This is a genomic window from Curtobacterium sp. MCBD17_026, from assembly GCF_003234895.2.
In the GTDB taxonomy this organism is placed as follows: Bacteria; Actinomycetota; Actinomycetes; order Actinomycetales; family Microbacteriaceae; genus Curtobacterium; species Curtobacterium flaccumfaciens.
In genome coordinates this window covers 2,166,958-2,625,584 of record NZ_CP126281.1, presented here as the reverse complement: position 1 = coordinate 2,625,584, position 458,627 = coordinate 2,166,958, and the positions used below count along the sequence as shown (strand labels likewise).

Genomic DNA, 458,627 nt, shown 5'->3' with positions numbered 1-458,627 from the left:
ATCCTCGGTCGCGGGTCCTTCACCGAGTCGTTCCCGCTCTTCGGCTACGACATGACCGACTACGAGGTGCTGTTCGAGGAGAAGATCGAACTGTTCGCCCGGTTGCTGCGCGAGACACCCGTCACCTGGTCGGGCACGACCCGTGCGCCGCTCGTCGACGCAGACGTGTTCCCGAAGACCGAGCACGGGCTCCGGACCTGGGTCGGCGTCGGCGGGTCACCGCAGTCCGTGGTGCGCACCGCCCAGTACGGCTTCCCCCTGATGCTCGCCGTCATCGGCGGGCAGCCGGAGCGCTTCCTGCCGTTCCTGGACCTGTACCGCCGTGCCACGGAGGAGTTCGGGACGACCGCCCACCCCGTCGGCGTGCACTCACCCGGGTTCGTGGCCGACACCGACGAGGAAGCGCTCGAGGCGTGGTACCCGCACTACAAGGTCGTCCGCGACCGGATCGGGGCGCTGCGCGGGTGGCCGCCGGTGACGCGGGCCGAGTTCGACCACGAGGTACGGTCCGGCTCGATGTACATCGGGTCCGCCGAGACCGTGGCCCGGAAGATCGCCCGGACCGTGCACGCGATGGGCGTCGGTCGGTTCGACATGATCTACACCTCGGGGGCCCAGTCGATGCGCGCCCGCCTGCGCTCCGTCGAGCTCTACGGCGGTACCGTCGTGCCGCGCGTGCGGGAGCTGCTGGCCGAGATGCCGGCGACGCAGACGACGGAAGCGGCCTAGCTGCGGTCAGGGGAGGGCTCGGCGGACAGGGTGTCGCCGAGTCGGGTCAGCAGGCCCCGGAGCACGTCCTGCTCGCTCGCTGTCAGGCCTGCTGTCGTCTGCGCTTCCAGGGAGTCCCAGACGGCCGCGACGGGCTCCTCGAGCGCGCGGCCGGCGGCGGTGAGTGACACGAGGACGACCCGACGGTCCGTCGTCGAGCGCTCGCGGTTCACGAGTCCGAGCTTGTCGAGCCGCGCGAGCGCCTTCGCCGTGGTCGGTGGCTCCACGGACAACCGACGCGTCAGGTCCGCCTGTGACAGCGGGGCTTCCCTCCACAGCTCCATCAGCACGAACTCCTGGCCGGCGGCGAGACCGACGGCCTGCAGCAACGAGCCGGCGAGCTTCCGGTGTGCCTTGGCCACCGCGGGGATCAGCGAGCTGATCGGGGTCGCAGGGCGCTCGGGGCTGCCTGGGGAGTCCATCCGAGTCCTTCCGGAATAATCATTAGTCGGCTTAGCTTCTACCCGACGATCGAACACGAAGGAGTCAACCATGACGACAGGATCCACCCCCACCATCGCCGTCTTCGCCGCCACCGGGAGCCAGGGCGGTGCCGTCACCGACGCGCTGCTGGCACGCGGCGCCACCGTGCGCGCACTCATCCGCGACACCGGTTCCGAGAAGGCCGCCGCGCTCGCCGAACGCGGGGTCGAGCTCGCCCGTGTCGACGTCGCTGATGCCGCCTCGCTCGCCGCTGCGCTCGAGGGCGTCGACGCCTTCTGGTTCATGACCACGCCACCCGGGGGCATGCAGGACGCCGACACCGCAGGGGAGACCGCCCAGGGCATCGCACTGACCGACGCCGCTGCGGCGGCACGCGTGCCCCGCGTCGTCTTCAGCTCGGTCGGCGGTGCTGAGCGCGACTCCCACGTGCCGCACTTCGACTCGAAGTACCGCGTCGAGGAGCACCTGGTCGCCCTGGGGCTGGTCACCACGATCGTGCGTCCGGTGTTCTTCATGGACAACTTCCGCTGGTTCGCGCCGACGACCGAGGACGGCACCCTGGTCCTCCGCCTGCCGTTCCCCGACGATGTCGTGCTCCAGATGATCGCGGCGCGCGACGTCGGCGCCGTGGCCGCCACGGCACTGCTCGATCCGGACGCCGTCCCTGCCACGATCGAGATCGCCGGCGACGCCCGCACCGGCAGCGAGATCGCCGCGGCCTTCGCCGAGCACACCGGCATGCCCGCCCGGTACGAGGCGCTGCCCCTGGCCGTGATGGACGGGCAGGACGACATGCAGGCCATGTTCCGGTGGTTCGCCGAGACGCCCGCCTACCAGGCCGACCTCGACCAGGTCCGCCGCATCGCGCCGGACACCTGGACGCTCGACCGGTGGCTGCAGGCCGTCCACTTCACGCCCGCCCGCTGACGCCGCCGACGAAGCACCAGGGAGACACCATGCAGGCAGTGCAGTTCACCGCGTACGGGTCACCGGACGTCCTCGAGGTCGTGGACGTCGACGTGCCTCGCCCCGGGCCCGCCGAGGTCGTCATCGACGTCGCCGGTGCCGGCATCAACCAGCTGGACACCAAGATCCGCTCCGGGGCGATGGCGGCGGGTGCAGCGCTCGCCGCACCGTCCGGCACGGGGTTCGACGCGGCCGGGACCGTCGTCGAGGTCGGCACCGACGTGACCGACGTCGTGCCGGGCGACACCGTCTTCGGCACCGGACGGGACACGCTCGCCCAGCAGGCCGTGCTGACCCGGTGGGCGCTGGTCCCCGCCGGAGTGGACGCCGCCGACGCCGGCGGATGGGGCGTCGCGGTCGAGACGGCGAACCGGCTCCTCACCGAGATCGGCCTCGAGCACGGCACGCTCCTGCTCAGCGGCGCGTCAGGTGGCGTCGGTTCGGCGCTCGTGCAGCTGGCCCGGGCTCGCGGGCTGCAGGTGGTCGGGACGGCGAGCGAGCGGAACCACGCGTACCTCGAGGGCCTCGGAGCGGTCCCGGTCACGTACGGTCCCGGACTGGTCGAGCGGGTGCGCGCGGTGGCGCCGAGCGGGATCGACGGCGCGCTGGACCTCTCCGGCGCCGGGGTCATCCGTGACCTCGTCGCGCTCGTCGGCGATCCCCGGCAGGTGATCTCGATCTCCGACTTCACCGCCCCCGGGCTCGGCGCGCGCGTCTCGACGGGCGCGAACCGCACCACCGATCCGCGCGACGGCTTCGTCGAGGCCGCAGCCCTGCCGGGCTTCTCCCTGCACGTCGAGCGCCGGTACCGGCTCGACGAGGCGCGGGCCGCGCACACGGCCGCGGAACGCGGGCACACCGTCGGCAAGCTCGTCGTCATCCCGTAGGCGAAGGCGGTCCGGGACGCGTCGGGTGTCGGACGGGAGGCCCGTGGCGGGTCCGCCACGGGCCTCCCGTCCGCCTGTTGCTCAGTCGAGCAGGGACGCGACGTGCGCGACCGCCAGGCGGTAGCCGTCGGCGCCCGCGCCGGCGATGACCGCCGTCGCGGCGGTGGCGACGTGGTCGACGTGGCGGAACGGCTCGCGCTTCCACGTGTTCGACAGGTGCACCTCGACGACGGGGACCCACAGGGCCTCCACCGCGTCGTGCAGCGCGACCGAGGTGTGCGCGTAGGCGGCGGGGTTGATGACGACCGCGGCGAAGTCGTCGAGCGCCTCGTGCAGCCACTCGACGAGCTCGCCCTCGCGGTTCGTCTGGCGGAAGTCGGCCTCGAGCCCGTGCACGGCTGCCTCGGTGTGCACGATCGCCTCGATCTCGGCGAGCGTCACGGTGCCGTACTGCTCCGGGTCGCGGCGCCCGAGGATGTCGAGGTTCGGGCCGTTGAGGACGAGGATGCGCGACGCGTCGGTCATGGGCCGAGCGTAGCGAACCGGGGGAGCGTTGCGCGGCTCGGACGATGCATGTGCTCGCTATGTGAACGGTCACAAACCGGTGTAACGTCTCCGTCCGGGTCGGCAGAGTTGTCGACTGCAACACACTGACGTGGAGATGTGAATGGTTCTCGCTGCAGCGAACGAAGGGATCCGGCTCGACTTGGGCTGGGTCGACTACCTGATGATCATCGTGTACTTCGCGGTCGTCATCGGGATCGGGTTCACCGCCCGCAAGCAGGTCCGGACGAGCATGGACTTCTTCCTGTCCGGCCGCTCGATGCCGGCGTGGATCACGGGCCTGGCGTTCGTGTCCGCGAACCTCGGTGCCACCGAGATCCTCGGCATGGCGGCCAACGGTGCCCAGATCGGCATGGCCACCCTGCACTACTACCTCGTCGGCGCCGTGCCCGCGATGGTGTTCCTCGGCCTCGTGATGATGCCGTTCTACTACGGCTCGAAGGTCCGCTCCGTGCCGGAGTTCATGCTGCGCCGCTTCGGCAAGGCGCCGCACCTGGTGAACGCGATCGCGTTCGCGGTGTCGAACGTGCTCATCGCGGGCATCAACCTCTACGCGATGGCCATCGTCATCGAGGCCATGCTCGGCTGGCCGGAGTGGCTGGCGATCATCGTCTCCGCCGGCTTCGTGCTCGTCTACATCACCCTCGGCGGGCTCTCGAGCGCGATCTACAACGAGGTCATGCAGTTCTTCGTGATCATCGCGGGGCTCATCCCGCTGACGATCGTCGGTCTGCACCGCGTCGGCGGCTGGGACGGCCTGTCGAAGGCCATCACCGAGACCCAGGGTGTGCAGCACCTGCAGGCCTGGGCCGGCACCGGCTTCGGTGACGTCACCAACCCGATCGGCGCCAACTGGCTCGCCATCGTGCTCGGCCTGGGCTTCGTGCTCGGGTTCGGCTACTGGACCACGAACTTCACCGAGGTGCAGCGCGCGTTCTCGGCGAAGAACATGTCGGCGGCCCGGCGCACCCCGCTCATCGCCGCGATCCCGAAGCTCTTCATCCCGGCCATCGTCGTGATCCCCGGCCTCATCGCCGCGGCCGTCGTGGGCAACCAGTTCGCAGACGGAACGCTGACCTACAACGACGCGATCCCGAAGCTCATCCAGATGTACCTGCCGACCGGCGTGCTCGGCATCGCGGTGACCGGTCTGCTGGCGTCCTTCATGGCCGGCATGGCGGCGAACGTCTCGTCGTTCAACACCGTCTTCACCTACGACATCTGGCAGCGCTACATCCGCCCGAACATGCCAGACCTGCACTACCTGAAGACCGGTCGCTGGGTCACCGTGGTCGGCGTCGTGGTCGGCATCGCAACCGCGTTCATCGCGGCCCAGGCGTCGAACATCATGACGTACATGCAGACGCTGTTCTCGTTCTTCAACGCACCGCTGTTCGCCGTGTTCATCCTCGGCCTGCTCTGGAAGCGCATGACGACGCAGGGTGCGCTGTGGGGCTACGTGCTCGGCATCGTGACCCCGACGATCACCTGGATCGCCTACCTGGTCAACCCCGACCTGTTCGCCACCGCCACCGCTGAGACCCTGTACGGCGCGATCATCTCGTTCGTCACCGTGCTCGTCGTCGGCTTCGTCGTCTCGATGCTGACCAAGCCGAAGGACGAGAAGGAGCTCGGCGGGCTCGTCTACGGAGTCGGCAAGATCGACCTGCACGGCGACTCGGTCGCGACGGACACCGCCTGGTACCGCTCGCCCGCCCTGCTCGGCACCGTCGCGCTCGTGCTCTGCGTCGTCCTGTACCTCCCGTTCCTCTGATCCGCGAAGGAGACCACTTCTCATGAGTGACACCACCACCCCCGGCGCGATGACCGAGGAGCAGAAGGCTGCCCTGGTCCGCTCCACCCGCCGACTCGACCTGCGCCGCATCCTCGGCGGCCTGTTCGTGCTCTACGGCGTGATCACGACCATCGTCGGGATCGTGCACTGGAACACCGACCCCGAGAAGACCGGCGGGATCCACATCAACCTGTGGGTCGGGATCTCGCTGCTCGTCGGCGGTGGCCTGTTCTTCCTCTGGGACCGCCTGAACCCGGTGCCCGCCGAGGACATCATCGGCCAGGCCGAAGCCGAGGCGGACCAGCGTGCCGCGGGCGAAGGGCGCGAACTGGCCTGAGGCGCCCGGGTCGGGCGTCCCGGCCTGACGTGGAACGACGAAGTCGCTGTCGGACGACAGCGACTTCGTCGTTTCCGGCCTGGGCGGCGGACGCCTTGACCGGAGCCTTGCATGGCGGGTAGCATTGATATGTCGATCGGGTGCTGCTCGTTCGAAAGTGAGCCCCGGAGTATCCTGCAGCCAGCGCGGGACCGGGGTTTTGCGCTGCCCGGGCGGTCATTCGGCCCGCACGACCTCCACTCGCACGTGCTCGCTCTCGGCGCCGTGCACGTGCATCCCGCAGGCGATGTCGGCGAGTGACAACAGCGGCTCCAAGCCGCCTCGGACGTGTTCGTACTGCAACTCGGCGCCGAGGCCCCGAGCGCGGAGAGAGTCCATCATCGAAGCATCACCTGCGTCCCGCGCCGGCCCGCGCGACTCGAAGACCACGCGACTGACTCCGCGCTGATCGAGCTCCCAAGCGAGGCGCTCCAGGCATCGCCTGCGACGGCGTTCCGTCCGGGCCGGACGACCGGTGTAATGGATGACGACGATGGCGACGGCATGCCGCAGGAGGTCGAGCCATGAGAGGCGCTGTTCTCCGAGCGCCTCGTACCAGTGCAGCTTCCGCATCCGCCGAGGGGTCGCCCGTCGAATCGCCTCGCGGGCTTCGTCCTCGCCATTGGTCCGCATGATCACCGCGGCGAGGACGTACGCGGCGTGGTCCCGTCCACCACCGGGTTCCGACTCATCGACGTACGCCTGCATCGGACCAGCATATTGTGTACCGGTTGGTTCCCCCACGAAACGGTTGCGTGCTGATCCAGGTGGGTCCAGGTTGAGCGTGACGAAAGGAACCGCCATGGACACGATGGTCTTCATCAACCTGCCCGTTGCCGACCTCGAACGCTCGAAGGCGTTCTACGAGGCGCTCGGCTACTCGATCAACCCGGCCTTCAGCGACGACACCGCGGCGTGCGTGGTGGTGAGTGACGCCATCTACGTGATGATCCTGACCACCGCGAAGTTCGCGGAGTTCACCGACAAGCGGATCGCCGACGCCGACACGATCGAGGTCATCAACTCGCTCAGTGCCCCGTCGAAGGAAGAAGTGCACCGCGTCGTCGACGCCGCGGTGGCCGCCGGCGGCACCGAGGACCGCCCGGAGATGGACCTCGGCTTCATGTACCAGCGGAGCTTCACCGACCCGGACGGACACCGCTGGGAGTACGTGTGGATGGACGAGCAGGCGACGCAGGACGGCCCGCCCGCCGAGTGAGCCAGGCGCTGTCGGCGGCGCCCGCCAGGATGGTCGCATGAGCACCGAGCCCGTCCACGCCCCGCCCGTGCCCGACCTCGTCACCGGCGACGACGGCCTCGCTCGGCCGGTCTGGGCGTCGTCGGACGAGCTCCTGCGCGAGTACTACGACACCGAGTGGGGCATGCCCGTCCGCGACGAACGCGGGGTGTTCGAGCGACTCTCGCTCGAGGCGTTCCAGTCGGGTCTGTCGTGGCGCACGATCCTCGCGAAACGACCGGCGTTCCGTGCAGCCTTCGCCGACTTCGACGCCGACACCGTCGCGGCCTTCGGCGAGGACGACGTCGCACGGCTGATGACCGACGCCGGGATCGTCCGGAACCGCGCGAAGATCCTCGCGACGATCACCAACGCGAACGCCACGATCGCGCTGCGGCAGGACGGCGGGCTCGCCGACTTCGTGTGGTCGTTCCGGCCGACGTCCACGCCCGAGCCACAGTCGTACGCCGAGGTCCCGACGAAGTCGGACGAATCCCTCGCCCTGTCGAAGGCGCTGCGGAAGCGCGGCTTCGCCTTCGTCGGACCGACGACGATGTACGCCCTGATGGAAGCGCTCGGCATCGTCGACACCCACCTGATGGGCAGCCACCGGCGCGGCACCTCCGGGGTCTGGAGCTGACGGAAGGAAGCGGCGGGGGCGGGGTGCGCGGGCCGGGACTATGGTCGCGGCATGGCCGATGAGATCCGGATCGCGTTCCTGCTGTTCCCGCACCTGACCCAGCTCGACCTGACCGGTCCGGCGCAGGTCCTCAGCCGCGTGCCCGGCTCACGCCTGGAGTACGTGGCGGCGACGCTCGACCCGGTGCCGAGCGACTGCGGCTTGTCACTCGTCCCGACCGTGACGATCACCGACGCGAGCGCTGCGGACGTCCTGGTGGTGCCCGGCGGCGACGGTGCCTTCGACGCGATGCTGGACCCCACGGTCGTGGCCTTCGTCCGGCGCCAGGCCCGGGACGCGACGTGGATCACCTCGGTGTGCACCGGCGCCTTCGTGCTCGGCGCCGCCGGGCTGCTCGCCGGCAGACGCGCGACGACCCACTGGGCCTCGAAGCCGATGCTCGAGGCCTTCGGCGCGCAGCCGGTGGACGTCCGGGTCGCCCGGGACGGCGCCGTCGTCACCGCCGCCGGGGTGAGTGCGGGCATCGACATGGCGCTGTGGCTCGCGGCTGAGCTCGCCGGACGGCCCGCGGCCGAGGCGATCCAGTTGCAGATCGAGTACGACCCGCAACCGCCGTTCGACCACGGATCCGCCGAGCACGCCGACGCCGCCGTCGTCACCCGGGCCCGCGCAGCAGCCGAGGAAGCGCGCGGCGCGAGGGTGACCCGCGCAGCCGCAGCGGTCCTGCACTGACGCGGACCTGCGCACGGTCACGAATCCCCGCTGGGCTCCGCCGAGTGGTCACGACACGTCGTTCCGGGCGCGGCCAGTCGACACTTCGTGACCGCTCGGGGCCATGCACGCGGGGTGTTGTGACCGGGCGGTGACCCGAGCCGCCGTCCTGCGCTAGACCAGGGCTTTGCGCATCTGCGCCGACGTCACCTGGTACCCGAGCGCCGCGTAGAGCTCCTGCGCCCCCGTGTTGTAGCCGAACACGTTCAGCCCGATGCTCGTCGCACCGTTCTCGGCGGCGGCACGGTGCCCGAGTTCGAGCGCCCGACGGGCGTGCCCGCGGCGCCGGTGCGCCTCGTCGATCTCGACGTTGAACACCCACCAATCGGTGCTGCCCGGCGTGAGTGGTCCGATCCACAGGTACCCGATGACGGTGTGGTCCTGATCGGTGACGTCCCACACCAGGTGTCCGTCAGCGGGGGAGCCGCCCGGGAACCAGCGGTCGAGTGACTGCTGCTTGTTCGCCTCGGCCTGCTCGCGGGTCTCGCCCGCCTGCATCCGTGACTCGACGTACTCGGCCATCGTGCTCTCGAGCCAGGCCGGCAGACGTGTGGCCGGCATCACGACCAGCCGCGTGTCCGTCATCGGTTGCCCTTGGAACCCCGGCTCGGCTTGCCGCGCATCTTGCCGCGACCGGGCGTGGGCCCCTTGCCGGTGTTCGACTTCTTGCCGCTGCCGGACTTGCCGCTGCCGGGCGACTTGGCCTTGGCCTTGCCGCCGGCGCCGGCGCCGGCGGAGCCGCCCCTGGAGCCCGACGCCCCCGACGCACCCGACCCACTCGACCCACTCGACCCACCCTTGGCAGCCGACCCGGCCTTGGCACCGCCACGAGCCGGACGCGAGCCGTTGTCGTCGTCGCGATCCGTGCCTCCCGGCTGGCGCGAACTGTTGGCGGTCCGCCCGCGCACCACGCCGATGAACTCCTCGGTGGTCTCGGTGGCGTCCTCGTCCCGCCAGACCAGCGCGATGCGCGTGCCCTCGGCGTTCATGAGCGGACGGCCCACCAGGTCCTTGCGGCTGGCGGCGCGGAACAGTGACTGGGGGAGCACGACGACGCCGACGTTCGCCTCGACCAGGTCGAGCGATCCGTCGATGTCGGCAGGCACCGGGCCGGCGTCGATCACGTGGACCTCGGCGTCGGCGAGGTCGACCTCGGCGAGTTCGGCGAGGGGGGAGTCCTTGGGCATCGCGACGACGGCCGTCTCGGTCCAGAGCGGGATGGCGTTGTGCTGCTCGGACACGGGCATGCGTGCGAAGACCATGTCGGCCTCGCCGGCCAGCGTGTCGTCGACGTCGTCAGCACCGATCGGCCGCAGCCGGAGCTCGATGGAGGGGAAGCGTTCCCGCCAGACACGGGCCCACTTTGCGGGGGAGACCCCCGGCACGAAGGCGATGGTGAGAGCCGCGGTCATGCAGACGAGCATAGGGGCCGTACCCTTGTCTTCATGGCGCAGGAACAGACCATGAAGCCCGAGACGGCTGCGAAGAAGCTCGGCATCTTGCTGACGGCCGCTCCGGAGTCCTTCCAGAGCGCTCCCCTCACGCGGACCGCCTTCGACGAGCTCCGGACCGAACCCCCGACCTGGCTCGAGGACCTCCGCCGCGACGGCCCGCACCCGCGACCCGTCGTGGCGCAGAAGCTCGGCATCTCCATCTCCGGCCTGAGCCGTGTGGGGATCGACGACGCGCTGACGACGGCGGACATCAAGACGCTGCTCGAGCAGAAGCCCGAGTGGCTCGTCCGCGAACGTGCGACGCAGGCCGCCGTGCACGCCGAGAACGCCCGCGTGAAGCAGGAGCGCGCCGCCAAGGCCGCTGCCCGCGCCGAGGACTGACCCACCCGCTCTCCTCCGCCGCACCGAGGACACCCCACGTGCACGAGACCGTCGCCGACGCCATGCTCGTCGTGCCGCAGTTCGCGTCCGTGTGCTGCATCGTCGGTGACCGCTACCGCCCGCGTCCGGGCGTGATCGTGCCGGCGGGCGTGATGCTCGTCGCGATGCTCATGCCCGTCGTCGACGCCGGAGCGGTGTGGACCCTGTTCGCCTCGACCCTCCTGCTCCTGCTCGCGCCGTTGCCCGTGATGCGTCGCCGCCGCCCCGACGGTCGCCGCGCGGAGCCGATGGACGTTCACCGCGCGCTCTCCGCCGTCGTGATGGCGGGGATGCTGCTGACGGGGCACGCGACGGGGGTCGCCGGCGACCACGCCGGGCACGGCATCGCACTGTCCGCGGTGCTCGGCGCCGGCGTGATCGGCTACTGCGCGTTCAGCGGCTGGCTGCTCCGGTACGAGTGGGGTCGTGAGGACCGGCGGGCCGTCCGCAGCGGCGAGGTCTTCGCGATGACCGTCGCCGTGGTCGGCATGACCCTGGCCATGTAGCGGAGCCGCCTGCCCGGTCAGTCGCGCGCAGCCGGTCCGTCGGGTCCGTCAGTCGCGCGCGGCGCTGTCCGTCGAGGCGTCCGCCGCGTGCGTCACCCGCTGCTTCGCCGCCTGGATCGTGTCCTTCGGCACCGGCGGCACACCCCGCCGGATCCCGCGCAGGCCGACGACGAACAGGATCGCGGTCACGATCGCGAACACGACGAACGTGATCCCGGTCGCCGCCCACAGCGGCAGCGCCAGGGCGAGCAGCGCCACCGCGAAGCCCGCCAGCGCGACCAGGGTCGTCACGGCGAACGCGACGGCCACCCCGGTGAGCACCAGCCCGGTCTTCGCACCGCTCGCGCGCTCGCCGATCTCGCGCCGAGCCGAGGCGACCTCGTCACGCACGGCGCGCAGCACCGGCTCGAGGGCCTTCTGCACGAGACCGGCGGTCACCGTGTCGCGGAACGACGGCCGTCCGGGAGCGGTGGTGTCGTCGTGGTCGGTGCTGCTCATGGGGGTCTCCTGTCCGGGCGCGGCGGTGCGCGTCCCCTGACGGGACGCGACTGGTCCGATGATCGTCACGCTGGCTCGCGTGCGCCCGGTGCGTTCCCAGGTTGTGCAACGGACGGGAGGCCCGCCCCGCGTCGACGACGCCGGACGGGCCTCCCGGGTGGTCGGGCCCACGGCCCTACTCGCTGACCTCCTCGAGGTCGTCGATCCCACGTGCGGCGGCCGCTGCGCGGCGGGCGCGCATCGACGGCGCGGCGAGTGCGGCGAGCACGGCCACGACCGCCACACCGGTGCACGCCCAGAACCCGATCGTGAAGGCGTCGTCCGTCGGCAGCCCCTGCGGCGTGCTGTGCGAGGTGATCAGCGCTGCGATGACGGCGGTGCCGACGCTCGAGCCGATGGTGCGGACGACCGTGTTGGCGCTGATGGCCTCACCGGTCTGGTTCGCGGGGACGCTCTCGATGATCGCGTTCGAGCAGGCGGCGAGGGCCATGCCGATCCCGATGCCGGTCAGGACGCCGGAGGCCACCACCTGCCACAGCTCGGCGTGTGCGATCGCCGGCAGCAGGAACGCGGCGACGATGGCGAACCCGCCGATGAGCATCGGCGGCTTCGGGCCGACCTTGCGCACCAGGATGCCCGCGATGGGCCCGGCGACGACCATCATCACGACGGTCGGCAGCAGGAACAGACCGGCCTGGGTGACGTCCTTGCCGAAGCCGTAGCCGAGCGCCGTCGGGAGCTGCAGGAGCGTCGGCACGAGGACGAAGGTGCCGAACATCGCGAACCCGAAGACGAGTGCGACGACGTGGGCGGTCCAGACCCCGCGGACCGCGAAGAGCCGGACGTCGATGAGCGGCTCGGCGACCCGGAGCTCGACGAGGACGAACACGACCAGTGCGACGGCGCCGAGGACCAGCAGGCCGATGGTCTTGCCGTCGCCCCAGCCCCAGGTCTCGCCCTCGCTGACGGCGAGCAGGATCGCGACGAGCGACACCGCGAGGACGAACGTGCCGACCATGTCCAGGCGGCCGGGCTTGCGCACGGGCGACTCCGGCATGCCGAAGACCGCGCCGAGCAGTGCGATGACGACGAGCACGGCGGGGAGCCAGAACAGCCAGTGCCAGGACAGGTGCTCGACGATGGGGCCGGCGGCGACGATGCCGACACCGGCACCGATGCCGAAGATCGCGGACAGCAGGCCGATCGTGACGCTGACCTTCTCCTTCGGCAGCTCGTCACGCACGATGCCGATCGACAGCGGCATCACGGCTCCGGCGGCACCCTGCAGCGCCCGCCCGACGATCAGGACGCCGAGGTTCGGCGCGAGGGCGGCGAGCACGGCGCCGACGAGCAGGATCGACAGCACGACGATCAGGACCTTGCGCTTGCCGATCATGTCGCCCAGGCGACCGAGGATCGGCGTGAGCACCGAGGCGGAGAGCAGGTAGGCGGTGAGCACCCAGCTCGTCGCGCTGGTGGAGGCGCCGAGGTCCTGCCCGATGGTCGACAGTGCCGGGGCGACCAGCGACTGCAGGACCGCGAAGGACAGGCCGCCGAGTGACAGGTAGACGATGATCGCCGTGCTGTTCGGCCGGCGTCCGTCGGTGGTGGGGTGCGAGCCGGTCCGTGGGCTCTGCAGGGTGTCGGTCATCGTGCTCCGTGTCGTCGTGGTCGTCGATGTAAACAATTGCTGACATGACGAGCGTACGCGTTCGGGAGAGCATGTCAACGCTTGCTTACATCCCTGTGAGGACCGATAGGCTGCGCTCCATGAGCAAGGACGCCGCGGCCACCCGACTGCTGCTCGTGCAGGCCGCCCGGCGTCGGTTCGCCTTCGACGGGTACCGCGGGACGACGGTGCGCGACATCGCCGGGGACGCCGGGGTGAACGTTGCCCTGATCAACCGGTACTTCGGCTCGAAGGAGGGGCTCTTCCGCGCCTGCCTCGACCGCGTCGTCCGCGCACTGGGCGCCGAGGAGACGAGCGAGCGGGGCCTCGAACGGGCGCTGACCGGCATCATCACGCACATCGTGCGCGCCCCGAACGACGACGACTCCCTGCAGCTCATGCTCCTGCTCCGGTCCTCCGGCGACGACGGCGCCGATGCCATCCGCCGTGAGACGCTGCGCCGGTACGCCGAACGGCTCGCGGGCGCGGTCGGCGGCGCGGGGTCCGAGGAGCTGCTCGTCCGCGCCGAGATCGCGCTGGCGGTGGTGCTCGGGATGTCGATGCTCCGTCAGTCCACCGCGGTGGAACCGCTGGCATCCGCTGAGGACGTCGTCGTGTCGGCCGCGCTCGAGGACGCCCTCCGCGCCCTGCTCGCACCGCCGCGGTAGCGTCGAGCCGTGTCCGACCGTCCCGCACGTCGCCCCGACCCCGTTCCGCGCCTCGACGAGGTCGACGAGCGCATCCTCTGGACCCTGTCGGCCGACGCCCGAATCCCGAACAACCGGCTCGCGGCCGCCGTCGGCATCGCGCCGTCGACCTGCCTGGCACGGGTCCGTGCGCTCGAGGACGCCGGGGTGATCCGCGGCTACCGGGCCGAGGTGGACGTCGCCCGGCTCGGGTTCTCGATCGAGGCGATGGTGTCCGTCCGGGTGCACGCCGCGGCCCGCCACGAACTACGGGACTTCGCCAAGCGCCTGCTCCGGGTGCCCGTCGTGCAGGACGTGTCGTTCCTGGCGGGGGACAAGGACTTCCTCGTGCACATCGCGTGCGAGTCGACCGAGCAGCTCCGGGACTTCGTCGCCGACGAACTCAGCGGCGACCCCTCGGTGGCGACGACGCAGACGAACATCGTGTTCGAACGCCTCGTCGCCGACCGGGCGACCCAGGGCCGCTCGTTCGACGAGCTGCGGCGCTGGCGGGCCTGACGCGCGGAACCCCGGGTCAGCGCTTCCGGGTCATCGGGATGTGCGGGATGCGGTCCTCCAGGTACTCGTCCCCCGAGCGCACGAAGCCGAAGCGGCCGTACCACTGCTCAAGGTGCGACTGCGCGCCGAGGGCGATGCTCGGCGAGCGGGACTCGGCGATCGCGGCCTCCATGAGCTGCGCGGCGAGTCCCTGGCCGCGGGCGTGCTTCGCGGTGGCGACCCGGCCGATGCGTTCGGTGCCGTCGGGCTCGCGGAGCAGGCGGAGCGTCGCGTCCACCGAACCGTTGCCGGCCCAGAACTGCACGGTGCCCGGCTCGAGGTCACGGCCGTCGATGTCGCCGTACGCGGCCTCCTGCTCGACGACGAAGACGTCCTGGCGGAGCCGCAGGATCTCGTGCAGCGTGACGATGTCCAGGTTGCGGGTCGGAGCGTTGAAGATCGAGACCACGGACGGCCCTTCCTGAGAATTTCTTCCGAAACAGGGTGTGTTCCGGACCGGATCGGCGTACATTGCCGGTCAACCACTCTACGCGCGCAGCCGAGATCAGGAGGTGAGCGCATGGACCACCCGTTGCGCGCACCCTGGCGCGCCGCACTCCGCCTCGTCCTGCTGGGCGTCGGGACCCTCGCCGCCCTCGTGCTGCTGTCCCTGTTGCTCGGCGCACGACCGGCCTCCGCCGCGACGACCTCGGCCACACCGACCGAGCAGCGCGGCCTCGTCGGCAGCGTCGTCGACGGCATCGGTGGCACCGCGCAGGGCGTCGCCGGCGAGGTCGGCAAGGTCGTCGGCGGCGTGACCGATCCCGTCCGCAAGGCCGTCGCACCCGCACCTGCTGCACCGGCACCTGCTGCGCCCGCTCCGATCCCCGTGCCCGCACCTGCTCCGGTCCCCGCAGCGCCCGCAACTGCCCCGGCCCCCGCAGCCCCCGCGCCGTCGAGCCCCCGCTCCGGTCGCGTCCACCCCTGCTGTCGAGCCCTCCACGACCGCCCCCGCGGCCGGCCCGGCCACGCGCCCGGTGCGACAGGTCGTCGACCAGGTGACCAGCGCCTCCCGGCCGGTCACCGACACCGTCGCGAACGTCCTGCGCCCCGTCACCGGCACCGTGGAACGCGTCACCGACGCGCGCCCCGTGACCGCGGTCGTCGACACCGTCGACGACGTGGTCGGCAGCGTCCCGGTGGTCGGCACGGTCCTCGGCGACGACACCCTCGGCACCGTCACCGGCCCGGTCACGGGCCTGGTCGACGACACGCTCGGCTCGGTCGGCACGACCGTGGGCACCGTCCCCGACGTGATCGAGGGCGTCGTCCCCTCCGTCGGCGGCACCCTGCCAGGAGGCACGAGCCCCGTCGTCGACGTCCCCGCGCTCCCGGTGGGCGGCGGCTCGAACCCGTCCGCCGGGCCAGTCCCGTCGGTACCGGTCGCGAACGCACCCGTCCGGCCCGGAACCGTCCCCACGCAGGGGGCCTCGGCGCCCGCACGCGCCGTCGCCGCCGATGCCGTCGGCCACCGCTCAGCCGGGCTCCGCCCGTCGGCGACGATCGCCGCGGCCGCGACGACGGCCACGGTCGGCCCGTTCGTCGCAGCCGTCGAGGCGCAGAACGCGACCCTCGGCGGGCACGCGCTGCTCGTCCCCGCGGACGGCGAGGGCCACGGGCTCCCGTTCGACGGAGCTGACGCCGGCGTGCTCGGTGGCAGCGCCTCCTCGGCCTCCGGCGGCGCAGCAGCCGTCGGCATCGTCGGCTCGACCGACGACATCGTCTCCCTCGCCGCGGGGTCTCGCGGCACGCTCTCCGACGACGCGGTCCCCGCATCCGTCGTCGGCGAGCACGACGTCGCCCCTGACTGAGATCGGTGCGCCTGTCCGCCACGGCAGGCACGCACACATCCCGGCTGCGTCCGCGGTCGGTGACGATCTCGATCAGGGAGTACGACCATGAACAAGTACGTCTCCAGAGGGCTCTGGTTCGCCCTCTTCGTCGGCGGGCTCACGCTCGGCGGCACGGCTGCGGCGAACGCAGCCACGACATCCGGTGCCGAAGGCACCGTCTCGGGCACCCAGGTGGCCCCTTCCGTGGACGCCCCGGTGTCCCTCGGCGGCAACGCCGTCGCCGTGCTCGGTGACGCAGTGTCGAAGGCGACCGGGTCCACGCCCGCCGCTCCGGCTCCGGCCACGACCGCTCCTGCCCCCAGCACCTCGGGTGAGGACGGCACGCTCTCGGGCACCCAGGTCGTGCCGGACGTCGCGGCACCGGTGACGGTCGGCGGCAACGCGGTGGCCGTCGCCGGTGACGCGGTCTCGGCCGCCGTACCCGCGGCAGCTCCGACGCCTGCAGCTCCGGCTCCGGCGCCTGCTGCTCCGGCTCCGGCTCCGGCGCCTGCCGCTCCTGCGGTTCCCGCTCCGAGCACCTCGGGCGAGGACGGCACCGGTTCCGGCACCCAGGTCGCCCCGACCGTGACCGTCCCCGTGACGGTGTCCGGCAACGGCATCGGCGTCCTCGGTGACGGCACCTCGACGTCGACCGCCCCGGCGGCGACGACCCCGGCGCCGGCTGCCGAAGCCCCCTCGGCGCCCACCACCTCGGGCACCGACGGACTGCTCTCCGGCACCCAGGTGACCGGTCTGGTCGACGTCCCGGTCACGATCGGTGGCAACGGGATCGGCGTCCTCGGTGACGGGACCGCGACGGGCACGGCGCCCGCCGCGGGCACGGGTACCGGTACTGCTCCGGCGGCCGGTGGTTCGACCTCGGGTTCGGACGGCACGGCCTCGGGCACGCAGGTGTCCCCGGTGGTCTCGATCCCGGTCACGATCGGTGGCAACGGCATCGGCGTCCTCGGTGACGGGAGCGCGACGGGCACGGCGCCCGCCGCGGGCACGGGTACCGGTACTGCTCCGGCGGCCGGTGGTTCGACCTCGGGTTCGGACGGCACAGCCTCGGGCACGCAGGTGTCCCCGGTCGTGGACGTCCCGGTGACGATCGGTGGCAACGGCATCGGCGTCCTCGGTGACGGGACGAGCACCGGCGGCACGACGGCTCCGGCCACCGGCACCACGACCCCGACGACCGGCGGTTCGACCTCCGGCGACGGCGGCCTGCTCTCCGGCACCCAGGTCACCCCGGTGATCAACCTGCCGATCACCATCGGCGGCAACGGGATCGGCATCGTCGGTGACGGCACCAGCACCACCCCGGGCACGGGCAGCGGTACCGACCCCGGTACGGACCCGGGCACCGACCCGGGCACGGACCCCGGTACCGACCCCGGCACGGACCCCGGTACCGACCCGGGCACGGACCCCGGCACGGAGCCCGGTACCGTCCCCACCGACGGGACGGGCACCGACACCGGCACCACGCCCGGCACGGCGACCACCCCGGTGGACGTGGTCGGCGTCGTCGAGCCGACCCGGGCCTCCACGGCGGGTGTGGTGACCACCACGACCGCTGCCACCAACGGGGTCCGGACGAGCACCGGGACCGTCGCGGTAGCCGCCGCGGCCGGTGACGGCCAGCCGGAGCTCGCGTACACGGGAGCCGGCTCGCCGGTCCTGCCCGTCGGGTTCGCGCTCCTGCTGCTCCTCGCCGGAACGGGCACGCTCGTGCTCCGTCGCCGGCACTGACCGACAGGTCGACGAGGGACGCCGCACCCGCGGCGCCCCTCGTCGTCACGCCGCCCGGGGAAGCATGCGTGTGCATGTCGCGACGGAACGCGGGTCGATCGACGCGTGCTTCGTCGGAAGATGCCCACGCATCGGATGTGCGTGCATGGTTCGACAGGACACCAGTCGATCGACGAGTGCTCTGTCGGAACATGCCGGTGCACCTGATGCGCGCAAAGCGCCGACGGTGCGACGCCCCGTGACGGACGGGGGAGCAGAACGACGCAGCCGTCAGCGGCCTGGGGTATCGTTCCGACTACGCAAGCGCTCCGGGGTCGGTGTAATTCCGAGCCGGTGGTGACAGTCCACGAACTGATGACGGGTGCGAACCCGACAGAGGTTGACCCGGTGGGATTCCGGGACCGACGGTGAAAGTCCGGATGGGAGGCGCGCTGGGCGGACAGGACGACCCCACGACCCGTGGTGTGCGACCCGTCCGTCGATGCCGACGATCGTCGAACGCCCCCGGAGTCCCGTTGAGAGGACACCAGTGTTCACCGGCATCATCGAGGAACTCGGCACCGTCACCGCCGTCGAGCAGCAGGGCGACTCCGTCGCGCTCACCGTCCACGGCCCCGTCGTCGTGCAGGACGCCCGGCACGGCGACTCGATCGCGACGAGCGGTGTCTGCCTGACCGTCGTCGAGCAGGCCCCCGAGACCTTCACCGCCTTCGTCATGAAGCAGACCCTCGACATGAGCGCCCACGGCGCGCTCCGGGTGGGGGACCGCCTGAACCTCGAACGTGCCGCCTCGGTGGGTGACCGCCTCGGCGGGCACATCGTGCAGGGCCACATCGACGGCACCGCCACCGTGCTCGAGACGGCCGACGGTGACGGCTGGCGACGCGTGCGGTTCTCGCTCGCGCCGGCGCTGAGCCCGCTCGTGGTCGACAAGGGCTCGATCGCGCTCGACGGCGTGTCGCTCACGGTCAGCGCGGTCTCGCCAGAGGACACCGCGCCCGACGCGGCCTGGTTCGAGGTGAGCCTGATCCCCGAGACGCTCGAGGCGACGACGCTGGGACTCCGCGTGCCGGGTGACCGGGTCAACGTCGAGACCGACGTCCTGGCACGGCACGTCCGCCGCATGCTGCGGCTCGACGCCGCGGCGCAGTCGCTCGAGACCGTCGGATCGGAGGCCCGGTGATGGTCGCCGAGGTCGGTGCCGTCCCGCAGGCACTCGGGTTGTCGAGCATCGAGACCGCGGTCGCGTCGGTCGCGGCCGGCCGCCCCGTGATCGTCGTCGACGACGAGGACCGTGAGAACGAGGGCGACGTCATCCTGTCCGCCGAGCTCGCCTCGCCGGAGTGGATCGCCTGGACCGTCGCGCACTCGTCGGGGTTCATCTGCGCGCCGGTCAGCACCGAGATCGCCGACGCCCTCGACCTGCCGCCGATGGTGGCGCACAACGAGGACGTCCGCGGCACGGCCTACACGGTCACCGTCGACGCGGCCGTCGGCGTGACCACGGGCATCAGCGCCCACGACCGCGCCCGCACGCTGCGGGTCCTCGCCGACCCGACCTCGGTGCGTGACGACCTGCACCGACCCGGACACGTGGTGCCCCTGCGTGCACGACCGGGCGGGGTCCGCGAGCGCGCCGGGCACACCGAAGCAGCGATCGAGCTCGTCACGGCGGCCGGACTCCGGCCCGCTGCGGCGATCTGCGAGATCGTCGACGAGGACGGCAGCATGATGCGGCTGCCGGCGCTCGTCGCACTCGGGGCACGCGAGGGCGTGCCCGTCATCACCATCGCCGCGCTCGCCGAGTGGCTGGACGCGGCAGACCGGGCGGCGGCAGCGACCGCAGCGCCCACGGAAGGAACGACACGATGAGCGGAGCAGGCGCGGCGGACCGCGACCAGGTCGACGGCACCGGGATCCGGGTGGCCATCATCGCCGGACAGTGGCACGACACCATCGCCGCGGGCCTGCTGGCCGGGGCGCAGCGCGAGGTCGAGCGGCTCGGGGCGACGGCCGACGTGATCCCCGTCCCCGGCAGCTTCGAGCTCCCCGTGGTCGCGAAGACCGCGCTCGAGGCCGGTTTCGACGCGGTGGTCGCGCTCGGCGTCATCATCCGCGGCGGCACCCCGCACTTCGAGTACGTGTCGGGCGCGGCGACGAGTGGCCTGACGCAGGTCGCGATCGACACCGGCAAGCCCGTCGGGTTCGGTGTGCTCACGCTGGACGACGAGCAGCAGGGGCTCGACCGCGCCGGGCTGCCCGACTCCAAGGAGGACAAGGGTGCCGAGGCCGCGCACGCGGCGATCAGCACCGCGGTGACGCTGCGGTCCCTGCGCGTCCTGGTCTGAGCCGCCGGACGCCCCACGCAGAACGGCCCCGTACCGGTGAGGTGCGGGGCCGTTCTGTCTGCACGGACCGGCGAGCGGCTGTGCTCGCTGGCCAGTAGCTGTGCTTGCTGCCTAACGCTTGCCGAACACGTGGATCGGCAGGAAGAAGGAGAGGCTCATCAGGAGCACGCCGGCCATGAAGACGAAGGCCTGGCCCGACTCGACCTGGAAGGCGAACCCGAACAGGTACATCGACACCAGCAGCAGCAGGATCGAGAAAACAGCGGCGATGACGCGGCCCACGGGATACCTCCGGGTGTCGACGAGTGGATCGTTCCCCAGTCTATCCCCAGCCGGGGGTGTGCCGGTTCACGCTCCCGGTCGCGTCGCGATCAGACGGTCGACGACGGTGAGCAGGGTCTCCATGTCGACGCTGCCCCGCTTCGGTCGCACCTCGCTCGCGGCACCGAGTGAGGCCTGGTGGTACAGCCCGTCGCCGAGGAGCTTGACGGCCTGCGCGGTCGGCTCGTCGCCGAGGGCGTCGACGAGGGTCGCGAGCCAGGCGTTCTCGGTGTCGTCGAGGGTGCGTCCGGCCTCTTCGTAGCCGGCCTGCTGCAGGCGGCTCGCGGCGAGCAGGGCGAGGTCCAGCTCGCTGCCGACGAACAGGCAGTTGCGGACGAAGTAGCGCGCGGCGCCGTCCTCGGCCTCCTGCATGCGCTCGACGTCGATCGCGGACAGGTCCGACAGCCGTTCGCAGAGCCCCTCGACCAGGGCGGCCTTGGAGCCGAAGTGGTAGAGCAGGCCGCCCTTCGAGACACCGGCGCGCGCGGCGACGGCGTCGAGCGTGGCGGGACGCTCGCCTTCCTCGCACACGATGGCGACGAAGCTGTCGAGGACACGGTCGCGGGCACTGGCCATGCCGAGAGTCTAGGAGCAGTTCCGGGGGGCGGGGACGCCAGCTCCTCGGTGGTCGCCGTGAACGCTCACGAACCGCCGCAGGACCATTGCTCATCCCTCTCGCACCGGCTAGCGTCGAGCCGACCGTGAAGGTTCACGAGACGACAAGGATCCGCATGTCAGCGCAGACGGCGAACACCGCCACCACCCCGAGCTCGACCACCACCGACCGCCCCGGGTGGGCCGTCCTCGGCCCCGGCGGCATCGCCCGACGCTTCCTCTCGCAGCTGCCCGCCAGCGGGGGCGTCCTGGTCGCGGCCGGCAGTTCGTCCGCCGAGCGGGCGCAGGTCTTCGCCGACGAGGCCGCCGGGTTCGGGTTCGCCGACGTGACCGCCGGTACCTACGACGAGGTCCTCGCCGACCCGCGGGTGGACGCCGTCTACGTGTCGACCGTGCACACCGGGCACGCCCGACTCGTGCTCGCCGCACTCGAGGCCGGCAAGGCCGTCCTCTGCGAGAAGCCCCTCGCCGTGAACCACGGCACCGCGATGGCGCTCACCGACGCCGCACGCCGGTCCGGCCTGCCGCTCGTCGAGGCGTTCATGTACCGCTTCCACCCGCAGACCGCGGCGCTGCTCGACCTGGTCCGCGACGGCGTGATCGGCGACGTGACCCACGTCGACGCCTCGTTCGCCTTCCGGACGGGCGAGCGCACCGGTCGCCTGTTCGACGTCGACACCGCCGGCGGCGGGATCCTCGACGTCGGCGGGTACCCGGTGACGATGGCTGCGGCGATCGTGCAGGCTGCCACCGGGGTCGCCGTCGCCGAACCGGTGGACCTCACCGCCACGGGCACGCTCGGGCCGACCGGGGTCGACGAGTGGACGGTCGCGCAGCTCGCCTACAAGGGCGGGATCACGGCGACGGTCCGGACCGGCGTCTTCGTGCAGGACGACAACGCCGTGTCGGTGTACGGCTCGCGCGGTCGCATCGCGCTCACCGACCCGTGGACCCTCGGCGACGACCCCACCATCGAGATCCACACCGTCGACGAACCCCCTCGCTCGCTGTCGTTCGCGGGTGAGCACCCCTACGCCCGAGAAGCCGACGCCACCACCGACGCCCTGCGTGCCGGCGGGGTCGAAGCGGCGCAGATGACCATCGACGAGACCCTCGCCACCGCCCGCACGCTCGACAGGTGGCGCGCGGCGATCGGCCTGCGCTACCCCTTCGAGGCCGAGACCGCCGACATCCCGACGGTGTCCGGCCGACCGCTCACCGTGCAGGACGGCAACCCGATGCGCTTCGGCGAGGTGCCGGGCGTCGGCAAGCGGATGTCCCGCCTGGTGATGGGTGTCGACAACCAGCCCGACCTGGCCCACGCCAGCGCGATCTTCGACCTGTTCGTCGAGCAGGGCGGCAACGTGTTCGACACTGGGTACATCTACGGCGGCGGTGTGCTCGAGGGCCGGCTCGGCAGGTGGATCCAGAACCGGGGGATCCGCGAGGACGTGGTCGTCATCACGAAGGGCGCCCACACCCCGTACTGTGACCCGGAGTCGATCACCCGACAGCTGCTCGAGAGCCTCGAGCGCCAGGGCACCGACTACGCGGACATCTACATGATGCACCGCGACAACCCCGACATCCCGGTGGGGGAGTTCGTCGACGTGCTCGACGAGCACCGCCGAGCCGGGCGCATCCGCGTGTACGGCGGCTCGAACTGGACCCCCGCACGGTTCGACGAGGCGAACGCCTACGCACGGGCCAACGGCAAGCACGGGTTCGAGGTGCTCAGCAACCACTTCGGTCTCGCCGAGGCGTACGACGTGCCGTGGGACGGCTGCGAACACGCGACCGATGCGGCATCGAAGGCCTGGCTCGAGGAACGCCAGGTCCCGCTGCTGCCGTGGTCGTCGCAGGCCCGCGGGTTCTTCACCGGCCGCGCGACGCCCGAGGACACCAGCGACGCCGAACTCGTCCGCTGCTACTACTCGGACGACAACTTCGAGCGGCTCCGGCGTGCGCGCGAACTCGGCGAGCAGTTCGGCGTCCCCGCGACGGCGATCGCGCTGGCGTACGTGCTCAACCAGCCGTTCCCGACGTTCCCGCTCTTCGGACCCCGTACGATCGCGGAGGCCCGGTCGTCCATGACCGGCCTCTCCGTCGACCTCTCCCCGGAACAGGTGGCATGGCTGGACCTCCGCGCCTGACCCCGGGCGGCCGCGCGACGATCATCGACGTCGCCGCGGCCGCCGGGGTGTCCCGGCAGACCGTCACCCGCGCGATGAACGGCATGTCCGGCATCAGCGCGGCGACCAAGGACCGCGTGCTCCAGGCCGCGGCTGCGCTCGACTACCGTCCGTCACGGTTCGGCCGCGGGCTCGTCACGGGTGGCGACCACCAGCTCGGGCTCGTCGTCAACGACCTGCGGAACCCCTACGCACCGGCACTCGCATCCGCGGTGCTCGGCCTGGCCGCCGCCCGCGGGTGGAACGTCATGCTCGCTGACGTCGGGCTCGCGAGTGACTCGGACCGGATGGTCGAGTCCCTCGGCGCCCAGACCGACGTCGTGATCGGCTACCTCGGGTCCCGAGCGCCGGAGTGGATCGAACGGCTCGGCTCGGTCCCGGTCGTCGAGCTCGACCCCTCGGGGCCGGTGACCCGCGCCGCGGTCCGGATCGACCCGACCGCCGCGATCGAGGACCTCGCCGACCACCTCGTCGACGTCGGGGTGAAGCACCCCGTCGTGCTCGACGCCGCCGCCGACGGTGTGCCGAGCCAGCGCGGGGCGCACATGGTCGCGGCACTCCGGCGTCGCGGGTACCTGCCAGACCTCGTCATCGCGTCCGCGCCCACCGCCGAGGCCGGCGCCGGACAGACCGAGCGGATCCTCGCCGAGCACCGCCGGGTGGACGCGGTCCTGGCGTTCAACGACGTGCTGGCCCTCGGCGTGCTGTCGGCCTGCCGTCGTGCCGGCGTCGACGTCCCCGGTGACGTCCGCGTGGTCGGCGTCGACGGCCTGCCGCTCGGGACGCTCGTCGCGCCGACGCTCACCACGCTGGCCGTCGACCTCGACGAGGTCGCCGGCCAGGCCCTCGACCTGGCGCTCGGCATGCTGGCGGGCGAGCTGCCGCGCTCGGGCGCAGCCGTCGAGCGCACGGTGCGACACCGGTTGCTGCTCCGCGAATCGGCGTAGGCCCGACGACGCGACCAGCGGATCGACGCAAGGCCCGTGGCGGGATCGACACGGGCCTCCCGGCCATCAGTTGCATTTGCAACCAAAACCGTCCGGACGGTACACTCACGGAGTCCTGACGGGGCGCGTGTCCATCCCGCGTCCCGTCTCGTCTGCCCCACGTACCATCCGCCGTCGACCTGGTCCGGCTCGAAGTCCCAGGAGTCCGCCGTGTCCGCACTGCTCACCAGTCCCGTCGCCACCCGCGTCACCGGGAGCCGCGCCCGACGGTTCCTGGCGCTCGCCGTGCTCATGCTGCCGGTCCTGCTCATCTCGGTCGACAACACCATCCTGAGCTTCGCGCTGCCGTCGATCAGCCGCGCGCTGAACCCGGACGCCACCACGCAGCTCTGGATCGTGGACGCGTACCCGCTGGTGCTCGCCGGCCTGCTCGTCGTGATGGGCAGCATCGGTGACCGCATCGGCCGACGGCGGATCCTGGTGATCGGCGCGACCGGCTTCGCCCTGTTCTCGGTGGCCGCGGCCTTCGCGACCGACGCCTGGATGCTCGTCGCGGCCCGGATCGCGATGGGCGTGTTCGGCGCGATGCTCATGCCCGCCACGCTCTCGGTCATCCGCAACGTGTTCGTGGACGCGGGGGAGCGGCGGATGGCGCTCGCTGTCTGGTCGACGATGTTCGCGGCCGGCAACGCGCTCGGCCCGCTCGTCGGCGGCGCGCTGCTCGCGCACTTCCACTGGGGCAGCGTGTTCCTCGTCGCGGTGCCGATCCTCGTGCTCATGCTCGTCGGTGTGCCGTTCTGCGTGCCGGAGTCCCGCGACCCGATGCCCGGGCCGGTCGACCTGCCGAGCATGTTCCTGTCCCTCGGCGCCCTCGCACCGATCGCCTGGGCCATCAAGTCGGTCGTGCACCCCGAGGAGCGCGGCCTCGCGATCGCCATGCTCGCGGTCGGTGTCGTGTGCGGCATCGCGTTCGTCCGTCGGCAGCTGCGGTCCCGCACGCCGATGCTCGACCTGCGGCTGTTCCGCAGCACGGCCTTCACGGGCAGCGTGCTGATGAACCTGGCGGCGATGTTCTCGCTCACCGGATTCCTGTTCTTCATCGCCCAGCACCTGCAGCTCGTGGCCGGACTCGACCCGTTCGCGTCCGGCGTCGTGCTCATCCCGGGGTCGGTCCTGACCATCGTCGCCGGGCTCGCGGTCGTGCCGATCGTGGCGCGTGTCGCCCCGCGCTGGGTCGTGTCGGTCGCGCTGCTGTTCTCGGCGGCGGCGTACGCCCTCGTCGCGGTCCTCGGACACCACGCCTCCATCGCCGCGCTTGCGTTCGCGTTCGTGCTGCTCGGCATCGGGATCGGGGCGTCCGAGACCGTGACGAACGACCTCATCATCTCGACGGCTCCGGCGGACAAGGCGGGTGCGGCGTCGGCGATGTCGGAGACGGCGTACGAGATCGGCGCCGTGCTCGGTACCGCGGTGCTCGGGACGATCCTGGCGACGACCTACCGGGCGCACGTCGTGGTGCCCGACGGGTTGTCCTCGGCGGCGCACGTCGCGGCGCAGGAGACCCTCGGCGGCGCGGTCGCCGCGGCGGGGCAGCTCGGCGGCAGCGCCGGGCAGGTGCTGCTCGAGTCGGCGCGGGCGGCCTTCGACTCCGGCGTGACGATCACGGCGGGCGTCGCCGCGGTGCTCATGGTCGTCGCGGCCGCGGGTGCGCTCGTCATGCTCAAGCGCCGCTGAGCGGTTGAGCGGGCGCACTGCGGGCGCGAGCTGCGCTTCGTGAGCAGGAATGGTCGGGTCGCCGTGCGCGACCCGACCATTCCTGCTCACGAAGTGCCGCCACGGCGCGCCCGCCGCGCCCGAACCTGTGAATCGTTGACCTCAACCAGGGTTCAGGTCATACGTTGGGTGGCAGCCGCCGAGTGACGGCAGCCCCTCCCGAAGGAACGACCACGATCACCATGCCCGACGAAGCACCGGCAACCATCGCCGACGCGTACAAGTCCGCCTTCCGCGGGCACCCTGCCGGCGTCGCCGTCATCACGGCCGAAGGCCCGGACGGACCGACCGGCCTCACCGCCTCGAGCGTCGCGAGCGTGGCCGTCGACCCGCCCGTGCTGGTCTTCTCGCTCTCGACGAACTCCGGCTCGGCCGGGGTCGTGCTCGGTGCGCCGCTGTTCGTCGTGCACCTGGTCGACTCCCTCGGGGTCGCACTCGCCAAGCGCTTCGCCTCGACCGGCAGCCCGGCCGCCGATGACCCGATCTGGGGCACCCTGCCGTCCGGCGACCGCTACCTGCCGAGTGCGGCGAGTGCACTCCGCTGCCGACCGCTGTCGACGACGCCCATCGGCAGCTCGACCGTCGTCGTGGCCGAGGTGCTCGACATCATCGTCGGCGCCGACCGCGGCGAGCCGCTGGTCTACCACAACCGGGAATTCCACTCCCTCACCGATCGTTCCCGGCTCTCGTGAGCCGCGGAGCCGCGTCCACAACCCACTGATCGAAAGGACCTCACATGGCTGAGTACACCCTGCCGGAACTGCCGTACGACTACGCCGCGCTCGAGCCGCACATCAGCGGCAAGATCATGCAGCTGCACCACGACAAGCACCACCAGGCCTACGTGACCGGTGCCAACACCGCGCTGCAGCAGCTCGGTGAGGCCCGCGAGTCCGGCAACTTCGGTGCGATCAACAAGCTCGAGAAGGACCTTGCGTTCCACCTCGGTGGCCACGTGAACCACTCGATCTTCTGGACCAACCTCGGCCCGGACACGAAGGTCCCCGAGGGCGAGCTCGCCGCGGCGATCGACGAGTTCTTCGGTTCGTTCGAGAAGTTCCAGGCACAGTTCGCCGCCGTCGCGAACGGCATCCAGGGCTCCGGCTGGTCCGTGCTGGCCTGGGACACCGTGGGCCAGAAGCTCACCACGTTCCAGCTCTTCGACCAGCAGGGCAACATCCCGTTCGGTCTCGTCCCGATCTTCATGCTCGACATGTGGGAGCACGCCTTCTACCTCGACTACCTGAACGTCAAGGCGGACTACGTCAAGGCCGTCTGGAACATCGTCGACTGGGAGAACGTCGCCGCTCGTTTCGAGAACGCGAAGTCGCAGCGGTTCGTCACGCTCTGATCAGCGTCGGCGGGTCACCACGGTGACCACCTGACGAACGGGAGGCACGGTGCCAGCTGGCACCGTGCCTCCCGTTCGTGGTCCGGGTGCCGTTCCGGACCGCACGCCGTCATCGGGTTCGCGACCGGTTGTCGATCGCGTTCGCGCTCAGCGCGCGGTCGGGGTCGGTCGTGCTCGAAGCGAGGTCGTGGGCGATGCGACGCAGTGCGGCGTCGGCCTCGGTGTGCGCGCGGTCGACGAGCGCGCTCCACTGGGCTCCGCGGGCGGCCATCACCGTGTTCTGGGCCGCGCGTTCGGCGAGGACGGGGTCGGCACCGTGCGCCCGGCACCACGCCCGGATGGCCGCCAGGTGGCAGCGGTGCGCGCGGCGCTGGCGGTCGCGCCCGTCGAGGGACTCGACCGACCCGAGTTCGAAGGTGAGTCGCGCGGCCAACGCGCGGTGCGGATCGTCGAGCCCGCCGAAGGCCGCGACCAGGTGATCGGCGAGGGCGTCCGCGTCGGCGCCGGGGTCGAGCGTCGCCACCGGCCGTGAGGCCGCCAAATGTTCGACGACGGAGTCGATCAGGGCTTCGCGCGAGCCGAAGTGGTAGACGACCGGGTAGGCGCTCGTCCCGAGCACGCGGCCGAGGCCCCGGACCGTGACGTCCTCGATCTTGGTCTCGACGAAGTGGTCGACGACCTTCTCGAGGATCGCGGGTTTGCGGGTGGGGTCGGGCTTCCTGGGCATGGCATCTCCGTCGTTGGGGCGTGGTCGCGCGACCGCCCACATACTAGCAGCCGGTATATCAGTTGCACCATGGGTCGTCGTGTGTGATCTCTCCGCGAACCCTCCGTTTTCACCGATAGAAACGGAGAAAAACTCGGCTACCGGTACACTGTTGCGGATGTCCATGCCGTACGAGGGCGCTCCGCCGCCGTCCCGGCCCGAGGGGACCCGCGCCGGACGGGTGGTCACGGGCCGCCGTCGTGGCGCCGGAAAACGCTTCCTGGTCGTCGGCGACGTCCTGGACGGTGTCCTCGTGCACACCACCGCACACCGGATCGGGGTGCACGACCCCGCCGCGGAGATCCGCCACCGGCCGACCGGCGCCGGTGGCAACACGGCCACCTGGCTCGGCTGGCTCGGGGCCGAGGTCGACGTCGTCGCCCGGGTGGGGGTCGACGACGTGTACCGCCACGAGCGCGCGCTCGAGGACGCCGGGGTCCGTGCCCACCTGCGGTACGACGCGATGACGTCCACCGGGGTCGTCGTCTCGGTCCGCAACGACCACGGTCGCACCGCGATGTCCGACCCCGCCGCGAGCGGGAAGATCAGCGCCGCCGACGTCCCGCCGTCGGTGGTCGCCCGCGCCGACATCGTGCACCTGACCGGGGCCGCCATGCTCGGCGGCGGGGCCGATCGGCTCGCCGACCTGGTGGCGTGCGCCCGGACGGGGCCGGCGCGCGTGGCGGTGGACCCCTCGTCGGTGGCGGTGATCGAGACGATCGGCGCCAACCGGTTCCTCCAGGCCCTGCGGGGCGTCGACGTGCTCTTCCCCGACCAGCACGAGGCGCTCGCCCTCGCCGGGGGCGACGACCTCGACACCGCGGTGCGGCGGCTGACGGAGCACGTCCCACTGGTCGTCGTCACGGCCGGCGCCGACGGCGCGCTCATCGGACGCCGGGGCCGTAGCGTCCACCGGGTCCCCGCGACACCGGCGACCGTCGTCGACACCATCGGGGCCGGGGACGCGTTCGTCGCCGGGTTCGTCCGTGCGTGGGCGACGGATCCGGTCCGCGTCGGTGCGGCAGCCCGCGAGGGCACCCGGGTCGCCGCGCGGGCACTCGGCTTCGTGGGCGGTCGACCGCCGGTCTGAGCCGACGGGTTCTCGGTCGGCACTCCCGGGTCGGCGCTCCGTCGGGTCAGCGCTCGGTCAGCGCTCCGACGGTTCGGCGACGACGTTCAGGGTCTGCACTCGCCCCGCGGCGGCGGGCGCGAGCCGGATCTCGACGCGCAGTCGTCCGCAGGTGCCGGGGAGCCACCAGCGCAGGTGCGACGGCGCCGCCGAGTACTCGGACACCGGTGCTGCACCGAGGTCGGCGCCGACGTCCGCGACGGCCTGTGCCACCGCCCGCCGTCGTCGGTCGTAGGGCACGTCCATGGCGACGTTCGGCGTGCAGATCGCGTCGGCCAGGTCGTCGCGCCAGTCGGCCAGGAGGCGCGTCACGGCGGCCTGTGCGACTCGCGTCGCGCGGGTGGTCGCCGCCACCGCGCTGCTCGCTCCGGCCACGTCGGTGCCGGCTTCCGATGGGCTGGGTGTCCGAGCCGTCAGCGCCGCGTCGAGCACGAGGTCGTGCGCCTGCTGCGCGGCCGCGGACACCGTGGCCTGCGTCGCGTTCTCGAACGCGACGACCCCGAGGCCGTCGCGCACGGACCACCGCATGTGCGCGGAGAAGCCCGGGTAACCGCCGGAGTGCGAGACGAGCTCGCCGAAGCGGTCGTCCTGCTCGACGAACAGCCCGAAGCCGTACGCAGTCGCGCGGGCCGAACCCGGGACGACGGACGACGGGACGACCCGCATCGCCTGTTGCATGAGCCGGCGGTCGGCGGGGGAGACCGGGCCGGGTTCCGGCGCTGCGGAGAACGCCGAACCGAGGTGCGTCGCCCAGCGCGCCAGGTCGCGGACGGTCGAGAAGAGCCCGCCGATCGACGAGAACGCGCCGGGGCCCGTCATCGGCAGGGGTTCCCAACCACCCTGGTGGCCTCGGGCACCGGTGACGACGAACCCGGTGGACTCGTCGGCGCTGAACACCGTGTCGGTGAGCCCGAGGGGACGGAGGACGGTTTCGCCGGCGGCCGCGGTGAAGGGCTGCCCCGTCACGACGGCGACGACCCGGCCGAGCAAGGCGTAGCCGAGGTTCGAGTAGGCGAAGCGGGTGCCGGGCAGCGAGTCGAACAGCAGGCCGCCGCGCAGGACCTCGTCCAGTTCGGCGTCCGAGATCGACTCCTGCCGGTCGGCCCAGGGATCGTCGGTGGGGAAGCCCGCCGACATCGTCAGCAGCATCCGCACCGTGGGGACGGGGGAGTCCGGGGTCGGCAGGGTGACGGCGCCGAACGCCGGCACGAAGTCGGTGATGGGCGCGTCGAGGTCGAGCGCACCCCGTGCGACGAGGGTCAGCAGGGTCGCGGCGGTGACGCTCTTGGTGCAGGAGGCGATGCGGTAGACGGTGTCGGCGTCCGGCCGCCGGCCGTCCCCGCGGTCGCCGTGCCCATCGGACGCGACGAGCCCGGAGCGGTCGAACACGCCCCACACGCTGCTCGGTGCGATGCCCTCTTGGACACGAGCACGGAACACCTCGTCGACCCGGTCGACGACGGCGGCGACCGCGGGATGCGCCCCGGTCACGATCGCCGCATCCGTTCGTAGGCGTCGAGCGCCCGCTGCCGCGACGCCTTCAGGTCGACCATCGGCTCGGGCCGGAGCTCGTCCGCGGGGACCCAGCGGTGGACGTACTCGCGGTGCGGGTCGAAGCGCTCGAGTTGCCGGTCGGGGTTGAAGACCCGGAAGTAGGGGGCGGCGTCGAAGCCGGAGCCCGCGACCCACTGCCAGTTCGCCGCGTTGTTGGCGGGGTCGGCGTCGACCAGGGTGTCCCAGAACCACTGCTCCCCGACACGCCAGTCGACGAGCAGGTTCTTCACGAGGAAGCTCCCGGCGGCCAGCCGCACCCGGTTGTGCATGGCGCCGCTGTGCCAGAGCTCGCGCATGCCCGCGTCCACCAGGTCGAAGCCGGTCAGACCCTGCCGCCAGCGGTCGAGCTCGGCCGCTTCCGGGTCGCGCCACGGGAACGCGTCGAAGTTCCGACGGACGTTGACGGTGGCGATGTCGTCGCAGTGGAAGTACTCGTTCCAGTTGAACTCCCGCCAGGCCAGCTGGCGGAGGAACGCGGCGGCGTTCTGGCGTTGCGCGGGCTCGAGCCGCTCGTGCAGGCGGTGCCACACCTGGTACGGGCTGATCTCGCCCCACCGCAGGAACGGGGAGAGGCTGCTGGTGGCTTCCATCGCGGGCTCGTCGCGCTGGTCGTAGTCCTCGAGCGCGTGCTCGACGAAGTGCTCGAGCTGCTGCCGGGCGCCCTGCTCACCCGGGGTCCAGGCGTCACGGAGCCCGCCGGCCCAGTCGGGCTTCGTCGGCAGCAGTGCCCAGTCGGCCAGAGCATCACCGGTGACGTCGGCCGCAGCCGGCAGGTCGTCGGGGTCGGGCAGGGGGTGGCGCGGTTCGGGCAGTGCCTGGACGGCGTTCCAGAACGGGGTGAAGACCTTGTACGGCTCGCCCTGCCCGGTGAGCACGGTCCACGGTTCCCAGAGCAGGTTCGCCGCGAAGCTGTGTGCCTCGACACCACGGTCGTGCAGGGCCGCCTTGATGCCGGCGTCGATGTCCCGCTCGACGGCGCCGTACCGGCGGTTCCAGTACACGGCGTCCGCCCCGGTGTCGGCGACGAGCTGGTCGATGACCGTCGCCGCGGCACCGCGCCGGAGGACCAGCCGGGAACCCCGCTCGCGCAGGTCGGCGTCGAGGGCGCTCAGGGAGTGGTGCAGCCACCAGCGGCTCGCGGCACCGATCGGACGGAGCCCGGGGGACTGCTCGTCGAGGACGACCACCACCGTGACGGCACCACCGTGGTCGATCGCCGCACGGAGCGCGGGGTTGTCCGACAGCCGCAGGTCGTCACGGAGCCAGACGATCGCGCCGGTCACACCGTCGCCGTATCCGGAGCAGCCACCGGGCGAGCCGTCGACCGCCGGCCCGGTGCGGTGCCGACCGCCAGCCGGAGCTTCGTGCAGAGTTCGGTGAGGGTGCGGAGTTCGGGGTCGGACAGTCCCGCACCGACCTGCTGCGCGATGCTCGCCGCGTGCTGCACGGCGACCTGGCGGTAGACGTCGAAGCCGTGCGGGGTCAGCGCCACGATCACGCCGCGGGCGTCGGTGGGGTCCGGCTGCTTCTCGACGATGCCGCGGGCGAGGAGCCGGTCGACCAGGCGGCTGACGCTCGGCTGGGTGAGGAGCAGGTGCCCGGTGAGGTCGCGCATCCGGCAGCGGCGGCCGGGCTGGGTCGACAGGTTGAAGCAGACGTCGTACTCGTTGAAGGAGATCTCGTCGCCGGGGAAGTCCGCGTTGAGACTCCGCATCACGGCGACCTGGGCGCGGAAGAGCGCTTCCCAGGCGGCGACGGCGGTCGCCTTCTCACTGCGGCGTGTCTCGCTCACGTTCGCGTTCCCTCCGGTCGTACGGTCTGACCACACTACCGACGGGGTCCGACAGGAGCCGGGCGACATGCGCGAGGGCCGGCCGCCTGTCGGCGACCGGCCCTCTCCCTTGCACCAAGAGTTTCCTGCAATCACATTCCGCAGGCGGTGCCACAGCAAACACCGTCTGCACCACCGACTGTATAACGAAGCGGTAACGGCGCGCCAGCCTCTCCGTGGCCGGTTCGCTGCGAGTTCACCAAGAGCAGTCGATCAGGCTCAGAAGAGGTCGGGCGACGGGGTCGACGCGTACCGCACGGCGACGTCCGCGTGCCGGTCGAAGCGGTAGCCGACGCCCCGCACGGTGCGGACGATCTCCTCGAACGCGCCGAGCTTCGAGCGGAGCCGACGCACGTGCACGTCGATGGTGCGCTCGTTCGGGGTCTCGTCCTCGCCGTCCGACCAGAGGCCTTCGATGATCGCGGAGCGGTCGACGGTCTGGCCCTCGCGGAGGACCAGGAACTGCAGGAGCTCGAACTCCTTGTAGGTCAGGGGTGCCGCTTCGCCGTCGAGGGTCACGCGCTTCCGCGAGATGTCGATGACGACACCGGTCTCCTCGGGCTCGGGCTTCTCGGCCTGCTTGCGGGCGGCCACCGCGGAGCGGTCCTGCAGGGCGAGGCGGACGACGTCGACGTCACGGCCACCGGAGTGCTCGGCGGCGACGGCGACGGCCGCGTACGTCTCGGACGACGGGACGAGCTGCGCGGTGAGGGCCTTCAGCTGCTCGACCACCGCGGCCAGGGTCGTGCCTGCGGCGGCGGCCTTCGCTTCGTCGATGCCGACGTACAGGGCGAAGCCGCGGGCCTCGGTGCCCTCGGGGAGCGCGCGGTTCCGCTGCGGCGCGACCACGGGGCTCGTCGGCACGGCGGCCGGTCCGGTGGCTGCCGGGGAGGCCGGGCGCGGGCGGATCGGCGTCACGGTGCCGAGGTCGGTCGGGGCCGGTGCGGTGCGGAGCGAGGTGCGGGGCTGGGCGATGGTGAGCGACATGGTGGTTCTCCGGGCGGTGTGGCCGGTGCGCGGGTGGCGCGGCGGCCGGTGTCGAATGCGTCATCCCGGGTACGGCGGTACGCCGATGTGCCCTGCGGTCCTGCTGCGGACCGGGGCCGACCCGGGGGAACGGGAGACAGACCTCGTGACGTGGTGCGCGTCGCCGACGGTGTCCGTCGCCCGGGGGATCACTCGCTCGCGACGGGGGTGGTGTCGCGGGGGATCCGGCTGGAACGGGTGCCGATCAGGCACACATTCGACAACGCATGACCGGCATGGTCGGCATCATCGCGCCGACGGTCCCCACTGCCCCTGCGGAGGAGCACGCCTCGGAGAGGACGCGGGTGGACACGGTTGCAGTCATGTGACGAGTATCTGCGGTATACCAACGCGGTGTCAACCGTCCGCGCGGACGGTGCGGTGGGCGCGACCGCACGGGCGTCGAGCGCCACGCCCGTTCTTTCCCATTGCGCACGCGATGGGAAGTGGAATCGGGCGTACCGGGTGGAAAGAACCGACCTGGTACGCCCGAATCGACCTGGTACGCCCGGAACGACCGGGTACGACCGGAACGGGCAGGTACGCCCGAATCGACCTGGTACGCCCGGAACGGACGGTGCGGTGGGCACGACCGCACGGACGACAGGAGGCGCGGTGCCGACCGGCACCGCGCCTCCTGTCCGTGGGTGGTCGCTACTCGGCCAGGCCGTAGAGCCGGTCGCCGGCGTCGCCGAGGCCCGGGACGATGTACCCGTTCTCGTCGAGCTTCTCGTCGAGCGCACCGAGGACGATCGAGACGTTGCGGTCGCCGACGGCCTGCTCGACCATGGCGAGCCCCTCGGGGGCGCCGAGGATGCACACGCACGTGACCTCCTGCGCACCGCGGGCGAACAGGAAGTCGATCGCGGCGGCGAGGGTGCCACCGGTGGCGAGCATCGGGTCGAGCACGAAGCACTGCCGACCGGACAGGTCGTCGGGCAGGCGCTCGGCGTAGGTCTGCGGCTCGAGCGTCTGCTCGTTGCGGGCCATGCCGAGGAAGCCGACCTCTGCCGTCGGGACGAGCTTGACCATGCCCTCGAGCATGCCGAGCCCGGCGCGGAGGATCGGGACGACGAGCGGCCGCGGCTTGGCGATCGCGACGCCCATGGTGTGCGCCACCGGCGTGTCGATCGGCGTCGCCGTGACCCGGACACCCCGCGTGGCCTCGTACGCGAGGAGCGTGACGAGTTCCTCGGTCAGGGCGCGGAACGTGGGGGAGGGCGTCGTACGGTCGCGGAGCACCGAGAGCTTGTGGGTGATGAGCGGGTGGTCGGCGACGTGGACTCGCATAGGGTCGAGCCTAGCGTGCCGCCGACCGTCAGGAGGTCCCGTGGAGGAGCCCGCAGCCCGCCCGTTCGTCCCGGCGATGGAGCGTGCGCTCGACGAGGCCCGACGGTGCCTGGAGACCGACGACGTCCCGGTCGGCGCGGTGGTGCTCGACCGCGACGGCGTCGTGGTCGCCACCGGCCGGAACGAGCGCGAGGCGCGGCAGGACCCGACGGCCCACGCCGAGGTCCTGGCGCTGCGTGCTGCTGCGGCGGTGACGGGGGACTGGCACCTCGAGGAGCACACGCTCGTCGTGACGCTCGAGCCCTGCCCGATGTGCGCCGGCGCCGTCATGGCCGCACGGGTGCCCCGTGTCGTGTTCGGCGCGTGGGACCCGAAGGCGGGCGCCAGCGGCAGCGTCTACGACATCGCCAGGGACCGCCGGCTGCCGCACCGCTCCGAGGTCATCGGGGGCGTGCTCGAGCAGGCGTGTGCCGAGCTGCTCGACGACTTCTTCAGTCCGCGGCGAGGATGACGATCGCCTCGGTCGGCGGCTGCGGCCCGGTGCGCAGGACGTCGGGTTCGACGTAGATCACCCGGGCGATCGGCACGGCGCTCCGGACACGCTGCTCGACGGTGTCGATGCCGGCGGCGACGTCACCGAGCCGGCGGTCCCCGTCGACGGCGACCTTCACGCCGACCATCAGCTCGTCCGGTCCGAGGTACAGGGTCTTCAGGTGGATGATCGCGTCGACCTCGGGGCCGTCGAGCACCGCCTGCTTGATGCGCTCGACGTCGGCGGCGGTCGCGCCCTCGCCGACGAGCAGGCTCTTCGTCTCGATGCCGAGCACCACCGCGACCGCGATGAGCAGCGCCGCGATGAGCATCGTGCCGATCGCGTCGAACACCCCGTTGCCGGTGATCGCCGTCAGGCCGACGCCGAACAGGGCGAAGACCAGGCCGAGCAGGGCCGCGGTGTCCTCGAGCATCACGACGGGCAGCTCGGGGGCCTTCGCACGGCGCACGAACTGCACCCAGCTCTGCGAACCCTTCTGCGGTCGGGCCTCGTGCAGGGCGGTGCGGAGCGAGAAGCCCTCGAGACCGATGGCGATGACGAGCACGACGAGGGGGAGCCACCAGTTCTCGAGCGGGCGCGGGTGGGCGAGCTTCTCGATGCCCTCGTAGAGCGAGAAGACACCGCCGACCGAGAACAGGATGATGGAGACGACGAACGCGTACACGTAGCGTTCACGCCCGTAGCCGAAGGGGTGCTCCTGGTCCGCCGCTCGCCGGGCCTTGCGGCCACCGAGCAGCAGCAGGAGCTGGTTCGCGGAGTCGGCCAGGGAGTGCACGCCCTCGGCCAGCATCGACGCCGATCCGCTGATCGCCGCCGCGATGAACTTCACGATCGCGATGCCGATGTTGGCACCGAGTGCGGCGAAGATCGCCTTCGTGCCTCCGGAAGCGCTCACAGCTGTCCCCTTCTCGTGGTCTGCGACACGATCCTAGGCGGGTCGCGTCGGTAGGGTCGGGAGCATGACGATCGACCTGCCCCGCACCGCCCTGCTCGGCGTCGGCTCCATGTCCGGCGCGGTCCTCGACGGCCTGCTCGCCGCGGGACTCGACCCGGCCACCGTGACCCTCACCACGAAGTCGGAGGCGTCCGCTGCTGCCCACCGGGAGCGCGGCCTCGACGCCACCGCGAGCGACACCGACCCCGACGCCAACCGGGCGGCCGTCCGTGGCGCGGCCCTCGTCGTGGTCGGCGTGAAGCCGTACATGATCGCGGACCTGCTCGACGAGGTCGCCGACGACCTGGAGCCCGGTGCCGTCCTGGTCAGCGTCGCCGTCGGCACCACCACCGCGAGCATGGAGGCTCGGGTGCCCGCCGGCGTCCGGGTCGTCCGTGCCCTGCCGAACACCCCGATCGGCGTCGGCCACGGCGTCACCGGCATCAGCGCGGGCACCTCGGCCGACGCCGAGGCCGTCGCACTGGCTTCGTCGGTGTTCGCCGCCTCGGGCGAGGTCATCGAGGTGCCGGAGGCGCAGCTCGACGCACTGTCCGCCGTGTCCGGCTCCGGTCCCGCCTACGTCTTCCTGCTGGTCGAGCAGTGGCAGCGTGCCGCCGAGGAGCTCGGGTTCACCCACGAGCAGGCGGCGACGATGGTGCAGGGCACCGTCCGCGGCGCGGTCGAGCTGCTCGAGCGGTCGGGCCGTGAGCCCGCCGACCTGCGCCGTGCGGTGACGAGCCCGAAGGGCACGACGGAGCGGGCAGTCGCGGTGCTGCAGGACGCCGACCTGGCGGACACGCTGCTGCGTGCGTCGCGTGCCGCGATCGCGCGTGCCGAGGAGATCGCCGCGTCGTAGACGCACACCGCGTCGTGGACGCAGCCACAGTGCGGACGGGAGGCCCGGGGCGACACCGCCACGGGCCTCCCGTCCGTCCTGCGGTCGCTACTCGTACGCGGCGAAGCGCTCCAGGTCGGTCTCGGAACCCGAGACGATGATGACGTCGTCCTCGCCGATGACGCTGTCCGGCGTCGCCGGCACGAACGGGTTGCCGGGCGGCTTGATGCCGAGCACGGTCAGGCCGAAGCGCGTGCGGATCACGGTGGTGGCGAGGTCCTTGCCGCGGACCGCGCGCGGCGGGAACATCTTGACCACGGCGAAGTCGTCGTCGAACTCGATGAAGTCGAGCATCCGGCCGGACACCAGGTGCGCCGTGCGCTCGCCGGCCTCACGCTCGGGGTAGACGACGTGGTTGGCGCCGATGCGGGACAGGATCGTGCCGTGTGAGCGGCTGATCGCCTTCGCCCAGATCTGCGGGACGCCGAGGTCGACCAGGTTCGCCGTGATGAGCACGCTCGATTCCAGGTCGCTGCCCGTGCCGACGACGGCGATGGCGAAGTCCTGCGCGCCGATCTGCCGGAGCGCGTCGATGTCGGTCGCGTCCGCCTGCACCGCGTGGGTGACCCGGTCGGACCACTTCTGCACCAGTCCGGCGTCGGTGTCGACGACGAGCACCTCGCGGTCCTGGCGTTCGAGCTGCCCGGCGGTGGCGGCCCCGAAGCGACCGAGCCCGATGACGAGGACGGGAGCGTCGTGACTGATGGCACCGTGCTGGTGCGACGAACGGGTGCGGTCAGCCAACGATCGGCCTCTCCTCGGGACGGCGGAACAGTTGCCGGCTCTGGCTGGCGGCCAGGGCAGCGGCGATGGTCACTGTACCGACCCGGCCGAGGAACATGGTGGCGGCGAGCACGTACTTGCCCGATTCCGGCAGGTTCGCGGACACGCCGGAGGACAGACCGCTGGTCGAGAACGCCGAGATCACCTCGAACAGCACACGGTCGAGCGAGTCGTCGGTGATCTGCAGGAGCACCACGGTCGCGACGGCCACGATCGTCGCTCCCCAGAGCACGATGGCCACCGCGACCCGCAGGACGTCGCTCGGGATCCGGCGACCGAAGGCCTCCATGCTCTGGCGGCCGCGCGCCTCGGCGACCGCGGCCAGGAACAGCACCGCGAGGGTCGTCACCTTGATGCCGCCGGCAGTCGAGGCGGATCCGCCTCCGATGAACATGAGCATGTCGGTCACGAGCAGGCTCGAGCCGTTGAGCTGGTCGAAGTCGACGAGCGAGAAGCCTCCCGAGCGGGTCATCGTCGACAGGAAGAGCGCCTGGAACGCGGTGCGCCCGGCGCCCTCCTCGCCGAAGGTCGTCGGGTTCGACGCCTCGAGCGCGATGTAGACGGCCGCGCCGCCGAGGAGCAGAACCGCGCTCGTCGCCAGGGTGAGCTTGACGTGGATCGGCCAGCGCCGCGGGGTGCGCAGCTGCTTCGTCAGGGCACGGATCACCGGGAACCCGATGGACCCGGCCACGACGCCGACCATCAGGAGTGACAGGAACCAGTAGTCGTGGGCGAACGGGTCGAGGCCGTCGGCGTTCGGGGCGAACCCGGTGTTCGTGAAGGCCATCGCCGCGTAGTAGAAGGAGTCGCCGACCGCGGTCCAGAACGGGATGCCGGCGATGAGCACCGACGGCAGGAGCAGCAGGCCGAGGACGATCTCGATCGACAGCGTGCTCACCGCCACGGTCGCGAGCAGGGTGCCGACCTCGCCGAGCCGGACGGCCTGTCCCTCGGGCACGGCGCCGTGGTGGGTGCGGAGCGGGTTCGAGTCGCCCGCCGCCATGAGCTTCGCGCGCAGGCCGAGCTTCCGGGTGACGAACAGGCCGAGGATCGACGCGAAGGTCAGCACACCGACCGCGCCGATCTGCGTGCCGATGACCACCAGGACCTTGCCGAACACCGACCAGTGCGTCGCCATGTCGACCGTGGACAAGCCGGTGACGCAGACCACCGAGGCCGCGGTGAAGAGGGCGTCCGCGAAGTGGGTGCTGCTGCGGTCCACCGTGGCCCACGGCGTCATGAAGAGCACCGTGAACAGGAAGATCAGCGCGATGAACACGACGATCGCCAGTCGGGACGGCGACGAGCGCAGCACCGTCGCGATCCGGCTCGCTCGCCGTCGGCCGACACTCACGTGGTGCGGGATCGGCTCGGTTCGGTCGAGCATGCGTATGCCTCCGAGGACATGGGCCGGGACGGTTCGTCATGGTACATCCGTGGTGCCCCGGCTAGCCTTGCCCCATGGCCGACATCTTCTCCGTCGTGGCGGACCCGACCCGGCGCGAGCTGCTCGGCACGCTGTTGTCCGCCTACGGTTCGGACGCCACCGGCGGGGAGCTCAGCGTCGGCCAGCTCGTCGAACGCCTCGGGGTCAGCCAACCCACGGTGTCGAAGCACCTGCGTGTCCTGCGCGACATCGGTCTCGTCACCAGTCGCGAAGAAGGGCAGCACCGCTACTACCGGCTCGACCCGGAGCCGCTCGTGCGCCTGGAGGACTGGGTCCTGCCGTTCACGGGCGCGGTCGACGCCGACGGCACCCCGGCCACCACGGCGTGGACGCCGGACGGCCAACCGGTGTCGATCCGCCGGAACGGCGCGGCCGGCAAGGCGACCGTCGAGGTGGGCACCGAACTCGGCCGTGTGATGGCCGAGGCGTCGTACCGGGCCACCGCGGCGATCTCCGGAGCGCAGCAGGGCTGGGAGCGCGTCGTCGACCGCAGCCGCAAGCGCTTCACCCGGCGGGGCGACGAGGACTGAGCCCGCGGCACGGTCGGTGCGCACCGGGCGTGGACTGATCCTGGACACCGGGTCGCACGCGCCTCTACAGTTGCCACTGACCACACAGGTCACACCACTCCCGTGCGCAGCGCGCGTGCGAGCCCCGAAGGCGGACCATGACCGGCAGTTTCGACGACGTGCGCTTCCTCACCGTCGCTGAGGTCGCCGAGATGATGCGCGTCTCGAAGATGACCGTGTACCGGATGGTGCACGCCGGGGAGCTCCCCGCCATCCGCTTCGGCCGCTCCTTCCGCGTCCCCGAGTCGGCCGTCGCCGACGTGTTGCGCGGTGGCGTGGCGGACGTCGGCTGAGCACGCGTTCGACATCACAGCGGGCAGCCGGTAGACTCGGGCAGGTTGATTTTCCGCGGTCTCTTCGGCCCGGTGTCCGTACATCAGCATCAGTCCGAGCGAGGTCCACATGGGTTCTGTCATCAAGAAGCGTCGTAAGCGCATGGCGAAGAAGAAGCACCGCAAGCTCCTTCGCAAGACGCGTCACCAGCGCCGCAACAAGAAGTAGACCCTCACAGGTCTGCGCAGGTCGGAGGACCTGCACGAGAAGCCCCGGTTCGCCGGGGCTTTCGCGTTCCCGGACTACGCTGGAACCATGCCCGCAGTGACGTTCCTGACGAAGCCCGGATGCCACCTCTGCGATGACGCCCGACCCGTGGTCGAACGCGTCGTCGCCGACCACCCGGGGGTCACCCTGCAGGAACGCTCGATCCTCGACGACGATGCCCTCCGCCAGGAGTACGCGGAGGACATCCCGGTCGTGCTGATCGACGGGCGCGTCCACAGCAACTGGCACGTCGACGCCGACCGGCTCGCACGTGCGCTCGAGAAGGCCGAGGCCCGCGCATGATCTCCCACGTCGTCTCCTGGTCCCTGCGGACCGACCTCGACCGCACCGCGTCGATCGCCCGCATCCGCGAACTCCTGACCGGTCTGGTCGGCACCGTCGAGTCGATCCGCTCGCTCGAGGTCGTCGAGAACGTCGCCTACCCGGACAAGAACCACGACGTCGCCGTGGTCGCCAGCTTCGACGACCTCGCCGGGCTCGATGCGTACCAGGTGCACCCGGAGCACCAGGCCGCGGCAGCGGCGATCCGCGAACTGGTCACGGCACGGGCCGCCATCGACTGGCAGAGCTGAGCCGGGCCTCCAGTCCGAGCGCGCTCGTCGCTTCGCGTCTTGCGCTTCGTGAGCAGCAATGGTCGCCTCCCGCACCGGGAGGCGACCATTCCTGCTCACCATGTGCGCGCTGCGTCGCCGCGCGCCGGGACTACGGGGTCAGGCGCGTCGGGCCACGGAACAGGTACGTGACCTCGCGGATCGACGGCTCACCGAGCATGAGCATCAGCACGCGGGCGAGGCCCATGCCGAAGCCGCCGTGCGGCGGGACGCCGTAGCGGAAGAAGTCGAGGTACCAGCCGAGCTCCTCCGGGTCGAGGCCCTTCTCGACGGCCTGCGCCTCGAGCACGTCGACGCGGTGCTCGCGCTGGGCGCCCGTGGAGATCTCGGCACCGTTGAAGATGAGGTCGTAGCTGTTGGTGACCGACGGGTCGCCGGGCTTGCGCATGTGGTAGTACGGCCGGATCGAGGCGTCGTACTCGGTGACGAACACGAACTCGGAGCCGTGGTGCTCCTTCGCCCAGGCGGCGACGCGGCGCTCGCCCTCGGGGTCCAGGTCACCGTCGGCGCGGACGACGTCGTAGCCGCTGTCGGCGACGATCTTGCGCGCGTCGGCCAGGGTCACGCGGGGGAACGGCGTCGCGGGGACCTGCAGCTCGAAGCCGAAGACCTCTTCGATGTCCTTGCCGTACTTCTCCTTGACGGCGGTGATGCCGGCGACCAGGACCTCTTCGTGCATCGCCATGACGTCCTCGTGGGACTCGATCCACGAGAACTCGGCGTCGACGCTGGTGAACTCGGTGGCGTGGCGACTCGTGAACGAGGGGTCGGCGCGGAAGGCGTCGGCGATCTCGAACACGGCGCCGAAGCCGGCCGGCTGCGCCATCTGCTTGAAGTTCTGCGGGGACTGCGCCAGGTAGGCGGTCGTCTCGAAGTACTCGAGCTGGAACAGCTCGGCGCGCGACTCGGACGCCGACGCCATCAGCTTCGGCGTGTGGATCTCGATGTAGTCGCGGTCGACCCAGTACGTGCGGAACGCGTGCTCCAGGGTCGTCTGGATGCGGAAGATCAGGTTCTGCTTGCGGTTGCGCAGGTCGAGGAAGCGCCAGTCGAGACGCTTGTCGAGCGACGAGTCGTCGGCGATCGGGGTCTCCGGGATCGCGGCGCTCACCACCTGCAGCGCACCGATCTTGACCTCGAGCCCGCCGAGCTTCACGCGCTCGTCGTGCTTCAGCGTGCCGGTGACGTGCACGAAGGTGCCGTGCGCCAGGCCGGAGATCTCGTTGGTGGTCGCGAGGGCGGACTGTGCGGCGTCGTCGCCGTCCTCGGCCTCGCGCGTCGCCGGGTTCACGAGCTGGACGGCGCCGGTCTCGTCGCGCAGCACGACGAACTGCACCTTCTTCTGGTCTCGGACGGTCTCGACCCATCCGGCCACGGAGACGGGACCGTCGGGGAGGGCTGCCAGGTCGGCGATGCGGGTGCGTTCGATCACGGTGGTCGAGTCTAACCGCCTGCGTCCGGAGGCGTGGGCGGCAGGGTTCCTCCCTCCACAGGGCCGCCTGCGTCCGGCGTTCTCCACCGAATGCCGGGAGGCCCGTGGCGGCGAGCGTGGACTCCGTAGCGTTCTCGACGTGGCCGGGTCGCGGGACGAGAGGGGGACCGGGTGGGGACGGGGACAGGGGAACTCGCGACCTGGCCGCCTGCGGCGGTCGCGACGGCGGTCGCGTCGTTGTTGGCGCTCGGCGGCACCACGACGGCGACGATCTGGTCGTTCATGCGGTGGCGGCGAGAGCAGCGCGCGATCGAGCGAGCGTACGTGTGGCAACAGGTCGTCTGGGCAGCCGACATGGTCTCGTCTGACGACGTCGGCAAGGCCGAGATCGGTCGGATGGTGGCCGGCGCGATGTACGACATTCAGATTCATGGACGGGTCGATGATCCGGGTGTGAGTGTCCTGGTACGAACACTCGGACAAGAGGAGCGCGATGCAACGGATGTTCATGCACATGACGGGTGAAGAACGTCAACGTGCTCAGGCCCGGCTCAACCAGGTGATCCTCGACGCGTACCCGAAACGGAAGGCGCGGAAGATGATCGCCATGTTCGAGCGGGTGGAAGCCCGTCTGGAGTACACCCCGGAAGCAGCCGCCGAGGCCGAACGGCGATGGCTTGCGCGGTACGAGCGTTCAGGGGAGCGAAGCGCGGAGTGACCCGAGCGTGCCGATGAACTCCTCGGCCATGCCGGCCCGCTCGACGAGCTTGGCGTGACGGGCTCGGGCGTCCTCGAGGTACGCGTCGAGGCGGGCCGCCAGCGCCGGTTCGTCCTCGGGGTCCTTCGTCGCGAGGGCGTCGACCACGCGGAGCAGCTCGGCCATCTCGTCGAGCGTGAACCCGAGCGGCTTCATCCGGCGGATCACGAGCAACCGTTCGAGGTCCTGCGCCGTGTAGACCCGGAACCCGCCGGTGGTGCGGCCGCTCGGTACGAGCAGCCCGACCTCGTCGTAGTGCCGGATGGTGCGCAGGGACATGCCGGCGCGGTCGGCGAGTTCGCCGATGTGCATCGTGTCGGGGACGTCGCTGGTGTTCACGGCGTACGACTCTACCCTCACGTGAGGGTAGAGTTCCGATCGATGTCCGTGATCACACACGCGCCGGCGGCCCCGAGCGTCCTCGCCGCCCTCCGCTCGCCCCGCATGCTCACCCGAGAGGTCCTGGCCGGCATCGTCACCGCGCTGGCCCTCATCCCCGAGGCGATCTCGTTCTCCGTCGTCGCCGGGGTCGATCCCGCGGTCGGTCTGTTCTCGAGCGTCGTCATCGCGATCGTGATCTCGATCGTCGGTGGTCGCCCGGCGATGATCTCGGCCGCAGCCGGCTCGGTGGCCCTCGTCATCGCCCCGCTCGTCCGGGAGCACGGGATCGAGTACCTGGTGCCCGCGATCGTGCTGGGTGGCGTGTTCCAGCTCGTGCTCGGGTTCCTCGGGGTGGCACGGCTGATGCGCTTCATCCCGCGCAGCGTCAACGTCGCGTTCGTGAACGCCCTGGCCATCCTCATCTTCACCGCCCAGCTGCCGAACCTGCTCGGCGACGACGTCCCGTTCGTCGTCTGGCCGCTGACCGTTCTCGGCATCGCGATCATCGTCGGCTTCCCGTTCCTGACGAAGGCGATCCCCGCACCGCTCATCGCGGTCGTCGTCGTCACCGGCCTCACGATGGTGTTCAGCATCGCCGTGCCGACGGTCGGCGACGAGGGCGCCCTGCCGACGGCGCTCCCGGGCTTCGGCGGCATCACGACGCCGTTCACCTTCGAGACGCTGCAGATCATCGCCCCGTACGCGTTCGGCGTCGCGATCGTCGGCCTGATCGAGACCCTGCTCACCGCGCAGCTCGTCGACTCCATCACGGAGACGGGCTCGAGCAAGTGGCGCGAGTCGTGGGGTCAGGGCGTCGCGAACATCGCGTCCGCCTTCTTCGGTGGGACCGGCGGCTGCGCGATGATCGGCCAGACGGTGATCAACGTGAAGACCGCGGGTGCCCGGACCCGCGTCTCGACCTTCGCGGCCGGGGTCTCGGTGCTGGTCCTGACGATCGTGCTCCACGACCTCGTGGCCCAGATCCCGATGGCGGCACTGACGGCGGTCATGCTCATGGTCTGCGTCGCGACCTTCGACTGGCACAGCATCCGACCGCGCACCCTCCGACGCATGCCGCTCGGCGAGACCGCGGTCATGCTCGTCACCGTCGTCGTGGTCGTCGTGACCGAGAACCTCGCCACCGGGGTGCTCGTCGGCGTCGTCGTGGCGGCCCTGGTCTTCGCCCGACGGGTGGCGCACGTGGTGACCGTGGTCCGCGAGCCGGTCGACGACCGCACCGTGCGGTACCGGGTCCGCGGGGCGCTGTTCTTCGCCTCGTCGAACGACCTCGTCACACGGTTCTCCTACGCCGAGGACCCCGAGCACGTGATCATCGACCTGGCCGACGCGCACGTGTTCGACGCGTCCACGGTCGCAGCGCTCGACGGGGTCGAACAACGGTTCGCGAAGCACGGGTCGACCGTCGAGGTGGTGAACCTCGACACGGGGTCGATCGCGCTGCACGGACGGCTCTCCGGCGAGCTCGGCGGCTGAGCGCTTCCGCATCCGGTGAATCCCCTGAGGGGGCGGTGGGAACCACGGGGCGACCTACACTGGAACCCATGCCCGCGACCCGTCTCCACCTCGTCCGGCACGGAGAGGTGCACAACCCGGGCCGCGTCCTCTACGGCCGGCTCCCGGGCTTCGGGCTGAGCGAACTCGGCACCCGGATGGCCCAGGCCTCCGCCACGGCATGGAAGGACGCCGGCGTCGACGTGCGTCGGATCGTCGCGTCCCCGCTGCAGCGCACGCAGGAGTCCGCCGCACCCTGGTCGGCCGCCTACGGGCTCGACGTGACGCTCGACGAGCGCCTGATCGAACCGACGAACCGCTACGAGGGGCAGCCCCCCGGGTTCACGAAGCGCTCACTCGGCCGCCCGGCGGAGTGGCCGTGGATCGCGAACCCGCTGCGTCCCAGCTGGGGCGAGGCGTACGAGTCGATCGCCAACCGCATGCTCGCGGCCATGACCACGGCGTGGGAGAGCGTGGACGAGGGCGACGTCGTCCTGGTCAGCCACCAGCTGCCGATCTGGATGGTCCACCGGAAGCTCGCGGGGGAGCCCCTGTGGCACGACCCGCGCAAGCGCCGCTGCGACCTGTCGAGCATCACCACCGTCGAACGTGTGCCCGCCACGTCGACCGGTCGGTTCACCGAGGTCGGGTACGCGGACCCCGCGCAGGAACTGCGCGCGACCGCCGTCGACGAAGGAGCAGTGTGAACAGCACGAGCAGTGCGCGCGTCATCAGCAAGCGGTTCGCGGTCCTCGCAGCCACGGCCGTGGCCGCCGTCCTCGTCCTGTCCGGCTGCTCGTCGGACAGCGGCGGCATCGCGAAGCAGTACGGCAACGGCACGACCCAGAACTACATCTCCGGTGACGGCGCCGTGACCGAGGTCTCCGCGAAGGACCGCACCGACCCGGTCACCTTCCGGGCCGAGGACTCGAACGGTGACACCGTCTCGTCGAAGGACCTCCGTGGCAAGGTCGTCGTCCTGAACTTCTGGTACGCCAGCTGCCCGCCGTGCCGTGCCGAGGCGAAGTACCTCAACCAGGTCCACGACGACTACGCCGACGCCGACGACGTCGCCTTCATCGGTGTCAACGTGCGTGACGAAGCAGCGACCGCGGCCGCCTTCGAGCGCACCTTCGACGTGCAGTACCCGACCGTCCTCGATCAGCGCACGGGCACGATGCAGCTGGCGATGTCCGGGCAGATCGCACCGAACGCGGTGCCCGCCACGATCGTCCTCGACACCAAGGGGCGCGTCGCTGCCCGGGTGCTCGGCGCGATCGACGGCACGAGCATCCTGAAGACCCTGGTCAGCGACGAGCTCGACGCCGGCAAGGCCTCCTGACCCGTGACCTCCAACCCCTTCGCCGACGCGATCCTGAGCGGCCAGATGGCCGTGGCGCTGCCCGTGGCGGCGCTCGCCGGGCTCGTGTCGTTCCTGTCCCCGTGCGTGCTGCCGCTCGTTCCGGGGTACCTCGGGTACGTCGGCGGTGTCGCCGAGGGCGGGCAGCGTCGGGGCCGTGTGGTGCTCGGCGTGCTGCTGTTCATCGCCGGGTTCACCGCGGTGTTCGTGGCGTACACCACCGTGTTCGGGGCGCTCGGCTTCTGGCTCGTCCGCTGGCGCGACCTCATCACGCAGGTCCTCGGGGTCGTCGTGATCGCGATGGGCCTGGTGTTCGTCGGTCGGTTCACGTTCCTGCAGCGCACCATCAAGCCCGGCTGGACCCCGGCCACCGGGCTCCTCGGCGCCCCCCTGCTCGGCATCGTGTTCGGCCTCGGCTGGACCCCGTGCCTCGGCCCGACCCTGGCGGCCATCAACCTGCTCAGTGTCCAGTCGGGCAGCGCCTGGCAGGGCATGTGGCTCGGGGTGGCGTACTGCCTCGGGCTCGGCATCCCGTTCGTCCTCGTCGCCCTCGGCGCGGGCTGGGCCACGGGGGCCGTCGCGGCGGTGAAGCGTCACATGCGCACCGTCAACATCATCGGAGGAGCGATCCTGATCGTCATCGGTCTGCTCATGGTCACCGGTATCTGGTCGGCCGTCATGTCGAGCGTCGGGGCGGTGATCCAGAGCTTTGTCCCCGCGGTCTGACCTCAACGAGCACATCCCGACGGGCGCAGGCGACGGGGCCGACAGCGCCTCCGACCCGCAGCGACCGTCCGACCACGTCGACGGCTCCGGCCCCACCGACGGCGGCGTCAACCAGCCGAGGCTGGGTTTCGTCGGGTACCTCCGGTTCTTCTGGCGGCAGCTGACGAGCATGCGCACGGCGCTGTTCCTGCTCATGCTGCTCGCCCTCGCGGCGATCCCGGGCTCGCTCGTCCCGCAGCGCACCGCCGACCCGAACGGCGTCGTGCAGTACAAGGCGGACCACCCGCAGCTCTACCCGGTCCTCGACAAGCTCCAGGTCTTCGACACCTACACCTCGGTGTGGTTCTCCGCGATCTACCTGCTGCTCTTCATCTCGCTCATCGGCTGCATCGTGCCCCGCACGAAGCACCACTGGCAGGCACTGCGGACACGTCCGCCGAGGACCCCGGCGCGCCTGGCGCGACTGGCGGGCTTCCGCACCGTGGCGGTGCAGCCGGACGCGATGATCGACGGGACGACCGGGATCGACGCGACCACGGGCCTCCCGTCCGCCGAGCACGCGGTGACGCGCGCGATGGCGATCCTGAAGCGGTCCGGGTACCGCGTCGAGCGGTTCGGCGACTCGGTGAGCGCGGAGCGCGGCTACCTGCGCGAGACCGGCAACCTCGTGTTCCACGCCGCCCTCGTCGGCGTGCTCCTGGCGGTCGGTGTCGGCGGCGGGTTCGGCTTCACCGGACAGCGCCTGCTGGTCGAGGGTCAGACGTTCTCGAACGTGCTCGGCTCGTACGACTCGTTCAACCCCGGCCGATGGTTCCAGCAGACCGACCTGAAGGGCTACAACCTCCGGCTCGACAAGTTCGTGACGAAGTACGAGGAGCGCAACCTCGACGCCCTCGGCCAGGCGCTCGACTACTCGGCCACCGTCACGAGCACCGAGAAGGGCGGCGAGCCGAAGACGAGCCGCCTCGGTGTGAACGAACCGCTGCACGTCGGGGGTACGAACGTCTACCTGCTCGGCAACGGCTACGCGATGCAGGTCACGGTGCGCGACGGCGACGGCGACGTGGCGTTCAAGGACGTCGTGCCGTTCCTGCCGGAGGACGCGAACTACACCTCCACCGGCGTCATCAAGGTGCCGGACGCGAAGCCGGACCAGCTCGGCATGGTCGGGTTCTTCTACCCCACCGCGTCGAAGCTCGCGAGCGGCGCGTACTCGAGTGCCTACCCGGACACCCAGAACCCGCTGCTGACGCTGCAGGTCTACACGGGCGACCTCGGGCTCGACAGCGGTGTGCCGCAGAGCGTGTACACGCTCAGCACCAAGGGTCTCGACCAGATCGCCGGACGGCAGTCGGACACCGCCAGCATCGCGCTCGAGCCCGGTCAGACGAAGAAGCTGCCGGAGGGCGCCGGGTCGATCACCTTCGACGGCGTCAAGCGGTACGTCTCCCTCGACGTCCACCACGACCCCTCGCAGCTCTGGGTGGGCGGGTTCGCCCTGCTCTCCACCCTCGGTCTGCTCACCTCGCTGTTCGTCCCGCGCCGCCGCGTCTGGGTGAAGGTCGTCCCGCGTCGCGACGCGCAGGACGGCGAGTACGACCTCGAGTACGCCGGACTCGCACGCGGCGAGGACCCGAACCTCGAACGGGCCGTCGCGGACATCGCACAGCGCCACACGTCGGACCTCGGAGTTAGGATGCCCCAGTGAACGACATGACCACGAACCTCGCGACCTACTCGGTCGTGCTCACGTACTCCGCGATGGCGGTGTACGTGGTCGCGTTCATCTCGTTCGCCCTCGACATGGCCAAACGCTCCGGCGAGGTCACGGCCGCCACGAAGGACGCGGGCGCCGACGACAGCTCGGCCGACACGGCCAGCGCCGCGTCGGCACGCGGAGCGAAGACGGTCGCGACCGTCCGCGGCGGCACCGTCGTGCTCGAGCAGGTCGCCGCACCGCCGTCGGGTGGCTCGGCCGGCCGCGGCACGAAGTTCGAGCGCGTCGGCATGGCGATGACGATCCTCGCGCTCGTCCTGCACGTGGCCTCGGTCGTCCTGCGCGGCATCGCGGCCGACCGTGTGCCGTGGGGCAACATGTTCGAGTTCTCGCTGACCGGCACGGCGCTGATCACCCTGATCTTCCTGCTCGTGCAGTTCTGGCAGAACCTGAAGTTCCTCGGTGTCTTCATCACCGGCCTGACGATCATCCTGCTCGGCATCGCGACGGTGAACTACTGGGTCCCCGTCGTCCCGCTGCAGCCGGCCCTGCAGTCGTACTGGCTCGTCATCCACGTCTTCGTGGCGATCGCCGGCACCGGGTTCTTCGCGCTCGGCGCGGGGCTCGCGGTGGCACAGCTCGTGCAGACGTACCGCCAGGGCCGCACGGCCTCCGGCAAGCTCCGCTTCATGGCGACGCTGCCCGACGCCGACCGGCTCGAGGTCCTGACCTACCGCGTCCTGCTCGTCGGTTTCGTCCTCTGGACCTTCACCCTCATCGCCGGTGCGATCTGGGCCGAACGCGCCTGGGGTCGGTACTGGGGCTGGGACACGAAAGAGGTCTGGACCTTCATCATCTGGGTCGTCTACGCGGGCTACATCCACGCCCGTGCGACCCGCGGATGGCGCGGGGCGCGGTCGTCCTGGCTGGCCCTCATCGGCTTCGCCGCGGTGATGTTCAACTTCTCGGTCGTGAACGTCTTCTTCAAGGGCCTGCACAGCTACTCGGGTCTGTGAGCACCACGGGTCGCTGACGCGGCCCTGGTCGCGCCCACGACCGGACGGGAGGCACGGTGCCAGCTGGCACCGTGCCTCCCGTCCGTCGTGCGGCCGCGTGCAAGGCCAGGAAGACGCCGTCGTGTCGGTGGGACGCCGCGTCGTCGGCGAGACGCCGCAGGTTTCGGCGGTGTCTCGATGACTCGGCGGTGTCTCGATGACGTGGCGGCGTCTCGATGACGTGGCGGCGCCGAAAGGAGACGCCGGCGTCTTGCGGAGACGACGGCGTCTCGTGAGGACGCGGCGCCTGCGCTACCCGGCGGCGGCGAGCAGGGCGTGCACGCGCGCCACCCGCTCACGCCACCACGCCGTGCGCTCCGGCGACGCGGCGTGCCGGTCCACCAGCTCCCGCGCGACGTCGACCCGGCGCACCGGCACCCGACCGCCGACCGGCAGCAGCGGAGCGGCCGTGACGTCCCCGGCGAACATCGCAGCAGTCCCGAGCCCTGCGGCGTACCCGGGGGTCATCGCCGCGGCGGCCAGGAACGCGCCCATCCCGAGCCCGACCGAGGTGTCGAGCGCGCTGGAGACGACACACGGCAACCCGGCGTCGGCGATGACGCCACGGGCCGCGGTGATCCCGCCGAGCGGCTGGGCCTTCACGACCAGGACGTCGGCGGCACCGGCCCGTGCGACGGCGAGGGGGTCGCTCGCCTTCCGGACGCTCTCGTCCGCGGCGACCCGGACCCCGAGGCCGCTGACGCGCGACCGGAGCTCGGCGAGTTCGGGCACCGTCGCACAGGGCTGCTCGGCGTACTGCAGGTCGAACGGTGCGAGCCGCTCCAGTGCCGCGGCGGCCTGCTCGACGCTCCACAGCCCGTTCGCGTCGACCCGGACCGCGGCCTCGGGCCCCATCACCCGGCGGACTGCGGCGACACGGGCGACGTCGTCGTCGACGGTCGTGCCGGGCTCCGCGACCTTGACCTTGGCGGTGGTGCAGCCGGGGTACCGAGCGAGCAGGTCGGCGACGTCGTCGGCGGCGATCGCCGGGACGGTGGCGTTGACCGGCACGGAGTCGGCGGCCGGTTCGTGGTCCGTCCACCCGAAGTCGACGGTGGCCCGCAGCCAGGCGGCGGCCTCGGCGTCGTCGTACTCGACGAACGGCGAGAACTCGGTCCAGCCTGCGGGGCCGCGCAGCACGACCGCCTCGCGCGTGGTGATGCCGCGGAACCGCACCCGCATCGGCAGGGCCACCACGTGGGCGTCGGCGAGGAGTTCGGCGAGGTCGGGGAGCACGTCCGCCATCCTCCCACCGCACCCAGGGGGCCTGCCGGTTCCTCGGAGGGGACCGCCAGGGCGGGGCACTAGCATGCATCGGTCGGCCTCGGTCGGCGAGGGGAACGACCCGGAACGATGGAGGCTCGGTGGCGGTGGATCCGCGGCAGCGCGCAGCACAGCAGCGCGCATCGCAGCGCCCGTCCGACCCGTCGAGCGCCGCAGCCCGACCGGTGGCCGGAGCTCGTCCGGCGGCCGGAGCCCGACCGGCAGCGGCAACCGCAGGCCGTCCGGCAGCGGGCGCTCGACCCGCGGCGGCCCCCGGGCGCGACTCCGACGACTTCGCCCGCCTCATGCAGCGCAACACCGTCGACGTGCGGCAGACGGGTGCCACGAAGCGCCGCAACCCCGTCGTCGGCAAGATCGCACTCGGCCTCGCCGTCGTCTCCGCCGCGGTCGACGCCAGTGCCTTCGCCGTCTTCATGGGCGGTGACACGAACTTCGCCTTCGGGATCTGCTTCGTCGTCGTGTTCCTGACGCTCATCGCCGCCGTGCTCGGGTTCGTCGCCGCCGTCGGCTCGTTCGGACGCTGGTACGGCGCCGTCGGGGTCGTCCTGGCGTTCTTCGCGAACCCCGTGATCCTCATCGTGATCATGGTGTTCGTCGCGCCGGAGATCCTGACCGACATGGGCGCCTGACCCGCCAGACGCCCGGCGGTACGTTGGGAGCATGGCTGCTCCCGTCTCCGACCTGTTCGACCCCGACGTCTGGACCACCGCTCCGATCGGGGAGCAGTTCACCGACATCACGTACCACAAGCACGTCTCCAAGGGCATCGTCCGGGTCGCCTTCGACCGTCCCGAGGTCCGCAACGCCTTCCGCCCGCGCACGGTCGACGAGCTCTACCGCGCTCTCGACGACGCCCGGCAGGACCCCCGTGTCGGCGTCGTGCTGCTCACCGGCAACGGCCCGAGCCCGAAGGACGGCGGGTGGGCGTTCTGCTCCGGCGGCGACCAGCGCATCCGCGGGCGGAGCGGCTACCAGTACGTCGGCGACGAGGGCGCACCGCCAGAGGGCGTCGACCCCGCGGCCGCGCAGGCGTCGATGGGGCGGCTGCACATCCTCGAGGTCCAGCGCCTGATCCGGATGATGCCCAAGGTCGTCATCGCGGTCGTCCCCGGCTGGGCTGCGGGCGGTGGGCACTCCCTCCACGCGATCTGCGACCTCACCATCGCGAGCGCCGAGCACGGGAAGTTCAAGCAGACCGATGCCGACGTCGGCTCGTTCGACGGCGGCTACGGCAGCGCCTACTACGCCAAGCAGATCGGGCAGAAGTTCGCCCGCGAGGTCTTCTTCCTCGCCCAGGAGTACTCCGCCCAGCGCGCGTACGAGATGGGTGCGGTGAACGCCGTGGTCCCGCACCCCGACCTGGAGCGTGAGGCGATCCGCTGGGGCGAGATCGTGCTCGGCAAGTCCCCGACGGCGATCCGGATGCTCAAGTACGCGTTCAACGCCGTGGACGACGGCATGGTCGGCCAGCAGGTGTTCGCGGGCGAGGCGACGCGGCTGGCCTACGGCACCGACGAGGCGGTCGAGGGTCGCGACTCGTTCCTCGAGAAGCGCGCTCCCGAGTGGACCGCGTTCCCCTGGCACTACTGATGCCCCGTCCGCTGGTCGCGACCGGCACGTCGGACCCGACGGCCGTGCTGCGCGCTCTGGAGGCAGCACTCGCCGGCGGCCCCGCACTGCTCCCCGTCGCCGAGGGGGCTCCGGCACTGCCGACGCCACCGCCGGCGGAGGTCCGTCAGGCGGTCGCCCTGGTGGTCGAGACGAGCGGGTCCACCGGCACCGGCAAGCGCGTGGCGCTCTCGTCCGAGGCGCTCCTCGCCGGTGCCGCCGCGGCGGACGCGGCACTCGGTGGGCCCGGGCGCTGGGTGCTCGCACTGCCGACGCACTACATCGCCGGCATCAACGTCCTGACCCGCTCGATCACCGCGGGCTCCGAACCCGTCGTCGTGCCACCCGGGCACTTCGCGGCCGCCGCGTTCTCCGAGGCGGCCGAACGGCTCGTCGCCGGTCCGGCTGCGCCGCGTCGCTACACCTCGCTGGTGCCGGTGCAGCTCGCCCGTGTCCTCGACGACCCGGACGCCACGCGTGCGCTCGCCCGGTTCGACGCGGTCCTGGTCGGCGGGCAGGCCACCCCGGCGCCGCTCCGGCAGCGGGCGCTCGACGCCGGGGTCCGGATCGTGACGACGTACGGTGCGAGCGAGACGAGCGGTGGATGCGTGTACGACGGCGTCCCGTTCGGCACGGTGCGCACCGCGCTGGTCGACGGCGAGCTGCACCTGGCCGGGCCGATGCTCGCCGAGGGGTACCTCGACGACGACGCCCGCACGGCGTCGGCCTTCGTCGAACGGGACGGGCTGCGCTGGTACCGGACCGGGGACACCGCGACCCTGTCCGACGGGGTGGTCCGCGTGCTCGGACGCCTCGACGACGTGGTGATCTCCGGCGGCGAGAAGGTCCAGCTCGGTGCGGTCGAACGGCTCGTCCGCGGACTCCCCGGGCAGGAGAGCGCCGTCGTCGTGCGGCGCTCGGCGGGGGAGTGGGGCGAGGTCCCGGTCGTCGTCACCGAGCAGCCGCTCGACCTCGACACCGTGCGTACCCACGTCGGAGCCACCCTGGGGCGTGCCGCCCGCCCGGCCGACGTGGTCCTGGTGGACCGGATCCCGATGCTGCCGTCGGGCAAACCCGACCGTCGGGCCGTGCAGGCGCTCGTCGACCCGGTCCGCTCGTAGGACCGCGAGCGGCCGGGCGTTCGCATCGGCAATAAGATCGGTGCTCGTGGCACGAACGAAGAACTCGACGCAGAAGCAGGGCCGGTCCGGCAACCCGGCGAAGGCCGCTGCCCCCGCCCGCACCAAGCGGAAGGCGACCGCGCGCGACTGGATCGGCGGCGCACGCCTGCGCACCCTGACCCTCGGTGTCGTCCCGGTCGTGCTCGGCACCGCCGTCGCGTTCGTCGACAGCGGGGAGTCCGGCGACTTCGGCGACTACCTGGCGAAGGACGGCCACCTCGCGGTCGCGCTGCTCGCCCTGGCCGTGGCGCTGTTCCTGCAGATCGGCGTGAACTACAGCAACGACTACTCCGACGGCGTCCGCGGCACCGACGAGTACCGCGTCGGCCCGGCACGACTCACCGGAGCCGGCCTGGCCAAGCCCCGGACCGTGCTCACCGTCGCCCTGACGTTCTTCGGCCTGGCCGCGGTCGCCGGCCTGGTCATCGTGCTGCTCACCCAGCTGTGGTGGCTGCTGCTCGTGGGCGCTGCCGCCATCGTCGCCGCCTGGTTCTACACGGGCGGCAAGAAGCCGTACGGGTACAACGCCCTCGGCGAGGTCTTCGTCTTCGTCTTCTTCGGATTGGTCGCCGTGCTCGGCACCCAGTTCGTGCAGATCCGCGAGGTCACGGTCAGCGGCTGGGCAGCCGCGGTGGCCGCCGGGTTCTTCGCCTGCGCGGTCCTGATGGTCAACAACATCCGCGACATCGACGAGGACCAGCTGGCGGGCAAGCGCACGCTCGCCGTGGTCGTCGGTCGTCCGGTGGCCCGCGTCCTCTACGGCCTGTTCCTGATGCTGCCGTACGTCGTGCTGCTCTGGTTCGTGCTGCTGTACTTCCGCACGGGCTTCACGTACTTCTCGCTGCTGCTGGCCCTGCCGGCACTGGCGATCGGGGTGTCGTCACGGAAGCCCCGCGAGCTCATCACGGCCCTGCAGCTGTCGTCGTTCGCCTCGCTCGCCTTCGGCGTGGTGCTCGGGATCACCCTGGCCGTCCAGCCGTAGTCACACGGGCCGGCCCGCCCCCGGCCCGGCCCCGTCTGATCAGTCGGCGTCGGTGTCCCGGCGCGTTCCGTGCCGGTCGGCGTCAGACACCGGACGGACGACCGGGGTGGCCGAGGCGTCGGAGTCGGCGGCGTCGACGAAGTCGTCCTCGAAGTCCGAGTCGGCGTCGCGCTCCGGGGCGCCGCGGCGATTCGCCAGGCTCAGGGCCACCTGCGTGCGCAGTCCGGACAGGGCGATGTACGAGATGAGCAGGCCCACCAGGGCGGCCACGATCGTCGCCCAGTACCACGGCATCGGCGTCAGGAGCAGGAGGAGCACGAGCGCCACCACGAAGATGCCGAGCCGAGCCAGGGTGTACAGGAGCCACGCTTTCACACGGTGAGTCTACGGAGCGCCGACCGGCAGGGGCATCACAGGGTCGCGACCTAGACTTCACCGCATGGTCCGCTTGTGGTTGATCGTCGCCGTGGCCGCCGTCGCCTTCACGGTGTACGCGGCCATCGACTGCGGCACGATGCCCCGTCAACGCGTCCGTTCCCTGCGTCGCGGCGTGTGGCTCCTGCTCGTCATCATCCTGCCCGTCGTCGGCGGCGTCCTCTGGTTCCTGCTCGGTCGCACCCCGGCGGCCGACCCCGGTGCCTCGGCCCGGTACCGTGGACCCGAAGACGACCCGGACTTCCTCGGCACCACGCCGGAGCCGGGCGCCACACTCACGGACAAGGACCAGGACGACGCGACCCTCCGAGACCTCGAAGACCAGTTCCACGAGCGCGACGACGACGGCCGCACCGATCGCTGACGGCCCCGTCGGTTCGGGCAGCCCGGCGACGGACACCGCGCTCGCCCTCCTGCAGGAACTCGTGCGTGCCGGCGTCACCGACGTCGTGGTGAGCCCCGGTTCGCGTTCCCAGGCGCTCGCACTCGCGGCGGTCGCCCTGGAACGCGCCGGTGGGCTGACCGTGCACGTGCGGTTGGACGAACGGACCGCAGGGTTCTTCGCACTCGGGCTCGCGGTCGAGACGCACCGACCCGCAGCGGTGGTGACGACGTCGGGCACCGCGGTGGCGAACCTGCACCCCGCCGTGCTCGAGGCGCACCACTCCGGCGTGCCGATGATCGTGCTGAGCGCCGACCGCCCCGACGAACTGCGCGGCATCGGCAGCAACCAGACCACCGTCCAGCCGGGGATCTTCGGCCAGGCCGTCGCCTTCGTCCGCGACGTCGAGGCCCCGTCGGCGCACGGCGTCGACGCCTCGGTCCGCGACACCCTGCGCACCCTCGCCCGACAGGCCGTCGCCGCCGCAGCCGGACACACCGGGCAGCCCGGGCCGGCGCAGCTCAACGTCGCGTTCCGTGAGCCGCTGTCCGCCGGGCTCGCCCCGGAGCACGTCACTCCCGTCCCGGACGACGAGGTCAACCTGGCGTTCGCCACCCGCCGGGCGCACACCGGTCTGCCGGTCGCGGAACTCACCCCGGACGACGAACCGGGCACCGTCGTCATCGCCGGGCACGACGCCGGCGAGGACGCCGAGCGGATCGCCTGGGAACTCGGGGCGCCGCTCCTCGCCGAGGTCTCGAGCGGCGCGCGCTTCGGCCGCAACCTGGTCGTGGCCTACCGCGAACTGCTGCGCGACCCGGACCACGGCGGCGCGGTCCGCCGGGCCGTCGTGCTCGGCCACCCGACCCTCAGCAGGGAGATCCCCGCGCTCCTGCAGCGCGACGGGGTCGAGACGATCGTGCTCCGCGGACCGGCGGCCGACCCCTTCGACCCGGCCCGCGCCTCCCGACCGGACGCCGCGACCACCTTCGTGTCCGACGTCCGCGTGACGGGCCGCACCCGGCCGGAGCACCGCGCGTGGGTCGGCCGCTGGGTCGGCTCCAGCCGGCGGATCCTGGGGGACGGCGACGCCGGCCCGGACCTCGACGCCAAGCGCTCCGCCGACCGCGCCGAGCGGAACAAGTTCCTGCGTGACGAGGTCGCGCTCCGTCGCCGACCCGTCGACCGGGCCATGCTCGCCGACGCCGTCTGGGGGGTGACCTGGCCGCACGACCGGCTCGTCCTCGGGGCGTCGCAGCTCATCCGTGAAGCCGACGCCCGGGTGCTCGGCAAGAAGATCCGGGTGCACGCGAACCGCGGGCTCGCCGGCATCGACGGCACCGTCTCGACCGCACTCGGCATCGCCGCGGCGCTCGAGCAGTCCTCCGCCTCGGTGGGCACCACACGCGTGCTCCTCGGCGACCTGACGCTGCTGCACGATCTCGGAGCGTTCGTCACCGGCACCGAGGAACGCACCCACCGGGTGCAGGTCGTCGTCGGCAACGACCACGGCGGCGCGATCTTCCGCGGGCTCGAGGTGGCGAAGACCACGCCGGAGGCCGACATGCGGCGGATGATGTCGACCCCGCAGCACGTCGACGTCGAGCGGGTCGTCACGGGTCTCGGGTGGGAGTACCGCCGGGCGGCGACGTGGGGTGACCTCGAGCGGGTGCTCACCGACCCCGCCGAGCGGGTCGTGATCGAGGTCCCGCTGGCAGACTGACCGGCGAGCGGCGACCGGCGAACGAGCGGCTGCGCGACCGCGCGACTGCGCGACTGCGCGGCTGCGCGACTGCGCGGCTGCGAGGACCGCCGTCGCGGCGGCTGCCTCAGGCCAGCGCGTCGGTGATCGGCCGGAACTTCAGGGCCGTCTCGGCGACCTCGCGCGCCGGCTCCGAACCGGCGACGATCCCGGCCCCCGCCCAGGCCCGGACGGTGCCGTCGTCGTCGATCCGGGCGCTGCGGAGCGCGAGCATCCACTCGCCGTCACCCGTCGCGCTCATCCAGCCGACCGGCCCGGCGTAGCGGCCGCGGTCGACGCCCTCGAGCTCGGCGACCAACCGCACGGCCACGTCCGTCGGGGTGCCGGCGACCGCGGCCGTCGGGTGCAGGGCGTCGGCGACGTCCAGGGACGTGGTGTCGGGCGGCAGCGTGGCCTGCACGTCGGTCGCCAGGTGCCACAGGTTCGGTAGCTGCAGCCGGAACGGTTCGGCGTCGGCGCGCAGGTCCGTCGCGAGCGGGGCGAGGGCCGCGAGCAGGCTGTCGATCGCGAAGGTGTGCTCCTCGACGTCCTTGCCACTGCTGGCCAGGGCCTCGGCGGCGGCCCGGTCGGACACCTCGTCGGCACCCCGGGCGGCGCTGCCGGCGAGCACCCGTGCGGTCAACCGCGTGCCGTCGGTGCGGGCGAGGGTCTCGGGGGTGGCGCCGATCAGGCCGTCCACCGCGAAGGTCACGCACTGCGGGTAGGCGGCCGCGAGGTCGAGCAGGACCGCCCGTCGATCGGCTCCCGGCGGCAGCGTGCCGACGAGGTCCCGGGCGAGCACGACCTTGCGGGCGCTCCCGTCCACGATGCGGCGGACGGCCTCGGACACGTTGGCGGCGTAGGTGTCCTCGTCGATGTGCCCGGGACGCAGCGCCACGGAGACGTGCGGCCCGACGTGGGGGACCGGGACCGAGGTCCGGGTGAAGGCCAGGGGCTCCGCGCCGAGCGTCGTGTCGATCGCGGTCAGCCAGGCCTTGCCGCGCCGCCGACCGAGGACCACCCGGGGCACGATGAGCACGCTCTCGTCGGCGGAGTCGTCGGCGAAGGCGAACGACCCGAACGCGACGAGCCCCGAACCGCGCAGCTGCACCGGGTCGTCGACGACGGCGGTCTCGACGACGCTGCGCCAGAGGGCCGCGGCGTCACGCATCCGGTCCGGGCCGGTGAATGTGAACCGGAGCGCCTCACCGATGCCGACGATGCCGTCGCCGTTGCGGACGAAGGCGAGGGGACGGTCGCGGAGCGTGTGGCGGAGGACGGCGCCCGGGTCGTCGAGGATCCGGGTCGAGACCGTCAGCGGGGGCGCCGCCGTGGTGGTTCGGGTCACGGCTCCGATGCTACGCGCCGATCCCGCACCGCCCGGGTGGCTGCGAGTCCGGTGAACCCTCGGTCGGGACCTCTAGGATTGACGCTGTGAGCAGAGCGGACCTGAACAAGCGCCCGGACGAGGTGGCGGCGATGTTCGACGACGTCGCGGCCAAGTACGACCTCACGAACGACATCCTGTCGGCGGGCAACGCCCCGCTGTGGCGTGTCGCCACGGTCCGCGCGGTCGACCCGCAGCCCGGCGAGAAGGTCCTCGACATCGCCGCGGGCACCGGGACCAGCGCAGCGGCCTTCGCCAAGAAGGGTGCCGAGGTCACCGCGATCGACCTGTCCGCCGGCATGATCGCCGTCGGCCGTGAACGCCACCCCGAGATCACCTTCGTCGAGGGCGACGCCGAGCAGCTGCCCTTCGACGACGACACGTTCGACGCCGTCACGATCTCGTTCGGGCTGCGCAACGTGAACGACCCGAAGCAGGCGCTCGCCGAGATGCTGCGCGTCCTGAAGCCCGGTGGCCGCGTCGTCATCTGTGAGTTCTCGACGCCGCCCCGCGCCCTGCTGCGCTTCGGCTACGGCACCTACCTGAAGCGCGTGCTCCCGGGCATCGCGCGGCTCTCGAGCAGCAACCCGGCCGCCTACCGCTACCTCGCCGAGTCGATCGACGCGTGGCCCGACCAGCAGGTGCTCACCCAGTGGCTCCGCGGTGTCGGCTTCTCGGTGGTCGCCTACCGCAACCTGACGGCCGGTATCGTCGCACTGCACCGTGGCCGCAAGCCCGTCGCCGACACGGTGCGCGAGTCCGCGGCACGGCGTGCGAAGGCCCGCCGTGACCACCAGAACACCGGCGAGCAGCCGCGCGTCGACCCGGCCGCCGACTGACCGGTCACCACCCCCGAAGACGGAGCAGCACTTGAATCCGAGCGTCCCGGTCGCACGTCGCGCGCCGAGCCTGCGCGCATCGCTGGGCATCGGCGAGCGGTTGTTCGCCACGCCCGCCGACCGACGCTTCATCTCCGCGGTCGACGACGGGCTCGAACTCGTCGAGCAGGGGCTCGAGGACGCCATGCGTTCCACCGACACCCTCGCCGACACCACCAGCCGGTACCTGCTGTCCGCCGGTGGCAAGCGCATCCGCCCGACCCTGACCCTCCTCATCGCCCAGCTCGGTGACGGCGTGACCGACGCCGTGGTCAAGGCCGCGGTGAGCATCGAGACCACGCACCTGGCGTCGCTGTACCACGACGACGTCATGGACGAGGCACCCGTCCGCCGCGGGGTCCCCGCCGCGCAGATCACCTACGGCAACAACGTGGCGATCCTGACCGGTGACCTGCTCTTCGCCCGCGCCAGCCTGATCACGGCCGACCTCGGCACCGAGGGCATCCGGATGCAGGCCGAGACCTTCCAGCGCCTCTGCATGGGGCAGCTGCACGAGACGACGGGGCCGCAGCCGGACGACGACCCGCTCGAGCACTACATCCAGGTGCTCAGCGACAAGACCGGTTCGCTCATCGCCACCGCGGCCCGCGCCGGCGTCATGTTCTCCGGTGCCGACCGCGCCTACCTCGACGCCGTCGGTACCTTCGGCGAGAAGGTCGGCGTGGCCTTCCAGCTCGTCGACGACGTCATCGACCTCGCCCCCGCGACGGACAAGACGGGCAAGATCGCCGGCAACGACCTGCGCGCAGGCGTGGACACCCTGCCGGTCCTGCAGCTGCGCCGGATGGCCGCGACCGATCCGTCCGCGCAGCACCTGGTCGAGCGCATCGAGCGCGACGTCAACGGTGCGCCCGACGACGTGGTCGACTCCGCGCCGTACCAGTCGGCCGTCGCCGCGCTCCGCGAACACGAGGCGACCGCGGCGACCCGCGCCGTCGCCGTCGCCTGGGCCCGCGAAGCCGTCGCCGCCCTCGCCCCGCTCCCCGACGGCACCGTGAAACGGGCACTCACCCGCTTCGCGGACTCCGTCGTCGACCGAAGCCGCTGAACACCCCTCCCGACGCGCACGCCCACGGCGGCCCGGTCGGGAGGCCCCCGGGAACCCCCACCCGAACGAACTGGAGACGATCAGTGCCCACCCTCCGACTCGCCATCGTCGGCGCCGGCCCGGCCGGTATCTACGCCGCGGACATCCTGCTGCGCGAGGCGCACGGCTACGACGTGTCGATCGACCTGTTCGAGCAGCTCCCCGCGCCCTACGGTCTGGTCCGGTACGGCGTCGCCCCCGACCACCCGCGCATCAAGGGCATCATCAACGCCCTGCGTGACGTCCTCGACCGCGGTGTCGTCCGGCTGTTCGGCAACGTCCGCTACGGCGAGGACATCACCCTCGAGGACCTCAAGAAGCACTACAACGCGGTCGTGTTCTCGACCGGTGCGATCAAGGACGCCGACCTCGACATCCCCGGCGTCGACCTCGACGGCTCGTACGGCGCAGCCGAGTTCGTGAGCTGGTTCGACGGCCACCCCGACGTCCCGCGCACCTGGCCGCTGCACGCCGAGAGCGTCGCGGTCATCGGCGTCGGCAACGTCGCCCTCGACGTCTCGCGCATCCTGGCGAAGCACGCCGACGACCTGCTGCCGACCGAGATCCCCGCGAACGTGTACGAGGGCCTCAAGGCATCGCCGGTCACGGACGTGCACGTCTTCGGCCGCCGCGGCCCGGCGCAGGTGAAGTTCACGCCGCTCGAGCTCCGCGAGCTCGGCGAGGTCCGCGACGTCGACATGGTGGTCTACGACGAGGACTTCGACCACGACGAGGCGTCGAAGACCGCGATCGCGACGAACAAGCAGGTCATGGTGATCAACCGTGTCCTCGAGCAGTGGCGCACGCGCGAGGTCGGCCAGGCCAGCCGCCGGCTCCACCTGCACTTCTACGCGAAGCCGATCGAGTTCGTCGGCGACGAGCAGGGCAAGCTGACCGCCATCCGCTACGAGCGCACCCGTCCGAACGGCGAGGGCGGCGTCGAGGGCACCGGCGAGATCCGCGAGATCCCGATCCAGGCCGCCTACCGCGCGGTCGGGTACTTCGGTTCCCCGCTGCCCGGGGTGCCGTTCGACGAGCGGCACGGTGTCATCCCGAACCACGAGGGCCAGGTCCTCGACGACGACAACCAGCAGATCCCCGGGGTGTACGCCACCGGCTGGATCAAGCGCGGTCCGGTCGGGCTCATCGGACACACGAAGTCCGACGCGATGGAGACCGTGCAGCACATCGTCAACGACCAGGCGAGCTGGTGGACCCCGGAGGACCCGTCCGACGAGGCGATCCCGGCGCTGCTCCGCGAGCGCGGTGTCGAGTACACCGACCTCGAGGGCTGGCACCACCTCGACACCCACGAGCAGGCGCTCGGGGCGGCCGACGGGCGCGAGCGCATCAAGGTGGTGCCGCGCGACGAGATGATCGACGTCTCGCTCGGACGCGTCGACACCCCGACGAGCTGACGACCATGACCGACACGCGCCCCGTCCCGCCCGCAGCGGTGCGGGGCGCGTCCGCGTCGGGGACACGGCTGCAGGGCGTCGACGTGGCCCGTGCCCTCGCGCTGCTCGGCATGATGGCCGCACACATCGGTGGCATCGCGGAGCAGCTCGACTGGACCGATCCCGCCACGTGGACCGCCGTCGCCCACGGCCGCCCATCCACGCTGTTCGCGGTCCTCGCCGGGGTCTCGATCGGCCTGACGAGCGGCCGCACCGACCCGCCCGGCCCGCCCGCCATCGGCCGCATCCGTGCCCGGCTCGCCATCCGCGCCGTGGTGGTCGTCGTCATCGGGTTCGCCCTCATGGCGCTCGACACCCCCGTGTACGTGATCCTGCCGACCTACGGGGTGCTGTTCCTGCTGGTGGTCCCGGTGCTCCGCCTCCGACCGGCGGCGCTGCTCGGCATCGCTGCGCTCTGCGCGGTGCTGTCGCCGCTCGCCGCGCTGACGATCGCGCCGGTCTACGCGGACGCCGGCATGATCGGCGTCCAGCTCGGCCTGGTCTACCCCGTGGTCACCTTCCTGGCGTACGTCCTGGTGGGGCTCGCGGTCGCCCGGGCCGGCCTGGGCCCACGCCGCCGGTTCCCGGACGACGCGCCAGCGGCGTACGGGCCGTGCCGGTGGGGAGAGGACCGTGGCGAGCAGGTCGTGCTCCTGGTGTCCGGCGCACTGGTCGCCGCCACCGCGTACGTCGCCGGGTCGGTCCTCGCCCCGGCGCCGGACGACGCGGCTCTGGCGTTCCCCGGGGTCCCCTACGCGGGCGAGGGCTCGACCCCCGGTCAGGCCCTCGCGCAGCTGTTCCTGTCCCCGCGCGACCACTCGTCGTCGGTCGTCGACGTGGTGGGGACTGCCGGGGTGGCGGTCGCCGTGATCGCCCTCTGCCTGCTCGTGTTCGACGGCCGCGGGCGTGTCGCCGAGCGGATCGCGTTCCCACTGGCCGCGGTCGGCTCGATGCCGCTGACGGTGTACTCCGGGCACCTCGTGGTCATCGCGATGCTGCCGACCTACCCGGAGTCGGCCGAGGCCTGGGCCTGGTTCGCCCTCGGCTCGGTGGTCTTCGCGATGCTGTGGCGGCGGTTCCTGGGTCGCGGCCCGCTCGAGCGGGTGGTCGGGGCCCTGGCGTCCCTCGTCCCGATGCGCTGAGCGCACCTGCCGGGGGCGAGTCGTGCCTCCCGGTCGTCCGCTACTGCAGCGCCGCCGTCAGCCGCGCGACGTTGTCGAGCACCTGCGATCGCCGAGGGCGGTCCAGCCACGCGTCGAGCGTGAGCTCGAAGCTGTGTTCCTTGTAGGCGTCCTGCACCTCGCGCAGGGCATCGACGAAGCGGTGCCCCCGGACCATCACGGACACCTCGAGGTTCAGGCTGAACGACCGCATGTCCATGTTGCTCGAGCCGATCACCGACACCTCGTCGTCGATCGTGAAGTGCTTGGCGTGCAGGATCGTCGGCGCGCGGTACAGCCAGATCCGGACGCCGGCCCGAAGGAGTTCCTCGTAGTACGAGCGCTGCGCGTGCCAGGTCATCGCGTGGTCGCCCATCTCGCCGACGAACAGCTCCACGTCGACCCCGCGCTGCGCCGTCGTGGTGATGGCGTAGAGCATCGAGTCGTCCGGCACGAAGTACGGCGACGTGATCGAGACCTTCTGCTGCGCCGAGTAGAGCAGCGCGTTGAACAGGCGCAGGTTGTTCTCGCCGTCGAAGCCCGGGCCGGACGGCACCACCTGGCAGTCGAGCGCATCGCCGCGGTCGGCCCGCTGGACGGGATCGCTCTCGCGCAGCAGCAGTTCGTCGGTCTCGCTGTACCAATCGGTGACGAACAGGGCGTTGAGCCCGGCGACGACCGGCCCCTCGAACCTGGCGAACAGGTCCTTGTAGACCATGCCCTTCTCGACGTGGGACTTGATGTCGTACGACGCGTCGATCAGGTTCTGCGAGCCGGTGAACGCGACCGAGCCGTCGATCACCATGATCTTCCGGTGGTTGCGGAGATCGGGGCGCTGGAACTTCCCCTGCAGCGGCAGGAGCGGCAGCATCAGATGCCACTCGATGCCCGCCTGGTCCATGAACGCCAGGGTGTCCTTGTAGCCCGGGTAGCCGCGGCTCGCCCAGTGGTCGAGCAGGAACCGCACGGTGACGCCACGGCCCTGCGCCCGCGCGAGCGCCTCGAAGAACGGGCGCGTGGTGTCGTCGAGCGTCGCGATGTAGAACTCGACGTGCACGAACCGTCGGGACTGGTCGATCGCGCGGGTCATCTCGGCGATGGACTCCTCGGAGTCGGGGTAGAGCTCCGCGGAGTTGCCACCGACCAACGGCATCGCGCCGAGTTCGCGGTTCAGCCGCGTGACGCTCTCGAGCCACGCGGGCCACGGGTGGTCACGGCGGACCCGCTCGATGCCCTCGGTCTGCTCGAGGATGTACGCGTTGATCTCGGTCTGCTTCTCGCGACGGGCGCGGGGGAGCTTCGTCGACCCGATGACCAGGAAGACGATGAAGCCGATGTAGGGGATGAGGAAGATCGCGAGCAGCCACGCCGTCGCGGTCTGCGGCTTCCGGTTGATCGGGACGTAGATGATCGAGAAGACGCGGATCGCCAGGTCCAGCAGGACGAGCAGGACGGTGATGACGACGCTGAGCCAGTGCTCCACGGGGTGTCGGATGTCGTTCGCAGGGGCCGCGGGTCAGCGGAAGTTGATGAACTGCAACGGGACGTCGAACTCTTCACCCTTGAGGAGCTGGATCGTGTTCTGCAGGTCGTCACGGCTCTTCGACGAGACGCGGAGCTCGTCGCCCTGGATCTGGCTCTTCACCGACTTCGGGGCGTTGGCCCGCAGGAACGCGCCGATCTTCTTCGCCACGTCCTGCTCGATGCCGTTCTTGAACTTCACCTCGATGCGGTACTCCTTGCCCGAGGGGTACGGGTCGCCGGCGTCGAGGCTCTTCAGGCTGATGTTCCGCTTGATCGCCTTGCTCTGCAGTACGTCGAGCACCGCCTTGGCGCGCTCTTCCGAGTTCGCCTTGATCAGGACGTCCTCACCGCTGAACGCGACCGAGGCGTCGGCGCCCTTGAAGTCGTACCGCTGCTCGATCTCCTTGGCGGCCTGGTTGAGGGCGTTCTCCGCCTCCATCTTGTCGACCTTGCTGACCACGTCGAAGGAACTGTCTGCCATGCCGACAGCCTAACGGCGGACGGGAGGCCCGGTTCGGCCCCCGTGCGCGGGCCCTGGTGGGTGCGTGCTCGCGTCCAGGGCCGATGGTCACGACCACCGTCAGCCATCCGCTATGCTTTTGTGCGCGCCTTCGGTTGGTGATCACACCGGCTGGGTGCGCATGGCAAGTTACCCAAGCGGCCAAAGGGATCTGACTGTAAATCAGCCGGCGTAGCCTTCGGGGGTTCGAATCCCTCACTTGCCACCATCTGATCGGCCCCGTCCCCTGCGGACGGGGCCGATGGTGTTTCCGGGAGGATGGGTGCATGGCATCCGACCCCACACCGTCCCAGTTCGCCGACCTCGCCGAGTCGATCGCCCGTGACGCAGCGGCGCTGGCTGCACGCCGCCGCGCCGAGGGGGTCGAGGTCGCGGACCGGAAGTCGAGCATCGTCGACGTGGTCACGGCCGCCGACCGTGAGGTCGAGGCACTCATCCGCGCCCGCATCGCCGAGGCCCGCCCCGACGACGCCTTCCACGGCGAGGAGTCCGGGTCGGCCTCGGGTGCCTCGGGCATCACCTGGGTGGTGGATCCGATCGACGGCACGGTCAACTACCTGTACGGCAGCGCCGAGTACGGCGTGAGCATCGGCGTCGTGCGGGGCGCACCCGACCCGATGACCTGGGAACCGATCGCGGGCGTCGTCGTGGCGCCGGCGACGGGCACCGTCTTCCGCGCGGCCGTCGGCCAGGGTGCGACCCGCGACGGGGAACCGTTGTCCGTCGCCGCGCCCCGTTCGCTCGCCGAGACGCTCGTCGCCACCGGGTTCGGGTACACGGCCGATCGTCGCCGTGAGCAGGTCGCGGTGCTCGCCGGGCTCATTGGCGAGGTGCGGGACATCCGCCGTGGGGGAGCGGCGTCGCTCGACTGCTGCGCCGTCGGGGCGGGAGTGGTGGACGCGTACTACGAGCGCGGGATCAACCCGTGGGACATGGCCGGTGGTGCCCTCGTCGCGCAGGAGGCCGGCGCGACGATCCGCATCTGGGAGGCCGGAGGGACCCGCTCCTTCCTGTTCGCGAGCCCGGCGGTCGTCGACGAGCTCGAGGCCCTGGTGCGCGGGCTCGAGGCGGGTGTGCTCGGAGCCGTGGGGGCCTGACGACGCGCCGGTCCCCAGGTCTGGGGGTGCCGGGTGGACATGACCACGACTGGCGACGTGCGACGACGTTTGCTAGCGTGCTCTGGTCCCGTTATCTGCTCGTTACCATCGAGCGAGCCCTTCCCCGATCAGGATCGCCACCGCACGCATGCCCCGTACCCCTCTGTCCCCCGCTCCCACCGACGGTTCCGTCGACGCCGCCACCCCGGTCGTCCACCTGACCCGACGCGCTCGGATCGAGGCGGAGCGAGCAGCGGCGAAGGGCGCGGTCGTGGTGCAAGAGGGACAGGGCTCGACGCGTCCGAGCTTCGACGACGTGATCGGCGCGGCCACCCCGGGGACCCCGGCCGCCCCCGTGTCGCCGATCGACCTCGCACCGGCATCGCCCGTACGCCCGGCCTCCCGCATCGCGACGCCGCCCGCACCCACCTCGCCCGTCGTGCACGCCCAGCGGGTCGCTCCCGTTGCCTCCGCCGCCTCGGCGTCGCAGCCGCGTCGTGTCGTGGGGCAGGTCCCCGCATCGCGCCGCCGCGGCCGTCCGACCACGAAGACCCCGGTTGACCGCGCGACCCGTCACATCCGGTCCACCGCCACCACGACCCCTGCAGCAGCGCGGTCCCCGAAGCAGGGCGCGTCGTTCCGCCGTGCTGCATCCCGTGTGACCGCGGTCGGCGCACTGCTGTTCGCAGCAGGCCTGGTCGTCTCGACCTCACTGCCGGCCCAGGCGCTCTGGGTCCCGGCCTCCGGCTCGACGGCGGCCCGTGCCACCGTCGACGGCGCCACCCAGTCGATGCAGGTCGGTGCCTCGGCCGACGGTTCGACCGCCCGCGACCAGTACACCGTGTCCGACGCCACGCAGTACGCGAACGTCGACTCCTCGACCTTCACGAACGACCCGACCGGCACGATCCAGTGGCCGTTCCTGACCGGTGTCCCGATCACCTCGGGGTTCGGTGGACGCCAGGTCGCCGGGTGCTCGTTCTGCTCGACGAACCACATGGGCATCGACTTCGCCCCGGGCGAGGGCACCCCGATCGGCGTCATCGCCGCTGGCACCGTGATCAAGGTGCAGGCGAACGACGGCGGTTTCGGCAACGACGTCTGGGTCGAGCACGACGTGGACGGCAAGCAGTTCGTCAGCGTCTACGGCCACATGGAGGACAACTCCTTCAAGGTCGTCACCGGCCAGCACGTCGAGGTCGGGGACATCCTCGGTCTCGTCGGCAGCACGGGCAACTCCACGGGTCCGCACCTGCACCTCGAGGTGCACGTCGACGGGGTCCCGGTGGACCCGCTGGCGTGGCTCCAGACCAACGCGAACTAGCGGCCGACGGCGCGGCACGCCCGGGCGTCTCGCCCGGTTCCGGAGCAGCGTCGGAGGTCTGCTATCCTCGTGTGGTGCCGCTCGCGGCACATCGCCCCGATAGCTCAGTGGTAGAGCACCTCCATGGTAAGGAGGGGGTCGTCAGTTCAATCCTGACTCGGGGCTCCGACCCGGTGCGCGTGCCGCTCCGGATCTCTGGCGGGGTAGCTCAGTTGGTTAGAGCACACGACTCATAATCGTGGGGTCGCGGGTTCAAGTCCCGCCCTCGCTACACGCAAGGCCCTCTCGTCCAGGATCCCCTGGGTCAGGGGGCCTTCTCTGTCGCCGGCTCCACCTCGGTTGCCGGTTCCACCTCGGTTGCTGGTTCCGCCCACCGCGCGCTCAGTCTGCCGCCGGCACATCGGCCGCGACGTTCTGCTGCGCGGCGAACTGGGTGCGGTGCAGCTCCTCGTACCGGCCACCCGCGGCCAGCAGCTCGTCGTGTGTGCCCCGCTCCACGATCGAGCCGTCCTCGACCACCAGGATCATGTCCGCGCTGCGGATCGTGGAGAGCCGGTGCGCGATCACCATCGCCGTCCGCCCCTCGAGTGCCTCGCCGAGCGCTGCCTGCACCGCTGCCTCGGACGTCGAGTCGAGTGCCGCCGTCGCCTCGTCGAGGATGACGACGCGTGGCTGGGCGAGCAGGAGCCGGGCGATCGTCATCCGCTGGCGCTCGCCCCCGGACAGCCGGTAGCCGCGTTCGCCCACCATGGTGTCCAGCTGGTCGGGGAGGGACCGGATGAGCGGCTCGAGCCGCGCACGGCGGACCGCGTCCCACACCTCGTCGTCGGACGCCTCGGGCCGGGCGAACCGCAGGTTGGAGCGGATGGTCTCGTGGAACAGGTGGCCGTCCTGCGTCACCATGCCGAGGGTGTGCCGCATCGAGGCGAAGGTGACGTCCCGGACGTCGGTCCCGGCCAGGCGCACCGCGCCGCTGTCGACGTCGTACAGGCGTGCGAGCAGCTGCGCGACCGTGGACTTGCCGGCCCCGGACGAGCCGACCAGGGCGACGGTCTGCCCCGGCTCGATCCGGAACGACAGGCCGTGCAGCACCTCCTCGCCGCCGCGGGTGTCCAGCGTGGCGACCTCCTCGAGCGAGGCGAGGGACACCTTGTCGGCGGACGGGTAGGCGAAGCGGACGTCGTCGAACTCGACGGAGACGGGGCCGTCGGCGATGGTGACCGCGTCCGGCTGCTCCCGGATGAGCGGTTCGAGGTCGAGCACCTCGAAGACGCGCTCGAAGCTGACCACGGCGCTCATGATCTCCACCCGCGCGTTCGCCAGGCTCGTCAGCGGGGCGTACAGCCGGGTGAGGAGGAGCGCCAGGGTGACGACCTCGCCGGTGTCCAGCCGGCCGGCGAGCGCGAGGAAACCGCCGAGCCCGTAGACCAGCGCGAGGGCGAGCGCGGAGACGAGCATCAGCGCGGTGAAGAAGACGAACTGCAGCATCGCGGTCCGGACGCCGATGTCGCGGACCCGGGCAGCGCGCACACGGAACTCCTCGGCTTCCTCGTCGGGCCGGCCGAACAGCTTGACGAGGGTGGCGCCGGGTGCCGAGAACCGCTCGGTCATCTGGGTGCTCATCGCGGAGTTGTGGTCGGCGGCCTCGCGGCGCAGGGCGGCGAGGCGGCTGCCCATCCGGCGCGCGGGGACCAGGAAGACCGGGAGCATGACGACGGCGAGGACCGTCACGAGCCACGAGGTGCTGAGCATGACGATCAGGGTGAGGATCAGCGCCACGAGGTTCGTGACCACGCCGGACAGCGTGCCGCTGAAGGCCTGCTGGGCGCCGATCACGTCGTTGTTGAGGCGGCTCACCAGCGCACCGGTCCGGGTGCGGGTGAAGAACGCGATGGGCATCTTCTGCACGTGGTCGAAGACGGCGGTGCGGAGGTCCAGGATCACGCCCTCGCCGATCCGCGCCGAGTACCACCGCGTCGTCAGCGACACGGCGGCGTCGGCCACGGCCACCAGGGCGATGACCACGGCCAGCCGGACGATCGTCGCGACCTCACCGCGGGCGACGATGACGTCGACCACCTGACCGGCGAGGACCGGCGTCGCGACCGCGAGGAAGGCGCCGACGACGGAGAGACCGATGAAGACCAGCAGCTTCGCCCGGTACGGCACCGCGAACGTCAGGATCCGCCGGACGGACGCGCGGGAGAACCCGTGCTTGCCGCCCTGCGCGGACGCGATCTTGTACAGCGAGCTCCAGGCTGCGCTCTCCATGCTCATGGCGGTTCCTTTCCGGGGCCCCTGGCCCAACCTAGATGGCTGGCCGGGTGCTCGGTGACCGCTCCCGGGACGGTGCGCCGCACGGCCACCCGCCGGAGGCCGTCGGGCCCGCCTACTGCGTGCGGTGGGAGCCGGTGTCCGTGCGCGTCGCGAGCACCCCGGCCGCACGGAACGCGTCCTCGACCGCGGCGGTGACCTGCTGCCAGGCGGCCCGTCGACGGTTCGCCCCGATGCTGCCGCCGGACACGGCCGTGCCGTGCCCGGCCCGGCGCAGGGTGATCGTGGTGGTGGCACCGTCCACGACGGTCGACAGCTCGTACCGGCGGTACTCCCGGGCCGGCTGCACGAGCGCACCGAGCAGGATGGTGAGGGTCCGGCTGCCCGCCGTCGCGGTCATCGTGCCACCCGTCGACTCGACGTGGTGGCCCGTGCGGCGCAGCGCAGCGGCCGCGACCTCCATCGCGGTGCACCGGTCTCCCGTGTGCACGGCGAACTCCGTCGTGGTGTCCATCGGCCCTCCCCGTCCCGAACGAACCCGTGCCGCACGGCACGCCCCGATTCCCCCGAACCGGTCTCAGACAGTCTAGCTGATGCGTTCTCATGGATCGCAGGCCCCCGGACGGGCCTCGGTAGACTGCCGTGGTGTCAGTGAACCCCGAGCTCGTCGGCAGGACGTTCCCGCCGGCCCAGCCCTACCTGGTCGGCCGCGAGAAGGTGCGCGAGTTCTCGCGTGCGGTCTTCGCGACCAACCCCGTCCACCACGATCCGGGCGCCGCACGTGCCGCCGGGTACGCCGACGTGGTCGCGCCCCCGACGTTCGCCGTCGTCGTGCAGGAGGCCACGCTCGCGCAGCTCCTGAACGAGCCCGACGCCGGCATCGACTTCTCCCGCGTCGTCCACGGCGAGCAGTCCTTCACCTACGACCGGCCGATCGTCGCCGGTGACGAGCTCACCGCGACCCTGACGGTCACCAGCGTGAAGACCCTCGGCGGCAACGCGATGGTCACCGCCCAGAGCACAATGAACGACGCCGAGGGGGAGCACGTCGTCACGGCGACCTCCACCCTCGTGGTCCGAGGAGACGACGCATGACCGCCGCACCCGCCACCGCGCTCGAGGTCGGCACCGTCGTCGCCGAGCGTGACGTGCACATCACGCGCGACTCGCTCGTCCGGTACGCCGGCGCCTCGGGCGACTTCAACCCGATCCACTACCGCGACGACGTCGCCGCCTCGGTCGGCCTGCCCGGTGTCCTCGCCCACGGCATGCTCACGATGGGCATCGCCGTGCAGCCGGTCGCCGAGTGGCTCGGCGACAGCGGCTGGGTCACGGGCTACGGCGTCCGCTTCACGCGCCCCGTCGTCGTCGACCCGGAGCAGGGTGCCACCGTCGGCATCGTCGCGAAGGTCGGCACCGTCGACGAGGACGGCCGGCCGAAGCGCATCGACCTCACCGTGACCGCCGCCGGGCAGACCGTGCTCGGCAAGGCGCAGGTCACGGTGGTGTTCCGCTGACCGTGTCCGAGCCGGTGCTGGCCGACCTGACGACGCTCCGCGTCGGCGGGGCCGCCACCCGGCTGCTCACGGCCACGACGACCGACGAGCTCGTCGCCCACGCGCTCGACGCCTTCGACGACGACGAGTGGCTCGTCCTCGGGGGCGGCAGCAACCTGCTGGTCGCCGACCAGGGCTTCGACGGCACCGTCGTGCTGGTCCGGACGACGGGCGTCGACGCCGACCGCGACGCCGAGGGCGTCACCGTGCGCGTCGCCGCGGGGGAACCGTGGGACCCGTTCGTCGCCACGACCGTCGCGAACGGCTGGACCGGCCTGGAGGCCCTCAGCGGCATCCCGGGCACGGTCGGTGCGTCCCCGGTGCAGAACATCGGCGCCTACGGGGTCGAACTCGCCGACGTGCTCACCCGCGTCGAGTTCCTCGATGCGGTCACGGGGGAGCGCACGTGGGTCCCGGCAGCCGAGCTGGCGCTCGGCTACCGCACGTCGACCCTCAAGCACGGTCGGCGCGGTGTCGTGCTGACGGTCGAGTTCCGGCTGGGGCTCGCGGGGGAGCACGGTGTGCCCGTGCGGTACGCGCAGCTCGCCGGTTCGCTCGGGGTCGAGCTCGGTGCGCTCGTGCCGCCCACGACCGTCCGCGACGAGGTGCTGCGGCTGCGCGGCTCGAAGGGCATGGTGCTCGACGGGGACGACCACGACACCTGGAGCGCCGGGTCGTTCTTCACCAACCCGATCGTCTCGCCGGCGTTCGCCGAGACCCTGCCGGCGGATGCGCCCCGTTGGCCCGCGGGCGACGACGTCAAGCTCAGTGCCGCTTGGCTCATCGAGCACGCCGGCGTCCACCGTGGCTACGCGATCCCGGGCTCCCGTGCGGCGATCTCGTCGAAGCACACCCTCGCGCTGACGAACCGCGGCGGGGCGACGGCCGCGCAGGTGGCCGAGCTCGCACGGTTCGTGCAGGTGACCGTCCTGAACCGGTTCGGTGTCTCGCTCGTCCCGGAACCCGTCGTGGTGGGGGACCTGCTCGGCTGATCGTCCGCGCGACGGGACGGACGCGCACCGCGCACCACGGGCCTCCCGGAACGTGCGAACGGGCCACCTCGGCGAGGTGGCCCGTTCTGCGGATCCGAAGGGGCTACGCGAAGAACTCCGCCAGCCGGGCAACGCCCTCGGCGATGTCGTCGTCGCCCAGCGCGTACGACAGGCGCAGGTAGCCGGAGGGGCCGAAGGCCTCACCCGGCACGACCGCGACCTCGGCGTGCTCGAGGATCAGGTCGGCCAGCTCGAGCGTGGTCGTCGGTGTGGTGCCGGCCCACTCGCGACCGAGCAGTGCGGTGACGTCCGGGTAGACGTAGAAGGCGCCCTGCGGGGTCGGCGTGCGGAAGCCCGGGATCGCGTTGAGGCCGTCCACGATGGCCTTCCGTCGGCGGTCGAAGGCCTCACGCATGGCGGCGACGGGCTCCTGCGGACCGGTGAGGGCGGCGATCGCGGCGCGCTGCGACACGTTGGAGACGTTCGACGACAGGTGCGACTGCAGGTTCGACGCGGCCTTGACGGCGTCGGTCGGGCCGATGAACCACCCGACGCGCCAGCCGGTCATCGCGTAGGTCTTCGCGACGCCGTTCACCAGGATCGTGGTGTCGGCGAGGGCGGGGACCTCGGCCAGGATGCCGGCGAAGCGGACCCCGTCGTACACCAGGTCCTGGTAGATCTCGTCGCTGATCACCCAGATGCCGTGCTCGAGCGCCCACTCGCCGATGGCCCGGGTCTGCTCGGCGGAGTACACGGCACCCGTGGGGTTCGACGGCGAGCAGAACAGCAGCGCCTTGGTCGCCGGGGTGCGGGCGGCCTCGAGCTGGTCGACCGTCACCAGGTAGTCCTGGTCGCTGCCGGCGAAGACCTCGACGGGCTCGCCGCCGGCCAGCCGTATGGCCTCGGGGTAGGTGGTCCAGTACGGCGCGGGCAGCAGGACCTCGTCGCCGGCGTCGACGATGGTCTGGAACGCCTGGTAGACCGCCTGCTTGCCACCGTTCGTGACGATGACCTGCGACGGCTCGACGGTGACGCCGGACACCCTGGCGGTCTTGTCGGCGATGGCCTGCTTGAGTTCGGGCAGGCCGGTCGCGGGCGTGTAGCGGTGGTTCTTCGGGTCCTGCGCGGCAGCGACGGCCGCGTCGACCACGTGCTGCGGGGTCGCGAAGTCGGGCTCGCCGGCGGCGAACGAGATCACCGGACGCCCGGCGGCCTTGAGGGCCTTGGCCTTCGCGTCGACCTTGAGCGTCGCGGACTCGGCGATGGCCGCGATGCGGGACGCGATGCGCGGGCGATCGGCCGGCGCGGTGGCGAGGGTGTCGACGGACACGTGGGCGGTGGACTCGGGGCCTGGGGCTGCGGTGCTCACGGGGCCCAGCCTACCGGCGCGGCACGCCGTGGAAGGGGCCAAGTGGACACCGTGTGACGGACTCCCGTAGACTCGTCCACCGGAACGCGGATCGGTGACGAACCGTGTTGCGAAGGGCGGTGGCTCAATTGGTAGAGCAGCGGTCTCCAAAACCGCAGGTTGCAGGTTCGAGTCCTGTCCGCCCTGCAACTCTGGAAGGGTAGAAGTTGGCGAGCAAAGACATGGAGACGACGGCGGACGACGTCGTCGCCAAGGCGAAGCAGGACCGGGCCGAGCGCCGCGGGCCCATCGCTGCCATCGTGCTCTTCATCCGCCAGGTGATCGGCGAACTGCGCAAGGTCGTGACGCCGACCCGCAAGGAACTCTTCAGCTACACGGGCGTCGTGCTCGTGTTCGTCGTCGTCATGATGATCCTGGTGTCGATCCTCGACTTCGTGTTCGGTCTCGGCGTCGGGTACGTCTTCGGCAACGGGCCCACGGCCTGACCCCGACGTCGACTGCCGTGTGCGGTCGTTTTCGAGGAGTACGGTCGCCCGAGACGGCGTCGATCGTGACGGCGTCGCTCGTGACCATGAACGAACGCCACCCCGACCCGAACCACCGAACGGAAAGAATCGACTGTGTCTGACAACTCCCGCGATGACATCGACCTCGCGACGGCTGCCGAGCAGTCCTCCGAGGTCGAGGAGAACCAGGAAGGCGACGTCGAGACCGGCGAAGGACGCTCCGTCGAGTCCGCTGAAGAGCGTGCGATCTCGATCGAGGGCGACGACGACGAGTCCCTCGGCCTCAGCTCCGAGCCCGACGACGGCACCGTCGACGCCGGCCTCGACGAAGCACTGACGGCCCTGCAGGAAGCCCGCGACCCCGAGGCCGACGCCGTCGTGGACGACGCCCTCGAGATCGACTCCGCCGACGAGGCCGAGGCCGCCGTCGAGGCCGTCGAGGACGAGGAAGAAGTCGAGCTCGAGTCCGAGACCGCCGCCGAGGCGAACGAGACCCTCGCCGCCGACGAGGCACTCGACGCCGAGGACGAGGACGACGAGCCCGCCGAGGTCGACCCGTACGAGGCCTTCAAGGCCGAGCTGCGGATGAAGCCGGGCAAGTGGTACGTCATCCACTCCTACGCGGGCTTCGAGCGCCGCGTGAAGTCGAACATCGAGAACCGCATGGTCTCGATGTCGATGGAGGACTACATCTACCAGGTCGAGGTCCCGATGGAGGACGTCGTCGAGATCAAGAACGGGCAGCGCAAGCTGGTCACCCGCGTCCGGATCCCCTCGTACGTGCTCGTCCGCATGGACCTCAACGAGGACTCGTGGTCCGTCGTCCGGCACACCCCGGGCGTCACCGGCTTCGTCGGCAACGCGCACAACCCGACCCCGCTCCGTTTCGACGAGGCGTTCGGCATGCTCAAGTCCCTCGTGCAGGTCGCCGAGGCCGCCCCGACCAAGGGTGGCGCGAAGGGCAGCGGCTTGCAGGCACAGCCCGCAGCCGAGGTCGACTTCGAGATCGGCGAGACGATCACCATCAAGGAAGGCTCGTTCGCGGGCCTGCCGGGTTCGATCTCCGAGATCAAGCCGGAGAGCGGCAAGCTCACCGTCCTCGTCTCGCTGTTCGAGCGCGAGACCCCGGTCGAGCTCAGCTTCGACCAGGTCACGAAGCTCTAGCGACCACCAAGCTGTAGCGATCACCGAGATCGACTACACTGAACGGGTTTGGGCCCGCGCGCCTCGTGCGAGCGGGCCTTCACCGCTGTCCGGAACGGCCGGACCAGCGGGAGAGTGCACGGATCCCCGTGTGTTCGATTCCAGGAGGAAGACAAGTCATGGCACCGAAGAAGAAGGTCACGGGCCTGATCAAGCTGCAGATCAACGCGGGAGCCGCCAACCCGGCCCCCCCGATCGGTCCGGCGCTCGGTCAGCACGGCGTCAACATCATGGAGTTCTGCAAGGCGTACAACGCGGCGACCGAGTCGCAGCGTGGCAACGTCGTGCCGGTCGAGATCACCGTCTACGAGGACCGTTCGTTCACGTTCGTCCTCAAGACCCCGCCGGCCGCCGAACTCATCAAGAAGGCTGCTGGTGTGCAGAAGGGGTCCTCGACCCCGCACACGGTCAAGGTCGCGAAGATCTCGATGGACCAGGTCCGTCAGATCGCCGAGACCAAGCAGGCCGACCTGAACGCCAACGACATCGAGCAGGCCGCGAAGATCATCGCCGGCACCGCACGCTCGATGGGCATCACGGTCGAGGCCTAAGCACCGATCGGGCTTCGGCCCACCACCAGACACCTTTCCGTGGGAGAGCCTCGCCGGCTCGCCAACCACGTATCTCGCAAGGAGACCACCATGGCGAAGAAGTCCAAGGCCTACCAGGCCGCGGCCGCGAAGATCGAGGCCGACAAGTTCTACACCCCGACCGAGGCCGTCGCCCTGGCCAAGGAGACCGGTTCCTCGAAGACCGACTCCACCGTCGAGGTCGCGCTGAAGCTCGGCGTCGACCCCCGCAAGGCCGACCAGATGGTCCGCGGCACGGTCATCCTGCCGCACGGCACGGGCAAGACCGCCCGCGTCATCGTCTTCGCGACGGGTGCGGCTGCTGAAGCCGCCATCGCCGCCGGCGCCGACGAGGTCGGTGGCGACGAGCTCATCGCGAAGGTCGCCGAGGGTTACACCTCCTTCGACTCCGCCGTCTCGACCCCGGAGCTCATGGGCAAGGTCGGTCGTCTCGGTAAGGTGCTCGGCCCGCGTGGCCTCATGCCGAACCCGAAGACCGGCACCGTGACCCCGAACGTGGCGCAGGCCGTCAACGACATCAAGGGCGGCAAGATCGAGTTCCGCGTCGACAAGCACGCCAACGTGCACTTCGTCGTCGGCAAGGCCTCGTTCACGCCGGAGCAGCTCGACGAGAACATCTCGACCGCGCTCGAGGAGATCAACCGCCTCAAGCCGTCGTCCTCGAAGGGCCGTTACGTCATGAAGGGCGCCGTCTCGACGACCTTCGGCCCCGGCATCCCGCTGGACGTCAACAGCATCTGACGACCTTCGGCACTGCGTTCTCCCAGTGCCATCCCGCTGGACGTCAACAGCATCTGAGTCCCCTGACTCGTGGAAGGGCCCGCACCGGCAACGGTGCGGGCCCTTCCTGCACGTCGGGGTCGTGTCCCGTTACCGTGGAACCGTGCGCACCCTCGTGAACTCGCTCCGACTGATCGCCGTCATCGCCATCGTCGTCGCGGTCGTGGCGCAGTGGCTCGAGAGCTCGCAGACCCCGACCTACTCGTTCTGGAACTTCTTCGGCTACTTCACGATCCAGTCGAACCTGATCGTCGCCGTGGCCCTCGCGGTGACGCTCGTGGCCGCGGCCCGTCGCAAGCGGGCGGACCTCGCCGTCTCGGTGCTCCGTGGTGCCGCGACGGTGTACATCGCGACGACCGGCATCGTCTACAACACACTGCTCACGGGCGCGAACGTGTCGGCCTCGGTGTCGTGGTCGAACGACATCGTGCACAAGATCATCCCGGTGTACGCGGTGCTCGACTGGCTGCTGTTCTCGGATCGCGCACGGCTGCTGCTCCGCCACGTGTGGTGGTTCCTGCTCTACCCGGCGGTCTGGACCACCGTGGTGCTCGTCCGCGGTGCGACCGACGGGTGGGTGCCGTACCCGTTCCTCGACCCGGCGCAGGGCTACGGCGTCGTCGCGATCTACGTCGTCGGCATCGCGGTCTCGATCACGCTGCTCGGCATCCTCGTCGTGGGGATGAGCCGGCTGCGACTGGTGAAGGTCTAACTGGTGGCGGTCCAGCGGACTGTCTAGGAGCGGAAGCCGCGGAGCTTGTCGAGCACCAGATCGGCGAGCTGGACGAGCCCGCGGATCTGGTCGTCGTCGCGGTCGACCCAGCGGCACTCGGGCTCGTCGGCGACCGGCACGAACCCGTCGTGGCGTTCCCAGACGAACAGGGTGCGGTCGGCACCGAGCACGTACTGCTGCCACCAGATCTGCCGGAGGTAGTGCCGGGGGATGCTCCGCCAGGCCTTGCCGGTGGTCTTGATCTCGGCGAGCACCACGCGGGACGACTCGTCGACCCCGACGCCGTCCGGGGTGGCGAGGTGGGCGCGGTTCGCGGCGGCGTGGAACAGGTGCGCCGAGGGCTGGATGCCGTGGGTGGCGGCCACCCAGGCGGCGATGACCGGTTCGCGGTCCTTGCCGTGCTCGGTGAACGCGTTGCCGGAGAACCGGGAGCCGTAGCGTTTCTCGGTGACGACGGCCTCGACGGCGCGCAGCGAGGCGAGCCGGGCGACGTCGGTGGCGGTGATGCCCATGGCGCGGGCGCGGAGCCAGGCGACGCGGTCCGAGGAGTGCGCGACGATGCGCTCGGTGTGGCCGCGCAGGGCGGTGAACGCATCACGCGCAGCCGGGACCGGCGCGGACGACCCGGGAAGGGCCTCCAGACCGGGGTCCAGGTCGCCCCACAGGGTGGGCTGCACGATCGTCACCCGACGATTGTCCCCCCGACCACCGGCAAGACCGAAACCGACGCGCTCACACGGCCGGCGGTGTGCGTCAGGAGACCAGTTCGCGACCCTCGGCGAAGGCGACCAGCTCGTCGACCCCGACGGGGGAGAGGGCGTAGCCGATGGCGAGGGCCGCAGCTCCCTGCAGCGCGGCGAGGGATCCGGCGCGGGACTGCACGATGACGAGGTGCTCACTGGCCAGGGGCATCGAACGGGAGTAGACGACCTCGCGGACGCCGGCGAGCAGGTGCTCACCGGCCTGCGTGATCGATCCGCCGAGTGCGATGACGGACGGGTTGATGAGCGAGATGCAGGTCGCCAGGACCTCGCCGATGTCCCGACCGGCCTGTCGGACGGCGTAGATCGCGTCGAGGTCCGACCGGTTCACCAGGTCGATCACGTCCGCACCGGTGTGCACGTCGTGCCCCTTCGCGCGGAGTGCGCGGGCGATGGCCGGACCGGAGGCCACGGCCTCGAGGCAGCCGGTGTTGCCGCAGTGGCAGGGGACGTCCCCGGCGCGGGAGACCCGCACGTGTCCGATGTCACCCGCGGTGCCCTGGGCGCCGCGCTGCAGCCGGCCCTCGGAGACGATGCCGGATCCGATGCCGGTGGCGACCTTCACGAACAGCAGGTGGTCGACGTCCGGCCAGCCGTGCTCCCGCTCACCGAGGGCCGCGATGTTGACGTCGTTGTCGAGGAGCACGTGGGCGGCGATGTGCTGACGGAGCCACGAGGGCACGTCGAAGCCGTCCCAGCCGGGCATGATCGGCGGGTTGGCCGGGCGGCCGGTGGAGAACTCGACCGGCCCGGGGACGCCGATCCCGATCGCGATGACGTCCTGCCGGCTGCGCCCGACCTCGGCGAGCAGGTCGTCGATCGTCTCGACGAGCCAGGACAGCGTCGGCACCGGACCGGCGGCGATGTCGATCCGGGCCTCGCGGGTCGCGAGCGGTGCCGCGACCAGGTCGGTGACGGCGACGCGACCGTGCGAGGCGCCGAGGTCGGCGGCGATCACGAGCCGGGCACGGGGCTTCAGGGCCACCTGGGCGGGCGGACGGCCGCCGGTGGAGACGGCGGTGTCGACGGCGCCGACCAGCCCGATGTCGATCAGGGAGTCGAGGCGCACGCCGATGGTGGAGCGTGCGAGTCCTGTCAGTGCGGCGAGCTCGGCCCTGGTGCGCGGCACGCCGTCGCGGAGGATCTGGAAGAGCTCGCTCGTCCCGACCGGAGGCGACGCTGCCGTCCGGTTCAAGTCGACCATGTGGGGAGTGAAGCACACATCGTTCGCGCCACGCAATGAAGTCCGTCGACATTCCTCGGACTTCTGCTTGACCGCCGACAAAAGTGCTCGTAGTGTGACGATCGGTCAGTGACGACCGCACCATCTCGACGAGGAGAACCCCTGGTGACCCAACCGCTCTCGGTCCAGCTCTACACGGTCCGCGATGCCCTCAGTGCCGATCTGCCCGGTACCCTGCAGCGCATCGCCGACATCGGCTACACGAACGTCGAGGCCTTCGGCTTCGTCGACAACGCCGACGAACTCGCCGCCGCCCTCCGCGACGCCGGCCTCGCCGCCCCGAGCGGCCACGCCCGTCTGCTGGACGCCGGCGAGCAGGACCTCGAGCGCATCTTCCACGCCTCCACCACCCTCGGCCTCGGGACCCTCATCGACCCGCACATCGACGAGTCCCGCTGGACCACCCGCGAGGACGTCGAGGCGATCGCCCGCGAACTCAGCGCCCTCGCCCCCCGCGCCGCCGACCACGGGCTGGTGCTCGGCTACCACAACCACGCGTTCGAGTTCTCGAACCGCATCGACGGCGTCAGCGCCTACGAGGTCTTCGCCGACGCCCTGTCCGACGACGTCGTGCTCGAGCTCGACACCTACTGGGTGCAGGTCGGCGGGGACGACCCGGTCGCGGTCATCGGCAAGTACGGCGACAAGGTCCAGTTCCTGCACGTCAAGGACGGCGACGGCTCGCACGACGACAAGCAGCAGGTCGCCGTCGGCAACGGCATCATGCCGATCCGCGACATCATCGCCGCCGCGCCCGACGCACTGCACGTCGTCGAGCTCGACGACCACGAGGGTGACGTCTTCCAGGCCGTCGCCGACTCCTACACGTTCCTCGAGGGGGCCCGCGCATGACCGACACCACGACCGCTGCTGCAACGGCAACCGACAGCGCCACGCGCACCGGCCCCGTCGGCGTCGGCGTCATCGGCGCCGGGGTCATCTCGGACCAGTACCTGTCGAACCTCACCGTCTTCCCCGACGTGACGGTCCGCTTCATCGCCGACATCGACCTGCCACGCGCCGCCGCCCAGGCCGAGAAGTGGGGCGTCCCCGGATCGGGCACCGTCGAGGAGCTCCTGGCCGACGACGACATCGAGATCGTCGTGAACCTGACGATCCCGGCCGCTCACGTCGAGGTCGCGCTGCAGGCCCTGGCCGCGGGCAAGCACGTCTGGGGCGAGAAGCCCTACGCCCTCGACCGTGCCAGCGCCGCGGAGCTCCGCGACGCCGCGGCCACCGCCGGCAAGACCGTCAGCGTCGCCCCGGACACGTTCCTCGGCGCCGGCCTGCAGACCGCGCTCCGCACCATCCGCGACGGCCGCATCGGCACGCCCCTGAACGGCCTGACGCTCTTCCAGAGCCCCGGCCCCGAGTCGTGGCACCCGAGCCCGGAGTTCCTCTTCGCGTACGGCGCCGGTCCGCTGTTCGACATCGGCCCGTACTACATCACCACCCTCGTCCAGACGTTCGGACCGGTGAAGAAGGTCACGGCGACGTCATCGAAGTCCCGCGCCACCCGCACCATCGGCTCCGGGCCGAAGGCCGGCACCGAGTTCCCGGTGGACGTCCCGACGAACCACTCCGCGCTGATCGAGTTCGAGAACGGCGGGAGCGCGCAGAGTGTCTTCTCGTTCGAGTCCGACCGTGGCCGCACCGGCTTCGTCGAGATCGCGGGCGAGACCGGCACCGTCGTGTTCCCCGATCCGAACAACTTCGACGGCGACACCGAGCTGTACGCCCTCGGTTCCGAAGAGCCCGAGACGATCCCCGCGGTCGGCTCCACCTACTCGCGCGGCACCGGCGTGGTCGACCTGGCCCGCTCGCTGCGGGCCGGCGACGAGAACCGCGTCCCCGGTGCGCTCGCCTTCCACGTCCTCGACGTGATGGTCTCCATCGCCGAGGCGGCAGAACGTGGCGAGGCGGTGCTCGTCGAGAGCACCGTGTCGCCCTCCCCGACCCTCCCCGAGGGTTGGGACCCCGCGGAACGCACCCTGGCCTGACCGCCAGGGGGCTGCCCGCAACACACAGCAGCACCCGACCAGCACCATCCGCAGCACCAGCTCCACCTCTGCACCATCCCCTGCACCATCTCAACGACGAGAAAGTAGAGAGTCATGCGCACTGCCATCCGCGCACTGGCCATCACCGCGGCCGCCGCACTCACCGTGTCCGGCCTCGCAGCCTGCTCCTCCGGATCGTCCGGCGACTCCGGCGACTCCAAGACGCTCACCTACTGGGCGTCCAACCAGGGCACGTCCCTGCAGAACGACAAGGAGGTGCTGACCCCCGTCCTCAAGAAGTTCACCAAGGAGACCGGGATCAAGGTCGACCTCCAGGTCATCGGCTGGAACGACCTGCAGAACAAGATCCAGACCGCCGTCACCTCGGGCCAGGGCCCGGACGTCGTCAACATCGGCAACACCTGGGCGACCTCGCTCCAGGCCACCGGCGCCTTCCAGGAGTTCGGTGACGCCGAGATGAAGGCGATCGGCGGCGAGGACAAGTTCGGCAAGGTCGCCCTGTCCACCGGTGGCGCGCCCGACAAGACGGTCACGAGCGTCCCGCTCTACGGCCTCGCCTACGGCCTGTACTACAACAAGCAGATGCTGTCGGACGCCGGCATCACCCCGCCCACCACGTGGGAGGAGATGGTCTCGGCCGCCGAGAAGCTGACCAAGGGTGACACCTACGGCTTCAGCCTCGCGGGCGGTTCGTACACCGAGAACTCGCACTTCGCGTTCATCAACTCGGCGCAGAACGGTGGCGAGTGGTTCGACGAGGACGGCAAGCCGACCTTCACCTCGAAGGCCAACGTCGACGGCATCAAGCGCTACCTCGACCTCATGCAGGACTCGAAGGTCGCGAACCCGTCGAACGCGCAGTACGACAACGCGACGCAGTCCACCACGGACTTCGCGAAGAAGAAGGCCGCGTTCATCCTCAACCAGAACAACGCGAACGCGACCATCGAGTCCCTCGGCATGAAGTCGTCCGAGTACGGCGTCGTGGCACTGCCCGCCCCCAGCGGTGGCGAGCAGATCGCGTCGTTCCCGGCCGGCATCAACCTGTCCGTCTTCAAGAACACGAAGAACAAGGACGGCGCGCTCAAGTTCGTCAAGTACATGACGAGCATGGACACGCAGACGACGCTGGACAAGCCGTACTCGGCCCTGCCGGTGCTCGCCGAGGCTGCTGACTCCGTCACGGACGAGCAGACGAAGACGTTCCTCGACATCTACAACAACAAGGCGAAGCCGCTCCCGCTGGTGCCCGCCGAGGACCAGTTCGAGTCCACGGTCGGCAAGGCGATGAACGACATGTTCGCCAAGATCGCGACCGGTTCCAAGGTCTCCGAGGCCGACATCAAGTCGGCGCTGCAGACCGCCCAGGACCAGGTGTCCCAGGCCGCCGGTTGATCCACCCAGGAGGCCCGGGTCGCGTCCGCCGGACGCGCCCGGGCCTCCGCCCCTGACGTTCCAGGGCCGACCACCCGTCGGCCGTGAGGCGCACGCCCCAGGGCCGACCACCCGTCGGCCGTGAGGCGCACGCCCCACGCACCCCGCGCCTCCCGGCCGCTGCCACGGCCCGCGCGGACCGCACCTGCACGCCCCTCCTGCCGAAAGGCCCCACCAGATGTCCACGACGGTCCTGCCCGACTCGGAGCGCATCGACCTGACGCACACGAAGGGCCCGACGATGTCGGGCCGTCCGCCAGGTCGCAAGCGCAAGACCCACTGGCTGCCCTACGCGCTCGTCGCGCCGGCCATCCTGTTCGAGCTGCTCATCCACATCGTCCCGATGCTCACCGGCATCTGGATCTCGTTCATCCAGCTCACCAAGTACTTCATCGCGAACTGGGGTGCCGCGCCCTTCGCCGGGTTCCGGAACTACCAGGTCGTCGTCGACTTCGACCAGGCGATCGGCCGCGGGGTCCTCAACTCGTTCCTCATCACGTGCGCCTTCACGGTCCTCGTGGTCGGGCTCTCCTGGACCTTCGGCATGGCCGCAGCCGTCGCGCTGCAGAAGCCGTTCGCCGGACGCGGGCTCTTCCGCACCCTGTTCCTCGTGCCCTACGCGCTGCCGATGTACGCCGGCGTCATCACCTGGAAGTTCATGTTCCAGCGTGACTCGGGGGCCCTGAACCACCTGCTCGTCGACCAACTCGGGCTGTTCGGCGGGGACGCTCCGTTCTGGCTCATCGGCAACAACGCCTTCGTCGCCGTCGTCGTCGTGGCGATCTGGAAGACCTGGCCGTTCGCGTTCCTGATGCTCATGGCCGGTCTGCAGTCCGTCCCGAACGACGTGTACGAGGCCGCCTCGGTCGACGGCGCCAAGCCGTTCCGCCAGTGGCGCTCGATCACGCTGCCGATGGTCCGCCCGGTCAACGTGACGCTCGTGCTCGTGATGTTCCTGTGGACGTTCAACGACTTCAACACGCCGTTCGTGCTGTTCGGCTCGACCGCCCAGCCGCCCGCCGCTGACCTGCTGAGCTTCCACATCTACAACGCGTCGTTCATCACCTGGAACTTCGGTTCCGGTGCCGCGATGAGCGTCCTGCTCCTGCTCTTCCTGCTCGTCGTCACCGGCATCTACCTCGCCGTGACCAACCGGAGGTCCGTCCGTGCGTGAGACAACTGGCGCCAAGTCCTTCAAGATCATCACCCTGGTCGTCCTGACGCTGTTCACGGTCGTGCCGCTCTACGTGATGATCACCACGGCCATCAAGCCCCTCGGCGACGTGCAGGACAACTTCACGTGGATCCCGTCGAGGATCACCTTCCAGCCGTTCATCGACATGTGGTCGACGGTGCCGCTCGGCCGGTACTTCATCAACTCGCTCGTCGTCTGCACGGTGGCGACGGTGTTCTCGCTGATCATCGCGACGTTCGCCGCCTACGGTGTCTCGCGCTGGAACTTCAAGGGCAAGAGCACCTTCACCACCGCGGTGCTCTCCACGCAGATGTTCCCCGGCGTGCTGTTCCTGCTGCCGCTGTTCCTGATCTTCACGAACCTCGGCAACACCCTGGGCATCCAGCTCGTCGGGTCGTGGCTCGGCCTGATCATCACCTACCTGACGTTCACGCTGCCGTTCTCGATCTGGATGCTGGCCGGGTACTTCGAGACCATCCCGCGCGAGCTCGACGAGGCCGCGATGGTCGACGGTTCGGGTCCGATGGGTGCCCTGTTCCGGGTCATCCTGCCGTCGGCCCGCCCGGGTCTGGTGGCGGTCGGGATCTACTCGTTCATGACGGCCTGGGGTGAGGTCCTCTTCGCCTCGGTCATGACGAACGGCCTCGGTTCGACCCTGGCGGTCGGTCTGCAGCAGTACTCGACGCAGACGAACGTGTACTGGAACCAGGTCATGGCGGCGTCGCTCGTCGTGTCGATCCCGGTCGTGGCAGCGTTCCTCGTGGTCCAGCGCCAGTTCGTCGCCGGCCTGACCGCGGGTGCCGTGAAGTAGAAGGTCGCCCCCTTCCGCAAGGCCCCCTTCCGCAAGACACCGGTGTTCGCGCTCGACGCCCCCGCATGACGCGGTGCGCAGCGTGAACACCGGTGTCTTGCCGTTCCCCACCCGACGAACCGACGACCGACAGGATGGAAGCATGAGCGACGAGACCCGAGGGCGGCAGCTGCTGCCCGGACAGACCAGCCGCGTGCACGTGTACGACGTCGAGTCCCGCACCTCGCGGCTCGTGTTCGAGTCGGCCACGGTGCTCGTGGAGGCGCCGAACGTGCTGGACGCCGAGACCCTGGTGCTCAACGGCGACGGCGACCTGTGGCTGCTGCGGCTGCCGTCGGCCGACAGTGGCACCGTCCTCGACGAGACCGCGCTCGTGCCGGTGCCGATGGACGGCGTCGACGAGATCAACAACGACCACGTGCTCGACCCGTCCGGCAGCTCCGTCGTGGTGAGCGCCCGTGACGGCGAGCTCTACCGCGTCCCGCTGCCCGAGGGCGGCGCCGCGACCCGGATCACCGACGTCGCGTCCGTCCTGCCCACCAAGCGGAAGTTCTACCTGCACGGCATCGCCCCCGACGGCAGCGCCCTCGCCGCGATCGTGGGGGAGCTGTCCGAGGACGGCGTCTGGACGACCGACGTCGCGATGGTCGACCCGGAGACCGGCGAGCCGACGTTCGTCACGCGGGACGAGCACCCCGACGACGGCTGCACCATCAGTCCGGCCGGCGGGATCCTGCTCTGGAACACGGAGCGGTTCACCCCCGGCACCGCGCAGCTGGCCGTGCGCTGGCCCGGGCACGACGGCCCGGTCCGCCTGACGAACGACGACCGGGTGAACTGGTTCCCGCACCTGTCGCCGGACGGTGCACACCTGCTCTACCTGTCGTACGAACCCGGCGTGCAGGGCCACCCGGCCGACCACCGGGTCGAGCTCCGGCTGCTGCCGGGTTCGCTCGTCCGCGGCGCACGGATCGCGGTCCAGCCCGAGACCCTGGTGGCACTCGACGGCGGGCAGGGGACGGTCAACGTGCCGCCGTGGGCCTCCGACTCGTCGTGGTTCGCGTACTGCGACTACCCGGTGGCCCGGTAGCGGCCGGCGCCGGCGCCGGCGCCAGCGCCGGGGCCTGCGGCGTCCTCACGCGCTGAGCGACAGTCCACGCGCCGCCGGACGCGTGGACTGTCGCTCAGCGCGAAACGCGGGAGGACGCCCCGCCCGCCGCCCGCCTCAGCTAGACCTCGCGGACCTGCCCCTGCTTGATGTGCAGGCGCCGCTCGGCACGCTTCGCGACCCACGAGTCGTGCGTGACGATGACGACGGTCAGTCCGCGCTCCCGCCACTGCTTCTCGATGAGCGCCATGATCTCGTCGCGGGTCGACTCGTCGAGCGCACCCGTCGGCTCGTCGGCGAGCAGCACGCTCGGGTTCTTCACCAGCGCCCGGGCGATCGCCACGCGCTGCTGCTGTCCGCCGGACAGCTCGGCCGGCAGGTGCTCCATCCGCTCGCCCAGTCCGACCTCGCGGAGGGCAGCGACCGCACGCTCGCGGACCTCACTCCGGGGCCGGTTCGCGAGCGACCCCGCGAACGCCGTCTCGACGTTCTCGAGAGCGGTCAGCGTCGGGATCAGGTTGAAGCTCTGGAACACGAAGCCGATCTCGGTCGCCCGCAGGTCGGTCAGCGCGCCGTCGCCGAGCTTCGCCACGTCGCGGTCGCCACCGAGGTGGATCGAGCCGGCACTCGGCCGGTCGAGTGCTCCGAGCATCTGCAGCAGCGTCGACTTCCCGCCGCCGGTCGGCCCCTGGACGGCCACGAGTTGCCCCTGCGGGATCGCCAGGTGGACGTTCGTCAGGGCGGTGACGGTCCGGTTCTTCTGCTCGTAGGTCTTGCTCACGTTCGTCAGCCGGTACATCGGACTGGAGGCGCGGCTCGCCTCCGCCTCGCCGGTCGCGGTGTCGGTGCTGGTCACGGTTGCTCCTGTCGTCGGTTCGGTCGTGTCGGTGCGGCCGGGCATCAGGCGACGCTCCGGAGCGCCTCGGCCGGACGGAGCCGGCTCGCGCGCCAGCCGCCGAGCGCGCCGGCGATGAGGCCGCCGAGGATCGCCAGGCCGATGGCCAGCAGGATGATCTCGACGGTCACCGGGGCGTGCAGGACCACGTCGGTCGTCGACGCGGTGCTCGCGCCACCGCCGAAGCCTCCGGCCGGTGCGCCACCCGTCGTGCCGCTGCCCGCGGCCGCGGTCGCTGCGCCTCCGGGCATGCCACCACCGCCACCGGCGCCCCCGCCGGTCGTGCTCGAGGCGCTCGCCGAGATCGTCGGACTGATGACGTTCACGACGAGGATGCCGATCAGGCCGGCCGCGGCGCCGAGCACGCCGCCGATCAGGCCCTGCACCAGGGACTCACCGGCCACCTGTCGGGTGATGCGGCCGTTCGACCAGCCGATCGCCTTGAGGGTCCCGAACTCGCGGGTGCGGCGGGTCACGCCGGAGATCGTGAAGAGGATCGCGATGAGGAACGCCGCGGCGAGCACGACGATCGACAGCCACTTGCCGAGGTTCGAGACCAGGCTCGACGCGGTGCTGAGCGACCCGGACACGCTCGAGGCCAGGTCGGCCTCGGTGGAGACGGTGGCGCTCGTCAGCTTCGCCTGCAGTGCGGACTTGATCGTGCTGACCGCGGAGGAGGACTCCGCGGAGACGTAGATCGACGTGACCTTGCCATCGAGGTCGGCCAGCGCCTGCGCGGTGTCGAGCGGGATGTAGGTGTTCGAGCCCGTGGTCGAGGCCGAGCCGGTGGAGCTGACGATGCCGATGACGGTGAAGTCGGTGCCGCCGATGTCGACGGTGTCGCCGACCGCCTCGGACTCGCTCTTCGCGTACGACGCATCGAGCACGACGACGTCCTTGCCCGCGTCCTTCGCGGCGAAGGTGCGCCCCTTCGTGAGTTCGGTGCTCGTGAGCGGACCGACCGCCGCGCCGGACACCGGGATGCCGGTCACCGTGAACGAGTCGACGCTGAACGACCCACCGCCGAACCCGCCGCCACCGCCGGTGTCCCCGCTCGGCGGGCCCTGCTGGGTCGTGCTGTCGCCGCCGGAGTCGCTGCTGCTGTCCGTGCTGCTGTCGTCGGTCGACTGCTGCTGGACCTGGCCGGAGAACGTGCTGTTCTCGAGGGTCAGCACACCCGTCGCGGCCTTGACGCCGTCGGTGCTCGTGATCGTGGACACGTTCGCGGCGTCCAGGGTGCTCGTGCCGCGCGCGACCGCGAGCCGCGACTGCGACAGGTCGGTCGAACCGCCGTCGTCGTCGCTGTCGCCCTGGCTGCCGAAGTCGAAGCTCGGACGCCCGCCGTTCGTCGACGCCGTCGCGGTCTTGGTGACGGTGATGTCGGTGCCGACGCCGTAGACGGACTGCAGGACGCTCGACTGCGCTGCCTGCACGCCACCCGAGATCGACGACACGATCACCACGAGGGCGATGGCCAGGGCCATCCCGATCGCGATGATGACCGTCTGCTTCTTGCGGTTCGTGAGTTCGCGCCTGAGGTAGGTCAGGAACATGGTTCTCCTCGGTGGTGGCCGGCTGGGTCACCGGCCGCGCAGAGCACGCGGCGGGGCCGACGGAGGAGAACCTAGGCACGCTGTCGATGACCGACCCATCGCTCACCTATGAAGCGACCAAGGCCGCATCAGCCGACGTCGCCGTACCGCTGGCGCAGGTGCTCCGCGTACCCGCCGGGGGTCCGGCCGGCGAAACGCCCGCTCGTCACCACCGGCAGGTCGACGGTGGCGTCCACCCGGAGGCCCAGCGCCCGCGCCCGGGCCACCAGCCGTGCGTCCTCGTGCTCGGGTACGGGGTCGAACCCGCCGAGGCTGACGTACGCCGCGGCGAGCACGCCGAGGTTCGCGCCGTGCACGTGGCCGAGGGCAGCACCGGGCGGGTGCGCCCGCGTCCACCGGTCGAGCACCGCGGGCGCCAGGTCGTCCGGGTCGGGGACGACGGCGCCGACGAGCACCTGCGCACCGGACGCCAAGGCGTCGGACTGCTGGACGAGCCACCGTTCGTGCACCCGGGAATCGGCGTCGGTGTGGGCGAGCCACCGGGTCGCCGGGTCGCCGTCGTGCGTCCGGAGCGCGTGCGTCGCCCCGATGGTCCGTGCCCGACCGACCCCGACACGGTCCGTGGTCAGGACGTCGACCGGGTACCGCTCGACCACCGAAGCGGTGCCGTCCGTGCAGCCGTCGAGCACCACCGTGACGGCGGCGTCGACTCCGGGTCGCTCCGCGGCGAGCCGGTCGACGGCCACCAGGAGCGCGTCGAGGCACGCGGCGATCCGGTCCGCCTCGTCGTGCGCGGGGACGACGACGTCGACGCGTGCACGCGGTTCCGGTCGGCTCACCGGATGATCCCCTCGGTCCGGGCCACCGAGGTGACCGCCGGGCCGGGCAGGACGCTCAGGACGAAGTCCTCCTCCACGTGTCGGAGCAGGGCGGGACGCGGCCACCGTTCGGTCAGCCGCGCGTCCACCGCGTCACCGCTCGACACGGCCTCGTCGTCGGGGTGCCGCCAGTGGCAGGCCACGAGCACGCCGTCGTCGTCGAGCGATCCGAGCACACGGTCGATCGTCGCGTCGAGGTCTGCGGGCGACAGGTAGTACCCGACCTCGGACATCACCACCAGGTCCCAGCGACCGTCCGGCCACTCCGACGGCAGGGCCGCCTGCACGAACCGCGCTGCCGGGGCGCGGCGGGCGGCTCGCTCCAGCGGCGCCGCCGAGATGTCGGTGCCGAGCACGGCGTCCGCGCGTTCGGCGAGGGCGGCGGTCAGGACGCCGGTCGCACAGCCGAGCTCGAGCGCCGACCGGTAGCGCGGGCGGGGGAGCGCCGCCAGCGTCACGGCCCGCTTGCGCTGCTCGTACCAGGACCCGTCGAAGTCCCACCCCTCGGGCTTCCGGTCGTAGTGGGCGTCGAACGACTCGCGAGACCGCGACGGGGCCGGACCCGGCGCGAAGAACCACTCCGTCGTCCGGAGGTGGTGGGCGGCGTGCCGGTCGTCGACGATCGCCTCGTCTCCCGGCGCGGGCGAGAGGGGCCGGGTCTGCGACGGGTAGGCGACGAGGGCGGCACGCTTCCGGGCGACGAGGTCGTCGGGCAGCGACAGTGCCCGAACGTCGTCCCACGGGGCGACCGAGTGGTCCGGGTCGTCCCAGTGCCAGGCCCAGATCGGGTACGCGAGCAGGTCGACGTCGGGGGCGCTCGCCGCGGCGGCCTCGGCGACCTCGCCGGCGATGCGGTGGTCGCGGTGCCCGTCCCCTCGCCACGGCGCGACGAGCAGCACGGGGCGGGCGGCGCCTGCGAGCACGGTGTCGAGGGCGTCGACGACACGGTCTCGGTGTTCGCGGGTCGCGCCGTCCGGGATCCCCACCGAGGCCGACGTCACGTCGGGGCGCAGGGCGCTCAGGGCCGCCACGAACTCGTCGTCACGGGCGGCGGCGAGTGCTTCCGGGGTCGTCGTGGGGGAGTCCGGGTGGGAGCGCTCGCCGCGGGTGAGGAGCAGTACGTGCACGGGGACGCCGGCCTCTGCAGCGGCCGCGATCAGCCCACCGGCGCCGAGTGTCTCGTCGTCGGGGTGGGGTGCGACGACCACCACCGATCCGGTACCGGCGAGGTCGATCGCCGGTGCGTCCAGGCCGTCGAGGAACCCCGTCCACGCCGCCGGGTCGGTGCCCGGCTCGCGGTGGTCGAAGCTCACCACGCCACGCCGCCGCGCTCGAGCACCATCCGGCCGATGCGGGCGAGGTCGCGGGCGCCGTGGTCCTGCAGGACGTAGAGCTCGAGGTCGGCGACCCGCGCGGCGACGGCGGGGTCGGCGGTCAGCGGAGCCGGGCCGATCGTGGCGACCACCCGCTCGCGCACGGCGTCGACCGAACGGCGCACCCGCGACCGGACGGTCTGGGCGAGCAGCCGCCAGTCGGTGTCGTCGGAACCCGGGTCGGACCCGTCGATCCGGGCGGCGGCGTCGGCGAGGGCGTCCTCGGCGTCGGCGAGGTCGGCCACGGTGGCTCCGAGGGCGGCCTGCAGCAGCTCGGACTCCGGGTGCGCCGACGCGGTGTCACGCAGCACCCGGGCGAGCCCGACCGCACCGCCCCACCAGCAGGCCGCGACGCCGATGCCACCCCAGGCGAAGCCCGGACGGCGCAGGTACCAACCGGGAGTGCCGACGGGTCGTGCCAGGACGCCGTCGAAGTCGACCGGTCCGCTCGGCACGTCCGGCATGCCGCGTGCGACCCAGGCGTCGTCGTGCACGGTGACCCCGGGCTGTCGCAGGTCCACGGCGACGAGGACCCGCTCGTCGCCCAGGTGTGCGGTGACCAGGGCGTGCGAGAGCGTCGAGGCGAGCGAGCACCACGGCTTCGTGCCGTGCAGCAGGACCGTGCCGTCGTGCTGCGGCGCTGCGTCGAGCCGGAGGCCCGGCCCCTCGGCGGCGAAGACGCCCCAGGTCGAGCCGTCCGGGGCGTCGACCCCGGCCTGTGCCAGGATCCCGAGCGCGTCCAGGTGCGGTTCGACGGTGCGGGCGGTGGCGACGTCCGCCGCGGCGACCGCGGCGAGCGTGCCGAAGAACCCGCCGGCCGCACCGGCGGACAGGGGTGGGGTGGTGACGGCGACCGCCCGCGCGACCGCGAGGCGCTCCGTCGGTGACGAGCCGGGCCTCCCGGTCGTCCGTTCGATCCGCTCGGTGTCCAGGTGCCGGGCCGACGGGGGCCAGGCTGCAGATCGCAACATGCTCCCAACGTACGGAGCGGTAGATGGGGACGTGTCCTCGATCCACAGAACGCACTGGGCCGTGCCACAGACGACTCATAGGAACTTCTCGATACTCGAAGACGTGACCATCTCCCAGCCCGCAGCAGCCCCGCGCCTCACGCGTGCCGACGGAACCCCGTTGCGCATCCTGGTCGTCGACGACGAAGCCAGCCTCACCGACCTGTTGTCCATGGCGCTCCGCTACGAGGGCTGGGACGTCAAGAGCGCGAACGGCGGGCAGGACGCCCTGACGACCGCGCGGGAGTTCAAGCCCGACGCGATGGTGCTCGACGTGATGATGCCGGACCTCGACGGCCTGCAGGTGCTCAGCCGGCTGCGGCAGAACAACGACGACACCCCGGTGCTGTTCCTCACCGCGAAGGACTCCGTCGAGGACCGCGTGACCGGGCTCACCGCTGGCGGCGACGACTACGTCACCAAGCCGTTCTCCCTCGAGGAGGTCGTGGCGCGCCTGCGCGGGCTCATCCGCCGCTCGCAGATCTCGATCTCCGAGGCCGGCGACTCCCGCATCGTCGTCGGCGACCTGGTGCTCGACGAGGAGTCGTACGAGGTCTCCCGCGCCGGCCGGCCGATCGAACTGACCGCCACCGAGTTCGAGCTGCTCCGGTTCCTGATGCGCAACCCCCGTCGGGTGCTCTCGAAGGCGCAGATCCTGGACCGCGTGTGGTCCTACGACTTCGGTGGCAAGTCGTCGGTCGTCGAGATCTACATCTCCTACCTGCGCAAGAAGATCGACGCCGGTGAGACCCCGATGATCCACACGGTGCGCGGCGTCGGGTACGTCATCAAGCCGACCTCGTGACCCTGCGGCGTCGGCTCGTCCTGAGCATCGTCGCCCTCGTCGTCGCCGTCAGCGCGGTGATCGGGGCGGCCAGCATCATCGCGCTCGCCTCGATCCAGACCAGCGCGATCGACAAGCAGATCACCGGCGCCACCCACCGGGCGCAGCGGTACCTGCAGCAGAACCAGTCGGGGCAGCCGAGCATCGACCTGTCCCGACCGTCCGGCCAGGCCGCCGGTACCCTGACCGCGTACTTCGTCGACGGGCAGGTCGTCATCGCGAACGTGCTCGACGACTACGGCCGCCCGAGCGGGGTCCCGCAGACGAGCGCCGAGGCACTGGGGTCCGTCCGGGTGGACGCCGACCCGGAGACGATCGACCTCGGGTCGGACGTCGGGCGGTACCGCCTCGCCGCCGTCAACGTCGGCCCGGCCGTCCTGGTCGTGGGGCTCCCGATGGCCCCCGTCTACGACAGCGTCTGGAAGCTCTTCGGGGTCGTCCTCTCCGTCGTGGCGACCGCACTGGTCGCCGGTTCGGTCGTCGCCGCGTTCGTGGTCCGGCAGTCGCTCCGACCGCTCGAGCGCGTCGCGGAGACCGCGTCCACCGTCGCCCGCATGCCGCTCGACCGCAGCGACGCCCTCGACGGCGTCCGCGTGCCCGACACCGACCCCCGGACCGAGGTCGGCCGGGTCGGCAGCGCGTTCAACCGCATGCTGGGGCACATCGGCAGTGCGATGCAGGCGCGGGAACGCTCGGAGCAGAAGGTGCGGCAGTTCGTCGCCGACGCCTCGCACGAGCTCCGGACCCCGCTCGCCTCGGTGCGCGGGTACGCCGAGCTCACCCGGCGCATGGGCGGCGACCTGCCGAAGGACGTGGTCTACGCGATGAGCCGCATCGAGTCCGAGTCCATCCGGATGACCTCGATGGTGGAGGACCTGCTGCTCCTGGCCCGGCTCGACGAAGGCCGCGAGATCCAGTTCGCCGAGGTCGACCTGACCGGGCTGGTGCTCGACGCCGTGAACGACGCACACGCCGCCTCACCGGAACACCCCATCGAGGTCGACGTCCCGCCGGAGCCGGTGACCATCACGGGCGACGCCGCACGCCTGCACCAGGTCATCGTGAACCTCGTCACCAACGCCCGGACCCACACGCCCGAGGGCACCCGCATCACGGTGGGCCTCGCCCCGGTCGACGGCGGCGTGGACCTCACCGTGCGCGACACCGGCCAGGGGATCGACCCGGAGTTCCTGCCGAAGCTGTTCGAGCGCTTCGCCCGGGCAGACAGCTCGCGGTCCCGCACGGTCGGGTCGACCGGCCTGGGGCTCGCCATCGTGGACGCGGTCGTGCAGGCGCACGGCGGCCGGGTCGAGGTCACGAGCGAGCCGGGGGACACCGTGTTCACGGTGCACCTGCCCCGCGACCCGGCTGCGGCTGCCGCCGCGGCAGGGGCTGTCGCGTCGTCGTCGGCTGACCCGGCCGGGTCCGCGGACTGGTCGGCGACACCCGCTGCGGTGGACGGCACCCACTGACGGTCGGGAGGCGCGGGGCGGGGCCGCCCCGCGCCTCCAGTGGGGGTGTTTGGTGACGCCCACGGCGTCTGGTACAGTTCTCGAAGCCAAAGACCGCCGGATGTCGTGCTGCTCGCAACGTGTTTGTGAACATCGTGACCGAAGGTCCTCACTCGTGAGGCATCCCGCGCAGGTGTTCCGAACCACTCCTCCCGTTCTCGGGGGAGCAGCTCCGAGCCTCTGCGCCGGAGCTTTTTTCGTTCGTGGACCTGGGGCTGCCGGCAAGACCCCCAAGGAGAACCATGGCGAACAAGGAAGCTGCGGTCGCCGAGCTCACGGAGTCCTTCCGTAGCTCGAACGCCGTTCTGCTCACCGAGTACCGCGGTCTCACGGTCGCGCAGCTCAAGGAGCTCCGCAACTCGATCCGTGAGCACGCCACGTACGCCGTGGTGAAGAACACGCTGACCAAGATCGCGGCGAACAACGCCGGCATCTCGTCGTTCGACGACGAGCTCGCCGGTCCGTCCGCTCTCGCCTTCGTCCACGGTGACACCGTCGCCGTCGCGAAGTCGCTGCGTGCATTCGCCAAGGCGAACCCCGAGCTCGTGGTGAAGGGCGGTTACTTCGACGGTAACCCGCTCACCGCGACCGAGGTGGACAAGCTCGCCGACCTCGAGTCCCGTGAAGTGCTGCTCGGCAAGCTCGCCGGCGCACTCAAGGCCTCGCTGTTCGGTGCTGCGTACCTGTTCCAGGCACCCCTCTCGCAGGCCGTCCGCACCGTGGACGCCCTTCGCGAGAAGCAGGAGTCCGCGGCCTGATCAGGCTCGCGTTCATCAACCACACGTACTAGCTAGTAGTAGGAGAAAATCATGGCGAAGCTTTCGCAGGACGAGCTCATCGAGGCCTTCAAGGAGCTCACGCTCATCGAGCTCTCGGACTTCGTGAAGAAGTTCGAAGAGGTCTTCGAGGTCACCGCGGCCGCCCCGGTCGCCGCTGCCGCCCCCGCCGGCGCAGCTGCTCCGGCCGAGGCCGCTGAGGAGAAGACCGAGTTCGACGTCATCCTCAAGTCCGCTGGTGACAAGAAGATCCAGGTCATCAAGGAGGTCCGTGGCCTGACGTCGCTCGGCCTCGGTGAGGCCAAGGCGCTCGTCGAGACCGCCGACGCCAAGATCCTCGAGGGTGCGAACAAGGAGACCGCCGACAAGGCGAAGGCGACCCTCGAGGCCGCTGGCGCCACGATCGAGCTCGCGTAGTCTCGACCGTTCCGGTCACGAAGGCCGCTGCCCCTCGGGGCGGCGGCCTTCGTCGTGTGCGGGGCGCTGCACGGGGCGGCGACCGACGACGTCCCGGCGACGTTTCGCGCTGAACGACACTTCACGCATGCTCCGGTCCGTGAAGTGTCGGTCAGCGCGTGGGCTCGTACAGCTCAGATGAGGACGCCGTGCGAGCGGAAGAGCGCAAGGAGGCGGTCGGGCTCGACGAGGTGCCACCAGGTCACGCGGATGACGGCCCTGACTGCGGGGAGCGCGCGGAGCCGGTCCTCACGACGTTTCTCGGCCCAGAGGACGTCCGCGGGATCGCGCCCCTGCAGCATCGACGGATCGACGTACTTCTGCCGGCCGTCGAACTCGACGACGACGCCGAGCGACGGGAACCAGAAGTCGACGCGGTCGACCGTGCCGTCGCGGTGCCGGAACTCGACCTGCGGCTCGCACGACGGGAGCCCGACTTGCACGAACCGGATCGCGGCGAACGATTCGCCGACGGACTCGTGCCGTGCATCGAGAGCCGAGAGGACCGTCTCGGCGTGCACCGAGCCGCGTGCAGGACGGACGGGGACCACGCCGCGGAGGTCGTCCAGCGTGAGCACCCCCTGACGGATGCCCGCATCGACGGCCACGGCGGCGACGTGGGGCGACCCTGTCGTGATGAGCGCCGTCGCGGTGTCCAGGGGCGCCGTGACCGGTACGCCGTCGAACGCTGTGGCAGCGGTCCGCGGGATCGGACCAGTCGGGTGTCGGATGAGACCGGCTCGGTGCTGGATGACCGAGACAGCTGGGTCGACCGCGTGGACCCGATCCGGTGCGTCCCCGACCAGTGGCCAGCCGTGGATCAGCGCGGCGGTGACGTGGGAGAACACCGAGCCGGGACGCAGCCGTGGCGCGATGGCCCGTGCACGGGCGAGGTGCTGGCCGACGGAGCTCAGCGCGTCCCACTCCTCGGTCACGATGTACACGCCCGCGAGCAGGCGGACCAACGACCCCGAGGCGTGCCGGCGTTGCAGGAGTCTCGCGTTGGTCGGGTCCTGTGCGGTGGCACGGAGCAGGTGCGGGCGGTGGGTGCTCTCGTTCATGCCGTGATGCTCGTCGTCGGCGGCCGCCGACGGTGTCCCGACAGGGCATCTGTGGACGAGGTGGTCTCCATGTGGCCGCTGTGGACGAGGAACCGCGTCGCGAGTTCACGCGCTCAGCGACAGCTCACGGGGGACGGCGCGCGTGAGGTGTCGGTGAGCGCGTGAGATCGTCGCGGGGCGGGCGCGGCGCGGTGCCGCGGCCGCGCGTCAGCGCAGCGTGCTGTGGCGGCGGCCGTAGGCCAGGTAGAGCAGGGCGCCGGCGGCCATCCAGATGCCGAAGGCGATCCAGGTGGTGGCGCCGAGAAACACCGCGAGCAGCACGCAGCTCAGGGTGCCGAGGATCGGCACGACGGGGAACAGCGGCACCCGGTACGAGCGCTCCAGGTCGGGCTGCGAGCGGCGAAGCACGATGACGGACACGTTCACCAGGGCGAAGGCGACGAGGGTGCCGATGCTCGTCGCGTCGGCGAGCTCACCGAGGGGCACGAGCGCGGCGACGATCGTCACGGCGATCCCGATGATGAGCGTGTTCGCGATCGGGGTGCCGGTGCGACGTGAGACCCGCCCGAAGACCTTCGGTACCAGGCCGTCGCGGGACATCGTGAGCAGGATGCGGGTCTGGCCGTACAGGACGGTGAGGACGACGCTCGCGATCGCGACGACGGCGCCGATCGAGAACACCAGGGCGACGAGCGGCTGCCCCGTGACGTCGACGACGATGCGGACGAGTGACGCTTCGGACGACGAGAACGCCGTCCACGAGCGGGCCCCGACGGCGGCGATCGCGACGAGGATGTACAGCGCCGTGATGAGCGCGATCGAGCCGATGATCGCCCGGGGCAGGTCACGGCGGGGGTTCTTGGCTTCTTCACCGGCGGTCGAGGCGGCGTCGAAGCCGATGTACGAGAAGAACAGCCGTGACGCGGCGGCGGTGACCCCGGCGGCGCCCATCGGGGCCAGCGGCTCGAAGTTCTGCGCCCGGAACGCCGTGAACGCCACGACGACGAAGAAGACCAGCAGGGCGATCTTGACGATGACCATGACCGTGTTCACCCAGGCGCTCTCGCGGGCACCGGGCAGCAGCACGACGGTGGCGAGCAGGACCAGGACCGCCGCGGGCAGGTTGACCACGCCGCCGTCGACCGGGGGAGCGGAGAGTGCGGTGGGCAGGTGCAGGCCGAACACGCGGAGGGTCTCGTCGACGTACTCGCTCGCACCCACCGCGACCGCGGCCACCGAGACGGCGTACTCGAGCACGAGGCACCAGCCGCAGATCCAGGCGATGCCCTCGCCCATCGTGGCGTACGTGTACGAGTAGCTGGACCCCGACGTCGGGACGGCGCCCGCCATCTCGGCGTAGGACAGCGCGGACAGCAGCGCGGCGATCCCCGCGACGACGAACGAGATCCAGACGGCGGGACCGGCGAGCGGGACCGCGGTGCCGAGGACGACCAGGATGCCGGTTCCGAGCGTGGCCCCGACGCTGATCATCGTCAGCTGCCAGACGCCGAGCGACCGACGGAGCGGTTCACCGTTCACACCACGGGAGGCTTCGGCCTGCAGCTGCTCGATCGGCTTGCGGCGGGCGAGCTGCGCCCCCAGGGACGTGGGACGTGACGGCGCGGACGACATGGGACCTCGGTGGTGCGGGGACGGGGACGGCACATGCTCGCACGCCCCCTGAACGGGGTCAAATACTGCGGTGCTGTGGAGTGGCGGTCGATGTCCGAGCGCGGGGCTACGGTGGCTCCATGAGCATGGGACACGGCGGGCGAGGCGGCGGTCCGCGCGGGGGTGGGCGCATCTCGAGCGGCGACTTCCGCGCGCAGAAGGCCGCCAACGCCGAGGCGCCGAAGATCCCGCACCTGGTCCGGCGCATCGCCGCGCTGTTCGAGCCGCACCGCCGGGCGATCATGCTCACGGTCGTCCTCGTGCTGGTCGGTGCGGCCATCTCGGTCGTGCCGCCACTGCTCACCCAGCAGGCGTTCGACCGGGGGCTGTTCCCGCCGTCGGGTCGCCCCGACGTCCCGGTGCTGGTCGAGCTCGTGTCCGCGATGGTCCTGCTCTGGATCGCGAGCGCCGGGGTCGGCGTCTGGCAGACGTACCTGACCGCGACGGTCGGCAACAAGGTCATGGGGGCGATGCGGATGCGCCTGTTCGCGCACCTGCAGCGGATGGAGCTCGCGTTCTTCACCCGCACCAAGACCGGCGTCATCCAGTCACGCCTGCAGAACGACGTCGGCGGCGTGGCGAGCGTGCTGAACAACACGATCTCGTCGGTGCTCGGCAACACCGTGACCGTGATCGCCGCCGTGGTCGCGATGCTCCTGCTGAGCTGGCAGATGACGCTGGTCGCCGTGGTCCTGCTGCCGCTGCTCGTGATCGCGCAGCGCCGCGTCGGCCAGGTCCGGGCCCGCATCGCCGCGCAGACGCAGGAGTCGCTGTCCGACATGACGGCCATCACGCAGGAGGCGCTGAGCGTCTCGGGCATCCTGCTCGCGAAGAGCTTCAACCAGCAGGCCAGCGAGACCCGCCGCTACGGGGACGAGAACCGCAACCAGATCACCCTGCAGGTGCGCCAGCAGATGTCCGGGCAGTGGTTCTTCGCGATCGTGCAGATCTTCCTGTCGATCATCCCGGCGATCATCTACGTCGTCGCCGCGTACCTGATCATCGGTGACGTCCCGATCACGGCCGGGACGATCGTCGCGTTCACGACGGTGCAGTCCCGGCTGCTGTTCCCGACGGTCGGGCTGCTGCGCGTGGTCCTCGACCTGCAGACCTCCGGTGCGCTCTTCGCCCGCATCTTCGAGTACTTCGACCTCGAGCCGGCCATCACGGACTCGCCGACCGCCCGGCCCGTGGACGAGTCGAAGGTCGGCCACGTCGCCTTCGACAACGTCGTCTTCACCTACCCCGACGGCGAAGCCGACAAGCCGACCCTGCGCGGGGTGTCGTTCGAGCTCCGCCCCGGGCAGTTCGCGGCCTTCGTCGGTCCCTCCGGCGCGGGCAAGACGACGGTGTCCTACCTGGTGCCCCGGCTGTACGAGGCGACCGAGGGATCGGTGCGGTTCGCCGGGCAGGACGTCCGCGACCTGGTGCACGAGGACCTGATGCGGCACGTCGGCATCGTCAGCCAGGAGACGTACCTGTTCCACGCCACGATCGGCGAGAACCTGCGGTACGCCAAGCCCGACGCCACCGACGACGAGCTCGAGCGTGCGGCCCGTGCGGCGAACATCCACGACACGATCGCGTCGTTCCCGGACGGCTACGACACCGTCGTGGGGGAGCGCGGCTACCGCTTGTCCGGTGGTGAGAAGCAGCGCATCGCCATCGCCCGGGTCATGCTGAAGGACCCGCCGGTGCTCGTCCTCGACGAGGCGACCAGCGCGCTCGACTCCATCTCGGAGCACGTCGTGCAGACGGCGCTCGACACGGCGGCGGCCGGCCGGACCACCATCTCCATCGCGCACCGGCTGTCGACGATCCGCGACGCCGACGTCATCTTCGTCCTCGACCACGGCCAGATCGTCGAGCAGGGCACGCACGACGAACTCCTCGCCCTCGACGGCACGTACGCGCAGCTGCACCGGCAGCAGAACACGTCGGCGGACGTCGTCCGCCCCTGACGGTCGTGGTCGCGACCGGGCGCCGGACGGGAGGCCCGTGGCGGCGCCCGCACGGGCCTCCCGTCCGGCGCGCGGCGCGACCAGGGCGCGCCGTCCGCCGCGGGATCCCGGTGCGTTGTCCGCACACGACACATCCCAGCGGGACGCGGTGACCGCGTCCTAGACTCGACGGCGTGCGTTACGCGAACTCCGTCGTCGACCTCGTCGGCGACACCCCGCTCGTCAAGCTCAACCGGGTGACCGAGGGGGTGCGGGCGACCATCCTGGTGAAGGTCGAGTACCTGAACCCCGGTGGGTCGTCCAAGGACCGCATCGCCACCCGGATCATCGACGCGGCCGAGGCCTCCGGCGACCTGCGCCCCGGCGGCACCATCGTCGAACCGACCTCCGGCAACACCGGCGTCGGTCTGGCCCTGGTCGCACAGCAGCGCGGCTACCGGTGCGTCTTCGTGCTGCCCGACAAGGTCGGCGAGGACAAGCGCAACGTGCTGACGGCGTACGGCGCCGAGATCGTGGTGACCCCGACCGCGGTCGCACCGGAGCACCCCGAGTCCTACTACTCGGTGTCGGACCGGCTCGTGCAGGAGATCCCCGGCGCCTACAAGCCGAACCAGTACGCGAACCCGAACGGGCCCCGCAGCCACTACGAGACCACCGGTCCGGAGATCTGGCGCGACACCGAGGGGAAGATCACCCACTTCGTCGCGGGCGTCGGCACCGGCGGCACGATCTCGGGCACCGGACGGTACCTGAAGGAGGCGTCCGACGGCGGCGTCCGCATCGTCGGGGCCGACCCCGAGGGCTCCGTGTACTCCGGCGGCACCGGTCGCCCGTACCTGGTCGAGGGCGTCGGCGAAGACTTCTGGCCGAGTGCGTACGACGCCGGCGTGCCGGACGAGATCATCGCCGTGTCCGACGCCGACTCCTTCGCGATGACCCGGCGCCTGGCGCGCGAAGAAGGACTGCTCGTCGGCGGTTCGAGCGGCATGGCCGTCGTCGCGGCGCTCCGCGCGGCCGGGGACCTGACCGAGGACGACGTCGTCGTCGTGCTGCTGCCGGACGGCGGCCGCGGCTACCTCGGCAAGATCTTCAACGACCGGTGGATGCGCTCCTACGGCTTCGCCGAGACCGATGACGAGCGCACCGTCGGCTCGCTCATCGCCGGCAAGGACGGCCGCCTGCCCGACCTGGTGCACGCGCACCCGGCGGACACGGTGCGCGACGTCGTCGACATCATGACCAAGTACGGCGTCTCGCAGATGCCCGTGCTCAGCGCGGAACCGCCCGTCGTCATCGGCGAGGTCGTCGGCGCCGTCGAGGAGAAGGCGCTGCTCGAGCAGGTCTTCACCGGCGCCGCGAAGATGTCGGACGCGCTCACCGGTTTCGTCGGCGACCCGCTGCCGCTCATCGGCGTCGGCGAGTCGGTCTCCGCGGCGCGTCGTGCGCTCGAGTCGGCCGACGCGCTCCTCGTCGTCGAGGACGGCAAGCCCGTCACCGTGCTGACCCGGCACGACCTCCTCACCTACCTCTCCGAGTAAGGAACCACCGAGCATGACCGAGTTCAGCACCCGGGCCGTCCACGCCGGCCAGGAGCCCGACGAGATCACCGGCGCCGTCATCCCGCCGATCCACCTGACGTCGACGTACGTGCAGGACGGCGTCGGCGGCATGCGCAACGGCTACGAGTACTCGCGCGCCGGCAACCCGACGCGCGACTCGCTGCAGGTGCTCCTCGCCGACCTCGACGGTGGCGTCGCGGCGTCGTCGTTCGCGTCCGGGCTCGCCGCCGAGGACGCCCTGCTCCGCGCCGCGCTGGTCCCGGGTGGCCGTGTCGTGATGGGCAACGACGTGTACGGCGGCACCCACCGCCTGGTGAGTCGGCTGCACGTGCCGTGGGGCGTCGAGCTCGTCGTCGTCGACATGAGCGACCTCGACCAGGTCCGCGCGGCGCTGCAGGGCGCGCCGGCCACCACGGTGCTGTGGGTCGAGACGCCGACGAACCCGCTCATGAAGATCGCCGACATCGCCGCGCTCGCGACCCTCGGGCACGAGTCGGGCGCCCTGGTGGTCGTCGACAACACGTTCGCGTCGCCGTACCTGCAGCAGCCGCTGTCGCTCGGTGCCGACGTCGTCGTGTACTCGACCACGAAGTACCTCGGCGGACACTCCGACGTCGTCGGCGGAGCCGTCGTGCTGGCGGACGAGGAACTCGCGGCGAAGGTGCAGTTCCTGCAGTTCGGCGCGGGGGCGATCTCGTCGCCGTTCGACGCCTACCTGACCACCCGTGGCATCAAGACGCTCGCGGTGCGGATGGAGCGGCACTCGCGGAACGCGCAGGCCGTCGCGGAGGCGCTCGTCGTCGCGCCCGGCGTCGAGCGGGTCTACTACCCGGGCCTGCCCGACCACCCGGGGCACGACGTCGCCGCCCGCCAGATGCGCGGCTTCGGCGGGATGCTCTCGGTCGCGCTGTCCGGCGGCGCGGAGGCGGCGAAGCGGTTCGCGGAGTCGACGGAGCTGTTCGCCCTGGCCGAGTCGCTCGGTGGCGTGGAGTCGCTCATCGGGTACCCGAGCGAGATGACCCACGCGTCGGTGAAGGGCACCGAGCTGGCCGTGCCGGAGAACGTCGTCCGGCTGTCGGTGGGGATCGAGGACGCCGGCGACCTGGTGGCGGACCTGGAGCAGGCGCTGGCGCGCTGACGCGTGACCTGCTGACGCTGCCACAGCGTCACCCCTCGCCCCTACGATGTCCCAGGTGAGCACAACGGCGTCGCGGACCAGTCTGCTGAGCGGGCCGTACGCCCTCGCGACGATCGGCATGGTCGCGATCGTCGGCGTCGCGGCGTTCCAGAACCTGGCGATGACGACGATCATGCCGGTGATCAGCCGTGACCTCGACGGCGAGACCCTGTACGCGCTCGCCTTCGCCGCCCCGCTCGCCGCCGGGGTGCCGGGGATGGTGCTCGCGGGCAACTGGACCGATCGCGCCGGTGGCCGGATCGTGGCGTGGGTGTCGGCGGCGTTCTTCGCGGTGGGGACCGCCGTGGTCATGCTCGCGCCGACCATGGAGGTGTTCCTGGCCGGTCGGCTCATCGAGGGGTTCGGTGCCGGGGCCATCGACGTGGTGCTGTACGTGCTGGTCGCCCGGATCTTCCCCGCCGAGCTGCACGGGCCGGTGTTCGCCGGGTTCGCCGCCGCCTGGGTCGTGCCGGCGTTGATCGGCCCCGCCCTGGCCGGCATCGTCACCGACACCTGGGACTGGCACTGGGTGTTCGCCGGGGCGCTGGCGATCGCGCTGGTCGCCTTCGCCCTGCTCGTGCCGACCCTCGGCCGGGTGCACGCCCCGGTCGCGTCGCTCCGCCCGCCGTGGCAGCGGGTCAGGATCGGCTGGTCGGTGGCCGCTGCCGTGTCGATCCTGCTGCTCAACGTCGCGCCCGACCTGACCCCGTGGGGCATGGTCGCGGCGGTGCTCGTCGGGCTGGTCGGCACCTGGTTCGCCCTGCGGCCGCTGCTGCCGACCGGGACGTTCCGGGCCGCGGCCGGGCTGCCGTCGGTCGTGCTGCTGCGCGGGCTCGTCGCGGCGTCGTTCTTCGGCAGCGAGGCGTACGTGCCGTTCCTGCTGCAGGCCGAACACGGGTTGTCGCCGTCGGCTGCGGGGCTGGCCCTGACGGTGGCGGCACTCAGCTGGGCAGCGTCGAGTTGGGCGCACGGTCGTCTGGGGGAGCAGCGGCTCACCGCCCGTCGCACCTTCGGGGTCGGGCTCACGCTGGTGCTCGTCAGCCTGGTGACCGCGCTCGCGGTCGCGACGTTCGACCTGTCGTGGTGGGTGCTGGTCGCCGGCTGGTTCGTCGGTGGCGCGGGCATGGGCGCGATCTACCCGCGCGCCTCGATGCTGACCCTGCGGTTCTCCCGCGAGGGCGACGACGGCTTCGCGAGTTCGGCCCTGACGATCGCGGACGCCGCGGGCAGCGTGATCGGTCTCGCGGTGACCGGCCTGCTCTTCACCGCGACCGGTGGCGCCGACGGCACGGTGTCGTTCCCCCTGGTCTTCGCGGCGATGATCGGTTTCGCTGCTCTGGCGATCGCGGCCGTCCGACGGCTCGGCCCCGTGCCCGCGCCGGCGACGACGGTCGCGGCAGGCTCGGGCGGATCCGTCCCGTCGCCGAATCCGTCGTCGCACGGGCCGGCTGCCGGGTAGCGTGGCAGACCGGACCGAAGAGGAGACCACCGTGCTGCGCATCGTCGCCGTGACCGTCGCCCTGGCGGCGGCCCTGACCCTGGCAGGGTGCCAAGGCACGACGTCGGCTGCCCCCACGCCGGTGCAGAGCACCGACCTGACGAGCTCCGACGGCGGTTTCGACAAGCAGGCCGTGATCGGCGTCGTCCTGCTCCACGACGACGCGGCCCTCGCCGCCCGACTCCGTACCGACCTGACCGACGCCGGGTTCCGACCCGACGTCCGGGTCGCTCCGGCATCGGGCGCGGCGGCGTCACAGCAGACCGCGGTGGCTCAGCTCGTGCGCAAGGGGGCCAAGGCCCTGCTCGTGCACGCCGCTCGACCGTCCGCGCTGACCGGTGTGATCCAGACGGCCCACGACGCCGGGGTCGTCGTGGTCTCCCTCGGCGATCCGCTGCCCGCGACCGGCACCGGTGGCGACGGGGTGTCCGCCGACTACCGCGTGCCGTCGGTGGGCGACGACGCGGACGTCGCGGCGACGGCGGTCGAGGTCGTGCAGTCCCTGCAGCGCGGCGAGAAGCCGGAGGCCGACCCGGCGGACGGCGACACGACCGACGCCGAGTAGGCACGCGCAGCACGAGCACGGCCGGAAGCCAGCACCCACGGGAGCACGGGCGCGCAGGCGATCACACGATCGGGTGCAACGGTCCGCTCAGCTCCACCACGCCGGGAACGACAGCGTGATCGTCTCCACCAGCGCCTTCCGCGACCGACGTGGCCCGGCGAGCCAAGCCTCGATCGCCCCGACGAAGCCCTGCGCCACGAACCCCGCGGCGACGTCGTCGAGCAGGTCGGGCCGGCGTGCGGGGTCGAGCTCGCGGATGTGCAGGGCGCTCGACACCGTGAAGTGCTCGACGAGCAGCCGGTGCAGTGACGCGTCGTTCGGGTCCGGCAGCGCCTTGCCGTAGATGTCGCGGTGTGTCGTCACGTGCTCGACCACGGCGTTGATGCCGCGCCGGGTGATGGCTGCGAGCTCGTCGGCTCCGGCGCCCCGGTCGGCCGCGGCTCGGCGCTCGTCGGCGTCGTCCTGCCGGATGCGGTCGAGTTCCGGCGTCAGGACGTCGGCGAGCAGCGACCCGGGGGAGACGGCGTGCGAGTAGAACGTGGCCCGGTTGATGCCGGCGGCACGCGTGACGTCGGCGACGGTGATCTCCGAGACCGGTCGGTCCGCGGCGAGTCGCAGGATCGCCTCGCGCAGCGCTGCAGTGGTGTGCAGGATCCGGGCATCCACCATGACGCCCACCCCCTTCTGATCCGCTTCACCCGGAAGGCCCCCGAGCAGTCCGACGGTACCGCATGGTCCCCGCGCGGCCGAGTGGCAGCACGAGCCGCTTCACGCGGGCGGCCGGCACGGGCGGCGCCGAGCACGCACCGGCGACCGTAGGATGGTTCCGCGGACGAATCGATTCGATCGACCCGCGATCACCCCCGCCCCCTCATCGTCGAAGGACTCCTGTCTCGTGACCGCGCCCGCCACCACCGGTTCGCTCCGGGTCGTCCTGCACCCGGGAGACTCGCTCTCCCGCGGGCAGCGACTCGTCTACGTCTTCGTCCTGGGCGCCCTCACGGCGCTCGGTCCGTTCACGATCGACCTGTACCTGCCGGCGTTCCCGGCGATCAAGGACCAGTTCAGCGTCACCGACGGCGCGGTCCAGCTGACGCTCACCGCCACGACGCTCGGCTTCGCCATCGGGCAGCTCCTGGTCGGCCCGTGGAGCGACAAGGTGGGCCGCCGACTACCGCTGATCATCGCGACGACGGTGCACATCGCCGCGTCGATCGGTGCCGCCACCGCGCCGGACATCGAGCTGCTCGCGGTGTTCCGCGTGCTGCAGGGCATGGGCGCCGCAGCCGGTGGTGTCGTCGCGATGGCGACGGTGCGCGACCTGTTCGGCGGCAAGCCGCTCGTGCGGATGCTGTCCCGCCTGGCGATGGTGAACGGCCTGGCGCCGATCCTCGCGCCGCTCATCGGTTCGCAGATGCTGCAGTTCACCAGCTGGCGCGGCATCTTCGTCTTCCTCGCCTGCTACGGCCTGGCGGTGGTGATCGCGTCGATCCTGCTCATCGTCGAGACCCTGCCGCCGGCCCGCCGGCACGAGGCCGGGCACTCCACCATCGGCCAGCGCTACAAGGCGCTGTTCTCCGACCGGATCTTCGTCGGTGTCGCGCTCATCGGCGCCATGGTGTTCAGCGGTCTGTTCTCGTACCTCAGCGCGTCGCCGTTCCTGTTCCAGCAGGTCTACGGGCTCGACGCGCAGCAGTACGGGCTGCTCTTCGCCGTCAACTCGGTCGGGGTCGTCCTCGGCGTGCAGATCTCGTCGCGGCTCGCCCAGCGGGTCGGTCCGCAGTGGATCCTGGCGTGCTCGACCGCGACCCTGCTGCTGGCGTCCCTCGCGATCATCGTCCTCGACCAGCTCGGTGCCGGTCTGGTCGGCGTGCTGGTGCCGCTGTGGTTCTTCATCGCCGCGTGCGGGTTCTCGTTCCCGCTGGTCCAGGTCATCGGTCTCGCTGCCCACGGGAAGGAAGCGGGGACCGCGGCCTCGGTGCTCGGTGCCCTGAACTTCGGCGTCGCCGGGCTCATCTCGCCGGTGGTCGGCTGGCTCGGCATCACGACGGCCACCCCGATGGCGATGGTGATGGCGTCGACCGCCGCCGTCGCGATCCTGATGCTCTGGTTCGTGGTCCGCCCCCGGACGGTCCCCGCGCTGTCGCACTGACGACCCGGACCGCCGGGCCGCCGGCGAGGCGGCGCGGCGAGCCGAGGAGCTCGCCGCCGCGCCGGCGGCGGAGGAGCAGCGGGACGCACCGCCGACGCGGAACCCGCGGTCGTCGGGTCCCCGCCACCCACCGGCCTGGAGGCGCGGCTCGCGCCCGACGCGGAGCCCGCCCCTCCGGCAGCACCGGCTCCCACCGCCCCTGCCGGGGCGGTCGAGGCGACCGCCCCGGACCCGGTGGCGACGGCGGAAGGTCTCGCCGGTCGGTCAGCGGGCGTTGAGGCCGGCGAACTCGACGGCGAGCAGCCCGCCCACGACCAGCACGACGAGGCCGCCGACGAGCAGGAACGCCGACCGCTGCTCGTACCAGGCGCGGCTCGTCGGGTAGCGCTTCGCGAAGGTGCGGGCGGAAACCGGCCGGGCCTCCTCGACGACCTGGACGCCGAGCGCGTCGACCACCCGGTCGAGTCCGTCGTCACCCCACACGTCGGCACGGAGCCGGAAGAGGTGGGTGCCGGTCCGGTCGAAGGCGACGAGCTCCCGCACGGTCCGGTCGACCGACGAGCCGAACGTCGTGGCGAGCACCAGGCTGTGCACGCGGTCGCGGGGGATCCGACGGTGCGCCGTGAGGACGCCACGGATCGTCAGGCCGGCGTCATCGATCCCGATGAACGCGGTGTGCAGTCGGACGAACACGATGCCGACGGCCGCTGCCATCGCGACGACGGCCCCGGCGAACACGGCCCACGTTCGGAACGGGAACGAGACCCAGACCAGGGCGACGGCGAGCGGCACGGCCGAGAAGGCGATGCTCAGCGCGGTGGAACGGACGAGGGACCGGCGCGGACGGAGGACCGTGTCGAAGACGGCGGGTCGCACGGGTACTGCCGCGGGCACGGTGGTGTCCCCCATGGCGCGTCTCCTCGTCCCCTCGGGTGTTCCGGGCACGCTGATCAGCACGCCCTCCGAGCGACGCCCCTGCCGCTCGATGCACCGCGGTCGGCTCGTCCCGGAGCCGTTCGCTCGGCCAGCATAGGCGACCGACGGGTACCGGGGACAGCCCGTTCCACCCCTGGTCGGCGTTTCCCGGTCAACGGAGGGGGAACAGGGCACGCGCTCGTCCGCAGGGTGGGGGACCGATCGCAACCGGAACGACGAAGGACCCGCGCCGATCGGTGCGGGTCCTTCGTGGGTGGTTCTGCCTTGCTCGCTGCGGAGAATGGGGGATTCGAACCCCCGAGGGCTTGCACCCAACACGCTTTCCAAGCGTGCGCCATAGGCCACTAGGCGAATTCTCCTGACACCGTCTCGCGACGGCGACACCCAATGGTACAGGTTCTCCGCGGTGCTCACGACCGCGTGTCGTCGGCGCCGGTGCTCCCAGATGTCGTGACATGTGCGGCGACTACCCTGGGCGTCGTGTCGACCCGCATCTACATCACGTCAGCAGAAGGGCACACGGGCAAGAGCACCGTCGCGCTCGGTGTCCTCGAGACCCTTGCCCGGTCCGTCGGTCGCGTCGGCGTGTTCCGGCCCGTCGCCCGCTCGGTCGTCGAACCCGACTACGTGCTCGAGCTGCTGCTGCAGCACACGGCCGTCGGCATCTCGTACGACGACGCGGTCGGGGTCACCTACGACGACGTGCACGCCGACCCCGAGGCGGCGCTCGGCACCATCGTCACCCGGTTCGCCCAGGTCGAGCGGCAGTGCGACGCCGTCGTGGTGCTCGGGTCCGACTACACCGACGTGGGCAGCCCCACCGAGCTGTCCTTCAACGCGAAGGTCGCCGCGAACCTCGGCGCCCCGGTGCTCCTCGTGCTGGGTGGCCGCGACGCCGCCGAACGCGCGGCCCGCACTCCCGAGGGCATGGCGCAGGTGGCGGACGTCACGACGAGCGAGTTGCGGGCGGCACACGCGCAGCTGTTCGGCGTCGTGGTGAACCGCGCCGACCCGGACGCCCTGGCCGCCATCGTGACGAGCGTCGAGCAGGCCGTGCACGACGACCACCCCGACGTCCCGGTGTGGGCGATCCCCGAGGACCGCGTCCTCGTCGCCCCGACGGTCCGCGCCCTGCTGCAGGCCACCGGCGCCACCCTGGTCCGCGGTGACGACGCCCTGCTCGACCGCGAGGCCCTCGGCACCGTCGTCGCGGGCATGAGCATGGAGAACGTCCTGCCCCGGCTCATCGAGGGCGGCATAGTCGTCGTCCCCGGTGACCGGAGCGACGTCCTGATCGCCACGCTGCTCGCCAACCAGTCCGAGACGTTCCCGAGCCTGGCCGGCGTCATCCTGAACGGCGGGTTCGAGATCGCCCCGCAGGTGTCCCGGCTGCTCGAGGGCCTGTCGAGCTCGCTGCCGATCGCGCAGAACGACCTCGGCACGTACGACACCGCCCTCCGGATCACCCAGACCCGTGGCCGCCTGGCCGCCGACTCGCCCCGGAAGGCCGACCTGGCGCTCGCCCTGTTCGAGCAGCACGTCGACGCCGAGGCCCTGCGCGACCGCCTGCAGCTCGCCCCGTCCGGGGTCGTCACCCCGCTCATGTTCGAGCACGGCCTGCTCGACCGGGCGCGCAGCTACGGCAAGCGCATCGTCCTGCCCGAGGGCGAGGACGACCGCATCCTCCGCGCCGCCTCCACCCTGCTGCAGCGCCAGGTCTGCGAGCTCACGATCCTCGGCGACCCCGCCGCCATCCGCACGCGGGCGACCGAGCTCGGCCTCGACCTCGAGGCCGCGCAGCTCGTCTCGCCGTTCGACCCCGAGCTGCGGGAACGCTTCGCCGAGGAGTACACCCGGCTCCGCGCCCACAAGGGGATGTCGATCGAGCTCGCCCGCGACACCGTCACCGACGTCTCGTACTTCGGCACGATGATGGTGCAGCTCGGGCTCGCCGACGGCATGGTCTCCGGCGCGAAGCACACCACGGCGCACACCATCCGGCCGTCGTTCGAGATCATCAAGACCCGTCCGGACACCTCGATCGTGTCGAGCGTGTTCCTGATGGCGCTCGCCGACCGCGTGCTCGTCTACGGCGACTGCGCGGTGATCCCGGACCCGACGAGCGAGCAGCTCGCGGACATCGCGATCTCGTCCGCCGAGACCGCGACCCAGTTCGGCATCGACCCCCGCGTCGCGATGCTCAGCTACTCCACCGGCGACAGCGGCTCCGGCGCCGACGTCGACAAGGTGCGCGCCGGCACCGCGTTCGTGCGGGAACGCCGGCCCGACCTGCTCGTCGAGGGCCCGATCCAGTACGACGCCGCAGCCGACCCCACGGTCGCGTCGACCAAGATGCCGGACTCCCCGGTCGCCGGCCGCGCGACGGTGTTCATCTTCCCCGATCTCAACACCGGCAACAACACGTACAAGGCCGTGCAACGCTCGGCCGGCGCCGTGGCGATCGGCCCGGTCCTGCAGGGTCTGCGCAAGCCGATCAACGACCTGTCGCGGGGAGCCCTGGTGGGCGACATCGTGAACACCGTCGCGATCACCGCGATCCAGGCCGGCACCGCGACCGACGCGGCCTGACCGCCCGACCCGCACCGCGCCTCCAGACCCGACAGAAAGTGACCACCCCGTGACCGCAGCCCTCGTCGTCAACTCCGGCTCGAGCTCGTTCAAGTACCAGCTCATCGAACTCGAGGACGAGCGCACGCTCGCCTCCGGGCTCGTCGAGCGCATCGGTGAGTCCGCCGGGGCCTGGAAGCACACCAACGCGCTGACGGGGGAGTCGTCGTCGAACGACGCCGCGTCGGTGCCCGACCACGCGGCCGGGTTCCAGGCGATGATCGACGCGTTCGCGAAGGTCGGGCCGTCGTTCGACGAACACCCGCCCGCCGTCGTCGGCCACCGTGTCGTGCACGGCGGCACCACCTTCGACCGTGCGACGGTCGTCACGGACCAGGTCGAGCAGCAGATCGAGGACCTCAACAGCCTCGCGCCGCTGCACAACCCCGCGAACCTCGAGGGGATCCGGGCCGCGAAGCAGGTCTTCTCGGACGTCCCGCACGTCGCCGTGTTCGACACCGCGTTCCACCAGACGATGCCGCCGCACGCGTACACGTACGCGATCCCCGCCGACCTGGCCGCCGAGTACGGGATCCGCCGCTACGGCATGCACGGCACCAGCCACAAGTACGTCTCCGAGCAGGCCGCGGAGTTCCTCGACCGGCCGCTCGCCGAGCTCAAGACGATCGTGCTGCACCTGGGCAACGGCGCCTCGGTCGCGGCCATCGACGGCGGCAGGTCCATCGAGACCTCGATGGGGCTGACCCCGCTCGAGGGGCTCGTCATGGGCACCCGCTCCGGCGACCTCGACCCCGCGGTGCTCATCCACCTGCACCGCGAGGCCGGGATGACCTTCGACGAGCTCGACACCATGCTCAACAAGCGGTCCGGTCTGCTCGGCCTGACCGGCAGCGGCGACATGCGGGACGTGCAGGACGCCGCCACCAAGGGCGACGAGCAGGCGGAGGCGGCGCTCGCCGTGTACCGCCACCGCATCCGTCGCTACGTGGGCGCCTACACGGCACAGCTCGGCGGGCTCGACGCGGTCGTGTTCACCGCGGGGGTCGGCGAGAACAACGCGCTGCTGCGGCGGCGCGTGCTCGCAGGGCTCGAGCACCTGGGCATCGAGATCGATCCGGACCGCAACGAGCTGGCGTCGCGGGATGCCCGCCGCATCTCCACGGACGGTTCACGGGTCGCGGTGCTCGTCATCCCGACGAACGAGGAGCTCGAGATCGCCCGGCAGTCGGCTGCGGTCGCGCTCTGACGCGCGGGGCACGTGCCGCCTCGCATCGTCGCGCTGGCACGGTGCGGCCGGGAGGCTCGGTGCGGGCTGGCACCGCGCCTCCTGGCCGTCCGTGGGCCGCGTCCAGTGCACCGTGCGGGCCGCGCGGACCGGTCAGGTGAGGGCGTCCAGCGCCGCGGGGATCGGGGTGTCGCCGCTGGTGACCTCGAACTGCACGCCGACCGCGGCGTCGTCGAGCAGGGCGTGCAGGACGACGGTCGCGACGTCCGCGCGGGGGATCGAGCCGCGCGGCACCGTCCGGCCGACGTGGACGGTGCCCTGCGGCGGCGTGTCGAGCAGGCCGCCGGGACGCACGATCGTCCAGCGGAGGCGTCGGGCCCGCAGGTTCGCGTCCGCCTCGGCCTTCGCCCGCAGGTAGACCTGGAACACCGCGGCGTCGTCCTGCGCGGGCACGACGGCGAGCTCGGGGTCGTAGGTGTCGGCTGCCATCGCGGAGATCATCACGTAGCGCTCGATGCCGGCACGCTCGGCGGCGTCGGCGAGCAGGATCGCACCGTCACGGTCGACGGTGAGCTTCCGTTCGGCGCCGCTGTTCGGCCCGGCACCGGCGGCGAACACCACGGCATCGACACCGCGCAGGCGGAGCGCCAGGTCGTCGTCGCCGAGCTGCTCCAGGTCGGCGACGATCGCACGCGCCCCCTGTTGCTCGACGTCGGCCACGTGCGCGGGGTTGCGGACGATCGCGACGGCGTCGTGGCCGGCGTCGGTGATCTGGCGGGCGAGGAGCAGGGCGATCTGGCCGTGTCCTCCGGCGATGGCGATCTTCATGTGTTCGAGTCTGCCCGTCGCGTCCGGTAGACTTCTCGGCGGCTCCTCACGTGACGCCATCCAGGCCAACTCCCCCAGGGCGGAAACGCAGCAAGGGTAACCGGGCTCTGGCGGGTGCGTGAGGAGTCTTCTTCGTTTCCGCCGGGTCTGTTCCGGGCCGACGCCACCCCCGTTCGGGAGGGCCGGCGCACTTTTTCGGCGGCACGTGCGGACACGAACCTGATCATGTGTAAAGATCTGCCTCAGGAATCCCCAACCAGGGTTCCGACCCTCCACCGCCTCACCAGCGGAGGAGCCTCCACCGCCTCACCAGCGGTGGATTCCGAGGATCAGGTGGCGGGCGCGCCCGCCAGGAAAAGAGACACGCATGCGCAGGCACGCGTCGCTGCCCGGTACCCCCGTACCCTCCGCAGCGGACGAACGGACACGACGGATCACCCGCGCCGACGGCCGAGCTCGAGGACGAGCGACGGACGGTCGGCGGCTCCTCCTGCGCGGCGGCGTCGTCGCCACGGTGACGGCGCTCATCGCCGCCACCGTGGCGATCCAACCCGCTGCGGCCGCCCAGACCGACGTCGCCGAGGCCGAGGGGCTGCTGCTCAGCGGCTCCGGCATCGTCAACGCCGACGCGGTCGCCCAGCTCGGCGGCGCGTACTCCGCGCGTGGGGCGAGCTCCGGCGGCGGCACCACGAATCAGCCGCTCAACCTGACGGCGCTCAACGCCGTGGGGGTCGACCTCGGCAACGACATCGACCTGCTCGGCCCGAACGGCATCCTGACCCTCGGTGTCGACGGCCAGTACGCCACGACCTCGGCCACGGGCGCGACCGCCTCGTCGGGGCTCCTGACGAACGACGGCGGCATCGGGGTCGGCACCGGGTCCGGCACCGGCGCTGCGACGGTGGACCTCAACCCGCTGTTCTCACGCGTCGGCGCCGACACCAGGGTGCTGTCGAACGCACAGCTGCGGGTCGGGGCGCTGGCGTCCCGGATCCAGGCGACGCGCGGCACCACGGTCGGGACGACGACGGACTACCGGATCGCCGGCGCGGACCTGAACCTGACGAGCCCCGCGGTCGCCGGACTCAGCACGGCGCTCCGGAACGACCTGCGCACCTTCTCGGGCACGGTGAACTCCGCGGTCGGGGCGGACGGGGCGCTGTCCGGCACGACCACGGCGCTGACGAGCGAGCTGCAGCGGCTCCTCCGCACGACGAGCCTCGGACTCGTGAACCTCAACGGCACGACCGTCACCGCGACCGTCGACCTGAACCTCGACGACACCCTGACCCGGGTGCTGCAGCAGCCGCTCACGGACGGTGCGGTGACGATCACCCCGTCGACCGGCGCGATCACCGTCGACCTCGACCGGCTCACCACGCTGAACGGTCAGCCGGCGAACACGTCGGTGCTGACCGAGGCTGCCGTGAGCTCGATCAACCGGAGCATCACGACGATCCTCGGCACGCAGCTGCCGACCGCACTGCAGACCGCGGTCGTCAACACGATCAACTCGACCGCCGTGCGGGTGAACGTCACCGCGAACGTCAACCTCGCGGGCATCCCGCTCACCGCACTGGCCCTACGGGCGGACACCACGCTCGGCGCCCTCGCCGGCACGTCGCCCGCCACAGCCACGGTGACGGCGACGGGCGGGCCCCTCGGCCTGAACGTGCTCGGCACCCTGCTCGCCCCGGCGGTCAACACCGTCGTCATCCCGGCACTGCAGACCATCGTGCGTCCCCTGGTGACGGGCACGGCCCTGACGAACCTCGGCACGACGCTCACGGCGACGACCTCGGCCGTCTCCACCCTGCTGAGCCCCGTCGTGCTGCTGCTCCGTCAGGTCGTCGACCTCACCGTGAACGCGCAGGACACCACGGGCTTCCGCGACCCCCGCGGGTTCGACACCGGATCGCGGAGCGTGCACGCCCTGCGGCTCTCCGTGCTCCCCGGGGTGAACGTCGCCACCGTGGACCTCGCCACCTCGACCGTGCGTGCCACGGCCTTCGCGGCCCCGACCATCACGGCGCCCACGGCCGGACAGCAGTTCACCGTGCCATCGGCGACCTCGACCCGCAGCGTCGTCGTGAGCGGGGCCGGCGAGCCCGGCGCCTCCGTGGCCGTCAGCCTCGGCGGGGACCGGACCGGCACCGCGACCGTCGCTGCCGACGGGACCTGGACGACGACCATCCCCGACGTCCCCACCGGTTCGTACACCGCGACCGCGACCCAGACGGTCGGCGGCACCGCGGCCGGCACCGCGACGCAGGACTTCTCCGTCGTCGCCCAGCGAGCCCTGACGATCACCACGCCCACGGCCGGTCAGACCTTCACCACGACGGGGGAGACCGCCCCCGTCACCCTGACGGGCACCGCGACGGCGAACGCGCGCATCAGCGTCGACCTGGGCGGCGGCGTGACCGCGACGGGCACGGCCGACGACGCCGGCGCCTGGAGCATCACCGTCCCCGAGGTCCCGGTCGGCGAGCAGACGGCGAGCGCCACGCAGACGGTCGGCGACACGACCTCGGCACCCGTGACCCGGTCCTTCCGGGTCGTGGCCGCGGCCGGCCTGACCGTCGACACCCCCACGGCGGACCAGGACTTCCCGCTCGCCGGCGACACCCGGTCCGTCCCGTTCTCCGGCAGCGCACAGGCCGGTGCCCGCGTGGACGTCGACCTCGGTGACGGCCTGACCGCCACCACCCGCGCGAACGCCGACGGCACCTGGTCGACGAGCGTCACGGACGTCCCGGCCGGGGAGTACTCGGCCGAGGTCACCCAGACCGTCGGCGGCACCACGAGCGCCCCGGTCACCCGGGACTTCACCGTGACGGCGGCCCCCGCGCTCACCATCGACGAGCCCGCCGACGGCAGCACCATCACCGTCGCCGACGAGAGCTCGACCACCCCGGTGACGGTGTCCGGCTCGGCCGCCCCGAACGCCCGGGTCACCGTCGGCATCGGTGGTTCCTTCGCCGCCGCGGTCACCGCCGACGAGGACGGCGCCTGGACGACGACCTTCGCCGACGTCCCGGTCGGGGAGCGCACCGTCACGGCGCGTCAGAGCGTCGACGGCACCACGTCCGGCCCGGTCGAGACCACCTTCACCGTCGAGGCGGGCGACCCGCTCGCGATCACCTCGCCCGAGGACGGCGACGTGGTCACCGTCCTCGACGTCGACACCACCACCGACCTCGACCTGGCCGGCACGGCCGAGGCCGGCGCCGAGGTGCGGGTCTCGCTCGGCGACGGGCTGACCGCCACCACGACGGCCGACGACGACGGCACGTGGACGCTGACCGTCACCGACGTCCCGGTCGGTCGGTACACGATCTCAGCGACGCAGACCGTCGGCGGGACCACCTCGCCGGCCGTCCGCCAGGTCGTCACGGTGCAGGCGGGCGCCCCGCTCGCCGTCACCGCTCCGGCGCAGGACGCCACCGTCACGGTCGCCACCGACGACTCCGTCGTCGACGTCACCGTGCGGGGCACCGCGCAGCCCGGCGCCCGCCTCGAGGTCGTCCTGGACGACGGCGACGCGGTGTCCACGACGGCGGACCCGCAGGGTGCCTGGTCGGTGGTCCTCACCGACGTCGGCACCGGCGACCACACCGCGACGGTCACCCAGACCGTCGACGGTGCGACCTCGGCACCGGTCGACCGTGACTTCGCGGTCGGGGCCGGCGACGAGCTCGTCATCGTGGCACCGGGTGACGCCCAGCAGGTCCCCGCCGGCACCGGCGGGCAGGCCAACGTGGTCGTCCGCGGCACCGCGGAGCCCGGCGCGACCGTCGCCGTCACGATCGACGAGGGCGACTCCGTCGAGGTCGTCACGGACACGGCCGGCAACTGGGAGCTCCCGACCACGCAGCTCGGCATCGGCGAGCACACCGTCGAGGCCGTGCAGACCGTGAACGGCACCGACGGCCCGGTGGTCACGCGTGACTTCACCGTGATCCCCGGCAACGCCATCGTCATCGACACCCCGGCGAGCGGCGCACGCTTCGTCGTGGTCGACGCCGACGCCACCGCGACCGTCCGGATCACCGGCACGGCCGAGCCCGGTGCCGCGGTGACCGTCTCGGTCGGACCCGGCACCCGGTTCACCACCACGGCTGACGACGACGGGCGGTGGGCGGTCGACGCGACCGGTCTCGCCCCGACCGGCGTCTACACGGCGTCGGCCAGCCAGGAGGTGGAGGACGTCGTGACGAGCGCCGTCCCGATCACCTTCGAGGTCGTCACGGCCAACGCGCTGACGATCACCGGTCCGGACACGGACCCGATCACGGTCGCCGGCCCCGGTGTCGAGCGCGACGTCACGGTCACCGGCACCGGCCAGCCCGGCGCCACGGTCACGGCGACCCTCGCCGGGTCCGACGACCGGGAGACGACGATCGGTGCCGACGGCACGTGGTCGGTCACGTTCCCCGACCTCGGCGTCGACGTGCACCAGGTCACGGTCACCCAGACCCTGGCCGGCACCGTCTCCGACCCGCGCACCTCCGACCCGGTCGAGCGCGCCGTCACGATCGAGGCCGCCGAAGCGGTCACGATCACCGCACCGGGGACCGACGTGGTCCTCCTCGTGCCGGACGCCGACGCCACGCGCGACGTCGTGGTCACGGGTTCGGCGGAGCCGGGCGCGCCGGTGACGGTGCGACTCGGCGACGACGAGGCGACCACCACCGCGGACGCGGACGGCGACTGGACGGTCACGTTCGGTGGGGTCGGTGTCGGCACCCCGACGCTCACCGCCAGCCAGACGGTCGGCGGGACCACCGCCTCCAGTCCGGACCAGACCGTCACGGTGCGGGCCGGAACCGCGCTCGCCATCGTGACCCCGGAGGACGGCGACGTCCTGACGGTCGCCGACACGTCCGGCACCGCCGACGTCGAGGTGACCGGTCGGGCGCAGCCCGACGCCGAGGTGACGGTCCGGCTCTCGACCGGCGAGGCCGAGACGGTGACCGCGGACGAGGACGGCCGGTGGGAGACCACCTTCCAGGACGTCCCGGTCGGCGACCACCGCGTCACCGCGACGCAGGTCGTCGGCGGGCAGACCTCGACGCCGGTGACGGCCGCGGTGTCGGTCCGTGCCGGAGCCCCGCTCGTCGTGTCCACGCCGCGGGGTGCCACCACCGTCACGGTGGCGGACGACGACGCCACCACCGGGGTCGACTTCGCCGGCACCGGTGAGCCGGGCGCGACGGTCACGGTCGACCTCGGCGACGGCGGGAGCGCCACGGCGACCGTGGACGAGGACGGCCGCTGGGCGACCACGGTCGAGGACGTGCCGACCGGCTCGTTCACGGCCTCGGTCACGCAGGCCGTGAACGGCACCACGAGCGCGGCGGTCGAACGACCGGTGTCCGTGGTCGCCGCTGCGGCCCTGGTCATCCGTGAGCCCGGCGACGACCCCATCACGGTGGCCGACGGCGACGCGACGACGACCGTGACGGTCGCCGGTGACGCCCAGCCCGGCGCCACGGTGACGGTCACCGTCGACGACCGCGACCCCGTCGAGGTCACCGCCGGTGACGACGGCTCGTGGAGCGTCGACGTGCCGGACCTCGGTGTCGGCGAGCACGCCGTCGAGGTGACGCAGACCGTGGACGGCTCGACCTCGACCACCCCGGTCGAGACGACGTTCGAGATCGAGGCTGGCGCACCCGTCGTCATCACGGAGCCGACGGCCGACCAGGAGTACACGGTCGCCGACGGCGACGGCACGACGACGGTCGACGTCGCCGGCACCGCCGAGCCGGGCGCGACCATCGTGGTCGACCTGGGCGACGGTCGCACCGAGTCGACCACCGCGGACGACGAGGGCGCGTGGAGCGTCTCGGTCCCCGGGGTGCCGGCCGGCACCACGACCGTCAGTGTCACGCAGCGCATCGGCGACACCGAGTCCGCGCCGGTGACGGTGGACGTCCGCGTCCTCGTCGCCGACCCGATCACGATCGCCACCCCGGCGGACGGGACCACGATCCGGGTCGCCCAGCGCGACTCGGTCGCGACCCTCACCGCCGCGGGGGCCGCCGAGCCCGGTGCCGAGGTCCGCGTCACGATCGACGGCGGCGACGCCCGGACCGTGACCGCGACCGACGCCGGCACCTGGAGCGTCGAACTGCCGGACACCGCCGTCGGTGAGCACACGATCCGTGCGACCCAGACGGTGGACGGCTCGACGTCCGCAGCGGTGGGCAGCACCTTCACCGTGGCACCCGGTGCCGCGCTGACGGTCACCGCCCCGGCGGACGACACCACGTTCACCGTGCCGAGCACCGACCCCACCGCGACCGTCCCGGTCGGCGGCGTGGGCCAGCCCGGTGCGACGGTCCGCGTCGTCCTCGACGACGCCGACCCGGTCGTGGTCCGTGTCGGCACCGACGGACGGTGGGAGACCGCCCTCGTCGACGTGCCGGCGGGCGAGCACACGCTCGTCGTCACCCAGGTCGTGAACGGCACGACGTCCGATGCGATCGAGCGCGACGTGACCGTCGTGGTCGCCGCTGCGGACGCGATCGTCGTGACCAGCCCGGCCGACGGCGCCGACGTCCGCGTGCTCGGCGGTTCGACCGACGTCCGCGTGACCGGTACCTCCGCACCGAACGCCGCCGTCTCGGTCCGCATCGACGACGGCACCGCGGTCACCACGACCGCGGACGACGACGGTGCGTGGTCCGTGACGGTGCCGGACGTCGCCGAGGGATCGCACACGGTCGCCGCCAGCCAGACGGTCGACGGTGCCACCACCGACGCTCCCCAGGTCGGCTTCACCGTGACGGCCGCGACGCCGGTCGTCATCTCGAGCCCGACCGACGGCCAGGCGTTCCCGACCACGGGGTCGACGACCTCGGTCCCGGTGAGCGGCACCGCCGAGCCCGGTGCGACCGTCACGGTCGACGTCGACGGCCGGACCGCCACGACGACCGCCGGCGACGACGGCTCGTGGACGGTCACGATCGGTGGGGTCCCCGTCGGGGACCACACGGTGTCGGTGACGGAGACGGTCGGCGGTCGGACCTCCGACCCGGTGACGGTCGACGTCACGGTCGTGGCCGCGCAGGAGACGGGCATCGTCATCACGAGCCCCGACCCCGGGCAGCTGATCCCGGCGGACGGCTTCGGCGACACCGGCTCGTTCACGGTGACCGGTCAGGCCACCCCGGGCGCCGCGGTGACGGTGACCCTGTCCACCGGGCAGGTCCGCACCACCACCGCCGACGACGAGGGCGCGTGGAGCGTCGTGTTCGATCGCGTGCCCGAGGGTGAGTGGACGATCGGTGCCACCCAGTCGGTGAACGGCACGACCTCGACGGCGCCCCGGGTGCCGGTCGTGGTCGACACCCTGGAGCCGCTCGCGGTCACCTCGCCGACGCCGGGCTCGCAGTACATGGCGGACGAGGACGGTGACCACGACCTGATGGTGACGGGCACCGCCGAGCCCGGCGCGACGGTCACCGTGCAGCCGATGGGCCGCGACGCGGTCGCCACGACGGCCGACGAGGACGGCACGTGGTGGGTCATGGTGGGGCTGCCCGTCGGCGGCCACGTGCTGCGAGTCACCCAGTCGGTCGGCGGGTTCACCTCGCAGGCGCAGATGCTCCGCGTCATGGTGATGGACGACGCGGTGGACCCGGAGGAGCCGGGCACGCCCGGGAACCCGGGGACGCCCGGAACGCCCGGCACCCCCGGAACGCCGGGTGCGCCCGGTCTGCCCGGCACGCCGGGGACCGGCGGTGGTTCCGGAACCGGCACCGGGACCGGCATCGGCACCGACGGTGGCTCCGCGAACGGCTCGGGCACCGGGACCGGTGGCTCCGGCAACGGCAACGGTGACCTCGCCTGGACCGGCGCGGACGTCGTCCCGATCGCCGGCACCGCGGCGGGCCTGGTGGCCCTCGGGTTCCTGCTGCTGGGGCTCTCCCGCCTCGCCGGCGGGTTCCGTCGCCGCACCCGCGGCTGAGTCCGCACCAGCGTCACACACCGCGCCTCCCGCCCGTCGACCAGACGGACGGGAGGCGCGGTGCCGTCCGGGCGCTCGGCCCACCGCCGGCGGGTCATCCGGCCCGGTGGGACGACCTGTGGACGGGCACGCGGGTTGTCGGTCGTGACGGCTACCCTTGTCGCGTGGTCACCGCCCTGTATCGCCGTTACCGGCCCGAGAACTTCGCCGAGCTGATCGGGCAGTCGCAGGTCACCGACCCGCTCCGCACGGCGCTCCGCATGAACCGCGTCAACCACGCCTACCTGTTCAGCGGCCCGCGTGGTTGCGGGAAGACGACCTCGGCCCGCATCCTCGCGCGCTGCCTGAACTGCGCCGAGGGCCCGACCGACACCCCCTGCGGTGTCTGCCCGAGCTGCGTGGAACTCGCCCGCGACGGCAGCGGCTCGCTCGACGTCATCGAGATCGACGCCGCGAGCCACAACGGTGTCGACGACGCGCGTGACCTGCGCGACCGGGCCGTGTTCGCCCCGGCTCGCGACCGCTACAAGATCTTCATCCTCGACGAAGCGCACATGGTGACGCCGCAGGGGTTCAACGCGCTGCTCAAGCTGGTCGAGGAACCGCCGGAGCACGTCAAGTTCATCTTCGCGACGACCGAGCCCGAGAAGGTCATCGGCACCATCCGGTCGCGTACCCACCACTACCCGTTCCGGCTCGTCCCGCCCGCGGTCATGCTCGAGTACATCGAGCAGCTCTGCACGCAGGAGTCCGTGTCGGTGGCCCCCGGCGTCCTGCCCCTGGTGGTGCGTGCCGGCGGCGGATCCGTCCGTGACACCCTGTCGCTGCTCGACCAGCTGATGGCCGGCAGCGAAGACGGTGCGATCGCCTACGAGCGTGCCGTGGCCCTGCTCGGTTACACCGACGCCGCCCTGCTCGACGACGTCGTCGACGCCCTGGCCGTCGCCGACCCGGCGTCCGCGTTCGCCGCGATCGACCGTGTCGTGCAGACCGGACAGGACCCCCGCCGCTTCGTCGAGGACCTGCTCGAGCGCCTGCGCGACCTGATCGTCGTCGCGGCGACCAACGAGAGCGCCGCTGCCGTCCTGCGCGGGGTCTCACCGGAAGAGCTCGACACCATGAGCCGCCAGGCCGGGGTCTTCGGCGCGACGGGGCTCTCCCGTTCCGCCGACATCGCGAACCGGGCGCTCACCGAGATGACCGGCGCGACCTCGCCCCGGTTGCACCTCGAACTCATGACGGCCCGGATGCTCGTGCCCGAGGCCGACGACACCCAGCGCGGGGCCCTCGCCCGGGTGGAGCGGCTGGAACGTCGTGTCGGTGTGGGCGACGCCGGTGGACACCAGGCCGGCGCCGGCGAGCAGTCCGCTCCCGCAGTCGCCGCTGCACCCCGTCGTGAGCAGCCGACGGCCGCGGCTCCCGCAGCTCCTGCTCCCTCCCTCGCCCCGACGCCCGCTCCGGCAGCGGCTCGCACGACGACCGAGCGTCCCGTCGAGCAGCCCGTCGCGCCGCAGGCCGGCTCCGGAGCCGTGGCTCGTGACGCCGCAGCGTCGTGGGCAGCGGTCGCTCCGAGCACTCCTGGAGCGCCCGCGCAGACCTCGACCGAGCCCGCGAAGCCCGAGCCCGCGAAGCCCGAGCCCTCGCCCGCGAAGCCCGCGGCCGAGCCGGTCAGTCCGTCGTCCACCGGTCAGGGCACGACGATCGGTGACGAGCCCGCCGTCCGGACCGTCGGTGCCGTCGGCTTCCAGCAGATGCGCGACTCCTGGCCGCAGATCGTCGAGCACGTGCAGCACGCCAAGCGTTCGGCGTGGTCGGTGGTCGTCACGGCGCAGGTCACCGCGCTCCGCGACGACGTGCTGACGCTGACGTTCCCGAGCCAGCAGGACGTCGCCTCGTTCAAGGAGATGTCCGACCCCTCGGCCAGCGTCAGCGAACTGCTCCGTGCCGCCATCGTGGACGTCCTCGGGCTCCGCGTGAAGTTCGTCGCCCGCGGGCCCGGACAGCAGCAGCGTCCCCAGCAGCAGCAGCAGCAGCAGCAGCAGCAGTCGGCTCCGGCACAGCAGGCCGCGCCTGCGAAGCGTCCGGCGCCCGCTGCGCAGGTGCCCGCCGCCGCCCCGACCGCGGCACCGGCACCGGCACCGGCATCGGAACCTGCAGCACCGGAGGCGCCGGCGTCCGCTGCCGTCCCGACGCCGACGGCCGCCCCTGCCACGGAGCCGAAGGTCGCGTCGGCAACACCCCGGTCGACGGCAGACCCGGCGCCGAAGGCAGCGCCGGAGCCGAAGGCAGCGTCGACCGCGTCCGCACCGCAGCGCGACCAGGCACCGGCCGAGCCGACCCCCGCTCCCTCCGGTGCACCGGTGACGGACTGGGCGGTCGCGACGATCCCGGCCAGCGACCCCACCGTCGACGCCGTCCCGGAGTCCGTCGAGCCCAGCTGGGCAGCACCCTTCGGCACCGTGCCGGCGTCCGCGCCGGTCGCCCCCGCCGAGACGAGCACGCCCCAGCCGACCGAGCCGGCACCGTCGGCCGCACCCGCGCGACCGGCCGGTGCCACGGCCGGGCAGCCCGACCAGCCGACCGCCCCGGGTCCGCAGGCGGCGTCCGGAGCCGGAGTCGTGCCTCCCGGCGGTCCTGTCGTGCCGGGCGTACCGGTCGACGACTACCCGCTCGACGACGAACCGTACGACGACGGAGCACCGTTCCCCGACCCTGGGATCGGACGCGGCTCCGCGCCCGCAACCGCAGCGCCCGCAGTCGCGGCGCCGGCGGCCCCGGCGCAGCAGGCCGCACCGCAGCGCGCGGCCCAGCCCGCCGCCGCTCCCGCGCGCACCGCACCGCCCGCGCGCCGTGCCCCGGTCGCCGGCCGGTACGGCGAGGCCGTCGTGCGTGAGATCCTCAACGCCCAGTTCATCGAGGAGACCGCTCTCCACCAGGACGGTGCCTGATGTACGACGGGATCGTCCAGGACCTCATCGACGAGTTCGGCCGACTGCCCGGCATCGGCCCGAAGTCGGCGCAGCGCATCGCCTTCCACATCCTGCAGACCGAGTCGTTCGACCCGAGCCGGCTGTCCGAGCTGCTCGCCGACGTCAAGGAGCGGGTCCGCTTCTGCGAGATCTGCGGCAACGTCACCGAGAACGTCCAGTGCAGCATCTGCCGTGACCCCCGCCGCTCGCCGGCCACGATCTGCGTGGTGGAAGAAGCGAAGGACGTCGCGGCGATCGAGCGCACCCGGGAGTTCCGTGGGCTGTACCACGTGCTCGGCGGGGCGATCAGCCCGATCGACGGCATCGGACCGGACGACCTCCGCATCCAGCAGCTCATGACGCGCCTGGCCGACGGCACCGTGGCCGAGGTCATCATCGCGACCGACCCCAACCTCGAGGGCGAGGCGACGGCGACCTACCTCAGCCGGCTGCTCGTCCCGATGGGCATCCGCACCACACGGCTCGCGTCGGGGTTGCCGGTCGGCGGCGACCTGGAGTACGCCGACGAGGTCACGCTCGGTCGTGCCTTCGAGGGTCGCCGCGTCGTCGGGGGCTGACCCCCACGCAGGATCCTTGCGTGCGGGCCCGCTCGCACGCAACATCCCCGAAACACCGACTACCATTGTGAGACCGCGTGACCTCGCGGTGTCGCCGTCCCCGGGAGTACCAGCCAGTGGCCTTGATCGTGCAGAAGTTCGGTGGTTCATCCGTCGCGGACGCCGAGAGCATCAAGCGCGTGGCGAAGCGGATCGTCGAGACGAAGAAGGCCGGCAACGACGTGGTCGTGGCGGTGTCGGCGATGGGCGACACCACCGACGAACTCGTCGACCTGGCGCACTCGGTCACGCCGATCCCCGCCGGCCGTGAGCTCGACATGCTGCTGACCGCGGGGGAGCGCATCTCGATGGCGCTGCTCGCGATGGCGATCAAGAGCCTCGGGGTCGAAGCGTCCTCCTACACCGGCAGCCAGGCCGGCATGCTCACCGACGCCCAGCACGGCAAGGCCCGCATCGTCGACGTCACCCCGAAGCGCGTGCGTGAGGCGCTCGACTCCGGCCACGTCGCGATCGTCGCCGGGTTCCAGGGCTTCAACCGCACCACGGGCGAGATCACCACGCTCGGCCGCGGTGGTTCGGACACCACGGCCGTCGCCCTCGCCGCAGCACTCGACGCCGACGTCTGCGAGATCTACACCGACGTCGACGGCATCTTCACCGCCGACCCCCGCGTCGTGCCGAAGGCCCGCAAGGTCGACCGCGTCACCAGCGAAGAGATGCTCGAGCTCGCAGCCTCGGGTGCCAAGGTCCTGTACATCCGCGCCGTCGAGTACGCCCGGCGGCACGGCGTCACCCTGCACGTCCGGTCCTCGTTCAACAACAACGAGGGCACCATCGTCTACAACCCTGCCGAGGGGGAAACCGTGGAAGAACCGATCATCACCGGGATCGCCGGAGACCTCTCCGAGGGCAAGATCACCGTCGTGGGGGTCCCGGACCAGCCGGGCAAGGCCGCCGAGATCTTCACGAACGTCGCGCGCGCCGGGGCGAACATCGACATGATCGTCCAGAACGTGTCGGCGGCGTCGACCGGGCGGACGGACATCTCGTTCACCCTGCCGAAGGACCAGGGCCAGACCGTGCTCACGGCGCTCGAGGTCGCGAAGGCCGACATCGGCTACGAGAGCATCCAGTACGACGACCAGATCGGCAAGCTCGCCCTGGTCGGAGCCGGGATGCGCACGAACGCCGGTGTCTCGGCGCAGCTCTTCCGCGCCCTGCACGACGCGTCGATCAACATCGAGATGATCTCCACGTCCGAGATCCGCATCTCGGTCGTGACCCGCGCCGACACCCTGAACGAGGCGATGCGCGTCGTGCACAGCGCGTTCGGCCTCGATGCCGATGCCGAGGCAGTCGTCTACGCCGGCACCGGCCGCTGACGCCCGCCGACCCGTTGATCCGCTGAACCACCAGGAGCACCGCATGAGCACCCTCACCGTCGCCGTCGTCGGCGCCACCGGCCAGGTCGGCGCCGTGATGCGTCGCCTGCTCGAAGAGCGCGCGTTCCCGGCCGACCGGGTCCGCTTCTTCGCGAGCGCCCGTTCCGCCGGCACGACGCTGCCGTTCCGGGGCGAGCAGATCGTGGTCGAGGACTCCGAGCTCGCCGACCCGTCCGGCATCGACATCGCGCTGTTCTCCGCCGGGGCCACCGCCTCGCGGGCCCTCGCGCCGAAGTTCGCCGCTGCCGGAGCGCTCGTCGTCGACAACTCGAGCGCCTGGCGCATGGACCCCGACGTCCCGCTCGTCGTGAGCGAGGTGAACCCGCACGCCATCGACCAGGCGCCGAAGGGGATCATCGCGAACCCGAACTGCACGACCATGGCGATCATGCCGGTGCTCAAGGTGCTCGACACCGAGTCCGGGCTCCGCCGCCTGGTCGCGACGACCTACCAGGCGGTCTCGGGTTCCGGGCTCGCCGGGGTCGAGGAGCTCCTGGGCCAGGCGAAGGCCGCGCTCGAGCAGGACACCGCTGCGCTGACGCACGACGGATCCGCCGTGACGTTCCCCGAGCCGGTCAAGTACGTCCGCCCGATCGCCTTCGACGTCGTGCCGCTCGCTGGCAGCCTCGTCGAGGACGGCCTGGGCGAGACCGACGAGGAGAAGAAGCTCCGGAACGAGAGCCGGAAGATCCTCGAGCTCCCCGACCTGCTCGTCGCCGGCACGTGCGTGCGCGTCCCCGTGTTCACCGGCCACTCCATCTCGGTGCACGCCGAGTTCGAGCGTCCGCTGTCGCCCGAGCGTGCGACCGAGATCCTGTCGAGCGCACCCGGAGTCGAGCTCTCCGACGTCCCGACGCCGCTGCAGGCCGCCGGCCAGGACCCGGCGTTCGTCGGCCGCATCCGCGCCGACCAGTCCGCGCCCGAGGGACGCGGTCTCGTCCTGTTCGTCAGCAACGACAACCTGCGGAAGGGTGCCGCGCTCAACGCGGTGCAGATCGCCGAGACGATCGTCGCGCGCCGCTCCGTCGACGCGTAGCGCGCCGAGCGCGACCAGCAGACGGACAGGAGGCCCGTGGCGACACCGCCACGGGCCTCCTGTCCGTCTGTCGGATGCCGCCGGTAGGATCGACGGGTGGCAGAGCAGCAGGTGGATCCCATCGACGTCGTCCTGATCGGCGGAGGCATCATGAGTGCCACGCTCGGGGCCATCATCCACAAGCTCGAGCCCAGCTGGAAGATCCGCGTGTACGAGCGGCTCGGCACGGTTGCGCAGGAGTCCTCGAACCCCTGGAACAACGCGGGTACCGGGCATTCTGCACTGTGCGAGCTGAACTACACGCCGGAACTGCCGGACGGCCGTGTCGACATCGCGAAGGCCGTCACGGTCAACGAGCAGTTCCAGGTCTCGCGGCAGTTCTGGGCGCACCTGGTCGAGACCGGCGTGCTGCCGGAGCCGTCGAACTTCATCAACCCCACGCCGCACATCTCCTTCGTGTGGGGCGAGGCCAACGTCGCCTACATGCGTGCCCGGTACGAGGCCATGCGTGACCACCCGCTCTTCGCGGGCATCGAGTTCTCGGACGACCCGGCGCAGATCCGGAAGTGGGCGCCGGCGCTGATCCCCGGCCGCAGGAAGGACCAGCCGATCGCGGCGACGTACTCGGCGGCCGGCTCGGACGTCGACTTCGGGTCGCTCACCCGCCAGCTCTTCGACCAGCTCGAGATCGACGGTGTCGAGTTCGAGCCCTCGCACCAGGTCACCAACCTGACCCGCTCGAAGGTGTCCGAGGGCTGGGTGCTCAACGTCCGCAACGAGATCGGTCGGTCGACGCAGCGCATCGCCGCGAAGTTCGTCTTCGTCGGTGCCGGCGGCGGAGCCCTGCACCTGCTGCAGAAGTCCGGCATCCCGGAGATCCGCGGCTACGGCGGCTTCCCGGTGTCGGGCGAGTTCCTGCGCACCGACGACCCCGAGGTGGTGCAGAAGCACTCCGCCAAGGTCTACGGCAAGGCCAGTGTCGGTGCCCCGCCGATGTCGGTGCCGCACCTCGACACCCGCATCGTCGACGGTGGTTCGTCGCTGATGTTCGGGCCGTACGCCGGGTTCAGCCCGAAGTTCCTGAAGCAGGGCTCGGTCCTCGACCTGTTCCGCTCGATCCGGCCGCACAACCTCCGCCCGATGCTGAGCGTCGCGTTCTCGAACTTCGACCTGGTCCGCTACCTGGTCGGCCAGCTCCTCGCGTCGAAGCACACGAAATTCGAGGCGCTCCGCGACTTCATGCCGAGCGCCGAGCCCGAGCACTGGCACCGGATCACCGCCGGGCAGCGCGTCCAGGTGATCAAGCCCGACAAGGACAAGGGCGGTGTGCTGCAGTTCGGCACCGAGGTCATCACCGCAGCCGACGGTTCGATCGCGGGGCTGCTCGGAGCGTCGCCGGGCGCCTCGACGGCCGTGCCGATCATGCTCACGATGCTGCGCCGGTGCTTCCCGGACCGGTGGGACGCCTGGCAGGACGACGTCCGCGCGATGGTGCCGACCTACGGTCAGGACCTCGGCGACGACCCGGAGCTGGCGGACGCCACGCTCGAGCGCACCGCGAAGGTGCTCGGCCTGCACCACTGAGGCCTACACCGGACCGTTCCGGCTTGCGGTCCGTTCGAACGTGTGTTCGAATGACGGCATGCGGTGGAGTGGACAGGCGATCGATGCCGAGCAGAGCGACGCGCTGCCCGGGATGGAATCGAACAGCGGGTTCGTCCGGAGCGTCACGACGCCCGAGTTCGCCGGGGTGACCTTCCACGAGGTCCTGGCGAAGAGCGCCCTGAACCGGGTGCCGAGCGCGGACGGCTCGGGGACGTACGGCTGGACGATCAACCCGTACCGCGGGTGCAGCCACGCCTGCGTGTACTGCTTCGCCCGCCCGACCCACACGTACCTGGAGTTCGACGGCGGCGCCGACTTCGACCAGCAGATCGTGGTCAAGACGAACGTCGCCGACGTGCTGCGTCGTGAGCTCGGCAAGCCGTCCTGGGACCGCCACCCGGTGGCGCTCGGCACGAACACCGACCCGTACCAGCGGGCCGAGGGGCGGTACCGGCTGATGCCCGGCGTGATCGAGGCGTTGGCGGAGTCGCGCACCCCGTTCAGCATCCTGACGAAGGGCACCCTGCTGCGCCGTGACCTGCCACTGCTGGCCGAGGCGGCGAAGGTGGTGCCGGTCGACCTCGCGATGTCGATCGCCGTGTACGACGACTCGCTGCAGCAGTCGGTGGAGTCCGGCACACCGACGACGTCGGCCCGGTTGGCGACCGTGCGGGCCATCCGCGACGCCGGGCTCGACTGCGCGGTGTTCCTGATGCCGGTGCTGCCCTACATCACCGACACCCGGGCGCACCTCGACGACGCCGTCGGTCGGGCGACCGCGGCCGGCGCGACGAGCATCATGTACTCGGCGCTGCACCTGCGGCCCGGCGTCAAGCCGTGGTGGTTCGAGTGGCTCGGCCGTGAGCGACCCGACCTGGTGCAGCGGTACCGCGCGATGTACCTCGACAACACCTACGCGCCGAAGGACTACCGACGGTGGCTGTCGGAGCGCATCCGCCCGATCCTGGCGGCGCACGGTGTCGGACTGGGGCGCGTGGACCCGGCGACGGGGTCGATGGGCTTCTCCGAACCGCGAACCCTGCAGCCGGGCGTGCCGCAGGGGCCGCGGCACGGAGTCCCACAGGCGCTACCGCAGGAGCAGTCGGCGCCGACGGTGTCACCGCTGAAGCGCGCCGACCCCGGGTTCGACCAGCGGCTGCTCCGGCCGGCAGCGGCGCAGACGCTGTTCTGAAGGGTGTCCCTCCGGGTCGTGTCTTGTCCACGTTCGGGGGACAGCAAGACCCCGGTCCGGGCCGCTATCATCGTGCGGGTCGCCGCACGGCCCCGGATTCGGGGTACACGGCCGCTGCTCCGGTGGTTGGATCGTGGGCGGCGCCCTCGCCACCCGGAAGGATCCACCTCGTGCTCGGCATCCCCACGCACCTCGCACCGCGAGTGAACGCGTGGTCGACCGTGCGCGCATTCCACGCCGCCGCCATCGGGTCCCTGTTGGCCGCGGCCATCACGCTCGTGCTCTACGGCCTGTCCGAGCCCGGGGTGCAGGTCGTCGGCACCGCGCTGGCGGTCGTCCCGATGCTCGCCATGATCGGCGTGCACGTACAGTTCGGCACCCCGGTCTCGGCGATCGCGTTCCTGGCCGTCGGCGGTGTCTGCGCTTGGTGGTTCGCCGTCGGGGTCCAGCAGCAGGTGCCGACCGGGTGGGTGACCTCGTACCTGATGTCCCTCGTCGTGATCCCGCTCATCCTGGTCGGGGGAGCCGGGGCTGTGCCGAGCCGCGTCGTGCTGTGGTCCTTCGTGGGCTTCCTGACCGGACGACTCGCGACCTGGATCGCCATCGTGCAGGCCGACCAGTCGCCCCGTCCGCTCATCCTGGCCTGGGTCACCCTGGGATTCGTGGTCGCGCTCGTGCTCTTCACGACCCGCAGCACGGGGCGGAGCGAACGGGTGCAGCCCGAACTCCTGCGCTCGGCGCGCGAAGAACACGTGTCCGCCTACCGCGCCGGGGTCGAGGCCGAGGCGTCCGCGATCCTGCACGACACCGTGCTCAACCACCTGGGTGCGATCGCCCTCGCGCCGGACGGCCCGATGGACCCGCACCTCGCCGAGACGGTCGACGCTGACGTCGCGGTGCTCACCGGCAAGGGGTGGCTCGCGCCGGCCGCCCGCCCGCGTCCCGGTGCGGCGGCCGAGGCGTTCGGTGTGATGGTCGACGAGCACCGGACGCTCGGGCTGGACGTGACCGTCTCCGGTGACACCTCGGCGCTCGAGCGCCTGGACCAGCGTGCGCTGTCGGCGGTCGTCCGGGCGGTCGGCCAGTGCCTGGCCAACGTGCGGAAGCACGCGGGTACCGACGCCGCCGAGGTGAGTGTGTTCGACGACAGCGCGTCCTGCACCGTCATGGTCGTCGACGACGGTCGTGGGTTCGACGAGGACGCCACCGGAGCCGACCGGATGGGCCTCCGCGGTTCGGTGCGTGAGCGGATCGGCCGGGTCGGCGGTGACGTCCAGATCTGGTCGTCGCCCGGTTCCGGCACGAGCGTCATGATGACCGTGCCGTACGGACCGGTCACCGGCGCGGTCACCGTGCCGGTGGTCGGCGACGACCGGGGGACCGAGCGATGACGGCGGCCCGGCAGCGCGTCGGGTCCGGATCGGGGTCCCGCCGCACCGCGCAGCAGTACGACCCGCTCGGCGCGATGGGATCGCGGCCCCTGGCCCTCGTGCTCGGGGCCGGCAGCGTCGTCTGGGCACTGCTCGTGTCGATCTTCGACCGCGACGTCGTGGGCAGCCCCACGCTCAGCGCCCTCACGGTGCTGCTCGTCGCCGCCTCGGCGGTGGTGGTGCTCGCTGCCTCGAGCCCGTTCCGTGCGCCGTTCCCGCGCTCGGCCTTCGTCGCACACGTCGGGTTGCTCGGCCTGGCGTCGGTCACGAGCGTCGCGGCGCAGTGGGGGCCGGACCGCAGTGCCCTGAACGACTTCATGTCCCTGATCACCGCGACCGGCATCGTCATGGTCGCGCCGTACCGCCCGTGGACCGACCTGACGATCGGCGGGGTCGTCCTGGCCGCCGTGAACGCCGTGACCTGGGGCGCGGGGGCAGCCGAGTTCCCGCACGAGGTGCCGGTCGCCGTCGCGGCGTTCCTGGCCGCGGCCCCGACGCTCGTGCTGACCGCCGCGTCCGCGGTGTTCGCCTGGACCTTCGCGGGGCTCGCCGAACGGGTGCAGATCCGTGCCGGGTCGTACTCGGTCGCACGCGCCGAGCGGGACGGCATCGCGGCGAGCGTGCAGCAGGACCGCTCGACGATCCTGTCCCGCGACGTCGCCCCGTTCTTCGCCGAGCTCCGCACACGCGACGTCATCACCGACGCCGACCGTGCCCGTGCCCGCGCGATCGCCGACGGCATCCGGGCCTCCATGGTCGCCGACGCCGACCGCACCTGGTTCGAGCACGCCGTCCGGGTCGATGGCGGGCAGGCGCCGGTGGTCGACGACCCCGACGGCCTCATCGCGACGCTCGACACCGACCAGCGGGCGGTCGTCCGCACCTTCGTCCGTGCGGCCCTCCGCGCGTCGACCGTCGACCCGGCCGGGTTCCGCGCGACGGTGCGACGAGCCGACACCGTGGCGGGCCCGGCAGCCCCGGCCGCCGGGCCCGCGCGGTCGCCCGCACCCGCTCGTGTGTCCGTCGACATGGAGCTCGCCGTCGCGGACTCCGACATCGGCATCCACCGCACCTTCGACCCCTACTTCGCAGTCCTCCGCGTGACGTTCCCCGACCTCGACGTCGCGGTCCGCCCTTCCTCCCTCGCACTAAGGTTCTCCTATGACCAGCACTGACCCGAACAGGCTCTCGGAGGGGTCGCCGTCCCTCCCGAACCCGGGAGCACGACGTGTGCGGCTGGCCATCCTCGACGACCACGAGGTGCTGCTGGACAGCCTGTCGAGCTGGATCGCGGTGAACGCGTTCGACTTCGACCTGGCCCTGACCGCGCACACCTGGCTCGAGATGGTCCACAGCGACAGCTTCCCGACCGACCTGGTGTTCCTCGACTTCCAGCTCAAGGAACCCGTCTCGATCGAGGCCCGCGTCCGCACCTGCCGTGCCGCCGGCGCGAAGGTGATCGTGCTCTCGAGCGTCGACAGCCGTGAGTCCCGCGACCGTGCCCTGGCCGCCGGCGCCGCGGCGTTCCTGTCGAAGTCGCTCCCGATGCGCGAGGTCATGGACGTCGCCCGCGAGATCATGGGCGTCGCCCGCGAGACCCCGCAGCCCCGGGAATGGCGTCCGCTGCCGACGGGCGCCGCAGCGCACCAACGGCCGAAGCTCAGCGCCGGTGAAGAAGAGGCGCTGCGGCTCTACGTGTCCGGCTACTCGACGAACGAGGTCGCCGCGCAGATGAACGTGCAGTACGAAACCGCCAAGACCTACCTGCGTCGCGTGCGCGAGAAGTACAGCAAGGTGGGCCGCCCCGCCTCGAAGAAGTCCGACCTCATCCGTCGGGCCGCCGAGGACGGGTTCCTCGCGTAGTGGCGAAGCTCTACTTCCGCTACGGCGCGATGAACAGCGGCAAGAGCACGGGCTTGCTGCAGGCCGCCTACAACTACGAGGAGCGCGGGCACCGGGTGCTGCTCGCCAAGCCCGCTGTGGACACGAAGGGCGACCGTGAGATCGTCTCCCGCCTGGGCGTCACCCGGACCGTCGACATCGTCTTCTCCCCGGACGCCGACGTGCGCCAGGCCGTCACCGCCGCCGGCGCCGTCGACCCCGAGTCGGACCGCCTGGACGGCATGGTGCGGCCCGTCAGCTGCGTGCTCGTCGACGAGGCGCAGTTCCTCAGCCCGCGTCAGGTCGACGACCTGCTGCGCATCGCGGTGCTCGACGAGATCCCGGTCATCACGTACGGCATCCGCACGGACTTCCGCACCGAGGCGTTCCCCGGCAGCGCCCGCCTGCTCGAGGTCGCGCACTCCCTCGAAGAACTGAAGACGATCTGCCGCTGCGGCCGCAAGGCCGTCTTCAACGCCCGTACGGTCGACGGTCGGTTCGTCTTCGACGGCTCGCAGGTCGCGATCGACGGCGTCGACGTCGCCTACGAGTCGCTCTGCGCCAACTGCTACCTGACGGAGTCCGGCGGCCGCCTCGACGGCGCCTGACCCCTCTGCCGGGCGGACACGTCACTCGCTCGGTTCGTCGAGCGGTCACGACAACCCGCTCGGGTTCGCCGTGCGGTCACGTCGCGTCGGCGGCGCGCCTGTCGGCCGACCGGACGTGACCGGTCCGCGCGGTGCGCGCGGCACGTCGTGACCGCCCGACGTCCGAGACGGAACCGACAGACGGCCTGGAGGCGCGGCGCGGCCCCGCCACGTGCCTCCCGGCCGTCGCGCCGCACGTCCGGGGCGGGCCGCATGCGTCAGTCGAGTGGTCGCGGACCGTCGCTGCCGCGACTTCCGGGCGACGCCCGGTGACCGGGCGGCGGCGGGACGACGGGACGTCCTGACCGGTCGATGTCCCGGTCCCGGGTGGAATGCGGATGTGCCGGAGCGCGTTGGTGACCACATGACCGACGACACCCTGCACCTGTCCGTCCTCGACCTGGCCACCCGCGAGTACGGCCAGTCCAACACCGAGGCCCTGCAGGGGTCCATCGACATGGCTGTGCACGCCGAGCAGCTCGGGTACGAGCGGTTCTGGGTCGCCGAGCACCACGGGATGCCGGGCATCACGTCCTCGGCCCCGGCGGTGCTGCTGAGCGCCGTGGGCGCTGCCACCTCGACCATCCGCATCGGTTCGGGTGGCGTCATGCTGCCGAACCACGCGCCCCTCGTCGTCGCCGAGCAGTTCGGCACGCTCCGTGCCCTGTACGGCGACCGGGTCGACCTCGGGCTCGGGCGCGCTCCCGGCACCGACGGCGCGACGGCGATGGCACTCCGCCGCACGGACCGACTCGACGTCGACGACTTCCCGGACCGCCTGGCCGACCTGATCGGGTTCTTCACCGGCATGGGCGCGGAGAACCCGCTGGCCGGCATCCGCGCCGTGCCGGGCTACGGCGACGTGCCGGAGTTCTGGCTGCTCGGGTCCTCCGGGTACAGCGCGCAGGTCGCCGGCGCGCTCGGCATCTCGTTCGCCTTCGCCCACCACTTCGCGTCGGACAACACCGAGGCCGCACTCGCCCTGTACCGCGACTCGTTCCGTCCGTCGCGCTTCCGGCAGACGCCGAACGCGCTGATCGGCGTGCAGGTCGTCACCGACGAGGACCCCGCCGTCATCGACGAGCAGAGCGCCCCAGGCATGATCTCGTTCATCCGGATGCGCTCGGGCCGGAAGCCCGAGCCGGTGTCGATGGACGAGGCGCGTGCGTACGAGTTCAACGACCTCGAGCGTCGGTTCATCGCGGCCCGCACCGAGCGTCAGGCCTACGGCAACGCCGAGCAGGTCGCGGAGAAGATCAACGCGCTCGTGGCGTCGACGGGAGCGAACGGCGTGATCGTGTCGCCCGGTGCTGCGCAGGCGCGGTACCGGCACCAGGCGCTCGACGTCGTGGCCGGGCTGCACGCGGCCGGCAAGCTCGTGCCCGCGGGTGCGGCTGCTGGTGCCGGGGCGTCGTCCGTCGGCTAGCTCGTCGAGTTCGTTCACTCCGTCGAGTTCGTTCGCTTCGTGAGCAGGAATGGTCGGGTGTCCGCTGGGCACCCGACCATTGCTGCTCACGAGGTTCCGCGGCGCCTCAGGTGAGCAAGCCCAGGCGCGTGGCGGCGGCGACCGCGCCGACGCGGGAGCCGACGTCGAGCTTGCGGAACACGTTGTAGACGTGCCGCTTGACCGTGCCGATCGCGAGCTGCAGGTCGGCGGCGATCTCGGCGTTGGTGCGAGCGGCGGCGATGAGTCGCAGGACCTCGAGCTCGCGGTCGCTCAGCGGTGAGCCGGCACGGGCCTCGGTCACCAGGTCGACGGGGAACGTGACCGGCGCCGCATCGGCATGTGCCGCCCGCGCGATCCGGTCGACGAGTTCGCGGCTCGGGGTGTCCTTCGTGACGAAGTCGACCGCGCCGGCGTCGAGCAGGGTGCGGCGGAGGACCGCGTCCCGGTGCATCGTGAGCACCACCACCCGGATGTCCGGGCGGGTGCGGCTGATCGTGGCGATCGTCGTCCGTGCCGGCGGGCCGTCGAGCTCGACGTCGAGCAGCAGGACGTCGATCGCGGCGGCCTCGGAGGAGCCGAGCACCTCGGCCGGTCGCTCGCCGTGTGCGACGACGCGGATCGTGGGGACCGCGGCCAGGATGGTGGCGAGCCCTTCACGGAACAGCCGGTGGTCGTCGACGATGGCGACGTGGGTGACGGTCACAGGGTGCCCCTCGGGATGGTCAGGCGGACGGTGGTGCCGTGCTGTCGGCGGCCGCGGGTGCTCTCGACGTCGAGCCGAGCGCCGATCACCGCGGCGCGCTCGCGCATCGTCTGCTGTCCGAGGCGACCGTCGGCGTCGCTCTGCACGTCGAAGCCCGGGCCGTCGTCGGTCACCGTCGCGACCACGGCGGCGGGGGACCACGCGAAGCGCACCGAGGTCGACGAACCCGGGGCGTGCTTGCTGCGGTTCGTGAGCGCCTCGAGCAGGATCGTCAGCGCTTCCTCGGCCTGCCAGTTCGGCAGAGGACCGGAATTGCCCGTCGACTCGACGGACAGGCGGTCGTCGTCGGGGAACAGGTCGTGGATGTGCCGGCGGAGCGCGTCGTCGAGCAGCGCGTCCCCGACCCGGGCGTGCAGGCTCACTGCGAGGTCCTGCACGTCGCCGAGCGCACTCCGGAGCAACCGTGCCGCGTCGTCGAGCTGTGCGGCGCGCTCGTCCGAGGGCGGGTCCGTCAGCAGGACGAGGTCGAGGCGCTGCAAGCCGGCGAGGATGCCGTGTGCCACGCGGTCGTGCAGGTCTCGCGCGATCTGCGTGCGGGAGTCCAGGTGCGCCGAGGTGACACGCTGGCGCAGTGCCTCCGTGTACGCGACCGCCCCGGCCGGGAACCGGCTCCAGATGCCGGCGTGCAGGGCCCTGGTGGCCCGCAGGACCTCGGCGGTGGACTCCGCGCCGACCTCGTCGACGAAGACCGGCAGGTAGGCGTCGAACAGCATCTCCGCCGCGAGCATGGCGCCCGCCGGGTGCTGGGCATGCTCGGCGTGCAGACTGCCGGTCGCCAGGTGCTCGGGGTCGAGGAACGCGTGGCTCACGACGCTGCCGTCGGTTCCTGCCGCGTAGCGCTCGTGGGCCTCGGCGATCATCGACGTGACGTTCTCCGTCAGGCTCTCAGCGAGCACCGGGTCGTCCGCGATGCCGGGGAACTCCGCAGCGATCGTGGTGAGCACGGCGGCGAGGGGATGGTCGTTCTGCATGGCGCTTGCGAGCGTAGCGGGAGGTGGTGCTCGCAGCGGGGGAGGAACGGACCGCGTGGGTCGTGCGACCCATCCGACGGTCGAGCTGCACCCGGGAAAGCAGAAGGCCCTGGTTCCGGAGAACCAGGGCCTTCTTCGTACTGTCTCAACACAGTGTCGGGGTGACAGGATTTGAACCTGCGACCTCCTCGTCCCGAACGAGGCGCGCTACCAAGCTGCGCCACACCCCGCGGTGTCATCACTCCGTACCGGAGCAACCCGACAATACTATCCGATGATCGGGGATGCTCACGACCATCCGGCGAACTCCCGGGCGCGTCGGCTCAGGAAGCTCGTGCGGTGAGAGTGACCACGACGGCCTCGGGCCGGCAGGCGAACCGGACGGGCGCGTAGATCGAGGTGCCGAGGCCCGCGGAGACCTCGAGCCACGACCAGTGGTTGCGGTGCTCCCACTTGTGCAGGCCGCTGGCGTACCGACGGGGGAGGTCGCTGTTCGTGACGAGCGCACCGACCCCGGGGACCGCCACCTGACCGCCGTGGGTGTGCCCGGCGAAGATGACGTCGGCGCCCTGGGTCACGAAGGCATCGAGCACGCGACGGTAGGGGGCGTGCGTGACGCCGATGGCGACCGGTGCGGGGCCGTCCTCGTCCTCGGACCACGGCACGTCACCGCGCATCTCGTCGACGTTGGTGGGGAGCAGGTCGAGGCGGTCCCAGTCGCGGTGCGCGTCCGAGGTGCCGAACAGCTCGAACCGGGAACCCCGGAGTTCGATCGCGTGCGCCTGGTCGTTCAGGTCGAGCCAGCCGAGCGACTCGAAGAACGCCGTCTGCCGATCGATGTCGAGACCGACGGGCTCCGCCGCCTTGTGCATCCGGCTCGGCCCGGAGAAGTACTTGAGCGGGTTGCGCGGGGAGGGCCCGAAGAAGTCGTTCGACCCGTAGGCGAAGACCCCGGGCACCCCGCGGAACGGCTCGAGCGCGTACTCCACGGCGGCGTTCGCGGTCGCGTGGCCGAGGTTGTCCCCGGTGTTCACGATGAAGTCCGGCTCGACCAGGCTCAGGTCGCGCAGCCACTGCTGCTTGTCGGCCTGCCACGGGGCCATGTGGATGTCGGACAGGTGCAGGACGGTCACGTCACGGGAACCCGGCGGGAGCACCGGGACGGTCTCCCACCGGATCCCGAAGCGACGGCGTTCGACGAGCGAACCCCAGGCTGCCGAAGCAGCTCCGACGGCCGCACCGGCTGCGAGGACCCCGAGTGCGGCGCGCCCGCGGGTCACTTGCAGTCCTTGGGCGCCTTGCCGTTCTTGTCGCCGTACAGGGTCAGCGTGACCGTCGAGTCCTTGCTGGCGTCGGTGTGCACGCCGGGCTCGACCGAGGCGACACGGCACTCCTTGTCGCCGCCGCCCTTCGCGTACTGCTCGGCGATGGCGACGTTCGTCAGCCCGACCTGGTTCAGCTGGGCGCGAGCGTCGGAGAGGGGCTTGCCCGTCACCGACGGCACGGTGATCTGCGACCCGTCGGAGGTGTAGACGGTGACGCTCGACCCGGACGACAGCAGCGAACCGGCCGACGGCGAGGTCGACGTCACGGTTCCGGCCTTGCCGGCGCCCGGCTGCGCACCGCCGTCGACGTAGGTGAAGCCGGCACCCGAGATCGCGGCGCGGGCCTCGTCGGCCGTCTTGCCGCGGAGGTCCGGCAGCGCCTTGCTGTTGCCGCGGAGGGCGGAGGTGTTCGGGTCGGTGAAGGCGCCGGCGGGGTAGGCGGCGTTGACCGGGGTCATCGCCTGCTGCCACACGCTCGCTCGGACACCGGCGTACGTGCCGTTGACGCCGTTGCTGTAGTGCCGCAGGTTGTTGAGCTTGCCGTCGGTGTTGCCCTGCCAGTACGCCGTCGCGACCCGCGAGCTCGACCCGACGAGCCAGATCTGGTTCGCGGTGTCGGTGGTACCCGTCTTGGCGAACAGCTGGGTACCGTCCGGGGTCTGCGCGCCGCGGGCGGTACCGCTGGCGATCGTGCCCTTCATGGCGTAGACAGCGGCGTGGGCGACCTCGGGGTCGAGCACCTGCTTGCAGTCCTTGGTCTGTCCGCCGAGCTGCTTGCCGCTGGGGGAGGTGACCTGCTCGATGGCGATCGGCTTGCAGTAGATGCCGTTGTTCGCGACGGCGGCGTAGGCGGCGGCCATCGTCATCGGTGCGATCTCGTTGACGCCGAGGACGGACGACGGGGTGTACTGCAGTTCGCCGCCGTCGGCGCGGTGCACGCCGAGGGACTCCGCCGTGTCGCGGATGTCGCAGAGGTCGAGCTTCTGGGCCATGTTCAGGAACGCCAGGTTGATGGAGCCGGCGGTCGCGGCGGCCACCGTGTAGTTGCCGCTCTCACCGGGGCTGTCGTTCTTCGGGTTGTAGTTGCCCGCGGTGATCGGTGACCCGCAGGCGGTCCAGCCGGACGACATGTTCCGCGGTGCGCCGCTGACGACCTCGTTGAGACCGTGACCAGCCTTGAGCCAGGCGAGGAGCGTGAACAGCTTGTAGGTCGAGCCGGTCTGGAAGCCGCCGGAGTTGCCGTACTTGTAGTCGACGCTGTAGTTGATCGAGGTCGACGTCGGCGCGGACTTCAGCGACTGGTCGTAGTCCTTGTTCTGCGCCATCGTCAGGATGCGACCGGTGCCCGCCTCGATCGAGTTGAGCGTGGCCCCGAGCGCCAGGCCGGTCTCGGCCTTGTTGTCGTAGGTGTTGACGAGTTGCTTCTGCTCGGCGTTCAGGTCGATGTTCAGCGTCGTCTGGATCTTGTAGCCGCCGTTGCGCCACGCGGCGTCACGGGCCTTCTGCGACGATCCGAGCTGCGACATCTCCTTGACGACCTTGACGGCGTAGTCGCAGAAGAACTGCGATCCGTCGCCGACCGACGCCCGGCACCCCTGCGAGGGCTGGGTCAGGCGGACGTAGTCCTTCGGGTTCGAGGCGACGGCCTGGTCGTACTCGGCCTTCGTCAGGTTCTTCTGGGCGTACATCGACTTCAGGATGACGTCGCGCCGGGCGACGTTCGCCTCGTACTTCTTCGGGTTCGACAGGTTGCGTGCCTCGGGGTACTGCACGATGGCGAGCAGCGACGCCGCCTCGGCCGGGGTCAGGTCGGTCGCGCTCTTGTTGTAGTAGTGCTGCGCCGCGGCCTGCACGCCGTACGTCTGGTCGCCGAAGTAGGCGATGTTCAGGTAGGCGGTGAGGATCTCCTTCTTGGAGTACTTCTTCGCCAGTCCGATCGCGAGCTTCATCTCCTCGAGCTTGCGGGGGATGGTCTGCTCGACTGCCTCGTTGTAGGCCTTGACCTGCTCCTTCTTCGTGGGGAGCTCGAGGGCCTGCTGCATCTTGATGTTGCGGACGAGCTGCATCGTCAGCGTGGAGCCACCGCCGGACTCGCCGAGACCGCCCGCGAGGCTGCCGACGCCGGCGCGGACCAGGGACGTCATGTCGACGCCGCCGTGGTCGTAGAAGCGCTTGTCCTCGCCGTCGATCGCGGCGTTCTTGAGCTGTTCGCTGATCTGGTCGAACTTCAGCTCTTCGCGGTTCTGGTCGTAGACCGTCGCGAAGTGCACGGACTTGCCGCCCGAGTACGCGTACACCTCGTTGCGCTGCGGGAGGTCACCGATCTCGATGTACTCCGGCAGGGACTCGAACACGCCGATCGTGGACGTCGTCGTGACACCGGCGACCGCGATGGCCGGGGTGACACCGATCGTGACGAGCAGGCCGGCGAGGGCACTGAACCCGACGAATCCGATGAAGGCGCCGACTGCTGAGACGGGCTTGGTCCGCGATGCAGACGTCTTCTGGGCAGACATAGGATGCAGCCTAAACGACACCCCCGACTGAAAGGCTGGCAAGGAACCGCATGACTCGCTGGGAGTACTTCACCACGCCGCTGATGATCCACAACACCACCGCGATCCTCAACAACTACGGGGACGAGGGCTGGGAGCTGGTCCAGATCGTCACCGGGCCCGAGGGCGGACTCGTCGCCTACCTGAAGCGCCCCAAGGCCGACTCATGAGCGTCTCCGACCGGCTCGCCGGACTCGGCCTGACGATCCCCGCGGTCGCCGCTCCCGTCGCCGCCTACGTGCCCGCCGTCGTGACGGGGCAGTACGTCTACACGGCTGGTCAGCTGCCGTTCGTCGACGGTGCCCTGCCCGTGACCGGCAAGGTCGGCACCGACGTCGACGCCGAGACCGCCGCGGCCCAGGCTCGTGTGGCCGCGCTGAACGCCCTGGCCGCCGTGCAGTCGGTCGCCGGTTCGCTCGACCGCGTGGCGCGTGTCGTCAAGGTCACGGTCTTCGTCGCCTCGGACCCGTCGTTCACCGGTCAGCCCGGGGTCGCGAACGGGGCGTCGACCCTGGTCGGCGACGTCTTCGGGGACGCCGGCGTCCACGCGCGGAGCGCGGTGGGCGTCGCGGTGCTCCCGCTGGACGCACCGGTCGAGGTCGAGCTGGTGGTGGAGCTCACCGCCTGACGGACCGTCAGCCGAACGCAGTACGCGAGCAGGGCCTCCAGTTTGAATCTGACTGGAGGCCCTGCTTCCGTTCCCGGGACTACATGAGTTCCGCGATGGTCGCCATGATCGTCGGGTCGGCGAGCGTCGTCGTGTCGCCGATGCGGCGGCCCTCGGCCGCGTCGCGGAGCAGCCGCCGCATGATCTTGCCGGAGCGTGTCTTCGGCAGCTCCGGCACGATGACGACCTGGCGCGGCTTCGCGATCGCGCCGATCCGCTTGCCGACCCAGTTGCGGAGTTCCGCGGAGGCAGCGTCGCGGTCGACGTCGGCGGCGGCCTCGGCCGTCAGGATGACGAACGCGACGACCGCCTGCCCGGTGGTCTCGTCGGCGGCACCGACCACGGCGGCCTCGGCGACGCCCTCGTGGCCGACCAGGGCGGACTCGATCTCGGCCGTCGACAGGCGGTGGCCCGAGACGTTCATGACGTCGTCGACGCGGCCCTGGACCCAGATGTCGCCCTGCCCGTCGAGCCGCGCACCGTCGCCGGCGAAGTAGCGGCCGGGGAACCGCGACCAGTACGTCTCGACGAACCGGTCCGGGTCGTTCCAGATGCCGCGGGCCATCGACGGCCACGGCTCGGTGATCGTCAGGTAGCCGCTCTCGCCGGGGTCGGCGCGGCGGCCGTCGTCGTCGACGATCTCGGCGACGATGCCCGGCAGGGGCGTCTGCGCGGCGCCGGGCTTGAGCTTCGTGACGCCGGGCAGCGCGGAGATCATGATCGCGCCGGTCTCGGTCTGCCACCACGTGTCGACGATCGGCGTGCGGTCGTGGCCGATGACCTGCCGGTACCACTGCCACGCCTCGGGGTTGATCGGTTCGCCGACGCTGCCGAGCAGGCGGAGGGTCTCGAGACTGCGGGCCTCCGGGATCTCGCGGCCGGCCTTCATCGCCGCGCGGACCGCGGTGGGTGCGGTGTAGAGGACGGTGACACCGTAGGCGTCGACGAGGTCCCACCAGCGGCCGGGCTTCGGCTCGTCGGGGGTGCCCTCGTAGAGCACCTGGGTGACGCCGTTGGCGAGCGGGCCGTAGACGACGTAGGAGTGGCCGGTGATCCAGCCGATGTCGGCGGTGCACCAGTAGACGTCCTTCTCCGGGTGCATGTCGAAGACGTTCTTGTGCGTGTAGGCCGCCTGCGTGAGGTAGCCACCGGAGGTGTGCACGATGCCCTTCGGCTTCCCGGTCGTGCCCGAGGTGTACAGGATGAACAGCGGGGTCTCGGCCGGGAACGCCCGGGCCTCGTGGGTCGGTGCCGCCTTCGCCAGCTCGTCGTGCCACCAGACGTCACGGTCGTTCCACGCGATGTCGTTGCCGCCGCGCTTGACGACCAGGACGTGCTCGACCGTGTCGGTGCCCTCGCCGGTCAGCGCCTCGTCGACGGCGGGCTTGAGCGGTGAGACGGCGCCGCGACGCCACCCGCCGTCCGCTGTCACGACGAGCTTCGCGCCGGCGTCCTCGATGCGGGCGCGGAGGCTCTCCGCGCTGAACCCCCCGAAGACGACCGAGTGCACGGCACCGATGCGGGCGACGGCGAGCATCGTCACGACGGCCTCGGGGATGAGCGGCAGGTACACGACCACCCGGTCGCCCTGGCCCACGCCGAGGTCGGTGAGCATGTTCGCGGCGCGCTGCACCTCGGCGGTCAGCTCGGCGTAGGTGATCCGACGCGTGTCGCCTGGTGCACCCTCGAAGTGGATCGCGACCCGGTCGCCGTTGCCCGCGCGGACGTGCCGGTCGAGACAGTTCTCGGCGACGTTGAGCGTTCCGTCGGCGAACCACTTCGCGAACGGGGCGCCCGACCAGTCCAGGGTCTGCGTGAACGGGGTGCGCCAGTCGAGCAGGGAGCGGGACTGCTCGGCCCAGAAGGCCTCGCGGTCGGCTGCTGCCGCGTGGTGGAGGTCCTCGCCGGCGACCGCGTCGGCCACGAACTCGGGCGGCGGCGCGAAGGTCGCTCCGTCATCGCCTCGGGGGTCGGTCTGGGTCGGAGTGGACATCGATGTCCTTTCGCGTCGTTGCGGCCTCTGGTGGCATCCGTCGTGGATGCGTGCGTGCATCCGGGGCGGTTGCGTGCGTGCATCCGTCGCCGGTGTGTGCGTGCATCCGTCGCCGGTGTGTGCGTGCATCCGTCGCCGGTGCGTGCGTGCATCCGGAGACTACCCCTCGGCCGGGTCGGGGCGCGGCACGCCCGGATGTCGTGTCCGGGTTTGCCCTGGAGAGCCGATCGTGGGGTACAGTGGTTCTCGCTGGACTCGTTTCCGGCGGCATCGAATCGGATTCCCCCCAATCCCTCGATGTCAAGGCGGCACCTGTTCCCCCCAACCGGTGCCGCCTCTTCTCTTTTCCGGGGTCCGCCTCGAGCGACGGTGCTTCGTCGGGCTTCGTCGTGTGCCCCGATCCGCGCAGGGACGCCGGTCGCGTGGACAGACCGGTCCATGCTCGTGCATGCATTCTGCATGTACCTGCGGAGCAGTTGCTCCGCCCAGTCCTGCTGTGGGGTGCAGGGGTGATCGGTGGCTCGAGCGGATTCGGTGTCGCATCATCGACCGGGGTACGGCTTTCCGTATCGGGGTACAAATCGGTCCGTTGGTCGGACACTCCGACGTTGTCCACAGATGTGGGGACCGTCCGATCGGCGCGGGTGCCGACTGCCTACCGTCGGCGGCATGCCCCTGCACCGTGCTCCTCCCTCGCCCTCGTCCCGCCCGTCGTCACGGTCGTCCGCGCCGTCGCGACCACTTGCACCGTCCGCGCCGTTCCTGCCCGGGGCCGCGCCGCCGGCTCGCCGCCGGGCCGCCGTGGTCGTCGAGTTCGAGGAACTCGCTGCCCTGGTGGCTGATGCCACCGTGACGGACGTCCTGGTGCTCGGCGGTGTGGGGACGTGGGTCGACCGCGGGACCGGCCTCGAAGCCGTCCAGCCGCGACTGACGGAAGCGCGAGCCCGCGAACTCGCGACCCGGCTCGTCGCGCTCGGCGGCCGACACGTCGACGAGACCACCCCGTGCGCGGACGTCCGGCACGGCGACGGCGTCCGGGTCCACGTCGTCCTTGCCCCGGTGTCCGTCGGGGGCACCGCCGTGTCGATCCGACTGCCGCAGGTCCAGCGACCCTCCCTCGCCGCCCTCGAGCGCGGCGGGACCTTCGCGTTCGTCCCGCGGTCGGTCGTCGAGGACGCCGTCGCCGCGCGCCGGAACGTCCTGGTCACCGGTGCGACCGGCAGCGGCAAGACCACCCTGCTCGCGGCGATGCTCGGGAACGTCCCCGTCGACGAGCGCATCGTGACGGTGGAGGACGTCGCCGAGCTCCGGATCGCCCACCCGCACGTCGTCGCGCTCGAGGTGCGGCAGGCGAACGCCGAGGGGGTCGGCGCGCTCGGCCTCGACCGGCTCGTGCGCGAGGCGCTGCGGATGCGACCCGACCGGATCGTCGTGGGGGAGTGTCGCGGCGCCGAGGTCCGCGAACTCCTCTCCGCCCTGAACACCGGGCACGACGGGGGAGCCGGCACCGTGCATGCCAACGGCATCGCCGACGTGGCCGCACGCCTCGAAGCGCTCGGCGCACTCGCCGGCCTCGGTGCCGAGGCGCTCGCCCGGCAGGCCGTCAGCGCCTTCGACCTGGTCCTGCACGTGGAGCGACGGGCAGGACAGCGGCGGCTCGGTGGCGTGGGCACGCTGCGCGTCGGCCCGGACAGGAGGCTCGAGGTGCGCCCGGTGGACGGGCTGCGGTGAGCCGACCCACACCCGACGGTCCGGTGCGGATCGCCGGGGTGCTCGACCGGGTGGCGACGCTGGTCGCGGCGGGGGTCCCGCCGCCGCGGGCCTGGCGGCTCGTCGGCGGACTGCCCGGGGCCGGGGGACCCGCGCAGCAGGACATCGCCGTCGTCCTCCGCGTGGCGGACCGGACGGGAGCGCCCGTCGCGGAGACCCTCCGCGGGCTCGCCGGGGCGCTCCGCCGTGCTGCCGCCTCGGACCGCGCGATCCGGGTCGCCCTGGCCGGTCCGCGGACGAGCGCCCGGGTGGTGCTCGCACTGCCGCTCTTCGGGCTGGGCCTCGGCGCGGCCTGGGGCGCCGGCGCCGTCGAGGTCCTGGTCGGTTCACCGGCCGGTTGGGCGTGCTCGTGCACCGCGGCGGCCCTCGTCCTGGCCGGTCGGGGGTGGACCGCCCGGCTGGTCCGTTCCGCGACCCCCGACGGCCGCGTGCCCGGGGTGCTCCTCGACGCCTGGGCCGTGGCGGTCGCCGGAGGCGGGTCGTGGACCACCGCCGGGCGGGCCGTCGCCGAGGCGTCCGCGGGAGCCGCCGCGCCCGTCGGCGACCTGGACCGGCTGCGGGAGGTCCTCGACCTCGCCCGGCGCGCCGGGGTCCCCGCCGCGGGGTTGCTCCGCCGCGCTGCCGAGGACGTGCGCGACGAGGCCGCTGCCGACGGGCTCGTGGCTGCGGAACGCCTGGCCGTCCGGCTGGTGCTGCCACTCGGGGTCTGCGTCCTGCCGGCGTTCGTGCTCGTGGGGGTGGTGCCCGTGGTGGTGGGGGTCCTCTCCTCCACGGTGGGCGGTACCGCGTGACCTCTCCACAGATGCCACCGGGACCCCTCGTCGCCACCGCAGCCCGGACAGGCTGGACCCACCGAACAGAAAGGACGGACACCATGAGCACCACGTCATCCCCCGGCAACTGCACCCGTCGGGCCATCCGCCACCGTCGCCCGCGTCCCCTCGTCGCCCGGTGGCGGTCACGACTGCGGGACGACCGGGGATCGGCGACCGCCGAGTACGCGGTCGTCATCCTCGCCGCCGTGGCCTTCGCCGGTGTGCTCGTCGCCGTCATGCGCTCCGGCGAGGTCCAGACCATCCTCACCGACCTCGTCCGTGGTGCGCTCTCGCTGTGAGCGCGGCTCCGTGACCGTCGAGTTCGCGGTGGCGCTCCCCGTGGTGGCGCTCGTGCTGACCGCCCTCGTCGCGGCGGTGCTCGTCGTCGATGCGCAGGGCCGCCTGCAACTCGCCGCAGCCACGGCCGCCCGGGCGATCGGGCGCGACGACGAGAGCCAGGGCCGGTCCGCGGCTGACCGGATCGTCCCGGGGGTCTCGGTCGTCGTCCGGTCGGACGGCGACCTGGTCTGCGTCGACGCCACGCGCGGCGGGACCGGTCCCTTCGCGGCGCTCCCACTGACCGCGACGGGGTGCGCCGTGGCCCGAGGGGGCTGACGTGACGAGTCTCGACGGCCAACGCGGCTCGGCGACCGTGCTGCTCGTGGCGGTCCTCGGCGTGGGTGTCCTCGTCGGGTCGTCGGCGCTCGCCGCAGCCGGTCACCGCACGCAGGCCATCCGGGCCCAGGGTGCCGCCGACGCCGCCGCGGTGGGCACCGCGGCGTCCGCGACCGGTCTGGTGCCGGGGGAGCCCTGCGCCGTCGCCACCCGGATCGCCACCGCGAACGGGGCCACCCTCGACGCCTGCGAACTCGTCGCCACCACGGCCCGGGTCCGCGTGGTCGTGGGCACCGGTCCGTTCGTCGTCGGCGCACTCGCGGTGGCCGGTCCGGCAGGCGACCCGTCCGAACACTATGTGTATGGTGTGCCTGTCGGCCCGCGGTCACCGATGTCCCGGTCGACCCGGACACGCTCGTGGACAGGGCCGATCAGCACCATCGATCAAGGAGACACGTGCCAGGCACGAAGAAGCTCGTGATCGTCGAGAGCCCTGCGAAGGCGAAGACGATCGCGCAATACCTCGGTGACGGATACGAAGTCCAGGCCTCGGTCGGACACATCCGCGACCTCGTCGAGCCGAAGAACCTGCCGGCCGAGCTCAAGAAGGGCTCCCTCGGCAAGTTCTCGGTGGACGTCGACAACGGCTTCGAGCCGTACTACGTCGTGTCCGACGCCAAGAAGAAGACCGTCTCCGAGCTGAAGCGCGCCCTCAAGGACGCCGACGAGCTCTACCTCGCAACAGATGAAGATCGCGAGGGCGAAGCGATCGCGTGGCACCTGCTGCAGGTCCTGAAGCCGAAGGTGCCCGTCAAGCGGATGGTGTTCCACGAGATCACGAAGGAGGCGATCCAGCGCGCGCAGGAAGCCACCCGTGAGCTCGACACCGCCCTCGTCGACGCGCAGGAGACCCGCCGCATCCTCGATCGTCTCTACGGGTACGAGGTCTCCCCGGTCCTGTGGCGCAAGGTCGCGCCCGGTCTGTCCGCCGGCCGTGTGCAGTCCGCCGCCACCCGTCTCGTCGTCGACCGTGAGCGCGAGCGCCTGGCCTTCGTCTCCGCCAACTACTGGGACCTCTCCGCCCGGTTCGAGAAGGCCGGCGAGTCCTCTTTCTCCGCGCGACTCGCCCGGATCCACGGCACCCGCGTCGCCTCCGGTCGTGACTTCGACGACCGCGGCACCCTCAGCGGAGACGTCGTCCGGCTCGACCAGGCCGCTGCCGCGTCGCTGACGACGGTCCTCGAGCGCGCCGGTGACGCCACCGTCCGCAGCGTCGACTCGAAGCCGTACACGCGACGTCCGGCCGCCCCGTTCACCACGTCGACGCTCCAGCAGGAAGCCGCACGCAAGCTCCGTCTGTCCCCGCGACAGACCGCTCGTGCCGCGCAGACCCTGTACGAGAACGGCTACATCACCTACATCCGTACCGACTCGGTCTCGCTCTCGAAGCAGGCCATCGACGCCGCTCGCAAGCAGGCAGCGGACCTGTACGGTTCGGCCACCGTTCCGGACAAGCCCCGTCTCTACGCGAGCAAGAGCAAGAACGCGCAAGAGGCGCACGAGGCGATCCGTCCCGCCGGGGACTCCTTCCGCACCCCGCAAGACCTGCAGGGCACCCTGACCGGTGTGGAGTGGCGCCTCTACGACCTCATCTGGAAGCGCACCATCGCTTCCCAGATGGCGGACGCCAAGGGTTCGACCGCATCGATCGTGCTCGGCATCTCCTCCGCCGAGTCGGTCGAGGGCATCGCCTCGACCGCGAACGGCACGGACGCGGAGTTCACCGCCTCCGGCACCGTCATCACGTTCCGCGGCTTCCTCAGCGCCTACGAAGAAGGCCGTGACGAGGACCGCCACGAGTCCTCCGAGCGTGCCGGTCAGGACGTCGCCCTGCCGAACGTGGCCCAGGGCGAGCACCTCGCGGTCAGCGACGTCGAGGCGAAGGGGCACGACACCACCCCGCCGCCGCGCTTCACCGAGGCGAGCCTCATCAAGACGCTGGAAGAGCTGGGGATCGGGCGTCCGTCGACCTACCCCACCATCAGCCCGACGATCATCGACCGCGGCTACGTCTCGCTCCGCGGTACGCAGCTGGTGCCGAACTGGATCGCGTTCAGCGTGGTGCGGCTGCTCGAGGAGTACTTCGGCGAGCTCGTGGAGTACGACTTCACCGCCGAGATGGAAGAAGACCTCGACCGCATCGCCCGCGGCGACGCCGACCGGGTGGACTGGCTCAAGGGCTTCTACTTCGGTGGCGGCGACGACGACCAGCGCGGCCTGCGGACCGTCATCGACAACCTCGGTGAGATCGACGCCCGCGAGATCAACTCGGTCGAGCTCGCTCCGGGCCTCACACTCCGGATCGGTCGGTACGGCCCCTACATCGAGGTGCCGAGCGACGACCCCGAGAAGCCGCGGCGCGTCAACGTCCCCGAGGACCTCGCTCCCGACGAACTGACCGTCGAGAAGGCGAAGGAACTCGTCGACGCCCCGGTGATCGGCGATCGCGTCGTCGGGATCAACCCGGAGACGGGCAAGGAAGTCCTGGCGAAGGACGGCCGCTTCGGCCCCTACGTCACGGAGCGCACCCCCGAGCCCGAACCCACCGTGGACCCGAAGACCGGCGAGGTCGTCGAGGCGCCCGCAGTGGCGGAGGCCCCGGCGGCCGAGGCAGCTGCTGCGACCGCGACGAGCGAGACGGCGACGGCGAAGAAGGCCCCCGCAAAGAAGGCGCCTGCGAAGAAGACGACGAAGAAGGCCGCGGCGCCGAAGGAACGCACCGCCTCGCTCTTCAAGTCGATGGATCCGCAGACCGTCGACCTCGAGACGGCGCTGAAGCTCCTCGACCTTCCCCGCGTCGTGGGCCAGGACCCGGAGACGGGCAACGACATCACGGCGCAGAACGGCCGGTACGGGCCGTACCTGAAGAAGGGGACCGACACCCGGACCCTGCCCGGCGAGGACGCGATCTTCGACATCGACCTGCCCGGCGCACTCGAGCTGTTCGCGCAGCCGAAGTACGGCGGGAACCGCACCGCGAGCGCCGCGCTCAAGGAGTTCGACGCCGACCCGGTGTCCGGCAAGCCGATCAAGATGAAGGACGGCCGATTCGGCCCGTACGTCACCGACGGCGAGACGAACGCGACCATCCCCAAGGGCGAGGACGTCGAGGCCGTCGACCACGCCCGCGCGGTCCAGCTCATCGCCGACAAGCGTGCCAAGGGGCCGGTCAAGAAGAAGACCCCGGCTCGTCGGACGGCGGCCAAGAAGAAGTGACCGGTCGCTTCATCACGCTCGAGGGCGGCGACGGCGCGGGAAAGACGACCCAGGCGGAGCTGCTCTCGGCGTGGCTCGGTGCGCACGGTCGAACCGTGGTGCGCACCCGCGAACCCGGCGGCACCGACCTCGGCGTCCAGATCCGGCAGATGGTCCTGCACGAGCGGGGCCACGTCGCACCCCGGGCCGAGGCGCTGCTGTACGCGGCCGACCGTGCCCAGCACGTCGAGACGATCGTCCGTCCGGCGATCGCGCGTGGCGAGGTCGTCCTGCAGGACCGCTACATCGACTCGTCCGTCGCCTACCAGGGCGTCGCGCGGGGGCTCGGCGCCGAGCAGGTCCGCTCCGTCTCGGAGTGGGCAGCGGACGGCCTGGCACCGGACCTCACGATCCTGCTCGACCTCGACGTCACCGTCGGACGCGCCCGGGTGGCCGCGGCGCGGGGGGACACCTTCGACCGCCTCGAGTCCGAGGCCGCGGCGTTCCACGAGTCCGTCCGTCAGGCCTTCCTCGCGATGGCGGAGGCCGAGCCGGCACGTTTCCTGGTGGTCGACGCCTCGGACCCGACCGACGCCGTACAGGACGCGATCCGTCGAGCGGTCGCCCCGCTCGTCGGGATCGACCCGGCATGACGGTGGTCACTGACAGGATGGTCCCGTGAGCGTGTGGGACGGCCTGACCGGGCAGGACGAAGCGGTCGCGTCGCTGCGCAACGCAGCCGAGTCGACCGGCGGCACCGGCGGCATGACGCATTCGTGGCTCATCACCGGCCCGCCCGGGTCGGGACGGTCGAACGTGGCGACCGCCTTCGCCGCGGCGCTCGTGAGCGACGGCCCCGACGACGACCACACACTGCGGCAGATCACCGCGAAGACCCACCCAGACGTCTCGGTGCTCACGACCCAGCGCGTGATCATCACGATCGACGAGATCCGGCAGCTCGTCACCTCGTCGTACTACTCGCCGTCGGTCGGGCGCTACCGCGTCGTCATCATCGAGGATGCCGACCGCATGACCGAGCGCACCTCGAACCTGCTGCTCAAGGCGCTCGAGGAACCCCCGGAGCGTACGGTCTGGATCCTCTGCGCCCCGAGTGAAGCCGACCTGTTGCCGACGATCCGGTCGCGCGTCCGCTCGGTCCGTCTGCGGGTGCCCGGCATCGAGTCCGTCGCCGACCTGCTCGTCGCCCGGACCGGTGTCGACCGCGCCCTCGCCATGGATGCTGCCCGTCAGGCGCAGAGCCACATCGGCATGGCACAGCGCCTGGCCACGAGCGAGCCGGCACGTGACCGTCGTCGCCGGACCCTGACGACCGTGCTCGGTGTGCGGAGCGTGGGTGACGCCGTCATGGCGGCCGCCGAGCTCCTCGCCGTCGCCGACGAGGACGCCAAGTCCATCACCGAGCAGCGGGACTCCGAAGAGCGCGACGCAGCCCTGCGCTCGCTCGGGGTCGAACCCGGCGGGACGATCCCGCCGGCGCTCCGGTCGCAGCTCCGCGCCCTCGAGGACGACCAGAAACGCCGTGCGACCCGCAGCCTGCGCGACGGCCTCGACCGGATCCTGGTGGACGTCTCCTCGCTGTACCGCGACCTGCTCCTGCTGGGGCTCGGAGCCCCGGCGGAACCGGTCAACCTGGCGATGCAGGACCAGCTCGAGCACGCGCTGCCAACGATCCCACCCGCTGCCGCGCTCGAGGTCCTCGACGCCGTGGCCCTGGCCCGCCAGCGCATCGCGGCCAACGTGGCGGCACTCCTGGCGCTCGAAGCACTGCTCGTCACCATCGCCCGCGCCCGCCGCTGAGTCACGGCGTGCGACAATCACGGCATGCCCGACGCTGAACCCGGCCTGCGCGAACGGAAGCGCCGCGCCACCCGGCGCGCCATCCAGCAGGCTGCGCTCCGGATCGCCATCGAGGACGGCCTCGGCGCGGTCACGGTGGACGAGATCTCCCGGCGGGCCGACATCTCGCCCCGGACGTTCTTCAACTACTTCCCGAGCAAGGAGCAGGCGATCCTCGGAGACGACCCGCAGCTGCCCGACGACGCGGCGTTGCAGGCGTTCGTCGACGGTGGTCCGAGCGGCGACCTGCTCGCCGACATCGGCGCGCTGCTCGTGCACTCGACACGCGAACTGATCGAGGAGCGCGGGCTCATCGAGGAGCGGCAGCAGGTCCTCCGCGCGAACCCGGAGCTGTTCAGCCGTCGGATGGCGTCCATGAAGGAGTTCCAGGCGGAGCTGCAGGCGGCCATCGCGCGGCGGCTCGACGACGCCGACCCGCAGCTCGCCGCGGACCCCGAGGCGCTCCGTCGTCGCGCGGGGCTCGCGGCCATCGTCGCCCTCGCCGCTCTGCGCCACGCCTGGTGGGAGTGGTCGGGTTCCGAAGCCGGAACGCACCTGGTCGACGAGCTCGAACGGTCCTTCTCCGAGCTCGGCGTGCTGGTTTCGCGTTCACTCGTCTGAACCTGTATAGTCATTGCTCGTGCCACTCCGGACATGGAGTGTGCGCCGCCTTAGCTCAGTCGGTAGAGCGATTCACTCGTAATGAATAGGTCGTCGGTTCGATTCCGACAGGCGGCTCCAAAGAAAAGCCCCGTTCAGCACGGCCCAGAGGGTCTCCTGAGCGGGGCTTCTTCGTTCAGCAAGTGCACACAGCGGTGCACACATAAGCAAGCGTGGGGAGAGCCCGAACTTGCAGATGCAGGAGCGCGTTGGCTGCGGCGACCGTGATATCTGGGATACGATCTCGGCATGCCTGTACCGAAGTCGCCGACCAGCCAGGGCCCCCGTCGGCTCCTCCGCGATGTCGTCTACGAACAGATGCTCACCGCCATCGAGAACGGGACGCTCGAGGCCGGCGAACGTCTCAACGATGAGGAACTGACGAGCTGGCTTGGTGTCTCTCGCACCCCCGTGCGTGAAGCGATCGCCCGGCTCGAGTCCGAAGGTCTCGTCGAGATGGCGGCGAATCGATACACACGGATCGCGGCGCTTTCAGGCCCGGCCCATGACGAAGCCGCGGTGCTCATGGCCGCGCTCCACACGTGGGTTGTCGGACACGCCGATCAGTCCACGCCAGAAGCCCGCAAGTCTGCCGCCTCGGCGGCAGGCAAGCTCGCAGCCGCACTCGAAGCGCAGGAGGTGGATGCCTACCGGAGCCTCCAGGACGTCGTTGCCACGCTGATTGCGGGACTGGACAACAGACTGTTCACGAACACGGAAACGGCAGTCCGTGGCCGCGTCAAGTTCCACGCTGCAGCTACCGACGCGAACCTCGACTGGGCAACTGCGATCGACACCGCACGGGCAGTGGCGGAGCTCTGAAGGCCGTCCGACTTGATTGATGCCTCGCCAGCCGAGTAAGCGGCGTAGCGCGATACTGGGCGGGTGACGAAAGTAGTAGGCACTCTCCGGTCAACCGAAACGCAGGAGTCCGAAGGCAGCGGCGACAACATCAGCGAGGCACGGCAGGCCGCGATCGCCGGGCTGAACCTCGAGGGGTTCGAGCTGCAGCAGGCGAACACGGTCACGAGCAAGGCGACGGGGGAGACCACCATCAAGGCCCGGGCCCGGTCAACCACGACGAAGCCGCATGAGGCGACCGGTGCGAACTACGACGCAGCGCTGCAGGCATACCTAACCTCGATCCCAGAAGGCTGGCAGTCGCAGAATCTGCGGGAAGTGCGCCAGTAGTGCGACAGATGCTGTCGGCGTACCCCATCGCCTGATGTCGGCGGGTGGCGGCAGCATCACTGCATGGCCGAGCACAAGTGGGCACCACCCGAGCATCAGGACGTTCCCGTCTACGCTGCCGAGTCGTTGCCGCTCGACGAGATTGGTGAGCCCGCTGCGCTCGATGCCCCGGCACCCGTGTGGATCGACCGCTTGGTCTTTGACCAGATCGGCGAACTCGGAAGGGTCAAGGCATTCGCCGTCGCCCAGTCCGACGTCGCCGTGTATGCGGAGATCGCTTGGCAGGGACGGCTTCAGCGTGCGTGGGTGCCCCGCTCGACCGTGAGCCGACGCACGCTGACACCACGACGAGACTGATGGCGCGCCGACGACGGGATCGATGGGCACTCGGTCCAGCGTTCTCGTTGCCTGAGGCCGCAAGGGGCGGGCCCGACTGCGACGTGGTGCCGCCCGACCCCGTCCTCGCTTGGCTGCAGTTCCCTGACCGGATCCTCGAGGTCGAGGCCCGTGTCATTGCTTACACGGAGCGCGCGGTGCTCGTCGAGTGGGGCTTCGGGCAAGGGGCGGACTGCGCTTGGGTGTGGCGGGATGCAGTGCGTACCTTGGAGTGAAGGCGGTATCTCCCGGAGGCTACTCAGCGGACGAGCGGCCGCTTTCGGAGCCTGTCCGCCTCAAGCCCTGCTCCGACTGTCGCCCCCAAAGCAAGTAGAGCAGACGTGTCAAGGGGAGTATCAGCGCGGCCCAGAGGGCGGCACGTAGGGCGTAGTCGTCGACATAGCCCCGAATCGCGGCGACGACGTCGTTGAGGAAGAAGAGCGAGACGGCTAGCGCCACGAGCACGCTCGCCGATCTGCGAGCTATGCGAGTCTTGCGAGAGGGGTCATTCCGCCGGTGAAGGGCGGCGACGCTCAGGTGTAGTCGGTCTCGCAACGCCCTTTCCGCGCTGCTCTCTCCCGTGCCAAGAGCCGCTATCGCTTCTGCGGTTGTCTTGATCTCGGATACAAGGCGGGTCGCGTTACGACGCTCCGAGTACGTGAACCCCCACCCGACTAAGGCGATCGTGGCTGGGATGACGATCGTGCTGAGCAGGTCGGGAATATTGTCCACTGCACGAGGCTAGCGTCCGCTCCCATGTCAGATCCTTCCCTCAACGAGAAAGACCCCCTCGAGCTCCCGAAGGAGCCCGAGGGGGCTAGTCGTTCGTGCATCAAGGAGCGCTCGGAAGAGCCGTCCGTTGGCTCGACGCAGAGGAGATCCGTTGACGCCAGGCGCTCATGAACGGTCGTTCGAAGATCCAGTAGAAGCCCCATGCCACCGCGACGGTGAGGGGTGCGACGACGAGCAACATCAACACCACCTGTGTTCCGTCGCTTCGGGTGAGAGGGGCAATGAGGTACTTCCACCCGACCTGTAGCAGGGGCGCGTGAACCAAGTAGAGGCTGTAGGAAAAGCCTCCGACGAATACCAGCCAGCGGACCGAGAGTGCGCGGTTCAGCCAGCCTGCTCGTCCGAGAGTGAGCGAAGTGAGCACAGCCGCAACGCCGAACCCGGCAAGCAAGTCCACGGGCTTCATGTGCGCGACGAGCCAGGCGTAGTCGTGCCGCGCCAGAAGCACGCCCAACGCACCGAGGGTCACACCACCGACGGTTCCCCAGGGCAGCCGACGGAGCCACACCGGCGACGGTCCACTCCCCATCACACGCGCCGCCATGCCAAGCACGAAGGCGAGGTAGAAGGCCGGCCACAGGTCGTTCACGGGATCGAAGAAGCGCGCTGCGATGATCCCGGCCGCACCGATGAGGATGCCAGCGGTCAGGCCTACCCAGACGTTTGAGAGCCGCCAGATCAGCAGGATGAGCGGGAAGATCAAGTAGATGTGCCACTCGACGGCGATCGACCAGAACGTGTAACTGATGTCCTGGGTCCCCGTGAGGTCTTGCACCAGGAACAGGTCGGCGAGGACGCCTTGCCAGTCCGTCGGAACCACGAGGTCCCACTGCGTTCCCGTTTCGTCGCGGATGAGCAGCACGGTCAGCGCCAGTGTCAGGGCCAGTGCTGCCCAGTAGGGAGGGAGGATCCGTCGTCCTCGTCGGAACATGAAGCCGAAGAACCCTCCCCGAAGCTCACCGTCGCGGGGCAGGACTGCGATCGTCAGGGAGTAGCCGGCGAGCACGATGAAGACGGTGACCCCGAGATGTCCGTACAGCAGCCACCCCGTCAACACTGCCACCGCCCCGTCCGGCCGAGCATCACCGGCAGGCGGGTAGATCGTTGCCCACGAGTGGTGGAAGAGCACGTACAGGGCAGCGAGCGCTCGAAGACCATCGACGAAATCAACGCGCGGACGTGACAGCTTGTCGTCTATCGGCACGGGGTCAGTATGGCCGAACAGAGCACCTAGCGGCGAGTGGGGCAGTTCTAGCTTCGGGCGTATCCGCGTACCGCAGTGCGCTTGCCGCCAGCCCGAACGAGAGAACGGCCCCTCACGCTCGGCGAGGAGCGTGAGGGGCCGTCTCTGTCAGACGAGAGCGAGACCCGCGTCGATGATCTGCGCGATGCGGTCCATGCCCGCCTCGTTGGGGTGGCGGAGGTCACCCATGTAGCCGAGCTGGTTCCAGTTCGCCCAAGATCCGGCATCGCCGTTCAGGTCGATGAACGCCGGGGACGTGCCGTACCTGGTGCGCAGCGCGTACTGCTTCTGCAGAGCAGCTTCGGCAGGGATCTGGCACGGCACCGACGACAGGTTGATGAAGTCCGCACCCACTGCTGCCGAAGCGGCCGCGAGAGCGCCGAGGTTCGCCGTGACCGTCGCCGCATCGATGCCCCCGATCGCGTCGTTAGCTCCGAGGAGGCATACCACGACGGAGGGCTGGTACGTCTGGATCATCGCGGTGCTGTAAATACCGATGCCACTGGCCCACGTGATCGTGTTCGTCGAGGGCGCGCCCGCGTTGGCGACGCGGATGCGCTTGCTCGTCGACAGCCACGGCTCGATGAACAGGACCGCCCCGTTGCCGACAGCGCTGACCTTCAGCGTGTGCGAGGTCGATGCCGCACTGCTCGAGATGGTGAGCTTCCCGATTGAGGTGGAGCCGGTGGTGTCGAACGTCTGGGCGGTCTCGTTGTCGATCTGCAGCGTGATGCTGGTGGAACCACTGCCGCGGACGTAGTACACGTCGAAGCTGTCCGCGGTGATGAACGGATCGAAGTAGGTGGTCAGCGGACCGGACCACCCGTTGTACTGCCACCCCTGGGCACCGAAGCCGTAGTTGATGAGGTTCGGGAAGCCAGCTGTAGGCACCCAACGAGGGTTGTCGCCAGCGCCGAGCCCGGGGGTGGTCCCGCCGTCTTGTGCGGCGAGGCCACGCGCGGCGAGCTTCTGCGCGAGCTTGTGCGACCACGACTGCTGCAGACCACCCTTCGGGTACCCGAACGCTGTTGAGTCCCCGATGACCAGCACCTTCGCATCCGCGGTACCGGCAGTGACCGCGGATCGACCTGCCGACCACTTAGACAGATGAGCCGAGTCGAACCGGTTGTACAGGTCCGTCGGACTCACCGGGTCGGCCGGGACCGCGAGTACCTCGATCGTGGCCGGGCCCCAGATGCTGCTGCTGTCCGCGAGGATGGACACGGATCCACCGCCTGGATCGCCGTTGCGGAACCCCTGCACCAGGTCGTACTTCTGGCCCGCGACGAGCCCGCTGAGGGGCATCGTGTAGACGTACTGGTTCTGCTCACCGGCTGCGGCGGCACCGGTCACTCGACGCATGCGGCGAGTTGTCTTCGCCATGTTCTGACCGGACTGCTGACGAAGGTTGAGCTCGAGCGACGACGTCCCTGAAGGCAGCGCGTATCCCGCGGAGATGCGGACCACGACCTTTCCGGACAGTGGCGCGACGAACGAGAACGTCAGCCCGGAGACCGCGGCGAAGGTGTTCGTGTCGCTGCCGTTCGACGGGATGCTGTCCACGATCTTGCTCGTCAGCAGAGTCGTCGAGGACGCGCCGATGCTTGCCCCGTTCACCACGCTGAACGCGGAGTTCGGGTCCGCGGCAGCGTCGACCAGCGCCGTTCCGACGCCTCCCGCGGTAGTGGCCCCAACGATGTCGGCCACTGCATCACCCTCGGGCGTTGCCGGGTCGCGGAGGTTCGCGGCCTGTGCTGCGCGCACCTCGTCGGGGAACTGCTTCGTCGTGCCGTCGACCGAGGGGATCGGGTTCGCCGAAGCGTCGAGGTACAGGCCCGACTCGTCGTCGAACGGCAGCCCTGCGCCGGCTGCAGCAACCGCAGCACCCTCGACCGTGTCCGGGTCCGCGAGATTCGCAGCCAGCGCGGAACGCACCGAGTCGGGCAGCTGCCCGTCACCAGCGGCGGTCAGGTGCTCCGGGAGGTCCGCCCACGGGGTGAAGCCGTCACCGATCTTCGTGACGCGGTTCGTTTCGTCGTAGCCCCACTCGCCAGATCCAAGCGGCAGTGCAGCAGATGCCCAAGCATCTGCATCTCGGCGCTTCACCAGAAGCGTTGCGTACTCCGTAGCCATGAGGCCACCTTTCGAATGTCAGTTGGAACGATCAGGAGCTGGGCGTCTGGTCGGTGCGGAAGTCGGTGCGGAACTGTGCAACACCGTGCTCGTCGAACGTGCCATCGAGGTCGTCTTCGGCGAGGAGCTCGCGGATGTGCGCGTCGACAGCGGGCGGCTCGACCGCGCTGCCCCACTGAGCACGGACGGCGCGGATGTACTCGCGGAACGCCTGCCGGACGCTCCGGAGCGTCGTGGCGAGCTGCGCGTAGCCGCGCTCGAGGCGCTCGACCCGCTTCACCCACGGTTCGATCGCCTTCGCAACGGCCGCGTCGATGCGAGCCTGGGTGTACTTGTCGAGTTCGATGGCTTGGTCGAACTGCGACGTCTGCGACTGCGCGCGTGTCTTCGCTTCCTCAACTCGGGTCGACCGGCGGGACGTCCAGATGGCGATGCCGCCGGCGATCAGCGCGACGACGACCGGGGCGATGTACGGCAGGAACGGCTCGAGCGGCGAAGACGCGGCCGTAGCCGCGGCGGCGATCACTTCCACTGGTGCACCTCCCGGTCGCGAGCGATATCGCTGACCCGCCACGACGGCACGACAGCCATTGCGAGAATCGCCCAGCCGACGCCGGAGCGGCCGATGTCGCCACCGACCGCTCCGGCGAGGAACACGGAGCCCGAGTAGAGCAGCAGCAGCCCGAGGAGGAAGCACTTCCCCCAGAACTCGATCCGCCACAGCAGCGCGGGGAACGCGATGCCGCAGAGGCAGACGAGCGCCGTCGCCGAGAGCATGAGTCCGAACGACTGCGCGTACCCCTCGCCGAACGAGTCACGGAGCGCCGGGATGCCACCCAGGTAGCCGAAGATGCCGAACGCGATCGCGAACAGGTCGAACGCGGGCAGGCCGACGCGGAGGAGCCAGCGCACCCGGTCGTCGGTTTCGTCGACACCATCGGGTCCCCAGATGGATACGGCATAGAGCCGCTTGGTCAGACGGATGGGGTGCATCCGGGCCTCCTCGGATCAGTCGCCCTGCTCGTCGCGGTAGTCGGTGCCGCTCGGCTCGAACCGCGCCGGCTGCAGCTCCTGCGACTTCGCGGCCGCAGTCTCCTTCGCGATGCCGCGCGGGACCGAGCCGAGGCCGATGACGGTCAGCCACCGGTTCACCGTCGGGATCGCGATAATCGCGGTGAGCGCCGCGTTGATCGCGACGGCCTGCACGGCGACAGCGGTGAGCCCGGTCGCGGCCGGCCACTGTCCCTGCACGATCTGCACGATCTGCGGGACGATCGGGAGGACCGTCAGGATCGTCGTGAACGCGGTCCGGAGGACCCGCTGCAGGCGGTACCAGATGTCGTCGACGTCGAACCGCGTCGGCTTGGTGATCTCGTGGTCGCCCATCAGACTGCCTTCCCCTGTGTTGCCTCGGCCAGCGATGCGTAGACCGCGCGGCGTTCGTCGAAGTCGCGGGCGTCGAGCACGACGGCCTTGACGCCTTCCCGGTTGAGGACGGTGCGGATGGTGCGGGCGTCGATGCCGGCGCGGTCGACGAGCCAGGTCTTCTTGCCGTCGCGGACGATGTCGACGAAGAGCCCGGGGCCGGCGACGAAGTACGTGTCCTGCGGTTTGCCGGTCTTGTCATCCTTCCGCTGGAAGTAGGTGAGGGTGTCGGCTGCTGACATGAGGATCCTCCTGAGGGGTTCGGTGGGTGCCTGCTGCTGGGGCTTGGGGGTGAGGTCCGCTGCGGTGGCGGCGGCCCGGGTGGCGGCGTCCACGTACGGGGCGAGGCGCTCGGTGCGGGTCGCCATCTCGTGGTGCCACGGCTCACCGAAGTTGACGCCGGTCCACGTGCCGCCGCGGGCTTCGACGAGGTCGTGGAGCTTCGCGAACTCGATGTCCGTGAGCGCCCGGTTCGACCCGTCCGGCATCGTGATGCCGAAGTCGAGTGCGTTGCCGTGTCGGACCTCGTCGTGGCGCGAGGTGAACGGCGGCGCGACGACGATCCCGAGGACAGCCCGAACCTCCCACAGGTAGGACTGCCGGTCGCGGGAGCGCATGCCCTCGTTGACCGACAGCGCACCGACCGCGCCGCGGGACTTCTGCCAGGCGTTGAAGTCGACCATGACGGACAGCACCTGCAGCGCGATCCGGGCGGACATCACAAACTGCTCGACGCCGCGGAGGTCGCCGTACGACGACTTCCGGACGCTGTACTTGGCGACCATCTGGCCTCCCTCATGAAGAAAGCCGCCCCAGTGGGACGGCTGCTGACAGAAACTGCGGCGCGGTCAGGCGATCCGGACGATGTTCAGGGTGAACACCGGCGAGACCTGCTTGCCGGTCGTCTGGTACCCGTAGATGCGGTAGCCAGTGCGAGCGGTGATTCGAGTGGGGAAGGTCACCGACTCTCGGTCCTCTCCCGCCGCGAACGTGCCGCGGGCGAAGGGCTCGGCACCACCGTCGGTGGGGCCGATCTCGACGAACGACCGCCCGGTGGCCTTCTGCGGAAGCACCATCGTCGCCGTGATCTGATACATACCCGGGTCAAGGGTGAACACACCGGAGTCGGCCATGCTCATCCACGAGTCGTTGTCGGTCGAGGAGGCAGTGAAGCCGAGGATCGCGGAACGGTTCGCGTTCGCCATCTGGGTGGCGCGCTGCCCACGCCAGTACCCCTGCAGGGCACCTCCCACCCACTGCGGCGAGGTGAGGGACCCCGCGGCGCGGAACGTGCGCCGCTGGTCGATCGCGAGGACTTCCGTCCCGTACAGGAACACCGTCGGGTCCATCTGCTGCAGGTCGTCTGCGGCCCCCACGACCAGGCGCGGCTGCACCCTCGGCCGCGGCGAGTACAGCTGGGACGCGGCGAGCGTCTGTCCCTGCTGCCGGATGAAGATGTGCAGCGGCAGGAACGACTGCCCGGGTTCGAGCGGGACCGTGCTGCCCTTGAGGAGCACGAGCTTCACCGGCAGGGTCTCGTTCTCCGGGTCGTGGAGCAGTCCGATGTGGTACTTCGTCGAGGACGTGACCGCGGGAACCGGCATGGTGACGTCGGCGTCGATCTGGTGACCGAAGCCGCTCACCACTGCGCGGGCCACGCCTGAGCGGGTCGAGCGCCTGATGGTGACGGTGTCGTTGGTGTTCACCACGATTGCGTACGGGCCACCCCAGTCGTCGAGGATGCCGTTCGCAGTCGAGCCGACGGTCTGCCCCCACGCGCCGTCTGTCAGGTCCTGGTCGACGATCGGGAATGAAGTCTCAGCCATGTTCGTGTCTCTCCTAGATCGCTTGCAGACGGTCGATCGCGCGCAGCGCCTTGGCGACCTTGGTGTTCGTTTTCGTGGTCCACTTCGATGCGTCCCGTGAGCCGACGACGGCGGAGATCGTCTCGGACGGGGACCCCTGCTGGTTCCCCACCGTGGTGGTGACCTCACGGACGACGTCGGTGAAGTCGAGGCCGTCGATGTTCACTCCGACTCGGTCGCCGACCTGCCAGTCGCGCCGGTAGCGGACGTCCGGCTGATCGGTGACAGTGAACGACACCGAGACCGGGTTCGCGCCGTCGGCGAGTGCGTCGTCGCCGGCCTGCGCGAGCTCCGTGGAGCTGGTGGTCTGCCGCTGGTCGACGATCTGTTCGGTGCGTCGCCCCCAGGTCGCCTCCGCGGCGATGTCGGAGCGTTCTACGAGGATCCGTGCCGCGCCTTCGCCGCCGCCGGCGACGACAGCGCGGGTGACGGTGGGGCGTTCGAGCGTGTAGGACCAGTCCCTGCCGACCACTGCCCCGGTGAACGAACCGGCGGTGCCGAACCGGACGTTCGGGGATCGGTCGGCCACCGGGCGGACGGTGGTCTGCAGGAACGGGCCGAGGTCGTCCTCGCCTTGGATGATGTCGTGGTGGAGGCCACCGGACTCGGCTACGTCGGCCGCGATGGTTCCGAGCTTGTCGAAGCGGCCCTTCACCGTCGTGGTTTTCCCGCGACCGGCGGAGACCGGCACTCGGAGTCCGGCCACACGCCGCGCGGGCAGCGCGCCCGGGCCAGCGTTCGCGTTGATGTAGCCGAGCAGGACTGTCTCTGCGGGCCCCGATCGGTTGTCGTAGGCGTTCGCCTGCGCCGACCACGGCTGCGTCGGGTTCGGGGCGATCAGCCGGTCGTCGAGGCAGGCAGTATCGGACCAGCCAGACACCGTCGACTCCGTCGCCCCTCGAGCGATCGACACGATGTCGCCGGACATGATCTTCACCCCATCGCGGAACAGGATGACGCCGTTCCCGGCAGTCAGCAGCCCAGCGAGTCCCCGGTTCAGGCCGGTGACCGACCACGCGCCAGCCTTCGCACCCGTTACGTTGTGCCGCTCGATCACGATCAGCTTCGACCAGAACCGCACCGGGTCGAACCGTCGGCTCAGGTCCGCCGCGCGCGGCACCACCATCCACTGAGCAGTCACCACGCCGCCTTCCACTGCACGTACCAGGACATGTCCACTCGGGCGTCTTCACCAGCGCTTGCGAGCTGGATGCTCACCCGGTTCATCCCGGGCAGCAGAGGGGAGAACGTCGCGCCCATGCTGATGCGGTCCCACGCAATCACGTCACCGATGCGGGCAGAACGCCCCCGCGGATCCGTCACCAGCCGGAGCGTCTGGCCAGTTGGGACACCACCAGGAACGCTGATCGTCGTGCCGGCCCAGCTGATCTCCACCGACGGGATCGGCCCGCGGAACTGGAACTCCGGCCACACGGGCACGTCCCCCATCACAGGGATCGGCATGTTCGCACCGACCGTCGTCGACGCAGTCAACCGTCGCGGCCACGGCGCAGACCCATCCCCACTACCGAGGAACACCGCACCCGACGGGACGGAGTAGGACTTCGCCGTTACCTCGCGCGCCTGCCAGAAGGGAGCGACGGCAACAAGGTTGAGACCGAACCGTTCCCAGTCGGACCCACCGTCGCCTCCCCCAAGCGCCCCCTCCCAGCCGGACTTGTAGGTGACATCGAGGAGACGATCCCCTTCGGCCGAGGTGACGCCAAGGCGGAACGTTCCGCTCCTGCCGAGGAGGTCGCCGTCCCATGCCGATACGAGGGACCGCAGCTCCGAGAGGCTGGCGAAGAAGTCGGCTTGCGACTCTTCGGAGAAGAACGCCAGCGGCAGGAAGATCGGCCGCTCGAGGATGTTGACCTCCTGCAGCCACGACCCGGGCATGCCGGGCGTAGTCCCTGTGACCACATCGACGGGGGGAAGCTGCAGCCCCGTCGCCCCCGGGAGGAGGACGCGGCCGTTCGCGTCGAGAGGGATGACGACTGAGCCGTCAACCGACTCGAGCCAGAACGAGCGAATCTCACGGGGAGGAGCCGGCACCGCCGACGGCGTGAAGTCCGCCGGCGGTGCCGTATTGCCATCGACGACGTTGACCCCGTCACCGTTGCCGTCCAGGACGTCCTCGATGATCTGATCTGGGTAGCCGCCATCGATCGTGTCCTGAGCCATGCGGGGCACCTTTCTGTCAGCCGGTGAGCACTTCGATCTGATGCATCGCGTTCAGGAACTTCTGCTCGGTGAAGGGTTCGCCGTGGTTCTCGAAGGTGATGTCGTACTGCTTCGGAGACCCCGACGACTGGCGACCCTCCAAGGCATCGCTGATCCTTGGAGTGAGCGGCACCACAGCTTCGTCGTAGCGCCCCTCTCCGACGTTCACGAGCGTGCCGCCGCGCCTCCTGCCGACCACCGCGCCAGCTGCGAGCTGTGGGACCCGTTGCGACAGGCCCTTGAACTCGAAGTGCCACGGCTCCCGCTGCGAGAAGCCGAGGCCCGTGTTCGCCCAGCCGTACTTCGCGCCGTTCGCGCGGAGCCAGTCCTGTCCGCCGGCGACGTCTGCTGCGAGGCCGAAGCCGTGCACGGACGTGCCGGGGGTGGCAGCGAGGTTGCCGCCGTTCTTGAACAGCGACCACCGGTACTGCTGCGCCTTGAGGTCGCGGTACCCCTCCGTGAGTCGGAGGACGCCGCCTGACGCCCGGTACGCGTTGTTCCAGGCGGACGCGGCGGCCTTCTGCATCAGTCCGCCGGTCGCGCCGACACCGGAGCCCGGCGCGAAGCCGAGCGCCTTGCCGAGTGCCGACGACGCGAGGTTGCCGTTCTTCCCGTTCCCACCGAAGGGGGTGAGACCGCCGAGGTCACCGATGCCCTTGAGCTTGTCGATCGCGCCGGAGAGAATCTTCTGGCCGACGCCCTTGGCGACGTCGAGCATCCCGCCGGCACCGGGGATCTGGCCGATGAGGCCCTTCGCGAGCTTGCCGAGGGTGCCCATCGGGTCGGAGACGACCGATTGGGCGGTCTCGGCGGCGTTCTTCGTCCAGTCCCACGCCTTGCCGGCCTTACCCTTGAGCCAGTCCCACCCGGACGCGATGCTCTTCCCCGCGTCAGTGACGAGGCCGCCCTTGGCGTAGCCGTTCCGGGCGATGTCGTAGAGCCGTCCGACGCCGATGCGCCGGGTCTGCTCCTTGGTGAAGACGAACTCGTCCTTGTGGACGATGCCGGCGGGGTCGAACTTCCCACCGGGGCCGGTGTAGCCACCCGTCGCGAACCCCTTCGGGAGGGCGACGTTCGGGAGCTTCTTCGTCTTGAAGAAGTCGGCGGCCTTGTTGAAGTTGTCGATGATCCCCTTCTGAATCACCGTCTCGACCACGAACTTGATCGGAGCCTTCACGACGGACTTGACGAGGTCCCACGCTTTGCCGATCCCGTCCTTCATCGTGGAGAACGCCTTCGGGATGGTGTTCTTCGCGATGTCGACGATCTTGTCGAAGACGGGCTTGATCCAGGAGTTCCACACCCCGCGGATGACGGTGCCGATCCCGGAGAAGACCGGGCCGATGATCGTGTCGCGGAGCCAGGTGAACACTGGGCCGAGGGTGTTGCGGAGGAACCCGACCACGGCCGAGAAGATCGGCATGACGATCCCGTTCCACCAGGCGGAGAACAGGGCACCGATCCAGGTGAAGACCGGCGAGATCACGCCCGACCACAGCCAGGAGAAGGCTGCGCCGAGGGTGTTCCGGACGAAGCCGACGACGAAGCCGAAGATCGACGACACCGTGGTCCACCAGACCGATATCGCTGCACCGATCCAGGTGAAGACCGGCCGGATGACGCCGGTCCACAGCCAGTTGAAGGCCACGCCGAGGGTGTTGACGATCAGGCCGACGATGCCGGAGATGGCCGAGGCGAAGATGCCGCCGGCCCAGACGACGATCGCGCCGATCAGCTGGAAGACCGGCGAGATCCAGCTGTTCCAGAGGTAGCCGATCGCGTTGCCGATCGCGGCGAGCGGCGGCTGAATGTAGTTCGTCCACAGGGCGGCGAAGAACCCGCCGACGGTCTGCACGGCGAGAGCGATGCCGGCGAACGCGGGCTGCAGAATGGTCTGCCACAGCCAGGTCGCCCCGGCGGCGATACCGTCCCAGGCGGGCTTGATCGCGTTCTCCCAGAGCCACACGAACACGTCGCCGACCGCTGCGACCGCGACCTTGATCGCGGCGAAGACGGTCTGCACGATCGCCTGGCCGAGCTTCGTCTGGGTGAAGAACCACACCAGGCCGGCGACGAGCAGGCCGACGGCGGTGATGATCAGGCCGACGGGGCCGAGGGCGAAGCGGACCGCGCCGCCCATGATCCGCATCGCGACCGCGCCGACGGTCGTCGCGATGGTCGAGATGCGCTGGGCGAGGGTGAGCTTGCCGAGGGCGGAAGCGTTCTGATTCGTCGCCACGGTGCTGGCTGCGGTGGCTCCGGTAGAGACACCCATCGCGCGGGCGGTCGCGTACTCGAGGCGGGCGGCCTCGAGGCGGAGGATGTTCCGCTTGATCTGCACCGGCAGGGCCAGGAGCTCGGCGGTGCGGAGCACAACAGACGCCCCGGCCGTCGCCCGGGAGGCGAGCTGCCAGGCGATGAAGCCGGCAACGATCAGCGGTATGTACTTCACGATCGTGTCGACGTGATCGGCGAGGAACCCGAGGACGCCAGCGAGGACGGTGATGCCGCCAGCGGCGAGCTTGCCGACGGAGTCGCCGAGCTCCGGCAGCTGGTTCCGGAAGGACACGAACGCGGGGGTGAGCTTGGAGAGCGAGTCCCCGATGCCGCCGAACGCCGTGCTCGTGTCGCCCTTGCGGATGTCGTTGAAGATGCCGTGGACGTAGGAGCCGACCTGGCGGAGCTTCAGGACGAAGAGGCCGGCCTTCGCGATCACGAGCTCGAAGTCGATCTTGTCGATCCACCCGGCGACCTTGCCCATCCCGGCGGCGAGCTTGGTCGAGAAGGTCTCGGCGTAGGGCTCGAGTGCCACCTGGGCGCGGTCGATGGCGGCCCCGATGGCCGAGAACAGCCGGGGTGCGGTTGCCACCGCGCCCTTCTCGAACATCGCGCCGAGACGGCCCAGAGCGGCACCCATGTTGGCGTACGCGCCAGCGACAGAGTCCCCGGACTGCAGGGCAGCGCCACCGATGTTCTTCTCGATGACCTTGCGGAAGGTGGCCGAGTCGACCTGGCCCTTCTGGACCATGTCGGAAAGCTTCTCGGCGGAGACGCCGTACTCCTCCTGCAGCCACTGGAAGATCGGGATGCCGCGGTCGGCGAGCTGGTTGAGGTTGTCGGTGTAGACCTTGCCGCTGGTGGTGGTCTTGTTGATGATCGATCCCATCTCATCCAGCGACGTACCCGCGATGGTGGCGGCGTCGGCGGTGAGCGAGAGGTACTTCGTGAGGTCGCGGCCGGGCTTGATACCGGCCGCGACGGCGCTCGAGGCGACACCTGCGGCGTCACCGAGGCCGAACGCGGTCCCACGGACGGACTTGAGGGCCGAGTCCATGACCGTCGAGATGTTCTGGGTCGACATCTTGAGGCCCTTGAGCTTCGCCGTCGCTGCGTCGATGTCGAGGAGCCGGTCGAGGCCCTTCTTCGCGGCGACGGTGGCGATGGTTGCGCCGATGGCCGTGATCCCGCCGCCGATGATGGCGGTCGACCTCGTGGCCATCTTGCCGACGGACTTCAGGAAGCCACCGGACATCTTGCTGCCGACCGAGGTGCCGAGCGCTTGCGGGTTGATCTCCCGCTCGATGGAGCGCCCGGCACCCTTGGCCTGCGGGACGATGGAAACGTATGCGATCGCGGATTCGGTCGACATCGGTCAGCCCCTGTTCTTTCGCAGCACCTCCCGCGCTTCTGCTGGGGAGAGATCGGTCTTGCCGAGTCGGGTGGTGTTCTTGTCCTGCCAGGGGCGCGGGTACGGCTTCGGCCGGCGGCCGTTGCTGTTGGCCGCGTAGAAGGCGTCGATGAAGTCCGCGGTCTGGATCCACTCGCGCGAAACGGGGAAGTCCCAGCCGTGGGTCGCGGCGAACAGGACCGAGGACGGTTCCCGGGTCGCGACACGCAGAAGGCGGTCGACCAGCACGTGGTCGACCGCCTTCCGGTCCGGGGTGTCGTCGCCGCCGATGTCGTCGATGTCGATGCGGAGCTGGTGCAGCTCCCAGACGAGCTCGTCGGGGTAGGACTCCGCTAGTTCCCGGAGTCCTTGGATTCCCCCAGGCCGACGTGCTCCGACCACGCCTCGAAGACGTCGGGGAGGTCTTCCATGTCGAGGACGCCCTTGAAGTCGGCGGGCACGACGATGTCGTAGAACTTGTCGACGAGCGCGACGCCGACCTCGCGCTGGTACTGCTCCTGCACGTCCTTCGCGGGGTTCTTCGGCTTCTTGTTCTGCGCCTGGATGGTCATGATCTCGGACGGGATGCGTCCGGGGAGGATGTACGTGCCGTCGCCGTACTCGATGCCGAGGGGCGGCCGGTTCTTGGCCTTGATCCGCACTGCCTTGACGGCGGTCGTTTCGGTTTCGCTCATGGGGGTTCTCCTGGCTCGGTTGAGAGTGCTCGGGGATGGTGAGGAGGGAGGCGTGCCGGGGCCCGAGCGCCCCGGCACGCCGGTGGGTCACTCCTTGGGCGTGGACGCCTTCTGGGTGGTCTTCGGGGCGGCGCTGACGTCGGTCGCGGGCGGCGCGGTGTCCGGCTCGGTGACCTTGACGTCGCCGGTGACGCGGACCCAGAAGTTCTTGTTCTGGGTCTCGCGCTGCTCCGGCGTGACCGTCTTGATCTCGCCGGTCACGATGTGGCGGACGTGGATCGGCTTCGCCGCGGTCATGCGCCGGCCCCCGCGGTGGTGTCGAGGCTCGAGTACCACTTGACGGCGGAGTAGGACTCGTCGCCGTCGGTGATCGCGTAGCCGGTGACGGTGATCTCGTAGCCGATGGCCTCGCCGTTGACGTAGACCTGGTCGCCGACCTCGGTGACCTCGCCCTGCGGCACGTCGACGCGGATCAGGTCGTCCTCGTCGATGATGTCGAGCACGAGCGCCTGCCGGCCGCCGGTCTTCGACGGGTCGATCTTGACCGAGCCGTCGGGTGCGACCTTGATGCCGTAGTAGAGCTCGATGGTCTCCTTCTTCGTCTCGAGGAGGATGAAGGAGAACCGGATCGAGGACTCGGTGACGGGCTCGCGGACGAGGGCACCGTTCTGCCAGGCGCGGATCTGGTTCGTCGACCGCTCGCGGGTCTCGGTGACGCCGCCGTCGCCGACGTAGCCGAGATCCTTGTGGTCGACGGAGAGCGCGCTGGTGGCGCTGGTGGGCCGTGCAGCGGTCGTCGGGGCGATGTACACCGCGCCCGTGACCGCTACGCGGACGTTCTCAGACTTGAGGGACACGTGGACCCTTCCTTCCGTTGTGGTGTGGTGGGCGTGTGCCCCTGGGGTCCCTGCTCGGTGGGAGGAACGAGAGAAGCCCCGCCGACGGCAGGGCTTCGAGATGGTGGGTCAGAGGCTGCGACCGCGATGTCGCAGCTCGAGCTGCGCGGTCTGCTTGAAGTAGCCGTCCGCCGCGGGGTCCGCGTTCGGGCCGCCGTTGACCTCGGCGAACGTGATCGGGGAACCGTCGACCATGCCGCCGGCACCGCGCGAGGTCGCCAGCGCGAGGACGAGGTTGATCAGGTCGGTCGTGGTGCCCTGGTCGTCGGTGATGACGTCGACCGTGACGTAGGAAGTTCGGACGGTATTGCTGGTGCCGCCGCCGGGACTGGTCGTCAGGACGACCGCGCGGCGACTGTCGGGAGACTTCTGGTCGGAGACCTCCACGCCGGCCGCGTGCGGCTCGCTGCGCGCCGTGAGCAGGGCGTCGACGCGTCGGATGAGGTGAGCGAGGAAGTCGTCGTAGACGATGCCGTGCACGGGCCCTCCTAGCGGGACTGGGCGTTGCTGAGGACTTGGCGCATCGCGGAGACGAGCCGGGCGCGTTCCCACACCTCCGCCTCGACGCGGAGGCGGACGCGGGAGTTGGAAGAGCCGACGCCGGTGCGGATCGCGGTGACGGTCGCGCCGCCGGGAATCTGCGCGGCGATGTCGTCGGCGTAGGGGCGCAGCTGGTCCTCGATGCCCTTGGATGCCAGGACGGCTCCGAAGCCGCGGCGGTTGAGGACGACGCGTGACTTAGGCACTGACGTAGTCCTTCCGCTCGAGCTGCACGACGGAGCCGGGCTTCCAGTCGCTCACGCCGGTCGACCAGTCGGCCTCGTCGCCGAGGGCCTTGTACCGGGTGCCACGGACGGTGAGCTCGTCGTCGGCGCTGATGCCGGCGACGGCGGGGAGGTAGAGGGTGATCCGGGTGCTCGAGGTGTTCTCGGCGGTGCCGGTGACCTCGTCGCCGAGGTTCGGCGCGACGAGGACGTCGTCGAGCAAGGTGTCGGCGTCGGCGAGGATCGGCTTGTTGTACCGGTCGCGCTTGCCGGTGTCGGTGCGGTGGTGCCAGGTGACGGTCTCGCCGGCCATCAGTACCCCTGCACGATCAGGCCGTACGACTTCACCCGGTACGACTGCGCGGTGCGGACGTCGTCGGGAGCGAGCCGCGGTGCCGCGCCCTGCGCCCAGGCCGCGTAGGTCTCCTGGGAGCTGAACGGGCCGCGGGTCTCCCCGCGCTGCGCGACGCCGGCGCGGGCGCGCGGGTCCGCCTCGAACAGCTGCGCGACGATCCCGGCGACGGTGAGCTTGACCAGGTCGGGGACCTCGTCGGCCCCGTGCTCGTAGTCGACCACGACCGTCGTGCCGGTGGGCACCGGCACCTCGAGGCGCTGGCCGATGAGGGTGAACCGGTCGGCGGGCTCGCCGTCGACCGTGTGGACCGCGCGCACGGGGCGCTGCGGGAGGGTGAGCGAGCCGGCAGTCACCCGGAGCCGGTTGGTGGACCGGCCCGGGGTGAACTGCTGGCGGGCTTCCTTGCGGAACAGCTCCGACACCTTCATCAGGTGAACGGTGACCTGTTTCGTCTCGGATGAGGTGAGGTCACGGCCGAGCGCCGCGACGACGTCTTCCTTCGTTGCCAGCGCTTCGGCCATGACCTCACTCCTCTCAGGACGCCGCGGGGGCGGTGGTGCTGTACGTGACCTTGATCGCGCGGACGAACTGCAGCTTCGGCGCGTTGTCCGCGTCGAGGTCGAGGGTGCCGTCGTCCTTGAGCTTCGGGTCGAGGACCGGCGTCGAGCCCGCGAACGCGTGCACGATCGAGCGGTCCTTGAGGCGCTTGCTGTCGTAGTCCCACAGCTGCGTCACGGCGATGCCGTTGCCGGCCGCGACACCGCCACCCTTCGCGACGCCGTTCGGAACCACCGGGGCCACGACGACCCAGGCGATCGCCGACTCGTGCGTGAAGAACGACGCGGTCGGAGCGAGCTCGTCGAGCTCGACGATCGTGAAGCCGCCGAGGCGACCGACGACGCCGTCACGCAGCGCCTCGGGGATGCCCGCGGTGTCCACGTCCAGGAGCTTCTCGTGCCCGGCGATCGCCTCGGAGATGTCCGCGCCGACCAGCCAGTAGCGGCCGGTCGTCGGCACGAACGCCTTCTGGAACAGGTTCCGAGCTCGGAGAGCGACCTTGCGGGGGTCGGACTCGCGGGGGTCGGCGCTGTTCGGGTTGAACTTGACCGAGTTGACGAACGTCGCGCCGGTGAGAGCGGCGACGACGATCGAGGCCACGTCGCGGGCGACGGCGTCGACCTGCGGTGCCTGCACGTCTCGGACGTAGTCGACCTCGTCGAGCGTCTCCTCCTCCGGCGACAGCTCGACGGCGCTGTACACGTGCTGGTCCAGCGTCACCTGGATCTTCGTGTTGACGAGCTTGTCGATGATGATCTCGTCGTCGCCGCGCCAGGGCTTCCGACGAGCAGCGAGCACGACGGGGCGCTTCACGCCGATCGTGTCACCCTCGGCACCGCGGAAGTCCGCGACGCCGTACTTCGTCGTGAACAGGCCCGGGGCCTTGATGGTCTTCCGGAGCAGAGCCAGCGCGGTCTGCGCGAACTTCGTGCCCTTGATGAAGATGTTGTTGTCCGCCACGATTCCTCCTTCTGTTGTGTGGTGGCCGCTTGGGTTCGTGGCGAACGCCAGCGGGGGTTACCTGGTGGTGGCTGCCGTGACGACGTCGTCCGCCGACATCTCGCCGTCGCCGATCTGCTGTCCGGCCTGTCCCTGCCCGTCGGCCGAGGGGCCGGCGGCGGGTGCGGGGACCAGGGCGAGCAGCTCGTCGGCGTGGGCCTCGAGCTCTTCACGTGTCGCGCCTCGGAGGGCGGACGCGCTGATCTTGCGATCGGCGAACCCCTTCGCGGCGGCGACCTCGTCGCGCAGCGTGACGGCGGCGTCCTTGGCATCGCGTTCCGCGATCGCCTTCTCGGCCGCGTCGGCGCGTGCCTGCGCCTTCTCGAGCTCGGTGCGGTTGGCCTCTTCGTGCTCGTCGAACTTCTTCGCCTTGTCGGCGTTGTCCTTCGCGCGCTGCTCGTTCTGCCGGGAGAGCGTCTTCCACTTCTCGGCTTCGGCCTCGGCGGCTGCGAGCTTCTCTTCGAGCGTTGCGCCCTCGGTCTGCTTCGTCTTGTCGTCGTCGTCGTTCGGCATCGGTATCTCCCGTTTCGGGTTGGTGGTTGACCGTTTCGGTCACTCCCCACGGCGTGGGGAAGTCAGGTGAGCGCTGCGATGTCCGCGGCGCTGGTGAACTTGTCGGACCGCCACGCGAGGGTCGGTCCGAGCTCGCCGTGCTCGTTCACCACGACGAGGTCCGTGTAGTCGCTCAGCGGCTTGCCGGCGGACGACGTCTTCTCGATGCCGAGGTCACGTGCGCCGCGGTCGGACGGGCCGCCGAGCTTCTGGTCGATGAGCGCGTGGGTGCGCTCGAGCAGGTCCGGGTCGAGGATCGTGCCGGGCCCGTCGGACTCCTTGACCGGCTGCACCCCGCAGTCGCAGCCGGGGTGGATCGGCATGAGCTCGTGCTTGCTGTACTTCTGCGTCGAGGCGATGGCGCACAGCGCGCAGTTCTCGAGGCCGGTGAGGACCCGGCGGTAGCCGTAGAACCCGGAGGCCTCGAGCGCGCGCTGCGCCTGCCGGTTCTTCGCCTGCTGCAGCTCGGTCGCGATGATGGTGAGCATTCGGTCGAGCCCGTACGCGATCGCCGCATCGAACGGGGATCCGTTCGACAGCGCCGTGTAGAGCGTGACCGCGCCGCGGCGGTACACGTCTGCTGAGGGCGTGCCCCGGTAGCCGAGGATCGCGTCCCGGTCGACGCTCGCGCCGGCGGTGGTGCCGGCGACGAGGGCAGCCTGCCCGATGTAGGCGTTGGTCAGCGTCGCCGTGGCGAGCTGGCCGGCCTGCACCTGCGGCAGGATCTGCGAGATCAGCCGGTCGATGTCCGCGTCCCGGTAGTCCGGCGACGCATCCCACCGGGCCGCCGTCAGGGCGAGCGTCCGGTCGCGGATTTGCTTCGTCGTCGTCTGGTGGGCCGCGGTCAGCTGGTCAAGCGTTGCCAGTGCCACCGGCTGCTCCGATCAGGGTTGCGGCGAGCAGCTGGTCGGTGGCCGCGTCAGCTTCGTCCTGCGCGATCTCGTCCGGCGACATGCCCATGATGTTCTGCTTGATCCACCGGGCCGACATGCCGGCCGCCTTCGCCTGCGTGGCGGCCTGCGTCTTCTCGGTGAACGAGACGTGCTCGGGCGGCATCCACAGCAGCTCGATGGTCTCGCCGTCGTCGACGCCGAGGACCCGGAGCGCTTCGAGGAGAGCGCCTTCCCCAGGGGAGGAGGCACGCGCGATGCGGTCCTTCGCCTTCTGGATCTCGCCCTCCTTCGCGTTCGCTGCGCCCTCGGCGGACTGGTTCTCACCCGACGGGATGAACACGGAGATCGGCGTGCGGATGACGCCGGCGAAGTCGCGGGCGTCGGTCTTCTCGCCCTCGAGGAGCGGGCGGATGTCGGTCGCGTCCGACTCCCACACATCGATGCCTTCGGGGAGGTCCAGCAGCGCGCCGGGCGCGGCCTCGAGGATCTTGGCCCAGTCGATGTCGTTGCCGTCTTCGTCCTGGCTGGGGAGGCCGCCCTTGAGCGCACGGACCTTGAACGCCTGCATCGCGGTGGTGACCAGGCGCTGCAGCTTGCCGAGGTTGATGCGGTCGATGACGTCGGTGTGCGGCTCGAACTCCGCGACGCCGTCCTTGTTCTCGAGGACGTACACCGGGACCCCGCCGGCGAAGGTCTCCGGCTCGCCGTCGACCTCCCATTCGCCGTCGACCTGCGGGTGGGGTGTGCCGTTGTCGTTGGTCGACTTGCGGAAGAACCGCTGCCGGATGCCGGGGGTCCAGACCAGGGCGAAGTCCTTGCCGGAGTCCGGGTCGCGCCATGCCTTCAGTGCCGCGCGGGCCCGCCAGGGCTGCGTCGGGTCGGGGGCGGTGATGACCTGCTCGGGCTTCTCCGACGTGATGATCGGCTGGCCGTCGCGGACGCCAGTGACGAGGTAGCCGACGCTCGTGGTCAGCATGTTCGAGATCGCGTCGCCGAACACCACGTCGAGGCGGTTGTCGCGCCACACCCGGCGCGCGGCGACGGCGGCGGGGCTCGTCGTCGACGCGCCGACGCGGACGCCGTTCGGGACCATGCGACCGCCGAGGGATTCGCACGCGAGGCCGCCGTAGTTCGTTCGGGCCTTCTTCTGGAACGCCTTCCATGTCTCCTTGGTGTTCTTGCTCATCTCCGGCAGCGGCGCGTTCCCGTTCGCGTAGGAACGGTTCTTCGCGATGCGCGCCTGACGGGCGTCGAGACGCTTCGCCAGGATCGGGAGCCATTCGGCGGGTGTGGTAGCCACAGGGTCCCTCTCAGTAGATGCGGCGGGCGGCGGTCTTCTTCTTCGTGAGCTTCGCGCCGAGAGCGTCGATGCCGGCCGCGTAGGCGAACATCGCGCCCCAGGCGGCGTCGATCTTCGAGCCGTCCGGGTCGTGCTCCGGCTTCATCAGCACGTAGCCGGACCGGCGACGGTCGCGGCGGGCGTTGATGAAGTGCGAGGTGAGCTCGGGCGAGCCGTCGTAGGTGATGTCGCGGCCGCTGATGGCGGACTCGAGCTGGTCGAATGTGTCCGTCGTGCGCGCGAGATCCTTCTGCCGCCACCGGATCGGCTCGTCGCGGGACATCCGGACCTTGAGCCGCTTCGCGTACTCGGCCTCCCACGTCTTCACGTGACCGGCCCAGCCCGCGGACGGGTCCGCGTAGAACCCGACGACGTTGTAGTCCTTGAACGCCTGCCGGACGGCGTCCTCGATCTGCAGCACCGGTGGTCGCCAGTTCTCGCCGGCGGGCCCGTCGGGCTGCTCCCACACCCCGATCTTGAACAGGTGTTTCTGGGTGACGGAGTAGCCGATCAGGACCGTCGAGTCGGCGGTGCCCTTGCCGGGCTTGCGCCCTTCCGAGCCGTCGAAGCCGAGCGTCACCGGCTCCGTCTTCGAGATCACCTTGTTGAGTGCCTGGATCGCCTTGAGGTCGGGCTGCGAGACGAACGAGTTGGTCGCGTGGGTGATCTGGTTGAGGAAGTCGGCGCGGAGCACCTGTGGGTCGTTGGACGTGTCGAGGAAGGCCAGCATCTGCCGCTGAATTGGTGCCCAGCCGGGCTCGCACGGCGGATTGTGGATGACGCAGCCGTCAGGGTGATCCGAGCTGTCGCCGTACGCGTACCGCAGGCCGTACTCGAGCGACGCCCGGTCTGACGGGTCCGTGTCCGCCGGCGCTTCGCGGTGGTCGTAGAGGATCTGGCGGGCGGCAGCGAGGTCGGGGTACTTCCCGGACTCGATCAGGTCCCAGTCGCGTGCCGATGCCTCGGCGACCGAGTTCTCACCCGGGGTGAACGCGTTCGGGGACTCGATCGTGACGCCGGAGGCCTTCGTCGAGTTGTTGCGGATGTTCTGAGCGAGGCGGAGACCGCCGTTGCCCTTCACCCACTCCTCGGTCTGGTCCATGATCGCGGCGACTTGGCCGGGGAGGCCCTTAATGGACCGGCCAGACGAGGTTCGCGGCTCGATCTTGCCGCCGGGGATCCCGATGAACGTGTCCATCGGGTCGACGTCGAACTCGTTGACGAGCGAGTCGAGCCGGGCCATCTCGAGCATCGGTGCCCACGTGTTCTGCACCTGGTCGTCGGACGTCGCGGTGACCGGGACGTTGATGATGCTCTTGAAGTCCGACCACGGCCGCGCGACGGGCTGGCCGAACGCATCCCACCCGTCCGGGACGACCTCGAAGAGTGCTTCGCTGAGGCCAACCGCACCGAGCTTCGGGGACTTGCCCCAACCTCGAGGGCGCTGGATGATCGCGCGCGTCTTGATGCGCCGGCAAGTGAGCGGGTCGATCTCGTAGAACGCGACCAGGAACTCAAGCTGCTCGCGCGTGACGACGTAGTCCAGGAACTCGGCCATCTGGTCGGCGACGTGGTAGCCGAGCGTCGGGAACGTCTCGCCGTCGAGCGGTCGCCACGGCATCAGTTCGCCGTCGCTTCCGGGGGAAGTGCGTTGCCGCTGAAACGCTCACGCGAGCTGGGGCGACGGGCGGTGGTCTTCGTCTCCGCCTCCTCGGCCTGCGCGAACGTGATCCGGAGCCGGGCGCGGTCCTCGGGTGTCGCACCGAACTTCGCGGTGCGCAGCCGGAGCTCGGCGGCGAGCTTGATGTCGCCGTTCCAGTACCGGGCGTGGAGCAGCGCGGTGTCGCGGAGCTCGGACCAGTCCGTCGCGGTGAAGTCCAGCGACAGCGGCGAGGTCGCCCACATGTCCCACCACTGCCGGGTGATCGCCGGCCACGTGAACTCGCGGAGCTCGCCGTCCTCCTCGACGGAGATGGTGGGCAGCTCGGGCTGCGAGACGACGGCGCGCGGCAGGATCCGGACGACGGTGGGGTCGGAGTTGCGCCGTGCGCGCTTCTTCGGGTCCTTCGGTGCAGGGCCGTGTCCAGGCATGGTGAGCTCCCGTTTCGGGTGAGGCCGCCTGCTCCGTTTCGGTCAGGGGTCGAGTGGAATGCCCTGCCGGTGAAATGTCAGGGTGTGGTGAAACTAGGCGAAAACCCCAGACCCGTACACGGGGAGAGCCACAGCACCTCTACGACCCAGGCGGACCCGGGGGGAGGGGGTGGACGGGGGCCTCCGTGCGCCCGCGTGCTGCGACGGTCGACAGTCCGGCGTCTACCTGAGTCCTGGGTGCTTCTCGCGTGGCTTACGGGCCGACGGGACGCGAAGATGCCGTCGTGCTTCGAGTGCTTCGCGTGCGGTCTTCTTCTCGTGGTGCCATGAGCAGAGCCATTGCAGGTTCGAGAGTGCGTGGTTGTCGCCGTGCACGATGTGGTCGCAGTCAGTGCCGACCTCGACGCAGCGTGTGCCGTCGCGCATGGTGGCTTGGCATCGGCCGCCTGCTCGATCGCGGACGGTGGTGCGTCGCTCTTCCCAATCGCGCGGGAGTCGCTGCTTGCGTGTGCTGCCTGACCACTGCTCACCCACGTTGTGCTCCTGTCGTCAGCGCTCGTCGTCGAGCTGCCATGCGTACAGCGGCGCACCTTCGCAGTCGTAGCCGATGGGCTCGAGCGGGATGCGGGCGTTTTCATGCCGGTGCGGTGCGGTGCGGTCAGGCGTGACGGCCGGGCCGGGCACCGGAGCCGGTACCGGGGTGTTCAGTTGTATGGGGATACCGGGTCTCCGGTCGCTTGCCCCGCCGAGGGTGTGTCCCGGGTGTCCGGTCTCGCTTCCGCTTCACCTTGACCGCCCTGGCTCGGAGCTAGCCGCGCGTCCGGTCTACTTCCGGGGTGCTTCGATCTTCGTCAGGTGCACGGCACCGAGCGTCGTCGCAACGATCGAAGGCACGACGACCAGAGCTAGGGTTCCGTGTAGAACGAGGCTGAAGGCGAAGACGCCGGACACGATTCCGACGATAAGCAGGGCGAAACCGGCAAGGTCAAGCCGTCGATGCGGCCGATGCCGTTGTGTCGTTGTCACCTGTCCTCCTGTGCTTCAGAACCTTGAGAACCGTCCAAGTGCTTCGCGTGCGACCGTCCGTGGTCTTTCGATCCTCCCGGATGCGGAGATCGAAGATGTCGTCCTTGCGGATCGCAAGGCCGTCGGCGACCTGAACGAGGAACGCTTCGTCTTCCATGACTGCGCCGCGCTTCACATCGACGGTGCTGACCCTCCACTTGGCGGGGTCGTCAAAGTCGATTGCCGACATTCGAGCCTCGACGTCGAAGACGTCATCGGTCTCTTCCACTTCCGTTTCAGGCCTGACCGCATCGTAGTCCGCCCGCCTCAACTCCAACACCGGCTGTTCAGGGGTCGGTGCGGGCGAGTTCGGGCCAGGGATGACCTCGAGGGCGGCCACATTGCTATCGCCGATCGGGGCCATGAGCGCACGCAGGTGCTTCTTCCTCCGTCGCTTCCGCACCTTCAACTCGTCCCAGACCTTGACTGGCACCTCGTCAATTGTGTCGTCCTGCCAGGTGATCTTGACGAGATCCGTTCCCTCGATCCGCGTCGCGTCCTTCACGTCTGCGCGAGCCGACTTCGTCGCGTAGAAGATGACCCCGGCGAGGGTCGGCAGCCCGAGAGCACCAGTCACACCGCCAACTGCCTCGACAACGGCGGCGGTCTCGGTGACGACGTGCTGGACGTCGATGATGAACGATCCCTCGCGCGGAGCCCGGACGAGAATCTCGGAGTTTGCTGGTCCGTCAACGTCGAACGCTCCTGCAGCGTCGAAGTCGGCTGCCAGACCCGCGAGGCCCTGAAGCACCTCCGCGACGTGTTCCGCGCGCAACTGGTGGAGGTCGGCTCCGTTCTCACCCCGTCCGACGAAGCGGAGAGTCAAAGTATCGACAACGACCACCGGAGGGTTCTCTTCAACCATGGTGAGAACCTATCGCCTACCCGCGTCGACGCCGGCGACAGGCGCGAGCTCCCGAGTCGGGCCGTCGACTGATGTGTGAAGGGTGCACGTTGAGCTTGTCGTTGATCGACCCCCGGCAGGCTTCATGCGTCGGCTTCGACCGGCAGGTAGGTGACGGTGCCGTCGGACAGCATCAGGTCGACGCCGATGACTGCGCCGGCTGCGCGCTTTACGTCGAAGCGATCGATCTCGGCGGTGGTCTTGTGCCCGTGCTTCACCAGCAAGGTACGGATCTCGGAGAGCTTCACAGCGGTCCTCCTCGTGACGTGGGCGGCCGGCCACGTCCGGGGTCCGCATGTCAGCGCGGGTTTGTCGCGGATGTGACCCCGCGGGTGGACTACCACCATCTTCGTCGGAGCCAACCCGAAGTGGCTCCGACAGCCCGAGAAGCAGGCGCTGTTCCCAATCACTCCACGGTCTGACCGTTCGTTCGCTACCTTGTGCTCATGGAGCGGGGGAAGTCATGACAACCGCCGACGTGTGGACGATAGCGATCGCCGGAGCGGCATTCGCGCTCTCGGTTGTGAACCTGGTGTGGCAGGTCGTGAGAACCCGCTACGAGCGGCCGGTGCTTCACGTTATGGCCGGAGCCACTTGTACTGGCGCAGGCGACGGCTCATCGAGTCTCGCTTGGGAGCCATGGGTGTCGGTGACGAACGTCGGCGAGAAGCCCGTGACGCTCACTTCGCTGCTCTTCAAGATTGAGGCGAAGAGCAGCGAATTCAAGGGCGGCTTGACGTCGGTGTGGGAAGCGCAGCCAACAGCGGCGAAGGACTCGCCAGCGGTTCCCAGGCGGCTTGAGGGCTACGATCACGCGATCTGGTGGTTCGGACCGACGACGATCAGCGAGTTGCCGGACGAGGTCACAGGTTGGGCTGAGGTGTCGTTCGTGACGAGGCGCAAGCGGCGCGACGACCACGGCGACTGGACTCACGTAGAGGTCCACAAGACGGTCGCCGAGCAGTTTGAAGGGCACCTGTAGACCGCAGACGCGTGGGTTCAAGGCGACGACCTAGTGGCTCCGACAGTCCATCCCCTGCGCAGTGTTGGATGTCGCTTGTTGTTAGGGTGATGTCCTCCAACGAAGGACATAGGCATGGATTGGGCAGTTGTCGCCACTTTCGCTGGCATTGGCGTGACCGCGGTGTTGGGCGCTTTCGCAACGGTCAGAGAGCAGTCGCCGGTGCGCCAGCTCGAGAGGGTCACCGCCATGCTCAAAGACACTCCGGCGTCGACAAGCGCCCGGGACGACCTCGAGCAGCTTCGTGACTCCTTGGCAAGGCGAGTCCTCAACGGCTACCGAGCTCCGCGCGAAGGCTGGATGCTCACGCTCTCGTGGCTTGCTTTCCTGTACGGCGGCTTCTTCGTCGTAGCTGGACCGGTGATCTTGGCTTACAACGGGCTGAGCCTCGTGCCAGGACTCTCCGACGCGCCTTGGCAGTGGATGATCATGGGCGCGGCCCTGGGCGGCGGCGGGTGGTTCCTCTACGTGCAGGGCCGGGGCCTCTTCGCTGTGCGGCACAAGATCCGCACCAACTGGCTCAAGAATGCGAAGCACACCGAAAGCAAGGCACCGACCTTCTAGCGGGTGCCGTGGCGTTGAACATCGATCTTGTCCAGAGTCGGACCCGCAAGCCCCTCGCAGAACGCTACGCGGTCGAGGAGCAAAGAATTCCCGCCATCTCGGGCGGGCATACGGTGTTACGAACATGTTAACCCAGAGATGAACACCCCCGCTGCTCATTCTTCGACGGAGTGTCGCAGAACGACGCTACTGTCGAGTAGTGATCTTGCTCACCACAGATTGGCATGCTGCATGGACGACCTACGAGTGGTGGAGAGACATCGGCGCTTCCGTCATCTCGGCAGGGGTCGCGGTCGTGATCGGTGCTTCGACGGTGACTGTCGCCGTTACATCGGCCCGATTCGCGAGGGCCGCGAAACGCCAAGAGGATGAGCGAAACCGTCGGCTCGACGAAGGCCTCTACGAAGCCCGGCTGCTGGATGTTGTGGGCGACGCGATGGTCCAGGTACTTGAGTACATCAACCTGTTCGCCGGCCGTTGGTCGTGGGGTGACGTTCATCACCGAAGGGCCCAAGGTGCTGTCACAGCTCGGATCACGCTCGCAGATGCAGTAGCACGTGGACGAGACCGTGATGTCACCACGGCAATTCTTGGCGCGTTCATCGACGTTTCGGACACGCCGAACAAGACCGTCCAGGTCGAAGGGGCTGGCGAGCTTGTTGGCCTCCTCGCCGCTTTGGCGAGCCGGAAGTACGATCCGGCCGACGTGCTGGAGCAAACGCGGACCGTCCTAGACCGTGCTCGGCGAGACGCCGCAATCTGATTTCTCGCGGACGGATTCCATGGGGCCGTGCCCGGTTGGGGTACACACTGAGTGCGTACCCCAACCCCGAACGGCAAGGCTTCAAGAAGCTCGACTTTGATCTCGGGGGTTTTGGTCCCTCATTCGCTTGTCTCGCCAGATTTCCCGCAGCTGGTCCGCGTGCACGAACACCGAGCCATCAGCCGTGTGGGTCTTCAACCCGTCCTGCTGGATGTACCGGTTGAGGGTCTGCGGGGTGATCCGCATCTCGCGCACCGCCTGCTTCTTCGTCCACCAGGACGTAGTTTCCGGGGCCTCCTCGATCCGCATGTCGCGGAGGATCTCGCGCACGTCACGGTCCTTCAACAACGCAGCAGTGCTGCCTTCGAAGCCGCAGTACGCGCACACGAGGGTGAAGTCGGTTAGCTGGTCAGACTGCCACTCGACGCCCATCGACGGGCTGTCGCAGACCGGGCACGCCCGAGGGAGAACGGGATGGATTCCTCGTCCCACGCGGGGGAACTTCTTCCGCAGATCCCAGACGATTTCGGCAACGTCGTCGAAATAGCTGCCGGCGTACTCGTGCCGCTCGATCTTTTCCTGATGGGTAAGCAGCCACACGGCCAGGTTCTTGACCAGCAGACCCGCACCTTGTGGCGTAACCCCGGCACGGAAGCCCTGCACCTCCCGCGCGTTCGACCATGCGTACGAAGCAGTCACCGGGGGACTGAGGTGCAGGGTTTCAGCCCAGTAGCCGACCCAGTTCAGCAACTGCGCGTAGGCACTGTCAGCCTCGTCCACAGCGTCCACCCGGAGAGGGGCCGGCGCTTCTCTGGACGCGGAGCGGGGCAGTCCATCGCTCCGCTGCACGCCGGCGGGAACGACGAGAGTGCGCACGTATGCGATGAGGCCCGGGACTTCGTTGAGGCGCTGTCGTGCGCGTGCAGCTGACAGGGACAGCAGCACGATCGGGTCCACGTCAGTAACGGCGGTGGTGTCAGTCATGGCTTCTCCTTCGGGGTATTGCGGCGAGCGCCGCGGGTAGTGGCGAGTGCTCCCGATCTGGGGGCACTGGCCGTGGGTTGGGGATGGGTAGGGTCTCGCTGTGAGCGACTGGGTATACGACTGGCTGGCTGACATGACGCTGCCCGCCTTGGCCGGCATCGGTGGGATCGTCGTCGGTACGGGCGCGATGGTCGCCGCCCACGCCGCGAACAAGGTCGCGGAGCAATCCCGTGCGATCGCGGAGCAGTCCCTCGCCCTCGCGGAGCAAGTTCGAGGTGACGAGCAGAGGCGTGAGGCAGACGCGGGCCGCGAGCGCTACCGTGACCAGCTCTTCCGTACGGTCGAACCGGCTGTGACGGCGTTGCTTGGCCATCGCGCGGAGGTTGCTGCGGGTCGCGGATTGGCGGATAGGAGCACCGTGGCAGAGGTCTTGACCCGGCTGCAGCTGATCCTGGCCGTTGTGAATGACGAGGATGAAGCGCTGATCATTGCGTGTCTCAACGCCTACGAACGTGCGGTCGCGCGCCAAGACTTGAGCGTGATCAAGTTCGTTCTCGGAGGCTTGGCGCTCAAGCTCCCGCTGCTGCTCGCTGACGATCGTGACCTCGCGGCCCTAGTGCAGGAGACAGACGGACTCGTAGAGGACGCGATCCGCGAGACGGCACCGGAGCCGCTCTGAGTTCACGCGTCGCGGTGGCTTTTGCCGCGTTTCCTCGGCGCTGGACTGGACGGTAACGCTCTGGTTCATGCGGGCATCCACGGCATCTCGCCGGCGATGCCGCGGCGGAGGCGGTGGGGCCAGTCGCGGGGGTCGCGGTCGCCTCGCCATCGGACGACGGTGACCATCGAGTCGTCGTCTTCGAGGGTGCGGAGCCCCAGTCCGAACTCGGGCCAGCCGAGGAGCGCTGCTGAGCCGCGGGGGCGCAGGTCGCGTTCGCCGCCGAGGGACTTGCCGTGTCCGGCGTGCGCTTCCATGAGCATCGCGACGCCGTGTTCCCGGAAGCCGTCGAGCGCGACGATGAGTGGGGCTGCGTCGTCGTCGTTGTTGATGGCCTGGGGGACGAGCTTGTACAGCGGGCCGATGAGGAGCATGTCGGGCTGGTGGCGGTCGATGAGCCGGTGGACCTGGTCGACGTCGGCCTGGCGTGTGAGGTCGAGCCGGATGCCTGCCGAGACGAGCACTTGTCGGCCAGGGTCGACGCGGCCGTGCGTGCGGGCCATGTTCGCGACGTAGCGGGTGTTTCGGGACCACTGCAGGACGGTGTTCTCGGCGTCGATCGCGAGGACGCGGACCGGTTCGATCTGGCGGCCGTCGAACGGGTGCAGTCCGGCGGCGGCGGCGATCGCGACCTGGCGGGTGAAGTAGCTCTTCCCGGACCCCTCGGAGCCGGTGAGGACGAGCCGGTCGCGACGCTCGAGCAGGCCGGGGATGAGCCAGTTCTGGGAGTCGGGCACGGCGAGGACTTCGTCGAGGTACAGCGGCTGCAGGACGGCCGCGCCGACTGCGGACCTGCGCCGGCGCACCTCGTCCTTCACCTCGAGGCGTTCCATCTCGTACGCGACCTGCCGCTCGAACTCGTCGTTCACCGGCTCCGGTTCGACCTCGGGCTCCGGCAGACGGGCCAGGCGGAACTCCTGCCAGGTGTGGCCTGCAGCAATGTGGTCAGCGGCGTCCTTCCCGACGATCGGTTCGAGGACGACGACTTCCGACTTCCCGTCGAGGAGTTCCCGGACCTGCAGCGCGTGCTTCATGCCGGGCTCGTCCATGTCGCGGACGAGGAGCACCTTCTTGCCGTGCAGCGGGGCGAGGTCGAACATCGCCGCCTTGCCGGCACCCATCGCCGTGCAGACGGCGACGAGGCCCAGCGATTCGAGTGCGTGGACGTCCTTCTCGCCCTCGACCATCCACACCGGGTCGGCCTGACCGACTCGCTCGATGCGGTACAGGTCCCGGCCCTTCGTGTTGCCGGACTGCCGGAACCGCTTGTCGGGGGACCGGTGTACGACCCGGCCGTCGCGGTACTTGTACTCGACGCCCTTCTGCTCGTCAAACAGGTCCTGCATGGACAGGTTCAGCTCGGCGAGGACGTCCGGGGTCGGGTCGGAGTGCGAGTGGATGAGGGTCTGACCCTCGACCGAGCGGATCGACACCGACCGGTCCTTCGCCGAGTGCCCGGGGGCCTGCGCCTCGGCCGCCTCGTTGCCGCGCATCTGCACGATGAGGCCCCGGTCGTGGAACGCGCCGACGACTCGGTCGAATGATGCCCTACCCATCGGTCTCCTTCCCGACCTCGCCGTACTCGTCCGCGGTGAACGAGCCGGTCACGTACATCAGCCGCTCGCGCAGCCGGTTGGCTTCCTGGCGGTGCTCGGCGGCGCGGGCGCGGGCTTCGTCCCGCTGCCGGCGGAGCTCAGCCCGCGTCGTCATGGCTCGCCTCGAGCACCCCGCCTGGTGCGGAGTACTCGGAGTCGTTCTCGATCGCGTCGACCGCCCACCGCTGCCCTGCTGGCGGCAGCGGGTGCGGTCCACGCGCTTCCCGGGTCCGAGCGAGGCGGACCCGCTTCTGCCGCTGCAGGTGGCCCGGCTCGAGATAGACACCGGGGCTGTCGCGGCGGAACTCGTTCATCAGGTCCGCAGCCTCGTCGTACGACATGTCCGGCAGCGTGTCCGACCAGACGATCGCGGCGAGCTGCGTGACTTTGCGGTTATCAACCGCCGACGCCCGGCCCAAGAGCCGGAACGCTTCCTGCTGATCCATCGGGACCTCCGTAGAGTCGCTGGTATTCGAGGGCGGCGATCTCAGCGTTGCTGAGCTGCCGCGGTGGGGCTGACGGGTGCGGCTCGGGCAGCGAGTTCTCCCACCCGTCACCGCTGAGCCACGTCTTGAGGTACGGCACGAACCGCTGCGGGGTGCCCGCCGCGACGTGCGCGTCGCCGTGCGTGATGATCGCGGCGGTCAGGTCGAGGCTGGGGTGCTTCTTCCGCACCGCCTGCCACTGCTGCAGCGCCCGCGCCTTGTCGTTCTTCCGGGGCCAATGCGCCCACGCTTCCTCGAACGCTTCGGGGTAGATGCGCTTCTCTGGTGATTCCTCTGGGGGTTCATTACTGGAGGATTCATAAGCGCGGTCATCCTGAACGGTTGAGCGCGACCCAGATGATCGGTTGGGCGCATCAGGTTGACCTGTGGTCAATTTGACCGGTTGTGCGCCGACGACCAGGCGGTATCGGTCGCTGGTCCTCGTTCCGTCCTGCCGAGCACGTCGTGCCCGGATAATCAGCCCGTCCCGCTCGAGCTCCGATAGCGCACGGCGAACCGTGATCACGGCGACGCTCGTCATCTCGGCCAGACGCTCCTGACCCGGGTAGCAGGAGTTGAACTCGTCTGCCATGTCGGCGAGGGCGAGGAGGACGAGCTTCCGCGTGCCGGGCAGCTTCAGCTCCCACGCCCACGACGTTGCCCTGTGCGCCATCGTCAGACCACCTCCGCCCGGATGGCCCGTGCGAGCATCGTCGCGACGGCGGGCAACTGCCGGTTCACGTCGGCGTGCTGCAGTCGTCCCTGCTGCCCGTACACGGCCAGCCGAAGGACGTTCTGCAGCTGCAGGAGGATGCCGAACGACATCCCCAGGACGTTGTCCGGGTTCGGGAGCTTCGGCGAGCGCTGACGGTCGGTGCGCTCGACGATGTGGTCGAGGAGCAGGAGCGCCGGCACGAGCTCGTCGAGCGAGTCCGTGGGGATTTGCTGCGGTGCGACGGGACGGATGTCGAGGGCGAACGTGCCGTCCGTGACAGTGCCGTACCCGGCGTCGACGAGTTCCTGCGCGATCGACGCGGCGGCCCCGTCCGGCCATCCTCGGTCGGGTTCGATGATCGTGACGACCTCGCACGACGCGGAGAGGAAGTCGGCCAGCGCCTCGCGGGCGGCGGCCGACAGGGTAGAGCTGACTGCGAGATGGTGGGTCATGCGGGTACCTCGTGATTCGGGTTGATCATGAGTCGGTGTAGGAGATGTCGATGCGGCCGTCCCGACAGGCGGAGGCCTTGCTGCTGAGTGCTGCTGCCAGCTCGTCGGCGCGGTCGGGCATCAGGGTGAGGGTGAAGCCGTCCCACTCGGGCGTCGCGCGGAGCTGATCCAGCGCGACGGTGACGGCCGGTGGGTCGTCCTCGAACTGCTCCGAGGCCACGGGGGAGTCGGCCATCAGCTGGTGAGGGCCGCGGGCTTGCCGTTGAGGACGGCGGCGTACGCGCTGGCCTGCTTGTACGCGTCGGTGACGGCCAGGAAGCTCGCCGCCGACAGGGCGAAAGCTGCGTCGATGTCCACGTACACGACCCACTCGGTGTCCTGGTCGTCGTGCCGGCGGACGTCGATCGTCCAGTCCTCGCCGCGGAGGGTGAGGTCCGCGTGGTGCGCCTTCGGGTCGCCGGGCGCGCCGTCGAGCGGGTCGACGTGTCGCGTGTTGTCGCAGCCGAGCACGGGGCACGGCCGGGGCGGATCCTGCATGAGCCGGACGATCGCCTCGGTCACCTTCCGGACGTAGCTGAGAGCGGGCGACATGACGCCGTCCTCGACCTTCGCGAGGTACACGGTCGACGTGCCCGCCATCGCGGCGACGAGGGGCTGGGGGACCCGGGCTCGCTCGCGGAGAGCCCTGAGATGAGTGCCGGTGCCGGCGGGTGCGTTCTTCATGCGTGCACCGCCCCGGCGACGCGGCGGAACTGGGTGGTGATCTCGAGCGTTGTCTGGTCGACACGAGCGCCGATGTACTCGTACACGCCGAGGTAGACGAACTCGAACCCGAGCGGGTTGCCCGGCTCGTCGGGGTCGTCGTGACCCCATCGGTATCCGGGCTCCTTGTCCTGCAGGTGCAGCATGTGGTCGACGCGGTCGGCGTAGACACTGATCGGCATGACGTTGTCGCGGCGCGTCGTCAGACGGAAGCGGTCGCCGGTCCGGAACTCACGGTTCGTGATGCCCGGGTTCGCGTGGCCTCCGATGATCTCGACGATCTCGGTGCCGTACTTCTCGAGCACGGACGCCGCGGTGTCGGCGGTGTGTGACAGAGTGGAAGTGGACAAGTTCGTTCTCCTTCGGGAGGGAAGGCCCTGGCGTTGCAGCGCTGGGGCCTTCGTCGTTGCTGGGGTCAGGTATTGGGGGACTCGGGGTCGGCGTCGACCCGCCAGTCCGTGACTTCGACGTCGTCCGGCGTCGTGGCGGCGAGGTCGCGCTGGACCTCGCTCGCTCGTCGCGACCGGCGGTAGTTGCGCCAGCCGCGCGGTGCGAGGTCGTCGGTCACAGAGCGGACGGCAGGAACAGGGCTGCAAGGACTGCAGTGAAGAACGCGATCGCGCTCAGCCATTCCTTGAGAGCGTGCATGGGGACTCCTTCCACGGCGAGCGCCGTCGGTTCGGGGAGAGGGAACGGACACCGGCGTGGGGGAACGCCGGCGTCCTGGTGCCCGCCATCGGGTGCCGATCCCGATGTGCCCCCGCCGCCGCTTGCGCGTCGACTCCTGGGGACGGGCTGTCGCAGCAGTTCGACACCCGGCGCAATGCGCTCGTGGTGGTGCCCCGTCGCTGCGACGGAAGTGAATGTCTTGCTGTGTTGCCACGCTGTTGAGTTCTCAAGGTGCGAGTGCGGCGAGGGCGTGCCCCGCGTGGGCCGTTTCCAGGCGCGCCGACCAGCGCCGTCCGTACGGCGCGTTCGATCGGAAGAAGTGGGGGAGCGGCTAGGTGCGCTCGGGGAGGTTGGCCGCGTGGCGGTCGAGATCCTCCTTGCGGAACTTGATCCGCTTGGTGTCCCCGACGGGGATCAGCTCGCCCTTGGCGCGAAGGTCGTCGATGTCGCGGAGCGAGCAGCTGAGGTAGTAGGCCGCGAGTTCCCGGGTGAAGAGCGCGGGAGCGAATTCGATCCGAGGGTTCACGCGACCGCCCGTGTGGCTACTTCGAAGGGCGGAGCCAGGAGATCTGCGATCGACACATCGAAGTGCTTCGCGATGTAGCCGGCTTCCTCGAGCGTGAAGGGCGAATGCCCCAGAAGCCGTCGCTTCAAGGTAGATTCAGCGATGAGAGTTGCGGCTGCCAGTGCAGTGATCGTCTCGCCCCGGCTCGCCAGGAGAGAACGCACCGATCGGGAGACCTTGAGGCTCGGAGCGTCGTAGTTCATGTGGACTACGCTAACTCACCGGAACTAGAAAAGTCCCAGAACTGGACACGGCGTGTCAAAACTGACACGATGAGTGTCGTGCCGAACTACGAAGTCAGTGATCTGACGCGACATGTCGCCTCTCGGCTTCGCGGTCTCATGGCTCAACACCGCGTCACCCAGGCGGAGCTCGCGGACTCGGTGGGCGTCTCGCAGTCGCAGCTCTCGAAGATGGTGCGTGGAGTGCGCCCCATCGATCTGGACCAACTCGACGGGATGTGTATCGCGTTGGGAGTCGACACTGGCGACCTCATCAAGGAAGCCGAGGCGGCGCTACAGAACTACGACTTCGTCCCCAACGCCCGCCTGATCTTTGTGGATGATGGTCTCCGGCTCAGCGAACCCATCGACACCACCGGTTGGGGTGACGGACCGATCGTCCTTCCTCACTCTGGTCGGCGGGAACGCAAGCGATCCGAGGACTAGATTCACCGCCGCTCCGGACCCTCCGGGCTCCGGCCGCCTAGGAACGGTCGGATGTCTTCAGCACTTGGGGCTGGGAAGGCAGGTGTCGACAGCGCTTTGAAAACGTCGAGCCTGGCTGCGACTCGTTCACCTATTGCAATCCAGACCTGCAGGGCTTCGTCAGATCCGTCGTCGCGTCGTTGGAGCTCATCGACGAACGCGCGCACCTCCTGATGCCGACGCCACACTGATGCCTGTTCTAGTAGCAGCGCATCCTCCTGCGCCGCGCGGAAGAGCATGCGAGCCTGAGCCATCGCTGCCTCCCAATCTCGCTTCTTTCGCTCAGCGATCGCCTCGGCGCGCTGCCGAGCGGCCTGAGCCTCGAGTCGCGATACCTCGACGAAGCGGAAGACCTCGCCTAAACGATCCTCGATGCTCAGCGACTTAGTGTCTGACCACTTGCGGCCATCGAAGCTGAATCCAGGCCGAGCGGCCCGCACCTCGAGCTTCCCGGTCGGCACGAACCAGTAGTTGCGGTTCCGCTGCCACAAGGGGAGGCGCTGCACTTGGTCGTACCGTTTCCGATCGAACTCGCCGTTCTGGTAGTAATCGAACTTGTCGCCACCGCGACCCGGCAGCTCACGCACCTGCAGCCGCTGGACCATCTCATCAAGCTCTAGCTCGATGTGCCCACTCCACTCCCTGGCCGAGCCTCCGTTGCGGCGAGTGCGCTCGTCGACGGCGCGCGGATCTCTCGTCGCGATGCCGACTTTCGCTGCGTGCCGAACGATCGACTCGATGATGCGCGCCGCGCGGGGGAGTGACTCCTTCGTCACGAACTGATCGCCCTTGGATTCGAGGAAGGCCTTCGCGAGCGGGCCAAGGTGGGACTTGGAGGCAACCGCCTGGACCTCGGGGGCCTCAACCAAGTCCCAGAACCAGTCCCGGTACTCGAGTCGTAGCTGATTCTGGTCGAACCAACCCGGGTAGGACAGCTGCAGTTCCTTGCCGTGAGGGCGGTACTCGCTCTTGTTGAAGCGCCAGACGAGCTTCGGGTAGTCAATGTCGTCATCGCGGTCGTTCAAACCCAAGCGTCCGCCGCCCGCTTCGAGACGGTCGCGCAGTGCCTTCAAGTCGTCCGCTGCATCTCCGGGTGCGTCCGCCGTCGTAGATGGCTTGAGCTCGGCGATGTGAGACGCGCCGTCGTCCGTCAGTGTCGCCTTCCAACTCGGCCCATGCCCTGTGATGCGAACCAGCCCGCGACTCGCAAGCGCTTTCGCGGTGATGCGGTGGCCGTAGTTGTCGTCAAGGTACTCACCGTCGGGGCAGCCGCGCTCGACCCAGCGCAGGACGCGCAGCTGCTTGTCGTTGAGTTGGTGCGCTGGACGACCCATCTGCCGAGCCTGTCACGTCGGGAGCATTCGGCGCGAGCTATAGATGTCATCACGCGCCTAGGCGAGCGCACCTACGGCCGGTCGCCGCGTGACCGGATCACCAACGACTCGGCGCGCGCCCTCTCTTAGGTCTTGGACGGTCGGCAAGAACGAAAGACCCCCCAGCCGCGTACGGCTGGGGGGTCTTGTGGTCAAGTTGCGGACTCCACCGCAGCGCTTTCCGGGAGAGTTTCCTCCTCGACCGCTAGCACTGGAACCGGCGCTTTCGTGTCGAGGTCAAACTGGAAATCCATCATGCTGGCCTGAGCTTGCAGCGCTCGCCGGCAGGTGTCCCACAGCGGTTCGAACACGTAACGTGCTCCCCACTCGATCGCCTGCTCACGAGTCCAGCTCGACACGCTCGCGTCGTCTCTTCCCACGAGGAACGCGTAGGCCTGGGCCTGACCTCGACCCTCAACCTCATGCCGTCCGAGATACGCTTGGAAGACGAGGTCGTTGTCGCTACGAGCAACGCGGATGGTCCACCTCAGTCTCTCACCGTCCTCGAGCTGATGCGGCCCAGCATGTACCTCAAGTCGGTGAAGCTGCAGATCGGTACGAGGCTCTTGGAGGTTCATCGGTGTCGCGCCAGGAGGTGGCTCGGCTCCCGAATCTCATTCCACTCCGTGGTCTGCCACGCGTCGAAGGCCTCTAGGGCGTGGAGCTCGCGCTTGTAGCGCGTGCGAAGCGCGGACACCTTATAAGTCACCTTGGCATCGACAGCGTTAGCAAGGTGCCGCAACTGAGAAAGGTGCAAGTCGACCTCACCGCTGACCCAAGCTTCGGCGTCCGGGACGCTCAGTTCCAGCTCTGAAGCAAGTTCTTCGTGCGTCATCCTGCTCATGACAAACGCGCGACGCAGGTCCTCCACGAGGACCTCCTGGGCGTCATAGTTGTCGCTGGCGAGGTTGAGCTGCTCCTCGGTAAAAAGAGGACCGTCATGCATCTCGTTCATCGCTTGCTCTCTTCCATTGCTCGGTAGAAGACCCAGGTCTTGCTCCGGGCCTCTGCCTCGTCGATGGCATCATCTTGCTCCTCGTCGACATCCTTGCCACGAGGCTTCGTCGCCACTGCCAGCGGCAGCAACGCATCTGGCACGCTATTCGGTTCCGCGTAATACAACCTGAACAACCGTGGTGGTGGGGTTCCTGTTCCCAAGGCCGGGCGGAGCTCGAGGAGGTAGTCGACTCGCTTGATGCGCCGAGCGGGGAACGTATTGTCGTCTCCAACCTTGAGCTGGCCGCGCTCAGCCTTCCTGCGCAGGGACCGGAGCACGCCAATCGCGTCCAGGTGCTGCGGGCGGCTCAAGCTCTTGTCAAGCTGCCCTCGCTGCATGGCGTCGAACTCCGCTTTGAACTTCTCCACCTCGTCATCCAGCCAGAGGTTGGCGGCCGGAGCGGACCCGGGCTTGAGAGCCGAGTAGCTCCGGTGGCCTGTCGGTCGCACCGGATCGAAGTGGATCATGTTCCCCCTGCTGTCGTGTGAACATTACTCACTGGGCCTGGCTTGGGCAACGTCGGCGTAGCCCAGGCTACAGAAAGCTGCGATTCGGGGCTGCCGTGAGCATGCTGGGCTACCCAGCTCCAACCACCGTGCATCCGCGTGCTATCGGAGAAGGACTCGTCCAATCGGCCTGGTTCGTCAACTGATTCGACGCCAGTGCCCGACTTCGGCCTGCGGACGTGCTTCGCATCGGGTGAGACGAACACCCCTCAAGCGCGAAGGGCGAAGTGCGAACCAAGCTTGTCCATGGCTTCACGCGCGGCAGCGGACGACACGTGCTGGTAACGACGGGTGACGGCCTCGGACTGGTGACCAACGATCTCGCCGATGATCTTCGCGTCGACGCCCAGCTCCATGAGCACGGTCGCGGTCGTGTGTCGTGCCCAGTGCGTCGTTGGGACGGGGGAGCCTGGTGCCCGCTGGTCCTCGGCGATGATTCCGGCCTCGAACAGGAGGTCGCGCCACGTCTGCTCGTCCTCGCCCCAGAGGTACGGCTCACCGTTGGCCTTGCGCCAGATAAGCCCGTACGGGTTCGGCCGGTCGGCGGTCTTGATCAAGTAGCGGCGGAGCGCTTCGGCGAGGGCCGGCATGAGCGGCACGTACCGTGGCTTGCCGGACTTCGGGCGAATGAGGCAGAGGCGGCCGTTGAGTTGCTGATACTCGAAGCCGTCTGGGATCCGGAGGCGGCGGTTCGAGCATGAGCCGGCGCGAGTCTTGCCGCACCGCCAGATGCCATCTTCGGTGCGGCCGCAGCCGTGTTCGAACGGTACTTCGGACAGCGCCCACTCGACGCCGATGGTCGGTTGCTCGGAGTCGAGGTCGAGGGAGTCGAGGCGAGCCCCGATGCGCTCGCCTTGGCGCAGACCGCTCAGTAGTGCGACCCACCAGCGGGTGCCGTCGTCGTGCTCGGCAGCGACCTTGAGGACGGACAGCGCTGCATCCGTGCTGAGTGCGCCGCGGTTCGACTCGCCCTGCACTGGCGCGCTGACGTCCTCGCAGACGTTGCGCGCGGCGATGCCCTCAACCCGAGCCGACTCGAGCATGAGCGACAGCACCTGGTACGCCTTCCTCGCTGTCGCGGAGGTGCGGCCGGCGTCGGCGACGGCCTTCGTCATGATGCGCACGTCGGACGGCTTGAGGAACGAGACCTTCTTCGCGCCGATCGTCGGAACGATCCAGTTCCGGCTCACCGACTCGTATGACAGCAGCGTGTTCGGCTTGAGGGTCGGTTTCCCGACCGTTTCCAGCCAGTGCGTCGCCCACTGCTCGAGCGTCGTCTTCGTGTCGAGTGCGGTGCCGTGCTGCTGGATCTGCTTCTTGATCGCATCGAGCTTGCGGCGTGCGCCCTCCTTGGTCTTCGACGTCACAACGCGTTGGCGACGGCGGCCGTCGGGGTGGAACCCGTCGTCAATGACGCCCCGGTAGAGCTTGCCGCCGCGGATCGCGTAGAGCCCTCCGTCGCCAGAATCTCGCTTCCTCGGCACTGTTCCTCCCGGTACACACATCGGTACACACAAATAACCGCAACCATGTGGTTGCAGTTGCTCTTCTCGATACTAGCTCGATCCCCACAAATCCGGGGATCGGCCGCCAGTTTCAGCGATCGCCGAGTAGTTCCAGTCTACGGCTCCCATTCACTCGTAATGAATAGGTCGTCGGTTCGATTCCGACAGGCGGCTCCGTGAACACCCCGGTCAGGTCCACTCGAAGTGGCTCTGACCGGGGTTTTCGTATTCCGGACGAATCCGTGTCCCTCGCCCGAGGGGCAGACGTCCGGCGTGATCGCGGGCTAGCCTTGTCCGCGATACGGGGGACACGATGACCGACCACCAGCCCAGCGCTCCACCGGCGATGACGCCGTGCTGAAGCGTGTCTTGGTCATCGTCGTGGTCGCCGCCACTGCCGGAGCCCTCGCGGTGACCGCGGCAGCAGTGCCCGAGTCCGGCGCGACGTCGGCGTCGACCTCGTCGCCGAGCACCGGTTCGTCCGCGACCCCGACGGCGTCCGCGACCGGCCCCGCGTACCTGGCGGACCGCGAGCCGACCTTCTCCGAGGACTTCGACACCCCCGCCGCAGCCGGCGGCCCCTTCGCCGAGACGTACCGGAACTCGTGGCAGCCGTACCCCGACGGCACCGGCGGCAAGTACTACTCGAACGGGCTCGTCAGCGCCCACGACGGCTACCTGGACGTCGCGATGGACGGTGAGCACGGTGCTGCCGGAACGTTCGGCACGCCCACCGGCGCGTGGTCACACGTCGGCGGCACCTTCAGCATCCGTGCGCGGGCGACCGGCGGAGACGGCAACGGGATCGCGGTCATGCTCTGGCCGACGTCGAACGTCTGGGCCGACGGCGAGGTGAGCTACCCGGAGGGACAGTTCGACGGGTCGCCCCGCGTCTTCCACCACTCGATGCTGCCGGGGCTGGAGCGCCGCTTCGAGCACTACAACACCCGGGTGTCCTGGAACGACTGGCACACGTACACGACCGAGTGGGTGCCGGGGAAGAGCGTCCGGTACTACCTCGACGGCAAGCTCGTGTTCACGGTGCCGCGCAACGTGCCCACCACTCCGCATCGGTACATGTTCCAGATCGGCAACTGGGGCGACCCGGGGCACGTCCAGATCGACTGGGTCCGCACCTACGACAGGTGAGAGACCAATCCCCCCGGACGGGGGCTCCGAATCAGTCCGGTCGTACGACCCGACACCCGTGTGCTCGCGTCGATGACCCGAACCTCGACGCGGGTGCGCGGACGGGGACGATCCCCGTTCTGGGGCTGCCCGACGGCGTCGGCGCGGTCCACGATGAGAGGGAACCCGTTCCGTCGTCACCGAGAGGTCGTCATGCTGCTGTCCCTGGTCTACATGAGCGCAGCGAAAGAGGTGTTCGACCAGGAGCGGCTCGACGCACTGCTCGAGCACGCACGGCTCCGCAACGCGGCGTCCGGCCTGTCCGGTCTGCTCGTCTACAAGGACGGCCGGTTCATGCAGCTGCTCGAGGGTCCGGAAGGAGCCGTGCTCCAGACGTACCAGCGCATCATCGACGACCCGCGGCACACCGAGGTCGGCCTGCTGGTCGAGGAGCGCATCCACACCCCGCGCTTCGGGGAGTGGAAGATGGCGTTCCACCGCGAGCCGGACGCCGAGCTGCCCGACGGGTTCGACTCGTTCCTCGCCGAGGGCGACGCGAGCGCCGACACGAGCCGTGCCCGTGAGCTCCTGCGCTGGTTCCGGAACCACCCGATGGCCGCCCCGGACGCTGCGCTCGGCAAGCACCGCCGCTGACAGCACCGCCGCAGCCCACGTCGCGCTGGTAGACAGGATCCATGACGGTTCGCTGGGGAGTCATCGGCACAGGCGGCATCGCACGGTCCTTCGTGGGTGACTGCACCGCGGCTGGCATCGTGTTCACCGCCGTGGGCAGCCGCACCCGCGGACACGCCGAGGCCTTCGCCGCGGAGTTCGGCATCGAGCGGTCCCACGGTTCCTACGAGGACCTGGTGGCGGACGAGGGCATCGACGCGGTCTACGTCGCGACCCCGCACGTCCGGCACGCCGAGGACGCCCTGCTCGCGATCCGGGCGGGTAAGCACGTCCTGGTCGAGAAGGCCTTCACGATGACCGCGGAGGAGGCCCGTACGGTCGTCGACGCCGCTCGACGATCGGGTGTCGCGGTGATGGAGGCGATGTGGACCCGCTTCCTGCCGCAGATGGCGATGATCCGCGAGATCGTCGCCGAGGGCAGGATCGGTCGCCCGATGGTCGTCGAGGCGACGCACCACCAGGCCCTCCCGACGGACCCTGGTCACCGGCTGCGCGACCCGGCACTCGGTGGGGGAGCGATGCTCGACCTCGGGATCTACCCGGTGTCCTTCGCGGTGGACGTGCTCGGCGTGCCGACCGCGCTCGTCGCAGCGGGCACGCTGAGCGAGCAGGGCGTCGACGAGCAGATGGGCCTGGTCATGACGCACACGGGCGGCGCGCAGTCGATGATCCACTTCGGGATGGACCTGCGGAGTCCGAACACGGCGTCGATCATCGGCGAGACCGGCCGCATCGACCTCGACTCCACCTGGTACACGCCGACCACCTGGCGGATCCGCGACCGCGACGGTGCCGTGGTCGAGGAGTTCGACGGTCGCGAGGAACTCGCCGGCTACGAGCACGAGGCCCGTGCCTTCGAGGCGATGATCACGTCGGGCCGCCACGACGACGGCCCGATGGACCCGGACGAGACCGTCGCGATCATGGCGGTGCTGGACGAGGCGCGTCGCCAGGTCGGGGTCCGGTACCCCGCCGACGGTCCCGTCGCGGCTCCCTGATCCGGCGCCCGTCCTCGACGGATCCCGCCCCCGGCCTGGAGGCTCCTGCCGCAGTTCCGTAGGATCGGACGCGATGTCCGAGCAGCAGCCCACCCCGCGTTCCGTCCCGGAGCGGTTCCGCGCCGCCGTCACCGCGGTGCGCGCATCCGCCGCACGACGCCCGGTCCCCTGGATCGCAGGTGGTCTCGCGGCGCTGCTCGTGGTCGGCTCCGGTGGGGCCGTCGCCGTCGCAGCAGCCACGACCCCGGACTCCCGGACGGCCGCCGCGCCGAGCTCGACCCGGACCGCGTCCTCGGCTCCGGACCGGACGACCACCACGAAGCGCCCGACGGCGAAGCCGTCCCCGACGCCGACCGCCGACGCCCGCGTCGTGCCGGACGACCTCGCCGGCCCGTCCGCCCTCCGGACCTGCTCGATCGCGACGGCTGCGTCGGCGAGCGGCCTCGGCGACTTCGAGGGGTACGTGATGGACGCCGAGACGGGCAAGGTCCTGTTCTCGAAGCACGGCGAACGGGCCGCCCAGACGGGCAGCGTCATGAAGACCCTGACCTCGGCGACCGCGCTCTCCGTGCTCGGGGGCGACCACCGCATCTCGACGACCGTCACACGGGAGTCCGCGAACACCGTCGCCCTGGTCGGGCACGGCGACGCGACGCTGTCCGCCGGCGGCGGGACCGTGTACCCGGGCGCCCCGACCCTCGCCCAGCTCGCGCAGCAGGTGAAGGCGAAGGTGGGTGGCACCCCGGTCACCACGATCGTCACCGATGACTCCTACTGGAGCGATGCCGACGCCTGGGACCCCACGTGGCCGGTCTCCGAGCGCACCATCGGGTACCAGCCGGAGGTCACCGCGCTGATGGTCGACGGCGACCGAGCGAACCCCGCAGCGGCGACGTCACCGCGGTCGGAGGACCCGGTCGGACGCGCGGGCGTCGCCTTCCGCACGGCGCTGGCGAACGCGGGCGTCGCGGGCGCCGGTTCCGCGCAGATCGTCAAGCGGGCGACGACGGGCACCGAGACGATCGCCACGGTGTCCTCGCAGCCGGTGTCGACGCTCATCGGGCAGATGATCCCGAACTCGGACAACACCCTGGCCGAGATGCTCGCCCGGGTGTCCTCGAAGGAGTCCGGGTCGAACGGCTCGGCGGCGTCCCTGTCGTCCGTGTACCAGTCGGCGCTGCGCTCGTACGGCCTCGACCCGGCCGGCATCGTGATCAAGGACGGCTCGGGCGAGAGCGCCTCGAACGCCGTGTCGCCGGAGTTCGTCGCCCACCTGATGGTGCAGGTCGCCTCCGGCGCGAAGGGCCTCGGGACGCTCGCGAACGCCCTGCCGGTGTCCGGGCAGTCCGGCACGCTCGCGAGCCGGTTCACCGGCGCGAACGCGGTCGCCCGTGGCAAGGTGCACGCGAAGACGGGCTGGATCGACAGCGCGAACACCCTCGGCGGCTACATCGACGCCGCCGACGGGTCTCGGTTGACCTTCGCCTTCTACGCCATCGGTTCGCCGCGTGCGGCGGCACTGCCGGCACTCGACGCGGTGACCGCCGCGACCTACTCGTGCGGGAGCAAGCTCACCGGCTCCTGAGCCGACGGGTGTTGGATGGACCCATGGCAAGAGCACTCCTCGTCGTGGACGTCCAGAACGACTTCACCGAGGGCGGTGCGCTCGCGGTCACCGGGGGAGCGGCGCTCGCGAAGCGCATCACCGCGTTCCTCGGTCGGCACGGGGACGAGTACGACCTCATCGTGGCGTCCCGCGACTGGCACCACGGGGACGACGACAACGGCGGACACTTCGCCGGACCCGAAGGACCCGACTTCGTCGACACGTGGCCGGTGCACTGCGTCGCCGGGACGCCCGGCGCCGACTACCACCCTGATCTCGACACCGCACTGATCGACGTCGACGTCCTCAAGGGCCAGGGTACGCCGGACTACTCGGCGTTCCAGGCCGTGACCGAAGCGGGCGTCCCGCTGGCCGACCTGCTCGCCGAGCGCCGCGTGCACACGATCGACGTCGTCGGCATCGCGACCGACCACTGCGTCCGAGACTCGGCACTCGACGCCCGTGCCGCTGGACTCGACGTCGCCGTGTACGAGGACCTGGTGGCCGGCGTCGACGCCGAGCGCAGCGCCCGGGCGCTCGACGAGATCCGGGCGGCCGGCGGACACGTCGACCGCAGCGACATGGACGAGGGCCTCGCGAACCCAGGAGGAGCACGACTGTGACCGACACCACCACGAACGAGACCACCACCGTCGCCGACGAGCACGTCCGCGTCGAGGGCGTCCCCACCGGACTCTTCATCGGGGGCACCTGGCGTGCCTCGTCGAGCGGGTCCACGTTCGCCGTGCACGACCCGTCGACCGGTGCCGTCCTGGCCGAGGTCGCCGACGCCACACCCGAGGACGGCATCGCCGCCCTCGACGCCGCGGCCGCCGCACAGGAGTCCTGGGCAGCCACGGCCCCGCGCACACGGTCGGACATCCTGCGCCGGGCGTTCGACCTGGTGCACGAGCACGCCGACGACCTCGCGGCCCTGATGTCGCTCGAGATGGGCAAACCCCTGGCCGAGGCCCGCGGCGAAGTCGTCTACGGCGGCGAGTTCCTGCGCTGGTTCTCGGAAGAAGCGGTCCGCATCACCGGTGACTACCGCACGAACCCCGAGGGCACCGGGCGCGCGATCGTGCTGAAGCGTCCGGTCGGCCCCGTCTACGCGATCACGCCGTGGAACTTCCCGCTCGCGATGGCGACCCGGAAGATCGGCCCGGCCCTGGCTGCCGGCTGCACGGTGGTCGCGAAGCCGGCCGACCTCACCCCGCTGACGACCCTGTTCCTGGTCGAGCTGTTCCGCCGTGCCGGGCTGCCGGACGGTGTGCTCAACGTGATCCCGTCGAGTGACGCCAAGGGGCTGTCCGAGCCGATCATCGCCGACCCGCGCCTGCGCAAGCTGACGTTCACCGGTTCGACCCCGGTCGGTTCGGCGCTCCTCAAGCAGGCGGCGGACAACGTGCTCAAGACGAGCATGGAGCTCGGCGGCAACGCCCCGTTGCTCGTGTTCGACGACGCCGACCTCGACGAGGCGGTGGACGCGGCGATGCTCGCGAAGTTCCGCAACACGGGCGAGGCGTGCACCGCGGCGAACCGGTTCTTCGTGCAGGACGGCATCGCCGACGCGTTCGTCGCGGCCCTCACCGCGAAGGTGGACGCCCTGCGCGTCGGCCGGGGAACCGAGGACGGCACGACGCTCGGACCGCTCATCGACGACCGCGCCGTGGACAAGGCCGCCCCGCTCGTCGACGACGCCCTCGGTCGCGGTGCCCGGCTCGTCACCGGTGGCCACCGGATCGACCGCCCGGGCACGTTCTACGAGGCGACGGTGATCGACGACGTGCAGCCCGGCTCGGAGATCATGACGACGGAGATCTTCGGACCGGTCGCCTCGGTCACGCGCTTCAGTACCGAGGACGAGGGGATCCGGCTCGCGAACGACACCGAGTACGGACTCATCGCCTACGCCTTCACGACCGACTTCCGGCGCGGCCAGCGCCTGGCCGAGCGTCTGGAGACGGGCATGCTCGGGCTGAACACGGGAGTCGTGTCCAATGCGGCGTTCCCGTTCGGCGGCGTGAAGTCCTCGGGCCTGGGCCGCGAGGGATCGCACGAGGGCATCGAGGAGTACCTCGAGACCGTCTACGTCCTGACGCCGGACCCGTTCGCCGCCTGAGCCCGAGTCGGCGGTACGGCCGCGGTGCACGCGGCCGTACCCGTACTCACACGAGCAGCTGGTGCTTCGCCAGGTCGCGGTAGAGCGGCGTCGACTCCACGAGCTCGGAGTGCGTGCCGCTGCCGACGACGCGGCCGTGCTCGAGCACGACGATCACGTCGGAGTCGACCACCGTGGACAACCGGTGGGCGATGACGAGCAGGGTGCGGTCCTCGGCGACGGCGTCGATCGCGAGCCGCATCTTCTGCTCGTTGACCCCGTCGAGTGACGACGTCGACTCGTCGAGCAGCAGGATCGGGGGAGCGGCGAGCAGCGCGCGGGCGATGGCCAGGCGCTGCCGTTCCCCACCTGAGAGCATGACGCCGTCCTCACCGACCTGCGCGTCGAGACCGCGGGGATCGCGGTGCAGGACCTCGCCGAGGTTGACCGCTTCGAGCACCCGGACGCAGTCGTCCTCGGTGGCGTTCGGCGACCCGAGCAGCAGGTTGGCGCGGATCGTGCCGGCGAGCACGGGCGCGTCCTGCTCGACGTAGCCGATCTGGGCACGGAGCTCGTCGCGGTCCATGCCGCGCACGTCGATGCCACCCAGGCGGATGACGCCGTCGGAGGGGTCGTAGAACCGCTCTATCAGCGCCAGGGTCGTCGACTTGCCGGCGCCGGACGGGCCCACGAGTGCGACGCGCGAGCCGCGGGGCACCCGGAACGACACGTCGTGGAGCACCACGTCGTCGGCCGGGCGCTCGTCGTCGACGTGATCCGGGCCTCCTGGGCGGTCCGCGGGGTCGGACGCGACCGCGCCGTCGGCACCCGATGCGTCCGCCTGGGCGCGGTACCGGAACGACACGTGCTCGAACGCGATGGCGTCGTCGGTGGCGACGGCTGCGGCCGGCCGGGCCGACTCGTCGTCCTGGGACTCGGTCGGCAGGTGCAGGATCTCCTCGATCCGGCCGAGCGCGCCGAGCGCCTGGGCGACGGCGACGGCCGCGCCCATGGCCTGGCCGAGCGGCATGATCATCATGAAGAGCAGCAGGATGAACGTGATGAGCGTCGCGATGGTGATGGTGCCGGCTGCGACCTGTGCCCCGCCGACGCCCAGGACGGCGATGAACGCGACCTGCATGACGATGCTGGCGACGGGGACGACGAAGGCGGACATCTTCGCGATGTCGAGGCCCCGCTTGTAGGCCTCGGTCGCGTGGCCGTCGACCTCGCGCACCTCGCGCTCGGTGGCGCCGGCCGCTCGGATGGTCCGGACCGCGCCGATCCCGCGTTCGACGGCGGCAGTGAGGTCGCCGACCTTCTCCTGCGCACGCTTCGAGGCGACCCGGATGCGACGGCTTAGTCCGCCGACGACGACGATGGCGATCAGGACGATGACGATCACGATGCCGAGCAGCAGTGGATCGATGATCGCCATCGCGACGATGGCGCCGATGAACGTGAGCGCGCCGCCGATCGACTCGATCAGTCCCTGGGTCAGGACGGCCCGGAGGAGCGTGGTGTCGCTGCCGACGCGGGACACCAGGTCACCGGTTCGGCGGGTGTCGAACTCCGAGATCGGCAGGTTGAGGATGCGGGCGATGAGCTTGCGGCGGGTGGAGAGCACGACGCCCTCGCCCGCGCGCTGCAGCAGGAAGTGCTGCACGCCGTTCAGCACTCCCGCGACGATGACGAGCCCGACCAGCAGCCACACGAGCGTGCTGAGGGTGTTGCCCTGCTGCACCGCGGTGATGACCTGGTTGACCAGGAGTGGCTGCGCGAGCGATGCCCCCGCACCGAGGACGCTCAGCACGATGATCACGACCATCGCTGGATTGTTCTCGAACAGGTAGGACAGCAGGCGGCCGAACGTGGCGCGGGGGCCGTCGGAGGTCTTCGGGCGTGCGAAGGGGAAGCTCATCGTGTTCCTAGTTTCTGCCGTACTTCTTGTGCACTGCCTGTCGGCTGACACCGAGCAGCGTCGCGATCTCCTGCCACGAGGCGCCGGCGGTGCGGGCACGTCGCGCGGCGAGCTCTTCGGTCCGGTCGAGCTCACGGCGCAGTTCCCGCACGTTGGCGAGGGCGGAGAACGGGTCGTCCCCCGATGCTCCGGCCGCGAGGCTCGTGATGGTCGGTCGGTCCATGCCTGTCAACCTACATTGACGCACCGGCCTTCGTCAACCTGCGTTGACGGCGTCTCGCCGCGCTGCATCGGGTGCGCAGACGCCGGCGTCTTCGTTCGACGCCGCCACGCGCGCGAGACGCCGCCGAATTCGGCGGCGTCTCGGCGGGCAGGCGGCGTCCCGCTGACACGACGGCGTGTTGCGGGGGGGGGGGGGGGGGGGGGGGGGGCGCGCACATGACGGACGGGAGGCCCGGTGCCAGCTGGCACCGGGCCTCCCGTCCCGCGGGTGGTCGCCGATCAGGCGTCGGCGATGTCCTTCGACTTCGTCTCGCGCACGAAGAGCAGCGCGACCAGCGTCACGACCGCGGCGATCGTCAGGTACAGGCCGACCAGGAAGATGTTGCCGTCCGGCTTCCAGAGCGCCAACGCGATGGTCGGGGCGAGCGACGCACCGAGGATCGACGCGACGTTGTACGCGATGGCCGAGCCGGTGTACCGGACGTTCGTCGGGAACAGCTCGGGCAGCAGTGCACCCATCGGACCGAAGGTCAGCCCCATCAGCGAGAGCCCGACGATGAGGAACGTCACCACGGTGATCGGCCCACTCGACGCCGCGAACCAGAACTGGAACGTCAGGCCGAACAGCGCGATGCCGATCGTGGTCGGGATGAGGGTCTTCCGGCGACCGAACCTGTCGGCGAGCAGCCCCGCGATCGGGGTGAAGATGCCGAAGAAGACGACGCCGATCATGAGCAGCGTCAGGAACTCGCCACGGGTGTACCCGAGGCCGACCTTCGGGACGAGTGCGCTCGCCTCGGCGCCGGTCGTGCCGTACGACAGGGTGAACGTCGTCATGAAGTAGAAGAGCACGTACGTGGCGACCATGCCGAAGGTGCCGACGATGACGGCCCGCCACGAGGTGCGGAACACCCGGCCGAGCGGGACCTTCGCGACCGTGCCGGACTCCTGCACACCGCGGAACACCGGCGACTCGACGAGCTTGAAGCGCACGTAGAGGCCGATGATGACGAGCACGGCGGACAGCAGGAACGGGATGCGCCAGCCCCACGCCTGGAAGTCGGCGTTCGGGGTGCCGTCGGCGCCGGCGGGCATCGCCGCGTTGATGGCGATGAACAGGCCGTTGGCGAGCAGGAAGCCGATCGGGGCACCGAGCTGCGGCATCGAGCCGAACACGCCGCGCTTGCCCTTCGGCGCGTTCTCGGTCGCGAGCAGGGCCGCGCCTGACCACTCGCCGCCGAGCCCGACGCCCTGGGCGAAGCGCATCACGGCGAGCAGGATCGGGGCCCAGACCCCGATGGTGTCGAACGTCGGCAGGCAGCCGATCAGGAACGTGGCGGTGCCCATCACGAGCAGCGACGCGACGAGGGTGGTCTTGCGGCCGATCCGGTCGCCGAAGTGCCCGAAGATGATCGACCCGACCGGTCGGGCGAAGAACGCCAGGGCGAACGTGACGAAGGACGACAGCTGCGAGGCCGTCGGGTCCTCGTTCGGGAAGAACAGCGTCGGGAAGACGAGCACCGCGGCGGTCGCGTAGACGTAGAAGTCGTAGAACTCGATCGACGTGCCGACGAGGCTCGCGATGACGACGCGGGAGCGCGGGTTGCCGGCGGGCGCCGGAGCGGAGGTGGGGGTTGCGGGTGCCGGGGCGGCGGTCATGACAGGGCGGGGTCTTCCGTGCTGCGTGCTCCCGACGGGGAGCACGAGGATCCGAAACGGCGGACACCGATCGGTTCGCGCGGGGTGGCGCGGGCACCGATCGGGTGCGTTCGGCTGAGGGGGGACCGCTTGTGACGGAAGCCCGATCATACGACAGATGTCGTCTGCCTGCGAATCAGCCCAGAGTCAGCTGGCCGCAGCGTCCGTCGCCTGCGCGCGCTCAGGCGCCCGCGCCGGCCCCCGCTTCGAGGTGCTCGGGCAGCTGGTGGCCCATCCGGTCGCGCTTGGTGTCGAGGTACCCGGCGTTCTGCGCCGAGACGCCGACGACCAGCGGCACGAGGGAGTCGACGGTGATGCCGTGCTCCTCGAGCTGGCGGCGCTTCTCCGGGTTGTTCGACAGCAGCCGGACGCGGGTGATGCCGAGGTCGGCGAGGATGCCCGCCGCGCCGCCGTAGGCGCGGGAGTCGGCGGGCAGGCCGAGCGCGAGGTTGGCGTCGAGGGTGTCGAGACCGTCCTCTTGCAGGCGGTAGGCCTTGAGCTTGTTGATGAGGCCGATGCCGCGGCCCTCTTGCCCGCGCAGGTAGACGACCACGCCGCCCTCGGCTGCGATCGTGTCGAGCGCGGCGTCGAGCTGGGGGCCGCACTCGCACTTCAGCGACCCGAAGGCCTCACCGGTCAGGCACTCGGAGTGCACCCGGACGAGTGCCCCGTCGGTGGGCATCGAGCCGTCCGGCAGGGTGCCGATGATCGCGACGTGCTCGGCGCTCGTCACGAGGTCGCGGTAGGCGCGCATCTGGAAGGTGCCGTGGGTGGTCGGCACGTTCGTGGACACCTCGAACTTGACCGGGCTCCCCGGCGTGGGGGAGGTCAGCGCATCGGTCATGGGGTGCTCCGGTCGTTCGTGGGCCCGTCGTTCCCGAGCCCGGGTGTCGCGTCGTGCTGCTGCTGCTGCTGGTGCTGCGGACGGTGCGGTCGGGCTCGGACCAGCAGGTCGGGGCCGAGGCTGGTGGTCGATAGTACGTCCAACCGCCGACGATCTGAGATGCTTCCCACCCCCAGGTCGTCGAGGGCGACACGGGGTCCGCCGAGCAGCACCGGGGCGAGGTACACCAGGTACTCGTCGACGAGTCCGGCGGCGATGAGCGCCGAGGCGACCGTGGGACCACCCTCGACGAACACCGAGTGCACGCCGTGCCCGCGCAGGGCACCGAGTGAGGCGGCCAGGTCGTGTCCGGGCAGGGTGACGAGCCCGCGCGGGTGCCGACGGACCGCGGCGTCGGCCGGCACCGGGCGGTCACCGAGCACCACGGCGAGCGGCTGGTCGGCGAGCAGTTCGCCGGCGTCCCCGCGGGCGGTCAGGCTCGGGTCGTCGGCCAGGACGGTGCCGGTGCCGACGAGGATCGCGTCATGGGCGGCACGCTGTTCGTGGACGTGCTGCCGTGCGGCGGCGCCGGTGATCCACTTGCTCGTGCCGTCGGCAGCGGCGGCGCGCCCGTCCAGGCTGGACGCCCACTTCACGGTGACCCACGGTCGGCCGAGTCGGACCGAGAGCAGCCACCGTTCGAGGAACGCCTCGGCCTGGTCGGCCAGGACGCCGGAGACGACCTGGACCCCGGCGGCGCGGAGTCGGTCGGCGCCGCCGTGCACGTCGGCTCCGGGGTCGTCGATCGCGTACACGACCCGGGTGATCCCGGCGTCGAGCAGTGCCACGGCGCACGGCCCGGTCCGACCGACGTGGTTGCAGGGTTCGAGGGTCACGACCGCGGTCGCGCCGCGCAGCAGTGCCGGGTCGACCTTGGCCATCGCGTCGACCTCGGCGTGCGGGGTGCCGGCGCCCTTGTGCCACCCCTCGGCGAGGACCTCGCCGGTGGGGGAGAGGATCACGGCGCCGACGCGGGCGTGGTCGCCGACGACGGGCCCGAGGGCCGCGAGTTCGAGCCCGCGGCGCATCGCCCGGACCTCGGTGGGTCGTGCCGTGTCGCTCACGGGCCGAGCCTACCGGCGGTGGTTGGGTGACACGTCACCACGGTTGTGAGCGCGTTCAGGCGCTGGGCCAGGGGAGCTCGGAGGCGGGAGTGCCGTCGGCGCGTCGCAGTGCGGTCCAGGCCGTGGTCGGGCCGCCGTCCCGGTCGGGCACCCGGGCTGCGCCGAGGCCGGTGTACGAGAACCCGGCCGCACGGGCGACCGCCGCCGAGGCCGTGTTGCCCTCGTAGCACTCCCAGTAGACGTCCGGCGCACCCTGCTCGAACGCCCGGTCGACGACGAGCCGGACGGCGTCGTGCATGAGGCCGGCACCGCGCGCGGACGGTGCGAGCCAGAACCCGAGGTCACGACCGGCGGTGCGGTAGCTGATGATGCCCGCGAGCCACGTCGAACCGGCCGGTCGGATCGCCCACGTGTACTCGCGGTCCGAGGCCCACCCCGGTCCGACCAGGGCGTCGACGAAGGTCCGGGCGTCCTGCTCGCGGTACGGCGTCGGGACCGTGGTCCACCGGACGATCTCCGGGTCCTGGCAGGCCTCGGTGATCGCCGCGGTGTCGGCACGGGTGGGCAGGTCGAGCCGGACCCGCGCCGACTCGAGCGTGACGGGCTGCACGGTCAGCCGCGCGACCGCGGGACGAACCCGATGCGGTCGTAGACGCGGGCCAGGGTCTCCTGCGCGATCGACTCGGCGCGGTCGGCGCCGACGGCGAGCAGCCGGTCGAGCTCCGCCGGGTCGTCGAGCAGTTCGAGCGTCCGGGCGCGGACCGGTTCGAGCTCGGCCACGACGGCGTCGGCGACCTCGCCCTTCAGGTCGCCGTAGCCCTTGCCGGCGAACGATTCCTCGAGCGCGGCGATCGAGGTGCCGGTGAACGCCGACAGGATCGACAGCAGGTTCGTCACACCGGGCTTGGCCTGGCGGTCGGCCCGGATCTCGCGCTCGGCGTCGGTGACGGCCGACTTGATCTTCTTCGCGGTGCGCTTCGGGTCGTCGAGCAGTCGGATGAGGCCGTTGTCCGACGCTGCGGACTTGCTCATCTTGCTGGTCGGGTCCTGCAGGTCGTAGATGCGCGCGGTCTCGGTCAGGATCCGTGCCTCGGGCGTGACGAACGTGTCACCGAACCGCGAGTTGAAGCGTCCGGCCAGGTCGCGCGTCAGCTCGACGTGCTGTCGCTGGTCGTCGCCCACCGGCACGACCTTGGTGTCGTACAGCAGGATGTCCGCGGCCATCAGGATCGGGTACGTGAAGAGCCCGACCGACGCGGCCTCGGCGCCCTGGCGTGACGACTTGTCCTTGAACTGGGTCATCCGGCTCGCCTCGCCGAAGCCCGTCAGCGTGTTCAGCACCCACGCGAGCTCGGCGTGCGCGGGCACGTGCGACTGCACGAACAGCGTCGCCCTGGACGGGTCGATGCCCGACGCGATGTACTGCGCAGCGGTGGCCCGGGTGTTCGCGCGGAGCTCGGCGGGGTCCTGGGGCGAGGTGATCGCGTGCATGTCGACGACGCAGTAGATCGCGTCGTGGTCGTCGAGCAGGGTCCTCCACTGCATGAGCGCCCCGACGTAGTTGCCGAGGTGCAGCGATCCGGCGGACGGCTGGATGCCCGAGAAGATGCGGGTCTTGGTCATGGTGGTGCTCCGGTGCGTCAGGTGAAGCGAGAGAGGAGGGGTCAGAGTTCGTAGTCGACGACCACGGGGGCGTGGTCGGACCATCGCTGGTCGTACGCCGCGGCGCGGTCCACCGTGTACTCCGTGACCTTGGCGGCCAGGTCGGGCGTCGCCATCTGGTAGTCGATGCGCCAGCCGGTGTCGTTGTCGAACGCCTGACCGCGCCACGACCACCACGTGTACGGGCCGTCGACGTCGCCGGCCTGGGCGCGGCCCACGTCGACCCAACCGAGCCCGGGGCCCGTGGAGCCGTCGGCACCCTCGACCGGTTCGCCGTCGGCGCCGAAGAACCGCGAGAAGTAGGCGCGCTCGCGCGGCAGGAAGCCGGCTCGCTTGACGTTGCCCTTCCAGTTCCTGATGTCGCGCTCGTCGTGCCCGACGTTGAGGTCACCGACGACGACCGCGAGCGGGTTGTGCTCGCGGAGCTTCGGCAGCCGTTCGGTCATCGCGTCGAGGAACTTCCACTTCTCGTCCTGCTTGGGGGTGTCGACCTCGCCCGAGTGCACGTACGTGGAGACCACCGTGACGGTCGTCCCGCCGATCTCGTAGTCGGCCTCGAGCCAGCGGCCAGCGGAGTCGAAGTCGTCCGGGCCGAGCGCGACGCGGTGGATCTGGGCCGAGTGGCGTGAGGCGATCGCGACGCCGGCCCGGCCCTTCGCGGTCGCCGGGTCGTGCACGATGTCCCACTCGTCGCCGAGCAGCGCCGGCAGGTCGTCGCTCGACGCGCGCACCTCCTGCAGGGCCAGGACGTCGACGTCACGGGTGGCGAGCCAGTCGCCCATGCCCTTGCGGAAGGCGGCGCGGACGCCGTTCACGTTGACGGATGCGAGGCGCAGGCGTGTCATGCAGAACACCTTATCGGCGGGCGCCGACAGCCCTGGACGCCCCCACGGACGCAGGGGAGGCACGGTGCCAGCTGGCACCGTGCCTCCCGTCCGCTCTGTCGTCGCGTGCAGGACGCGACCTGCGCGATCAGGCCGCGTCGTGGTCCGTCTTCAGGAACTCGACCAGGCTGTCCGCCGTGGTCTCGGCGTCGTCGCCCGACACGGTGAGGGTGACCTCGTCGCCGTTCTCGATGCCGAGCCCGAGCAGGGCGAGGATGCTGCCGGCGTTCCCGGACTTGTCGCCCTTGGCGATCGTGACCTGGTGCCCCGACGCCGTCACGGTCTGGACGAAGAGGGATGCGGGGCGAGCGTGCAGGCCGGATGCGCTGGCGACGGTCACGGTGCGGGTGGCTTCGGACATCGATGTACTCCTGTCGATGGGTGGTTGGCTCATGCTAGCGAGCGCTGGGTGGGCGGGAACGGGGCGCGGTCAGGGTCGGCCGGGCCAGAAGACCTCGGTGCCGGCGGCCTCGACCTCGCGGACCAGGTCGAGGTTGACGGCGGGGTCGGTGATGATCGTGTCGATCGCGGCGAGCGGGGCGACGCGACCGAACTCCTCGCGGCCGAACTTGGTGTGGTCGGCGAGCAGGATGCTCCGTCGTGCGGACTTGATCATCGCGCTCTTCACGGCGGCCTCGGCCATGTTGTGGGTCGTCAGGCCGCGCTCCGGTGTGATGCCGTTGATGCTGATGAAGGCGACGTCGACGCTGACCATGCCGATGAGCTGGTGCGTCCAGGTGCCGACGCCGGCCAGGGAGTCGCTGCGGATGTTGCCGCCGAGCAGGTGCAGGTCGATGCCCGGGCGGTTCGCGACGGCGGTGGCGACGGGGAGCGAGTGCGTGACCACGGTCAGCCCGCGGTCGGTCGGCAGCAGCTCGGCCAGGCAGATGGTCGAGGTGCCGGCGTCGATCATGATCGAGCCGTTCTCGGGCAGTTCCGCCAGGGCGGCCTCGGCGATGACCATCTTCTCGGTCTGGTTGATGCCGCCGCGGTCGCCGACACCGGGGTGCAGGGTGATCCGCTCGACGGGGATCGCGCCGCCGTGCGCGCGACGGACGAGGCCGCGGCGCTCGAGGCTCGTCAGGTCGCGGCGGATGGTCTCGGGCGTGACGGCGAGCAACTCGGCCAGGTCCTTGACGTCCACCCGGCCCTGCGCGCGCGCCTGCTCGACGATGCGCTGGTGGCGTTCTGGTGCGTACATCGGACCTCGTCGTCTCGGGTCGGAACGGAACGGACACGCTCGGGCACGGCATCCGCGATGTCGTCCCCTGCGTTCGATCCGCCAGACGCAAACGGGCATCTGTTTCTGCATTTTTATCCCCGGATGTGTTTGTTTGTCAACGCGATGCGGGGTAGTGTGCTGCTCAGCCGCACGGGCGTGGTCTGTTCCCGTGTCGTGTGCACCGAACGATCCACCCCACCGCAAGCGCGTGTGAGATGAAGGAGTCTCGAATGTCCGAACTGCTCGGCACCGGCGTCGGCCGTGGCGTTGCCCACGGCCCCGTGCTCCGGATGGCCGACCCGCTCGGCGAACCGTCGAAGGACGCCCTGGTGGGTTCGGCCGACGACGCGAAGCAGGCCGTGCACGACGCACTGGCCGCCGTGGCGGACGACCTCAACAAGCGCGGACAGCTCGCCGGTGGCGACGCCCAGGCCGTGCTCGAGGCCCAGGCGCTCATGGCGCAGGACCCGACGCTCCTCGACGACGTGCACACCCGCATCGACGGCGGCACCAACGCCGAGCGCGCCGTGTACGAGGCGTTCGCCCAGTTCCGCGACCTGCTCGTCGGGATGGGCGGCTACATGGGGGAGCGCGCGGCCGACCTCGACGACGTCGCTCAGCGCATCATCGCCAAGCTCCGCGGCGTGCACGCCCCCGGTGTCCCCGAGTCGGACACCCCCTTCGTCCTCGTCGCCCGTGACCTCGCCCCGGCGGACACCGCGCTGCTCGACCTCGAGAAGGTCCTGGCGCTCGTCACCCGTGACGGCGGCCCGACCTCGCACACCGCGATCCTCGCCCGTGCCAAGGGCATCACCGCCATCGTCGGTGTGACCGGTGCCGACAACCTGGCCGACGGCCAGTCCGTCGTCGTGGACGCCATCGCCGGCACGGTCGTGACCGACCCCGACGCCGCACTGGTCGCGGACGTCGAGCGCCGCATCGCCGAGCGTCTCGCCGCCGCAGCGGCGCCGCTCACCGCCGGTGCCCTCGCCGACGGCCACGTCGTGCCCCTGCTCGCGAACCTCGGCAGCCCCGCCGACGCCGCCGGCGCCGTTGCTCTCGGTGCGGAGGGCGTGGGGCTCTTCCGCACCGAGTTCCTCTTCCTCGACTCGCCGAAGGCCCCCACGGTCGACGAGCAGACCGAGTCGTACCGCCAGCTCCTCGCGGCGTTCCCCGGCAAGAAGGTGGTCGTGCGCGCGCTCGACGCCGGCGCCGACAAGCCCCTGCCGTTCCTCACCGACAAGGACGAGGAGAACCCGGCCCTCGGACGCCGCGGCCTGCGTGCCCTGCGGAACCACCCCGAGGTCCTGCGCGACCAGCTCACCGCGCTCGCGCAGGCCGACGCCGCGACCGAGGCCGACCTGTGGGTCATGGCCCCGATGGTCGCCGACGCCGAGGAGACCGAGTACTTCGTCACCCTGGCCCGCGAACTCGGCATCCGCACCGCCGGTGTCATGGCCGAGGTGCCGTCGCTCGCGTTGATGGCCGAGCAGGTGTTCCAGAACGCCGACTTCGTGTCGATCGGCACGAACGACCTGACCCAGTACACGATGGCTGCCGACCGCATGCTCGGCACCGTCGCGTCCTACCAGGACCCGTGGCACCCCGCCGTCCTGCGCCTCGTCGCGCAGCTCGGCGCCGCGGGGGCGACCGCCGGCAAGGCCGTCGGGATCTGCGGTGAGGCAGCAGCCGACCCGCTGCTCGCCGTCGTCCTGGTCGGTCTCGGCGCCACCACCCTCTCCATGACCCCCGCGGCCCTGGCCGACGTGCGCGCCGAACTGGGTCGCTACACGCTCGAACAGGCCCGCGAGATGGCGACGGCGGCACTCGCCGCGAGCACGGCGGCGGCCGCGAAGTCCGCTGCCGCGGCCGCGACGCACGCCGCCTGAGCCACCACCCCCAGCACCACCCCTCCCATCACCACGCAGCAGCTCCACCACACAGAAAGTCACCGCACATGACAACGTCGTCCGTTGCAGCGCCCGACGCACCCGCGAAGTCGCGGGGCGGCGCACGCGTCGCCGTTCAGAAGTTCGGCACGTTCCTCTCCGGCATGGTCATGCCCAACATCGCGATCTTCATCGCATGGGGCATCATCACGGCCTTCTTCATCGAGACCGGGTGGACGCCCGTCGGCGTCCTCGGCGGGTTCGGTGAGACGGCCGGTGTCGCCAACCCCGGCCTCGTCGGCCCGATCCTGACCTACCTGATCCCGCTCGCGATCGCCATCCAGGGCGGCCGGATGATCTACGACACCCGCGGTGCCGTCGTCGGGTCGATCATGACCATGGGTGTCATCATCGGGGCCTCCGGCACCACGATGATCCTCGGCGCGATGATCTGTGGCCCGCTCGGTGCCTACCTGATCAAGCAGATCGACCGGATCTGGGACGGCAAGATCAAGCCCGGCTTCGAGATGCTCGTGAACAACTACGCGGCCGGCATCCTGGGCTTCGTCCTCGCGATGATCGGGTTCTTCTGGCTCGCGCCGCTGTTCAAGCTCATCGCCGAGGGCCTCGGCTCCGCGGTGGACTTCCTCGTGCAGCACTCGCTCCTGCCGCTCGCCAGCGTCATCATCGAGCCGGCGAAGGTCTTCTTCCTGAACAACGCCATCAACCACGGTGTGCTCGACCAGCTCGGCGCGGCGCAGGTGGCCGAGTCCGGCAAGTCGATCCTGTTCCTGCTCGAGGCGAACCCCGGCCCCGGCCTCGGTCTGCTGCTGGCCTTCACCTTCTTCGGTGTCGGCATCGCCCGCTCGACCGCTCCCGGCGCGATCATCATCCAGTTCTTCGGTGGCATCCACGAGATCTACTTCCCGTACGTGCTGCAGAAGCCGATCCTGTTCATCGCCGTCATCCTCGGTGGTGCCACGGGTGTCGCCACGAACGTCGCGTTCCAGTCCGGCCTCGTCGCCCCGGCGTCGCCCGGCTCGATCTTCGCGGTGCTCGGCGCCACGGAGCGCAACAGCTTCCTCGGCGTGATCCTGTCGGTCATCCTCTCCGCCGCGGTGTCGTTCGCGGTCTCGTCCTTCTTCCTCCTCGCCAGCCGCAAGCGCGACCTGGCGAACGGCGGCGGTGACATGAGCGCCGCCATGGCGAAGCTCCAGGCCAACAAGGGCCGCGACGTCAACTCGGCGACCGCCGGCCTGCTCGGCAACAACTCCCCGGCCAACGAGGAAGAGGCCGAGGCCTCCCTCGGCGGCGTCGGCTCGGCGAGCACGGCGACGGCGACGAAGGTCCAGAACCTGGTCTTCGCCTGCGACGCCGGCATGGGCTCGAGCGCCATGGGCGCCAGCGTCCTGCGCAACAAGATCAAGAAGGCGGGCATCGAAGGGGTCACGGTCTCCAACAAGGCGATCGCGAACCTGTCCGGTGACGAGGACCTGATCATCACGCAGGAGGAGCTGACGGACCGCGCGAAGCAGAAGAACCCGAACGCGCAGCACGTGTCGGTCGGCAACTTCATGAACGCTCCGCAGTACGACCAGGTCGTCGAGCAGCTGAAGAACCAGTAACGCCACAACCAGTAACGAAGTGCAGTATCGGAGGGGACGGGGCTGACCCGTCCCCTCCATCTCGTCCTCAACACAAGGAGAACCCCCGATGCCCGTCCTGCAGGAGAGCCAGATCCGCATCCACACCGAGGACACCGCGCCGACCAAGTCGGAAGCGATGAAGGAGGCGGCCGAGATCCTCGAGGCTGCGGGCGCGGTCACGGCCGACTACTACCCGGCGATGCTCGAGCGCGAGAAGAGCGTGTCCACCTACATGGGCAACTTCCTCGCCATCCCGCACGGCACCAACGATGCGAAGGACGCCATCAAGTCGTCCGCCCTGTCGTTCATCCGCTACGCCAGCCCGATCGACTGGGACGGCAACCCCGTGCGCTTCGTCGTCGGCATCGCCGGCGTGAACAACGAGCACCTCGACATCCTGTCGAAGATCGCGATCGTGTTCTCCGACGAGGACGAGGTCCAGAAGCTCACCGACGCCGCCGACACCGCTGCGATCCTGTCGATCCTCGGCGAGGTCAACGAGTGAGCACCAGCACCGCCGTCCACTTCGGCGCCGGCAACATCGGCCGCGGCTTCGTCGGGCTCCTGCTCCACGAGGCCGGGTACGAGGTCGTCTTCGCCGACGTCGCCGCCCCGCTCATCGACGCCCTGGCCGCAGCCGACTCGTACACCGTGCACGAGGTCGGGGCCGGCGCCCAGGACCACGAGGTCACGAACTTCCGCGCACTGAACAGCGCGCAGGACGAGGACGGCGTGGTCGCCGAGATCGCGACCGCAGCGGTCGTCACGTGCGCCGTCGGCCCGAACGTCCTGAAGTTCATCGCCCCGGTCATCGCCCGCGCGCTCGTCGCCCGTGACGCGGACGCCGCACCGATCGCCGTCATGGCGTGCGAGAACGCCCTGAACGCCACGGACCGGCTGCGCGAGTTCATCGTCGCCGCCCTGCCCGAGGACGGCCGCGACGCCGCCCTGGCCAAGGCCGTCTTCGCGAACACCGCCGTCGACCGCATCGTGCCCGCGCAACCCGAGGGCGGCGGACTCGACGTGACCGTGGAGACCTACTACGAGTGGGCCATCGACCGCACGCCGTTCGGTGGCAACGAGCCGGAGATCCCCGGCGCGCACTACGTCGACGGCCTCGCGGCGTCGATCGAGCGCAAGCTCTTCACGGTGAACACCGGCCACGCCACCGTCGCCTACCACGGCTTCGTCGCCGGGGCCGACAAGATCTCGGACGCCATCGCGATCCCCGCCGTGCGCTCCGAGCTCGAGTCCGTGCTCGCCGAGACGAGCGACCTGCTCATCCGCCGGCACGAGCTCGACCCCGAGGTGCACCGCGCGTACGTGCAGGCGATCATCGGCCGGTTCGAGAACCCGCACCTGCCCGACACGGTGACCCGCGTCGGCCGCCAGCCGCTCCGCAAGCTGTCGCGCGACGAGCGGTTCGTCTCGCCAGCCGCCGCGCTGGCCGAGGACGGCACGGAGCCGACGGCGCTGCTGGACGCGATGGGTGCGGCGCTCCGCTTCGACGTCGCGGACGACGAGCAGAGCGTCGAACTGCAGGCTCTGCTGGCGTCGGACGCGTCCGACGCGGACGTGGCCACGCAGATCACCGGTCTCGCTGCGGAGCACCCGCTGCACGCCGCGTTCGCCGAGCGGATCCGGTCCGCGCGCGCCTGACGACGTCAGCACCGACGAACGGGAGGCCCGTCACCAGCTGGTGACGGGCCTCCCGTTCGTCCACCGGTCGCGGCTACCAGCCCAGGGCCGTGAGCAGACCGGACACCGTCGTGATCGTGGTGTCGCTGATCGCTCCCAGCTGGACCCGACCGGGACGGCCGAGAGCGCGGTCGGCGCGCAGCACGAGGACCGCCGAGACCCCTGTGTCGCTCAGCCGACGGGTGTCCACCGGATCGTGCGCCGCGCCGCGGTCCACGAGCACCACGACCGATCGCCCGACGAGGGTCGGGTCCGGAGCATCGGCGATGGACGCGAGCGCTGCCCGGACGTCCGCCGCGCCGTCGGCGGTGGCCCGCCCGACCACGACGAGGGAGTTCTCCGGCGTCGCCGCGAGCACGGCGGCAGGGCCGACGTGCGCCCCCATGTCGTGCACCGTCACGCGTGAGGTGGCCGGTTGCAGGGTGGGGAGTCGTGCGGCGAGCTCGCCACCGGAGTGGTCCGTCGCCTGGACCACCACGCCGAGACGTCCACCGACCGCATCGGCGAGGAGCGCCGCGACCGTCGTCGTCCCGGTGCCGCCGGCGACCCCAACGACGAGCACGGTCCGGGCGCGCTGCGCGGCTGCCCGCCGCGAGCCGGGCATGGGCGGCAGCGGAGCCGAGGTCGGGGGTGTGGTGCTCACGCGCCGTCCTCCACGAGGAGCTGGGCGTCGATCGACGCTGCGAAGGCCCGGACGATCGCCACACCGACCTCACCCGTCGGCCCCCACGGGACCCAGGCCTCGGTCCACCAGACGGGCGCGGCGAGCGTCGCCCACGGGGCGAGTCGTGCGATCTCGGCGGCGTTCTCGACACGCTCGGGCATCTGGACGCTCAGGACGGCCCGCCCGCGGTCGTCGACGATCTCGGTGACCACGCGGTCGAGCGTTCGCACCCGCAGATCCGGCGCGATCTGCGCTCCGGCCTCGACCAGCGCGAGCGACGACGGAGCCGCAGCGGACAGGATGGTCACCTCACGGGGCATCGACGGCTCCCTTCGGGTCGAGCACGGTCGTCTGACCGGCGGGGTCGGCCTGCGCCGGGGCGACGGTCGTCGCCGTGGGGAAGTGGGCGACCTGCACGATGCGCGGGGGCGTCCCGCGTCGGACGAGACGCCCGCGGCCGGGCGGGAACTGCTCCGCGTAGACCTTCGGGAACACCTGCCCCTCCGACCGTTCGCCGCTCAGCACGAGCCCGGTCGCACCCGAGTCGCGGATCGACTGGATCACGGTGTCGTACATCGCGCGTGCGGCACCGGCCACCGGCCGCGTGAGCACGACGTGGAGCCCGAGGTCACGCGCCGACGGCAGGTACGGCATGAGGGGCGCGAGCGGGTCGGTGCCGGCCGAGGCGACGATGTCGTAGTCGTCGACGAGCACCACGATGCGGGGCCGTGGTCCGGTGGACGTGCCGGCTGCGCGCTGCTCGAGCTCCGCGGCGATGGCCGCGGCGAGCCCCCGGGCGTCCCGGCCGTTCGCCGCGTGCCCACCGAGGAAGTCGTCCGGCGTCCCGGCCGCAGCGCTGCCGCGGACGTCCATGAAGGCGAGGACGAGTTCGTCCGGCGTCGAACGGTCCATGAACCCGGCCGCCAGCCCCCGGAGGAGCGCGGTCTTGCCGCTGGCCGTGTCACCGAACACCAGCAGGTGCTGGTCGACGGCGGGGTCGAAGGCCACGAAGTCCATCGTGTCCTGGCGGAGCGCGAACGGGACCGTCGTCGGGGTGTCGAGCGGGTCCGGGAGCTCGGCGGGGTCGAACGACTCCGGCAGCAGGCGGATCGGCGCGGCAGCCGGACCGCCCCAGCTGTCGGCGACCCGCTGGGCGAGGGCGCCGAGCTCGTCGCCGACCACACCGTCCTCCACGTCGTCGAGCACCGGCAGGGCCACCTGGCCGAACAACTCTCCGTCGGTGAGGACTCGACCGGGCTCGCCGGACTTCAGGGTCGCCGCGGCGGCGCGGGCGATCGTGGAGTCTGCCGGGTCGTTGAGGCGCAGTTCGAACCGCTGCCCGATCAGTGGCTGGCTCGCGAGCCGGAGTTCGTTCCACCGGGTGAGCCCGAGGACGACGTGGATGCCGAAGCTGCCGCCGCGCTGGAGCAGGTCGGCGAAGGCGTCCTCGAGCTCCTCGAACTCGGTGCGCATCACGCCGAACCCGTCGACGAGGAGCACCACGTCCGCCGATCCCAGTTCGGGGACACGGCCGGCGGCGTGCCGGGTGCGGAGCATCGCGAGTGAGTCGATGCCGTGGTCGCGGAACACCCGTTCGCGCAGACGGATCATCGCCTGCAGCTCCTCGACCAACCGGAGCAGGCGGTTCCGGTCGGCACGCGTGGCGACACCGCCGACGTGCGGGAAGCCCTCGATGCGACCGAGGCCGCCGCCGGCGAGGTCCATCCCGTAGACGCTGACCTGCCGGGGCGTGGTGGTCAGCGCGATCGATGCGGCCAGCGTGCGGAGGAACGTGGTCCGGCCGGAGCCGGGTGCTCCGATGACAGCGACGTGTCCGCCGCCCCGCGTGAGGTCGAGCATCCACGGTCGCTGTCGCTGCCGCGCGGGGTCGTCGAGCAGGCCGATCGGCACCGTGACCCCGGTCGGGTCGGAGACGGTGTTCGGATCGAGGACGGCGCCGAGTGCCAGACGCGTCGGCAGCGGCGGCAACCACACCGGCGTGGTGTCTCGGTCGCCGCGGTCGAGGCGTTCGACGGCCTCGTCGACGACGCTCCGCCCGACGTCGGGTGCCTCGAGCGTGACCTCACCGGGTTCGTCGTCCTCGGCGGCCAGCGTGTTGTAGACGGGCAGCTCGAACGGCTCGGGAGCGGCGTCCGCGGACGACGTGGTGACGGCCGACACGGGAGCGGCGTCCTCGACCGGGCCGGACACGTAGCCGGATCGGAACCGGGTGTACACGCTCGTGTCGACCTTGAGGTAGCCGTAGCCGGGCACCGCGGGCAGGTGGAACGCGTCGCCCGTGTCGAGCACGACCTGGCTCTCGGCTTCGGAGAACGTGCGCAGGCCGAGCCGGTAGGACAGGTACGTGTCGAGGCCGCGGAGCTTGCCGGCTTCGATGCGCTGGCTCGACAGCAGCAGGTGCACGCCGATCGATCGCCCGATGCGCCCGATCATGAGGAGCAGGTCGACGAACTCGGGTTCCGCGGTGAGCAGCTCGCCGAACTCGTCGATGACGAGCACGAGGTGCGGCATCGGCGGCAGGTCCGGTCGCTGGGTCCGGAGCTCCCGGTAGTGCGTGATGGAGGGCGCCGATCCGGCGTCGCGCAGCATCTCCTGACGCCGTCGGACCTCGCCGGCGATCGACGCGCGAGCACGCCGGGTGAGCTGCGGGTCGTCGGCGAGGTTGTCGATGAGACCCGCGACGTGCGGGAGGCGGGCGAACGGGGCGAACGCGGCACCGCCCTTGTAGTCGACGAGGATCATCGCGAGGTCCTCCGGCGGGTGCGACACCGCGAGGCCGAGCACGAGGGTGCGGAGCATCTCGCTCTTGCCGGACCCGGTCGCACCGATGCAGATGCCGTGCGGGCCCATGCCGAGCTGCGCCGACTCCTTGAGGTCGAGCAGCAGCGGGGCGCCGAAGTCGTCGACACCGATCGGCACGCGCAGGAAGTCCCGCGGGGCTCGGGGCCGCCAGGTGCGGTCCGGGTCGATCGTGGCGACGTCGTCGACCCCGAGCAGGTCCGAGACGCCGATGGCGGCCGACGACTCGGCACGCTGCTCGGTGTCGGCGGACAGGCGGAGGGGCGCGAGGGCTCGTGCGACGGCGGTGACGAGGGGCGGGGCGACGGGGTCGCAGACGGCGAGCTGGACCGGTGCGGGCTCACCCTCCTCGACGTCGCGGGCGTCGACGATCTCGAGGAGCGTCGTGCGTGCACCGGATCCGGCACCCGTGCCACGGCCGGCACCCGGGGCGTCGGACCTCGCAGTCACCCGCACCCGGACGTCCGACGGTTCGTGCAGCCGGTCGGCGACGAGGTGCACGACCGTGATCCGGAGGTCCTCCGGCCGGGTCTCGCCCTCGGGGAGCGCGAGCGGAACGGCGACGACGCCGTGCTCGTCCGCGAACACGACCAGGCGCGGCAGGTCGCTGCGCTTGGCCGAGTCACCGGACCGCCGGTACATCGCGGCGGTCCGGGCGCGTTCGCCCAACTCGCCGGCGAGCGTGCGGGCGAGCGCCGGGACGTCCTCGGCGACCCGGCGCGCACGCAACGGCCCGTCGAAGGTGCGGTCCATCCGTGCGTGCGGGAGCAGGTCGAACCAGTCCCAGTCGTCGGCGTGCGCCGCCGGGAACGCCGCGGCGAGGTGCAGGTCGTCCGGGGCGTGCAGCGCTGCGAGCTGCACGACGAGTGCCCGCGCGACCTCGAGCACGGCGTCGCGGTCACCGACGACCGAGACGTCCCCGGCGCCGTCGAGTCGGACCGCGATGGGCATGGCGTGCACGGTGCCGTAGTGTTCGGCGACCTGCTCGAGCTCGGCGAGCATGAGCGGGTCGAGCGGTTGCACCGGGTTCTGGTCCGGCGGCACGGCGAGGTCGAGCCACCCCACGTCACCTGATCCGACGCGGACCCGCAGGAAGTCGCCGTGGGTGCGCCGCCGTTCCCAGAGGCGTGCCGGGTCGCCGACGAGACGGGGGAGGGTGTCGGGCGAGGGGTCGACGTGCTCGGCACGTTCGCGGACGGCGGTCGTGCGCGTCCGCAGGTCGCCGCGCAGTTCCTCGAGGTAGTCGAGGTACCGCTCGCGCTGCGTCCGCCGGTTCCGCACGGCGTTGCCCCGCTGGGTGAACGCCATGCCGAGGCCGCCGACGAGGGCGACCACGAAGACCAGGGCGGCGACGACCATGAGCACCGGGTTGTTGCCGCGGAGCACGACCATCATCACGACCGACGAGATCGCACCGACGACCGGCAGCAGCGACTGCAGCGGGAGGCCGCCACTCGGCCCCTCCGGGAGCTGCGGTGGCGGGGCGAGTTGCTCGGCCTCGGGACGGACGAGCGGGGTGGAGACCCGGGCGGGCCGGTGCACGACGCGGTTCACCGGGCGGCCTCCGGGGTCGTGCGGCTGGTGCGACGGTCGACCGCGGCGTCGACCAGGGCTGCCGTCAGGTGGATGAGCGCGATCCGGGAGGCCGTAGGGCGTTCGCCGCCCCCGGTGACGCTCGGGTCGCCCGGGATCGGGTGGACGGCGTGCCCGGGCCACCGGACGGCGGTGCGCGCGGCCCGGAGGCCAGCGCCCGTGGCGTCGACCGGGACGACCAGGACGCGCGTGTCCGGCGCGTGCCGCCGGACGGCGTCGGCGTGCGCGACGCCCTCCTCGATGGCGGGGCGGTCCGGGCCGGTGACGAGGGCGACGACGTGGGCATCGGCAGCCACGGCGCCGAGGTCGACGAACGGGCTCCGGGACCCCCAGTCCCCGACGACGACGTCGAAGAACCGCGCGATCGGTTCGACGGCGTCGGTCCACTCGGCGGGTGCGGCCTGTCGGCTCGGGAGGCGCGGGTCGCCGATCCGGAGCACGTGCAGTCCCGACGGGGTCACCGCCAGACCGTCGGTCGCGTCCCAGGACGTCCGGGCGGCGGCACGGCGCTCGGACCGCGGCGTCAAGTCCGTCCGGTCGGCGCCGGCGTGGGTGGCGAACGAGCGCAGCCCGGCGGCACCGTCCACGCCGAGCACCCGACCGGAGCGACGACGGGCGAGCACGGTCGCCACGGCTGCCGCGGTCACGGAGCAGCCGGTGCCGCCGCGGAGCGAGGCGAACGCGATGCGCCGACTGGTGGGAACGGCCTGCCGGATGGCACGGTGCGCATCGTCGAGCTCGCGCGCACCGCCGGCCACGCTGCCGAAGAACGCCCGCCCGAGCGCGGGGACGACGTCGTCGAGGAGCCGCATGGTCAGAACGTCTCCAGGAGCGCGGCGAAGAGGCCGAAGGTGCCGAGCAGCAGCGGCAGTGCCACGACGACCGAGATCGTCTCGAGGACGTTGCCGAGCGACCGCAGGCGGGCTCGCTGGTGTGCGGCCGGCCGGACCCCGGCGAGCAGGGCTCCGAGCACCCCGAGGCCGGCGAGCGAGCCGAGCACCTGCAACGGCGCGGTGGTGGCGTGACCGAGGAGCCCGAGCACCGCGGCGACCACGACGGCGCTCCAGAGCAGCACGCCCTGCAGCGTCAGCGGGAAGGCGCGCGTGCGGAGTGCGGCGACGACGACCACCGCGGCGCCGAGCCCGACGGCCCAGGGGTCGCGGTCGGAGACGAGTGCGGCGCCGGCGAGGGCGATGGGGGCGGCCACCGCGGCGGTCGTCCAGTCCAGTGCCCGGTACGCGTCCTCGAGCGCCGTGACGACGCGGGCGCGGGCGACGGGCTCGCCGCCGCTCACCCGGTCGTCGAGGCCGGTCAGTCCGGCGGAGGACATCGCGACCGAGGGCAGGAGCCCGCAGACGGCGATGGCTGCGATCCCGACCACGCCCCAGCCGGCGGCCTGCGGGGCCGGAGTGAGCCAGGTGACCATGCCGAGCAGCGGGAGCACGACGCCGACGACGGCCGCGACGCCGATCGTCCGCGTGCGCTGCCCGACGCCGAGTCCGAGGCCGAGCGCGATCCACGCCCAGACGAGCACCAGGGCAGCGACCATCGCGGGTTGGTCGCCGTCCCGTCCCACGACCGGTCCGACGGCCAACCCGATCGGCAGCGCGAGCCCGGTGGCCGCGGCGGTGAGGGCGATGCCGGTCCAGCGGGCCCCTGCACGACCAGCGACGAGCGCCGCGATCGCCAGGACCACACCGCTGCCGACGAGCACGGACGGCAACAGTGCGGGGGAGACGGTCCCGCCGTCGAACGCGGCTCGGACCGAGGCGACGGTGAACGCGGCGACCACGAGGGTGCCCGCGACCGAGGCGGTGGCCCCGAGGGCTGCGGCGGCGACGGACTGGCGTGCGGCGGTGCCCCAGCCGTCGCGACGACGGCCGAGCGAGTCCGCGACGGCGTCGGTGACGTCGGAGACCTCGGGCGGGGGCGGTGCATCGGCGCGACGGACCAGGTGCAGGACCTCGCCGTCGGCGATCTCCTGCGTCGCGGCGTCCGCGGCCAGGGACACCTCTTCACCGGTGACGCGCACGAGGGCGACGGGTTGCGCGCTGTCCGCGATCGGTTCGTCGAGGATGTCGACCAGGCGCGGCAGCAGTCCGGCGAACGGCTCGTCGGAGGCGACGACGACGTCGGCACGGCGGCCGACACCGACGACGGTCACGCGGGTGAAGTCGCTCAACTGGTCTCCTGCTGGGGTTGCGTGGTCGGCACCGGTCGCGGTGTCTGCTGCGCTTGTTGCTGGGCGGCCTGCTGCGCCAGCGCGTTCGTGACGAAGGAGTACCCGAGGCACCCGACCCCCACGACCGCGGCGAGCACCACGCTGCCGATGAACCGCTTGACGTTGTCGTTCACCAACCGGCGGTCGGCGAGGCGCCCGAGCACGAACGCCTGCCGGAGTCGTCGGCGGTGCGTCGAGACGCTCTCCAGCAGGATCGAGTCACTGTTCCGCGGCACGCTGCACCTGCTCCCTCGTCCGGTCGTCCATCCCGACGGCGTCGGCGACGCGGTCGGGCCCGATGTGGTCGATGACGTCGGCCAGCTCGTCGACCGGGTTGCGGTCCTGCTGCCGCCCGAAGGGCAGCACGAGCGCCGGGATCCGAGGGCGCCCGGCGATGACGGCGCCGAAGCGGTCGCGCATCGCCTCGACGTCGAGGTCGAGCTGCCGGACCGCCGGCGCACCGAGGAGCATCGCGACCGGCAGCGGGGGCGGAGACAGGCGCGGCGCCTGCGCGAGGTCCGCGCGGCCCGGGCGCCGGAGCACCAGGGCGAAGAGCGGCAGCTGCGTCGTGGCGAGCCGCCCGAGCACCTGCGGGACGGCGGCGACCCGCATCTCGGAGACGGTGTCCCCGGGTGCACCGACCGCGAGCAGCCCGGTGGTGAGCTCCTCGACGCCGTGCTCGGTGCGCTGCGCGACGATCGTCACCGCGAGGGGCGCGTCGGGCGAACCGACGGCGAGGAACCGCGTGGGGTCGGGCATCCGCGAGCGAGCGGCCTCGGTGAGCGTGCGCCGGTCCCACGCGCGACCCGCGGGCTCGTGCGTCGCCCAGCCGGTCGGTGCCGCCCCGGCGAGCTCCGTCGCGAGCAGCTCGGTGGTGCCCCCGAGGATGGTCTCGTCCGCGGCCCGGTGCCGGACGGACACCGAGACGACGAGCTGCTCCGCCGTCGGCGTCCAGGGGCGCAGGTACCCGACGGCGACGTCCTGCACCGAGGTCGGCGGGCCGGTCCGGAGCGCGTCCGTGAAGTCGTCGAGTCGTCCGCCGTCGAGTCCGTTCCGCAGGCCGTCGTCACCGCGGACGACCCACGCCCCGCCGCAGTCGAGCAACGCCTGGCGGAAGGCCTCGGTCACGACGGACAGGCCGTCGGTCACCAGGATCGGGCGGGCGCCCTCGCCTGCCGCGGTGGCGAGCAGGTCGGCCTGGGCACGTCCGAGCCGCACGATCCCCGCGCGGGTCTCGTAGCGGATGCTGCCGTCGCCCGCCGAGTCGATGAGCGGGTGCTTCGCGACCGGGCGGTCGTCCCCGGCGGTGTCGCGTCGGAGCGGGTTCACGTCGCGGCTCCGACGCGGTCGACCACGAACGCGTGGTCCCCGATCCGGACCGTCGAGCCGGCGGGCACGGGCAGGTCCACTCCGGGGACGAGGTCCTCGAACGAGGCGTCCGGACGGACCACCGAGGTGCCGTTGGTCGAACCGAGGTCGCGGAGCACGACGACTCCGCCGGCCTGCACGAGGGCGACGTGCGTCTTCGAGAGCGTGCGCGACAGGTCCGGCACCGCGACCGTCGCGATGCCGGGCTCCGCCTCGGGGTTCCGGCCGATCACGCAGGTTCCGCCGAACCAGTGCACGGCGCCGGAGTCGAACCGCAGGACGACCGCGTCGGGCGGTACCGAGTCATCGGCCACCGGTGCGGTCGGCGCGGGCACCGCCGCGAACCCGGCCGCGGGGGTGGGACCGAACCCCGCACGACGGGTGGCGTCGAGACCAGCCTGCACCGCGCCTCCGGGCAGCGGCGTCGACCCCGGACGGACACCCGCCGACGCGGCGGCACCGAAGGCCGTGCCGAGCGCGGGCACCGCTGGGTCGAGCGGCTCTCGTCCACGGTGCAGCGACGCGGTCAGCGTGCCCGTCGCCGCGGCCCACGGGCCGGCTCCGGGCGCACGCCCGTGCCGACGGCCACCGAGTCGGGCGAGCTGTCGGACGGGCCCGGCGGGCAGCGCGTCGTCGACGTCGACGACGCGCGTACCGAGGAGCAGCCCGCCCGGCCCGCGGCCCGTCCTGGAGGCACGCATCACCACGATCGCGGTCGTCACGACGAGCCCGGCGACCGCGCCGGCGACGGCGGTGCCCACGGGGGCGGAGGAGGGGACCGCGGTGTGGGCGAGGAAGAGGAGGGCGGCGCCGGCGGCACCACCGAGCAGGCAGACGACGACGTCCACCAGCCGGGCGAGGAGGACAGCACCGGCCGAGCCTGTGGCGACGCCCTGCAGGGCGTCGTACTCGGCGGAGCCGACCGTGCGCCCGAGGAGGGCGCCGCAGTCGGTGCAGAAGCGCTGGCCCTGGCTCGTCGCGAGCCCGCAGCGACCACAGGTCAGCACGGGCACCACGGACTCGACCACGATCGACGACATGCCCCACCTCCCCTCGGCAGGAACGATCATGTCAGAACCCGGGGGTGACGCGCGCGGCGGACGTGGTCTACGCTGCGGGTATTCGCTGTCACCCGTTCGGGGTGGGGGAACGACGGAGAGGATGCGCGATGAAGTTCGCGATGGGGGCTCAGGTCCTGACCAACCTGACCAAGCAGACGTCCGGTGCTTCCGGTGACCTGGGGACGCTCGTCCGCAAGCTGGCCGACTCGGCCGAGCCGCTGCAGGGTCGGTTCAACGGTGCCGGTCGAGCGGCCTTCGACCGTTTCAAGGCCGAGACCGACACCATCGCCAACGAGCTGAACGGTGCGCTCGCGAGCGTGCTGCAGGGCATCTCGGGCATGGACCGTTCGTTCCAGGAAGGCGACCAGGACATGGCGCAGTCCACGAGCTCGCTCGAGGGCAGCTCGAACTTCGACGCGGCCCGCTTCAGCGGCCGCGCCTGACGGATCTTCGGGGAGAGGGAGAGAACACCATGAGCGGTGGCAACCAGGCAGATCGTCGCGACTACGACGTCGCGGCCTCGCAGAACGCACAGGACAACTTCAACGCCGTGGCGGCGCAGCTCGAGTCGCTCATCGCGCAGCGTGACTCGGACGTGAAGGCAGCCATGGCCGACTACCAGGCCGACGGCGTCTCGGACGAGTACCACGCCAAGGAACAGCGGTGGAACACCGTCGCCGGCGAGGTCAAGCAGATCATCGCCACGCTGCGTGCATCGCTGCAGTCGAACGACGAGTCGGCGCAGTCGGCCATCAGCAAGGCGAAGTCGGCCGTCGGCAACATCGGCTGACGTGGTCGACGGATGGCGGGTCGACCCCGCCGGGGTCGAAGCTGTGCTGACGGACGTGTCGACCAAGACCACGACGATGAACAACGCTCTGGGCGGATCCGCGGACGGATCGATCCAGGGCGTCGGAGCAGTCGTGCAGGACGCAGCGACGGCAGCACAGTCCCAGGTGATCGGTGAGGCGCTCGCCGGGTTCTTCGAACACCGGCAGGCCACACTGACGGGGATCCAGAACCGGATCCAGGCGTCGCTGTACGGCGCTGCCGGCGCGACACGTGCCATCGTCCACGGCGACGACGAGATGGGTGCTGCCACGGCACAGGCGAACGCCGTCACGGCGTCCACCAACGGCGACTTCCGCGCGTTCGACGGGATGTTCGACCGGTGACCGGCGTCGTCAAGACGGGAGCCATCCCGTACACGGACGTCCAGCTCGAGGCGATCACGAGCGGCGCCGCTTCGCTGCGAACCGTCGCGTCCGCCGTCCGCGACGGCACGGCCGACATCGTCACCGCCTGGAGCGGCATCTCCGGTTCCTACGAGGGCCCGAGCGACCAGGAACTCTTCGCGGTCATGACGCCCATCGGGCCCCAGGGCACGACGTTCGGCGACGACCTGGACACCGCTGCGAAGGCGCTCGACACGTTCGTCACCGAGGTCACGCCGATCGTCGCCGCGCTCAAGGCGTACGTCACGCGGGCCGAGCAGCTGCACCGCGACGTCGATGCGTTCACCCCGAAGACCGCGACGACCGAGTACGGCAACAACGCCACTGTCGAGTCCTGGGACCAGGACGAGACCCTGACCGACGAGAACAACGCGATCATCAACGGCGTCGCCGCCCAGGTGGTGGCCTACCAGGCTGCCGAGCGCACCTGCGCGAACACCATCCGCGGGCTGTCCGGCCTGCAACCGCTGCACGCCATGAGCGGCAGTGGCTCGGACGACGCTCTGGCATACGGGTACGACGAACTGCCCGCCGGCACGAAGCTGCCGTGGGGGACCGCGTCGGAGCGCAAGGAATCGTGCTCCGAGAAGACCGTCGATTTCCTGCCGAACATGCTCAAGGCCGTCGTCGTCGACGGCATCTGGGGCACCGTGAAGGGGCTCGGCACCCTCGTCGGTCTGGACGGCACGGGTTTCCACCTGGAGACCGCGGCGACGTCGTGGAGCGGAGTCCTCGCCCTCACCGGCGTCAACACGCAGACCATGCAGAAGGACCCCGACCTCCAGCGTGAGGCGTGGACCCAGGTGATCAAGGCCACCGTCGGTTGGGACGAATGGGGCAGGGACCCCGGTCGTGCCGCCGGGCAGGCGCTGTGGGGGATCGGCTCGATCGCAGTCCCGATCGTCGGGCAGGCGGGCAAGCTCGGCGCCGTCGGCAAGGTCGGCGAAGTCGCGGGGGCCGTCGGCAAGGCCGGCAAGTACCTCGACCTCGTCGACGCCGGCGCGTGGGTCTCGAAGGGCCTGACCAAGGTGCTGCCGAGGCTCGATGAGCTCAAGACGATCATGACCAAGGGTGTCGGTGACGACGCCGTCGGGTCGACCGGGCGCCTCGCCGACTTCAAGACCGGGCTCGGTGACTACCTGCACGGACGGCACGGCGACACCGACGTCGAGGTGCCGCCTGCTCGGACCGAGGCGGACACGGACGTGCGGGCGGGGAGCGACGCGAATGCGCGGGCCGACGGCGGCGACGCGACGGTGCACGCGCCGGAGCGGGAGCCGGCGCTCGTGGGGGCCGGTGGGCGCGGGGAGCACGGTGAGACGACGACAGGCGACGGCGGTTCAACGTCGGGGTCGCACGGCGGGGCAGGGCACGGGGGCGATTCGGCCGGGCACGGTGGGTCGGGCCACGGCACGGATGCCGATCACGGCGCCGGTGGTGGTCGGCCGGACGGCGACGGGCACGACGGGTCCGGGACTCCGCCCCCGCACCACTACGACCGTTCGACGGACCCGGTGTTCTCCGACGATCCCAGTGGTCCCGGCTGGGAGCGTGACGAGTCGGCCCGGGGCGATGCCGAGCGGCCCGGCTACGGCCAGCCGCACCTCCACTTCGACGAGCTCGGTGAGAACTACCGAGCTCCTGACGACCCGACGTACAAGGGCGCGGGGATGAGCGACGAAGTGCGCGCTCTCGTCGACGACTGGGGCAATCCGAACGGCCTGTACGGCAAGGACGCCGACGGCAACTACCTCACGCGGGACGGCTGGGAAGACCGGTACATCGACTGGAACGAGGACTGGCAGTCGTACCTGCCCGAGTACCCCGGCAACGCCGGCGCCGTCGCCGGGCACCGCATCGACTGGGTGGATCCGCACAGGTTCGTCGAGCAGTACGGCCCGCAACTCGACCGGCTCGGGAAGGAGTCCGGCAATTTCTTCTCCTTCCCGGGGACCTCATTCGAACAGCGCGCCCTTCCACCGTCCAACCTCAGCGATGCCTATCGGAAGTACGACTTCGACGCCGCTGCTTTCGAGGGGCAGGGGCTGAAGATCGAGGTGAGCGAGATCGCTCCGGCCTTCGGCCATCCTGGCGGGGGACTGCAGGTGCGTTTCTTCCGGCCCGGAGATCCTCCCCAGTTCGTTTCCGTAACTGACCTCAAGAGGTTCGGGGTCCTGTCATGATCAAGGACCCTCCGGGGGTGTTTCGTCACCTGGAACTCCTCGAGAGTGCCCTCCGGCGGGCCGGGAACGACCGCGTCGTCGTCGAGCCGCACAGGGTCCAGTACGGCGATTTCGAGACGATGCGGCGGTTCGCGGTGTCGGACACCTCGGTGGTCGAGTGGCGCGGAGACCGAGGGACGGGCGCGCTGACAGGCACAGAGTTCGAGTCGGCGGCTGATGCGGAACGGTGGATCGTCGCGGACGCCAGCGGATACCTGCGCGAGGCCCGTGGTTTGCCGATCGCACATTGGCTCCTCGACCGCGAAGAGGAGCTCCCTGAAGGGTTTGCGTTGCACCCTGACGGCGACGGTATCGTCCTCCGGTGGGTCGCTTCGGGAACGGAACACCGAGCCCGGTTCGGCGGCGCGCTCCCGAAGGGATCGGCGCTGCAATTCTCCACCGTGGCGCGCGTGCCCATCGCGCTGATCGAATCGTGCGCGCTTGCGGCTGATTCCCGCGCAGCGTTCGCCGCAGCTGCGTCTTCGGCCGCACGGTAGGCAGTCCTTGGCTCCCTGCCGGACTGCTGACCTGCAGCGCATTGTGCGGTACTCGACTCCGTGTTCCACATCGACACCGTCGCGCTCAGGGGTAACGGGTACTCGATCGAGGTCAGTCGGATCGACCCCGCATTTGCCAAGCCCAGCGGCGGTCTTCAGGTGCAGATCATCGCTCCCGACGGTGCGGCGGTCGACGCTGCGCAGTTCCTCGAAGGAGACCCGCGAGCCGGGCTGGCCCCATGATCACAATAAAGGCGTTCGTCAGGTGACTGATCCAGCTCGGGGCCACTCTGCTGTCACCGGTCTCAGCGCACGGGTGCCCGAACCGATTGTCGCTACCCAGTCTGCGCTTCGATCGGCACGGAGATACGACGAATACGGTAAGGACGCCGACGGCAATTACCTCACGCGGGACAGCTGGGAAGACCGTTACATCGACTGGAACGAGGAACGGCAGTCGTACCTGCCCGAGGACCCCGGCAACGCTGACGCCGTCGCCGGGCACCTCATCAACTGGTTAAATCCGCACGGGTTCGTCAAGCGATACGGCTCAAAACTCGACCGGCTGGGCAAGGAGTCCGGCAACTTCTTCTCGTTCGCGGGGACCTCGTTCGAACAGCGCGCCCTTCCACCGTCCAACCTCAGCGAGGCCTACCGGACGTACGACTTTGACGCCGCTGCTTTCGAGGGGCAGGGGCTGAAGATCGAGGTGAGCGAGATCGCTCCAGCATTCGGGCATCAGGAAGGGGGCCAAGTCAGGTTCATCGACCCCGGTCCTCCCGTGAGTTTCCGCTCGTCTGCGGACCTCCGCGAGCTCGGCATCCCGTCGTGAGGGACGAACGCATCGCTATCCCGCACCTCGAACTCCTCGAAGACCTCCTGCGCCGCGCTGGACACGATCTGGTCGTGACGGAGCCGGGGCTCGTCGAGTTCGGTGATCGGGAGACGCTGGAGCGCTACGTCGTTCGAGGCGGAGCAGTTCACGCGTGGAAAGGCGACAGGGGATCCGGTGACTGGACCGGGGTGGCGTTCGAAGCAGGCGAGGACGCTGCGCGGCGGATTGCCGCTTCAGCGTCTGGTGCCCTTCGCTATCGGGCCGGCCTTGAGCTGGGGCACTGGCTCCTCGACCGTCCCGAGGAACTCCCCGATGGGATGTCGCTGAGTGTGGAGAACGAGAGGAACCTTCTGGAATGGACGGTCCGCGGATCTCCTCACCGAGCGTGGTTCGGAGGCGGGCGGTTCATCGCCCCGGCGGTGCAGTTCGCAACGGTCGCGCGGGTACCCGTAGCTGACATCGAACGGGGTGCGCTCGAGGTCGACTCTCGGCGAGCATTCTCGGGGGCGGCCCTCCCCGAGTGAGAAGTGGCTTCGGAGGCAACCCGAACGCTTGCGGCTGATGGCCGCGCAGGGTTCGCCGATCCCACTGTCGGAGCAGTCGCTGCCGGTGATCTTCCGGAGCTCTGCCGGGCTGCCCGAATCACGGAAGTGTGGTCTGCGCATGCACGAGCACGGCATTCGGTTAGCCGGGTGGCGGTCTGCAGGTGCAGGCCGTGACCTCAGGTGGAAATCCGGTCGATGCGATGACGATGCTGCGGGGCAGACCTAAGGAAGGAATTCTGCGGTCGATGACCAGAAGGGCTTCCGTCATCGAGTCCGGTAGACCGGAAACCGATCCCCGAGTCGCGCTCGATCGCTTCGGCTTGGCTAAGGAGTCTGCGCTTTGACAGGCACGGAGATCCGTCGAAGAGAACCTTCGACGAGGAGGTCGCGGATGGTCACAGACTCGTCGGCGATCGTGTAGCGGATGGCACCGCCGGGCTGTCCGAACCAGGCAGGCACGATCGATGCTCGCACGAGCACGGTCGCCTCGGTCACGAACTGGTGCACTCCGGAAGGCTCCCGAAGCGCCGTCGGCGGCAGGGAGCGAGACTCGAACGAAGCGTTGAGCTGGGTCAAGAGCCAGCCGTCGAACGCGCCGATGCGGTCCACGAGGATCCCAGGCGGGAGTTGGATCAAGCTCGCACCACCACTCGCCGTGATCTGCTCGCGGAGCTGCGGATAGTACGGAGCGAGTCTGTCCTCGATCGCGGAGACCTCCGACGGGGCCATCGTCAGCACCGGCGGGATCGGCCGGTCGAGGAACCCCAGAAGTGCTCGCCCGATCGCGTCCTCGTCAGGGGCCTTGACGACGACCCGAGGCTGCCCGTAGTCGATGCACTGCACTTCGAAGGCCTGCCCGACCTGCACCACCCGGAGTGCACCCTCGGGAGGGGGCCCGGCTGGCGGATCGCCAGGGAGGATTACCAGCTCCAGGCCGAAGCCCCGGCCATCGAGGTCAGCGCGAAGCTGTTCGAACGTCATGCCACGAGCGTAACAACGGATATTGGGTACGGGCGGCGGTGGAGGAACGATTGGGAGCGGATCCCGCCTCTGAAGAACAACCCGGCGATCACAAAGAGCGTGAAGGTGGATCCGGCATTCAGCCCCGCCCGGGCGACCTGGCCTGAACGGAAGGACCGCACTTGGTCGTGGATGTCGCTCTCAGCCAAGCAGTAGTGCAACTGATCGGGAAGGGGCGCAGTGCGACACCCGGTGAGTCCTGGATCGAAGCGGAGTCGCTTCCCGACACGGTTCACCGTGATCTCGAGGAGGTCATGCGCGACTATGAGACGCTGTCACAGATCGACTGGGCCTCCGTCGACAACGACTTGATCTGCGGGATGGATCTGGTCAAGGGGAACTTCTCGCGACTTCACTCAGACCTGGATCCCTCGGCGCTCGACGCGCTCGACGCGCTCGAGTGAAAGTTCTCCTGGGATTGGCGCTGAACCGATGAGATGCCGCTGCCGCTCGGGATCCTCCAGGCGCTCGGCGTGCTCCGCGAACTCCTTCGGCACTGAGAACAGGACGAACTCATGGATGACATCGACGCCACGCGCGAACTCGCCCTTGCCGAAGCCGCAGGTGTTCCCTTCTGCTGGATGCGGCGGCCCTCCAACGACGTGGACACCTCTTGCATCTACAAGACTGCAGACGGATGGCGGGTCTCAACGACGAACGAACGAAGCACGGAGGAGTCCGTCAACGACTATTCGGACCGCTCCGCAGCCGTCGACGATTTTGTGAACCGTGTGCAAGGATTCGTCCGGCACAAGGAGCTCCGCAAGAAGTTCCTCGGGCACTAACTCAGTTCGGGTCTCTGTGGTGATTGGGCGCGTTCCGGAACCTTCCACGACCTGGGCTCCTCGAGGGCGCGAGATTGTGGAGCGATTCGCGGTGTCGGACTTTTCGGTGATCGAGGAGCGGTGGACCGTGGTGCCGGACCGCTGACGGGCACGCGGTACGGAAGACGGCGCTACCGTCGACTTCGACGGCATGACTGAACGCGGACACCCCCTACAGCAGGTGTTCTTCGATGCGAAGGCATTGGACCGAGGAATTGCGTTCGCGGACCCGTCTGGTCCGTACTGGAGCAAGCGGATTCCCAAGATGATCGAGCAGGCCGAGGACCAGATCGCCGCCTTGCCTGAAGGGGCTCGATTAGAATGGCATGTGTGGGATCCGTACGCAGCGGACGCCGTTCGACGGCTTCTTCGAGGCGTGGGGAACGACGGCGATGATCTGACGGTCATCTTGACGCCGATGAGAACGGAGTATTTGTCGGATGCCTTTTCCTTCTTGGCTCCGGACTGCGCAGGTGAACGCTCGTGCCGTGTGGGACGCACGAGAAGAGCTGCCCGGACACTTGGCTGGACGAATCGCAGACCAGCTCGCCGCGTACGACGAATTCCTTGGCCCTGGCGACGGGTGGACGCTCACCGACGATGACCGCAGTATCCTACCGGATCCTGCAACTCTCGCCTTGGTGCTCTCCGCACACGTCTACCGTGACGCCGAGGGGGTCGCATTCCCGGCACGCGGGTACATCCTGAACGTGTACCGCGAGGGCAGCGCTGGTCATCTTGCGCTGAGATTCCGGGTCGGATCCGCGAGGGCAGTGAAGCGCATGCCTTCCAACACGGTGCAGATCACTATCGCGGGTCCACTGCGCGACGGAGAGCGTCTCTCGATCGACTCCGACCTCGTCGAGGGCGTACTGCGGGGCCTCGTGTCAGCTTGGGATCCGGATTCGGCAGCGGTCTATGACGATGACGCTGCCGTGGCAGCCGAAGGACGAGGCAAGTTCGCGCCGGTAATCGGGCAGCGCACGTGGGTTTCTGATCGTCTTGGAATCGTGCAGACGTCGACCTCTCGTGTTCGTGTCCAGCCGGGCAACGGCGGCCGTTATCTCATTGCTGACGAAACGCTGGATTCCGCTTCCGCTGTGGATGAAGTGTGGGCCTCCCTGCAGGCGAACGACGTCACCGAGATTCACCGAGCTGTCTCCGTGAGATGACTGAGGACGATGAGCTATCCGAAGTGGGTCCGTGCGGATCGAGTGTTCTTTCGTGCCGAATCGGACGGTCGGCAGAAGTGCTTCGGAGGCAAGCCCGAGCACTTGTGGGATGGCCGTGCAGCGTTCGCCGATGCCACCGTCTGATCAGTCGCTGCCGGGCATCCTCCGGAGCTGACCGCAGACGAGCAGGTCCCGGATCGTCACGGTGTCCTCGGCGATGGAGAACCGGATCGCTCCGCCGGGCTGCCAAACCACGGAAGTGTGATCTGCGCATGCACGAGCACGATGCCGTCGGTGACGTGAGGGTGCACGCTCGACGGGAGCGACAAGGCGTTGGGCGGGAGTGGCCTCGACTCGAACGACGCGCCGAACGGGTTGAGGAGCCAACCATCCGGCCCACCGACGCGGTCGACCGGGATCGCGGGCGGGAGCTCAAGGTGAGTCGTATCGACGCGGCATTCGGTCAGCCGGGCGGCGGTCCGCACGTACAGGTCGTGACCTCACGCGGAACTCCGGTCGATGCGATGACGATGCTGCGGAGCAGACCTGACGAAGGAATGCTGCCGTCGATGACGAGAAGGGCTTTCACGCTTGATTGATCGGACTGGCCTTCGGCGACTTGACGCCGATCTGCTCGGAGCGTTCGTGGGCAATGAACCGCCGGACCTCTCTTCGATACCCGGCATCAAGCGCGATGAGCGGATCGTTTTCGAGTACGGCACACCGGAGACCGCTTTCCGGATTGCTTCCGACGGCTCTGGGTACAAGTTCGAGATTCGTGACAAGGGGAGCAGCTGGCCTCTCGCGTGGTTCAGCTGTTTGGCCGACGCCGAGCGCTACGTCTTGGTGCGAGAAGGTGAAGCCCGAAATGATGCGCCGTGGTTCGACGGGAAGGCGATGACGCCTGCAGGAGTCGACCTGATTGAGGACAATTCAGACAGAGAGCTTCGGTGGCACATCGACGGTGAGGAACACATCGTGCGAACGCTCTCCGACATCGAGTGGTCACTGGTCTACCGGCTTGCTTGGGTCCGGGAGCGTTCGCTCGCCGAGGTGATCGAGATCGTGAGTGGGTCTTCTCCGGGTACACAAGTGGGAAGCATCTAGTCCCGAATCACTCGATTCGTCCTTCCGCGGCCCCGGGTGTGCGCCGAGCCTGGCTGTCCGAAGACGGCGATGCCGGCGAGCGTGACTCGCACCACTGCGCCTGGCCCGGCACGGAGATTCGACCTCGGTTGGCGTCCGACGCTTGTCCGAAGGCGGTGGTCATTCCATGAGTCAGTCGCGTGCGGAGCTGAACGGTACGGATGGCGAGTGTCCACGACCAGCGATCGCGGCACGGATGAATCGACTCGCGAGAGCGGCGACCGCGAGGCGGCCGTCGAAGATCTCGTCCGCCGTGTCGAAGGCTCCGCCTGGTACCAGGAGCTACGGAAGCGACCACGCCCTGACCGGCGCGAGCACTCGTGACCATCCGGCGTCGTGCCGGAAGGGCAGCACGAGGCCGGTCAGTCGATCGTGGCTCGTCCCGCCAGCAGGCCATCGGCGTACCGTCGCACGCATGACGAAGCACTGGGTGGCACCACGGTTCGGCGGCAGCGAAGTCCTCGAGTACGTCGACACCGAGGTGCCGGCGCCCGCCTCCGGCGAGGTCACCATCGCCGTCCGCGCCGCCGGCATGAACCCGGCGGACACCAAGCACACCCGCCAGGGCGATCCCGCGGACCTGCCCATCGCCGTCGGGTACGAGGTCGCCGGCGTCCTGTCCGCCGTCGGCCCCGACACGCAGATCGCGTCCGGCGGGGGAGCGGTCGGCGACGAGGTCCTGGCGTTCCGCATCAGCGGCGGCTGGGCGGAGTCGGTCACGGTGCCCGCGGCCGACGTCTTCGCGAAGCCCGCGTCGCTCGGCTTCCCGGAGGCCGCCAACCTGCTCCTCGCCGGCTCGACCGCCGCCGACATGCTCCGCGTCACCCGTGCCGAGGGGCGCGACACCGTCCTGGTGCACGGCGCCTCGGGCGCGGTCGGCGTCAGCCTGCTCCAGCAGCTGCGGCTGCGCGGCACCCGCGTCATCGGCACCGCGTCGGAACGTGGTGCGGACGTCGTGCGACGCTTCGGTGGCGAGTGGGTCCAGTACGGCGATGGCCTGGAGGCCCGTGTCCGTGACCTCGCACCCTCCGGGATCGACGTGGCACTGGACTGCGTCGGCACCGACGAGGCCGTCGACGTCTCGCTCGCGTTGGTCGCGGACCGGTCACGGATCGTGACGATCGCCGCGCAGGCGCGGGCTGCAGGGGACGGCATCGCCGCGGTGGGCGGCGCGCAGCCGGCCAGCAAGGCGTTCCGTGACTCGGTGCGGCAGCGCCTCATCGACCTCGCCGGTGCGGGGCAGCTCGAGGTCCCGGTGGGACGGACGTTCCCGCTGTCCGAGGCGAAGGCGGCGGCGGAACTGCTGGAGTCAGGGCACCCCGGGGGCAAGCTCGCGCTCCTGCCCTGACCGCACGGTCGGGTCAGGTGCACGGTCGGGACAGGAGTCGTTCGCACGGATGACGCTCGCCGGCTCGGGGGAATGCCACACTCTGTGTGGACCGAAAGCCCCCCGGAAGGAAACCACCGATGAGTGACCAGTACCCGCCCCGGGACCCGTACAACCAGTCGGCGCAGCCCGGTCCGGGACGGCCGAGTGGTGGCAGGTCCGCTCCGCCGCTCTGGGCGCCCTGGTACGGCATCCCCTTCCCCCAGGCGTTCCTGCGCTTCTGGAAGAAGTTCGTGCGGTTCGACGGCCGGGCCAGCCAGTCGGAGTACTGGTTCTGGGCACTCTGGTACCTCATCGGTTCGGCGGCCGCGGGCATCATCGGCAACGGGTTCAACGTGCTGCCGTTCATCGACGACGGTTCGGACGGTCTCGGCAGCCTCTGGGGCCTGGCCTGCGCGCTCGGCTTCATCGCATTGACCGTGCGGCGCCTGCACGACGTGAACCTCAGCGGCCTGCTCGCGCTGTTGTTCGTGATCCCGCCGATCGGCATCCTGTTCTCCTTGATCGTCGGCCTGATGTCGTCGAACCCGCAGGGGCAGCAGTACGACCGCCCGCTGCAGGGCTGACGCGTCGTACCGGTTCTGACGGCCCCTCAGGAGTTCTGGTTGACTCGACCGTGAACATCAGCCAACACTCGAGGGGGACCACGTGAGCGACCAGTACCCGCAGGATCCGAACGGCCAGCCGAACGCCCAGTTCGGCGGCACACCGCAGTACGCCGGAGCACCGCAGTACGGCCAGCAGCCGCCGACCGGACCGAACGGCGAACCGCCGCTCTGGGCACCGTGGTACGGGATCTCCTTCGGCAAGGCCGTCGGCCGCTTCTTCAAGAAGTACGCGACGTTCAGCGGTCGTGCCAGCCGGAGCGAGTTCTGGTGGTGGTACCTGGCGAACGGGATCGTCACCATCGTCCTCAGCATCCTGTACGGCATCGGCTTCGCGACCTCCGAGCGCTCGACCGTGTCGATGTCGTCCTCGACGTCCACCAGCGTCCAGTCGACCGTCACCGAGCCGTCGGCGTTGTTCGTCATCTCGGGCATCCTGTTCCTGCTCTGGGGCCTCGCGATCATCGTCCCGACGCTCGCCCTCGGCTGGCGCCGCCTGCACGACGCGAACCTGACGGGCGCGCTGTGGATCATCGCGATCTTCGTCGGCATCGTCGGCATCGTCTTCGGCCTGCTGCCCTCGAACCCGCGGGGTGCGCGCTTCGACCGTCCGCAGGGCGCCCGATGACCGAGAGCACGCAGCAGTGGGCGCCCCCGCAGCAGCCCGGTCAGCAGACCGACGCCGCGGGGACGCCGCCGCGATGGGCCCCGTGGTACGGGATCTCGTTCCCGAAGGCAGTTGCGCGCTTCTTCGCGAAGTACGCCACGTTCAGCGGTCGTGCGAGCCGGAGTGAGTTCTGGTGGTGGTTCCTGGCGAACACGATCGTCACCGGGGCACTCGTGGCCATCGGCACCGTCATCCGCCTCACCACGCTCAACAGCCGGACCGTCGACTACTACGGCAACGAGATCACCGTGGTCGACCCGGTCCCGCCGGTCTTCTGGGTCGTGCTCGTCCTGCTGGCACTCTGGGGCCTCGCGACCCTGGTGCCGTCGCTCGCCCTCGGCTGGCGACGCCTGCACGATGCGAACCTCTCCGGGGCGCTCTGGATCATCGCGCTGTTCATCGGCGTCGCCGGCATCGTCTTCGGGCTACTGCCGTCGAACCCGCAGGGCGCACGGTACGACCGGCCCGGGACGAACCGATGAGCAACGGCGGGACGCCCCAGTGGGGCCAGCCGGACGGCGACCAGTCGCAGGGGCAGCCCGGCTACGGGCAGCAGCCCGGCTACGGCGAGCAGCCTCAGTACGGGCAGCAGCCCCAGTACGGGCAGCAGCCTGGGTACGGGCAGCAGCCTGGGTACGGGCAGCAGCCGTACCAGCAGCCGTACGCGCAGCCGTACGCCGACCCGTACCCGCAGTTCGCGCAGCCGATCCCGCTCGGTCCCGACGGGGTCCCGCCGCTCTGGGCACCGTGGTACGGCATCGGGTTCCTCGACGCGTTCACCCGGTTCTTCAAGAAGTACGCCCGGTTCGACGGCCGCGCCAGCCGGGGTGAGTTCTGGTACGCGGTGCTCGCCAACGCCATCGTGACCATCGTGCTGTTCGGCGGGTTCTACGCCGTCCTCTTCGCGACGGTCGGGGCGAGTGGCGCCGTCGACGAGTACGGCAACCCCACGGGGAGCAGCGCGCCGTCTCCGTTCGCCTTCGTGCTGCTCGGGCTCTACTTCCTCTGGTGGCTCGCCACGATCGTGCCGGGCATCGCCCTGGGCTGGCGTCGCGTGCACGATGCGAACCTGGCAGGCCCGTTCTGGCTCATCGCGCTCTTCGTCAGCGCCGCCGCGATCGTGTTCGGCTGCCTGCCGTCGAGCCCGGCCGGCGCGCAGTACGACCGCCCCGACCTGCGGTAGTTCCACGGACCAGAACAGCCCGCCCCACGCGTCGAGCGTGGGGCGGGCTGTTCGTGTGTCGGAGGGCTCAGACCACCCGGAGACGGACGAGCGCACCGTCGACGACCAGGTCACGCACGGTGGCCGACGGGTCGGCGATCTGGAAGCGCAGGGCCCCGCCCGGCTGCTCGAACCACGGCTGGACGAAGCGGACGTTCACCAGGAACGGCCGGTCGACGACGTACCGGTGGGTCTCCGGCGACGAGGTCACGTGCGGGGGCAGCGACCGGCTGGGCAGCGGGGTGTCGAGCGGGTGCAGCAGGTAGCCATCCGGGCCACCGATGCGGTCGACGGGGACGCCGGCCGGGATCTGGATGGTCAGCCCCTGCTCGCCGGCCTGCGCGACCTGCTGCGCGAGCTGCGGGTAGGTCGACGCCGCACGGTCACGGAGTCCCTCGAGTTCGTGCCGGGGGATGTCGCGCGGTTCCGGGAACGGTCGGTTCAGGAACCGGCGCAGCATCTCCACCGCGTCGTCCTCGCCCGTGGCCTGCGCGAGACGTCGAGCCGTGCCGTAGTCGACGACCTCGAGCGCGTAGCCGGACGCGTCGGTCTGGACGATGCGGAGCGCCCCCTCGACCGGCGGTTCGTGCAGGGTCTCGCCGGGGAGCTGCACGTACCGGGTCGTGTAGCCGAGCTGGTCGAGGATGGGGCGGGTGTCCGCGAACGTCATGGTCGGGAGCCTATCGGTCGGCGTGGTGCTGGGCCTTGGACGGAGCCGGGACTACGCCCGGCCGCGCATGATCGCCTGCTTGACCTCGGAGATCGCCTTCGTCACCTGGATGCCACGGGGGCACGCGTCGGTGCAGTTGAAGGTCGTGCGGCAGCGCCAGACGCCTTCCTTGTCGTTGAGGATGTCGAGACGGACGTTCGCGGCGTCGTCGCGGGAGTCGAAGATGAACCGGTGTGCGTTCACGATCGCTGCGGGGCCGAAGTACTGCCCGTCGGTCCAGAACACCGGGCAGGACGACGTGCACGCGGCGCACAGGATGCACTTCGTGGTGTCGTCGAAGCGGGCGCGGTCGGCGACGGACTGCACGCGCTCCTTGCCGGGCGTCGGGGCCGACGAGGACTGCAGGAACGGCTGCACCTCGCGGTAGCTCTGGAAGAAGGGCTCCATGTCGACGACGAGGTCCTTCTCGAGCGGCAGGCCCTTGATCGCCTCGACGTAGATCGGCTTCGAGACGTCGAGGTCCTTGATCAGGGTCTTGCACGCCAGGCGGTTGCGACCGTTGATGCGCATGGCGTCGGACCCGCAGACGCCGTGTGCGCACGAGCGGCGGAAGGTCAGGGACCCGTCCTGCTCCCACTTGATCTTGTGCAGGGCGTCGAGGATGCGGTCGGTCGGCAGCATCATGACGTCGAAGTCCTGCCAGCGCGGCTCGTCGTCGACGTCGGGATCGAAGCGACGGACGATGACCGTGACGGAGAAGGATCCGGGAGGAGCGTCCTGCACGGTGCCGGTGCGGGGTGCGTCGGAGACCAGGGTGTCGGTCATCTCAGTACTTCCTCTCCATCGGCTGGTACCGCGTGATGACGACGGGCTTCCAGTCGAGCGTGATGTGGTCGTCGGCGAGTGACGAGTGCGGGTCGCCCGTCAGGTAGGCCATGGTGTGCTGCATGTAGTTCTCGTCGTCGCGCTTCGGGTAGTCGTCGCGCATGTGGCCTCCGCGGCTCTCCTTGCGGTTGCGCGCGGAGTAGACGACGACCTCGGCCAGGTCGAGCAGGAACCCGAGCTCGACGGCCTCGAGCAGGTCGGTGTTGAACCGCTTGCCCTTGTCCTGCACGGAGACCTGCATGAAGCGGTTGCGGAGCGTGTGCAGGGTCTCGGTGACGCGGGCGAGTGACTCGTCCGTGCGGAACACCTGCGCGTTCTTGTCCATCTCCTCCTGCAGTTCCTTGCGGAGGGCGGAGACGCGCTCGGTGCCGGTCGAGGCGCGGAGCTGGTCGAGCATGCCGCGGACGCCGGCCGCCGGGTCTTCCGGCAGGGGGAGGAACTCGGCGGTCTGGACCCACTCGGCGGCGTTGTTGCCCGAGCGCTTGCCGAAGACGTTGATGTCGAGCAGCGAGTTGGTCCCGAGGCGGTTGGAGCCGTGCACGGAGACGCAGGCGCACTCGCCGGCGGCGTACAGGCCGGGGACGACGGTGGTGTTGTCGTACAGGACCTCGGCCTTGACGTTCGTCGGGATCCCGCCCATCGCGTAGTGCGCGGTCGGCATCACGGGCACCGGTTCGACGACGGGGTCGACGCCGAGGTAGGTGCGTGCGAACTCGGTGATGTCCGGCAGCTTCGTCTCGAGGACCTCGGCGCCCAGGTGCGTGCAGTCGAGCAGCACGTAGTCCTTGTTCGGTCCGGCACCCCGACCCTCGGCGACTTCCTGCACCATGCAGCGAGCGACGATGTCACGGGGTGCGAGGTCCTTGATGGTGGGGGCGTACCGCTCCATGAAGCGCTCGCCCGAGGCGTTCCGGAGGATGGCGCCCTCGCCGCGGGCGCCCTCGGTCAGCAGGATGCCGAGCCCGGCGAGCCCGGTCGGGTGGAACTGGAAGAACTCCATGTCCTCGAGCGGCAGGCCCTTGCGCCAGATGATGCCGACGCCGTCGCCGGTCAGGGTGTGCGCGTTCGAGGTGGTCTTGTACATCTTCCCGAAGCCGCCGGTCGCGAAGATCATCGCCTTGGCGTGGAAGACGTGCAGCTCACCGGTCGCGAGCTCGAACGCGACGACGCCGGCCGGCTGCTGGCGGGTGACACCGTCGTCACCGACGACGTCGACCATGATGAGGTCGAGCGCGTAGAACTCGTTGTAGAACTCGACGCCGAGCTTCACGCAGTTCTGGAACAGCGTCTGCAGGATCATGTGCCCGGTGCGGTCTGCTGCGTAGCAGGCCCGGCGGACCGGGGACTTGCCGTGGTCGCGGGTGTGGCCACCGAAACGGCGCTGGTCGATCTTGCCCTCGGGCGTGCGGTTGAACGGCAGGCCCATGTTCTCGAGGTCGATGACGGCGTCGATGGCCTCTTTCGCGAGGATCTCGGCGGCGTCCTGGTCGACCAGGTAGTCGCCGCCCTTGATCGTGTCGAAGGTGTGCCACTCCCACGAGTCCTCTTCGACGTTCGCGAGGGCCGCGGCCATCCCGCCCTGCGCGGCGCCGGTGTGCGACCGGGTGGGGTAGAGCTTCGAGATGACGGCCGTCTTCGCCTTCGGGCCGGCTTCGATCGCGGCTCGCATACCCGCGCCTCCGGCGCCGATGATGACGATGTCGAACTGGTGGTGGTGGACGGTGGTCTCGGTCACAGGGGTCTTTCCGTAGACGGTGGGAACGCGGGCAGCAGCGGTGGTGGTGCTACTGCGCCGGGCAGAAGGACGGCAGGTCAGCGGCAGCGGCGCCGGCGGGGCACGGGTCGAAGGTCCAGCAGACGAGGAGCCCGAGGACGATCAGCACGACGCAGGCGGCCAGGATCGCGACGAGGAGGGTCTTGCGGATGCCGGGCTTCGACACGTAGTCGTTGAGGATCGTGCGCATGCCGTTCGAGCCGTGGATGAGCGCGAGGACCAGCATGAGCGAGTCCCAGACCTGCCAGAAGGGGTTGGCCCACTTGCCGGCGACGAAGGCGAAGTCGATCTGCTTGACGCCTTCGCCCGCCACCATGTTGACGAAGAGGTGGCCGAAGATCAGCACGACGAGCAGCACGCCCGAGGCGCGCATGTAGATCCAGCCCCACTTCTCCCAGTTGGTGGTGCTGCGGGCGGCTGCGGCCGAGCGGGGAGGTTCGACGATCTGCGTGGTCATCTTCGTGCCCCTCAGTTGAAGTCCGCGACGAGGTTCATGAGCTGGCGGGGCAGGAAGCCCGCGATCGCCACCGCCCACAGGACCATGACGATCCAGAACATGGCCCGCTGGTACTTCGGGCCCTTCGACCAGAAGTCGATCAGGATGATCCGTAGCCCGTTGAAGGCGTGGAACACGATGGCCATCACCAGGGCGATCTCGCCGAGGTTCATGAGCGGGGTCTTGTACGTGCCGATGACCGCGTTGTAAGCCTCGGGTGAGAGCCGCACGAGCGCCGTGTCGAGGATGTGCACGAGCAGGAAGAAGTAGATCGCCACGCCGGTGATGCGGTGGAGGACCCACGACCACATCCCGATCGAACCGCGGTAGAGCGTGCCCTGTGGCGTCCGAGAAGCCCGTGGAGCATCGATACGCTCCCCATCGATACGTGCGTCGGGCACCGCGGTCGCCGTACCCCCGCCGGTGTGCTCAGCCATGAGCTCGTCCTTCCATAGGACGGGCTCGCCCGATCGGCGAGCCCTTGCCGTTCGTGTTCGTGTGGAACACGACCCATCCTATGCGCGGGCGCTGACCTTCTCGTCCCGACCGGCCCGGAGGCCCCGTCCGACGGGCGGCGCGCCGATGGTGCGGGCCGTGTCGTGGTGGTCGAGGAGCTGGTCGCCGACGGCTTCCCAGGTGGTTCCCTCGACGCGGAGTCGACCGACGGAACCCATCCGCTCCGCCAGCGCGCGGTCGTGGTGCAGCCGCAGGACCGCGTGCCGCAGGGCCTGCGGGGCATCGGCGTCGTAGAGCTCGCCGTCGAGCCCCGGGGCCACCAGGTCGAGCGGGCCGCCGGACGCCGGCGCGATCACGGGCAGGCCGGAGGCGTGGGCCTCCTGCAGGGTCTGCCCGAAGGTCTCGGCCGGACCGGTGTGCACGAACAGGTCGAGCGCCGCGTACGCGTCGGCGAGGGCGTCGCCGCGCAGGGGGCCGGTGAAGGTGACGTCGAGGTGCCGGAGCCGACGTTCGAGCATCGCGCGTGAGGGACCCCCTCCGGCCACGACGACCCGGATGCCGGGGACACCGCCGAGCTCGGCGAGCCGCTCGACCTCCTTCTCCGGGGCGAGGCGTCCGACGTAGCCGACGATGGTCTCGCCGTTCGGGGCCAGGCGGCGACGGAGTGCCCGCACGTGCCCGGTCGACCGGCGCGCGGGGTGGAACAGCTCGGTGTCGACGCCGCGACCCCAGCGGGCGACGCGGGGCACGCCCTCCTCGGCGAGCATCGCGGCCGTCGCGCTCGACGGGGCGAGCGTCAGCGAGGCGCCGGCGTGGATGCGTCCGAGGATCTTCCGCACCAACGGGACGGTCGCGGTCAGGCCGTTGCGGCGGGCGAACCCGGCCACGTCGGTCTGGAAGACGGCGACGGAGGGGATGCCGAGCCTCCCGGCTGCCGTGATCGCGCGCCCACCCAACAGGAACGGACTGGCGGCGTGGAGCACGTCGGCGCCGGAGGCGGCGAGGATCGTGTCGAGCACCGGGTGGGGGAGTGCCACCGGGAACTGGCGGTAGGCGACGGCGGGGATGCGGTGGACGTCGAAGGAGCGGTAGCGCTCGACGGCGCTGCGCGACCGGAACTGCGCGAGGCCGGGGGTGTCCGGGGCGATCACGACCGCGCGGTGACCCCGTCGTTCCAGGTGGTCGAGGACCGCCAGGACACTGGTGGTCACGCCGTTGAGGGTGGGCAGGAAGCTCTCGGTCACGACGGCGACGGTCCGGGGGGACGTGCCGCGCTCCACGCTGCGTGCGCTCATGGTGCTGCCCATGCTCCGGGCGTGACGTGACCCGGTGGGGCCGACGACGTGAACGGGACGCGCGCGCCGGGTGAACAACGCGGCGGCCGACGCTGCGGGAGCCCGCATGCGGGAATCGTGCGGAGACCACCCAGGATCCGCCCGGTGGGACCGGTACGGTGAGCGCGTGGCTGACGCTCTCGAAGACTTCTACGCGATCATCCCCGCAGGGGGCATCGGATCGCGCCTGTGGCCGTTGTCGCGCGCGGACGCACCCAAGTTCCTGCACGACCTGACGGGTTCCGGCACCTCGCTGCTGCGGCAGACCTGGGACCGCCTGGCGCCGCTCGCCGGCGACCAGCGGATCATGGTCGTCACCGGCCGTGCGCACCGGGTCGCGGTGGAGTCGCAGCTGCCCGGCGTCGAGGACCACAACGTGGTGCTCGAGAGCGAGCCGAAGGACTCCACGGCCGCCATCGGCCTGGCCGCGGCGATCCTGGTGCGCCGCGAGCCCGACGTCGTCATCGGCTCGTTCGCCGCCGACCACGTCATCGGGGACGCCCGCGGCTTCCGTCGTTCGGTGCGTGAGGCCGTCGCCGTCGCCCGCGCCGGCTACGTCACGACCATCGGCATCACCCCGACGGAACCCGCGATCGGCTTCGGGTACATCAATGCGGACACCGTCGCGCTCGACATCGAGGGTGCCCCGACCGCACACGCGGTGAAGTCGTTCGTCGAGAAGCCCGACCTGGACACCGCCCGCTCGTACGTCGAGCAGGGCAACTACCTCTGGAACGCCGGCATGTTCATCGCGCGCGCCGACGTGCTGCTCGCCGAGATCGGTCGGACGAAGCCCGAACTGCTGGCGGGCATCAACGAACTCGCCGACGCCTGGGACACCTCGGCCCGCGGCGCCGTCGTCGACGCCGTCTGGCCGATGCTCGAGAAGATCGCGATCGACTACACGGTCGCCGAACCGGCCGCCGCGGCCGGACGCATGGCGGTCGTCCCCGGTGACTTCGACTGGGACGACGTGGGGGACTTCGCCTCCCTCGCCAAGCTGCAGTCCGGTGGTCGACCGAACAACCTCGCCGTGCTCGGGGACGGTGCCCGCATCCTGGCGGACTCGTCGAGCGGCATCGTGATCTCGCACAGCCAGCGGCTCATCTCGCTCATCGGCGTCGAGGACATCGTCGTCGTGGACACCCCGGACGCCCTGCTCGTCACCACCAGTGCGAACGCGCAGCGGGTGAAGAGTGTGGTGGATGCGCTGAAGATCAGCGGCCGGGGCGACGTCCTGTAGCGCTCCACCGACAAACCCCTCGAACTGGGGGTCTGTGTGCGACGTCGCGTTACGGGCGCGTTTCGGCGGGGTCGCGATCCCGTAACCGATCCGCAGGACCCCCGCAACGGGTCCTGTACCGGCCCGACGGTCGTGTACTGTCGCCACGATCGCCCGGAACGCACGTGGTCCGGGCACGCTCCCCGGAGGAACCAACCCGTGACATCTCGTACCCGACAGGTCGTCCTCAGCGGCCTCGCGCTCGCCGGCACCGTCGCCGTCCTGGCCGGCTGCGCCTCGGCGCCGTCCACCACCGACTCGGCGAAGAAGACCGACTTCCGCCCCTGCATGGTCTCCGACGCCGGTGGGTTCGACGACAAGTCGTTCAACCAGCTCGGCTACGAGGGCATGAAGGACGCCGCCAAGGACCTCGGTGCCACCTACAAGGAGGCCGAGTCGAAGGACGCCACCGTCTACGACTCGAACATCGAGCAGCTCATCGGCCAGAACTGCAACCTCGTCGTGACCGTCGGCTTCAACCTGGCCGACGCCACGAAGAAGCAGGCCGCTGCGAACCCCGACACCGACTTCGCCATCATCGACGACAACTCGATCGACGCGAAGAACGTCAAGCCGATCACGTTCGACACCTCGCAGGCGGCGTTCCTCGCCGGCTACGCGGCGGCGTCCTACTCGAAGACCGGCGTCGTCGGCACCTTCGGCGGCATGCAGATCCCGACCGTCACCATCTTCATGGACGGCTTCGCGGACGGCGTGAAGTACTACAACGAGCAGAAGGACAAGGACGTCAAGGTCGTCGGCTGGAACGTCGACACCGGCAAGGGCTCCTTCACCGGTGGCTTCGAGGCCGGCACGCAGGCCAAGTCGGTCGCGCAGACGCTCCTCGACCAGGACGCCGACGTGATCCTGCCCGTCGGTGGCCCGATCTACCAGTCCGCTGCCGAGGCCATCAAGGACGCCGACAACGGTTCCGTCCTGATCGGTGCGGACAGCGACCTCTACGAGGCCGACCCCCGCTACAAGGACATCGCCTTCACCTCGGTCGAGAAGGGCATGCGCCCGGCCGTGAAGGACGTCGTCGAGCAGGCGGCTGACGACAAGTTCTCGAAGGACCCGTACGTGGGCACCCTCGAGAACGACGGCGTCGGCATCGCGCCGTTCCACGACTTCGAGTCCAAGGTCGACAAGGGCCTGCAGGGCGAGCTCGACGACGTGAAGGCCGGCATCATCGACGGCTCGATCAAGGTCAAGACCCAGTCCTGACCCGGTGAACGCGGGCGGGGGAGCATCCCTCGCCCGCGTTCTCGTGCGCCCGGGTGGCGCACACCACATCGTGCATCCGCGGGGTGCACGCGACACCGTGCGCCCGCGTGGCGCGCGCGAGACAGAAATAGACTCCCGAACATGAAGCTCGAACTCCGCGGCATCACCAAGCGGTTCGGTGCCCTGGTCGCCAACGACCACATCTCGCTCACCGTCGAGCCGGGTGAGGTCCACTGCCTCCTGGGTGAGAACGGCGCCGGCAAGTCCACCCTGATGAACGTCCTGTACGGCCTGTACGACGCCGACGAGGGCGAGATCCTGCTCGACGACGTGGTGCAGGACTTCGACGGCCCCGGTGACGCCATGCGCGCCGGCATCGGCATGGTGCACCAGCACTTCATGCTCGTGCCCGTGTTCACCGTCGCCGAGAACGTCATGCTGGGGCAGGAGCAGACCACCTTCGGCGGGCGGCTCGACCTGGCCGGTGCCCGCAAGCGCGTGCAGGAGATCTCCGACCGCTTCGGGTTCGACGTCGACCCCGACGCCAAGGTCGAGGACCTGCCCGTCGGCGTGCAGCAGCGCGTCGAGATCATCAAGGCGCTGTCCCGCGACGCCTCCGTGCTGGTGTTCGACGAGCCGACGGCCGTCCTCACCCCGCAGGAGACCGACGAGCTGATGGGCATCATGCGCCAGCTCCGCGAAGCCGGCACCGCGATCGTCTTCATCACCCACAAGCTCCGCGAGGTGCGCGAGGTCGCCGACCGCATCACGGTCATCCGTCTCGGCAAGGTCGTCGGCGAGGCTTCGCCGACCGCCACGAACAACGAGCTGGCCGCCCTGATGGTCGGCCGTGCCGTCTCGCTCGTGGTCGACAAGGAACCCTCGACCGGCGGCGACGACGCCCTGCTCGTCGAGCACCTCACCGTCACCGACCCGTCCGGCATCGTGCTCGTCGACGACGTCTCCTTCACGGTGCGTCGCGGCGAGGTCCTGGCGATCGCCGGGGTGCAGGGCAACGGGCAGACCGAGCTCACCGAGGCGATCATGGGCCTCGAGCCCGCCCACGCCGGCCGGATCACCCTGGACGGCAAGGAACTCACCGGCCGGAGCGTCAAGCAGGTGCTCGACGCGGGCGTCGGCTTCGTCCCCGAGGACCGCAAGGAGGACGGCCTGGTCGGCGAGTTCACCATCGCCGAGAACCTGATGCTCGACCGGGCCGACCACGCCGAGTTCGTCCGCGCCGGCACGATCCGGTCGGCGGAACGCGACGCCTTCGCCGACGAGAAGATCGCCGAGTTCGACATCCGCACGCCCGGTCGCACCACCGCGGCCGGTCGGCTGTCCGGCGGGAACCAGCAGAAGATCGTCCTGGCGCGCGAACTGAGCCGTGAACTCCGGCTGTTCGTCGCCGCGCAGCCCACCCGCGGCATCGACGTCGGCTCGATCGAGTTCGTCCACAAGCGCATCGTCGCCACCCGCGACACCGGTGTGCCGGTCATCGTCGTCTCCACCGAGCTCGACGAGGTCGTCGCCCTGGCCGACCGCATCGCCGTGATGTACCGCGGCGGCATCGTCGGCATCGTCCCCGCGACCACCCCCCGCGACGTCCTCGGCCTCATGATGGCCGGGGAGATCCCCGAAGGAACGGAGCTGGCAGCGTGACCACCCCACCGCCAGACAACACGCAGCAGCCGGTGCCGGCTGCGCACGGCACAGCGGACGCGCCGCTCACCGACGACCGTCTGCAGGAGGTCGAGTCGACCCCGCACCTGATGACGGACTCGGCAGAGGACACCGAACGCCGCAACGGAGCCGGTGGTGACCGCTGGCAGGCCGCCCTGCAGGGGATCCTGAACGGGTCCGTGCTCGTCACGGTGCTCGCCGTCGTCCTCGCGCTGGTCGCCTGCGGCATCCTCATCGCGGTGACGGACGAGAACGTCCGTGCCACCGCCGGGTACTTCTTCGCCCGCCCGACGGACATGCTCCAGGCGGTCGGCACCGCGGTCGGCGGCGCGTACGCCTCGCTGTTCCAGGGCTCGGTGTTCAACTTCGGCGCGGAGTCCTTCCAGCAGGCGATCGGGCCGCTCACGCGCTCCGTCGACTACTCGGTGCCGCTCATCGCCGCCGGGCTCGGGATCGCGCTGTCGTTCCGCGCCGGGCTGTTCAACATCGGCGGCCAGGGCCAGATCCTGATGGGCGCCGCTGCCGCCGGGTGGGTCGGGTTCTCGTTCGACGGGCCCGCAGTGATCCACATCCCGCTCACGATCATCGCCGGCATCGTCGGCGGCGCGGTCTGGGGTGGAATCGTCGGGGTGCTCAAGGCCCGGACGGGTGCGAACGAGGTGGTCGTCACGATCATGCTCAACTACGTCGCGCTCTACCTGGTGAGCTACCTGCTCCGCACCCCGGGCCTGCTGCAGGCCCCCGGCAGCAGCAACCCGATCTCGCCCGCCACGAAGGAGAGCGCGCTCCTGCCGCAGCTCTTCGGCGTGCGGTACGGCGTGGACCTCGGGTTCGTCGTCGCGATCATCGCGGTCGTCGTCGTCTGGTGGCTCGTCAACAAGTCATCGCTCGGCTTCCGGTTCCGCACGATCGGTGAGAACCCCCGTGCCGCCCGCGTGGCCGGCATGAGCGTCCCGTCGCTGACCATCTGGGTGATGCTGATCTCCGGTGCCCTGGTCGGCATCGCCGGCGCCTACCAGGTGCAGGGCGCCGTCACGTCGGGCTTCACCTCGGGCATCGACGCCGGCATCGGCTTCGACGCCATCACCGTGGCCCTGCTCGGCCGCTCCAAGCCGTGGGGCGTCTTCTGGGCGGCCATCCTGTTCGGCGTGCTGAAGAACGGTGGCTACGCCATGCAGGCCGCCAACGGCATCCCGATCGACATCGTCGGGGTCATCCAGGCCCTCATCGTCCTCTTCATCGCGGCGCCGCCGCTCGTCCGCGCGATCTTCCGGATCCCGCAGCCGGGTGCACGCAAGCGCACGAAGACGAGCAAGACCAGCAAGAAGGCGGTCGCCGCATGAGCACCATCAGCCCCACCGCGGCCCCCGCGTCGCCGCTCGCGGACCGTCCGGTCGAGTCCACCAGGAGCTGGAAGCTCCCGATCGGGTACGGCGTGTTCACGCTCATCGCGATCGTGCTGTTCGGCCTGCTGCCGCGTTCCGGCACCACCACGTTCCGCCTCGCGAACGCCGGTGACTTCTTCGCGCTGCCGAACGTCCCGCTGCCCGCGCTCGGGACGGGCATCGTCGTCATCGTCCTGCTCGCGATCCTGACCGTGTACGCGTTCATCGAGACGCGGGCGCTCCGCCGGGTCCCGCTGTGGGTCACGTCGGTGTTCGCGGTCGTCTTCGTCATCGGGTTCCTGACCTGGGCCGCTGCCGGTTCGTCCCTGCCGATCCCCGGCCTGCTGCTCGGCGCGCTGAGCCTGAGCGTCCCGCTCGTGTTCGGTGCCCTCGGCGGCGTCATCTCCGAGCGGGTCGGCGTGGTGAACATCGCGATCGAGGGGCAGTTCCTCGCCGGTGCGTTCAGCTCCGCGATGGTCGCGTCGATCACCGGGTCGCCCTGGGTCGGCCTCGTCGCCGCGCTCGTCGCCGGCATGCTCGTGTCGTTCGTCCTCGCGGCGTTCAGCATCAAGTACCTGGTCGACCAGGTCATCGTCGGTGTCGTGATCAACGCGTTCATCTCCGGCCTGACCGGCTTCCTGTACTCGCAGGTGCTCTCCCCGAACGAGGAGACCCTGAACATCGGCATCCGGTTCCCGAAGGTCGAGATCCCGCTGCTGCACCAGATCCCGGTCATCGGTCCGGTGTTCTTCGAGCAGACGGTCGTCGTCTACCTGGCCTACATCGCCGTGGCCGTCGTCACCTTCGGTCTGTTCAAGACCCGCTGGGGCCTGCGGCTCCGCGCGGTCGGCGAGCACCCGCAGGCCGCCGACACGGTGGGCATCAACGTCACGAGCACCCGGTTCTGGAACGTCTCCCTCGCCGGTGCGATCGCCGGTCTCGGTGGGGCGTACTTCACCCTCGACGCGGTCGGGCCGTTCACCAAGGACATGACCGCGGGCGCCGGCTACATCGCCCTGGCCGCCGTCATCTTCGGCCGGTGGGACCCGATCAAGGCGACGCTCGCGGCGCTGCTGTTCGGCTTCGCGTCGAACCTGCAGAACACGCTCGGAGCGATCGACTCACCCGTGCCCAGCGAGTTCCTGCTGATGCTGCCGTACGTGGTGACGATCTTCGCCGTGGCCGGCCTGGTCGGGCAGTCGCGCGGCCCCGCCGCGTCCGGCAAGCCCTACATCAAGAGCTGACGGCCTGGAGGCACGACACATGACCGACACGCAGCAACCAGGTGACCAGGCGGTCACCGCCACCGACCCGACGGACGCCGCCACGGGCCTCCCGGCCGACGACGTGGACTGGGGCGCCCTGCGGGACGCCGCCACGGCCGCGATGCGGCGCGCCTACGCGCCGTACTCGTCGTTCCCGGTGGGCGCCGCGGCGCTCACCGACGACGGCCGGATCGTCTCCGGCTGCAACATCGAGAACGCGAGCTACGGAGTGACGCTCTGCGCGGAGTGCTCCCTCGTGTCGCAGCTGCACATGACCGGCGGCGGCAAGCTCGTCGCGTTCACGTGCGTCGACGGCGACGGGGCGACCCTGATGCCGTGCGGCCGCTGCCGTCAGCTGCTGTTCGAGCACTCGACCGAGGGCATGCTCCTCGAGACGCTCTCCGGTGTCCGCACCATCGACGAGGTCCTGCCGGACGCCTTCGGGCCCCGGACCCTCGCCACCTACCAGCAGGAGCACTGACATGGCCGTCGAGCCGTTCGACACCGTCGACCTCATCCGCACGAAGCGCTCCGGCGGGGCCCTGAGCACCGCCGAGGTCGACTGGCTCGTCGACGCGTACACCCGCGGGTACGTCGAGGACCCGCAGATGGCCGCGATGGCGATGGCGATCTTCCTGAACGGGATGGACCGGCGCGAGATCAAGGACCTCACGCTCGCGATGATCGCGTCGGGGGAGCGGATGTCGTTCTCGTCGCTCGGCAAGACGACGGTCGACAAGCACTCCACCGGCGGGGTCGGCGACAAGATCACCCTGCCGCTGGCACCCCTGGTGGCGTCGTTCGGCGTCGCGGTGCCGCAGCTGTCCGGCCGCGGGCTCGGCCACACCGGCGGCACGCTCGACAAGCTCGAGTCGATCCCCGGGTGGCAGGCGTCCATCACGAACGACCGCATGATGCAGGTGCTGCAGGACGTCGGCGCGGTCATCTGCGCCGCCGGGTCCGGCCTGGCGCCCGCGGACAAGAAGCTCTACGCGCTCCGCGACATCACCGGCACGGTCGAGTGCATCCCGCTCATCGCGTCGAGCATCATGTCGAAGAAGATCGCCGAGGGCACCGGTGCGCTCGTGCTCGACGTCAAGTTCGGGTCCGGCGCGTTCATGCCGACGTACGAGGCGTCCCGTGAGCTCGCACAGACCATGGTCGACCTCGGCAATGACGCCGGGGTCGCGACCTCGGCCCTGCTGACCGACATGGAGGTCCCGCTCGGGCTGACGATCGGCAACGCCCTCGAGGTGCGGGAGTCGGTCGAGGTGCTCGCCGGCGGCGGCCCCGCCGACGTCGTCGAGCTGACCGTGGCGCTCGCGACCGAGATGCTCACGTTGGCCGGACTGCCCGACGCCGACCCCGCCGCGGCGCTCGCGGACGGCCGCGCCATGGACACCTGGCGTCGGATGATCGAGGCGCAGGGCGGGGACCCGTCCGCCGCGTTGCCCGTGGCCCGCGAACAGCACGTCGTCACCGCTCCGACGTCGGGGGTCCTCACGCAGCAGGACGCGCTGCCGTTCGGCGTCTCGGCCTGGCGGCTCGGGGCGGGTCGTGCCCGCGCGCAGGACCCGGTGCAGGCCGGTGCGGGCATCGAGCTCCACGTCAAGCCGGGGGACACCGTGACCGAGGGCCAGCCGCTGTGGACGCTGCACTCCGACGACGCGTCGCGGATCCCGCGCGCGCTGGAGTCACTCGAGGGTGCGTGGACCATCGGGCCGGCAGGCTCTGCCGCCGCGGCACGTGGGCCGATCGTGCGCGAGCGCATCGGGTCCTGAGCCCGGCCACCCGACCGACCGGAGGCTCCCCGCACACCTGTGGGGAGCCTCCAGTGTCTCCCGCTGTGGGTTGTGCACAGGTGCCTGCGCGGCGGCGGTGACCACCGATAGCCTGGGGGCATGAGCGCCGACGCCCCGACCTACCGCCTGCCCGACGCCGGGGCGGTCATCAACGACCTGCCGAAGGTCTCGCTGCACGACCACCTCGACGGCGGTCTGCGTCCCGCGACCATCATCGAGCTCGCAGCCTCGGCGGGTGTGTCGCTCCCCACCACCGACCCGGCCGAGCTCGGGCAGTGGTTCGCCGACCAGTCGAACTCCGGCTCCCTGGTCGAGTACCTGAAGACGTTCGACGTCACCACGTCGGTGATGCAGACCGCACCGCAGCTCACCCGGATCGCCCGCGAGTTCGTCGAGGACCTGGCCGCCGACGGCGTCGTCTACGGCGAGGTCCGCTGGGCGCCGGAGCAGCACCTGCAGGGTGGGCTGACCCTCGACCAGACGGTGGAGGCCGTGCAGGCCGGCATCGAGGAAGCCGTCGACGCCGCCGGTGGGCGCATCCGCGTCGGCCAGCTCGTCACCGCGATGCGGCACGCCGACCGGTCGCTCGAGATCGCCGAGCTCGCCGTCCGCCACCGTGACGCCGGGGTCGTCGGCTTCGACATCGCCGGTGCCGAAGCCGGGTTCCCCGCCTCGAACCACCGCGCCGCCTTCGACTACCTGGCGTCCGAACTGTTCCCCGTCACCGTGCACGCGGGGGAGGCCGACGGGCTCGCCTCCATCAGGTCCGCCCTCGTCGACGGTCGGGCGCTCCGCCTCGGGCACGGCGTCCGCATCTTCGAGGACGTCGCCCTGTCCGACGCCGGGGACGGCTCGACGCTGGCCTCGCTGGGCGAGGTCGCCTCGTGGGTCCGTGACCGCGAGATCCCGCTCGAGGTCTCACCGTCGTCCAACCTGCAGACCGGGGCGATCGCCGCGTGGGGCGACGACCTCGCCGACCACCCGTTCGACGTGCTCTACCAGCTCGGCTTCCGCGTCACGGTGAACACCGACAACCGCCTGATGAGCGGGACCTCGCTGTCGAAGGAACTCGCGTTGCTCGCGGGCACGTTCGGGTACGACCTCGACGACCTGGCCGCGTTCCAGATCAACGCCGCGCTCGGGTCGTTCCTGCCGCTCGAGGACCGCGAGGAGATCATCGCCACCATCACGGCCGGGTACCAGGAGGCCTGACGCATGGGACTGCCACCGCTGCCGGACACCGCCGTCCTCCTCGGTGTGGACGCGCCCGCGTGGCGTGACGCGATGCGCCTGGTCGGCGGTGCGCTCGTCGCCTCGGGCGCCACGACCGACGAGTACACCGACGCCATGATCGGCATGGTCGAGGAGCACGGGCCGTACATCGTCATCTCGCCGGGGCTCGCGTTCGCGCACGCCCGGCCGGGTGGTGCCGTCGTGCGGGACGGACTCGCGATCGTGACGCTCGCGTCGCCGGTGGCGTTCGGACACCCGCACAACGACCCCGTCCGTGTGGTGCTCGGGCTCGCGGTGGCCGAGGTCGGCACCCACCTGGAGTCGATCGGCGAGATCGCGAACCTGTTCAACGACGCCACCGTGACCGGGCGGATCGCGGCGGCGACCACGGCGGACGAGGTCCGCTCGATCATGGGGGTCTCCGCGTGAAGATCGTGACCATCTGCGGCGCCGGCATCGGGTCGAGCGGCATCCTGAAGGTGAACGCCGAGAAGGCGCTCGACGCCCTCGGGCTCTCGGCGTCCGTCGTCGCGGCGGACGTCGCCTCCGTGCGGGACGTCTCGGACGACGCCAACGTGATCCTGACGAGTCAGGAGTTCGTCGAGGCGATCGGCGACACCTACGCCGAGGTCATCGTCATCGCGAACCACTTCGACCAGGGCGAGATCACGGCGGCGGTGGACCGGGCGCTCGGCGAGCACTGAGCGCTCAGTCCGCCCTTTAGAGTTGGGGCATGAGCACCGAGAACCCGCTGAACGACCCCGCTGCCGACCCGTTCGAGGTCGCGCGGGACGCCGCAGCCGCCATCGCCGAACAGTCCGGCATCGAGCGGCACGACATCGCCCTGACCCTCGGCTCGGGCTGGGGCAAGGCCGCCGACATCATCGGTGAGACCGTGTCCGAGATACCGGCCGAGCAGGTCCCCGGGTTCAGCGCCTCGGCCGTCCCCGGACACTCCGGCACGATCCGGTCGATCCGCCTCGCCGACGGCCGCCACGCGCTCGTCATCGGTGCCCGCACCCACTACTACGAGGGCCACGGGGTCCGTCGGGTCGTGCACAGCGTCCGCACGGCCGCGGCGACCGGTGCCTCGATCATGGTGCTGACCAACGGTGCCGGCGGCATCAAGGAGCACTGGACCCCGGGCACCCCGGTGCTCATCAGCGACCACATCAACCTGACCGCGGACAGCCCGCTCGAGGGCGCGACGTTCATCGACCTCACCGACCTGTACTCGGCGCGGCTGCGCTCGGTCGCGAAGTCCGTCGACCCGTCCCTCGACGAGGGCGTCTACACGCAGTTCCGCGGCCCGCACTACGAGACCCCGGCCGAGGTCCAGATGGCGAAGACCATCGGCGGGCACATCGTGGGCATGTCCACGGCGCTCGAGGCCATCGCCGCCCGTCAGGCCGGCATGGAGGTCCTCGGGTTCTCGCTCATCACGAACCTCGCCGCGGGCATCCAGAAGACCCCGTTGTCGCACACCGAGGTGCTCGAGGCCGGCAAGCAGGCCGAGCCGGTGATCGCCGACCTGCTCGCACGCGTGGTCGCCGCACTCGGGCAGCCGGCATCGTGAAGCTCGACCTCGACCAGGTGCTCGGCACCGCGCGGGCGTGGCTGGCGCAGGACCCCGACCCGGAGACCCGCGACGAGCTGGCCGCGGCGATCGACGCGGCGGTCGACGGTGACGGGTCCGCTGTCCGTGCGCTCGCCGAGCGGTTCGACGGTCGGCTGCAGTTCGGCACCGCCGGACTCCGCGCGGAGCTCGGCTGGGGCCCGCTGCGCATGAACCGGGTCGTCGTGACCCAGGCTGCTGCGGGGCTCGCACGGTTCCTCATCGACACCGGTCGCTCGCGCAGCGTCGTGATCGGGTACGACGGGCGGGTGAACTCGGACGTCTTCGCACGCGATTCGGCCGAGGTCATGCGCGGCCTCGGGCTCGAGGTCACCCTGCTGCCCTCGGCCCTGCCGACACCGGTGCTGGCGTTCGCCGTCCGGCACCTCGACGTCGGTGCCGGCGTCATGGTCACCGCGAGCCACAACCCGCCGCGGGACAACGGGTACAAGGTCTACCTCGGTCAGGACGACGACGGCTCGCAGATCGTGCCGCCCGTCGACGGCGAGATCGCGGACGCCATCGACGCCGTCGCCGCCGGGTCGGTGACGGAGCTGCCGCGTGACACGGACTACACCGTGGCGTCGGCGGGCCTGCTCGACGCCTACGTGGCCGCCACGGCCGCGATCGTGCCCACTCCGGCACTCGGTCTCGATGAGCAGCCGAAGGTCGTCTACACGGCGATGCACGGCGTCGGGTGGGAGACCGCTCGCGCGGTGTTCGCCGCCGCCGGGTTCGCCGAGCCGGCCGTCGTGCCGGAGCAGATCGAGCCGGACGGTGCGTTCCCGACGGTGTCGTTCCCGAACCCCGAGGAGCCGGGTGCGATGGACCTGGCGATCGCCCGCGGTCTCGCCGTGGGCGCCGACCTGGTGATCGCGAACGACCCCGACGCCGACCGGCTCGCACTCGCGATCCCGGACGGATCCGGTTCCTTCCGTCGGCTGTCGGGCAACGAGGTCGGCTGGCTGCTCGGGTGGCGGGCCGCCGCACGGGCGTCGGAGTCCGGCGCGACCGGCACCCTCGCCGCCTCGATCGTCTCGTCGCCGGCGTTGGCCCGGGTGGCTGCACGCCACGGGCTGGGGTACCGCGACACCCTGACCGGCTTCAAGTGGGTGTCGCGGGTGCCCGAGCTGCTGTTCGGGTACGAAGAGGCCCTGGGTTACCTGGTCGACCCGTCGGTCGTGCGCGACAAGGACGGCATCTCGGCTGCGCTGGAGCTGCTGTCCCTCGCCGACGAGCTCGCCGCGTCGGGCTCGACCATCGCCGACCACCTCGAGGCCTTCGCCGCCGAGTTCGGGGCGTTCGCCTCGGGGCAGGTCGCGACCCGCGTCGACGACCTGGCGCGCATCGGCGAGATCATGGCGTCGCTCCGGTCCACGCCGCCGACGACGCTCGGTGGGCTCGACGTGCACACGGTGACGGACTACTCCGACGGGGTGGCGGGCTTCCCGCCCTCGGACATCCTGCGCTACGACCTGTCCGGCGACGCCCGGGTGATCGTCCGCCCGAGCGGGACCGAGCCCAAGGTGAAGGTCTACATCGACACCGTCGCGGACACCCCCGCCGAGGCCCAGCGCCTGGTCGACGCCCTCGCCGACTCGGTGCGCCCCCTGGTGTCGTAGGGCGTCGGTCCGCAAAACACCGGTGTTCGCGCTCTGAACACCCGCACAACGCGGTGCAGAGCGCGAACACCGGTGTTCTGCTGTTCCTCCACAGGGGGGTGGGGGAGCGAGGGCCGCCAACAAGGAGGGGACCGCCGTCGTGTGGGCCGTGCGGGAGCCGCGACGGTGGGGCCATGGCTCACATCACGGTGTTCGGCGCGGCTCCGGGCGATCCCGATCCGAGAGCGCACCGACGGCTCGCGGATGCCGCTCGCCGCGGGACCTTCATCCGCCTGACGGCCGGCCGGTACGTCGACCGAGACGCGTTCGAAGCAGCGAGTGCAGCGGAGCGCCATCGTGCACGGGTCGAAGCGGTCGCGCCGAACATCCACCCCGCCCTCGTGATCTCCCACGAGTCGGCTGTGGCGATGCTCGGACTCCCGTGGCTCGGGGAGTTCCCGGAGCACGTCGTCGCCACCGATCCGCGTCGAGCCACCGGTCAACGTCGCGCCCATCTCCAGAAGGTCGGAGGGGCGGGTCGCCCCATCGCTTGTGCGAGCGTCGGCGGACTGCCCGTCACGACTCTCGTGGTCACCGGGGTCGACGTCGCGCTCCGAGCGTCGTTCCGCACTGCGGTGGTCGTGTTGGACGCGGTGCTGGCCCGAGGAGTGGCGCAGGAAGCGCTGCTCGCCGAACTGCGCAGTCGGGAGCCTCGTCCGCGGGCGTCCACCCGCGCGCGACGCGCGATCGAGTTCGCAGACGCGGCTGCTGACTCACCGGGTGAGTCAGTGGCGCGGCTGTGTTGGGCGGAAGCGGGGTTCCCGGCGCCGGTGCTGCAGCAGGAGTTCCGCGATGCGGCCGGCCTGATCGGCCGGGTGGACTTCTGGTTCGAGGACGCCGGCGTCGTCGTGGAGTTCGACGGGCTGGTCAAGTACCGTGACCGAACGATGCGCGCTGGTCGATCCCCTGAGCGCGTCGTCATCGACGAGAAGCTCCGAGAGGACCGGCTCCGTGCGCACCGCCACGTCCGCAGGGTCGTCCGCGTGACGTGGCCGGACGTGGAGCCGGGCGGCAACGGCCCCGTGGCACTCGAGGCAGCCGGAGTGCATCGTGTTCGATGAAGCAAAACACCGGTGTTCACGAGTCGAACCGCGGTGTGCGCGTGTTCAACCGGCGAACACCGGTGTTTTGCGAGAAGGAGCGCCCGCGCTACGCGAGCTCGAGCAGCACGTGACCGGAGGAGACCGTCTGGCCGACCGGGGCGTTCAAGCCGGTGACGACGCCGTCCTTGTGGGCCTGCACGGGCTGCTCCATCTTCATGGCCTCGAGCACGACGAGCAGGTCGCCCTTCACCACGGCGTCACCCTCGGCGACCGCGAGCTTCACCACGGTGGCCTGCATCGGCGACGCCACCGACGACCCGGACTTCGCCAGGCCCCCGCGGACGGCCGACGACCGGCGCTTCGGGGGAGCGGAGGGGCCGGTGGGACGACGACCGGCGACACCGCCGACAGCACCGCCACCGACGATCGACGGCATGGTGACCTCGATGCGCTTGCCCTGCACCTCGACCACGACCGAGTCGCGCGCAGCCGGCGCCGGCAGCTCCTCGGGGGAGCCGCTCCACGCCGGGATCTCGTTGACGAAGTCGGTCTCGATCCACTGCGTGTAGACGCTGAACGGCTCGTCGTCGGCCGTCGCGAACGCCGGGTCCGACACCACGGCACGGTGGAAGGGGAGCACGGTCGGCAGGCCGGTGACCTCGAACTCGGCGAGTGCACGACGCGAACGCTCCAGCGCCTCGGCACGGGTGGCGCCGGTGATGATCAGCTTCGCGAGCATCGAGTCGAACGAGCCGGACACCACGTCACCGGAGACGACGCCCGAGTCGACACGCACGCCGGGGCCGGACGGCGCGTTGAACGCGTGCACCGGGCCGGGCGCGGGGAAGAAGTTGCGACCCGGGTCCTCGCCGTTGATGCGGAACTCGAACGAGTGTCCCCGCGGTGCGGGGTCCGAGTAGTCGAGCACACCGCCCTCGGCGATGCGGAACTGCTCGCGCACCAGGTCGATGCCGGTGACCTCTTCGGAGACGCAGTGCTCGACCTGCAGGCGGGTGTTCACCTCGAGGAACGACACGGTGCCGTCGGCGCCGATGAGGAACTCGCAGGTGCCGGCACCGACGTAGCCGACCTCGCGCAGGATCGCCTTCGACGACTCGTACAGTGCGGTCTGCTGCTCGGGCGTCAGGTAGGGCGCCGGAGCTTCCTCGACGAGCTTCTGGTGGCGTCGCTGCAGCGAGCAGTCGCGGGTGGAGACCACGACGACGTTGCCGTGCTCGTCGGCCAGGCACTGGGTCTCGACGTGGCGCGGCTTGTCCAGGTACTTCTCGACGAAGCACTCACCGCGACCGAACGCGGCAATCGCCTCACGCGTGGCGGACTCGAAGAGCTCCTCGACCGAGGCACGGTCGCGGACGACCTTCAGACCACGACCGCCACCGCCGAACGCCGCCTTGATCGCGACGGGCAAACCGACCTGGTCGACGAATTCGAAGACCTCGGAGACGTCCTGCACGGGCTCGATGGTGCCGGGGGCGAGCGGTGCGCCCACCTTCTCGGCGACGTGGCGCGCGGAGACCTTGTCGCCGAGGCGCTCGATCGACGCAGGCGACGGGCCGATCCAGACGAGCCCGGCATCGATGACGGCGCGGGCGAAGTCGGCGTTCTCGGCGAGGAACCCGTAGCCCGGGTGCACGGCGTCCGCGCCGGAGCGGCGGGCGACCGAGATGATCTTGTCGATGACGAGGTACGTGTCGGCGCTCGTGGTGCCGTTCAGCGCGTAGGCCTCGTCGGCGAGGCGGGCGTGCAGGGCGTCACGGTCCTGGTCGGCGTAGACCGCGACCGATGCCTTGCCCGCGTCGCGGGCCGCGCGGATGATGCGGACGGCGATCTCGCCGCGGTTCGCGATGAGGACCTTGCTGATACGGGGCATGACACATCAGCGTATTCGTGCGGCGGGAGTGCGTTTTGACTGGCACCCACAAAGAACCACCCGGAACAGGTGCGGATGTCTACAGTGCCCACAGGTCGTGCCAGGCGATGCCGAAGCCCCGGAGGAGCATCGATCGCAGCACCGGCAGCGACATCCCGATCACGGCGGACGGTGCTCCGTCGATCCGCGTGATGTACGCCGCGGCCCGACCGTCGATGGTGAAGGCGCCGGCCACCTCGAGCGGCTCGCCCGTCGCGACGTACGCGTCGATCTCGTCGACGGACACGTCGTCGGCGAAGGTCAGCACCGCGCTGTCGACCGCGACCACGCGGTCGCCAGCGGCGGCCAGCGCCGACCCGCCGGGCGCGACGTCACCCAGCAGCGGGACGCCGGCGGTGGACGTGACCAGGGACCGGACGGGAGGCACGGTGCGGGCCGGTGCCGTGCCTCCAGGCCGTCCCGTGCCCGGGTCCGGATCCCGGCGCCGGTCGTCGCGTCGTCGATCGATCACGCAGTGTCCGCTCCACAGCGTCCCGCCGCCGGCGGCGAGCATCTGCCGCCAGCGCTCCCGGGCGACCGCGGGGTCGTGCGGCTTGCCGTACAGCTGCCCGTCGACCTCGAAGGCCGAGTCCCCGCCGAACACCACCCCGTCGACCGGCGACCCGGCGACCGCGGAGTCGGCGACTGCGGACGCCTTCGCGACGGCGAGGAGCGAGACGAGCTCCGGCCCGGTCAGGGCACGGCCGAGCGATGCCGCGGCGGCGGCGCCGACGGCGTCCTCGTCGACCCCGGGGGACACGAGCACGGGATCGACCCCGGACTGGGCGAGGAGTGCTCGGCGGGCGGGGGATGTACTCGCGAGGTACAGACGCATGGGACCATCTCACCATGGGTGAATCCGTCGGCACGCTGCTCGAACTCGACGTCACCGGGATCGCCCACGGCGGCATCTCGGTGGCACGGCACGAAGGACGGGTGGTCTTCGTCTCGGACGCGATCCCCGGGGAGCGCGTCGTCGCCCGGGTGACCGAGGACCGCAAGAAGTCGTTCTGGCGCGCCGACACCGTCAGCGTCGTCACGCCGAGCAAGCACCGCGTCGACCACGTCTGGCCCGAGGCCGCGCTCGAGCGTGACCCCGAGACGCGCCCGGGTGGTGCCGAGTTCGGTCACATCGCCCTGGCGCACCAGCGCACGCTCAAGCACGACGTCCTCGTCGACTCGTTCGCGCGGTTCGCACGGATGGACCTCGCCGAGGTGCTCGGCCACGACGTCGTCGTCGAGGCCGCGCCCGGCGACGACGCGGCGAACGGCCTCGGCTGGCGCACCCGCGTCCGGCTGCACGTCGACGAGCAGGGCACCGCCGGCCCGTTCGCGGCACGCTCCCACTCCGTCATCCCGGTGACCGGCCTGCCGCTCGCGACCGCCGTCGTGCAGCAGAGCGCCCCGCTCGGCCGTGGTGCGCTGCCGGGCTCGTCGGTCATCGACGTCCTCGCACCGAGTGGCTCCGAGGGAGCGCGGCTCGTCATCGACGACCAGAAGCCCACCGTGGTGACCGAGGTCGTGGGGGGGCGCACGTTCCAGGTCGACGACAACGGGTTCTGGCAGGTGCACCGCGCCGCGGCGACCGTGCTCACCGAGGCCGTGCAGGACCTGGTCGACCGCGACCGCCTCGACCCCGAGGGCACCCACCTGGACCTGTACGGCGGTGTCGGCCTGCTCGCCGCCGCGCTCGGCGACCTGGTCGGCCCGAAGGCGCGCATCACGAGTGTCGAGAGCGCCGCCCGTGCCACCGAGCACGCGCAGGAGAACCTGTCCGAGTGGCTCGGCGCCCGCGCCGAGACCGGCCGCGTGGATCGCTGGCTGGCGAACACGGTGGCGAACGCCTCGCGCGCCGAGAAGGACCGCTTCCGTGCCGGGACGATCGTGCTCGACCCGCCCCGCGCCGGTGCCGGTCGGGACGTCGTCGTGCAGATCGCCGCGCTCCAGCCGGAGCAGGTCGTCTACGTGGCGTGCGACCCGGTGGCGCTGGCCCGCGACGTCGCGACGTTCGCCGACCTCGGCTACCGGCTCGAAGCACTGCGGGCCTTCGACCTGTTCCCGCACACCCACCACCTGGAAGCCGTCGCACGCCTGGTCCCCGCGCGCTGAGGTCCGGTGGTCGCGCGACCAAGGGTCCCCGCGTGTCGGGGTGTCCACCAATCGGCGGACCGGCCAGCGTGGCGCAGCCCAGAAGCCCCGCACCTGAGTCCGGGCTGGGTATCCTGGGTCGTTGATGGCACTCCGGTTTCAGGGGCCGGCGTCGCGCATCGGAACGAGAGGCCACTGTGGCAGCAGGAACGACACCCACCAGCACCGAGACGTCAGGGGCGGCCACCAGGCCGGTCCGGGTCGCGATCGTCGACGACCACGAGTCCGTCCGACTCGGGATCCAGGCGGCGTGCCAGAACGAGGGGTTCGAGGTGGTGCTCACCGCCGCCAGCGTCCCCGAGTACGTCCAGAACCTCGACGGGCGAGAGGTCGACGTCGTCGTCCTCGACCTGTCCCTCGGTGACGGCTCGACCGTGACCGAGAACGTCAAGGGCGTGCAGGGGACGGGATCGGCGGTGCTCGTGCACTCCATCGCGGACCGTGTCGCCAACGTGCGTGAGGCGCTCGCAGCAGGGGCTGCCGGCGTCATCCCGAAGTCCTCGGCCACCAAGACCGTGATGGCCGCGGTCGCCACCGTCGCACGCGGTGACGTGCTCAACAACCTCGAGTGGGCGAGCGCCATCGACGCCGACCGCGACTTCGCGAAGGCGCAGCTCGGCCGCCGCGAGCGCGAGATCCTGCACCTCTACGCCTCGGGCCTCCCGCTCAAGCTCGCCGCCCAGCAGCTCGGCATCGGCTACTCGACGGCCCGTGAGTACCTCGACCGGATCCGTGTGAAGTACGTCGAGGTCGGTCGCCCGGCCCCGACGAAGGTCGACCTGCTGCGTCGAGCCGTCGAGGACGGGATCCTCCCCGGGCTCGACTCGGGCATCGACCCCGACGGCGACGGTCGCTGACACGGATGGCGACCGCGGCTGAGTCGACGCGGACGGTCGTCGAACCGGCGCCGTTCGGCGCCGATCCGGCGCGCAGCGTCCGCGCCTCGATCACGCAGGCGTCGGTCGAGCGTGCGTTCGCGATCCTCCTCGCGATGGCGGCGATCGGCCTCGGCATCGTCGACGCGCCCGCGGTCCTGGAGCAGCTGCCGTACCTCGACCCGTTCTGGGGTCCGACGCTGATGCTCGCCCTCGCGGCGTCGTTCGTGTTCATCGGGGTCTCGGCCTTCGTGCAGCGGGTGGCGCAGCCGGCGCAGATCGTCTGCGCGCTGCTGTTCCTCGTCGTGCTCGTGACGTGGACGGCGACCGTGCAGGAGCCCATCCCCTCGTCGCAGCAGCCGTGGCCGTGGTGGTTCTGCACGGTCGGCTGCACCGCGGCGGCGATGGGCTTCGCCACGTGGCGCGCGACGGTCTACACCGCGCTCGTGCCGGCGGTGTACGTCGTCATCCGGCTCAGCCCGCTCGGCGGCGACGTCGGGGTCCTCGCCGTCCTGCTCGACGGCGTCTACACGGCGCTCCTCAGCGGCGCGGTGCTCGTCATCGCGGTGGTGCTGCGGCGTGCGGCCACGGCGGTCGACACGGCGCAGTCCACGGCCGTGCGGCGGTACTCGCTCGCCATCCGTGAACACGCGACCGAGGTCGAGCGGGTCCAGGTGGACGCCATCGTGCACGACAGCGTGCTCACGACGCTGCTCTCCGCCGCCCGCGCCGACACGCTCGAGGCCAAGACCCTCGCCGCGCGGATGGCCCGGAACGCGATCGACCACCTCGAGGCAGCGGCCACCGACGGTCCCGGCGACGTCGCGCCGGTCGCCCTCGGGGAACTCCGGGCACGCATCCGCGAGGGGGTGGGTGCGTTGCCCGCCCCGGTCCGCCTCGTCCCGACGCCGACCGGGTCGGTCCGCCTGCCCGCGTCGGTCGCCGATGCGCTGGCCTCGGCGTCGCTGCAGGCCGCGGTGAACAGCGTGCAGCACGCCGGCGACGGCGACGTCACGCGCTGGGTCCGCATCGAGCAGCAGGGCCAGGGGGTGCTCGTCGAGGTCGGTGACGACGGCCGCGGGTTCGACGTCGCGGCCATCCCCGCCGAACGGCTCGGTGTCCGTCGCTCCATCGTGGAGCGGGTCGCGACCGTCGACGGACGCGCCGAGGTGCACACCGCACCGGGCGAGGGCACCCGCATCGTGCTGACGTGGTCGCCGGCTGACAGGACGACCGCATGAAGGTCTCCCTGCCGGCGAGCATCGCCCTCGGCCTGGCGTCGCTGTTCTCCGTCTACCACCTGGTCCTCGCCGCGGCCACGCTCCCGCGCGTCGACCAGGTCGCCCCGATCATCGCCTGCATGGTCCTGTACGCCGCGGCCACCGGCCTCGCGCTGTTCGTCCCCGGCAGGGTCCTGCCGGTCTGGACCGCCTGCTTCTCGCTCGCCACCGCGATCGTGATGCCGGTGATCGCCGCCCCCGTCCTCGTCGAGGGACGCGGTCCGGGCTCCGCCACGTGGTGGATCGCGGCCATCGGCACGCTCATGGTGGTGCTCGTCGTGCGGGGCCGCGGACCCTTCGCATGGGCTGGCGTGCTGTTCCTGACCGTGTACACCGTCGCCTGGGCCGGTCTCGGCTCGCTCGGTGGGCTCGGCGTGGTCGGCAGCGTCGCCTGGGTCGCGATCGCCACGGTCTTCGCCGCCGCGATGAGCCGCGCCACCCGGAACACCCGTGAGCTCGTCCTCGCCGAGCAGGAGACCGCCGACTGGCAGGCCGCGCAGGACGCCCACGTGTTCGAGCGGCAGTTCCGGCTGAGCCAGACCACCCGGATGGCCCTGCCGATGCTGCAGCGCATCATCGACTCCTGCGGCGACCTCGACGACGCCGACCGTGCCGAGTGCCTGCACCTCGAGCAGGCCATCCGCGACGAGATCCGGGGCCGGTCCCTGTTGTCCGACGACGTCCGCGACGAGGTGATGCGCCTGCGTCGCCGCGGCGCGACCGTCCAGCTGCACGACGACGGCGGGCTCGACGACCTGGACGCCCCGGACATCCGCCGCATCCACGCCCGCGTCGCCGAGGCGCTCCGGCAGGCCCGTGACGCCGACAACGTCATCGTCCGGACGGCCGGCGAGGGATCCGACTCCGCGGTGACCGTCGTCGGACTCCGCCTCGACGGCGCGGCCAGTGAGTCCGCGGCGCTCGGAGCGGGGCTGGACGACGACGACGGTGACGAGGACGACTCCGTCGCACTCTGGCTGGAGATCCCGCGGCACGAGCCGGCGTAGCGCGCGGCACGCGCGGCGCGCGGCGGCACGCGGCGGCACGCGCGCGCGTGCCGCGACGATGCACCACGTGATCGACAGGTGGATCGTCGCGAACGTGGTGCGGACCGCGCTGCGGACGAACGTGGTGCGCCGAGCGTGCGGGCGGCGGGGGACGCGATCGGGGGACAGCCGGGAGGCCCGTGGCGGCCTCGCCACGGGCCTCCCGGCCGTCACGTGGTCGCGCCGGGCCGGCGCGGGCACGGACACGACCATGTCGTATCGTCCGACGGTGACGGTGTCGTTCCGCATCGGCCCCGGCAGCCGCTCCGACACCCGCCCACAGCCGCAACACGCCCCGGAAACGGGGAACGGGCCGGTCGGATACCGACCGGCCCGTTCACGACCCGAGGCTGAGCGACAACCCGAATGTCGCCCTGCCTCGCAGCGGGCGGTGGCTTCGTACCCTAGTCGGCCACCGTCCTGCGATGTCTTTCGTTGAAGGACACCGAACACCAACTACTATGCCCACGCACGAGCTGCATGTCAGTCGTCATTATGGGGGACAATTCCGGCAGTTCCGGTCCGTATCCGCTGATCGTGTCCCCCGAGTGAGGGGATACCGACCGGGAAGTGCGCCCTGCAACCGTTCCGGTCGCGTGCGCGCCAGGGGTACATCAGCGGAGCGATCGGCCCCAGGCGCCCGGTCCGTGGTCGAGCGGGCGGCGCAGTCCGCGGGCGGCGGCGTCCCACCCGGTGCGGGGCTCGACGACCACGGCTGCGCGTCCGGCGGCAGCGGCCTCGTCGGCCTGGCGCTGCAGGACGGCCACGACGGCGGCGAGCTCCTCGGGGGTGGGGTCGCCGGAGACCACCCGGACGTCCGCCACCGAGGCGGGCTCGTCCGAGGGCACGGCTGCTGCGTGGCGCCCCATCAGAGGGGGATGTTCCCGTGCTTCTTCGGCGGCAGCGTGGCGCGCTTGCCCCGCAGCGACCGGAGGGCCTTGATGACCGAGACCCGGGTGGCGTGCGGCTGGATGATGCCGTCGAGCTCACCGCGCTCTGCTGCCAGGTAGGGCGACGCGACGTTGTACGTGTACTCGTTCGCGAGCTTCGTGCGGACCGCGGCGACGTCCTCGCCGGACTCCTCGGCGCGCTTGATCTCGGCGCGGTACAGGATGTTGACGGCGCCCTGACCGCCCATGACGGCGATCTCGGCGGTCGGCCACGCCAGGTTGATGTCGGCACCGAGCTGCTTGGAGCCCATCACGATGTACGCGCCGCCGTAGGCCTTGCGGGTGATGACGGTGACGAGCGGGACGGTGGCCTCGGCGTAGGCGTACAGCAGCTTCGCGCCGCGGCGGATGACGCCGGTCCACTCCTGGTCGGTGCCGGGCAGGTAACCGGGCACGTCCACCAGGGTCAGGATCGGGATGCCGAACGCGTCGCAGAACCGCACGAAGCGGGCGGCTTTCTCGCCGGCGTCGATGTTCAGCGTGCCGGCCATCGCCTGCGGCTGGTTCGCGATGATGCCGACCGTGCGGCCCTCGACCCGGCCGAAGCCGATCAGGATGTTCGGGGCGAAGAGCGGCTGCACCTCGAGGAACTCACCGTCGTCGACGATGTGCTCGATGATCGTGGTGACGTCGTACGGCTGGTTCGTCGAGTCCGGGATCACGAGGTCGAGCTCGTGGTCGGCGTCGGTGGTCTCGAGCTCCGGGGCGACGTCGTAGGCCGGCGGGTCGGACAGGTTGTTGTCCGGCAGGAACCCGATGAGCGAGCGCGCGTAGTCGAGCGCGTCGGTCTCGTCCTCGGCCAGGTAGTGGGCCACGCCGGAGACCGCGTTGTGCGTCTGGGCGCCGCCGAGCTCCTCGAAGCCGACGTCCTCGCCCGTGACGGTCTTGATGACGTCCGGACCGGTGACGAACATGTGGCTGGTCTTGTCGACCATGATGACGAAGTCGGTGAGGGCGGGGGAGTACACCGCGCCGCCGGCCGCCGGGCCCATCACGATGGAGAGCTGCGGGATGACGCCGGAGGCCTGGGTGTTCAGGCGGAAGATCTCGCCGTACTTGCCGAGCGCGACCACGCCTTCCTGGATGCGGGCGCCGCCGGAGTCGAGGATGCCGATGATCGGCACGCCCGTCTTCAGCGCGTGCTGCATGACCTTGATGATCTTCTCGCCGGCGACCTCGCCGAGCGACCCGCCGAAGACCGTGAAGTCCTGCGCGTAGACCGCGACGTTGCGGCCGTGGATCGTGCCGACGCCGGTGACGACCGCGTCACCGTAGGGGCGCTTGGCGTCCATGCCGAACGAGGTGGTGCGGTGGCGCACGAACTCGTCGAGCTCCACGAAGGAGTTCTCGTCGAGCAGCTGCTCGATGCGTTCGCGTGCGGTGCCCTTGCCCTTCGCGTGCTGCTTGGCGATGGCGGATTCGCCCGCGGCGGTCACGGCCTCGTGGTACCGGTCGCGGAGGTCGGCCAGCCGGCCGGCCGTCGTCGACAGATCGGGGGTGTCTCCTGAAGTCACCCGCTCACCCTACCGGCGGGTGGGACGCTGCCGGTTGGAGGACCCCCACGGTTCCTGCCCGTACATTTGCGTGCATGTCCACATCCCCGTCGCCGTCGTTCCCCGCCACCAGCGAGGCTGTCCGGTCGGCGGGTGCGACGATGACCACCCCCGCGGAGACCGGGTCCACGAACGCGGACCTGCTCGCCGGCGCCCCGGAGCAGCAGCACGGCAGCGTCCTCGCGACCCTGCACCAGACCGCGGGGCGGGGTCGGCTCGACCGCACCTGGACCGCTCCGGCCGGTGAGACGCTCGCCGCCAGCGTGCTCGTCCGTGCGGACCTGGACGACCACGACCGCGGCTGGCTGCCGCTGGTCGCCGGCGCGGCGATGCGCGACGCGATCGCGTCGGTGCTCCCCGCCGGCGCGGACGTCGTCGTGAAGTGGCCGAACGACGTGCAGGTCGCCGGGGACAAGGTGTGCGGGATCCTCTGCCAGGTCGCCGCCGACGGCAGCGTCGTGGTCGGGGCCGGCGTGAACCTGACGATCCCGGCGGATCGGCTGCCCACCCCGACGTCCACCTCGCTCCTGCTCGCCGGCGCGGTCGCCGACGCACCCGCCCTGGCCGACGCGGTCCTGTCCACCTTCCTGCGGTCCGTCCTGGAGGCGGTGGCCGGCCTGGTCACGGGTGGTCCCGCCGCCGAGACGGTCCGGTCCCACGTCCGCGCGGCGTGCGGCACGATCGGTCGCCGCATCCGCCTCGAGCTGCCGGACGGGACGGTCGAGGAGGCCGACGCGACCGGCATCGACGACGCCGGTCGCATCACGATCCGGGACCAGGCGGGCGTCACCAGGGGCGTCGCGGTGGGAGACGTCACCCACCTGCGGTATGCATGACGGCATGACCGCCGAGCCCCCGCCCGAACGTGTCGTCGCGCGCCTGCGACCGCACGCTCGTCGGCTGGTGCGCCCGGCGGTGTTCGTCGTGCTCGTCACCGCGGCCGGGGGGTTCGGCTTCGGCGTGTTCCAGGCGCAGTTGGCGTGGCTGAACGCCGTCGTCGCGCTCGTCGTCGTGGTGCTCGTCGTGTTCGGCGGTGCCGTCCCGCTGTTCCGCTGGATGTCGGAGCGGTACGTCGTCACCACCCGTCGCCTGGTCGTGGTCAACGGACTCGGCACCCGGACCCGACGGGAGCTCCTGCACTCCCGCGGCTACGACGTCACCGTGCGGCGCCGCGGGCTGCAGGGGCTGTTCCGCTCCGGCGACGTGCTCGTGTTCCCCGGGGACGACCCGGCGGTGGTCCTCGCCGACGTGCCGCACGCCGACCTCGTCGTCGCCGTCCTGCACGACCTGGTGGAGGCGTACGAGGCCAGGCGACGGCACCGTGAGCCGGACTGGGACGAGATCGTCGGCGGTCCGGAACGTCCGCCGTGGGGTGACGTGCGGGCCTGACCCCGGCCGCCGCGAGCGTCGCCGTGGGCGTCGCAGCGGGCGCCGTGATGAGAGTTCGGCGAGAAACCGGTACCGTCTTCGACGTGCGTATCTCTGTGATCGGCTGCGGCTACCTCGGTGCCGTGCACGCCGCCTCCATGGCCAAACTCGGACACGAGGTCGTCGCCGTGGACGTCGACCCCACCAAGATCCAGCGGCTCGCCGCGGGCGAGGCCCCCTTCTTCGAGCCGGGCCTGCCCGAGATCCTGACCGAGGCCCTCGAGTCCGGTCGGATCCGCTTCACCACCGACATGGCCGAGGTCGCCGGCGCCCGCGTGCACTTCCTCGCCGTCGGCACCCCGCAGGGTCCGACCGGTGCCGCAGACCTGACCTACGTGGACGCCGCCGTCGCCGCGCTCACCCCGCACCTGTCCGCCGGCGAGTTCGTCGTCGGCAAGTCGACCGTGCCCGTCGGCACCGCCGCACGCCTGGCCGCCGAGGTCAGCGAGGCCGTCCCCGGTGCCACCCTCGTCTGGAACCCCGAGTTCCTGCGTGAGGGCTTCGCCGTGCAGGACACCATCGCGCCGGACCGCTTCGTCTACGGCGTGCCCGACGGCGAGGCCGGCGAACAGGCCGTCGCCGCTCTCGACGAGGTCTACGCCGAGGCACTGTCCACCGGCACGCCCCGACTCGTCGTCAACCTGCCCACCGCCGAGCTCGTGAAGATCAGCGCCAACGCCTTCCTCGCCACGAAGATCTCGTTCATCAACTCGATGGCCGAGATCGCCGAGGTCGCCGGTGCCGACGTCACGGCGCTCGCCGACGCGATCGGCCACGACGCCCGCATCGGCCGGAAGTTCCTGAACGCCGGCCTCGGCTTCGGTGGCGGCTGCCTGCCCAAGGACATCCGTGCGTTCCAGGCGCGGGCGAACGAGCTGGGCGTCGGGGAGTCCCTGGCGTTCCTGGCCGACGTCGACGCCACGAACCTGCGCCGTCGCGCCCACGTCGTCGAGCTGGCGCAGGAGCTGCTCGGCGGGGTCGTCAGCGGCAAGCGCGTCGCGGTGCTCGGCCTGGCCTTCAAGCCGAACTCCGACGACGTCCGCGACTCGCCGGCCCTCGACATCGCGGCCCGCCTGCACGAACTCGGCGCCGTCGTGTCGGCGTACGACCCCGAGGCCGTCGTCACCGCGCGCCGCGTGCGACCCGAGCTCGAGTACGTCGAGAGCGCTGCCGAGGCGCTGGGGGGCGCGGAGCTGGTGCTCGTGCTCACCGAGTGGACCGAGTTCCGCGAGCTCGACGCGACCGCCGCTGCCGCGCTCGTGGCGTCGCCCGTCGTCATCGACGGCCGCAACTGCCTCGATCGCGACGCCTGGACCGCGGCGGGCTTCACGTACCGCGGCATGGGGCGCTGAGCATCATCCCGGGGGTCGGCAGCACGGGCATCGCGGACACAGACACGGGGACGACCGTGCCGCCACGTGCTGTCGCGCACGCGGCCGGGCCACGGACGCGGGAGCGGGAGCGGCACCGTCGTCGGTTCGGCGCGTTCCACGAGGGGCGGCACCCGTCGCGTTCCTCGATCCTGGCCAACGCTGCGCTGCTGCTCGTCGCCGCGGTCCTGGTCGGCGTCGTGGCGTACCGCACGCGGCTCGAGGTGACCAACATCGACGGCATCTCGTACATGTCGATCGCTGAGCAGTACGCCGGCGGGCACTGGGCCGAGGCGGTCAACGGCTACTGGTCCCCGATGGTCTCCTGGCTGATGGCACCGTTCCTGGTCATGGGGTCCGGACCCAGCACGGCGTTCGCGATCGTGAACCTGGCGGCGAGCACCGCCGTGATGGGCATCGGCGCGTGGCTGCTGCTGCGGACGACCGGCAACGGCTGGACCGCCGCGTGGTCGATCGTGGCGACCGCCCCGCTGATGCTGGCGAACGTCGCCCTGCAGACGCCGGACACCCTCGTGCTGCTGTGGGGCCTGCTCTTCGTGTGGTCGTTGCTCGCGGCGGACCGCGCCTGGCACGGCTCGCTCCGGCGCATCGTCGTGGCCGCGGCGGTCGTCGGACTGGTGTGCGCCATCGGGTACTGCACGAAGGCGTTCCTGGTCCCCGTGTTCCTCGTGGTGGTGCCGTCGTGGGCGCTCGTCCGGTGGTTCCAGGACCGGCGGGACGCACGAGAACCGCGGTCGCTGCTGCTGCCGGTGGTCGCGCTCCTGACGGCGGTGTTGTTCTCCGCGCCCTGGGTGGGGGCACTTTCGGCGAAGTTCGGTGGCATCGAGCTCGGATCGTCACTGACGGTCAACGTCTCGAAGAAGTTCTCCGACACGTCCGGCAAGGACTACCAGGAGGTCCGCATCCCGTCGCCGCCGAACGGGCTGGCGGTGTCGCCGAACGAGGACCGCACCCCGTCGCTGTACGAGGCCGGCGTGTACACCGCCGAGCGCGAGCTGCCGGTCCGGCTGCCTGCCGGCACACCGGTCGCGGCCGAGCCCGCCGAGAGCAGCACGACGACGCTCGTCGGCAAGGTCCGGTACTACGTCGAGCAGCGCCTCGAAGCGCTGCCCTTCTACTTCACCCGCATCGGCTCGTTCGCGCCCTTCACCCTGGCCATCGGGGTGGTGTTCGTCGGTGCGGCCGTCGCCGGGGTGGTGCACTACCGGCGGTTCGTCTTCGCGAGCATCGTCGGGCTGTTCTCCGGCGTGTACCTGCTCGGGTACGCGGGCATCGCGACGGTGGACACAGCCGGCGGCAACGCGCGGTACTACCTGCCGCTCTTCACGGGTTCGGTGCTCGTCGCCGGCGCCCTGCTGCCCACGTTCTGGCGCGCGGTGCGGCGCGGTCGACGCATCCGGAAGGTCGTCGCCGTCCTCGGCTGCGTGCTGGTCGTGGTCGCTTCGTACAGTCAGAACGTGAACGGCGTCCGCGCCCCGTTCTCGACGTACGACGTCCGCCCGTCGGGCATCCCGGCCGGACAGGTCCTCGGCGAGGTCATCGACCCCGACGAGCCGCTGGTCGACGCGCTCCTGGCGTCCGACGTCATCCCCGCCGGCAGCAGGATCCTCGGCACGAACACCCGCAACACGGTGCTCGTGGCGTTCCGGCTCGGTGCGCAGATGTACGGCGAGGACGGGCAGGCGTACGACTACCAGGATCCGGCCTTCGTCGGCCTGCTCCGCGAAGCGGGCGTGCAGTACTTCCTGAACTACACGAACCCGCGCGACCCGCAGGTCCGCGACTACTCCGCCATCGGAGCGGTGGTCGGCTCGTTCCCGGTGTACCAGGTCTGCTCGGACGCCAAGGGCGCCGCGCAGCAGTCCTGCTCCGTGGACGTCATCCGGGTCGCCGAGCGCTGACCCCGACGGGCCACGGCCGCCACACCCCGGCCACGCCGACCGTGATCCCGGCTGCGACGAGGACCGCGACCAGGAGCACCACGGCGAACGGCACCGGACCGGTGGCCGCGTACCGCCCGACGCTCGTCGCCGACAGGGGGCCGTCGGCGGCGTTCCAGAACCAGGCGCTGACGACGGCGAGCCCCCAGAGCCCCACCGCCGGCAGCGCGACGGCGAGCGACCGGGTGAGCACGGTCCGTCCGGCGCCCGGCCCCGTGAGCCGCCGCCACGCGAGGGCACTGAGCGCGACGAGGCACACGAGTGCGGGGAACAGGTAGCGGCCCTGGGTGCCGGCCACCTCGGTGGTGTCCAGGTACGCCCGGGCGCTGCTCGCCGTCTGCAGCAGCAGCAGGAGTCCGGGGAACACCGCGAGACACACCGCCGGCACCAGGGTGGGTCCGCGCCGGAACGCCCAGCCGACGAGCACGACGAGGGCGACGGCGGTCAGGACGGCGGTCAGGGTGTCACCGATGCTCACCTGCGCCCGCTGCCCGGGGGACCCCCAGAACGTCCGCGCGAGCGTTCCCCAGCTGACGTCGAGGAAGTGGCCGGGTGACGGTTGCTCACCCGCCGGGAACGGACGGTCCGGCCGGATCGCGGCGTAGCCGTCGGGTTGCAGCGTGTGGAACACGAGGAGATTGCGCACCCACCACCACGCGCCGATCGCCCCCGCCACGACGAGTGCGGCGGCCGTCCGGAGGGAGCGTGCACCACGGGTCAGCGTGCCCGCGCCCGCGACGAGCACCACGAGCGCCACGAAGGGGATCGCTGGCAGCCCCGTGCCCTTCGTCGCGACGAGGAGTCCGAGCGCCACGGCGAGGGCGAGCAGGGTCCGGCGGCGGAGGTCGGCCGTGAGCAGCCGGGTCGCGAGCCACACCACCGTGCCGCCGAGCAGGAGCACCGGGGCGTCGTTCGTCACCGACGCGCCGACGGACGCCAGCTGCGGCACGGCGAACAGGGCGAGCGCGCCGAACAGTGCCGCGCGCGGCGAGCGCGTCACACGGCGGACCGCTGCCCACGTCAGCAGCGCGAGCGGGGTCACGAGGGCGGCGTCGAAGAGCCGGAGGGCGACGAGCGCGTGGTCCCAGCGCAACGAGCCGTGGTGCAGGACCCGGAGCACGGCGGCGTCCGCCAGGTACGCCGTCGGTGGGTGCTGGGTCATCTGGTTCACCGTCGGGGAGTCGCCGGGGTGCTCCTGCAGCAACGCGCTGACGGTCGACCAGGACGATGCATCGGCGGAGGCCTGCTCCTGCTGCGCGGCCGCGACGGCGTTCGACACGTGCAGGGTGCCCGGGTCGGGCCAGCCGGAGCCGGTCGCGACGTGCAGGGCGGCGTCGAAGTGGGCCGGTTCGTCCGGTGCTTGGAACACCGGCACGACGAGCGCCCAGAGGACGAGCCAGAGTCCGAACGCGGCGGTCAGCGCCGCGGTCCGCAGGGCCTCCGCCCGGGTGACGATGGGGTGCGGTGCCTGTTGCATCGCTTCGAGACTAGTGGCCCGACGCCTCGGACCGGGCCGTCGTGGCGACGGTCGCGTCCTCGACGGTGTCGGCTCCGGTGCGCTCGTCCGGTCCGGTGCGTCCGGCACGCTCCGGGTGGTAGACCCACACCTTGTAGAGCCAGAAGCGGAACACGGTGCCCAGCAGCAGCCCGATGACGTTGCCGGAGATGTTGTCGGCCAGCGCCGACGTGAAGCCGAGGACGTAGTGGGAGACGGCGAGGCAGCCGAGCGAGATGACCATGCCGCCGAGGGACACGACGACGAACTCGACCCCCTCGCGGGTGGCCACGGCCCGTCGCTGCTCGCGGAACGTCCAGTACCGGTTGCCCATCCAGTTCACGAAGATGGCGACCGTCGTCGAGACCACCTTCGCCCAGAACGGTCCCGAGTGCACGTCGTCCGGGTTCAGCAGGGTCGACCGCAGCACGTTGAACACCGTGGTGTCCACGACGAAGCCGACGGCACCGACGACGCCGAAGCGTGCCAGTTGGGCGATGAGACGCCGCACGAGCCCTCCAGGATCCGTAGAGTTGTGACCGGTCGGGCAGAGCGCGACCCGAACAGCGATTGTAGACAACGCGTTCACACCGCACGGTGGGAGCGCCGGAAGGATCACACAGCATGGCGTTGCGCGTCGGGGTCATCGGTGGGGGACAGCTGGCACGGATGATGGTGCCGGCCGCGGTCGAACTGGGGATCGACATCCGGGTGCTCGCCGAGGGGCCGGGCATGTCCGCAGGCATCGCCGCCACCGCCGAGGGCGACTACCACGACGCCGCCACGGTGCTCGAGTTCGCCCGACAGGTCGACGTCGTGACCTTCGACCACGAGCACGTGCCGCAGGACGTCCTGCGCAGCCTGGTCGCCGCGGGCGTGGCGGTCCACCCCGGTCCGGACGCGCTGGCCGTCGCCCAGGACAAGATCACCATGCGCCGCCGGCTGAGCGAACTCGGGCTGCCGGTGCCCGACTGGGCCGCCGTGCACGGTCCCGACGAACTCCGTGCCTTCCTCGCCGAGCACGGTGGCCGAGCCGTCGTCAAGACCCCGCGGGGCGGCTACGACGGCAAGGGCGTCCGGGTCGTCTCCGACGCCTCCGACGTCGACGACTGGTTCATCGCCGTGGCCGAGGCCGGCGGCGACCAGGCCCTCCTGGTCGAGGAGCTCGTCCCGTTCACCCGCGAGCTCGCGCAGTCCGTGGCGCGCCGACCCTCCGGACAGGTCGTCGCCTGGCCGCTCGTCGAGACCGTGCAGCGCGATGGGGTCTGCGCCGAGGTCATCGCACCGGCCCCTGACAGCGCCGGCCGGATCGCCGACCTGACCGAGTCGATCGCCGTCCGCATCGCCGAAGAACTCGGGGTGACCGGCGTGCTGGCCGTCGAGCTGTTCCAGACCGACGACGAACGCATCCTGATCAACGAGCTCGCGATGCGTCCGCACAACACCGGGCACTGGACCATCGACGGCGCCACCACGAGCCAGTTCGAGCAGCACCTGCGAGCGGTCCTCGACCTGCCGCTCGGAGCCACCGGCTCGTTCGCTCCGGCGTCCGTCATGGTGAACGTGCTCGGCGGACCCGCGGACGGCGACCTCGCCGCCCGGTACCCCGCAGCGCTCGAGGCCTTCCCCGAGGCGAAGTACCACTTCTACGGCAAGGCGCCCCGGCCCGGCCGGAAGATCGGGCACGTCACGGTGCTCGGCGACGACGTCGACGAGGTCGTCTACCGCGCCCGTGCGGCCGCGGCGCACTTCGACGACTGAGGTCGCGTCCTCGACGTGACCGGATGACGGACGGGAGGCCCGTGGCGACGCCGCCACGGGCCTCCCGTCCGTCACGGGTGCGGGACACACTTGTCGGTCGCTCTGCGGACACCCCCTCGGGTGCCACCCGCTCGGGAGGCTGGCGGGGGTCGGGAGCGCGTGTTCCCCTGGAAGGGTCCGCGCCCACCGTCCAGGGAGTCTCCATGCGCCGCCGCCCGCGCCGTGCCGCCGTCTGCGGCGCCGCCGTCGCCCTCGTCGCAGCCGTCGCCGGACTGCTGCCGACCGCGACCGCGTCCGCAGCGACCTCGGCCGCCACCATCCGCTCGGCCACGTCCGCGTCGCTCTACGGCGCCGGGCCGTACCGGTCGCCCACGAGCGAGGCGGCGAAGGCGCAGGCCGCCCTCGCCGCCACCGACCCGGCCGGAGCCGCTGCGGCGGGGACCATCGCCGGCTACCCCGTCGCCACCTGGCTCGGTGACTGGAGCCAGGGCACGCAGCTGACGAAGACCATCAGCACCGCCCTCACCGGGGCTGAGCAGTCCGGCACCACCCCGGTGTTCGTGCTCTACGCGATCCCGGACCGCGACTGCGGCGGGTACTCCGCCGGCGGCTTCGACGAGCGCTCCTACGACGCCTGGGTCGACCAGGTCACCGCGGCGCTCGCCGGGCACCGCGCAGCCGTCATCGTCGAACCGGACTCGCTCGCGATGCTCAGCAACGCCAAGTGCAGCACCGCGCTCGACGAGCAGCGCTACCGGATCCTCTCCCGCACGGTCGCCGGGCTGACCGCCGCCGGGGTCCCCGCCTACCTGGACGCCGGCAACTCGAACTGGGTGCAGCCTGCGCTGATGGCGTCGCGGCTGAACAGCGCGGGCGTGCAGCAGGCCCGGGGGTTCTTCACGAACGTCGCGAACTACTACCCGACCGCCCAGGAGCAGGCGTACGCGCAGAAGGTGTCGGCCGCGACCGGGGGCTCGCACTACGTGATCGACACCTCGCGCAACGGGCAGGGCTGGCGCGGCACCTGGTGCAACGGGCCGGGCGCCGGGCTCGGCACGTCGCCCCGGGTGGTGTCCGACGGCACGGCGCTCGACGCCCTGCTGTGGGTGAAGACCCCCGGCGCGAGTGACGGCACCTGCAACGGTGCCCCGGCCGCCGGCAAGTGGTTCTCGGCCTACGCGCAGGCGCTGGTCGCGAACGCCCGGCTCGGGGTGCGGACCGCCGACCTGGCCCCGCGCGGTGCGCTCGAGGCCGTCGTCGGTGCCGGAGGCGGTGTCCGCGTGCGCGGCTGGGCCTTCGACGAGGACGACCCGACGCAACCGGTCCGGGTCCGGGCGACGGTGGACGGTGTCTCCGCCGGCGTGCTGAGCGCGGACCGCACCCGCCCGGACGTCGACGCGGCGTACGGCGTCGGGGAGACCCACGGGTTCGACACCGCGGTGCCGGCCGCCGAGGGCTTCCGCCGGGTCTGCGTCACCGCGGTGAACATCGGCGCGGGGTCCGACGCCGACCTCGGGTGCGCGAGGGTGCGTGCCCACCGGCACGACCCGTACGTCGGCCTCGAGTCGGTGAGCGTCGCGGTCGGTGGCGTCGCCGTGACGGGCTGGGCGTTCGACGGGGACGCTCCGGACACGGCCAGCACGGTCGCGTTCACGGTCGACGGTCGGGTCGTCGCGTCTCGGTCCGCTGGTCGGGCCCGGGCCGACGTCGACCGGACCTGGGGCGCCGGTCCCGCGCACGGGTTCGCCGAGATCGTGGCGGCGGGGGCGGGGAAGCACACCGTGTGCGCGATCGCCCGGAACATCGACATCGGCGCGGACCGGACGGCGAGCCCGTGCCGGAGCATCACGGTGCCCGTCGCAGCCCCGGTCGGCCGACGCGACGCGGCGTCGTCGGGATCCGCCGGCCGGGTCAGCGTCCGGGGGTGGGCGTTCGACCGTGACGCCGTGCAGCGTCCGGTCACGGTGCGGGTCAGCGTCGGCGGCCGGGTCGTCGGCAGTCTCGTCGCCGACCGGCAGCGCAGTGACGTCGACCGTGTCCACGGCGGCGGCGAGCACCACGGGTTCACCGGGTCGGTGCCGGTCGCGTCCGGGAAGCGGTCGGTGTGCCTCACCGCGGTCGGGATCGGGAAGGGCGGCGACACGTCGCTGGGGTGCGCGACGGTGCAGGTGCGCTGACCGCGACCGCGACCGCGACCGGAGCGGTTGCCTGGGCGACCGCGACCGTCCGGCGGGTGCGGGAGAATGGCACCCATGCCGCGTGATCTCCTCCGCCGGGCCGCCCGTCGACTCCGCCGCGCCGTCGTCGGTGCCCCGCGTCCCGATGCCGAGCACGAGCGTCAGCCCGAGCAGCAGCAGGCGCCGGCCGCTCCGGCCGCGCCGCTGCCGGTCCTCGGGTACGTCGTCGCGGGCGGGGACGGTGCACACCCCGCGTCCGCCCACGTGCGCGTCGTGCGCCGTGTGGAGCACCTGTCGTCCGCCGGTGCCGCCGAGGTCCGACAGGTCGATCCCGTGGCCTTCGTCGCGGGCACGGACACCACTGCGTACACCGCGGTCCTCGTGCAGCGCGACGTCCTGCCGCGCACCGTCGTGCAGCCCTTCCTCGAGACCGCGGCGCGGCGGGGGATCCGGGTGGTGGCCGAGGTCGACGACGACTTCTTCACGGCGTCCGGCCGGGCACGGCTTGCCCGTGCCGAGTACGACCCGGACCGCCTGGCCTCCATCGACGCCCTGGTGCGCGGCGCCGACACCGTGATCGTGAGCACGCCGGAGCTCGCCGAGGTGGTGCGTCCCGTCGCCCGGCACGTCGTGGTCGTGCCGAACGCCCTCGACCCGCGGTTGTGGACGTCCGGCGCGACCGAGGACGACGACGAACGGCCGACCGGCGAGCACCGTGTGCTGTACATGGGAACGCTCACCCACGCCGCCGACCTCGAACTGCTCAGGGACGTCTTCGCCGACCTGACCACCGCCGACGGCACCCCGATCCGGCTCGAGGTCATCGGCGTCACCGAGGACGGTGACGCCGACTGGTTCCGCCGGATCGAGGTGCCCGACGGGCACTACCCGGCGTTCTCCCGTTGGCTCGTCGCCCACCGCGCACGCTGGCGCGCGGGGGTCGCGCCGCTGCGCGACGAGGAGTTCAACCGCGCGAAGAGCGACCTGAAGTTCCTGGAGTACACGGCACTCGGGCTGCCGGCCGTGGTCTCCGACCGGCCGTCGTACGCCGTGGCCGGGCGGTACGGAGCGGTCGGGGTCCCCGACGACGTCGACGCCTGGCGGGCAGCCGTCCGCGGCGCGGTCGAGCGTGGGGCGCCCGACGAACGGGCCGAGCGGTGGGTCCGCGACGCGCGGACGATCGGCCGTGACGGTGACACCTGGCGGCGGGTGCTGCTCGGCTAGGCTCGGCGTGTGACCGACTCCGCAGCCCCAGCACAGCCGCTCGTCTCGATCATCATGGGATCGGACTCCGACTGGCCGACCATGCGGGCTGCGGCCGACATCCTCGCCGAGCTCGGCATCCCGTTCGAGGCGGACGTGGTGTCCGCGCACCGCACCCCCGACAAGATGACCCGCTTCGCCAGGGGTGCCGCCCAGCGGGGCATCCGTGTCGTGATCGCCGGTGCCGGTGGGGCTGCCCACCTGCCCGGCATGGTGGCCTCGATGACGACGCTGCCCGTGATCGGCGTGCCCGTCCAGCTCGCACGGCTCGACGGACTCGACTCGCTCCTGTCGATCGTCCAGATGCCCGCCGGCATCCCGGTCGCGACGATGGCGATCAACGGCGCGGCGAACGCCGGACTGCTCGCCGCACGGATCATCGGGTCCTCCGAGCCCGGTGTCGCGGCGCGGCTCACCGAGTACGCCGAAGGACTCGAGCGCCTGGTCGAGGAGAAGGCCGCGCGCCTCCGCGACTCCCTCTGACGTCCGCTGCGCTCCCCGCACCATCCGGCACCCCTCGTACTGGGGACGCCCTGGCGAAGTCAACCCCCCGCGCAGGATGGACAACGCAACTACCGTGGACCGCGGACGGCCGAGGGTCGGCCGTCCGGCGCCCACGGGAACGGGTGCGAATCGTCATGTCAGGGAGTGACAGCTCATGCAGAAACGCGCGATCACGAGAGCCGCACTCTCAGTCGTGCTCCTGGGAGTCGTGCTGGTCGCCGGGCCGTTCGGTCAGGGGAGCGCCGCCTCAGCAGCGAACACGTCCGCGCCGGTCGGGAACATCGGCAAGTTCAAGCAGACCTTCCGCGAGGACTTCCGCACGACCGCGGCGGCCAAGGGGAAGTTCGCCGCGTCCTACGCGAAGTCGTGGCAGCCCTACCCCGACGGGACCGGCGGGATGTACTACTCGGGGACGCAGATCAGTGCGATCAACGGGAACATGGACGTCCGTCTCGACGGCAAGCGCGGGGCCGCCGGCACGTTCGGCTCGCCCACGGGAGCGTGGGGACACAAGGGCGGGAAGTTCACGGTGCGCGCCATGGCCGCCGGTGGCAACGGGAACGGCGCCGCCTTCATGCTGTGGCCGACGTCGGACAAGTGGTCGGACGGGGAGATCGACTACCCGGAGTCCAACTTCGAGTCCGCACCGATGCTGCACCAGCACTCGATGACGCCCGGACGTGAAGCGACGGCGACCAGCCTGAGCACCGGGACGTCGTGGCGTTCGTGGCACACCTACTCGATCGAGTGGATCCCCGGGAAGTCCGTGTCCTACTCGCTCGACGGGAAGGTCATCAAGACGATCACCAAGGACGTCCCGACCACCGCGCACCGCTACATGTTCCAGGTGGGCAACTGGGGCGGGCTCGGCCACCTGTACATCGACTGGGTCACGACCTACTCGTACACGGGCTGACCGCCGGACGGGCAGCTGCACGCCGTCAGAGGTCGGCGTGCAGCTGCCAGGTCTCGGCGGCGGAATCGCTCCAGTCGTACATGCGTGCGCGATCGGGGCCGGCGACGGCCAGCTGCCCGGCGAGCAGGGGGTCGTTGACCACCTGGTAGACGGCCTGCGCGAGCCGCTCCGGGTAGGACTCCTTCGGACCACGGGCGACCGTGACGCCGGCGTCCGACGCGACCTCGGACACGGCGGGGTCGTCCGAGTGCACGACCGGGGTGCCGAAGCTCATCGCCTCGATGACGGGCAGGCCGAACCCCTCGGCCAGGCTCGGGAACACGAACACGGTGGCCCGGTCGTAGACCACGGCGAGGTCGGCGTCGTCGATCCGCCCGAGGACCTTCACCCGGTCACGCGAGAGACCGGCTCGTTCCGCCGTTCCGTACACGTCGACGTCGCCCCAACCGTCCGGGCCGGAGATGACGAGGGGGATGTCGGCGGGCGCGTCGGGGTGCGCCATCGCCTCGATCAGGGATCCGAGCGCCTTCCGTGGCTCGAGCGTGCCGACGGCCAGCACGTACCGCTCCGGCAGCCCGAGCCGCTCGGCGCGGAGATCGGCGTCGACGGGCAGCCGGAGCCGCCCGCTCGGCGCTCCGCCGATGACCCGGAGCCGGTCGTCGAACCGGTGGATCTCGTTGAGCGCACTCGCGACCGCGTGGGTCGGCACCACCACGGCGTCGGCGTGCTTCCACGCGCGCTTGACCATCGCCTTGTGGAAGTGGACGCCGCGCGGCGTCAGGGTCTCGGGGTTGGTCCACGGGACCGTGTCGTGCACGGTGACGACGGTCTGCCGGCCCGGGTCCTGGAAACGGTCGTGCCGGACCAACGGGGCGAGCACGCTCGGAGCGTGCACCATGCCCTTCGCCAGGCCGCCGACGATCCCGCCCTGCCAGGCGAGGGAGAGCTCGCGGCGGGGGAGCGGCAGCCGGTCGAGGTCGGCGAGCCCGGGCAGCAGGGTCCGGATGTGGGCGAGTTCGTCGCGGCCCACCGCCGAGACGACCCCGGACACCTCGCAGCCGACGGGGGCGTGCTCGATGAGGTGGCGGGTGAGCTCTTCGGCGTACCGACCGATGCCTCCGGGGACCGGGGCGACGACCTGGTCCACGATGACGTGGAGCGTTGTCATGTGGTGCGCCTCCTCGTGGTGCTGCCGTGCGCGCGGCGCGGCCGAACGCCGACCCTATCAGTCGGCACGGGGCGCTCCCGGGGCGCCACCGCCCAGCGCGGCGGCGGCCGTCTTCCGGCGGTGGCGCGCTGCGAGCAGTGCGCCGACCCCGGCCAGCACGACGTCTCCGATGGTCATGAAGACCCGGCTGATGACGGCGAGGGCGAGCGGCGCCGATCCACCGGCCACGCTGCCGAGGAGCAGGACGAGGATGCCCTCGCGCGGCCCGATGCCCGCCGGGGCGATGACGACCACGAACCCCACGAGCCAGGCGACGGCGTACGCGCCGACGGCCACCGGGAAGAGCGCGGGCGAGTCGGCCCCGAAGACCCGAAGCACGAGGGTGGCCTGGACGCCGTACGCCAGCCACATGACGAGCGACCAGACGAGCGACATGACGGTGCCCGTCCACGTGAGGGTGGTGTCCTGGGCCGGGCGACGCAGGACCCGGAACGCGACGGCGATGAGGCGACCGAGCACCGGCGGGGTCAGGCAGACCAGCCCCACCACGATGACCGGGATGAGCCACCAGAACGTCGCGAACCCGGTGGAGGAGGCCAGCAGGACCGCGACGATCCCGACGACGGCCGCGGTGACCATGCTCACGAGCATCGACGCCAGCGCCGCGACGGCGCTGCCGGTGCGCTGCAGGCCGTGTGCGCGCCCGAGTTCGGCCTGAGCGGCGATCGACCACACGCCGCCGGGGATGTACTTGCCGAGCTGGCCGACGAAGAAGATCGAGGACGCCGCGGCGAGGCGCACCCGGAACCCGCTCGCCGACATCATGGCCCGCCAGGAGAGCATGTTCGCCACGAGGGCGACGATCGTCGCGGCGACGCCGAGGACGATCGTGAGGGCGTCGAGCCGCACGAAGTCGCGAGCGATGTCGTCCCACTGCCGCGCGATGCTCCAGACCAGGAACGCGAGGGCCACGACGGCCGCCACCCACTTGACGACGGTGAGCACACGGGCCCGCCGTCCGGTCGTCGGGACGGCGCCGATCGCGGCGTCGGCGGAGGTGTCGAGCGGGTCCGGGGACCCCGCGGCCGACCCCGTAGGCTGTTGTGCGTCCATCGACCGACAACTCTAAGGGAGCGCGCTGGATGCGACCCGATCCGGAACTCCGCCCGACCCTGCTCGTCGCTGCGTCGACCTTCCCCGCCGAGGCCGGCGACGGCACGCCCGGCTTCGTGCTCGACCTGGCGACGGCGCTGTCGGACGAGTACCGCGTGGTGGTGGTCGCCCCGATGACGAAGGGCGCCCGCGCGCACCAGCGGATCGGGGACGTCGAGGTCCGTCGGTTCGGCTACTTCCCGTCGCGCTGGCGCGACCTGGCGGACGGCGCGATCGTCGACAACCTGCGGGCGAAGAAGTCCCGCTGGCTGCAGGTCCCGTTCTTCTTCGTGTGCATGGCCGCCGCGCTCCGGCGCGAGCGTCGCCGCTCGCAGCCCGACGTCGCGCTGCTGCACTGGATCATCCCGCAGGGAGCCGTCGGCCGTGTCGTGCTCGGCGACCTGCCCCGCGTCGTGACCACGCTGGGCGGCGACCTGTACGCGCTGCGCCACCCGGTCCTCCAGGCCGTCAAGCGGTCCGTCATCCGCAGCGCCGCGTCGGTCACCTGCATGAGCACCGACATGGCGCGCGAACTCCGGAAGCTCGGCGCCCGTGACGACCAGGTGCACGTCGTCCCGATGGGTGTCGACCTCGACCCGATCACGCGCGCCGTCGAGCGCGAGGCCCGGGTGCCCGGCCGGGTGCTCTTCGTCGGCCGCCTCGTCGAGAAGAAGGGCGCGACCGTCCTCATCGACGCCCTCGACCGCATGGCCGAGCAGCCGACCGAGGTGGCCGTGGTCGGGGACGGTCCGCTGCGCGCCCAGCTGGAGGCCCGTGCCGGTTCGGCCGTGACGTTCCTCGGGGCGCAGGGGAAGGAAGCGCTCGCGTCCGAGTACGCGAAGGCGGCGATCGCGCTCTACCCGTCGGTGCCGGCCGCCAACGGTGACCGCGACGGCCTGCCGGTGGCGCTCCTCGAAGCCATGTCGGCCGGCTGCGCCATCGTCGCCTCGGCGGTCCCCGGCATCGTCGATGTCGTCGAGGACGGCGTGAACGGACTGCTCGTCGAACCCGGCGACGCCGGTGCGCTCGCGGCGGCGATCGACCGCCTGCTCGCCGATCCCGTGCTGGCCGAACGGCTCGGCCGCGCAGCGGCCGACACTGCCGCGGCACACACCGTCGGCGCCGTCGGCGACCGGTACCGCACCCTGCTCACCGCCGCGCGCGCCCGGTAGTCAGGAGCGTCCCCTCGACCAGGTGACGCGACCACGGGCGGTCTGGAGGCGCGTGGCGGCGCCGTCACGCGCCTCCGGGCCCGCAGGGTCGTTCCGTCCCGTTCCCGCGACCTGACGTCCGTCAGGCTGCGCGGCGGTCGTCGTCCGGGAGCCGTGCGTCGTCGGCGCGGGCGGGCGGGCCGCCGACGCGTCCGCGTCGCGCCGTGATGGTCCGCGCGACCCGTTTGGCCAGCCGGTGCGCCGGCAGCTCGACGAGCCGGGCGAAGAGCCCGGCGACCACGACGGCGACCGGGATCGCCACGAGCATCGTGAGCCACGGCACCGAGGTGGGCAGCAGGTAGGCGACCGACACCGTGATCGGCTCGTGCACCAGGTACAGGCTGAACGAGAGCCGTCCGAGCGCCCGGGGGACCGGTCCGAGCATCACGCGTTCCGCCGGCAGCCACTTCCCGCACAGCAGGACGATGAGCCCGGCCGAGGCGACGACCACCATCGGGACGTGGATGCCGACCAGCGAGCGGGGGAGCCACCACTCGAACGTGATGCCGAGCACCGCCAGCACGGCGAGGGCCCAGCCCGGGCCACGCCGGATCTCGGGGATCCGCTCCCACCCGGCTGCCAGGGCGGACCCGAGCAGGAACATCGGCAGGTACATCAGCCAGTCCTCGCGGTACTGCCGACCGAGTGCCGAGAGCAGGAGCGCGGCGATCGCGGTGAGCCACCACACCCGGTTCGTGGCCTTCGCGATGAGCACGAAGAGCGGCAGCAGGAGGGAGAACGCGACCTCCCACGTCAACGACCAGAGCGGACTGTTGAGTCGGGTCGGCGCGACCAGGGTGAGGTCGCCCAGCAGGCCGCCGGCGGTGAGCGGTTCGACGTGCCGGAGCAGCCAGCCCGAGGCCCCGGCTTCGGGGGTCCGGGGGACGAGCAGGAACAGTGCCAGTGCCAGACCGACCGAGGCGATCACGGGGATGTAGAGCCGGAGCAGGCGGCTCGGGTAGTAGGCGATCCAGTCCTGTGCGCGACGGAGTGCGGGGAGCGTCAGCACGAAACCGCTCAGGACGAAGAAGACGAAGACCGCTTCGCCGCCGGCCCAGAACAGGTGCAGGGGCGTGTCGACCAGCCAGGCGCGGTTCGCCGGGATCGGCTGGCCGTTGTTGCCGTCGGAGAGCGTCGGCACCACGAGGAGTCCGTGGTGGATTAGGACGACGGCGGCGGCGACGCCACGGAGTCCGTCCAACGACCCGATGCGGCCCGCGGGGCGATCACGCATGCGGCGATCCTACTGCTCGGCGGGTTCGGCCCCGACCGGTGCGCGACGGGCACGGATGGCTTCGACGGTCGTCGCGACCCCCTGCGGGAACGGGACGAAGGTGCGGTCGCCGACCTGCGGCAGCACCTCGGACCGCATGCGGAGGTCGAGTCCCTGGAACGTGGCCGAGGGGTCGGCGCCCTCGCGGATGTCCAGGCGGCTGCCGATCGCCTGCTCGACCGCGTCGATGACGTCGGCGATCGTCGCCGGCTGTCCGGAGGCCAGGATCTTCGTGACCGCGGCCGCAGGGGGGGCCTGCTCGACGAGGTCGATGGTCCGGAGCACCATGTCGACGGCGTCGTCGATGTACAGGTAGTCGCGGGTGGTCGACATCGGCACGTAGATCGACGACGGCCGGCCCTCGAGGTGGGCGAGGGTGAGCTGCGAGACGAGCCCCTGCGGCTTGCCGAGGTTCGCGCCCGGTCCGTAGAGGTTCGAGATCCGTCCCACCACGAGGCGCGTGCCGGTCTCCGCGGCCCAGGACCGGAACTGGGCCTCGGCAGCGAGCTTCGCATGGCCGTAGGGAGCCAGCGGGAGCGGTTCCGTGCCCTCGTCGAAGGGCGGTTCGGCGCTGCCGGCGTAGACCGCTCCGGCCGACGACGCGAAGAAGAGCGTGCCGTCTCCGGACGGGTCGTCCCGGGTCGCGTCGAGGACCCGGGCGATCAGGCGCTGCTCCTCGTCGAAGACGTCGGCTCCGGTGGCGACGACCCCCGTGCCCGCGCACCACAGCACGCGCCAGCGGCCGGGCTGCGACCGCACCGAGCGGAAGGCGTCGACGAGTGCCTCGACGGCGGCGTCCTGGTCGTCCCACGGCACGCGGGCGGCGATGGTCGCTGCGCCCGAACCGACGAGTGACCGGTGCACGGCGCCGCCGAGGAACCCGCCGGCGCCGACCACCAGGGTGGACGGCTGGATCATGCGCGGAAGATCCCGGCCTCGGTCGCCGCGTGCAACGCCTCGCGCCAGTCGCGCATCGGGGCGAGGCCCGCGCGCGACCAGGCGTCGTGGCCGAGCACGCTGTACGCCGGGCGGGGCGCCGGACGGACGAAGGCGCCGCTGTCGGTCGGCAGGACGCGCTCCGGGTCGAGACCGTTCTCGGAGAAGATCGCCCGGGTGAAGTCGTACCACGAGCCCTGACCGCTGTTCGTGCCGTGGTAGATGCCGGCGGGTGCGTCGGCGTCGACGAGCTCGACGATGCGTGCGGCCAGGTCACCGGTCCAGGTGGGCTGTCCGACCTGGTCGGTGACCACGCTCACGGTGTCGTGGGACGCCGCGAGCCGGAGCATGGTCGCGGCGAAGTTGGGTCCGTGTGCGCCGTAGATCCACGCCGTCCGGACGACGTACGAGGAGTCCGGCGCGATCGCGCGGACGCGGGCTTCGCCGACGGCCTTGGACCGGCCGTAGGCGTTCAGGGGGTCCGTGGGGGCGTCCTCCGCGTAGGGAGCGGTGCCGTTGCCGTCGAACACGTAGTCCGTCGAGATCGTCACGAGCTTGGCCCCGTGCCGCACCGCGGCCTCGGCGAGCAACGCCGGCCCGTCCGCGTTCACCGCGGTCGCGGTGTCCTCGTGGGTCTCCGCGTCGTCCACCTTCGTGTAGGCGGCCGAGTTGATCACGACGTCGTGCCCGGCGACCGCGGCGTCGACGGCCTCGGGGTCGGTGATGTCCAGCTCGGCACGGGAACGGGCGGTGACGTCGCGGCCGGCCAGGGCGTGCTGCAGGTCGTGGCCGAGCATGCCGGCGGCGCCGGTGATGAGGTACCGGGTCATGGTGTCGCTTCCGTGTCGGGGGTGGCGGTCGAGCAGGGGTCGGCCCAGGAGCACGCCGGTGTGCTCCTGGGCCGACGGCGGCTCAGGAGAGGGCGGCGCGTTCCTTAAGCGGCTCCCACCAGCTGCGGTTGTCGCGGTACCACTGGACGACGTCGGCGAGGCCCTGCTCGAACGGCACCTGCGGCTCGTAGCCGAGCTCACTGCTGATCTTCGAGATGTCGACCGAGTAGCGCAGGTCGTGGCCGAGGCGGTCGGCGACGCGGTCGACGTACGACCAGTCCTTGCCGGTCGCGTCCAGGAGCAGCTGTGTGAGCTCCTTGTTGGTCAGCTCGGTGCCGCCGCCGATGTTGTAGATCTCGCCGGCGCGACCGCGGGTCAGGACCATCGCGATGCCGCGGGTGTGGTCGTCGACGTGCAGCCAGTCACGGATGTTGTTGCCCTCGCCGTAGAGCGGGACGTGCAGGTCGTCGATGAGGTTCGTGACGAAGAGCGGGATGACCTTCTCGGGGAAGTGGTACGGCCCGTAGTTGTTCGAGCAGCGGGTGATCGAGAGGTTCAGCCCGTGCGTGCGGTGGTAGCTGCGGGCGAGCAGGTCGCTGCCGGCCTTCGACGCCGAGTACGGCGAGTTCGGCTCGAGCGGGCGCTCTTCGTCCCACGACCCCTCGCTGATGGAGCCGTAGACCTCGTCGGTGGACACGTGGACGAAGCGCTCGGTGCCGTGGCGGAGCGCCGCGTCGAGCAGACGCTGGGTGCCGACGACGTTCGTCTCGACGAAGATGCCGGAGTCGCGGACCGACCGGTCGACGTGGGACTCGGCGGCGAAGTGCACGATCGCGTCGATGCCGGGGATCACCTCGTCGAGCTTCGCGGCGTCGCGGATGTCGCCCTGCACGAACGTGTACCGGGGGGAGTCCGAGACCGGGGCGAGGTTCTCGAGGTTGCCCGAGTAGGTCAGTGCGTCGTAGACGACGACCTCGGCGCCTTCGAGTCCGGGGTACGCGTCCTGCAGGGTGCGTCGGACGAAGTTCGAGCCGATGAAGCCGGCTCCGCCGGTGACGAGGATCTTCACGAGGTCTGGTTCCTTTTCGGAGTCGGTGTGGTTCTGGGATCGGTGTTCTCCGGTCGACGGTGGCCGTCCGGTGGTGCGTCGGTCGTCGGCGTGTCGTTCAGGACCGCCGGTCGACCGTGGATCGGTTGACGATACCAGCCGGTCACAGCCGTGCCGCGTCGTCGCCCGGCCTGCGGCGGCGCCGGACGAGCAGGGTGACGACGGTGCAGGTGAGGACGGCGAGGACGACGCTGCCGCCGGTCAGCAGGTACCCGGTCCGGGCGCCCGGCACCGTGTACCGCAGCTCCACCGTGTGCTCGCCGGCGGGGACCCACACGGCGGCGCCGGCGTCGTCGGCCGCGACGAGGTCGGTCGGTTCGCCGTCGACGGTCGCCGTCCAGCCGGCGCGCTGGAGCGAGTCGGCGACGACCACCCAGCCGCTCCCGGTGGCGTCGACCTCGGCGACCGTGCTGTTCACGTCGCTGCCCCGCAGGGTGATCTCGGCGCTCGAGTCCGGGTCGGCCGTGTGTTCGGACGGAGCGCTCAGGACGACGGTCGAGTCCGGCAGCGACTGGTCGGCGAGTGCCCGGACGCGCGCCGGTCCGGTGCGCTCCACCACCTGGTCGGACGCCCAGCGCACGCGGTCCAGGGCGGCACCGCGCTCGTAGATCGTCGCATCGCCGGTGTGCACCACCCGGACGCCGTCACCGGAGACCGGACGGATGATGCTCATCACGGCGTCGCCGGCGTCGTCGGTGCCGATCGGCACGAGCTTGTCCTGCCCGGTCACGGTGATGCGGACGTGCCACGAGGTCGATCTCGGGATGGTGGAGCCCTGGAGCGCCACGTTCCGCGGGCCGCCGAGGCCCGGCACGCGGGTCGACGTCGACGTGATCGTCTTGCCGGAGTCGTCCGCGACGATCGCCACGTCGAGGGTCATGCCCCCGGGCGTCAGGGTGGGGGCCGGTGGACCGGTGAAGGTGATGCCGTTCACCGGGCCGGTGTTGCTGGCCGAGTCCACCGAGGGGTTGTCCGCGGTCAGGTCCGACCACTTCGTCTGCGCCGCACCCGCCTCGGCGGTGCCGGCGAGCGGCGCCGACGGATCGGCGACGAGGTACTTCGTGCTGAGCCGGTCGAGGATCCCCGACCGGGCGAGCGACGGCATGAGGTTCGGTTCGAACGTCAGGTACGTGGCCGTCGGGTACGTGTCCGGGTCGACCGCCCGCATGAGGTCCTTCCACTCGCCCGTCTGGAACGCGTGTCCGGTGGTCTCGCGGATCCGGTAGTAGGAGGACGACCCCGGGAGCATGGCGCTGCCGGTGGCGGCGTAGCGGTCCTGCGCGGAGACGTGTTCCTGCAGGTAGTCGATGGCGGGGGTGGTCGGGTAGAACGTCGAGGTGGGCGCGATCGGCCACCAGGGCTTCGTGGCCGTCACGGCGGGGACGACGACGAGCGCGACGACCCCGACCGCCGCGACGGTCGCCAGCACCCGCGACCGGAACACCCAGACGAGCACGACGAGCACGACGGTGACCGCGCCGAGGATGCCGACCGTGAGGATCTCGAGCTTGGTGCGGTGCACGTACTCTTCGGCGATCGGCGGGATCGCGAGCAGGGTCTGCATCCCCACCCCGACGGCGGTGAACAACACGACGGCGACCGCGGCGATCCGACCGGTGCGCCGGAGGGGCCCGGCGGCGCGGAAGCGTGCCAGCTCGTCACGGAGGTTCTCCGGCTGCACGAGGCGGCCGAAGCCCACCCCGGCCATGGCGGCGGCGAGGAACATCACGACGACGCGGGCGCGACCGATCGGGTTCGTGTCGAACACCGGCAGCTCGCGGACGGCGGACAGGACGGGGCCGCCGAGGTAGACGATGACCACCGCGAGCGCCAGCATCGAGGCGACGATCGCGACGACGCCGCGGGTGCGACGTCGGACCAGGTCGTGCCGTGCGCGGACGGCCGGTGTGGCGTCGTCGGGCAGGGACGCGACGGTGTGCGTCGCCGGGCGGATGAGGACCGCCGCGGCGACGAGCACCACGGCCGCGATCCCCAGGTAGGAGTACTCCTCCACCGGGTTGCGGATGCCCCAGGCCGGGCCGGTGCTCTGCACGAACGAGATGTCCGGTACCCACGCGCTGACGAGCGGCGGGGTGCCGAGACCGTTCGGGCCGCTCTGCCCACGGCCGCTGAAGTCGACCAGGCTCGTGGCGTTGATGGCGAAGGGGACGAGCTGCCACGCGGAGAGCAGCAGGCCGAACAGGATGCCGCCCACCGCGATCGCCCCGCTCACGAGCACGGGGACCCACCGTCGGTGCGCGACGATCGTGCGGACGAGGAAGTACAGCCCACCGATGAAGAGGGCGTAGCCGACGATGGCCGGGAACCCGCCGAGCAGCATCGACGCGAGCGGCACGCCCACGGCGATGACGTCACGCGCGCGGAGCTCCACCGCGGCGCGGTCGATCGCCCAGAAGAGCAGGGGGATGCAGGCCGCGACCCGTGTCTGCGGCCAGTTCGACCACGCGACCATGAACCCGGACGACGAGTAGACGAGGGCGGCGATCGCCCAGCCCGCGCGGGGGACACCCCAGCGGCGCAGCAGCAGGGACATGCCGACCGTGACGACGACGATCTCGAGGAGCTTCACCCAGCCCGGGGCGGCGGCCAGGGGGAGGATCCACCAGGGCAGGGCGAGCGGGGACCACGCGCCCGAGTCGGGCACGCCGCCGAGTTCCGCGCCACCGGCGACGTAGGGGTTCCACGCGCCGAAGACGCCCTCGTGGGCGAGGCGGGTCAGGAGCGAGTTCTGCGGCGCGACGGTGTCGATCGTGTCGCTGTTCAGGATGTTGGTCGACGCCGTCGTCGACTGGAACGTCTCACCCCACGGGGTGTACCGCCCGAGCAGGCCGGTGTTCAGGAAGGTGCCGTGTCCGATCAGTGCCGGTCCGATGGTCCAGACCACGAACGCTGCGAGCGCAGCCCAGGCCGCGATCTCCACCCAGCTGCCGGGTCGACGGACCCAGAGCGCGAAGCGTGTCCGCCGGTCGAGCAAGGACGTTCCGCGCTCAGTCCCCATACCGCTGCAGCTTCTGCAGGTCGAGCTGTTCCTCGGCCAGGGTCCGGTTCAGGCGGGTCAGGTCCGCCACGACGCCGATCACGATGCTCAGCACCGCCGTGATCAACAGGACGACGCCGAGGATGATCGACTGCAGGTGGTTGCCGCCGGTGTGCATCGCGAGCAGCACCAGGTACCGGACGAGCGGCCAGGCCCCGAGCGCCCCGAGGATCGCCGCCACCCAGAGGAACAGCGCCATCGGCCGGTACATCAGGTAGACGCGGGCGATCGCCGAACCCGACTGGAACATGTGCTGCCAGATGTTCTTGAACAGCCGCGACTCGCGGGTCTTCGGGTTCGTGGTGATCGGCACCGAGGCGATGGCCAGACGCTTGTAGCCGGCCTGCACGATGGTCTCCATGCAGTAGCTGAAGCGCGTGACGATGTTCAGGCGGATGAGCGAGTACTTCGAGTACGCGCGGAACCCGCTCGCGGCGTCGGGCAGGTCGAGCCCGGCGGCGCGGCTGGCGACCCACGAGCCGAAGCGCTGCATGAGCTTCTTGAAGCCGGAGAAGTGCTCGATGGTGCGCGTCTGCCGGTCGCCGATGACGATCTCGGCCTCTTTCCGGAGGATCGGCTGCACCAGTTCGGCGATCTGCGCCTGCGGGTACTGGTTGTCACCGTCGGTGTTGACGACGATGTCCGCGCCGTGGAGCAGCGCGTAATCGACGCCGTCCCGGAAGGAGCGGGCGAGCCCCATGTTCGTGGTGTGGTGCACGAAGTGCTTGACACCGTGCTCCTTGGCGACCTCGACGGTGCGGTCGGTGCTGCCGTCGTTGATCACCAGGATCTCGATCTCATCGATGCCGTCGATCTCCCGCGGGATGGAGTCGATGACGCTGGCGAGGGTGTTCTCCTCGTTGAGGCAGGGGATCTGGATGAAGAGCTTCACGGGTTCGCAGTGTCTCGTTTCATGGGGTCCGGCAGGTGCGCGAGGCCATGACAGCCTATGCGAACCCGCGGACCGCCGCAGGAACGGCCTGCCGACGGGTCCAGGGGCGGGCGGCTTGGTAGGGTGCAGCCGTGCAGATCCGCGAACTGAAGATCCCCGGCGCGTGGGAGTTCACGCCCGTCCAGCACGGCGACGCACGAGGAGCATTCCTCGAGGCGTACCGCGCCGACGTCCTCGAAGAGACGGTCGGTCACCCGCTGGACCTCCGACAGGTGAACATGTCGATCTCCGCGGCCGGTGTGGCCCGAGGCATCCACTACGCCCTCGTCGCGCCGAGCCAGGCCAAGTACGTGACCGCGGTGCGCGGCGCCTTCATCGACTACATCGTCGACATCCGGGTCGGCTCGCCGACGTTCGGGCAGTGGGACTCCGTGCGCATCGACGACGTCGACCGTCGGGCCGTCTACCTGTCCGAGGGCCTCGGGCACGCCATCGTCGCGCTCGAGGACCAGTCCACGGTGAACTACCTCGTCAGCGCCCACTACGCCCCGGAGCGCGAGAAGGGGATCACCATCCTCGACCCGACGGTCGGCCTCGAGCTGCCCGACGGACTCGGCGAGCCGGTCCTGTCCGAGAAGGACACCAGCGCGCCGACGCTCGAGGAAGCCGCCGCCGCGGGTCTGCTGCCCACCTACGAGGAGTGCGTGGCGTACACCGAGTCGCTCCGCACGACCAAGTAACGAACGAAGGAAGCACACCGCGATGAAGGGCATCATCCTGGCCGGGGGTTCCGGCACCCGTCTCTGGCCGATCACCAAGGGCATCAGCAAGCAGCTCATGCCGATCTACGACAAGCCGATGGTCTACTACCCGCTGTCGACCCTCATGATGGCCGGCATCCGCGAGGTCCTCGTCATCACGACGCCGGAGTACAACGACCAGTTCCGTGCCCTGCTCGGCGACGGCTCGTCCCTCGGCATGGACATCCAGTACGCGGTCCAGCCGAGCCCGGACGGCCTCGCGCAGGCGTTCGTCATCGGCGAGGAGTTCATCGGCGACGACAGCGTCGCGCTGGTCCTCGGCGACAACATCTTCCACGGCACGGGCCTCGGCACGAACCTGCGGAAGAACACCGAGGTCGACGGCGCCACCATCTTCGCCTACCACGTGGCCGACCCGAAGGCGTACGGCGTCGTGGAGTTCGACGACGACTTCACCGCCGTCTCCATCGAGGAGAAGCCGGCCGAGCCGAAGTCGAACTACGCCGTCCCCGGCCTGTACTTCTACGACAACAAGGTCATCGAGATCGCGAAGACGATCGAGCCGAGCGCCCGCGGGGAGCTCGAGATCTCGACCGTCAACGAGCGCTACCTCGAGGCGGGCGAGCTCGGCGTCCAGGTCCTCGACCGCGGGACGGCCTGGCTCGACACCGGCACGTTCGAGTCGATGATGCAGGCGTCCGAGTACGTCAAGGTCATCGAGGACCGTCAGGGCTTCAAGATCGGCTGCATCGAGGAGATCGCCTGGCGCAACGGCTGGATCGACGACGCGCAGCTCGCCGACCTGGCCGCACCGCTCGTCAAGGGCGGCTACGGCGTCTACCTGCAGCGACTGCTCGCCGTCTGACGTCGCCCCCGGCCGGTCCTCGCATGGCACTCTTCCGTCGCCGCCGACCGGATGCGGCGGTCTCCGGTTCGGAGGCCCGTCGCTCGTCGGTGACGCCGGACCACCCCGAACGGGTGGTCGGCTGGGACGGTGCCCTGCCGGCACTCGACCGGTCGGTGACGGTGCTGCTGGTGAGCCGGTCCGACCGGTACGACGCGCTGCCGTCGATGGTCACCGCGGCCCGGATGGCGTTCGGCCCCTCGGCGGACACCCGCGCGGTCGGCTACGTCGCCGATGCGTCGCCGGTCGGCAAGCAGGCGCGGGGGATCCCCTGGGTCCGCTCGGACCCGGTCGACGGCATCGGCTCGGCGATCAACGCCGGGGTCGCCGACGGGGTCGGGCGGGTGCTCCTGGTGGTCGACTCGACGGTCTCGGTGACCGACCAGGACCTGCAGGTCCTGGCGGAGGCCGGCGGCGGCGGCGTGGCCCAGGCCCGCATCCGGATGCCCGACGGTTCGCAGCGGGACGGCGTGCGGCTGGTGCGCCCGGGAGCGCTTCCCTGGTCCGACGACGGGTCGACGGGCCCGGTCCGCAGCCAAGCGGACGACCGCGAGGGCTTCCCGCCCGCTGTGGTGCCGGTCTTCGCAGCGGACCAGCCGGCCGTCTCGATGCCGGGCGCTTCCCTGGTGCCGGCACCGTGCCTCCCGGACGAGCGGATGACCCTGACCAGCTGGACCCGCGCGGTCGCGGACCGCGACGGCGGACCCGTGCGCGCGGTGTGGTCGCTGAACCGCTCGGCGGAGGCCGGACGGACGGTCGACGCGTCGACGGTGGATGCGTTCTCGGTCTGGCGCGACCGGGCGCCGGACGGCGACGGAGCGGTCGCAGCCGGACCCCCGCTGCCCCCGTGGGGTGCGCGACCCGTCACACCGGCGCCCCGATCGCGATCCGACGACGACCGGTTGTCCTGGTCCGTCAAGATCGCCGCCCCGGCCGGCCCCGAGGGCGACGGGTGGGGCGACGTGCACTTCGCCACCGAGCTCGCGAGCGCTCTCGAGGGCCTCGGCCAGCAGGTCCGCGTCGACCGGCGTGACGCGCACGTCCGGGACGACGACGCCGCAGACGACGTCACGCTCGTCATCCGCGGGTTGGACCGTGTGCCGCCGAACCCCGCGTCGGTGAACCTGCTCTGGGTGATCAGCCACCCCGACGACGTCTCGGACACCGAGCTCCGGTCGTTCGACGCGGCGTTCGCGGCGGGTCCGGTGTGGGCTGCGGAAGCCGCCGCACGTGCCGGCGTGCCGGTCCGGACACTGCTGCAGGCGACCGACCCGGCGGTGTTCCACCCGGCCGCCCGGTCGGAGTCCGGCGCGGACGCGGGGCACGTCGTCTTCGTCGGGTCGACCCGTGGCGCGGCCCGGCCGGTGGTCGCCGACGCGGTCGCACTCGGCACCGACCTGCGTGTGCACGGCCCGGGGTGGGACGGCGTCGTGCCCTCTGCGATGCTCGGGGCCGTCGCACTCTCACGGGCCGAGGTCGCGACGGCGTACGCGTCCGCCCGCGTGGTCCTCAACGACCACTGGCCGGACATGGCGGCGGGCGGTTTCGTGTCGAACCGGGTGTTCGACGTGCTGGCGTCGGGTGGGGTCGTCGTCACGGACGAGGTCGCCGGCCTCGGGGACGTGCTCGACGTCCCGACGCTCGCCGTCTCCCGTTCGCGGGACGACGTGGCCGCCCTGCTCGACCCGGCGCACGCGTGGCCGGCGGCCGCCGAACGTGCTGCGGTCGCCGATCGGATCGCGGCGGAGCACTCCTTCCACGCCCGGGCCACGGTGCTGCTCGCAGCCGCACGCGCCGCACGCAGGCGTCTGCGCCCCGGCTCCTGACGCCCGCCGCCGGCTCGCGCTACTTGCGCGTGACCCAGCGGGCTCGGAACGACAGACCGGCGTGCAGCACCACACGGAGGGGCAACAGCCACCACGCCCGGTACTTCCGCGACAGGAACCGGTACGCGCTGCGGTGGTGCTCGATCTCCATCCGGCGACGGTTCGACGACGTCGAGTGCGCCCCGGTGTGGGTGACCACGGCGGTCGGCACGTACACGTTCGCGCGACCGGAGCGACCCACGCGCTGGCCCAGATCGACGTCCTCGAAGTACATGAAGTACGACTCGTCGAACCCGTCGAGCTGCCGGAACAGGTCGGTGCGGATGAGGAAGCACGCGCCGGAGAGCCACCCGGCCTCACGCTCGACGACCTGCGTCGTGGACCAGTACCGCTGGCTCCAGGGGTTGGCGGGCCAGAACCGCGAGAACGCCGCGTGGCCGAGTCCGGTCCGCAGCGACGGCAGTTGGCGCGCGGACGGGTACGTCTCGCCCTGCTCGTCGAGGATCCGTGGCCCGAACGACCCGCCCGTCGGCAGCCGGTCGGCGGCGCGCACGAGTTCGTCGATCGATCCCGGTGCGAGGACGACGTCGGGGTTCGTGACGAGCAGGAACTCGGGGCGGACGTCGGGCAGGACGTCGTCGAGGGCGCTCAGCGCGGCGTCGATGCCCCCGCCGTAGCCGCGGTTGCCCCCGGAGGACACCACGACGGCACCGTAGGACTCGCCGATCGCCCGCAGTGCGTCGAGGTCGGCCGACCCGTTGTCCGCGATCACGACGGCGACCGGCTCGGACGACGCAGCGGCGACGCTCGCCAGGAACGGCCGGATGGTCTCACCGGTGTTGTAGGTGACCGTCAGCACCGCGACCCGGATCACCGTGCACCCCCGGCGACGGCGGAGTACGCGTCGACGTGCACGGCCGCGGTGGCCTGCCAGGTGAACACGTCGGCACGCGCCAGCGCCGCCGCCCGGTGCGACGCCACGAGGGCGGGATCGTCGAGCAGCGCGGCCATCGCCTCGGCCAGTGCGGGAGCGGACGGCTCGGTGTACACGGCTGCGTCCCCGCCGACCTCGGGCAGCGACAACCGCCGGGTGGTCAGGACGCAGGCGCCTGAGGCCATCGCCTCGACGACCGGCAGGCCGAAGCCCTCGCCGAGCGACGGGTAGACGACGAACTCCGCGCCGCCGAGGTAGCCGGACAGGTCCTCGAGGGGCAGGTAGCCGGCCTCGATGACGCGGTCGTCCGGCTGCAGGGCGTCGAGCCGTGCGATCGCGGACTCGTCCCACCCGCGTGCCCCGGAGAGCACGAGCCACGGGGTGTCCGAACCGGCGGCCGCTCGCGACGCCCGCACGGTGGCGTAGGCGTCCAACAACGCCGTGACGTTCTTGCGGGGCTCGATGGTGCCGAGGAACGCGATCCAGGGTGCACCCTCGGGCAGCGTCGCCGCGATCCGCGCGTCCTCGACCTCGGCGGTCGACGGCTCGTGGAACACGGCACGGTCGACGCCGAGCGGTGCGACCCGGACGTCGGCGCGGATCCCGCCGACGACCCGCGCGGCCTCGGTCGCGGTGGCCGCACTCGGCACGATGACGACCGGGCGGGTGCGCAGCGAGCGACGGCTCCACCAGGTGAAGAACGTGCGCTTCAGCCGGGAGTGCCACTCCGGGTTCGAGAAGAACGTGGCGTCGTGCAGCGTGACGACGGATCCGCCGCGCCACCCGAACGGGAACGTGTAGTGCGGGGAGTGCAGCACCTGCGCGCCGATCCTGCGGCCGAGTGCCGGCAGGCCGGTCTGCTCCCACAGGAACCGCAGCGGCACGGAGTCGGTCCACGCCGGCGCGGTGTGCACGGTGGCGTGCGGCGCCACGGCGCGGAAGTGCTCGGCGTGCACGGGTCGGACGACCAGGTGGACGTCGAGCGCCGGGTCGGTCAGGTGTGACACGACGCCGTCGACGTACCGGCCCACACCGCCGAGTTCGCGCGGTACCGCGGTCCCGTCGACGAGGACGGTGAGCTGCGGCACGCGTGGGTCCTTCCGAACGGGGGCGCCACGGTCGGGTCCGTCGGCGGGGGAGTGACCAGGATATCCCTCCGCGCTCATGCGCCCGGGTCCACGCTGCGACGAGGGACGGATGCGCGCCGCGACTCGCGGAGCCGGCGCGCGAGGTGCGACGGGAGCGCCCCGACGACGTCCGCGAACGCTGCCAGGACGAGCCGGGCCTCCCGACGGGTGGACGCGGTGAGCAGTCCGCGCAGACCGCGGAAGAGGGTCCGGGCGCTCGCCCGCAGGACGGTCGGCCAGGGTGCGTGCCAGAGCGCGACGACCATCCGGTTCCGGGCGTTGCGGAAGAGGAACAGGTCGCTCTGCACCCCGGACGACGCCGAGTGGTCGTGTTCCACGACCGCGCCGGCGGCGTGCTCGACGCGCCATCCACGTCGGCGGAGCCGCCAGGCGAGCTCGGTGTCCTCGTAGTACATGAACAGGGACTCGTCGAGCAGGCCGACGTCGTCCAGCGCGCTCCGCCGCAGGGCCGACGCGCCGCCGGAGAAGCCGAAGACGTCGACGTCGGCGACGCGGTCGACGGGCGCGAACCAGTCCCGGTCCATGCCGTTGCCGTCGCGGTCGACGCGGACGCCGGTGGAGTTCAGGCGGACCTCGCCGTCCGCCGACGGCGTCCAGGGACGGCCGTCGTGGTCGCGCAGCACGCGCGCGTCGGGGGCGGGTTCCGCACCGGCCGGGAGGCCCGTCCAGCGTCCGGCGAGCACGATGCGGCCCGTCACCGCCGCGACCTCCGGCCCCGCTTGCTCCAGGTGGTCGCGGAGCGCCGCGACGAAGCCGGGCGCGGGGACCGCGTCGTTGTTCAGGAGCACGACGACGTCGGCGTCGGTGTGCCGGATCCCGGTGTTCGCGCCGGCGGCGAAACCGCCGTTGTCGTCCCGCGCGATCACGACGGCGTCCGGCAGGTCGCGGCGGAGCACGGCGACGGAGTCGTCGGATGATCCGTTGTCGACGACGATCACGTCGTCGGCGGTGCCCTCGGCGAGCACGGCGCGGACGGCTGCGGTGGTCAGGTCGGCGCGGTTCCAGTTGACGACGACGACCGCGGTGCTGGTCACGCCGTCGGGGATCGTCAGGCCAGCTCCTCGATGGAGGGCTTCGCGTACACGCTGCCGACGGCGTCGCCGAACGACGGCACCTCGAACGAGTCGCACTCGGGCAGGTCGTGCAGGTGCCGACCCGCGGAGTCCATCATCGACACGTTGATGAAGTACTTGCCGGTGCCGAAGTTCGTGTCCGCGATCCGGAGGCGGAGCTTCTTGCGGCCGTGCAGCGGGTCGAGGTGGATGCCCATGATGCCGGTGGTGGTGCCGTACACCACCTGTCCGGCCGTGTTGTTGATCTGGACTGCGGCCTCCCAGTCCTCGACGCCGTCCAGGTGCTCGAACTCCATGTCGACCAGCAGGTCGTCGCCCGGCGTGACGCCGTCGCGCTGGCCCTTGCCGTCGGCGTGCACCGAGGCCGCGATGACCGTGCCGCGGCCGACCGCCACGTCGGCGCTGAGCTCACCGGCCCGGCGCTCCTCGAGGACGTCGCGGAACAGGCTGACCGCACCGATCGGGTCCCCGTCGTGCAGGACCTTGCCCTTGTTCAGGAGCACGACCCGGTCGCACATCTCCTGCACCTGGCTGAGGGAGTGCGTGACGATGATGATCGTCTTGCCCTGCTCCTGGAACGAGCGGATGCGGTCGAGGCACTTGCGCTGGAACGCCTCGTCACCGACGGCCAGTACCTCGTCGACCAGCAGGACGTCGGGGTCGGTGTGCACGGCGACCGCGAAGGCGAGCCGCACGTACATGCCGGATGAGTAGAACTTCACCTGGGTGTCGATGAAGTCGCCGATCCCCGAGAACGCGAGGATGTCGTCGAAGCGTTCCTCGGTCTCCTTCCGGGTCAGGCCGAGCAGGCTCGCGTTGAGGAACACGTTCTCGCGGCCGGACAGGTCCGGGTGGAACCCGGCGCCCAGCTCGAGCAGCGCTGCCAGACGACCGCGGCGCGCGACCGTGCCGGACGTCGGCTGGATGATCCCGCCGATGGCCTTCAGCAGGGTCGACTTGCCGGAACCGTTCTGCCCGATGAGCCCGACGGTGGTGCCGGCCTGGATCGAGACGGTGACGTCGTCGAGCGCCCAGAAGTCCTGCCGGTGCTTCCGGCCGGCACGGCCCAGGGTGACGATCCGCTCGCGGATGGTGTTGTCCTTGCGGACGACGAACCGCTTGCGGACGTGGTCGATGACGATGACGTCCGGGCGGTCGGTGTCGGCGCCGGAGGTCGCCGGGGCGACGGGGGTGCTGATGGCCATGGTCTAGAGCTCCTGCGCGAAGTTGCCCTGCAGCCGGGAGAACACCCGCTGCGCCCCGAGCAGGCAGAAGAGCCCGATCACGAGGGCGATGCCGAGGCGCATCATGAGGTGCGGGGGGTAGTCGACCGGCGTCGGGTGCAGCCAGATCGCGTTCTGGAGTCCGAGCACCGACAGGGTGAGCGGGTTGTTCGTGTAGACCGCCAACAGCCACTGCACCTTCAGCTCGGCGACGACCATCGAGTACGAGTAGACGATCGGCGACGCCCAGAGCAGCACCATGAGGCCGACGTCGATCACGAACTGCACGTCGCGCAGGTACACGTTGAGCGCGGACAGCACGAGCCCGATGGCCGCGCCGTAGACCAGGATCACCAGGAGCGACGGGATGAGGTAGATCAACCCCTCGTGCCAGGGGAAGACCCCGAGCACGACGGTCGCGGCGATGAGGATCGCGAACTGGATCAGGAAGTTGACCAGGGCGGCCCCCACGCTGGCGAGGGGGAAGACCTCGCGCGGCACGTAGACCTTCTTGATCAGTCCACTGTTGCCGACGATCGAACCGGTGGAGCCGGCGACGATCTCGCTGAAGAGCGTGTAGGCGGTCAGGCCGGTGAACACGTAGATCGCGAAGTTGTCGATCGCCCGTGACGAGCCGAGGATCTTGCCCATCACGAAGTAGTAGATCATCAGCTGGGTCAGCGGACGCACCAGCGTCCACACGAACCCGAGGGCCGAGTCCTTGTACCGCGCCTTCAGGTCGCGGCGGATGAGCATCCCGAGCATCTCGCGCTGACGGAAGACGTCGCGCAGTTCTCTCCAGGTGCCTTTGAAGGCGCTCGTCGGAGCGCCGATCACGACGAGGGGCTCCTTGGCGAGCGCCGTCATGCGGGCTTGGTCGACCATACGTCTCTTCGTTCGTGGGGGCAGGACCGGAACAGCATACTCATTGCACAGCGGGGGAACGCCGCGCGTCCCGTGCGCGGAACCCCTCGCGACTCCGCCCCCGTGCGGGGGCCAAAGTGCGCGAGAACAACTCTCAACCTTCACTTTGGGGTTACCGTTGACGCAACCCGGACCCTTGTCAACAACCACAGGACGGCCCGTCAGCATGCAGCTTGCTCCACGGTCGATCGCTGCGCTCGCGGTGGTCGGTGCTCTCAGTCTCTTCGCGGCGGGGTGTTCCTCCGGCGACGGCCCCCGACCCACGCCCAGCGCGTCGCGGACGCCCAGCGCGACCCCGACGACGTCGCCGAGTGCGACCCCCTCGACGCCCGTGTCGACCCAGCCGACCGCGGAGCCGTCCGACGACGACGTCCCGACGGCGTTCCCGGGCAGCGGCGAGACCCCGCAGCCCGACGTCGACCCCGGTGACTTCCCGGCGACGGCGGTCGTCACGTTCTCCGGTTGGGATGCCGGCAGCAAGACGCTCCAGGCGGGCGGCCTGGTCTCCGGCACGACCGACGCCTCGGGGACCTGCACCTTCCAGGCGAAGAAGGGCGGCGTCACCCGCAGCGCGACGAGCACGGCCCAGGCCAGCGCCTCGTCCGTGAACTGCGCGCAGGCGTCGTTCCCCGCGAGCCAGGTGTCGACCGGCACGTGGTCCATCACCCTGCAGTACTCGGTCGGGTCGAAGTCGACCACGTCCGAGCCGATGACGGCGGAGGTGCCGTGATGCGTTCCATCCTCGACCGTGGCGGTCGCCGTCGACCCCTGCGTGCGGTGCTCGGCATGACCGCTGCCCTGGCGATCGCGGTGAGCGGCCTGACCATCGGCACGATCGTGTCCGAGCAGACGACGACCGAACCGGCCTCGGCCGCGGTCGCCGCCAACTTCGACCCGGGCAACATCATCAGCGACGCCAACTTCTACGACGGCGGCGCGATGAGCGGATCGGCCGTCCAGTCGTTCCTCAACAGCGTCGCCCCGAACTGCAAGCGCGCCTCCGGCGGCCCGGCCTGCCTGAAGGACTTCACGCAGAACATGAGCGCCATCGGGGTCGTCCCGAACCGGTGCTCGGCGATCCCCGGCGGCAACAAGTCCGCCGCCACGGTCATCGCCCAGGTGGGTGCCGCGTGCGGGATCAGCCAGAAGGTGCTGCTGGTCCTGCTGCAGAAGGAGCAGGGCATCGTCGCGACGAACTCGCCGACGAGCTACATGTACCTGCACGCCACCGGCTTCGCCTGCCCGGACACCGCACCGTGCGACCCGGCGTACTACGGCTTCGGCCAGCAGGTCTACGCCGCGGCACTGCAGTTCAAGCGCTACCAGGCGTCGCCGACGTCGTGGGCGTACCAGGCGGGCCGGAACAACTCGATCCTCTACAACCCGAACGCGGCGTGCGGGCGCAAGACGGTCTACATCAAGAACCAGGCGACGGCTGGCCTGTACATCTACACCCCGTACACGCCGAACACGGCGGCGATGTCGAACCTCTACGGCACCGGCGACTCCTGCTCGGCCTACGGCAACCGCAACTTCTGGCGGATGTACACCGACTGGTTCGGATCGCCCACCGGTGGGTCCTCGCCGATCGGGCACGTCGACTCGCAGTCCGGCGGCGTGGGCGGCACCATCACCGTGCGCGGCTGGACGGCCGACCCGGACACCACCGCCGCGATCAGGGCGCAGTTCTACGTCGACGGCGTCGGCAAGGCCTCGGTGATGGCGAACGCGAACCGCACCGACCTGGCCTCGCGCCTCGGCTCGGGCAACACCGCACACGGCTTCCAGACGACGCTCACGGGCATCACGCCGGGCAAGCACACCGTGTGCGTCTTCGGCATCAACGTCGGCGCGGGCGCGAACACGCTGCTCAACTGCGGTGACGTCACCGTCCCGGCCGCGGCCCCGGTGGGCAGCCTCGAGACCGTCACCGGCGGCACCGGCACGATCGCGGTGAGCGGGTGGGCGCTCGACCGGGACTCGTCCGCCGCGACCGCCTACAAGGTGCAGGTCGACGGTGTCGGCGCGATCTCGGCGACCGCCGACGTCCAGCGGACCGACATCGCCGCGAAGTACCCGGGTGCCAGCAGCACGGTCGGTTTCTCCAGGACGATCCAGAACGTCGCGGCGGGATCGCGGACGGTGTCGCTCTGGACACAGGACAAGCCGGGTGCGACCTGGGTGCGCGTGGCGCAGAAGGCCGTCACCGTCACGGCGTCGACCGGGACCTCCGGCGCCGTGAAGGGCTCGTTCGAGTCGGCCACCGGCGGCATCGGTTCGGTCGCGCTGAAGGGCTGGGCGATCGACCCGGACACGTACGCGTCGGTGCGGTACAAGGTCCACGTCGACGGTGTCGGAGCGGCGGCCGGCAGTGCGAGCGCTGCGCGCAGCGACGTCGCGAAGTCCTACCCCAAGTGGGGATCGTCGCACGGCCTGGCGACCACGCTCACCGGCCTCACGCCCGGCAAGCACACGGTCACCCTCTGGTGGCAGGACCTGCCGAGCGGCACCTACGTCAGCGCCGGGACGAAGACCGTCACGGTCGCGGCCCCGCCGTCGACCGGCACCACCGGCAAGACCGGTGCCGTCACCGGCTCGTTCGAGCAGGCCACCGCCGGTCCGAACACCGTGGCCCTGAAGGGCTGGGCGATCGACCCGGACCGCTACGACCCGGTCAGGTACAAGATCCACCTCGACGGCGTCGGTGCCGCCGCGGGCAGCGCGAACGCGGTCCGCGCGGACATCGCCGCCGCCAAGCCCGGGTGGGGTGACGACGTCGGGCTCGCGGTCACCCTCACGGGCGTCAAGGCGGGCACCCACACGGTGACGGTCTGGTACCAGGACCTGCCCGGTGGGAACTACGTCAGCTTCGGCACGAAGTCGGTGACCGTGAAGGACGCCGTCCCCGCACCCACCGGCAAGACCGGAGCCGTGTACGGCGCCTACGACGCCGCGACCGGCGGCCGGGGGACCGTCGCCGTCAGGGGCTGGGCGATCGACCCGGACACGTTCGCCCCGGTGAAGTACAAGATCCACCTCGACGGTGTCGGCGCGGCCTCCGGCAGTGCGAACGCGGTCCGGACCGACGTGGAGCGGGCACACCCGGGATGGGGTTCCGACGTCGGTCTGGCGACGACGCTCAGCGGCGTCAAGCCGGGCAAGCACACCGTGCGCATCTGGTACCAGGAGCTGCCGGGCGGGGCCTACAAGGACTTCGGCACCAAGACGGTGACGGTCTCGTAGCGGGTCCGGGACGACGGAACGGGAGGCGCGGTGCCAGCTGGCACCGCGCCTCCCGTTCCGTCGTCGTCCCGTCCGGGGCGCACGCAGCCGCGGGAGCGGTGTCAGCCGCGGCGCCGGAGGGCTCGTGCCACGCCGCCGAGCCGGTCGAGGGCACGGAACTCGGCGGAGTGGGTGAGGGCGTCGTACCGGGTCGCGATCGCGTCACGCTCGGCCTCGGCGCGCCGTCGCGCCGCCTCGGCGTCCTGTCGGGCCCGGTCCAGGACCGCGACCGCCTCCTCGGACACGATGAGCCGGCGGTTGATGTCGTCGACCCCGGCGCGGTGCACGTCGCGCTCCTGCTCGGTCGCGCGCAGCACCTCGCGCTGCAGCGTCGCCCACCGCAGCAGCGGGTGCCGCGTGCCCGAGCGGGTCGCTGCACGCTCGAGCGCGGCGTCGAGCGACGGGGCGACCTGTTCGGCTCGTCGGGCGTACGAATGGCGTTCCACGACCACGTTCCGGAGCCGTTCGGCGCGGTCGTCGCGCTCGTGGGCCGGCATGGCGATCGCGCGCTCGAGCGAGGCGGCGTCGGTGAAGACCGGGACGTCGGCCAGGCCGAGCTCGTCGAGACCGAGCGCGCAGTTCGTCACCGGCAGCGCGCCGCACGCGAGCGACTCGTACAGGCGTGAGTTGAGGGTGCCGAACTCGGCGGCCGGCGCGATGACGTCGTCGACGACGAACGCGGCAGCCCGGTAGACCTCGGGCAGGGCGAAGTACGACACCGCCGGACGGAGCTCCACGCCCGGGGCGGCGTCGACGTGCTCCACGTTGGCGGCGAACCAGACGACGGGCTCGGCCGGTGCCACCTGCTGCAGCACGTCCTGCACGCCGCGCCTGGCACCCCAGAAGTTGACGGTGGTGACGGTGCGTCCGGTCCGCGGGCCGGGCGTCCCGTCCACGTCGGGCCGGAACAGGTCGAGGTCGACGCCGATCGGGACCACCTCGACGGGGACGTCGACCACCTCGGACAGGGCGTCGCGGGCGATCGAGGACGACGCCCACACGGCGTCGAACTCGGCGAGGGAGGGCGACGATGCCCACTGCGCCGTCCAGTTGCGCACCCACGCCACCGTGGCGGTCCGGGACGGTACGAGCCCGGGGACGAACGACTCGATCATGCTGACGAGCACGGTGGTGTCGTCCGGGACGTCCTCCGCCCAGCGGCGGATCGGCCACAGGTCCACGCCCCAGCCGTGCGCACGCAGCGCACGGGCGAGCCCGAGCGCGACGAACAGGTCGCCCTTGCCCTCGGTGGTGTCGTCCGTCGACACCGCGAAGCGGATCGTCCCCCTGCTGCCCGTCGCGTGGTCGCCACGAGCGATCGCGTCGTACTCGGCGGCGAGCGGGGACGGAGCGGGGGCCGTGGGGATCGAGTGGTGCGTCACGGTGCCCATTGTGCCCGACCCGGGCGCGACCTCCGCCGAGCGCCGTGCTGCGCCTTGTAGGGTGTTGTCGGCCGTCGGGCATCCTCGACGGCCGGATCACCGACCCGTGCCGCGCCCGCGGCTGCAGCTGGAGGAACTCGCCGTGACAGAGCGCAAGCCAGGAGTCGTGTCCGTCGTTCTCGTGAACTACAAGGGCACGGACGACACACTGACGAGCATCGCCGAGCTCCGGAAGCAGGACTGGCCGCAGGACCGGCTCGAAGTCATCGTCGTCGACAACGGCTCCGGCCCCGAGCACGTCGGACGGCTCAAGGCCTCCGACCTCGACTTCACGTTCGTCGACTCCGGTGCCAACCTCGGGTTCACGGGCGGCTGCAACCTCGGCGTCGAGCACTCCTCCGGCGAGATCGTGGCGTTCCTGAACAACGACGCCCGTCCGGACACCGGCTGGGTGCGCGAGGCGATGGCGACCTTCGCCGCCGGCGCGGACATCGGTGCCGTGGCGTCGAAGGTCCTCGACTGGGAAGGCGTCAACGTCGACTTCACCGAGGCCGCGATGACCTGGTACGGGATGGGCTACAAGCCCTTCGCCGGGTCGCCGGACACCGGCCGCTGGGAATCCGAGACCGACGTGCTGTTCGGCACGGGTGCGGCGATGTTCATCCGCGCAGAGCTGTTCGAGCAGCTCGGCGGGTTCGACGACCGCTACTTCATGTTCTACGAGGACGTCGACCTGGGATGGCGGCTCAACCTGCTCGGGTGGCGCTTCCGCTACCAGCCGAAGTCGGTCGCGTTCCACAAGCACCACGCGTCGATGAACAAGTTCGGCGACTTCCGCGAGACGTACCTGCTCGAGCGCAACGCGCTCTTCACCCTGTACAAGAACCTCGGTGACGAGCAGCTCGCGGCGGCGCTGCCGGGATCGCTCGCGCTGGCCGTCCGCCGTGCCGTCGGCCGCGGTGAACTCGACTCCACCGAGCTCGACCTCCGCAACCCGGGCGACGACAGCGTCCCGACCATCCCGGTGCCGAAGACGAGCATGGCGGGCATCTACGGCGTCGACCAGTTCGTCGAGCAGCTGCCCTCGATGACCGAGTCGCGCCGCGCGATCCAGGCGAGCCGTGTCCGCAGTGACCGCGAGCTCCTCCGCCTGTTCGGCAACCGCGACGAGCCCGCGTACCCGATCGAGAACTACCTGGCCGGCTACGACAAGATCGTGCACTCGCTCGGCGTGCTCGAGGTCGGGACCCGTCGTCGCGTCCTCATCATCACCGGCGACTCGATCGGCGAGAAGATGGCCGGACCGGCGATCCGCGCCACCCAGATGGCGAAGCAGCTCGCGAACGAGCACGACGTGCGCGTGATCAGCCTCACGCGCTCGTCGCAGATCGACCCGTCGTACGAGGTCGTCACCGTGCCGCACCGCCACCCGCGGCAGATGGTCGAGCACGAGGCGTGGGCGGACGTCATCATCGTCCAGGGCCACGCGCTCCGGCTGTTCCCGGTGCTCGAGTCGACGCGCAAGATCCTCGTCGTCGACGTCTACGACCCGCTGCACCTCGAGCAGCTCGAGCAGGGGCGCAGCGACGACGTCGACCAGTGGAACCGTCAGATCCTCGACGCCTCGGACACGCTGAACCACCAGCTCGAGCTCGGCGACTACTTCATCTGCGCCTCGGAACGGCAGCGGATGTTCTGGCTCGGCCAGCTCGCCGGGTCCGGGCGGGTGAACGCCCGGACGTACTCGCGCGACCCCGACCTGCGCTCGCTCATCGGCGTCGTGCCGTTCGGCCTCTCTTCGACGCCGCCGGTGCACGACCAGCAGCGGGTCAAGGGCGTGGTGCCGGGCATCGGGAAGACCGACAAGCTCGTCGTGTGGGGTGGCGGGATCTACGACTGGTTCGACCCGATCACGCTCGTGCGCTCGATCGGCCGGCTCGCCGAGCGGAAGCCGAACGTCAAGCTCTTCTTCATGGGCGTGCAGCACCCGAACCCGGACGTCCCCGAGATGGACATCGTCGCCAAGGTGCGTGCCGAGGCCGACGCCCTCGGACTCACGGGCACGAACGTCTTCTTCAACGACGCCTGGATCCCGTACGAGGAGCGCGGTGCCTACCTGCTCGAGGCCGACGCCGGTGTCTCGACACACTACGAGCACCTCGAGACGACGTTCTCGTTCCGCACCCGGATCCTCGACTACCTGTGGGCCCGTCTGCCGATCGTGACGACCGCCGGTGACTCCTTCGGTGACCTGGTCGCTGCCGAGAAGCTCGGGATCGCCGTGCACGAGCAGGACGTCGACGGCCTCGCCGACGCGCTGGAGACCGCGCTCTTCGACAAGAAGGCCCGCGCCGAGTTCATCGGCAACGTCGACCGCATCCGCGAGCAGTTCACGTGGGAGAACGTCCTCGCGCCGCTCGTCGAGTTCTGCCGGAACCCCGTCCGCGCGGCCGACAAGTCGGTGCGCGACACCGTCTCGGCCGTCGAACCGCACCAGATGCGCGTGCGCGTGCCCGAGCGCAAGCCGCTGTCGGGCGTCCGCTACGACGTCGGCCGTGCTGTGCACTACTTCCGCACCGAGGGTCCGCGCAGCGTCGCGGGCAAGATCAAGCGGCGCCTGACGAACCGCTGACGCCGGTACCGGCACCGGCACCGGCCTCGGCCCTCGTCGACGTCCCGACGTACGACGAGGCCGAGAACGTCCGTGCCGCCGCGGCGGCCGTGCTCCGGGCGGTGCCGACGGCGCACGTCCTCGTGGTCGACGACGGCAGCCCCGACGGCACGGCCGGGGTGGTCCGCGACACCGCGTCGACGGACCCGCGGTGGCACCTGTTCGAGCGCAGCGGCAATTGCGGCCTGGGCACGCGTCGCTGACGCACCGGTGCGACGGACGGGAGGCGCGGTGCCAGCTGGCACCGCGCCTCCCGTCCGTCGCCGGCCGCGTCTCAGACGCAGCTGACGTTGAAGTCCTGGCTCCCGACGACGTACTGGGCCATCCGCACCTGGCTGCCCGCGGTGAGGCCGCCGGCCGAGCACGCCTTCTGGGCGGCCGCGACGCCGTCTGTACCGACGGCGATCCAGCTCGGCAACCCACGGAGCGTCGAGGTCGTCGGGACGGTCCCCACGATCTGCCCGAACTGGTAGGCGGTCGAGTAGATGCCGATGGTCGAGACGCCGGCGGACCGGAGCGCGGCGACCATGCCCTCGACGTCGGCACGGTTCTGCGTCTGGTGGTCCTTCGCGTCTGCGGCACCGAGCCACGACAGCCCGGTCTCGACGTCGATCCACCAGCGGTACGACGCGGGGTTCGGGACACCACGGGTGTTCGCAGCCTCGTACGCACGGGTGTAGCCGTACATGTACGAGCAGGCGCTGTTGTAGGCGCCCTTCGTGCAGGTGCCGTAGGGGTTCGTGACGGGACGGCCCGCCGGGTCGGTGTTCGACGAGGGCCACACCGAGGCGTCCCTGCCGGGGTTCGCGGCGAGTGCGTAGAGCTGCGCCTTCGGCTGTGCGGTCCCGCCGGTGGACCCCGCGGCCCACGCGAGCTGCTGCGAGAGGGAGGGGTTCGTCTGGTTCGGCAGCGAACCGTTCACACCGACGATCCCGAACGCCTGGCCGACGGGGTAGTCCGACGGCGAACCGCCCTGCGGCCACGAGACGTCGGCGCCGAAGCCGGTCCCGCTCGAGCCGTCCAGGAAGTACCCGGCGACGTCGAGGTGGAGCTGTGCCGAGCCGCGCGAGACCTTGGCCTGCACCCGGCGGTCGACGCTCGACCCGGTGACCTTGGCCATCACGAGGTTCGCGACGGGCCGTCCGGCGCCGAACAGCTGCGTCGCCACCTGGGGGTCCTGTCCGGCCGGCGTGACGCGCAGGTACCCGGCCGTCGTGGGCTTCGTGACCTCGGCGTTGGCGACGACGGCGGTCGCGGTGCCCGGGACCCCGGCCACGCCGGAGAGCCGGAGGGTGCCCGCGGTCGTCGACACGGCTCCGGCGAAGGCGCGCGTGGTGTCGATCGGCACGAACACCGAACCGGTCGACGCGTTCGAGTAGTACCCGGCGACGTCCATGAAGACGGTCCCCGAGCCCTTCGAGAGCTTCACCTGCGCCGCACCACCGACGAGCTTCACGATCGCGAGGTTCGACAGCGACTGCCCGGCCGAGTACAGCTGCGTGACGACCTGTGGGTCCTGCCCGGCGGGCGTCACCCGGACGTACCCCGCCGTCGTCGGCCCGCTGACCTCGACGTTGACGGCGACGGCCGTGGCGTCGGCGGGGATCCCGCCGCGGTCGGCGAGCGGCACGGGGACCGCGGTGGTGCCGACCGGGCCGCTGAACACGCGGGCGGCGTCCAGCGGTGTGTACGTCGCGCCGGCGCCGTCGGCGTAGTAGCCGGCGACGTCGAAGTACCCGTTCGCGGTGCCCGCGGAGAGCTTCGCCTGGATCGAACCGTTCACCAGGCGGACGGTCACGAGGTTCGCGATCGTCTGACCGGCCGCGAAGTCCTGGGTGGCGACGGTGGCGTCCTTGCCGGCCGGCGTCACCCGCACGTAGCCGGCGGCGGTCGGCTTCGCGACCTCGACGTTGACGACGACGGCGGTCGCGTTCGTCGGCACCCCGGCCGAACCGGCGATCTTCACGGCCTTCGGCGTGGTGCTGAGCCCGCCGGACCACACGCGCGTCGTGTCGATCGGCGTGTAGCGGCCGGTCGCCGGAGCTGCGGCGTCGGCCGCGGTCGCAGGTGCGACGACGGCGATGCCGGTGGCGACGAGCGCGGTGGTCAGGACGAGAGCGAGGCGGCGGTGCAGACGCATGTGGTGCTTCCTTGACGACGAGGACCGTCCCCCTGACGGTCCCGGGCAGTCTAGGGGCACCCGGTGACGGGAGCGCGTTCGACGGTGCAGTGGTGTGTCCATCGGCACACGCCCCGCCGATCAGGTGCGGGGCAGGTGCCGACGCCACGACCGACGTCGTGCCGCGATGACGAGGACGGCCACGAAGACCATCAGGCCCGCGCCGTGCAGCAGGTAGCTCTCCGCCGTGCTGGTGACCGCGAGGAGTACCAGGACGGCGGCCGGCCACACGTAGGCGACGCCGGGGAACGTCGTCGCCGTCACCCAGGCGCGTGCGAACGCGAGCACGGCCGTCAGCCCGAGGATGATCGTGCCGGCGAGACCGATCTGCAGCCACGCGTCGATGAACGCGTTCAACCCGGACGTGAACCGGTGCCCGGCGGGGTCGATGAAGGTGACGTACGGGACGACCGCCTCCCGGGGCCAGGTCCCCACCCAGCCCCAGCCCTGGATCGGGTACTGGCCGATGAAGACCCGGATCTGCGACCACAGGTCGAGCCGCGTCGCGGTGCCGCCCGCTGCGCCGATCTCGGCGAGGACCCGGTGCCGGGCGAGCACGGCGACGGCGATCATGAGCAGCACCGTCCCGCCCAGGACGCCGTTGACCACGGGCCGTGTCGTCGGGCGGGCGTGCCGCAGCGACCACAGTGCGAGGGCGGTGACCGCGAGGGCGATCATCGCCAGACCGGTGATGGGTGACTGCACCAGCATCAGCGCGATCACGGCGAGGGCGACGGACCCGATCGCCCGCCAGGTGGTCACCGAGCGGGTGAGGAACTCGACGACGAAGGTGACGAGCGCCATCGCCGCGATGAACCCCATGAAGTTGCGGGTGCCGCCGATGCCCTGGATCGGGCCGCCGTAGGCGATGGTGCCCTGGATCCCGAACGCGGGGATCGGCAGGTCGAGGACGAGCCCGGACAGGACCTCGAGGCCGAGCGCGGCGACGAGCAGGATGCGGAAGGCGTCGCCGGACGCCCGGATGAGCTGCACCAGGTCGCGGCCGAGCGCCAGGTACAGGCCGAGGCCGATGAAGCAGACGGTGCTGACGAGCCCCCGCAGGGCGACCCACGAGTACTCGCTCCAGAGCACGCTCAGGGCGCAGTAGCCGACGAGGGCCAGGAGCGACAGCGGGAGGACCCCGTGCCACTCGATGCGGTAGCGCTGGCCGAGCAGGCTGAGCCCGGCGAGGACGACGAGGGCGACGAGCACGGCCCAGACCCCGGCACGGCCGACGAGCGCCTCGACCGTCGGCTGGCCGAAGGCGAACAGGACGATGACCGTCGCGAGCGCCTGGCTGAACCGTCCACCGGCGGAGAACCCGACCCACGCGGAGAGGTAGCGGCGCGCGAGCACACGCTTCGTCAACCGTCCGTCCGTCACCCGACCATCTTGGCGCACGCACCTCGGAGCTGGGCATCGCGGAGCGTCGATATCGCTGATCCGCGATGAACCGGCTAGCGTCGTCCGACGATGCAGCGCCCCGCGAGCACGACCTCCCGCCCGTTCCACGCCCTCGGCGTGGTCGGCGCCGCACTCCTGGTCGGCGTCGCCGTGGCCGCGCTCACGTGGTGGCGCCTCGGTCCGGCGACCCGGGGGACCGTGTGGGCGGAGGACGGCGGCGTGTTCCTCCGGGAACGCCTCGCCCTCGGCCCGGTCGACTCCCTCCTGCACCCGTACGCCGGGTACCTGCACCTCGTGCCGCGGGTGCTCGTCGACGTCGCCTGGTCGCTGCCCGTCGAGGAGTACGCCCGGGCGCTGTCGGTCGGCGCCTGCCTGGTCGTCGGAGCTGTGGCGGCGACCGTGTTCGTGCTGTCCCGCGGTGTCGTGCCGCAGTGGCCGCTCCGAATGCTGCTCGCCGCGGTGCCCGCCCTGCTGCCGCTCGCCCCGTTCGAGATCGCCGGGAACGCCGCGAACCTCCACTGGTTCCTGCTGTTCGCGGTGCCGTGGCTGCTCGCGTACCGGGCACGGACCTGGTGGGGCTCCGCCGTCGTCGCCGTCCTGACCGGCCTCGTCGTCCTCTCCGAGCTGCAGGCGGTGCTGTTCCTCCCGCTCCTCGGGCTCGCGTGGTGGCCGCCGCGTGATCCGTCCGGAGCCCGGGCGTGGCCCCGCGCCGTCCCGGTCACGGTGGTCGCCCTGACAAGCGGCGTCGCACAGCTCGTGACGGCGTCCACCGACCACCGGCCGCGCACCGCGGGCACGCCGGCGATCGCCGACGTGATCGCCGGCTGGGTGCTGCAGCCGGTCGCCGGCATCTGGAACCCCGACGTCGGAGCCGCCGTCCGCTCCGTGGTGACGCACGGCTGGGGCGTCGTGGTCGTCCCCGTCCTGCTCGTGACCGCCGTGCTCGTCGTCGCCGTCGTGGTCGCGCACTGGAGAGCCCGGTGGATGATCATCGCGCTCGCCGTGGCATCCGGCGGTCTGTGGTGGGCGGCGCTGCTCGCCAACGGCGGCGAGGCGCAGCCCTGGGCGGCGCCGACCGTGACCCTCGCGGCCGTCCCGCCGCTGCGCTACGCCGCGGCGTCCGGTCTGCTGCTGCTCGCCGGCGCAGTCGTCGCGGCGAGCGTCCTGCTGGGGGACCAGCCGAGGCGGAAGGCCCCGGGCTCGGCACCGACCCGGTTCGTCCGCCTCCTGACCGGCTGGTGCGTCGTCGCGGTGGTGGTCGTCGCCACGCTGGGCAACGTCGGGCCGGGCCCGACCCGCCGGAGCGATGGTCCGGTCTGGGCGACACAGATCCCGGCGGCGGTCGCGGCGTGCGACGGGGACCCGACGGGCTCGGTCGCCGTCCGGAAAGCGCCGTGGTCGTCGCGAGTACCGTGCGGGCGACTGCTCGGGCGCTGACGGCCCCGGTGCACTCGATCAGCGTCCGACGGGGCGGTCAGCGCCCGCTCGGCAGCCGGAACTCGCGTCGTGCGGCCGGGGTGCGTGGGCCGTCGCCCGTGGAGTGGGGTTCCTCGCCGACCAGGACGATGCGCGTCTTGATCGCGATGAGGGCGAACAGCACCCAGTTGCCCTGGTAGAGCAACCGGGACTCGGCGACGGACTGCACGAGCAGTGCGACGACGACGAGCAGCGGAAGCAGGGACACCGGGTCGAACGGCCGTGGGACCTGCGTCGCCTCGTACCCGATGCGGGTCGCCGACGACCACGAGCGGTTCAGGGTGGTCAGGACGTACACGGCGAACAGGACCAGCCCGATCAACCCCGTCTGCATCCACACGTCCAGGTACGCGTCGTGGGCCTGCAGGTACGTCACACCCTTCCGGTGCGCCAGGTCGGCCAGCGTCGGGATGCTCGGCCACCAGTACCCGATCCAGCCCCACCCGAGCACCGGGTGCTGATCGACCAGACCGAGGACGCGGTCCCAGATCAGCCCGCGGCCCGTCGCGTCGGCACCCTTGCCGAGCATCTCCGAGACGGCTCCGCTCGCCGCCGACGAGACCACGGCGACCACCGCGGCGCCGAGCAGGACGACCAGGTACCGCGGGGTCCGCCGCTCGGTCGGGACGCTCCGGATCCACAGCGCGACGACGAAGACGACCACGACGACGAGCGCCGCGACGAGCACGGTGGACGACCGCGTGAGCGCGAGCACCAGGGCGGCCAAGACCAGCCAGCCGACGGCACGGTTCCGCCGGATGCGCCCCTCGGCGAACTGCACGGCGACGGCGATGGCGACGAGCAGGGCCACCATGGCGAGCAGGTTCGCGTTGCCGGGCAGACCCTGGATCCGTCCGCCGGTCAGGAGCTCGGCCCGCGAGAAGTAGAACGCGTCCGGGATGTCCCGGTCGCCGTAGTCGGTCCAGACCGGCACGATCGGATGGCGCACGACCACGGCGACGAACGCCTCGAACAGCAGCGAGACCAGCAGTACCCAGCGCAGGGCGAGGCTCAGCGCGTCCAGGATCCGGCGCCAGGTGAGGGTGGACGCGACGGCGAAGGCCACCGCGACGCAGATCACCTGCGCGGTGATGCTGGCGAGCGTCGCGAGGCGCCAGTGCGACCACGCCACCGACACCAGGCACCAGCCCAGGAAGAACCAGAGCGCCCAGGGCGTCCGGACGATCGGCGGACGCGCCCGGACCAGGATCGAGACACCCCACGCGGCGACCAGCGCCCAGAGGACCGCCCCGCCCACCCACGTGAGCGTGTTGGGGACGGCGTCCCCGGCGAAGAGCACGAACAGCAGGGTTGCCCCGAAGGAGAACGCCTCGCGCTCGGGGACGGTCCCGCGGGACAGCGGCCAGGTGTTCGTCACGACGTCAGGGTACGTGCTCATCGACGGCCGTCGCCGCCGAACGTGTCGAGTGCGTCGGCGATCTCGTCGCCGAGGTACGGGGCCAGCGTCACCGCGAAGGTGTTCGTCAGGTGGGTCCTGTCGCGGTGCACGAGCACTCCGCCGATGACCGCGGGGCAGATCGTGTCGGTGCAGTAGTAGCGCGACAGGTCGATCAGGCGCGCCTTGTCCGGCATCCGGGCGACCGCCTGCTCGGAGCCGTCGAACAGGGTGAAGCCGACCGATCGGCTGGAGTCGCACTCGTCGGTGGTCGGTCCGGACATCTGCCCCACGCAGGCCACGACGTCCGGTCGCGCGCCCGGGTTGTCGCGCAGCGCCACGATCGGGATCCCGACGTCGGCCGCGGCCTGCCACGCCTGCACCAGACCCCCGACGACGGCGTCCTCGTCGGACTCGCCGGACGCCGGCACGACCGGCCCGTTGCCGGTCGAGTGCGTCACGATCACACCGTCGAGGTCCGGGTGGGAGCGGAGGTACGCCATCGCGTTCTGCTTCCAGGCGTTGCAGTCGTCGACCTGCTTCTGCGAGCTGGCACCCTGCACCGCCGTGGTGAGGTAGCAGCTCTGGTGCCCGGCGACGTCGATGCGCCAGTTGCGCGCCTCGGCGATCTTCTCGTAGGTGTCCACGAAGACGTTGTTGTGCGAGTCGCCGATCGCGATGAGGTGCTTCGTGTAGCCGGACTTCGGGCCGAGCGCGCAGACGTTGAACGCGCTCGAGTCGTTCGACCAGCACGCCGGCCGGTTCGAGTCGTCCTCCAGGGCGTTCGCGGGAGCGGGGACGCGGACCTCCGCGAGCGCCGGGTTGACGCAGGGATCGGACGACGAGATCAGTGCGGCCGCGCCGAAGCACCGGACGTCACCGGTGCTCAGGCGCTCCTGGAACTCGGCCGCCTGGACCTGCTGCACGTGCAGGGCGGTGAGCGACGCGGCGCCGAGCGCCACGACGAGGGCGGTGCTGACGACGCCGTAGAGCGCGACCCGACGCGGGCGGAGCGACCGCACCCGTGCGGAGAACCGCAGGGGTTCCTCGATGCCGAGCGTCGTCACGGCGGCGATCACGACCGAGCCGACCAGGATCGCGACCCGGTCCTTCGTCGTGAGGTCGTGGCGGAGCACGATCGGCAGCAGGACGACCGCGGGCCAGTGCCAGAGGTAGACCGCGTACGAGATCCGGCCGAGGAACGCGACCGGGGCGGACCGGCCGACGCGCTGCAGGCCGGAGTGCCCGCCGAACAGCACGACGAGCGTGGCCGACACGACGGGCAGGGCCGCGGCGATGCCCGGGAACGGCGTCGACGCGGTGATGGCGAACAACGACACCACCAGCCCCGCGGCGCCGAGCCACGCGCCGACGATGCGCACCGACCGCGCGGGCGTCGTCCGTGGTGCCGTCAGGGGGAGGGTCGCGGCGAGGCCACCGAGCGCGAACTCCCACGCCCTGGTCGCCGTCGAGAAGTACGCGACGCCCGGGGCCGTCTGCGTCTGGATGACGCTCCACGCCAGCGACAGCACGACCACGGCCCCCAGGAGCACCCGCGTGACGGTGACCGGGTCGGCACCCGATCGGCGCATGCGGCGAGCAGCCCACAGTGCGGCGAGCAGGAGGAGCGGGAGGGCGATGTAGAACTGCTCCTCGACCGACAGCGACCAGAAGTGCTGGAACGGCGACGGTCGGTTGCCCTGCGCCAGGTAGTCGACCGAGTCGGCTGCCAGCTGCCAGTTCTGCACGTACACCGTCGACGCGATGAGCTCGCGTCCGTACTGCCCCCAGAGCGCGCTCGGCACCCACAGCAGGACGGCGGAGCCGGTCGCGACGATGGTGATGAACGCCCCGGGCAGCAGCCGTTTCGCCCGGCGCGCCCAGAACCCGGCGAGCCCGATCCGGCCGGTGGCGGTGAGCTCGCGGAGCAGGTGTCCGGTGATGAGGAAACCCGAGATGACGAAGAACACGTCGACGCCGACGAACCCGCCGGGCAGACGTGCCGGCCAGAGGTGGTACAGCACGACCGCCAGGACCGCGAACGCACGGAGCCCCTGGATGTCCCACCGAGTCGGGTCGGTCGATCGGGGCGACGAGGTGCGGAGGGATCCTCGGGTCGGCGGCTCCACCGTGCTTGCAGACATCGCGGAGATTCTAGTGTCGCGCGCCGCGCCGGTAGGCTCTGGCCCATGTTCCTCGGCATCACGAACACCCCCCGCGACTACGCCTGGGGCTCGGTCACCGCGATCCCGGAGCTCCTCGGCCGCACCGTCACGGGTGCCCCGCAGGCGGAGCTCTGGCTCGGCGCCCACGCCGGCAGCCCCAGTGTCGTCGTCAACCCGGCCATGGTCGGTGGAGCTGACACGCTCCGCGACTGGATCGCCGACGAGCCGGAGACCGCACTCGGTCCGGACCGCACCGGCCTGCCCTTCCTGCTCAAGGTGCTCGCGGCGGCGGCACCGCTCTCGCTGCAGGCGCACCCGACCCCGGAGCAGGCGGAGGAGGGGTTCGCCCGCGAGGAGCGCGAGGGGATCCCGCTCGACGACCCGGCCCGCAACTACAAGGACCCGTTCCCGAAGCCCGAGCTCGTCGTCGCGCTGAGCGAGCGCTTCGAGGCGCTGAGCGGCTTCCGCCCCGTCGAGGAGACCCTGGCCGAGGTGCGCGTGCTCGACGCCGGCACCGGACGGCTCGGTCCGCTCGAGGTGCACCTGCTGCACGGGCTCGAGGACACCGTCCGCTGGCTCGAGACCGCCGACGAGTCCGCGCTCGCCGTGGTGCAGGCCGCGAGCGACCTGGCCGTCTCGCTCGACGACGACCTGCTCACCCCGAACACCGCGACCGTCCGCGACCTGGCGACCAGCTGGCCCGGCGACCCCGGCATCGTCGTGTCCCTGCTCATGCACCGGGTGACGCTCGCCGCGGGGCAGGCCATGTACCTGCCCGCCGGCAACGTCCACGCCTACCTCGACGGGCTCGGCATCGAGCTGATGGCGCCGTCGGACAACGTGCTGCGCGGCGGGCTCACGCCGAAGCACGTCGACGTGCCGGAACTCCTGCGGGTGCTCGACTTCACCGCGTACCCGGCGCCGGTCCTCGAGCCCGAGCGCATCGCCCCGGGTGTCGACCGGTTTGCGCCGGACGGCGTCGGGTTCGCGCTGCTGCGGGTGGACGGCGACGGCCGCCCGGCGGGACTGAGCACCGGCGGCGTCGCCCCGCTGGTCGGCCCGTCGATCGCCGTGTGCACCGAGGGTGTCGTCACGCTGGTCGGCGCGCAGTCCGCCACCCTGCTCCGCAAGGGCGAGTCGTGCTTCATCACGCCGGACGAGGGCGACGTGACGGTCGAGGCGGACTCGTCGGACGGCATCACGTCGACCTTGTTCATCGCCACCGGCGCCTAGGGGACGGACCGGCACCGCCACCGGGGCGTCACCGACGTCCGCTAGCGTGGCGAGCATGAGTTGGCTGGTCACCGGCGGTGCCGGGTACATCGGGTCCCACGTCGTCCGAGCACTGCGCTCGGCCGGCATCGACACGGTCGCGTTCGACGACCTCTCGAGCGGTTTCCGCGCGTTCGTCCCGGACGACGTGCCGTTCGTCGAGGGCACGATCCTCGACGGCGAGCTCGTCGCACGCACCCTGCGCGAGCACGAGGTCACCGGCGTGGTCCACGTCGCGGGGTTCAAGTACGCCGGTGTCTCGGTCGAGCGTCCGCTGCACACCTACGAGCAGAACGTCACCGGCATGGCGACCCTGCTGCGCGCGATGGCGGAGACCGGCGTCACCAAGGCGGTCTTCTCGTCGAGCGCTGCGGTCTACGGCACGCCGGACGTCGAGACCGTGGTCGAGTCCACCCCGAAGAACCCGGAGTCGCCCTACGGCGAGTCGAAGCTCATCGGCGAGTGGCTGCTGCGCGACATGGAGGTCGCCGCGGGCTTCACGACCACGTCGCTCCGGTACTTCAACGTCGTCGGTTCGGGGGAGCCCGACCTGTACGACGCCAGTCCGCACAACCTGTTCCCGCTGGTCTTCGACGCGCTGCTCGCTGGCCGCACCCCGCGCATCAACGGCGACGACTACGCCACCCCCGACGGCACCTGCGTGCGCGACTACGTGCACGTCGCCGACCTGGCGCACTCGCACGCGGTGGCCGCGCGGAAGCTCGAGGCGGGGGAGCCGCTCGAGCGCGCCTACAACCTCGGCAGCGGCGACGGCGTGAGCGTCCGCCAGATCATGGACGCCATGGCGGCGGGCACCGGAATCGCCTTCGACCCCGAGATCGCACCGCGGCGCCCCGGCGACCCGGCACGCATCGTCGCGACCGGTGAGGCCGCCGCCCGTGACCTCGAGTGGGCGATGCGGCACTCCCTGGACGAGATGGTGTCGAGCGCGTGGGAGGCCCGTCGCAGCGCCTCCTGATCGCCTGAGGACGCGTCGGTTGTCCCCCGGAAGGCCCACCCGTGCGGCGCGACACGCCCAAACGGGGGACATGACACGCTGGAGCGGTCAGTGCCTTCTATGATCCGCGACTTGACTCAGGCGAATGACACCGCTGTAATTACAGGCAACGGCCGCAAGAGTTGGGGTTCGTTGTCGAGGCGGCAGGGGTGATCAGGGTGAACGGTTCCGAGTTCCACGCCGGAGTTCCGGAGGACTGGCACGTCGATCCCGTGGCGCTCGGCGTCCCGGGTGTCCGACGTCCGGAGTCCGACGACGAGGAGAACCCGCTCGCCTGGCAGGTCGACTCGCTCTGCGCGCAGACCGACCCCGAGGCGTTCTTCCCCGAGAAGGGCGGCTCCACGCGCGAGGCGAAGAAGATCTGCACCTCGTGCGAGGTCCGGGCGCAGTGCCTCGAGTACGCGCTCGAGAACGACGAACGCTTCGGCATCTGGGGCGGCCTCTCCGAGCGCGAACGCCGCAAGCTGCGGAAGCGCGCCTGAGCGGTCACGGCGCGCCAGCGCCGTGCGAAGGTGCGCCGAGGAGCCTGCGACGAGGACGCCGGGACCAGCCGTTTTCCGCCAGTCCCGCACCGTCCCGCACCGTGCGGTGAGCGCGCCCACAGGTTCACGGCGCGCCGCCGTCCGCAGCCGACACCGCGCCTCCAGACCGTAGAGTGACGCCCGTCATGCAGCCCAGAGTCACCGCGATCCTCGTCGCCGCCAACGGGGCGGCCCACCTCGACCGGACCCTGGACGCTCTCGCCGCCCAGACCCGCCACCCCGAGAACCTGGTGGTCGTCGACGTCGGCACGACCGACGGATCGACCGCCGAACTGTCGTTCGGTGGGTCCGCGCAGCTCGTCCGGCTCCCCGCGGGCAGGGCGTTCGGCGACGCCGTCCGACAGGGCGAGCGCAGCGCGCCGCCCGCAGCGACCGACGAGCCGGTCGACGAGTGGCTGTGGATCCTCGGCCACGACAACGCGCCGGCACCGACCGCGCTCGCCGACCTGCTGTCCGCCGTCGAGATCGCGCCGTCGGTCGTCGTCGCCGGTCCGAAGCTCGTCGCCGACGACGACCCCTCGCTCATCCGTGCGTTCGGCGAGAGCATGACCCGCTTCGGCCGGTCGATCGTGCTGGTGCAGGACGAGCTCGACCAGGGCCAGCACGACCGCAACACCGACGTGCTCGCCGTCGCCGCCGGCGGCATGCTGGTACGCCGCTCGGTCTGGAACGAGCTCGGCGGCTTCGACCCGGCGCTGCCGGACGTCGACGCGGCCCTCGACTTCTCGGTGCGGGTCCGTCTCGCCGGACACCGCGTCGCCCTCGTGCCGGAGGCCAAGGTCACCAGCGCCGGGCCGATCGAGGAGTTCGGACGCAAGCGCGTGTCCGAGGGGCGGCGCGTCCGGATGCACCGGCAGGCGCAGCTGCACCGCCGGATGACCTACGCGCCGGCCGCGCTGGTCTGGCTGCACTGGCTCACGCTCGTGCCGTTCGCGATCGGCCGCGCGCTCGGACACCTCGTCGCGAAGCACCCGGCCGCCGTGGTCCCCGAGCTCTCCGCCGCGTTCGCCGTCGCGTTCGGAGGTGGCACGGGGCGCGCGCGCAAGAACCTGGCCCGCACGAAGAAGCTCGGCTGGGCGGCCGTCGAACCGCTCCGCGTGAGCTGGCGGCGGGTGCACGAACACCGCACCACCTCGCGCGACGTCGAACTCGCACGGGTCGAGGACGCCCCGATCGCCCGGGCGTCGTTCCTGAGCGACGGCGGCATCTGGGTGGTCCTGGCCGCAGCGGTGCTCAGCGTCGTGACGCTCTACCCGCTGCTCGGGTCACCGGCCCTGACCGGCGGGGGTCTCCTGCCGCTCTCCGCGACCCCGGCGCAGCTCTGGCAGAACGTCGGCTACGGCTTCCACTCGCTCGGCACGGGCTTCACCGGCCCGTCCGACCCCTTCGCCGCCGTGCTCGCCGTGCTCGGGTCGATCGTGTTCTGGTCGCCGTCCACCGCGGTCGTGCTCATCATGCTCGTCGCGTTCCCGCTGTCCGCCCTGGGTGCCTGGTTCGCGGTCCGCAAGGTCACGACCCGCACGTGGGTGCCGGTCATCGGTGCGTCGCTCTACGCGATCGCCCCGTCACTCGTCGGCGCGGTGACCACCGGGCACCTCGGCGCCGTGATCGCGCACCTGGTCCTGCCGTGGCTGTTCGTCGCCGTGCTCGAGGCACACCGCTCGTGGGCGTGGGCCTCCGGCGCGTCGCTCCTGTTCGCCGTCGTCGCCGCCTCGGCGCCGTCGCTGCTGCCGGTCCTGCTGGTCGGCTGGCTCGTGGCGCTCCTGGTCGGCTGGCGCCGGGCACACCGTCGTGTGTTCATCCCGGTGCCGACCGCGGTGCTGTTCCTGCCGCTGATCCTGGCGCAGGCGGCACGTGGCAACCTGCTCGCCGTCTTCGCCGACCCCGGTGTGCCGTCCGCGACCCGGGCACCGTCCGCGCTCCAGCTGGCCATCGGGCAGCCCCTGCCGGACTGGAGCGGCTGGTTCCCGGCCACCTCCGGGCTCGGACTGGTCGCCGCTGCCCTGCCGATCGTGATGGCCGTCCTCGCGCTCCCCGTGGCCGTCTCCGCGATCGGGGCGATGCTCGGACACCGCTGGGCGGTCGCCGGCTCGGCGCTCGTCGTCGCACTCCTCGGCTTCGCGACGGCCTTCGCCGCCACCCACGTCACCGTCACCGGTGTCGGCTCGACCACCACCATCGTCTGGCCCGGCAGCGGTCTGTCCGTGTACTGGCTCGCCCTCGTGGTCGCGGCCTGCATCGGCATCGACGTGCTGCCGAAGGCCGCCCCGGTCACCGGGCTCGTCGCGACCGTGCTCGCCGGGGTCGCCGTGGCGCCGGCCTTCGCGGCGTTCTACCTCGGCGCGGCCACGATCGAGCCGACCACCGGCAGGGTGCTCAGTGCCTACGTGAACGCCGAGGCTCAGGCGAACCCCGACGTCGGCACGCTCGTGGTCGTCCCGCAGGACGACGGTTCGCTCGCCGTCACGCTGGAGCGCGGGCAGGGTTCCACCCTCGACGACCAGTCGACGCTCGACGCCACCGCGCTCCGGCTGAGCGAGTCCGGCGCACGGCTGACCACGCTCGCCGGCAACCTGGCGAGCCGCAGCGGGTACGACCCGCGGCCGGCGCTCCGCGAGCTCGGCGTGAGCTTCGTGCTCATCGACGACGCCGGCGACGACCCCGAGGCGCAGACGGTGCACGACCGGGCCGCCGGCGCCATCGGGCAGAACGCGCTCTTCACGAGCATCGGCGAGACCACCAACGGGCAGCTGTTCCACTACGAGGGCGAGGTCGACCGCACCCGCTCCGGCTCCGCCGCGACCCAGGCCACCCACGTGCTGTACCTCGTCGTGCTCGGCGTGGTCTTCGGCGCCGCAGCCCTGCTCGCGGTCCCGACGGCACCGCGCCGCCGCCGCGCCACCTCGAACGTCATCGAGGCCGAGGAACCCGCCACCACCTTCGACGAGGAGCGAGACGAATGAGCCGCACCCCCGCCTCCGTCCGCCGGTGGGTCGTCCGCGGCACCGCCACGGCGGTCGCCGTCGTCGTCGCCGCCGGCGCCGTCACCGCGGCGCACGCCTACGGCACCGACTCCGAGCCGGGTCGCCCGGCCGGGCGCACGGTCACACCGGTCCCGGCCGCCGCCGAGCGCGTCTGCGCCGGCAGCGCCCTGCGCCTGTCCGACGACGCCGGCAACGACGCGACCCAGGCGAGCACGGTCGGCACCGCGACCGTCGCCACCGCGACCACGGGCTCGACGGTCGAACGGTCCGAGCTCGATGCCTCGACCACCGGCGGCAGCGACCCCCGGCTGCTGACGGCCCCGGCGGGGGAGACCACGCCGCAGGTCGCGGGCAGCAGCTTCCAGAGCGTCTCGAACGGTGACCTCGTCGGCGCCGGTGCCGCCTCGTGCGACGACCCGAGCCAGTCCACCTGGCTCGTCGGCGGTTCGACGGAGACCGGGCGCACCAGCCTCGTCACGCTGTCGAACCCGACCGACGTGAACGCCACCGTCGACCTGGCGATCTTCGACAGCAACGGCACCGTCAGCGCGCCGGGCACCACCGGGATCGTGGTGGCGCCGAACACGCAGAAGGTCGTCCCGCTCTCGGGCTTCGTCTCCGACGCGGCCTCGACCGTCGTGCACGTCACATCATCCGGCGGCCAGATCGTGGCGCACATGCAGGAGACCGTCGTCCGGACGCTCACGCCGGGCGGCTACGACATCGTCTCCGGCGGTGCCACGCCCACGCGCTCGCAGGTGATCCCCGCGGTCGCCCTCGCGAACGCCAAGGCGGCCCAGCGCGGCAGCGACACCGCCGACGCCGCACCGATCGTCCGGCTGTTCGTCCCCGGCGAGCGGTCCGCACGCGTCACCCTGGGCATCACGACGGCGGACGGTGGCGGCACGACCGTCAACGCCACCGCCGAACCGGGCGTCGTCACCGACGTCCCGCTCGACGACTTCCCGGACGGCCGGTACTCGTTCACCATCACCTCGACCCTCCCGATCGTCGCCGGGGCCCGCACGACGACCCCGACGGACGGCGACGGCACCGACCTCGGCTGGTTCGCGTCGGCGGAGCCGCTCGGCGACCGGGCGATCACCTCGATCGCCCCGGGGGACGGCGCACGGCTGAACCTCGTCAACCCGACCCGATCGGACCGCACCGTGACGATCCGCTCGGGCGACGAGCAGCGTCGGGTCGAGGTGCCGTCGGGAGCGACCGAGACCCTGTCGGTGCAGACCGCGAAGCAGCTCACGATCACCGGTGCCGACGGCGTCGTCGCCGGCGTCAGCTACCTCGGGGACGACGGGATCGCCGGGTTCCCGATCCGGCCGGCCACCGCGGTGTCGACCCCGGTCCGCGTTTACCCCTGACGCCCGGCGGACGCGCGTCGACGGACGTCGTCGGCGACCCGCCGTGGCTCACCAGTGCCGGTAGCGGTCCGGTGCCAGGTCCCAGGGGTCCTTGCCGATCAGTTCGCCGACCGCGCGGAACACCGCGGTCTCGATGATGATGCGGCGGTCCGAGTCGTCCTTCTCGGGGCTCCGGTTCACCCGTTCGACGGGGATCCGGAAGACGGTGACGCGGCGGGTGTCGCGGTCGATGCGCCAGCGCGGCATCTCGTCCGGCAGGGTCGTGTCGCTCGGCATGTCCGCCACCTGGAACACCACGCCGGCCAGTTCGTCGGGCCAAAGACCGAGCAGGTAGTGCGCGCTGTCACCGACGATCCGGTCGAACGCCTCGGCGCGGGTGATGATCGGGGCGAGCTCCGGCCCGGTGACGCTCGAACGGCCGCCACGGCCGTGCCGGGAGCGCCCCCGACCGCGGTCGACCGGGGTGACGAGGCGAGGCTTCCGACGCATCCCCACATCGTACGCGGGGACCGGTGCGCGCCGGACGCTCCGCTAGGCTCCCTGACGAGATGGACGTGCGGATCTGCAGCAAGGTGGCGTGTGCCAACAGCGCTTCGTCGACCCTGACGTACGACTACGGCGACTCCATGGTGGTCGTCGGTCCGCTGTCGACCCGGGTCGAACCGCACGGCTACGACCTCTGCGCCCGCCACGCGGCCGCCCTGCGCGTCCCGCGCGGCTGGCAGGTGGTGCGGCGCGAGCCGCTCCCGCGCGACGCCGACTGACGGCTCGCGTCCGCGACGTGCCGCGGTGGTCGGACCGGAGGCCCGTGTGACGTGACCGGGATCGGCTGGTGATCGGCGCCTCCCGGCATGGAAGACTGGTGGGCATGCCCACCGAAACCCGCACCGCTGCTGAGTTCCGCGTCGCCGACCTGTCCCTCGCCGAGGCGGGCCGGCACCAGATCCGCCTCGCCGAGAACGAGATGCCGGGCCTGATGTCCCTGCGTGACGAGTTCGCGGCGTCGCAGCCGCTCGCCGGCGCGCGCATCGCCGGGTCCCTGCACATGACGGTGCAGACCGCGGTGCTCATCGAGACGCTCGTCGCGCTCGGCGCGCAGGTGCGGTGGGCCAGCTGCAACATCTTCTCCACCCAGGACGAGGCCGCGGCCGCCGTCGCCGTCGGACCCACCGGCACCCCGGACGCCCCCGACGGCGTCCCGGTGTTCGCGTGGAAGGGCGAGACGCTCGAGGAGTACTGGTGGTGCACCAGCCGCATCTTCGACTGGAGCGACGAGGCCACCGCGGCCGGTGCCGACTGGACCGGGCCGAACCTGATCCTGGACGACGGCGGCGACGCCACGATGCTCGTGCACACCGGCGCTGACGCCGAGGCGGCCGGTGCCGCTCCGGTCGCCGAGCCGGACGCGAGCACCGAGTGGAAGATCGTGCTCGACACCGTCGCGCGGTCGCTCGAGACGTCGTCGGACCGCTGGACTCGCATCGCCGCCGACATCCAGGGCGTCACCGAGGAGACCACCACGGGCGTGCACCGCCTGTACGAGCTGTTCCGGAACGGCGAGCTGAAGTTCCCGGCGATCAACGTCAACGACTCCGTGACGAAGTCGAAGTTCGACAACAAGTACGGCATCCGGCACTCGCTGCCCGACGGCCTGAACCGTGCCACCGACGTGCTCATCGGTGGCAAGGTCGCCTTCGTCGTCGGCTACGGCGACGTCGGCAAGGGTGCGGCCGAGGCGCTCCGCGGGCAGGGCGCCCGTGTCATCGTCAGCGAGGTCGACCCGATCTGCGCGCTGCAGGCGGCGATGGACGGTTACCAGGTCGCGCGCCTGGCGGACGTCGTAGACACCGTCGACATGGTCATCACGTGCACCGGCAACCTGGGCGTGGTCGGGGTCGACGAGATGCTCGGGCTGAAGCACCTGGCGATCGTGGCGAACGTGGGGCACTTCGACAACGAGATCGACATGGCCGGGCTCGAGGCGCTGCCCGGCGTCTCGAAGGTCGAGATCAAGCCGCAGGTGCACGAGTGGCGGCTGCCGACCGGGCGGTCGATCCTGGTGCTGTCCGAGGGGCGGCTCATGAACCTCGGCAACGCGACCGGGCACCCGTCGTTCGTGATGAGCAACTCGTTCACGAACCAGGTGCTCGCGCAGATCGAGCTGCACACCCGGCGCGAGGAGTACCCGACCGGCGTGTACGTGCTGCCGAAGCACCTGGACGAGAAGGTCGCGCGGCTGCACCTCGACGCCCTCGGGGTGCAGCTGACGTCGCTGCGTCCGGAGCAGGCGGCGTACATCGGTGTCCCCGTCGAGGGTCCCTTCAAGCCGGACCACTACCGCTACTGAGCGCTGGTTCTTGCGCTTCCGCAAGACACCGGTGTTCGCACGTTGAACCCCCGCACGCGGGGGTTCGGCGCGCGAGCACCGGTGTCTTGCGGGCAGCCCGGCGCCGCGGGCAGCCCGGCGCCGCGGGCAGCCCGGCGCCGCGGGCAGCCCGGCGCCGCGGGCAGCCCGGCGCCGCGGGCAGCCCGGCGCCGCGCGCAGCCCGCCGCGCCGCGTCAGCGCGGGAAGCCCGGCGGGGGTGCCGCCGCCGTCGCCCCCGCGGCGGTGAGCAGTTCGGCGCGGGCACCCAGCGCCCGGACGTCCCGTCGACGCCGCAGCACGACGACCCCGGCCAGGAAGACCTCGGGCGGCACGGGCGGCACGGGGTGCGCGAACGCGGACACCTCGGCCGCCAGGGCCTGCGCCGCCGTCTCGCGCAGTTCGGGGCGCATCAGTGCAGCCCCGCGGAAGAACGCACCCAGTCGGTTCTCCAACCGCTGCGGCAGCGCCGAGACGTCCGCGACGCCTGCCCACGCCGTCAGCTCCGGAGGCAGCAGCACCTCGGGTTCCCGCTGCTTCGGCAGCCGCTCGTGCTGCACGATCGTGCCCGCGAGCAGGTCCCCGAGTCGTCGCGGCCGACTGCCGAACAGCGCGACGAGCAGGGCGACCGAGCCGAACGTCATCCAGAGCTCGAACAGGCCGACGAGCGCCCGGGTGAAGGCGTGCCGGAACCCGATCGCGCCGCCGTCGAGCCGGACGACCCGGGTGCCGGTGGCGAACCGTCCGACGCTCCGCCCCTTCGTCACGGTCTCGACCGCGGCGGGGACCAGCACGAGCACGACGACGAGCAGCACGATGCCGAGCGCTGCGCCCCAGGCTGGTTCGAGTCCCCTCGGCCAGAGCCGCGAGACGCCGAACAGCGCGAGGATGAACAGGACGAGGACGCACAGGCCGTCCAGCAGCGCGGCCGCGAGCCGCAGCACGAGTCCGGCCGGCTGGACGTCGAGCGCGACGCCCTCGCCCACCACCAGCTCGTCGGCGGTCTCGTCGAGGTCGCGCGAGAACCGGGCGTCGGCGAGGTCACGCGGCGTGCGGGGCTTCGGCATGGGATCATTCTGTCGGAGATCGCGCGACCTGAGGGGGAACACGTGGACCTGGATGCCTACACCGAGGTGCACCGTGACCGGTGGCAGGAGCTCGACCGTCTGGCGCGTGCCCGGCACCGGTCCGGAGCGGACGTCGACCGGCTCGTCGCTGGCTACCAAGAGGCGGCGACCGACCTCGCCCGCATCCGGGGCGCCGCACCGCGCACCGTGACCGGCGACCGGCTCTCGTTGACGCTGTTCCGCGCCCGCCTGCGGTTCACGGGCACCCCCGTCGACCCGCTGACCGCGGTCACCCTGTTCTTCACGCGGCAGCTGCCCGCGGCGCTCTACCGGATCCGCTGGGTGAGCATCTGGGTCGCGCTCGCGACGGCGGCGATCGCGGCGATCGTCGCCGTCTGGATCACCACCACCCCCGGTGCGACGGCGACGTTCGGCAGCGACGAGGCCCTGCGCCGGTACGCCACGCAGGACTTCGTCGACTACTACTCCGACCGTGGCCTCGGGGCCTTCACCGCGCAGGTCTGGACGAACAACGCCTACATCGCCGCGACGATGGTGGCGTTCGGCATCACCGGCGTCTTCGTGCCGTTCTCGATCATGCAGAACGCCGTCAGCCTCGGGGTCTCCGCCGCGATCATGCACTCCCAGGGGCGCCTGGCCGACTTCTTCCTCTACATCTCCCCGCACGGGCAGCTCGAGCTCTACTCGGTGTTCCTCGCGGGCGGTGCGGGGCTGATGATCTTCTGGTCGTGGGTGGCACCGGGGCCCGGGCGCACGCGCGCCCAGGCCCTCGCCGAGGACGGCCGCGCACTCATCACCATCGCGATCGGCCTGACCCTGACCCTGCTGCTGTCCGGCATCGTCGAGGGCGTGGTGACGCGGCAGGACTGGCCGTGGCCGATCAAGATCGGCATCGGCACCCTCGCCCTGGTCGCGGTGCTCGCCTACCAGTGGGTGCTCGGCGGCCGCGCGTACCGAGCGGGGGAGCGCGGCGACCTCGAGGAGTTCGAGCGTGGCTCCACCGCCCTGGTGGCCGGCTAGCGTCCGTCCCGGTTCAGAGCCGGCCGCTGGCCTTCGCCCGGATGTAGGCGTCGGCGACGAGCGGCGGGACGTCCGCCGGTGCGCCGCGCACGACCTCGGCACCGGAACGCCGTGCGACGTCGGCCGCACCGTCCGCGTCGAGCAGGGTGCGTTCGGCGGCGGCGCGTCGGTAGACGTCGCGCTCCGCGCCGGTCGGGAGGCCCGGCACCCGTCCACCCCGCGCGGTTCGGATCGCCGTGGCCGGGTCCACCCCGCCGCGCGCCATCCGCTGGACGGCCGGGTCCTCGATGCTCGTCACGACGACGGCGTGCCGTCGGGACAGCCGCGGGAGCACGGCGAGCAGGTCGCCCGAGGCGCCGACGGAGTCGAGGCTCGAGGCGAGCACGACCATGGCGCGCGAGGTCGTGATCGAGTCGACGAGCGCGGGGACGGATGCCCAGTCGGTCGCGGCGAGCCCCGGTTCGGCCATCGCGAGTGCCTCGCCGAAGCGCTGCACGACGTCGGTGCGGGTGGCGCCGTGCACACGGTCGTGCGCCGTGTCGTCGAGGACCACCAGGTCGACGCGGTCACCGGCGGCTGCCGCGAGGGCACCGAGGAGCAACGCCGACTCGATGAACGTGTCGAGTCGGGGTTCGTCGGCGACACGGCCGGCACCCGCCCGGCCCGCGTCGACCACGACGACGACGCGCCGGTCGCGTTCCGGGCGCCAGGTCCGGACGACGAGGTCCTGCCGCCGCGCGGTCGCGCGCCAGTCGATGGACCGCACGTCGTCGCCGCGCACGTAGTCGCGCAGCGAGTCGAACTCGGTGCCGTGCCCGCGGAGCTGCAGCGTGGTCTCGCCGTCGAGTTCGCGGAGCCGTGCCAACCGTGACGGCAGGTGCCGCCGGGAGCGGAACGGCGGCGTCACGACGAGTTCGCCCGGTGCCGCGACGACCCGCTGCCGTGCGGCGAGGCCCAGGGGACCGAAGGACCGCAGGGCGACCCCGGTGGTGCGGCGTCGACCACGACGGAACGGTGTGAAGCGCATCCGGGCCGTCCGCCGCTCCCCGGCGGGGACCGCCATCCGGATCCGACGGGGACGGTGGCCGGCCGACGGCTCCCACATGTCGCGGACCACACCGCGGACCGTGCGGGAGCCGTCGTTGGCGAGCACGAGGGTGCCGTCCGCGGTGCTGTCGCGTCGAGCGAGCCGGGGCATCCGCCGCTCCACGCGGACCCGTCGCAGGTCGGCGGCGAGCACGACGTCGAGCGCCGCGGCGAGCAGCACCACCCCGACCCACGCCAGACCGGCCCACCCGCTGCCGAGCAGCACGGTGGGCACGAGGGCGACGGCGAGGAGCGCGACGAACCGGCCGGAGACCGCCACTAGATCGGCACCCGCACCTGCTCGAGCACCTGCTGGAGCACGCCGTCGGCGCCGACGCCCTCGAGCTCGGCGTCGGCGGCGACCCGCAGGCGGTGCCGCCAGACCGGCAGGGCCATGGCCTGCACGTGGTCCGGGGTGATCGCGTCGTAGCCGGTGAGCCAGGCCCACGCCTTGGCGGCGGCGAGCAGTGCCGTCGCACCGCGGGGGCTGACACCGACGCGGACGGACGGTGCCTGCCGGGTGGCCCGGGCGAGGTCGACGATGTACGCGAGCACGTCGTCGCGGGCGCCGACGGCGCGGACGGCACGCTGCGCACGGACCACCTCTTCGACGCCGACCACCGGGGTGATGCCGGCCGACCGGACGTCGCGCGGCACGAACCCGTCGGCGTGGCGCCGGAGCACCTGCCACTCGACGTCGCGCGGCGGGATGTCGAGGGTCAGCTTCATCAGGAACCGGTCGAGCTGCGCCTCGGGCAGCGTGTACGTGCCCTCGAACTCGATGGGGTTCATCGTCGCGGCGACGAAGAAGGGGTCGGGCAGCGCCCGGGCGTCGCCGTCGACGCTCACCTGGCGTTCCTCCATCGCCTCGAGCAGGGCCGACTGGGTCTTCGGCGGCGTGCGGTTGACCTCGTCGGCGAGCAGGACGTTCGTGAAGACGGGGCCCTCGCGGAACGGGAACGTGCCGGTCGAGGCGTCGTAGACGAGCGACCCGGTGACGTCGCCGGGCATCAGGTCCGGTGTGAACTGGATGCGCTTCGTGTCGAGCGTCATCGCGGCGGCGAGGCTGCGGACGAGCAGGGTCTTCGCGACACCGGGGACGCCCTCGAGCAGCACGTGCCCCTGCGCGAGGAGTCCGACGATCATTCCGGACACCGCACCCTCCTGGCCGACGACGGCCTTCGCGACCTCGGCGCGGACCCGGCCGAACGCGTCGCGCAGGTCGGAGCCGGCCGCGGTCGTGGGGTCGTGCTCCGGCGCGGTGTGCTCGGTGGTGGCAGGGGGCAGGTCGGTCACGGTCGTGCTCCTGGTCGGTCGGGGTCAGAGGTCGGTCGGTCGCCGGAGGTCGCCCGGCGCACGGCGCGTTCGAGGTCGTCGAGCGCCGCGGTGCCGTCGACGAGCGCACGGTCGTCGTCGGTGGTCCCGCCGACGAGCACGGCACCGACACGGGTGTGCGGAATGCCGGTGGCCTGGGCCGCGGCCCGGACGACCTCGTCGACGTGGGCCGATCGGGGCAGTCCGAGCATCCGGCCGATGCGGCGGACGGCGGCGACGCGCAGGGTGTCGAGGGCGTGGGTGCGGTCACGGGTGCGGGCGTACATCCGGGCGCGCCCCTCGGTGGTCTCGGCAGCACGGACGACGACGGGCAACCGCTCGACGACGAGCGGGCCGAGCCGTCGGCCCCGCCAGACGCCGGCCGCGACGGCGACGAGGGTGAGCAGTGCGAGGGCGCTCGGGACCCACGGCGGGGCGAGCTCTCCGAGGGTAGGAGCGGCGTCGGGGGTGCCGACGGCCGGGGTGTACCAGACGAGTCGCTCGTCGGCGCCGAGCAGCCCGAGGGCGAGCGCGGCGTTCCCGGCGGTGGTGATCGTGTCGTTCCGGAACGCCGAGGTCGTGCCGAGCAGGGTGACGTCGCCGCCCGGCGTCGCGGTGCGCACGAGACCCCAGACGCGCGAGCCGCGGTCGCCCGTCGGCGCGCACCGCGCGGCGGCCTCGTCGTGCACGGTGTACCCGGAGCCGGCGGTGGTGACCCGGGCAGCCGAGGCCGCCGCCGGGATCCCGCACGAGGCCGTCGAGACGGTGGCGTCGCCGTCGACCTGGACGGCCGGGTCGACCCGGAGTCCGAGCGCCTCGAGTCCGGCGCCGCTCGTGCCGACGACCACGACGTGCCGCGCCGTGCGGGCGATGCGTTCCGCGACGGCGGGGTCGAGCGCCCCGTCGGCGTCGTCGATGAACACCGTGCCGCCGTCGATCCCGCCGACGCCGTCGACCGTGTCGGTGACGGAGACCGCGGTGCCCCGCTGCTCGAGCACCCGGACCAGGGCGGCCGAACCACTGGCCGTCGTCGAGGTCGGGTCGAGTGCGCGCGGTGCGTCCGGGTCGGTGCCCTGCACGAGGGCGGTCAGGGCGGCGAGCAGGACGCCGACCAGGACGATGGCGACCCAGAACCCGACGCGGAACCGGCGTCCCTCGGCCGGAGCCGGAGCAGGAGTCGCTTCGGCGCTCGTCCGCGTGGCGGTGTCGGTCGTCATGCCGGCACCACCGGTCCCTCGGCCCGGGCGGGGCGGGCCCGCCGGACGGAGCGCTCGGTGTCGAGCACGCGGAGGGCCGCGGCCTCGTCGGCCTCGCCACCGAGGTACCGGACCGCGTCGAAGGCGGTCGCTGCCGCGTCGAGTGCACCGGCCGACGCGGGGAACGGCACGGCACCCCGCGCGGCGATCGTCCGCGCGGTGGCTCCGGGCACGTCGGGCACCAGGTCGCGCTCGCCGAGGCCCCTGGCGATCGCGCGGAACCCGTCGAGCACCGCTGCCGACCAGTCGGCGCGACGGACGGCGGCCTGGGCCGCTTCGAGGAGTTCCCGGGCGGAGCGCAGGTCGTCCGCGTCGAACACCCCGCCGGTGTCACCGTCTCCGGCCCGTGCGCGCCGGCGGGGGAGCCCGCGGGCGACGACGACGAGCACGACGACCGCGACGAGGACCACGATCGCGATCACCAGTGCGGTGCGGGCCGCAGCGGGGGAGTCGATGCCGTCGGCGCGGAGCGACCCGAGCCAGTCGAGGAAGGAGCGCGAGGCACGGTCCCACCACGTCGCCTGGGCGCCGTCGTAGGCGGACCGGTCGAGTTCGCGCTCGAGCAGGCGACGCGCCTCGTCCGGGTCGACCGCCGTCACGCGCTGCCGTTCGGCGGTGCCTGGCCCGGACCCTGCTGCCACGGCGGCTGCTGTTGCTGGTGACCGGGCTGCCACGGCTGCTGCTGCGCGGGCTGCCAGGGCTGCTGCTGCGCCTGCCATTGCTGCGCCTGCCACTGCTGGCCAGCCCACTGCTGCTGCGGCGGCCACGGCGGGCGTGCGACGGGCTCGGACGGCGCGAACGGGTCGGTCGGCTGCCCCGAGTCGAGGTGCGACGCGATCCGCTGGTCGAGGGCCTCGGTGCGGATCCGCCGGTCGATGGCGAGGAACGTGGTGATCGACGCGCTCAGCACGTCGGTGATGCACTGCACCGCGATCGCGAGCAGGCTCCCGACGACGATGGCGATGACCGCACCGGTACCGGCACCCGACGTGCCGCCCGTCTGCCCGAGGGGGTCGAAGGTGCCTGCGATGAGCACGGCGCCGATGGTGAGCGGGATCGACGCGATGGACGCGGCGAACCCGAACATGAGCTGCACGAGCAGCAGGATGCCGAAGGTCCGCCAGAAGGCCCCGCGGGTCAGGCGCCACGACTGGGCGGCAGCGGCGAAGACCGGCCGGCCCTCGAGCGCGATGGTCGGGACGGTGAGCACGAAGCGCGTGGCGAGCCACACGACGACGACACCGATCCCGAGCACGAACAGCACGAGCGCCAGCACGAACCACCCGGTGCCGGAGTCCGCGGCCCCCATGGCCGCGAACACCCCGAAGAACACGAGCCCGGCCAGGATCGCGAGGACCACGCCGGCCCCGATCTGCACGAGCATCCAGGCGACGACGGACCACCGACGACCGGCGAGCAGCGCCCACAGCCCCCGGAACGTGGCTCGACGGCCGAGCACCCGCTGCCCGGTGTCCGCGGCGACCGGCGCCACCAGGAACCCGCGGCCGAGGTAGGCGAGGAACGGCAGCACGACCGAGAGCAGTGCCGTGAGCGTCAGCGTGCCCGCGACCACCGAGTCGGCACCGCTGCCGCCGTCGAGGGCCGAGAACATCCGCGACTGCAGCGCCTGCTGCCCGAAGGTGCTGGCCAGCGTCGAGAGCAGGCCGAGCACACCGCTCAGCAGCACGCTCCAGAGGAGCAGCACGCGGGCGTTCCGGCGGAACACCGTGAACGCGCCGGCCAGGACGTCACCGAGGCCGAGCGGGCGCAGTGGGATCACCGGACGCGAGCCGCCGGACGGTCCGCCCGGTCGCCCCGGACCCGGCCCCGGGGCGGGCTGCGGCGGCACGGAGAAGCGGGGCGGGCCTCCAGGCCGGGGTCCTGGTCCCTGCGCCGGTCCGGACGACGGCGGCGTCGGCGCACCCTGCTGCCCACCGCCCGGTGTGTGCCAATCGGACATGACTCCAGCCCCCTCGTCGTGTCGGACCGAGCCAGCGATGCGCGGTCCACCCCCATCCTGGCGGAAAACCCCGCGTGGCGGGGCCTCGGCTATCGTGTGGGGACACGTGCCGACCACGGCACTCCCGCACGCCACCCGGAGTCCAGATCACATGACACCGCGCATCCTCGTCGTCGACGACGACCAGGCCCTCTCCGAGATGATCGGCATCGTGCTCCGCTCCGAGGGGTACGAACCCGAGTTCAGCGCCGACGGCAACGACGCCGTCGACGCGTTCCACGCCACCAAGCCGGACCTCGTCCTGCTCGACGTCATGCTGCCCGGCATCGACGGCATCGAGGTGTGCAAGCGCATCCGTGCCGAGAGCGGCACGCCGATCATCATGCTCACGGCGAAGAGCGACACCGCCGACGTCGTCCTCGGGCTCGAGAACGGCGCCGACGACTACGTCGTGAAGCCCTTCAACCCGAAGGAACTCGTCGCCCGCATCCGGACCCGCCTGCGGCCGAGCGCGTCCGACGCCACCGTGCTGCACGTCGGCGACGTCACGGTCGACGTCGCCGGACACGAGGTGCGCCGCGGGGACACCGTGATCGCGCTCACGCCGCTCGAGTTCGACCTGCTCCGGGCGCTCGCCGAGAAGCCGAACCAGGTGTTCACCCGCGAGATGCTGCTCGAGCAGGTCTGGGGCTACCACTACAAGGCGGACACCCGCCTGGTGAACGTCCACGTGCAGCGGCTCCGCGCGAAGATCGAGCACGACCCGGACAACCCGAAGACCGTCACCACGGTCCGCGGCGTCGGGTACCGCGCCGGAGGAGCCTGAGCACCATGCCGCCCTCGACGCGCCCGTCGGGCTCGACGCGCCCGTCGGGCTCGGCACGCGGCTCGGGCCGCGCCGGCGGGGCCGGCAGCGCCGGTGGGGCCGGTGGGGCCGGTGGCGCCACCGTCTCGATCGGCGTCGTCGACCGCAGCCGTCGCCGGATGCGGCGCTGGCTCCGACGCGCCTGGCGCCCGATCGCGTACCTGTGGCGGCGGTCGCTCATGTTCCGCTCGGTCGCCATCACCGTGATGACGACGGGGCTCGCGGTGGCGATCATCGGCACCGCGGTCATGGTGAGCATCTCGACGAACGTCTACTCGCAGCGCCGCGACCAGATCGAGTCCGAGTCGGCCCGGGCCACCATCGTCGCCCAGGGGATCTTCGACGCGGCGACGGCGGCCGAGGACAACAACCAGTCCGAGCTGGAGACCCTGCAGAACGAGGCGCAGCAGGCGATCCTGTCGAACACGACGAGTCCGGGCGGTACGAGCATCGCCATCGAGCGGAGCCCGGGCCAGTCCACCCCGCAGACGCTGCAGACCATCGCCAGCCAGGACTTCCCGGACGCGGTGATCACCGATGCCCTGCGCAAGGAGGTCGGGCAGAACACCGGTCGCCTCAGCCTGCAGCCCGTCGAACTCGACGACGACGGGCGCCGGGTGCCGGGGCTCGCCGTCGGGTCCACGCTGCAGATCCCGAGCGCCGGCCAGTACGAGCTCTACCTGGTCTACGACCTCTCCGATGCGCAGCAGACCCTGGACTTCGTCTCCCAGACGCTCTCGATCGGCGGTGTGGCGCTCATGGTGCTCATCGCCCTGGTCACGTCGCTCGTCGTCCGGCTCGTCGTGGTGCCGATCCGCGGTGCCGCCGAGACGAGCCGGAAGATCGCCGCGGGGCGCCTCGACGAACGCATCCCGGTGCGCGGGCAGGACGACCTGGCGACCCTGGCGCGGAGCTTCAACGGGATGGCCGAGGCGGTCAGCCGCCAGATCACCCAGCTCGCCGAGCTCTCCCGCGTGCAGCAGCGGTTCGTGTCCGACGTGTCGCACGAGCTCCGCACCCCGCTCACCACGATCCGGCTCGCCGGCGACATGCTCTACGACTCCCGGCACGCGTTCGAACCATCGGTCGGCCGGTCCGCCGAGCTCCTGCACGCGCAGGTAGAACGCTTCGAGATGCTCCTCGCCGACCTGCTCGAGATCTCGCGGTACGACGCCCAGGCGGTGCAGCTCGACACCGCGCCCGTGGTGCCGGCGTCCCTCGCCGCGGACATCGTGGACGAATTCCGTCCCCTCGCCGAACGCGCCGGCGTCGAGCTGCAGCTCGCGACCCCCGGCGGCCACACCACGATGCGCCTCGACGCCAAGCGCGTCCGCCGCATCCTCCGCAACCTCGTCGGCAACGCCGTCGAGCACGGTGACGCGAAACCCGTGCAGGTCGTCGTCGACAGCGACGCGCGCACCGTCGCCATCGCCGTCCGCGACCAGGGCGTCGGCATGCCGCCCGAGGACACCGCCCGCGTCTTCGACCGCTTCTGGCGTGCCGACCCGAGCCGCAAGCGCACCATCGGGGGCACCGGCCTCGGACTGGCGATCAGCCTCGGCGACGCGAAGCTCCACGGCGGTCGCATCGACGTGTGGTCCCGACCGGGCGAGGGCTCGACGTTCGTGCTCACCCTGCCCCGCAACGAGCAGGGCACGACCGCCACCTCGGCCATCCCGCTGCCCGAGCTCGACGAGTCGTACGACGGCCCCCGAGCCGTGCGAGAGGAGTCCTGATGCGCCACCCGATCCGCCACGTCCTCGCCGTCGCGCTCGCCGCGGTCAGCCTGCTCGCGGTCACCGCCTGCGCCGCCATCCCGACCGACGGGGCCGTGCGTACCGGGCAGACGATCAAGGACGAGTCGCTCTCGGGCGTCGACTTCCGGCCGGACAAGCCGATCACCGGGTCCGACCAGACGGCGATCCTCCGCGGGTTCATCGCCGCCGCCACCGGAGCCCAGGACAACTACGCGATCGCCCGGCAGTTCCTGGCCGCCGACTTCGCCCAGCAGTGGAACCCGCGGCAGGGCGTCACGATCCGGGACGGCAGCGGCACCGTCGAGCGCGCTGACGACCACGAGCTCACCTACACGATGACGGCCAGCGCCACGGTCGACGCCGAGGGGGAGTACACCCAGGCCGTCCGCCCGACCTCGTCGACGCTGACGTTCCAGTTCGTCCGCGAGGACGGCGAGTGGCGCATCGCCTACGCCCCGGACGGCATCATCCTGTCGCCGGTCAGCTTCGAGTCGGTGTTCCAGCCGCACGCGCTGTACTTCTACGACCCGACCTACCGCTTCCTCGTGCCCGACCAGCGCTGGTTCCTCGCCCGGTCCTCCACGAGCACCCGCATCGCCAGCGCCCTGCTCGCCGGTCCCGCCGACTGGCTGAAGGGCGCCGTCGTCTCGTCGTTCCCCGAGGGCACCCAGCTGTCCCTCAACGCGGTGACGATCGACAGCGGCACCGCCCTCGTCGACCTGTCGAGCGACGCCCTGCGCGCGAGCACCGTCGACAAGGTCCGGATGCGCGAACAGCTCAGCAAGTCCCTCGCCTCGGTCGCCACCATCTCGTCGGTGTCGATGACCATCGAGGGCGCCACGCTGTCGGTGCCGGACTCCGGGGGAGCGGACGCCCAGCAGAACCCCGACGTCGACCCCCGACCCCTGGTCGACGAGGACGGCGTCGTCGGCTACGCCGCCTCGGGCACCGGCAAGGTCGCCGAACTCGGCAGCGGCGTCGGGGCCGCGATCGCCGGCCTCGACCCGACCTCGATCGCCCTGTCGGCGTCCGGCACCACCGCCGCCGTCGGCAACCGGGACGGCGTCGTCGTCGTGCGTGGCAAGGACCGCCTGCGCGTCGATGCCCGCGACGACCTCGTCGCCCCCGCCGTCGACGACCTCGGCTTCGTCTGGGCGGGGCAGCACTCCGACACCCGTCACATCACCGCGTACGGCCTCGGCGGCGACCCCCACCAGGTGCGCACCACCCTGCCGCGCGGCGACCTCGTGTCGTTCCAGGTGTCCCGCGACTCGACCAGGGCGCTCGCGCTCATCGAGACCTCGGACGGCCCCGGCCTGTACGTGATGGCGATCATCCGCGGTTCCGACCGGTCACCGACCTCGTTCGGCGCCCCCGTCCGGGTGCAGGCGGCCAGCGGCACCGCGGTCGACGCCGCGTGGGTGAACGACACCGACGTCGCCTCGGTCGGGCAGACGCCCACCGGTCCGAACATCGTCCGCACCACCATCGGCGGCAAGTCGAGCACCCTGCCGAAGCCCGATGGACGCGCCACCGCGATCAGCGGGGGCAGCGGCGGCGCGCTGCTGCTCCGGATGTCGAACGGCGACGTCCTGCAGTCCACCGGGGGCGGCTGGGACACGACGGGCGTCACCGCCGACGTGCTCGGCGTCCAGCGCTGACACGACGGGCGTCACCGCCGACGTGCTCGGCGTCCAGCGCTGACACGACGGTCCTCCACACCCCACCAGGCCTGGAGGCCCGTCCACCGTCCGGCGCACCGGTCCACCGCCGTCGTCCGGTCACCACCACAGTCGTGGGCGTGCCCACTGATGATGCCTCCAGCCCGTGGCGCGACGCCCTGCTCGCCGTGCTCGGGCTCTTCCTGCCCGTCACCTGCCTGGTGTGCGGCCGCCCGGACCGCGCGCTCTGCCCACCGTGCCGCGCGGTGCTCGCCGCACGGCCCCGGCGGGTCCGGCTGGTCGCCGGCGTCCGGCTCGACGCGGCCTTCGAGTACGAGGGGCTGGTCCGCACCCTGGTCCTCGAACTCAAGCTCCGGGGCCGGGTCGACGTCGCCCGTCCGCTCGGCGTCCGCTTCGGTGCCCTCGTCCGCGCGGCGCTCGCCGCGGCACCGGACGGCACCGTGGTGCTCCGGGTGCCACCGTCCCGGGCGGGTGCCCGACGGCGTGGGTTCGACCCGGTGGTGCTGCTGCTCGCCCGTGGTGGTGTCCGGCACACGGGTCGGCTCGTCCGCGTGCCGGCCGGACGCCGGCGATCCGGACCGGGGCAGAAGGAGCGGTCGGCGGTGGAACGCGTCGCGGCGACCGTCGGGACCCTGCGTGCGACCGGCGTCGACGGCCGCGACGTCGTGCTCGTCGACGACGTCGTCACGACGGGCGTGACGATGGCGGAGGGCGTCCGTGCGGTGCGGGCTGCGGGCGGGCGGGTGGTGCGCTGCGTCGCGGTGGCGAGCGTCGACGACTGATGCTCGGTGAACACCCGGTGTCCTCTGTGTGTCCGGTGAGTGTGCGGCGGACTCGCCGTCTCCCCGTGACGCCGACAGTGCACCGGGTCTAGCCTCGCGGCAAGGCGTTCGGGTCGCCGGACGGAGGCGACGCGCCGACACTGGATGGGAGCCGCCACATGGACGTGACGATCACGGGCCGGAACGTCGGGGTCACCGACCGTTTCCGCACCTACGTCGAACAGAAGTCCGAGAAGATCGACGTGCTCGCCGACCGCGCCCTCGCGTTCGAGGTGCGCATCAGCCGCCACCACGAGAAGTCGAGCGGCAGCCAGGGCGAGGACCGCGTGGAGCTCACGCTGATCGGACCGGGGCCGCTCGTGCGGGCCGAGTCCGCGGCGTCGGACAAGTACGCCGCCTTCGACCTCGCCTTCGCGCGGATCATGGAACGCCTCCGTCGGGCGCGTGACCGCCGCAAGGTGCACCACGGCCGGCACCGCCCCACCTCGGTCGCCGAGGCCTCCGGCAGCGGCTTCGACGGCATGGGTGTCGTCCCGGCCGACGGCAAGCTCATCGAGGACGTCGCGACCGGTGCCGTCCCGGTCGTCGACCAGGAGACCGCCGAGGACGAGAACGAGGTCTACAGCCCGGTCGTCATCCGGCACAAGGTCTTCGAGGCCGCCCCGATGACGGTCGACGACGCCCTGTACTACATGGAGCTCGTCGGGCACGACTTCTACCTGTTCCTCGACGCCGAGACCCGCCGTCCGAGTGTCGTGTACCGACGCAAGGGCTGGGACTACGGCGTGATCGGCATCGACGAGGTGCCCGCCGGCCAGGCGCCGGCCTCGGTCGACGCGGACACCGACGCGGAGCGCGCAGCCGCGATCGCCTGATCCGACGCGGGACCTCCGGCCCCGCACCGTGTGCGCGGTCCGTTCGCGGGCCGCGCACACCCGTGTCCGCGAGAGCCGCGCCGCTCACAGCGCCGTGCGTTCGCGGGTTGCTAGCATGACTGGTCGATCGGGCGCGCAGGTCGCGCGCGACGACCTCGTAAGGAGTTCACGTGGCAAACGTGCTGGAGAAGGTCCTCCGCATCGGCGAAGGACGAACCCTCCGTCGGCTGAAGGCGTACGCCTCGGCCATCAACGACCTCGAGGACGACTTCTCGAGCCTCACCGACGAGGAACTCCACGACGAGACCAAGGAGCTGCGCGAGCGGTACGCCAACGGCGAGACCCTCGACGACCTCCTGCCCGAGGCGTTCGCCGCCGTGCGTGAAGCCGCGAAGCGGACCCTGGGCATGCGGCACTTCGACGTGCAGCTCATGGGTGGCGCCGCGCTGCACCTCGGCAACATCGCCGAGATGAAGACCGGTGAGGGCAAGACCCTCGTCGCGACGACCGCCGCGTACCTCAACGCGATCCCGTCGCGCGGCGTGCACGTCATCACGGTCAACGACTACCTGGCGTCGTACCAGTCCGAGATCATGGGCCGCGTCTTCCGCGCGCTCGGCATGACCACCGGCTGCATCATCGCCAACCAGAGCCCGGCCGAGCGCCGCGAGCAGTACGCCGCCGACATCACGTACGGCACGAACAACGAGTTCGGCTTCGACTACCTGCGCGACAACATGGCGTGGCAGGCCTCGGACATGGTGCAGCGCGGCCACTTCTTCGCAGTCGTGGACGAGGTCGACTCGATCCTCATCGACGAGGCCCGCACGCCGCTCATCATCTCCGGTCCGTCCTCGGGCGAGGCCAACCGCTGGTTCACCGAGTTCGCCTCGATCGCCAAGCGCCTCACCCCGGGCGAGGACTACGAGGTCGACGAGAAGAAGCGCACCGTCGGTGTCCTCGAGCCCGGCATCGAGAAGGTCGAGGACTACCTCGGCATCGAGAACCTGTACGAGTCGGCGAACACCCCGCTCATCTCGTTCCTGAACAACTCGATCAAGGCCGTCGCCCTGTTCAAGAAGGACAAGGACTACGTCGTGATGAACGGCGAGGTGCTCATCGTCGACGAGCACACCGGCCGCATCCTGATGGGCCGCCGCTACAACGAGGGCATCCACCAGGCGATCGAGGCGAAGGAGGGCGTCGAGGTCAAGGCCGAGAACCAGACCCTCGCCACCGTCACGCTGCAGAACTACTTCCGCCTCTACCAGAAGCTCTCCGGCATGACCGGTACCGCCGAGACCGAGGCGGCCGAGTTCATGTCGACCTACAAGCTCGGCGTCGTCCCCATCCCGACGAACAAGCCGATGCAGCGCATCGACCAGACGGACCTCGTCTACAAGAACGAGAAGGCGAAGTTCGAGCAGGTCGCCGAGGACATCGCGGAGCGCCACGAGAAGGGCCAGCCCGTCCTCGTCGGCACCACGAGCGTCGAGAAGTCCGAGTACCTGTCGAAGCTCCTCGCCAAGCAGGGCGTCAAGCACGAGGTCCTCAACGCGAAGAACCACGCCCGTGAAGCCGCGATCGTCGCCCAGGCCGGTCGCTTCGGCGCCGTGACCGTCGCGACGAACATGGCCGGTCGTGGTACCGACATCATGCTCGGCGGCAACGCGGAGTTCCTCGCCGTGCAGGAGATGCACGCCAAGGGCCTGTCACCGACCGAGACCCCCGACGAGTACGAGGCCGCGTGGGACGACGTGTTCGCCCGCGTCAAGGCCGAGGTCGAGGAAGAGGGCGACAAGGTCCGCGCCGTCGGCGGCCTCTACGTGCTCGGCACCGAGCGCCACGAGTCGCGCCGCATCGACAACCAGCTGCGTGGTCGTTCCGGCCGCCAGGGTGACCCGGGCGAGAGCCGCTTCTACCTGTCGCTGACCGACGACCTGATGCGCCTGTTCAACTCCGGTGCCGCCGAGAGCCTGATGGGCCGCTCGAACGTGCCGGACGACCTGGCGATCGAGAACAAGCTCGTCGGCCGTGCGATCCGGTCCGCCCAGGCGCAGGTCGAGGGCCGCAACGCCGAGATCCGCAAGAACGTCCTGAAGTACGACGACGTCCTGAACCGGCAGCGCGAGGCGATCTACAGCGACCGCCGCCACATCCTCGAGGGCGACGACCTGCACGACCGCGCGCAGTCGTTCCTCAAGGCCGTCATCGACGACGTGATCGACAGCCACACCGGCGAAGGCTCCCCGGACGACTGGGACCTCGACGCCATGTGGACCGAGCTCGGCACGCTCTACCCGATCTCGATCTCCATCGACGAGGTCATCACCGAGGCCGGCTCGAAGGGCAAGGCGTCGCGTGACTTCCTGGCCCGCGAGATCCTCTCGGACGCCAAGCTGGCCTACCAGCAGCGTGAGGAGCTCCTCGGCGACGAGGCGATGCGTGAGCTCGAGCGTCGCGTGGTGCTCTCGGTGATCGACCGCCGCTGGCGTGACCACCTGTACGAGATGGACTACCTGAAGGACGGCATCGGCCTCCGCGCCATGGCGCAGCGCGACCCGCTGGTCGAGTACCAGCGGGAGGGCTACGCCCTGTTCCAGACGATGATGGGACAGATCCGCGAAGAGTCGGTCGGCTACCTGTTCAACCTCGAGGTCCAGGTGCAGTCCGACGGCGAGAACGCGGTGATCGAGGCCAAGGGTCTCGGCGAGGACGAGGTCTCCGGCCTCGAGTACTCGGCACCGTCGATCGACGGCGAGGTCGAGGTCCGCGACGAGAAGGGGCGCCTCGAGCAGGCCGCGACCGCTCGTGCGCAGCGCGCCCAGGCCGAGGCCGAAGCGGCCGCCGAGCCGGAGCAGGGCTCCGCGTTCGGCAACGCGGCCACGGCCTCCGGTCAGGCCGCGGCGAGCAACCGCGCCGAGCGTCGCCAGGCCGCCAAGAAGAACTAGCGTCCACACAGGACAGGAGGCACGGTGCCAGCTGGCACCGTGCCTCCCGTCTGTCCGCCACCCGACTACAGGACCCCGGTCGCGGTCGCCTGCCACCGTCCGTGTCGCTCTTCGAGCCGCATGGCGACCGCCCGCGCGTGGCTGCGCGTGTGCACGACCACCGTCGCCTCGGCGACCCCCGCCGCCGGGCGGCAGACGAGGACGCTGCCGACCCGGAGTACCGGGCGCCCGCGTGCCCGCCGACCGGAGCCCCGGGCGTGCGCTGCCACCGCGGCCCGCTGCTGCAGGTGCCGCTGCACGTCGTCGCTGATCCACCGGGCGATGCTGTCGACCTCCCGCGCGCCGGTGAGCACCTCGGCGACGCAGAGCCCGAGCGCTCGTGCGGTCGTCGCCGGGTCCGGGGGGCCGGTCGCCGTGGCGGGCTCCGGCGGCGGTTCGACGACCCGCAACGGCGGTGGATGCGCCGTCGTCGTCTCGTGATCGATGCGGCGTGCCTGCTCTGCCACCCCTGCCCCTTCCGTCGTTGGAGCGAGCGTATGGGGCGTGCAACATACAAAATACACACCGGTCTACCTTGTGGAGAGGGCGACGTTCTCCACAAGGCGTCGGACCTAGACTGGCTGGGTGTCGACCCTCAGTGACCTCGTCCTCGCGCAAGGCCGTTCCTCGGAAGCAGACGTGGAGTGGCTCCACCTGCTCGTGGGGGACTGGCAGCTCCTCGCCGACCTGTCCTTCGCCGACATGGTGCTCTGGGTCCCGACCGCCGAGGACGGCTCGTTCGTGGCCGTCGCACACGCCAGGCCGAGTTCCGCGGCGACGCTGTTCTACCGGGACATCGTCGGGCAGGAGATCCGCGAGGAGTGGCGCGGCCAGGTGACCGAGAGCTTCGCCGGATCACGGGTCGTCGACTCCGCCGAGCCGGACTGGTACGAGGACACCCCGACCCGCGTCCGCGCGATCCCGGTGCTCCGCCGCCTGAGCGCGAAGAGCGCCGAGACCACCGAGCGGCCGATCGCCGTCGTCACCCGGCACTCCAACCAGGACGAGATGCGGACCCCGAGCCGCCAGGAGCTCAACTTCACCGCGAGCGCGAACGACCTGTTCGGCATGATCGCCACGGGCGACTTCCCCGACCTCGGTGCACCGGCTGGCCCGCGCCGTGGTGCGCCACGTGCCAGCGACGGCCTGCTGCGCCTCGACACCGCCGGCATCGTGACGTTCGCGAGCCCGAACGGCCTGAGCGCGTTCAACCGGATGGGCTTCGAGGGGGAACTCGAGCGGAAGTCCCTCGCCGAGGTCACCACCGAGCTCATCGGCGCCCAGCTCGACGTCGACGAGTCCCTGCCGCTCGTCGTCACCGGCCGTGCGCCGTGGCGGGCGGACATCGAGTCCAAGGGCGTCACGGTGTCGCTCCGCTCGATCCCGCTCCGCGACCACGGTGAGCGCATCGGTGCCATCGTGCTCTGCCGGGACGTGTCCGAGCTGCGGCACCAGGAACGCGAGCTCATCACCAAGGACGCCACGATCCGCGAGATCCACCACCGCGTGAAGAACAACCTGCAGACGGTGGCGTCCCTGCTGCGGATCCAGGCGCGTCGAACGCACTCGGAAGAAGCGCGGACCTCGCTGCAGAACGCCATGCGCCGCGTCGCCGCCATCGCCGTCGTGCACGACACCCTGTCGAGCGGCCTCAGCCAGACGGTGGACTTCGACGAGGTGTTCGACTCGGTGCTCAAGCTCGTCACCGAGGTCGCCGCGTCGCACAACACGACCGTGCACCCGAAGAAGACCGGCGAGTTCGGGGTGCTGCCGTCCGAGGCCGCGACGCCGCTCGCCCTCGGCCTCACCGAGCTCGTGACGAACGCCGTCGAGCACGGGCTGGACGGCCGTGACGGCGAGGTCGAGATCGTCGCCCGCCGCTTCGACGACCACCTGGAGATCGAGGTCCGCGACAACGGCGTGGGCCTGCCCGAGGGCAAGGTCGGCTCGGGCCTCGGCACGCAGATCGTCCGCACGCTCATCCAGGGCGAGCTCGGCGGCACCATCGACTGGCACACCCTGACGGGCAGCGGCACCGAGGTGACGATCACGATCCCGTTCCGCTGGCTGACCGCCCCCGCCTGACGCCCGCTCCGAGATCGCAAGACACCGGTGTTCGCCGGTCGAACACCCGCGTTCCGGTGTTCGACGCGTGAACACCGGTGTCTTGCAGAATCGGCCCCGCGCGCACGACGACGCCCGCCGCCCCCGGGGGGACGACGGGCGTCGTGGTGTCAGACGACCGGGGTCAGGACGCGCGGCGAGCGCGGGCGGCGCGACGCTTCAGCGCACGACGCTCGTCCTCGCTGAGACCACCCCACACACCCGAGTCCTGGTTGTTCTCGAGGGCGTACTGCAGGCACATCTCGGTGACCGTGCAACGCGCACAGACCGACTTGGCCTTCTCGATCTGGTCGACGGCGGGCCCGGTGTTCCCGACGGGGAAGAAGAGCTCGGGGTCTGCGGTGAGGCAGGCAGCCTTGTCACGCCAGTCCATGTGTGGTGCTCCTTGATGTCGATGCTCGAACGGCAGGCCGGGGCCGTGGTTCGGGGGATCGGACCGCTGACCATGCATGCGGCATGGAGGGGACAACTGTGGGGAGGAGTCCGCAGGAAGCGTGTCTGACGCCCGCGAGACGCTCGGGGGAGGAGCGATGAACCACGGGAGACGCACACCACATCGTGCCGTCCAAACGACCTCCAATATCGTTCCATACTGGTAGGGCCAAATCAAGGGTTCCGATGCTGGAGGATCACTGTGCACGACGACACCCCGAACGACGCCGATCCCTCCGCACCCGTCGCGCGCCGGTCGCCGGCGATGCTGGGGCTGCTCGCCGTGGTCGGCCTCGAGTTCCTCGCGCTGGTGGTCGTGACGGTCGTCCTGGTCGTCGAACTGCTCGTCGCCCCGGCCACGAGCATCGCCTCCGGCATCGCCCTCACCGTCCTCGTCGCCATCGCTGCGCTCTGGCTCGGTGCGCTGCTGAACGGCCTGTGGCAGGGCCGTGCGTGGGTGCGCTCCGGCATCATCGTCTGGCAGGTGCTGCAGGGCGCCATCGCGATCGGGGCGTTCCAGGGCGTCTTCCGGGTCGCCGCAGTCGGCTGGTTGCTGCTCGTCCCGGCCCTGCTCGGGATCACACTGGTGCTGTCGCGGTCGGTGACGGCCGCACTCGCGCGCCCGGCCGAGTAGACGGTCTGGTCCGGACGCACTGGAGGCCCGGTGCCGGTTCCGAGAACCGGCACCGGGCCTTGCGGTGCGTGGCCGGTCCTCAGACCAGGCCGAGCTTCTTCCGCAGGCTCGCCACGTGACCGGTCGCCTTGACGTTGTAGAGCGGCAGCTGCACGGCGCCGTCCTCGTCGACCACGATCGTGGACCGGATCGTGCCGGTGACGATCTTGCCGTAGTTGTTCTTCTCGCCCCAGGCCGCGTAGGCCTTGTGCACGGTGAGGTCGGGGTCGCTCAGCAGCGGGAACGTCAGCGCCTGCTCGTGCTGGAACGTCTTGAGCTTCGCCTGCTCGTCCTTCGAGACACCGAGGACCTCGTAGCCGGCGGCCTGCAGCGAGGACATGTTGTCGCGGAAGTCGCAGGCCTCGGTGGTGCAGCCCGGGGTGGACGCTGCCGGGTAGAAGTACACGATGACCTTCTTGCCGCGCAGGGCAGCCAGGGAGTGCCGGACGCCGTCCTGGTCGGGCAGCGTGAAGTCGGGGGCGGTGTCGCCGGGGACGAGACGGTCGGTCATGGTGCTCCTGTTCGCGTCGTGCGCCCACGAGTGGTCGTGGGCGCGCGAAACCCATGCTATTGTTGATTCCCGTTGCGGCACGGAAGCCGGAACATGCACCTCTAGCTCAATTGGCAGAGCAACTGACTCTTAATCAGTGGGTTCTCGGTTCAAGTCCGAGGGGGTGCACCGTAGGACGAACGCCCCGGCTCATCGAGTCGGGGCGTTCGTGCGTTCCGGGGGTGTGGACGCGTCGACGTCGAGACACGCCCGGGGTGCGTCGAACCGGGGAATCCGGTCCACGGAGACGTCGGTCCGCGCGGACGTCAGTCCACGCGGAATTCAGTCCACGGGGACGTCGACGATCCGCTCCTCGCCGACGACGGGTTCGAGCGAACCGGCCGACGCGGCGGCGAGGTCGGCGGTCAGGGCTCCGAGCGCCTCGTGGGGGACCCACACCTCGAAGGTCGCCGACTGCCCGTACTCGGTCGGACCGAGCGTCGCGTGGTGGTGCCGGACCCAGTCGCGCAGCACGTTGTCGAGCCGTCCGGCGTCGGCGTGGTCGACGTCGAAGCGCACCTGCGTCAGGGCCTCGCGGCGGACGAGGACCGCCGTGTCGAGCGCCTCGGACACCGAGGTCGAGTAGGCCCGGACCAGTCCGCCCGCACCGAGCTTCACCCCGCCGAAGTACCGCGTGACGACCGCGACGACGTCGGTCAGGTCGCGGCGTCGCAGGACCTCGAGCATGGGGACGCCCGCGGTGCCGGAGGGCTCGCCGTCGTCCGAGGATCGGGCCTGGTCGCCGAGCACGCCGGTGACCATCGCCGTGCAGTTGTGCCGGGCATCCCAGTACCGCCGCCGGACCTCGGTGATCACGCGGTCGGCGTCCTCGACGCCGGAGACCGGTGCCACGGTGGTGATGAACCGCGACTTCGTGATGACGATCTCGTGCTCGACCGGTGCCGCGACGGTGGCGGGGAAGCGGCGGGGCATGCCCACGAGGGTAGCGGCGCGGGTGTCGGGCGCCCGCGCTAGCATGGCGTCCACGCGCCGGACCCACACCTCGCGCGGACACGGCTGGGGAGGAGTCCGACATGGACACGGGTGATCTGAAGGGCGGGGCGCTCGACGCCGCCGAGCTCGCGCGCCGCCTCAACCTGCTCCTCGACTTCGAGGAGTCGCAGCGTGGCGCCCCGGTGCCGTTCTCCTCGATCGAGGAGTACGTCGCGGCACACGGCGGGTCGCTGTCGCGGGCGAAGTGGACCTACATGCTCTCGGGCGACGGCCGCCGCAACCGCGACACCGAGCTCCTGCGCCTGCTGGCCGGGTACTTCGAGGTCGACGAACGCTTCCTGCTCGAGGACAGCGAGGTACCGGAACGGATCGGGGCCCAGCTCGCCCTCGTCCGCTCCCTGCGCTCCGCCCGCGTGAGCGGCTTCGCGGCCCGGACCTTCCCCGGTGAACTCTCACCCGACGCGCTGCGGCGCATCGCCGAGGTGCTCGAGGAGGAATCGCAGCGGGGGAGCGTCGCATGACCGACGCCCTCGTCGAGGCGTTCTGGGCTCGTGGCGCCGCCGAGGGGTGGTCGGACGTCGACCAGGCCGTCGCCGCCGCCGCCGACGTCGTCGGCAAGCCGATCGTGGTGCGCGAGGAGTCGTTCCTGGCCGCCGAGCCCGTCTGCGGCTTCGTGGCCACGCTCGAGCACGCGCACCTCGTGATGATCTCACCGACAGCCTCGCCGACGTTCCGGTCGTTCGTCATCGGCCACGAGCTCGGGCACGTGCTGCACCGGCACCAGGAGCACGCCCCGCAGAGCGCGTACATCCGCGATGTCATCCCCGACCTGCCCGAGTACAAGGTCGAGCGTGCGCTGGCCCGCGGCATGTTCTCGAACACGTACGAGCACGAGGCCGAGGTCTTCGCCGACCGCCTGGCCACCGTGATCCGCCAGCACCGCGGCCGCCCGAGCGCCTTCCGAGGGGTCTTCGGGTGATCATCGCCGTCGTCCAGGCGGTGCTGCTCATCGTCGGGACGATCGTGCTGTTGGTCCTGCAACGCGGGCAGGACCGCACGCTGGCGTTCACGTTCCTGCTCTTCGCCGCCACCATCGTGACGAACGTCGACCCGCTGTACCGGTGGCTCGACCCGCTGCTCGGCGGGTACAACGTCGTGACCGTCATCAGCGACTGCCTCATGGTGGCCGGCACGAGCACGCTGCTGTGGGGCGTGGCGAAGGCGGTCGGCGCGGCGCGGCCCTGGCTCCGGAACGCGGTCGTGGTGTCCTTCGCCGTGGTCGTCGTGGTGGTCGTCGTCGCGTTCACCGTGCTCGACAAGCCCGCGACCACGACGACCTTCATGCTCGACGCCGGCTCGCACCCGGCGGCCACCGTCTACTCGATCGCGCAGACCGTCTACCTCGGGGTGGCCCTCGGCGCGACGGGGTTCATCTGCGTGCTCCGGCTGCGCGAAGCCCGGACGACCACCGACCTGGTGGGGCTGTGGGTCCTGGTCCTCGGTGGGGTCCTCGGGGTCGTCCGCATGGTCGTGGTCGTCGTGATGGACGTCGCGCACGTCGCCGGTGACCTGGACGTCACGCACGCGCTCTCGCTGCCCTACGACGTCACCACACCGGGAGCCGTGCTGTGCGTGGCGTCCGGCATGCTCCTGCTCGTCGTCGGGCACCGGATCTCCCGCCGACGCCGGGCCCGCCTCGTGGACGATGCGCTGCGCCGCCTGGCGCCGCTGCACGACCGGATCGGTGTGGACAACGCCTACCCGCCGACCGACGACCCCGCGACCCGGCTCAGTCGCCGCATCGTCGAGATCAACGACGGCGTCCGGGGTGCACGGGCGTCACTGACCGACGCCGAGCGTGTCGCCCTCGCCGACGCCGAGGCCGCCCTCGAGACCGCGTAGTCCCTCGACGCTGCCGAACAGGCCGTGTACAGTCTGTAGCAGGTGCTACAGATCCTGTGGCCTGCCGGGTCGGGACTCGGCCGCGTTGGGGGCGGCCGAGCACCACCCGCCCGGCATCCCCGTACCAGCATCGTCGCCCCCGGCGTTCACTAGGATCGTCCCGTGCTCGTCTTCGCCGCAGTCGTCCTGTTCATCGGCGCCGTCTTCAACGTCGTCACCTGGCCGCGCTTCTTCCAGCGCGTCGCGAAGGACTCGCGTGCCCGCGACGCCGCAGGCAAGCCGACGACGTTCTACACGGTGCACCTCGTGCTCCTGCTCGTCGCGCTCGCGATCGCCGTCGCGTCCGTGGTCGCAGGGATCCTGCTGCTGGTCTGAGCCGGCCGAGGCGGCGCGGCTCTGGTCCGGACCGCCACCGGACGGGAGGCCCGTGGCGCCGCCGCCACGGGCCTCCCGTCCGCCCCGGTCACCGTCGCGCGCCGCGCTCGCTGGCCGCTTCAGCCCTGCTTCAGCGGGGCACGGCAGGATCGACCCCATGCGGGTGCTGGTGGTCGACGACGAGGTCCGGCTCGCCGACGGCGTGCGCCGCGGCCTCGAGGCCGAGGGATGGGCGGTCGACGTCGCGCACGACGGCGTGGACGGTCTGTGGCACGCGCGTGAGTTCCGCTACGACGCGATCGTGCTCGACCTGATGATGCCCGGCCTGAGCGGCTGGGCCGTGTGCGCGCAGCTCCGCTCCGACGGCGACTGGACCCCTGTGCTCATGCTGACCGCCAAGGACGGCGAGTGGGACCAGGTCGAGGCGCTCGACGCGGGGGCCGACGACTACGTCACCAAGCCGTTCTCGCACCCGGTGCTCGTGGCACGGCTGCGGGCGCTCGTCCGACGGGGTGCCCGCGAGCGCCCCACCGTGCTGACCCTCGGCGACCTGGTGGTCGACCCCGCGGCGCGCACCGTGGCGCGCGGCGAGACCCCCGTCGAGCTGACCAGCCGCGAGTTCGCCGTGCTCGAGTACCTCGCACGGCACCCGGGACAGGTCCGGTCGAAGCGCGACGTCATCGAGAACGTCTGGGACGTCGACTTCGAGGGCGACCCGAACATCGTCGAGGTGTACGTCGGACACCTCCGCCGGAAGCTCGACCGGCCGTTCGGGCGTGCCGCGATCGAGACGGTCCGTGGCGCCGGGTACCGCTTGGCGGCGGACGGTGGCTGAGCGGCCGAACCCCCGTGCGAGCGGGGCCGCACGAGGAAGGCCACGGCGCCCTCGGTCGGTCCGGGCCCGCACCACCCTCGGCGCCGGGGTCGTCGTCCTCGCGGCCCTGGTCATCGGTGCCGTCGCGTTCGTCGTCGTGCTGCGGCTCGTGCTGCTCGACGGCGTGCGCACCTCGGCCGAAGCCGGTCTCGAGCAGGTGTCCTCCCGGGTCGAGGCGGACGGTGCGGCCGCGGTGACCGGCTACGAGGACGTCCTGGTGCAGGTGATCGGCGACGGCGGGGCGGTCCTGGCGCACGGCGAGGACGCCGACGGCGCTGCCCTGCCCACCGCCGACGAGTCCCGGTGGACCCATGACGGCGAACGCTGGCTGCTCGTGGCGGACGACGTGGACCTGCCCGGCGGCGGCGAGGCGACGCTCGTCTACGGTGCCACGCTCGACCAGGCCGACACCGCGGTCCGCACCGCCGTCGTGCTCCTCGCCGTCGGGGTGCCCGTGCTGGTGCTCCTGTTGGTCGCGGTCACCTGGGCCGTCACCGGACGCTCGCTGCGGCCCGTGGAGCGGATGCGCACCGAGGTCGAGACGATCCGGACGGCCCGTCCGGACGCCCGGGTCGAGGTGCCGGACACCGGCGACGAGGTCGCCCGGCTCGCGAGCACCATGAACGCCATGCTCGACCGCCTCGAACGGTCCGCCGAGAGCCAGCGGCGGTTCGTGTCCGACGCCTCCCACGAACTCCGGTCGCCGATCGCGTCGATCCGGCAGCACGCCGAGGTCGCCGTCGCGCACCCGGAGCGGACCGAGGTGGCCGACCTCGCCGACGTCGTCCGGTCCGAGGCGGTGCGCTTGCAGGACCTGGTCACCGGGCTGCTCGAGCTCTCCCGCCTCGACGAGGGCGGGATCCGCACGCGGCGCCCCGTCGACCTCGACGACCTGGCGTTGGACGCGGTGGCGCGGGCGCGCTCGACGACCGGTGTCGCGCCCGCGCGGGACGGCGACGCCCCGGCGGTCCGGGTGGACGGTTCGGCGATCTCCGCAGCGCGGGTCCTCGGCGACGAGCGCGTGCTGGCGGGGGTGGTCCGGAACCTCGTCGACAACGCCGTCCGGCACGCGAGCACACGCGTCGCCGTGTCGCTCATCGAACACGACGGGTCCGCGGTGCTCATGGTCGACGACGACGGCACCGGCGTCCCCGAGGACGAGCGCGAGCGCGTCTTCGAGCGGTTCGTCCGTCTCGACGAGGCCCGCAGCCGGGACGCCGGCGGCGCGGGGCTCGGCCTCGCCATCGTCCGCGACGCCGTGCGGGCTCACGGCGGCGACACGACCGTGGTCACGTCCCCGCTCGGCGGCGCGCGCTTCGTCGTCCGCATCGCACTCGGCGGCTGAACAGGCGGCTTCAGGGCTGCTTCAGCACCCCGACGCGATGCTCGTCCACATGAACCTCCGTACCCAGCACCAGAAGCCCTCCGCCCGCCGCATCGCCGCGTTCGCCGCCCTGCCGATCGTCGCGGCGCTCGCACTCACCGGTTGCGCCAGCGACGACTCGGACGACGACACCGGCTCGGCCGGCTCGTCGGCGACGGACTCGTCGGGCTCCGCTTCGTCTTCGGCCGGTGCGTCCGGCGCGGCGTCCGCCGGCTCGAACAAGGCCCTGCTCGCAGCGGTCGCCACCGCGCGCGGCGAGGTCGGCTCGGGCACCGTCATCTCGGTCGAGCAGGAACAGGGCGCCTCCGCCTACGAGGTCCTGGTCGTGACGAAGGACGGCACCGAGCACGAGGTGCACACGAACGCCGACGGCACCTCGGTCGCCGGCACCCCGCAGACCGAGGCCGCCGACGCGGACGACAAGGCCGAGCACGAGCGCTTCGTCGCAGCCGCCGACCTGAGCGTCAAGCAGGCCGTCGACGCATTCCAGGACCTGCACGCGGGGACCGTGACCGAACTCGGACTCGACGACCACGTCGGCACGGTCGTCTGGGAGGGCGACGTGCTCGACTCGTCCGGCACCAAGCACAGCGTGCGCATCGATGCCGGCTCCGGTGACGTCGTCACCGACCGCGTCGACACCGACGACTGACCCGGGCCCCCGGGGGCCCAGCACCGGCGTCCTCAGGACTCCAGCGGCGGGCCGAGCACCTTCCGGATCGCCAGCGCAGCGAGCTGCTCGTCCGGGGTGTCGAGCAGCACCCGGTAGGTGTCCGGCCCGGCGAGGAACTCGACGCAGACGGCGTCCTCGTCGCACGGTCCGAGGCGCCACCCCTGCACCGCGTCCATCGGCACCGCCGTGCGCGTCTCGCGCTGGTAGTCGGTCTCGGCCTCGAGACGATCCGCGAACACCCGCAGGCGTCCGTAGGCACCTCGCCAGCTGAGCTGCAGGTCGAGGGTGGGAGAAGCAGAGCGGTCCGGCACCCGCTGATGGTAGCGACGGGTGCCGGACCGCTCGTGTTCGGCGCTGGGGCCTTGCGTTCCGGGGACAAGCGGAGCGTCAGCTCCCGTCGCCGTCGCGTCGCACCGAGGCGGCGGGGTCACGGACACCGATCGGGTAGGGGCCCGTGACGCCCTCGCGCAGGGCGGCGATGCGCAGGATGCGGTCACGCTGCAGGAACCACCCGACGATGAGCAGCGGGATCACGATGACGAGCGACGCGATCGTGTACGTGCCGACGGGGTAGTCGATCGCCATCAGCACGATGACCGAGGCGAGGAACGCCAGGGTGAGCCAGGCGGTGACCGGCGCCCCGGGGAGCTTGAACGAGGGTTCCTTCGCGAGCCCCTGCTTGGCCCACTGACGCAGCCGCATCTGGCACAGGATGATCGTGCCCCACGCCGTGATGATGCCGAGGCTGGCGATGTTCAGGGCGATCTCGAACGCCTGGCTCGGCACGAAGTAGTTCAGCACGACGCCCGCGACGGTGAACGCCGCGGTGAGCAGGATGCCGGCGTAGGGCACGCCGCCCTTCGACATCTTCGTGGTCCACTTGGGCGCCGAACCGTTCATGCCCATCGAGTGGAGAGCGCGTCCGGTGGAGTACAGGCCGGCGTTCAGGGACGACAGGGCCGCGGTGAGCACGACGAAGTTCATGATGCCGCCGACGATCGACCCGACCTGCGGGTTGCCGAGCGACGAGAAGAACGTCACGAACGGGCTCTCGCCCTCCTTGTAGGCCGTGTACGGCAGCAGCAGGGAGAGCAGGATGATCGAGCCGACGTAGAAGACCGCGATGCGGAAGACGACGGAGTTGATCGCGCGGGGGATGACCTTCTCGGTGTTCTGCGTCTCGCCCGAGGCGGTGCCGACGAGCTCGATGGCCGCGTACGCGAACACGACACCCTGGATCACGATGACCGCGGGGAGCAGCCCGTTCGGGAACAGTCCGCCGTTGTCGCCCCAGATCGTGAACCCGGTGCGCACGGCCTCGCCGCCGGCCTCGACCGGGAACGCGAAGACGAGCCAGATGATCGCGACGACGAGGAACGCCACGAGCGCGGCGACCTTGATCAGGGCGAACCAGAACTCGAGCTCACCGAACACCTTCACGGCGACCATGTTCGCGGCGAGGACGACGACCAGGGCGATCAGCGCCAGCAGCCACTGCGGTGCGGCGGTGAAGGCCGACCAGTACTGCAGGTAGATCGCGACGGCGGTGGTGTCGACGATCGAGGTCATCGCCCAGTTCAGGAAGTACATCCAGCCCGCGGCGTACGCGAACTTCTCGCCGTAGAACTCGCGGGCGTACGAGATGAACGACCCCGAGGACGGGCGGTGCAGCACCAGCTCGCCCAGGGCCCGCAGGATGAAGAAGGCGAAGATCCCGGCGACCAGGTAGGTCAGCGCGAGCGCGGGGCCCGCGGTGTGCAGGCGTCCACCGGCACCGAGGAAGAGGCCGGTGCCGATCGCGCCGCCGATCGCGATCATCTGCAGTTGCCGGGGCTTCAGACCGTGCTGGTAGCCCTCCTGCTCGTGCGAGAAGTCGTTCGCCGGCGCTCGGCTGCCACCCGTGTCGTTCTGCGCTGTCATGCGCGACAACCTACATGCGCACCGGACCGGGCCGTCACGCAAACCCCGGTTCGATCGAACCGCAGCTGCTGAACGTCCGCACAGCCGACGGCGGCCCGATCCTGAACGACGATCGTCGTCCGTTGCTTGCATGGAGGGATGGACATCCTCCTCCGACTCCTCGTCGCGATCGGGTTCGCCCTGCTCGTCACCGCCGTCGTCGCCCTCGTCCTGCACCTGGTCCTCCGGGCGATCGCACGCCGGGAACGCTGGGCCGGCGTGCTCTCGCGCCGGACGAGGCACCCCTTCCGCACCGTGCTGCTGGTGGTCCTGCTCTGGATCGCCTTCACGTCGAGCATCCCGCGGAACGCCGACGCCTACCCGTGGCGCGACGAGGTGGTGCACGCCTTCCTCATCGTCACGATCGCGACCGGATGCTGGCTCGCGTGCCAGGTCGCGATCTTCCTCGAGGACCTCGGGCTGCACCGCTTCCGCATCGACGTGCCCGACAACCGGCAGGCGCGTCGCATCCGCACCCAGGTGCTCATCATCCGGCGGCTCACCGTCGCCCTGCTCGTCATCATCGCGGTCGGCGCGATCCTGCTGACCTTCGACGGGGTCGAGGCGGCGGGCGCGAGCGTCCTCGCCAGCGCCGGCCTCATCTCCGTGGTCGCGGGCCTCGCCGCGCAGTCCACGCTCGGCAACGTGTTCGCCGGCATGCAGCTGGCCTTCTCCGGGTCGATCCGGGTGGACGACGTCGTCGTGGTCGAGCAGCAGTGGGGCCGGATCGAGGAGATCACCCTGACCTACGTCGTCGTGCACCTGTGGGACGACCGTCGGTTCGTGCTGCCCTCGACGTACTTCACGAGCACGCCGTTCGAGAACTGGACGCGGACCGGCAGCGAACTGCTCGGCGCCGTCGAGTTCGACCTCGACTGGCGGGTGAGCCCGGCCGACATGCGGGCGGAGCTCGACCGGATCCTCGACACCTCGACGATCTGGGACCGCCGGGTCAAGGTGCTCCAGGTCACGGACGCCGTCGGGGGACTGGTCCGGGTCCGCATCCTCGTGACGGCACCCGACGCCGGCGGGCTGTTCGACCTCCGCTGCTACGTCCGCGAGGAGATGGTCGAGTGGCTCCAGCGCACACACCCGGACGCCCTGCCGGTCCAGCGGGTGCAGCTCACCGAGCCGAGCGCGACGGCACCGCGCCGACGCGGACGCCCGGCAGAGGGGGACTCGCAGCTGTTCGGCGACGACCAGCGCGGTGCGCTCTTCACCGGACCGATCCAGACCTCCGGCATCCCGGAGTCCGAGCGCTGACCCGGTGACGGGAGCGGCGTGCCCTGCACGGCCAGGACGACGAACGGGAGGCACGGTGCCAGCTGGCACCGTGCCTCCCGTTCGTCAGGCCGGTCGCGTCGACGACCGCCTGCGTCTCGACCTACTGGCGCGCCTTGACCGCGCGGTCGTCCTCGACGACCGTGCCGATCGCCACGATCGTGGTGGCGAGCCACGCGACCCAGGTCAGCGCGAGCCGCCAGTCACGCGGTCCCTGGCGGGTGGTCTGCAGCACGCTGTAGCCGCTGATGAGCGAACTCCACACCGCACCGTTGAACATGAACTTGCGCACAGAGGCCTCCTGTCGTCGTGCTGACAACGCTACCGGCCCGTACATTGGAGCGCCGCCGGTCACCCTGGCGCGGTGTCTGCCGGAGGAGTGTTCGTGCGTCAAGCGGTCATCGGAGCAGCCCTGCTCGTGGTCGGCGCGGTCTGCGTCGTGTTCGGGCTGCTGCCCCTCGACGACCTCGCCGTGCTCGCCGACCGGGTCCTGCCGGTCCTCGGGTTCGTGCTCGGGCTGACCATCGTCGCCGAGCTGGCCGCGGACGCCGGGGTGTTCGACCGCCTCGCCGACGTCGCCGCCCGGGTCGGTGGCGGGCGCACCCTCGGTCTCTGGGGTGCGGTCGTCGTGCTCGCCGTGCTCTGCACCGTCTTCCTGTCGATCGACACGACCGCGGTGCTCCTCACCCCCATCGTCATCTCGCTCGCACGGCGTGTGGGACTGCCCCCGATGCCGTTCGCCCTGACCACGGTCTGGCTCGCGAACACGGCCTCGCTGCTGCTGCCGGTGTCGAACCTGACGAACCTGCTCGCCGTCGACCGGATGGGGCTCGGCGGCCCGCTGCCGTTCGCCGGGCTGATGGCCTGGCCCGCGGTCGCCGGGGTGGTCGTGCCGTGCGTCGTCCTGCTCGTGGTGTTCCGGAGCAAGCTGTTCGGTCGCTACTCGCCGGTGTCCGTCCGTACGCCGAGCGACCCCGTGTTCTTCTGGGCGGCCTCCGGAGTGCTCGTCGCGCTGGTCGTCGCCCTGACGGCCGGGGTGACCGTGTGGATCGCTGCGGTCCTGGCCGCCGTGGTGCTCGTCGTGGTCGCGGCGTTCCGGTCCCCGTCCGAACTCCGGGTGTCCCGCGTGCCGTGGTCCACGCTGCTGTTCGCCGCCGGGCTCTTCGTGGTGGTCGAGGCGCTGCACACGACGGGCATCACCGACCCGATCGTGCACGCGCTGCAGGGCGGCACCGGGACCGGCCCGCTGCTGCTGCTCGGCGGGGCGGGCGCGGTCGCGGCGAACGGCATCGACAACCTGCCGGCGTACCTGGTGCTCGAACCGGCCGCCGGGCACGAGGCCGTGCGGTACGCGGCGCTGCTCATCGGCGTGAACGCCGGCTGTCTCATCACGCCGTGGGCCTCGCTCGCGACGCTCCTGTGGCACGCACGGCTGTCGGCGGAGGGCGTGCACCTGTCGTGGGGCCGGTACATGGCGCTCGGGTGCGTCGTCGCGCCGCTCACCGTCGTCGCCGGGGTCCTGGCGCTCGCGCTCTGACGTCGGCGGGGCCTCGGACCGTTCGGGTGCCGGAGCCGTGCGCGCGGTCAGAGCCAGTCGCGGGTCTTGAAGACGCGGTAGAGCACGAGCGACGACGCGGTGATGATCGCGAGCGATGCCCAGAGCCCGCTCCAGGCACCCTCGCCCGGGAACTCGACGTTCTGCCCGAAGAAGCTCGTCACCCCCGTCGGGATCGCGATGATCGCCGCCCAGCTCGTGACCTTCTTCATGACGGTGTTCTGGCGGTTCGACGCCAGGTTCAGGGTCGTGTCGAGCACGCTCGACACGGCGTCGCGGAGCTGTTCGACGGAGTCGGCGATCGAGACCAGGTGGTCCTCGACGTCGCGGAAGTACGGCCGGATGCCGTTCGAGATCGTCTCCGCGTCACCGTGCAGCAACGAGGCGACGCTGTCCCGCGTCGGGACGACCAGTCGCCGGAGCACCCCGAGCGTCTTGCGGAGCCGGAAGGACCGCCGCTGGATCTGCTGCTCACGGGGGTCGCCCGGCTCGAACAGGTCGTCCTCGAGCGCGTCGATCTGCCGCTCCAGGTCCTCGACGGTGTCGGTGGCCCGATCGACGACGGCGTCGAGCAGCGCCCAGACGAGCCACGGCACGCCGTGTTCGGCGATGTCGGAGTTCGCCGTGAGTCGGTGTTCCATCGGGGTGGTGTCGACGTCGGACCCGTGGATCGTGACGAGGGCCCGTTCGGTGACGAAGGCCTTGACCTCGTGCGTGATCAGGTCACCCTCGTCGTCCGTGCCGCCCACGTCGTAGACGACCAGGAACAGACTGTCCCGGTACCGGTCGAGCTTCGGGCGCTGTCCGTGCTCGACGGCGTCCTCGACCGCGAGCGCGTGGATGCCGAGCTCCTCCTCGATCTGCTCGAGGTCGGCCGGCGTCGGGTCGGTGTAGTCGATCCAGACGAAGGTGTCCGGGTCGGCGACGAGGTCGGAGATCCGGTCGACGGGGAAGTCCCGCTCGACCGTGTCGCCCTTGCACCACGCCCGTGTCCTGACCATGCTCGTCAGCCTACTGAGACGGCCGACCCGGAAGATCCCGGGACGGCCGTCGTGGTGCTGCGGAACCGCTCAGTCGGCTCCTGCTCAGTAGGCGGAGACGAGCTTGCCGTCCTCCACCTTCAGGTACTGGTTCACATCGAACGAGTCCTCGCCGCGCTTCTCGTCACCGAGGTACGACGTGTACGCGTACGAGACGCTCCCGTCCTTCGTGCTCGTCACCATCACGGTGCCGGCGCGGGACGCCTCGACCTCCAGCTCGGGCATCGACGTGACGTCGTACTGCACGCCGCCGTCGGCGTCGTAGGGGCCGTACCAGGGGCAACCGCTCAGGGCCCGGAGCTCGGTCTTCTCGGCGCAGTCGTCGATCAGGTCGGTCACGTACTGCTCGGCGTCCTGCTCGAGTGCCTTGGTCGCCTTCGGTGTGAAGTCGACGTAGCCGGACGTGGCCGCGCCCACGGAGACCTTCTCGGTGCCGCCGGTGAAGTACTTCGTCCCGCCGACCGAGACCTGGTAGGTGCCGGGGTAGGCGAGGGACGTGAACGTGCCCTCGCTGATCTTCCCGATCTCCTTGCCGCCGACGGTCACGGGTGCACCCTCGAGCACGTCGGAGGCCGTCAGGGTGACCTGCTGGGCGAGCGGCTGCGTGACGCGCCACTCGTCCTTCACCAGGAACGAGGTGCCCGTGCGCCGCAACGACACCTGGCCGGAGCGGTTCTTGCCGTCCTGCGTGTAGCTCAGGGTGGCGATCGCGGTGTCACCGGTCCGGGCGACCCGGCCGACGCGGATGTCCGACGGGCGGTCCTTCGCGCTCCCGAGCACCGTCGAGTCGAGCATCGCGGCGTCGTCGGGGACCTCGCTCAGGTCGGCGGCGGTGTCGGCGTCACCGCTGGCGATGGCCTGCACGTAGGACTCGACGGTCGGGGCCGGACCCCACACGCCGGCGCGGAGGACGCTCGTCGTGACCGCGCCGGCGATGACGACGACGATCACGGCGCCGCCGGCGATGAGCGAACGGACCAGGATCTTCCTGGACCGCGGGGACATCGGGGCCGGAGCGGGGGCGCCACCGCCGATGAACGGCTGCGACCCGGAGGCGGGTTGTGCGCCGTACGGGGGCTGTGTGCCGGAGGGCGGCTGCACGCCGGAGATCGACTGCACGCCGTCCGCGGGCTCCCGGCCAGAGCCGGTCGGCGGGTACGGCGCCTGCTGGCCGGCGGCCGGGGGAGTGTTCCACGCAGCGGCGGCCGGAGCGTCGGCGGCGACAGGCGCGCCGGGCGCAGCGGGAGCACCGGGAGCGGCCGGGCCGACGGGGGCGGTGGGCGCCACGGGGGTGCCCGAACCGGCGACGAACCGGCCGGCCGGGAACGCCGGCGGCACGACGGGGCGGGGGTCCGCCCCGACCAGACGCGACGTCCGGAGCACCGCGGCACCACCGAGGCGGGGCAGGAGCACCGGAGCGAGGTACCGGGCGACGACCTCGATCACGCCGCCCCACAGGGCGAAGACGATCGGCGTCCACGGCGCGACGCCGATCGATCCCGACGCGTCCACGGAGCTCGTGCTGCTCACCTGGTACGAGGCGACGCCGGTGCCGAGGACGAAGAACAGCAGACCGAGTGCGAACCACACCAGCGGCGTGACGACCCAGTCCAGCGTGGTGCGGATCCGGTCGTTGCGACGGACGGCGAGTGCGAGTCCGGCCACGACCGAGGTGACGACGACGAACAGCACGACGAGCCAGGTCCAGCCGCCGGCCCCGCCGAACACCGAGGCGGTGTCGCTGGCGGACCCGAAGCCGGAGGTCCCAACACCACCGAAGAACCCGAGCGCGGTCAGCCCGACCGCGACGTTGCCGAGCAGCAGCGGCAACGCGGAGCCGGAGGACGGCTGGGCGATGAGGGCGACGACGAGGACGACGAGGGCGACCAGCACGACGAGGACCGTGAGCTGCGACGCGGCGACACGCAGTGTGCCGAGCAGCCGGGCGGCGAAGACGTTGCCACCAGCGAGGACGGAGGGCCGGGCGAGGAGCGCCGCCAGGGCACCGATGACGAACGCGCCGAGGATGCTGCCGACGCCGACGGCGTGCACCGGCTCGATGACCGCGCCGGACACCGACGGGAACCGGATCGCGAACAGGGCGGCCGCGACGTTCGTGAGCACGGTGGTGACGAGGCCGGAGACCACCGCGGTGACGAGCACCTGCGTGCGACCGAGGCCACGCGTGCGGATCCGGCGGGTGAGCACGACGGCCAGGACGACCTGCGCGGCGAGCACCAGCACGGGCACCACGGCGAGCGAGCCCGAACCGGAACCGAGGAACCCGATGGACCCGGACAGGTGCAGTCGGCCGAGGTCGGCGAGGGCCACGAGCTGCGCCGGCGCACCGAGCAGGACGCTCACGCCGGAGAGCAGGGACTCCACGTCGGGGGCCGAGCCCGCGCCGAGGTCGGTGCCGGACCCGCTGGACGGAGCGGCCGCCCCGCTGCCGCCGGACGCGAGCAGCCCGACGGTGATGAGCAGTGAGAGCCCGGCGACGACGTACGCCGCGACCCAGCCGCCGACGGCGGCGAGCACGGCCGCCAGCCAGTCGCGACCGGACACGGAGCGCAGGAAGCGACCGAACGCATCGGACGGCTGCGCGGCGGGGGCGGGCTGACCCGACCACTGCTGCTGGCCTCCGGGATGCTGCTGCCAGGCGGGCTGGCCGTTCCAGGCGGGCTGGCCGGAACCGGGCTGGCCGGAACCGGGCTGACCCGGACCGGGCTGCGACGGCGGGACGGGCTGGTCGGGCGGGTTGTCGCTCACGGCTGGGGGTCCTCTCCGACCGGGAGGCCGGCGCCGCACTCCAGCACCCGTGTCCCCCCGACACGTGCCTGCAGCGTAGCGGAACCGCCGATCCGCCGTGAATGCGCTGTCCCCACGCTGGTAGTTTCGGCAGCGCGCCCGGCGCACCACGCCGGCCGTCGCACCCGTCGCACCCGACGCACCGACGCACCCGGCCCCGGCCGGGCGGAACGGAGATCTCACCACCCCATGCCTGCAGACCGCACCGAACAGATCCGCTACTCGTTCGTCGTCGCCTCCAACCGACTCCCGGTCGACCGCGTCGTCGACCAGGACGGCAACGAGGGCTGGCGGCACTCGCCGGGCGGCCTCGTCACCGCCCTCGAACCCGTGATGCGCGCGAACGACGGAGCCTGGGTCGGCTGGGTGGGGCAGGCCGAGGTCGAGGTGGCACCGTTCGACAACGAGGGCATCCACATCGTCCCCGTCCCGCTCTCCGACGACGACGTCGAGGAGTACTACGAGGGTTTCAGCAACGACACGCTCTGGCCGCTGTACCACGACGTCATCGAGCACCCGAGCTACCACCGCGACTGGTGGAACGCGTACAAGCGGGTGAACGAGCGCTTCGCCGCCCAGATCGCCGAGATCGTCGAGCAGGACGGCATCGTCTGGGTACAGGACTACCAGCTGCAGCTCGTGCCGGCCCTGCTCCGTGCGAAGCGTCCCGACCTGACGATCGGCTTCTTCAACCACATCCCGTTCCCGCCGGTCGGCATCTACGCGCAGCTGCCGTGGCGTGCGCAGATCCTCGACGGGCTGCTCGGCGCCGACGTCATCGGCTTCCAGCGCCACGACGACGCCAGCGACTTCCTGCGCGCGGTCCGGCACATCAAGGGCTACACGACCAAGGGCACCACGATCGACGTCCCGGTGGACGACCCGGCAGCCCCCCGCAGCCGCAAGGGCATCACGGTCCGCCACGTCGAGGCCAGGCACTTCCCGATCTCCATCGACGCCGAGAGCTTCGAGGCGATCGCGCGGAAGCCCGAGGTGCAGGAGCGTGCGCGCGAGATCCGCGAGAGCCTCGGCAACCCGAAGACGGTGCTGCTCGGCGTCGACCGGCTCGACTACACCAAGGGCATCCGGCACCGCATCAAGGCCTTCGGTGAGCTCGTGGAGGACGGCCGCATCGCGGTCGAGGACGCCACCCTCATCCAGGTCGCGAGCCCGAGTCGCGAACGTGTCGACTCGTACGCTGCGCTCCGCGACGAGATCGAGCTGAGCGTCGGCCGCATCAACGGCGACCTCGGCGTCATCGGCCACCAGCCGATCTCGTACCTGCACCACGGCTACCCGCGCGAGGAGATGGTGGCGCTGTACCTGGCCGCCGACATCATGCTCGTCACTGCACTGCGCGACGGCATGAACCTCGTCGCGAAGGAGTACGTCGCCGCCCGCTTCGACAACGACGGGGTGCTCATCCTGTCCGAGTTCGCCGGTGCCGCCGACGAGCTCAAGCAGGCCGTGATCGTGAACCCGCACGACATCGGGGCGCTCAAGGACTCGATCGAGCGCGCCATCCAGATGCCGCGTCGCGAGCGGTCGACTCGCATGCGCGCGCTCCGCAAGCGCGTCCGCGACAACGACGTGGCGCGCTGGTCGCGCTCGTTCCTCGAGGCGCTCGACCGCCACGCGCCGCGGAATGCCCAGATCGACCCGTCCGCCGCCGACCCGCGCGAGCAGCACCGTGAGGCGCAGACCGACAACATGTCGATCTTCGACCAGGACGCCCAGTCCGCCAGGGCTGCCGAGGACACCCGGGAGGCACGTGATGACTGAGACCACCACCGACCAGACCGCCATCGACGCGGCCCTCGAGACGCTCGCGGCTGCGCCGCGACTGATCGTCGCCCTCGACTTCGACGGTACGCTGGCGCCCTTCGCCGACGACCCCTCGCAGGTCGGCGCGTTGCCCGGCTCGTGGGCCGCGGTCCTGACCCTGCACCGTGCGAAGGACACCGAGGTGGTGCTCGTGTCCGGGCGTCCCCTCGGCAGCCTCGCCGCGGTGACCCACGCACCCGAGGACATGGCGCTCGTCGGCTCGCACGGTGTCGAGTGGCGCGTGGACGGCCACGCCGAGGCCGCGCTGTCCGATGACGAGGTCGGTCGTGTGGCACGGATCGGCGCTGCGCTCGACGAGGTCGGCGAACGGTTCCCGGGCGTCGTCATCGAGCACAAGCCCGCCGGGCACGGGGTGCACACGCGCCGCGTCTCCGCCGAGGTCGCTGCCGAGGCGAACGCGGCGGCGAGCCGTGCGGCGCACGACGCCGACCCCGAGGTGCTCGAGCGCGGCGGCAAGGACATCGTCGAGTTCGCGGTGCGCCACGTCACGAAGGGCGACGCGATCGCCCGGCTCCGCGAGTTGCACGGCGCCGACGCGGTGTTCTTCGCCGGCGACGACGTCACCGACGAGGACGCCTTCCGCGCGCTCGGCCACGGCGACGTCGGGGTGAAGGTCGGACCGGGCCAGACCCGGGCCGGGTACCGCATCGCCGACCCCGCAGCCCTGACCGGGGTCCTGAAGCAGCTGGCGAGGCTCCGCGCCACGCGCTGACCAGGGTGCCCCGGGCCTCCCGACCGCCCTTCATCATGCGTACGCATGTTGTTGCGCAACTGGTATCCCAAATCGTCCTAGACTCCACCCATGCCTGATATCGACGTCAAGCCGCGCAGCCGGGTCGTCACCGACGGGATCGAAGCAACCACCTCGCGTGGCATGCTGCGGGCCGTCGGTATGGGAGACGAGGACTGGAGCAAGCCGCAGATCGGCATCGCGTCCTCGTGGAACGAGATCACGCCGTGCAACCTGTCGCTCGACCGCCTCGCGCAGGGTGCGAAGGAGGGCGTGCACTCCGGTGGCGGCTACCCGCTGCAGTTCGGCACCATCTCCGTCTCGGACGGCATCTCGATGGGTCACGAGGGCATGCACTTCTCCCTCGTCTCGCGTGAGGTCATCGCGGACAGCGTCGAGACCGTGGTCAACGCCGAGCGCCTCGACGGCACCGTCCTGCTCGCCGGCTGCGACAAGTCGCTCCCCGGCATGCTGATGGCCGCCGCGCGCCTCGACCTGGCGAGCGTGTTCCTCTACGCGGGCTCGGTCATGCCGGGCTACGTGAAGCAGGCCGACGGCTCGAAGAAGCAGGTCACGATCATCGACTCCTTCGAGGGGGTCGGCGCGTGCAAGGCCGGCACGATGAGCGAGGCCGAGCTCAAGGAGATCGAGTGCAACATCGTCCCGGGCGAGGGCGCCTGCGGCGGGATGTACACGGCGAACACGATGGCGAGCATCGCCGAGGCGCTCGGCATGTCGTTGCCGGGTTCCGCCGCGCCGCCGAGCGCCGACCGGCGTCGCGACTACTACGCGCACCGGTCGGGCGAGGCCGTCGTGAACATGCTCCGCCTCGGCCTCACCGCCCGTCAGATCCTGACCCGCGAGGCGTTCGAGAACGCGATCACCGTCCTGATGGCACTCGGCGGCTCGACGAACGCCGTCCTGCACCTCCTCGCCATCGCCTACGAGGCCGAGGTCGAACTCAGCCTCGACGACTTCAACCGCATCGGCGCGAAGGTCCCGCACCTGGCCGACATGAAGCCGTTCGGCAAGTACGTCATGCTCGACGTCGACCAGAACGGCGGCATCCCCGTGATCATGAAGGCGCTGCTCGAAGCGGGCCTGATGCACGGCGACTGCATGACCGTGACCGGCAAGACCGTCGCCGAGAACCTCGCCGAGATCGACCCGCCGGCGCTCGACGGCGAGGTCTTCCGCACGCTCGACAACCCGATCCACGAGACCGGTGGCCTCACCGTCCTCCAGGGCTCCTTCGCCCCCGAGGGTGCCGTGGTGAAGACCGCCGGCTTCGACGCCGAGGTCTTCGAGGGCCCTGCCCGGGTGTTCGACCGTGAGCGCGCGGCGATGGATGCCCTGACCGAGGGCAAGATCGAGAAGGGCGACGTCGTCGTCATCCGCTACGAGGGACCCAAGGGCGGTCCCGGCATGCGCGAGATGCTCGCCATCACCGCGGCCATCAAGGGCGCGGGCCTCGGCAAGGATGTACTACTCTTGACCGACGGTCGATTCTCAGGCGGCACAACCGGCCTGTGCATCGGCCACATCGCACCGGAAGCAGTGGACGCAGGTCCAGTCGCTTTCGTTCGTGATGGCGACCGCATCCGTGTCGACATCGCGGCTCGCTCGCTCGACCTACTGGTCGACCCGGCCGAGCTGGAGGCCCGCCGTGACGGCTGGGCCCCGCTGCCCCCGCGCTACACCCGCGGAGTCCTCGCGAAGTACGCCAAGCTCGTCAAGTCCGCCGCCCAGGGCGCGGTCACGGGCTAGCGTCCGACACCCGCACCACCGCCACCACTCAGGCAAGGACCACTCATGCCCACGGAAGCAACTCCGTTGTCCGCGGCCGCCGGTGCACGCCGGTCGCCGGAGATCCTGACCGGCTCGGGAGCCGTCCTGCGGACGCTCGAGCACCTCGGGATCACCGACGTCTTCGGCCTGCCGGGCGGCGCGATCATCCCGTTCTACGACGAGCTGATGGCGTCGACCACGATCCGCCACATCCTCGTCCGTCACGAGCAGGGCGCCGGCCACGCCGCCGAGGGCTACGCCTCGTCGTCCGGCAAGGTCGGGGTCGCGATCGCGACGTCCGGCCCCGGCGCGACGAACCTCGTCACGGCCATCGCGGACGCCTACATGGACTCGGTGCCGTTCATCGCGATCACCGGCCAGGTGTTCTCGACGCTGATGGGCACCGATGCGTTCCAGGAAGCCGACATCGTCGGCATCACGATGCCGATCACGAAGCACTCGTTCCTGGTGACCGACCCGGCCGACGTGCCGGCGACCCTCGCCGCGGCGCACCTCATCGCGACGACCGGTCGGCCCGGTCCCGTGCTGGTCGACATCACGAAGGACGCCCAGCAGAAGTCGGCGCCGTACGTGTGGCCGCCCAAGATCGACCTGCCCGGCTACCGCCCGGTGACCAAGGCCCACGGCAAGCAGATCACCGCGGCCGCGCAGCTGCTGTCCGAGTCGAAGCGCCCGGTGCTCTACGTCGGCGGCGGTGTCATCCGCTCCCGTGCGACCGCCGAGCTGCTCCGCTTCGCCGAGGCGACCGGTGCGCCGGTCGTCACGACCCTGATGGCGCGCGGCGCGTTCCCGGACTCGCACCCGCAGCACCTCGGCATGCCCGGTATGCACGGCACGGTGCCCGCCGTGCTCGGCCTGCAGGACAGCGACCTCATCGTCGCCCTCGGTGCCCGCTTCGACGACCGCGTGACCGGCAAGGCCGACGAGTTCGCGCCGGACGCCAAGGTCGTGCACGTCGACATCGACCCGGCCGAGATCTCGAAGATCCGCTTCGCCGACGTCCCGATCGTCGGTGATGCCCGCGAGGTCCTGGTCGACCTGCTCGACGCCTGGGGCGGCATCGCTGTGGAGGACCGTGCGTCGACCGACGAGTGGTGGGCGAAGCTCCACCAGCTCAAGACCGACTTCCCGCTCGGGTACGCCGAGCCGACCGACGGACTCCTCGCGCCGCAGGGCATCATCAAGCGCATCGGTGAGCTCTCCGGACCCGAGGCCGTGTACGCCTCCGGTGTCGGCCAGCACCAGATGTGGTCCGCGCAGTTCATCAAGTACGAGCGGCCCAACGCCTGGCTCAACTCCGGTGGTGCCGGCACGATGGGCTACTCGGTCCCCGCGGCGATGGGTGCGAAGGTCGCCCAGCCGGACCGCGTGGTCTGGGCGATCGACGGCGACGGCTGCTTCCAGATGACGAACCAGGAGCTCGCGACCTGCGTCATCAACGACATCCCGATCAAGGTCGCGATCATCAACAACTCGTCGCTCGGCATGGTCCGGCAGTGGCAGACGCTGTTCTACGACGGCCGGCACTCCTTCACCGACCTCGAGACGGGGCACGCCTCGCGCCGTGTGCCGGACTTCGTGAAGCTGGCCGACGCGTACGGTGCCCTCGGCATCCGCGTCGAGAAGGCCGACGAGGTCGACGCCGCGATCGAGCTCGCCCTCGCGACCAACGACCGTCCGGTGGTGATCGACTTCGTCGTGAGCCGTGACTCCATGGTCTGGCCGATGGTCCCGCAGGGTGTCAGCAACTCGTCCATCGAGTACGCCCAGGCACTCGCGCCCACCTGGGACGACGAGGACGCCGACATGACGGGAGAAACCGCATGAGCCACGTCCTCTCCCTCCTCGTGGAGGACAAGCCCGGTCTGCTGACCCGTGTCGCCGGACTCTTCGCCCGCCGCGGGTTCAACATCGAGTCGCTCGCCGTCGGCAACACCGAGGTGGACGGTCTCAGCCGGATCACCGTCGTCGTCGACGTCGAGGACCTCCCGCTGGAACAGGTGACGAAGCAGCTCAACAAGCTGGTGAACGTCATCAAGATCGTCGAACTGGACTTCTCGCAGTCGGTCCAGCGCGAGCACATGCTCGTGAAGGTGCGCGTCGACAACCAGACGCGCTCGGCGGTGCTCGAAGCAGTGAACCTGTTCCGTGCCCAGGTCGTCGACGTGGCGACCGACTCCCTGATCGTCGAGGTGACCGGCGACCCCGGCAAGATCCAGGCGATCCTCCGCGTGCTCGAGCCCTACGGCGTCAAGGAGCTCGCCCGCGCGGGCCTCCTCGGCATGGGCCGCGGACCGAAGAGCATCACCGACCGGGTGCGCTGAGCGCCCGTCACACCCTTCCCGGGCGCCGATGGTGCCCGGCACCGACCACAGAACCAAGGAGACACACCCTCGTGACTGACATCGTGTACGACGCCGACGCCGACCTGACGCTCATCCAGGGCAAGAAGGTCGCCGTCATCGGCTACGGCTCGCAGGGCCACGCCCACGCCCTCAACCTCCGTGACTCGGGTGTCGAGGTGAAGATCGGCCTGCAAGAGGGATCGAAGAGCCGGCAGAAGGCCGAAGAGGCGGGCTTCGAGGTCCACACCCCGGGCGACGCCACCGCCTGGGCCGACGTCGTCGTCATCCTCGCGCCGGACCAGGTCCAGCGCATCGTCTACGCCGAGGACATCCGCCCGAACCTCAAGCCGGGCGCGACGCTCGTCTTCGGCCACGGCTTCAACATCCGCTTCGGCTACATCGAGGCGCCCGAGGGCGTCGACGTGTCGCTCGTCGCGCCGAAGGGCCCGGGGCACACCGTCCGCCGCGAGTACGAGGCCGGCCGTGGCGTCCCTGTGATCGTCGCCGTCGAGGTCGACGCGTCCGGTTCCGCCTGGGACCTCGCGTGGTCGTACTCCAAGGCCATCGGCGGCCTCCGCTCCGGCGGCATCAAGACGACCTTCACCGAGGAGACCGAGACCGACCTGTTCGGCGAGCAGGCCGTCCTCTGCGGTGGTACCTCGCAGCTCATCCAGTACGGCTTCGAGACCCTGGTCGAGGCGGGCTACCAGCCGCAGATCGCCTACTTCGAGGTCCTGCACGAGCTCAAGCTCATCGTCGACCTCATCTGGGAGGGTGGCCTCACCAAGCAGCGCTGGTCGATCTCCGACACCGCTGAGTTCGGTGACTACGTCTCCGGCCCGCGCGTGATCTCGCCGGACGTCAAGGAGAACATGAAGGCGGTGCTCGCGGACATCCAGAACGGTGCCTTCGCGAAGCGCTTCATCGAGGACCAGGACGCCGGCGCACCGGAGTTCAAGGCGCTCCGTGCCAAGGGCGAGGGCCACCCGATCGAGGCCACCGGTCGTGAGCTCCGCGCGCTCTTCGCGTGGAAGCAGAACGACGGCGACTACGTGGACGGCTCGGCCGCGCGGTAGTCTTCCGAGAACCACTCGACGTCGAGGCGGCGGTGCACCTGCACCGCCGCCTCGCGATGTGACCCGAACGTTATGCAGCAGCTCTTCTCCAGCCCCGACGCCGCGGACCGGCGTCCCTCCGCCGTGCGCCCGGACGATTCCCGACACCCGTCGGCCGTGCTGCGCACCCGCGGTCAGGACCGCCCCGACCAGCATGGGATGATCGTTCGATGGCGGTGACGAAGCGAGCGGTCCACATCGGCGCCGGCAAGATCGGGCGCGGGTTCGTGGGCCAGTTCCTCGTGGCGAGCGGCTACGAGCTCACCTTCGTCGACGTCGACGAACGCGTGGTCTCGGCCCTGAACGAAGCCGGTCGGTTCGTGGTGCACGAGGTCGGCGAGATGCCGGTCGAGCACCTCGTCTACGGGTTCCGTGCGCTCAGCAGCAAGACCGAGCGCGAGCGTGTGGTGCAGGCCATCGCCGAGGCCGACGTCGTGACCACCGCCGTGGGCGCCCGCACGCTCCCGCTCGTCGCGCCGCTCATCGCCGAGGGGCTCGCGGCACGCCCGCTCGAGCGCGGTGACGTCACGATCGTCGCCTGCGAGAACGCGTTCAACGCGACCGACTCCCTGCACGCCAGCATCCGCCGCGCCCCCATCCTCGAAGACCGCGACATCGCCGCCGTCTTCGCGAACTGCGCGATCGACCGCATCGTCCCGGACCAGTCCGGTGTGCTCGGTCAGTCCGGCGGCCTCGACGTCGTGCTCGAACCGTTCTACGAGTGGGTCATCGAGCGCACCCCGTTCCTCGGCTCCGACGCCGAACCGCCGACGATCGAGGGCGTCACCTGGGTCGACGACCTGCAGCCGTTCGTCGAGCGCAAGCTCTACACGGTCAACACGGCGCACGCCACCGCCGCCTACCACGGCTACGTGCGGGGCATCCGGCTCATCCGTGAAGCACTCGAGGACGACGCCGTCCGCGCCGAGGTCGACGGGGTGCTCGCGGAGACCACCGCACTGCTGATCGCGAAGCACGGGTTCGCCCCCGAGGACCACGCGCGCTACGTCGCCGCGAACCTCTCCCGCATCGCGAACCCGCACCTGCCGGACTCCACGGCGCGCGTCGGCCGCAACCCGCTCCGCAAGCTCGGCCGCCGTGAACGCTTCGTGGGCCCGGCGTCGCAGCTCGCCGAGCGTGGCCTGCCCGTCGAGCACCTGCTCGGTGCCGTCCGCGCGGCGCTCGCGTTCGACGACGAGAACGACCCGGAGTCGATCGAGCTGCACGCACTCCTGCGTTCCGGGGCGACCGCACACGCGCTCACCGAGATCCTCACGGGCCTGATGGAGAGCCACCCGCTCTTCCCGGCCGTCCGCGAGGTCGTCGCCGAGGTCCTCGCGACGCAGCCGGCCGACGCCTGACGTCGTCCTCCCGGCCGTCGCTGGTCCTCCCGGTGTCGTGTCCCTCGTAGAATCGGGGCATGACCACGGCAGCATCCCCACCAGACGGGTCGATCGACCCGGACGTGCCGAACGCCGTCGACACCGACGACGCCGCCCTCAGCTGGGGCGACGCCGACGACGCCACCCACGTCGACGCGGCGCACAACCCGGTGGCGGTGCGTGACCGCGGAGCGCGCGACCCCGAGGCACCCGAGACCTCCGGCGCCCTCGTCGGGTTCGGCGTCTTCGGGGGCCTCTACCTGCTCTACACGGTGGCCTGGCTCCTCACCGCGTCGACCGCGTACGTCTCCGGCGTCGACACGGTCCTCACGCTCTTCGTCGAGGTGCTCCGCTTCCTCGCGATCCTCGCGCCGGCACTCTGGTTCACGGTGGTGCTCTGGGCAGCGCGCGGCAGCCGCACGCGCACCCGCCTGCTCTGGATGCTCCTCGGCGCCGTCGTGCTCTTCCCCTGGCCGTTCCTCCTGACGCGGAGCTTCGGGTGACCGGGGCAGAGCCGGCGACCACCCGCCGGAACAGCGCTCCCGTGGTCGCGAAGATCGTCGTCTGGGTCGTGTTCGCGGCGCTGTTCGCGTACATGACGGTGCAGGCCGTCGGCAACCTGACGCAGATCAACCAACGGGTGGACGCCTTCAACGCGTTCCTCGAGACGACCTCGGGTGGCGACTCGCTGCAGACCAGCACCCCGTGGCTGTGGCTCGTGCTCGACATCCTCATCGCGCCGGTCGCGTTCGTCGCGGCGATCGTCATCACCCGGCGTTCGAGCCTGCCCGCCACGATCGCGGTGTTCGTGGTCGCGTTCGCGGGTGCCGGCGCCCTCTGGCTCGACCTCCAGTTGTTCGTCCCGACGCTGCTGGACTTCTGAGCCGACCCCACGACGGCCAGGAGGCGCGGTGCGGCCCCGCCCCGTCCCTCCCGGCCGTCGTGTGGTTCTCCACAGGACCGCTCCCGCGGTCGTAACCACCGGCCCGCGTCGATAGCATGGTGGGATACCAACCGTCTCGAGTGAGGAAACAGCTGCTGTGTCGAAGCCGGTCGTCCTGATCGCCGAAGAACTCTCGCCCGCAACGGTCGACGCCCTCGGGCCCGACTTCGAGATCCGGAACGTGGACGGCACCGACCGTCCGGCGCTCCTGGCGGCGCTGTCCGACGCGCACGCCGTCCTCGTGCGGTCCGCCACCAAGATCGACGCCGAGGCGATCGCCGCGGCACCGAGCCTCAAGGTCGTCGCCCGTGCCGGCGTCGGCCTCGACAACGTCGACATCAAGGCGGCGACGACCGCCGGCGTGATGGTGGTGAACGCCCCGACCTCGAACATCATCTCGGCGGCGGAGCTCACGGTCGGGCACATCCTGTCGCTCGCGCGGCACATCCCGGCCGCCCACGCCTCGCTGGCCGCCGGGGCGTGGAAGCGCTCGTCGTACACCGGTGTCGAGCTCTACGAGAAGACCGTCGGCATCATCGGCCTCGGCCGCATCGGCGCGCTCATCACCCAGCGGCTGCAGGCCTTCGGCGTGACGGTCATCGCGTACGACCCCTACGTCACCACGGCACGTGCGCAGCAGCTCGGGGTCGAGCTCGTCTCCCTCGACGACCTGCTGCGCCGGGCGGACTTCACCACGATCCACATGCCGAGGACGCCGGAGACCCTCGGCATGATCTCGGACGCCCAGTTCGCCCTGATGAAGCCGACCGCGTTCGTCGTGAACGTGGCCCGCGGCGGCCTGATCGACGAGGACGCCCTGCACCGTGCACTCACGGCGAACACCATCGCCGGCGCCGGCCTCGACGTCTTCGTCGCCGAGCCCCCGAAGGACTCACCGCTCCTGGCGCTCCCGAACGTCGTCGTGACGCCGCACCTCGGTGCCTCCACCGACGAAGCGCAGGAGAAAGCAGGCGTCTCGGTCGCCAAGTCGGTCCGTCTCGCCCTCGGTGGCGAGCTCGTGCCCGACGCCGTGAACGTCGCCGGCGGGGTCATCGACCCGTACGTGCGCCCCGGCATCCCGCTCGTCGAGAAGCTCGGCCAGGTCTTCACCGCCCTGGCGACCTCGCCGGTCACGAGCATCGACGTCGAGGTGCACGGCGAGCTCGCCGAGTACGACGTCAGCGTGCTGAAGCTCGCGGCGCTCAAGGGCGTCTTCACCGATGTCGTGAGCGACCAGGTCTCCTACGTCAACGCTCCGCTCATCGCCGAGCAGCGCGGGGTCACCGTCCGCCTCATCACCGAGACCGACAGCCCCGAGTACCGCAACGTGCTGACGATCCGCGGCGCCCAGTCGGACGGCCCGGCGATCAGCGTGTCCGGCACGCTCACCGGCCCGAAGCAGGTCGAGAAGCTCGTCGAGATCAACGGGCACGACGTCGAGGTGCCGCTCGACCGGCACCACGTCGTCATGGAGTACACCGACCGACCGGGCATCGTCGCGGTCTACGGCAAGGAGTTCGGCCAGGCCGGCATCAACATCGCCGCGATGCAGATCTCGCGCGAAGCCGCCGGTGGCCAGGCGCTGAGCGTCCTGACGGTCGACTCGCCCGTGCCGGCCGAGATCCTCGAGCACGTCCGCTCGGCGATCGACGCGTCCTCGCTCCGCGAGATCGACATCACGCTCTAGGGGAGTGGCGGACATGAGCAGCGCGCAGACGATCCGACTCGCGGTCATCCGTGGTGACGGCATCGGACCCGAGGTCGTCGACGAGGCCCTGAAGGTCCTGCACGCGGTCCTGCCGGACGACCTCGTGGTGCAGGAGACCCCGTTCTCCCTCGGCGCCGCACGGTACCTGGAGACCGGCGACGTCCTGACCGACGACGACATGGCGGCGATCGCGCAGCACGACGCGATCCTGCTCGGAGCGGTCGGCGGTGACCCGCGTGACCCGCGGCTGGCCGGCGGCATCATCGAGCGCGGGCTGCTCCTCAAGCTCCGCTTCGCGTTCGACCACTACGTGAACCTCCGGCCGACGACGGTGCACCCGGCCGTCCCGACGCCGCTCGCCGACCCCGGTGAGGTCGACTTCGTGGTCGTGCGCGAGGGCACCGAGGGGCCGTACGTCGGCAACGGCGGTGCCATCCGGACCGGTACCCCGCACGAGATCGCGACGGAGGTCTCGTTGAACACCGCCTTCGGTGTCGAGCGGGTCGTGCGGTACGCCTTCGCGCTGGCGGACCGACGCCCGCGTCGGCACCTGACCCTCGTGCACAAGAGCAACGTCCTGGTGCACGCCGGCGCCCTCTGGCAGCGCAGCGTCGCGGCCGTCGGCGCCGAGTACCCGGACGTCACGGTCGACTACCAGCACGTGGACGCGGTCACCATCCACATGGTCCGCGACCCCGAACGGTTCGACGTCATCGTCACCGACAACCTGTTCGGCGACATCATCACCGACCTGGCCGGCGCGATCAGCGGCGGCATCGGTCTGGCGGCCTCGGGCAACATCAACCCGGACGGCACCTTCCCCAGCATGTTCGAGCCGGTCCACGGTTCCGCGCCGGACATCGCAGGTCAGCAACTGGCCGACCCCACCGCAGCGATCCGTTCCGTCGCCCTGTTGCTCGACCACGTCGGTCGCGGTGACCTGGCGGCCGCGGTGACGGCTGCGGTGGAGTCCGACCTCGCCGACCGGGGCACCACGCCGCGTCGCACGGCCGAGATCGGCGACGCGATCGCCGCCGCGGCCACGGCACGCACCACCACCGCCTGACAAGGAGTCCTCCCCATGAGCACCGACACCGCCTTCGGACTCGAGTTCGCCAGTACCCCGTCCGCCGACCGCCGCGCGGCCGCCGAGCGGGAGCAGATCCTCGCCGACCCGGGCTTCGGCAAGCACTTCACCGACCACATGGCGACGGTCGAGTGGACGCTCGACGACGGCTGGCACAGCGCGTCGATCCACCCGTACGGGCCGCTGTCCCTCGACCCGAGCGCGAGCGTGCTGCACTACGCCCAGGAGATCTTCGAGGGGCTCAAGGCCTACCGGCACGCGGACGGCTCGGTGTGGTCGTTCCGACCGGACGCCAACGCCCGGCGCTTCCAGCGGTCCGCCCGACGGCTCGCGCTCCCGGAGCTCCCGGTCGAGGCGTTCGTCGAGTCGATCCGGCAGCTCGTGCAGACCGACGTCGACTGGGTACCCTCGGCGCCCGAGACCAGCCTGTACCTGCGGCCGTTCATGATCGCGACGGAGTCGTTCCTCGGGGTCCGCGCGGCACAGGCCGTCGCGTACCACTGCATCGCGAGCCCGGCCGGTGCGTACTTCACCTCCGGCCCGAAGCCGGTGTCGATCTGGCTGTCGACGCAGTACGCCCGTGCCGGCAAGGGCGGGACCGGTGCGGCGAAGACCGGCGGCAACTACGCTTCGTCGCTGCTTCCCCAGCAAGAGGCCTACGAGCACGGCTGCCAGCAGGTGATGTTCCTCGACTCGGTGGAGGGCAAGTACCTCGAAGAGCTCGGCGGCATGAACGTCGTCCTGGTCAAGTCCGACGGTACCCTCGTCACGCCCGACTCCGACTCGATCCTCGAAGGGATCACACGTGACTCGATCCTGCAGCTGGCCGAGGACCGCGGCCTGACCGTCGAGAAGCGCCGGGTGACCCTCGACGAGTGGCGTGACGGCGTCGACGACGGCTCGATCACCGAGGCCTTCGCGTGCGGCACCGCCGCCGTGGTGACCCCGATCGCCGAACTCCGCGGCGACGGCTTCACGATCGGTTCGCCGACCGTCGGGGCGGGGGAGCTCACGATGTCCCTGCGCGACGAGCTCACCGACATCCAGTACGGCCGTCGTCCCGACCCGCACGGGTGGATGACCAAGCTGACCGACGCGTCCTGATCGACCGGCGGGCGTGGGTAGGGTCGAACGGTGAAGATCGCACGGTTCAGCAGCAAGGGTGAAGACCCCCGGTACGGCATCCTCGACGAGCGCGCTCTGGTGGTGCTCGCGGGAGACCCGATGTACCAGGGGTTCGAGACCACCGGGGAGCGCGTCGCACTCGCCGACGCCAAGCTCCTCGCCCCCGTCATCCCGCGGTCGAAGGTCATCGGCGTCGGGCTCAACTACTCGGAGCACGCGTCGGAGATGGACGAGCGCGCCGGCGACGACCCGGTGGTGTTCCTCAAGCCGAACACCTCGGTGATCGGTCCGGACGAGCCCATCCGCCTCCCCGCCGACATCGGTCGCGTCGACCACGAGGGCGAGCTCGCCATCGTGATCGGCTCGCTCGCGAAGAATGTCCGGCGTGAGGACTTCGCGAGCGTCATCCTCGGCTACACGATCGCCAACGACGTGACCGCCCGTGACCTCCAGGCGCGCGACGGTCAGTGGACCCGGGCGAAGGGGTTCGACACGTTCTGCCCGCTCGGCCCCGTGATCGAGACCGAAATCGACCCATCGGACATCCGCATCGAGACGCGCGTCGACGGTGACCTCCGGCAGGCGGCTTCGACGAACGAGATGGTGCACGACATCCCGTCGCTCGTCGAGTTCGTGTCCTCGATCTGGACCCTGCTCCCTGGTGACGTCATCCTGACCGGGACCCCGGCCGGTGTCGGACAGATCCGCGACGGCGAGATCGTCGAGGTCACCATCTCCGGCATCGGTTCGCTCAAGAACCCCGTCATCGCCCGGCACTGAAACTGCCGCCGAACGGCCCGTTCCCCCAGGTGGGGAGCGGGCCGTTCGGCGTTGTCGGGGGAGTACCCAGCCCCGGGGCAGAGGGCGACACGCCCGGGATCTGGCCCGGCTTGGCGCTGCCGTTCACCTCTGCGTAAAGTAATCACTCGTTGCCGCTGAGGCGGAGAACGGAACGGCCGAGACGATCACCGGGTTGAACACCTGGAGATGCAGTCCGGACGGGGTCCCGCTCAGGCAACCAACTCCTCGGAACCACCACCTCTGGTTGTGCGCCCGGGATGTTGTACAAGACGAATGCCTCTCTGGCGGAACCTGTGATGGGTCGAGCGGGGAGTGCGTCTGGTCCTTGAGAACTCAACAGCGTGCACATTGTCAATGCCAATTTATTGATTGACCTCGTGCCTGGTCGGCTTGCCGATCGGGTCATGAAGCAATTCCTTTTGGATTGAAGATTGTCAGTAGACAGTCAACAGTCAGAATCAACTCGGTCTGATGCCTTCGGGTGTTGGGTCTGTATTTTTTTACGGAGAGTTTGATCCTGGCTCAGGACGAACGCTGGCGGCGTGCTTAACACATGCAAGTCGAACGATGATGCCCAGCTTGCTGGGTGGATTAGTGGCGAACGGGTGAGTAACACGTGAGTAACCTGCCCCTGACTCTGGGATAAGCGTTGGAAACGACGTCTAATACTGGATATGATCACTGGCCGCATGGTCTGGTGGTGGAAAGATTTTTTGGTTGGGGATGGACTCGCGGCCTATCAGCTTGTTGGTGAGGTAATGGCTCACCAAGGCGACGACGGGTAGCCGGCCTGAGAGGGTGACCGGCCACACTGGGACTGAGACACGGCCCAGACTCCTACGGGAGGCAGCAGTGGGGAATATTGCACAATGGGCGAAAGCCTGATGCAGCAACGCCGCGTGAGGGATGACGGCCTTCGGGTTGTAAACCTCTTTTAGTAGGGAAGAAGCGAAAGTGACGGTACCTGCAGAAAAAGCACCGGCTAACTACGTGCCAGCAGCCGCGGTAATACGTAGGGTGCAAGCGTTGTCCGGAATTATTGGGCGTAAAGAGCTCGTAGGCGGTTTGTCGCGTCTGCTGTGAAATCCCGAGGCTCAACCTCGGGCTTGCAGTGGGTACGGGCAGACTAGAGTGCGGTAGGGGAGATTGGAATTCCTGGTGTAGCGGTGGAATGCGCAGATATCAGGAGGAACACCGATGGCGAAGGCAGATCTCTGGGCCGTAACTGACGCTGAGGAGCGAAAGCATGGGGAGCGAACAGGATTAGATACCCTGGTAGTCCATGCCGTAAACGTTGGGCGCTAGATGTAGGGACCTTTCCACGGTTTCTGTGTCGTAGCTAACGCATTAAGCGCCCCGCCTGGGGAGTACGGCCGCAAGGCTAAAACTCAAAGGAATTGACGGGGGCCCGCACAAGCGGCGGAGCATGCGGATTAATTCGATGCAACGCGAAGAACCTTACCAAGGCTTGACATACACCGGAAACGGCCAGAGATGGTCGCCCCCTTGTGGTCGGTGTACAGGTGGTGCATGGTTGTCGTCAGCTCGTGTCGTGAGATGTTGGGTTAAGTCCCGCAACGAGCGCAACCCTCGTTCTATGTTGCCAGCGGGTTATGCCGGGGACTCATAGGAGACTGCCGGGGTCAACTCGGAGGAAGGTGGGGATGACGTCAAATCATCATGCCCCTTATGTCTTGGGCTTCACGCATGCTACAATGGCCGGTACAAAGGGCTGCGATACCGTAAGGTGGAGCGAATCCCAAAAAGCCGGTCTCAGTTCGGATTGAGGTCTGCAACTCGACCTCATGAAGTCGGAGTCGCTAGTAATCGCAGATCAGCAACGCTGCGGTGAATACGTTCCCGGGCCTTGTACACACCGCCCGTCAAGTCATGAAAGTCGGTAACACCCGAAGCCGGTGGCCTAACCCTTGTGGAAGGAGCCGTCGAAGGTGGGATCGGTGATTAGGACTAAGTCGTAACAAGGTAGCCGTACCGGAAGGTGCGGCTGGATCACCTCCTTTCTAAGGAGCATCTGGTCAGTGCTGGTCGCCCATCATGGGTGGTTGGTTGCTGGTCCAGGCGCCTGATTCGGACCGAACGTGTCCGACGGGTAGCTCATGGGTGGAACATTGACAGTGCAGTTGGGAGTGATGCTTCCGACCTCAGTACGCTCTGCTTGCAGGGTTGGGACGGGTCGAAGGTGGAGCTGCTGGCTGGTGCACGTTGTTGGGTCCTGAGGGACCAGGCTTCCTGCTGACGCGTGAGTGTTGGTGGGGGTTGGGCCTACGGGTCCTTCGTCGGGCCAGGGTGAACCTACCGTTGTGGTGGGGGAGTGCTGGTGCCGATCGTATGTTGAGAACTACACAGTGGACGCGAGCATCTTTGATTCGCGTCATCCATGATCAGCCTTCGGGTTGGTGTGGTGACGTTGGATCGCAATTTTAATCTTTGTGGTCAAGTTTCTAAGAGCAAACGGTGGATGCCTTGGCATCTGGAGCCGATGAAGGACGTAGAAATCTGCGATAAGCCTCGGGGAGCTGATAATCGAGCCTCGATCCGAGGATTTCCGAATGGGGAAACCCCGCCAGGCGTTTTGCGACCTGGTGACTCCCGCCTGAATATATAGGGCGGGTAGAGGGAACGTGGGGAAGTGAAACATCTCAGTACCCACAGGAAGAGAAAACAACATGTGATTCCGTGAGTAGTGGCGAGCGAAAGCGGATGAGGCTAAACCGATCATGTGTGATAGCCGGCGGGCGTTGCATGGTCGGGGTTGTGGGACACGTCACTCAGTTCTGCCGGACTGGGACGGTTACAGCGCATCATAGTCGAACCGGTTTGAAAGCCGGGCCGTAGTGGGTGCCAGCCCCGTAGACGAAATGGTGTTATGGCCGGATGTGTATCCCAAGTAGCACGGGGCCCGAGAAATCCCGTGTGAATCTGTCAGGACCACCTGATAAGCCTAAATACTCCCAGATGACCGATAGCGGACAAGTACCGTGAGGGAAAGGTGAAAAGTACCCCGGGAGGGGAGTGAAATAGTACCTGAAACCGTTTGCTTACAAACCGTCGGAGCCTCCTTAGTAGGGGTGACGGCGTGCCTTTTGAAGAATGAGCCTGCGAGTTAGTGATATGTGGCGAGGTTAACCCGTGAGGGGCAGCCGTAGCGAAAGCGAGTCTGAATAGGGCGTTTGAGTCGCATGTTCTAGACCCGAAGCGAAGTGATCTATCCATGGCCAGGTTGAAGCGACGGTAAGACGTCGTGGAGGACCGAACCCACTTCAGTTGAAAATGGAGGGGATGAGCTGTGGATAGGGGTGAAAGGCCAATCAAACTTCGTGATAGCTGGTTCTCTCCGAAATGCATTTAGGTGCAGCGTTGCGTGTTTCTCGCCGGAGGTAGAGCTACTGGATGGCCGATGGGCCTCAACAGGTTACTGACGTCAGCCAAACTCCGAATGCCGGTGAGTGAGAGCGCAGCAGTGAGACGGTGGGGGATAAGCTTCATCGTCGAGAGGGAAACAACCCAGACTACCAACTAAGGTCCCTAAGCGTGTGCTAAGTGGGAAAGGATGTGGAGTTGCACAGACAACCAGGAGGTTGGCTTAGAAGCAGCCACCCTTGAAAGAGTGCGTAATAGCTCACTGGTCAAGTGATTCCGCGCCGACAATGTAACGGGGCTCAAGCACACCACCGAAGTTGTAGATTTCGCACTATAGACAAGCCTTCGTGGTTCAGTCGTGCGGAGTGGTAGGAGAGCGTCGTGTGGCGAGTGAAGCGGCGGAGTGATCCAGCCGTGGACGCTACACGAGTGAGAATGCAGGCATGAGTAGCGAAAGACGGGTGAGAAACCCGTCCTCCGAAAGACCAAGGGTTCCAGGGCCAGGTTAATCCGCCCTGGGTAAGTCGGGACCTAAGGCGAGGCCGACAGGCGTAGTCGATGGACAACGGGTTGATATTCCCGTACCGGCGAACAACCGCCCAAGCTAATCCAGTGGTGCTAAGAGTCCTAACCCGGTACAACCGGATCCCTTCGGGGTGATGGTGGCCGGTCTAACGCTCGACCCCATGCTGGTGCGGTTAGCGTATGAACAGGTGTGACGCAGGAAGGTAGCTGAGCCAGGCGATGGTATCCGTAAGGTGAACCTGGTGTAAGGATGTAGGGCTGACGATAGGCAAATCCGTCGTCTGTGTGCCTGAGATCCGACGCGTACCCGTAAGGGGAAATCAGTGATCCTATGCTGCCGAGAAAAGCATCGACGCGAGGTTGCAGCCGCCCGTACCCGAAACCGACTCAGGTGGTCAGGTAGAGAATACCAAGGAGATCGAGAGAATCGTGGTTAAGGAACTCGGCAAAATGCCCCCGTAACTTCGGGAGAAGGGGGGCCGGACACGTGACCGGATTTACTCCGTGAGCGTTGAAGGCCGCAGAGACCAGTGGGAAGCGACTGTTTACTAAAAACACAGGTCCGTGCGAAGTCGCAAGACGATGTATACGGACTGACGCCTGCCCGGTGCTGGAAGGTTAAGAGGAAGGGTTAGCCTTTGGGCGAAGCTCTGAATTTAAGCCCCAGTAAACGGCGGTGGTAACTATAACCATCCTAAGGTAGCGAAATTCCTTGTCGGGTAAGTTCCGACCTGCACGAATGGCGTAACGACTTCCCAGCTGTCTCAACCGCGAACTCGGCGAAATTGCACTACGAGTAAAGATGCTCGTTACGCGCAGCAGGACGGAAAGACCCCGTGACCTTTACTACAGTTTGGTATTGGTGTTCGGAGTGGCTTGTGTAGGATAGGTGGGAGACTGTGAAGCGGGCACGCTAGTGTTCGTGGAGTCATTGTTGAAATACCACTCTGGTCACTTTGGATGTCTAACGTAGGACCCTGATCGGGTTCATGGACAGTGCCTGATGGGTAGTTTAACTGGGGCGGTTGCCTCCCAAAGAGTAACGGAGGCGCCCAAAGGTTCCCTCAACCTGGTTGGCAATCAGGTGGCGAGTGTAAGTGCACAAGGGAGCTTGACTGTGAGACTGACAGGTCGAGCAGGGACGAAAGTCGGGACTAGTGATCCGGCAGTGGCTTGTGGAAGCGCTGTCGCTCAACGGATAAAAGGTACCTCGGGGATAACAGGCTGATCTTGCCCAAGAGTCCATATCGACGGCATGGTTTGGCACCTCGATGTCGGCTCGTCGCATCCTGGGGCTGGAGTAGGTCCCAAGGGTTGGGCTGTTCGCCCATTAAAGCGGTACGCGAGCTGGGTTTAGAACGTCGTGAGACAGTTCGGTCCCTATCCGCTGCGCGCGTTGGAAATTTGAGAAGATCTATCCCTAGTACGAGAGGACCGGGATGGACGAACCTCTGGTGTGTCAGTTGTTCTGCCAAGGGCACCGCTGATTAGCTACGTTCGGACCGGATAACCGCTGAAAGCATCTAAGCGGGAAGCCGTCTTCGAGATGAGATTTCCATGCACCTTGAGTGTGAGAGGCTCCCAGCAGACTACTGGGTTGATAGGCCGGATGTGGAAGCGGGGACTAACGACCCGTGGAGCTGACCGGTACTAATAAGCCGAAGACTTGATAACACACTGATTTCCGTGCACGTGTTGCACGGGCTCGCGTCCACTTTGTGGTTCCCGACAGACGATCGGGAATCGAAACTGAATACACCGCTCTGCCCTCTTCACGGGGGCAGCAGTCGGGACAGCTTTGAGACCAAATGCATGATCTGGTCGAGAGTGTTCCGGTGGTCATAGCGAGAGGGAAACGCCCGGTCACATTCCGAACCCGGAAGCTAAGCCTCTCAGCGCCGATGGTACTGCAAGGGGGACCTTGTGGGAGAGTAGGACGCCGCCGGACTTAACGTAGAAGAACCAGGGAACCCCTGACCATTCGTGGTCAGGGGTTTTCTGCGTTCCCGGCCCGTTCCCGGCCCGTTCTGGGTCCTTGTCGCCGGGGCCTGGTCAGGCCGTAGGATCAGCCGACGACGGAGGAACGATGACCGAAGCCTGGCCGGCCCTGCCCGACGGCTCCCGATTGGCGCTGCGGGAGATCCTCATCCACGGGGTGCTCTCCCGTGCCGAGATCGCTCGGTCACTCGGGCTCTCACGGGCGAGTCTCACCCGGGCCATGCGCATCCTGGTGTCGCAGCGCCTCGTGGTCGAGGTGGGGACGGACGTGCGAGGTGCTACAGGTCGCCCGTCGGAGCTCCTGCAGGTGAGCAGTGGGCAGTGGGAGTTCCTCGGCGTCAAGCTCACGAAGGACCGCCTGTACGCCGCGGTCACGGACCTGGGCGGACGGGTCCTCGCCCTGCACGAAGAAGGCATCAACGACACCGCCGCCGAGCCGCTCGCGGAGCAGATCACGGCCGTTCTGGAGCGACTCCTGGTGGCCGACCCCGCGATCTGCGCGATCGGCGTCTCGCTGCCCGGTGACGTCATCGTCCGCGAGGGGGAGTCGGTGGTCGCCGGGTCGGTGTTCCTCGGGTGGCACGAGGTGCCCTTCGCCCAGATGCTCGAGGAGCGGACGGGCATCGCCACGTTCACAGCGAACGACGTCCACGCGTTGACGGCGAAGGAGCACTGGTTCGGCGCCGGCGCGGGTCGTGGATCGATGGTGCTGGTGACCGTCGGTGAGGGCATCGGCCTCGGGCTGATCGCGAACGGGCAGGTCTCGACCGGGGAGCACGGGCGCCTGGGACGGATCGGGCACCTGCCGGTCCTCGGCGGTGGGCCGGACTGCGGGCTCGGGCACGCCGGGTGCGCCTCGAGCTACCTGCCGAGCCCGGTCATCGTGCGGAACGCCGGGCACGAGGGGAAGACGTACGACCAGGTGGTCGAGCTCGCGCGGGACGGCGACGAGGGAGCCCTCGCTGCGTTCGAGGATGCAGGCCGCGCCCTCGGGGTCCTGCTCGCCACCGCCGTGCACATCGCCGACCCCGCAGCGATCGTGCTGACGGGGGATGGGCTGCCCGTGTACGACCTGGCGCGGGCGACCGTCGATGAGTCGATGCGGGCCGCCCTGGCGCCGTACACCGAGCCGGTCACGGTGGAGGTGCAGCCGTTCGAGTTCTCTGAGTGGGCACGCGCTGGGGCGGTGCTCGCCATCCGCCGGCTGCTGGGGGAGTGATCCGCTGCAGGGCCAGGCAGAGGTGTCGACGCGTTAGTTACGCACGTTGACAAACGTGGACGCAGGCGGAAGGCTTGAGCGGTCCACACCATCGAAGGAGATGCCGTGACCGCTGCCCCCACCGTCCCGTGGCCGACCGACGGCCTGTCGTTCGGCGGCGACTACAGCCCCGAGCAGTGGCCCCGGGAGACCTGGCTCGAGGACGTTCGCCTGATGCGAGAGGCCGGCGTGAACCTGGTCACCGTCGGGGTGTTCTCGTGGGCGCTGCTCGAGCGGTCGCCGGGGGACTTCACGTGGGAGTGGCTCGACGACGTGCTCGCGCTGCTGCACGCGCACGGCATCGCGGTGGACCTCGCGACGCCGACCGCCGCCCCGCCGAACTGGCTGCTGACCGCACACCCGGAGATCCTGCCCGTGGACGCCACGGAGCGGCGGGAACGACCCGGTGGGCGACTCGGGTGGTGCCCGGCCTCCGAGCTGTTCCGGGAGCACGCGCTCCGCATGGTCGACGCGCTGGCCGAGCGGTACGGCCGACACCCGGCGGTGCGACTCTGGCATGTGAGCAACGAGCTCGGCGGCGGCAACGGCCGGTGCTACTGCGAGGAGTCGGCAGCGGACTTCCGGCACTGGCTCGTCGCGAAGTACGGCGACGTTGAGGCCGCGAACGACGCCTGGGGCACGGCCTTCTGGGGGCACACCTACACCTCGTTCGACGAGGTCTCGCCGCCGCGCGGTGTCGGCGGCGCGCCGAACCCCGGGCTCGCGCTCGACTTCGAGCGGTACTCGTCCGACGCCCTGCTCCGCCAGTACGACGCCGAGAAGGCCGTCATCGAGCAGCACTCGGACGTGCCGGTCACCACGAACTTCATGGTGGGCGCCGGCTCACAGGTCGTCGACTACGCCGGGTGGGCGAAGCACGTGGCGATCGTCGCGAACGACCACTACACGCTCGTCGACGACGCTCGCCGCGAGCAGGACCTCGCGCTGGCCGGTGACCGGATGCGCGGGATGTCGGCGGATCGCCGTCCCTGGCTGCTCATGGAGCACTCGACGGGTGGCCCGAGCTGGCAGCAGCGCAACCGCGCCAAGGAACCCGCGGAGCTCGTCCGGAACGCCCTGGCGCACGTGGCGCACGGTTCCGACGGGGCGATGTTCTTCCAGTGGCGGGCCTCCACCGCGGGCGCCGAGCAGTTCCACTCCGCGATGCTCCCGCACGCCGGCACCCGCACGCGCATCTGGCGCGAGGTGCTCGCCCTCGGCCGGGCGCTGCAGGACCTCGCACCCGTGCAGGGCACCCGAGTCCAGCCGGCCCGGGTCGCGATCGTCGTCGACGAGGCCTCCGGGTGGGCCGTGCAGTCGGGCCTCAAGCCGCACCGGGGTCTCCGTTACGGCCGGGAGCTCCGCGCCTGGCACCGCGCGTTCCACGACCGGCAGGTGCTCACCGACGTGGTCCCCGCCGACGCCGACCTGGACGGCTACGACGTGGTCGTCGTGCCGACGATGCTCGTCGTCGACGACGCGACCGCCGCGCGGTTGTCCGGCGTGCTGGACCGCGGCGCCACTCTGATCGTCACCTACCTGTCCGGCGTCGCCGACGAGACCGCGCGCATCCGCACCGGCGGGTACCCGGGAGCGTTCCGCCAGGTGCTCGGCGCCTGGAGCGAGGAGTTCACCCCGCTGCAGCGCGACGAGCGCTGGACCCTCGACGACGGTGAGGTCGTCACCGACTGGGCCGAAGCGGTCGTGCTCGAGGACGCCGAGTCCGTGCTCCGGTACACCGACGGCCCGCTCGCGGGCCGGCCCGCCGTCACGCGCCGCGCCGTCGGCGGCGGCGCCTGGTACGTGTCTGCGATGCTCGCGGACGACAGCATCCAACGGCTCGTGGACGGGGTGATCGCCCAGCGGGGGATCCTGCGGACGGTCACCGGGCCTCCCGGCCTGGAGGCGGTGCGTCGCGTCGGCGACGACGGTTCCGCCTTCCTGTTCCTCGTCAACCACCGTGCTGACGACGTCACGGTCGTCGCGTCCGGGACGGACCTGCTCGACGGGTCCGGCCACGGGCCGGACACCGTCGTGCCGGCCGGACGCGTCCGCGTGCTGCGCGAGGAGCGGGTCTCGTGACCGTCGTGGAGCGCGAGTCGACAGCCGTCGGTGCAGGCGATCGACGCGTGCACGTGCTGCGGTCCGCCGGGGTGTCGCTGGTGCTGGCATCCGCGGCGGACGGCCTGCCCGAGGTCCTGCACTGGGGTCGGGACGTCGGGCCCGTCGCGCCGGACGACACGGCCGACCTGCTGCTTGCACTCGGCCGGCCGCTCGGACCGAGTGCGCTCGACGCGCGGTGGCCGCTCACGGTGCTGCCGACCGAGCGCGACGGGTGGGAGGGGCGGCCGGGGATCGCCGGGCACGTGGACGGGATGCCGCTGGTGCCGCGGTGGCGTGACGTGATCGTCCTGGCGGATGACCGGCGGATCGTCGTGACCGCCGAGTCGGACCCGTTGGCGCTCCGGAGCGAGTTCGCGCTCGACACCGCGGGGGTGCTGCGGGTGCGGCACACGGTGACGAACACGCACGCCGAGCCCGTGCACCTGCAGGCGCTCGAGGCGACGCTGCCCGTGGGGGAGCGGATCACCGAGGTGCTCGACCTGGGCGGACGGTGGACCCGTGAGCGCACACCGCAGCGCCGGGCCGCGACCGCCGGGAGCCACGCACGCGAGAGCCGTCGCGGGCGCACGGGCCACGATTCGCCGACGTTGCTCGTGCTCGGGACGCCCGGGTTCTCGGATGCCGAGGGCGAGCTGTGGGCGGTGCACCTGGCCTGGAGCGCGGACTCCGTGTACCGGTACGACCAGCTCGCCGAGGCGCGGCCGCTGCTCGGCGCCGGGGAACTGCTGCGCGCGGGCGAGGTCGTACTCGTCGAGGGGGAGTCGTTCACCGCCCCCGACGCCGTGTTCGTGTGGAGCGACACCGGGATCGACGGGCTGTCCGACCGCCTGCACGATTCGCTGCGGAGTCGCCCGGGGCACCCGCGACGGCCCCGGCCCGTGGTGCTGAACACGTGGGAGGCCGTCTACTTCCGGCAGGAGCTCGAGCCCCTGGTGGCATTGGCCGAGACCGCGGCGGACATCGGGGTCGAGCGGTTCGTGCTCGACGACGGGTGGTTCCTCGGCCGGCGGTCGGATTCGACGTCCCTGGGGGACTGGCGGGTCGACCCGACGGTGTGGCCGGACGGGCTGGCGCCGCTCGTCGACCGGGTGCGTGCGCTTGGCATGGAGTTCGGGCTGTGGTTCGAGCCCGAGATGGTGAGCCCGGTGTCCGAGCTCGCCGCGGCGCACCCCGAGTGGATGCTGCAGCGCCCCGAGGACGACGTGCGGACGTGGCGGAACCAGTACGTGCTCGACATGGCGAACCCGCTGGCCCGGCACCACGTGCTCGAGAGCATGTCCCGTGTGATCGGTGAGCACCACGTCGACTTCGTGAAGTGGGACCAGAACCGCGACATCGTGCACGCGGTGCACGCGGGTCGAGCTGGCATCGACGCGCACACCCGCGGCGTCTACGCGTTGATGGACGAGCTGCGTGCGCGGCACCCGTGGCTCGAGATCGAGGCGTGCGCGAGCGGCGGTGCCCGGATCGACCTCGGCGTGCTCGAGCGCACCGACCGCGTGTGGCCGTCGGACTCGAACGACGCCTTCGAGCGACTGCCGATCCAGCGCTGGACCGAGGCGCTGCTGCCGCTCGAGCTGATCGGCTCGCACGTCGGGCCGGAGATCTCGCACACCACTGGACGGCACCTCGACCTGGACTTCCGGATGGCGGTGTCGCTGTTCGGCTCGGCCGGCATCGAGACCGACATCACGAAGCTGTCGCCCGAGGAGCTCGACCGGCTCCGGGCCTGGACAGCGCTGTACCGCCGGGAACGCGGGCTGCTGCACTCCGGGCGGGTGCGGCACCTGGACCTCGGGGACCCGGGGACGGTGGCGACGTCGGTGGTGGCCACCGATCGGTCGCGGGCGCTGGTGCGGGTAGCGCGGACGGAGACGGGGCCGAGGTCGTTGCCGGTGCCGCTCCGGTTCCGTGGACTCGACCGGTCGCGGCGCTACCGGCTCGCTCCGGTGTCCGGGCTCGCTGTGCCGCACGGGCTCGACATGGTGCCGCCGGAGTGGCTCGTGCGCGGGCACCTGGAACTGACCGGCGCCGTGTTCGAGGACGTCGGCGCACGGCTCCCGCTGCTCGCACCCGCGACCGCGATCGTGCTGGAGCTCCGCGCGCTCGACTGAGCGGGTCCGCTGCTGTCCGGCGTGAGCGGGCGGTGGGCGAGCGGGCGGAATGCCGGGGTGACGGCGGTGAGTGACCCGGGTGTTTCGCCCATTCGTCGTGGGTGGTGGGCGGTGCGCGAGCGGGCGGAATGCCGGGGTGACGGCGGTGGCTGACCCGGGTGTTTCGCCCGCTCGCGGGATGGGGGGCGAGGAGATCGGGCGGGGGTGACGGTTCCGGTTCGCGCGCCCGGGGGATCGTGAACCGGAACCGTCAGGGCGCCGCACCGGGTCAGGGCAGGAGCGAACCCGCGTGGCGGAGGACGAGCGGGTGGACGAGGGCCTCCGTCGCGATGCCCGGCACGCCCGTCACCGTGAAGGTCACCGACTCGCCGGGGAGCAGGGACACCAGGCCCTCGTCGACGCGACCGGCCGCATCCACGCGGTCGGGGAACAGCGAGACGTCGCGTGCGTACGCCGTCGCCGTGACGGTCACCGTCGCGCCGTCGGCCGTCTGGGTCACGACGGTCTGCAGCGGTGCGGGCTCGAGCGCCTGGTCGACGACCTCGGCGAAGTCGTGCACGGTGCGGGTGCCGGCTCCCGTGACGACGAGGACCTCGGCACCGGGGTCGCCGGGCACCGCGAGCGACGACGGCAGCTGCACCCGGTCGGCGTCGGCGGGGGCGGCGGCGAGCATGAACGACGACGACTCGAGCACGGTGCCGTCGAAGGCGACGCGGGAGACGGTGACCTCGTCGGCGACCGACGCCCCGGACGCGTTGACGAGGACGACGTCGAGACCGCCCTCGCCCCCGGACGACGGCTGCACGGTGAGCAGCACGGGCTGGTAGGCCTGCCGGACGGCGTACCAGACGGGCTTCCGGATGCCGGCGTGGTCGACGAGGGCCCAGGACACCACGGGCCAGTCGTCGTTGAGCTGCCAGACGATCATGCCGGTGTTGTCGGGCGTGCGGGAGCGGAACCACTCCATGCCGAAGCGGATCGCGTGCGCCTGGTTGAGCTGTGCGGCGAAGTGCCAGTCCTCGATGTTCGTCGGCGAGGGCAGGTGGCCGCGCATGCCGTCGGCGAGCTTCCGGTTGCCCTGGTCGGCCTTCTGGTGCACGAGCATCTCGTGGCCGTCCGGGTCGAGGGGCTCGTCGTGCACCACCGCGGTCAGGGTCGACCACGCCGGCGGGCCCTGGAACCCGAACTCCGCCACGAACCGCGGCTCCCAGTCGGCATAGGCGCGGTAGTCGAGGCGGTTCCAGACGTCCCAGATGTGCACGCTGCCGTTCCGCTGGTCGTTCGGCGTCAGGTACTCGTCGAACGAGAACGGGCTGCCCGGCGTGTACGGCCGGGTCGGGTCGAGCTCGGCGACGACCGACGGCAGCAGGGAACGGTAGTAGCCGTTGCCCCAGGTCCGGCCGACGAGCGACGGCCGCCAGCCCCACTCGGCGTAGGCGACGAGGTTCTCGTTGTTGCCGTTCCACACCACGAGCGAGGGGTGCGGGCTGAGGCGGGTGACGGCTTCGCGGACCTCGGGCTCGACCTCGTCGGCGAGCCAGGGCTCCTCGGCGTAGGCGGCACAGGCGAACAGGAAGTCCTGCCACACCAGGACGCCGAGCTCGTCGCACCGGTCGTACAGGTCGTCGGACTCGTAGATCCCGCCGCCCCAGATGCGGAGCAGGTTCATGTTCGCGTCGATCGCGTCCTGGATCCGGTCCGCGTACCGGGCGGGTGTCATCTCGGTCAGGTAGGCGTGGTCGGGGATCCAGTTCGCCCCGCGCACCATGACCGGACGGCCGTTCACGCGGAGCAGGAACGGCGCGCCGTCGGCGTCGGCGGCGGTGTCGAGCGTGACCGTGCGGAAACCGACGCGGCCGGTCCAGACGTCGTCGCCGACGTCGACCCGGACGTCGTACAGCGGCTGGTCGCCCTCGCCGCGGGGCCACCAGACGGCGACGTCGGGAACCTCGAGGCGGACGGTCGCGGCGCCGTCCACGACAGGGCGCACGCCGACCACCCGGCCTGCGGTGTCCGGGGTGTCAACGGGACGGACGGGAGGCTCGGTGTCGGAACCCGGGTGCCCTGCGGACGCGGGGTGCGGGGCCAGGGTGATGCGGGCCTCCAGGCCGGTGCCCGCGGAACCGTCTGCTGACGCGACGGGCGCGCTGCCGATCGCCTGTGAGAAGGAGCCGGTGGAGCCGGCGTGCTCGACGTCGACGTGGGCCGTCAGCACACCGGTGGTGCCGTCGAGGTCGACGAGCGGGCGGACGGCCGCGATGCGGACGCCGCTCCAGGACTCGATGCCGATCGACTTCCAGATGCCGCTCGTGGCGACGTCGACGCCCCAGTCCCACCCGAAGTTCGACGCGTTCTTGCGGAGCGCGTTGTAGGGGTGGTGGTTGACGTGGGGGAGCTCGCCGCCGTGCAGGGCGGACAGGCGCTCGGCGGCGGGGACGGGCGCGTCGAAGGTGACGACGAGCTCGTTCGTGCCCGGGCGGAGCAGGTGCCCGACGGGGAACCGGTACGAGCGGTGCTGGTTGGCGGTGGTCGCGACGACGATGCCGTTGAGCTCGATCGTGGCGAGGGTGTCGAGGCCCTCGGCGACGAGGTCGTGGCGGGTCTCGTCGGGCGCTGCCCAGTCGAAGGTGCGGCGGTAGCGCCAGACCGTGTCGCCGATCCACTGGGTGGCGGCCTCGCCGTCGCCGTCGAACGGATCGGGGATCCGCCCGGCCCGCAGCAGGTCGGTGTGCACGCAGCCGGGGACCTGCGCCGCGATCGGTTCGCGGTGCTCCGCCGACTGCTCGGGCCCGGTCACCGCCTCGAGGGTCCACGTGCCGTCCAGGGTGGTCCGCTCCATTGCGTCTCCTCATCGTTACGGGGCCGTGACCCGACCCCTTGACCGCCTTAGTTTACGCGTGTAACAATCACGCTCACAACGTGGACTCTGCGACGACGCAGACCGAGAGGACAACGATGTTCAACCCAACCCGTTCACGGCTCGCCATCGGCGGCGCCGTTCTCCTCGCAGCCGGCCTCGCGCTCAGCGGCTGCAGCTCCAGCGGTAGCGCCAGCACGAACGACGCCGCTGCCTCGACCCTGGTGGCGTACACCGGCCAGTCCGGCGACTACCAGATCAACTTCAACCCGTGGTCGCCGTCCAACATCGGCGGCGTCGGCACGATCTACGAGTCGCTCTTCTTCATCACCAACGTCAACACGAAGGACCCGAAGCCGCTGCTCGGCAAGTCCTACGAGTGGAACGACGACGGCACGCAGCTCACCATCACGCTGCGCGACGGAGCCACCTGGAGCGACGGCGAGCCCTTCACCTCGAAGGACGTCGTGTTCACGCTCGACATGCTGAAGAAGCAGAAGGCCCTGAACTCGATCGGCTACGACGGCACCGCGAAGGCCGACGGCGACGACAAGGTGGTCGTCTCGTTCGACAAGCCGTCGTTCGTGCTCGGCCCGAACCTGCTCGGCAAGACCTGGATCGTGCCCGAGCATCTGTGGAAGGACATCGACCCGACCACCGACGTCGTGCGCGAACCCGTCGGCACCGGCCCGTACACGCTCGGCACCTTCAAGGCGCAGGCGTTCACCCTCGAGGCGAACAAGAAGTACTGGGACGGCGCCCCGGCCGTGAAGACCATCCGCTACCTGTCGCTCTCCGGCAACACCGCCGGCGCTGACGCCCTGAAGCAGGGGTCGATCGACTGGCAGACCGGCCCGGTGCCGAACATGGACGACATCCCCGCCAACTACAACGGCTACGACGGCATCACCGTCGGCCAGAACCAGATGGCCCTGCTGACCTGCGCGAACACCGACCTGGGCTGCGCCGGCCCGCAGACCGACCCGGCCGTCCGCCACGCGATCGCCGACGCCATCAACCGCAAGCAGCTCAACTCGCTGGCGTTCGAGAACACCGCGAGCGAGATCTCGCCGACCTTCGCGCTCACCACGACGCAGAAGGACACCATCTCGAAGGACATCGAACCGGCCGTCATGCCGGAGACCCCCGACACCGACGCAGCGGCATCGGCGCTCGAGGACGCGGGCTACGCGAAGGGCGCCGACGGCATCTACGCCAAGGACGGCAAGAAGCTGTCCCTGACGGTCGAGGTCGTCACCGGCTGGACCGACTACATCACCGCCATCGACACCATGACGCAGCAGCTCAAGGCCGCTGGCATCGAGCTCAAGGCGCAGCAGTCGTCGTGGAACGAGTGGACCGACAAGAAGACCAAGGGCAACTTCGAGCTCGCGATCGACTCGCTCGGCCAGGGCCCGACGGCGAACCCGTACTACCTGTACAACAACTACTTCACGACGGCCAACACCGCGAAGGTCGGTGAAGCAGCCCCGATGAACATCTCGCGGTACAGCAACCCCGACGTCGACGAGGCCATCGCGAAGCTCGCCACGATCAACCCCGAGGACACCGCGGCGACGCAGCCCGAGCTCGACACGATCCAGGAGCACATCGTCGAGGACCTGCCCTACATCCCCGTGATGACCGGCGGCACGACGAGCGAGTTCCACGCGGCGAAGTTCACCGGCTGGCCGACGAAGGACGACCTGTACGCGTTCCCGGCGGTCTGGGCGAGCCCGGACAACGCCGAGATCTTCAAGGCGCTCAAGCCGGCGAAGGGCTGACACCGATGGGATCGCGACCGAGGGGCACTCGACGATGACCTACTTCCTGCGCAAGATCGGTTTCTACGTCGTCGCACTGTGGGCGGCCCTGACGCTGAACTTCATCATCCCCAGGCTCCTCCCCGGCAACCCGGTGGACATCCTGCTCGCCAAGCTCCAGCAGCGCGGCGGGCAGGTGACCCCGGCGACCCGGGAGGCGTACGAGCTGCTCCTCGGTGGCGATTCCTCGGAGCCGCTCATCTCCCAGTACGGCCACTACCTGGTCAACGTGTTCCGCGGTGACCTCGGGGTGTCCGTCAGCTACTTCCCGGCACCGGTCACCGAGGTGATCGGCAGCTCGCTGCCGTGGACCATCGCGCTGGTCGGGATCGCCACGATCCTGGCCGCGATCATCGGCGTCGGCCTCGGGGCCTTCGTCGGGTGGCGGCCGGGCACCTGGCTCGACTCGTTCGTGCCGGCCACCACCCTGCTCGCCGCGGTGCCGTACTTCTGGCTCGCGCTGATCCTGGTGTACTTCTTCGCGACGGGGATCCACCTGTTCCCGGCGCAGGGCGGCTACGACGTCATCCTGACCCCCGGGTTCAACTGGGACTTCATCGCCTCGGCGATCAAGTACGGGGTGCTGCCGGCCGTGACGATCGTGCTCGCGTCGCTCGGGGGCTGGCTGCTCGGCATGCGCAACATGATGGTGTCGACGCTGTCCGAGGACTACATCACCACCGCGCAGGCGAAGGGTCTGTCGGACGGCAAGATCCTGCGGAACTACGCCGCCCGCAACGCCGTGCTGCCGTCCGTCGCCGGGTTCGCGATCTCCCTCGGGTTCATCGTGTCCGGCTCCGTCGTCACCGAGCAGGTGTTCTCGTACCCGGGCATCGGGTCGAAGCTGCTGTCCGCCGTGACGAACAACGACTACGCGCTCATGCAGGGCATCTTCCTGTTCATCACCCTGGCGGTCCTCGGCGCGAACCTCGTCGTCGACCTGCTGTACGGACTGATCGACCCGCGCACGCGGGCACGGAGCTAGGGGAGGAGACGACCATGACCAACATCCAGCAGGAGACCGAGCCCACCATCGGCGCACTGACCGAGGAGGCCGACAGCACCACGTCGATCGCCACCCGGCGCGCGTCGAAGGGCGGCATCCGCAGGTTCCTCCCCACCCTCACCCCGTGGCTCGTCACGGGCATCGCGCTCGTCGCCGGCGTCACGCTGTTCGGGGTGATCGGACCGCTGCTCGTCGGCGACCCGACCACCATCCGCGACACAGGCTTGCAGGGACCGAGCGGCGAGAACGTCCTCGGCACCACCCAGACCGGTCAGGACGTCCTGGCCCAGCTCGCCTTCGCCACCCGGGGCAGCCTGCAGATCGGGCTCATCGTCGGCGTCCTCGCCACGGTGCTGTCCGCGTTCTTCGGCATCCTCGGCGCCTACCTGGGCGGGATCATGGACGAGGCGTTCTCGCTGTTCTCGAACGTGTTCCTCGTCATCCCCGGCCTGCCGCTCGTCATCGTCATCTCCGGCCTGGTGCCGCGTGAGGCCCGCGGGCTCTGGACCATCGCCGTCGTCCTGGCGATCACCTCGTGGGCCGGGTCCGCCCGGGTGCTGCGGGCGCAGACGATGTCGATCCGCAACCGCGACTACGTGTCCGCCGCCCGGGTCGCCGGCGAACGGCCCTGGCGGGTCATCGCCGTCGAGATCCTGCCGAACCTGCTGCCGGTGCTCGCGTCACAGTTCGTGTTCGCGGTGATCGCGGCGATCCTCGGGGAAGCGGGGCTGTCGTTCCTCGGGCTCGGGGCGTCGAACTCGTCGACGCTCGGCACGATGCTCTTCTACGCCCAGAACGGCTTCGCGTTGGCGAACGGCGCCTGGTGGTGGTTCGTGCCGCCGGGCCTGCTCATCGCCCTGCTCGGCATGGGCCTGTCCCTGGTGAACTTCTCGATCGACGAGGTCATCAACCCGCGACTCGCGAACGTGCGTGCGCAGCGACGGCGTGACCGTCGTGCGAAGCGTGCGGCGCGCTCGGGAGGCCCGGCCCGCGTCGCCACCGCCGGTCACGACACGAAGGGGGTCGCCCGATGAGCGCCACCGACACCGCACGACCGGTCACCTCCGACGCCGCGGGCGACGGCCGCCGTCCGGCCGTGCTGACGATCGACCACCTCGACGTCGTCTACGAGACCGAGCACCCCGTGCACGCCGTGAAGGACGTCTCGCTCACCCTGGCGCCCGGCGAGATCCTCGGGCTCGCGGGGGAGTCCGGCTGCGGCAAGACCACCCTGGCCTACGCCATCACCCGGCTGCACCGGCCGCCGGCGAAGGTCGCGTCCGGCAGCATCACGTTCCACGACCGGGACGGCACCGACGTCGACCTGCTCGGCCTGCCGCACGAGCAGCTCCGTGCCGTGCGCTGGTCGAAGCTGTCGATGGTGTTCCAAGGGGCGATGAACGCGCTCAACCCGGTCACCACGATCCGCGCCCAGCTCGACGACGCCCTGGTCGAACACCGCAAGGGCCTGCCGCGCAGGGAACGTCGGGCCATCGCCGAGGACGCCCTGCGCCGCGTCGGCGTCGACCCGTCCCGCATCACCGCGTACCCGCACGAGCTGTCCGGCGGCATGCGGCAGCGCGTGATGATCGCGATGGCGATGCTGCTCGAACCGCAGATCATGATCATGGACGAGCCGACCACCGCGCTCGACGTCGTGGTGCAGCGGGAGATCCTGCGCGAGATCGTCCGGTTGCGCGACGAGCTCGGGTTCGCCGTGGTGTTCATCACGCACGACCTGCCGCTGCTGCTCGAGATCAGCGACCGGATCGCGATCATGCTCCGCGGCGAGGTCGTCGAGTGCGACCGTGCCAGCGTGATCCAGCACGACCCGCAGCACCCGTACACGCGGAAGCTGCTGCAGTCGTTCCCGAGCCTGTCCGGAGCCCGCGGCGCGTTCATCCGCACCGGGGTCGAGGACGGCGCCGAACCCGAGACCGACACCCGGGCCGTCGTGGTCCAGGCAGCACAGGAGACGGACCGATGACCAGTGTGACCGTCAGCCACCTCGGCAAGGACTTCCACAGCCGCAAGGGCCTGAAGCGCACCACCCTGCGGGCCGTCGACGACGTGTCGTTCGACCTGCTGCCCGGCCGGACCGTCGCGCTGGTGGGCGAGTCCGGTTCGGGCAAGTCCACCATCGCGCGGATGCTCGCCAGGCTCGAGACCAGGACGCGCGGCTCGATCGACGTGCGGCTCGAGGACGGCACCCCCGTCGAGGGCAGCATGTACCGGCGGCACGTGCAGATGGTGTTCCAGGACCCGTTCGCCTCGCTCAACCCGTTCCACTCGATCGAGCACCACATCGCCCGACCGCTGCAGCTGCACCACCGGGCCCGCGGCGCCGACGAGACCGCCGACAAGGTGCGGGAACTGCTCGGCCGGGTGAACCTCGACGAGGACTTCGCGTCGCGCCGGCCGCACGAGCTCTCCGGCGGGCAGCGGCAGCGCGTCGCCATCGCCCGCGCGCTCGCTCCGGGCGCCCAGGTGCTCATCGCCGACGAACCCGTGTCGATGCTCGACGTCTCGATCCGGCTGAGCGTGCTCAACCTGCTCGGCCGGCTGCAGCGCGAGGACCACCTCGCCGTGCTCTACATCACGCACGACCTGGCGACCGCGCGGCACTTCTCCGACGAGATCCTGGTGCTCTACCGCGGCCGGGTCGTCGAGCGCGGACCGTCGGACGCCGTCATCCTCGACCCGCACCACGACTACACCCGGCTGCTCGCCGAGGCCGCTCCCGACCCGGAGCGCACCGAGCGTCGGATCACCGCGGGGCCGCCGCTCGACCGGACGAAGATCGACAACACCACCTGCTACGACCACACGGTCGGGGCCTGGGTGTCGAGCGAGCCCGCACCGGTCGGGGCGCGATGAGCGACCGGCCGACGTTCGTCGACTGGGTCACCGACGGGTTCGCCGCACGGTTCCTGATCCATCCCGATCAGCCTGTCGCCCTGGTGTCGTTCGTGGCCGGCGGCGGAGCGCTCGCCGACGGGCCGGACGACCCGCAGCCGCTCGTCGAGCTGACGACCGTCGGGCACGGGCGGTTCCCGGGCGGGTTCCGGCACGTCGACTCCACGATCGGCGCGAGACTGCGACCCGTGTCGCACCACGTGCACGACGACGGGACCGACCTGTGGTTCCGGATCGTGCAGGCGGACGCGGCCACGGGCCTCCAGGCCGAGTCGGTGTTCCGGGCGCGCGCCGGCGTGCCCGCGTTCCAGACGTGGACCGAGGTGTCGGCCGAGCACGGCGAGCACATCGTGGACTTCGTGTCGTCGTTCGCGACCGGGGTGTTCCTGACCGACTCGGGCGCCACCGTCGACGAGCTCGCCCTCGTCCACGCGGACAACGACTGGGCAGCGGAGAGCCGTTGGCGGACCGATCCGCTGCGGTCGATCGGGCTCGCGGCGATCGACCGGGAGGCCCAGCACCACCCGCCCCGCAGCCGCGCCGTCGTGCAGAACCGCGGCTCGTGGTCGACGGGCGAGGCGCTGCCGATCGGGGTGCTGCGAGCGGATCGGTACGCGCTCGTCTGGCAGGTCGAGCACAACGGGCCGTGGCTGTACGAGCTCGGGGAGACCCGGCGGCACGCGTACGTGCTGCTGAGTGGGCCGACCGACCAGGAACACCAGTGGACCACCGTCGTCACGCCCGAGCAACCGTTCACCTCGGTGCCGGTGTCCGTGGGGATCGCCGGGTCGATCGACGACGCGTTCGGGGTGCTCACCCGGCAGCGTCGGGCGTTCCGGCACGTGCGGGAAGCCGATCGCGCCCTGCCCCTGGTGTTCAACGACTACATGAACACGCTCATGGGCGACCCGACCACCGAGAAGCTCCTGCCGCTCGTCGACGCGGCCGCCGACGCCGGAGCGGACCTGTTCTGCATCGACGCCGGCTGGTACGCCGAGGGGCACTGGTGGGACACCGTCGGAGCGTGGGAGGAAGCGGCGTCGCGGTTCCCGACGGGGCTCGGGGCCGTCATCGACCACATCCGTGCGCGCGGCATGCAGGCCGGCCTCTGGCTCGAACCCGAGGTCATCGGCATCCACTCACCGCTGGCCTCGACCCTGCCGTCGTCCGCGTTCGTCGAGCACCACGGGGTCCGGGTCGCGGAGCACGGGCGGCACCTGCTCGACCTGCGCTCGCCGGAGGCCCGCGCGCACCTGGACTCGGTCGTCGACCGGCTCGTCGGGGAACTCGGCGTGACGTTCTTCAAGATGGACAACAACACCATGACCGGGCCGTTCGCCGGGATGCTCGACCACCAGCGGGCGCTCCTCGACTGGCTCGACGCCGGGCAGGAGCGGTACCCGGCACTGCTCATCGAGAACTGCGCCTCGGGAGCGATGCGCGCCGACTGGGCCATGCTGTCCCGCCTGCACATGCAGTCGACGTCGGACCAGCAGGACCCGGTGCTGTCCGCCACGATCGCGGCCGCTGCGCCGGCTGCGATGCTGCCCGAGCAGGCGGGGAACTGGGCGTACCCGGCGCCGACGATGGAGCCGGAGCTGTTCACGCTGTCGCTCGTGAACGGGGTGCTCGGGCGGATGTACCTGTCCGGGTACCTCAACGAGATGTCGGCTTCGCAGCGGGCGGTGGTCGGCGCCGCCATCGCTGCGCACCGGCAGGTCCTGGACGTCGTCGACTCCGCAGTGCCGGTCTGGCCCCTCGGGCTGCCCGCCTGGGAGGACCCGTGGGTCGCACTCGGCCTGCACGCCGCTTCGGGCGACCTGTACCTGTCGGTCTGGTCGCTGCCCGGTGCGTCGGCGTCGGTGTCGTTGCCGCTGCCGGGGTTCGCCGGGCAGGCGGTGGTCGTCGAGCCGCTGTTCCCGACGGCACTCGGGTTGTGGTCCGTGGCGTGGGACGCCGCTTCGGGCTCGCTCGAGGTCACGAACGGCGGATCGACCCCCACAGCGCGGGTGCTCCGCGTCCGGTCGCAGGAGGCGGACGCGGAGGCCTGAGCGAGCGCGCGTCGCGATGGCAGGGCGCGCGCTGGAGCGGACGGGAGGCACGGTGCGGGCAGGCACCGTGCCTCCCGTTTCGTCGGTGGTCGCGTCCGCGGCGCGGGGGACGCGGGTTCGTGTCCGCGCGGTGACGGTTCTGGTTCAGGATCCCCGGGGATCGTGAACCAGAACCGTCAGGAGTGCCGCAGGACGGGATCCCCGCTCGTGCACAGCGCCGTAGGATCAGAGCAGGGGAGTCGCGGAGAACCGGGGGAGTCGAGCGTGAGTGCACCGATCTGGCTGATCGCGATCGGCGGGGTGTTCGTCGTCCTCGGCGGACTGGCGTACGCCGGACTCTGGCGGTCGTGGATGCGGCGGAGTACACCGTCGATGCCCTTCGGCTTGTTCTGGCTCGGGCTGGCGCTCGCCTGCGAGGGCGTCGCGGCGTTCTGCTGCAACGGGCCTGTGGTGCTCGCCCTCGTCCTGATGGTGGCGTTCGTGCTGTGCGGCGTGCTCGGGATGTGGTTGCTGTTCGGCGGTGCACGGTGGGCCACACCGCGGTGGTCGCGACGGGCGGCTCGCCGATGACCCGGCACGTGCCGTGGGACCCCTGGCCTGACGTCCGCTGGGATGCTCTGGCCATCGTCGACGGTCTCGTGTTCGAGGTGCCGGAAGGGTGGACGGCCCGTCCGGTCGAACCGGGCATCCGGCTTGAGCGCGACGACCACGCGGTGTCCATCGACGTGCGGTCCTTCTCCGGTGATCCGACGGCGGAGGTCGTCCGGCGACTTCGGGACCGACCGGACGCCCTGGTCCTCGAATCCACGGACGACCGGGTCCTCGTCGCCCTGCCCGAACCGGACGACGTCGTCATCCGTGATCTCCGGTTCCTCCGCGAACTGCAGGTCCGGATCGCGGTCGGGTGCTCCGCCCGTGACTGGCCTGGAGCCGGCGCGGTCGTCGACGGGCTGCTCGACTCGCGGTGGCGCCGTCCCCTCGACGAGCCGCCGGCCGGGAACGCAGCGCTCGCCGCAGCCGCCGGCCCGGGGCCGACCCTGCCGTGGCGCACTCCGGACGGGGTGCTCGACCAGCTCGTGCGGTTCCGCGACCGCGGCCTGGTGCCCGCAGCGGCGCGACGCTCGGGCCCCGGGGTCGTCGCGCGAGAGCTCGGGTTCGTCGGGCGGTTCGGCGGCCTCACCGACAAGGGCGACGAACTCGTCAGCCCGGTGGTCGATCACGATGCGCTGCTCGTCGTCGAGTCGAGCGACCCCGCGAGCGACGCTCCGCCACTGAGCTGGGCGTGCTGGATGCAGGGCCAGAAGTGCGTCGTGCGTGTCGGCCACGAGGACGGTTCGGAGTCGCTCGGTGTCGTTCGTCCAGGCTCCCTCGTGGCACACCTGCTCCGGTGGCTCGACGTCGATCCCGTCGACTCGGTCGGTGTCGGCGAGCCGGTGACGATCACGACGGCGCAGTACGAGGACCGCTCCGGTCCGTGCCCCAGCGACGTCGAGTGGTTCCAGCGCGCCTGGGCCGCACCGCGGTGGCGGTCCGTGAACGGCTGGAGCCACCAGGCCGGGAAGGGCGTCCACGGGCTGCTCGTTCCGGGTGTGGGTGCGCTGACGAGGGAAGGCGGTGACGGAACGATCACCCTGCGTCCGGAGCGCACCGCGGTGGTCGTTCGGGGTGCTGTCGAGGGAGTGAACGCGTTCGTTGGTCTCACCGACGGCGCCCGGCCGCAGCGCTGATCAGGGGAGGAGCTGGAGCTCCATTGCCCGGGTCACCGCACGGGTGCGGTCGTTCACGCCGAGCTTCTCGAACACGTGGCCGAGGTGCGTCTTCACCGTGGCCTCGCTGAGGAACAGGGCGCGGCCGATCGCCGGGTTGCTGTTGCCCTGGGCGACGAGGCGCAGGACGTCGAGCTCGCGCGGGGTCAGGCTCGGGCCGGCCGCGGCCGGAAGGGCGCCCGTCGCTCGGCGGACGAGCGCTGCGGCCGCGGAGGGCGCGAGCGCCGTCTCGCCCCGTGCCGTCGCCCGGACGCCGGCGAGGATCTCGGACTCCGGGGCGGCCTTGAGCAGGTAGCCGGTGGCACCGGCCTCGATGGCGGCGAGGATCTGGTCGTCGGACTCGTACGTGGTCAGGATCAGGACGCGGACGCCGGGTTCAGCGGCGAGGATCTCCGCCGTCGCCGCATCGCCGTCGAGCACGGGCATCCGGAGGTCCATGAGCACGACGTCGGGGCGTTCGGCCAGTGCCACGGTCACCGCGGCGCGGCCGTCACTGGCCTGGCCGACGACCTCGACGTCGTCGGCGTCCTGCAGCAGGGCCACGATGCCCGACCGGACGATCGGGTGGTCGTCGGCGACCACGACGCGGATCACGGGGTCACCTCTGCCACGGGGTGACGATCAACGGCCTGGAGGCTCGGCTCGGGTCCGGTGGGCAGGCTCGCGTCGACGACGGTTCCCCGGCCCGGGGTGCTCGTGATCGTGCAGGCACCGCCGGACAGCGCCAACCGTTCGTAGAGACCCCGGAGACCGTGCCCGGCCGTGGGGACGCCGGTGTCGAAGCCGACGCCGTCGTCGGTCACGCGGACGCCGACGCGTTCGCGCGCGTGCTGCAGGACGATGCGCACGGAGCCGGCATCGGCGTGGGCACGGACGTTCGCGAGGGACTCCTGGACGACCCGGAGCAGCACGACCTGGGCGTCGCGGTCGAGCGGGCCGTCGGTCGCGTCGACGGCAACGGGTGTGCCGGTCTCGCGGGTGTACCGCTCGGCCAGGCGGTGCAGGGCGCCGGCCAGGCTGCCGCTCGTGGCACCGGCGACCCCGGCGGCGATGAGGGCGCGGGAGTCCTCGAGCGCCGCTCGTGCCGACCACTCGAGGACCGCCAGTCGTTCGTCGAGCGCGGCACCGCGGTCGTTCGCCAGGTCCTTGCGGGCACGTTCGGTGAGCATGACGATGCCGGCGAGGTTCTGCGCGACGGTGTCGTGGATCTCGCGGGCCAGGCGCTCCCGTTCGCTCGCGACTCCCGCGCTGCGGTGGGCCTCGGCAAGGGAGTCCTGCGTGGCGCGGAGTTCGTCGAGGAGTTGGCGGCGCTCCTCGGACAGGCCGGCGACGCTCGAGATCCACACGCCCATCGCGCACGCGCCGATCACGCTGATGCCCTCGATGAGCACGGTGCTGACGAGGGTGTCCGGGCCGCCGGAGACCTGCAGGCTGATGCCGCTCGCGACGCCGACCGCGACCGAGAGCAGGACGGCGGTGCGGACCCGTTCGGACTGCACCCAGACGAGCGGGAACGCGATGCACTGCACGAACGCGGTGCTCGGCACGACGGCCGGCAACACCAGGGCGGCGACGAGGACCAGCGGCAGGAAGGCCGCTGCGGCACGGGGGCTGTCGTAGCCGCGGTGGCCGAACACGGCGTAGGCGACGACGAGCACCACGACCGCGGTGTAGGCGGGCCAGCGGATCGACCACGGGGACCACCCGAACACGGTGATCACGGCGGTGAGGAGCATCGTGGCCGCGAAGAAGACGAGCAACCACCGGTTGCGCATCCACGTCTCGCCGCTCATGTGCCCAGCATCCCACCAGCGGGGCGCCATCAAGCGTCCTTGCGGTTCCAACGGAACGTCAGCAGGCAGGCCACCGTGCCCAGGACCAGCCACGCTGCCAACACGAGGGCTCCGAGGCCGAGGTGCCACGCGCCTCCCGGCTCACCCGACTCGAACGCACCGGGCAGGAAGACGGAGCGCATGCCGGACGCCATCCAGCGCAGGGGGAAGACGGACGCGACGTCCTGCAACCAGGTGGGGAGCTGGGTGAAGGGCAGGTAGACGCCGGAGATGAACTGCAGCACCAGCACGATCGGGACGATGGTGGCGGTGGTGCGCCGGCCCTCGCGGGGGAGCGCCGAGACCGCGATGCCGAGGACGCAGCTGGTGGCGATGCCGAGGACCATCACGCCGGCGAAGACGCCCCAGCTGCTCGCGTCGGTCGGCAGGTCGACGCCGAACACCAGGCTCGCGATCGCCAGCAGCAGTGCGGTCTGCACGAGCGTGGTGACGAGGACCATGCCGATCTTGCCGACGAAGTACGACAGGACCGGCAGGGGCGTGCCGCCGAGGCGCTTCAACGTGCCGTCGCTGCGCTCGCCGGCGATGTCGACGCCGAGGGACTGCGTGCCGGAGAGCAGGATGCCCGTCGCGACCAGGCCGGGCAGGTAGTAGGTGGCGTAGTCGACGTCGACCGGTTGGCCGTTGCTCGCGACGGCACGGATGGGGTCGGCGTCGGCGAAGGCGACCGAGAAGAGCGCCAGCATGATGATGGGGAAGAGGAACGTGAAGAACACCGCGTCGGGGGCGCGGAAGTAGGAGCGAATCTCGTAGCCGATGCGGCTGGCGCTCGTGCGCGCTGTGGTGTTCATCGCTGTCCCACCATGTCGAGGTAGACGTCCTCGAGGGACGGACGGATGACTTCGAGGTCGTGCATGGGCGTGGTGCTGCTGCGGATGAGTGCCGTCGGGTCGATCGTGCGCTCGTCGTGGTGGTCGCCGTCGTCGTCACGCCAGCGGACCCGGGGTGTGCGGGCCTCGGCGCCGCCGATCTCGTCGATGGGTGCGAGGTCGAGGAGCTTCCCGCCGGCGATGACCGCGGCACGGTCGGCGAGCTGCGCGGCTTCGTCGAGGTAGTGCGTGGTGAGCAGGATCGTCGTGCCCTCGTGCTGCACCTGGCGCAGGAGGTCCCAGAACTGCCGGCGGGCCTCGGGGTCGAAGCCCGTGGTCGGTTCGTCGAGGAACAGGACCTCGGGTCGGCCGATGATGCCGAGGGCGACGTCGACGCGGCGGCGCTGGCCACCCGACAAGCGGCTGATGCGGGTGTTGCGCTGCGTCTCGAGCCCCGTCGCGGTGAGGAGCTCCTCGACGCTGCGGTGCTTCGGGTAGAGCGTCGCGAAGTGGTTCAGCTGCTCGGCGACGGTGACGTTCGGGGACTCCGCGCTGGTCTGCAGAACGATGCCGATGCGTGCGTTGTGGCTGCGGCTCGTCCGTGCCGGGTCGTGACCGAGGACGCGGACCTCGCCGGCGGTGCGGGAGCGGTACCCCTCGAGGATCTCGACCGTCGTGGACTTGCCGGCACCGTTGGGGCCGAGCAGAGCGAAGGTCTCGCCGCGTTCGATCGTGAAGGAGACGTCGTCCACGGCGCGTTTGCCGGTGGCGTACTGCTTGCCGAGGTGCTGGACCTGGATGGCGGGGGACTCGGGCATGGGTCCAGCTTCGCCGCCGGGTTGATGTGGGGGATCGACCGGGGCGGTGGTCTCGGCATCGTCCGATCGGGGGATGGCATGACCGTGCCCGCCGATCGTGGCGATCGGCGGGCACGGTCGGGCAGAGCGATCAGCCGATGCTCGGGCTCGCGGTCATACCGACATCGCCCGTGTGGGCGAAGCCGTCGGTGCCCGCGGTCCCGACCCACGTCCACAGTGAGCCGGTGTTGGCCTGCACGGCGACGGCGACGTCACCGCCGACGGTGTCGACGGCCGGGCTGGTGCCGACCTTCATGCCGACGCCAGCGGTGTGTGCGAAGCCGGCGTCACCGGGCGCACCGCGCCAGGTCCACAGGTCACCGGTGTTGGCCTGCGCTGCGACGGCGAGCTGCGAACCGACCAGGGTGATGGACGGGTTCGTGCCCGCCTTCATGCCCAGTGCGGTCTCCTTCGCGAGACCCGTCGTGCGCGGCGTCCCGCTCCACACCCAGAGCTTCCCGGTGTTCGCCTGCGCCGCGACTGCGATGGTCGAGCCGTTGACGCGCGTGACCGACGGGCTCGTGCCGTCCTTCATGCCGAGACCGGTGTCGGCTGCGGTGCCCTTCTGGGCTGCGGTGCCGTACCAGGTCAGCAGCTTGCCGCTGTTCGCCTGGAACGCCACGGAGACGCCGCTGCCGACGGTCGTGATCGACGGGTTCGTGCCGGCCTTCATGCCGTAGCCGGTGGACATTGCGGTCCCGGCCGATCCGGGCGTCCCCGTCCAGGTCCAGAGCTCGCCGGTGTTGGCCTGGAACGCGACCGCGTACTGGCCCCCACCGAGCGAGGCGATCGCCGGACTCGTGCCGAGCTTCATGCCGACGTTCGCCGAGCCTGCGGTCCCCGTCTGCCCGGCCTTGCCTCGCCACGTCACCAGGGAGCCGTCCGGCGCCGCGAACGCGGCAGCGGAATCGGAGCCGGTCGAGGCGATGGCGGGAGACGTGCCCTCCTGAACGGCTCGCCCGGAGTTCGCGGCGAAGCCTTCACTGCCCGCCTCCCCGGTCCACGTCCACAGCGTGCCGGTGTTGGCTCGGACAGCGACGTGCGACTGGACGATCGTGCCCGGGAAGTTCGGGAACGACCACGGGATCGGTGTGCCCTGGGTGACGATCCGCTTGCAGGTGAAGTAGTCGTTCAGGCCGTTCTGGCTCGTTCCGTCGCGCTTCACCTCGAAGTGCAGGTGGTTGCCGGTCGAGTTGCCGGTGGTCCCCACCGAGCCGATCCGCTCGCCCTTCGTGACGGTCTCCCCGACCGAGACGAGCGGGCTGCCGTTGATCATGTGTCCGTAGAGCGTCTGGTAGCCCGCGCCGTGGTCGATCACCACGTAGGTTCCGTAGCCGGTCGTGGCCGAGCTGTTGATGACCGTGCGGACCGTACCGGCCGCGCCCGCGACGATCGACGAACCCCCGGAAGCGGCGATGTCGATGCCGGAGTGCGGAGTGCCATTGCAGTGGGCTCCCACGTACCCGGTCACCTCTCCGGACGTCGGCACGATGACGTCCCCCGTTGCCGCCTGCGCTGGTGCCACAGCGATCAGGCTCAGTCCGGCTGCCAGAGCAACCGTCGCCGACAAGGCGAGAATCTTCTTCATGTGTTTCCCCTCAACGACCGCCGACGGTGGCGGTCGGTGGAACTCTCGCAGGGAGTAGAACAACATTTCCACCCCCCGATCGGGCCGAGGGGTCTGCGGGGCGTCGGTACTGGTTCGCGATCGTCGGGGATCGTGAACCGGAACCGTCAACGCTTCAGTACTGCGGACGGATCCAGTCCGTCGGTTGCACGAAGCGGGCGCGGGGCAGGACCTCGTCCGGCTCGGCGGTCCGCACGCTCCTGATGATCGTGGCCTCGCCGTGCTCGTACGAACGGCGGGCGATGCCGTCGCGCTCGTCGATCACCAGCGTCGAGCGGAACGCCGGGTCCTCGCCGTACTCGAAGGTCACCAGGATCGAGCGCTCGCCGATGTGCTGGATCAAGATCGGGTGGAAGTCGTCCGTGGCGCGGCCCCACCGGAGCATCAGATCGGGCACGGCCATCCGGACGACGGGGGACGAGACCATGCTCCGGGCGAACGACACCTCGATCGGGCCGTCGTCCGGCTCGTGCAGCACGCCGTCGCGGTAGGAGACCGGCTTGGCACGCTGGCGGACGAGTGTCCAGGTCTGTGCGGGCTCGTCTATGTCGACGCGGAACTGCGAGTACTTCTGCCGGGACTCCTGGTGGATGCCCTCGAGGACGTACCGGGCGGGTCGACGGAGGGCGGCGAGCTCCTCGGCGATCGCGGGACCGTCGGACCGGGTGAGGAGCTCGTCGAAACGCACGGTGCCAGCATGGCGCACCACGGGCCGTGGACCGCCCCCCTGACGGGCTGGAGGCGCGAGGCGGGGTGGTGCCGGGCCTCCAGGCCGTGGGGTGTCGCGTCAGGTTGCGTCAAGCAACGTGCGCGTAGACCGGGAGGATGCAGGTCGTCGGAGTCGAACAGTTCGGAGGGCCCGAGGCCCTCGCCGTCCACGAGGTGCCGGAGCCGCACGCCGGTGCGGGATCCGTGCGGATCCGGGTGCAGGCGTTCGCCGTGAACCCGACCGACACCGGGGTTCGTGCCGGGCAGCGGGACAGCTCACAGGCCTCGCCGCCGTACGTGCCGGGAATGGACGCCGCCGGCGTCATCGACGAAGTCGGGCCCGACGTCACCGGATGGCAGGTCGGCGGCGAGGTCATGGCGATCGCGCTGCCGCTCAGCACTCACGGTGGCGCCTACGTGCAGGAGCTCGTCGCGCCGGTGGGGTCGTTCACGCGGATCCCTCGCGGGGCGTCGATCGAGGCCGCGGCGACCGTGCCCATGAACGGGCTGACGGCGTTGCAGATCCTGTCGCACGCCTCGCTCGCGCCGGGGCAGACGCTCGCCGTGACCGGGCCACTGGGCTGCTCGGGAACTACGTTGTGCAGCTGGCGAAGGCCGCCGGGCTGACCGTGATCGCGGATGCTGCTCCGGCCGACGAAGCACTCGTCCGGTCGCTCGGGCCGGACCACGTGGTGCCGCGCGGTGCTTCCTTCGATTCCGCTGTCCGGGAGCTCGTGCCGGACGGGGTCGATGCGCTCGCCGACGCCGCCGTGCAGCGGGACGAGGTGGTGGAAGCCGTTCGCGACGGGGGAGTCTTCTTCGACGTGCGGGGGTGGCAGGGCAACGGGGCTCGGGGGATCGGGTTCGTGCAGGTGATGGTGTTCTCGGAGTACCGGTCGTTCGACAGGCTCGAGCAGCTGCGGCACGCGGTGGAGAGTGGGACGTTGACGCCGCGGGTGGCGGAGGTGCTGCCGGCTGCTCGGGCTGTGGAGGCACATGAGCGGTTGGAGGCCGGGGGGACGCGGGGGCGGTTCGTGTTGACTTGGTGAGTTGAAGACGTGGTGATGGACGGGAGGCGCGGTGCCGGGTGGTGCCGTGCCTTCCGTCCGTTAGTCGGCCGCTGCTACTGCTCGGCTCCTGTCGGGAGCCAGTTCAAGGGCTTATTCGCTCGGCGTCGGGGACTTCCGCGAGCGGAAGAGGCCGGCGACCTTGCCACCCACCGCATCAGCGGCTCCGGCCACCCGGCCGCCGACCTGCTTCGCCGCAGTGAGCGCCTGCGCTTCATCGGGCACCCCGTCGCCGTCCAGATCGACTCGCCGGAAGACCCGGGTGGCGGTGCTCGCCGCACCAGAAACACCCGTACCGACTGCTCCAGCAGCCCCACTCACCCAACTACCGGTCGACCGCGCAGCATCTTCCAGCGCTGCCAGGGCGCGGCTCTCGGAAGCCGCATCTTCGGAGTCCGTATCGGCTGAGATCGTGAGGTGTTCTGGGAACGTCTCCGGCGCTTCGGGGAAAGCGCTGCGAGATGACTTCACGACGTCGCGGCCGAACACGAAACGGGCTACTCCGCCCGTCACTGCGCCGACGCCGTACTCGACGGTCGCGCGCTGTTTGCCGGTCATCCCCTCGCTAATCGGGTCGAGCTCGCCGGTCTGGATCGTGCGGACGAGGCTCTGCGCGGCGCCACCCGGCAATGCGTTGGAGAGCGTCGAGGCCCAGTGCGACCAATCGTCCCGACCTGCAGCGATCGCCTGACCGGTGCCCACCGTGCCGCCCGCTGAGACCTCAGCGACGTCATTTGCCATCGCAGCAATCTGCTGCTGACTCACTCGCTCGTTGGTGAGGCCGAGGATCAGCGCCTGCGCCTGGTCCCTGTCGAGGTCCATGTCGTGGAGGTCGGCAAGCGCGAGACCGAAGACTGCCGTGATCTCGAACTGCAGCTGCTGGTCTCCGGCAGGAAGTAGTCGTGCCGCTGCGCCCCGGGCGCCGGTCTGAGCGGCGTTCTTTGCGAGGTTCTTGGCGGCCACCTTCATGGCGCCCTTCGTGCCGGCCTTCGCTGCCTGTGCGCCAGCGCTCTTCGCTCCAGCGACGGCCGGGCCCGCAACGGGAATCGAGGCAATCGCGATGTCCGCTGCGATCGATCCCACCGTGATCGCGGCCCCTGCCGTCGTGATCGACGTCGTGTAGTGGCGTTCGAGCATCTGGACGATGTCTGCGGGAGTGGCCGAAGGGTTTCGACGGCGGAGCCACTTCACGTACTGCCGGGCGAGGGCACGACGGCCGGTCACGGCCTTCGCGATGTTCCGAGTCACGTCTTCCTCGGGGACCTCGGCTTCGAGGGTCACGTCGGCAGCGTCGGGTTCGGTCATGTTCGGTTGTCCTCTTGCGTGAGCCGCGCTCGGGTACGCGGTGTTGGTCGCCATCGTTGCATGTATTGCCGTTGCAGCGGAACAGGAGGATCCGCCATCGAGTCGAGGCGCTTGTCCAGCCGAACTAGGCCGCTACGAGTAACGCAGCCCTGGCCTCAGATAAGCACGTCGACCGCCCAACCCGCGATCGTGCTGGACGCTGAAGTCGCTTGCTGCACCGTGCGTTCGATACCGAGCACGGCTGGGCGGGTGTCCCTCCCCCCGGCGCAAACGGCGGGGCATCTCGATGGAGGCTCTCGACTGCTCCACTGTCCGGGCAGGTCGACGAGCAAAACGAGAAGTCAACGACGCATACTGAGGATTGGTCCGATTAGAGGGTACGATTACGACATGGCTCTCATCAGAAGCGTCCAAGCTGGCCGGCAGACAGTGAAGCCGCACGGCACACAGGTGGACTGCTTCGCTCAGCAGCTCACCGCAGCGGACGGGACGCTCCTAGTACATCTGAGCACTTTCGGATCTGATCATCGAGCCAGTCCTGCGAAGAGCAGTCAGTCCATGCAGTTCGATCGCGAGCGGGCCGCGGACCTGATCGAGCAGTTCGTTACCGTGTTCGGCGACACGGTGCTGCCGAGCCGGCGATCGGGGTCGGACGGTGGAAGCTGACACTCAAAGCGCTCGGCGGGCGGGAAGGTCGGACCAAGACCGTAGGCTACAAGCATGCTGCTTGAGGTGACGACGCCGGAACATACCGCCGAAACGGCCACGGAACAGACGCCGCTCGGCGATGATTTTCTAAGTCAGTATGCGGTTCCTCCTGTTGGACCGAATGCCCTTGGTACGTTCATATCTTTGTATGCGGGCGCAGGGGGCTTGGATATTGGGTTCTCGCTGGCGGGTTTCAAACCTGTGTGGGTCAATGAGCTTGATGCTAACGCTGCGCAAACTCATCGCTCGGCGTTGGGGGTTCTAGCAAAGCAAATGCCTCACCTCGATACTGCGCAGTACGACGAGGTTGTTGGTGATTTGAGTCTACTCGACGACGATCTAGTCCCGAAGAAGGGGGCCGCGGACCTCATCATTGGTGGACCCCCTTGCCAAGGGTTTAGTGTGGGGGGAAAAATGGATCCGCTCGACCCCCGCTCTCGGCATGTGTTCAAGTTCTTAGACATCGTTGCGCGAGTCCAGCCAAAAGCGTTTGTGCTCGAGAACGTAAAGGCGCTGTATAGCAATCGGCGGTGGGCAGGAACTCGAGCAGCCCTCGAGCGACGCGGACGGGGCCTCGGGTACAAGATTCGGACAATTCTGCTGAACGCAGCGGACTACGGCGTACCGCAATCGCGTGAGCGCATGTTCATGATCGGCGTTCGGCAAGATCTTCCTGCCCCAGTAGTTCCTGTGCCAACGACGTCAGAAGGGAAGCTGACTGTGCGAGACGCACTTAGTCAACTCCCACCCTTTGGAAGCGTTGGGAACGACACCTTCTGCGTAGCACAGATCAAAGCGGCGAAAGTGCCCGTTCTGCGCAAGAGCCCGTACGCAGGCATGCTCTTCAATGGGGCCGGGAGGCCTCTCAATCTTGATTCCCCATCCGGGACGCTGCCGGCAACGATGGGGGGTAATCGAACCCCTATCATTGACCAGGACTGGCTTGAAGGAAAGACAACAACTTCATGGGTCGTTGGCCACCACTCCACCCGTCTGAACAATGAGGCTCACGAAGAGGTTCCTGGGAGCCTGCGCCGGCTTACTGTGGAAGAGGCAGCCGCGCTGCAGACCTTCCCCCTCGCAATGACATGGCACGGCCCGGTATCTTCACAGTTTCGACAAATTGGGAACGCAGTTCCGCCAAGGCTCGCGCTTGCGGTCGCGCAGATGCTGCGTGACGTAGTCTTCGTTTGAGTCGGACTCAACCTAGAACGAGATCATGAGCGACGAAAAAGATCCAGTATTGATCGAAATCCGCCCCGATGTGAACATACTCGGCGTACTTCGAAATTTGAATTACAAGCCATGGTTTGCCCTTGCGGAGTTCGTCGACAACGCTGTTCAGAGCTTCGTCGCAAATTCGTCGGAAGGGGACCGTCTCCACGTCTCCATCACGATTGACGGCGACGCAGGCGGGCGTATAGTGATTGCAGACGATGCCTTTGGGATAGCTAAGGAAGACTTCCCCCGGGCATTCCGAGCCGCGGAAGTACCACCTAATCGTTCCGGGCTCTCCGAATTTGGAATGGGAATGAAGAGCGCCGCAACTTGGTTTGCCCGACGTTGGACTGTGAGGACATCTGTCGCCGGTGAAGCTGTTGAGCGAAGCGTGTTCTTCGATATGGATGACATATCGGGGAGAAGGATTGAGCATCTTCCGGTCCGTGAACTACCCGCCGAACGGGATTCGCACTTCACAATCGTCGAACTCACCGACTTGAATCACCTCCCAAGAGGACGCTCGGTCGACAAGATAAAGCGTCACTTGGCTAGCATTTACAGAATGTTCTTACGGGATGGTGACGTTGAACTGCGCTACAACGGCGCAAGCCTCTCTTTCGACGAAGTATCGACGCTGGTAGCGCCGCCGGCCTGGGCCCAGACCGAACCCGCCCGAAGGTGGGAATCAGACATAGATATCCAGCTTGACGATTCCCATCGAGTTTTCGGTTGGGTTGGCGTCCGAGAAAGGGGTAGTACCCGCGAAGCGGGATTGGCCCTGTTCAGGCGTAAGCGGCTGATCATCGGCAGCGATGACGATACATACCGCCCGACAGCTATTTTCGGGGGATCGAACTCTTTCGAGTACCAACGAATATACGGTGAGCTTCGGCTTGAAGGATTCGATGTCTCCTACACAAAAGACGGCATTCAATGGGACGAACTTGAAGATGTCCTTCATGAGAAGCTCGGCCTTGCCCTCAAAGGTGAACCAAACATCATCAAGCAGGCGCGTCAGTACCGAGCATCAAGCGCTAACGCTGATCAGCTACGTACCCTTATTCGCGACGCGAATGAAGTTAGTGGAGATCTCGCGGCACGTGTCGGGTTGACGGAGTCCAATGCCGGGACTACTTCTGAGGACGCCGAGTCCTATACGGTTGAACTCGAGCAAGAAGTTACTTCCGGTGACGGGCGGGCGACGTCCAACACGTCTTTCGCAAACACTGCCCGTATTGTCACGGCCAACCGAGTTTGGATTGTTCGCACTGAGGCCGACGCGATCGCTCCAGCTGTAGATTGGCTGCAACTTACGGGCGATCAGGATGGCCATGACATCCGAACGAATCTTCCCAGCACAATGGTGTCATTGCGGATAGCCCTCGCACATCCCTTCACGCTCGAGTTTCTTGGCGCTCGAGGGGATGGGGCGCGCCCTCTTTTGGCGTTTGCGGGTGCAATTGGTGTTTCTTTAGTAAGAGCCCGTCGTGCGGGGTTGAAATCGACGGCATTTCTCACGTACTTAAATCAACTGTTGTCTACCAAAATCGAGGTCTCAGAATCATGAACCAGGATATCCTGGAGGGTAACGGACTTGCCAAGCCGGCTTCGAAGGCGCTTTGGGATCCTCAGGTCGGTGAGCAAACTTCCCGCTTCACGGCTATTCTCCGGGGTGACGGGGCGTTGCCCGGACAGGCAGTCGACCGAATCGTCGAAGAGGCGTCGGAGATCCTTTCGCACTGTGTTGACCCGCAGGGCGAACCTCGCGTTAATGCTCTCCTGGCTGTGGGGCGCGTTCAGTCGGGAAAGACCATGTCGTTCACGACGGTGTCAACTTTGGCTCGAGATAATGGCTTCGGTGTTGTCATTCTCTTGGTGGGTACGACAGAAAATCTGCGTACGCAGTCCGAGGAGAGAGTTCGACGAGACCTGGGTATCGATAACCTCGAGGCTTCTCGTCACTGGGCGTGGTATTCGAACCCGATGGGTTCCGAGACCCGGGATGCGATTGCAGAAAGGTTGGTATCGTGGCGCATGTATCGTTCTGGCGAGAGCAAGAAGCCTCGACCGACGGTTGTGGTGACGGTTCTGAAGCACCATCAACGCTTGCAGAACCTCGCTGACCTTTTTTCGGAGCTTCAGATTGGTGATGTTCCGGTGCTTGTGATTGATGATGAGTCCGACCAGGCGAGTCTCAATACTGAAGCTCGTCGGAATGCCACACAGGGTCTCCAAGCCGAGAGCGGAACATATCATGCGATTCAGCAGCTTCGCACGGCATTGCCTTATCATTCGTTTCTCCAGTACACGGCGACTCCGCAGGCAAATCTCCTATTGGCCATCTCGGACGAGCTGAACCCGGAGTACGCAACCGTCCTCAAACCCGGGGATGGGTATACTGGCGGGGAATATTTTTTCGTGGAACGAAGTGATTTGCTACGAAAAATTGAGGATTCTGAAGTCTATAATCCGAAAGAGCCGATGCGGGACGTGCCCGAATCTCTCCAGCGAGCGTTCCAAACTTACCTGCTGATCGCAGCTTCCGCCGAGCTCTCCGACGATTACGTCAACCGCTCGATGTTGGTACAGGCTTCTCAGGATCGAGCCCCGCACGCGCAGTACAAGTCGTGGCTTCAAGGACTACAGCAAAGCTGGGCTGAGCTGATGCGTCTGGGGGACGCCGATATTCGCGCAGATTTTCACAAAGCGTGGTCGGACCTCGCCCGCACTTGGTTGGATATTCCTGCCTTCGACGAACTATGGGACGAGCTTGCTGAGGTGTGGTCCCAGCTTAGAGTCGTGGAAGTAAACCACGGGGGAACGGAAGTCGTCTGGAGTGCGGCTCGGTTCTGGGTCCTCGTTGGTGGGCAGAAGCTCGACCGGGGTTTCACGGTAGAGGGTTTGGTCGTTACCTATATGCCGCGCAAGACGGCCGGGGCCGTCGACACCCTTCAGCAGCGAGCTCGTTTCTTTGGATATCGCGAAAGCTATGCTGATCGTATCCGAATTTACCTTCCTGACGACGTCAAGAGGGCCTACGAAGGATACGTACGGGACGAGCGCACGTTGCTAGCCTCCCTGTCGGCCCATCAAGGCTCGCCGCTACGTTATTGGAAACGCGAGTTTATTTTGAGTGGAGGAATGAAGGAGTTGACCCGTTCTTCGGTGCAGGGTCTGAAGACCGAACGACTCTCATTCACTCGAGGTTGGGTGTCTCAACATTCGGTGCCCGCGCCTGCAGCTGCAAGCTACAATCATGCTCGGATGACTGGGCTGTACGACGAATTGCGGGGTGCCGGCTCCACGCAGAACTTCCACGACGTGGCAGATAAAGGATTCGTTGATCTGAGGTCCAGGATGAAGACGGATCAGGTCGCGGTGGAGGTAGGAGTTCAGAAGGTTGCAAGTCTGTTGCTTGATCTTGAACTTGACGGACGAGATCGGCAGATTGCCACTTCCATTGCAACTTGGCTCGCCGGTGCTGCATCGGCCGTCGATGTAGTTTTTGTTAATGAGCTGACCACAGCGGATCAGGTCGGCCGCACGCAGGCCGGGCTTGCGGACACAATCTTTTCGGGTAGGTCTCCCGATAAGGTAACCGAAACAACTCCTCTTCGGTTTTCGGGGGAGCGCTTTCTACGCCGAGCGGCTCACCCGACGCTCCACCTTCGCCAGTTCCGACTTGTGGATTCAAACTACAAGGACATTGGTTCCGTTCCGTGGTTTGCGTTCTACGTCCCGACTAAGCAGTCGAGTCAGGTTGTAGTTGAGGTGCTCGATTGACCGTCGGAACTACAGCCTTTTCCTCAGCTTTCAAGCTACTTTCTTCCTCGAAGATCCCGGTGGGAGCAGAGTTTTTAGCTCAGGCAGCCCCGTTGGGCATCAGCTCTTTCGTAGCGATTGACTCCGACGACACTCACTGGTTTCTGAAGCCGGTGAAGCTCGTGGGGAACGAGCTGCCCCGGCCTGATGTTCGTGTGGGGGGGCAGTTCCGAGTAGTGGAACGCCGGGATCTGAAGTTGACGGATGTCAGTGGTCGAAGTTTTGAGTCGTCCATGTCCGGCTACAGCCTCCGGGCTGGTCGGAGCACGACGAAGGCGATGAGCCAGTTTCTCGGTGCTTTGAGTGGGTCCGTTGAAGACGGCTGGGGGTTCGAGGAGTTTTTGGCGTTCGCGCGCCGGTTTGCCGACTTGTTCAGGGATACGCCCGATCCGAGCGATGAGGTCATCAAAGGACTCTGGGGTGAGTTGCGGTTTGTGTCTGAAACGGAGGATCCGCAGGCGCTCCTCCGTGGTTGGCATGCATCGCCTTATTCTGTGTTGGACTTTGAGCTTCCTGCCGTGGCGTTTGAGGTTAAATCGACTGAGTCCGAGTCCTTGAGATTTCATTTTAGAGATCAGCAGCTGAAGGTCCGTCGAGAAGATGGTTGGGTTGTTGTGGTGAGTCTCTATCGTTCCGAGAGCGGAGTGTCCATTCTTGATCTGCTGGCTCGGCTGTCGGTCCGTTTGTCACCAACGGATTATCAGCAGGCCCTTTCTAAATCAGTAGATGTGCTGGGCTCGGCCCTCCTCGGGGTGGGGCACATCAAGTTCGACCTCCGCCCGTTCGGTATACAACTCACGCGCATGGAGTCGCTTCCCGTTATCGGGAGCATTCCCTCCTCCGTCAGCAACGTGTCGTTCATTCAGGACCTGAATGGCTTGGATGAATCTGGCTGGCGAGGATTAGATACGGTCCCCGCGCTCCTCCGTTAGGCCAGCGAGTCTCATTCTGGTTTGAGGCTGAGTTGCGCTGCTCTGGCAAAGTGGTGAACCCTTGGCCCAAGGCGATCATCCATGGGGTAGTCATTCCGCTGAGAAATGTCGAAACCCTCAGCTGTGCGTGTGGGGAGGGAGGCTGCCTCTACGTGTTTTTCAATGATGATCGCGGTGGTTTCGGTGTGCTATTGCAGGCTAGCGCCTTACGCGCGCGAGGCAGACGTTAGCGTTTCTCAGGTCGCGGGACGAGGTTCGGTCGACGATCTGACTTCGAGCCGCGACTCCTGGCGAACTTTCGCCTCCAGAGCAGCCCGCACCGACTCCGACACCCCGAACAACAACGTCGCCACGAACCCCACGACGTACGCCACCACGAGCCCTGACCCGTACCCGAGCAGTGCCCACCCGTACCCGGACGAGCCGTTCAGCAGCGGGATCAGCGACAGGTCCGAGGCCCCGATGGCGATCGCTCCGACGGAGTGCCCGAGCTGGTCGAACAGCCCGACGACACCACCACCGAACGCTCCTCCGATGCACGCGGTGATGAACGGCCGACCGAGGGGGAGCGTCACGCCGTAGATCAGGGGCTCGCCGACACCGAGGAACCCGGCCGGCAGCGCACCCCGAATGGTCAGCACGAGCGAGGCGTTCGACCGGAACCGCACCCACAGCGCGATGCACGCACCGATCTGCCCGGCGCCACCCATCGCCAGCACGGGCAACAGCACGGTCCACCCGGTCTGGTCGATCAGAGTGGTGTGGATCGGGATGAGCCCCTGGTGCATGCCGGTCATGACGAGGGGCAGGAAGAGACCTCCGAGCACGAAGCCGGCGAAGGCCCCACCGTTCGCGAGCAGCCAGGTCGCAGCGGTCCCGATCGCGACCGAGACGACACCGGCGACGGACATGAGCACGCCGAGGGTGATCGAACCGGCAACGAGCACTGTGACGGTCGGCACGACGATGAGCGCGATGACGTCCGGCGTGACCCGGCGCATGAACCGCTCGACGGAGGCGGCGAGGATGCCGCCGGCCAGCGCACCGAGCACACCGCCCTGCCCGGGAGCCAGGGTCTCGCCGAACACCGTGACGTTCGCGACGCCGGCCGCGACGATGATGCCGCCGACCGCGCCGCCGAGGATGGGCGTGCCGCCGAACTCCTTCGCGGCGTTCATCCCGACGAACACGGCGAGCAGGGACAGGAAGCCGGACGAGAGCACACCGAGGAACGGGGTCACCCCGGGCACCCACCCCAGGTTCGTCAGGATGCCGTTGATCCCGGCGATCAGCCCGCAGGCGATCAGTGCGGGGATGAGCGGGATGAAGATCGCGGAGATCTTCCGGATCGCGCGCATGGTGCGGCCGTCGGACCGAGCCCGCGCTGCTGCCTTGATCTCGGCTCCGCGAGCCGCGAGTTCTTCAGGTGAGGACCCACCAGCCGCAGCCGACGGGGCGGCCGCGCGCAGGGCCTCCAGGCCGTCGGCCACGCGGTCGACGAGACCCGGGCCGAGCACGATCTGCAGGTTGGAGCCGGCCGCGATGGCGGCCATGACGCCGTCGGTGGCCTTCAGATCGTCGAGCGCAACGGAGGAGTCGGATACGACCTCGACCCGTAGGCGGGTCATGCAGTTCTCGACGTCGGCGATGTTCGCGGAACCGCCGACGGCGTCGAGGATCTGCTGGGCGAGTTGCTGGGCATCGGGCATGGGGTGCTCCTCGGGGGAGGGGAAACGAACGGGGAAACGGGGGTCTACAGCACGGCGCGCAATGAGCCAGCAGCAGCATCGAGGCGAGCACGCACGTCGGCAGCGGAGGCGCCGGTCAGGATCACGGCGATGGCGGTCTTCACCTCGCCGTCCGAGGCGTCGAGTGCCGCCTGGACCTCGGTCGAGGCAGCGCCGGTGACGTCCTGCACGAGCGAGAACGCCCGGGCGACGAGCTTCGCGTTCGTCGCCCGCACGTCGACCATGCGGTTGCCGTACGTCTTGTGGCTGCGCACCATCGCGAGCGTGGTGAGCATGTTCAACACGAGCTTCTGCGCGGTGCCCGCCTTCAGGCGGGTCGAGCCGGCGATGAACTCGGGGCCGACGACGACGTCGATGGCGATGTCCGCCTCACGCCCCGCGGCCGAGTCCGGGTTGCACGCGACGGAGACCGACAGGGCGGAGCGGCGCCGGGCCTCCAGGATGGCCGCGATGACGTAGGGCGTCCTGCCGGACGCGCTGATCCCGACGACCACGTCGTCGGCCGTCAGGCCGAGCGCGTCGAGGTCGCGGACGGCGGCTGCTTCGTCGTCCTCCGCGCCCTCCACCGCGGTGGTCAGGGCGGGGTCGCCGCCGGCGATCACGCCGACCACCTGGCTCGGGTCGGTGCCGAAGGTGGGCGGGCACTCGCTGGCATCGAGGACGCCGAGCCGGCCCGGCGTGCCGGCGCCGACGTAGACGAGTCGGCCGCCGCGCGCGAACGCTGCGGCGATCGAGTCGGCCGCCAGGGCGATGGCCGGGAGGCACGGCTCCAGTGCCGCAGGCACGCTGCGGTCTCCGGCGTTCATGCGCTGGGCAGCTTCCAGCGTGGAGATCGTGTCGATGTCGTCCAGCGAGTGGTCGGTCGCCTCGGTGGTGAGGGCCGCGAGTTCGTCGCGGAGGGCGTCGTGGGTTTCGTGCGTCTGGTTCATGGTGGTGCTCAGTTCCGGTGGTGGGTGCGGACGGTGTCGCGGCTGCGGGCGAGGAGCGGCTGGGAGCGCTCGTCGGTGCGCTGCGCGACGACGATGAACAGGGTGTCGACGATGGCGAGCTGGCTCATCCGGCTGCCCATGGCTGCGGGGCGCAGGGCGCTCTCGGCACCGGCGACACCGAGCAGGACGTGATCGGCGGTGGTGGCGAGCGGGGCGGCGGCGTGGCCGGTGATCGCGATGATCGTGGCGTGCTGGGCTCGGGCGGCGTGAGCGACCTCGAGAGTCTCCACGGTGGAGCCCGAGTGGCTGACGAGCACCAGGACGTCGTGCTCGCCGATCACGCTCGCCAGGGTCAGCGCGTTGTGCGGGTCGTCAGCGATCGAGCTGATGATGCCGATGCGTTCGAGCTTGAGGTGCAGGTCTCGGGCGACGATGCCGCTCGCGCCGACGCCGTACAGGACGACGCGGCGGGCCTCGCTCACTGCTGCGGCCGCTGCTTCAAGGGCGTGCGGGTCGAGTGCGGCGCGGGTGTCGGCCATCACCGCTCGGACGTCCTCGGTGACCTTCGCGATCACGGTGGCGACGTCGTCGTCGACCGCGACACCGGCGTGGATCTCGGTGGATTCACGCTCGTGGATCCCGCGTTCGACGGCCCGGGTCATGCTGCGCTGCAGGGCGGCGAAGTTCGCGAAGCCCAGGTGCTGGGCGAACCGGGAGACGGTGGCGGGGGAGACCCCGGCTCGGCCGGCGAGGTCGGTGGCGTTGGTGGTGGCCGCGGCTGCCGGGTCGTCGAGGACGGCGTCGGCGATGGCGCGCATGCTCGACGGCATGCTCGCCGACTGGGTGCGGACGAGGGCGAAGGCGTCGGCGCGCTCGGACCGCTCGGTGGTCGTCATCCTGCTATGAAAGCTTCTTTCGCGGGCGAGCGCCAGTGCTGAAAGTGAATTGCGTGTTAGGTGGTCAGCGCTGGCGAGTGGGTGGCTCGGTGGCTGCTGCCTGCACGTAACGTCGGGCAGCCCGGGTCTGGCGGAGGAGGAGCGGCGTGAAGACGACGGCCGCCAGGAGGAGTGCGCCGCAGAGGACCCGACCGAACCCCGCGGTGAAGGGGTCGTCGTCGACGAGGTTCGGGAGCTGTGGCCCGGCGATGCCGAGGTAGAGCAGCAGGAACTGGCCGAGCGCGATCGGTTGGGAGACGGCGCGGAGACGGGCGAGGTCGAACGCCCGTCGTGCGAGGTCGGAGTCGGGCGGCTCGATCGGAGCCCGCTTGGCGATCGCCTGCGAGACGGTCTTGCGGCCGGAGCGCGAGAGTCCTCCGAGAGGCGCCTGCATCTGAGGGGTCAGGCGGAGGGTGGTGGCGATCATCGAGAACGCCCCGGCGAGTCCGCCGACAGCCGCCGTGCACCCGACGACCACGAGCAGCCGTCCTGGTCCAGCGCCCACGCGCTCGAGTACGACACCGAAGATCCCGCCGACCACGGCTCCGGCCAGGGCGATCCAGACCGTGCGGCGCCAGGCTCGGCGGGCAATCGCTTCGGGCGTCTCTGATCCCTCCGTCACGGTCGTCATACGACGGAGGCCGGAGTGGTCGTGCGGCGTTCGTTCTCGGCCGTGGCGGCTTCCGTGTAGCGCCGAGCTCGGCGGCCTCGGACGACCAGCAACGGTACGAGGAACACGACTTCGATGACGAAGAGCGCCAGGAAGATCCGGCTGATGATCGCGCTGCCATCGCCGGTGACGACCCGGGCGAACTGGGGAGCGGCCGCTCCTGCGAACAGCAGGAGGTTCTGGACGAGGATCAGCCCGTTGAACGCGGCGGTCCCGCGAGCAAGGGTGAGCGCGCGGTGCTGCAGCTCCGGGCCCGCGTCGTCCGCAAGCGGAACACCCGAGCGGATGGCGCTCTTGATGACCTTGCGACGGTCTCTCGTCAGGTCCTCGGTCGCCTGCGTGATGATCGACGACGCGCGCGCACTGGCGGGGAGCAGCGAGAGCATTCCGGCCAGGCCGACCAGCACGGCGACGCACGTGAAGATCGCCAGGGCGACGGTCCAACCGTCCTCGTGCCGCGAGGTTGCCCAACCTGCCACTGCCCCTGCGACCGCGGCGATCGACACGACCAGGGCGGTGCGACGCCAGGCACGCCGGATGGTTCGTTCGTCTTCCCCCACCCGCTCACCCTACGGGGCGGGGCGCAGCCGCGTTCTGGAGCCGAGCACCTGTCGGACGCTGGCGGTGCGGTCGAGGTGAGGCGGGCCTCCAGGCCGGACGCCGTCAGGCGACGCCGCGACGCGGACGGAAGATCCCTGCGCGCACCAGCCACACGTAGAGCAGGCAGCCGATGCAGACGTCGAAGACGGCGTTGAGGAACGCGGCGACCAGTGCGACCGCGGCACCGATCGGGGCGGCGTACGGCACGCCGAGCAGTGCGAGGAGCAGGGCGACCGCGGTCACGAACAGGCCGACCTGCTGGGCGAAGGTCGGGGGTTCCGGAGCCTCGAGTTCGGCGGGCGGGGCGAGGCGTGGGCGGACGACCCGTCGGAAGAGTGCGCCGTAGGGGTGTCGGCGGATGCCGGCGATGCCTCCGACGGCGAACAGCACGACGATGACCGCGAGCAGCACGATGCCGGCGACCCACGTCTCGGGGATCAGCGTGAGGATGATCGTCGCGGCGAGGAGCACCGTGGTGATGGCGGCGCCGAAGCGTGGGGAGCGCGGGTCGATGCCGCGTGTGGTGTCGGTCGTGGTGGTCATCGGGACTCCTGGGTGCCGGTGGTTCCTGGGGTGCCTGTGCTGCGTGTGGTTCCTGCGGTGAGGACGGTGTCGAGGGCTGCGGCGAGCTCGGGTGGGCGGGGTGGGCCTCCGAAGCGGGTGCGAACGGTCCGGGAACCGTCGACGAGCAGGACCGTGGGGGTCTGCAGGACGCTGAAGCGGCTCGCCAGTCCGGGGTGCTGGGCGAGGTCGATCTCCAGCCGGGTGACGCCGTCGTGCCGGGCGGCGAGGGAGTCCAGGTGCCGGGCCGTCGCGGGGCAGCGGGCGCAGGTCGGAGTGGAGAACTGGACGAGGGTGGCACGCGTGCCGAAGGCTGTCGGCGGGGCGAGGTCGGCGACCGTCCCGGCGTCGCCCGGTGCCGTCGTGGTCCGTGCGCGGCCGGTCTTCGCGCGCAGGAGCAGACCGAGCGCCGTGGCGAGTGCGAGGACTCCCACGAGCACGGCGACGGCCAGGATGACGGTCATGCCGTGACGGTACGTGGTTCGGCAGCGTTCCGGGCCAACGTGACCGAACGTGACGGGGGCAGGTGTCGGGGCGTGGTTCGTCGGCCGTGGGCCGTGGGCCGTGGGCAGTGGGCCGCGGGCAGTGGGCCTCGGGCCTTTGGTCTTTGGTCTTTGGTCTTTGGTCTTGGGTCTTGGGTCTTGGGTCTTGGGTCTTGGTCTTGGTCTTGGTCTTTGGTCTTTGGTCTTTGGTCTTTGGTCTTAGGTCTCCGGTCTTGGTTCGGGTCTCATCCGCTGTCGCTGGACCGACCTCTGCCTCGCTTGAATAGGCATACTTTTCAAGGCAACGGGCCACGGCTTGGCGGCGCGGTACCCGTCCGCGTGGATGTCGGCGTGCGTCCCGCATGCTGGCGAACGGCAAAGCGGCGCGCTCAGACGCGTCGGAGCAGCCGGGCGACGGCGCCCTGCAACAGCAACAGCAGCGCCCAGAGCAGGCCGATGCTCGGGAACACCACCGACAAGACCAGCGCGGTCGACAGCAGTCCGGCGGCGATGAGCCCCCGCGCGGAGTCGCCCAGCGGTGTGGCGAGCAACTCGGGGTTCCGTCGGAGCACGAGTTCGATGGCGGTGAGCGCCAGGCTCGTCACGACCATGCTGCCGAGGTAGAGCGCGTGGGCCACACGGTCGTCGTTCTCGCCGCTGTTGAGCAGGTTGGCGGCGAACGGCAGGAACACGATGCTGATGAGCCAGACGAAGTTCAGCTGCATGATCCGCGGGTTGTAGGACCGGACGTGCTCGAACACCTGGTGGTGGAGGATCCAGAAGCGCGAGATCAACCAGAAGGTGATGAGGAACTCGAGTAGCGCGGGCCAGTGCTGGCGGAGCAGGTCGCCGGCGCTCTCGCCCGAGGACATCTCGCTGGCGATGTCGACCAGCGGCAGGATCAGCAGCGTGATGGCGATCGCGACGGTGGCGTCGGAGAAGTTCACCAGGCGGTCGAGTCCGCGGTCCGTGCGGGCGTGCTCGGTGCGTGCGTGCTCCGTCATGGGGTGAGTGTAGGGAGTGCACGGGCCGCCGCCCTAGCATCGGGGCGTGAGCTTCGACGTGACACCCGGGCGGTACCGGCACTTCAAGGGGAACGACTACGAGGTCGTCCTGGTCGCCCGTGACGTGGAGACCGAGGAGCCGGTGGTCGTGTACCAGGCGCTGTACGGCGAACGGGGTCACTGGGTTCGCACGCTCGCCGACTTCACTGCACACGTCACCCGCGACGGGTACGACGGGCCGCGGTTCGTCCCGGTCGGCCGCTGACGGCCCGAGCAACCGGTGTCGGCGCTCGCCCCTAGGCTTTCAGCGCACCGGAGAGCAAGGGGGAGCGCATGCAGATCGGCGTCGACGGGCACGTGCTGCTCAGCCCGAGTGACCTGAGCACGTGGTCGACCTGCGAGTGGGCGTTCCTCCGCCGGCTCGACGCCAAGCTCGGTCGCGGGGAAGCCCTGCCGGACGTGCACGACGACATGCTCGAGCGCACCGCCCGACTGGGGGACCAGCACGAGCTCGACTACCTCGACATCCTCAAGCAGACCCGCGACGTCGTCGAGTTCGACCGCCCCGCCCCGCCGGACTACGCACGCGCCGCCGCCGAAGCGCGCCAGACCTTCGCCGACGGCGCCGACGTGCTGTACCAGCCGACGTTCCACGCAGCTCCGACGGCCGACGCCCCCGGGTTCATCGGCTTCGCGGACTTCATCATCCGCAACGACCGGGGCGAGTACGAGGTCTACGACACCAAGCTCGCCCGCCACGCCAAGATCAGCGCCCTGCTGCAGCTCGCCGCGTACGCCGAGCAGATGCAGGCGCACGGCATCCCGACCGGTCAGCAGGTGCACCTGGTGCTCGGCGACCGGACGACGACCACGCACGACCTCGCCGACATCGCGCCGGTGTACCGCACGCAGCGCGCCGAACTGCAGCGGGTCATCGCCGAGCGCATGGCCGCCGACGAGTCACTGCAGTGGGGTGACCCGCGCTACTCCTCGTGTGGCCGATGCGACGTCTGCTCAACCCAGGTCGCCGAACACCGCGACCTCGTCCTCGTCGCGGGCATGCGCCTGGACCAGCGCGCGAAGCTGATCAAGCACGAGGTGCGGACGATCGACGACCTGGCGGTCCGCACCCGGGCAGTGCCGGGCTTGTCCCGCGCGACGCAGGATCGGCTGGTGCGTCAGGCGAGCCTCCAGATCGAGACGGAAGGCGCCCGACGGAAGGGCGCCGACGGGCCGGACCAACCCGTCAAGCCGCGCTTCGAGGTCCTCGACGCCCGCGCGCTCGACGCGATCCCGGCACCCGACCCGGGCGACGTGTTCTTCGACTTCGAGGGCGACCCGCTGCACACCGAGGACGGCGTGCACTGGGGCCTCGACTACCTGTTCGGCCTGGTCGACGACCGCGCCGAGTTCACCGCGTTCTGGGCACACACGATCCGCGACGAACGCACCGCGCTCGAAGGCTTCCTCGCCTTCATCGATGAGCGCCGCCAGCGGTACCCCGGCATGCACATCTACCACTACGCGGCCTACGAGCGGACGCACCTGCTGTCGCTCGCCGCCCGCCACGGCGTGGGTGAGGACGCCGTCGACGATCTGCTGCGAGCCGGCGTCCTGGTCGACCTGTACCCGATCGTCCGCAAGGCCCTGGTCGTCGGCAGCCACAGCTACTCCATCAAGAAGCTCGAGCCGCTGTACATGGGGTCGGACCTGCGCGAGAGCGACGTCACGAACGCCGCGGACAGCATCACCGCCTACGTCGACGCGATCGAGGAACTCCGGAACGGCGACGCCGCCGAGGGGCAGCGGATGCTCGACCAGGTCGCCGACTACAACGCCTACGACTGCCGCTCGACCCTGCGCCTGCGCGACTGGCTGCGTTCGCTGCGCACCGACGACCGCGATGCGGCCGACCCGGCGCTCGAGCTCGAGGTCCCACCGATCCCCGTCGAGCGCGAGCCCAATCCGGTGTACGTCGCCCTGGCTGCGCAGCTCGAGGACGTCGACGCCCTCGACCGGACGCCCGACCAGACCGCGTTGGCGCTCGCCGCAGCCGCGATCGACTACCACCGCCGCGAGGCCAAGACCTTCTGGCAGGACCACTTCGACCGCCTGCGGAACCCGGTCGACGACTGGGCCGACACGCGTGACGTCCTGGTCGTGGAGCGGGCGTCCGTCGAACGCGACTGGGACACGCTGCCGCGTGCCCGCTCGAAGTCGCGGGAACTCCGGTTGTCGGGGACGCTCGCGCCCGGTTCGCGGCTCCGGCCTGGAGGCACGCCCCACCTGGTCTACGACGACCCGCTTCCGCCATCGGTCGTGTCTCCGGGCCCCGGGTCGAAGGGTGCGTCGTCGCGCGCCGTGATCGTGGACGTCTGGGACAACGGCGATGCCGTCGAGGTCCTCGTGAAAGAGGGACTTCCTGTCGGTGGCGAGCCGCACCACGAGTTCCCCGTGGCCCTCGCCCCATCGGCACCGCCCCGCGCGAAGCCCCAGCCGGAGGCGATCGCGTGGTGGGGTCAGGCCGTACTCGACGAGTTGCCGGCGATGCTGCCCGACCCTGCGCTCGACCTGCTGCGCCGGGTGCCCCCTCGTGGCCAGATCGTCCCGGTGCAGGGCGACGACACGGTGTCGGCCGTCGTGTCGACCCTGCTCGGTCTCGACCGGTCGTACCTGGCGATCCAGGGCCCTCCCGGCACGGGCAAGACCTACGTCGGCTCGAACGTCGTCGCCCGGCTCGTCCGCGAGTACGGCTGGCGCGTCGGGGTCGTCGGGCAGTCCCACGCGACGTCGGAGAACTTCCTGACCTCGGTCGTGAACGCCGGCGTCCCCGCGGACCGGGTCGTGAAGGTGCCGAAGTCCGGCGCGACCGAGGACGAGCTCGACGCCGCAGCCTGGACCCCCGTGAAGAACGGTGCCGCGGTCGCCGCCTTCCTGTCCTCGTGCGAGGCCTCGGGCACCGGCGGTGTCGTCGGTGGCACGGCGTGGACCTTCGCGAACGAGTCCACGATCGAGCGTCGTTCGCTCGACCTGCTCGTGGTCGACGAGGCCGGGCAGTTCTCCCTCGCACCGACCATCGCGTCGTCGGTCGCCGCGACCCGGCTCCTGCTGCTCGGGGATCCCCAGCAGCTGCCCCAGGTGTCGCAGGGCTCGCACCCGGAGCCCGTCGACGAGTCCGCGCTCGGCTGGCTCGCTGACGGACAACACGTCCTGCCGCCCGAGTTCGGCTACTTCCTCGCCCGCACCCGCCGCATGGAGCCCGCGCTGACCGAATCCGTCTCGGCCCTGTCCTACGACGGGCAGCTCGCCTCGATGGTCTCCGGGCGGCACCTCGACGGCATCGACGCGGGTGTGCACCCCGTGCCGGTCGTGCACGCGGGCAACACGACGTCCTCTGCTGAAGAGGCCGCCCGGGTCGTCGCCCTCGTCGGTGACGTCGTCGGCCGCACCTGGACAGACGGCTCCGACACCCGTACCCTGACCGACGAGGACGTCATCGTGGTGGCGCCGTACAACGCACAGGGGGCACTGATCCGGCAGGAGCTCGACCGCGCGGGCTTCACCGGCACCCAGGTCGGCACGGTCGACCTGTTCCAGGGCCGAGAGGCCGTCGTGTCGATCGTGTCCCTGGCAGCGTCGAGCGCGGCGGACATCCCACGCGGCCTCGACTTCCTGCTCATGCCGAACCGGTTGAACGTGGCGATCTCGCGGGCGAAGTGGGCGGCGTACCTCGTGCACTCACCGGCGCTGACCACGGGGCTGCCCCCGTCGATCGCGGGCTTGTCCCTGTTGTCCCGCTTCATCGAGCTCGTCGAACCGCGCCGCTGACCGCCGGGAAGTCAGCCCGACTCGACGGTGCCGATGGTGGAGCTGTAGGTCGCCACCGCCCCGAACCGCGCTCCGATGATCGTGACGGTCCACGCGGTGCCGTCCGGCGCGACGGAGTACAGGACGCGTGCGCCATCAGGAACGGCAGCGAGCCCGGTGCCGTCGGGCAGGAGGATCCGCTCCGGCGCGGTCAGCCCGACGGACAGAGTCGACGGGTACGGACCGGTGCCGAACCTCTGCTCCATGACGAAGGCGAGCGTGCCGGCGCTCTGTACGACGGACGACCGCTCGGTCTCGACAGTCGCCGGAGCTGGCGGCGCGGCAGGTTCCGGCGTCGCTGCCGGAACAGCAGACTCCACCGGAACAGCGACGGCCGGGCGTTGCGGGACCGCCACCGTCCCGACGACAGCGCTCCGGCCGTCGAGGGGGAGCGAGAGTGCTGGCAGGTGGACACCGGTACCCGCCAGAGCAGACCCGATGACCGCGTACGCCATGAGCGCCGTCCCGACGCTGCCGAGGATCGCACCTCCGCGACCGAACGCCCGCGCCGCGGCCGAGCCCCATCGTGCGGTCTTGACCGCCTGCACGCCGAAGACGATCGCCGAGATGCCGATCGTCGAGACGATGAAGCCCGTCTGGATCCCGGACCGTTGCGGCTCGACGAGTGCGATCACCACGCTGCCGAGGCCGAGCAGCATCGCAAGGGTCGCGAACGCCCAGGGCCTCGTGCGCCTGCGCGGCTTCGCGTTCAGCAGCGGTGATGGCGCGTTGAGTGTCGGCAGCCGGCGAGGACCGCTTCGCGAGGGCCCTGACGAGTACTCCGGAGGGGACCAATCTCGTGGTCCTGGCCCGCCCAACGGCATCGTCGTTCCCCCGTCCGCTCAGTCCGACGGACCCATCCTGATGGGCAACGTCGACGTGAGCGATCCCCAGAACTGGGTTGACGGGTTGGCCATGCCTGAACACTGCGGACCGGTACGATCCCGGGCTCCCGACGCTTGATTGGTATGCCTATTCAAGCGTTCGTCGAGTGGCGACGGCGTGCCGCCGGCACCTGCCCCCGCACTCGCTCGGAAGGGGCATCAGTCGTCGGCAGTCGGGACGCCACCCTGAATCTGCACTCGCATCTCGGCGAGGACGTCGGCGTGCAGGAAGTTCGCTTCGGCCGCACTGGTGGGATCGACCACGATGCCGAACTCCTCGGGCAGCGCGGACACGAGTTCGGACATCGGCACCGGACGCCCCTCGGCGTCGGGCAAACCGGCGGCGAGTTCGCCCGGGTCGGTGAAGACGGGCACGAACGGCTTGTGCCGGATCATGACGTGGGCGACGCTGCCGGCCTCTGGAGTGCCCGCCGCCTTCCAGGGGACCCACGCCGCGCTGCGCAGGAAGCCCGCCGGCGAGGCGGCCATCCTGCGTCGCAGTTCGGCAGACGCGGTCGGCGGGGCCTTGTCGACGCCTCGGCCGAAAGCTGATCCGTTCGTCTCATCGGTACTCACGCCACCCATGCTGTCACGGTCGGCGGAAACGGCGGGGCCGAGCCGCGCCTCCAGGCCGTGCCCGGCGCACGCGGACGTGCGCCGGGCGTCGAGGTCGCGTACCCGGGCTGGTTGCCGATGCCCCGGACGCCAGGGATCGCCCAGGGCAGCGCCGACCTCAGCTCGCGGTGATCGAACCCGTCGCTGCGATGGTGCCCGCCATGATGACGACCATCGTCGCGGCCTCGATCTCCTCGAGCACAGCCTTCACCGCCGGGCTCGCCCAGGTGCCCGAGGTGATCTCCTTGAGCAGGTCCTTGTCGACGGCACCGAACTGCTTGCGCAGGGTGTTCGTCGCGTCGAGCAAGCCGATCACCGCGGCGGAGAACGGCGTGGGTCCTGCCCGGCCAGCCAGCACGTCCGCGATGCCCGATCGCAGCAGCGCCTCCGGGGCTCCGTCCCGCTCCGGGTGCTTCGTGGTGGGGAAGAGGCCGAGCACCTTCCCCTGCTCGATGCTGATGACGCCGAGCTCGACGAGTCCGGCGAACACGTCGTCGCGCAGCTGGCGCTTGCCGAGTCGGCTCACCCACCACTTCGCCTTGCGCGGTGCACCGGCCGCCGCGATGGAGCCGACCACGCCGTCGAGCACGGGGTCACCCGTTGCGGCGCCGTTCACGACGGCGACGAGTCCGTCCTGCAGCGAGACGGCGCCGCGCAGCGCGAGGTCGGCGAGGACCGCCCCCGCGAGACCCGTGTCGAGCGTCGAACCGTCAAGAGCGTGGCGTCCGTCGGGCTCGACCTGGAGGAGCGCGAACGCCTGCGGGACCGTGAGTTGCTCAGCCATGCCCGCAGCCTGCCACGCGGGGCGGATGTGCGCCGGGACTCCGGGCCGACACCCAGCGGCGGCAGCCAGCCCGACGTCAGCAGGCGTCCAGCACCCGCACCATCGCGTCCCGCTCCGCCGGAGCCACCCACAGGCGGTACTTCGCCTTCACCGTGACCTGGTGCTCGACGTAGGTGCAGCGGAACGCCTTGTTCGCGGGGAGCCAGGTCGCCGCGTCGCCGGAGCCCTTCTGCGAGTTGGACCGCCCGTCGACGGCGAACAGGTTCGCCGGGTCGTTCGCCAGCGCCTGCCGCTCGGCCTCGGTGAGCTGCTGAGCCCCGGTGCGCCAGGCGTTCTCGAGCGCGACGACGTGGTCGATCTGCACGAGGGTCGAGGTCGTGTTACCGCGCACGAAGTCCACCGTCGCACCGCTGTACGGCGAGACGAGGGTGCCGGTGAGCACTTTGCAGCGGCCCTCGCGGGTGATGTCGGCGAGGTCGCGGGCGAGGACGTCGTTCCGGGTGTCGCACCCGTTGCGGTCGACGTCGAGCCAGGCGCTACCGAAGTCGCCGGTGCGGTCGTAGCCGGTGCCGGCTGCCTTGCCCTTGACGGGCAGGTCGGCGAGCTGCGTGCGTGCGCGGACCGCGTCGGCGTCGGTTCCGCGGCTGACGGTCGGACTGGAGGCGGGGGTCGCCCCCGACGACGCCTGCTGCGGTCCGATGGTGGTCGTCTCCCCGGCCGTGGGACCGCCCGCCGCGGTCGTTCCCCCCTCGGTCGTGCCCGCCGCGTCGGCGTCCGGTCCGAGGGCGCCGGACGCTTCGAGCGCGTACCCGCCGACGGCGAGGGCCAGGACGACGAGGACGGAGGTCAGCGTGATGCGGCTGCGGCGTCGGCGGGACGTCATGCGGTGGGACTCCAGGTGGTGCGGGCGGATCGGTGGTGCGGGCGGAACGGTGGTGCGGGCGGAACGGTGGTGCGGGGCGGAACGGTGGTGCGGCGGTGTGCGCAGCGGATCAGGTCAGCAGGGAGCGGATGTCGTCGGCGGTCAGGTCGTCGGCGAACAGGGCGTCGTCGTCGATCATCGTGGCGAACAGCTCGGCCTTGCGCGCGGCCAAGGCGAGGACCTTCTCCTCGATGGTGTCCTCGGCGATGAACCGTTGGACGCTGACCGACCGGGTCTGCCCGATGCGGTGCGTGCGGTCGACGGCCTGGGACTCGGCGGCGGGGTTCCACCACGGGTCGAGCACGAACACGGTGTCCGCCTCGGTCAGGGTGAGCCCGAACCCGCCGGCCTTCAACGAGATGAGGAACGCCGGGGCCGTGCCCTGCCGGAAGCGCTCGATGACCTCCGGGCGCTTGCGAGTGGATCCGTCGAGGTACTCGTAGCCGATGCCGCGGGCGTCGAGGGCGTCGGACACCATCCGCAGGAACGAGGTGAACTGGCTGAACACCAGGGCGCGACGGCCCTCCGCGGCGAGCTGCTCGAGTTCGTCGAGCAGCAGGTCGAGCTTGGCGGAGGGGATCTGAGGTGCGGAACCGTCCGAGTCGCTCGCCGGCGTCGACACCAGCGCCGGCGACAGCGCGAGCATCCGCAGCAGCGTCAGCGACCGGAACACGATCATCCGGTTCTTCGACAGGTCGTCGATCAGGTCGAGGACCTTCAGGCGCTCTCGGTTCAGGGTGCGCTCGTACAGCTCCCGGTGCGCGGGGTCGAGCGTGACCCGGACGACTTGTTCTTGCTTCGGCGGCAGGTCGGCCGCGACGGCTTCCTTGGTGCGGCGGAGCATGAGCGGCCGGATCCGTCGGCGCAGCCGCCCGGTGAGTTCCTGCCGGGCCTCGCCGCGGAGCTCGGGCGACGCGAGGGGCTTCACGTAGTCGTCGCCGAACCGGGTCCAGGTGGACAGCAGCCCGGGCGCGACGATGTGGAACAGTGCCCACAGGTCGGTCAGTCCGTTCTCGAGCGGCGTGCCGGTGATCGCGAACTTCACCGGTGCCTGCAGCTCCGAGGCCACACGGTGGGTCTGGGACTGCGGGTTCTTCACGAACTGGGCCTCGTCGAGCACCAGCGCCGACCACGGCAGGTCGGTCCAGGCGCGGGCGTCGAGCCGGAGCAGCGCGTACGAGGTGACGACCACGTCCGACGCAGCGGCGGTCCGGGCGACGAGCCCCGGGTCCTTCAACGACGTCGAGGTCACCGTCGCGACCCGCAGCGACGGCACGAACTTGGCCGCTTCGGCGGCCCAGTTGCCGACGACCGAGGTCGGTGCGACGACCAGGAACGGGGGCGCGTCGGGCTCCGCGGCACGACGTGCGGCGACCATCGCGAGCACCTGCAGGGTCTTGCCGAGGCCCATGTCGTCGGCGAGCACCCCGCCGATGCCGTGCGTCAGCAGGAACGACAGCCACGCGTACCCGGCGTGCTGGTACGGCCGCAGGTCGGCGTGCACGGTGTCCGGCACGGGGACGTCACCCGGAGGAGTCGCCCCGAGCAGCCCCGAGGCGATCGCCTGCCACCGCTCGTCGTGCGAGGTCTCGTCGGCCAGCAGGTCGAACTCCGACCACAGCCCGGCGTGCAGGGGCGTGACGGCGATCGGCTGGTCGGGCTCCCACTCGTCCAGGTCGCGGGCCTCGTCGATGAGCTCCTTGAGCCGATCGAACGCGGGGTCGGCCAGCGACAGGTACGAGTTGTCGACGAGCTTCAGCCGTCGCTGCCGACCAGCGAGCGCGGTGAGCAACGGCGTGAAGGGGATCTGCTTGCCGTTGACGCTGACGATGATGCCGAGGTCGAACCAGTCGTGCTTGTCCGACGGCATCGTCGTGACACGGATGTGCGGCCGCCCGCTCAACCGCTCGTAGTCGAGCCGCTCGCCCTGCACGACGGTGCGGACGCCGAGCGACGGCAGCTCGGGCAGGAACTCGTTCGCGAACACCGCGACGTCGGCCCCGTCGATGGTGCCGTCCTGGAACCAGTCCAGTCCGCCACCGGGTCCGGCGGGGCGGACGGGAGGCCCGGCCTGCGTCACGTCGTCGTCCGGCGTCGTCGCCGTGGTCGGCTCCACGGCCGTGACCGTGACCGTGGCCGCGGGCGGGTCCGCCACGGCTGCGTCCTCGGTGCCGGCCGGATCGTCGGCGGCACGGAGCCCGGACAGTTCGGGGAGCGGACCGTGCAGGGACACCGGGTCCTTCCGGCCGTCAACGTGCCAGCGCCAGTGCAGGTGCACGCGGTCGTCGGTGCGCGGGGCCCGGGCCGGCTCGAAGGTCGCGGTGAGCACGAGCTCGGGCGGGGTGCGCTCGGGCAGCTCCACCGAGCCGTCGGAGCTGACCAGGCCGAGGGCGCCGCGCAACCGGGGCGACCAGTCGGCCAGGAACTCCTCGACCTCGGCGATCGGCACGGTGATCCGGGTGCCCTCGACGAGCATGCGCCGCTGGTCCTCGGGCACCGGCGCCGGGGTCGGTGCGACGGCCACCGTGAACTCGGGGCTCTCGCGGAACACGTACACGCCGTGGTCGCCGATCATCCGCGCTGCTCCGGGCACCACGGGCCGGCCGTCGAGCACGGCACTCGCGCCGATCACCACGGCGCCGTCGTGTCGGGCCACGTCGAGCAGCACCTGGGCCTGCGTGCCGAGCACCGCACCGCCCTCGCGCTTGCCGGTGACTAAGGCGATGTCGAGTGCCGCGGCCTGCTGCAGGAGCGGCCAGAGCAGGGGGCTCCGGAAGTCGTCGAGGTGCAGCCAGTCGCTCTCACCCGGCAGGCCCGCGAGCTGCCCGGCACGGTGCAGGGCGGCGAGCTGCAGGAACCAGGCGTGCTGCTCGGCCCCGACGCCGAGCCGGTTCTGCGAGTAGGGGAGCGTGCCCCAGGTCAGCTGCCCGCGCACCCAGTTGCCGGCGTCGCTGCGGGTCACCGGACGGACCCCGAGCCGCACGCTGCGGGACGGAGCCGGCAGGGCGCGGCCGGCGGCACGGGCGCGCGAGGCGAGCTTGGCGGGGACCGCGTCACGCAACTCGAACTGCAGTCCCATCCGGGTGCCCTGCGGGGTGGGCGCCCGTTCGTCGTCACCGGCGAGGCGGGCGAGGTCGTGCCTCCAGTCCGAGGGCGGCGGAGCCGGCGTCTCCGGGCGTGGGCCGGCGTTCGCGGCGAGGGCGCGGGCGTTGATGGTGAGGAGCGCGGCCGCGACGTGCTTGCAGTCGCCGCCGAGCGGGCAACTGCAGGTGCTGCGGACCGGGCGGACGAAGTCGCCGCGTGCCGGGGTGGTGTCGACGCGGAGTTCGTACGGGTCGTCGGCGGTGCCGGACACGACCGCGGTGACCGTGCCGTCGTCGTCGTGCCAGGTGGCGTCGTCCACCAGGCCGGCGCGGACGACGTCGCGTGCGCGGCCGAAGGTCTGCGGCCCGACGAAGCGGATGACGTCGACGGCGTCGATCATCGGGGCAGCAGGCACGGGACCATCGTGCCAGCCACCACCGACGATCCGCGCCGCCACTCTGTGCGCCGCACATGCGACAGGACTACCGTCCAACTCGGAGCGCGACGACAGCGGTCCACGGAATCGATTGGAACCTCATGCCGGACCGACTGCGGTGGGTACGCGACTCAGCCGACCACTGGAACGGCTTGCTCGACTCCGAGGTCGTGTGCGACATCACCCGGACCGACACGTACAACGTCGATTCGCCGGACCACTCGTTGACCGGCGGGCACTCGTCGTTCGAGAGCGCAGCGGCGCAGGTGCACGGCTGGGTTCGCTGGACCGGCCGTTAGGCCGCGGAACGCAACCTGGTTGTAGGACCACCCGCTGCTCCCTAGCGTGAGAGGGCAGGCCGGGGACAACCCGGAGGTGACCACACCGCTCTGCTCCAGGAGAGAGAGGTGTTCCCATGACCGACACGACCGAGTCGCAGTCGCCTGTCCACCTGCCTGCTCCACCACGTTCGCTCGTCGCCGTGGCAGGCCAGGACACCGACGAAGCCATCAGCTCGCTCGCTGGCATGTACGCGGGCAAGTCCTGGTACTCCCGCGCCCTCGACCAGGACTACTGGTTCAAGTACGTCGGCGTCGGTGACGAACGGCTGAGCATCCGCCGTTCCCAGATGCACGGGTACCTGCGAGGAGACGTCGCCACCGAGGGCGAGGTCGTCGTGCAGTGGCTCGAGCGCGGTGAGGCCCGCGTCGACGTCGGCCGGGACGAGGTCCGCATGCAGCCGGGCATCCCCACCATGTTCCCCGTCGAGCGCCGGTTCGAGATGGAGTACCAGGACTGGGACCAGCGCCTGGTGCACCTGCGCCGCGACCTGGTGCTCGACGTCGCCGCCGAGGACCACCTGGTCGACGGCACCATGGCGTTCGACACCACCGCGGCGCCGGACCCCGCCGCCGTCGGACTCTGGCGCACCGCCGTGTCGGGGGCGCTCCGGGCCCTCCGCGAGGAGGGCGAGGGGTCCCTCGCCTGGCACGAGGCGCAGCGCGACGTCGCCCGTGCGCTGTTCCGGATCTACCCGCTGCAGGCCGAACGGTTCCCCGCCGGCTACGGCACCCGCAGCGACGGACGCCTCCGGGCCGGGGTCGAGTTCATCCAGGCGCACGCGCACGAGCCCCTGACCGTCGCCGACATCGCGCAGGCTGCGGGGCTGAGCATCCGCGGGATCCAGGAGTCGTTCCAGCGGGCGTTCGAGCGCTCGCCGATGACGTACCTGCGCGAGGTTCGGCTCGGGCGGGTGCACGAGGAACTTCGGATCCTCGACCCGCAGGCGACCTCGGTGGCGGACGTCGCGCGGCGCTGGGGCTTCGCGCACATGGGGCGGTTCGCGTCGGTGTACGCGAACCGGTTCGGGGAGTACCCGCGGGAGACGTTGCGGCGCTGAGCTCTGCTCCTCCCGGCAGCGTGAGCACCCCTCGAAATGGGGGTCCCCCGGCTTGGGGTAGAACTGACAGTCTGCTCGGGGGGTGCGAGGGGCGTACCCCCTGAGGGGAGCTCCATGAGCAGTCCATCCGGTCCGACCGAGGACGACGGTCATCCCGTCTTCCTCGGGGAGACGAGCAGACGATCCGTCCTGCTCTTCGCTGCCGCGGCAGCAGTCACTGCGGCGACGCTCAGTGGCACGTCTCGGGCGTTCGGCGTCGAGCCGTCGAACCTGACGTACCCGTCGTACCCCGAGTCGACCTCGACGCGGGATCGTGCGTTCTCGGCCAGGGCGGCCGAAGAATTCGCGAACGGCAAGATCCCGGTCAGCGAGCTGACCTACGTGGCGGAGTCGACGAACGCCCTGGGCAAGCAGTACCTGCTGGCGAGCGCCGCCACGGCCTACTTCGCCCTGGGCAAGGCGTACCAGGCCGCGCTCAACAAGCCGATGACGATGGCCGAGGGGTACCGGGACTACGCGCGCCAGGAGTACCTCTACCAGGGGTACATCCAGCAGAAGCCTGGGTTCAACCAGGCGGCGTACCCCGGGACCTCGATCCACGGGTTGGGTCGGGCCGTGGACTTCAGCGGAGGTGTCAACAGCTACGGCACGCCCGAGAAGGCGTGGATGAACGCCAACGGCCCGACCTTCGGCTGGCAGCCGGTCGGCGACGGTTTCGACTCCCGTGAACCGTGGCACTTCGAGTACGACGGCTCCTACCAGCCGGAAGAACCAGCACCGCCCGTCAACGAACGACAGGAAGACACAGACATGAAGCTCATCACCAACAACGGACGCACCTGGCTCGTCGGCGAGTTCACGGCGGTCGAGATCGACACCGACTTCCTCAACGAGCTGAAGTCGGCCTACAACGTCCCGGGTTCGCTCGGCAACCTCCGCGCTGCACTCGCGGCGCAGTACGGCGAACCGGTCGCCATCCAGGCCGCCGGCAACGTCGAGGGCATCATCGCGGTCGCGAAGAAGAACCGCGCGGGCCTGGTCAGCGAGCTCAAGCGCTGACCACCGACCACTGCACGGACGAGGGGCCTGCCGGCGATCTGGCAGGCCCCTCGTCTGCGTGTGCTCGCTGGTGCTCCGGGCACGTGCTCGTGCAGCGGTGTCGGATCGGTTAAGCGGCCTCAGTAGTCCCCATCGCTGACGTGAGCTCCCGAGCTCTGGCACTTCCCGCGATGGGGAGCGAGAGTCGTCACCGAATCGCAACGTGCCGACACCCGGTTGTTCACGAGCGAGCACCCGGCAGGTCCTCCCGGGCGTCGGGTGCTCAGTCGTGCAGGGGCTTACCGCCGGTCACCTCGCCCGTCGCCAACTTGCTGTGGCGTCGTGAGTACCCGAAGTACACCCCGAGCCCGATCGCGAACCAGATCGCGAACCGCACCCAGGTCTCCCACTGCAGGAACGTGACGAGCCACAGCGACGCGATGACGCCGATGATCGGGATGACGGGCATGAACGGCAGCCGGAACTGGCGATCCAGGTCGGGCTGCCGGTAGCGCAGCACCACCACGGCCGAGCACACCACGACGAACGCGAGCAGGATGCCGATGTTCGTGAGCTCGGCGACGACACCGATGGGCAGCACCCCGGCCAGGATCGCCGACGCGATGCCGAGGATCCAGGTCACGCGGGTCGGCACGTGCCGCTTCGGGTCGGTCTTCGCGAACCACTTCGGCATCAGACCGTCGCGGCTCATCGAGAACCAGACGCGTGAGGCACCGAGCATGAACGTCACCAGCACCGTGACGATGCCGACGATGGCACCGATCGCGATGACGTTGGCGACACCGCCGAGGCCGACGGACGCGAACGCCGACGAGAAGCCCGACGCCGGGTCGATGTCGGTGTACTTCTGCATCCCGGTGAGCACGAGGGTCGCCAGGACGTACAGCACCATCGAGATGCCGAGGGACAGCAGGATCGCCTTCGGCATGTGCTTGCGGGCGTCGGTGGACTCCTCGGCCGCGGTGGACATGGCGTCGTAGCCGAACACGGCGAAGAACACGGTCGCGGCACCGGTCATCACGCCGCCGAAGCCGAACGGGAAGTACGGGGAGTAGTTCGCACTGTTGATGTGGAACACGCCGAGCACGACGATGAGCACGACGAGCGCCACCTTGATGCCGACGGCGACGAACTCGAACCGGGCGGCGCTGCGGATGCCGCGCGTCAGCACGAACGCGGTGAGCAGGCACAGCGCGATCGCGAAGACGTCGATCACGTGCCCGTCACCGGTGCCCGGGGCGCCGAGCATCCACGCGGGCAGGTCGATGCCGAACTGGCCGACCAGGAACCCCACGTAGCCGGAGATGCCGATCGCGACCACCGCCACGATCGCCGTGTACTCGAGCAGCAGGTCCCAGCCGATGAACCACCCGACGATCTCGCCGAGCACCGCGTAGCCGTACGTGTACGCGCTGCCGGCCTTCGGGATGAGCCCCGCGAACTCGGCGTACGACAGGGCAGCGGCGGCGCTCGCGACCCCGGCGACCAGGAAGCTGATCAGCACCGCGGGCCCGGCGACGCCGTTCGCGACGGTGCCGGCGAGGGTGAAGATGCCGGCGCCGATGATGCCGCCGATGCCGATCGCGGTGAGCTGCCACAGACCGAGGTGCCGTTTCAGGCCGTCCTCGCCCCCGGCCTCGTCATCGATCGTGTCGATGGGCTTCCGTCGGAACAGGGTGCGTGTCGTCGTCGTCACCCGCCCATGGTGCACCCGGAGGCGGTCGCGCGCACGTGCGGGCTGTGGGTGTTCGGGCGGCTGGCTGAGCGCGTGCGCGGCGGGGTTTCGCGGTGGGCGACACTTCTCGCGCCGCCGATCCCGTGAACTGTCGCTGGGCGCGAAAGGTCGGGCGCACGAAAGCAGCCCCGCGCACGCACGCGGCCGCACCGCAGGCGCCGGGCGTAGACCTGGAGCATGCGCCACCCGAAGAGGACCGAGCCCGGCCCCGGCCAGGAGTCCGTCTGGGACTACCCCCGCCCACCCGCCGTCGAGCGGGTCACCGCCCGCGTCGTCGTCCGTCTCGGCGGCACGGTCGTCGCCGACACGACCGACGCCCTCCGCGTGCTCGAGACCTCGCACCCGCCGGTCTACTACCTGCCGACGGCCGACCTGGCCGAGGGCGCGCTCGTGAAGGCGTCCGGTTCGAGCATGTGCGAGTTCAAGGGCCTGGCGCGCTACTTCGACGTCGTCGGCGGCGACGGGACGGTCGCGAGCCGTGCCGCCTGGAACTACCCGACGCCCGTGCCCGGCTACGAGTCGCTGCGGGAGCGCGTGGCGATCTACCCGTCGGCGATGGACTCGTGCGAGGTCGGCGGCGAACGGGTCCAGGCGCAGGACGGCGACTTCTACGGTGGCTGGATCACGTCGGACATCGTCGGACCGTTCAAGGGAGCCCCCGGCACGCTCGGCTGGTGACCCGGCGTCGTCAGGCGGGGCGGCCCTGATCCGGACCGACCGGAGCCGCGCGCGACGGGGCGGACCCGATCCGGGCCTCCAGGCCGGACCGCGTCAGCGGTTGGCGTACGGCGACCAGAACGGCGGCGGGAACGCGCCCCCGGTGACGATGACGAGCACCTGCCAGACGAGCATGACGAGCCCGGCGGTCCCGATCACGATGCCGATCCACGACCACGCCTGCACCGCTCGACGCCGACCGGCGATCCGGATCGCCCGCCAGCCGCTCAGCACGCACACCAGCCCGAACACGGCGCCGAGCAGCACGTGCCGCACGGTCGACTGCGCGGGCACGATGATGCCGAGGTAGAACGCGACCGGTCCGAGCAACACCGCGAAGGTCGCCGGAGCTGCCGGCGGTTCGTGGTCCCGAGCGACTGCTCCCATGGACCGCATGATAGCGAGTGAACCTCGCTTCGTGCACGTCCACGTCGCGCAGCGCGGGCACCGGATCGAGGGAGCGGGCACCATGGGGGCATGCGTTCTGTCTTCCGCGTCCTGCTCGGCCTGGCCCTCGTCGTCGCGGGCACGAGCCACCTCACCTTCGCGCGCAAGGAGTTCACGGCGCAGGTGCCCGACTTCGTCCCACTGGACGACGACACGACGGTGCTCGCGTCGGGGGTCGCGGAGATCACGCTCGGCTCGGCCCTGGTGCTCGCTCCGAAGCCGACCCGCCGCTTCGTCGGCTCGGTCGCGGCCGTGTTCTTCACGGTCATCTTCCCCGGCAACCTGTCGCAGTGGATGAACCGGCGCGACGCCTTCGGTCTGGACAGTGACGAGAAGCGCTTCGTCCGCCTGTTCGGTCAGCCCGTCCTCATCGCGCTCGCCCTCTGGTCGACGCGCGGCCGGCGCTCCTGATGGGCGCGCCCGCGCGCCAGAGCGGCCCGCCAGCCGGCGCGGGTCCCGATCCGCTCGGGTCCGGTCCGGCACGTTTCGGTCGGGAGGCCCGCCACCCCCTGACAGGCCGCAGCCGCGTCGCGGACGTGGTCGCCTCCACCGCCCTGCTCGTGGTGCTCACGGTCGGCGCGTTGGCAGCGGGGTGGGCGATCAGACTGATGTCGCTCGCGTTCGTGTCGTGCGCGGCCCCGGGCAACACCTGCAACGAGACGCTGGGTGACTCGGTCGTCGTCGTGGGGCCGATCGTCGTGGCGGCGGTACTGGTCGCGACGCTCGCGGTCTGCGTGCTGCGGCTCGTGCGGCGTCGGCTGACCTGGCCGGTGGTGCTCGTCGGCATGGCGGCGATCGTGGCGGTGTTCTTCGCCTCGCTGTTGCTCGTCGACAGCTCGGTCACACACGGCATCTAGGCGCTTCTTCCTCCACAGGTGGGCAGGGTCGCGTGTCTCTCCACAGAAGCCGAGGTGCGCCTCGCTGGCGGTGTTCGAACCGACACGCTGGAGCCATGCCTGACACCGAGATGCTCGACCGCCTGATCCGTGAACCCGTCCACACCGACGACGACGTCGTCCGACTCGTCGAAGCCGTCGTCGAACGACCGCTGCGCCGGCAGTGCTGGGTGCTGTTCCTCGACGACCGGGGGATGTCGATCCCGTTCCTGCTGCCGATCGCCGACCTGCCGTACTCCCCGGACGAGCACGTGGACGACTTCGCGGCCCTGATCGCGGACATCGTGGCGCAGCTCGGGGCCGTCGACGTCGTGCTCGTGTGGGAGCGTCCTGACGCCGACCGGCTCTACCCGGTGGACTGGGAGTGGGTCGACGCCTGCGCGTGCGCCCTCGACGAGCAGTCGGTCCGGCTCCGCGCACAGGTCGTCGTGCACTCCGGGGGAGCCGCGATCGTCGAGTTCGACGAGGACACGAAGGCGGTGGCCTCGTGAGCGGTCAGCCCTGGGGAGCGGTGTCCGGCACGTCCTGGCCGGTGAGCTCCTCGACGATCGCCTTCGCCTGCGGCCACGACTTCGCGTAGTGGTCCGGGTCCGAGTTGATCTGCACCGCGTGCGCCATCTGCGTCGGGCTCATCGTCTTCCAGCCGGGCACCTTCACCAGCTTCGCGTAGAACATCGACGCGGCCGTGTACGGGTCCATCCGCTGCTCGTACGTGCCCCAGGCGCCGTTGTCGCGCTGCTGGAACAGGCCTCGGCTGTCCGGGCCGGCTGCGTCGCCGTGGTCGAGGTTCACCAGGCTCGACTCCCCGATGGCGGTCATGACCCCGACGGCCTGCGTGTGCGGACCGATGCCGAGTGCCTGGGCGGCTTCGATCACGTGTGCGGCGTTGACCAGGCGGTCCTGGCAGAAGCCGCCGACGGGTCCGGCCGGTACGACCATCCCGCCGATCGTCTTCGAGGCGACGGCCGGGCACGCGGGAGTCGGGGTGGCGGCGCTCGACTTCGCGATGTCGGCGAGCGAGTTGACCGCAATCACGACGAGGACGACCACGCCGATGCCGACCGCCACGATCCCGGCGCCGAACACCGAGGCGAGGGTGATGCCGACACGGCGCATGACGGACCTCTCGACGGGCTGGGCGGGCGGAGCAGGAAGGGCAGCACGAGCGTACGGGCGCCTCCTGGGAAGCGTGCGGCGGCCCGCCGTGATCGCACGCTCCGCGGTTCGCGGTCGGGGTTCGTTGCTCGCCGCGGGGCAGGTGCATCGCCGGCAACGAGAGACGGTTCTGGTTCACGAAGCGGGGGCTTCGCGAACCAGAACCGTCAGGATTCGTGCGTGGGTGCTCAGCTGTCGTGCGGCGGGCGCTGCACCTTCGTCGGCTCCGTCACGAGTCCGGTCGGGGCCTTCTCGGCCTGCTTCCGTCCGTGGGTGAACCAGGTCAGGACCCAGAGCAGCACGCCCAGGGCCAGCAGCGCGCCGGCGATCTGGTACTGCTGCGGGTCGCGACCGGACGAGAACGGCATGACGAGCCACAGGCACGTGACGATGCCGATGACCGGGATGATGACGCCGGCGCGGAAGTGCTTGTGGTCGACCTTGTCGCGGCGCAGCACGAGCACGGTCACGTTGACGACGGCGAACACCGTCAGCAGCAACAGCGAGGTGGTGCCACCGAGGACGACGACGATGGGGGAGTCCGGGTCGAGCGAGACCCACCCGATCAGCAGCAGCGAGATGAGCGTGGTGAAGACGATCGCGGTCGACGGGGTGCGCCGGGCGGGGGAGATGCGGGACAGGAAGCCCGGCAGCACGCCCTGCTTGCTCATGCCGTAGAGCAGGCGCGACGCCATCATCATGTTGATCAGGGCCGTGTTGGCGACGGCGAACATCGAGATGAAGGGCAGCAGGTCGGCGATCGGGAAGTCCGGCGCGGCGGTCTGCACGACGGTGACGAGCGGGGTCTCGTTGCCGGCCAGTTCACCGATCGGCACCACGGCCACGGCGCAGATCGACACGAGCACGTAGATCACGGCGGTGATGCCGAGGCCCGTGAGCATGATCTTCGGGAAGATGCGCGAGGGGTCCTTGGTCTCCTCGGCCATGTTGACCGAGTCCTCGAAGCCGACCATCGCGAAGAACGCCAGCGACGTCGCGGTGCTGATCGACAGCAGCAGGGACTTGTCCTCCGGCGTCTCGAACATCACGACCCGCGAGAAGTCCGCGTTGCCGCCCGCGATCGCCCAGAACCCGATCAGGATCACCATGACGAGACCGGACAGCTCGACGAGCGTCAGCACGACGTTCGTCTTGACGCTCTCGCTCACCCCGCGGAAGTTGATGAACATCACCGCGAGCATGAAGCCCATCGCGATGAGCATCACCACGCCGTTCGGCAGCTCGATGCCGAACCCGGCGCCGAGGTTCGCCGCGAACGCCCGCGATGCCGTCGACGCCGACGTGATCCCGGAACACATCACGATGAACGTCACGATGAAGGTGACGAAGTGGATGCCGAACGCCTTGTGCACGTAGAGGGCGGCACCGGCGGTCTGCGGGTACTTCGTCACGAGTTCGAGGTACGAGAACGCCGTCAGCAGCGCGACCGCGAACGCGATGAGGAAGGGGAGCCACGCTGCCCCGCCGACCTCGGCCGCGACCTGGCCGGTGAGCGCGTAGACACCCGTGCCGAGGATGTCGCCGACGATGAAGAGCAGCAGGAGCTTGGGACCGATGACCCGCCGGAGCTCGTGCTGCTCCTGCTGTGGGCGGTCCGTCTTGGTGGTGGCCATGCGTCACCCTTGCGCGCGAGATGCCTTTCTGTCCAGTCCCACAGGGAGGTTTCTCGCGATCGCAACACTGTCGCTCGGCGACGGATACGCTCCGGCCATGGACCAGCAGTCGAACACCACCGAGGAGCCCATCGAGTTCGCGGACTTCAACGCGAAGCTCCTGGTGCTCGACGTCCTCTGCTACGACCTCGACGTCCTCGACCCCTACGACCCGGACGCCGAGGACGAGACCGACGAGGATCTCGACGTCGACGGGCAGGACGACCGGGCGCGCGAGTACTACGACGACCTCGACCTGCTGCCGTCGCACCTGTCGCTCGTCACCGAGATCACGGTGGACTCCGACCTCGAGGTCCTGCGGGACGTCCACCCCGGTTGGGACGGCTCGGACGACCGCTTCGACCCGCAGAACTGGGACGACGTGCTCGACCTGCCGGAGCTCCGTACCGTGTACGCCGCCGCACCGCTGCCCGCCCACGTCGCCGAGCGGCTCGCGGCCAAGGGCGTCGAGGTCCGCTCCGCCTGAGCGGGACTCGACTGGGACGGACCGACGGCTAGTGGTCCAGCGTCCGCAGCTGTTCGGTGAACTGCTTCGCGCCGCCCTGCGCCGGGTGCCGCACGGCGATCGCCTCGATTCCGGCCAGGGCGAGCGCTCCCTGAGCCTTCCGACCGACGGCGACCACCCGGACCCGGTCGACGCCGCCGAGGGCCTCCAGCAGCGCGAGCGCGACGGGCGCGCCCGAGCGGACCTCGGCGGGACGCGGCGTCCGGTTCGTCAGCCGGTCCGGCGCCACGAAGGGGTGGTGCGGGAAGATCGCCCACGCGACCGGGAGCGGACCGCGCCAGCCCTCCAGCGCGGCGTGCACGACGCGCGACGAGGCCTCCCACGGTGCCGTCGGCTCCGGTGGCGCCGAGTACCCCGGCCCCAGTTCGCGCATGCTCGTGAACGGCACACCCGTGTTCGTCATGCCGCGCCACCCCGGGGCCTCGGCCACGAGCAACGTGTCCGCCCCTGCCCCGGCCTGCTCCAGGTACCGCGTCAGGTTCGCGCGCCGCAGCCGTCCCGCGGTCGATCCGACGTCGTACAGCGCCTCGGCGTCCGACTCGACGGGCACGGCGTCGAGCGCCGCCCAGAACGCGGCGAACCGCCCGCCTGTCCCGCTCACGATCGCCCGAGCATCCGGCGGTAGACGTCCTCGAGCCCCGCGGCCGATCGCTCCCAGCTCAGCCGCTCCGCGTGCTCCCGCCCCGCAGCGGCGAGCCCGGCGGCGTACCCCGCATCCGTCAGGATCCGTTCGATCTCGTCCGCCCAGTCCTGCGGGTCGCGGGACTCGAGCACGACGCCCGTCTCCCCGTCGACCACGGCCTCACGCAGGCCCCCGGCAGCGGCGGCCACGACCGGCACCCCGGAAGCGGAGCCCTCGAGCGCGACGAGCCCGTAGGTCTCGGAGTGGGACGGCACGAGCACGGCTGCCGCGCCGCGGAACAGGAACGCCAGGTCCGCACGCGACTGCGGCCCGATGAAGGTGACGTGGTCGGCGATACCCCGCGCGTCGGCGAGCCGACGCAGTTCGTCCACGTAGTCGCCCGCCTCACTCGAGACGTCGCCCGCGATGACCAACGTGGGGCGGGCCTCCAGGCTGATGTCGGCGATCGCCTCGATCGCCAGGTCCAGCCCCTTGAGCGGCTGCACGCGCGCCGCCGCGACCACGTAGGGGGTGGCGGCGCGGCGCGCACCGACCGCGGCGGGACGGAAGACGGACCCGTCGACCCCCGGCGGCACGATCCAGATGCGGGCGTCGTCCCCACCGAGCCGGGTGCGCACGGTCGAAGCCTCGGCTTCGGACACCACGACGACGGCGTCCGACTCGCGGGCCAGCAGTTCCTCGCCGGCGATGCGGCCCGCCGACTCGGGGCGTTCGCCCTCGGACAGCGGCGTGGCCGGGTCGGCGGCGATGGAGTGGAACGACTGCACGTGGGGGATGCCGCGCTCGCGGGCGACGGGCAGTGCGGCCGCCCCGGAGAACCAGTGGTGCGAGTGCAGGACGTCGAACGGCCCGAGCTGCTCGAGCTCGTGACGGAACGGCTCGATGAACGCGTCGTGCTCGCCCTTGGGCACCGGCTCCGCCGGCCCCGCGGACAGGAACCGCAGGCACACGCCCGGCACGAGCGACACCGAGTCCGGCTGCGTGGGGGCGGACCGGCGCGTGATGATGTCCACGTGGTGGCCCAGGTCGGCCAGCGCCTCGGCCTGGTGCCGGACGACGACGTTCATGCCGCCGACCTCGCCCGAACCGGGTTCGTCTCCGGGGGAGGTGTGCAGCGACACCAGCCCGATGTGCAGGGGTTCGGTCGTCGCGCTCACCGCTCAACCCTAGCCGCGCGGCCTCCGCTGCGACGGGCGCGCGGGTGCCACCACGACGGGCCGGCGGCCCGCCTCGTCCAGCGGGTCGGTGGGGAGGTTCACCTCCCAGGATCTGCACGCGGTCGTCGCCGTGTCGCTCCCAGAACGCTGCCGTCCACGCGCACAGGGCCCCGTCGAGCAGGTCCTCGCGGTGCTTGTGCGTCGGACCGTGCAGCACCGATGGGTCGGCGAGCCGCTGCGTCAGCGGGTTGGAGTCGAGCAGCAGCGGCGGGTCGAGCGGGGTCTCGCGCAGCCGCCGGACCAGCTCGTCGAAGGCCTCGGCGCGACGGGCACGTGCCTCGACGGCGGGGATCCGGAGGCCGAGCCGCTTGTACCGGGGTCGTTCCACGTCGTAGCCGAGCTCCTCCACCCCGACCAGCGTCGTGTACGGGTAACACTCGAACACCGCCGGACCGGTGCGTTGTCGCATCGACTCCGTGCCGGAGACGTACCCGACGCCCAGCGCGGTCAGCCGGTCGAGCAGCGCCGAACCGGCGCTCGCCGCCGACGCCTGGTTGGTCGGGTTCGCCGCGACCTTCCACCGGCCGTAGCGCTGCCCGACCTGCCGCTCGGACTCGCGGATGCCCGTCGGGTTCGTCACGACGAGCGAGGCGTCCACGGCGATCAGGGATCGTGGCCCGAGGTGAGCAGCGATCCAGTCGGTGACGGCGTCGACCCCGCGGGCCCAGCCGGCGTCGGTGATCGTGCCGTCGTGGTCCATCGCGACCAGCCCGGTCTCGTTCGCGGCCTTGCGCTCGGAGCCGAGCCCCCACGCGAGGTCGATGCCGAGGTACGCGTTCACCCGCCCATCCTGCCGACCCCTGGCCGCAAGACACCGGTGTCCGCGCGCTGAACACCGGCGTGCGCGTGTTCGACCAGGGAACACCGGTGTTCAGCGGGAGCGCCGAGGCGCATACTCGGCTGCGGGCAGGCACCCGGCACGCGTGTACGGTCCGCTGCATGGCGAGCGAAGCGACGACGGTGCGGGTGCCGGGACCCGACGGTGACCGCGAGGTCCGGATCAGCAGCCCCTCGCGGGTGCTCTGGCCCGAGGCGGGCATCACGAAGCTCGACCTGGCGGAGTACCTCGTAACGGTGGGCGATGCCTTCGTCCGGGCGAACGGCGACCGGCCGATCTCACTGCAGCGGTTCCCGGGCGGTGTCGACGGCGAGCAGTTCTTCTCGAAGAACCCGCCGAAGGGGGCGCCCGACTACGTCCGCTCGGTCACGGTGACCTACCCGAGTGCCCGGTCGCACCCGCAGCTCGTGATCGACGAGCCGGCCGTGGCGGTGTGGGCCTCCCAGATGAACACGGTGGTGTTCCACCCGTGGGCCTCTCGTGCCGAGGACAGCGACCACCCGGACCAGCTCCGCATCGACCTCGACCCGCAGCCCGGCACCGACTTCGGCGACACGGTGCCGGTGGCCGAGGAGCTGCGGAAGGTCCTCGACGAGGTCGGCCTGACCACCTGGATCAAGACGAGCGGCAACCGCGGCCTGCACGTGTTCGCGCCGATCCGCCCCGAGCACGAGTTCCTCGAGGTGCGGCACGCGGTGATCGCCGCGGCACGCGAGCTCGAACGCCGGATGCCCGACCAGGTCACGACGGCGTGGTGGAAGGAGGAGCGGGGGCAGCGGATCTTCGTCGACTTCAACCAGGCGAACCGCGACCGCACGATGGCCGGCGCCTACAGCCCCCGGGCCCTGGCGCACGCCTCGGTGTCCACGCCGATCACGTGGGACGAACTGCGAACCGCCGACCCGACCGCCTTCACGATCCGCACGGTGCCGGAGCGGCTGCGGACGACCGGCGACCCGTGGGAGTCGATGGGGGAGCAGCCGGGCAGCATCGCACCGCTGCTCGAGTGGTGGGAACGGGACCTGGCGAACGGCGAGGGTGAGCTGCCGTTCCCGCCGGACTTCCCGAAGATGCCCGGGGAGCCGCCGCGTGTGCAGCCCTCACGGGCGAAGAAGCCCAGCTGAGGCCGAGCGGCCGAGCAGCCGGGCAGCCGGGCAGCCGGGCAGCCGAGCCTCAGGCTGCGGAGGAGACGTCCCGCTGACGGTCCGGGTCCTCGACGCGCGTGGTGTGCGTCGGCAGCCCGATGCTGGCGGTGTGCAGGCGGGTGAGCCGCGACCAGGTGCCGCGGTGCACGTCGGTGATGCCGTCGACGATCACGAGCCGAGTCCGACCGTGACGAGTGCGAGTGCCGTGGCGGTCACGCCGGCGATGGCGCTGATGACCGCGCTGAGCTGCAGGACGCGCTGGCGCCGTGCCTCTCGGACTTCTGTGAAGGGGCTCCGCCGAGGGTGGCGGACAAGCGTGCTGGTGCTCATGTCGACCGCTTTCGATCCGGGCATCCGGGCTGGAGGCCTCGTGCTGCTGACATCATCCTGGCACGGCTTCACTAGTTCGGCTAACTACTTTTCCGGAACCAGGACAGAACAGCGACAAACGGACACCGGGTCGCGTTCCACCGTCAGGACAGCACGTCGTTCAGGTCGTACGCACTCGGTACATCGAGCTGCTCGAACCCGCACGACGTCGCGTCACGGTCGGGCCGCCACCGCTCGAACTGCACGGTGTGCCGGAACCGGTCGCCCTCCATCTGGTCGTACCGGACCTCGAGTACCAACTCCGGCGCCAGCCGGACGAACGACGTGTCGCGACCCGACGAGAACCGTGACCGTTCCCCGTCACCGGTGACGGGCCTCCCGTCCGCATCGCGGAGCACGACGGGCTCGAGCTCGTCGATCAACGCGGCCCGGCGCTTGTCGGAGAAGGCGGAGACGCCGCCGACCTGGCGGAGCTCGCCGTCCGCGTCGTACAGGCCGACCAGCAGCGACCCGACGCCGGAACCGCTCTTGTGCACGCGGTAGCCGATCGCGACGACGTCGGCGGTGCGGTGGTGCTTGACCTTGAGCATGGAGCGCTTGTTCGGCTCGTACGCCCGCGCGCGGGGCTTCGCGACGACGCCGTCGAGTCCCGCGCCCTCGAAGGTGGTGAGCCACTCGCGGGCCTGCTCCACGTCGAGCGTGGTGCGGGTGACGAAGAGCGGGTCGGTCATCGCGTCGCCGAGTTGTTCCAGGCGCTCACGACGCTCGTCGAAGGGCAGGTCGAGGAGCTCCTGCCCGTCGACGGCCAGCAGGTCGAACGCGACGAACTGCGCCGGGGTCTCGACGCTGAGCTTGGCGATCCGCGAGGCCGCCGGGTGGATGCGCTGCGACAGCGCCTCCCAGTCGAGGCGCTCGGCACCGGGCTCGCCGGACCGCAGGATCACCTCGCCGTCCAGGACGACCGGGTGGTCGCGGCCGCCGAACTGCGCGCGGAACGCCTCGACGAGCTCGGGGAAGTACCGGGTGAGCGGCTTGGCGCCGCGGCTGCCGATCTCCACGGCGTCGCCGTCGATGGTCACGATGCCGCGGAAGCCGTCCCACTTCGGTTCGTACCGCAGCCCGCCCTTCGTGCTGTCCGGGTCGGGGACGGTGGCGACGGCCTTGGCGAGCATCGGTGCGATCTCCATGGGTCCTGTCTACTCGCGCGGATGCGCGGCCGGGAGGCCCGGCTCACCCCGGGCAGGTCGGGCTCGCGTCGGTAGGGTGGCCGGCGTGACGACCGTGCCCCCGCCGGCAGCGCCGGCCCCGGAACCGATCAGCCCCGTGCAGGCCGCCGCGCTCCGCGACGGTGTCCTGCCGCCCGTCGAGCAGGTCCGGCCGGGGATCTGGACCCTCGCGGTGCCGTTCCGGTTCGGGGTGCCCGACGCCACCCTGGTCTACGTCGTCGAGGGGTCGGACGGCTCGCTCGCGGTGATCGACCCCGGGTGGTCGGCCGACGGCGGACTCGCCGAGCTGCGGGACGGGCTCGCCACGATCGGACGGAGCCTGGACGACGTGTCGCTCGTGGCCGTGACGCACCTGCACGCCGACCACCTGGGTGCCGCGGCGGCCGTCCGCCGGGCGACGGGGGCTCGTGTGGCGATGCACGGCCTCGAGGTCAGCGCGCTCGAACGGGAGCGGATCGACGCCGAGCGGAACGACGCGGACATCGCGACGTGGGGGCTGCCCGAGCACCTGCGGGCCGGGGTCGTCGAAGCAAGGGGCAGCGGACGCCGGATCGGGATGGGCCGGATCGAGGCGCCGTACGCCGACGTGGTGCTCGAGGACGGCAACCTGCTGCCGATCCCCGGTCGGACGATCCGGACGCTCTGGACCCCGGGACACACGACCGGGCACGTCTGCTTCCTCGACGAGGCCGACGGGCTGCTGTTCTCCGGCGACCACGTGCTGCCGCGGATCAACTCCGGCATCGGGCTCGGCGGCCGGACCGGCACGAACCCGCTCGGGGACTACCTGGCGTCGCTCGCGCGGCTCGACCCGTACGCCGACCTCGAGGTCTGCCCGGGGCACGAGTACCGGTTCCGTGACGTCGTCACCCGCGCCGAGACCCTGGCCCGGCACCGGGAGGAGCGCTCCCGTCACGTCGCCGCGGCCCTCGATGCGCTGGACCGTCCGACGCTGTTCGAGGTCGCGGCCCGGGTGCCCTTCAGCGGCGGGATCGAGTCGATGACCGGGTTCCTGCTCGCGAGCGCGCTGACGCAGACGGCCTTCCACGCGGAGCTGCTCGGGCGGGCCGGCGAGATCCGGCCCGCCTGACCTCAGCCGAGGGTCGTCGCGAGGCGCTCGATCGTCGTCCTCGCGTCGGCGAACTCCGCGGCGGCGTGGTCGGCCAGCGGTGCGAGGTCCGGCAGTCGGTCGGCCAGGGTCGCGCTGACGGTGATCGGGTACAGCTTCATGCCGAGCGCGGTGCCGAGCACGATGTGCAGGACGGGGGAGCCGTGGTCCCAGCCCTCGGTCGGGGTGCCGGCGTCGTAGGTCGCGCCGCGGCTCACCACGGTGACGACGGGTCGTCCGGCCAGGGGCTGCACGCCGCCGGTCAGGATGCCGGGCACGTGGATGCGGTCGATCCAGGCCTTCAGGGTCGACGGCACGGTGTAGTTGTACAGCGGCGCACCCACCACGACGACGTCGGCGGCCAGGAGCTCGTCGATGACCTCCTGACGCAGGGCCTCGGCCTCGGGCGCGACGGTCTCCTCGGCGGTGCGGTCGGCGGCGGCCCAGTGCAGCGCCGAGCTCTCCAGGTGGGGGAGCGGGTCGACGTGCACGTCCCGCCGGACGACCGTGTACTCCGGGCCGCGGGCGCGCCAGGCGTCGGCGAAGGCCGCGGTCAGTGCGCGCGAGCGGGAGTGGGTGAGGTCGGCCGAGGAGTCGATGTGCAGCAGCGTGGGCATGTCGCCAACGCTACCGACGCGGGGCCGCCGCGGGACGGAGAACGGCCCCGCCGCTTCCGTCACCGAGGATCCGGTGGCGGCGGGACGGGGCCGTGACGGGCCTCCCGTCCGCCACGCGGGCACGTGGCGGACGGGAGACGACGCGGGTCAGCGCTGGGCGTGACGTCGGCGCACCGTGCGGGCGCCGATGAGGCCGATGCCGGCGAGGACGAGTCCGAGGGCCCAGGGGAGGGCGCCCGTCGACTCGGTGCCGGTGTAGGCGAGCCGGCCGGAACCGGTGTGGTGGGCGACCGCCGCGGGCACGACCGGTGTGGTCGACCCGACGACCGGCGCGACGGGCGCGACGGTGGGCTGCACGTCGACCGCGAACACGGTGCTCGGCACGGCGGCGCCGGAGACGGTCAGGGTGTGCGTCGAGGCGTGCGGGAACGTGACGGACACGAGCCCGACCTCGGCCAGGTCGGAGTACGGCCCGATGACGTCGGTCGCGACGTCCGAGGTGACTGTCGGGGTGAAGAACGTCGGCTCACCCGTCTCCTCGTCGAACTCCGGGTAGAGCTCGTTGCCGAAGCGGTCCACCTGCGTGCCCGAGACCAGGAGCGTGCCGCCCTGCTCGACGGTCACCTTGCCGCCCTTGACGGGCTCGTCGTCCGTGAGCAGGTCGCCCTCGTAGACGTCGCCGTTCGGCTTGATGATCCAGGCGGTGGTCGACGTGCCGTCGAGGAGCGCGTCCTCGTTGAGCGTGATGACCTCGATGCCGACGGGGGCACCGGCCTCGACGTCGATGCTGACGTACTGCTCGCTCGTGACGGTGCCGCTGGGGGTCGTCGTCGTCGCGGTGACCAGGACCTCGAAGTACTCGTCGGCGTCGGTCAGGGTGCCCGAGAGCACACCGGTCTTCGCGTCGAAGTCGATCCCCTTCGGCAGGGTGGACTGCTCGTCGCCCTCGTCGTCGAACGACGAGGCCGACAGCTCCGGTGCCGGGGTGCTCAGCGCACGGAACGTGTACGAGAACGCCTCGCCCGCCGTCGCCTCGATGGTCGGGTCGCTGTCCTCGTCGGAGAGCGGCTGGCCGGCCTCGTCGACGAACACCGGTGCCACGGCGGTCTCGGTGGTCGTCGTCGCGACCTCGCCCACGACCGCGCCCTCGAGCGTGACGGTGATCTGCTGCCCGGCCAGGGCCGGCCCGATCGTGTAGGTGGCCGCCTCGGACAGCGTGGCGCCGGCCTCGTCGGTCCACAGGTAGGAGATCTTGCTGCCGGAGGTGAACCCGGCCTGCTTCGCGACGAGTTCCGAACCGACCGTCAGGTCACCGGAGATGGTCACCGACTGGTCGGCGGCGGCGCGCACGGACGGCTCGGTCGCCGCGGGCTTCGCCGGCGTGGTCGCGGCCGGGGCGGCGGGGGTGCCGACCGGCGCCGTCGAGCCCGCACCGGGGGTGCCGGCGTCGGTCGGCTCGGTGTCCGGGCCGGTCACGCCGGTGTCGTCGCCCGCGGGGGCGTCGTCACCGGTGGTGTCGCCGGCGGGCGGCGTGCTGCCGTCCGCCTCGGAGCCGGTCGCGGGCGTGCCGGTGCCGTCCGTGGCGGTGTCGCCCGGCGTGGTGCCATCGGCGGCGGCCGTCGCAGGAGCGCTGACGGCCGGGTTCGACTCGGCAGCGGTCGCTGCGGTCGCGGTCATGACGCCCAGACCGGTCGTGAGACCGATCAGCGCGACGGTGGTGCCGACGGCGCAGGCGCGTCGGACGGTGGAGGTGCTACGGCGCACTTCGTCCCCCAGGGTTCAAGTCCGGTCGGGTGCCGGAACGTAAGAATCCGCCGAGAATCCTCGGCATGATCGGATCGTAGGGGTTATCCGCGCACGTGCGCGACGTGCTTGATCAGAATGTGACCCGGGTTGGGGGTTCCCGCACGATTCGCGGACGGGAGGCGCGGTGCGGACCCGCACCGCGCCTCCCGTCCGCATCGGACCGCGTGTCAGGCGCGTCGACGGCGCAGACGGTGCACCAGCAGGCCGCCGCCGGCGGCGAGCAGGCCGAGCGCCCACGCCAGGGGACCGGACTCGTCGGCGCCGGTGTAGGCGAGCGTGCCGGACGCCGGACGGGTCGTCGAGGTCCCGGCGGCATCGGCGTGTGCTCGGACATCGACCCGGAACGAGGTCGTGACCCCTCCGTTGGACACGGTCAGCGTGTGGATCGACGCGTGCGGGAAGTCGACCTGGTTGGACTCCGCCGCCGCGAGCCAGGTGATCCGGTCAGTGGCCACGTCGCTCGTCACGACGGGGTGCGGGCTGCCCGGGGTCGTCGTGCGGTTGCCGTTGGCGTCGACGGCGACGGCCTTCACGAACAACGGAATGCCCTGGTCCGCCGGCACGCTGTCGACCGACTTCGTCTGCACCGACCCCGCAGCGTCGATCGTGTACTCGGTGACCGATCCGTCGGGTGCGATCTCCCACTCCGTGCCCTCAGCGCCGTAGTAGACCGACGCCAGGACTCCGACCGGGGCGCCGGGCTCGACCGTCAAGGTGACGTGCGCCGTCGCGGTCTCGGAACCACTGCGTGCGATCACCTCGAAGTCGTACTGCGTCGCGGGGCGCGGCGTGCCGGACAGGACGCCCGTGGCGGGGTCGATCGAGAACTCGGAGCGGAAGAAGTCCCCGTCACCGATGACGTCGCCGCCGTCAGAGCCGGCGAGCGAGTACTCGACCGGGCCGGTCGCGCCCTGCACCGAGAAGCGGTGGCTGAACGGCGTGCCCGACGTCGCCGTGAGGTCGAGCGGGGCATCGGCCGAACTCGTCTCCGTGAAGGCGAGCGGCGCGTCCGTGACGTCGATGCGGATCGTCAGCAAGAGCCCCTCGGAGCGCAGGGTGAGCCGTCGCGGACCGGTGCCGTCGAAGGTCGCCTTCCAGGTGTTGGAATCGTCGTCGTAGCGCAGGACGTCGTCGGGGTCGTCACTGGTCAGGGTCGACTCCGACGGCATCTCGGTGCCGTTGAGCGGGGTCCCGATCCGGTCCGTGACGACGGCGCTGACCCAGAGCGACCCACCGCGTCCGACCGGGACCGCATCGATCAGACCGCCGCCGCCGACCGGGGCGATGCCGCCGTCCGGGCCGCCCGCGACCGACCAGGAAGGATTGCGACCCTCGGCGTTCGAGTACACCTGGGCGCCGATGTGCGTGGCCGCGCCCGGCTGGATCTCGACGCGGACGTACTGCGTCGCGCTCTGGTACTGGTCGGTGGCGGCGACGTCGATGTCGAACGAGTCCGCCGGGTTGGTGAGGGTGCCGCTGAGGACGCCCGTCTTCTCGTCCCAGTGCAGACCGGGCGGCGTGGTGTGCGGGTTGAACAGGTACTCGAGCGGGCCGTCGCCGCCGTTCGCGACGAACGTGTGCGAGAACGGTTCGCCGGCGGTCGCGTGCAGGACGATCCGGTCCTCGGGGCTCGACGACTCGGACCAGGTGACAGGAACCGAGGCCGCCGTGGTCGACTCCGTTCCGGCCGGTGCCGCGGCCGCCGATGTCGGCGTCGGCGTCGGCGTGGGGATCGGGTCGGCCGGCCCTGCGGGATCCGGACTCGGCGTGGGGATCGGGTCCGCTGCCGGCGTGCCGGGGGCGGTGGCCCCGTCCGGAGCGTCGGGAGCGGGGGAGGCGGCCGGCGCTGCCGGGTCGGTCGTGCCTCCTGGCTGTGCCGTCGGTGTCACCCCGGTGGTGCTGGACGTGGCGGTGTCGGCGGTGTCGGCGACGGCCGCGGTGGCGCCGATGCCGAACGCGGACGACGCGGCGACGATCGCGACGGCTGCGCCGACCGCGGCGCTGCGTCGGAACGTGGATGTGCAGGAGTGCTTCATGGGGATCCCCCTCGGATACCGGGACGGGACGCCGGATCAGCGTCCTCTACTCAGGGAATGTCCCGTGGGGAGCAGACCTGACGATCCTTCGGTCACGGATTGGTCACGACCTGCACCGGGACCGGCGCGACGGCCGAGGCGGACGCGCACCGGGCCTCCGAACAGACTGCCCCCCCCCCGCTGCCCACGGATGACGCGCTCTCAGTCCCCGTCCACCGCGGCCGCGCGCTCGAGGCGCGCAGTGCCCCGCTCCCATCCGGGATTCCACAGGAACGCGCGAAGACGGACTGGAGGCGCGGGGCAGTCCTGCCCCGCGCCTCCGGTCCGTCAGGCGGTCGCCGTGGCGTGCCTCAGCCGAGTCGGCGACGCAGGCGCCAGACGAGCAGGCCGGCGCCCGATGCCAGCAGGCCGAGGGCCCACGCGAGCGGGCCGGACTCGTCGGCACCGGTGTACGCGAGGGTGCCCGACGCGGTCGGCGTGTGGGTGGTCGTGACCGTGGTCGTCGCCGTCGGCTGCACCTCGAAGCGGATGGTGCTCGTCACGTCGCCGGACGCCACGGTGATCGTGTGCGGCGACGCGTGCTCGAAGGTCACCCACGTGGCCGCAGCATCGGGGTCGTACTCGATGCGGTCGCTGGCGACGTCGCTCGTGAAGGCGAGGTCGGTGTGGTCACCGACCGGCTGCCCGTCGGCGTCCACGGCCAGGGCGCGGATCTGCACCCGGGCACCCTGTCGGGCCGGGATCGCGTCGACCTGCTGCGCGTCGCCGTCCGCCGGGTAGTAGGTGATCACGTCGCCCTCGACACCCCACCGGTCGCCGGACGTCCCGTCTGCGGGGAGCACCCCGATGGTGATGCCGGCGACGGGAGCGGGGGCCTCGGAGACGCGGACCGTGAACGAGGTCGAGACGCCGCCCTCGGACACCGTCAGTGTGCGGGTGCCCGGCTCCGAGAACGTCACCGTGTTCGCCGACCAGTCCGGGTCCCAGACCACGCCGTCGGACGCGGTGGTGCTCGTGACGGTCGAGCGCGGGTACTCGTCGCCCGGGGTGGTGCGGTTGCCCAGCGCGTCGACGGCCAGGCCCGCGAGGGTCATCGAGGAGCCGACCGTGGCGGGGACCTCCGACACCACGGTGTCACCGGTGCCACCCGGCGCGTACTCCCGGATCGTCCCGTCGGCGTCGACCTGCCAGCTGACGTCGGAGTCCGAGCTGTCGACGCCGAACGTGACACCCACCGGGGCGCCGGGCTCGATGTCGACCTGGACGTACTGCACGGCGGTCTGGTGCAGGTCGGTCGCGGTGACCTCGAACAGTGCGGGCCCGTCGATCGTGCTCAGCGGGTTGGCGCTCAGGACGCCGGTCTGCTCGTTCCAGGACCAGCCGTTGAGGTCGTTGTTCGGGAAGAAGTTCAGCGGGTTGAACAGGTACTCCAGCGGGCCGTCGCCGCCCTGGGCGGTGAAGGTGTGCGAGAACGGCTGGCCGGCGGTCGCGGTGAGGACGATCGGCGCGTCCTTGCTCGACGGCTCCGCCCAGGTGACGGGCGTCGATGCCTCGGGGCCGGGCTGTTCGGCGGCGGGGGTCGTCGTCGTGGTGTCCGCGGCGGGCGGCGCGGTCGCGGCCGGGGTGGGTGTCGGGGTGTTGTCCGGCGCCGCCGTCTCGTCGGTCGGTGCGGGTGCGGGTGCTGGTACAGGTGCCTGGTCGGCGGTCTCGCCATCCGGTGCGGGCTGCGCCGTGTCGGGAGCGGTATCGGTGCCGGTGTCGTCCGCCGTGGTGTCGAGTGCGGTGGTCGCGGTGGTCGCGGTGGTCGCGTTCTGCGGAGCCGACGTCGCGGTGGTGCTCGGTGCAGCGGTCTCGTCGGTCGCTGCGGAGGCGGCGCTCGCCCCGATGCCGAACGCCGACGAAGCCGTGACGATCGCGATCGCCGCTCCGATCGCCGCGCTGCGGCGGAAGGTGTACTTGCAGGACTGGTTCATGGGATCCCCCTCGGATGCCGGGACGGGACGCCGGATCAGCGCCCCTCACTCAAAGGATGTCGCCCGCTTGACCAGTTCTGACGATCGCTCGATCACGGAATCATCACGATGGCAACGGAGGTACGCAGCCGTCGTGCCGGACCCGCGCCGCGCCTCCAGACCGCCGTGTCACGCTCCGACGACGGACGCGGCACGTTCGAGCGCGGCGCGGAGCGCTCGCACGGCTGGTGACGATGCGCCAGCGGCGCGGACCACCGTGAAGATCGTCCGACGCGGGCGCTCGGGCAGCTCGAGCAGCCGGCACGTCGTCGTCCGCCCGGTCCACATCAGGTCGGGCATCAGGCTGACGGCGTTGCCCGACTCGACCAGGCGGATCTGCGTCTGCAGGTCGGCGGTCTCGTACCGGACGTCGGGCTCGAAACCCCAGCGCCGGCAGACCTGCTCGGCGAAGTGCCGCGACGCGGTCCCGCGGGGCTCCATCACCCACGGCATGGTGCGGGCGTCCTCGAGCGACGACACCGGGCGCAGCGCCGTGTCGCGCGGGGGCAGGGCGAGCCGGACCGCGTCGGTCGTCAGGTCGGATCGGTCGAGCCCCGGCAGGTGCGGAGCGGCATGGGCGGGGTACTGCTCCGCGATGACCATGTCGAAGTCGCGAGCCCACGTCTCGTTCAGCGCGGTCTCCGGTTCCCGCTGCACCATCTCGACCCGGACGTCCGGGTGTTCCGTGGCCATCTCGTGCAGGGCGCTCGGCATCAGGGCGAGGGCCGCCGACTGGAACACGGCGACCCGCACGCGGCCCTGCACGGACGACAGGGTCTCCTCCACCTGCGACTGCGCGTGCTCGAGGACGTCGAGCACCTGGCCCGCCGCGGCCACGAGCACCTCGGCCTGCGGGGTGAGCTGGAGCCGTCGCCCCGCCTTGCGGAGGAGCTGCACGCCGGCCTCCCGCTCCAGGGCGCTCAGCTGCTGCGAGACCGCCGACGGGGTGAAGTTCACCGCCTCGGCGACGGCCGCGATCGTGCCGCGGATGGACAGCTCACGGAGGAGCACGAGACGGCGGACGTCGAGCATGGTCCGACGCTAGCCGGGTCACGACCGGAACGGTAGCGCGACTGAATGGTATCCATCAGGAACGCTCACTTCCGCTACCGCATCTCAGACCTCCACACTGAACCCATGACGACGCTGCACGAGGACTCCGCCATCGACCACGACGCCCTGGCGGACCAGTCCGTCGCGCTCGTTCGACAGTGGCTCGCCGAGGCCGAGTCGTACCCGGTCGACGGCTCCGCGAAGCAGCTCGCCGGCGTGCTCGCCGACCCCGCCGGACTCGATTTCGCCGTCGGGTTCGTCGACGGGGTCGTGCGACCGGAAGACCTCGCCGTCGCCGCCCGCAAGCTCCGCCAGATCGCCCCGGACGCCCCCGGGTTCCTGCCCGCCGCGCTCCGCGGACTCGTCCGGCTCGGCGGCGGCATGGCCCCGGTGCTGCCGAACGTCGTCGTCCCCATCGCCCGACGGGTCCTCCGTAACATGGTCGGTCACCTGATCGTCGACGCCACCGACTCCAAGCTCGGCCCGGCCATCGCCGGCATCAAGCGCGACGGCGTCCGCCTCAACGTCAACCTGCTCGGTGAGGCCGTGCTGGGCGAGCGCGAAGCCGCCCGCCGACTCGAGGGCACGCACAAGCTGCTGGCCCGCGACGACGTCGACTACGTCTCCATCAAGGTGTCCTCGACGGTGCACCCGCACTCGCCGTGGGCGTTCGACCACGCGGTGGACGACATCGTCGAACAGCTCCGACCGCTCTTCCAGCGCGCCGCAGCCGCCAGCCCGGCCAAGTTCATCAACCTCGACATGGAGGAGTACAAGGACCTCGACCTCACCATCGCGGTCTTCACGAAGCTCCTCGACGAGCCCGAGTTCCTCGGCCTCGAAGCCGGCATCGTGCTGCAGGCGTACCTGCCCGACGCGCTCGCCGCGATGCAGGAGCTGCAGGAGTGGTCCGCCGCCCGCCGCGCCCGTGGTGGCGCGGGCATCAAGGTCCGTCTGGTCAAGGGCGCGAACCTGCCGATGGAGCAGGTCGAGGCCTCGGTGCACGGCTGGCCGCTCGCCACCTGGCACACCAAGCAGGACTCGGACACCAACTACAAGCGCGTGCTCGACTGGGCGCTCACCCCGGACCGCGTCGCGAACGTGCGGGTCGGCGTCGCGGGGCACAACCTGTTCGACGTCGCCCACGCCTGGCTGCTCGCCGGCGAACGCGGGGTGCGGGACGGCATCGAGTTCGAGATGCTGCTCGGCATGGCGCAGGGGCAGGCGTCGGCCGTGAAGAACACGGTCGGTTCGCTCCTGCTCTACACGCCGGTCGTCCACCCGGGCGAGTTCGACGTCGCGATCGCCTACCTGATCCGCCGCCTGGAGGAGGGCGCGTCGCAGGACAACTTCATGTCCGCGGTCTTCTCGCTGGTGTCCTCGCCGCCGCTGTTCGCCCGCGAAGAGGAGCGCTTCCGCGCGTCCCTGGTGCCGCTCGCGACGCCCGAGGGGCTCGAAGCGCCGGCATCACACCGTGTCGCCGACCGCTACGCCGCCGTCGGCCGCCCCGGCCCCGGCCACTTCGAGAACACCCCGGACAGCGACCCCTCGGTCGGCGCCGTCCGCGCCTGGGGCGACGCGATCACCGCACGGGTCGCCTCGTCGACGCTCGGCGTCCGCGCAGTCCAGGAGGCCCGGGTCGACTCCGCCACGGCGCTCGACACCGCGCTCGGTCGCGCCAAGGCCGCCGGTGCGGTCTGGGGGACCTGGTCCGGTGGTGCACGTGGCGCCGTGCTGCACGCCGTCGGCGACGCACTCGAGGCGAACCGTGCCGCCCTCATCGAGGTCATGGCGTCGGAGACCGGCAAGACCATCGACCAGGCCGACCCCGAGGTGTCCGAGGCGATCGACTTCGCGCACTTCTACGGCACCCTGGCGTCCTCGCTCGACGACGTCGACGGTGCGACCTTCACACCCGCGGCGCTGACCCTGGTCGCACCGCCGTGGAACTTCCCGGTCGCGATCCCCGCCGGATCGACCCTCGCGGCGCTGGCGGCCGGGTCCGCCGTCGTGCTGAAGCCCGCACCGCCCGCCGAGCGCTCCGGCGCCGTGCTCGCCTCGATCATCGAGACCGCGCTCGACGCCCACGGGGCCCCGGCCGACGTGCTCGCGTTCCTGCAGGTGTCGGAGAACGACCTCGGCCAGCAGCTCATCGCTTCGCCGATGGTCGACCAGGTCATCCTCACCGGTGCCTACGAGACGGCCGAGCTCTTCCGCTCGTTCCGCCCCGACCTGCCGCTGCTCGCCGAGACCTCGGGCAAGAACGCCGTGATCGTCACGCCGTCGTCCGACCTCGACCTCGCCGTGAAGGACGTCGTCGCGTCCGCGTTCGGGCACGCCGGCCAGAAGTGCTCCGCCGCGTCCCTCGTCGTCATGGTCGGCTCGGTCGCGAAGTCCAAGCGCTTCCGGAACCAGCTGCTCGACGCGGTGTCCTCGCTCACCGTCGGCTACCCGACCGACGCGGCGACCCAGATGGGCCCGGTCATCGAG

General features: G+C 70.6%; 427 protein-coding genes, 9 tRNA genes, 3 rRNA genes, 1 other RNA gene, 2 pseudogenes and 1 riboswitch (2 of these 443 only partly in view). Of the genes and pseudogenes, 249 read left to right on the top strand and 193 right to left on the bottom strand.

Annotation, left to right across the window (positions count from 1 at the left end):
* Positions 1-729: the 3' portion of an LLM class flavin-dependent oxidoreductase gene (locus DEI85_RS12415; protein ID WP_111124113.1), read on the top strand. 330 nt of this gene lie to the left of the window's left edge; only the last 729 of its 1,059 coding nucleotides appear in the window; the start codon falls outside the window, past its left edge; the stop codon is at positions 727-729.
* Here DEI85_RS12415 and DEI85_RS12410 read toward each other — a convergent pair.
* Positions 726-1,190 (bottom strand): MarR family winged helix-turn-helix transcriptional regulator, encoded by a 465-nt coding sequence (locus DEI85_RS12410; protein WP_181436426.1) that lies wholly within the window; start codon positions 1,188-1,190, stop codon positions 726-728. The genes DEI85_RS12415 and DEI85_RS12410 overlap by 4 nt on opposite strands.
* Before the next feature lie 70 nt (positions 1,191-1,260).
* Between DEI85_RS12410 and DEI85_RS12405 the strand changes: the two genes are divergently transcribed.
* Together DEI85_RS12405 and DEI85_RS12400 are read left to right on the top strand one after the other, a co-directional pair.
* Entirely contained in the window at positions 1,261-2,139 is an 879-nt protein-coding gene (locus DEI85_RS12405; protein WP_111124112.1) for an NmrA/HSCARG family protein, read from the top strand.
* Between the two features lie 29 nt (positions 2,140-2,168).
* Positions 2,169-3,065 carry an NADP-dependent oxidoreductase gene (locus DEI85_RS12400; RefSeq protein WP_111124111.1) on the top strand — a complete coding sequence of 299 codons (897 nt, stop codon included), beginning with the start codon at positions 2,169-2,171 and terminating at the stop codon, positions 3,063-3,065.
* Between the two features lie 81 nt (positions 3,066-3,146).
* Here the strand turns inward: DEI85_RS12400 and aroQ are convergent, their stop codons facing one another.
* Positions 3,147-3,590, bottom strand: a complete 444-nt coding sequence (gene aroQ / locus DEI85_RS12395; protein WP_111124110.1) for a type II 3-dehydroquinate dehydratase — start codon at positions 3,588-3,590, stop codon at positions 3,147-3,149.
* Between the two features lie 142 nt (positions 3,591-3,732).
* Here aroQ and DEI85_RS12390 point away from each other — a divergent pair, with 142 nt between their 5' ends.
* Positions 3,733-5,403, top strand: coding sequence for a sodium:solute symporter family protein (locus tag DEI85_RS12390; protein ID WP_071405106.1), 1,671 nt, complete (start codon positions 3,733-3,735; stop codon positions 5,401-5,403).
* A 22-nt stretch (positions 5,404-5,425) separates the two neighbouring features.
* Positions 5,426-5,761 (top strand): hypothetical protein, encoded by a 336-nt coding sequence (locus DEI85_RS12385; RefSeq protein ID WP_110862468.1) that lies wholly within the window; start codon positions 5,426-5,428, stop codon positions 5,759-5,761.
* A gap of 216 nt (positions 5,762-5,977) precedes the next feature.
* On the opposite strand, the gene DEI85_RS12380 is transcribed toward DEI85_RS12385, so the two are convergent.
* Positions 5,978-6,622 carry a hypothetical protein gene (locus DEI85_RS12380; protein WP_146249018.1) on the bottom strand — a complete coding sequence of 215 codons (645 nt, stop codon included), beginning with the start codon at positions 6,620-6,622 and terminating at the stop codon, positions 5,978-5,980.
* Between DEI85_RS12380 and DEI85_RS12375 the strand changes: the two genes are divergently transcribed.
* The 3 genes from DEI85_RS12375 to DEI85_RS12365 are packed head-to-tail and all read left to right on the top strand — an operon-like array spanning position 6,603 to position 8,409.
* On the top strand, positions 6,603-7,019 hold the full coding sequence (locus tag DEI85_RS12375) for a VOC family protein (RefSeq protein WP_110862466.1): 417 nt from the start codon (positions 6,603-6,605) through the stop codon (positions 7,017-7,019). The two genes, DEI85_RS12380 and DEI85_RS12375, sit on opposite strands and share 20 nt — an antisense overlap.
* Before the next feature lie 37 nt (positions 7,020-7,056).
* Positions 7,057-7,677: a DNA-3-methyladenine glycosylase I gene (locus DEI85_RS12370; RefSeq protein WP_111124109.1), complete on the top strand. Its 621-nt coding sequence runs from the start codon at positions 7,057-7,059 to the stop codon at positions 7,675-7,677.
* Between the two features lie 51 nt (positions 7,678-7,728).
* Positions 7,729-8,409, top strand: a complete 681-nt coding sequence (locus DEI85_RS12365; RefSeq protein ID WP_111124108.1) for a DJ-1/PfpI family protein — start codon at positions 7,729-7,731, stop codon at positions 8,407-8,409.
* A gap of 153 nt (positions 8,410-8,562) precedes the next feature.
* On the opposite strand, the gene DEI85_RS12360 is transcribed toward DEI85_RS12365, so the two are convergent.
* Together DEI85_RS12360 and DEI85_RS12355 are read right to left on the bottom strand one after the other, a co-directional pair.
* The gene (locus DEI85_RS12360; protein WP_110862463.1) at positions 8,563-9,033 is read right to left on the bottom strand and encodes a GNAT family N-acetyltransferase; all 471 of its coding nucleotides are present in this window, start codon (positions 9,031-9,033) and stop codon (positions 8,563-8,565) included.
* On the bottom strand, positions 9,030-9,860 hold the full coding sequence (locus DEI85_RS12355; RefSeq protein WP_181436425.1) for a LysR family transcriptional regulator substrate-binding protein: 831 nt from the start codon (positions 9,858-9,860) through the stop codon (positions 9,030-9,032). The genes DEI85_RS12360 and DEI85_RS12355 overlap by 4 nt, the downstream gene beginning before the upstream one ends.
* 33 nt (positions 9,861-9,893) lie before the next feature.
* On the opposite strand from DEI85_RS12355, the gene DEI85_RS12350 reads away from it, so the two are divergent.
* Together DEI85_RS12350 and DEI85_RS12345 are read left to right on the top strand one after the other, a co-directional pair.
* Positions 9,894-10,283 (top strand): DUF5997 family protein, encoded by a 390-nt coding sequence (locus DEI85_RS12350; RefSeq protein WP_111124106.1) that lies wholly within the window; start codon positions 9,894-9,896, stop codon positions 10,281-10,283.
* A 38-nt stretch (positions 10,284-10,321) separates the two neighbouring features.
* Positions 10,322-10,828, top strand: a complete 507-nt coding sequence (locus DEI85_RS12345) for a hypothetical protein (RefSeq protein ID WP_110862461.1) — start codon at positions 10,322-10,324, stop codon at positions 10,826-10,828.
* A 48-nt stretch (positions 10,829-10,876) separates the two neighbouring features.
* On the opposite strand, the gene DEI85_RS12340 is transcribed toward DEI85_RS12345, so the two are convergent.
* Positions 10,877-11,326: a phage holin family protein gene (locus DEI85_RS12340; protein WP_111124105.1), complete on the bottom strand. Its 450-nt coding sequence runs from the start codon at positions 11,324-11,326 to the stop codon at positions 10,877-10,879.
* 175 nt (positions 11,327-11,501) lie between these two features.
* Positions 11,502-12,977: an MFS transporter gene (locus DEI85_RS12335; protein WP_110862459.1), complete on the bottom strand. Its 1,476-nt coding sequence runs from the start codon at positions 12,975-12,977 to the stop codon at positions 11,502-11,504.
* 119 nt (positions 12,978-13,096) lie between these two features.
* On the opposite strand from DEI85_RS12335, the gene DEI85_RS12330 reads away from it, so the two are divergent.
* Complete coding sequence (locus DEI85_RS12330) at positions 13,097-13,663, top strand: TetR/AcrR family transcriptional regulator (protein WP_111090264.1); 567 nt, start codon at positions 13,097-13,099, stop codon at positions 13,661-13,663.
* Between the two features lie 9 nt (positions 13,664-13,672).
* The gene (locus tag DEI85_RS12325) at positions 13,673-14,200 is read left to right on the top strand and encodes an Lrp/AsnC family transcriptional regulator (RefSeq protein ID WP_110862457.1); all 528 of its coding nucleotides are present in this window, start codon (positions 13,673-13,675) and stop codon (positions 14,198-14,200) included.
* A 16-nt stretch (positions 14,201-14,216) separates the two neighbouring features.
* Here DEI85_RS12325 and DEI85_RS12320 read toward each other — a convergent pair whose 3' ends face one another.
* The gene (locus tag DEI85_RS12320) at positions 14,217-14,648 is read right to left on the bottom strand and encodes a GNAT family N-acetyltransferase (RefSeq protein ID WP_111124104.1); all 432 of its coding nucleotides are present in this window, start codon (positions 14,646-14,648) and stop codon (positions 14,217-14,219) included.
* Between the two features lie 568 nt (positions 14,649-15,216).
* Between DEI85_RS12320 and DEI85_RS12315 the strand changes: the two genes are divergently transcribed.
* The 5 genes from DEI85_RS12315 to ribH all read left to right on the top strand — a co-directional run bounded on the left by DEI85_RS12315 (position 15,217) and on the right by ribH (position 20,174).
* Positions 15,217-16,050: a hypothetical protein gene (locus DEI85_RS12315; RefSeq protein WP_284183428.1), complete on the top strand. Its 834-nt coding sequence runs from the start codon at positions 15,217-15,219 to the stop codon at positions 16,048-16,050.
* Between the two features lie 87 nt (positions 16,051-16,137).
* Positions 16,138-17,826 carry an LAVTG motif-containing sortase-dependent surface protein gene (locus tag DEI85_RS12310; protein WP_111123246.1) on the top strand — a complete coding sequence of 563 codons (1,689 nt, stop codon included), beginning with the start codon at positions 16,138-16,140 and terminating at the stop codon, positions 17,824-17,826.
* A gap of 300 nt (positions 17,827-18,126) precedes the next feature.
* A riboswitch (FMN riboswitch) is annotated at positions 18,127-18,261 on the top strand.
* A gap of 94 nt (positions 18,262-18,355) precedes the next feature.
* Positions 18,356-19,009, top strand: a complete 654-nt coding sequence (locus DEI85_RS12305) for a riboflavin synthase (protein ID WP_111123247.1) — start codon at positions 18,356-18,358, stop codon at positions 19,007-19,009.
* Complete coding sequence (gene ribB / locus DEI85_RS12300) at positions 19,009-19,698, top strand: 3,4-dihydroxy-2-butanone-4-phosphate synthase (protein ID WP_110861612.1); 690 nt, start codon at positions 19,009-19,011, stop codon at positions 19,696-19,698. Before DEI85_RS12305 ends, ribB begins: the two co-directional genes overlap by 1 nt.
* Positions 19,695-20,174 carry a 6,7-dimethyl-8-ribityllumazine synthase gene (ribH, locus tag DEI85_RS12295; RefSeq protein ID WP_111123248.1) on the top strand — a complete coding sequence of 160 codons (480 nt, stop codon included), beginning with the start codon at positions 19,695-19,697 and terminating at the stop codon, positions 20,172-20,174. Before ribB ends, ribH begins: the two co-directional genes overlap by 4 nt.
* Positions 20,175-20,285: 111 nt before the next feature.
* Here ribH and DEI85_RS12290 read toward each other — a convergent pair whose 3' ends face one another.
* Positions 20,286-20,456, bottom strand: coding sequence for a hypothetical protein (locus DEI85_RS12290; protein ID WP_017888559.1), 171 nt, complete (start codon positions 20,454-20,456; stop codon positions 20,286-20,288).
* A gap of 66 nt (positions 20,457-20,522) precedes the next feature.
* Entirely contained in the window at positions 20,523-21,071 is a 549-nt protein-coding gene (locus DEI85_RS12285) for a TetR/AcrR family transcriptional regulator (RefSeq protein ID WP_027466318.1), read from the bottom strand.
* Between the two features lie 155 nt (positions 21,072-21,226).
* Here DEI85_RS12285 and DEI85_RS12280 point away from each other — a divergent pair, with 155 nt between their 5' ends.
* The 5 genes from DEI85_RS12280 to DEI85_RS12260 all read left to right on the top strand — a co-directional run bounded on the left by DEI85_RS12280 (position 21,227) and on the right by DEI85_RS12260 (position 27,373).
* Complete coding sequence (locus DEI85_RS12280) at positions 21,227-23,263, top strand: aldo/keto reductase (protein ID WP_111123249.1); 2,037 nt, start codon at positions 21,227-21,229, stop codon at positions 23,261-23,263.
* Entirely contained in the window at positions 23,242-24,249 is a 1,008-nt protein-coding gene (locus DEI85_RS12275; RefSeq protein ID WP_111123250.1) for a LacI family DNA-binding transcriptional regulator, read from the top strand. The genes DEI85_RS12280 and DEI85_RS12275 overlap by 22 nt, the downstream gene beginning before the upstream one ends.
* A 210-nt stretch (positions 24,250-24,459) precedes the next feature.
* Positions 24,460-25,983 carry an MFS transporter gene (locus tag DEI85_RS12270; RefSeq protein WP_111123251.1) on the top strand — a complete coding sequence of 508 codons (1,524 nt, stop codon included), beginning with the start codon at positions 24,460-24,462 and terminating at the stop codon, positions 25,981-25,983.
* Between the two features lie 221 nt (positions 25,984-26,204).
* Entirely contained in the window at positions 26,205-26,714 is a 510-nt protein-coding gene (locus tag DEI85_RS12265) for a flavin reductase family protein (protein ID WP_027466322.1), read from the top strand.
* Between the two features lie 44 nt (positions 26,715-26,758).
* Positions 26,759-27,373: a superoxide dismutase gene (locus DEI85_RS12260; protein ID WP_027466323.1), complete on the top strand. Its 615-nt coding sequence runs from the start codon at positions 26,759-26,761 to the stop codon at positions 27,371-27,373.
* 109 nt (positions 27,374-27,482) lie between these two features.
* On the opposite strand, the gene DEI85_RS12255 is transcribed toward DEI85_RS12260, so the two are convergent.
* The gene (locus DEI85_RS12255) at positions 27,483-28,100 is read right to left on the bottom strand and encodes a TetR/AcrR family transcriptional regulator (RefSeq protein ID WP_110861604.1); all 618 of its coding nucleotides are present in this window, start codon (positions 28,098-28,100) and stop codon (positions 27,483-27,485) included.
* A gap of 157 nt (positions 28,101-28,257) precedes the next feature.
* Here DEI85_RS12255 and DEI85_RS12250 point away from each other — a divergent pair, with 157 nt between their 5' ends.
* Positions 28,258-29,229 carry a carbohydrate kinase family protein gene (locus DEI85_RS12250; RefSeq protein ID WP_181436319.1) on the top strand — a complete coding sequence of 324 codons (972 nt, stop codon included), beginning with the start codon at positions 28,258-28,260 and terminating at the stop codon, positions 29,227-29,229.
* 57 nt (positions 29,230-29,286) lie between these two features.
* Here the strand turns inward: DEI85_RS12250 and DEI85_RS12245 are convergent, their stop codons facing one another.
* The 5 genes from DEI85_RS12245 to upp form a co-directional block, all read right to left on the bottom strand.
* Positions 29,287-30,759: a serine hydrolase domain-containing protein gene (locus DEI85_RS12245; RefSeq protein ID WP_181436321.1), complete on the bottom strand. Its 1,473-nt coding sequence runs from the start codon at positions 30,757-30,759 to the stop codon at positions 29,287-29,289.
* Positions 30,756-32,105 carry a cryptochrome/photolyase family protein gene (locus tag DEI85_RS12240; protein ID WP_111123254.1) on the bottom strand — a complete coding sequence of 450 codons (1,350 nt, stop codon included), beginning with the start codon at positions 32,103-32,105 and terminating at the stop codon, positions 30,756-30,758. Before DEI85_RS12240 ends, DEI85_RS12245 begins: the two co-directional genes overlap by 4 nt.
* Positions 32,102-32,614 (bottom strand): MarR family winged helix-turn-helix transcriptional regulator, encoded by a 513-nt coding sequence (locus DEI85_RS12235; protein ID WP_181430073.1) that lies wholly within the window; start codon positions 32,612-32,614, stop codon positions 32,102-32,104. Before DEI85_RS12235 ends, DEI85_RS12240 begins: the two co-directional genes overlap by 4 nt.
* Before the next feature lie 258 nt (positions 32,615-32,872).
* The gene (locus tag DEI85_RS12230) at positions 32,873-33,640 is read right to left on the bottom strand and encodes a winged helix-turn-helix domain-containing protein (RefSeq protein ID WP_111090273.1); all 768 of its coding nucleotides are present in this window, start codon (positions 33,638-33,640) and stop codon (positions 32,873-32,875) included.
* A 693-nt stretch (positions 33,641-34,333) separates the two neighbouring features.
* Positions 34,334-34,969 carry a uracil phosphoribosyltransferase gene (gene upp, locus DEI85_RS12225; protein ID WP_027466329.1) on the bottom strand — a complete coding sequence of 212 codons (636 nt, stop codon included), beginning with the start codon at positions 34,967-34,969 and terminating at the stop codon, positions 34,334-34,336.
* Positions 34,970-35,045: 76 nt separating this feature from the next.
* Here upp and DEI85_RS12220 point away from each other — a divergent pair, with 76 nt between their 5' ends.
* A complete protein-coding gene (locus DEI85_RS12220; protein WP_071247896.1) occupies positions 35,046-35,480 on the top strand; it encodes a nucleoside deaminase in 435 nt (144 codons plus the stop codon).
* Here the strand turns inward: DEI85_RS12220 and DEI85_RS12215 are convergent.
* Entirely contained in the window at positions 35,461-36,417 is a 957-nt protein-coding gene (locus tag DEI85_RS12215) for a cation diffusion facilitator family transporter (protein WP_111090274.1), read from the bottom strand. The genes DEI85_RS12220 and DEI85_RS12215 overlap by 20 nt on opposite strands.
* A gap of 64 nt (positions 36,418-36,481) precedes the next feature.
* Between DEI85_RS12215 and proC the strand changes: the two genes are divergently transcribed.
* Complete coding sequence (gene proC / locus DEI85_RS12210; RefSeq protein WP_111123256.1) at positions 36,482-37,312, top strand: pyrroline-5-carboxylate reductase; 831 nt, start codon at positions 36,482-36,484, stop codon at positions 37,310-37,312.
* A gap of 87 nt (positions 37,313-37,399) precedes the next feature.
* On the opposite strand, the gene DEI85_RS12205 is transcribed toward proC, so the two are convergent.
* Positions 37,400-38,095 (bottom strand): potassium channel family protein, encoded by a 696-nt coding sequence (locus DEI85_RS12205; RefSeq protein ID WP_216852501.1) that lies wholly within the window; start codon positions 38,093-38,095, stop codon positions 37,400-37,402.
* Positions 38,088-39,521: a TrkH family potassium uptake protein gene (locus tag DEI85_RS12200; protein ID WP_111090276.1), complete on the bottom strand. Its 1,434-nt coding sequence runs from the start codon at positions 39,519-39,521 to the stop codon at positions 38,088-38,090. Before DEI85_RS12200 ends, DEI85_RS12205 begins: the two co-directional genes overlap by 8 nt.
* A 74-nt stretch (positions 39,522-39,595) precedes the next feature.
* Between DEI85_RS12200 and DEI85_RS17615 the strand changes: the two genes are divergently transcribed.
* The 5 genes from DEI85_RS17615 (at position 39,596) to DEI85_RS12175 (ending at position 41,283) form a co-directional block, all read left to right on the top strand.
* On the top strand, positions 39,596-40,111 hold the full coding sequence (locus DEI85_RS17615) for an ArsR/SmtB family transcription factor (RefSeq protein WP_220038928.1): 516 nt from the start codon (positions 39,596-39,598) through the stop codon (positions 40,109-40,111).
* Between the two features lie 137 nt (positions 40,112-40,248).
* A complete protein-coding gene (locus tag DEI85_RS12190) occupies positions 40,249-40,443 on the top strand; it encodes a helix-turn-helix domain-containing protein (protein ID WP_017888579.1) in 195 nt (64 codons plus the stop codon).
* A gap of 109 nt (positions 40,444-40,552) precedes the next feature.
* Positions 40,553-40,651: a 30S ribosomal protein bS22 gene (locus DEI85_RS12185; protein ID WP_003792170.1), complete on the top strand. Its 99-nt coding sequence runs from the start codon at positions 40,553-40,555 to the stop codon at positions 40,649-40,651.
* Positions 40,652-40,738: 87 nt separating this feature from the next.
* Positions 40,739-40,993 carry a glutaredoxin family protein gene (locus DEI85_RS12180; RefSeq protein WP_071247435.1) on the top strand — a complete coding sequence of 85 codons (255 nt, stop codon included), beginning with the start codon at positions 40,739-40,741 and terminating at the stop codon, positions 40,991-40,993.
* The gene (locus tag DEI85_RS12175) at positions 40,990-41,283 is read left to right on the top strand and encodes a Dabb family protein (RefSeq protein ID WP_071247431.1); all 294 of its coding nucleotides are present in this window, start codon (positions 40,990-40,992) and stop codon (positions 41,281-41,283) included. Before DEI85_RS12180 ends, DEI85_RS12175 begins: the two co-directional genes overlap by 4 nt.
* A gap of 130 nt (positions 41,284-41,413) precedes the next feature.
* On the opposite strand, the gene aspS is transcribed toward DEI85_RS12175, so the two are convergent.
* Entirely contained in the window at positions 41,414-42,754 is a 1,341-nt protein-coding gene (aspS, locus tag DEI85_RS12170) for an aspartate--tRNA(Asn) ligase (protein WP_110861580.1), read from the bottom strand.
* Positions 42,755-42,925: 171 nt separating this feature from the next.
* Here aspS and DEI85_RS12165 point away from each other — a divergent pair, with 171 nt between their 5' ends.
* Both DEI85_RS12165 and DEI85_RS12160 read left to right on the top strand, forming a co-directional pair.
* On the top strand, positions 42,926-43,279 hold the full coding sequence (locus DEI85_RS12165; RefSeq protein ID WP_111123257.1) for a hypothetical protein: 354 nt from the start codon (positions 42,926-42,928) through the stop codon (positions 43,277-43,279).
* The gene (locus DEI85_RS12160; RefSeq protein WP_146244642.1) at positions 43,269-43,472 is read left to right on the top strand and encodes a hypothetical protein; all 204 of its coding nucleotides are present in this window, start codon (positions 43,269-43,271) and stop codon (positions 43,470-43,472) included. The genes DEI85_RS12165 and DEI85_RS12160 overlap by 11 nt, the downstream gene beginning before the upstream one ends.
* On the opposite strand, the gene DEI85_RS12155 is transcribed toward DEI85_RS12160, so the two are convergent.
* Complete coding sequence (locus DEI85_RS12155) at positions 43,449-43,850, bottom strand: MerR family transcriptional regulator (protein WP_372440230.1); 402 nt, start codon at positions 43,848-43,850, stop codon at positions 43,449-43,451. The genes DEI85_RS12160 and DEI85_RS12155 overlap by 24 nt on opposite strands.
* A 42-nt stretch (positions 43,851-43,892) precedes the next feature.
* On the opposite strand from DEI85_RS12155, the gene DEI85_RS12150 reads away from it, so the two are divergent.
* From DEI85_RS12150 to ccsB, 6 genes are all read left to right on the top strand, one after another.
* Complete coding sequence (locus DEI85_RS12150; protein WP_111123258.1) at positions 43,893-45,386, top strand: SulP family inorganic anion transporter; 1,494 nt, start codon at positions 43,893-43,895, stop codon at positions 45,384-45,386.
* Between the two features lie 68 nt (positions 45,387-45,454).
* Entirely contained in the window at positions 45,455-46,111 is a 657-nt protein-coding gene (locus tag DEI85_RS12145) for a histidine phosphatase family protein (protein WP_111090281.1), read from the top strand.
* Complete coding sequence (locus tag DEI85_RS12140) at positions 46,108-46,746, top strand: TlpA family protein disulfide reductase (RefSeq protein ID WP_110861570.1); 639 nt, start codon at positions 46,108-46,110, stop codon at positions 46,744-46,746. The genes DEI85_RS12145 and DEI85_RS12140 overlap by 4 nt, the downstream gene beginning before the upstream one ends.
* 45 nt (positions 46,747-46,791) lie before the next feature.
* A complete protein-coding gene (locus DEI85_RS12135) occupies positions 46,792-47,490 on the top strand; it encodes a cytochrome c biogenesis CcdA family protein (RefSeq protein ID WP_111123350.1) in 699 nt (232 codons plus the stop codon).
* Positions 47,474-49,198, top strand: a complete 1,725-nt coding sequence (resB, locus tag DEI85_RS12130) for a cytochrome c biogenesis protein ResB (RefSeq protein ID WP_258369905.1) — start codon at positions 47,474-47,476, stop codon at positions 49,196-49,198. The genes DEI85_RS12135 and resB overlap by 17 nt, the downstream gene beginning before the upstream one ends.
* Before the next feature lie 5 nt (positions 49,199-49,203).
* Complete coding sequence (gene ccsB, locus DEI85_RS12125; protein ID WP_111123351.1) at positions 49,204-50,223, top strand: c-type cytochrome biogenesis protein CcsB; 1,020 nt, start codon at positions 49,204-49,206, stop codon at positions 50,221-50,223.
* Between the two features lie 291 nt (positions 50,224-50,514).
* Here ccsB and DEI85_RS12120 read toward each other — a convergent pair whose 3' ends face one another.
* On the bottom strand, positions 50,515-51,507 hold the full coding sequence (locus DEI85_RS12120; RefSeq protein WP_111123259.1) for an o-succinylbenzoate synthase: 993 nt from the start codon (positions 51,505-51,507) through the stop codon (positions 50,515-50,517).
* 125 nt (positions 51,508-51,632) lie between these two features.
* Here DEI85_RS12120 and DEI85_RS12115 point away from each other — a divergent pair, with 125 nt between their 5' ends.
* The 4 genes from DEI85_RS12115 to DEI85_RS12100 are packed head-to-tail and all read left to right on the top strand — an operon-like array spanning position 51,633 to position 55,317.
* Entirely contained in the window at positions 51,633-52,175 is a 543-nt protein-coding gene (locus tag DEI85_RS12115; protein ID WP_111123260.1) for a hypothetical protein, read from the top strand.
* A 31-nt stretch (positions 52,176-52,206) separates the two neighbouring features.
* Positions 52,207-53,136 carry a 1,4-dihydroxy-2-naphthoyl-CoA synthase gene (locus DEI85_RS12110; RefSeq protein WP_111123261.1) on the top strand — a complete coding sequence of 310 codons (930 nt, stop codon included), beginning with the start codon at positions 52,207-52,209 and terminating at the stop codon, positions 53,134-53,136.
* Positions 53,136-54,275, top strand: coding sequence for an AMP-binding protein (locus DEI85_RS12105; RefSeq protein WP_111123262.1), 1,140 nt, complete (start codon positions 53,136-53,138; stop codon positions 54,273-54,275). The genes DEI85_RS12110 and DEI85_RS12105 overlap by 1 nt, the downstream gene beginning before the upstream one ends.
* Before the next feature lie 40 nt (positions 54,276-54,315).
* Entirely contained in the window at positions 54,316-55,317 is a 1,002-nt protein-coding gene (locus DEI85_RS12100) for a 1,4-dihydroxy-2-naphthoate polyprenyltransferase (protein WP_110861560.1), read from the top strand.
* A gap of 39 nt (positions 55,318-55,356) precedes the next feature.
* Here the strand turns inward: DEI85_RS12100 and DEI85_RS12095 are convergent, their stop codons facing one another.
* Positions 55,357-55,692, bottom strand: a complete 336-nt coding sequence (locus tag DEI85_RS12095) for a DUF4229 domain-containing protein (protein ID WP_110861558.1) — start codon at positions 55,690-55,692, stop codon at positions 55,357-55,359.
* A gap of 64 nt (positions 55,693-55,756) precedes the next feature.
* Between DEI85_RS12095 and DEI85_RS12090 the strand changes: the two genes are divergently transcribed.
* The gene (locus tag DEI85_RS12090; protein ID WP_110861556.1) at positions 55,757-56,116 is read left to right on the top strand and encodes a PLD nuclease N-terminal domain-containing protein; all 360 of its coding nucleotides are present in this window, start codon (positions 55,757-55,759) and stop codon (positions 56,114-56,116) included.
* Positions 56,109-57,857, top strand: a complete 1,749-nt coding sequence (gene menD / locus DEI85_RS12085) for a 2-succinyl-5-enolpyruvyl-6-hydroxy-3-cyclohexene-1-carboxylic-acid synthase (protein WP_111123352.1) — start codon at positions 56,109-56,111, stop codon at positions 57,855-57,857. The genes DEI85_RS12090 and menD overlap by 8 nt, the downstream gene beginning before the upstream one ends.
* Positions 57,858-57,963: 106 nt before the next feature.
* Here menD and DEI85_RS12080 read toward each other — a convergent pair whose 3' ends face one another.
* Positions 57,964-59,223, bottom strand: a complete 1,260-nt coding sequence (locus DEI85_RS12080) for an isochorismate synthase (RefSeq protein WP_111123263.1) — start codon at positions 59,221-59,223, stop codon at positions 57,964-57,966.
* An 86-nt stretch (positions 59,224-59,309) separates the two neighbouring features.
* Here DEI85_RS12080 and DEI85_RS12075 point away from each other — a divergent pair, with 86 nt between their 5' ends.
* From DEI85_RS12075 to DEI85_RS12060, 4 genes are all read left to right on the top strand, one after another.
* On the top strand, positions 59,310-60,101 hold the full coding sequence (locus tag DEI85_RS12075; protein ID WP_111090310.1) for a demethylmenaquinone methyltransferase: 792 nt from the start codon (positions 59,310-59,312) through the stop codon (positions 60,099-60,101).
* A gap of 31 nt (positions 60,102-60,132) precedes the next feature.
* The gene (locus DEI85_RS12070) at positions 60,133-61,209 is read left to right on the top strand and encodes a polyprenyl synthetase family protein (protein ID WP_027466355.1); all 1,077 of its coding nucleotides are present in this window, start codon (positions 60,133-60,135) and stop codon (positions 61,207-61,209) included.
* Positions 61,210-61,292: 83 nt separating this feature from the next.
* A complete protein-coding gene (locus tag DEI85_RS12065; protein WP_111123264.1) occupies positions 61,293-62,666 on the top strand; it encodes an FAD-dependent oxidoreductase in 1,374 nt (457 codons plus the stop codon).
* A gap of 5 nt (positions 62,667-62,671) precedes the next feature.
* Positions 62,672-63,847, top strand: coding sequence for a heparan-alpha-glucosaminide N-acetyltransferase domain-containing protein (locus DEI85_RS12060; RefSeq protein ID WP_111123265.1), 1,176 nt, complete (start codon positions 62,672-62,674; stop codon positions 63,845-63,847).
* Between the two features lie 40 nt (positions 63,848-63,887).
* Here DEI85_RS12060 and cls read toward each other — a convergent pair whose 3' ends face one another.
* Positions 63,888-65,348, bottom strand: coding sequence for a cardiolipin synthase (gene cls / locus DEI85_RS12055; RefSeq protein WP_111123266.1), 1,461 nt, complete (start codon positions 65,346-65,348; stop codon positions 63,888-63,890).
* A 33-nt stretch (positions 65,349-65,381) separates the two neighbouring features.
* A complete protein-coding gene (locus DEI85_RS12050) occupies positions 65,382-65,870 on the bottom strand; it encodes a YajQ family cyclic di-GMP-binding protein (protein WP_111090313.1) in 489 nt (162 codons plus the stop codon).
* A 162-nt stretch (positions 65,871-66,032) separates the two neighbouring features.
* Here DEI85_RS12050 and DEI85_RS12045 point away from each other — a divergent pair.
* From DEI85_RS12045 to DEI85_RS12025, 5 genes are all read left to right on the top strand, one after another.
* Positions 66,033-66,117, top strand: a tRNA-Tyr gene (locus DEI85_RS12045).
* Between the two features lie 58 nt (positions 66,118-66,175).
* On the top strand, positions 66,176-67,006 hold the full coding sequence (locus tag DEI85_RS12040; RefSeq protein ID WP_111123267.1) for an inositol monophosphatase family protein: 831 nt from the start codon (positions 66,176-66,178) through the stop codon (positions 67,004-67,006).
* 148 nt (positions 67,007-67,154) lie between these two features.
* Positions 67,155-68,330, top strand: a complete 1,176-nt coding sequence (locus tag DEI85_RS12035) for a M23 family metallopeptidase (protein WP_111123268.1) — start codon at positions 67,155-67,157, stop codon at positions 68,328-68,330.
* Positions 68,331-68,423: 93 nt separating this feature from the next.
* A tRNA-Thr gene (locus tag DEI85_RS12030) sits at positions 68,424-68,495 on the top strand.
* A 32-nt stretch (positions 68,496-68,527) separates the two neighbouring features.
* Positions 68,528-68,601: transfer RNA gene (locus tag DEI85_RS12025), tRNA-Met, on the top strand.
* A 110-nt stretch (positions 68,602-68,711) separates the two neighbouring features.
* Here DEI85_RS12025 and DEI85_RS12020 read toward each other — a convergent pair.
* Positions 68,712-70,607: an ABC transporter ATP-binding protein gene (locus DEI85_RS12020; protein WP_111123269.1), complete on the bottom strand. Its 1,896-nt coding sequence runs from the start codon at positions 70,605-70,607 to the stop codon at positions 68,712-68,714.
* A 112-nt stretch (positions 70,608-70,719) separates the two neighbouring features.
* Positions 70,720-71,118: a hypothetical protein gene (locus DEI85_RS12015; protein WP_071406316.1), complete on the bottom strand. Its 399-nt coding sequence runs from the start codon at positions 71,116-71,118 to the stop codon at positions 70,720-70,722.
* A 131-nt stretch (positions 71,119-71,249) separates the two neighbouring features.
* Between DEI85_RS12015 and DEI85_RS12010 the strand changes: the two genes are divergently transcribed.
* From DEI85_RS12010 to DEI85_RS12000, 3 genes are read left to right on the top strand one after another with little or no spacing between them, the layout of a single operon-like run.
* Positions 71,250-71,699: an FAS1-like dehydratase domain-containing protein gene (locus DEI85_RS12010; protein ID WP_083404408.1), complete on the top strand. Its 450-nt coding sequence runs from the start codon at positions 71,250-71,252 to the stop codon at positions 71,697-71,699.
* The gene (locus DEI85_RS12005) at positions 71,696-72,121 is read left to right on the top strand and encodes a MaoC/PaaZ C-terminal domain-containing protein (RefSeq protein ID WP_110861544.1); all 426 of its coding nucleotides are present in this window, start codon (positions 71,696-71,698) and stop codon (positions 72,119-72,121) included. The genes DEI85_RS12010 and DEI85_RS12005 overlap by 4 nt, the downstream gene beginning before the upstream one ends.
* A 2-nt stretch (positions 72,122-72,123) precedes the next feature.
* Positions 72,124-73,152, top strand: coding sequence for a UDP-N-acetylmuramate dehydrogenase (locus DEI85_RS12000; protein ID WP_111123270.1), 1,029 nt, complete (start codon positions 72,124-72,126; stop codon positions 73,150-73,152).
* 103 nt (positions 73,153-73,255) lie between these two features.
* Here the strand turns inward: DEI85_RS12000 and DEI85_RS11995 are convergent, their stop codons facing one another.
* Entirely contained in the window at positions 73,256-74,482 is a 1,227-nt protein-coding gene (locus DEI85_RS11995; protein ID WP_110861540.1) for a pyridoxal phosphate-dependent aminotransferase, read from the bottom strand.
* A 152-nt stretch (positions 74,483-74,634) separates the two neighbouring features.
* Between DEI85_RS11995 and DEI85_RS11990 the strand changes: the two genes are divergently transcribed.
* The 6 genes from DEI85_RS11990 (at position 74,635) to DEI85_RS11965 (ending at position 78,312) form a co-directional block, all read left to right on the top strand.
* Positions 74,635-74,707, top strand: a tRNA-Trp gene (locus tag DEI85_RS11990).
* Between the two features lie 35 nt (positions 74,708-74,742).
* Complete coding sequence (gene secE / locus DEI85_RS11985) at positions 74,743-75,006, top strand: preprotein translocase subunit SecE (protein WP_371830607.1); 264 nt, start codon at positions 74,743-74,745, stop codon at positions 75,004-75,006.
* A 135-nt stretch (positions 75,007-75,141) separates the two neighbouring features.
* Positions 75,142-76,191: a transcription termination/antitermination protein NusG gene (nusG, locus tag DEI85_RS11980; RefSeq protein ID WP_110861538.1), complete on the top strand. Its 1,050-nt coding sequence runs from the start codon at positions 75,142-75,144 to the stop codon at positions 76,189-76,191.
* 158 nt (positions 76,192-76,349) lie between these two features.
* Positions 76,350-76,781: a 50S ribosomal protein L11 gene (gene rplK / locus DEI85_RS11975; RefSeq protein ID WP_017888638.1), complete on the top strand. Its 432-nt coding sequence runs from the start codon at positions 76,350-76,352 to the stop codon at positions 76,779-76,781.
* A 90-nt stretch (positions 76,782-76,871) separates the two neighbouring features.
* Entirely contained in the window at positions 76,872-77,561 is a 690-nt protein-coding gene (gene rplA, locus DEI85_RS11970; RefSeq protein WP_017888639.1) for a 50S ribosomal protein L1, read from the top strand.
* 142 nt (positions 77,562-77,703) lie between these two features.
* A complete protein-coding gene (locus DEI85_RS11965; RefSeq protein ID WP_111123271.1) occupies positions 77,704-78,312 on the top strand; it encodes a Pr6Pr family membrane protein in 609 nt (202 codons plus the stop codon).
* A 23-nt stretch (positions 78,313-78,335) separates the two neighbouring features.
* Here DEI85_RS11965 and DEI85_RS11960 read toward each other — a convergent pair whose 3' ends face one another.
* Positions 78,336-79,019 (bottom strand): YqaJ viral recombinase family protein, encoded by a 684-nt coding sequence (locus tag DEI85_RS11960; RefSeq protein ID WP_110861533.1) that lies wholly within the window; start codon positions 79,017-79,019, stop codon positions 78,336-78,338.
* A gap of 67 nt (positions 79,020-79,086) precedes the next feature.
* Positions 79,087-80,298 carry an ROK family transcriptional regulator gene (locus DEI85_RS11955; RefSeq protein WP_110861531.1) on the bottom strand — a complete coding sequence of 404 codons (1,212 nt, stop codon included), beginning with the start codon at positions 80,296-80,298 and terminating at the stop codon, positions 79,087-79,089.
* Between the two features lie 144 nt (positions 80,299-80,442).
* Here DEI85_RS11955 and DEI85_RS11950 point away from each other — a divergent pair, with 144 nt between their 5' ends.
* The 6 genes from DEI85_RS11950 to DEI85_RS11925 all read left to right on the top strand — a co-directional run bounded on the left by DEI85_RS11950 (position 80,443) and on the right by DEI85_RS11925 (position 86,888).
* On the top strand, positions 80,443-81,189 hold the full coding sequence (locus DEI85_RS11950) for a sugar phosphate isomerase/epimerase family protein (RefSeq protein WP_111123272.1): 747 nt from the start codon (positions 80,443-80,445) through the stop codon (positions 81,187-81,189).
* Positions 81,186-82,337: a Gfo/Idh/MocA family protein gene (locus DEI85_RS11945; RefSeq protein WP_111090321.1), complete on the top strand. Its 1,152-nt coding sequence runs from the start codon at positions 81,186-81,188 to the stop codon at positions 82,335-82,337. The genes DEI85_RS11950 and DEI85_RS11945 overlap by 4 nt, the downstream gene beginning before the upstream one ends.
* A gap of 114 nt (positions 82,338-82,451) precedes the next feature.
* Positions 82,452-83,753, top strand: a complete 1,302-nt coding sequence (locus DEI85_RS11940; RefSeq protein WP_110861527.1) for an ABC transporter substrate-binding protein — start codon at positions 82,452-82,454, stop codon at positions 83,751-83,753.
* 217 nt (positions 83,754-83,970) lie between these two features.
* Positions 83,971-84,966, top strand: coding sequence for a carbohydrate ABC transporter permease (locus DEI85_RS11935; protein ID WP_111090322.1), 996 nt, complete (start codon positions 83,971-83,973; stop codon positions 84,964-84,966).
* The gene (locus DEI85_RS11930; protein WP_017888647.1) at positions 84,959-85,798 is read left to right on the top strand and encodes a carbohydrate ABC transporter permease; all 840 of its coding nucleotides are present in this window, start codon (positions 84,959-84,961) and stop codon (positions 85,796-85,798) included. Before DEI85_RS11935 ends, DEI85_RS11930 begins: the two co-directional genes overlap by 8 nt.
* A 142-nt stretch (positions 85,799-85,940) precedes the next feature.
* A complete protein-coding gene (locus tag DEI85_RS11925; protein ID WP_111123273.1) occupies positions 85,941-86,888 on the top strand; it encodes a TolB family protein in 948 nt (315 codons plus the stop codon).
* Between the two features lie 139 nt (positions 86,889-87,027).
* On the opposite strand, the gene DEI85_RS11920 is transcribed toward DEI85_RS11925, so the two are convergent.
* The 5 genes from DEI85_RS11920 to DEI85_RS11900 all read right to left on the bottom strand — a co-directional run bounded on the left by DEI85_RS11920 (position 87,028) and on the right by DEI85_RS11900 (position 92,576).
* On the bottom strand, positions 87,028-87,705 hold the full coding sequence (locus tag DEI85_RS11920) for an ABC transporter ATP-binding protein (RefSeq protein WP_110861620.1): 678 nt from the start codon (positions 87,703-87,705) through the stop codon (positions 87,028-87,030).
* 101 nt (positions 87,706-87,806) lie between these two features.
* The gene (locus tag DEI85_RS11915) at positions 87,807-89,354 is read right to left on the bottom strand and encodes an ABC transporter permease (protein ID WP_111123274.1); all 1,548 of its coding nucleotides are present in this window, start codon (positions 89,352-89,354) and stop codon (positions 87,807-87,809) included.
* A gap of 128 nt (positions 89,355-89,482) precedes the next feature.
* Positions 89,483-90,193 (bottom strand): glycosyltransferase family 2 protein, encoded by a 711-nt coding sequence (locus DEI85_RS11910; RefSeq protein ID WP_181436323.1) that lies wholly within the window; start codon positions 90,191-90,193, stop codon positions 89,483-89,485.
* Positions 90,190-91,545 carry a PIG-L family deacetylase gene (locus tag DEI85_RS11905; RefSeq protein WP_258376304.1) on the bottom strand — a complete coding sequence of 452 codons (1,356 nt, stop codon included), beginning with the start codon at positions 91,543-91,545 and terminating at the stop codon, positions 90,190-90,192. Before DEI85_RS11905 ends, DEI85_RS11910 begins: the two co-directional genes overlap by 4 nt.
* Positions 91,542-92,576 (bottom strand): acyl-CoA dehydrogenase family protein, encoded by a 1,035-nt coding sequence (locus DEI85_RS11900; protein ID WP_110861515.1) that lies wholly within the window; start codon positions 92,574-92,576, stop codon positions 91,542-91,544. The genes DEI85_RS11905 and DEI85_RS11900 overlap by 4 nt, the downstream gene beginning before the upstream one ends.
* A gap of 103 nt (positions 92,577-92,679) precedes the next feature.
* Here DEI85_RS11900 and DEI85_RS11895 point away from each other — a divergent pair, with 103 nt between their 5' ends.
* The 4 genes from DEI85_RS11895 (at position 92,680) to rplL (ending at position 96,163) form a co-directional block, all read left to right on the top strand.
* Complete coding sequence (locus DEI85_RS11895; protein WP_110861513.1) at positions 92,680-93,420, top strand: response regulator transcription factor; 741 nt, start codon at positions 92,680-92,682, stop codon at positions 93,418-93,420.
* The gene (locus tag DEI85_RS11890) at positions 93,417-94,931 is read left to right on the top strand and encodes a sensor histidine kinase (protein WP_181420112.1); all 1,515 of its coding nucleotides are present in this window, start codon (positions 93,417-93,419) and stop codon (positions 94,929-94,931) included. Before DEI85_RS11895 ends, DEI85_RS11890 begins: the two co-directional genes overlap by 4 nt.
* Before the next feature lie 281 nt (positions 94,932-95,212).
* A complete protein-coding gene (gene rplJ, locus DEI85_RS11885; protein WP_017888663.1) occupies positions 95,213-95,728 on the top strand; it encodes a 50S ribosomal protein L10 in 516 nt (171 codons plus the stop codon).
* A 51-nt stretch (positions 95,729-95,779) separates the two neighbouring features.
* Entirely contained in the window at positions 95,780-96,163 is a 384-nt protein-coding gene (gene rplL / locus DEI85_RS11880; protein WP_027466380.1) for a 50S ribosomal protein L7/L12, read from the top strand.
* Between the two features lie 173 nt (positions 96,164-96,336).
* Here the strand turns inward: rplL and DEI85_RS11875 are convergent, their stop codons facing one another.
* A complete protein-coding gene (locus DEI85_RS11875; RefSeq protein ID WP_111123277.1) occupies positions 96,337-97,263 on the bottom strand; it encodes a hypothetical protein in 927 nt (308 codons plus the stop codon).
* 207 nt (positions 97,264-97,470) lie between these two features.
* Positions 97,471-98,895 (bottom strand): amino acid permease, encoded by a 1,425-nt coding sequence (locus DEI85_RS11870; protein WP_111123278.1) that lies wholly within the window; start codon positions 98,893-98,895, stop codon positions 97,471-97,473.
* A 125-nt stretch (positions 98,896-99,020) separates the two neighbouring features.
* Here DEI85_RS11870 and DEI85_RS11865 point away from each other — a divergent pair, with 125 nt between their 5' ends.
* The 5 genes from DEI85_RS11865 (at position 99,021) to DEI85_RS11845 (ending at position 105,694) form a co-directional block, all read left to right on the top strand.
* On the top strand, positions 99,021-100,895 hold the full coding sequence (locus DEI85_RS11865; protein ID WP_111090404.1) for an ABC transporter ATP-binding protein: 1,875 nt from the start codon (positions 99,021-99,023) through the stop codon (positions 100,893-100,895).
* Positions 100,896-101,068: 173 nt separating this feature from the next.
* Entirely contained in the window at positions 101,069-102,433 is a 1,365-nt protein-coding gene (locus DEI85_RS11860; protein WP_111123279.1) for a cystathionine beta-synthase, read from the top strand.
* A gap of 13 nt (positions 102,434-102,446) precedes the next feature.
* A complete protein-coding gene (locus tag DEI85_RS11855) occupies positions 102,447-103,592 on the top strand; it encodes a cystathionine gamma-synthase (protein WP_110861500.1) in 1,146 nt (381 codons plus the stop codon).
* 55 nt (positions 103,593-103,647) lie between these two features.
* Positions 103,648-105,090 (top strand): MFS transporter, encoded by a 1,443-nt coding sequence (locus DEI85_RS11850; RefSeq protein WP_181420111.1) that lies wholly within the window; start codon positions 103,648-103,650, stop codon positions 105,088-105,090.
* 1 nt (position 105,091) lies between these two features.
* A complete protein-coding gene (locus tag DEI85_RS11845) occupies positions 105,092-105,694 on the top strand; it encodes a substrate-binding domain-containing protein (RefSeq protein ID WP_146238570.1) in 603 nt (200 codons plus the stop codon).
* A gap of 87 nt (positions 105,695-105,781) precedes the next feature.
* On the opposite strand, the gene DEI85_RS11840 is transcribed toward DEI85_RS11845, so the two are convergent.
* The gene (locus tag DEI85_RS11840; protein WP_146238569.1) at positions 105,782-106,363 is read right to left on the bottom strand and encodes a TetR/AcrR family transcriptional regulator; all 582 of its coding nucleotides are present in this window, start codon (positions 106,361-106,363) and stop codon (positions 105,782-105,784) included.
* A gap of 226 nt (positions 106,364-106,589) precedes the next feature.
* Between DEI85_RS11840 and DEI85_RS11835 the strand changes: the two genes are divergently transcribed.
* Positions 106,590-107,846: a multidrug effflux MFS transporter gene (locus DEI85_RS11835; protein WP_111090328.1), complete on the top strand. Its 1,257-nt coding sequence runs from the start codon at positions 106,590-106,592 to the stop codon at positions 107,844-107,846.
* A 264-nt stretch (positions 107,847-108,110) separates the two neighbouring features.
* Here DEI85_RS11835 and DEI85_RS11830 read toward each other — a convergent pair whose 3' ends face one another.
* Together DEI85_RS11830 and DEI85_RS11825 are read right to left on the bottom strand one after the other, a co-directional pair.
* Complete coding sequence (locus DEI85_RS11830; RefSeq protein WP_111123280.1) at positions 108,111-108,755, bottom strand: hypothetical protein; 645 nt, start codon at positions 108,753-108,755, stop codon at positions 108,111-108,113.
* 301 nt (positions 108,756-109,056) lie between these two features.
* A tRNA-Ser gene (locus DEI85_RS11825) sits at positions 109,057-109,141 on the bottom strand.
* Between the two features lie 121 nt (positions 109,142-109,262).
* Here DEI85_RS11825 and pta point away from each other — a divergent pair.
* Positions 109,263-111,371, top strand: coding sequence for a phosphate acetyltransferase (gene pta, locus DEI85_RS11820; RefSeq protein WP_071405020.1), 2,109 nt, complete (start codon positions 109,263-109,265; stop codon positions 111,369-111,371).
* Between the two features lie 49 nt (positions 111,372-111,420).
* Complete coding sequence (locus DEI85_RS11815; RefSeq protein ID WP_111123281.1) at positions 111,421-112,617, top strand: acetate/propionate family kinase; 1,197 nt, start codon at positions 111,421-111,423, stop codon at positions 112,615-112,617.
* A gap of 132 nt (positions 112,618-112,749) precedes the next feature.
* On the opposite strand, the gene DEI85_RS11810 is transcribed toward DEI85_RS11815, so the two are convergent.
* Positions 112,750-113,424 (bottom strand): SDR family oxidoreductase, encoded by a 675-nt coding sequence (locus DEI85_RS11810; protein ID WP_110861486.1) that lies wholly within the window; start codon positions 113,422-113,424, stop codon positions 112,750-112,752.
* A 37-nt stretch (positions 113,425-113,461) separates the two neighbouring features.
* Between DEI85_RS11810 and ffs the strand changes: the two genes are divergently transcribed.
* The 13 genes from ffs (at position 113,462) to DEI85_RS11745 (ending at position 135,608) form a co-directional block, all read left to right on the top strand.
* Positions 113,462-113,558: signal recognition particle sRNA small type (ffs, locus tag DEI85_RS11805), an RNA gene on the top strand.
* Between the two features lie 233 nt (positions 113,559-113,791).
* Positions 113,792-121,402: a choice-of-anchor G family protein gene (locus tag DEI85_RS11800; protein WP_111123282.1), complete on the top strand. Its 7,611-nt coding sequence runs from the start codon at positions 113,792-113,794 to the stop codon at positions 121,400-121,402.
* 164 nt (positions 121,403-121,566) lie between these two features.
* Positions 121,567-124,350 (top strand): DNA polymerase III subunit gamma and tau, encoded by a 2,784-nt coding sequence (locus tag DEI85_RS11795; protein ID WP_111123283.1) that lies wholly within the window; start codon positions 121,567-121,569, stop codon positions 124,348-124,350.
* Positions 124,350-124,949 (top strand): recombination mediator RecR, encoded by a 600-nt coding sequence (gene recR / locus DEI85_RS11790; protein ID WP_017888680.1) that lies wholly within the window; start codon positions 124,350-124,352, stop codon positions 124,947-124,949. The genes DEI85_RS11795 and recR overlap by 1 nt, the downstream gene beginning before the upstream one ends.
* Positions 124,950-125,065: 116 nt before the next feature.
* Positions 125,066-126,331, top strand: a complete 1,266-nt coding sequence (locus tag DEI85_RS11785; RefSeq protein ID WP_017888681.1) for an aspartate kinase — start codon at positions 125,066-125,068, stop codon at positions 126,329-126,331.
* Positions 126,332-126,374: 43 nt separating this feature from the next.
* Positions 126,375-127,427: an aspartate-semialdehyde dehydrogenase gene (locus DEI85_RS11780; RefSeq protein ID WP_110861480.1), complete on the top strand. Its 1,053-nt coding sequence runs from the start codon at positions 126,375-126,377 to the stop codon at positions 127,425-127,427.
* A 96-nt stretch (positions 127,428-127,523) separates the two neighbouring features.
* Complete coding sequence (locus tag DEI85_RS11775) at positions 127,524-129,011, top strand: malate:quinone oxidoreductase (protein WP_111123284.1); 1,488 nt, start codon at positions 127,524-127,526, stop codon at positions 129,009-129,011.
* A gap of 58 nt (positions 129,012-129,069) precedes the next feature.
* Entirely contained in the window at positions 129,070-130,224 is a 1,155-nt protein-coding gene (locus DEI85_RS11770; RefSeq protein ID WP_111123285.1) for an Rv2578c family radical SAM protein, read from the top strand.
* 170 nt (positions 130,225-130,394) lie between these two features.
* Positions 130,395-131,615, top strand: a complete 1,221-nt coding sequence (locus DEI85_RS11765; protein WP_181435569.1) for a sensor histidine kinase — start codon at positions 130,395-130,397, stop codon at positions 131,613-131,615.
* Complete coding sequence (locus tag DEI85_RS11760) at positions 131,612-132,829, top strand: hypothetical protein (protein ID WP_111123286.1); 1,218 nt, start codon at positions 131,612-131,614, stop codon at positions 132,827-132,829. The genes DEI85_RS11765 and DEI85_RS11760 overlap by 4 nt, the downstream gene beginning before the upstream one ends.
* Positions 132,816-133,517, top strand: coding sequence for a response regulator transcription factor (locus DEI85_RS11755; protein ID WP_035808846.1), 702 nt, complete (start codon positions 132,816-132,818; stop codon positions 133,515-133,517). Before DEI85_RS11760 ends, DEI85_RS11755 begins: the two co-directional genes overlap by 14 nt.
* Positions 133,517-134,143 (top strand): thymidine kinase, encoded by a 627-nt coding sequence (locus DEI85_RS11750; protein WP_027466399.1) that lies wholly within the window; start codon positions 133,517-133,519, stop codon positions 134,141-134,143. Before DEI85_RS11755 ends, DEI85_RS11750 begins: the two co-directional genes overlap by 1 nt.
* Positions 134,144-134,546: 403 nt before the next feature.
* Positions 134,547-135,608 carry an LLM class flavin-dependent oxidoreductase gene (locus DEI85_RS11745; RefSeq protein ID WP_110861445.1) on the top strand — a complete coding sequence of 354 codons (1,062 nt, stop codon included), beginning with the start codon at positions 134,547-134,549 and terminating at the stop codon, positions 135,606-135,608.
* 106 nt (positions 135,609-135,714) lie between these two features.
* On the opposite strand, the gene DEI85_RS11740 is transcribed toward DEI85_RS11745, so the two are convergent.
* From DEI85_RS11740 to DEI85_RS11720, 5 genes are all read right to left on the bottom strand, one after another.
* Positions 135,715-136,332 (bottom strand): response regulator transcription factor, encoded by a 618-nt coding sequence (locus DEI85_RS11740; protein WP_111123287.1) that lies wholly within the window; start codon positions 136,330-136,332, stop codon positions 135,715-135,717.
* Positions 136,329-137,363 (bottom strand): sensor histidine kinase, encoded by a 1,035-nt coding sequence (locus DEI85_RS11735; RefSeq protein ID WP_111123288.1) that lies wholly within the window; start codon positions 137,361-137,363, stop codon positions 136,329-136,331. Before DEI85_RS11735 ends, DEI85_RS11740 begins: the two co-directional genes overlap by 4 nt.
* 156 nt (positions 137,364-137,519) lie before the next feature.
* Positions 137,520-137,593: transfer RNA gene (locus DEI85_RS11730), tRNA-Pro, on the bottom strand.
* Positions 137,594-137,686: 93 nt separating this feature from the next.
* Positions 137,687-138,643: a metallophosphoesterase gene (locus DEI85_RS11725; RefSeq protein WP_110861438.1), complete on the bottom strand. Its 957-nt coding sequence runs from the start codon at positions 138,641-138,643 to the stop codon at positions 137,687-137,689.
* The gene (locus DEI85_RS11720; protein ID WP_111123289.1) at positions 138,640-141,204 is read right to left on the bottom strand and encodes a transglycosylase domain-containing protein; all 2,565 of its coding nucleotides are present in this window, start codon (positions 141,202-141,204) and stop codon (positions 138,640-138,642) included. The genes DEI85_RS11725 and DEI85_RS11720 overlap by 4 nt, the downstream gene beginning before the upstream one ends.
* Before the next feature lie 50 nt (positions 141,205-141,254).
* Here DEI85_RS11720 and sp36 point away from each other — a divergent pair, with 50 nt between their 5' ends.
* Together sp36 and DEI85_RS11710 are read left to right on the top strand one after the other, a co-directional pair.
* Complete coding sequence (gene sp36, locus DEI85_RS11715; protein ID WP_110861434.1) at positions 141,255-141,413, top strand: Sp36 family protein; 159 nt, start codon at positions 141,255-141,257, stop codon at positions 141,411-141,413.
* Positions 141,410-141,871: a RidA family protein gene (locus tag DEI85_RS11710; protein WP_110861432.1), complete on the top strand. Its 462-nt coding sequence runs from the start codon at positions 141,410-141,412 to the stop codon at positions 141,869-141,871. The genes sp36 and DEI85_RS11710 overlap by 4 nt, the downstream gene beginning before the upstream one ends.
* Positions 141,872-141,950: 79 nt before the next feature.
* Here the strand turns inward: DEI85_RS11710 and acs are convergent, their stop codons facing one another.
* Entirely contained in the window at positions 141,951-143,903 is a 1,953-nt protein-coding gene (gene acs / locus DEI85_RS11705; RefSeq protein ID WP_111123290.1) for an acetate--CoA ligase, read from the bottom strand.
* Between the two features lie 801 nt (positions 143,904-144,704).
* Between acs and DEI85_RS11700 the strand changes: the two genes are divergently transcribed.
* The 13 genes from DEI85_RS11700 to DEI85_RS11640 all read left to right on the top strand — a co-directional run bounded on the left by DEI85_RS11700 (position 144,705) and on the right by DEI85_RS11640 (position 154,426).
* Complete coding sequence (locus DEI85_RS11700) at positions 144,705-145,634, top strand: TadA family conjugal transfer-associated ATPase (RefSeq protein ID WP_111123291.1); 930 nt, start codon at positions 144,705-144,707, stop codon at positions 145,632-145,634.
* A complete protein-coding gene (locus DEI85_RS11695; RefSeq protein ID WP_111123292.1) occupies positions 145,631-146,464 on the top strand; it encodes a type II secretion system F family protein in 834 nt (277 codons plus the stop codon). The genes DEI85_RS11700 and DEI85_RS11695 overlap by 4 nt, the downstream gene beginning before the upstream one ends.
* A gap of 83 nt (positions 146,465-146,547) precedes the next feature.
* Positions 146,548-146,787, top strand: a complete 240-nt coding sequence (locus DEI85_RS11690) for a DUF4244 domain-containing protein (protein WP_111123293.1) — start codon at positions 146,548-146,550, stop codon at positions 146,785-146,787.
* A 10-nt stretch (positions 146,788-146,797) separates the two neighbouring features.
* The gene (locus DEI85_RS11685; RefSeq protein WP_181420110.1) at positions 146,798-147,103 is read left to right on the top strand and encodes a TadE family type IV pilus minor pilin; all 306 of its coding nucleotides are present in this window, start codon (positions 146,798-146,800) and stop codon (positions 147,101-147,103) included.
* 1 nt (position 147,104) lies between these two features.
* Positions 147,105-147,584, top strand: coding sequence for a hypothetical protein (locus tag DEI85_RS11680; protein WP_111090340.1), 480 nt, complete (start codon positions 147,105-147,107; stop codon positions 147,582-147,584).
* Positions 147,560-150,379, top strand: a complete 2,820-nt coding sequence (topA, locus tag DEI85_RS11675; RefSeq protein ID WP_110861420.1) for a type I DNA topoisomerase — start codon at positions 147,560-147,562, stop codon at positions 150,377-150,379. Before DEI85_RS11680 ends, topA begins: the two co-directional genes overlap by 25 nt.
* Positions 150,376-151,011 carry a dTMP kinase gene (gene tmk / locus DEI85_RS11670; RefSeq protein WP_110861418.1) on the top strand — a complete coding sequence of 212 codons (636 nt, stop codon included), beginning with the start codon at positions 150,376-150,378 and terminating at the stop codon, positions 151,009-151,011. Before topA ends, tmk begins: the two co-directional genes overlap by 4 nt.
* Positions 151,012-151,036: 25 nt before the next feature.
* Positions 151,037-152,179: a DNA polymerase III subunit delta' gene (locus DEI85_RS11665; protein WP_111123295.1), complete on the top strand. Its 1,143-nt coding sequence runs from the start codon at positions 151,037-151,039 to the stop codon at positions 152,177-152,179.
* Positions 152,180-152,203: 24 nt separating this feature from the next.
* Positions 152,204-152,839 carry a TetR/AcrR family transcriptional regulator gene (locus DEI85_RS11660; RefSeq protein WP_111123296.1) on the top strand — a complete coding sequence of 212 codons (636 nt, stop codon included), beginning with the start codon at positions 152,204-152,206 and terminating at the stop codon, positions 152,837-152,839.
* 44 nt (positions 152,840-152,883) lie between these two features.
* A tRNA-Thr gene (locus tag DEI85_RS11655) sits at positions 152,884-152,959 on the top strand.
* Between the two features lie 168 nt (positions 152,960-153,127).
* The gene (locus DEI85_RS11650; RefSeq protein ID WP_111123297.1) at positions 153,128-153,700 is read left to right on the top strand and encodes a GntR family transcriptional regulator; all 573 of its coding nucleotides are present in this window, start codon (positions 153,128-153,130) and stop codon (positions 153,698-153,700) included.
* A gap of 63 nt (positions 153,701-153,763) precedes the next feature.
* Complete coding sequence (locus DEI85_RS11645) at positions 153,764-154,069, top strand: hypothetical protein (protein WP_111123298.1); 306 nt, start codon at positions 153,764-153,766, stop codon at positions 154,067-154,069.
* Between the two features lie 63 nt (positions 154,070-154,132).
* Positions 154,133-154,426 (top strand): hypothetical protein, encoded by a 294-nt coding sequence (locus tag DEI85_RS11640; protein WP_111123299.1) that lies wholly within the window; start codon positions 154,133-154,135, stop codon positions 154,424-154,426.
* 273 nt (positions 154,427-154,699) lie between these two features.
* Here DEI85_RS11640 and DEI85_RS11635 read toward each other — a convergent pair whose 3' ends face one another.
* The 27 genes from DEI85_RS11635 to DEI85_RS11505 form a co-directional block, all read right to left on the bottom strand.
* Positions 154,700-155,176, bottom strand: a complete 477-nt coding sequence (locus DEI85_RS11635; RefSeq protein WP_111123300.1) for a hypothetical protein — start codon at positions 155,174-155,176, stop codon at positions 154,700-154,702.
* A gap of 100 nt (positions 155,177-155,276) precedes the next feature.
* On the bottom strand, positions 155,277-156,440 hold the full coding sequence (locus tag DEI85_RS11630; protein WP_181436325.1) for an acyltransferase family protein: 1,164 nt from the start codon (positions 156,438-156,440) through the stop codon (positions 155,277-155,279).
* A 147-nt stretch (positions 156,441-156,587) separates the two neighbouring features.
* A complete protein-coding gene (locus tag DEI85_RS11625) occupies positions 156,588-158,612 on the bottom strand; it encodes an SGNH/GDSL hydrolase family protein (protein ID WP_146248981.1) in 2,025 nt (674 codons plus the stop codon).
* A 31-nt stretch (positions 158,613-158,643) separates the two neighbouring features.
* Positions 158,644-159,144 carry a hypothetical protein gene (locus tag DEI85_RS11620; protein WP_146248982.1) on the bottom strand — a complete coding sequence of 167 codons (501 nt, stop codon included), beginning with the start codon at positions 159,142-159,144 and terminating at the stop codon, positions 158,644-158,646.
* Positions 159,135-159,605: a hypothetical protein gene (locus DEI85_RS11615; RefSeq protein WP_146248983.1), complete on the bottom strand. Its 471-nt coding sequence runs from the start codon at positions 159,603-159,605 to the stop codon at positions 159,135-159,137. Before DEI85_RS11615 ends, DEI85_RS11620 begins: the two co-directional genes overlap by 10 nt.
* Positions 159,606-159,620: 15 nt before the next feature.
* Entirely contained in the window at positions 159,621-159,998 is a 378-nt protein-coding gene (locus DEI85_RS11610; protein ID WP_111123305.1) for a hypothetical protein, read from the bottom strand.
* Entirely contained in the window at positions 159,998-160,822 is an 825-nt protein-coding gene (locus DEI85_RS11605) for a M15 family metallopeptidase domain-containing protein (protein ID WP_111123306.1), read from the bottom strand. Before DEI85_RS11605 ends, DEI85_RS11610 begins: the two co-directional genes overlap by 1 nt.
* 63 nt (positions 160,823-160,885) lie before the next feature.
* On the bottom strand, positions 160,886-161,863 hold the full coding sequence (locus DEI85_RS11600; RefSeq protein WP_111123307.1) for a hypothetical protein: 978 nt from the start codon (positions 161,861-161,863) through the stop codon (positions 160,886-160,888).
* Between the two features lie 13 nt (positions 161,864-161,876).
* Complete coding sequence (locus DEI85_RS11595) at positions 161,877-163,043, bottom strand: siphovirus ReqiPepy6 Gp37-like family protein (RefSeq protein WP_146248984.1); 1,167 nt, start codon at positions 163,041-163,043, stop codon at positions 161,877-161,879.
* Entirely contained in the window at positions 163,040-164,086 is a 1,047-nt protein-coding gene (locus DEI85_RS11590; RefSeq protein WP_111123309.1) for a hypothetical protein, read from the bottom strand. The genes DEI85_RS11595 and DEI85_RS11590 overlap by 4 nt, the downstream gene beginning before the upstream one ends.
* Before the next feature lie 16 nt (positions 164,087-164,102).
* A complete protein-coding gene (locus tag DEI85_RS11585) occupies positions 164,103-167,774 on the bottom strand; it encodes a tape measure protein (RefSeq protein WP_111123310.1) in 3,672 nt (1,223 codons plus the stop codon).
* Between the two features lie 3 nt (positions 167,775-167,777).
* Positions 167,778-168,194, bottom strand: coding sequence for a hypothetical protein (locus DEI85_RS11580; protein WP_111123311.1), 417 nt, complete (start codon positions 168,192-168,194; stop codon positions 167,778-167,780).
* Positions 168,146-168,487, bottom strand: coding sequence for a hypothetical protein (locus DEI85_RS11575; RefSeq protein ID WP_111123312.1), 342 nt, complete (start codon positions 168,485-168,487; stop codon positions 168,146-168,148). Before DEI85_RS11575 ends, DEI85_RS11580 begins: the two co-directional genes overlap by 49 nt.
* 87 nt (positions 168,488-168,574) lie before the next feature.
* Positions 168,575-168,784, bottom strand: coding sequence for a hypothetical protein (locus tag DEI85_RS11570; RefSeq protein ID WP_111123313.1), 210 nt, complete (start codon positions 168,782-168,784; stop codon positions 168,575-168,577).
* Positions 168,781-169,344 (bottom strand): phage tail tube protein, encoded by a 564-nt coding sequence (locus DEI85_RS11565; protein ID WP_111123314.1) that lies wholly within the window; start codon positions 169,342-169,344, stop codon positions 168,781-168,783. The genes DEI85_RS11570 and DEI85_RS11565 overlap by 4 nt, the downstream gene beginning before the upstream one ends.
* A gap of 108 nt (positions 169,345-169,452) precedes the next feature.
* A complete protein-coding gene (locus tag DEI85_RS11560; protein WP_111123315.1) occupies positions 169,453-169,863 on the bottom strand; it encodes a hypothetical protein in 411 nt (136 codons plus the stop codon).
* Positions 169,864-169,871: 8 nt separating this feature from the next.
* Entirely contained in the window at positions 169,872-170,129 is a 258-nt protein-coding gene (locus DEI85_RS11555; RefSeq protein WP_111123316.1) for a hypothetical protein, read from the bottom strand.
* Positions 170,122-170,460, bottom strand: a complete 339-nt coding sequence (locus tag DEI85_RS11550) for a hypothetical protein (protein WP_111123317.1) — start codon at positions 170,458-170,460, stop codon at positions 170,122-170,124. Before DEI85_RS11550 ends, DEI85_RS11555 begins: the two co-directional genes overlap by 8 nt.
* Positions 170,460-171,023, bottom strand: coding sequence for a hypothetical protein (locus DEI85_RS11545; RefSeq protein ID WP_111123318.1), 564 nt, complete (start codon positions 171,021-171,023; stop codon positions 170,460-170,462). The genes DEI85_RS11550 and DEI85_RS11545 overlap by 1 nt, the downstream gene beginning before the upstream one ends.
* Before the next feature lie 13 nt (positions 171,024-171,036).
* Positions 171,037-172,020 carry a major capsid protein gene (locus DEI85_RS11540; RefSeq protein WP_166673554.1) on the bottom strand — a complete coding sequence of 328 codons (984 nt, stop codon included), beginning with the start codon at positions 172,018-172,020 and terminating at the stop codon, positions 171,037-171,039.
* 57 nt (positions 172,021-172,077) lie between these two features.
* Complete coding sequence (locus tag DEI85_RS11535; protein WP_111123320.1) at positions 172,078-172,572, bottom strand: hypothetical protein; 495 nt, start codon at positions 172,570-172,572, stop codon at positions 172,078-172,080.
* Positions 172,573-172,634: 62 nt separating this feature from the next.
* A complete protein-coding gene (locus DEI85_RS11530; protein ID WP_111123321.1) occupies positions 172,635-173,483 on the bottom strand; it encodes a hypothetical protein in 849 nt (282 codons plus the stop codon).
* Entirely contained in the window at positions 173,464-174,804 is a 1,341-nt protein-coding gene (locus tag DEI85_RS11525; protein ID WP_111123322.1) for a phage portal protein, read from the bottom strand. Before DEI85_RS11525 ends, DEI85_RS11530 begins: the two co-directional genes overlap by 20 nt.
* A 10-nt stretch (positions 174,805-174,814) precedes the next feature.
* A complete protein-coding gene (locus DEI85_RS11520; RefSeq protein ID WP_111123323.1) occupies positions 174,815-176,464 on the bottom strand; it encodes a terminase large subunit domain-containing protein in 1,650 nt (549 codons plus the stop codon).
* Entirely contained in the window at positions 176,464-176,934 is a 471-nt protein-coding gene (locus DEI85_RS11515) for a phage terminase small subunit (protein ID WP_111123324.1), read from the bottom strand. The genes DEI85_RS11520 and DEI85_RS11515 overlap by 1 nt, the downstream gene beginning before the upstream one ends.
* A gap of 985 nt (positions 176,935-177,919) precedes the next feature.
* Positions 177,920-178,864, bottom strand: a complete 945-nt coding sequence (locus DEI85_RS11510) for an LAPAL motif-containing putative phage structural protein (RefSeq protein WP_111123326.1) — start codon at positions 178,862-178,864, stop codon at positions 177,920-177,922.
* 122 nt (positions 178,865-178,986) lie between these two features.
* A complete protein-coding gene (locus tag DEI85_RS11505; protein ID WP_181436327.1) occupies positions 178,987-179,151 on the bottom strand; it encodes a hypothetical protein in 165 nt (54 codons plus the stop codon).
* Positions 179,152-179,366: 215 nt separating this feature from the next.
* Between DEI85_RS11505 and DEI85_RS11500 the strand changes: the two genes are divergently transcribed.
* From DEI85_RS11500 to DEI85_RS11490, 3 genes are all read left to right on the top strand, one after another.
* Entirely contained in the window at positions 179,367-179,885 is a 519-nt protein-coding gene (locus DEI85_RS11500; protein WP_111123327.1) for a hypothetical protein, read from the top strand.
* Positions 179,886-179,999: 114 nt separating this feature from the next.
* On the top strand, positions 180,000-180,488 hold the full coding sequence (locus DEI85_RS11495) for a hypothetical protein (RefSeq protein ID WP_111123328.1): 489 nt from the start codon (positions 180,000-180,002) through the stop codon (positions 180,486-180,488).
* A gap of 199 nt (positions 180,489-180,687) precedes the next feature.
* A complete protein-coding gene (locus tag DEI85_RS11490; protein WP_111123329.1) occupies positions 180,688-181,251 on the top strand; it encodes a hypothetical protein in 564 nt (187 codons plus the stop codon).
* 81 nt (positions 181,252-181,332) lie between these two features.
* Here the strand turns inward: DEI85_RS11490 and DEI85_RS11485 are convergent, their stop codons facing one another.
* Positions 181,333-182,235: a hypothetical protein gene (locus DEI85_RS11485; RefSeq protein ID WP_111123330.1), complete on the bottom strand. Its 903-nt coding sequence runs from the start codon at positions 182,233-182,235 to the stop codon at positions 181,333-181,335.
* A 100-nt stretch (positions 182,236-182,335) separates the two neighbouring features.
* Between DEI85_RS11485 and DEI85_RS11480 the strand changes: the two genes are divergently transcribed.
* The gene (locus tag DEI85_RS11480) at positions 182,336-182,914 is read left to right on the top strand and encodes a hypothetical protein (RefSeq protein WP_111123331.1); all 579 of its coding nucleotides are present in this window, start codon (positions 182,336-182,338) and stop codon (positions 182,912-182,914) included.
* Between the two features lie 65 nt (positions 182,915-182,979).
* Here the strand turns inward: DEI85_RS11480 and DEI85_RS11475 are convergent, their stop codons facing one another.
* From DEI85_RS11475 to DEI85_RS11425, 11 genes are all read right to left on the bottom strand, one after another.
* Positions 182,980-184,509: an ATP-binding protein gene (locus DEI85_RS11475; RefSeq protein ID WP_111123332.1), complete on the bottom strand. Its 1,530-nt coding sequence runs from the start codon at positions 184,507-184,509 to the stop codon at positions 182,980-182,982.
* On the bottom strand, positions 184,502-184,663 hold the full coding sequence (locus DEI85_RS11470; RefSeq protein ID WP_181436329.1) for a hypothetical protein: 162 nt from the start codon (positions 184,661-184,663) through the stop codon (positions 184,502-184,504). Before DEI85_RS11470 ends, DEI85_RS11475 begins: the two co-directional genes overlap by 8 nt.
* Entirely contained in the window at positions 184,647-184,994 is a 348-nt protein-coding gene (locus DEI85_RS11465) for a hypothetical protein (RefSeq protein WP_111123333.1), read from the bottom strand. The genes DEI85_RS11470 and DEI85_RS11465 overlap by 17 nt, the downstream gene beginning before the upstream one ends.
* The gene (locus DEI85_RS11460) at positions 184,945-185,706 is read right to left on the bottom strand and encodes a helix-turn-helix domain-containing protein (protein WP_181436331.1); all 762 of its coding nucleotides are present in this window, start codon (positions 185,704-185,706) and stop codon (positions 184,945-184,947) included. Before DEI85_RS11460 ends, DEI85_RS11465 begins: the two co-directional genes overlap by 50 nt.
* A 2-nt stretch (positions 185,707-185,708) precedes the next feature.
* Complete coding sequence (locus DEI85_RS11455; RefSeq protein WP_181436333.1) at positions 185,709-186,200, bottom strand: hypothetical protein; 492 nt, start codon at positions 186,198-186,200, stop codon at positions 185,709-185,711.
* A 25-nt stretch (positions 186,201-186,225) separates the two neighbouring features.
* Positions 186,226-186,435 (bottom strand): hypothetical protein, encoded by a 210-nt coding sequence (locus DEI85_RS11450; RefSeq protein WP_111123334.1) that lies wholly within the window; start codon positions 186,433-186,435, stop codon positions 186,226-186,228.
* Positions 186,435-186,923: a helix-turn-helix domain-containing protein gene (locus tag DEI85_RS11445; RefSeq protein ID WP_146248985.1), complete on the bottom strand. Its 489-nt coding sequence runs from the start codon at positions 186,921-186,923 to the stop codon at positions 186,435-186,437. Before DEI85_RS11445 ends, DEI85_RS11450 begins: the two co-directional genes overlap by 1 nt.
* The gene (locus DEI85_RS11440; protein ID WP_111123336.1) at positions 186,920-187,312 is read right to left on the bottom strand and encodes a hypothetical protein; all 393 of its coding nucleotides are present in this window, start codon (positions 187,310-187,312) and stop codon (positions 186,920-186,922) included. The genes DEI85_RS11445 and DEI85_RS11440 overlap by 4 nt, the downstream gene beginning before the upstream one ends.
* 65 nt (positions 187,313-187,377) lie before the next feature.
* Positions 187,378-187,530 carry a hypothetical protein gene (locus DEI85_RS11435; protein ID WP_181436334.1) on the bottom strand — a complete coding sequence of 51 codons (153 nt, stop codon included), beginning with the start codon at positions 187,528-187,530 and terminating at the stop codon, positions 187,378-187,380.
* Positions 187,531-187,962: 432 nt separating this feature from the next.
* A complete protein-coding gene (locus tag DEI85_RS11430) occupies positions 187,963-188,157 on the bottom strand; it encodes a helix-turn-helix domain-containing protein (protein ID WP_111123337.1) in 195 nt (64 codons plus the stop codon).
* Positions 188,154-188,399, bottom strand: coding sequence for a helix-turn-helix domain-containing protein (locus DEI85_RS11425; RefSeq protein ID WP_111123338.1), 246 nt, complete (start codon positions 188,397-188,399; stop codon positions 188,154-188,156). The genes DEI85_RS11430 and DEI85_RS11425 overlap by 4 nt, the downstream gene beginning before the upstream one ends.
* Positions 188,400-188,477: 78 nt before the next feature.
* Here DEI85_RS11425 and DEI85_RS11420 point away from each other — a divergent pair, with 78 nt between their 5' ends.
* Entirely contained in the window at positions 188,478-188,864 is a 387-nt protein-coding gene (locus DEI85_RS11420; protein ID WP_161598121.1) for a helix-turn-helix domain-containing protein, read from the top strand.
* 2 nt (positions 188,865-188,866) lie between these two features.
* Here the strand turns inward: DEI85_RS11420 and DEI85_RS11415 are convergent, their stop codons facing one another.
* From DEI85_RS11415 to DEI85_RS11395, 5 genes are all read right to left on the bottom strand, one after another.
* The gene (locus DEI85_RS11415; protein ID WP_111123340.1) at positions 188,867-190,237 is read right to left on the bottom strand and encodes a hypothetical protein; all 1,371 of its coding nucleotides are present in this window, start codon (positions 190,235-190,237) and stop codon (positions 188,867-188,869) included.
* Between the two features lie 191 nt (positions 190,238-190,428).
* Positions 190,429-190,635, bottom strand: coding sequence for a hypothetical protein (locus tag DEI85_RS11410; RefSeq protein ID WP_146248986.1), 207 nt, complete (start codon positions 190,633-190,635; stop codon positions 190,429-190,431).
* A 215-nt stretch (positions 190,636-190,850) separates the two neighbouring features.
* Positions 190,851-191,231, bottom strand: coding sequence for a hypothetical protein (locus tag DEI85_RS11405; RefSeq protein WP_111123342.1), 381 nt, complete (start codon positions 191,229-191,231; stop codon positions 190,851-190,853).
* Positions 191,228-191,740, bottom strand: coding sequence for a hypothetical protein (locus DEI85_RS11400; RefSeq protein WP_111123343.1), 513 nt, complete (start codon positions 191,738-191,740; stop codon positions 191,228-191,230). Before DEI85_RS11400 ends, DEI85_RS11405 begins: the two co-directional genes overlap by 4 nt.
* Before the next feature lie 248 nt (positions 191,741-191,988).
* On the bottom strand, positions 191,989-193,263 hold the full coding sequence (locus DEI85_RS11395; RefSeq protein WP_111123344.1) for a tyrosine-type recombinase/integrase: 1,275 nt from the start codon (positions 193,261-193,263) through the stop codon (positions 191,989-191,991).
* Positions 193,264-193,384: 121 nt separating this feature from the next.
* Here DEI85_RS11395 and DEI85_RS11390 point away from each other — a divergent pair.
* From DEI85_RS11390 to DEI85_RS11360, 7 genes are all read left to right on the top strand, one after another.
* A tRNA-Thr gene (locus DEI85_RS11390) sits at positions 193,385-193,458 on the top strand.
* A gap of 180 nt (positions 193,459-193,638) precedes the next feature.
* Complete coding sequence (locus DEI85_RS11385; RefSeq protein ID WP_110861412.1) at positions 193,639-194,433, top strand: glycoside hydrolase family 16 protein; 795 nt, start codon at positions 193,639-193,641, stop codon at positions 194,431-194,433.
* A 192-nt stretch (positions 194,434-194,625) separates the two neighbouring features.
* Entirely contained in the window at positions 194,626-195,066 is a 441-nt protein-coding gene (locus tag DEI85_RS11380) for a BLUF domain-containing protein (protein ID WP_181420108.1), read from the top strand.
* Between the two features lie 41 nt (positions 195,067-195,107).
* Positions 195,108-196,103 carry a Gfo/Idh/MocA family protein gene (locus DEI85_RS11375; RefSeq protein WP_111123345.1) on the top strand — a complete coding sequence of 332 codons (996 nt, stop codon included), beginning with the start codon at positions 195,108-195,110 and terminating at the stop codon, positions 196,101-196,103.
* 73 nt (positions 196,104-196,176) lie between these two features.
* Positions 196,177-197,688 (top strand): D-alanyl-D-alanine carboxypeptidase/D-alanyl-D-alanine endopeptidase, encoded by a 1,512-nt coding sequence (dacB, locus tag DEI85_RS11370; RefSeq protein ID WP_111123346.1) that lies wholly within the window; start codon positions 196,177-196,179, stop codon positions 197,686-197,688.
* A gap of 23 nt (positions 197,689-197,711) precedes the next feature.
* The gene (locus tag DEI85_RS11365) at positions 197,712-198,332 is read left to right on the top strand and encodes an isochorismatase family protein (RefSeq protein ID WP_181435572.1); all 621 of its coding nucleotides are present in this window, start codon (positions 197,712-197,714) and stop codon (positions 198,330-198,332) included.
* Complete coding sequence (locus DEI85_RS11360) at positions 198,329-199,831, top strand: NAD-dependent succinate-semialdehyde dehydrogenase (protein ID WP_111123348.1); 1,503 nt, start codon at positions 198,329-198,331, stop codon at positions 199,829-199,831. Before DEI85_RS11365 ends, DEI85_RS11360 begins: the two co-directional genes overlap by 4 nt.
* Positions 199,832-199,877: 46 nt before the next feature.
* On the opposite strand, the gene DEI85_RS11355 is transcribed toward DEI85_RS11360, so the two are convergent.
* From DEI85_RS11355 to DEI85_RS11310, 10 genes and pseudogenes are all read right to left on the bottom strand, one after another.
* On the bottom strand, positions 199,878-201,731 hold the full coding sequence (locus DEI85_RS11355; protein WP_111123349.1) for an ABC transporter ATP-binding protein: 1,854 nt from the start codon (positions 201,729-201,731) through the stop codon (positions 199,878-199,880).
* A 7-nt stretch (positions 201,732-201,738) separates the two neighbouring features.
* Entirely contained in the window at positions 201,739-201,954 is a 216-nt protein-coding gene (locus tag DEI85_RS11350) for a hypothetical protein (RefSeq protein ID WP_027466417.1), read from the bottom strand.
* Positions 201,955-202,232: 278 nt separating this feature from the next.
* Positions 202,233-203,612 carry an MFS transporter gene (locus DEI85_RS11345; protein WP_111090346.1) on the bottom strand — a complete coding sequence of 460 codons (1,380 nt, stop codon included), beginning with the start codon at positions 203,610-203,612 and terminating at the stop codon, positions 202,233-202,235.
* 220 nt (positions 203,613-203,832) lie between these two features.
* Positions 203,833-204,462: pseudogene (gene ribA / locus DEI85_RS11340) on the bottom strand (GTP cyclohydrolase II); the annotation flags it as partial.
* Between the two features lie 29 nt (positions 204,463-204,491).
* The gene (ribD, locus tag DEI85_RS11335; RefSeq protein ID WP_111123573.1) at positions 204,492-205,598 is read right to left on the bottom strand and encodes a bifunctional diaminohydroxyphosphoribosylaminopyrimidine deaminase/5-amino-6-(5-phosphoribosylamino)uracil reductase RibD; all 1,107 of its coding nucleotides are present in this window, start codon (positions 205,596-205,598) and stop codon (positions 204,492-204,494) included.
* Between the two features lie 55 nt (positions 205,599-205,653).
* Entirely contained in the window at positions 205,654-206,208 is a 555-nt protein-coding gene (locus DEI85_RS11330) for a GNAT family N-acetyltransferase (protein WP_181435566.1), read from the bottom strand.
* A gap of 2 nt (positions 206,209-206,210) precedes the next feature.
* A complete protein-coding gene (trpS, locus tag DEI85_RS11325; protein ID WP_111123575.1) occupies positions 206,211-207,221 on the bottom strand; it encodes a tryptophan--tRNA ligase in 1,011 nt (336 codons plus the stop codon).
* Between the two features lie 41 nt (positions 207,222-207,262).
* A complete protein-coding gene (locus DEI85_RS11320) occupies positions 207,263-208,105 on the bottom strand; it encodes an exodeoxyribonuclease III (protein ID WP_111123576.1) in 843 nt (280 codons plus the stop codon).
* A gap of 127 nt (positions 208,106-208,232) precedes the next feature.
* Complete coding sequence (locus tag DEI85_RS11315; RefSeq protein ID WP_022905912.1) at positions 208,233-208,505, bottom strand: HPr family phosphocarrier protein; 273 nt, start codon at positions 208,503-208,505, stop codon at positions 208,233-208,235.
* A gap of 69 nt (positions 208,506-208,574) precedes the next feature.
* Positions 208,575-209,345, bottom strand: coding sequence for a DeoR/GlpR family DNA-binding transcription regulator (locus tag DEI85_RS11310; protein ID WP_027466423.1), 771 nt, complete (start codon positions 209,343-209,345; stop codon positions 208,575-208,577).
* A 251-nt stretch (positions 209,346-209,596) separates the two neighbouring features.
* Here DEI85_RS11310 and ptsP point away from each other — a divergent pair, with 251 nt between their 5' ends.
* The 4 genes from ptsP to DEI85_RS11290 all read left to right on the top strand — a co-directional run bounded on the left by ptsP (position 209,597) and on the right by DEI85_RS11290 (position 214,560).
* On the top strand, positions 209,597-211,255 hold the full coding sequence (gene ptsP / locus DEI85_RS11305) for a phosphoenolpyruvate--protein phosphotransferase (RefSeq protein WP_111123577.1): 1,659 nt from the start codon (positions 209,597-209,599) through the stop codon (positions 211,253-211,255).
* A gap of 68 nt (positions 211,256-211,323) precedes the next feature.
* Complete coding sequence (locus tag DEI85_RS11300) at positions 211,324-212,880, top strand: PTS mannitol transporter subunit IIBC (protein ID WP_071406396.1); 1,557 nt, start codon at positions 211,324-211,326, stop codon at positions 212,878-212,880.
* 88 nt (positions 212,881-212,968) lie between these two features.
* Positions 212,969-213,406 (top strand): PTS mannitol transporter subunit IIA, encoded by a 438-nt coding sequence (locus DEI85_RS11295; RefSeq protein ID WP_071244331.1) that lies wholly within the window; start codon positions 212,969-212,971, stop codon positions 213,404-213,406.
* Positions 213,403-214,560, top strand: coding sequence for a mannitol-1-phosphate 5-dehydrogenase (locus DEI85_RS11290; protein ID WP_111123578.1), 1,158 nt, complete (start codon positions 213,403-213,405; stop codon positions 214,558-214,560). Before DEI85_RS11295 ends, DEI85_RS11290 begins: the two co-directional genes overlap by 4 nt.
* Before the next feature lie 73 nt (positions 214,561-214,633).
* On the opposite strand, the gene DEI85_RS11285 is transcribed toward DEI85_RS11290, so the two are convergent.
* From DEI85_RS11285 to DEI85_RS11250, 8 genes are read right to left on the bottom strand one after another with little or no spacing between them, the layout of a single operon-like run.
* Positions 214,634-215,242 carry a hypothetical protein gene (locus DEI85_RS11285; protein WP_111123579.1) on the bottom strand — a complete coding sequence of 203 codons (609 nt, stop codon included), beginning with the start codon at positions 215,240-215,242 and terminating at the stop codon, positions 214,634-214,636.
* Positions 215,239-215,583 (bottom strand): hypothetical protein, encoded by a 345-nt coding sequence (locus DEI85_RS11280; protein WP_111090353.1) that lies wholly within the window; start codon positions 215,581-215,583, stop codon positions 215,239-215,241. The genes DEI85_RS11285 and DEI85_RS11280 overlap by 4 nt, the downstream gene beginning before the upstream one ends.
* Positions 215,573-219,637: a type VII secretion protein EccCa gene (gene eccCa / locus DEI85_RS11275; protein ID WP_111123580.1), complete on the bottom strand. Its 4,065-nt coding sequence runs from the start codon at positions 219,635-219,637 to the stop codon at positions 215,573-215,575. Before eccCa ends, DEI85_RS11280 begins: the two co-directional genes overlap by 11 nt.
* Positions 219,634-220,488, bottom strand: a complete 855-nt coding sequence (locus tag DEI85_RS11270; RefSeq protein ID WP_111123581.1) for a hypothetical protein — start codon at positions 220,486-220,488, stop codon at positions 219,634-219,636. Before DEI85_RS11270 ends, eccCa begins: the two co-directional genes overlap by 4 nt.
* 2 nt (positions 220,489-220,490) lie before the next feature.
* The gene (locus tag DEI85_RS11265) at positions 220,491-221,858 is read right to left on the bottom strand and encodes an EsaB/YukD family protein (RefSeq protein ID WP_181436372.1); all 1,368 of its coding nucleotides are present in this window, start codon (positions 221,856-221,858) and stop codon (positions 220,491-220,493) included.
* Positions 221,855-222,133, bottom strand: coding sequence for a hypothetical protein (locus DEI85_RS11260; protein ID WP_110861350.1), 279 nt, complete (start codon positions 222,131-222,133; stop codon positions 221,855-221,857). Before DEI85_RS11260 ends, DEI85_RS11265 begins: the two co-directional genes overlap by 4 nt.
* Entirely contained in the window at positions 222,117-223,226 is a 1,110-nt protein-coding gene (locus DEI85_RS11255; protein WP_110861347.1) for a DUF6177 family protein, read from the bottom strand. The genes DEI85_RS11260 and DEI85_RS11255 overlap by 17 nt, the downstream gene beginning before the upstream one ends.
* On the bottom strand, positions 223,223-224,305 hold the full coding sequence (locus DEI85_RS11250) for an FHA domain-containing protein (protein WP_284183422.1): 1,083 nt from the start codon (positions 224,303-224,305) through the stop codon (positions 223,223-223,225). Before DEI85_RS11250 ends, DEI85_RS11255 begins: the two co-directional genes overlap by 4 nt.
* Before the next feature lie 128 nt (positions 224,306-224,433).
* Here DEI85_RS11250 and DEI85_RS11245 point away from each other — a divergent pair, with 128 nt between their 5' ends.
* Genes DEI85_RS11245 through DEI85_RS11210 form a run of 8 tightly spaced genes read left to right on the top strand, consistent with a single transcriptional unit; the run spans position 224,434 to position 229,639 of the window.
* Positions 224,434-224,769, top strand: a complete 336-nt coding sequence (locus tag DEI85_RS11245; RefSeq protein WP_110861342.1) for a WXG100 family type VII secretion target — start codon at positions 224,434-224,436, stop codon at positions 224,767-224,769.
* Between the two features lie 29 nt (positions 224,770-224,798).
* Positions 224,799-225,116: a pore-forming ESAT-6 family protein gene (locus tag DEI85_RS11240; protein ID WP_027466434.1), complete on the top strand. Its 318-nt coding sequence runs from the start codon at positions 224,799-224,801 to the stop codon at positions 225,114-225,116.
* A 1-nt stretch (position 225,117) separates the two neighbouring features.
* Positions 225,118-225,501 (top strand): DUF6507 family protein, encoded by a 384-nt coding sequence (locus DEI85_RS11235; RefSeq protein WP_110861340.1) that lies wholly within the window; start codon positions 225,118-225,120, stop codon positions 225,499-225,501.
* A complete protein-coding gene (locus DEI85_RS11230) occupies positions 225,498-227,744 on the top strand; it encodes a TNT domain-containing protein (RefSeq protein WP_111090359.1) in 2,247 nt (748 codons plus the stop codon). The genes DEI85_RS11235 and DEI85_RS11230 overlap by 4 nt, the downstream gene beginning before the upstream one ends.
* Complete coding sequence (locus DEI85_RS11225) at positions 227,741-228,280, top strand: Imm61 family immunity protein (RefSeq protein ID WP_110861336.1); 540 nt, start codon at positions 227,741-227,743, stop codon at positions 228,278-228,280. The genes DEI85_RS11230 and DEI85_RS11225 overlap by 4 nt, the downstream gene beginning before the upstream one ends.
* 60 nt (positions 228,281-228,340) lie before the next feature.
* Positions 228,341-228,523, top strand: a complete 183-nt coding sequence (locus DEI85_RS11220) for a hypothetical protein (RefSeq protein ID WP_181420101.1) — start codon at positions 228,341-228,343, stop codon at positions 228,521-228,523.
* A gap of 22 nt (positions 228,524-228,545) precedes the next feature.
* Positions 228,546-229,112, top strand: coding sequence for a TNT domain-containing protein (locus tag DEI85_RS11215; protein ID WP_181420100.1), 567 nt, complete (start codon positions 228,546-228,548; stop codon positions 229,110-229,112).
* Complete coding sequence (locus tag DEI85_RS11210) at positions 229,109-229,639, top strand: hypothetical protein (RefSeq protein WP_110861332.1); 531 nt, start codon at positions 229,109-229,111, stop codon at positions 229,637-229,639. Before DEI85_RS11215 ends, DEI85_RS11210 begins: the two co-directional genes overlap by 4 nt.
* A gap of 345 nt (positions 229,640-229,984) precedes the next feature.
* Here DEI85_RS11210 and DEI85_RS11205 read toward each other — a convergent pair whose 3' ends face one another.
* Positions 229,985-230,641 (bottom strand): TNT domain-containing protein, encoded by a 657-nt coding sequence (locus DEI85_RS11205; RefSeq protein WP_110861330.1) that lies wholly within the window; start codon positions 230,639-230,641, stop codon positions 229,985-229,987.
* 167 nt (positions 230,642-230,808) lie between these two features.
* Between DEI85_RS11205 and DEI85_RS11200 the strand changes: the two genes are divergently transcribed.
* The 3 genes from DEI85_RS11200 (at position 230,809) to DEI85_RS11190 (ending at position 232,676) form a co-directional block, all read left to right on the top strand.
* Positions 230,809-231,084 (top strand): hypothetical protein, encoded by a 276-nt coding sequence (locus tag DEI85_RS11200; protein WP_110861328.1) that lies wholly within the window; start codon positions 230,809-230,811, stop codon positions 231,082-231,084.
* A 111-nt stretch (positions 231,085-231,195) separates the two neighbouring features.
* Positions 231,196-231,465 (top strand): hypothetical protein, encoded by a 270-nt coding sequence (locus tag DEI85_RS11195; RefSeq protein WP_110861326.1) that lies wholly within the window; start codon positions 231,196-231,198, stop codon positions 231,463-231,465.
* A gap of 527 nt (positions 231,466-231,992) precedes the next feature.
* Positions 231,993-232,676, top strand: coding sequence for a hypothetical protein (locus DEI85_RS11190; RefSeq protein ID WP_146238566.1), 684 nt, complete (start codon positions 231,993-231,995; stop codon positions 232,674-232,676).
* Positions 232,677-232,975: 299 nt separating this feature from the next.
* Here DEI85_RS11190 and DEI85_RS17610 read toward each other — a convergent pair.
* Positions 232,976-233,161 (bottom strand): annotated as a pseudogene (locus DEI85_RS17610) (hypothetical protein); the annotation flags it as partial.
* Between the two features lie 160 nt (positions 233,162-233,321).
* Between DEI85_RS17610 and DEI85_RS11180 the strand changes: the two are divergent.
* The 6 genes from DEI85_RS11180 (at position 233,322) to DEI85_RS11155 (ending at position 237,664) form a co-directional block, all read left to right on the top strand.
* Positions 233,322-233,783, top strand: a complete 462-nt coding sequence (locus tag DEI85_RS11180) for a hypothetical protein (RefSeq protein ID WP_111192685.1) — start codon at positions 233,322-233,324, stop codon at positions 233,781-233,783.
* 454 nt (positions 233,784-234,237) lie between these two features.
* Positions 234,238-235,170: an NADP-dependent oxidoreductase gene (locus tag DEI85_RS11175; RefSeq protein ID WP_111123584.1), complete on the top strand. Its 933-nt coding sequence runs from the start codon at positions 234,238-234,240 to the stop codon at positions 235,168-235,170.
* Positions 235,171-235,289: 119 nt separating this feature from the next.
* Positions 235,290-235,775, top strand: a complete 486-nt coding sequence (locus tag DEI85_RS11170; protein WP_111123585.1) for a DUF805 domain-containing protein — start codon at positions 235,290-235,292, stop codon at positions 235,773-235,775.
* 82 nt (positions 235,776-235,857) lie between these two features.
* A complete protein-coding gene (locus tag DEI85_RS11165) occupies positions 235,858-236,442 on the top strand; it encodes a DUF805 domain-containing protein (protein WP_111123586.1) in 585 nt (194 codons plus the stop codon).
* Positions 236,439-236,963 (top strand): DUF805 domain-containing protein, encoded by a 525-nt coding sequence (locus DEI85_RS11160; protein ID WP_111123587.1) that lies wholly within the window; start codon positions 236,439-236,441, stop codon positions 236,961-236,963. The genes DEI85_RS11165 and DEI85_RS11160 overlap by 4 nt, the downstream gene beginning before the upstream one ends.
* Positions 236,960-237,664, top strand: a complete 705-nt coding sequence (locus DEI85_RS11155; protein WP_111123588.1) for a DUF805 domain-containing protein — start codon at positions 236,960-236,962, stop codon at positions 237,662-237,664. Before DEI85_RS11160 ends, DEI85_RS11155 begins: the two co-directional genes overlap by 4 nt.
* Positions 237,665-237,731: 67 nt before the next feature.
* Here DEI85_RS11155 and DEI85_RS11150 read toward each other — a convergent pair whose 3' ends face one another.
* The 6 genes from DEI85_RS11150 to DEI85_RS11125 all read right to left on the bottom strand — a co-directional run bounded on the left by DEI85_RS11150 (position 237,732) and on the right by DEI85_RS11125 (position 243,279).
* A complete protein-coding gene (locus DEI85_RS11150) occupies positions 237,732-238,373 on the bottom strand; it encodes a TNT domain-containing protein (RefSeq protein WP_071244287.1) in 642 nt (213 codons plus the stop codon).
* A 51-nt stretch (positions 238,374-238,424) separates the two neighbouring features.
* Positions 238,425-239,198 (bottom strand): succinate dehydrogenase iron-sulfur subunit, encoded by a 774-nt coding sequence (locus DEI85_RS11145; protein WP_110861308.1) that lies wholly within the window; start codon positions 239,196-239,198, stop codon positions 238,425-238,427.
* A gap of 1 nt (position 239,199) precedes the next feature.
* The gene (gene sdhA / locus DEI85_RS11140; protein WP_110861306.1) at positions 239,200-240,993 is read right to left on the bottom strand and encodes a succinate dehydrogenase flavoprotein subunit; all 1,794 of its coding nucleotides are present in this window, start codon (positions 240,991-240,993) and stop codon (positions 239,200-239,202) included.
* A gap of 49 nt (positions 240,994-241,042) precedes the next feature.
* Positions 241,043-241,489 (bottom strand): succinate dehydrogenase, hydrophobic membrane anchor protein, encoded by a 447-nt coding sequence (gene sdhD, locus DEI85_RS11135; protein ID WP_111123589.1) that lies wholly within the window; start codon positions 241,487-241,489, stop codon positions 241,043-241,045.
* A gap of 11 nt (positions 241,490-241,500) precedes the next feature.
* On the bottom strand, positions 241,501-241,965 hold the full coding sequence (gene sdhC / locus DEI85_RS11130) for a succinate dehydrogenase, cytochrome b556 subunit (protein WP_110861304.1): 465 nt from the start codon (positions 241,963-241,965) through the stop codon (positions 241,501-241,503).
* Positions 241,966-242,043: 78 nt separating this feature from the next.
* Entirely contained in the window at positions 242,044-243,279 is a 1,236-nt protein-coding gene (locus DEI85_RS11125; RefSeq protein ID WP_258370289.1) for a glycosyltransferase family 4 protein, read from the bottom strand.
* A 166-nt stretch (positions 243,280-243,445) separates the two neighbouring features.
* Between DEI85_RS11125 and DEI85_RS11120 the strand changes: the two genes are divergently transcribed.
* From DEI85_RS11120 to DEI85_RS11060, 13 genes are all read left to right on the top strand, one after another.
* The gene (locus DEI85_RS11120; RefSeq protein ID WP_110861300.1) at positions 243,446-244,561 is read left to right on the top strand and encodes a mannose-1-phosphate guanylyltransferase; all 1,116 of its coding nucleotides are present in this window, start codon (positions 243,446-243,448) and stop codon (positions 244,559-244,561) included.
* Positions 244,562-244,759: 198 nt separating this feature from the next.
* Positions 244,760-245,824, top strand: a complete 1,065-nt coding sequence (locus DEI85_RS11115; RefSeq protein WP_027466452.1) for a BMP family lipoprotein — start codon at positions 244,760-244,762, stop codon at positions 245,822-245,824.
* A 141-nt stretch (positions 245,825-245,965) separates the two neighbouring features.
* Positions 245,966-247,486 (top strand): ABC transporter ATP-binding protein, encoded by a 1,521-nt coding sequence (locus tag DEI85_RS11110; RefSeq protein ID WP_110861298.1) that lies wholly within the window; start codon positions 245,966-245,968, stop codon positions 247,484-247,486.
* On the top strand, positions 247,483-248,850 hold the full coding sequence (locus tag DEI85_RS11105; protein WP_181436373.1) for an ABC transporter permease: 1,368 nt from the start codon (positions 247,483-247,485) through the stop codon (positions 248,848-248,850). Before DEI85_RS11110 ends, DEI85_RS11105 begins: the two co-directional genes overlap by 4 nt.
* On the top strand, positions 248,847-250,136 hold the full coding sequence (locus DEI85_RS11100; RefSeq protein ID WP_110861296.1) for an ABC transporter permease: 1,290 nt from the start codon (positions 248,847-248,849) through the stop codon (positions 250,134-250,136). The genes DEI85_RS11105 and DEI85_RS11100 overlap by 4 nt, the downstream gene beginning before the upstream one ends.
* Before the next feature lie 19 nt (positions 250,137-250,155).
* Positions 250,156-250,638 (top strand): cytidine deaminase, encoded by a 483-nt coding sequence (locus DEI85_RS11095; RefSeq protein WP_110861294.1) that lies wholly within the window; start codon positions 250,156-250,158, stop codon positions 250,636-250,638.
* 1 nt (position 250,639) lies between these two features.
* Complete coding sequence (locus DEI85_RS11090; protein WP_111123590.1) at positions 250,640-251,938, top strand: thymidine phosphorylase; 1,299 nt, start codon at positions 250,640-250,642, stop codon at positions 251,936-251,938.
* Positions 251,939-252,058: 120 nt separating this feature from the next.
* Positions 252,059-253,171, top strand: a complete 1,113-nt coding sequence (locus DEI85_RS11085; protein ID WP_111123591.1) for an adenosine deaminase — start codon at positions 252,059-252,061, stop codon at positions 253,169-253,171.
* Positions 253,172-253,174: 3 nt separating this feature from the next.
* On the top strand, positions 253,175-253,621 hold the full coding sequence (locus DEI85_RS11080) for a PTS sugar transporter subunit IIA (protein WP_110861286.1): 447 nt from the start codon (positions 253,175-253,177) through the stop codon (positions 253,619-253,621).
* Positions 253,618-253,896 (top strand): PTS sugar transporter subunit IIB, encoded by a 279-nt coding sequence (locus DEI85_RS11075; protein WP_027466460.1) that lies wholly within the window; start codon positions 253,618-253,620, stop codon positions 253,894-253,896. The genes DEI85_RS11080 and DEI85_RS11075 overlap by 4 nt, the downstream gene beginning before the upstream one ends.
* A gap of 29 nt (positions 253,897-253,925) precedes the next feature.
* Entirely contained in the window at positions 253,926-254,768 is an 843-nt protein-coding gene (locus tag DEI85_RS11070) for a purine-nucleoside phosphorylase (RefSeq protein WP_111090369.1), read from the top strand.
* The gene (locus tag DEI85_RS11065; protein ID WP_111123592.1) at positions 254,765-256,429 is read left to right on the top strand and encodes a phospho-sugar mutase; all 1,665 of its coding nucleotides are present in this window, start codon (positions 254,765-254,767) and stop codon (positions 256,427-256,429) included. The genes DEI85_RS11070 and DEI85_RS11065 overlap by 4 nt, the downstream gene beginning before the upstream one ends.
* Positions 256,430-256,602: 173 nt before the next feature.
* Complete coding sequence (locus DEI85_RS11060; RefSeq protein ID WP_111123593.1) at positions 256,603-257,529, top strand: hypothetical protein; 927 nt, start codon at positions 256,603-256,605, stop codon at positions 257,527-257,529.
* A gap of 88 nt (positions 257,530-257,617) precedes the next feature.
* Here the strand turns inward: DEI85_RS11060 and DEI85_RS11055 are convergent, their stop codons facing one another.
* Complete coding sequence (locus DEI85_RS11055; RefSeq protein WP_111123594.1) at positions 257,618-259,402, bottom strand: acetyl/propionyl/methylcrotonyl-CoA carboxylase subunit alpha; 1,785 nt, start codon at positions 259,400-259,402, stop codon at positions 257,618-257,620.
* 79 nt (positions 259,403-259,481) lie between these two features.
* Positions 259,482-260,276 carry a Maf family protein gene (locus tag DEI85_RS11050; protein ID WP_111123595.1) on the bottom strand — a complete coding sequence of 265 codons (795 nt, stop codon included), beginning with the start codon at positions 260,274-260,276 and terminating at the stop codon, positions 259,482-259,484.
* A 14-nt stretch (positions 260,277-260,290) separates the two neighbouring features.
* Here DEI85_RS11050 and DEI85_RS11045 point away from each other — a divergent pair, with 14 nt between their 5' ends.
* From DEI85_RS11045 to DEI85_RS11030, 4 genes are all read left to right on the top strand, one after another.
* Complete coding sequence (locus DEI85_RS11045) at positions 260,291-261,550, top strand: class I SAM-dependent RNA methyltransferase (RefSeq protein ID WP_111123596.1); 1,260 nt, start codon at positions 260,291-260,293, stop codon at positions 261,548-261,550.
* 176 nt (positions 261,551-261,726) lie between these two features.
* A complete protein-coding gene (locus DEI85_RS11040) occupies positions 261,727-262,446 on the top strand; it encodes a response regulator transcription factor (protein ID WP_110861271.1) in 720 nt (239 codons plus the stop codon).
* A 5-nt stretch (positions 262,447-262,451) separates the two neighbouring features.
* Positions 262,452-263,705 (top strand): sensor histidine kinase, encoded by a 1,254-nt coding sequence (locus DEI85_RS11035; RefSeq protein WP_111123597.1) that lies wholly within the window; start codon positions 262,452-262,454, stop codon positions 263,703-263,705.
* On the top strand, positions 263,702-264,751 hold the full coding sequence (locus DEI85_RS11030; RefSeq protein WP_111123598.1) for a DUF8320 family protein: 1,050 nt from the start codon (positions 263,702-263,704) through the stop codon (positions 264,749-264,751). The genes DEI85_RS11035 and DEI85_RS11030 overlap by 4 nt, the downstream gene beginning before the upstream one ends.
* 653 nt (positions 264,752-265,404) lie before the next feature.
* Here DEI85_RS11030 and DEI85_RS11025 read toward each other — a convergent pair.
* Both DEI85_RS11025 and DEI85_RS11020 read right to left on the bottom strand, forming a co-directional pair.
* Positions 265,405-265,659: an acyl-CoA carboxylase subunit epsilon gene (locus tag DEI85_RS11025; protein ID WP_051596908.1), complete on the bottom strand. Its 255-nt coding sequence runs from the start codon at positions 265,657-265,659 to the stop codon at positions 265,405-265,407.
* Positions 265,659-267,254: an acyl-CoA carboxylase subunit beta gene (locus DEI85_RS11020; RefSeq protein ID WP_110861265.1), complete on the bottom strand. Its 1,596-nt coding sequence runs from the start codon at positions 267,252-267,254 to the stop codon at positions 265,659-265,661. Before DEI85_RS11020 ends, DEI85_RS11025 begins: the two co-directional genes overlap by 1 nt.
* A 74-nt stretch (positions 267,255-267,328) precedes the next feature.
* On the opposite strand from DEI85_RS11020, the gene DEI85_RS11015 reads away from it, so the two are divergent.
* The 4 genes from DEI85_RS11015 to DEI85_RS11000 all read left to right on the top strand — a co-directional run bounded on the left by DEI85_RS11015 (position 267,329) and on the right by DEI85_RS11000 (position 272,013).
* Positions 267,329-268,129, top strand: a complete 801-nt coding sequence (locus DEI85_RS11015) for a biotin--[acetyl-CoA-carboxylase] ligase (RefSeq protein ID WP_220038935.1) — start codon at positions 267,329-267,331, stop codon at positions 268,127-268,129.
* Positions 268,130-268,133: 4 nt separating this feature from the next.
* On the top strand, positions 268,134-268,682 hold the full coding sequence (locus tag DEI85_RS11010; protein ID WP_181420097.1) for a PH domain-containing protein: 549 nt from the start codon (positions 268,134-268,136) through the stop codon (positions 268,680-268,682).
* A gap of 83 nt (positions 268,683-268,765) precedes the next feature.
* A complete protein-coding gene (locus tag DEI85_RS11005; RefSeq protein WP_111123599.1) occupies positions 268,766-270,073 on the top strand; it encodes a UDP-glucose dehydrogenase family protein in 1,308 nt (435 codons plus the stop codon).
* A gap of 56 nt (positions 270,074-270,129) precedes the next feature.
* Entirely contained in the window at positions 270,130-272,013 is a 1,884-nt protein-coding gene (locus DEI85_RS11000; protein WP_111123600.1) for a glycosyltransferase family protein, read from the top strand.
* Here the strand turns inward: DEI85_RS11000 and DEI85_RS10995 are convergent.
* Together DEI85_RS10995 and DEI85_RS10990 are read right to left on the bottom strand one after the other, a co-directional pair.
* A complete protein-coding gene (locus DEI85_RS10995) occupies positions 271,991-273,529 on the bottom strand; it encodes a DUF2142 domain-containing protein (RefSeq protein WP_111123601.1) in 1,539 nt (512 codons plus the stop codon). The two genes, DEI85_RS11000 and DEI85_RS10995, sit on opposite strands and share 23 nt — an antisense overlap.
* Positions 273,530-273,539: 10 nt before the next feature.
* A complete protein-coding gene (locus DEI85_RS10990; RefSeq protein ID WP_110861255.1) occupies positions 273,540-274,058 on the bottom strand; it encodes a GtrA family protein in 519 nt (172 codons plus the stop codon).
* 113 nt (positions 274,059-274,171) lie between these two features.
* On the opposite strand from DEI85_RS10990, the gene DEI85_RS10985 reads away from it, so the two are divergent.
* The 5 genes from DEI85_RS10985 (at position 274,172) to DEI85_RS10965 (ending at position 280,168) form a co-directional block, all read left to right on the top strand.
* On the top strand, positions 274,172-275,308 hold the full coding sequence (locus tag DEI85_RS10985) for a 5-(carboxyamino)imidazole ribonucleotide synthase (RefSeq protein WP_111123602.1): 1,137 nt from the start codon (positions 274,172-274,174) through the stop codon (positions 275,306-275,308).
* A 203-nt stretch (positions 275,309-275,511) separates the two neighbouring features.
* On the top strand, positions 275,512-277,485 hold the full coding sequence (locus DEI85_RS10980; RefSeq protein ID WP_220036887.1) for a glycoside hydrolase family 6 protein: 1,974 nt from the start codon (positions 275,512-275,514) through the stop codon (positions 277,483-277,485).
* A gap of 75 nt (positions 277,486-277,560) precedes the next feature.
* Positions 277,561-278,709, top strand: a complete 1,149-nt coding sequence (locus DEI85_RS10975) for a glycosyltransferase (RefSeq protein WP_111123603.1) — start codon at positions 277,561-277,563, stop codon at positions 278,707-278,709.
* A gap of 54 nt (positions 278,710-278,763) precedes the next feature.
* The gene (gene purE / locus DEI85_RS10970) at positions 278,764-279,231 is read left to right on the top strand and encodes a 5-(carboxyamino)imidazole ribonucleotide mutase (RefSeq protein ID WP_071244222.1); all 468 of its coding nucleotides are present in this window, start codon (positions 278,764-278,766) and stop codon (positions 279,229-279,231) included.
* A 175-nt stretch (positions 279,232-279,406) separates the two neighbouring features.
* On the top strand, positions 279,407-280,168 hold the full coding sequence (locus DEI85_RS10965) for a glycoside hydrolase family 16 protein (protein ID WP_110861246.1): 762 nt from the start codon (positions 279,407-279,409) through the stop codon (positions 280,166-280,168).
* Between the two features lie 25 nt (positions 280,169-280,193).
* On the opposite strand, the gene DEI85_RS10960 is transcribed toward DEI85_RS10965, so the two are convergent.
* On the bottom strand, positions 280,194-281,336 hold the full coding sequence (locus DEI85_RS10960; RefSeq protein ID WP_111123604.1) for a glycosyltransferase family 4 protein: 1,143 nt from the start codon (positions 281,334-281,336) through the stop codon (positions 280,194-280,196).
* A gap of 57 nt (positions 281,337-281,393) precedes the next feature.
* On the bottom strand, positions 281,394-282,449 hold the full coding sequence (locus DEI85_RS10955) for a lysylphosphatidylglycerol synthase transmembrane domain-containing protein (protein WP_111123605.1): 1,056 nt from the start codon (positions 282,447-282,449) through the stop codon (positions 281,394-281,396).
* A 29-nt stretch (positions 282,450-282,478) separates the two neighbouring features.
* Here DEI85_RS10955 and DEI85_RS10950 point away from each other — a divergent pair, with 29 nt between their 5' ends.
* Positions 282,479-283,660, top strand: a complete 1,182-nt coding sequence (locus tag DEI85_RS10950) for a glycosyltransferase family 4 protein (protein ID WP_111123606.1) — start codon at positions 282,479-282,481, stop codon at positions 283,658-283,660.
* 121 nt (positions 283,661-283,781) lie between these two features.
* Here DEI85_RS10950 and DEI85_RS10945 read toward each other — a convergent pair whose 3' ends face one another.
* The 6 genes from DEI85_RS10945 to DEI85_RS10920 all read right to left on the bottom strand — a co-directional run bounded on the left by DEI85_RS10945 (position 283,782) and on the right by DEI85_RS10920 (position 291,796).
* Entirely contained in the window at positions 283,782-284,933 is a 1,152-nt protein-coding gene (locus DEI85_RS10945) for an acyltransferase family protein (protein ID WP_110861237.1), read from the bottom strand.
* 9 nt (positions 284,934-284,942) lie between these two features.
* Positions 284,943-285,890 (bottom strand): NAD-dependent epimerase/dehydratase family protein, encoded by a 948-nt coding sequence (locus DEI85_RS10940; RefSeq protein ID WP_110861235.1) that lies wholly within the window; start codon positions 285,888-285,890, stop codon positions 284,943-284,945.
* A complete protein-coding gene (gene rfbD / locus DEI85_RS10935; protein ID WP_110861392.1) occupies positions 285,887-286,738 on the bottom strand; it encodes a dTDP-4-dehydrorhamnose reductase in 852 nt (283 codons plus the stop codon). Before rfbD ends, DEI85_RS10940 begins: the two co-directional genes overlap by 4 nt.
* Before the next feature lie 82 nt (positions 286,739-286,820).
* On the bottom strand, positions 286,821-287,807 hold the full coding sequence (gene rfbB, locus DEI85_RS10930; protein WP_027466479.1) for a dTDP-glucose 4,6-dehydratase: 987 nt from the start codon (positions 287,805-287,807) through the stop codon (positions 286,821-286,823).
* A 142-nt stretch (positions 287,808-287,949) separates the two neighbouring features.
* Complete coding sequence (locus DEI85_RS10925; RefSeq protein WP_146248998.1) at positions 287,950-290,865, bottom strand: putative glycosyltransferase family protein; 2,916 nt, start codon at positions 290,863-290,865, stop codon at positions 287,950-287,952.
* Positions 290,855-291,796 carry a glycosyltransferase family 2 protein gene (locus DEI85_RS10920; RefSeq protein WP_110861231.1) on the bottom strand — a complete coding sequence of 314 codons (942 nt, stop codon included), beginning with the start codon at positions 291,794-291,796 and terminating at the stop codon, positions 290,855-290,857. Before DEI85_RS10920 ends, DEI85_RS10925 begins: the two co-directional genes overlap by 11 nt.
* A 131-nt stretch (positions 291,797-291,927) precedes the next feature.
* Here DEI85_RS10920 and DEI85_RS10915 point away from each other — a divergent pair, with 131 nt between their 5' ends.
* The 3 genes from DEI85_RS10915 to DEI85_RS10905 are packed head-to-tail and all read left to right on the top strand — an operon-like array spanning position 291,928 to position 295,287.
* Positions 291,928-292,536 carry a dTDP-4-dehydrorhamnose 3,5-epimerase family protein gene (locus tag DEI85_RS10915; protein ID WP_111123608.1) on the top strand — a complete coding sequence of 203 codons (609 nt, stop codon included), beginning with the start codon at positions 291,928-291,930 and terminating at the stop codon, positions 292,534-292,536.
* A gap of 22 nt (positions 292,537-292,558) precedes the next feature.
* Positions 292,559-293,422 carry a glucose-1-phosphate thymidylyltransferase RfbA gene (gene rfbA, locus DEI85_RS10910; RefSeq protein WP_110861227.1) on the top strand — a complete coding sequence of 288 codons (864 nt, stop codon included), beginning with the start codon at positions 292,559-292,561 and terminating at the stop codon, positions 293,420-293,422.
* 23 nt (positions 293,423-293,445) lie between these two features.
* On the top strand, positions 293,446-295,287 hold the full coding sequence (locus tag DEI85_RS10905; protein ID WP_111123609.1) for a glycosyltransferase family protein: 1,842 nt from the start codon (positions 293,446-293,448) through the stop codon (positions 295,285-295,287).
* Positions 295,288-295,306: 19 nt separating this feature from the next.
* Here the strand turns inward: DEI85_RS10905 and DEI85_RS10900 are convergent, their stop codons facing one another.
* The 5 genes from DEI85_RS10900 to DEI85_RS10880 all read right to left on the bottom strand — a co-directional run bounded on the left by DEI85_RS10900 (position 295,307) and on the right by DEI85_RS10880 (position 300,550).
* Complete coding sequence (locus DEI85_RS10900) at positions 295,307-296,161, bottom strand: glycosyltransferase family 2 protein (protein ID WP_111123610.1); 855 nt, start codon at positions 296,159-296,161, stop codon at positions 295,307-295,309.
* A complete protein-coding gene (locus tag DEI85_RS10895; protein ID WP_220038936.1) occupies positions 296,158-297,309 on the bottom strand; it encodes a glycosyltransferase family 4 protein in 1,152 nt (383 codons plus the stop codon). Before DEI85_RS10895 ends, DEI85_RS10900 begins: the two co-directional genes overlap by 4 nt.
* Positions 297,310-297,383: 74 nt before the next feature.
* Positions 297,384-298,403: a glycosyltransferase family 2 protein gene (locus tag DEI85_RS10890; RefSeq protein ID WP_181420096.1), complete on the bottom strand. Its 1,020-nt coding sequence runs from the start codon at positions 298,401-298,403 to the stop codon at positions 297,384-297,386.
* Between the two features lie 14 nt (positions 298,404-298,417).
* The gene (locus DEI85_RS10885; protein WP_110861217.1) at positions 298,418-299,647 is read right to left on the bottom strand and encodes an ABC transporter ATP-binding protein; all 1,230 of its coding nucleotides are present in this window, start codon (positions 299,645-299,647) and stop codon (positions 298,418-298,420) included.
* A 3-nt stretch (positions 299,648-299,650) separates the two neighbouring features.
* Positions 299,651-300,550 (bottom strand): ABC transporter permease, encoded by a 900-nt coding sequence (locus tag DEI85_RS10880; RefSeq protein WP_110861215.1) that lies wholly within the window; start codon positions 300,548-300,550, stop codon positions 299,651-299,653.
* Positions 300,551-300,920: 370 nt separating this feature from the next.
* Between DEI85_RS10880 and DEI85_RS10875 the strand changes: the two genes are divergently transcribed.
* Together DEI85_RS10875 and DEI85_RS10870 are read left to right on the top strand one after the other, a co-directional pair.
* Positions 300,921-301,319 (top strand): hypothetical protein, encoded by a 399-nt coding sequence (locus tag DEI85_RS10875; RefSeq protein ID WP_110861213.1) that lies wholly within the window; start codon positions 300,921-300,923, stop codon positions 301,317-301,319.
* Positions 301,319-303,832: a hypothetical protein gene (locus DEI85_RS10870; protein WP_111090380.1), complete on the top strand. Its 2,514-nt coding sequence runs from the start codon at positions 301,319-301,321 to the stop codon at positions 303,830-303,832. Before DEI85_RS10875 ends, DEI85_RS10870 begins: the two co-directional genes overlap by 1 nt.
* A gap of 101 nt (positions 303,833-303,933) precedes the next feature.
* Here DEI85_RS10870 and DEI85_RS10865 read toward each other — a convergent pair whose 3' ends face one another.
* Positions 303,934-305,253, bottom strand: coding sequence for a glycosyltransferase family protein (locus DEI85_RS10865; protein WP_146244773.1), 1,320 nt, complete (start codon positions 305,251-305,253; stop codon positions 303,934-303,936).
* On the opposite strand from DEI85_RS10865, the gene DEI85_RS10860 reads away from it, so the two are divergent.
* Positions 305,231-307,885: a glycosyltransferase gene (locus DEI85_RS10860; protein WP_375231877.1), complete on the top strand. Its 2,655-nt coding sequence runs from the start codon at positions 305,231-305,233 to the stop codon at positions 307,883-307,885. The genes DEI85_RS10865 and DEI85_RS10860 overlap by 23 nt on opposite strands.
* Positions 307,882-308,127: a glycosyltransferase gene (locus DEI85_RS10855; RefSeq protein WP_111123631.1), complete on the top strand. Its 246-nt coding sequence runs from the start codon at positions 307,882-307,884 to the stop codon at positions 308,125-308,127. Before DEI85_RS10860 ends, DEI85_RS10855 begins: the two co-directional genes overlap by 4 nt.
* A 71-nt stretch (positions 308,128-308,198) precedes the next feature.
* Here the strand turns inward: DEI85_RS10855 and DEI85_RS10850 are convergent, their stop codons facing one another.
* Together DEI85_RS10850 and DEI85_RS10845 are read right to left on the bottom strand one after the other, a co-directional pair.
* Positions 308,199-310,064, bottom strand: coding sequence for a glycoside hydrolase family 25 domain-containing protein (locus tag DEI85_RS10850; RefSeq protein ID WP_111123613.1), 1,866 nt, complete (start codon positions 310,062-310,064; stop codon positions 308,199-308,201).
* A gap of 120 nt (positions 310,065-310,184) precedes the next feature.
* A complete protein-coding gene (locus tag DEI85_RS10845) occupies positions 310,185-311,486 on the bottom strand; it encodes an O-antigen ligase family protein (RefSeq protein WP_111090383.1) in 1,302 nt (433 codons plus the stop codon).
* Positions 311,487-311,576: 90 nt separating this feature from the next.
* Between DEI85_RS10845 and DEI85_RS10840 the strand changes: the two genes are divergently transcribed.
* A complete protein-coding gene (locus DEI85_RS10840) occupies positions 311,577-312,944 on the top strand; it encodes a hypothetical protein (protein ID WP_111123614.1) in 1,368 nt (455 codons plus the stop codon).
* A gap of 37 nt (positions 312,945-312,981) precedes the next feature.
* On the opposite strand, the gene DEI85_RS10835 is transcribed toward DEI85_RS10840, so the two are convergent.
* Positions 312,982-314,361: an O-antigen ligase family protein gene (locus tag DEI85_RS10835; RefSeq protein WP_146238561.1), complete on the bottom strand. Its 1,380-nt coding sequence runs from the start codon at positions 314,359-314,361 to the stop codon at positions 312,982-312,984.
* A gap of 17 nt (positions 314,362-314,378) precedes the next feature.
* Complete coding sequence (locus tag DEI85_RS10830) at positions 314,379-316,523, bottom strand: acyltransferase family protein (protein WP_111123615.1); 2,145 nt, start codon at positions 316,521-316,523, stop codon at positions 314,379-314,381.
* A gap of 45 nt (positions 316,524-316,568) precedes the next feature.
* On the opposite strand from DEI85_RS10830, the gene manA reads away from it, so the two are divergent.
* The 5 genes from manA to DEI85_RS10805 all read left to right on the top strand — a co-directional run bounded on the left by manA (position 316,569) and on the right by DEI85_RS10805 (position 323,739).
* The gene (gene manA / locus DEI85_RS10825; protein ID WP_111123616.1) at positions 316,569-317,777 is read left to right on the top strand and encodes a mannose-6-phosphate isomerase, class I; all 1,209 of its coding nucleotides are present in this window, start codon (positions 316,569-316,571) and stop codon (positions 317,775-317,777) included.
* 55 nt (positions 317,778-317,832) lie between these two features.
* Entirely contained in the window at positions 317,833-318,795 is a 963-nt protein-coding gene (gene galE, locus DEI85_RS10820) for a UDP-glucose 4-epimerase GalE (protein WP_110861386.1), read from the top strand.
* A gap of 188 nt (positions 318,796-318,983) precedes the next feature.
* Entirely contained in the window at positions 318,984-319,316 is a 333-nt protein-coding gene (locus DEI85_RS10815; protein ID WP_375231876.1) for a WhiB family transcriptional regulator, read from the top strand.
* A 185-nt stretch (positions 319,317-319,501) separates the two neighbouring features.
* Positions 319,502-322,339, top strand: a complete 2,838-nt coding sequence (locus tag DEI85_RS10810) for a glycosyltransferase family 2 protein (protein WP_111123617.1) — start codon at positions 319,502-319,504, stop codon at positions 322,337-322,339.
* Positions 322,336-323,739: a DUF5719 family protein gene (locus DEI85_RS10805; RefSeq protein ID WP_111123618.1), complete on the top strand. Its 1,404-nt coding sequence runs from the start codon at positions 322,336-322,338 to the stop codon at positions 323,737-323,739. The genes DEI85_RS10810 and DEI85_RS10805 overlap by 4 nt, the downstream gene beginning before the upstream one ends.
* A 48-nt stretch (positions 323,740-323,787) precedes the next feature.
* Here the strand turns inward: DEI85_RS10805 and DEI85_RS10800 are convergent, their stop codons facing one another.
* Positions 323,788-324,228 (bottom strand): metallopeptidase family protein, encoded by a 441-nt coding sequence (locus DEI85_RS10800; RefSeq protein ID WP_110861188.1) that lies wholly within the window; start codon positions 324,226-324,228, stop codon positions 323,788-323,790.
* Between the two features lie 59 nt (positions 324,229-324,287).
* On the opposite strand from DEI85_RS10800, the gene DEI85_RS10795 reads away from it, so the two are divergent.
* Together DEI85_RS10795 and ahcY are read left to right on the top strand one after the other, a co-directional pair.
* On the top strand, positions 324,288-324,503 hold the full coding sequence (locus DEI85_RS10795; protein ID WP_111039893.1) for a DUF3499 family protein: 216 nt from the start codon (positions 324,288-324,290) through the stop codon (positions 324,501-324,503).
* Positions 324,504-324,607: 104 nt separating this feature from the next.
* A complete protein-coding gene (gene ahcY, locus DEI85_RS10790) occupies positions 324,608-326,086 on the top strand; it encodes an adenosylhomocysteinase (protein WP_111123632.1) in 1,479 nt (492 codons plus the stop codon).
* 212 nt (positions 326,087-326,298) lie between these two features.
* Here the strand turns inward: ahcY and DEI85_RS10785 are convergent, their stop codons facing one another.
* On the bottom strand, positions 326,299-327,168 hold the full coding sequence (locus DEI85_RS10785) for an RDD family protein (RefSeq protein ID WP_111123620.1): 870 nt from the start codon (positions 327,166-327,168) through the stop codon (positions 326,299-326,301).
* A gap of 42 nt (positions 327,169-327,210) precedes the next feature.
* Between DEI85_RS10785 and DEI85_RS10780 the strand changes: the two genes are divergently transcribed.
* Positions 327,211-328,209: a stage II sporulation protein M gene (locus DEI85_RS10780; protein ID WP_111123621.1), complete on the top strand. Its 999-nt coding sequence runs from the start codon at positions 327,211-327,213 to the stop codon at positions 328,207-328,209.
* 13 nt (positions 328,210-328,222) lie between these two features.
* Here the strand turns inward: DEI85_RS10780 and DEI85_RS10775 are convergent, their stop codons facing one another.
* Genes DEI85_RS10775 through DEI85_RS10755 form a run of 5 tightly spaced genes read right to left on the bottom strand, consistent with a single transcriptional unit; the run spans position 328,223 to position 333,645 of the window.
* The gene (locus tag DEI85_RS10775; protein WP_110861180.1) at positions 328,223-329,575 is read right to left on the bottom strand and encodes a DUF58 domain-containing protein; all 1,353 of its coding nucleotides are present in this window, start codon (positions 329,573-329,575) and stop codon (positions 328,223-328,225) included.
* Positions 329,575-330,582: an AAA family ATPase gene (locus tag DEI85_RS10770; RefSeq protein WP_375231890.1), complete on the bottom strand. Its 1,008-nt coding sequence runs from the start codon at positions 330,580-330,582 to the stop codon at positions 329,575-329,577. The genes DEI85_RS10775 and DEI85_RS10770 overlap by 1 nt, the downstream gene beginning before the upstream one ends.
* 5 nt (positions 330,583-330,587) lie before the next feature.
* Positions 330,588-331,826, bottom strand: coding sequence for a DUF4350 domain-containing protein (locus tag DEI85_RS10765; RefSeq protein ID WP_110861178.1), 1,239 nt, complete (start codon positions 331,824-331,826; stop codon positions 330,588-330,590).
* Complete coding sequence (locus DEI85_RS10760) at positions 331,823-332,506, bottom strand: DUF4129 domain-containing protein (protein WP_146238559.1); 684 nt, start codon at positions 332,504-332,506, stop codon at positions 331,823-331,825. Before DEI85_RS10760 ends, DEI85_RS10765 begins: the two co-directional genes overlap by 4 nt.
* Positions 332,461-333,645, bottom strand: coding sequence for a glycerophosphoryl diester phosphodiesterase membrane domain-containing protein (locus tag DEI85_RS10755; protein WP_111090389.1), 1,185 nt, complete (start codon positions 333,643-333,645; stop codon positions 332,461-332,463). The genes DEI85_RS10760 and DEI85_RS10755 overlap by 46 nt, the downstream gene beginning before the upstream one ends.
* A gap of 331 nt (positions 333,646-333,976) precedes the next feature.
* On the opposite strand from DEI85_RS10755, the gene mtrA reads away from it, so the two are divergent.
* The 6 genes from mtrA to secA all read left to right on the top strand — a co-directional run bounded on the left by mtrA (position 333,977) and on the right by secA (position 342,737).
* Positions 333,977-334,651 (top strand): MtrAB system response regulator MtrA, encoded by a 675-nt coding sequence (mtrA, locus tag DEI85_RS10750; protein WP_017888813.1) that lies wholly within the window; start codon positions 333,977-333,979, stop codon positions 334,649-334,651.
* 5 nt (positions 334,652-334,656) lie between these two features.
* Positions 334,657-336,426: an MtrAB system histidine kinase MtrB gene (gene mtrB / locus DEI85_RS10745; protein WP_258376344.1), complete on the top strand. Its 1,770-nt coding sequence runs from the start codon at positions 334,657-334,659 to the stop codon at positions 336,424-336,426.
* Positions 336,426-338,108, top strand: a complete 1,683-nt coding sequence (locus tag DEI85_RS10740; RefSeq protein ID WP_111123622.1) for an LpqB family beta-propeller domain-containing protein — start codon at positions 336,426-336,428, stop codon at positions 338,106-338,108. The genes mtrB and DEI85_RS10740 overlap by 1 nt, the downstream gene beginning before the upstream one ends.
* A gap of 140 nt (positions 338,109-338,248) precedes the next feature.
* Positions 338,249-338,911, top strand: coding sequence for a ComF family protein (locus tag DEI85_RS10735; RefSeq protein WP_181436374.1), 663 nt, complete (start codon positions 338,249-338,251; stop codon positions 338,909-338,911).
* A 158-nt stretch (positions 338,912-339,069) separates the two neighbouring features.
* Entirely contained in the window at positions 339,070-339,786 is a 717-nt protein-coding gene (gene hpf, locus DEI85_RS10730) for a ribosome hibernation-promoting factor, HPF/YfiA family (RefSeq protein WP_110861168.1), read from the top strand.
* 170 nt (positions 339,787-339,956) lie between these two features.
* Positions 339,957-342,737, top strand: a complete 2,781-nt coding sequence (gene secA, locus DEI85_RS10725; RefSeq protein ID WP_110861166.1) for a preprotein translocase subunit SecA — start codon at positions 339,957-339,959, stop codon at positions 342,735-342,737.
* A gap of 65 nt (positions 342,738-342,802) precedes the next feature.
* Here secA and DEI85_RS10720 read toward each other — a convergent pair whose 3' ends face one another.
* A complete protein-coding gene (locus DEI85_RS10720; protein WP_111123624.1) occupies positions 342,803-343,243 on the bottom strand; it encodes an Rv3235 family protein in 441 nt (146 codons plus the stop codon).
* Positions 343,244-343,361: 118 nt separating this feature from the next.
* On the opposite strand from DEI85_RS10720, the gene DEI85_RS10715 reads away from it, so the two are divergent.
* Positions 343,362-344,861, top strand: a complete 1,500-nt coding sequence (locus DEI85_RS10715; RefSeq protein WP_110861162.1) for a sensor histidine kinase — start codon at positions 343,362-343,364, stop codon at positions 344,859-344,861.
* A 163-nt stretch (positions 344,862-345,024) separates the two neighbouring features.
* On the opposite strand, the gene DEI85_RS10710 is transcribed toward DEI85_RS10715, so the two are convergent.
* Positions 345,025-345,273: a WhiB family transcriptional regulator gene (locus DEI85_RS10710; protein WP_017888820.1), complete on the bottom strand. Its 249-nt coding sequence runs from the start codon at positions 345,271-345,273 to the stop codon at positions 345,025-345,027.
* 261 nt (positions 345,274-345,534) lie between these two features.
* On the opposite strand from DEI85_RS10710, the gene DEI85_RS10705 reads away from it, so the two are divergent.
* Entirely contained in the window at positions 345,535-345,966 is a 432-nt protein-coding gene (locus DEI85_RS10705; protein WP_110861160.1) for a hypothetical protein, read from the top strand.
* Between the two features lie 79 nt (positions 345,967-346,045).
* On the opposite strand, the gene bcp is transcribed toward DEI85_RS10705, so the two are convergent.
* Positions 346,046-346,516 (bottom strand): thioredoxin-dependent thiol peroxidase, encoded by a 471-nt coding sequence (gene bcp / locus DEI85_RS10700; RefSeq protein WP_110861158.1) that lies wholly within the window; start codon positions 346,514-346,516, stop codon positions 346,046-346,048.
* Between the two features lie 95 nt (positions 346,517-346,611).
* On the opposite strand from bcp, the gene DEI85_RS10695 reads away from it, so the two are divergent.
* Positions 346,612-346,684: transfer RNA gene (locus DEI85_RS10695), tRNA-Lys, on the top strand.
* 153 nt (positions 346,685-346,837) lie between these two features.
* Here the strand turns inward: DEI85_RS10695 and DEI85_RS10690 are convergent.
* Complete coding sequence (locus DEI85_RS10690) at positions 346,838-347,488, bottom strand: YigZ family protein (protein WP_375231875.1); 651 nt, start codon at positions 347,486-347,488, stop codon at positions 346,838-346,840.
* 101 nt (positions 347,489-347,589) lie between these two features.
* Here DEI85_RS10690 and DEI85_RS10685 point away from each other — a divergent pair, with 101 nt between their 5' ends.
* The 7 genes from DEI85_RS10685 to DEI85_RS10655 all read left to right on the top strand — a co-directional run bounded on the left by DEI85_RS10685 (position 347,590) and on the right by DEI85_RS10655 (position 352,696).
* Complete coding sequence (locus DEI85_RS10685; protein ID WP_051596928.1) at positions 347,590-348,030, top strand: hypothetical protein; 441 nt, start codon at positions 347,590-347,592, stop codon at positions 348,028-348,030.
* Positions 348,027-348,488 carry an ImmA/IrrE family metallo-endopeptidase gene (locus DEI85_RS10680; RefSeq protein ID WP_027466515.1) on the top strand — a complete coding sequence of 154 codons (462 nt, stop codon included), beginning with the start codon at positions 348,027-348,029 and terminating at the stop codon, positions 348,486-348,488. The genes DEI85_RS10685 and DEI85_RS10680 overlap by 4 nt, the downstream gene beginning before the upstream one ends.
* Positions 348,485-349,411, top strand: coding sequence for a hypothetical protein (locus DEI85_RS10675; protein ID WP_110861154.1), 927 nt, complete (start codon positions 348,485-348,487; stop codon positions 349,409-349,411). The genes DEI85_RS10680 and DEI85_RS10675 overlap by 4 nt, the downstream gene beginning before the upstream one ends.
* Before the next feature lie 162 nt (positions 349,412-349,573).
* Complete coding sequence (locus DEI85_RS10670) at positions 349,574-349,786, top strand: SCO4848 family membrane protein (RefSeq protein ID WP_111123625.1); 213 nt, start codon at positions 349,574-349,576, stop codon at positions 349,784-349,786.
* 157 nt (positions 349,787-349,943) lie between these two features.
* Positions 349,944-350,621, top strand: coding sequence for a response regulator transcription factor (locus DEI85_RS10665; protein WP_110861150.1), 678 nt, complete (start codon positions 349,944-349,946; stop codon positions 350,619-350,621).
* Complete coding sequence (locus DEI85_RS10660) at positions 350,614-352,005, top strand: sensor histidine kinase (protein ID WP_111123626.1); 1,392 nt, start codon at positions 350,614-350,616, stop codon at positions 352,003-352,005. Before DEI85_RS10665 ends, DEI85_RS10660 begins: the two co-directional genes overlap by 8 nt.
* A 49-nt stretch (positions 352,006-352,054) precedes the next feature.
* The gene (locus tag DEI85_RS10655; RefSeq protein ID WP_146248999.1) at positions 352,055-352,696 is read left to right on the top strand and encodes a PepSY domain-containing protein; all 642 of its coding nucleotides are present in this window, start codon (positions 352,055-352,057) and stop codon (positions 352,694-352,696) included.
* 32 nt (positions 352,697-352,728) lie between these two features.
* Here the strand turns inward: DEI85_RS10655 and DEI85_RS10650 are convergent, their stop codons facing one another.
* Together DEI85_RS10650 and DEI85_RS10645 are read right to left on the bottom strand one after the other, a co-directional pair.
* Positions 352,729-353,028: a hypothetical protein gene (locus DEI85_RS10650; protein ID WP_146238557.1), complete on the bottom strand. Its 300-nt coding sequence runs from the start codon at positions 353,026-353,028 to the stop codon at positions 352,729-352,731.
* Positions 353,029-353,104: 76 nt separating this feature from the next.
* Positions 353,105-354,637 carry an amino acid permease gene (locus tag DEI85_RS10645; protein WP_110861142.1) on the bottom strand — a complete coding sequence of 511 codons (1,533 nt, stop codon included), beginning with the start codon at positions 354,635-354,637 and terminating at the stop codon, positions 353,105-353,107.
* Positions 354,638-354,775: 138 nt separating this feature from the next.
* Between DEI85_RS10645 and DEI85_RS10640 the strand changes: the two genes are divergently transcribed.
* Positions 354,776-355,939: a mechanosensitive ion channel family protein gene (locus DEI85_RS10640; RefSeq protein ID WP_111123627.1), complete on the top strand. Its 1,164-nt coding sequence runs from the start codon at positions 354,776-354,778 to the stop codon at positions 355,937-355,939.
* Between the two features lie 121 nt (positions 355,940-356,060).
* On the opposite strand, the gene DEI85_RS10635 is transcribed toward DEI85_RS10640, so the two are convergent.
* The gene (locus DEI85_RS10635) at positions 356,061-356,249 is read right to left on the bottom strand and encodes a hypothetical protein (protein WP_027466522.1); all 189 of its coding nucleotides are present in this window, start codon (positions 356,247-356,249) and stop codon (positions 356,061-356,063) included.
* Positions 356,250-356,342: 93 nt separating this feature from the next.
* Between DEI85_RS10635 and DEI85_RS10630 the strand changes: the two genes are divergently transcribed.
* A complete protein-coding gene (locus DEI85_RS10630) occupies positions 356,343-357,494 on the top strand; it encodes an SLC13 family permease (protein WP_111123633.1) in 1,152 nt (383 codons plus the stop codon).
* A 47-nt stretch (positions 357,495-357,541) separates the two neighbouring features.
* Here DEI85_RS10630 and DEI85_RS10625 read toward each other — a convergent pair whose 3' ends face one another.
* A complete protein-coding gene (locus DEI85_RS10625) occupies positions 357,542-358,513 on the bottom strand; it encodes a magnesium transporter CorA family protein (RefSeq protein WP_110861137.1) in 972 nt (323 codons plus the stop codon).
* An 84-nt stretch (positions 358,514-358,597) separates the two neighbouring features.
* The gene (locus tag DEI85_RS10620) at positions 358,598-361,321 is read right to left on the bottom strand and encodes a hypothetical protein (protein WP_284183415.1); all 2,724 of its coding nucleotides are present in this window, start codon (positions 361,319-361,321) and stop codon (positions 358,598-358,600) included.
* A gap of 228 nt (positions 361,322-361,549) precedes the next feature.
* Between DEI85_RS10620 and otsA the strand changes: the two genes are divergently transcribed.
* The 19 genes from otsA to DEI85_RS10525 all read left to right on the top strand — a co-directional run bounded on the left by otsA (position 361,550) and on the right by DEI85_RS10525 (position 387,650).
* Complete coding sequence (otsA, locus tag DEI85_RS10615) at positions 361,550-363,142, top strand: alpha,alpha-trehalose-phosphate synthase (UDP-forming) (protein WP_111090394.1); 1,593 nt, start codon at positions 361,550-361,552, stop codon at positions 363,140-363,142.
* Complete coding sequence (gene otsB / locus DEI85_RS10610; RefSeq protein WP_111090395.1) at positions 363,135-363,917, top strand: trehalose-phosphatase; 783 nt, start codon at positions 363,135-363,137, stop codon at positions 363,915-363,917. Before otsA ends, otsB begins: the two co-directional genes overlap by 8 nt.
* A 90-nt stretch (positions 363,918-364,007) precedes the next feature.
* The gene (gene ilvD / locus DEI85_RS10605) at positions 364,008-365,702 is read left to right on the top strand and encodes a dihydroxy-acid dehydratase (protein ID WP_111090396.1); all 1,695 of its coding nucleotides are present in this window, start codon (positions 364,008-364,010) and stop codon (positions 365,700-365,702) included.
* A 45-nt stretch (positions 365,703-365,747) separates the two neighbouring features.
* Positions 365,748-367,571: an acetolactate synthase large subunit gene (locus DEI85_RS10600; RefSeq protein WP_027466529.1), complete on the top strand. Its 1,824-nt coding sequence runs from the start codon at positions 365,748-365,750 to the stop codon at positions 367,569-367,571.
* On the top strand, positions 367,568-368,068 hold the full coding sequence (ilvN, locus tag DEI85_RS10595) for an acetolactate synthase small subunit (RefSeq protein WP_017888842.1): 501 nt from the start codon (positions 367,568-367,570) through the stop codon (positions 368,066-368,068). The genes DEI85_RS10600 and ilvN overlap by 4 nt, the downstream gene beginning before the upstream one ends.
* Positions 368,069-368,139: 71 nt before the next feature.
* A complete protein-coding gene (gene ilvC / locus DEI85_RS10590; RefSeq protein ID WP_027466530.1) occupies positions 368,140-369,165 on the top strand; it encodes a ketol-acid reductoisomerase in 1,026 nt (341 codons plus the stop codon).
* 209 nt (positions 369,166-369,374) lie between these two features.
* A complete protein-coding gene (locus tag DEI85_RS10585; protein ID WP_111090397.1) occupies positions 369,375-370,565 on the top strand; it encodes a mannitol-1-phosphate 5-dehydrogenase in 1,191 nt (396 codons plus the stop codon).
* Between the two features lie 59 nt (positions 370,566-370,624).
* Complete coding sequence (locus tag DEI85_RS10580) at positions 370,625-371,089, top strand: hypothetical protein (protein ID WP_146238641.1); 465 nt, start codon at positions 370,625-370,627, stop codon at positions 371,087-371,089.
* Positions 371,086-371,469: a hypothetical protein gene (locus DEI85_RS10575; RefSeq protein WP_146238642.1), complete on the top strand. Its 384-nt coding sequence runs from the start codon at positions 371,086-371,088 to the stop codon at positions 371,467-371,469. The genes DEI85_RS10580 and DEI85_RS10575 overlap by 4 nt, the downstream gene beginning before the upstream one ends.
* A 157-nt stretch (positions 371,470-371,626) precedes the next feature.
* The gene (serA, locus tag DEI85_RS10570; RefSeq protein WP_027466535.1) at positions 371,627-373,216 is read left to right on the top strand and encodes a phosphoglycerate dehydrogenase; all 1,590 of its coding nucleotides are present in this window, start codon (positions 371,627-371,629) and stop codon (positions 373,214-373,216) included.
* Positions 373,217-373,229: 13 nt separating this feature from the next.
* Positions 373,230-374,303 (top strand): 3-isopropylmalate dehydrogenase, encoded by a 1,074-nt coding sequence (locus DEI85_RS10565; protein WP_111090398.1) that lies wholly within the window; start codon positions 373,230-373,232, stop codon positions 374,301-374,303.
* 15 nt (positions 374,304-374,318) lie between these two features.
* Positions 374,319-375,428, top strand: coding sequence for a branched-chain amino acid aminotransferase (locus tag DEI85_RS10560; protein WP_111090399.1), 1,110 nt, complete (start codon positions 374,319-374,321; stop codon positions 375,426-375,428).
* A 30-nt stretch (positions 375,429-375,458) separates the two neighbouring features.
* A complete protein-coding gene (locus tag DEI85_RS10555) occupies positions 375,459-376,229 on the top strand; it encodes a fumarylacetoacetate hydrolase family protein (protein WP_027466538.1) in 771 nt (256 codons plus the stop codon).
* Between the two features lie 520 nt (positions 376,230-376,749).
* A 16S ribosomal RNA gene (locus tag DEI85_RS10550) occupies positions 376,750-378,271 on the top strand.
* A 431-nt stretch (positions 378,272-378,702) separates the two neighbouring features.
* Positions 378,703-381,830: ribosomal RNA gene (locus tag DEI85_RS10545) — 23S ribosomal RNA — on the top strand.
* Positions 381,831-381,987: 157 nt separating this feature from the next.
* Positions 381,988-382,104: ribosomal RNA gene (gene rrf / locus DEI85_RS10540) — 5S ribosomal RNA — on the top strand.
* Together the 16S, 23S and 5S rRNA genes form the textbook arrangement of a ribosomal RNA operon.
* Positions 382,105-382,242: 138 nt before the next feature.
* On the top strand, positions 382,243-383,373 hold the full coding sequence (locus DEI85_RS10535; protein ID WP_111123877.1) for an ROK family transcriptional regulator: 1,131 nt from the start codon (positions 382,243-382,245) through the stop codon (positions 383,371-383,373).
* A 105-nt stretch (positions 383,374-383,478) separates the two neighbouring features.
* Complete coding sequence (locus DEI85_RS10530; protein ID WP_111091021.1) at positions 383,479-385,494, top strand: beta-galactosidase; 2,016 nt, start codon at positions 383,479-383,481, stop codon at positions 385,492-385,494.
* Positions 385,491-387,650 carry an alpha-galactosidase gene (locus DEI85_RS10525; RefSeq protein ID WP_258370031.1) on the top strand — a complete coding sequence of 720 codons (2,160 nt, stop codon included), beginning with the start codon at positions 385,491-385,493 and terminating at the stop codon, positions 387,648-387,650. The genes DEI85_RS10530 and DEI85_RS10525 overlap by 4 nt, the downstream gene beginning before the upstream one ends.
* Positions 387,651-387,918: 268 nt before the next feature.
* Here DEI85_RS10525 and DEI85_RS10520 read toward each other — a convergent pair whose 3' ends face one another.
* On the bottom strand, positions 387,919-390,489 hold the full coding sequence (locus tag DEI85_RS10520; protein WP_111123878.1) for a glycoside hydrolase family 2 protein: 2,571 nt from the start codon (positions 390,487-390,489) through the stop codon (positions 387,919-387,921).
* Between the two features lie 116 nt (positions 390,490-390,605).
* On the opposite strand from DEI85_RS10520, the gene DEI85_RS10515 reads away from it, so the two are divergent.
* The 8 genes from DEI85_RS10515 to DEI85_RS10480 all read left to right on the top strand — a co-directional run bounded on the left by DEI85_RS10515 (position 390,606) and on the right by DEI85_RS10480 (position 400,030).
* Entirely contained in the window at positions 390,606-392,291 is a 1,686-nt protein-coding gene (locus DEI85_RS10515) for an ABC transporter substrate-binding protein (protein ID WP_111123879.1), read from the top strand.
* 34 nt (positions 392,292-392,325) lie between these two features.
* Complete coding sequence (locus DEI85_RS10510) at positions 392,326-393,315, top strand: ABC transporter permease (protein ID WP_110862798.1); 990 nt, start codon at positions 392,326-392,328, stop codon at positions 393,313-393,315.
* A gap of 14 nt (positions 393,316-393,329) precedes the next feature.
* Complete coding sequence (locus DEI85_RS10505) at positions 393,330-394,370, top strand: ABC transporter permease (RefSeq protein ID WP_110862799.1); 1,041 nt, start codon at positions 393,330-393,332, stop codon at positions 394,368-394,370.
* Positions 394,367-395,323, top strand: coding sequence for an ABC transporter ATP-binding protein (locus DEI85_RS10500; RefSeq protein WP_111123880.1), 957 nt, complete (start codon positions 394,367-394,369; stop codon positions 395,321-395,323). The genes DEI85_RS10505 and DEI85_RS10500 overlap by 4 nt, the downstream gene beginning before the upstream one ends.
* The gene (locus DEI85_RS10495) at positions 395,320-396,213 is read left to right on the top strand and encodes an ABC transporter ATP-binding protein (RefSeq protein ID WP_111123881.1); all 894 of its coding nucleotides are present in this window, start codon (positions 395,320-395,322) and stop codon (positions 396,211-396,213) included. The genes DEI85_RS10500 and DEI85_RS10495 overlap by 4 nt, the downstream gene beginning before the upstream one ends.
* A complete protein-coding gene (locus DEI85_RS10490) occupies positions 396,210-398,303 on the top strand; it encodes a glycoside hydrolase family 36 protein (protein ID WP_111123882.1) in 2,094 nt (697 codons plus the stop codon). The genes DEI85_RS10495 and DEI85_RS10490 overlap by 4 nt, the downstream gene beginning before the upstream one ends.
* A 264-nt stretch (positions 398,304-398,567) precedes the next feature.
* The gene (locus DEI85_RS10485; RefSeq protein ID WP_111123883.1) at positions 398,568-398,873 is read left to right on the top strand and encodes a hypothetical protein; all 306 of its coding nucleotides are present in this window, start codon (positions 398,568-398,570) and stop codon (positions 398,871-398,873) included.
* The gene (locus DEI85_RS10480; protein WP_111123884.1) at positions 398,831-400,030 is read left to right on the top strand and encodes a hypothetical protein; all 1,200 of its coding nucleotides are present in this window, start codon (positions 398,831-398,833) and stop codon (positions 400,028-400,030) included. The genes DEI85_RS10485 and DEI85_RS10480 overlap by 43 nt, the downstream gene beginning before the upstream one ends.
* On the opposite strand, the gene DEI85_RS10475 is transcribed toward DEI85_RS10480, so the two are convergent.
* The 6 genes from DEI85_RS10475 to DEI85_RS10450 form a co-directional block, all read right to left on the bottom strand.
* Positions 400,031-400,663: a response regulator transcription factor gene (locus tag DEI85_RS10475; RefSeq protein WP_111091026.1), complete on the bottom strand. Its 633-nt coding sequence runs from the start codon at positions 400,661-400,663 to the stop codon at positions 400,031-400,033.
* Positions 400,660-401,862 (bottom strand): sensor histidine kinase, encoded by a 1,203-nt coding sequence (locus DEI85_RS10470; RefSeq protein ID WP_181436404.1) that lies wholly within the window; start codon positions 401,860-401,862, stop codon positions 400,660-400,662. Before DEI85_RS10470 ends, DEI85_RS10475 begins: the two co-directional genes overlap by 4 nt.
* A gap of 29 nt (positions 401,863-401,891) precedes the next feature.
* Positions 401,892-402,713 carry an ABC transporter permease gene (locus DEI85_RS10465; RefSeq protein WP_111123886.1) on the bottom strand — a complete coding sequence of 274 codons (822 nt, stop codon included), beginning with the start codon at positions 402,711-402,713 and terminating at the stop codon, positions 401,892-401,894.
* Entirely contained in the window at positions 402,710-403,549 is an 840-nt protein-coding gene (locus tag DEI85_RS10460; protein WP_181436406.1) for an ABC transporter ATP-binding protein, read from the bottom strand. Before DEI85_RS10460 ends, DEI85_RS10465 begins: the two co-directional genes overlap by 4 nt.
* A gap of 130 nt (positions 403,550-403,679) precedes the next feature.
* Positions 403,680-405,176: a M23 family metallopeptidase gene (locus DEI85_RS10455; protein ID WP_181430151.1), complete on the bottom strand. Its 1,497-nt coding sequence runs from the start codon at positions 405,174-405,176 to the stop codon at positions 403,680-403,682.
* Positions 405,177-405,330: 154 nt separating this feature from the next.
* Positions 405,331-405,903 carry a hypothetical protein gene (locus tag DEI85_RS10450; RefSeq protein ID WP_111123888.1) on the bottom strand — a complete coding sequence of 191 codons (573 nt, stop codon included), beginning with the start codon at positions 405,901-405,903 and terminating at the stop codon, positions 405,331-405,333.
* Between the two features lie 251 nt (positions 405,904-406,154).
* On the opposite strand from DEI85_RS10450, the gene DEI85_RS10445 reads away from it, so the two are divergent.
* Both DEI85_RS10445 and DEI85_RS10440 read left to right on the top strand, forming a co-directional pair.
* Positions 406,155-406,550, top strand: a complete 396-nt coding sequence (locus tag DEI85_RS10445) for an alcohol dehydrogenase catalytic domain-containing protein (RefSeq protein WP_258376370.1) — start codon at positions 406,155-406,157, stop codon at positions 406,548-406,550.
* A complete protein-coding gene (locus tag DEI85_RS10440) occupies positions 406,523-406,972 on the top strand; it encodes a zinc-binding dehydrogenase (protein ID WP_258376371.1) in 450 nt (149 codons plus the stop codon). Before DEI85_RS10445 ends, DEI85_RS10440 begins: the two co-directional genes overlap by 28 nt.
* Positions 406,973-407,083: 111 nt before the next feature.
* Here DEI85_RS10440 and DEI85_RS10435 read toward each other — a convergent pair whose 3' ends face one another.
* Complete coding sequence (locus DEI85_RS10435; RefSeq protein ID WP_111123889.1) at positions 407,084-408,295, bottom strand: hypothetical protein; 1,212 nt, start codon at positions 408,293-408,295, stop codon at positions 407,084-407,086.
* Positions 408,296-408,685: 390 nt separating this feature from the next.
* Here DEI85_RS10435 and DEI85_RS10430 point away from each other — a divergent pair, with 390 nt between their 5' ends.
* From DEI85_RS10430 to DEI85_RS10410, 5 genes are all read left to right on the top strand, one after another.
* A complete protein-coding gene (locus DEI85_RS10430; RefSeq protein WP_146249009.1) occupies positions 408,686-408,961 on the top strand; it encodes a hypothetical protein in 276 nt (91 codons plus the stop codon).
* Positions 408,962-409,015: 54 nt separating this feature from the next.
* Positions 409,016-410,197 carry a DNA cytosine methyltransferase gene (locus DEI85_RS10425; RefSeq protein WP_111123890.1) on the top strand — a complete coding sequence of 394 codons (1,182 nt, stop codon included), beginning with the start codon at positions 409,016-409,018 and terminating at the stop codon, positions 410,195-410,197.
* Between the two features lie 25 nt (positions 410,198-410,222).
* Complete coding sequence (locus DEI85_RS10420; protein WP_111123891.1) at positions 410,223-411,791, top strand: ATP-binding protein; 1,569 nt, start codon at positions 410,223-410,225, stop codon at positions 411,789-411,791.
* Positions 411,788-414,007, top strand: coding sequence for a Z1 domain-containing protein (locus DEI85_RS10415; protein WP_111123892.1), 2,220 nt, complete (start codon positions 411,788-411,790; stop codon positions 414,005-414,007). The genes DEI85_RS10420 and DEI85_RS10415 overlap by 4 nt, the downstream gene beginning before the upstream one ends.
* A 317-nt stretch (positions 414,008-414,324) precedes the next feature.
* Positions 414,325-414,978, top strand: coding sequence for a PD-(D/E)XK motif protein (locus DEI85_RS10410; protein ID WP_181436407.1), 654 nt, complete (start codon positions 414,325-414,327; stop codon positions 414,976-414,978).
* Between the two features lie 236 nt (positions 414,979-415,214).
* Here the strand turns inward: DEI85_RS10410 and DEI85_RS10405 are convergent, their stop codons facing one another.
* The 8 genes from DEI85_RS10405 to DEI85_RS10370 form a co-directional block, all read right to left on the bottom strand.
* Positions 415,215-416,687 carry a PTS transporter subunit EIIC gene (locus tag DEI85_RS10405; RefSeq protein WP_111123894.1) on the bottom strand — a complete coding sequence of 491 codons (1,473 nt, stop codon included), beginning with the start codon at positions 416,685-416,687 and terminating at the stop codon, positions 415,215-415,217.
* A 44-nt stretch (positions 416,688-416,731) separates the two neighbouring features.
* Positions 416,732-417,655: an N-acetylmuramic acid 6-phosphate etherase gene (murQ, locus tag DEI85_RS10400; RefSeq protein ID WP_111123895.1), complete on the bottom strand. Its 924-nt coding sequence runs from the start codon at positions 417,653-417,655 to the stop codon at positions 416,732-416,734.
* 8 nt (positions 417,656-417,663) lie between these two features.
* Positions 417,664-418,551: a MurR/RpiR family transcriptional regulator gene (locus tag DEI85_RS10395; protein ID WP_111123896.1), complete on the bottom strand. Its 888-nt coding sequence runs from the start codon at positions 418,549-418,551 to the stop codon at positions 417,664-417,666.
* 64 nt (positions 418,552-418,615) lie between these two features.
* The gene (locus DEI85_RS10390) at positions 418,616-419,221 is read right to left on the bottom strand and encodes a hypothetical protein (protein WP_111123897.1); all 606 of its coding nucleotides are present in this window, start codon (positions 419,219-419,221) and stop codon (positions 418,616-418,618) included.
* Positions 419,218-419,820, bottom strand: coding sequence for a hypothetical protein (locus DEI85_RS10385; RefSeq protein WP_111123898.1), 603 nt, complete (start codon positions 419,818-419,820; stop codon positions 419,218-419,220). Before DEI85_RS10385 ends, DEI85_RS10390 begins: the two co-directional genes overlap by 4 nt.
* Positions 419,821-419,923: 103 nt before the next feature.
* A complete protein-coding gene (locus tag DEI85_RS10380; protein ID WP_111123899.1) occupies positions 419,924-420,403 on the bottom strand; it encodes a DUF4395 domain-containing protein in 480 nt (159 codons plus the stop codon).
* Positions 420,400-420,885 carry a thioredoxin family protein gene (locus tag DEI85_RS10375; RefSeq protein WP_111123900.1) on the bottom strand — a complete coding sequence of 162 codons (486 nt, stop codon included), beginning with the start codon at positions 420,883-420,885 and terminating at the stop codon, positions 420,400-420,402. Before DEI85_RS10375 ends, DEI85_RS10380 begins: the two co-directional genes overlap by 4 nt.
* Positions 420,886-421,292: 407 nt before the next feature.
* Positions 421,293-421,907, bottom strand: a complete 615-nt coding sequence (locus tag DEI85_RS10370) for a TMEM175 family protein (RefSeq protein WP_111123901.1) — start codon at positions 421,905-421,907, stop codon at positions 421,293-421,295.
* Between the two features lie 46 nt (positions 421,908-421,953).
* Between DEI85_RS10370 and DEI85_RS10365 the strand changes: the two genes are divergently transcribed.
* Both DEI85_RS10365 and DEI85_RS10360 read left to right on the top strand, forming a co-directional pair.
* A complete protein-coding gene (locus DEI85_RS10365; RefSeq protein ID WP_258376372.1) occupies positions 421,954-422,172 on the top strand; it encodes a DUF1653 domain-containing protein in 219 nt (72 codons plus the stop codon).
* A gap of 68 nt (positions 422,173-422,240) precedes the next feature.
* Positions 422,241-425,735 (top strand): TM0106 family RecB-like putative nuclease, encoded by a 3,495-nt coding sequence (locus tag DEI85_RS10360; protein ID WP_111123902.1) that lies wholly within the window; start codon positions 422,241-422,243, stop codon positions 425,733-425,735.
* Positions 425,736-425,746: 11 nt separating this feature from the next.
* On the opposite strand, the gene DEI85_RS10355 is transcribed toward DEI85_RS10360, so the two are convergent.
* The 5 genes from DEI85_RS10355 to DEI85_RS10335 form a co-directional block, all read right to left on the bottom strand.
* Positions 425,747-426,433: a hypothetical protein gene (locus tag DEI85_RS10355; RefSeq protein WP_111123903.1), complete on the bottom strand. Its 687-nt coding sequence runs from the start codon at positions 426,431-426,433 to the stop codon at positions 425,747-425,749.
* 384 nt (positions 426,434-426,817) lie between these two features.
* Complete coding sequence (locus DEI85_RS10350; protein WP_181436409.1) at positions 426,818-427,234, bottom strand: SseB family protein; 417 nt, start codon at positions 427,232-427,234, stop codon at positions 426,818-426,820.
* 157 nt (positions 427,235-427,391) lie between these two features.
* On the bottom strand, positions 427,392-428,057 hold the full coding sequence (locus DEI85_RS10345; RefSeq protein WP_111123905.1) for a GOLPH3/VPS74 family protein: 666 nt from the start codon (positions 428,055-428,057) through the stop codon (positions 427,392-427,394).
* A 76-nt stretch (positions 428,058-428,133) separates the two neighbouring features.
* Positions 428,134-428,940: an HNH endonuclease family protein gene (locus DEI85_RS17605; RefSeq protein WP_349815116.1), complete on the bottom strand. Its 807-nt coding sequence runs from the start codon at positions 428,938-428,940 to the stop codon at positions 428,134-428,136.
* Positions 428,941-429,049: 109 nt separating this feature from the next.
* A complete protein-coding gene (locus DEI85_RS10335) occupies positions 429,050-432,478 on the bottom strand; it encodes a DEAD/DEAH box helicase (protein WP_146249011.1) in 3,429 nt (1,142 codons plus the stop codon).
* Positions 432,479-432,600: 122 nt separating this feature from the next.
* On the opposite strand from DEI85_RS10335, the gene DEI85_RS10330 reads away from it, so the two are divergent.
* The 3 genes from DEI85_RS10330 (at position 432,601) to DEI85_RS10320 (ending at position 434,957) form a co-directional block, all read left to right on the top strand.
* Positions 432,601-432,798 (top strand): hypothetical protein, encoded by a 198-nt coding sequence (locus DEI85_RS10330; protein ID WP_111123908.1) that lies wholly within the window; start codon positions 432,601-432,603, stop codon positions 432,796-432,798.
* Positions 432,799-432,914: 116 nt separating this feature from the next.
* Positions 432,915-433,898 (top strand): AraC family transcriptional regulator, encoded by a 984-nt coding sequence (locus tag DEI85_RS10325; protein WP_111123909.1) that lies wholly within the window; start codon positions 432,915-432,917, stop codon positions 433,896-433,898.
* A 114-nt stretch (positions 433,899-434,012) separates the two neighbouring features.
* Positions 434,013-434,957 carry a M15 family metallopeptidase gene (locus tag DEI85_RS10320; protein WP_181436411.1) on the top strand — a complete coding sequence of 315 codons (945 nt, stop codon included), beginning with the start codon at positions 434,013-434,015 and terminating at the stop codon, positions 434,955-434,957.
* A 262-nt stretch (positions 434,958-435,219) separates the two neighbouring features.
* On the opposite strand, the gene DEI85_RS10315 is transcribed toward DEI85_RS10320, so the two are convergent.
* Positions 435,220-436,653 (bottom strand): amino acid permease, encoded by a 1,434-nt coding sequence (locus tag DEI85_RS10315; RefSeq protein ID WP_111123911.1) that lies wholly within the window; start codon positions 436,651-436,653, stop codon positions 435,220-435,222.
* Between the two features lie 216 nt (positions 436,654-436,869).
* Here DEI85_RS10315 and DEI85_RS10310 point away from each other — a divergent pair, with 216 nt between their 5' ends.
* Positions 436,870-437,370 carry a DUF427 domain-containing protein gene (locus tag DEI85_RS10310; RefSeq protein ID WP_110862536.1) on the top strand — a complete coding sequence of 167 codons (501 nt, stop codon included), beginning with the start codon at positions 436,870-436,872 and terminating at the stop codon, positions 437,368-437,370.
* A 93-nt stretch (positions 437,371-437,463) separates the two neighbouring features.
* Here the strand turns inward: DEI85_RS10310 and DEI85_RS10305 are convergent, their stop codons facing one another.
* On the bottom strand, positions 437,464-437,796 hold the full coding sequence (locus tag DEI85_RS10305) for a hypothetical protein (protein WP_111091052.1): 333 nt from the start codon (positions 437,794-437,796) through the stop codon (positions 437,464-437,466).
* Positions 437,797-437,886: 90 nt separating this feature from the next.
* On the opposite strand from DEI85_RS10305, the gene DEI85_RS10300 reads away from it, so the two are divergent.
* The 3 genes from DEI85_RS10300 (at position 437,887) to DEI85_RS10290 (ending at position 439,243) form a co-directional block, all read left to right on the top strand.
* Positions 437,887-438,267 (top strand): DoxX family protein, encoded by a 381-nt coding sequence (locus DEI85_RS10300; RefSeq protein WP_111123912.1) that lies wholly within the window; start codon positions 437,887-437,889, stop codon positions 438,265-438,267.
* Complete coding sequence (locus tag DEI85_RS10295) at positions 438,267-438,713, top strand: DUF6264 family protein (protein WP_220035389.1); 447 nt, start codon at positions 438,267-438,269, stop codon at positions 438,711-438,713. The genes DEI85_RS10300 and DEI85_RS10295 overlap by 1 nt, the downstream gene beginning before the upstream one ends.
* Positions 438,714-438,808: 95 nt before the next feature.
* Positions 438,809-439,243: a hypothetical protein gene (locus DEI85_RS10290; RefSeq protein WP_111123913.1), complete on the top strand. Its 435-nt coding sequence runs from the start codon at positions 438,809-438,811 to the stop codon at positions 439,241-439,243.
* Positions 439,244-439,247: 4 nt separating this feature from the next.
* Here the strand turns inward: DEI85_RS10290 and DEI85_RS10285 are convergent, their stop codons facing one another.
* Complete coding sequence (locus DEI85_RS10285) at positions 439,248-439,868, bottom strand: hypothetical protein (protein ID WP_111091054.1); 621 nt, start codon at positions 439,866-439,868, stop codon at positions 439,248-439,250.
* Between the two features lie 227 nt (positions 439,869-440,095).
* On the bottom strand, positions 440,096-441,541 hold the full coding sequence (locus tag DEI85_RS10280; protein WP_071247213.1) for an APC family permease: 1,446 nt from the start codon (positions 441,539-441,541) through the stop codon (positions 440,096-440,098).
* Between the two features lie 97 nt (positions 441,542-441,638).
* Between DEI85_RS10280 and DEI85_RS10275 the strand changes: the two genes are divergently transcribed.
* Positions 441,639-442,067, top strand: a complete 429-nt coding sequence (locus tag DEI85_RS10275; protein ID WP_110862542.1) for a DUF6892 domain-containing protein — start codon at positions 441,639-441,641, stop codon at positions 442,065-442,067.
* A 28-nt stretch (positions 442,068-442,095) separates the two neighbouring features.
* Here DEI85_RS10275 and DEI85_RS10270 read toward each other — a convergent pair whose 3' ends face one another.
* Both DEI85_RS10270 and DEI85_RS10265 read right to left on the bottom strand, forming a co-directional pair.
* Positions 442,096-442,707 (bottom strand): uracil-DNA glycosylase, encoded by a 612-nt coding sequence (locus DEI85_RS10270; protein ID WP_111123914.1) that lies wholly within the window; start codon positions 442,705-442,707, stop codon positions 442,096-442,098.
* Positions 442,704-443,906, bottom strand: coding sequence for a glycosyltransferase (locus tag DEI85_RS10265; RefSeq protein ID WP_111123915.1), 1,203 nt, complete (start codon positions 443,904-443,906; stop codon positions 442,704-442,706). The genes DEI85_RS10270 and DEI85_RS10265 overlap by 4 nt, the downstream gene beginning before the upstream one ends.
* Before the next feature lie 999 nt (positions 443,907-444,905).
* Between DEI85_RS10265 and ligD the strand changes: the two genes are divergently transcribed.
* Positions 444,906-445,928 carry a non-homologous end-joining DNA ligase gene (ligD, locus tag DEI85_RS10260; RefSeq protein ID WP_111123916.1) on the top strand — a complete coding sequence of 341 codons (1,023 nt, stop codon included), beginning with the start codon at positions 444,906-444,908 and terminating at the stop codon, positions 445,926-445,928.
* Between the two features lie 49 nt (positions 445,929-445,977).
* Here the strand turns inward: ligD and DEI85_RS10255 are convergent, their stop codons facing one another.
* The 3 genes from DEI85_RS10255 to DEI85_RS10245 all read right to left on the bottom strand — a co-directional run bounded on the left by DEI85_RS10255 (position 445,978) and on the right by DEI85_RS10245 (position 447,466).
* Positions 445,978-446,121 (bottom strand): hypothetical protein, encoded by a 144-nt coding sequence (locus tag DEI85_RS10255; protein ID WP_155896788.1) that lies wholly within the window; start codon positions 446,119-446,121, stop codon positions 445,978-445,980.
* Complete coding sequence (locus DEI85_RS10250; protein ID WP_163343780.1) at positions 446,118-446,279, bottom strand: hypothetical protein; 162 nt, start codon at positions 446,277-446,279, stop codon at positions 446,118-446,120. The genes DEI85_RS10255 and DEI85_RS10250 overlap by 4 nt, the downstream gene beginning before the upstream one ends.
* Before the next feature lie 143 nt (positions 446,280-446,422).
* Entirely contained in the window at positions 446,423-447,466 is a 1,044-nt protein-coding gene (locus DEI85_RS10245; protein WP_111123917.1) for an ATP-dependent DNA ligase, read from the bottom strand.
* Between the two features lie 85 nt (positions 447,467-447,551).
* On the opposite strand from DEI85_RS10245, the gene DEI85_RS10240 reads away from it, so the two are divergent.
* Positions 447,552-448,595: an MBL fold metallo-hydrolase gene (locus DEI85_RS10240; protein WP_181436413.1), complete on the top strand. Its 1,044-nt coding sequence runs from the start codon at positions 447,552-447,554 to the stop codon at positions 448,593-448,595.
* Positions 448,596-448,597: 2 nt separating this feature from the next.
* Here DEI85_RS10240 and DEI85_RS10235 read toward each other — a convergent pair whose 3' ends face one another.
* From DEI85_RS10235 to DEI85_RS10215, 5 genes are all read right to left on the bottom strand, one after another.
* Entirely contained in the window at positions 448,598-449,230 is a 633-nt protein-coding gene (locus DEI85_RS10235; protein ID WP_111123918.1) for an FMN-dependent NADH-azoreductase, read from the bottom strand.
* Positions 449,231-449,377: 147 nt separating this feature from the next.
* Positions 449,378-450,994 (bottom strand): putative Ig domain-containing protein, encoded by a 1,617-nt coding sequence (locus tag DEI85_RS10230; RefSeq protein ID WP_111123919.1) that lies wholly within the window; start codon positions 450,992-450,994, stop codon positions 449,378-449,380.
* 209 nt (positions 450,995-451,203) lie between these two features.
* Positions 451,204-453,072, bottom strand: a complete 1,869-nt coding sequence (locus DEI85_RS10225; RefSeq protein WP_111123920.1) for a hypothetical protein — start codon at positions 453,070-453,072, stop codon at positions 451,204-451,206.
* Positions 453,073-453,422: 350 nt separating this feature from the next.
* Complete coding sequence (locus DEI85_RS10220) at positions 453,423-455,045, bottom strand: hypothetical protein (RefSeq protein WP_146249013.1); 1,623 nt, start codon at positions 455,043-455,045, stop codon at positions 453,423-453,425.
* Positions 455,046-455,213: 168 nt separating this feature from the next.
* Entirely contained in the window at positions 455,214-456,116 is a 903-nt protein-coding gene (locus tag DEI85_RS10215) for a LysR substrate-binding domain-containing protein (RefSeq protein WP_111123921.1), read from the bottom strand.
* A 105-nt stretch (positions 456,117-456,221) separates the two neighbouring features.
* Between DEI85_RS10215 and DEI85_RS10210 the strand changes: the two genes are divergently transcribed.
* A protein-coding gene (locus DEI85_RS10210) for a proline dehydrogenase family protein (RefSeq protein ID WP_111123922.1) crosses the window boundary here: on the top strand, positions 456,222-458,627 show its 5' portion. It continues 1,071 nt past the right edge of the window; the window shows 2,406 of its 3,477 coding nt (coding positions 1-2,406); it begins with the start codon at positions 456,222-456,224; its stop codon lies beyond the right edge, outside the window.

Coding starts and splice junctions, on each gene's coding strand:
- DEI85_RS12410 (WP_181436426.1), bottom strand. CDS start 1,190: ATGGACTCCCCAGGCAGCCCCGAGCGCCCTGCGACCCCGATCAGCTCG.
- DEI85_RS12405 (WP_111124112.1), top strand. CDS start 1,261: ATGACGACAGGATCCACCCCCACCATCGCCGTCTTCGCCGCCACCGGG.
- DEI85_RS12400 (WP_111124111.1), top strand. CDS start 2,169: ATGCAGGCAGTGCAGTTCACCGCGTACGGGTCACCGGACGTCCTCGAG.
- aroQ (WP_111124110.1), bottom strand. CDS start 3,590: ATGACCGACGCGTCGCGCATCCTCGTCCTCAACGGCCCGAACCTCGAC.
- DEI85_RS12390 (WP_071405106.1), top strand. CDS start 3,733: ATGGTTCTCGCTGCAGCGAACGAAGGGATCCGGCTCGACTTGGGCTGG.
- DEI85_RS12385 (WP_110862468.1), top strand. CDS start 5,426: ATGAGTGACACCACCACCCCCGGCGCGATGACCGAGGAGCAGAAGGCT.
- DEI85_RS12375 (WP_110862466.1), top strand. CDS start 6,603: ATGGACACGATGGTCTTCATCAACCTGCCCGTTGCCGACCTCGAACGC.
- DEI85_RS12380 (WP_146249018.1), bottom strand. CDS start 6,622: ATGAAGACCATCGTGTCCATGGCGGTTCCTTTCGTCACGCTCAACCTG.
- DEI85_RS12370 (WP_111124109.1), top strand. CDS start 7,057: ATGAGCACCGAGCCCGTCCACGCCCCGCCCGTGCCCGACCTCGTCACC.
- DEI85_RS12365 (WP_111124108.1), top strand. CDS start 7,729: ATGGCCGATGAGATCCGGATCGCGTTCCTGCTGTTCCCGCACCTGACC.
- DEI85_RS12360 (WP_110862463.1), bottom strand. CDS start 9,033: ATGACGGACACGCGGCTGGTCGTGATGCCGGCCACACGTCTGCCGGCC.
- DEI85_RS12355 (WP_181436425.1), bottom strand. CDS start 9,860: ATGACCGCGGCTCTCACCATCGCCTTCGTGCCGGGGGTCTCCCCCGCA.
- DEI85_RS12350 (WP_111124106.1), top strand. CDS start 9,894: ATGGCGCAGGAACAGACCATGAAGCCCGAGACGGCTGCGAAGAAGCTC.
- DEI85_RS12340 (WP_111124105.1), bottom strand. CDS start 11,326: ATGAGCAGCACCGACCACGACGACACCACCGCTCCCGGACGGCCGTCG.
- DEI85_RS12335 (WP_110862459.1), bottom strand. CDS start 12,977: ATGACCGACACCCTGCAGAGCCCACGGACCGGCTCGCACCCCACCACC.
- DEI85_RS12330 (WP_111090264.1), top strand. CDS start 13,097: ATGAGCAAGGACGCCGCGGCCACCCGACTGCTGCTCGTGCAGGCCGCC.
- DEI85_RS12310 (WP_111123246.1), top strand. CDS start 16,138: ATGAACAAGTACGTCTCCAGAGGGCTCTGGTTCGCCCTCTTCGTCGGC.
- ribB (WP_110861612.1), top strand. CDS start 19,009: ATGGTCGCCGAGGTCGGTGCCGTCCCGCAGGCACTCGGGTTGTCGAGC.
- ribH (WP_111123248.1), top strand. CDS start 19,695: ATGAGCGGAGCAGGCGCGGCGGACCGCGACCAGGTCGACGGCACCGGG.
- DEI85_RS12285 (WP_027466318.1), bottom strand. CDS start 21,071: ATGGCCAGTGCCCGCGACCGTGTCCTCGACAGCTTCGTCGCCATCGTG.
- DEI85_RS12280 (WP_111123249.1), top strand. CDS start 21,227: ATGTCAGCGCAGACGGCGAACACCGCCACCACCCCGAGCTCGACCACC.
- DEI85_RS12275 (WP_111123250.1), top strand. CDS start 23,242: ATGGCTGGACCTCCGCGCCTGACCCCGGGCGGCCGCGCGACGATCATC.
- DEI85_RS12265 (WP_027466322.1), top strand. CDS start 26,205: ATGCCCGACGAAGCACCGGCAACCATCGCCGACGCGTACAAGTCCGCC.
- DEI85_RS12260 (WP_027466323.1), top strand. CDS start 26,759: ATGGCTGAGTACACCCTGCCGGAACTGCCGTACGACTACGCCGCGCTC.
- DEI85_RS12255 (WP_110861604.1), bottom strand. CDS start 28,100: ATGCCCAGGAAGCCCGACCCCACCCGCAAACCCGCGATCCTCGAGAAG.
- DEI85_RS12250 (WP_181436319.1), top strand. CDS start 28,258: ATGTCCATGCCGTACGAGGGCGCTCCGCCGCCGTCCCGGCCCGAGGGG.
- DEI85_RS12230 (WP_111090273.1), bottom strand. CDS start 33,640: ATGTCGCTCACCATCGCCCAGCCCCGCACCTCGCTCCGCACCGCACCG.
- upp (WP_027466329.1), bottom strand. CDS start 34,969: ATGCGAGTCCACGTCGCCGACCACCCGCTCATCACCCACAAGCTCTCG.
- DEI85_RS12220 (WP_071247896.1), top strand. CDS start 35,046: ATGGAGCGTGCGCTCGACGAGGCCCGACGGTGCCTGGAGACCGACGAC.
- proC (WP_111123256.1), top strand. CDS start 36,482: ATGACGATCGACCTGCCCCGCACCGCCCTGCTCGGCGTCGGCTCCATG.
- DEI85_RS12200 (WP_111090276.1), bottom strand. CDS start 39,521: ATGCTCGACCGAACCGAGCCGATCCCGCACCACGTGAGTGTCGGCCGA.
- DEI85_RS17615 (WP_220038928.1), top strand. CDS start 39,596: ATGGCCGACATCTTCTCCGTCGTGGCGGACCCGACCCGGCGCGAGCTG.
- DEI85_RS12190 (WP_017888579.1), top strand. CDS start 40,249: ATGACCGGCAGTTTCGACGACGTGCGCTTCCTCACCGTCGCTGAGGTC.
- DEI85_RS12185 (WP_003792170.1), top strand. CDS start 40,553: ATGGGTTCTGTCATCAAGAAGCGTCGTAAGCGCATGGCGAAGAAGAAG.
- DEI85_RS12180 (WP_071247435.1), top strand. CDS start 40,739: ATGCCCGCAGTGACGTTCCTGACGAAGCCCGGATGCCACCTCTGCGAT.
- DEI85_RS12175 (WP_071247431.1), top strand. CDS start 40,990: ATGATCTCCCACGTCGTCTCCTGGTCCCTGCGGACCGACCTCGACCGC.
- DEI85_RS12160 (WP_146244642.1), top strand. CDS start 43,269: ATGACGGGTGAAGAACGTCAACGTGCTCAGGCCCGGCTCAACCAGGTG.
- DEI85_RS12150 (WP_111123258.1), top strand. CDS start 43,893: ATGTCCGTGATCACACACGCGCCGGCGGCCCCGAGCGTCCTCGCCGCC.
- DEI85_RS12145 (WP_111090281.1), top strand. CDS start 45,455: ATGCCCGCGACCCGTCTCCACCTCGTCCGGCACGGAGAGGTGCACAAC.
- DEI85_RS12135 (WP_111123350.1), top strand. CDS start 46,792: ATGGCCGTGGCGCTGCCCGTGGCGGCGCTCGCCGGGCTCGTGTCGTTC.
- ccsB (WP_111123351.1), top strand. CDS start 49,204: ATGACCACGAACCTCGCGACCTACTCGGTCGTGCTCACGTACTCCGCG.
- DEI85_RS12120 (WP_111123259.1), bottom strand. CDS start 51,507: ATGGCGGACGTGCTCCCCGACCTCGCCGAACTCCTCGCCGACGCCCAC.
- DEI85_RS12110 (WP_111123261.1), top strand. CDS start 52,207: ATGGCTGCTCCCGTCTCCGACCTGTTCGACCCCGACGTCTGGACCACC.
- DEI85_RS12105 (WP_111123262.1), top strand. CDS start 53,136: ATGCCCCGTCCGCTGGTCGCGACCGGCACGTCGGACCCGACGGCCGTG.
- DEI85_RS12090 (WP_110861556.1), top strand. CDS start 55,757: ATGGTCCGCTTGTGGTTGATCGTCGCCGTGGCCGCCGTCGCCTTCACG.
- DEI85_RS12060 (WP_111123265.1), top strand. CDS start 62,672: ATGACCGACACGCGCCCCGTCCCGCCCGCAGCGGTGCGGGGCGCGTCC.
- DEI85_RS12050 (WP_111090313.1), bottom strand. CDS start 65,870: ATGGCAGACAGTTCCTTCGACGTGGTCAGCAAGGTCGACAAGATGGAG.
- DEI85_RS12040 (WP_111123267.1), top strand. CDS start 66,176: ATGGCATCCGACCCCACACCGTCCCAGTTCGCCGACCTCGCCGAGTCG.
- DEI85_RS12035 (WP_111123268.1), top strand. CDS start 67,155: ATGCCCCGTACCCCTCTGTCCCCCGCTCCCACCGACGGTTCCGTCGAC.
- DEI85_RS12020 (WP_111123269.1), bottom strand. CDS start 70,607: ATGAGCATGGAGAGCGCAGCCTGGAGCTCGCTGTACAAGATCGCGTCC.
- DEI85_RS12015 (WP_071406316.1), bottom strand. CDS start 71,118: ATGGACACCACGACGGAGTTCGCCGTGCACACGGGAGACCGGTGCACC.
- DEI85_RS12005 (WP_110861544.1), top strand. CDS start 71,696: ATGACCGCCGCACCCGCCACCGCGCTCGAGGTCGGCACCGTCGTCGCC.
- secE (WP_371830607.1), top strand. CDS start 74,743: ATGGAGACGACGGCGGACGACGTCGTCGCCAAGGCGAAGCAGGACCGG.
- rplK (WP_017888638.1), top strand. CDS start 76,350: ATGGCACCGAAGAAGAAGGTCACGGGCCTGATCAAGCTGCAGATCAAC.
- rplA (WP_017888639.1), top strand. CDS start 76,872: ATGGCGAAGAAGTCCAAGGCCTACCAGGCCGCGGCCGCGAAGATCGAG.
- DEI85_RS11955 (WP_110861531.1), bottom strand. CDS start 80,298: ATGGTCGACTTGAACCGGACGGCAGCGTCGCCTCCGGTCGGGACGAGC.
- DEI85_RS11945 (WP_111090321.1), top strand. CDS start 81,186: ATGACCGACACCACGACCGCTGCTGCAACGGCAACCGACAGCGCCACG.
- DEI85_RS11940 (WP_110861527.1), top strand. CDS start 82,452: ATGCGCACTGCCATCCGCGCACTGGCCATCACCGCGGCCGCCGCACTC.
- DEI85_RS11935 (WP_111090322.1), top strand. CDS start 83,971: ATGTCCACGACGGTCCTGCCCGACTCGGAGCGCATCGACCTGACGCAC.
- DEI85_RS11925 (WP_111123273.1), top strand. CDS start 85,941: ATGAGCGACGAGACCCGAGGGCGGCAGCTGCTGCCCGGACAGACCAGC.
- DEI85_RS11920 (WP_110861620.1), bottom strand. CDS start 87,705: ATGTACCGGCTGACGAACGTGAGCAAGACCTACGAGCAGAAGAACCGG.
- DEI85_RS11915 (WP_111123274.1), bottom strand. CDS start 89,354: ATGTTCCTGACCTACCTCAGGCGCGAACTCACGAACCGCAAGAAGCAG.
- DEI85_RS11900 (WP_110861515.1), bottom strand. CDS start 92,576: ATGTTGCGATCTGCAGCCTGGCCCCCGTCGGCCCGGCACCTGGACACC.
- rplJ (WP_017888663.1), top strand. CDS start 95,213: ATGGCGAACAAGGAAGCTGCGGTCGCCGAGCTCACGGAGTCCTTCCGT.
- rplL (WP_027466380.1), top strand. CDS start 95,780: ATGGCGAAGCTTTCGCAGGACGAGCTCATCGAGGCCTTCAAGGAGCTC.
- DEI85_RS11875 (WP_111123277.1), bottom strand. CDS start 97,263: ATGAACGAGAGCACCCACCGCCCGCACCTGCTCCGTGCCACCGCACAG.
- DEI85_RS11870 (WP_111123278.1), bottom strand. CDS start 98,895: ATGTCGTCCGCGCCGTCACGTCCCACGTCCCTGGGGGCGCAGCTCGCC.
- DEI85_RS11865 (WP_111090404.1), top strand. CDS start 99,021: ATGGGACACGGCGGGCGAGGCGGCGGTCCGCGCGGGGGTGGGCGCATC.
- DEI85_RS11855 (WP_110861500.1), top strand. CDS start 102,447: ATGACCGAGTTCAGCACCCGGGCCGTCCACGCCGGCCAGGAGCCCGAC.
- DEI85_RS11840 (WP_146238569.1), bottom strand. CDS start 106,363: ATGGTGGATGCCCGGATCCTGCACACCACTGCAGCGCTGCGCGAGGCG.
- DEI85_RS11830 (WP_111123280.1), bottom strand. CDS start 108,755: ATGGGGGACACCACCGTGCCCGCGGCAGTACCCGTGCGACCCGCCGTC.
- DEI85_RS11810 (WP_110861486.1), bottom strand. CDS start 113,424: ATGAAGATCGCCATCGCCGGAGGACACGGCCAGATCGCCCTGCTCCTC.
- DEI85_RS11800 (WP_111123282.1), top strand. CDS start 113,792: ATGCGCAGGCACGCGTCGCTGCCCGGTACCCCCGTACCCTCCGCAGCG.
- recR (WP_017888680.1), top strand. CDS start 124,350: ATGTACGACGGGATCGTCCAGGACCTCATCGACGAGTTCGGCCGACTG.
- DEI85_RS11780 (WP_110861480.1), top strand. CDS start 126,375: ATGAGCACCCTCACCGTCGCCGTCGTCGGCGCCACCGGCCAGGTCGGC.
- DEI85_RS11770 (WP_111123285.1), top strand. CDS start 129,070: ATGCGGTGGAGTGGACAGGCGATCGATGCCGAGCAGAGCGACGCGCTG.
- DEI85_RS11760 (WP_111123286.1), top strand. CDS start 131,612: ATGACGGCGGCCCGGCAGCGCGTCGGGTCCGGATCGGGGTCCCGCCGC.
- DEI85_RS11755 (WP_035808846.1), top strand. CDS start 132,816: ATGACCAGCACTGACCCGAACAGGCTCTCGGAGGGGTCGCCGTCCCTC.
- DEI85_RS11745 (WP_110861445.1), top strand. CDS start 134,547: ATGACCGACGACACCCTGCACCTGTCCGTCCTCGACCTGGCCACCCGC.
- DEI85_RS11735 (WP_111123288.1), bottom strand. CDS start 137,363: ATGCAGAACGACCATCCCCTCGCCGCCGTGCTCACCACGATCGCTGCG.
- DEI85_RS11720 (WP_111123289.1), bottom strand. CDS start 141,204: ATGTCTGCCCAGAAGACGTCTGCATCGCGGACCAAGCCCGTCTCAGCA.
- sp36 (WP_110861434.1), top strand. CDS start 141,255: ATGACTCGCTGGGAGTACTTCACCACGCCGCTGATGATCCACAACACC.
- DEI85_RS11710 (WP_110861432.1), top strand. CDS start 141,410: ATGAGCGTCTCCGACCGGCTCGCCGGACTCGGCCTGACGATCCCCGCG.
- acs (WP_111123290.1), bottom strand. CDS start 143,903: ATGTCCACTCCGACCCAGACCGACCCCCGAGGCGATGACGGAGCGACC.
- DEI85_RS11690 (WP_111123293.1), top strand. CDS start 146,548: ATGAGCACCACGTCATCCCCCGGCAACTGCACCCGTCGGGCCATCCGC.
- DEI85_RS11660 (WP_111123296.1), top strand. CDS start 152,204: ATGCCCGACGCTGAACCCGGCCTGCGCGAACGGAAGCGCCGCGCCACC.
- DEI85_RS11650 (WP_111123297.1), top strand. CDS start 153,128: ATGCCTGTACCGAAGTCGCCGACCAGCCAGGGCCCCCGTCGGCTCCTC.
- DEI85_RS11640 (WP_111123299.1), top strand. CDS start 154,133: ATGGCCGAGCACAAGTGGGCACCACCCGAGCATCAGGACGTTCCCGTC.
- DEI85_RS11625 (WP_146248981.1), bottom strand. CDS start 158,612: ATGGCTACGGAGTACGCAACGCTTCTGGTGAAGCGCCGAGATGCAGAT.
- DEI85_RS11615 (WP_146248983.1), bottom strand. CDS start 159,605: ATGCACCCCATCCGTCTGACCAAGCGGCTCTATGCCGTATCCATCTGG.
- DEI85_RS11610 (WP_111123305.1), bottom strand. CDS start 159,998: ATGGGCGACCACGAGATCACCAAGCCGACGCGGTTCGACGTCGACGAC.
- DEI85_RS11605 (WP_111123306.1), bottom strand. CDS start 160,822: ATGGTCGCCAAGTACAGCGTCCGGAAGTCGTCGTACGGCGACCTCCGC.
- DEI85_RS11600 (WP_111123307.1), bottom strand. CDS start 161,863: ATGGCTGAGACTTCATTCCCGATCGTCGACCAGGACCTGACAGACGGC.
- DEI85_RS11590 (WP_111123309.1), bottom strand. CDS start 164,086: ATGGCTCAGGACACGATCGATGGCGGCTACCCAGATCAGATCATCGAG.
- DEI85_RS11585 (WP_111123310.1), bottom strand. CDS start 167,774: ATGTCGACCGAATCCGCGATCGCATACGTTTCCATCGTCCCGCAGGCC.
- DEI85_RS11575 (WP_111123312.1), bottom strand. CDS start 168,487: ATGAGCGAAACCGAAACGACCGCCGTCAAGGCAGTGCGGATCAAGGCC.
- DEI85_RS11570 (WP_111123313.1), bottom strand. CDS start 168,784: ATGACCGCGGCGAAGCCGATCCACGTCCGCCACATCGTGACCGGCGAG.
- DEI85_RS11550 (WP_111123317.1), bottom strand. CDS start 170,460: ATGGCCGGCGAGACCGTCACCTGGCACCACCGCACCGACACCGGCAAG.
- DEI85_RS11545 (WP_111123318.1), bottom strand. CDS start 171,023: ATGGCCGAAGCGCTGGCAACGAAGGAAGACGTCGTCGCGGCGCTCGGC.
- DEI85_RS11535 (WP_111123320.1), bottom strand. CDS start 172,572: ATGCCGAACGACGACGACGACAAGACGAAGCAGACCGAGGGCGCAACG.
- DEI85_RS11520 (WP_111123323.1), bottom strand. CDS start 176,464: ATGCCGTGGCGACCGCTCGACGGCGAGACGTTCCCGACGCTCGGCTAC.
- DEI85_RS11515 (WP_111123324.1), bottom strand. CDS start 176,934: ATGCCTGGACACGGCCCTGCACCGAAGGACCCGAAGAAGCGCGCACGG.
- DEI85_RS11510 (WP_111123326.1), bottom strand. CDS start 178,864: ATGGTTGAAGAGAACCCTCCGGTGGTCGTTGTCGATACTTTGACTCTC.
- DEI85_RS11500 (WP_111123327.1), top strand. CDS start 179,367: ATGACAACCGCCGACGTGTGGACGATAGCGATCGCCGGAGCGGCATTC.
- DEI85_RS11495 (WP_111123328.1), top strand. CDS start 180,000: ATGGATTGGGCAGTTGTCGCCACTTTCGCTGGCATTGGCGTGACCGCG.
- DEI85_RS11485 (WP_111123330.1), bottom strand. CDS start 182,235: ATGACTGACACCACCGCCGTTACTGACGTGGACCCGATCGTGCTGCTG.
- DEI85_RS11475 (WP_111123332.1), bottom strand. CDS start 184,509: ATGGGTAGGGCATCATTCGACCGAGTCGTCGGCGCGTTCCACGACCGG.
- DEI85_RS11470 (WP_181436329.1), bottom strand. CDS start 184,663: ATGACGACGCGGGCTGAGCTCCGCCGGCAGCGGGACGAAGCCCGCGCC.
- DEI85_RS11465 (WP_111123333.1), bottom strand. CDS start 184,994: ATGGATCAGCAGGAAGCGTTCCGGCTCTTGGGCCGGGCGTCGGCGGTT.
- DEI85_RS11460 (WP_181436331.1), bottom strand. CDS start 185,706: ATGGCGCACAGGGCAACGTCGTGGGCGTGGGAGCTGAAGCTGCCCGGC.
- DEI85_RS11455 (WP_181436333.1), bottom strand. CDS start 186,200: ATGACCCACCATCTCGCAGTCAGCTCTACCCTGTCGGCCGCCGCCCGC.
- DEI85_RS11450 (WP_111123334.1), bottom strand. CDS start 186,435: ATGGCCGACTCCCCCGTGGCCTCGGAGCAGTTCGAGGACGACCCACCG.
- DEI85_RS11445 (WP_146248985.1), bottom strand. CDS start 186,923: ATGAAGAACGCACCCGCCGGCACCGGCACTCATCTCAGGGCTCTCCGC.
- DEI85_RS11425 (WP_111123338.1), bottom strand. CDS start 188,399: ATGAACTACGACGCTCCGAGCCTCAAGGTCTCCCGATCGGTGCGTTCT.
- DEI85_RS11415 (WP_111123340.1), bottom strand. CDS start 190,237: ATGGGTCGTCCAGCGCACCAACTCAACGACAAGCAGCTGCGCGTCCTG.
- DEI85_RS11405 (WP_111123342.1), bottom strand. CDS start 191,231: ATGAACGAGATGCATGACGGTCCTCTTTTTACCGAGGAGCAGCTCAAC.
- DEI85_RS11400 (WP_111123343.1), bottom strand. CDS start 191,740: ATGATCCACTTCGATCCGGTGCGACCGACAGGCCACCGGAGCTACTCG.
- DEI85_RS11380 (WP_181420108.1), top strand. CDS start 194,626: ATGCTGCTGTCCCTGGTCTACATGAGCGCAGCGAAAGAGGTGTTCGAC.
- DEI85_RS11375 (WP_111123345.1), top strand. CDS start 195,108: ATGACGGTTCGCTGGGGAGTCATCGGCACAGGCGGCATCGCACGGTCC.
- dacB (WP_111123346.1), top strand. CDS start 196,177: ATGTCCGAGCAGCAGCCCACCCCGCGTTCCGTCCCGGAGCGGTTCCGC.
- DEI85_RS11365 (WP_181435572.1), top strand. CDS start 197,712: ATGGCAAGAGCACTCCTCGTCGTGGACGTCCAGAACGACTTCACCGAG.
- DEI85_RS11355 (WP_111123349.1), bottom strand. CDS start 201,731: ATGAGCTTCCCCTTCGCACGCCCGAAGACCTCCGACGGCCCCCGCGCC.
- DEI85_RS11350 (WP_027466417.1), bottom strand. CDS start 201,954: ATGGACCGACCGACCATCACGAGCCTCGCGGCCGGAGCATCGGGGGAC.
- DEI85_RS11345 (WP_111090346.1), bottom strand. CDS start 203,612: ATGACCGCCGCCCCGGCACCCGCAACCCCCACCTCCGCTCCGGCGCCC.
- trpS (WP_111123575.1), bottom strand. CDS start 207,221: ATGACCAAGACCCGCATCTTCTCGGGCATCCAGCCGTCCGCCGGATCG.
- DEI85_RS11320 (WP_111123576.1), bottom strand. CDS start 208,105: ATGACACGCCTGCGCCTCGCATCCGTCAACGTGAACGGCGTCCGCGCC.
- DEI85_RS11315 (WP_022905912.1), bottom strand. CDS start 208,505: ATGTCCGAAGCCACCCGCACCGTGACCGTCGCCAGCGCATCCGGCCTG.
- DEI85_RS11310 (WP_027466423.1), bottom strand. CDS start 209,345: ATGTACGCACCAGAACGCCACCAGCGCATCGTCGAGCAGGCGCGCGCG.
- ptsP (WP_111123577.1), top strand. CDS start 209,597: ATGTCCGAACTGCTCGGCACCGGCGTCGGCCGTGGCGTTGCCCACGGC.
- DEI85_RS11300 (WP_071406396.1), top strand. CDS start 211,324: ATGACAACGTCGTCCGTTGCAGCGCCCGACGCACCCGCGAAGTCGCGG.
- DEI85_RS11295 (WP_071244331.1), top strand. CDS start 212,969: ATGCCCGTCCTGCAGGAGAGCCAGATCCGCATCCACACCGAGGACACC.
- DEI85_RS11280 (WP_111090353.1), bottom strand. CDS start 215,583: ATGCCCCGTGAGGTGACCATCCTGTCCGCTGCGGCTCCGTCGTCGCTC.
- DEI85_RS11270 (WP_111123581.1), bottom strand. CDS start 220,488: ATGCGGCTCCTCGACGACGTCGTCCCCGCGCTCGGGCGGGCGTTCTTC.
- DEI85_RS11250 (WP_284183422.1), bottom strand. CDS start 224,305: ATGTCGTCGATCGTGGTCGAGTCCGTGGTGCCCGTGCTGACCTGTGGT.
- DEI85_RS11245 (WP_110861342.1), top strand. CDS start 224,434: ATGAAGTTCGCGATGGGGGCTCAGGTCCTGACCAACCTGACCAAGCAG.
- DEI85_RS11240 (WP_027466434.1), top strand. CDS start 224,799: ATGAGCGGTGGCAACCAGGCAGATCGTCGCGACTACGACGTCGCGGCC.
- DEI85_RS11225 (WP_110861336.1), top strand. CDS start 227,741: ATGATCAAGGACCCTCCGGGGGTGTTTCGTCACCTGGAACTCCTCGAG.
- DEI85_RS11205 (WP_110861330.1), bottom strand. CDS start 230,641: ATGACGTTCGAACAGCTTCGCGCTGACCTCGATGGCCGGGGCTTCGGC.
- DEI85_RS11195 (WP_110861326.1), top strand. CDS start 231,196: ATGGATGACATCGACGCCACGCGCGAACTCGCCCTTGCCGAAGCCGCA.
- DEI85_RS11175 (WP_111123584.1), top strand. CDS start 234,238: ATGACGAAGCACTGGGTGGCACCACGGTTCGGCGGCAGCGAAGTCCTC.
- DEI85_RS11170 (WP_111123585.1), top strand. CDS start 235,290: ATGAGTGACCAGTACCCGCCCCGGGACCCGTACAACCAGTCGGCGCAG.
- DEI85_RS11160 (WP_111123587.1), top strand. CDS start 236,439: ATGACCGAGAGCACGCAGCAGTGGGCGCCCCCGCAGCAGCCCGGTCAG.
- DEI85_RS11155 (WP_111123588.1), top strand. CDS start 236,960: ATGAGCAACGGCGGGACGCCCCAGTGGGGCCAGCCGGACGGCGACCAG.
- DEI85_RS11150 (WP_071244287.1), bottom strand. CDS start 238,373: ATGACGTTCGCGGACACCCGCCCCATCCTCGACCAGCTCGGCTACACG.
- DEI85_RS11145 (WP_110861308.1), bottom strand. CDS start 239,198: ATGACCGACACCCTGGTCTCCGACGCACCCCGCACCGGCACCGTGCAG.
- sdhD (WP_111123589.1), bottom strand. CDS start 241,489: ATGACCACGCAGATCGTCGAACCTCCCCGCTCGGCCGCAGCCGCCCGC.
- sdhC (WP_110861304.1), bottom strand. CDS start 241,965: ATGGCTGAGCACACCGGCGGGGGTACGGCGACCGCGGTGCCCGACGCA.
- DEI85_RS11125 (WP_258370289.1), bottom strand. CDS start 243,279: ATGAGCGCACGCAGCGTGGAGCGCGGCACGTCCCCCCGGACCGTCGCC.
- DEI85_RS11110 (WP_110861298.1), top strand. CDS start 245,966: ATGAAGCTCGAACTCCGCGGCATCACCAAGCGGTTCGGTGCCCTGGTC.
- DEI85_RS11100 (WP_110861296.1), top strand. CDS start 248,847: ATGAGCACCATCAGCCCCACCGCGGCCCCCGCGTCGCCGCTCGCGGAC.
- DEI85_RS11095 (WP_110861294.1), top strand. CDS start 250,156: ATGACCGACACGCAGCAACCAGGTGACCAGGCGGTCACCGCCACCGAC.
- DEI85_RS11090 (WP_111123590.1), top strand. CDS start 250,640: ATGGCCGTCGAGCCGTTCGACACCGTCGACCTCATCCGCACGAAGCGC.
- DEI85_RS11085 (WP_111123591.1), top strand. CDS start 252,059: ATGAGCGCCGACGCCCCGACCTACCGCCTGCCCGACGCCGGGGCGGTC.
- DEI85_RS11080 (WP_110861286.1), top strand. CDS start 253,175: ATGGGACTGCCACCGCTGCCGGACACCGCCGTCCTCCTCGGTGTGGAC.
- DEI85_RS11070 (WP_111090369.1), top strand. CDS start 253,926: ATGAGCACCGAGAACCCGCTGAACGACCCCGCTGCCGACCCGTTCGAG.
- DEI85_RS11060 (WP_111123593.1), top strand. CDS start 256,603: ATGGCTCACATCACGGTGTTCGGCGCGGCTCCGGGCGATCCCGATCCG.
- DEI85_RS11055 (WP_111123594.1), bottom strand. CDS start 259,402: ATGCCCCGTATCAGCAAGGTCCTCATCGCGAACCGCGGCGAGATCGCC.
- DEI85_RS11050 (WP_111123595.1), bottom strand. CDS start 260,276: ATGCGTCTGTACCTCGCGAGTACATCCCCCGCCCGCCGAGCACTCCTC.
- DEI85_RS11045 (WP_111123596.1), top strand. CDS start 260,291: ATGGGTGAATCCGTCGGCACGCTGCTCGAACTCGACGTCACCGGGATC.
- DEI85_RS11035 (WP_111123597.1), top strand. CDS start 262,452: ATGGCGACCGCGGCTGAGTCGACGCGGACGGTCGTCGAACCGGCGCCG.
- DEI85_RS11030 (WP_111123598.1), top strand. CDS start 263,702: ATGAAGGTCTCCCTGCCGGCGAGCATCGCCCTCGGCCTGGCGTCGCTG.
- DEI85_RS11025 (WP_051596908.1), bottom strand. CDS start 265,659: ATGGGGCGCCACGCAGCAGCCGTGCCCTCGGACGAGCCCGCCTCGGTG.
- DEI85_RS11015 (WP_220038935.1), top strand. CDS start 267,329: ATGTCCACATCCCCGTCGCCGTCGTTCCCCGCCACCAGCGAGGCTGTC.
- DEI85_RS11010 (WP_181420097.1), top strand. CDS start 268,134: ATGACCGCCGAGCCCCCGCCCGAACGTGTCGTCGCGCGCCTGCGACCG.
- DEI85_RS10995 (WP_111123601.1), bottom strand. CDS start 273,529: ATGCAACAGGCACCGCACCCCATCGTCACCCGGGCGGAGGCCCTGCGG.
- DEI85_RS10985 (WP_111123602.1), top strand. CDS start 274,172: ATGGCGTTGCGCGTCGGGGTCATCGGTGGGGGACAGCTGGCACGGATG.
- DEI85_RS10980 (WP_220036887.1), top strand. CDS start 275,512: ATGCGCCGCCGCCCGCGCCGTGCCGCCGTCTGCGGCGCCGCCGTCGCC.
- DEI85_RS10975 (WP_111123603.1), top strand. CDS start 277,561: ATGCCGCGTGATCTCCTCCGCCGGGCCGCCCGTCGACTCCGCCGCGCC.
- purE (WP_071244222.1), top strand. CDS start 278,764: ATGGGATCGGACTCCGACTGGCCGACCATGCGGGCTGCGGCCGACATC.
- DEI85_RS10965 (WP_110861246.1), top strand. CDS start 279,407: ATGCAGAAACGCGCGATCACGAGAGCCGCACTCTCAGTCGTGCTCCTG.
- DEI85_RS10960 (WP_111123604.1), bottom strand. CDS start 281,336: ATGACAACGCTCCACGTCATCGTGGACCAGGTCGTCGCCCCGGTCCCC.
- DEI85_RS10955 (WP_111123605.1), bottom strand. CDS start 282,449: ATGGACGCACAACAGCCTACGGGGTCGGCCGCGGGGTCCCCGGACCCG.
- DEI85_RS10950 (WP_111123606.1), top strand. CDS start 282,479: ATGCGACCCGATCCGGAACTCCGCCCGACCCTGCTCGTCGCTGCGTCG.
- DEI85_RS10945 (WP_110861237.1), bottom strand. CDS start 284,933: ATGCGTGATCGCCCCGCGGGCCGCATCGGGTCGTTGGACGGACTCCGT.
- DEI85_RS10940 (WP_110861235.1), bottom strand. CDS start 285,890: ATGATCCAGCCGTCCACCCTGGTGGTCGGCGCCGGCGGGTTCCTCGGC.
- rfbD (WP_110861392.1), bottom strand. CDS start 286,738: ATGACCCGGTACCTCATCACCGGCGCCGCCGGCATGCTCGGCCACGAC.
- DEI85_RS10925 (WP_146248998.1), bottom strand. CDS start 290,865: ATGGGGACTGAGCGCGGAACGTCCTTGCTCGACCGGCGGACACGCTTC.
- rfbA (WP_110861227.1), top strand. CDS start 292,559: ATGAAGGGCATCATCCTGGCCGGGGGTTCCGGCACCCGTCTCTGGCCG.
- DEI85_RS10905 (WP_111123609.1), top strand. CDS start 293,446: ATGGCACTCTTCCGTCGCCGCCGACCGGATGCGGCGGTCTCCGGTTCG.
- DEI85_RS10885 (WP_110861217.1), bottom strand. CDS start 299,647: ATGGCCATCAGCACCCCCGTCGCCCCGGCGACCTCCGGCGCCGACACC.
- DEI85_RS10880 (WP_110861215.1), bottom strand. CDS start 300,550: ATGGTCGACCAAGCCCGCATGACGGCGCTCGCCAAGGAGCCCCTCGTC.
- DEI85_RS10870 (WP_111090380.1), top strand. CDS start 301,319: ATGCGTTCCATCCTCGACCGTGGCGGTCGCCGTCGACCCCTGCGTGCG.
- DEI85_RS10850 (WP_111123613.1), bottom strand. CDS start 310,064: ATGCGTCTGCACCGCCGCCTCGCTCTCGTCCTGACCACCGCGCTCGTC.
- DEI85_RS10840 (WP_111123614.1), top strand. CDS start 311,577: ATGCAGCGCCCCGCGAGCACGACCTCCCGCCCGTTCCACGCCCTCGGC.
- DEI85_RS10830 (WP_111123615.1), bottom strand. CDS start 316,523: ATGTCTGCAAGCACGGTGGAGCCGCCGACCCGAGGATCCCTCCGCACC.
- manA (WP_111123616.1), top strand. CDS start 316,569: ATGTTCCTCGGCATCACGAACACCCCCCGCGACTACGCCTGGGGCTCG.
- galE (WP_110861386.1), top strand. CDS start 317,833: ATGAGTTGGCTGGTCACCGGCGGTGCCGGGTACATCGGGTCCCACGTC.
- DEI85_RS10810 (WP_111123617.1), top strand. CDS start 319,502: ATGCAGCCCAGAGTCACCGCGATCCTCGTCGCCGCCAACGGGGCGGCC.
- DEI85_RS10805 (WP_111123618.1), top strand. CDS start 322,336: ATGAGCCGCACCCCCGCCTCCGTCCGCCGGTGGGTCGTCCGCGGCACC.
- DEI85_RS10800 (WP_110861188.1), bottom strand. CDS start 324,228: ATGCGTCGGAAGCCTCGCCTCGTCACCCCGGTCGACCGCGGTCGGGGG.
- DEI85_RS10795 (WP_111039893.1), top strand. CDS start 324,288: ATGGACGTGCGGATCTGCAGCAAGGTGGCGTGTGCCAACAGCGCTTCG.
- ahcY (WP_111123632.1), top strand. CDS start 324,608: ATGCCCACCGAAACCCGCACCGCTGCTGAGTTCCGCGTCGCCGACCTG.
- DEI85_RS10785 (WP_111123620.1), bottom strand. CDS start 327,168: ATGCCGAAGCCCCGCACGCCGCGTGACCTCGCCGACGCCCGGTTCTCG.
- DEI85_RS10765 (WP_110861178.1), bottom strand. CDS start 331,826: ATGACGACCGACACCGCCACGCGGACGAGCGCCGAAGCGACTCCTGCT.
- mtrA (WP_017888813.1), top strand. CDS start 333,977: ATGACACCGCGCATCCTCGTCGTCGACGACGACCAGGCCCTCTCCGAG.
- mtrB (WP_258376344.1), top strand. CDS start 334,657: ATGCCGCCCTCGACGCGCCCGTCGGGCTCGACGCGCCCGTCGGGCTCG.
- DEI85_RS10740 (WP_111123622.1), top strand. CDS start 336,426: ATGCGCCACCCGATCCGCCACGTCCTCGCCGTCGCGCTCGCCGCGGTC.
- hpf (WP_110861168.1), top strand. CDS start 339,070: ATGGACGTGACGATCACGGGCCGGAACGTCGGGGTCACCGACCGTTTC.
- DEI85_RS10710 (WP_017888820.1), bottom strand. CDS start 345,273: ATGGACTGGCGTGACAAGGCTGCCTGCCTCACCGCAGACCCCGAGCTC.
- bcp (WP_110861158.1), bottom strand. CDS start 346,516: ATGACCGACCGTCTCGTCCCCGGCGACACCGCCCCCGACTTCACGCTG.
- DEI85_RS10690 (WP_375231875.1), bottom strand. CDS start 347,488: ATGCCCCGCCGCTTCCCCGCCACCGTCGCGGCACCGGTCGAGCACGAG.
- DEI85_RS10685 (WP_051596928.1), top strand. CDS start 347,590: ATGGACACGGGTGATCTGAAGGGCGGGGCGCTCGACGCCGCCGAGCTC.
- DEI85_RS10680 (WP_027466515.1), top strand. CDS start 348,027: ATGACCGACGCCCTCGTCGAGGCGTTCTGGGCTCGTGGCGCCGCCGAG.
- DEI85_RS10665 (WP_110861150.1), top strand. CDS start 349,944: ATGCGGGTGCTGGTGGTCGACGACGAGGTCCGGCTCGCCGACGGCGTG.
- DEI85_RS10655 (WP_146248999.1), top strand. CDS start 352,055: ATGAACCTCCGTACCCAGCACCAGAAGCCCTCCGCCCGCCGCATCGCC.
- DEI85_RS10645 (WP_110861142.1), bottom strand. CDS start 354,637: ATGACAGCGCAGAACGACACGGGTGGCAGCCGAGCGCCGGCGAACGAC.
- DEI85_RS10640 (WP_111123627.1), top strand. CDS start 354,776: ATGGACATCCTCCTCCGACTCCTCGTCGCGATCGGGTTCGCCCTGCTC.
- DEI85_RS10625 (WP_110861137.1), bottom strand. CDS start 358,513: ATGGTCAGGACACGGGCGTGGTGCAAGGGCGACACGGTCGAGCGGGAC.
- otsA (WP_111090394.1), top strand. CDS start 361,550: ATGCCTGCAGACCGCACCGAACAGATCCGCTACTCGTTCGTCGTCGCC.
- otsB (WP_111090395.1), top strand. CDS start 363,135: ATGACTGAGACCACCACCGACCAGACCGCCATCGACGCGGCCCTCGAG.
- ilvD (WP_111090396.1), top strand. CDS start 364,008: ATGCCTGATATCGACGTCAAGCCGCGCAGCCGGGTCGTCACCGACGGG.
- DEI85_RS10600 (WP_027466529.1), top strand. CDS start 365,748: ATGCCCACGGAAGCAACTCCGTTGTCCGCGGCCGCCGGTGCACGCCGG.
- ilvN (WP_017888842.1), top strand. CDS start 367,568: ATGAGCCACGTCCTCTCCCTCCTCGTGGAGGACAAGCCCGGTCTGCTG.
- DEI85_RS10585 (WP_111090397.1), top strand. CDS start 369,375: ATGGCGGTGACGAAGCGAGCGGTCCACATCGGCGCCGGCAAGATCGGG.
- DEI85_RS10580 (WP_146238641.1), top strand. CDS start 370,625: ATGACCACGGCAGCATCCCCACCAGACGGGTCGATCGACCCGGACGTG.
- DEI85_RS10565 (WP_111090398.1), top strand. CDS start 373,230: ATGAGCAGCGCGCAGACGATCCGACTCGCGGTCATCCGTGGTGACGGC.
- DEI85_RS10560 (WP_111090399.1), top strand. CDS start 374,319: ATGAGCACCGACACCGCCTTCGGACTCGAGTTCGCCAGTACCCCGTCC.
- DEI85_RS10535 (WP_111123877.1), top strand. CDS start 382,243: ATGACCGAAGCCTGGCCGGCCCTGCCCGACGGCTCCCGATTGGCGCTG.
- DEI85_RS10520 (WP_111123878.1), bottom strand. CDS start 390,489: ATGGAGCGGACCACCCTGGACGGCACGTGGACCCTCGAGGCGGTGACC.
- DEI85_RS10515 (WP_111123879.1), top strand. CDS start 390,606: ATGTTCAACCCAACCCGTTCACGGCTCGCCATCGGCGGCGCCGTTCTC.
- DEI85_RS10510 (WP_110862798.1), top strand. CDS start 392,326: ATGACCTACTTCCTGCGCAAGATCGGTTTCTACGTCGTCGCACTGTGG.
- DEI85_RS10505 (WP_110862799.1), top strand. CDS start 393,330: ATGACCAACATCCAGCAGGAGACCGAGCCCACCATCGGCGCACTGACC.
- DEI85_RS10500 (WP_111123880.1), top strand. CDS start 394,367: ATGAGCGCCACCGACACCGCACGACCGGTCACCTCCGACGCCGCGGGC.
- DEI85_RS10495 (WP_111123881.1), top strand. CDS start 395,320: ATGACCAGTGTGACCGTCAGCCACCTCGGCAAGGACTTCCACAGCCGC.
- DEI85_RS10490 (WP_111123882.1), top strand. CDS start 396,210: ATGAGCGACCGGCCGACGTTCGTCGACTGGGTCACCGACGGGTTCGCC.
- DEI85_RS10470 (WP_181436404.1), bottom strand. CDS start 401,862: ATGAGCGGCGAGACGTGGATGCGCAACCGGTGGTTGCTCGTCTTCTTC.
- DEI85_RS10465 (WP_111123886.1), bottom strand. CDS start 402,713: ATGAACACCACAGCGCGCACGAGCGCCAGCCGCATCGGCTACGAGATT.
- DEI85_RS10460 (WP_181436406.1), bottom strand. CDS start 403,549: ATGCCCGAGTCCCCCGCCATCCAGGTCCAGCACCTCGGCAAGCAGTAC.
- DEI85_RS10455 (WP_181430151.1), bottom strand. CDS start 405,176: ATGAAGAAGATTCTCGCCTTGTCGGCGACGGTTGCTCTGGCAGCCGGA.
- DEI85_RS10435 (WP_111123889.1), bottom strand. CDS start 408,295: ATGACCGAACCCGACGCTGCCGACGTGACCCTCGAAGCCGAGGTCCCC.
- DEI85_RS10430 (WP_146249009.1), top strand. CDS start 408,686: ATGGCTCTCATCAGAAGCGTCCAAGCTGGCCGGCAGACAGTGAAGCCG.
- DEI85_RS10425 (WP_111123890.1), top strand. CDS start 409,016: ATGCTGCTTGAGGTGACGACGCCGGAACATACCGCCGAAACGGCCACG.
- DEI85_RS10420 (WP_111123891.1), top strand. CDS start 410,223: ATGAGCGACGAAAAAGATCCAGTATTGATCGAAATCCGCCCCGATGTG.
- DEI85_RS10415 (WP_111123892.1), top strand. CDS start 411,788: ATGAACCAGGATATCCTGGAGGGTAACGGACTTGCCAAGCCGGCTTCG.
- DEI85_RS10410 (WP_181436407.1), top strand. CDS start 414,325: ATGAGCCAGTTTCTCGGTGCTTTGAGTGGGTCCGTTGAAGACGGCTGG.
- DEI85_RS10405 (WP_111123894.1), bottom strand. CDS start 416,687: ATGCCCGATGCCCAGCAACTCGCCCAGCAGATCCTCGACGCCGTCGGC.
- murQ (WP_111123895.1), bottom strand. CDS start 417,655: ATGAACCAGACGCACGAAACCCACGACGCCCTCCGCGACGAACTCGCG.
- DEI85_RS10395 (WP_111123896.1), bottom strand. CDS start 418,551: ATGACGACCACCGAGCGGTCCGAGCGCGCCGACGCCTTCGCCCTCGTC.
- DEI85_RS10390 (WP_111123897.1), bottom strand. CDS start 419,221: ATGACGACCGTGACGGAGGGATCAGAGACGCCCGAAGCGATTGCCCGC.
- DEI85_RS10380 (WP_111123899.1), bottom strand. CDS start 420,403: ATGACCACCACGACCGACACCACACGCGGCATCGACCCGCGCTCCCCA.
- DEI85_RS10375 (WP_111123900.1), bottom strand. CDS start 420,885: ATGACCGTCATCCTGGCCGTCGCCGTGCTCGTGGGAGTCCTCGCACTC.
- DEI85_RS10370 (WP_111123901.1), bottom strand. CDS start 421,907: ATGACGGAGCACGCACGCACCGAGCACGCCCGCACGGACCGCGGACTC.
- DEI85_RS10360 (WP_111123902.1), top strand. CDS start 422,241: ATGCAGATCGGCGTCGACGGGCACGTGCTGCTCAGCCCGAGTGACCTG.
- DEI85_RS10355 (WP_111123903.1), bottom strand. CDS start 426,433: ATGCTGCTCGGCCTCGGCAGCGTGGTGATCGCACTCGTCGAGCCGCAA.
- DEI85_RS10345 (WP_111123905.1), bottom strand. CDS start 428,057: ATGGCTGAGCAACTCACGGTCCCGCAGGCGTTCGCGCTCCTCCAGGTC.
- DEI85_RS17605 (WP_349815116.1), bottom strand. CDS start 428,940: ATGACGTCCCGCCGACGCCGCAGCCGCATCACGCTGACCTCCGTCCTC.
- DEI85_RS10330 (WP_111123908.1), top strand. CDS start 432,601: ATGCCGGACCGACTGCGGTGGGTACGCGACTCAGCCGACCACTGGAAC.
- DEI85_RS10325 (WP_111123909.1), top strand. CDS start 432,915: ATGACCGACACGACCGAGTCGCAGTCGCCTGTCCACCTGCCTGCTCCA.
- DEI85_RS10320 (WP_181436411.1), top strand. CDS start 434,013: ATGAGCAGTCCATCCGGTCCGACCGAGGACGACGGTCATCCCGTCTTC.
- DEI85_RS10310 (WP_110862536.1), top strand. CDS start 436,870: ATGCGCCACCCGAAGAGGACCGAGCCCGGCCCCGGCCAGGAGTCCGTC.
- DEI85_RS10305 (WP_111091052.1), bottom strand. CDS start 437,796: ATGGGAGCAGTCGCTCGGGACCACGAACCGCCGGCAGCTCCGGCGACC.
- DEI85_RS10300 (WP_111123912.1), top strand. CDS start 437,887: ATGCGTTCTGTCTTCCGCGTCCTGCTCGGCCTGGCCCTCGTCGTCGCG.
- DEI85_RS10295 (WP_220035389.1), top strand. CDS start 438,267: ATGGGCGCGCCCGCGCGCCAGAGCGGCCCGCCAGCCGGCGCGGGTCCC.
- DEI85_RS10290 (WP_111123913.1), top strand. CDS start 438,809: ATGCCTGACACCGAGATGCTCGACCGCCTGATCCGTGAACCCGTCCAC.
- DEI85_RS10285 (WP_111091054.1), bottom strand. CDS start 439,868: ATGCGCCGTGTCGGCATCACCCTCGCCTCGGTGTTCGGCGCCGGGATC.
- DEI85_RS10280 (WP_071247213.1), bottom strand. CDS start 441,541: ATGGCCACCACCAAGACGGACCGCCCACAGCAGGAGCAGCACGAGCTC.
- DEI85_RS10275 (WP_110862542.1), top strand. CDS start 441,639: ATGGACCAGCAGTCGAACACCACCGAGGAGCCCATCGAGTTCGCGGAC.
- ligD (WP_111123916.1), top strand. CDS start 444,906: ATGGCGAGCGAAGCGACGACGGTGCGGGTGCCGGGACCCGACGGTGAC.
- DEI85_RS10250 (WP_163343780.1), bottom strand. CDS start 446,279: ATGAGCACCAGCACGCTTGTCCGCCACCCTCGGCGGAGCCCCTTCACA.
- DEI85_RS10245 (WP_111123917.1), bottom strand. CDS start 447,466: ATGGAGATCGCACCGATGCTCGCCAAGGCCGTCGCCACCGTCCCCGAC.
- DEI85_RS10235 (WP_111123918.1), bottom strand. CDS start 449,230: ATGCCCACGCTGCTGCACATCGACTCCTCGGCCGACCTCACCCACTCC.
- DEI85_RS10225 (WP_111123920.1), bottom strand. CDS start 453,072: ATGAAGCACTCCTGCACATCCACGTTCCGACGCAGCGCCGCGGTCGGC.
- DEI85_RS10220 (WP_146249013.1), bottom strand. CDS start 455,045: ATGAACCAGTCCTGCAAGTACACCTTCCGCCGCAGCGCGGCGATCGGA.
- DEI85_RS10215 (WP_111123921.1), bottom strand. CDS start 456,116: ATGCTCGACGTCCGCCGTCTCGTGCTCCTCCGTGAGCTGTCCATCCGC.